The 455338-nt window shown below is 72.0% G+C and carries 412 protein-coding genes and 14 pseudogenes (2 of these 426 only partly in view); 195 read left to right on the top strand and 231 right to left on the bottom strand.

The window, feature by feature from the left end:
• On the top strand, positions 1 to 74 hold the final stretch of the coding sequence (locus ABR738_RS06940) for a peptide-N4-asparagine amidase (protein ID WP_350229092.1). Its footprint begins 1531 nt before the window's first position; only the last 74 of its 1605 coding nucleotides appear in the window; its start codon lies beyond the left edge, outside the window; it ends in the stop codon at positions 72 to 74.
• Between the two features lie 60 nt (positions 75 to 134).
• Here the strand turns inward: ABR738_RS06940 and ABR738_RS06935 are convergent, their stop codons facing one another.
• Positions 135 to 1619 (bottom strand): Gfo/Idh/MocA family protein, encoded by a 1485-nt coding sequence (locus ABR738_RS06935; RefSeq protein ID WP_502964046.1) that lies wholly within the window; start codon positions 1617 to 1619, stop codon positions 135 to 137.
• Positions 1620 to 1644: 25 nt separating this feature from the next.
• Positions 1645 to 2154, bottom strand: coding sequence for a MarR family winged helix-turn-helix transcriptional regulator (locus ABR738_RS06930; protein ID WP_350229090.1), 510 nt, complete (start codon positions 2152 to 2154; stop codon positions 1645 to 1647).
• Positions 2155 to 2270: 116 nt separating this feature from the next.
• Here ABR738_RS06930 and ABR738_RS06925 point away from each other — a divergent pair, with 116 nt between their 5' ends.
• Both ABR738_RS06925 and mltG read left to right on the top strand, forming a co-directional pair.
• Positions 2271 to 4082: an ABC transporter ATP-binding protein gene (locus ABR738_RS06925; protein ID WP_350229089.1), complete on the top strand. Its 1812-nt coding sequence runs from the start codon at positions 2271 to 2273 to the stop codon at positions 4080 to 4082.
• Positions 4083 to 4488: 406 nt separating this feature from the next.
• On the top strand, positions 4489 to 5316 hold the full coding sequence (gene mltG / locus ABR738_RS06920) for an endolytic transglycosylase MltG (RefSeq protein ID WP_350229088.1): 828 nt from the start codon (positions 4489 to 4491) through the stop codon (positions 5314 to 5316).
• Here mltG and ABR738_RS06915 read toward each other — a convergent pair whose 3' ends face one another.
• The 7 genes from ABR738_RS06915 to ABR738_RS06885 form a co-directional block, all read right to left on the bottom strand.
• Positions 5317 to 6441: an NAD(P)-binding domain-containing protein gene (locus tag ABR738_RS06915; protein ID WP_502964045.1), complete on the bottom strand. Its 1125-nt coding sequence runs from the start codon at positions 6439 to 6441 to the stop codon at positions 5317 to 5319.
• Between the two features lie 60 nt (positions 6442 to 6501).
• The gene (locus ABR738_RS06910) at positions 6502 to 7710 is read right to left on the bottom strand and encodes an LLM class flavin-dependent oxidoreductase (RefSeq protein ID WP_350229087.1); all 1209 of its coding nucleotides are present in this window, start codon (positions 7708 to 7710) and stop codon (positions 6502 to 6504) included.
• The gene (locus tag ABR738_RS06905; protein ID WP_350229086.1) at positions 7707 to 8765 is read right to left on the bottom strand and encodes an ABC transporter substrate-binding protein; all 1059 of its coding nucleotides are present in this window, start codon (positions 8763 to 8765) and stop codon (positions 7707 to 7709) included. Before ABR738_RS06905 ends, ABR738_RS06910 begins: the two co-directional genes overlap by 4 nt.
• 302 nt (positions 8766 to 9067) lie before the next feature.
• Positions 9068 to 9871 (bottom strand): ABC transporter ATP-binding protein, encoded by an 804-nt coding sequence (locus ABR738_RS06900; RefSeq protein WP_350229085.1) that lies wholly within the window; start codon positions 9869 to 9871, stop codon positions 9068 to 9070.
• The gene (locus ABR738_RS06895; protein WP_350229084.1) at positions 9844 to 10755 is read right to left on the bottom strand and encodes an ABC transporter permease; all 912 of its coding nucleotides are present in this window, start codon (positions 10753 to 10755) and stop codon (positions 9844 to 9846) included. Before ABR738_RS06895 ends, ABR738_RS06900 begins: the two co-directional genes overlap by 28 nt.
• Positions 10756 to 10843: 88 nt before the next feature.
• Positions 10844 to 10984, bottom strand: coding sequence for a hypothetical protein (locus tag ABR738_RS06890; RefSeq protein ID WP_350229083.1), 141 nt, complete (start codon positions 10982 to 10984; stop codon positions 10844 to 10846).
• A 213-nt stretch (positions 10985 to 11197) separates the two neighbouring features.
• A complete protein-coding gene (locus tag ABR738_RS06885; protein WP_350234457.1) occupies positions 11198 to 11281 on the bottom strand; it encodes a putative leader peptide in 84 nt (27 codons plus the stop codon).
• A 134-nt stretch (positions 11282 to 11415) separates the two neighbouring features.
• Between ABR738_RS06885 and ABR738_RS06880 the strand changes: the two genes are divergently transcribed.
• From ABR738_RS06880 to ABR738_RS06860, 5 genes are all read left to right on the top strand, one after another.
• Positions 11416 to 11838 (top strand): YjbQ family protein, encoded by a 423-nt coding sequence (locus tag ABR738_RS06880; protein WP_350229082.1) that lies wholly within the window; start codon positions 11416 to 11418, stop codon positions 11836 to 11838.
• Between the two features lie 165 nt (positions 11839 to 12003).
• Positions 12004 to 12579 carry a hypothetical protein gene (locus ABR738_RS06875; RefSeq protein ID WP_350229081.1) on the top strand — a complete coding sequence of 192 codons (576 nt, stop codon included), beginning with the start codon at positions 12004 to 12006 and terminating at the stop codon, positions 12577 to 12579.
• The gene (locus tag ABR738_RS06870; protein WP_350229080.1) at positions 12576 to 13793 is read left to right on the top strand and encodes an MAB_1171c family putative transporter; all 1218 of its coding nucleotides are present in this window, start codon (positions 12576 to 12578) and stop codon (positions 13791 to 13793) included. Before ABR738_RS06875 ends, ABR738_RS06870 begins: the two co-directional genes overlap by 4 nt.
• Entirely contained in the window at positions 13790 to 14752 is a 963-nt protein-coding gene (locus ABR738_RS06865; RefSeq protein WP_350229079.1) for an NsdA family TPR-like regulatory protein, read from the top strand. Before ABR738_RS06870 ends, ABR738_RS06865 begins: the two co-directional genes overlap by 4 nt.
• A 68-nt stretch (positions 14753 to 14820) precedes the next feature.
• Positions 14821 to 15294 carry a DUF3574 domain-containing protein gene (locus ABR738_RS06860; RefSeq protein WP_350229078.1) on the top strand — a complete coding sequence of 158 codons (474 nt, stop codon included), beginning with the start codon at positions 14821 to 14823 and terminating at the stop codon, positions 15292 to 15294.
• A gap of 82 nt (positions 15295 to 15376) precedes the next feature.
• On the opposite strand, the gene ABR738_RS06855 is transcribed toward ABR738_RS06860, so the two are convergent.
• From ABR738_RS06855 to ABR738_RS06815, 9 genes are all read right to left on the bottom strand, one after another.
• A complete protein-coding gene (locus ABR738_RS06855; RefSeq protein ID WP_350229077.1) occupies positions 15377 to 15925 on the bottom strand; it encodes a phospholipase domain-containing protein in 549 nt (182 codons plus the stop codon).
• Positions 15926 to 16034: 109 nt separating this feature from the next.
• Positions 16035 to 16622 carry a PspA-associated protein PspAB gene (gene pspAB, locus ABR738_RS06850; RefSeq protein WP_350229076.1) on the bottom strand — a complete coding sequence of 196 codons (588 nt, stop codon included), beginning with the start codon at positions 16620 to 16622 and terminating at the stop codon, positions 16035 to 16037.
• A gap of 41 nt (positions 16623 to 16663) precedes the next feature.
• Entirely contained in the window at positions 16664 to 17569 is a 906-nt protein-coding gene (gene htpX / locus ABR738_RS06845) for a zinc metalloprotease HtpX (RefSeq protein WP_350229075.1), read from the bottom strand.
• A 155-nt stretch (positions 17570 to 17724) separates the two neighbouring features.
• A complete protein-coding gene (locus ABR738_RS06840) occupies positions 17725 to 20646 on the bottom strand; it encodes an NHLP bacteriocin export ABC transporter permease/ATPase subunit (RefSeq protein WP_350229074.1) in 2922 nt (973 codons plus the stop codon).
• Entirely contained in the window at positions 20647 to 22914 is a 2268-nt protein-coding gene (locus tag ABR738_RS06835; RefSeq protein ID WP_502964044.1) for an NHLP family bacteriocin export ABC transporter peptidase/permease/ATPase subunit, read from the bottom strand.
• A complete protein-coding gene (locus tag ABR738_RS06830; protein ID WP_350229072.1) occupies positions 22911 to 23717 on the bottom strand; it encodes an HlyD family efflux transporter periplasmic adaptor subunit in 807 nt (268 codons plus the stop codon). Before ABR738_RS06830 ends, ABR738_RS06835 begins: the two co-directional genes overlap by 4 nt.
• A 75-nt stretch (positions 23718 to 23792) precedes the next feature.
• Positions 23793 to 24017, bottom strand: coding sequence for a type A2 lantipeptide (locus ABR738_RS06825; RefSeq protein WP_350229071.1), 225 nt, complete (start codon positions 24015 to 24017; stop codon positions 23793 to 23795).
• A gap of 399 nt (positions 24018 to 24416) precedes the next feature.
• Positions 24417 to 25469, bottom strand: coding sequence for a chitinase (locus ABR738_RS06820; RefSeq protein ID WP_350229070.1), 1053 nt, complete (start codon positions 25467 to 25469; stop codon positions 24417 to 24419).
• 191 nt (positions 25470 to 25660) lie between these two features.
• On the bottom strand, positions 25661 to 26137 hold the full coding sequence (locus ABR738_RS06815; protein WP_350229069.1) for an Lrp/AsnC family transcriptional regulator: 477 nt from the start codon (positions 26135 to 26137) through the stop codon (positions 25661 to 25663).
• Positions 26138 to 26285: 148 nt separating this feature from the next.
• Between ABR738_RS06815 and ABR738_RS06810 the strand changes: the two genes are divergently transcribed.
• Positions 26286 to 26795, top strand: a complete 510-nt coding sequence (locus tag ABR738_RS06810; protein ID WP_350229068.1) for a mycothiol transferase — start codon at positions 26286 to 26288, stop codon at positions 26793 to 26795.
• Positions 26796 to 26816: 21 nt separating this feature from the next.
• Here the strand turns inward: ABR738_RS06810 and ABR738_RS06805 are convergent, their stop codons facing one another.
• Positions 26817 to 28022 (bottom strand): alpha/beta hydrolase family protein, encoded by a 1206-nt coding sequence (locus tag ABR738_RS06805; protein WP_350229067.1) that lies wholly within the window; start codon positions 28020 to 28022, stop codon positions 26817 to 26819.
• Positions 28023 to 28170: 148 nt separating this feature from the next.
• Here ABR738_RS06805 and ABR738_RS06800 point away from each other — a divergent pair, with 148 nt between their 5' ends.
• Positions 28171 to 28782, top strand: a complete 612-nt coding sequence (locus ABR738_RS06800; RefSeq protein WP_350229066.1) for a TetR-like C-terminal domain-containing protein — start codon at positions 28171 to 28173, stop codon at positions 28780 to 28782.
• On the opposite strand, the gene ABR738_RS06795 is transcribed toward ABR738_RS06800, so the two are convergent.
• Positions 28748 to 29290 (bottom strand): PucR family transcriptional regulator ligand-binding domain-containing protein, encoded by a 543-nt coding sequence (locus tag ABR738_RS06795; protein ID WP_350229065.1) that lies wholly within the window; start codon positions 29288 to 29290, stop codon positions 28748 to 28750. The genes ABR738_RS06800 and ABR738_RS06795 overlap by 35 nt on opposite strands.
• A 230-nt stretch (positions 29291 to 29520) precedes the next feature.
• Here ABR738_RS06795 and ABR738_RS06790 point away from each other — a divergent pair, with 230 nt between their 5' ends.
• From ABR738_RS06790 to ABR738_RS06775, 4 genes are all read left to right on the top strand, one after another.
• A complete protein-coding gene (locus tag ABR738_RS06790; RefSeq protein ID WP_350229064.1) occupies positions 29521 to 30348 on the top strand; it encodes an FAD binding domain-containing protein in 828 nt (275 codons plus the stop codon).
• Entirely contained in the window at positions 30345 to 33122 is a 2778-nt protein-coding gene (locus ABR738_RS06785; protein WP_350229063.1) for a molybdopterin-dependent oxidoreductase, read from the top strand. The genes ABR738_RS06790 and ABR738_RS06785 overlap by 4 nt, the downstream gene beginning before the upstream one ends.
• A gap of 228 nt (positions 33123 to 33350) precedes the next feature.
• Positions 33351 to 34871 (top strand): FUSC family protein, encoded by a 1521-nt coding sequence (locus tag ABR738_RS06780; RefSeq protein ID WP_350229062.1) that lies wholly within the window; start codon positions 33351 to 33353, stop codon positions 34869 to 34871.
• Between the two features lie 131 nt (positions 34872 to 35002).
• Positions 35003 to 36046 carry a lactonase family protein gene (locus ABR738_RS06775; RefSeq protein WP_502964043.1) on the top strand — a complete coding sequence of 348 codons (1044 nt, stop codon included), beginning with the start codon at positions 35003 to 35005 and terminating at the stop codon, positions 36044 to 36046.
• A 102-nt stretch (positions 36047 to 36148) separates the two neighbouring features.
• On the opposite strand, the gene ABR738_RS06770 is transcribed toward ABR738_RS06775, so the two are convergent.
• From ABR738_RS06770 to ABR738_RS06750, 5 genes are all read right to left on the bottom strand, one after another.
• Entirely contained in the window at positions 36149 to 37087 is a 939-nt protein-coding gene (locus ABR738_RS06770) for a sirohydrochlorin chelatase (RefSeq protein WP_350229061.1), read from the bottom strand.
• 121 nt (positions 37088 to 37208) lie between these two features.
• A complete protein-coding gene (locus ABR738_RS06765; RefSeq protein ID WP_350229060.1) occupies positions 37209 to 38192 on the bottom strand; it encodes an N-acetylglucosamine kinase in 984 nt (327 codons plus the stop codon).
• Positions 38189 to 38866 carry a uracil-DNA glycosylase gene (locus tag ABR738_RS06760; RefSeq protein WP_350229059.1) on the bottom strand — a complete coding sequence of 226 codons (678 nt, stop codon included), beginning with the start codon at positions 38864 to 38866 and terminating at the stop codon, positions 38189 to 38191. The genes ABR738_RS06765 and ABR738_RS06760 overlap by 4 nt, the downstream gene beginning before the upstream one ends.
• A gap of 43 nt (positions 38867 to 38909) precedes the next feature.
• Positions 38910 to 39998 (bottom strand): WD40/YVTN/BNR-like repeat-containing protein, encoded by a 1089-nt coding sequence (locus ABR738_RS06755; protein WP_350229058.1) that lies wholly within the window; start codon positions 39996 to 39998, stop codon positions 38910 to 38912.
• Positions 39999 to 40087: 89 nt separating this feature from the next.
• Positions 40088 to 40708, bottom strand: coding sequence for a TetR/AcrR family transcriptional regulator (locus ABR738_RS06750; protein WP_350229057.1), 621 nt, complete (start codon positions 40706 to 40708; stop codon positions 40088 to 40090).
• Positions 40709 to 40924: 216 nt separating this feature from the next.
• Between ABR738_RS06750 and ABR738_RS06745 the strand changes: the two genes are divergently transcribed.
• The 3 genes and pseudogenes from ABR738_RS06745 to ABR738_RS06735 all read left to right on the top strand — a co-directional run bounded on the left by ABR738_RS06745 (position 40925) and on the right by ABR738_RS06735 (position 43645).
• A complete protein-coding gene (locus ABR738_RS06745) occupies positions 40925 to 41746 on the top strand; it encodes a class II aldolase/adducin family protein (RefSeq protein WP_350229056.1) in 822 nt (273 codons plus the stop codon).
• Between the two features lie 10 nt (positions 41747 to 41756).
• Positions 41757 to 43121, top strand: a pseudogene (locus tag ABR738_RS06740) (neutral/alkaline non-lysosomal ceramidase N-terminal domain-containing protein); the annotation flags it as partial.
• Complete coding sequence (locus ABR738_RS06735; RefSeq protein ID WP_350234455.1) at positions 43052 to 43645, top strand: neutral/alkaline non-lysosomal ceramidase C-terminal domain-containing protein; 594 nt, start codon at positions 43052 to 43054, stop codon at positions 43643 to 43645. The pseudogene ABR738_RS06740 and the gene ABR738_RS06735, both read left to right, overlap by 70 nt.
• A 16-nt stretch (positions 43646 to 43661) precedes the next feature.
• Here ABR738_RS06735 and ABR738_RS06730 read toward each other — a convergent pair whose 3' ends face one another.
• Positions 43662 to 44780, bottom strand: coding sequence for an NADH:flavin oxidoreductase/NADH oxidase (locus tag ABR738_RS06730; RefSeq protein ID WP_502964042.1), 1119 nt, complete (start codon positions 44778 to 44780; stop codon positions 43662 to 43664).
• A gap of 107 nt (positions 44781 to 44887) precedes the next feature.
• On the opposite strand from ABR738_RS06730, the gene ABR738_RS06725 reads away from it, so the two are divergent.
• On the top strand, positions 44888 to 45250 hold the full coding sequence (locus ABR738_RS06725) for an ArsR/SmtB family transcription factor (protein WP_502964041.1): 363 nt from the start codon (positions 44888 to 44890) through the stop codon (positions 45248 to 45250).
• A 46-nt stretch (positions 45251 to 45296) separates the two neighbouring features.
• On the opposite strand, the gene ABR738_RS06720 is transcribed toward ABR738_RS06725, so the two are convergent.
• The 7 genes from ABR738_RS06720 to ABR738_RS06690 all read right to left on the bottom strand — a co-directional run bounded on the left by ABR738_RS06720 (position 45297) and on the right by ABR738_RS06690 (position 51273).
• A complete protein-coding gene (locus ABR738_RS06720) occupies positions 45297 to 46643 on the bottom strand; it encodes an FAD-dependent oxidoreductase (RefSeq protein ID WP_350229054.1) in 1347 nt (448 codons plus the stop codon).
• 151 nt (positions 46644 to 46794) lie between these two features.
• A complete protein-coding gene (locus tag ABR738_RS06715; protein ID WP_350229053.1) occupies positions 46795 to 47397 on the bottom strand; it encodes a TetR/AcrR family transcriptional regulator in 603 nt (200 codons plus the stop codon).
• Positions 47398 to 47585: 188 nt separating this feature from the next.
• Positions 47586 to 48290: an HAD family hydrolase gene (locus ABR738_RS06710; protein ID WP_350229052.1), complete on the bottom strand. Its 705-nt coding sequence runs from the start codon at positions 48288 to 48290 to the stop codon at positions 47586 to 47588.
• An 86-nt stretch (positions 48291 to 48376) separates the two neighbouring features.
• Positions 48377 to 49048, bottom strand: coding sequence for a phosphatase PAP2 family protein (locus ABR738_RS06705; RefSeq protein ID WP_350229051.1), 672 nt, complete (start codon positions 49046 to 49048; stop codon positions 48377 to 48379).
• 83 nt (positions 49049 to 49131) lie between these two features.
• The gene (locus ABR738_RS06700) at positions 49132 to 50067 is read right to left on the bottom strand and encodes a M56 family metallopeptidase (RefSeq protein ID WP_350229050.1); all 936 of its coding nucleotides are present in this window, start codon (positions 50065 to 50067) and stop codon (positions 49132 to 49134) included.
• An 87-nt stretch (positions 50068 to 50154) separates the two neighbouring features.
• Entirely contained in the window at positions 50155 to 50718 is a 564-nt protein-coding gene (locus ABR738_RS06695; protein WP_350229049.1) for a DUF5134 domain-containing protein, read from the bottom strand.
• A 168-nt stretch (positions 50719 to 50886) separates the two neighbouring features.
• Complete coding sequence (locus ABR738_RS06690; RefSeq protein WP_350229048.1) at positions 50887 to 51273, bottom strand: VOC family protein; 387 nt, start codon at positions 51271 to 51273, stop codon at positions 50887 to 50889.
• A gap of 74 nt (positions 51274 to 51347) precedes the next feature.
• Here ABR738_RS06690 and ABR738_RS06685 point away from each other — a divergent pair, with 74 nt between their 5' ends.
• Entirely contained in the window at positions 51348 to 51896 is a 549-nt protein-coding gene (locus tag ABR738_RS06685; RefSeq protein ID WP_350229047.1) for a GNAT family N-acetyltransferase, read from the top strand.
• A 6-nt stretch (positions 51897 to 51902) separates the two neighbouring features.
• On the opposite strand, the gene ABR738_RS06680 is transcribed toward ABR738_RS06685, so the two are convergent.
• The 3 genes from ABR738_RS06680 to ABR738_RS06670 form a co-directional block, all read right to left on the bottom strand.
• Positions 51903 to 52586: a glycerophosphodiester phosphodiesterase gene (locus ABR738_RS06680; protein ID WP_350229046.1), complete on the bottom strand. Its 684-nt coding sequence runs from the start codon at positions 52584 to 52586 to the stop codon at positions 51903 to 51905.
• A gap of 71 nt (positions 52587 to 52657) precedes the next feature.
• On the bottom strand, positions 52658 to 52783 hold the full coding sequence (locus tag ABR738_RS06675; RefSeq protein ID WP_350229045.1) for a hypothetical protein: 126 nt from the start codon (positions 52781 to 52783) through the stop codon (positions 52658 to 52660).
• 130 nt (positions 52784 to 52913) lie between these two features.
• Entirely contained in the window at positions 52914 to 53597 is a 684-nt protein-coding gene (locus ABR738_RS06670; protein ID WP_350229044.1) for a PadR family transcriptional regulator, read from the bottom strand.
• A 358-nt stretch (positions 53598 to 53955) separates the two neighbouring features.
• Between ABR738_RS06670 and ABR738_RS06665 the strand changes: the two genes are divergently transcribed.
• The 5 genes from ABR738_RS06665 to ABR738_RS06645 all read left to right on the top strand — a co-directional run bounded on the left by ABR738_RS06665 (position 53956) and on the right by ABR738_RS06645 (position 58641).
• Positions 53956 to 55356: a DUF6421 family protein gene (locus tag ABR738_RS06665; protein ID WP_350229043.1), complete on the top strand. Its 1401-nt coding sequence runs from the start codon at positions 53956 to 53958 to the stop codon at positions 55354 to 55356.
• A 71-nt stretch (positions 55357 to 55427) separates the two neighbouring features.
• Positions 55428 to 56183: an SDR family NAD(P)-dependent oxidoreductase gene (locus ABR738_RS06660; protein WP_350229042.1), complete on the top strand. Its 756-nt coding sequence runs from the start codon at positions 55428 to 55430 to the stop codon at positions 56181 to 56183.
• Positions 56180 to 57241: a threonine aldolase family protein gene (locus tag ABR738_RS06655; RefSeq protein WP_350229041.1), complete on the top strand. Its 1062-nt coding sequence runs from the start codon at positions 56180 to 56182 to the stop codon at positions 57239 to 57241. Before ABR738_RS06660 ends, ABR738_RS06655 begins: the two co-directional genes overlap by 4 nt.
• 82 nt (positions 57242 to 57323) lie before the next feature.
• Positions 57324 to 57923: a transglutaminase-like domain-containing protein gene (locus ABR738_RS06650; RefSeq protein ID WP_350229040.1), complete on the top strand. Its 600-nt coding sequence runs from the start codon at positions 57324 to 57326 to the stop codon at positions 57921 to 57923.
• Positions 57924 to 57936: 13 nt separating this feature from the next.
• The gene (locus ABR738_RS06645; protein WP_350229039.1) at positions 57937 to 58641 is read left to right on the top strand and encodes a B3/B4 domain-containing protein; all 705 of its coding nucleotides are present in this window, start codon (positions 57937 to 57939) and stop codon (positions 58639 to 58641) included.
• A gap of 4 nt (positions 58642 to 58645) precedes the next feature.
• Here the strand turns inward: ABR738_RS06645 and ABR738_RS06640 are convergent, their stop codons facing one another.
• Entirely contained in the window at positions 58646 to 59377 is a 732-nt protein-coding gene (locus tag ABR738_RS06640; RefSeq protein ID WP_350229038.1) for a lysophospholipid acyltransferase family protein, read from the bottom strand.
• A gap of 264 nt (positions 59378 to 59641) precedes the next feature.
• On the opposite strand from ABR738_RS06640, the gene ABR738_RS06635 reads away from it, so the two are divergent.
• The 6 genes from ABR738_RS06635 (at position 59642) to ABR738_RS06610 (ending at position 66113) form a co-directional block, all read left to right on the top strand.
• Entirely contained in the window at positions 59642 to 59986 is a 345-nt protein-coding gene (locus tag ABR738_RS06635; RefSeq protein WP_350229037.1) for a TlpA family protein disulfide reductase, read from the top strand.
• 186 nt (positions 59987 to 60172) lie between these two features.
• On the top strand, positions 60173 to 60682 hold the full coding sequence (locus ABR738_RS06630) for a flavin reductase family protein (RefSeq protein WP_350229036.1): 510 nt from the start codon (positions 60173 to 60175) through the stop codon (positions 60680 to 60682).
• Positions 60683 to 60881: 199 nt separating this feature from the next.
• Positions 60882 to 61667 (top strand): electron transfer flavoprotein subunit beta/FixA family protein, encoded by a 786-nt coding sequence (locus ABR738_RS06625; RefSeq protein WP_350229035.1) that lies wholly within the window; start codon positions 60882 to 60884, stop codon positions 61665 to 61667.
• Positions 61668 to 61810: 143 nt separating this feature from the next.
• Positions 61811 to 62785 carry an electron transfer flavoprotein subunit alpha/FixB family protein gene (locus ABR738_RS06620; RefSeq protein ID WP_350229034.1) on the top strand — a complete coding sequence of 325 codons (975 nt, stop codon included), beginning with the start codon at positions 61811 to 61813 and terminating at the stop codon, positions 62783 to 62785.
• Positions 62786 to 62947: 162 nt separating this feature from the next.
• The gene (locus tag ABR738_RS06615; RefSeq protein ID WP_350229033.1) at positions 62948 to 64246 is read left to right on the top strand and encodes a DUF6986 family protein; all 1299 of its coding nucleotides are present in this window, start codon (positions 62948 to 62950) and stop codon (positions 64244 to 64246) included.
• A gap of 88 nt (positions 64247 to 64334) precedes the next feature.
• Complete coding sequence (locus ABR738_RS06610) at positions 64335 to 66113, top strand: serine/threonine-protein kinase (RefSeq protein WP_350229032.1); 1779 nt, start codon at positions 64335 to 64337, stop codon at positions 66111 to 66113.
• 89 nt (positions 66114 to 66202) lie between these two features.
• On the opposite strand, the gene ABR738_RS06605 is transcribed toward ABR738_RS06610, so the two are convergent.
• Positions 66203 to 67240 (bottom strand): LacI family DNA-binding transcriptional regulator, encoded by a 1038-nt coding sequence (locus tag ABR738_RS06605; RefSeq protein ID WP_350229031.1) that lies wholly within the window; start codon positions 67238 to 67240, stop codon positions 66203 to 66205.
• 159 nt (positions 67241 to 67399) lie between these two features.
• On the opposite strand from ABR738_RS06605, the gene ABR738_RS06600 reads away from it, so the two are divergent.
• Together ABR738_RS06600 and ABR738_RS06595 are read left to right on the top strand one after the other, a co-directional pair.
• Positions 67400 to 68353, top strand: a complete 954-nt coding sequence (locus tag ABR738_RS06600) for an ROK family protein (protein WP_350229030.1) — start codon at positions 67400 to 67402, stop codon at positions 68351 to 68353.
• 268 nt (positions 68354 to 68621) lie between these two features.
• Entirely contained in the window at positions 68622 to 69545 is a 924-nt protein-coding gene (locus ABR738_RS06595) for a phosphatase domain-containing protein (protein WP_350229029.1), read from the top strand.
• A 34-nt stretch (positions 69546 to 69579) separates the two neighbouring features.
• On the opposite strand, the gene ABR738_RS06590 is transcribed toward ABR738_RS06595, so the two are convergent.
• Entirely contained in the window at positions 69580 to 69756 is a 177-nt protein-coding gene (locus tag ABR738_RS06590; RefSeq protein WP_350229028.1) for a DUF8839 family protein, read from the bottom strand.
• 241 nt (positions 69757 to 69997) lie between these two features.
• Between ABR738_RS06590 and ABR738_RS06585 the strand changes: the two genes are divergently transcribed.
• A complete protein-coding gene (locus tag ABR738_RS06585; RefSeq protein ID WP_350229027.1) occupies positions 69998 to 71038 on the top strand; it encodes an NUDIX hydrolase in 1041 nt (346 codons plus the stop codon).
• Here the strand turns inward: ABR738_RS06585 and ABR738_RS06580 are convergent.
• Both ABR738_RS06580 and ABR738_RS06575 read right to left on the bottom strand, forming a co-directional pair.
• Positions 70997 to 71707 (bottom strand): MBL fold metallo-hydrolase, encoded by a 711-nt coding sequence (locus ABR738_RS06580; RefSeq protein ID WP_350229026.1) that lies wholly within the window; start codon positions 71705 to 71707, stop codon positions 70997 to 70999. The two genes, ABR738_RS06585 and ABR738_RS06580, sit on opposite strands and share 42 nt — an antisense overlap.
• Positions 71708 to 71799: 92 nt before the next feature.
• Positions 71800 to 73164, bottom strand: a complete 1365-nt coding sequence (locus ABR738_RS06575) for a dipeptidase (RefSeq protein ID WP_350229025.1) — start codon at positions 73162 to 73164, stop codon at positions 71800 to 71802.
• 176 nt (positions 73165 to 73340) lie between these two features.
• On the opposite strand from ABR738_RS06575, the gene ABR738_RS06570 reads away from it, so the two are divergent.
• Complete coding sequence (locus ABR738_RS06570; protein WP_502964040.1) at positions 73341 to 74606, top strand: geranylgeranyl reductase family protein; 1266 nt, start codon at positions 73341 to 73343, stop codon at positions 74604 to 74606.
• A gap of 239 nt (positions 74607 to 74845) precedes the next feature.
• Here the strand turns inward: ABR738_RS06570 and ABR738_RS06565 are convergent, their stop codons facing one another.
• Positions 74846 to 75310, bottom strand: coding sequence for a nitroreductase family deazaflavin-dependent oxidoreductase (locus tag ABR738_RS06565; RefSeq protein WP_350229024.1), 465 nt, complete (start codon positions 75308 to 75310; stop codon positions 74846 to 74848).
• A 166-nt stretch (positions 75311 to 75476) separates the two neighbouring features.
• On the opposite strand from ABR738_RS06565, the gene ABR738_RS06560 reads away from it, so the two are divergent.
• The 3 genes from ABR738_RS06560 to ABR738_RS06550 all read left to right on the top strand — a co-directional run bounded on the left by ABR738_RS06560 (position 75477) and on the right by ABR738_RS06550 (position 78279).
• Complete coding sequence (locus ABR738_RS06560; protein WP_350229023.1) at positions 75477 to 76175, top strand: TetR/AcrR family transcriptional regulator; 699 nt, start codon at positions 75477 to 75479, stop codon at positions 76173 to 76175.
• 62 nt (positions 76176 to 76237) lie between these two features.
• Positions 76238 to 77617, top strand: coding sequence for a sensor histidine kinase (locus ABR738_RS06555; protein WP_350229022.1), 1380 nt, complete (start codon positions 76238 to 76240; stop codon positions 77615 to 77617).
• On the top strand, positions 77614 to 78279 hold the full coding sequence (locus ABR738_RS06550; protein WP_350229021.1) for a response regulator transcription factor: 666 nt from the start codon (positions 77614 to 77616) through the stop codon (positions 78277 to 78279). The genes ABR738_RS06555 and ABR738_RS06550 overlap by 4 nt, the downstream gene beginning before the upstream one ends.
• Here the strand turns inward: ABR738_RS06550 and ABR738_RS06545 are convergent.
• Positions 78240 to 78527 (bottom strand): DUF6332 family protein, encoded by a 288-nt coding sequence (locus ABR738_RS06545; RefSeq protein ID WP_350229020.1) that lies wholly within the window; start codon positions 78525 to 78527, stop codon positions 78240 to 78242. The two genes, ABR738_RS06550 and ABR738_RS06545, sit on opposite strands and share 40 nt — an antisense overlap.
• Before the next feature lie 161 nt (positions 78528 to 78688).
• Between ABR738_RS06545 and ABR738_RS06540 the strand changes: the two genes are divergently transcribed.
• Positions 78689 to 79090, top strand: coding sequence for a MarR family winged helix-turn-helix transcriptional regulator (locus ABR738_RS06540; protein ID WP_350229019.1), 402 nt, complete (start codon positions 78689 to 78691; stop codon positions 79088 to 79090).
• 52 nt (positions 79091 to 79142) lie between these two features.
• Here the strand turns inward: ABR738_RS06540 and ABR738_RS06535 are convergent, their stop codons facing one another.
• Positions 79143 to 80357 carry an MFS transporter gene (locus ABR738_RS06535; RefSeq protein WP_350229018.1) on the bottom strand — a complete coding sequence of 405 codons (1215 nt, stop codon included), beginning with the start codon at positions 80355 to 80357 and terminating at the stop codon, positions 79143 to 79145.
• Between the two features lie 151 nt (positions 80358 to 80508).
• On the opposite strand from ABR738_RS06535, the gene ABR738_RS06530 reads away from it, so the two are divergent.
• Positions 80509 to 81729 carry an ROK family protein gene (locus ABR738_RS06530; protein ID WP_350229017.1) on the top strand — a complete coding sequence of 407 codons (1221 nt, stop codon included), beginning with the start codon at positions 80509 to 80511 and terminating at the stop codon, positions 81727 to 81729.
• Here ABR738_RS06530 and ABR738_RS06525 read toward each other — a convergent pair.
• From ABR738_RS06525 to ABR738_RS06510, 4 genes and pseudogenes are all read right to left on the bottom strand, one after another.
• Positions 81717 to 82601, bottom strand: coding sequence for a phosphotriesterase family protein (locus ABR738_RS06525; protein WP_350234452.1), 885 nt, complete (start codon positions 82599 to 82601; stop codon positions 81717 to 81719). The two genes, ABR738_RS06530 and ABR738_RS06525, sit on opposite strands and share 13 nt — an antisense overlap.
• Positions 82595 to 83164, bottom strand: a complete 570-nt coding sequence (locus ABR738_RS06520; RefSeq protein WP_350229016.1) for a DUF4865 family protein — start codon at positions 83162 to 83164, stop codon at positions 82595 to 82597. The genes ABR738_RS06525 and ABR738_RS06520 overlap by 7 nt, the downstream gene beginning before the upstream one ends.
• 64 nt (positions 83165 to 83228) lie before the next feature.
• A pseudogene (locus tag ABR738_RS06515) lies at positions 83229 to 83606 on the bottom strand ((R)-mandelonitrile lyase); the annotation flags it as partial.
• A 46-nt stretch (positions 83607 to 83652) separates the two neighbouring features.
• Positions 83653 to 84225 (bottom strand): TetR/AcrR family transcriptional regulator, encoded by a 573-nt coding sequence (locus ABR738_RS06510; protein ID WP_350229015.1) that lies wholly within the window; start codon positions 84223 to 84225, stop codon positions 83653 to 83655.
• 191 nt (positions 84226 to 84416) lie between these two features.
• Here ABR738_RS06510 and ABR738_RS06505 point away from each other — a divergent pair, with 191 nt between their 5' ends.
• Complete coding sequence (locus ABR738_RS06505) at positions 84417 to 84707, top strand: SHOCT domain-containing protein (RefSeq protein ID WP_350234451.1); 291 nt, start codon at positions 84417 to 84419, stop codon at positions 84705 to 84707.
• Between the two features lie 89 nt (positions 84708 to 84796).
• On the opposite strand, the gene ABR738_RS06500 is transcribed toward ABR738_RS06505, so the two are convergent.
• Both ABR738_RS06500 and ABR738_RS06495 read right to left on the bottom strand, forming a co-directional pair.
• Positions 84797 to 85318 carry an ATP-binding protein gene (locus ABR738_RS06500; protein WP_350229014.1) on the bottom strand — a complete coding sequence of 174 codons (522 nt, stop codon included), beginning with the start codon at positions 85316 to 85318 and terminating at the stop codon, positions 84797 to 84799.
• Positions 85319 to 85471: 153 nt separating this feature from the next.
• Positions 85472 to 85801 (bottom strand): hypothetical protein, encoded by a 330-nt coding sequence (locus ABR738_RS06495; RefSeq protein WP_350229013.1) that lies wholly within the window; start codon positions 85799 to 85801, stop codon positions 85472 to 85474.
• 218 nt (positions 85802 to 86019) lie between these two features.
• Between ABR738_RS06495 and cds1 the strand changes: the two genes are divergently transcribed.
• Together cds1 and ABR738_RS06485 are read left to right on the top strand one after the other, a co-directional pair.
• On the top strand, positions 86020 to 87120 hold the full coding sequence (gene cds1 / locus ABR738_RS06490; RefSeq protein ID WP_350229012.1) for an L-cysteine desulfhydrase Cds1: 1101 nt from the start codon (positions 86020 to 86022) through the stop codon (positions 87118 to 87120).
• Between the two features lie 72 nt (positions 87121 to 87192).
• The gene (locus ABR738_RS06485; RefSeq protein WP_350229011.1) at positions 87193 to 88098 is read left to right on the top strand and encodes a universal stress protein; all 906 of its coding nucleotides are present in this window, start codon (positions 87193 to 87195) and stop codon (positions 88096 to 88098) included.
• Between the two features lie 16 nt (positions 88099 to 88114).
• Here the strand turns inward: ABR738_RS06485 and ABR738_RS06480 are convergent, their stop codons facing one another.
• Together ABR738_RS06480 and ABR738_RS06475 are read right to left on the bottom strand one after the other, a co-directional pair.
• Positions 88115 to 88600 (bottom strand): SRPBCC family protein, encoded by a 486-nt coding sequence (locus tag ABR738_RS06480; RefSeq protein ID WP_350229010.1) that lies wholly within the window; start codon positions 88598 to 88600, stop codon positions 88115 to 88117.
• Positions 88601 to 88661: 61 nt separating this feature from the next.
• Positions 88662 to 89525, bottom strand: a complete 864-nt coding sequence (locus ABR738_RS06475; RefSeq protein WP_350229009.1) for a DeoR/GlpR family DNA-binding transcription regulator — start codon at positions 89523 to 89525, stop codon at positions 88662 to 88664.
• A 177-nt stretch (positions 89526 to 89702) separates the two neighbouring features.
• Between ABR738_RS06475 and ABR738_RS06470 the strand changes: the two genes are divergently transcribed.
• Positions 89703 to 92033: a hypothetical protein gene (locus tag ABR738_RS06470; RefSeq protein ID WP_350229008.1), complete on the top strand. Its 2331-nt coding sequence runs from the start codon at positions 89703 to 89705 to the stop codon at positions 92031 to 92033.
• Here ABR738_RS06470 and ABR738_RS06465 read toward each other — a convergent pair.
• The 6 genes from ABR738_RS06465 to ABR738_RS06440 all read right to left on the bottom strand — a co-directional run bounded on the left by ABR738_RS06465 (position 92003) and on the right by ABR738_RS06440 (position 98069).
• Positions 92003 to 94405, bottom strand: coding sequence for a right-handed parallel beta-helix repeat-containing protein (locus ABR738_RS06465; RefSeq protein ID WP_350229007.1), 2403 nt, complete (start codon positions 94403 to 94405; stop codon positions 92003 to 92005). The two genes, ABR738_RS06470 and ABR738_RS06465, sit on opposite strands and share 31 nt — an antisense overlap.
• A 113-nt stretch (positions 94406 to 94518) precedes the next feature.
• A complete protein-coding gene (locus ABR738_RS06460; RefSeq protein WP_350229006.1) occupies positions 94519 to 95124 on the bottom strand; it encodes an Rv1733c family protein in 606 nt (201 codons plus the stop codon).
• A 135-nt stretch (positions 95125 to 95259) separates the two neighbouring features.
• Complete coding sequence (locus ABR738_RS06455) at positions 95260 to 96093, bottom strand: MOSC domain-containing protein (protein ID WP_350229005.1); 834 nt, start codon at positions 96091 to 96093, stop codon at positions 95260 to 95262.
• A 57-nt stretch (positions 96094 to 96150) separates the two neighbouring features.
• On the bottom strand, positions 96151 to 96606 hold the full coding sequence (locus ABR738_RS06450; RefSeq protein WP_350229004.1) for a DUF6643 family protein: 456 nt from the start codon (positions 96604 to 96606) through the stop codon (positions 96151 to 96153).
• Positions 96607 to 96847: 241 nt separating this feature from the next.
• Positions 96848 to 97225: a hypothetical protein gene (locus tag ABR738_RS06445; RefSeq protein ID WP_350229003.1), complete on the bottom strand. Its 378-nt coding sequence runs from the start codon at positions 97223 to 97225 to the stop codon at positions 96848 to 96850.
• Positions 97226 to 97502: 277 nt separating this feature from the next.
• Positions 97503 to 98069, bottom strand: a complete 567-nt coding sequence (locus tag ABR738_RS06440) for a hypothetical protein (RefSeq protein ID WP_350229002.1) — start codon at positions 98067 to 98069, stop codon at positions 97503 to 97505.
• 385 nt (positions 98070 to 98454) lie between these two features.
• Between ABR738_RS06440 and ABR738_RS06435 the strand changes: the two genes are divergently transcribed.
• From ABR738_RS06435 to ABR738_RS06425, 3 genes are all read left to right on the top strand, one after another.
• Positions 98455 to 99393 (top strand): SDR family NAD(P)-dependent oxidoreductase, encoded by a 939-nt coding sequence (locus ABR738_RS06435; RefSeq protein WP_350229001.1) that lies wholly within the window; start codon positions 98455 to 98457, stop codon positions 99391 to 99393.
• Positions 99394 to 99625: 232 nt separating this feature from the next.
• Complete coding sequence (locus ABR738_RS06430; protein WP_350229000.1) at positions 99626 to 100666, top strand: hypothetical protein; 1041 nt, start codon at positions 99626 to 99628, stop codon at positions 100664 to 100666.
• A gap of 187 nt (positions 100667 to 100853) precedes the next feature.
• Positions 100854 to 102137 (top strand): TerD family protein, encoded by a 1284-nt coding sequence (locus ABR738_RS06425; protein ID WP_350228999.1) that lies wholly within the window; start codon positions 100854 to 100856, stop codon positions 102135 to 102137.
• A 52-nt stretch (positions 102138 to 102189) separates the two neighbouring features.
• Here ABR738_RS06425 and ABR738_RS06420 read toward each other — a convergent pair whose 3' ends face one another.
• Positions 102190 to 103365 carry a glycosyltransferase gene (locus tag ABR738_RS06420; RefSeq protein ID WP_350228998.1) on the bottom strand — a complete coding sequence of 392 codons (1176 nt, stop codon included), beginning with the start codon at positions 103363 to 103365 and terminating at the stop codon, positions 102190 to 102192.
• Between the two features lie 80 nt (positions 103366 to 103445).
• Here ABR738_RS06420 and ABR738_RS06415 point away from each other — a divergent pair, with 80 nt between their 5' ends.
• From ABR738_RS06415 to ABR738_RS06400, 4 genes are all read left to right on the top strand, one after another.
• A complete protein-coding gene (locus ABR738_RS06415; protein ID WP_350228997.1) occupies positions 103446 to 104228 on the top strand; it encodes a glutamate racemase in 783 nt (260 codons plus the stop codon).
• A gap of 45 nt (positions 104229 to 104273) precedes the next feature.
• Complete coding sequence (locus ABR738_RS06410) at positions 104274 to 104861, top strand: hypothetical protein (protein WP_350228996.1); 588 nt, start codon at positions 104274 to 104276, stop codon at positions 104859 to 104861.
• A gap of 83 nt (positions 104862 to 104944) precedes the next feature.
• On the top strand, positions 104945 to 106564 hold the full coding sequence (lnt, locus tag ABR738_RS06405; protein WP_502964039.1) for an apolipoprotein N-acyltransferase: 1620 nt from the start codon (positions 104945 to 104947) through the stop codon (positions 106562 to 106564).
• A 35-nt stretch (positions 106565 to 106599) separates the two neighbouring features.
• Positions 106600 to 107085 carry an NUDIX hydrolase gene (locus tag ABR738_RS06400; protein ID WP_350228995.1) on the top strand — a complete coding sequence of 162 codons (486 nt, stop codon included), beginning with the start codon at positions 106600 to 106602 and terminating at the stop codon, positions 107083 to 107085.
• A gap of 489 nt (positions 107086 to 107574) precedes the next feature.
• Here the strand turns inward: ABR738_RS06400 and ABR738_RS06395 are convergent, their stop codons facing one another.
• Positions 107575 to 107748, bottom strand: coding sequence for a hypothetical protein (locus ABR738_RS06395; RefSeq protein WP_350228994.1), 174 nt, complete (start codon positions 107746 to 107748; stop codon positions 107575 to 107577).
• Positions 107749 to 107900: 152 nt separating this feature from the next.
• Here ABR738_RS06395 and ABR738_RS06390 point away from each other — a divergent pair, with 152 nt between their 5' ends.
• On the top strand, positions 107901 to 108068 hold the full coding sequence (locus tag ABR738_RS06390; protein ID WP_350228993.1) for a hypothetical protein: 168 nt from the start codon (positions 107901 to 107903) through the stop codon (positions 108066 to 108068).
• Between the two features lie 144 nt (positions 108069 to 108212).
• Here the strand turns inward: ABR738_RS06390 and ABR738_RS06385 are convergent, their stop codons facing one another.
• Positions 108213 to 108935, bottom strand: a complete 723-nt coding sequence (locus ABR738_RS06385; protein ID WP_350228992.1) for a dienelactone hydrolase family protein — start codon at positions 108933 to 108935, stop codon at positions 108213 to 108215.
• A 444-nt stretch (positions 108936 to 109379) separates the two neighbouring features.
• On the opposite strand from ABR738_RS06385, the gene ABR738_RS06380 reads away from it, so the two are divergent.
• From ABR738_RS06380 to ABR738_RS06365, 4 genes are all read left to right on the top strand, one after another.
• Positions 109380 to 109541: a DUF5670 family protein gene (locus ABR738_RS06380; protein WP_161252934.1), complete on the top strand. Its 162-nt coding sequence runs from the start codon at positions 109380 to 109382 to the stop codon at positions 109539 to 109541.
• Between the two features lie 256 nt (positions 109542 to 109797).
• Positions 109798 to 110340 (top strand): EF-hand domain-containing protein, encoded by a 543-nt coding sequence (locus ABR738_RS06375; RefSeq protein ID WP_350228991.1) that lies wholly within the window; start codon positions 109798 to 109800, stop codon positions 110338 to 110340.
• Between the two features lie 203 nt (positions 110341 to 110543).
• Complete coding sequence (locus tag ABR738_RS06370; RefSeq protein ID WP_350228990.1) at positions 110544 to 110822, top strand: glutaredoxin domain-containing protein; 279 nt, start codon at positions 110544 to 110546, stop codon at positions 110820 to 110822.
• Positions 110823 to 110983: 161 nt separating this feature from the next.
• Complete coding sequence (locus ABR738_RS06365) at positions 110984 to 111709, top strand: 2OG-Fe(II) oxygenase (RefSeq protein WP_350228989.1); 726 nt, start codon at positions 110984 to 110986, stop codon at positions 111707 to 111709.
• Between the two features lie 135 nt (positions 111710 to 111844).
• On the opposite strand, the gene ABR738_RS06360 is transcribed toward ABR738_RS06365, so the two are convergent.
• Positions 111845 to 112237, bottom strand: a complete 393-nt coding sequence (locus tag ABR738_RS06360; RefSeq protein ID WP_350228988.1) for a winged helix-turn-helix transcriptional regulator — start codon at positions 112235 to 112237, stop codon at positions 111845 to 111847.
• Positions 112238 to 112305: 68 nt separating this feature from the next.
• On the opposite strand from ABR738_RS06360, the gene ABR738_RS06355 reads away from it, so the two are divergent.
• Positions 112306 to 112977, top strand: coding sequence for a nitroreductase family protein (locus ABR738_RS06355; protein ID WP_350228987.1), 672 nt, complete (start codon positions 112306 to 112308; stop codon positions 112975 to 112977).
• A gap of 195 nt (positions 112978 to 113172) precedes the next feature.
• Here ABR738_RS06355 and ABR738_RS06350 read toward each other — a convergent pair whose 3' ends face one another.
• The 3 genes from ABR738_RS06350 to ABR738_RS06340 form a co-directional block, all read right to left on the bottom strand.
• The gene (locus ABR738_RS06350) at positions 113173 to 113583 is read right to left on the bottom strand and encodes a VOC family protein (protein WP_350228986.1); all 411 of its coding nucleotides are present in this window, start codon (positions 113581 to 113583) and stop codon (positions 113173 to 113175) included.
• 10 nt (positions 113584 to 113593) lie between these two features.
• Positions 113594 to 114034: a helix-turn-helix transcriptional regulator gene (locus tag ABR738_RS06345; protein WP_350228985.1), complete on the bottom strand. Its 441-nt coding sequence runs from the start codon at positions 114032 to 114034 to the stop codon at positions 113594 to 113596.
• A gap of 179 nt (positions 114035 to 114213) precedes the next feature.
• Positions 114214 to 115314 carry a mechanosensitive ion channel family protein gene (locus tag ABR738_RS06340; RefSeq protein ID WP_350228984.1) on the bottom strand — a complete coding sequence of 367 codons (1101 nt, stop codon included), beginning with the start codon at positions 115312 to 115314 and terminating at the stop codon, positions 114214 to 114216.
• A gap of 475 nt (positions 115315 to 115789) precedes the next feature.
• Here ABR738_RS06340 and ABR738_RS06335 point away from each other — a divergent pair, with 475 nt between their 5' ends.
• From ABR738_RS06335 to ABR738_RS06325, 3 genes are all read left to right on the top strand, one after another.
• Entirely contained in the window at positions 115790 to 115996 is a 207-nt protein-coding gene (locus ABR738_RS06335) for a cold shock domain-containing protein (protein ID WP_350228983.1), read from the top strand.
• 166 nt (positions 115997 to 116162) lie between these two features.
• Positions 116163 to 118382 carry an NADP-dependent isocitrate dehydrogenase gene (locus tag ABR738_RS06330; protein ID WP_350228982.1) on the top strand — a complete coding sequence of 740 codons (2220 nt, stop codon included), beginning with the start codon at positions 116163 to 116165 and terminating at the stop codon, positions 118380 to 118382.
• A gap of 323 nt (positions 118383 to 118705) precedes the next feature.
• Positions 118706 to 119956, top strand: a complete 1251-nt coding sequence (locus ABR738_RS06325) for a cytochrome P450 (protein ID WP_350234449.1) — start codon at positions 118706 to 118708, stop codon at positions 119954 to 119956.
• Positions 119957 to 120011: 55 nt separating this feature from the next.
• Here ABR738_RS06325 and ABR738_RS06320 read toward each other — a convergent pair whose 3' ends face one another.
• Complete coding sequence (locus ABR738_RS06320; protein ID WP_350228981.1) at positions 120012 to 121493, bottom strand: hydrolase; 1482 nt, start codon at positions 121491 to 121493, stop codon at positions 120012 to 120014.
• Positions 121494 to 121758: 265 nt separating this feature from the next.
• Here ABR738_RS06320 and ABR738_RS06315 point away from each other — a divergent pair, with 265 nt between their 5' ends.
• A complete protein-coding gene (locus ABR738_RS06315; protein WP_350228980.1) occupies positions 121759 to 122466 on the top strand; it encodes a class I SAM-dependent methyltransferase in 708 nt (235 codons plus the stop codon).
• Between the two features lie 81 nt (positions 122467 to 122547).
• Here the strand turns inward: ABR738_RS06315 and ABR738_RS06310 are convergent, their stop codons facing one another.
• Positions 122548 to 124221: an NPCBM/NEW2 domain-containing protein gene (locus ABR738_RS06310; RefSeq protein ID WP_502964038.1), complete on the bottom strand. Its 1674-nt coding sequence runs from the start codon at positions 124219 to 124221 to the stop codon at positions 122548 to 122550.
• Between the two features lie 130 nt (positions 124222 to 124351).
• Between ABR738_RS06310 and ABR738_RS06305 the strand changes: the two genes are divergently transcribed.
• A complete protein-coding gene (locus ABR738_RS06305; protein ID WP_350228979.1) occupies positions 124352 to 125941 on the top strand; it encodes an FMN-binding glutamate synthase family protein in 1590 nt (529 codons plus the stop codon).
• Between the two features lie 86 nt (positions 125942 to 126027).
• Positions 126028 to 126927, top strand: coding sequence for an alpha/beta hydrolase (locus ABR738_RS06300; protein WP_350228978.1), 900 nt, complete (start codon positions 126028 to 126030; stop codon positions 126925 to 126927).
• Positions 126928 to 127029: 102 nt separating this feature from the next.
• Here ABR738_RS06300 and ABR738_RS06295 read toward each other — a convergent pair whose 3' ends face one another.
• Positions 127030 to 127503, bottom strand: coding sequence for an NUDIX hydrolase (locus ABR738_RS06295; RefSeq protein WP_350228977.1), 474 nt, complete (start codon positions 127501 to 127503; stop codon positions 127030 to 127032).
• 115 nt (positions 127504 to 127618) lie between these two features.
• On the opposite strand from ABR738_RS06295, the gene ABR738_RS06290 reads away from it, so the two are divergent.
• Positions 127619 to 128104, top strand: a complete 486-nt coding sequence (locus ABR738_RS06290) for a DUF6328 family protein (protein WP_350228976.1) — start codon at positions 127619 to 127621, stop codon at positions 128102 to 128104.
• Between the two features lie 39 nt (positions 128105 to 128143).
• Here the strand turns inward: ABR738_RS06290 and ABR738_RS06285 are convergent, their stop codons facing one another.
• From ABR738_RS06285 to ABR738_RS06240, 10 genes and pseudogenes are all read right to left on the bottom strand, one after another.
• Complete coding sequence (locus ABR738_RS06285; RefSeq protein ID WP_350228975.1) at positions 128144 to 128548, bottom strand: VOC family protein; 405 nt, start codon at positions 128546 to 128548, stop codon at positions 128144 to 128146.
• Positions 128549 to 128589: 41 nt separating this feature from the next.
• Positions 128590 to 129024 carry a MarR family winged helix-turn-helix transcriptional regulator gene (locus tag ABR738_RS06280; protein WP_350228974.1) on the bottom strand — a complete coding sequence of 145 codons (435 nt, stop codon included), beginning with the start codon at positions 129022 to 129024 and terminating at the stop codon, positions 128590 to 128592.
• Between the two features lie 328 nt (positions 129025 to 129352).
• Positions 129353 to 129874 (bottom strand): annotated as a pseudogene (locus tag ABR738_RS06275) (PadR family transcriptional regulator); the annotation flags it as partial.
• Positions 129875 to 129930: 56 nt separating this feature from the next.
• Entirely contained in the window at positions 129931 to 131952 is a 2022-nt protein-coding gene (locus ABR738_RS06270) for an NADPH-dependent 2,4-dienoyl-CoA reductase (RefSeq protein ID WP_350228973.1), read from the bottom strand.
• A 408-nt stretch (positions 131953 to 132360) separates the two neighbouring features.
• Positions 132361 to 132774: a PTS-dependent dihydroxyacetone kinase phosphotransferase subunit DhaM gene (locus tag ABR738_RS06265; protein ID WP_350228972.1), complete on the bottom strand. Its 414-nt coding sequence runs from the start codon at positions 132772 to 132774 to the stop codon at positions 132361 to 132363.
• Positions 132771 to 133367, bottom strand: coding sequence for a dihydroxyacetone kinase subunit DhaL (dhaL, locus tag ABR738_RS06260; RefSeq protein ID WP_350234447.1), 597 nt, complete (start codon positions 133365 to 133367; stop codon positions 132771 to 132773). Before dhaL ends, ABR738_RS06265 begins: the two co-directional genes overlap by 4 nt.
• Before the next feature lie 21 nt (positions 133368 to 133388).
• Complete coding sequence (gene dhaK / locus ABR738_RS06255; protein WP_350234446.1) at positions 133389 to 134381, bottom strand: dihydroxyacetone kinase subunit DhaK; 993 nt, start codon at positions 134379 to 134381, stop codon at positions 133389 to 133391.
• Positions 134382 to 134424: 43 nt separating this feature from the next.
• On the bottom strand, positions 134425 to 135420 hold the full coding sequence (locus ABR738_RS06250) for a glycerophosphodiester phosphodiesterase (protein WP_350228971.1): 996 nt from the start codon (positions 135418 to 135420) through the stop codon (positions 134425 to 134427).
• A 293-nt stretch (positions 135421 to 135713) separates the two neighbouring features.
• Positions 135714 to 135962, bottom strand: a complete 249-nt coding sequence (locus tag ABR738_RS06245; protein WP_350228970.1) for a type B 50S ribosomal protein L31 — start codon at positions 135960 to 135962, stop codon at positions 135714 to 135716.
• 137 nt (positions 135963 to 136099) lie between these two features.
• Entirely contained in the window at positions 136100 to 136570 is a 471-nt protein-coding gene (locus tag ABR738_RS06240; RefSeq protein WP_350228969.1) for a DUF5709 domain-containing protein, read from the bottom strand.
• 232 nt (positions 136571 to 136802) lie between these two features.
• On the opposite strand from ABR738_RS06240, the gene ABR738_RS06235 reads away from it, so the two are divergent.
• Positions 136803 to 137783 carry a TIGR01777 family oxidoreductase gene (locus tag ABR738_RS06235; protein ID WP_350228968.1) on the top strand — a complete coding sequence of 327 codons (981 nt, stop codon included), beginning with the start codon at positions 136803 to 136805 and terminating at the stop codon, positions 137781 to 137783.
• On the opposite strand, the gene ABR738_RS06230 is transcribed toward ABR738_RS06235, so the two are convergent.
• Complete coding sequence (locus ABR738_RS06230; protein WP_350228967.1) at positions 137755 to 138705, bottom strand: SLAC1 family transporter; 951 nt, start codon at positions 138703 to 138705, stop codon at positions 137755 to 137757. The two genes, ABR738_RS06235 and ABR738_RS06230, sit on opposite strands and share 29 nt — an antisense overlap.
• 183 nt (positions 138706 to 138888) lie before the next feature.
• Here ABR738_RS06230 and ABR738_RS06225 point away from each other — a divergent pair, with 183 nt between their 5' ends.
• The 3 genes from ABR738_RS06225 to ABR738_RS06215 all read left to right on the top strand — a co-directional run bounded on the left by ABR738_RS06225 (position 138889) and on the right by ABR738_RS06215 (position 142252).
• A complete protein-coding gene (locus tag ABR738_RS06225; RefSeq protein WP_350228966.1) occupies positions 138889 to 140091 on the top strand; it encodes a hypothetical protein in 1203 nt (400 codons plus the stop codon).
• Positions 140092 to 140246: 155 nt separating this feature from the next.
• Positions 140247 to 140621, top strand: coding sequence for a DUF488 domain-containing protein (locus tag ABR738_RS06220; protein WP_350228965.1), 375 nt, complete (start codon positions 140247 to 140249; stop codon positions 140619 to 140621).
• A gap of 62 nt (positions 140622 to 140683) precedes the next feature.
• A complete protein-coding gene (locus ABR738_RS06215) occupies positions 140684 to 142252 on the top strand; it encodes a bifunctional phosphatase PAP2/diacylglycerol kinase family protein (protein ID WP_350228964.1) in 1569 nt (522 codons plus the stop codon).
• Between the two features lie 5 nt (positions 142253 to 142257).
• On the opposite strand, the gene ABR738_RS06210 is transcribed toward ABR738_RS06215, so the two are convergent.
• A complete protein-coding gene (locus ABR738_RS06210; RefSeq protein WP_350234444.1) occupies positions 142258 to 143433 on the bottom strand; it encodes an MFS transporter in 1176 nt (391 codons plus the stop codon).
• A gap of 129 nt (positions 143434 to 143562) precedes the next feature.
• On the opposite strand from ABR738_RS06210, the gene ABR738_RS06205 reads away from it, so the two are divergent.
• Complete coding sequence (locus tag ABR738_RS06205) at positions 143563 to 144309, top strand: AraC family transcriptional regulator (protein ID WP_350228963.1); 747 nt, start codon at positions 143563 to 143565, stop codon at positions 144307 to 144309.
• A 29-nt stretch (positions 144310 to 144338) separates the two neighbouring features.
• On the top strand, positions 144339 to 145226 hold the full coding sequence (locus ABR738_RS06200) for a carboxymuconolactone decarboxylase family protein (RefSeq protein ID WP_350228962.1): 888 nt from the start codon (positions 144339 to 144341) through the stop codon (positions 145224 to 145226).
• A gap of 188 nt (positions 145227 to 145414) precedes the next feature.
• Here ABR738_RS06200 and ABR738_RS06195 read toward each other — a convergent pair whose 3' ends face one another.
• Positions 145415 to 145615 carry a hypothetical protein gene (locus ABR738_RS06195; RefSeq protein ID WP_350228961.1) on the bottom strand — a complete coding sequence of 67 codons (201 nt, stop codon included), beginning with the start codon at positions 145613 to 145615 and terminating at the stop codon, positions 145415 to 145417.
• 157 nt (positions 145616 to 145772) lie between these two features.
• Positions 145773 to 146192 (bottom strand): CBS domain-containing protein, encoded by a 420-nt coding sequence (locus tag ABR738_RS06190; protein WP_350228960.1) that lies wholly within the window; start codon positions 146190 to 146192, stop codon positions 145773 to 145775.
• Between the two features lie 360 nt (positions 146193 to 146552).
• Here ABR738_RS06190 and ABR738_RS06185 point away from each other — a divergent pair, with 360 nt between their 5' ends.
• The 3 genes from ABR738_RS06185 to ABR738_RS06175 are packed head-to-tail and all read left to right on the top strand — an operon-like array spanning position 146553 to position 150275.
• A complete protein-coding gene (locus ABR738_RS06185; RefSeq protein ID WP_350228959.1) occupies positions 146553 to 147743 on the top strand; it encodes an acyl-CoA dehydrogenase family protein in 1191 nt (396 codons plus the stop codon).
• 35 nt (positions 147744 to 147778) lie between these two features.
• Positions 147779 to 148654: an oxygenase MpaB family protein gene (locus ABR738_RS06180; RefSeq protein WP_350228958.1), complete on the top strand. Its 876-nt coding sequence runs from the start codon at positions 147779 to 147781 to the stop codon at positions 148652 to 148654.
• Positions 148655 to 148709: 55 nt separating this feature from the next.
• Entirely contained in the window at positions 148710 to 150275 is a 1566-nt protein-coding gene (locus tag ABR738_RS06175; protein ID WP_350228957.1) for a phytoene desaturase family protein, read from the top strand.
• A gap of 58 nt (positions 150276 to 150333) precedes the next feature.
• Here ABR738_RS06175 and ABR738_RS06170 read toward each other — a convergent pair whose 3' ends face one another.
• Positions 150334 to 152100, bottom strand: a complete 1767-nt coding sequence (locus ABR738_RS06170) for a serine hydrolase domain-containing protein (RefSeq protein ID WP_350228956.1) — start codon at positions 152098 to 152100, stop codon at positions 150334 to 150336.
• A gap of 248 nt (positions 152101 to 152348) precedes the next feature.
• Between ABR738_RS06170 and ABR738_RS06165 the strand changes: the two genes are divergently transcribed.
• The 3 genes from ABR738_RS06165 to ABR738_RS06155 all read left to right on the top strand — a co-directional run bounded on the left by ABR738_RS06165 (position 152349) and on the right by ABR738_RS06155 (position 156014).
• The gene (locus tag ABR738_RS06165) at positions 152349 to 153458 is read left to right on the top strand and encodes an NAD(P)H-dependent flavin oxidoreductase (protein WP_350228955.1); all 1110 of its coding nucleotides are present in this window, start codon (positions 152349 to 152351) and stop codon (positions 153456 to 153458) included.
• Positions 153455 to 155005 (top strand): acyl-CoA synthetase, encoded by a 1551-nt coding sequence (locus ABR738_RS06160; RefSeq protein WP_350228954.1) that lies wholly within the window; start codon positions 153455 to 153457, stop codon positions 155003 to 155005. Before ABR738_RS06165 ends, ABR738_RS06160 begins: the two co-directional genes overlap by 4 nt.
• Before the next feature lie 109 nt (positions 155006 to 155114).
• The gene (locus ABR738_RS06155; protein ID WP_350228953.1) at positions 155115 to 156014 is read left to right on the top strand and encodes an RNA polymerase sigma-70 factor; all 900 of its coding nucleotides are present in this window, start codon (positions 155115 to 155117) and stop codon (positions 156012 to 156014) included.
• 5 nt (positions 156015 to 156019) lie between these two features.
• Here ABR738_RS06155 and ABR738_RS06150 read toward each other — a convergent pair whose 3' ends face one another.
• Positions 156020 to 156466: a winged helix-turn-helix transcriptional regulator gene (locus ABR738_RS06150; protein WP_350228952.1), complete on the bottom strand. Its 447-nt coding sequence runs from the start codon at positions 156464 to 156466 to the stop codon at positions 156020 to 156022.
• Positions 156467 to 156549: 83 nt separating this feature from the next.
• On the opposite strand from ABR738_RS06150, the gene ABR738_RS06145 reads away from it, so the two are divergent.
• Both ABR738_RS06145 and ABR738_RS06140 read left to right on the top strand, forming a co-directional pair.
• Entirely contained in the window at positions 156550 to 157455 is a 906-nt protein-coding gene (locus ABR738_RS06145; RefSeq protein WP_350228951.1) for an NAD(P)-dependent oxidoreductase, read from the top strand.
• Positions 157456 to 157571: 116 nt separating this feature from the next.
• Entirely contained in the window at positions 157572 to 159062 is a 1491-nt protein-coding gene (locus tag ABR738_RS06140; protein WP_350228950.1) for an acyl-CoA synthetase, read from the top strand.
• Between the two features lie 41 nt (positions 159063 to 159103).
• Here the strand turns inward: ABR738_RS06140 and paaK are convergent, their stop codons facing one another.
• Complete coding sequence (gene paaK, locus ABR738_RS06135) at positions 159104 to 160396, bottom strand: phenylacetate--CoA ligase PaaK (protein WP_350228949.1); 1293 nt, start codon at positions 160394 to 160396, stop codon at positions 159104 to 159106.
• Positions 160397 to 160655: 259 nt separating this feature from the next.
• On the opposite strand from paaK, the gene ABR738_RS06130 reads away from it, so the two are divergent.
• On the top strand, positions 160656 to 162203 hold the full coding sequence (locus ABR738_RS06130; protein WP_350228948.1) for an alpha/beta fold hydrolase: 1548 nt from the start codon (positions 160656 to 160658) through the stop codon (positions 162201 to 162203).
• 148 nt (positions 162204 to 162351) lie between these two features.
• Here the strand turns inward: ABR738_RS06130 and ABR738_RS06125 are convergent, their stop codons facing one another.
• Entirely contained in the window at positions 162352 to 163974 is a 1623-nt protein-coding gene (locus ABR738_RS06125; protein WP_350234443.1) for an acyl-CoA synthetase, read from the bottom strand.
• 167 nt (positions 163975 to 164141) lie between these two features.
• On the opposite strand from ABR738_RS06125, the gene ABR738_RS06120 reads away from it, so the two are divergent.
• The 5 genes from ABR738_RS06120 (at position 164142) to ABR738_RS06100 (ending at position 168638) form a co-directional block, all read left to right on the top strand.
• Positions 164142 to 164957 (top strand): crotonase/enoyl-CoA hydratase family protein, encoded by an 816-nt coding sequence (locus ABR738_RS06120; protein ID WP_350228947.1) that lies wholly within the window; start codon positions 164142 to 164144, stop codon positions 164955 to 164957.
• A gap of 123 nt (positions 164958 to 165080) precedes the next feature.
• On the top strand, positions 165081 to 166043 hold the full coding sequence (locus tag ABR738_RS06115; RefSeq protein ID WP_350228946.1) for a Zn-ribbon domain-containing OB-fold protein: 963 nt from the start codon (positions 165081 to 165083) through the stop codon (positions 166041 to 166043).
• Positions 166043 to 167104, top strand: a complete 1062-nt coding sequence (locus tag ABR738_RS06110) for a thiolase family protein (RefSeq protein ID WP_350228945.1) — start codon at positions 166043 to 166045, stop codon at positions 167102 to 167104. Before ABR738_RS06115 ends, ABR738_RS06110 begins: the two co-directional genes overlap by 1 nt.
• Positions 167101 to 168267, top strand: a complete 1167-nt coding sequence (locus ABR738_RS06105) for a thiolase family protein (protein ID WP_350228944.1) — start codon at positions 167101 to 167103, stop codon at positions 168265 to 168267. Before ABR738_RS06110 ends, ABR738_RS06105 begins: the two co-directional genes overlap by 4 nt.
• A gap of 107 nt (positions 168268 to 168374) precedes the next feature.
• Positions 168375 to 168638 (top strand): DUF397 domain-containing protein, encoded by a 264-nt coding sequence (locus ABR738_RS06100; protein ID WP_388456764.1) that lies wholly within the window; start codon positions 168375 to 168377, stop codon positions 168636 to 168638.
• An 89-nt stretch (positions 168639 to 168727) separates the two neighbouring features.
• Here the strand turns inward: ABR738_RS06100 and ABR738_RS06095 are convergent, their stop codons facing one another.
• Positions 168728 to 169789, bottom strand: a complete 1062-nt coding sequence (locus ABR738_RS06095; RefSeq protein WP_350228943.1) for an isoafricanol synthase — start codon at positions 169787 to 169789, stop codon at positions 168728 to 168730.
• Positions 169790 to 170077: 288 nt separating this feature from the next.
• On the opposite strand from ABR738_RS06095, the gene ABR738_RS06090 reads away from it, so the two are divergent.
• From ABR738_RS06090 to ABR738_RS06080, 3 genes are all read left to right on the top strand, one after another.
• On the top strand, positions 170078 to 172996 hold the full coding sequence (locus tag ABR738_RS06090; protein WP_350234440.1) for an ATP-binding protein: 2919 nt from the start codon (positions 170078 to 170080) through the stop codon (positions 172994 to 172996).
• A 178-nt stretch (positions 172997 to 173174) separates the two neighbouring features.
• A complete protein-coding gene (locus ABR738_RS06085; protein WP_350228942.1) occupies positions 173175 to 173675 on the top strand; it encodes a hypothetical protein in 501 nt (166 codons plus the stop codon).
• Positions 173676 to 173949: 274 nt separating this feature from the next.
• Positions 173950 to 175278, top strand: a complete 1329-nt coding sequence (locus ABR738_RS06080; protein ID WP_350228941.1) for an N-acetylmuramoyl-L-alanine amidase — start codon at positions 173950 to 173952, stop codon at positions 175276 to 175278.
• A 70-nt stretch (positions 175279 to 175348) separates the two neighbouring features.
• Here the strand turns inward: ABR738_RS06080 and ABR738_RS06075 are convergent, their stop codons facing one another.
• Positions 175349 to 176482 (bottom strand): aminoglycoside phosphotransferase family protein, encoded by a 1134-nt coding sequence (locus ABR738_RS06075; RefSeq protein ID WP_350228940.1) that lies wholly within the window; start codon positions 176480 to 176482, stop codon positions 175349 to 175351.
• 230 nt (positions 176483 to 176712) lie between these two features.
• On the opposite strand from ABR738_RS06075, the gene ABR738_RS06070 reads away from it, so the two are divergent.
• A complete protein-coding gene (locus tag ABR738_RS06070; protein WP_350228939.1) occupies positions 176713 to 178206 on the top strand; it encodes a DNA-binding protein NsdB in 1494 nt (497 codons plus the stop codon).
• A 94-nt stretch (positions 178207 to 178300) separates the two neighbouring features.
• Here the strand turns inward: ABR738_RS06070 and ABR738_RS06065 are convergent, their stop codons facing one another.
• Both ABR738_RS06065 and ABR738_RS06060 read right to left on the bottom strand, forming a co-directional pair.
• Complete coding sequence (locus tag ABR738_RS06065; protein WP_350228938.1) at positions 178301 to 179734, bottom strand: PP2C family protein-serine/threonine phosphatase; 1434 nt, start codon at positions 179732 to 179734, stop codon at positions 178301 to 178303.
• A gap of 253 nt (positions 179735 to 179987) precedes the next feature.
• Positions 179988 to 180617 (bottom strand): DUF1275 family protein, encoded by a 630-nt coding sequence (locus tag ABR738_RS06060; RefSeq protein WP_350228937.1) that lies wholly within the window; start codon positions 180615 to 180617, stop codon positions 179988 to 179990.
• A 156-nt stretch (positions 180618 to 180773) separates the two neighbouring features.
• On the opposite strand from ABR738_RS06060, the gene ABR738_RS06055 reads away from it, so the two are divergent.
• Both ABR738_RS06055 and ABR738_RS06050 read left to right on the top strand, forming a co-directional pair.
• Positions 180774 to 181544: a DUF2127 domain-containing protein gene (locus tag ABR738_RS06055; RefSeq protein ID WP_350228936.1), complete on the top strand. Its 771-nt coding sequence runs from the start codon at positions 180774 to 180776 to the stop codon at positions 181542 to 181544.
• A gap of 101 nt (positions 181545 to 181645) precedes the next feature.
• Complete coding sequence (locus ABR738_RS06050) at positions 181646 to 182053, top strand: hypothetical protein (protein ID WP_350228935.1); 408 nt, start codon at positions 181646 to 181648, stop codon at positions 182051 to 182053.
• A 4-nt stretch (positions 182054 to 182057) separates the two neighbouring features.
• Here the strand turns inward: ABR738_RS06050 and ABR738_RS06045 are convergent, their stop codons facing one another.
• Positions 182058 to 183065: a cytochrome c oxidase assembly protein gene (locus tag ABR738_RS06045; RefSeq protein WP_502964037.1), complete on the bottom strand. Its 1008-nt coding sequence runs from the start codon at positions 183063 to 183065 to the stop codon at positions 182058 to 182060.
• 207 nt (positions 183066 to 183272) lie between these two features.
• On the opposite strand from ABR738_RS06045, the gene ABR738_RS06040 reads away from it, so the two are divergent.
• Together ABR738_RS06040 and ABR738_RS06035 are read left to right on the top strand one after the other, a co-directional pair.
• Complete coding sequence (locus ABR738_RS06040; protein ID WP_350228934.1) at positions 183273 to 184505, top strand: cytochrome P450; 1233 nt, start codon at positions 183273 to 183275, stop codon at positions 184503 to 184505.
• Positions 184506 to 184536: 31 nt separating this feature from the next.
• Positions 184537 to 184728: a ferredoxin gene (locus tag ABR738_RS06035; protein WP_350228933.1), complete on the top strand. Its 192-nt coding sequence runs from the start codon at positions 184537 to 184539 to the stop codon at positions 184726 to 184728.
• 18 nt (positions 184729 to 184746) lie between these two features.
• On the opposite strand, the gene ABR738_RS06030 is transcribed toward ABR738_RS06035, so the two are convergent.
• The 5 genes from ABR738_RS06030 to ABR738_RS06010 form a co-directional block, all read right to left on the bottom strand.
• Positions 184747 to 185430, bottom strand: a complete 684-nt coding sequence (locus tag ABR738_RS06030; RefSeq protein ID WP_350228932.1) for a TetR/AcrR family transcriptional regulator — start codon at positions 185428 to 185430, stop codon at positions 184747 to 184749.
• The gene (locus ABR738_RS06025) at positions 185427 to 186902 is read right to left on the bottom strand and encodes an MFS transporter (RefSeq protein ID WP_350228931.1); all 1476 of its coding nucleotides are present in this window, start codon (positions 186900 to 186902) and stop codon (positions 185427 to 185429) included. Before ABR738_RS06025 ends, ABR738_RS06030 begins: the two co-directional genes overlap by 4 nt.
• Before the next feature lie 187 nt (positions 186903 to 187089).
• Entirely contained in the window at positions 187090 to 188631 is a 1542-nt protein-coding gene (locus tag ABR738_RS06020; RefSeq protein ID WP_350228930.1) for an alpha/beta hydrolase, read from the bottom strand.
• A gap of 159 nt (positions 188632 to 188790) precedes the next feature.
• Positions 188791 to 189459 (bottom strand): transcriptional regulator, encoded by a 669-nt coding sequence (locus ABR738_RS06015; protein WP_350228929.1) that lies wholly within the window; start codon positions 189457 to 189459, stop codon positions 188791 to 188793.
• Positions 189460 to 189530: 71 nt separating this feature from the next.
• On the bottom strand, positions 189531 to 190643 hold the full coding sequence (locus ABR738_RS06010; RefSeq protein WP_350234438.1) for a hypothetical protein: 1113 nt from the start codon (positions 190641 to 190643) through the stop codon (positions 189531 to 189533).
• Positions 190644 to 190855: 212 nt separating this feature from the next.
• Here ABR738_RS06010 and ABR738_RS06005 point away from each other — a divergent pair, with 212 nt between their 5' ends.
• Genes ABR738_RS06005 through ABR738_RS05990 form a run of 4 tightly spaced genes read left to right on the top strand, consistent with a single transcriptional unit; the run spans position 190856 to position 193823 of the window.
• A complete protein-coding gene (locus tag ABR738_RS06005; protein ID WP_350228928.1) occupies positions 190856 to 191332 on the top strand; it encodes a MarR family winged helix-turn-helix transcriptional regulator in 477 nt (158 codons plus the stop codon).
• Positions 191329 to 192165 (top strand): ATP-binding cassette domain-containing protein, encoded by an 837-nt coding sequence (locus tag ABR738_RS06000; protein WP_350228927.1) that lies wholly within the window; start codon positions 191329 to 191331, stop codon positions 192163 to 192165. Before ABR738_RS06005 ends, ABR738_RS06000 begins: the two co-directional genes overlap by 4 nt.
• On the top strand, positions 192125 to 192994 hold the full coding sequence (locus ABR738_RS05995) for an ABC transporter permease (protein ID WP_350228926.1): 870 nt from the start codon (positions 192125 to 192127) through the stop codon (positions 192992 to 192994). The genes ABR738_RS06000 and ABR738_RS05995 overlap by 41 nt, the downstream gene beginning before the upstream one ends.
• Before the next feature lie 28 nt (positions 192995 to 193022).
• Complete coding sequence (locus ABR738_RS05990; RefSeq protein ID WP_350234437.1) at positions 193023 to 193823, top strand: methyltransferase domain-containing protein; 801 nt, start codon at positions 193023 to 193025, stop codon at positions 193821 to 193823.
• A 10-nt stretch (positions 193824 to 193833) separates the two neighbouring features.
• Here ABR738_RS05990 and melC2 read toward each other — a convergent pair whose 3' ends face one another.
• The 5 genes from melC2 to ABR738_RS05965 all read right to left on the bottom strand — a co-directional run bounded on the left by melC2 (position 193834) and on the right by ABR738_RS05965 (position 198794).
• The gene (gene melC2 / locus ABR738_RS05985) at positions 193834 to 194679 is read right to left on the bottom strand and encodes a tyrosinase MelC2 (protein WP_350228925.1); all 846 of its coding nucleotides are present in this window, start codon (positions 194677 to 194679) and stop codon (positions 193834 to 193836) included.
• 53 nt (positions 194680 to 194732) lie between these two features.
• The gene (gene melC1, locus ABR738_RS05980; RefSeq protein WP_350228924.1) at positions 194733 to 195122 is read right to left on the bottom strand and encodes an apotyrosinase chaperone MelC1; all 390 of its coding nucleotides are present in this window, start codon (positions 195120 to 195122) and stop codon (positions 194733 to 194735) included.
• A 463-nt stretch (positions 195123 to 195585) separates the two neighbouring features.
• The gene (locus tag ABR738_RS05975; RefSeq protein ID WP_350228923.1) at positions 195586 to 196677 is read right to left on the bottom strand and encodes a phosphatidylinositol-specific phospholipase C domain-containing protein; all 1092 of its coding nucleotides are present in this window, start codon (positions 196675 to 196677) and stop codon (positions 195586 to 195588) included.
• Between the two features lie 134 nt (positions 196678 to 196811).
• Entirely contained in the window at positions 196812 to 197258 is a 447-nt protein-coding gene (locus ABR738_RS05970) for a subtilase-type protease inhibitor (RefSeq protein WP_350228922.1), read from the bottom strand.
• A gap of 378 nt (positions 197259 to 197636) precedes the next feature.
• Complete coding sequence (locus ABR738_RS05965) at positions 197637 to 198794, bottom strand: D-alanyl-D-alanine carboxypeptidase family protein (protein WP_350228921.1); 1158 nt, start codon at positions 198792 to 198794, stop codon at positions 197637 to 197639.
• 235 nt (positions 198795 to 199029) lie between these two features.
• Here ABR738_RS05965 and ABR738_RS05960 point away from each other — a divergent pair, with 235 nt between their 5' ends.
• The 4 genes from ABR738_RS05960 to ABR738_RS05945 all read left to right on the top strand — a co-directional run bounded on the left by ABR738_RS05960 (position 199030) and on the right by ABR738_RS05945 (position 202280).
• A complete protein-coding gene (locus tag ABR738_RS05960) occupies positions 199030 to 200274 on the top strand; it encodes a carbohydrate-binding protein (RefSeq protein ID WP_350228920.1) in 1245 nt (414 codons plus the stop codon).
• Between the two features lie 154 nt (positions 200275 to 200428).
• Entirely contained in the window at positions 200429 to 201034 is a 606-nt protein-coding gene (locus tag ABR738_RS05955; protein WP_350228919.1) for an LPXTG cell wall anchor domain-containing protein, read from the top strand.
• A gap of 65 nt (positions 201035 to 201099) precedes the next feature.
• Positions 201100 to 201759, top strand: a complete 660-nt coding sequence (locus ABR738_RS05950; RefSeq protein ID WP_350228918.1) for an RNA polymerase sigma factor — start codon at positions 201100 to 201102, stop codon at positions 201757 to 201759.
• The gene (locus tag ABR738_RS05945) at positions 201756 to 202280 is read left to right on the top strand and encodes a hypothetical protein (protein WP_350228917.1); all 525 of its coding nucleotides are present in this window, start codon (positions 201756 to 201758) and stop codon (positions 202278 to 202280) included. The genes ABR738_RS05950 and ABR738_RS05945 overlap by 4 nt, the downstream gene beginning before the upstream one ends.
• 135 nt (positions 202281 to 202415) lie before the next feature.
• Here the strand turns inward: ABR738_RS05945 and lepB are convergent, their stop codons facing one another.
• Positions 202416 to 203342: a signal peptidase I gene (gene lepB, locus ABR738_RS05940; RefSeq protein ID WP_502964036.1), complete on the bottom strand. Its 927-nt coding sequence runs from the start codon at positions 203340 to 203342 to the stop codon at positions 202416 to 202418.
• Positions 203343 to 203553: 211 nt separating this feature from the next.
• On the bottom strand, positions 203554 to 204660 hold the full coding sequence (locus ABR738_RS05935) for an alpha/beta hydrolase (protein ID WP_350228915.1): 1107 nt from the start codon (positions 204658 to 204660) through the stop codon (positions 203554 to 203556).
• 841 nt (positions 204661 to 205501) lie between these two features.
• On the opposite strand from ABR738_RS05935, the gene ABR738_RS05930 reads away from it, so the two are divergent.
• Positions 205502 to 207202, top strand: a complete 1701-nt coding sequence (locus ABR738_RS05930; RefSeq protein ID WP_350228914.1) for a ricin-type beta-trefoil lectin domain protein — start codon at positions 205502 to 205504, stop codon at positions 207200 to 207202.
• An 8-nt stretch (positions 207203 to 207210) separates the two neighbouring features.
• Here ABR738_RS05930 and ABR738_RS05925 read toward each other — a convergent pair whose 3' ends face one another.
• Positions 207211 to 207807, bottom strand: coding sequence for a Type-2Aa cytolytic delta-endotoxin (locus tag ABR738_RS05925; protein ID WP_350228913.1), 597 nt, complete (start codon positions 207805 to 207807; stop codon positions 207211 to 207213).
• A gap of 282 nt (positions 207808 to 208089) precedes the next feature.
• Between ABR738_RS05925 and ABR738_RS05920 the strand changes: the two genes are divergently transcribed.
• From ABR738_RS05920 to ABR738_RS05910, 3 genes are all read left to right on the top strand, one after another.
• Positions 208090 to 209577 (top strand): aldehyde dehydrogenase family protein, encoded by a 1488-nt coding sequence (locus ABR738_RS05920; RefSeq protein WP_350228912.1) that lies wholly within the window; start codon positions 208090 to 208092, stop codon positions 209575 to 209577.
• 84 nt (positions 209578 to 209661) lie between these two features.
• Complete coding sequence (locus tag ABR738_RS05915) at positions 209662 to 211203, top strand: APC family permease (RefSeq protein WP_350228911.1); 1542 nt, start codon at positions 209662 to 209664, stop codon at positions 211201 to 211203.
• A complete protein-coding gene (locus ABR738_RS05910; RefSeq protein ID WP_350228910.1) occupies positions 211184 to 212767 on the top strand; it encodes a GMC family oxidoreductase in 1584 nt (527 codons plus the stop codon). Before ABR738_RS05915 ends, ABR738_RS05910 begins: the two co-directional genes overlap by 20 nt.
• A 49-nt stretch (positions 212768 to 212816) precedes the next feature.
• On the opposite strand, the gene ABR738_RS05905 is transcribed toward ABR738_RS05910, so the two are convergent.
• Entirely contained in the window at positions 212817 to 213290 is a 474-nt protein-coding gene (locus tag ABR738_RS05905) for an Lrp/AsnC family transcriptional regulator (protein WP_350228909.1), read from the bottom strand.
• 59 nt (positions 213291 to 213349) lie between these two features.
• On the opposite strand from ABR738_RS05905, the gene ABR738_RS05900 reads away from it, so the two are divergent.
• Positions 213350 to 214561, top strand: a complete 1212-nt coding sequence (locus ABR738_RS05900; RefSeq protein WP_350228908.1) for a trans-sulfuration enzyme family protein — start codon at positions 213350 to 213352, stop codon at positions 214559 to 214561.
• A 23-nt stretch (positions 214562 to 214584) separates the two neighbouring features.
• Here ABR738_RS05900 and ABR738_RS05895 read toward each other — a convergent pair whose 3' ends face one another.
• Positions 214585 to 215139: a hypothetical protein gene (locus ABR738_RS05895; protein ID WP_350228907.1), complete on the bottom strand. Its 555-nt coding sequence runs from the start codon at positions 215137 to 215139 to the stop codon at positions 214585 to 214587.
• Positions 215140 to 215463: 324 nt separating this feature from the next.
• Here ABR738_RS05895 and ABR738_RS05890 point away from each other — a divergent pair, with 324 nt between their 5' ends.
• The gene (locus ABR738_RS05890) at positions 215464 to 216498 is read left to right on the top strand and encodes a methyltransferase (RefSeq protein WP_350228906.1); all 1035 of its coding nucleotides are present in this window, start codon (positions 215464 to 215466) and stop codon (positions 216496 to 216498) included.
• A 26-nt stretch (positions 216499 to 216524) separates the two neighbouring features.
• On the opposite strand, the gene ABR738_RS05885 is transcribed toward ABR738_RS05890, so the two are convergent.
• The 4 genes from ABR738_RS05885 to ABR738_RS05870 form a co-directional block, all read right to left on the bottom strand.
• Entirely contained in the window at positions 216525 to 216974 is a 450-nt protein-coding gene (locus tag ABR738_RS05885) for a hypothetical protein (RefSeq protein WP_350228905.1), read from the bottom strand.
• 80 nt (positions 216975 to 217054) lie between these two features.
• Entirely contained in the window at positions 217055 to 217513 is a 459-nt protein-coding gene (locus tag ABR738_RS05880) for a hypothetical protein (protein WP_350228904.1), read from the bottom strand.
• Between the two features lie 31 nt (positions 217514 to 217544).
• Positions 217545 to 218285, bottom strand: a complete 741-nt coding sequence (locus tag ABR738_RS05875; protein WP_350228903.1) for an SDR family NAD(P)-dependent oxidoreductase — start codon at positions 218283 to 218285, stop codon at positions 217545 to 217547.
• 40 nt (positions 218286 to 218325) lie between these two features.
• Positions 218326 to 218811: a MarR family winged helix-turn-helix transcriptional regulator gene (locus ABR738_RS05870; protein ID WP_350228902.1), complete on the bottom strand. Its 486-nt coding sequence runs from the start codon at positions 218809 to 218811 to the stop codon at positions 218326 to 218328.
• Between the two features lie 179 nt (positions 218812 to 218990).
• Between ABR738_RS05870 and ABR738_RS05865 the strand changes: the two genes are divergently transcribed.
• Positions 218991 to 219407, top strand: coding sequence for an organic hydroperoxide resistance protein (locus ABR738_RS05865; RefSeq protein ID WP_350228901.1), 417 nt, complete (start codon positions 218991 to 218993; stop codon positions 219405 to 219407).
• 28 nt (positions 219408 to 219435) lie between these two features.
• On the opposite strand, the gene ABR738_RS05860 is transcribed toward ABR738_RS05865, so the two are convergent.
• From ABR738_RS05860 to ABR738_RS05845, 4 genes are all read right to left on the bottom strand, one after another.
• Positions 219436 to 220389 carry an NAD-dependent epimerase/dehydratase family protein gene (locus ABR738_RS05860; protein WP_350228900.1) on the bottom strand — a complete coding sequence of 318 codons (954 nt, stop codon included), beginning with the start codon at positions 220387 to 220389 and terminating at the stop codon, positions 219436 to 219438.
• Between the two features lie 217 nt (positions 220390 to 220606).
• A complete protein-coding gene (locus tag ABR738_RS05855) occupies positions 220607 to 222115 on the bottom strand; it encodes an MFS transporter (RefSeq protein WP_350228899.1) in 1509 nt (502 codons plus the stop codon).
• A gap of 161 nt (positions 222116 to 222276) precedes the next feature.
• A complete protein-coding gene (locus tag ABR738_RS05850) occupies positions 222277 to 222480 on the bottom strand; it encodes a hypothetical protein (RefSeq protein WP_350228898.1) in 204 nt (67 codons plus the stop codon).
• Positions 222481 to 222672: 192 nt separating this feature from the next.
• A complete protein-coding gene (locus tag ABR738_RS05845; protein WP_350228897.1) occupies positions 222673 to 224457 on the bottom strand; it encodes a M4 family metallopeptidase in 1785 nt (594 codons plus the stop codon).
• A 402-nt stretch (positions 224458 to 224859) separates the two neighbouring features.
• On the opposite strand from ABR738_RS05845, the gene ABR738_RS05840 reads away from it, so the two are divergent.
• The 3 genes from ABR738_RS05840 (at position 224860) to ABR738_RS05830 (ending at position 230331) form a co-directional block, all read left to right on the top strand.
• Positions 224860 to 228618 (top strand): nSTAND1 domain-containing NTPase, encoded by a 3759-nt coding sequence (locus ABR738_RS05840; RefSeq protein ID WP_350228896.1) that lies wholly within the window; start codon positions 224860 to 224862, stop codon positions 228616 to 228618.
• A 189-nt stretch (positions 228619 to 228807) separates the two neighbouring features.
• Positions 228808 to 229689 (top strand): C40 family peptidase, encoded by an 882-nt coding sequence (locus ABR738_RS05835; RefSeq protein ID WP_350228895.1) that lies wholly within the window; start codon positions 228808 to 228810, stop codon positions 229687 to 229689.
• Positions 229690 to 229944: 255 nt separating this feature from the next.
• Entirely contained in the window at positions 229945 to 230331 is a 387-nt protein-coding gene (locus tag ABR738_RS05830) for a hypothetical protein (protein WP_350228894.1), read from the top strand.
• Positions 230332 to 230466: 135 nt separating this feature from the next.
• On the opposite strand, the gene ABR738_RS05825 is transcribed toward ABR738_RS05830, so the two are convergent.
• On the bottom strand, positions 230467 to 231462 hold the full coding sequence (locus tag ABR738_RS05825) for a trypsin-like serine peptidase (protein ID WP_350228893.1): 996 nt from the start codon (positions 231460 to 231462) through the stop codon (positions 230467 to 230469).
• 208 nt (positions 231463 to 231670) lie between these two features.
• Between ABR738_RS05825 and ABR738_RS05820 the strand changes: the two genes are divergently transcribed.
• From ABR738_RS05820 to ABR738_RS05810, 3 genes are all read left to right on the top strand, one after another.
• Positions 231671 to 232708 (top strand): PHP domain-containing protein, encoded by a 1038-nt coding sequence (locus tag ABR738_RS05820; RefSeq protein WP_350228892.1) that lies wholly within the window; start codon positions 231671 to 231673, stop codon positions 232706 to 232708.
• Positions 232709 to 232999: 291 nt separating this feature from the next.
• Positions 233000 to 233446: a lamin tail domain-containing protein gene (locus ABR738_RS05815; protein ID WP_350228891.1), complete on the top strand. Its 447-nt coding sequence runs from the start codon at positions 233000 to 233002 to the stop codon at positions 233444 to 233446.
• Positions 233447 to 233621: 175 nt separating this feature from the next.
• The gene (locus tag ABR738_RS05810; RefSeq protein WP_350228890.1) at positions 233622 to 234323 is read left to right on the top strand and encodes a ribonuclease H family protein; all 702 of its coding nucleotides are present in this window, start codon (positions 233622 to 233624) and stop codon (positions 234321 to 234323) included.
• 73 nt (positions 234324 to 234396) lie between these two features.
• On the opposite strand, the gene ABR738_RS05805 is transcribed toward ABR738_RS05810, so the two are convergent.
• Both ABR738_RS05805 and ABR738_RS05800 read right to left on the bottom strand, forming a co-directional pair.
• Entirely contained in the window at positions 234397 to 235029 is a 633-nt protein-coding gene (locus ABR738_RS05805) for a hypothetical protein (RefSeq protein WP_350228889.1), read from the bottom strand.
• A 168-nt stretch (positions 235030 to 235197) separates the two neighbouring features.
• Positions 235198 to 236337, bottom strand: a complete 1140-nt coding sequence (locus ABR738_RS05800; protein ID WP_350228888.1) for a glutamate--cysteine ligase — start codon at positions 236335 to 236337, stop codon at positions 235198 to 235200.
• Between the two features lie 334 nt (positions 236338 to 236671).
• On the opposite strand from ABR738_RS05800, the gene ABR738_RS05795 reads away from it, so the two are divergent.
• From ABR738_RS05795 to ABR738_RS05765, 7 genes are all read left to right on the top strand, one after another.
• Complete coding sequence (locus ABR738_RS05795; protein WP_350228887.1) at positions 236672 to 237130, top strand: DUF6299 family protein; 459 nt, start codon at positions 236672 to 236674, stop codon at positions 237128 to 237130.
• A 346-nt stretch (positions 237131 to 237476) separates the two neighbouring features.
• On the top strand, positions 237477 to 238808 hold the full coding sequence (locus tag ABR738_RS05790) for an MFS transporter (RefSeq protein WP_350228886.1): 1332 nt from the start codon (positions 237477 to 237479) through the stop codon (positions 238806 to 238808).
• Between the two features lie 93 nt (positions 238809 to 238901).
• Complete coding sequence (locus ABR738_RS05785; RefSeq protein WP_350228885.1) at positions 238902 to 240194, top strand: condensation domain-containing protein; 1293 nt, start codon at positions 238902 to 238904, stop codon at positions 240192 to 240194.
• A gap of 164 nt (positions 240195 to 240358) precedes the next feature.
• The gene (locus tag ABR738_RS05780; protein ID WP_350228884.1) at positions 240359 to 243553 is read left to right on the top strand and encodes a non-ribosomal peptide synthetase; all 3195 of its coding nucleotides are present in this window, start codon (positions 240359 to 240361) and stop codon (positions 243551 to 243553) included.
• On the top strand, positions 243553 to 245442 hold the full coding sequence (locus ABR738_RS05775) for an amino acid adenylation domain-containing protein (protein WP_350228883.1): 1890 nt from the start codon (positions 243553 to 243555) through the stop codon (positions 245440 to 245442). The genes ABR738_RS05780 and ABR738_RS05775 overlap by 1 nt, the downstream gene beginning before the upstream one ends.
• Positions 245443 to 245487: 45 nt before the next feature.
• Positions 245488 to 247284: an amino acid adenylation domain-containing protein gene (locus ABR738_RS05770; RefSeq protein WP_350228882.1), complete on the top strand. Its 1797-nt coding sequence runs from the start codon at positions 245488 to 245490 to the stop codon at positions 247282 to 247284.
• Positions 247274 to 250180: a condensation domain-containing protein gene (locus ABR738_RS05765; protein ID WP_350228881.1), complete on the top strand. Its 2907-nt coding sequence runs from the start codon at positions 247274 to 247276 to the stop codon at positions 250178 to 250180. The genes ABR738_RS05770 and ABR738_RS05765 overlap by 11 nt, the downstream gene beginning before the upstream one ends.
• Here ABR738_RS05765 and ABR738_RS05760 read toward each other — a convergent pair.
• The gene (locus ABR738_RS05760) at positions 250157 to 251713 is read right to left on the bottom strand and encodes a lipase maturation factor family protein (protein ID WP_350228880.1); all 1557 of its coding nucleotides are present in this window, start codon (positions 251711 to 251713) and stop codon (positions 250157 to 250159) included. The two genes, ABR738_RS05765 and ABR738_RS05760, sit on opposite strands and share 24 nt — an antisense overlap.
• A 154-nt stretch (positions 251714 to 251867) precedes the next feature.
• The gene (locus ABR738_RS05755) at positions 251868 to 252842 is read right to left on the bottom strand and encodes a trypsin-like serine peptidase (protein ID WP_350228879.1); all 975 of its coding nucleotides are present in this window, start codon (positions 252840 to 252842) and stop codon (positions 251868 to 251870) included.
• A gap of 225 nt (positions 252843 to 253067) precedes the next feature.
• On the opposite strand from ABR738_RS05755, the gene bla reads away from it, so the two are divergent.
• The 5 genes and pseudogenes from bla (at position 253068) to ABR738_RS05730 (ending at position 256224) form a co-directional block, all read left to right on the top strand.
• Entirely contained in the window at positions 253068 to 254054 is a 987-nt protein-coding gene (bla, locus tag ABR738_RS05750; RefSeq protein WP_350228878.1) for a class A beta-lactamase, read from the top strand.
• 161 nt (positions 254055 to 254215) lie between these two features.
• Entirely contained in the window at positions 254216 to 254545 is a 330-nt protein-coding gene (locus ABR738_RS05745) for a cupin domain-containing protein (protein ID WP_350228877.1), read from the top strand.
• 357 nt (positions 254546 to 254902) lie between these two features.
• Entirely contained in the window at positions 254903 to 255355 is a 453-nt protein-coding gene (locus tag ABR738_RS05740) for a hypothetical protein (RefSeq protein ID WP_350228876.1), read from the top strand.
• A gap of 67 nt (positions 255356 to 255422) precedes the next feature.
• Positions 255423 to 255956 (top strand): annotated as a pseudogene (locus ABR738_RS05735) (metallophosphoesterase); the annotation flags it as partial.
• A gap of 70 nt (positions 255957 to 256026) precedes the next feature.
• A complete protein-coding gene (locus ABR738_RS05730) occupies positions 256027 to 256224 on the top strand; it encodes a hypothetical protein (protein ID WP_350228875.1) in 198 nt (65 codons plus the stop codon).
• Positions 256225 to 256226: 2 nt separating this feature from the next.
• Here ABR738_RS05730 and ABR738_RS05725 read toward each other — a convergent pair whose 3' ends face one another.
• Complete coding sequence (locus tag ABR738_RS05725) at positions 256227 to 257285, bottom strand: hypothetical protein (protein WP_350228874.1); 1059 nt, start codon at positions 257283 to 257285, stop codon at positions 256227 to 256229.
• Positions 257286 to 257460: 175 nt separating this feature from the next.
• On the opposite strand from ABR738_RS05725, the gene ABR738_RS05720 reads away from it, so the two are divergent.
• Positions 257461 to 257799, top strand: a complete 339-nt coding sequence (locus tag ABR738_RS05720; protein ID WP_350228873.1) for a thioredoxin family protein — start codon at positions 257461 to 257463, stop codon at positions 257797 to 257799.
• A 7-nt stretch (positions 257800 to 257806) separates the two neighbouring features.
• Here the strand turns inward: ABR738_RS05720 and ABR738_RS05715 are convergent, their stop codons facing one another.
• Positions 257807 to 258859, bottom strand: a complete 1053-nt coding sequence (locus tag ABR738_RS05715; RefSeq protein ID WP_350228872.1) for a PP2C family protein-serine/threonine phosphatase — start codon at positions 258857 to 258859, stop codon at positions 257807 to 257809.
• 327 nt (positions 258860 to 259186) lie between these two features.
• Here ABR738_RS05715 and ABR738_RS05710 point away from each other — a divergent pair, with 327 nt between their 5' ends.
• A complete protein-coding gene (locus ABR738_RS05710) occupies positions 259187 to 260017 on the top strand; it encodes a maleylpyruvate isomerase family mycothiol-dependent enzyme (protein ID WP_350228871.1) in 831 nt (276 codons plus the stop codon).
• A 39-nt stretch (positions 260018 to 260056) separates the two neighbouring features.
• Here ABR738_RS05710 and ABR738_RS05705 read toward each other — a convergent pair whose 3' ends face one another.
• The 4 genes from ABR738_RS05705 to ABR738_RS05690 form a co-directional block, all read right to left on the bottom strand.
• Positions 260057 to 261277 carry an MFS transporter gene (locus tag ABR738_RS05705; protein WP_350228870.1) on the bottom strand — a complete coding sequence of 407 codons (1221 nt, stop codon included), beginning with the start codon at positions 261275 to 261277 and terminating at the stop codon, positions 260057 to 260059.
• A 183-nt stretch (positions 261278 to 261460) separates the two neighbouring features.
• The gene (locus tag ABR738_RS05700; RefSeq protein ID WP_350228869.1) at positions 261461 to 261631 is read right to left on the bottom strand and encodes a hypothetical protein; all 171 of its coding nucleotides are present in this window, start codon (positions 261629 to 261631) and stop codon (positions 261461 to 261463) included.
• A gap of 134 nt (positions 261632 to 261765) precedes the next feature.
• Positions 261766 to 262170 carry a hypothetical protein gene (locus ABR738_RS05695; RefSeq protein ID WP_350228868.1) on the bottom strand — a complete coding sequence of 135 codons (405 nt, stop codon included), beginning with the start codon at positions 262168 to 262170 and terminating at the stop codon, positions 261766 to 261768.
• 348 nt (positions 262171 to 262518) lie between these two features.
• Positions 262519 to 263436 (bottom strand): MurR/RpiR family transcriptional regulator, encoded by a 918-nt coding sequence (locus ABR738_RS05690; protein ID WP_350228867.1) that lies wholly within the window; start codon positions 263434 to 263436, stop codon positions 262519 to 262521.
• Positions 263437 to 263760: 324 nt separating this feature from the next.
• On the opposite strand from ABR738_RS05690, the gene ABR738_RS05685 reads away from it, so the two are divergent.
• Together ABR738_RS05685 and ABR738_RS05680 are read left to right on the top strand one after the other, a co-directional pair.
• Complete coding sequence (locus tag ABR738_RS05685) at positions 263761 to 264189, top strand: hypothetical protein (protein WP_350228866.1); 429 nt, start codon at positions 263761 to 263763, stop codon at positions 264187 to 264189.
• A 97-nt stretch (positions 264190 to 264286) separates the two neighbouring features.
• Entirely contained in the window at positions 264287 to 265003 is a 717-nt protein-coding gene (locus ABR738_RS05680) for a DUF305 domain-containing protein (RefSeq protein ID WP_350228865.1), read from the top strand.
• A 257-nt stretch (positions 265004 to 265260) separates the two neighbouring features.
• On the opposite strand, the gene ABR738_RS05675 is transcribed toward ABR738_RS05680, so the two are convergent.
• The gene (locus ABR738_RS05675; RefSeq protein ID WP_350228864.1) at positions 265261 to 266604 is read right to left on the bottom strand and encodes an LGFP repeat-containing protein; all 1344 of its coding nucleotides are present in this window, start codon (positions 266602 to 266604) and stop codon (positions 265261 to 265263) included.
• A gap of 628 nt (positions 266605 to 267232) precedes the next feature.
• Entirely contained in the window at positions 267233 to 267556 is a 324-nt protein-coding gene (locus tag ABR738_RS05670; RefSeq protein ID WP_350228863.1) for a hypothetical protein, read from the bottom strand.
• 934 nt (positions 267557 to 268490) lie between these two features.
• On the opposite strand from ABR738_RS05670, the gene ABR738_RS05665 reads away from it, so the two are divergent.
• The 6 genes and pseudogenes from ABR738_RS05665 to ABR738_RS05640 all read left to right on the top strand — a co-directional run bounded on the left by ABR738_RS05665 (position 268491) and on the right by ABR738_RS05640 (position 272002).
• Complete coding sequence (locus tag ABR738_RS05665; RefSeq protein WP_350228862.1) at positions 268491 to 269717, top strand: hydroxymethylcytosylglucuronate/cytosylglucuronate synthase; 1227 nt, start codon at positions 268491 to 268493, stop codon at positions 269715 to 269717.
• A complete protein-coding gene (locus ABR738_RS05660) occupies positions 269680 to 270105 on the top strand; it encodes a histidine phosphatase family protein (protein ID WP_350234435.1) in 426 nt (141 codons plus the stop codon). Before ABR738_RS05665 ends, ABR738_RS05660 begins: the two co-directional genes overlap by 38 nt.
• Positions 270102 to 270215, top strand: a pseudogene (locus ABR738_RS05655) (histidine phosphatase family protein); the annotation flags it as partial. The gene ABR738_RS05660 and the pseudogene ABR738_RS05655, both read left to right, overlap by 4 nt.
• A 175-nt stretch (positions 270216 to 270390) precedes the next feature.
• Complete coding sequence (locus ABR738_RS05650; RefSeq protein WP_350228861.1) at positions 270391 to 270912, top strand: ATP-binding protein; 522 nt, start codon at positions 270391 to 270393, stop codon at positions 270910 to 270912.
• 309 nt (positions 270913 to 271221) lie between these two features.
• A pseudogene (locus ABR738_RS05645) lies at positions 271222 to 271428 on the top strand (AMP-binding protein); the annotation flags it as partial.
• Between the two features lie 67 nt (positions 271429 to 271495).
• Positions 271496 to 272002 carry an AMP-binding enzyme gene (locus ABR738_RS05640; RefSeq protein ID WP_350228860.1) on the top strand — a complete coding sequence of 169 codons (507 nt, stop codon included), beginning with the start codon at positions 271496 to 271498 and terminating at the stop codon, positions 272000 to 272002.
• Between the two features lie 16 nt (positions 272003 to 272018).
• Here ABR738_RS05640 and ABR738_RS05635 read toward each other — a convergent pair whose 3' ends face one another.
• A complete protein-coding gene (locus tag ABR738_RS05635) occupies positions 272019 to 272684 on the bottom strand; it encodes a TetR/AcrR family transcriptional regulator (RefSeq protein WP_350228859.1) in 666 nt (221 codons plus the stop codon).
• Between the two features lie 124 nt (positions 272685 to 272808).
• Here ABR738_RS05635 and ABR738_RS05630 point away from each other — a divergent pair, with 124 nt between their 5' ends.
• Together ABR738_RS05630 and ABR738_RS05625 are read left to right on the top strand one after the other, a co-directional pair.
• Positions 272809 to 274029: a cytochrome P450 gene (locus tag ABR738_RS05630; RefSeq protein WP_350234434.1), complete on the top strand. Its 1221-nt coding sequence runs from the start codon at positions 272809 to 272811 to the stop codon at positions 274027 to 274029.
• Between the two features lie 20 nt (positions 274030 to 274049).
• Positions 274050 to 274241, top strand: a complete 192-nt coding sequence (locus tag ABR738_RS05625; RefSeq protein ID WP_350228858.1) for a ferredoxin — start codon at positions 274050 to 274052, stop codon at positions 274239 to 274241.
• 462 nt (positions 274242 to 274703) lie between these two features.
• Here ABR738_RS05625 and ABR738_RS05620 read toward each other — a convergent pair whose 3' ends face one another.
• Complete coding sequence (locus ABR738_RS05620) at positions 274704 to 275300, bottom strand: TetR/AcrR family transcriptional regulator (RefSeq protein ID WP_350228857.1); 597 nt, start codon at positions 275298 to 275300, stop codon at positions 274704 to 274706.
• A 111-nt stretch (positions 275301 to 275411) separates the two neighbouring features.
• On the opposite strand from ABR738_RS05620, the gene ABR738_RS05615 reads away from it, so the two are divergent.
• Positions 275412 to 276602, top strand: a complete 1191-nt coding sequence (locus ABR738_RS05615; RefSeq protein WP_350228856.1) for a cytochrome P450 — start codon at positions 275412 to 275414, stop codon at positions 276600 to 276602.
• A gap of 5 nt (positions 276603 to 276607) precedes the next feature.
• A complete protein-coding gene (locus ABR738_RS05610) occupies positions 276608 to 276826 on the top strand; it encodes a ferredoxin (protein WP_350228855.1) in 219 nt (72 codons plus the stop codon).
• A 14-nt stretch (positions 276827 to 276840) separates the two neighbouring features.
• Here the strand turns inward: ABR738_RS05610 and ABR738_RS05605 are convergent, their stop codons facing one another.
• From ABR738_RS05605 to ABR738_RS05580, 6 genes are all read right to left on the bottom strand, one after another.
• Positions 276841 to 277461: an L-threonylcarbamoyladenylate synthase gene (locus tag ABR738_RS05605; RefSeq protein WP_350228854.1), complete on the bottom strand. Its 621-nt coding sequence runs from the start codon at positions 277459 to 277461 to the stop codon at positions 276841 to 276843.
• Positions 277462 to 277546: 85 nt separating this feature from the next.
• Positions 277547 to 278722: an alanine--tRNA ligase-related protein gene (locus ABR738_RS05600; RefSeq protein WP_350228853.1), complete on the bottom strand. Its 1176-nt coding sequence runs from the start codon at positions 278720 to 278722 to the stop codon at positions 277547 to 277549.
• Positions 278723 to 279016: 294 nt separating this feature from the next.
• On the bottom strand, positions 279017 to 280264 hold the full coding sequence (locus tag ABR738_RS05595) for an alpha/beta hydrolase family protein (protein ID WP_350228852.1): 1248 nt from the start codon (positions 280262 to 280264) through the stop codon (positions 279017 to 279019).
• A gap of 480 nt (positions 280265 to 280744) precedes the next feature.
• The gene (locus ABR738_RS05590) at positions 280745 to 282280 is read right to left on the bottom strand and encodes an FAD-dependent monooxygenase (RefSeq protein WP_350228851.1); all 1536 of its coding nucleotides are present in this window, start codon (positions 282278 to 282280) and stop codon (positions 280745 to 280747) included.
• 145 nt (positions 282281 to 282425) lie between these two features.
• Complete coding sequence (locus tag ABR738_RS05585; protein ID WP_502964035.1) at positions 282426 to 284153, bottom strand: TIGR03767 family metallophosphoesterase; 1728 nt, start codon at positions 284151 to 284153, stop codon at positions 282426 to 282428.
• Between the two features lie 269 nt (positions 284154 to 284422).
• Entirely contained in the window at positions 284423 to 284800 is a 378-nt protein-coding gene (locus ABR738_RS05580; protein ID WP_350228849.1) for an SH3 domain-containing protein, read from the bottom strand.
• Positions 284801 to 285005: 205 nt separating this feature from the next.
• On the opposite strand from ABR738_RS05580, the gene ABR738_RS05575 reads away from it, so the two are divergent.
• Positions 285006 to 285662, top strand: coding sequence for a peptidylprolyl isomerase (locus tag ABR738_RS05575; protein ID WP_350228848.1), 657 nt, complete (start codon positions 285006 to 285008; stop codon positions 285660 to 285662).
• Between the two features lie 137 nt (positions 285663 to 285799).
• On the opposite strand, the gene ABR738_RS05570 is transcribed toward ABR738_RS05575, so the two are convergent.
• On the bottom strand, positions 285800 to 286912 hold the full coding sequence (locus ABR738_RS05570) for an alpha/beta hydrolase (protein ID WP_350228847.1): 1113 nt from the start codon (positions 286910 to 286912) through the stop codon (positions 285800 to 285802).
• A gap of 205 nt (positions 286913 to 287117) precedes the next feature.
• Positions 287118 to 287555 (bottom strand): DUF4345 domain-containing protein, encoded by a 438-nt coding sequence (locus tag ABR738_RS05565; protein WP_350228846.1) that lies wholly within the window; start codon positions 287553 to 287555, stop codon positions 287118 to 287120.
• A gap of 88 nt (positions 287556 to 287643) precedes the next feature.
• Between ABR738_RS05565 and ABR738_RS05560 the strand changes: the two genes are divergently transcribed.
• On the top strand, positions 287644 to 288258 hold the full coding sequence (locus ABR738_RS05560; protein WP_350228845.1) for a TetR/AcrR family transcriptional regulator: 615 nt from the start codon (positions 287644 to 287646) through the stop codon (positions 288256 to 288258).
• Positions 288259 to 288306: 48 nt separating this feature from the next.
• Here ABR738_RS05560 and ABR738_RS05555 read toward each other — a convergent pair whose 3' ends face one another.
• Positions 288307 to 290190 carry an ABC transporter ATP-binding protein gene (locus tag ABR738_RS05555; protein ID WP_350228844.1) on the bottom strand — a complete coding sequence of 628 codons (1884 nt, stop codon included), beginning with the start codon at positions 290188 to 290190 and terminating at the stop codon, positions 288307 to 288309.
• A gap of 121 nt (positions 290191 to 290311) precedes the next feature.
• Positions 290312 to 290551, bottom strand: coding sequence for a chaplin (locus tag ABR738_RS05550; RefSeq protein WP_350228843.1), 240 nt, complete (start codon positions 290549 to 290551; stop codon positions 290312 to 290314).
• Between the two features lie 301 nt (positions 290552 to 290852).
• Between ABR738_RS05550 and ABR738_RS05545 the strand changes: the two genes are divergently transcribed.
• From ABR738_RS05545 to ABR738_RS05535, 3 genes are all read left to right on the top strand, one after another.
• Entirely contained in the window at positions 290853 to 291488 is a 636-nt protein-coding gene (locus tag ABR738_RS05545; RefSeq protein WP_350228842.1) for a hypothetical protein, read from the top strand.
• Positions 291485 to 292183 carry a hypothetical protein gene (locus tag ABR738_RS05540; RefSeq protein WP_350228841.1) on the top strand — a complete coding sequence of 233 codons (699 nt, stop codon included), beginning with the start codon at positions 291485 to 291487 and terminating at the stop codon, positions 292181 to 292183. The genes ABR738_RS05545 and ABR738_RS05540 overlap by 4 nt, the downstream gene beginning before the upstream one ends.
• Before the next feature lie 152 nt (positions 292184 to 292335).
• Positions 292336 to 292623: a hypothetical protein gene (locus ABR738_RS05535; protein ID WP_350228840.1), complete on the top strand. Its 288-nt coding sequence runs from the start codon at positions 292336 to 292338 to the stop codon at positions 292621 to 292623.
• A 13-nt stretch (positions 292624 to 292636) separates the two neighbouring features.
• On the opposite strand, the gene ABR738_RS05530 is transcribed toward ABR738_RS05535, so the two are convergent.
• On the bottom strand, positions 292637 to 293131 hold the full coding sequence (locus ABR738_RS05530; protein ID WP_350228839.1) for an NUDIX hydrolase: 495 nt from the start codon (positions 293129 to 293131) through the stop codon (positions 292637 to 292639).
• Between the two features lie 172 nt (positions 293132 to 293303).
• Between ABR738_RS05530 and ABR738_RS05525 the strand changes: the two genes are divergently transcribed.
• The 4 genes from ABR738_RS05525 to ABR738_RS05510 all read left to right on the top strand — a co-directional run bounded on the left by ABR738_RS05525 (position 293304) and on the right by ABR738_RS05510 (position 298388).
• Positions 293304 to 293717, top strand: coding sequence for a hypothetical protein (locus ABR738_RS05525; RefSeq protein ID WP_350228838.1), 414 nt, complete (start codon positions 293304 to 293306; stop codon positions 293715 to 293717).
• Positions 293718 to 294130: 413 nt separating this feature from the next.
• Positions 294131 to 295606 (top strand): condensation domain-containing protein, encoded by a 1476-nt coding sequence (locus ABR738_RS05520; RefSeq protein ID WP_350228837.1) that lies wholly within the window; start codon positions 294131 to 294133, stop codon positions 295604 to 295606.
• A 519-nt stretch (positions 295607 to 296125) separates the two neighbouring features.
• Positions 296126 to 297196 (top strand): cytochrome P450, encoded by a 1071-nt coding sequence (locus tag ABR738_RS05515; protein ID WP_350228836.1) that lies wholly within the window; start codon positions 296126 to 296128, stop codon positions 297194 to 297196.
• A complete protein-coding gene (locus ABR738_RS05510; RefSeq protein WP_350228835.1) occupies positions 297189 to 298388 on the top strand; it encodes a cytochrome P450 family protein in 1200 nt (399 codons plus the stop codon). The genes ABR738_RS05515 and ABR738_RS05510 overlap by 8 nt, the downstream gene beginning before the upstream one ends.
• Before the next feature lie 43 nt (positions 298389 to 298431).
• On the opposite strand, the gene ABR738_RS05505 is transcribed toward ABR738_RS05510, so the two are convergent.
• From ABR738_RS05505 to ABR738_RS05475, 7 genes are all read right to left on the bottom strand, one after another.
• Entirely contained in the window at positions 298432 to 299082 is a 651-nt protein-coding gene (locus ABR738_RS05505) for a hypothetical protein (protein WP_350228834.1), read from the bottom strand.
• A gap of 116 nt (positions 299083 to 299198) precedes the next feature.
• On the bottom strand, positions 299199 to 300587 hold the full coding sequence (locus ABR738_RS05500; RefSeq protein WP_350234433.1) for an FtsW/RodA/SpoVE family cell cycle protein: 1389 nt from the start codon (positions 300585 to 300587) through the stop codon (positions 299199 to 299201).
• A gap of 305 nt (positions 300588 to 300892) precedes the next feature.
• Positions 300893 to 302443 (bottom strand): MFS transporter, encoded by a 1551-nt coding sequence (locus ABR738_RS05495; RefSeq protein ID WP_350228833.1) that lies wholly within the window; start codon positions 302441 to 302443, stop codon positions 300893 to 300895.
• 208 nt (positions 302444 to 302651) lie between these two features.
• Positions 302652 to 302900 (bottom strand): DUF5133 domain-containing protein, encoded by a 249-nt coding sequence (locus tag ABR738_RS05490; RefSeq protein ID WP_350228832.1) that lies wholly within the window; start codon positions 302898 to 302900, stop codon positions 302652 to 302654.
• 162 nt (positions 302901 to 303062) lie between these two features.
• On the bottom strand, positions 303063 to 304067 hold the full coding sequence (locus ABR738_RS05485; RefSeq protein ID WP_350228831.1) for an FAD binding domain-containing protein: 1005 nt from the start codon (positions 304065 to 304067) through the stop codon (positions 303063 to 303065).
• The gene (locus ABR738_RS05480) at positions 304064 to 304603 is read right to left on the bottom strand and encodes a 2Fe-2S iron-sulfur cluster-binding protein (RefSeq protein ID WP_350228830.1); all 540 of its coding nucleotides are present in this window, start codon (positions 304601 to 304603) and stop codon (positions 304064 to 304066) included. Before ABR738_RS05480 ends, ABR738_RS05485 begins: the two co-directional genes overlap by 4 nt.
• 153 nt (positions 304604 to 304756) lie before the next feature.
• Positions 304757 to 305188 carry a nuclear transport factor 2 family protein gene (locus ABR738_RS05475; protein ID WP_350228829.1) on the bottom strand — a complete coding sequence of 144 codons (432 nt, stop codon included), beginning with the start codon at positions 305186 to 305188 and terminating at the stop codon, positions 304757 to 304759.
• A gap of 87 nt (positions 305189 to 305275) precedes the next feature.
• Here ABR738_RS05475 and ABR738_RS05470 point away from each other — a divergent pair, with 87 nt between their 5' ends.
• Together ABR738_RS05470 and nadE are read left to right on the top strand one after the other, a co-directional pair.
• Positions 305276 to 305857: a PadR family transcriptional regulator gene (locus ABR738_RS05470; RefSeq protein ID WP_350228828.1), complete on the top strand. Its 582-nt coding sequence runs from the start codon at positions 305276 to 305278 to the stop codon at positions 305855 to 305857.
• Between the two features lie 153 nt (positions 305858 to 306010).
• Positions 306011 to 306841 carry an NAD(+) synthase gene (nadE, locus tag ABR738_RS05465; protein WP_350228827.1) on the top strand — a complete coding sequence of 277 codons (831 nt, stop codon included), beginning with the start codon at positions 306011 to 306013 and terminating at the stop codon, positions 306839 to 306841.
• 64 nt (positions 306842 to 306905) lie between these two features.
• Here the strand turns inward: nadE and ABR738_RS05460 are convergent, their stop codons facing one another.
• From ABR738_RS05460 to ABR738_RS05430, 7 genes are all read right to left on the bottom strand, one after another.
• Complete coding sequence (locus tag ABR738_RS05460) at positions 306906 to 307286, bottom strand: hypothetical protein (RefSeq protein WP_350228826.1); 381 nt, start codon at positions 307284 to 307286, stop codon at positions 306906 to 306908.
• Positions 307287 to 307359: 73 nt separating this feature from the next.
• A complete protein-coding gene (locus tag ABR738_RS05455; protein ID WP_350228825.1) occupies positions 307360 to 308703 on the bottom strand; it encodes an efflux RND transporter periplasmic adaptor subunit in 1344 nt (447 codons plus the stop codon).
• Between the two features lie 395 nt (positions 308704 to 309098).
• Positions 309099 to 309881 (bottom strand): SDR family NAD(P)-dependent oxidoreductase, encoded by a 783-nt coding sequence (locus ABR738_RS05450; protein WP_350228824.1) that lies wholly within the window; start codon positions 309879 to 309881, stop codon positions 309099 to 309101.
• The gene (locus ABR738_RS05445; RefSeq protein ID WP_350228823.1) at positions 309878 to 310864 is read right to left on the bottom strand and encodes an ornithine carbamoyltransferase; all 987 of its coding nucleotides are present in this window, start codon (positions 310862 to 310864) and stop codon (positions 309878 to 309880) included. Before ABR738_RS05445 ends, ABR738_RS05450 begins: the two co-directional genes overlap by 4 nt.
• A gap of 13 nt (positions 310865 to 310877) precedes the next feature.
• On the bottom strand, positions 310878 to 312311 hold the full coding sequence (locus ABR738_RS05440; RefSeq protein WP_350228822.1) for an APC family permease: 1434 nt from the start codon (positions 312309 to 312311) through the stop codon (positions 310878 to 310880).
• Entirely contained in the window at positions 312251 to 313114 is an 864-nt protein-coding gene (locus ABR738_RS05435; protein ID WP_350228821.1) for a HalD/BesD family halogenase, read from the bottom strand. The genes ABR738_RS05440 and ABR738_RS05435 overlap by 61 nt, the downstream gene beginning before the upstream one ends.
• Before the next feature lie 537 nt (positions 313115 to 313651).
• Entirely contained in the window at positions 313652 to 314164 is a 513-nt protein-coding gene (locus ABR738_RS05430) for a carboxymuconolactone decarboxylase family protein (RefSeq protein WP_350228820.1), read from the bottom strand.
• Between the two features lie 137 nt (positions 314165 to 314301).
• Here ABR738_RS05430 and ABR738_RS05425 point away from each other — a divergent pair, with 137 nt between their 5' ends.
• From ABR738_RS05425 to ABR738_RS05410, 4 genes are all read left to right on the top strand, one after another.
• Positions 314302 to 314541, top strand: coding sequence for a type II TA system antitoxin, ParD family (locus ABR738_RS05425; RefSeq protein ID WP_350228819.1), 240 nt, complete (start codon positions 314302 to 314304; stop codon positions 314539 to 314541).
• Positions 314541 to 314915 (top strand): toxin Doc, encoded by a 375-nt coding sequence (locus ABR738_RS05420; protein WP_350228818.1) that lies wholly within the window; start codon positions 314541 to 314543, stop codon positions 314913 to 314915. Before ABR738_RS05425 ends, ABR738_RS05420 begins: the two co-directional genes overlap by 1 nt.
• Positions 314916 to 314937: 22 nt before the next feature.
• Positions 314938 to 315573: a TetR/AcrR family transcriptional regulator gene (locus ABR738_RS05415; RefSeq protein WP_350228817.1), complete on the top strand. Its 636-nt coding sequence runs from the start codon at positions 314938 to 314940 to the stop codon at positions 315571 to 315573.
• A gap of 123 nt (positions 315574 to 315696) precedes the next feature.
• A complete protein-coding gene (locus ABR738_RS05410) occupies positions 315697 to 317754 on the top strand; it encodes a HelD family protein (RefSeq protein ID WP_350228816.1) in 2058 nt (685 codons plus the stop codon).
• Between the two features lie 45 nt (positions 317755 to 317799).
• Here the strand turns inward: ABR738_RS05410 and ABR738_RS05405 are convergent, their stop codons facing one another.
• From ABR738_RS05405 to ABR738_RS05370, 8 genes are all read right to left on the bottom strand, one after another.
• Positions 317800 to 319038 (bottom strand): MFS transporter, encoded by a 1239-nt coding sequence (locus ABR738_RS05405; protein WP_350228815.1) that lies wholly within the window; start codon positions 319036 to 319038, stop codon positions 317800 to 317802.
• 86 nt (positions 319039 to 319124) lie between these two features.
• Positions 319125 to 319820, bottom strand: coding sequence for a DUF899 family protein (locus tag ABR738_RS05400; RefSeq protein WP_350228814.1), 696 nt, complete (start codon positions 319818 to 319820; stop codon positions 319125 to 319127).
• 191 nt (positions 319821 to 320011) lie between these two features.
• Positions 320012 to 320401 (bottom strand): cold-shock protein, encoded by a 390-nt coding sequence (locus tag ABR738_RS05395; RefSeq protein ID WP_350228813.1) that lies wholly within the window; start codon positions 320399 to 320401, stop codon positions 320012 to 320014.
• A 180-nt stretch (positions 320402 to 320581) separates the two neighbouring features.
• Positions 320582 to 321841: a cation:proton antiporter gene (locus tag ABR738_RS05390; RefSeq protein ID WP_350228812.1), complete on the bottom strand. Its 1260-nt coding sequence runs from the start codon at positions 321839 to 321841 to the stop codon at positions 320582 to 320584.
• Positions 321838 to 322641 carry an alpha/beta hydrolase gene (locus ABR738_RS05385; RefSeq protein WP_350228811.1) on the bottom strand — a complete coding sequence of 268 codons (804 nt, stop codon included), beginning with the start codon at positions 322639 to 322641 and terminating at the stop codon, positions 321838 to 321840. Before ABR738_RS05385 ends, ABR738_RS05390 begins: the two co-directional genes overlap by 4 nt.
• Before the next feature lie 98 nt (positions 322642 to 322739).
• Positions 322740 to 323534, bottom strand: coding sequence for an alpha/beta fold hydrolase (locus ABR738_RS05380; protein WP_350228810.1), 795 nt, complete (start codon positions 323532 to 323534; stop codon positions 322740 to 322742).
• 87 nt (positions 323535 to 323621) lie between these two features.
• On the bottom strand, positions 323622 to 324965 hold the full coding sequence (locus tag ABR738_RS05375; RefSeq protein ID WP_350228809.1) for a hypothetical protein: 1344 nt from the start codon (positions 324963 to 324965) through the stop codon (positions 323622 to 323624).
• Complete coding sequence (locus tag ABR738_RS05370; RefSeq protein WP_350228808.1) at positions 324962 to 337213, bottom strand: amino acid adenylation domain-containing protein; 12252 nt, start codon at positions 337211 to 337213, stop codon at positions 324962 to 324964. The genes ABR738_RS05375 and ABR738_RS05370 overlap by 4 nt, the downstream gene beginning before the upstream one ends.
• Positions 337214 to 337845: 632 nt before the next feature.
• Between ABR738_RS05370 and ABR738_RS05365 the strand changes: the two genes are divergently transcribed.
• Complete coding sequence (locus tag ABR738_RS05365; protein WP_350228807.1) at positions 337846 to 339318, top strand: MFS transporter; 1473 nt, start codon at positions 337846 to 337848, stop codon at positions 339316 to 339318.
• A gap of 135 nt (positions 339319 to 339453) precedes the next feature.
• Here ABR738_RS05365 and ABR738_RS05360 read toward each other — a convergent pair whose 3' ends face one another.
• The 3 genes from ABR738_RS05360 to ABR738_RS05350 form a co-directional block, all read right to left on the bottom strand.
• Positions 339454 to 340644 carry an acetyl-CoA C-acetyltransferase gene (locus ABR738_RS05360; protein ID WP_350228806.1) on the bottom strand — a complete coding sequence of 397 codons (1191 nt, stop codon included), beginning with the start codon at positions 340642 to 340644 and terminating at the stop codon, positions 339454 to 339456.
• Positions 340645 to 340781: 137 nt separating this feature from the next.
• A complete protein-coding gene (locus ABR738_RS05355; protein WP_350228805.1) occupies positions 340782 to 341141 on the bottom strand; it encodes a hypothetical protein in 360 nt (119 codons plus the stop codon).
• A gap of 11 nt (positions 341142 to 341152) precedes the next feature.
• Entirely contained in the window at positions 341153 to 341275 is a 123-nt protein-coding gene (locus ABR738_RS05350; protein ID WP_350228804.1) for a hypothetical protein, read from the bottom strand.
• Between the two features lie 72 nt (positions 341276 to 341347).
• On the opposite strand from ABR738_RS05350, the gene ABR738_RS05345 reads away from it, so the two are divergent.
• The 4 genes from ABR738_RS05345 to ABR738_RS05330 all read left to right on the top strand — a co-directional run bounded on the left by ABR738_RS05345 (position 341348) and on the right by ABR738_RS05330 (position 345350).
• Complete coding sequence (locus ABR738_RS05345) at positions 341348 to 341830, top strand: hemerythrin domain-containing protein (RefSeq protein ID WP_350228803.1); 483 nt, start codon at positions 341348 to 341350, stop codon at positions 341828 to 341830.
• Between the two features lie 62 nt (positions 341831 to 341892).
• Positions 341893 to 342345: a hypothetical protein gene (locus ABR738_RS05340; RefSeq protein WP_350228802.1), complete on the top strand. Its 453-nt coding sequence runs from the start codon at positions 341893 to 341895 to the stop codon at positions 342343 to 342345.
• 167 nt (positions 342346 to 342512) lie between these two features.
• Positions 342513 to 342872, top strand: coding sequence for a hypothetical protein (locus ABR738_RS05335; RefSeq protein WP_350228801.1), 360 nt, complete (start codon positions 342513 to 342515; stop codon positions 342870 to 342872).
• A gap of 297 nt (positions 342873 to 343169) precedes the next feature.
• Positions 343170 to 345350, top strand: coding sequence for a TerD family protein (locus tag ABR738_RS05330; protein WP_350228800.1), 2181 nt, complete (start codon positions 343170 to 343172; stop codon positions 345348 to 345350).
• A gap of 176 nt (positions 345351 to 345526) precedes the next feature.
• Here ABR738_RS05330 and ABR738_RS05325 read toward each other — a convergent pair whose 3' ends face one another.
• Entirely contained in the window at positions 345527 to 346456 is a 930-nt protein-coding gene (locus tag ABR738_RS05325; RefSeq protein ID WP_350228799.1) for an aldo/keto reductase, read from the bottom strand.
• Between the two features lie 139 nt (positions 346457 to 346595).
• Here ABR738_RS05325 and ABR738_RS05320 point away from each other — a divergent pair, with 139 nt between their 5' ends.
• A complete protein-coding gene (locus tag ABR738_RS05320; protein ID WP_350228798.1) occupies positions 346596 to 348140 on the top strand; it encodes an immunity 49 family protein in 1545 nt (514 codons plus the stop codon).
• A gap of 70 nt (positions 348141 to 348210) precedes the next feature.
• Here ABR738_RS05320 and ABR738_RS05315 read toward each other — a convergent pair whose 3' ends face one another.
• From ABR738_RS05315 to ABR738_RS05240, 16 genes are all read right to left on the bottom strand, one after another.
• Positions 348211 to 349782 (bottom strand): AMP-binding protein, encoded by a 1572-nt coding sequence (locus ABR738_RS05315; RefSeq protein WP_350228797.1) that lies wholly within the window; start codon positions 349780 to 349782, stop codon positions 348211 to 348213.
• Between the two features lie 176 nt (positions 349783 to 349958).
• Positions 349959 to 351449 (bottom strand): GMC family oxidoreductase, encoded by a 1491-nt coding sequence (locus tag ABR738_RS05310; RefSeq protein ID WP_350228796.1) that lies wholly within the window; start codon positions 351447 to 351449, stop codon positions 349959 to 349961.
• A 74-nt stretch (positions 351450 to 351523) separates the two neighbouring features.
• Positions 351524 to 352453 (bottom strand): sugar nucleotide-binding protein, encoded by a 930-nt coding sequence (locus ABR738_RS05305; RefSeq protein ID WP_350228795.1) that lies wholly within the window; start codon positions 352451 to 352453, stop codon positions 351524 to 351526.
• Positions 352450 to 353478 (bottom strand): ROK family protein, encoded by a 1029-nt coding sequence (locus tag ABR738_RS05300; protein WP_350228794.1) that lies wholly within the window; start codon positions 353476 to 353478, stop codon positions 352450 to 352452. Before ABR738_RS05300 ends, ABR738_RS05305 begins: the two co-directional genes overlap by 4 nt.
• Positions 353468 to 353839: a dimethylsulfonioproprionate lyase family protein gene (locus ABR738_RS05295; RefSeq protein ID WP_350228793.1), complete on the bottom strand. Its 372-nt coding sequence runs from the start codon at positions 353837 to 353839 to the stop codon at positions 353468 to 353470. The genes ABR738_RS05300 and ABR738_RS05295 overlap by 11 nt, the downstream gene beginning before the upstream one ends.
• The gene (locus ABR738_RS05290; RefSeq protein WP_350228792.1) at positions 353832 to 355037 is read right to left on the bottom strand and encodes a sedoheptulose 7-phosphate cyclase; all 1206 of its coding nucleotides are present in this window, start codon (positions 355035 to 355037) and stop codon (positions 353832 to 353834) included. Before ABR738_RS05290 ends, ABR738_RS05295 begins: the two co-directional genes overlap by 8 nt.
• Entirely contained in the window at positions 355018 to 357093 is a 2076-nt protein-coding gene (gene malQ, locus ABR738_RS05285; RefSeq protein WP_350228791.1) for a 4-alpha-glucanotransferase, read from the bottom strand. Before malQ ends, ABR738_RS05290 begins: the two co-directional genes overlap by 20 nt.
• Complete coding sequence (locus ABR738_RS05280) at positions 357090 to 360104, bottom strand: HAD-IIB family hydrolase (RefSeq protein WP_350228790.1); 3015 nt, start codon at positions 360102 to 360104, stop codon at positions 357090 to 357092. The genes malQ and ABR738_RS05280 overlap by 4 nt, the downstream gene beginning before the upstream one ends.
• Before the next feature lie 5 nt (positions 360105 to 360109).
• Positions 360110 to 361066, bottom strand: coding sequence for a carbohydrate kinase family protein (locus ABR738_RS05275; RefSeq protein WP_350228789.1), 957 nt, complete (start codon positions 361064 to 361066; stop codon positions 360110 to 360112).
• Positions 361063 to 362163, bottom strand: coding sequence for a sugar phosphate nucleotidyltransferase (locus tag ABR738_RS05270; RefSeq protein WP_350228788.1), 1101 nt, complete (start codon positions 362161 to 362163; stop codon positions 361063 to 361065). Before ABR738_RS05270 ends, ABR738_RS05275 begins: the two co-directional genes overlap by 4 nt.
• On the bottom strand, positions 362156 to 364249 hold the full coding sequence (locus ABR738_RS05265) for a glycogen/starch synthase (RefSeq protein ID WP_350228787.1): 2094 nt from the start codon (positions 364247 to 364249) through the stop codon (positions 362156 to 362158). The genes ABR738_RS05270 and ABR738_RS05265 overlap by 8 nt, the downstream gene beginning before the upstream one ends.
• Entirely contained in the window at positions 364246 to 365712 is a 1467-nt protein-coding gene (locus ABR738_RS05260; RefSeq protein ID WP_350228786.1) for a hypothetical protein, read from the bottom strand. The genes ABR738_RS05265 and ABR738_RS05260 overlap by 4 nt, the downstream gene beginning before the upstream one ends.
• Positions 365709 to 366509, bottom strand: coding sequence for an ABC transporter permease (locus tag ABR738_RS05255; RefSeq protein ID WP_350228785.1), 801 nt, complete (start codon positions 366507 to 366509; stop codon positions 365709 to 365711). Before ABR738_RS05255 ends, ABR738_RS05260 begins: the two co-directional genes overlap by 4 nt.
• Positions 366506 to 367366, bottom strand: a complete 861-nt coding sequence (locus tag ABR738_RS05250; protein WP_350228784.1) for an ABC transporter permease — start codon at positions 367364 to 367366, stop codon at positions 366506 to 366508. Before ABR738_RS05250 ends, ABR738_RS05255 begins: the two co-directional genes overlap by 4 nt.
• Positions 367363 to 368403, bottom strand: coding sequence for an ABC transporter ATP-binding protein (locus ABR738_RS05245; RefSeq protein ID WP_350228783.1), 1041 nt, complete (start codon positions 368401 to 368403; stop codon positions 367363 to 367365). The genes ABR738_RS05250 and ABR738_RS05245 overlap by 4 nt, the downstream gene beginning before the upstream one ends.
• Entirely contained in the window at positions 368400 to 369692 is a 1293-nt protein-coding gene (locus tag ABR738_RS05240) for an aspartate aminotransferase family protein (RefSeq protein ID WP_350228782.1), read from the bottom strand. The genes ABR738_RS05245 and ABR738_RS05240 overlap by 4 nt, the downstream gene beginning before the upstream one ends.
• Before the next feature lie 242 nt (positions 369693 to 369934).
• On the opposite strand from ABR738_RS05240, the gene ABR738_RS05235 reads away from it, so the two are divergent.
• Both ABR738_RS05235 and rfbB read left to right on the top strand, forming a co-directional pair.
• Positions 369935 to 371002, top strand: a complete 1068-nt coding sequence (locus ABR738_RS05235; RefSeq protein WP_350228781.1) for a glucose-1-phosphate thymidylyltransferase — start codon at positions 369935 to 369937, stop codon at positions 371000 to 371002.
• On the top strand, positions 370999 to 372048 hold the full coding sequence (gene rfbB, locus ABR738_RS05230; RefSeq protein WP_350228780.1) for a dTDP-glucose 4,6-dehydratase: 1050 nt from the start codon (positions 370999 to 371001) through the stop codon (positions 372046 to 372048). The genes ABR738_RS05235 and rfbB overlap by 4 nt, the downstream gene beginning before the upstream one ends.
• 235 nt (positions 372049 to 372283) lie before the next feature.
• Here rfbB and ABR738_RS05225 read toward each other — a convergent pair whose 3' ends face one another.
• The 5 genes from ABR738_RS05225 to ABR738_RS05205 form a co-directional block, all read right to left on the bottom strand.
• Complete coding sequence (locus ABR738_RS05225) at positions 372284 to 373240, bottom strand: alpha/beta fold hydrolase (RefSeq protein ID WP_350228779.1); 957 nt, start codon at positions 373238 to 373240, stop codon at positions 372284 to 372286.
• Between the two features lie 98 nt (positions 373241 to 373338).
• Positions 373339 to 374211 carry a uracil-DNA glycosylase gene (locus tag ABR738_RS05220; protein ID WP_350228778.1) on the bottom strand — a complete coding sequence of 291 codons (873 nt, stop codon included), beginning with the start codon at positions 374209 to 374211 and terminating at the stop codon, positions 373339 to 373341.
• 72 nt (positions 374212 to 374283) lie between these two features.
• Positions 374284 to 377268, bottom strand: a complete 2985-nt coding sequence (locus tag ABR738_RS05215) for a tetratricopeptide repeat protein (protein WP_350228777.1) — start codon at positions 377266 to 377268, stop codon at positions 374284 to 374286.
• The gene (locus tag ABR738_RS05210) at positions 377269 to 379131 is read right to left on the bottom strand and encodes an HSP90 family protein (RefSeq protein ID WP_350228776.1); all 1863 of its coding nucleotides are present in this window, start codon (positions 379129 to 379131) and stop codon (positions 377269 to 377271) included.
• 224 nt (positions 379132 to 379355) lie between these two features.
• Positions 379356 to 380336, bottom strand: coding sequence for a hypothetical protein (locus tag ABR738_RS05205; RefSeq protein ID WP_350228775.1), 981 nt, complete (start codon positions 380334 to 380336; stop codon positions 379356 to 379358).
• 215 nt (positions 380337 to 380551) lie between these two features.
• On the opposite strand from ABR738_RS05205, the gene ABR738_RS05200 reads away from it, so the two are divergent.
• The 4 genes from ABR738_RS05200 to ABR738_RS05185 all read left to right on the top strand — a co-directional run bounded on the left by ABR738_RS05200 (position 380552) and on the right by ABR738_RS05185 (position 386537).
• Positions 380552 to 381244: a FadR/GntR family transcriptional regulator gene (locus ABR738_RS05200; protein ID WP_350228774.1), complete on the top strand. Its 693-nt coding sequence runs from the start codon at positions 380552 to 380554 to the stop codon at positions 381242 to 381244.
• The gene (gene car / locus ABR738_RS05195; RefSeq protein WP_350228773.1) at positions 381241 to 384825 is read left to right on the top strand and encodes a carboxylic acid reductase; all 3585 of its coding nucleotides are present in this window, start codon (positions 381241 to 381243) and stop codon (positions 384823 to 384825) included. The genes ABR738_RS05200 and car overlap by 4 nt, the downstream gene beginning before the upstream one ends.
• A gap of 269 nt (positions 384826 to 385094) precedes the next feature.
• Positions 385095 to 385736, top strand: coding sequence for a polysaccharide deacetylase (locus ABR738_RS05190; protein WP_350228772.1), 642 nt, complete (start codon positions 385095 to 385097; stop codon positions 385734 to 385736).
• A 255-nt stretch (positions 385737 to 385991) separates the two neighbouring features.
• Positions 385992 to 386537, top strand: a complete 546-nt coding sequence (locus ABR738_RS05185; protein WP_350228771.1) for an MSMEG_6728 family protein — start codon at positions 385992 to 385994, stop codon at positions 386535 to 386537.
• Positions 386538 to 386679: 142 nt separating this feature from the next.
• Here ABR738_RS05185 and ABR738_RS05180 read toward each other — a convergent pair whose 3' ends face one another.
• Positions 386680 to 387525, bottom strand: coding sequence for an alpha/beta hydrolase (locus ABR738_RS05180; protein WP_350228770.1), 846 nt, complete (start codon positions 387523 to 387525; stop codon positions 386680 to 386682).
• Between the two features lie 103 nt (positions 387526 to 387628).
• Here ABR738_RS05180 and ABR738_RS05175 point away from each other — a divergent pair, with 103 nt between their 5' ends.
• Positions 387629 to 388597 (top strand): LysR family transcriptional regulator, encoded by a 969-nt coding sequence (locus tag ABR738_RS05175; protein WP_350228769.1) that lies wholly within the window; start codon positions 387629 to 387631, stop codon positions 388595 to 388597.
• Positions 388598 to 388932: 335 nt separating this feature from the next.
• Here the strand turns inward: ABR738_RS05175 and ABR738_RS05170 are convergent, their stop codons facing one another.
• The 5 genes and pseudogenes from ABR738_RS05170 to ABR738_RS05150 all read right to left on the bottom strand — a co-directional run bounded on the left by ABR738_RS05170 (position 388933) and on the right by ABR738_RS05150 (position 393395).
• A complete protein-coding gene (locus tag ABR738_RS05170) occupies positions 388933 to 389706 on the bottom strand; it encodes a methyltransferase domain-containing protein (protein WP_350228768.1) in 774 nt (257 codons plus the stop codon).
• A gap of 319 nt (positions 389707 to 390025) precedes the next feature.
• Positions 390026 to 390307, bottom strand: a pseudogene (locus tag ABR738_RS37730) (hypothetical protein); the annotation flags it as partial.
• A gap of 39 nt (positions 390308 to 390346) precedes the next feature.
• A pseudogene (locus ABR738_RS37725) lies at positions 390347 to 390817 on the bottom strand (2-phosphosulfolactate phosphatase); the annotation flags it as partial.
• A 384-nt stretch (positions 390818 to 391201) separates the two neighbouring features.
• Positions 391202 to 391934, bottom strand: a pseudogene (locus ABR738_RS37720) (alpha/beta hydrolase).
• A 339-nt stretch (positions 391935 to 392273) separates the two neighbouring features.
• The gene (locus tag ABR738_RS05150) at positions 392274 to 393395 is read right to left on the bottom strand and encodes an epoxide hydrolase family protein (RefSeq protein ID WP_350228766.1); all 1122 of its coding nucleotides are present in this window, start codon (positions 393393 to 393395) and stop codon (positions 392274 to 392276) included.
• 226 nt (positions 393396 to 393621) lie between these two features.
• Between ABR738_RS05150 and ABR738_RS05145 the strand changes: the two genes are divergently transcribed.
• Positions 393622 to 394206, top strand: a complete 585-nt coding sequence (locus tag ABR738_RS05145; protein WP_350228765.1) for a CGNR zinc finger domain-containing protein — start codon at positions 393622 to 393624, stop codon at positions 394204 to 394206.
• Positions 394207 to 394381: 175 nt separating this feature from the next.
• Here the strand turns inward: ABR738_RS05145 and ABR738_RS05140 are convergent, their stop codons facing one another.
• From ABR738_RS05140 to ABR738_RS05130, 3 genes are read right to left on the bottom strand one after another with little or no spacing between them, the layout of a single operon-like run.
• Positions 394382 to 394924 carry a hypothetical protein gene (locus tag ABR738_RS05140; RefSeq protein ID WP_350228764.1) on the bottom strand — a complete coding sequence of 181 codons (543 nt, stop codon included), beginning with the start codon at positions 394922 to 394924 and terminating at the stop codon, positions 394382 to 394384.
• A 19-nt stretch (positions 394925 to 394943) separates the two neighbouring features.
• On the bottom strand, positions 394944 to 397886 hold the full coding sequence (locus tag ABR738_RS05135) for a M48 family metalloprotease (protein ID WP_350228763.1): 2943 nt from the start codon (positions 397884 to 397886) through the stop codon (positions 394944 to 394946).
• A 4-nt stretch (positions 397887 to 397890) separates the two neighbouring features.
• Complete coding sequence (locus ABR738_RS05130; RefSeq protein WP_350228762.1) at positions 397891 to 398391, bottom strand: hypothetical protein; 501 nt, start codon at positions 398389 to 398391, stop codon at positions 397891 to 397893.
• A gap of 89 nt (positions 398392 to 398480) precedes the next feature.
• Between ABR738_RS05130 and ABR738_RS05125 the strand changes: the two genes are divergently transcribed.
• Positions 398481 to 398921 (top strand): hypothetical protein, encoded by a 441-nt coding sequence (locus tag ABR738_RS05125; RefSeq protein WP_350228761.1) that lies wholly within the window; start codon positions 398481 to 398483, stop codon positions 398919 to 398921.
• 217 nt (positions 398922 to 399138) lie between these two features.
• On the opposite strand, the gene ABR738_RS05120 is transcribed toward ABR738_RS05125, so the two are convergent.
• Together ABR738_RS05120 and ABR738_RS05115 are read right to left on the bottom strand one after the other, a co-directional pair.
• A complete protein-coding gene (locus ABR738_RS05120) occupies positions 399139 to 399990 on the bottom strand; it encodes a DUF3592 domain-containing protein (protein ID WP_350228760.1) in 852 nt (283 codons plus the stop codon).
• Between the two features lie 51 nt (positions 399991 to 400041).
• The gene (locus ABR738_RS05115; protein WP_350228759.1) at positions 400042 to 400248 is read right to left on the bottom strand and encodes a hypothetical protein; all 207 of its coding nucleotides are present in this window, start codon (positions 400246 to 400248) and stop codon (positions 400042 to 400044) included.
• A gap of 119 nt (positions 400249 to 400367) precedes the next feature.
• Here ABR738_RS05115 and ABR738_RS05110 point away from each other — a divergent pair, with 119 nt between their 5' ends.
• The 5 genes from ABR738_RS05110 (at position 400368) to ABR738_RS05090 (ending at position 402640) form a co-directional block, all read left to right on the top strand.
• Positions 400368 to 400649, top strand: coding sequence for a hypothetical protein (locus ABR738_RS05110; RefSeq protein WP_350228758.1), 282 nt, complete (start codon positions 400368 to 400370; stop codon positions 400647 to 400649).
• Positions 400650 to 401167: 518 nt separating this feature from the next.
• Positions 401168 to 401320 carry a hypothetical protein gene (locus ABR738_RS05105; RefSeq protein WP_350228757.1) on the top strand — a complete coding sequence of 51 codons (153 nt, stop codon included), beginning with the start codon at positions 401168 to 401170 and terminating at the stop codon, positions 401318 to 401320.
• A 104-nt stretch (positions 401321 to 401424) separates the two neighbouring features.
• Complete coding sequence (locus ABR738_RS05100; protein ID WP_350228756.1) at positions 401425 to 401808, top strand: histidine phosphatase family protein; 384 nt, start codon at positions 401425 to 401427, stop codon at positions 401806 to 401808.
• Entirely contained in the window at positions 401805 to 402326 is a 522-nt protein-coding gene (locus ABR738_RS05095; RefSeq protein ID WP_350228755.1) for an AAA family ATPase, read from the top strand. Before ABR738_RS05100 ends, ABR738_RS05095 begins: the two co-directional genes overlap by 4 nt.
• A gap of 104 nt (positions 402327 to 402430) precedes the next feature.
• Positions 402431 to 402640, top strand: a complete 210-nt coding sequence (locus tag ABR738_RS05090; protein WP_350228754.1) for a hypothetical protein — start codon at positions 402431 to 402433, stop codon at positions 402638 to 402640.
• A 603-nt stretch (positions 402641 to 403243) separates the two neighbouring features.
• Here ABR738_RS05090 and ABR738_RS05085 read toward each other — a convergent pair.
• Positions 403244 to 404887: a tetratricopeptide repeat protein gene (locus ABR738_RS05085; protein WP_350228753.1), complete on the bottom strand. Its 1644-nt coding sequence runs from the start codon at positions 404885 to 404887 to the stop codon at positions 403244 to 403246.
• Positions 404888 to 405108: 221 nt separating this feature from the next.
• On the opposite strand from ABR738_RS05085, the gene ABR738_RS05080 reads away from it, so the two are divergent.
• Positions 405109 to 405870 (top strand): class I SAM-dependent methyltransferase, encoded by a 762-nt coding sequence (locus ABR738_RS05080; RefSeq protein WP_350234432.1) that lies wholly within the window; start codon positions 405109 to 405111, stop codon positions 405868 to 405870.
• 357 nt (positions 405871 to 406227) lie between these two features.
• Here ABR738_RS05080 and ABR738_RS05075 read toward each other — a convergent pair whose 3' ends face one another.
• The gene (locus tag ABR738_RS05075; RefSeq protein ID WP_350228752.1) at positions 406228 to 406569 is read right to left on the bottom strand and encodes an ArsR/SmtB family transcription factor; all 342 of its coding nucleotides are present in this window, start codon (positions 406567 to 406569) and stop codon (positions 406228 to 406230) included.
• A gap of 98 nt (positions 406570 to 406667) precedes the next feature.
• Between ABR738_RS05075 and ABR738_RS05070 the strand changes: the two genes are divergently transcribed.
• The gene (locus ABR738_RS05070) at positions 406668 to 407078 is read left to right on the top strand and encodes a tautomerase family protein (protein ID WP_350228751.1); all 411 of its coding nucleotides are present in this window, start codon (positions 406668 to 406670) and stop codon (positions 407076 to 407078) included.
• A 115-nt stretch (positions 407079 to 407193) separates the two neighbouring features.
• On the opposite strand, the pseudogene ABR738_RS05065 reads toward ABR738_RS05070, so the two are convergent.
• Positions 407194 to 407277 (bottom strand): annotated as a pseudogene (locus tag ABR738_RS05065) (HD domain-containing protein); the annotation flags it as partial.
• A 23-nt stretch (positions 407278 to 407300) separates the two neighbouring features.
• Here ABR738_RS05065 and ABR738_RS05060 point away from each other — a divergent pair.
• Positions 407301 to 407720: pseudogene (locus tag ABR738_RS05060) on the top strand (DUF6879 family protein); the annotation flags it as partial.
• A gap of 272 nt (positions 407721 to 407992) precedes the next feature.
• Here ABR738_RS05060 and ABR738_RS05050 read toward each other — a convergent pair.
• Both ABR738_RS05050 and ABR738_RS05045 read right to left on the bottom strand, forming a co-directional pair.
• Positions 407993 to 408409, bottom strand: coding sequence for an SRPBCC family protein (locus ABR738_RS05050; protein ID WP_350228750.1), 417 nt, complete (start codon positions 408407 to 408409; stop codon positions 407993 to 407995).
• Positions 408410 to 408437: 28 nt separating this feature from the next.
• Entirely contained in the window at positions 408438 to 408809 is a 372-nt protein-coding gene (locus ABR738_RS05045; RefSeq protein WP_350228749.1) for a VOC family protein, read from the bottom strand.
• Positions 408810 to 409003: 194 nt separating this feature from the next.
• Here ABR738_RS05045 and ABR738_RS05040 point away from each other — a divergent pair, with 194 nt between their 5' ends.
• On the top strand, positions 409004 to 409255 hold the full coding sequence (locus tag ABR738_RS05040; protein ID WP_350228748.1) for a DUF7660 family protein: 252 nt from the start codon (positions 409004 to 409006) through the stop codon (positions 409253 to 409255).
• A 17-nt stretch (positions 409256 to 409272) separates the two neighbouring features.
• Here ABR738_RS05040 and ABR738_RS37715 read toward each other — a convergent pair whose 3' ends face one another.
• Complete coding sequence (locus tag ABR738_RS37715; protein WP_502964208.1) at positions 409273 to 409749, bottom strand: transposase; 477 nt, start codon at positions 409747 to 409749, stop codon at positions 409273 to 409275.
• A gap of 320 nt (positions 409750 to 410069) precedes the next feature.
• Positions 410070 to 410504 (bottom strand): annotated as a pseudogene (locus ABR738_RS05025) (IS110 family transposase); the annotation flags it as partial.
• 122 nt (positions 410505 to 410626) lie between these two features.
• On the opposite strand from ABR738_RS05025, the gene ABR738_RS05020 reads away from it, so the two are divergent.
• The gene (locus tag ABR738_RS05020) at positions 410627 to 411442 is read left to right on the top strand and encodes a helix-turn-helix domain-containing protein (RefSeq protein ID WP_350228747.1); all 816 of its coding nucleotides are present in this window, start codon (positions 410627 to 410629) and stop codon (positions 411440 to 411442) included.
• A 342-nt stretch (positions 411443 to 411784) separates the two neighbouring features.
• Here the strand turns inward: ABR738_RS05020 and ABR738_RS05015 are convergent, their stop codons facing one another.
• The gene (locus ABR738_RS05015; protein WP_350228746.1) at positions 411785 to 412231 is read right to left on the bottom strand and encodes an Lrp/AsnC family transcriptional regulator; all 447 of its coding nucleotides are present in this window, start codon (positions 412229 to 412231) and stop codon (positions 411785 to 411787) included.
• 525 nt (positions 412232 to 412756) lie between these two features.
• On the opposite strand from ABR738_RS05015, the gene ABR738_RS05010 reads away from it, so the two are divergent.
• The gene (locus tag ABR738_RS05010) at positions 412757 to 412915 is read left to right on the top strand and encodes a hypothetical protein (protein ID WP_350228745.1); all 159 of its coding nucleotides are present in this window, start codon (positions 412757 to 412759) and stop codon (positions 412913 to 412915) included.
• Between the two features lie 66 nt (positions 412916 to 412981).
• Here the strand turns inward: ABR738_RS05010 and ABR738_RS05005 are convergent, their stop codons facing one another.
• Positions 412982 to 413359, bottom strand: a complete 378-nt coding sequence (locus ABR738_RS05005; RefSeq protein ID WP_350228744.1) for a cupin domain-containing protein — start codon at positions 413357 to 413359, stop codon at positions 412982 to 412984.
• Positions 413360 to 413429: 70 nt separating this feature from the next.
• Here ABR738_RS05005 and ABR738_RS05000 point away from each other — a divergent pair, with 70 nt between their 5' ends.
• Entirely contained in the window at positions 413430 to 414380 is a 951-nt protein-coding gene (locus ABR738_RS05000) for a GlxA family transcriptional regulator (protein ID WP_350228743.1), read from the top strand.
• A gap of 1106 nt (positions 414381 to 415486) precedes the next feature.
• On the opposite strand, the gene ABR738_RS04995 is transcribed toward ABR738_RS05000, so the two are convergent.
• Entirely contained in the window at positions 415487 to 415630 is a 144-nt protein-coding gene (locus ABR738_RS04995) for an AsnC family protein (RefSeq protein WP_350228742.1), read from the bottom strand.
• A 93-nt stretch (positions 415631 to 415723) separates the two neighbouring features.
• On the opposite strand from ABR738_RS04995, the gene ABR738_RS04990 reads away from it, so the two are divergent.
• Together ABR738_RS04990 and ABR738_RS04985 are read left to right on the top strand one after the other, a co-directional pair.
• Positions 415724 to 416542 (top strand): LLM class flavin-dependent oxidoreductase, encoded by an 819-nt coding sequence (locus ABR738_RS04990; RefSeq protein ID WP_350228741.1) that lies wholly within the window; start codon positions 415724 to 415726, stop codon positions 416540 to 416542.
• Positions 416539 to 416976, top strand: a complete 438-nt coding sequence (locus ABR738_RS04985; protein ID WP_350228740.1) for a nucleoside deaminase — start codon at positions 416539 to 416541, stop codon at positions 416974 to 416976. Before ABR738_RS04990 ends, ABR738_RS04985 begins: the two co-directional genes overlap by 4 nt.
• Positions 416977 to 417049: 73 nt before the next feature.
• Here ABR738_RS04985 and ABR738_RS37710 read toward each other — a convergent pair.
• The 3 genes from ABR738_RS37710 to ABR738_RS04965 form a co-directional block, all read right to left on the bottom strand.
• Positions 417050 to 418134, bottom strand: a protein-coding gene (locus ABR738_RS37710) for an IS630 family transposase (protein WP_502964034.1) whose coding sequence is annotated in 2 segments (ribosomal slippage) — positions 417050 to 417688 and positions 417691 to 418134 — 1083 coding nt in all. Because the reading frame shifts where the segments join, the coding sequence is not laid out codon by codon here.
• Between the two features lie 38 nt (positions 418135 to 418172).
• A complete protein-coding gene (locus ABR738_RS04970) occupies positions 418173 to 418724 on the bottom strand; it encodes a transposase (RefSeq protein ID WP_350228738.1) in 552 nt (183 codons plus the stop codon).
• Between the two features lie 100 nt (positions 418725 to 418824).
• Positions 418825 to 419277 carry an Lrp/AsnC family transcriptional regulator gene (locus ABR738_RS04965; RefSeq protein WP_266737202.1) on the bottom strand — a complete coding sequence of 151 codons (453 nt, stop codon included), beginning with the start codon at positions 419275 to 419277 and terminating at the stop codon, positions 418825 to 418827.
• 155 nt (positions 419278 to 419432) lie between these two features.
• Between ABR738_RS04965 and ABR738_RS04960 the strand changes: the two genes are divergently transcribed.
• Entirely contained in the window at positions 419433 to 420371 is a 939-nt protein-coding gene (locus tag ABR738_RS04960; protein ID WP_350228737.1) for a DMT family transporter, read from the top strand.
• 347 nt (positions 420372 to 420718) lie between these two features.
• A complete protein-coding gene (locus ABR738_RS04955; RefSeq protein WP_350228736.1) occupies positions 420719 to 420940 on the top strand; it encodes a helix-turn-helix domain-containing protein in 222 nt (73 codons plus the stop codon).
• 4 nt (positions 420941 to 420944) lie between these two features.
• Here ABR738_RS04955 and exaC read toward each other — a convergent pair whose 3' ends face one another.
• The 7 genes and pseudogenes from exaC to ABR738_RS04920 all read right to left on the bottom strand — a co-directional run bounded on the left by exaC (position 420945) and on the right by ABR738_RS04920 (position 431254).
• A complete protein-coding gene (gene exaC, locus ABR738_RS04950; RefSeq protein WP_350228735.1) occupies positions 420945 to 422468 on the bottom strand; it encodes an acetaldehyde dehydrogenase ExaC in 1524 nt (507 codons plus the stop codon).
• A gap of 55 nt (positions 422469 to 422523) precedes the next feature.
• Entirely contained in the window at positions 422524 to 423789 is a 1266-nt protein-coding gene (locus ABR738_RS04945; RefSeq protein ID WP_350234431.1) for a GAF domain-containing protein, read from the bottom strand.
• Positions 423790 to 423850: 61 nt separating this feature from the next.
• Positions 423851 to 424426 carry an N-acetylmuramoyl-L-alanine amidase gene (locus tag ABR738_RS04940; protein ID WP_350228734.1) on the bottom strand — a complete coding sequence of 192 codons (576 nt, stop codon included), beginning with the start codon at positions 424424 to 424426 and terminating at the stop codon, positions 423851 to 423853.
• Positions 424427 to 424442: 16 nt separating this feature from the next.
• On the bottom strand, positions 424443 to 425471 hold the full coding sequence (locus tag ABR738_RS04935) for an acetamidase/formamidase family protein (protein WP_350228733.1): 1029 nt from the start codon (positions 425469 to 425471) through the stop codon (positions 424443 to 424445).
• Entirely contained in the window at positions 425468 to 426961 is a 1494-nt protein-coding gene (locus tag ABR738_RS04930) for an APC family permease (RefSeq protein WP_350228732.1), read from the bottom strand. The genes ABR738_RS04935 and ABR738_RS04930 overlap by 4 nt, the downstream gene beginning before the upstream one ends.
• Positions 426962 to 427130: 169 nt before the next feature.
• The gene (locus ABR738_RS04925; RefSeq protein WP_350228731.1) at positions 427131 to 428399 is read right to left on the bottom strand and encodes an SWF or SNF family helicase; all 1269 of its coding nucleotides are present in this window, start codon (positions 428397 to 428399) and stop codon (positions 427131 to 427133) included.
• A pseudogene (locus ABR738_RS04920) lies at positions 428396 to 431254 on the bottom strand (SCO1167/SCO6262 family helicase). Before ABR738_RS04920 ends, ABR738_RS04925 begins: the two are co-directional and overlap by 4 nt.
• Before the next feature lie 274 nt (positions 431255 to 431528).
• Between ABR738_RS04920 and ABR738_RS04915 the strand changes: the two are divergent.
• The 3 genes from ABR738_RS04915 to ABR738_RS04905 all read left to right on the top strand — a co-directional run bounded on the left by ABR738_RS04915 (position 431529) and on the right by ABR738_RS04905 (position 433518).
• The gene (locus ABR738_RS04915; protein WP_350234430.1) at positions 431529 to 432575 is read left to right on the top strand and encodes a fatty acid desaturase family protein; all 1047 of its coding nucleotides are present in this window, start codon (positions 431529 to 431531) and stop codon (positions 432573 to 432575) included.
• A gap of 120 nt (positions 432576 to 432695) precedes the next feature.
• The gene (locus ABR738_RS04910; protein WP_350228730.1) at positions 432696 to 432878 is read left to right on the top strand and encodes a tail-anchor membrane protein; all 183 of its coding nucleotides are present in this window, start codon (positions 432696 to 432698) and stop codon (positions 432876 to 432878) included.
• A 76-nt stretch (positions 432879 to 432954) separates the two neighbouring features.
• Positions 432955 to 433518 (top strand): MOSC domain-containing protein, encoded by a 564-nt coding sequence (locus ABR738_RS04905; RefSeq protein WP_350228729.1) that lies wholly within the window; start codon positions 432955 to 432957, stop codon positions 433516 to 433518.
• A gap of 40 nt (positions 433519 to 433558) precedes the next feature.
• Here ABR738_RS04905 and ABR738_RS04900 read toward each other — a convergent pair whose 3' ends face one another.
• From ABR738_RS04900 to ABR738_RS04885, 4 genes are all read right to left on the bottom strand, one after another.
• A complete protein-coding gene (locus ABR738_RS04900; protein ID WP_350234429.1) occupies positions 433559 to 434017 on the bottom strand; it encodes an SAM-dependent methyltransferase in 459 nt (152 codons plus the stop codon).
• Between the two features lie 206 nt (positions 434018 to 434223).
• Positions 434224 to 435255, bottom strand: a complete 1032-nt coding sequence (locus ABR738_RS04895; RefSeq protein ID WP_350228728.1) for a hypothetical protein — start codon at positions 435253 to 435255, stop codon at positions 434224 to 434226.
• Between the two features lie 150 nt (positions 435256 to 435405).
• Positions 435406 to 435672: a hypothetical protein gene (locus ABR738_RS04890; RefSeq protein ID WP_350228727.1), complete on the bottom strand. Its 267-nt coding sequence runs from the start codon at positions 435670 to 435672 to the stop codon at positions 435406 to 435408.
• 172 nt (positions 435673 to 435844) lie between these two features.
• The gene (locus tag ABR738_RS04885) at positions 435845 to 436366 is read right to left on the bottom strand and encodes a PadR family transcriptional regulator (RefSeq protein WP_350228726.1); all 522 of its coding nucleotides are present in this window, start codon (positions 436364 to 436366) and stop codon (positions 435845 to 435847) included.
• 154 nt (positions 436367 to 436520) lie between these two features.
• Between ABR738_RS04885 and ABR738_RS04880 the strand changes: the two genes are divergently transcribed.
• A complete protein-coding gene (locus ABR738_RS04880) occupies positions 436521 to 437279 on the top strand; it encodes an alpha/beta fold hydrolase (protein ID WP_350228725.1) in 759 nt (252 codons plus the stop codon).
• Between the two features lie 114 nt (positions 437280 to 437393).
• Here ABR738_RS04880 and ABR738_RS04875 read toward each other — a convergent pair whose 3' ends face one another.
• Positions 437394 to 437996 (bottom strand): class I SAM-dependent methyltransferase, encoded by a 603-nt coding sequence (locus ABR738_RS04875; RefSeq protein WP_350228724.1) that lies wholly within the window; start codon positions 437994 to 437996, stop codon positions 437394 to 437396.
• A 126-nt stretch (positions 437997 to 438122) separates the two neighbouring features.
• Here ABR738_RS04875 and ABR738_RS04870 point away from each other — a divergent pair, with 126 nt between their 5' ends.
• From ABR738_RS04870 to ABR738_RS04855, 4 genes are all read left to right on the top strand, one after another.
• Positions 438123 to 438545: a roadblock/LC7 domain-containing protein gene (locus ABR738_RS04870; protein WP_350228723.1), complete on the top strand. Its 423-nt coding sequence runs from the start codon at positions 438123 to 438125 to the stop codon at positions 438543 to 438545.
• A 122-nt stretch (positions 438546 to 438667) separates the two neighbouring features.
• Positions 438668 to 439645 carry a DUF6397 family protein gene (locus ABR738_RS04865; protein WP_350228722.1) on the top strand — a complete coding sequence of 326 codons (978 nt, stop codon included), beginning with the start codon at positions 438668 to 438670 and terminating at the stop codon, positions 439643 to 439645.
• A gap of 105 nt (positions 439646 to 439750) precedes the next feature.
• A complete protein-coding gene (locus ABR738_RS04860; protein WP_350228721.1) occupies positions 439751 to 440689 on the top strand; it encodes an ATP-grasp domain-containing protein in 939 nt (312 codons plus the stop codon).
• A 212-nt stretch (positions 440690 to 440901) separates the two neighbouring features.
• Positions 440902 to 441711, top strand: a complete 810-nt coding sequence (locus ABR738_RS04855; protein WP_350234427.1) for an ATP-grasp domain-containing protein — start codon at positions 440902 to 440904, stop codon at positions 441709 to 441711.
• 109 nt (positions 441712 to 441820) lie between these two features.
• Here ABR738_RS04855 and ABR738_RS04850 read toward each other — a convergent pair whose 3' ends face one another.
• The 7 genes and pseudogenes from ABR738_RS04850 to ABR738_RS04820 form a co-directional block, all read right to left on the bottom strand.
• Positions 441821 to 442429, bottom strand: coding sequence for a histidine phosphatase family protein (locus ABR738_RS04850; protein ID WP_350228720.1), 609 nt, complete (start codon positions 442427 to 442429; stop codon positions 441821 to 441823).
• A gap of 224 nt (positions 442430 to 442653) precedes the next feature.
• A complete protein-coding gene (locus ABR738_RS04845) occupies positions 442654 to 443253 on the bottom strand; it encodes a hypothetical protein (protein ID WP_350228719.1) in 600 nt (199 codons plus the stop codon).
• A pseudogene (locus ABR738_RS04840) lies at positions 443250 to 444498 on the bottom strand (MAB_1171c family putative transporter). The gene ABR738_RS04845 and the pseudogene ABR738_RS04840 overlap by 4 nt, the downstream one beginning before the upstream one ends.
• Before the next feature lie 92 nt (positions 444499 to 444590).
• Positions 444591 to 445217, bottom strand: a complete 627-nt coding sequence (locus ABR738_RS04835; protein WP_350234426.1) for a toxin — start codon at positions 445215 to 445217, stop codon at positions 444591 to 444593.
• 80 nt (positions 445218 to 445297) lie between these two features.
• Positions 445298 to 445774 (bottom strand): hypothetical protein, encoded by a 477-nt coding sequence (locus ABR738_RS04830; protein WP_350234425.1) that lies wholly within the window; start codon positions 445772 to 445774, stop codon positions 445298 to 445300.
• 507 nt (positions 445775 to 446281) lie between these two features.
• Positions 446282 to 446848 carry a DUF2165 domain-containing protein gene (locus ABR738_RS04825; RefSeq protein WP_350228718.1) on the bottom strand — a complete coding sequence of 189 codons (567 nt, stop codon included), beginning with the start codon at positions 446846 to 446848 and terminating at the stop codon, positions 446282 to 446284.
• A gap of 90 nt (positions 446849 to 446938) precedes the next feature.
• The gene (locus tag ABR738_RS04820) at positions 446939 to 448315 is read right to left on the bottom strand and encodes a D-alanyl-D-alanine carboxypeptidase family protein (RefSeq protein WP_350228717.1); all 1377 of its coding nucleotides are present in this window, start codon (positions 448313 to 448315) and stop codon (positions 446939 to 446941) included.
• A 79-nt stretch (positions 448316 to 448394) separates the two neighbouring features.
• Here ABR738_RS04820 and ABR738_RS04815 point away from each other — a divergent pair, with 79 nt between their 5' ends.
• Together ABR738_RS04815 and ABR738_RS04810 are read left to right on the top strand one after the other, a co-directional pair.
• Positions 448395 to 448844 (top strand): hypothetical protein, encoded by a 450-nt coding sequence (locus ABR738_RS04815; protein WP_350228716.1) that lies wholly within the window; start codon positions 448395 to 448397, stop codon positions 448842 to 448844.
• Between the two features lie 747 nt (positions 448845 to 449591).
• Positions 449592 to 451520, top strand: a complete 1929-nt coding sequence (locus ABR738_RS04810) for an Imm49 family immunity protein (RefSeq protein WP_350228715.1) — start codon at positions 449592 to 449594, stop codon at positions 451518 to 451520.
• Here ABR738_RS04810 and ABR738_RS04805 read toward each other — a convergent pair.
• Positions 451482 to 452528: a LacI family DNA-binding transcriptional regulator gene (locus ABR738_RS04805; RefSeq protein ID WP_350228714.1), complete on the bottom strand. Its 1047-nt coding sequence runs from the start codon at positions 452526 to 452528 to the stop codon at positions 451482 to 451484. The two genes, ABR738_RS04810 and ABR738_RS04805, sit on opposite strands and share 39 nt — an antisense overlap.
• Positions 452529 to 452942: 414 nt before the next feature.
• Between ABR738_RS04805 and ABR738_RS04800 the strand changes: the two genes are divergently transcribed.
• Positions 452943 to 455338, top strand: the 5' portion of a protein-coding gene (locus tag ABR738_RS04800) for a GH92 family glycosyl hydrolase (RefSeq protein WP_350228713.1). Its footprint extends 772 nt past the window's final position; only the first 2396 of its 3168 coding nucleotides appear in the window; its start codon is at positions 452943 to 452945; the stop codon falls past the right edge of the window.

The raw sequence follows: 455338 nt of genomic DNA, 5'->3' as shown, positions 1-455338 counted from the left end.
GCTCGGACGGGTGCTACGACCGCGGCCTCAAGACGGCACAGGGCGCCCTGACGCAGGACGTCCGGCACTGCTGAGCCGCCAAGGCGGGCGACCGGGACCCCGCCCGGACCAGGGGGCCGGCGCCCGCCCCGCCCTCAGGCCCCGGCGGGCTTGGCGGAGTCCATTCCAGGGCGGGGCTTCTTCCACTCGCCCCGGGTGAAGTCGGGGATCTCCTGCGGCAGGCCCCGCTGTTTGATGGACAGATGGCTCAGCGGCACCGGCGCGGTCCAGGTCGCCGCGTCGTACACGTCGAAGTCCGGCACGAGCCCGAGGCGCATGCACTGCGTCAGGCGGAACACCAGCATGTAGTCCATCCCGCCGTGGGTGCCCGGCGGATGGGCGTGCTCCTTCCACAGCCAGTGGTCCCACTCGGCGTACGTCGAGAAGTCGCCCCACGCGTCGTCGTGGTGATCGCTCTCCAGGTAGATCCGCTCGGGATAGTCCTCGAAGAGCCCCTTGGTGCCGGCGAGGCTGTTGATCCGGCTGTAGGGGTGCGGCGTCGACACGTCGTGCTCGAGCCGGATCACGCGCCCCTTGGCGGTCTCCACGAGGCTGATGGTGCGATCGCTGCCGATGTACGTCTCCTTCCAGCTCGGGTCGCCGGCGGGCATGTGGGCTGCCCGGTACTGCGCGAGGCCGAGCGAGGGCGTCCCGACGCTGACGATGCTCACGGCGCGGTCGCCCCGGTTGAGGTCCATGTAGTTGGCGACAGGGCCGAAGCCGTGGTTGGGGTAGAGGTCGCCGCGCAGCCGGGTGTGCCACAGCCGGCGCCAGGGGCCTTCGTAGTAGGCCGGGTCGAACATCATGGCGCGCAGATCGTGGTTGTACGCGCCCGCGCCGTGCAGCAGATCCCCGAACTTGCCCGCGTGCGCCATGCGAAGGACCCGCATCTCGTTGCGCCCGTAGCAGCAGTTCTCCAGCTGCACGCAGTGCCTTCGGGTCCGCTCGGAGAGGTCCACGAGTTCCCACAGCTGGTCGAGTTGGAGCGCGAGCGGGCACTCCACTCCGACATGGACGCCGTTCAGGAGGGCGGACTTCGCGATCTCGAAGTGGGAGTCCCAGGGGGTGGCGACATGCGCGAAGTCCACGTCGCCGCGCTGGAGCAACTGGGCGTAGTCGTCCTCGCCGTGGACGTACACGGTGGGCGCGGGCTGTCCAGCGGCCGCCACCTTGGCGGCGGCACGCTCGGCCTTCGCCTTCACCGGATCGCACAGCGCGACCACGGCGACCCCCGGTACGGCCAGATACAGATCGAGCATCGCGGCGCCCCGGTTGCCGAGACCGATCATCGCGATCCGCACCGTGGAGCGCCGCTCGAAGGGCACCCCGATCATGGTCTCGCCCTGGCGGGGCGGTGTCGCCGCCGGCGGCCGGCCCGCGTGCTGGGCCGCCGTGGCCGGTGTCGTGGTCACGCCGAGCCCCATGCCGGCGCTCGCGGCGCCCGCGGCGCCCGCGCCCCGCAGGACGGAGCGGCGGCTGACGTCGTGGTGCTCCGATGCTGCCTCGTTCAACGAGTCTCCAGGTGATCGACCGGATGTGGACTCTTGATACCGGTCGCTGGGCGCCTGGTGACGCTTCATCGGGGGGCCGCGAGGTGCGTGTCGCTCAGCAGCGGCCCTGCGGTGCGCCGTCCATCAGGGTGGTCAGGAGTTCACCGAGGACCGCACGCTGGCCGGCGGTCAAAGGGGCCAGGATCTCCTCCGCCGCGCCCCGGCGCGCGCCCCGCAGCGCGCGCAGCGTGGCGCGGCCCGCGTCGGTGAGCTCGATGCGGATCACCCGGCGGTTGGCGGGATCGGGCACCCGGCGCACGTGGCCGCTCTCCTCCAGGGCGTCGACCAGGGTGGTCACGGCGCGCGGGACGACCTCCAGACGCGCGGCGAGATCGGCCATGCGCGGCGGCTCGTTCCAGTGCGCGACCGTGCGCAGCAGCCGGGACTGCGCGGGCGTGATGCCGACCGGCTCCAAGTGGTGTTTCTGGATGCGGTGCAGTCGGCGGGTCAGCCGCAGCAACTGCTCGGCCAGCAGGCCGTCGGCGTCGGCGGCCGCGTCGGTACCGACGGCGGGGCGGACGGCTGGGCGGACGGTTGGGGCGGCCCGGGAGATGTGTGGCTGCATACGGGAACAATAACAGGACCTCGTTCATTGTGAGTATAGGTAACAATGAGCTATGATCCCGAAGTCGCCGCCGCTCCGCCTCCGTGCGGGCGCCCTCACCCCTGTCGAAGGAGCCCATGCGCCCCGAACAATCCACCTGGACACCCCCGCCCCGTGGCACCGAGCCGAAGGAGCCGGCCCAGATCCGCCGCATCCTCGGCCTGTTCCGCCCCTACCGGGGCCGTCTCGCCGTCGTGGGGCTGCTCGTCGCCGCGTCCTCGCTCGTCTCGGTGGCCACGCCGTTCCTGCTCCGCGAAATCCTCGACGTCGCCATCCCGCGCGGCCGCACGGGCCTGCTGAGCCTGCTCGCCCTCGGCATGATCGGCACGGCGGTCCTCACCAGCGTCTTCGGCGTCCTCCAGACGTTGATCAGCACCACCGTCGGCCAGCGCGTCATGCACGATCTGCGGACGGCGGTCTACGCGCAGCTCCAGCGCATGCCGCTCGCCTTCTTCACGCGGACCCGCACCGGCGAGGTGCAGTCCCGCATCGCCAACGACATCGGCGGCATGCAGGCGACCGTCACCTCCACCGCCACTTCCCTGGTCTCCAATCTGACGGCCGTCGTCGCCTCCGTCGTGGCCATGCTCGCGCTCGACTGGCGCCTGACCTGCGTCTCGCTGCTGCTGCTTCCGGTCTTCGTCTGGATCAGCCGCCGCGTGGGCCGCGAACGCAAGAAGATCACCACCCAGCGTCAGAAGCAGATGGCCGCCATGGCCGCCGAGGTCACCGAATCACTCTCGGTCAGCGGCATCCTGCTGGGCCGCACCATGGGCCGCACCGACTCGCTGACCAAGAACTTCGCCGCCGAGTCCGAGCTCCTTGTCGACCTCGAAGTCCGCTCCAACATGGCCGGGCGCTGGCGCATGTCCACCATCGGCATCGTTATGGCCGCCATGCCCGCCGTCATCTACTGGGCGGCCGGCCTGACCCTGGAGACCGGCGGCCCCTCCGTCTCCATCGGCACCCTCGTCGCCTTCGTCTCGCTCCAGCAGGGCCTGTTCCGGCCCGCCGTGAGCCTGCTGTCCACGGGCGTGCAGATGCAGACCTCGCTCGCCCTCTTCCAGCGGATCTTCGAATACCTCGACCTTCCGGTGGACATCACCGAGCCCGACGAGCCGGTCCATCTGGACGCGGCGCGCGGCACGGTCCGCTTCGATAACGTCGACTTCCGCTACGACGAGCAGCAGGAGCGCCCCACGCTTTCGGGTATCGACCTGACCGTTCCGGCAGGCAGCAGCCTCGCCGTCGTCGGCCCCACCGGCTCCGGCAAGTCCACGCTCAGCTATCTGGTGCCGCGCCTGTACGACGTCACCGGCGGCCGCGTCACGCTGGACGGGGTGGACGTGCGCGAACTCGACTTCGACAGCCTGGCCCGCGCGATCGGCGTGGTCTCCCAGGAGACGTACCTCTTCCACGCCTCGGTCGCCGAGAACCTGCGCTTCGCCAAGCCCGAGGCCGGCGACGAGGAACTGGAGGCGGCCGCCCGCGCGGCCCAGATCCACGACCACATCGTCTCGCTGCCGGACGGCTACGACACCCTGGTGGGTGAGCGTGGCTACCGGTTCTCCGGCGGGGAGAAGCAGCGCCTGGCGATCGCCCGGACGATCCTGCGCGATCCGCCGGTCCTGATCCTCGACGAGGCGACCAGCGCGCTCGACACCCGGACCGAACACGCGGTGCAGCGGGCCATCGACGCGCTCTCCGAGGGCCGCACCACCATCACCATCGCCCACCGGCTCTCCACCGTGCGCGACGCGGACCAGATCGTCGTACTCGACGCGGGCGTGATCGTCGAGCGCGGCACCCACGAGGAACTGCTCGACCAGGACGGCAGATATGCCGCGCTGGTGCGCAGGGACGCCGAGCCGGCCCCCGCCCGCAGCTGAGGCCGCGCGCCGGGGGCTCGCACACGGCGACGCCGCCGCTCCCGTGGGACGGGGAACGGCGGCGCCGGGCATGAGCAGCGTCAGACGAGCCAGCCGAGGAAGTGGAAGACGCCGGCGAGCAGGTCGGTGATCAGGTTCATGATGGTGCTTTCTGCTGGTGTGGAGGCATCAGGGCGATGCCGTCGTGGGACTGCGCGAGCCCGGTCTCCAGACCGTCGCTTGCGCCCCTCAAGCATCCGTCGCCACAAGGGAGTTGGGCAACGAAAGCCGGGACGATCACGCGTACCGGCGAACATCCGATCCCCTGTTCGTGTGTTCGCCAGGACCGAGGCCGAGGCTGAGCGCGACGCGCGTCGCATACTGTCGGGTGCCCGATATGTCCCAAATTTAGGGGTAGCGTGCCGCCATGAGTGCGACCTCGTACGGCCGAAGGCCCCGGCTGACCCGGCGCGGCCGGCTGTTTCTGCTGCTGCTCGCGCTGCTCGCGGTGGCCGGCGCGGCGCTGTTGCTGGTGCTGCGGGAGTCCGGCGCCCCGGCCAGGAGCCTGGTCGTCCCCGAGGGATGGCGGGCGAGCCAGGTGTACGCGGCACTCGACCAGCGCCTCCATCTGCCGCCCGGCACCACCAAGAAGGCCGCAGCCACGACGGACCTGAAGCTTCCGGCCGAGGCCAAGGGCAACCCCGAGGGCTATCTCTACCCGGCCACCTATCCCGTCAAGGAGGACGCGACCCCTGGCGGCCTGCTCGCCTATATGGTCGCGACCGCCAAGGGGCGTTTCGGGCAGGACCGGATCACCGAGGGCGCCCGGAGCAGCGGCCTGACGGTCTACCAGCTGGTGACCATCGCGGGGATCGTGCAGGCGGAGGCGGACTCGGCGGCCGACATGGGCAAGGTCGCCCGGGTCATCCGCAACCGTCTGGGCCAAGGCATGCCGCTTCAGATGGACTCGACGCTGAACTACGCGCTCAACCGCTCGACGCCGGCCACCACCACGCGCGACACCAAGACCGACAGCCCCTACAACACCTATGAGCACAAGGGTCTGCCGCCGACCCCCATCGGCAACCCGGGGCAACAGGCGCTGGACGCCGCGATCCGTCCCACCCCCGGCAACTGGCTGTACTTCGTGACCGTGGCGCCCGGCGACACCCGCTTCACCGACAGCTACGCCCAACATCTCCTGAACGTAAGGGAGTTCAACGAGAACCAGAAGCAGCGGAGCGGTTCCGTCTGATCACGCCGTGGCCGGCGCCCGCACCGGCGCGGGCGCCCGCTCGCCGGCCGGCCCGTGCTCGCTCGCCAGGAGCCGTCCGATCTCCCGCGCCGCCGCCCGGCCCGCCCGGTTGGCGCCGATCGTCGAGGCCGAGGGGCCGTAGCCGACCAGATGGATCCGCTCGTCCCTGACCGCCTTGGTCCCTTCGAGCCGGATGCCGCCGCCCGGCTCGCGCAGCCCCAGCGGACCGAGATGGCCGATGGCCGCACGGAAACCGGTCGCCCAGAGGATGACGTCGGCCGCCACGCTCCGCCCGTCGTCCCAGACCACGGCGTGCTCGGTGATCCGGTCGAACATCGGCAGCCGGTCGAGGATCCCCTTGGCCCGCGCCGCCCGCACCGCGTCGTTCAACGGCAGCCCGGTCACCGAGACCACGCTCATCGGCGCGAGCCCGAGCCGCACACGCTCCTCGACCATCGCCACGGCCCGCCGCCCGGCCTCCTCGTCGAAGGGGCCCTCGCGGAAGACCGGCGGCCTGCGCGTCACCCACGTCGTGTCCGCGGCCACCTCGGCGATCTCCATCAGGTGCTGGGTGCCCGAGGCCCCGCCGCCGACCACGATCACCCGAAGCCCCGCGAAGGCGTCGGGACCCGGATAGTCCGCCGTGTGCAACTGCCGCCCCCGGAACGTCTCTTGACCCGGATAGCGCGGCCAGAACGGCCGGTCCCAGGTCCCGGTCGCGTTGATCAGCGCACGCGTCGCGAAGGCGCCATCGGACGTCTCGACGAGCAGCCGACCGCCCTCGCCCTCACGTACGGCGCTCACCTCGACCGGCCGGCGCACCCGCAGGCCGAAACGGTCCTCGTACGCGGCGAAATACTCCCCGATCACCTCGGACGACGGGCGCTCGGCGGCCGCCCCGGTCAGCTCCATGCCGGGCAGGGCGTGCATCCCGTGGACCTTGCCGTAGGTGAGCGAGGGCCAGCGGAACTGCCAGGCTCCGCCCGGCCGGGGCGCGTGGTCGAGCACCACGAAGTCGCGGTCGGGCACGAGACCGGCCCGCCGCAGGTGGTAGGCGCCGGACAGACCCGCCTGCCCGGCGCCTATGACCACCACGTCCACCTCGCGCACCCCGGTGTAGTTCACGGTTCTACCAACCACGCGGAGTGCGGAGATCTTCCCCGGACGTTTCGCCGTAGGGACGGCTCAGCGGCCGCCTCCCCCCAGGAGCGGCGCCCCGCCCGGCGCGGAGGCCGGCCGGCCGCTCGCGTCGGGCACCCCGAGCAGCGGGGAGGCCGGGATTTTCGTGAGGAGCCCACGCGCCGCGAGCTCCGGCGTCACGCCCTCGCCGAACCAGTACGCCTCCTCCAGATGCGGGTAGCCGGAGAGCACGAAGTGCTCGATGCCGAGCTCGTGGTACTCCTCGATCCGGTCGGCCACCTCGCCATGGCTGCCGACCAGCGCCGTGCCCGCCCCGCCCCGTACGAGACCCACGCCGGCCCACAGATTGGGCGAGATCTCCAGGTTGTCGCGCGAGCCGCCGTGCAGCGCGAGCATCCGCCGCTGGCCCACCGACTCGCTCCTGCCCAGCGCCTCCTGCGCCGCCGCGATCGTCTCCGCGTCGAGGTCGCCGAGCAGCCGGTCGGCCGTCGCCCACGCCTCACGCGAGGAGTCACGCGAGATGGTGTGCAGCCGGATGCCGAACCGCACCGTGCGCCCGCGCTCGCGCGCGAGTTCCCGGATCCAGTCGATCTTCTGCTTCACCTGCGCGGGCGGCTCGCCCCAGGTCAGATACACATCCGCGTGTCCGGCGGCCACCGGGCCCGCGGCCGGCGACGAGCCCCCGAAGAAGATCTCCGGCAGCGGGTCAGGCGGCAGCGCGGTCAGCGCGCCCTCCACCTGGTAGTGCTCGCCGGTGAAGTCATAGGGCTGCCCGCGCCAGGCGCCGCGTAGCACCGTGAGGAATTCTCCGGTCCGCGCGTAGCGACGGTCGTGATCGAGGTGGTCGCCGAAGCGGCGCTGTTCGGTGGAGTCGCCGCCCGTCACCACGTTCAGAAGCAGCCGGCCGCGTGTGACGCGCTGGTAGGTGGCCGCCATCTGCGCGGCGAGCACGGGGGAGATGACGCCCGGCCTGAACGCGACGAGGAACTTCAGGCGCTCGGTGTGCTGGGCGAGCGCGGCCGTGGTCAGCCACGCGTCCTCGCACCACGTGCCCGTGGGCGTCAGAACCGCCTCGAAGCCCAAGTGCTCGGCCGCCTTGGCTATTTGGACCAGATAGTCGATATCGGGCGCGCGTACTCCGCTGACGGGCCCCCGACGGGAACGCCCGACGCCACCGTCGGTGTAGGCGTGACGGTCGACCAGGGTCCGGCCGTCGCCGCCGGTGGGCAGGAACCAGTGCAGATGAACGGTCATCGGGAAGAGGCCTTTCCGTACGAACGGGGGGCGGTGGTGGAGGGCGGCAGTGTGCCGTTGAACCGGGTGTCGACGTAGTCCTGGAAGGAGAAGCGGCGCGGGATCAGCGACAGATCGGCGAAGGTGTCGGCGATACGCTGCTCCGAGGCGACCGCCGCCGCGTCCACGGCGACCGCGACGCGCGTGCCGTTGCTGCGCCGCACCGAGTCAAGGGCCACTTCGTAGGGCAGCCCGGTCTCCTTCGACCAGACCTTGGCCCATGCCTCGGGGTGCTGGAACACCCAGTCCTGGGCGCGGTTGAGACGCTTGAGGTAGTCGCCCACGGCTTTTGCCTTCGCCGGGTCGGCCAGCGCGGACGGCGCCGCGACCTGGAACCCGAGACCGTTGGTGACCCCTGCCCCGGTCGCGAGGACACGGCCCTTCTTCGCGTGCAGGACCTGGGAGGTGTAGGGGTCCCACACCGCCCAGGCATCGACCTTGCCACGGCTGAAGGCCGCCAGTGCGTCGGCCGGCTGGAGGTAGCTGAGCTTGACGTCGCCGATGCCGAGGCCGGCCTTCTTCAGCGTGGCCAGCAGCTGGTAGTGGGCGGAGCTGCCCTGGGCCACCGCGATCGACTTGCCCTTGAGGTCCCCGGGCTGTCGCAGCGGCGAATCCTCGGGAACGAGGATCGTCTCGCCGTCGGATGAGCCGTGGCTCGCCGCCACGACTTTGATCCTGGAGCCGGCGCCGGCGGCGAACACCGGAGGCGTGTTGCCGACCCCGCCGATGTCGACGGCCTTGGCGTTGACGGCTTCGAGCAGTGGGGGTCCCGAGGTGAACGTGGACCACTTGATCTTGTAGTCCAGGTGGTCGAGCTCCCCGGCAGCCTTCAGGACGGCCTGCGAACCGCCTTTCTGGTCACCGACGTTGAGCGTGACCGCGCCGGAGCCGGAGCCCGAGCGGGAGCCGGCCCGGGCGTCGGCGGCCGAGTTCCCGCCGCAGGCGGCGAGGACCAGGGTGAGCGGGAGGAGCAGGGCAGGCAGGGTGGGCAGGGCGCGCAGGGTGGGGCGTCGCATGGGTACGTCGTTCCTTCGGGGAGGCCGGGATGGTGGGAGAGGTCGGGAGGAGGTCAGGAGGAGGTCGGGAGCTGGGGAGGAGGTCGGGGGTGGTGAGGCCGGAGGGTGAGGTCGGGGGTCCGGTAGGACGGGGTTGGCGAGGTCGGGGGTTGGTGAGGCCGGGATGTTCGGGGAAGCCCGGGGTTGGTGAGGCCGGGATGTTCGGGGAAGCCCGGGTTGGTGAGGCCGGGATGGTTGAGGAGGCTGGGGGCTGGTGAGGTCGGGGAGGCTCGTGGCTCTCGGACCGGGGCCCGGTGCCCGGATCAGGCGGCCGGGGCGGGTGTGGTGTCAGGGGCGGGTGTGGCGGCAGGGGCGTTGGCGGGCGGTGTCACGCCCAGTTCGCGCAGGAGGCGGGAGCGCAGCGTCGCGAAGCCTGGGCCGCCGACAGTGCGCGGCCGGTCGAGGGCGACGGCGGTGTCGTGGGCGATGGCGCCGTCGCGCATGACGAGGACCCGGTCGGCGAGCAGCAGGGCCTCGTCCACGTCGTGCGTCACCAGCAGCACCGCGCAGCCGCGCCGCTGCCACAGCTCGGCGACCAGCTGCTGCGCCTTGATCCGGGTCAGCGCGTCGAGCGCGCCGAACGGTTCATCGAGCAGCAGGAGATCGGGCTCGCGCACCAGTGCCCGGGCGAGAGAGGCGCGCTGGGCCTCGCCGCCGGAGAGGGTCTTGGGCCACGCGTCGGACCGGTGACCGAGCCCCACCTCCTCCAACGCCCGCTCCGCCAGGGCGCGTCCGGGCTTGCCCGGCAGGCCGAGGAGTACGTTGCGCCACACCCGTTTCCAGGGCATGAGCCGGGGTGCCTGGAAGGCGACGGCCCGTCGCTCGGGGACGAGGACCGTGCCCTCGATCTCCCGGTCGAGCCCGGCCAGCACCCGCAGCAACGTCGACTTGCCGCAACCGCTGCGCCCGAGCAGCGCGGTGAACTCGCCGGCCTTCAACGTGAGTTGAAGCCCGTCGATGACGGCCCGCCCGTCGAAGGACCGGGCCAGGCCCTCGACCCGTACGGCATCGGGGGCGGTGGCGGGAGCGCCGGGGGAGGTCACTGGCCCGTGAAGGTCGGTCGCCATTGCAGGAGCAGCCTTTCGAGAGTGCGGACGGCGGCGTCGGCGATGAGGCCGAGGAAGGCGTACACGACCAGGCAGACCACGATCACGTCGGTACGGAAGAACTCGCGGGCCTGATTCATCAGGAAGCCGATGCCGTCGTCCGCGTTGATCGATTCGCCGAACACCAGGGCGAGCCAGGCGGTGGCGAGTGAGTAGCGCAGTCCGGTCATGGCGCCGGGCAGGGCGCCCGGCAGGACGACATGGCGTATCAGTCCCCATCGGTTGAGGCCCAACGCCTGACCCGCCTCCACGAGTTGGGCGTCCACGCCACGGATTCCGGCGTACACGTTGAGATACAGGTGGAAGGCCACGCCGAGCGCGATCAGGGCGACCTTGGGTGCCTCGCCGATCCCGAGCCAGATGATGAACAGCGGGATCAGGCCGACCCACGGCACGGTGCGCAGCATCTGCACGGTGGCGTCGATCAGGTCCTCGCCGAGCCGGGAGAGCCCGGAGAGCAGGGCGAGGGTGATTCCGGCGACGCCTCCGACGAGCAGGCCCACCACCACCCGGCGCAGCGAGATGCCCATCGCCGAGGGAAGCGTTCCATCGGCGATCAGATCCGCCCCGGCCCGGGCGACTGTGCCGGGAGAGGCAAGGGTGTCGGGGCTCAACACCCCGGTGGCGCTGAGGACTTGCCACAGGACGAGCAGGGTGAGTGGCCCCGCGGTGCGGCGCAGCCAACGCGGCACGGACCGGATCCGGCCGCCCCGTCGCGCGGCGGGGACCACCGGTTCCAGGACGGGCGGGACCGTGGCGGATGCGCCGGACGCGCCGGTCCCGGCGGTCTCGGCGGTCTCGGCGGGCGGGCCGGCCAGGATCGGTGGGGCGTGGTCGACGGTCATGAGGACTCCAGGGTGGGAGCGAGGAGGGGGAACCGCGTAGGGGACGGCCCCGCGCGGCCCGCGCCGCCGCCCTTCCGTGCCCCGACCGTCACGGCCACCGCGTCACGGACCACCCGCAACGGCCCCGCCCCCCGGGTACGACGTTGGGCAGCCGCAGCCGCAGCCGCAGCCGCAGCCGCAGCCGCAGCCGCAGCCGCAGCCGCAGCCGCAGCCGCACTCGGTGCGACACGTGGCAGCGGCAGGGCAGGCAAGGGGATCCGCTCGCGCGGGGAGTGGTGGTGACGTGGGTGGCGTGGGTCAGGACCGTCCGGGCGTACGCGTCAGCGCACGGCGGCGGGGCTCAGGCGGTTCCGGAACGCGGAGCACATGAGGAGGGTGAAGGTGACGTCAGCGCGGCCGGTGCGACAAGAAAAGGACCGGCGGCCGAACAGCCGAAAGGACGTCAGCAGCCGCGGCGACAGGCGGCGGACGCCACCCGCAGCAGGTCGATGTGACCGCGCGTGGTGAGCAGGGCTGAACGTGACATGGCGTGAACGTAGCGACCCGTTCCGTACGAGGTCAACCAGTGTCTCGCCACTCGGACACATCATCTCGCGCGCCGGACGGGTCACCGCTGCCGCCGCCGCGCGTACCGCGTCCAAGGGCGGGAAGATGAGAAACATGTCCGACGTCTTCACCACCCATGTCCTGCATATCGAGACCGGCACGAGCGAGACCGTCACCGACCTGACCGGGGACTGCGAGGAGTTCCTGAACCGACAGGCGTCCGGCCGTGACGGCCTGCTCAACATCTTCGTGCCGCACGCCACCGCCGGTGTGGCCGTCCTGGAGACGGGGGCGGGCAGCGACGACGATCTGCTCGCCGCCCTGCACACCCTGCTCCCCGCCGACGACCGCTGGCAGCACCGGCACGGCAGCCCGGGCCACGGCCGCGACCACGTCCTGCCCGCGCTCGTGCCGCCGCACGCCACGCTGCCGGTGATCGGGGGACGGCTCGCGCTCGGAACCTGGCAGTCCGTGTGCCTGGTGGACACGAACAAGGACAACCCCAACCGCCAGGTACGCCTCAGTTTTCTCGGCTGACTCGAGGCAAAGGTTCTCACCGTCCGGTGAGTTGAGGGTGTGGCATCATGGCCGCGTCGTTCGCCCGGGGACCAGCAGCCGCAATCCACGGGCACTTTCGAATACAGGCATTGCGATGGCCTGCTTCTTTGGCGAGGAAGGCATGGAAGGCGTGGAAGGCTGAAGATGAAGGTGTCTGGTTCCGCGTTACCGTCGCCGGAGGACCGTCGGCTCAGGCGCCGTCTCAAAAAGGTTCGTCACAACTGTGAGGCGCTGCTCGGGGACTGGGGCATGGAGCACGGCTGCGGCATTGATGAACTGCACGGTTATCTCAGCACGCGGAATCGGCGCCCGATCCATCTGATTCCGACGACCTTCCCGGACCGCCATCTCTTCGGTCTCTGGCTGAAACTGGACGGCTTCGACATCATCGCCTACGAGAAAGCCGCGTCCGCGTCACACAAAGAACACATCATCGCCCACGAACTGTCCCACATCGCCTTCGCCCACCGAGGCTCCGTGGAATTCGACCGAGGCGATACGAGCCGGTTGTTCAGCGATGTCGAACCGGCCGTGGTGCGGAGCATGTTGATGCGTTCGCGCTACAGCGACGACGAGGAGCAGGAGGCGGAGACGCTGGCCTCGCTGATCCTGGCACGTGCCAGCAAGCGCTGGCTGGAGCCCGCCTGGGGCGTCCCCGAGGAGGCCGCGGAGATCGTCGCCCGCATCGAGAACGGCGTCGGCCATCCGGACCAGCCATGATGGACGACCTGAACGGGGCCCTCTCCTGGATCTGCGCGCTCGGCGGCCTCGCGGCGTTCGGCTACCGCCTCCCGGACCTTCTGCGCAGAAAGCGCGACGTCGCCCTGTGGGCGCTGTGCGTCTACTTCCTGTGCTCCGGGATCAGCTTCCTGGTCGACCTTGACGCCCTGCGGGTGCACATCTCGGCCCTGTTCGGCCTGCCCAACATCACCTCGCTGATCGTCCAGGTCGCCGTCGTCGTCCTCACCGCCGCCCAGCAGGTGGTCCTCGTGTACTGGTCGGCCCCGCCCGATCAGGCCGGGCGCCGGGCCGGGCGTCGCGTGCTGTTCTTCGGCGCCGCCCTGTGCGTCCTCGTGATCGCCTCCCTCGCGGTCAGCCCGGTCGCCAGTGCCAAGACCGCCACCTCGACGATCCTGCTCAGCATCCAGGACGGCCGGTACGCGCTGTACATGTCGTTCTACCTCGTCATCTGCGGGGTGGGGCAGTTCGAGGCGGTCCGGCTCTCGCTGCGCTTCACCAAGATGGCCAACCGGCAGTGGCTCAAGGTCGGGATGCGGACCGTGACCGTCGGCGCGGCCCTCGTCCTCGTGTACTGCGTCGTCCGCAGCGTCCAGATCGCCGGGACCCAGCTGCATTACGACGCCTCGCGCCTCGACCCCATCCAGTGGTCGTGCGGCACCGTCGGCGCCCTGCTCCAAATCACCGGCTGGACCATTCCGTCCTGGGGCATCCACCTCACCCGCGGCGCCGGGTGGCTGCGCAGCTACCGCTCCTACCTCAGGCTGCGCCCCCTGTGGTGGGCGCTGTGCCAGGCGTCGCCGGACATCGCACTCGACCCGCCCCGGTCCTGGGCGCGTGACCTTCTGCCGCCGCGCGATCCGCACTACAGCCTCTACCGGCGGGTCATCGAGATACGCGACGGACAGCTGATGCTGCGCACCTCGCTCTCGCTCGCCGACTTCTCCCGCGTGGCCCGCTCCCTCGGCCTGCCCGAGGACCCCACATCGCCGCTCGGTGAAGCGCTCCAGGTACGGGCCGTCCTCAACCGCCCGGCCGAGGAGCGCGACGAGCTGGCCGACGCCGCCGGCCTCCCCGCGCGGCCGCCGTACGACGACTTCCGCGAGGAGGTGGAGTGGCTGACCCAGGTGGCGTCCGCGTTCACCGCTCTCACCCAGGGCCGGGCCGTGCGCGCGGCCGCCGGCGTCCCGTGGTGACAGGGGCGGCGCGGCCGGACTTCTCGGCACGGGACGGCGCGGCGTCCGGTTCGCTGACCACCCTGGCCCGGGCGGCGGTCGGGGACCTGGTGGCGCTGGACGCCACGGACGGCGCGAGCGCCGCCGTCACCGCCGTACGCGCCCTGCTGCGACGTGCCCCGGAACTGGCCGCCGGGCCCGCCACTCTCGGCGACGCGGACAGCGATCTGCTCGCCGCCCTCGCCGAACTGAGCGAAGTGGCCGGCTGGATCCTCTTCGACGCCGGCCTGAACCGCGCGGCCGCCCGGATGAACCTGCGGGCCCTGGCCCTCGCCGAGCGCTCGGGCGACCGCGCGACCGCCCGTCTGACGCTGCTCAACCACAGCATGCTGCTCACCCACCAGCGGCGCCCCGTGGCCGCCCTCGACGCCGTGGCCCGGGTGGCGGGGCCGCGCCCGCTGCCGAACCTGGTCGCCACCCTCGTGCTGGTCCGCCGGGCCCACGCGAGCGCTCTTCTGGGTTGCCGCCGGGATGCCGAGGCGCTCATGGCACGCGCCCGCAGCCGGTTCCTCGACGGCGCCTCACGCCTGGATCCGGCCTGGTCCTGGTGGATCGACGAGCCCGAGCTCACCGGCCACCACGGCTGGGTGCTTGCCAGGCTGCACGACCGGGACCGCGCCATCGCGCTCCTGCACGAGGCCGCCACTGCGCCCGGCCCCTCCTACCGCGACCTCTTCACGGCCGAACTCCTCGCCGCCCTCACCCGGGCCCGCGCCTGGCGCGAGGCCGAAGACCTCATCGCCGCCCTGGCGCCGCGCGCCGGGGGCATCGGCTCCGTACGGACGACCCGGGGGCTCGCCCGCACCGCTGCCCGGCTGCGGGGCCATGAGGGCGCGCCCGGCAACGCGCGGGACGCGGCGGACTTCCTGCTGCGGTCCCTGCCACCGCGCCCCAGGAGCGGGACAGCACCTGCCCGCTAGACCGCCGGCAGCCCCCGCCCCCATATGCCACCCCTCACCATCACCATCACCAGACAGACAGGGACGACATGCTCAACATCCGGGTGTCCACGCCCGCGGCCGCCGCTCTCGTGGCCATCGCTCTCCTCTTCGCCACCGGCGGTCCGGTCTCCGAAGTCGCCTACGGAACGACAGCCGCCCCGTCGGCCGCGTCGGCGACCACCACGCACGGAAGTCCGTACGTGGCGACCCATCTCTACTTCGGCACCGGGCGCCACAACGGTCAACCACCCATAACGGACGACGAGTTCATGAAGTTCGTCGCCGATGTGATCACGCCCCGGTTCCCGTCCGGGCTCACCCTTCAGCAGGGCCGAGGGCAGTGGCGTGACAAGACGGGCAGCATCAACCGGGAGAATTCCTACGAGCTGACCGTGCTCTATCCCACCGCCGAAGCCCGCACGCACGATCCCGACATCGAGTACATCCGGGCCCTGTACTGCTCGACGTACGGGCTGGAGTCCGTGGGCCGCGCCGACGTGAAGGCACAGGCCGACTTCTGAGCGGCCCGGCCGCCGGAGCGCGCCCTAGGGGGTGTCTGGTGGACCATGGCCGGGGGTGCGGCCCTGATCCACCGGACACCCCCTAGGCAAGGGTGAGCCGGCGGATGCCGAACAGTGTTCCGCCGAGGAGCACCAGGGCCGTCCCCGCGACCAGGGAGCCCGGGTCGAGGACGCCGGGGATCAGCTGACGGCGGCCGGTCCGTGCCCCGGCCGCCGCGTCGCGGGGCGCGGCGGCCACGGGCCCCGCGCTCGCCGCCCGGTCCGTGGCGGGCGCCGCTGAGGGGGAGGGCGCGGGCGTCGCGCAGTTTCGTACGCCGTCGACGTCCTGACGGAAGCCGTTGGGGCCGAGGACGGTGAAGTGGTACCGCTCATGCTCGGCGACCGGCACCGCGATCGTCCTTCTCCCGCCCGGCTCCACCGTGACCGCGACCCCCGCCAGAGTGAACCGGAACGGCGCGTCGCCGCCGTTTCCGGCGGTGACGTCCACCCCGCCCCGTACGCAGTCGTCGGCCGCCATGACGGACGGCGCGGGGCCCCGGGCGGGCAGCGCCGCACCGGTGGCCGCGAGCGCGCTCACGGCCACCGGCACGAGGGCGCGGCGGGCCACGCGGTGCTGAACTTGCTGCCTCACGGAGGGCCCTTCGGGCTGGGGGAGGGGCGGCGGCGGGGACGTACTCCAGTACGCGCGGGGGCGGGCAGGTGTTCAACGGCCTTCGACGGCAGGGCCGTTGGCGGCCCGCTCACAGACCCGGCGCGCCCCAGACCGGGAACCAGCGGGTCAGGTCGCTCTCGACGCGCAGGTCGCCCGAGAGGACCGCCCTGATCCGCAGCTCCAGCGCGTTGTCCCGACGGTCCCCAGGCAGTGGGGCGAAGGGGTAGAACGTGCCCCGTTTGTAGAGGTACACCAGGGCGAAGGCCTGCTCCGGCCCGTGCTCGGCGTGCTCGAACCCGACCAGGGAGCACAGGAGTTGGGGGCCGAAGCCCGACCCTTCGAGCGTGGTGTTCACGGCGTGCAGGTCACCGACGAGCGAGGTCAGGTCGTCGGGCCTGCGACGGGAGAGCAGCCAGGAGTACCCATAGGTGTCACGGCTGAACTCCACGGGGGCGCCCGCGCGTTGACCGTCCGCCTCAAGGAGTTCCGTCACGTCCTGGCGGATCCGGTCGAACGCCGCTCCCTCCACGGTCGTGAAGCACACCGACCCCCGGCCGGTCGGCGTGAACCCGGTGGCCGCCCGCAGGGTGATCGCGGCGGACGGCAGCGCGAACAGCCGGTCGAGGTCGGGCGGTGCGGCCCGGGTGCGGCCGAGCAGGATGTCGAGGAAGCCCATGTGCCGTGTCCTTCGTCAGGAGGCGCGGACCGGCGCCGCGCTCACGCGGGGCGCCCGAGGTCCGCCGAGATCCTGGCCAGCTTGTCGAGCCGTTCCTGAAGGCTCGGGTGCGTGGCGAAGAGCCGGGCGACGCGGCTGCCCGCGCCGATGGCCGGGATGAAGTAGAAGGCGTTGAACGCGCTCGCGGTGCGCAGGTCCTTGCTGGGGATGCGGGCGATGTCGCCGTCGAGTTTGGTCAGCGCCGACGCCAGCGCGGAGGGGTGTCCGGTGAGCAGCGCGCCGGCCCGGTCGGCGGCCAGTTCCCGGTAGCGCGACAGCGCCCGGATGAGGAGGAAGCTCAGCGAGTACACCAGCGCCGAGACCGCCATGACGGCCGCGAGGACGGCCATCGTGTTCTGGTCGCGCCGGCCCCGGCCCCCGTACAGCTGGGAGTAGAACGCGAAGCGGACGACGAGCCCCGCGATGACGCCGAGGAATGAGGCGACGGTGATCACCGCCACGTCGCGGTGCGCCACGTGCGACAGTTCGTGGGCCAGGACGCCCTCCAGCTCGTCGGGCTCCAGGCGGCGCGTGAGGCCCGTGGTCACGCAGAGCACCGCGTGGTCGGCGTTGCGCCCGGTGGCGAACGCGTTGGGCAGGTCCGTGTCGGCGACGGCGAGCTGTGGCCTCGGCATGTCGGCGGCGGCGCACAGCCGGTCGAGGACGCCGTGCAGCTGGGGCTGTTCCTCGCGGGACACGACGCGCCCGTGCATCGCGTACAGGGCGATGCGGTCGGAGAACCAGTACTGCGACCACAGGACGGCCGCCGCCACCACCACGACCACGACGATCGACCTGAGCAGGACCACGAGCGCCCCGACGAACGCCACGTACAGCAGTCCGAGCAGGAAGACCGTGACCAGCATGCGGGTGGTCAGCTGCCGGTCGGGCTCGAAGCGGCTGTGCACGGCCCTCACACCCTCCCGTGAACGGCGGGGACGGGGGCGGTGGGGGCGGCGGCGACGGGGGCCGGGAGGGCGAAGGGCGCGTTCGGCTTGATCATGGCGTGCTCCAGGACCGGGTGGGGGTGTGCACACATCCACCATGCCACCGCCCGGGCGCTTCAGAGCAGCTGTCGGCGCACCAGCTCGCGCAGGCGCCCGCCGGGATCGGCGAGGAGCGCCGCCGGCGGGCCTTCCTGTACGACGCGGCCCTCGGCCATGACGATCACACGGTCGGCGTCCAGGACCGTCGAGAGCCGGTGGGCGATCACGACCCGGGTGGCCGCGAGGCTCCGGGTGCTCTCGGTCACGACGCGCTGGGTCTCGTTGTCCAGGGCGCTGGTGGCCTCGTCGAAGAAGAGGACGCGGGGGCGCCTGACCAGTGCCTGGGCGATCATGAGACGTTGGCGCTGGCCGCCCGAGATGACGCCGCCGCCCGAGATCATGGTGTGCAGCCCCATCGGCATCCGCTTGATGTCCTCGGCGAGCCCGGCCATGGCCGCCGCCTGCCACGCCTCCTCCTGGCTGAACACCTCCGCCCCGCAGATGCAGTCCAGGATCGACCCGCTGAGCGGCTGGGCGTTCTGGAGCACGACGCCGCACTGACGGCGCACGGCCGCGCGGTCCAGCGCCGCCAGATCCTGGCCGTCGTACAGGACGCTGCCCGCCACCGGGTCGTCGAAGCCGATCAGCAGGCGCAGCAGTGTCGACTTGCCGCAGCCGCTCGGCCCCACGATCGCCACGAACTCGCCCGGGGCCGCCTTCACCGAGACGTCGTCGAGGACCAACGGTCCGTCGTCGGTGTAGCGGAAGGACACCCCTCTCGCCTCGATCTCCCCCGACAGCACACCGGGCTGCGTGCTGGCCCCGCGCACCTCGGGGGCCGCGTCGAGCACCGGCTTGATCTGCTCGAACATCGGCAGCACCGCGGCGGCCGACAGGAACGCGCCGGTGAGCTGGGTGACCGAGGTGAGCAGCATCGTCACGGCGGTGTTGAACGTCAAGAAGGCGCCCGCCGACAACGAGCCGCGTGCGGGACCCGCGAGCAGGGCGAACAGGAGCAGTGAACACACCGGCAGATACACGGAGTTGAGGACCGTCGTCAGGTTCTTGATCCGGCCCGCCCGTTTGTGGAGCTCCCTGCTGCGCGCGAACTCGCCCGCCCACGCGCCGTAGGCGAAGCTCTCCGCCGCCGCGACCCGCAGCTTCGGCAGCCCGCGCAAGGTCTGGAACGCCTGGTTGTTCAGCTTGTTGCTCAGCACCACGAGACGGCGCTGCCAGCGCAGTTCCCACATCCCCATGGCCAGGAACACGCCCGCGATGACGAGCAGCACGGCGATCGCCGCGAGGGCGAGCGGCACGCTGAAGCACAGCAGCAGGACCAGGTTGACCAGACCGACCGTGCCCGCCTGTGCCACCAGGGGCCCGGTGCCCGAAAGGACCCTGCGGATCGCTCCGACGCCCATCGCGGCACTGGCGAGCTCCCCGGTGGAGCGCCCGGCGAAGAACCGGGTGGGAAGCCGCAACAAGCGGTCCCAGACGGCTGGTTGGAGGGCCGCTTCGATACGCCCTTCCATGCGCAGGATGGTGAGGTTCTGCATCAGCGAGAACGCGGCCGACACGATGGCGCTGACGATGACGGCCAGCGACACCCGCGCGATGAGACCGGTCTCGGCGCGGGGCACGTACGCGCCGAGCACCTGCCCGGTCGCGATCGGCACCAGCGCGCCGAGCGCCACCGTCACCAGGCCCGCCAAGAGCAGCCGCCGCACATCGGCGCGGGTGCCGCGCAGGCTGAACCGCGCGAGACCCCACATGCCGAGGGGACGCTCGGGCAGCGGCCGGTAGAGCATCACGGCGCGCCGCTCGAACTGCGCGGCGTTGCCCGCGTCCACCCGGGTGCGCCGGCCCGACGAGGGGTGCACCGCGTCATAGCCGCCGCGCCGCCACAGCAGCGCGACGGGCGTCCCGCTCGTGCGGTGGCCCACCAGCGGCCCCGCGTCCTCGCGCCACCAGCGTCCCTCAAGGCGCACGGGGCGGGTGCGGATCCGTGAGCCGAGGGCGACGGCTTCGACGGGGTCGACCCGGTCGCTGACCGCGCCGGCGAGCGAGGGCCCGGCCAGCGTGATGCCGGTGGCCTCGGCGACGAGGCGGCAGGCGGCGTAGGTGGCGTCGTCCCCGGGGGCCGCCGCCCGCGCGGAGGCCTTGCGGGTGCGGCCGATGGAGGTCACGAGCGCCCGGTCGGCCTCCTCGCGGACGGCCTCGCCGGCCTTGATCCCGGCGGCCGCGCGGTCCTCGTGGGCGCGTTCCGCGGCCTCGATCCACCGGTCGAGCGCGGACAGCAGCCGGTACTGCTGATTGACCATGCCCTGCCACAGCGCGCCGTCGACGAGCAGATCGCCCGCCGCCTCCGCGCTGAACTCCGCCCCGTACCGCACGCTGCCCGGTGCCACCGTGAGCCAGAGGTTGTCGTCGTCGGCCACGGACTCCTCAGAGGCGGTACGGCCGTCCAACGGGGCCTCGAACAGGACGCGTTGACCGCGTCCCACGCCGAGCGAGAAGGCGTGCTCCAGGAGGCTGAGGGCTGCGTCGCCCGCGTCGTACCCGCTCGGACGGGCGCCCTCGTAACCGGTGGCGTGCGGGTGGCGGTACAGCTCGCGCAGCGGGATGCGGCGCAGCGCGCACTCCCGCAGGGGCCGGCCGACCAGGGTGTGCCGGGGTCCTTCGACCGGGCCCAGCAGCAGCGTGCCCGGTTCGAGGCGGCCGAGGAAGTGCCAGTGGCCGCCCTCCGCCGCGTCGACCGCGAACAGATCGAGCGCGCCGCCCACCACGAGCCACAGCACCTGCGGGCCCTGGAGCGAGAAGCCGGGCAGACCCGCGCAGTCGATGTGCTGCCCGAGGCCGCCGAGCGCACCGACCACGGCGTCCCGGGCGGGGACGTGGGCGTCGGGTGCGGGGTGCGTGAAGGGGTGAGCGGAGGGCTGTGTCGAGGGCGCCGCTGAAGTCTGTGCGGAGAGGTGAGCGGAGGGGTGTGCGGAAGTCATTCAGTGCTCCCTGACCAGCTCGGCGTACGCCCCGCCGGCGGCGACAAGCTCCTCGTGGCGGCCCCGCTCGACGACGGTGCCGTGGTCGAGTACCAGGATCTCGTCGCTGTCGCGGACGGTGCTGAGCCGGTGCGCGATGACCACGCAGGCGCAGCCGCGGCGGCGCACATTGTCGATGATGACGTGTTCGGTCTCGGCGTCCAGGGCGCTGGTCACCTCGTCGAGCACCAGGATGCTCGGCCGGCGCACGAGGGCGCGGGCGATCTCCAGGCGCTGGCGCTGGCCGCCGGAGAAGTTGCGCCCGTCCTGCTCGACCCGGCTGTGGATGCCGCCGGGACGGCGCGCGACGACCTCGTACAGGGCGGCGTCCTTGAGCGCGGTGACCACGGCGTCGTCCGGGATCGAGGGGTCCCACAGCGCGACGTTGTCCCGCACGGTGCCCTCGAAGAGGAAGATGTCCTGGTCGACGAAGGAGACCGACGCGGCGAGCGTCCCGCGCGGGATGTCCTCAAGGCGCTGTCCGTCGACGCGGATCGTGCCCTCCCAAGGGGCGTACAGGCCCGAAATGAGCCGGGACACCGTCGACTTGCCGCTTCCCGAGCCGCCCACCAGGGCCACCTGCCGGCCGGGCCCGACCGTGAGCGAGAACCCGCTGAGCAGGGGCTTGTCGAGGGGGCTGTAGCCGAAGGTGATGTCGTCGAGCGTGACATGGCCCTTGAGGCGGCGGGTGTCGGTGCCCGGCTGGGGGCGGGCGCCCGGCGCGTCCACGGGGAAGTTCTCCACGTCTTTCAGCCGGGCCACGTCCGCCGCGAAATCCTGGATCCGCCCGGCCACCCCGTTCAGTCGGGTGACCGGCGCGGTGAAGCGGGCCACCAGCGCCTGGAACGCGACGAGCAGCCCGATCGAGAGGTGCCCCTCCACCGCGCGGAGCCCGCCGATCCACAGGATGAGCGCGCTGTTGAGGGTGGCGAGCGCGGGCGCGACGATGCCGAGCCAGGCGCTCGGCACCCCCAGGCGCTGCTGCTCCTCCAGGGTGGTGGCGTGCTGTCCCGCCCAGCGGCGGAAGAACCCGTTCTCGCCGCCGGTGGCCTTCATCGTCTCGATCAACTGGAGTCCGGTGTAGGCGGTGTTGGTGAGCCGGGCGCTGTCCGCGCGCAGCTTCTGGCTCCGAGTGGCCCGCAGCCGCACCACCACGCGCATCGCGATGACGTTGAGCAGCGCGATGGCGACCCCGATGACGGTGAGCTGGGGATCGTAGGTCCACAGCAGGACCGCGTAGAGCAGCACCACGACGCCGTCCACCGCCGCCGCCGTCAGGTCGCGCGCCAGTGTCTCGGCGACCGCGTCGTTGGACTGGAGGCGCTGGACGAGGTCGGCGGGGCCGCGCTGGGCGAAGAAGGTGACCGGCAGCCGCAGCAGATGCCGGAAGAACCGGGCGCTGCTGAGCGTGGAGGAGATGACGCGCCCGTGCAGCAGATTGGCCTGCTGGAGCCAGGTCAGTACGGCGGTGAGCACCACCAGGGTGCCCATGGCGGCGAACAGCGCGCCCAGCAGCGAGGTCTGATGCCCCATCAGGAAGAGGTCGATGTAGGTACGGCTGAGCGCGGGCAGGGCCGCGCCGACCGCCACGAGCAGCAGGCTCGCCAGGAGCGAGACCAGCAGGGTGGGCGCGGTGCCGCGCAGGCGGGCGGGCAGCGCGCTCAGGACGCCGGGCGCCCGGCCGCCGCGCCGGAAGTCCGGGCCGGGCTCAAGGACCAGGACCACCCCGGTGAAGCTGGTGTCGAAGTCCTCCGAGGGAACGAACCGGCGGCCCTTGTCGGGGTCGTTGACGTACACGCCGCTACGGCCGAGCCTGCGCCCCGCGCCGTCGTACACGACGTAGTGGTTGAACTCCCAGAACAGGATCGCGGGCGCGCTCACCTCGGCCAGCGCGGCCGGTTCCATCTGCATGCCCTTGGCGGTGAGCCCGTAACTCCGCGCGGCCTTCAGGATGTTGCTGGCGCGCGAGCCGTCGCGGGAGACACCGCAGGCGATGCGCAGCTCCTCCAGGGGCACATGGCGCCCGTGGTGGGCCAGCACCATGGCGAGCGAGGCGGCGCCGCACTCAAGTGCCTCCATCTGGAGCACGGTGGGGGTGCGCACCCGCCCCGGGCGCGGCGCCCTCGGTGCCCGGCGGCCGCGCGAACGGCGGCCGCCCGGGGGTGGGCCTGGCCTGCGGCGGCCGTGTCCGGTGGAGGGGAGTGCCGGGGCGGGGGGCGGTGCGGTCACGGGAGCAGCCAATCGAGGGGACGCCGGTCGGCCAGGTGGACGGTGCCGGTGGCCGGGATCATGGAGCCGAGGGCGAACGGCGGCCCGTCGGCGGACGACCAGCGGTATCCGGACTTCGTGGCGGTCCTGCGTTCGAGGCGCACCAGGACCCCCACCGGCCTGCCGTGCTGGGAGAACTGCTCGGCGAGCTGGTCGTCGCCGAGGAAGGCGGCGATCTGTTCGCGGGTCTGCGGCGCCCTGCCGACGGCGGCCACCGTGCCGCGCAGCACCCCGTACCGCTCGGCGGGGACGGACTGCACGGTGAGGTCGACCCGCGCGCCCACGGGCACGTCCGCGCCGCTGTCGCCGGGCACGTACAGCATCACCACCAAGGGGTCCTCGCGCCCGCCGGCGCGCTCGATGCTCGCCACGTTCGCGCCGGTGGCGAGGACCGAGCCGATGGTGGCGGAGAGGTTGGTGAGGCGGCCGGCGTCGATCGCGCGGACGGTCCTGTCGCCCTGGGCGGTACGGACCTTGAGCAGCGGGGCGTCGGCCGCGAGCAGCTGGCCCTGCTGGGCGAGGACGCCGGTGACCTGGCCCGCGACCGGGCTCTGAAGGATGTAGCTTCCCTCGGCGTGGGTCAGGATGCCTGGCGCATCGATCGTGGAGGCGACGGACCCGTTGACGGCCCACAGACACGCGGCGGCCATCACCAGCACGGTGACCAGAAGGACGAGCGCGCCCTGCGGTCGCGCGAAACGCACCGGCAGGTCTAGTTCTTCCGGCGATCGCAGCTTGGAAAGGGCCTGTTGGCGAAATTGCACGGAATTCTTTCCTCAACCACGGACCATCGGCAAGGAGCCCCGGAACCGGTACGGTTCCGGGGCTCGTGCGCGATCTCAGAGACCGGCGACGAGACCGGTGGCGAGGCCCGTGACGGGGGCGGTGTTCACACCGGTGACCGAGCCGACGAGACCCGTGACCGAGCCGACGATGCCGGAGACCGGGAGCACGGAGTCGGCGGTGCCGGTCACGTTGCCGAGCGCGGTGCCGACCAGGCCGCCGGACACGTTGTCCAGGTCGGCGTCGGAGATCTCAAGGGTCTCAACCTGAGCGTTGTTCATGTGTTCTGCCTTTCATGGGGACATTTCCTATCGGGAACTCCTTGCCGGTGCTCCCGCAGTGGGCAGGATCAAAACACGCCGACCGCGTACGCAGCCAATCGCCGCGGCACTGATCAGGCGGTGTGTCCCTTTTCGAATTGGCAGGACGTGCAGGGACGTTCATGATTTGGGGGCAGGTTCTTCACGAGCTTCACGAGACGAATTCCTGACGCTCGTACTCTGCTTTGCGGCCGCCTTTCCGAAGTGGGGCACACCCGCATCAAAGCCCCCGGCCCGCGCCCGGATCGGAGCCGGGCGCGGGCCGGGGTGACGGGACTGCGCACGCGCTGTGCAGGTTCTCGGAAGGTGCCCTTCCGCTTGCCTGGGAGGCACGCCTCGGGGAGTGGACCGCGAGGCGGCTCAGCGCCCCTGGAGCGCCTTGACGTTGTCGCCGAACGTCCAGCTCCTTGAACCGTCCCAGTTGAGCGACCAGGTCATCAGGCCCTTGAGTCCGCCGCCGTAGGTGTTCCACGCCTGGGCGACCTGACTGGTCGTCATGTACCCGCCGCCCGCGCCCGGCTGGGCGGGCAGTCCGGGCACCTGTCGGTCGTAGGGCACCTTGACCGTGGTGCCCTGGATGACCAGGCCCTTGTTCAGGCAAGTGGTCTGCGCGGTGAACCCGGCGACGGTGCCGGCCTCGTAGGAGTCGCCGGAGCAGCCGTACATGCTGCCGTTGTAGTACTGCATGTTGAGCCACCACAGCCGGCCGTTGTCCGCGTACTTCTTCACGATCGGCAGGTACGCGCCCCAGATCGAGCCGTACGTCACGCTGCCGCCGGTGACATACGCGGTCTCCGGCGCCATCGTCAGGCCGAAGCCGGCCGGCATCCGCGCCAGGACGCCGTCGATGATCCGGATGAGGTTGGCCTGTGCGGGCGAGAGGGTGTTGATGTTCCCGCTGCCCACGAGGCCGGTCTCGATGTCGATGTCGATGCCGTCGAAGTTGTACCGCTGCAATATCGGCACGATCGTGGCCACGAAGCGGTCGGCGACGGCGCTGGAGCTGAGATCGATGCCGGCCGCGGCTCCGCCGATGGACATGAGGACCGTCTGGCCCGAGGCCTTGGCCTGGCACATCTCGGCCGGGGTGGGCACCTTCACCGTCGCGTCCATGCCGTCCTCCCACAGGACGGTGCCGTCGGAGCGGATCACCGGGAAGGCGGCGTTGATGACGTTGTATCCGTGGTCGCGGATGCGGGAATCGGTGAGCGGGATCCAGCCGAGTGGCGGGTGGACGCCGTTGGATGCGCCGTCCCAGTTCTCCCAGTAGCCCTGGAGCACCTTGCCCGGAGGCCGTGGGCTGGTGGCGCAGGTGTCCGTGCGCGGCGCGCCCGGCGCCGCGGCCACCGGGGCCTGCGCGGTGAGCGCCAGCACGAGGCCGGCTCCCAGCAGACGTAACGTGCGACCGATCATGCTGTGCTCCTTGCCTCCGGGAGCGCCGCAGGTGCGGGGGCGCGGCGGGGCCCGGGCCGTGGGGGGACCTCAAGGAGGTGCGAGGGGTGGCGCCCCACACCGTAGATTGGTCCAGACCTACCGTCAACGCATCGCGCGGGCAGGGAAGTTGACGGGCTACCAGGCACCCGTACGCTTCCGCGCCCGTCGTCTCACTTCGCCGCCGCGCGCCCCACCGACTCGACCAGTGGCAGCAGGCGGTGGGGCACCCGCTCGCGCAGGGCGACCTCGGTGCGGGTGCGCACGACGCCCGGGAGCTGGATGAGCCGCTGGATGACGTCTTCGAGATGGGCGTTGTCGCGGGCGGCGACCCGGGTCAGCAGGTCGCCGCCGCCCGTGATCGAGAACGCCTCGATGATCTCGGGCACCGCCGCGAGGGCGTCGCCGACCTCGTCGAGGTGGCCCTGGGTCACTTCGATGTGCACGAAGGCGAGCACCGGATGGCCCAGCGCGGCGGGGGAGAGGACCGGACCGGTGCCGGTGATCACGCCGTCGCGCTCCATCCGGTCGAGCCGGGCCTGGAGCGTGCCCCGGGCCACCCCCAGGATGCGGGCGTACTCGCGGACGCTGGTGCGCGGCTGCTCGATCAGCAGGCGCAGGATCCGGGTGTCCAGCATGTCCACGGTCACGTCGCGTCCTTTGTCCTTCCGGGCCTGGTGGCAGGGTGCGACTTTACCCGGGGCGCCAGGGCGTGCGGATGGCGCCGAACAGGGCACGCGGGGGGTGTGGGGCGGGCGCTTGGGCCCGCGAGCGGACCGATGGGGCGAGGATGGGCGGATGAACACATCAGAGGTTGTGGCGGACGCGTTCGGACGTGTCCAGGAGGAAGTGCACGCCGCCGTCGAGGGCCTTACGGCCGACGAACTGGCGTTCCGGCCGGACGGCGAGGCGAACTCGATCGCCTGGCTCGTGTGGCATCTGACGCGGGTTCAGGACGACCACGTCGCCGACGCGGCCGGCCTCGACCAGGTGTGGACCGGCCAGGGCTGGGCCGGCCGGTTCGCTCTCGCGTTCGGCGACGAGGAGACCGGCTACGGGCACACCTCCCAGCAGGTGGCGGCCGTCCGCGACGTGTCGGCCGAGCAGCTGCGCGGCTACTACGACGCCGTCCACGAGCAGACCATGGCGTTCGTCCGGGGCCTTGACGACCCGGCACTCGACCGGGTCGTCGATGAGCGCTGGACCCCGCACGTCACCCTCGGCGTCCGGCTGATCAGCGTCATCGCGGACGACCTGCAACACGCGGGGCAGGCCGCGTACGTACGGGGACTGCTGAAGCGGCGCTGACGGGGCGTCAAGTCCGCCGGGTCAGGAAGCCGCGAGGGTCGTGTCGAGCCAGTCGAACATGACCTGGTGCGCGCGGTGGAAGGCGCCGACGTGGCAGTGCTCGCCCGCGCCCTCGGCCTCGCTCAGCGTGACCAGCGTGGCGGGGGCGTTGACCAGCCCCTCGGCGACCCGGCGGGGCTGGCCCTCGAAGAACTGGTCGTTCTCGGCCTCCAGGACCAGGGCCGGCGCGACGATCTTGCCGAGGTGGCCTTCGAGGGCGTAGGTGCGCGACCGGCGGACCAGATCCGCGTACGACTGCGCGCCGAGCGTCCACACGCCGTTGCGCAGGGCCCAGCGCACCTGGGTGTTCTCTGCGGCCGCGGCGGCCAGGGCCGCGTTCGCCTGCGCGTCGCGGCCCTCGGCGATCCAGGTGATGACCTCCGCCGGCATGCCGCGCTCGAACGCGGCGCCGAAGTCGAGTACGCCGTCGTCGAGGATCAGCGCGGCCACCCGGTGCTCATACGCCGCGGCGCGGGCGACGAGGCAGCCGCCCAGGCTGTAGCCGAACAGAGCGACGCGCGCGGGGTCGGTCTCGGGCCTGCTCAGCGCGTAGTCGACGACCGGAGTGGTCACCGCTTCCCAGTCGGGCCGGAAGGTGAGCTGCTGCTCGCGCAGCACGGCTCCCTGGCCCGGTCCGTCGAAGGCCAGCACGTTGTAGCCGCGGCGCAGGGCGGCGGCCGCGATGACGAAGTAGGCCTCCTCCGCCGTCGAGTCGAAGCCGTTGGTGTAGATGACCGTGGGGCGCGGGGCGCCGCTGTCGTCCACGAGGAAGAGGTAGCCCGGCAGTGTGGTGTCCTCGTAGGGGATGGCGACGCTCTCGACAGGCGTGTCGAGGAGCGCGGCGGCCTTGACGAATGTCTCCCGGGAGCGGCGTGAAAGGAGCGCCACCTCCGGGTCGGTGGCCGGAGCGTCGCGCAGGTAGAACTCGGCGGTGCGGTAGTAGTTCGACGCCCGCAGCAGCGCTTCACGGGCGCTGACCCGGTGTCCCGAGGCCAGTGCCCCTTCACCGATGGCCGCGACGCGCTCGGCCGTCGCCTTCCAGGCGCGGTGCCAGCTCGGCTCGTCGCCGTCGGTGATGTCGCGCGCGGTGACCAGGATCTCGCCGAGGTCGGCGCCCTGGTAGGCGGTGAAACCTGCGGCGCGCAGGGTCTCGAAGGAGAAGGACTCGTCGTCGAAGAGGAACTTCACGGTGGGCCGTCCATTCGGTGGGGGCGTGGAAGCGCGTGAGCGCGGGTGGCCGGAGCCGCTAACCGAGACGGATCCGTTCCGTCTCGGTTGGAGCCTAGGGAAGACTGAGACGAGACGCAACCGTTCCGTCTCGGTTAAGCTCGGGCCCATGAGCGAATCGGCCGGAACAAAGTCCGCGCCCGAGCGGCGAGCCGCCGGCGGACCCGTGTTGCAGGACGCCGTCACCAATGCCCTGACCACCGCCTTCTTCGAGGAACTTGCCGAGACCGGATACGGCAGGCTGTCGATGGAGGCGGTCGCGCGGCGGGCCGGCGCGGGAAAAGCGGCGCTCTACCGCCGATGGGCCTCGAAGCAGGCCATGACCGCCGCGCTGGTGTCGCAGGCGGCCACGGAGGGACACCTGCCCGACACCGGCTCGCTGCGCGGCGACGTGCGGGAGTTCCTGGAGGGCTGGATCATCGCGCTCGGCCATCCGCAGGCCATCCGGATCATCCTGGACCTGATGGCCGAGAGCGCCCGCAACGACGAGCTGCGCGACGCCCTGCGCTCGACCGTGCGCGACCCGCGCCGCGAACAGGCCGCGCGTCTGCTGCGTCGGGCGGTCGAGCGCGGGGAACTTCCCGGGGACAGCGACATCGACCTGAACCTGGACTTCCTGGGGAGCCCGGTCTACTGGCGGATGGCCGTCGTCCAAGGCGCCGTCGACCAGGGCTACTTGGACCGGCTCACCGCGAAAGTCGTGGCGGCGCTGGGGGCTTGACGGCCCGGGCGGCGGCTGGAGTGCGGTGCTGGTCGGCGTGCAGCGTGCCCCGGGGCCCGGCGGCGCCGCCCATCGGGGCCGCACCGCATCGTCTGCTGGCCACATGGAGCCGGTGGAGGAACGGGGCATCGAGGCCGGCGTCACCGTCACCGCGCGGGTGAAGCCGGCCGGCGTCCATGCCGGACACGGCGAGGAGGGCTATGCCGTGGTCACGGCGCGAGTCGACGAGGTCGGCGGGAACGGCGCCGTGGCTCTCCTCGCCGGCGAGCAGCGCATTGGCGCCGGACCGTGCGAGGGCGGAGACGAACCGCCGGGTCCTGGCCGGCCCGTCCGCCGCGTTCCACCACACCAGGCCGCTGAGCGCGATCTCGCCCGACCGCAGAAAACGGGTGGGGTCCTCCAGATCGGTGGCGGTCACCCCGCCGATCTCCCGGCGGAGCAGATTCTCGCCACCCCAGACCAGGCTCAGACCGAGCCCTTCCATCTGGAGAAGGTCCCCCACGCGCATGCGCTGACTCCTTGTACGGCCACCGGAGCGACGCCCTGATTTCTCGCATCCGCGAGGCAGATACGAGATTTACCATGGTAGATGCAGGCCATGAGGGGCGGAATGTCCCTTGGTTGCTCCACCAGGACGGCCGGGCCACGCGAGCGGATTTCTATGCCCCGCACCAGTCGTTTCCGGCCCCCGGCACCGCTTCACTGGCGGAGTGAGCACAGGCCGAAGACGGTGGAGACATGGATCTGAACACGGTTCTCGACGTGCGGGACGCCCGCGCCCAAGAGCCCTGGCGTCCGGGCGACGCCTGGCTCGGTGGCGGTACGTACCTGTTCTCCGAGCCACAGCCGCAACTGCGCCGGCTGGTGGATCTGAGTCGGATGGGCTGGGAGCCGGTCCGGTCGGCGGCCGACGGGGCGCTGGAGATCGCGGCCACCTGCACGATCGCCCAACTGTCGCGATTCGGCCGCACCTTGAGGGCGCCGACGGCCCCGCTCGTGGAGCAGTGCTGCCGCGCCTTCCTCGCGTCGTTCAAGATCTGGAACATGGCGACGGTGGGCGGCAACCTCTGCAACGCCCTGCCGGCTGGCCCGATGATCTCCCTCACGGCGGCCCTCGACGGCACCTGCATGCTCCGCGCCCGGGACGGCTCGACCCGGCTCGTCCAGGTCGCCGACTTCGTCACCGGCGCGGGACGCAAGGTGCTCGCCGAGGGCGAACTGCTGCGCTCGGTGACCCTGCCCGCCCGCTCGCTGCGGTGCCGGACCGCCTTTCGCCAGGCGTCGCTGTACGGACTCGGGCGCTCCGGCGCGCTGGTCATCGGGGCACTCGACCCGCAGGACGGTTCGCTGACGGTGACCATCACTGCGGCGACCCGGCGCCCGTTCCGGCTCTGGTTCGCCCTGCCGCCCGACCCGGCGCGGCTGCGCGAGGCGATCGCGTCGGCCATCGCCGACGGCGACTGGTACGACGACATCCACGGCCTGCCCCAGTGGCGCCGGCACATGGCCTTCCACCTCGCCGAACAGGTCCGCCAGGAACTCACCGAAGGAGACGGCGCACGATGAGCTTTCACCTGCGGATCAACGGCCGGCCCTGCGACATCGAGCCGCGCGCCGGCCAGTGCCTGCGCACCTATCTGCGCGAACGCGGCTGGTTCGGGGTGAAGAAGGGCTGCGACGCCGGGGACTGCGGCGCCTGCACGGTGCACGTGGACGGGGAGGCGGTGCACAGCTGTCTGTATCCGGCCTTCCGGGCCGAGGGCAGGTCGGTCACCACGGTGGAGGGACTGGCAGGACCGGACGGTGAACTCCACCCCGTGCAGCGCAAGTTCCTCGACGCGCAGGGCTTCCAGTGCGGGTTCTGCACCGCCGGATTCCTGATGACCACCGTCGCCCTCGAACAGGAGAAGGGCACCGCACGCGACGACGGCAAGGTGGAGGATCTGCCGCGCGCCTTCAAGGGCAACCTCTGCCGCTGCACCGGATACCGCGCCATCGAGGACGCCGTACGCGGCGTCACACACACCGAACGCCCCCGCGCCGGAGAAGCGGTGGGCAAGAGCCCCGGCGCCCCGGCCGGCTCCCGGATCGTCACCGGCACCGCCTGGTACACCTTCGACGTGGAGATCCCAGGCCTGCTGCACATGAAGCTGCTGCGCTCCCCGCACCCGCACGCCCGCATCCTCGCCATCGACACCTCCGCCGCCCAGCGGGTACCGGGTGTCCACGCCGTCCTCACCCACGAGGACGCCCCCGGCACGCTGTACTCCAGCGCCCGCCACGAACACCCCGCCCAGGACCCCGACGACACCCGCGTCCTCGACGACACCGTCCGCCACGTCGGTCAGCGCGTGGCTGCCGTCGTCGCCGACAGCGAGCGGGCCGCCGAGGAGGGCTGTCGCAGGATCGAGGTGACGTACGAATTGCTCGATCACGTCACCGACCCCGAGGAGGCCATGCGGCCCGGGGCGCCGGTCATCCACGCCGGCAAGGGAGCGGCGGAGCGGATCGCCCGCGTCGAGAACAACGTGGCCGGCGAGGCGCACGGCGAGACCGGCTGCGTACGGGAGGGGTTCGCCGAGGCGGCGGTCGTCCACGAGGCGACCTACCGCACCCAGCGCGTCCAGCACGCCAGCCTGGAGACCCACGGCTGCGTCGCCTACTTCGAGCCCAAGGAGGGCGGCACCGGGGAACGTCTGACCGTACGCTCCAGCACCCAGACCCCGTTCCTGACCCGCCGCGCGCTGTGCGCGCTCTACGGCCTGCCCGAGGACGAGGTGCGGGTCGTCGCGGGCCGGGTCGGCGGCGGCTTCGGCGGCAAACAGGAGATGCTCACCGAGGACATCGTCGTCCTGGCCGCGCTGCGCCTGCGCCGCCCGGTCAAGCTCGAATACACCCGCGCCGAGCAGTTCCACGGCGCCACCACCCGCCACCCGTTCACCGTCACCATCAAGGCCGGCGCCCGCGCCGACGGCACGCTGACGGCGATTCAGATGCGGGTGGTCGCCAACACCGGCGCCTATGGCAACCACGGCCCCGCCGTCATGTTCCACAGCGTCGGCGAGTCCTTCTCCGTCTACCGCGCCCCGCACAAGAAGGTCGACGCCTTCTCCGTCTACACCAACGTCGTCCCGGCCGGCGCCTTCCGCGGCTATGGCCTGGGGCAGGTGACCTTCGCCCTCGAATCCGCCATGGACGAGCTGGCCCGGCGGCTCGGCATGGACCCGCTCGACTTCCGTGAGAAGAACATCATCGGCCCCGGCGATCACCTGACCGGCCCGGTCGGGGAGGAGGAGGACCTGCACATCGCCTCCTACGGACTCGCCCAGTGCCTCGCCACCGTCCGGCGCGCCATCGCGCGGGAGCGCCCCGACGACGGCGTGCCACCGGGATGGCTGGCCGGCCAGGGCGCGGCCGTGGCGATGACCGCCACCGGCCCGACCGGCGGCCATTACGCGGACGCCGCCGTCACCCTGCTGGCGGACGGCACGTACGACGTCGCGGTCGGCACGGCCGAGTTCGGCAACGGCACCACCACCGTCCACCAGCAGATCACCGCCGGCGCCCTGGCCACGACCCTGGACCGCGTCACCGTCCGCCAGTCCGACACCGACGTCGTGCGCCACGACACGGGCGCCTTCGGCTCGACGGGCACGGTCGTGGCGGGCAAGGCGGTCCTGCTCGCGGCGCAGGCGCTCGCCAGACGCCTGACGACCTTCGCGGCCCGGTACACCGACGTGCCTCGCCACCTGTGCGTGCTCGGCGCCGACGCGGTCGACTGCGCCGGGCGGACGCTCACCCTGAAGGAGCTCCACGAGGCGGCGCTGCGCGGGGGCGGGCTCGGTGAGGTGTCGGCGCAGGGGCACTGGGGCGGCAGTCCGCGCTCGGTCGCCTTCAACGCCCAGTGGTTCAAGGTCGCCGTCGACCCGGACACCGGCGAGACGAAGATCCTGCGCAGTGTGCACGCCGCCGACGCGGGCAAAGTGATGAACCCGCTCCAGTGCCGCGGCCAGGTCGAGGGCGGGGTGGCGCAGGCGCTCGGCGCCGCGCTGTTCGAGACCGTACGCACCGACGAGCGCGGCGAGGTGACCACGGCGGGCTTCCGCCGCTACCGGTTGCCGCAGTACGCCGATGTGCCGCGCACCGAGGTCCACTTCATGGAGACGACCGACGCGATCGGGCCGCTCGGGGCCAAGTCGATGAGTGAGAGCCCCTTCAACCCGGTGGCCCCCGCGCTCGCCAACGCGCTGCGTGACGCCACGGGGCTGCGCTTCACCGAGCTGCCGGTGACCCGGGACCGGCTGTGGCTCGCGATGGCCCGGGCGGCGGGCCGCGCCTGACGCGGCCACCCCGCCGCCACCTCGCAGGCCCGCCTTCCGCTCGCTGCCGCAGGGGTGGGCCGATGGGTCTGCCTGGGTCAGGAAGAGCCCGAAACGATGGTCCATTGGCACAAACGCGCGGCATCGAGTTGAGCCATTGGGCCCCGAAGTGGTGTCATGGGGAGGTCGATGGCGCTGTGGTCTCCGCAGCGCCTTTCTCATGTCCAATGGGTAAGGAGCAGTGGGTCAGTGGTGAAGAGGGTGTTCGTGGCCCCCGACCCGGGGAAGCTGCGGCTGCGCGCGGCGACGCGAGCCGTGCTGGGCATCGGTCTCGCCGTCGTGGCGTGCGGCCTGGCAGGTCACTCCCTGGTGGCGGCCATCACCGGCGGGCTCTCGGCCCTGCTCGCGCTCTTCACGGTGACCGATCCCACGGTGCGCGGCCAGGCTGTGACCACCGCCCTGCTGCCCGTGGCCGGTCTGCCGGTGTTCGCCCTCGCGGCCTGCCTGCACGGCTACCCACTCGCCCGTGACCTGGCGTTCCTCGCGATCGTCGGCGCCGGCGTCTACGCCCGCCGCTGGGGCCCGCGCGGCCACGCGCTCGGCGTCTTCGCGTTCATGGCCTTCTTCGTCGCGCAGTTCCTGCACATGGTGGCGAGCCAGCTGCCCCAGCTGTACGAAGCGGTCCTGCTGTCCCTCGCCGTCGCCGCGACCGTGCGGTTCGGCCTCTGGTGCTACGAGCGCCACCGGCCGGGACTGCCCGCCGTGACGGCGCCCGACCCGGGCCGCGGCCTGTACCGGGCCACCACGCGCCAGGCCGTGCAGGCCGTCGTGGGCGCCGGCTTCGCCCTCGCGGCCGGCCAGGCGCTGTCACCGGACCGCTGGTACTGGGCCGTCGGCGCGACCTGGTGGATCTTCGTGAACACGACATCGCGCGGCGAGACCCTGGTGCGCGGCTTCCGCCGGGTCCTCGGCACCGTCATCGGCGTGGGCATCGGCCTCGCGGTGGCCGTGCCGCTGCGTGGCGCGCCCGTACCGACCGCGCTGCTGATCGCGCTCTGCGTCTTCGGGATCTTCTACGCGGCCGCCGTCTCCTACACGTGGATGATGCTCGCCGTCACCGTCATGGCCAGCCTGCTCTACGGGCTCCTCGGCGTCCTGAACACCGACCTGCTCGCGCTGCGCTTCTTCGAGACGGGCGTGGGCATGGCGGGCTCCGTGCTCGCCGTCCTGTTCGTCCTGCCGATCACCACGCACGCCACGACGGACGCCTGGGTGCGGCACGCGCTGCACAGCGTCCGGGCCTCCGCCGCCGAGGCCGCCGCCCGCCTCGCGGGCCAGGACGCCGACCCGCTGCCGCACATCGCCGAACTCGAACACACCCTGGCCAGGGTCCGGCTCTCGCTTGCGCCGCTGGTCCATCCGCTCAACCCGGTCCGCGCCCGCAAGGCTCGCGCCCGCCAGGTGCTCGGCCACCTCGACGACTGCGCCCGCGAGGCCCGCAGCCTCGCCGCGACGGCCGCCGACGCCGAGGCGTCCCACGACCAGCGTCTGACCGCCGCGTGCGAGCGGGTGGAAGCGGCCGTGGCCGTCCTCGTCTCGGCGCCCTCCGCGCCCGGCGCGCATCCGCGCCCCGCGACACCGGACCACGCGGACGCGCCGGCGGCAGCCGAACACCCCGCGCTCGTCCACCTGCACGCCCTGGAGCGCGCCCTTGTGGCCCTCGGCAGCCCGCTCCAGGCCGCGCCCAGGTCACCGCTTGCCGACGCCTGAGGCAGTCCCCGGTCCGGCCCGGTCCACCGGGCCCATGTGATCCACAGCCCTGCTACCGTCGCCGCAGCACAGCGGTGCGCGGGCGCGGGCCGGTCCCGTGCGGCGGAGCCGCTTCGGTGAGAGGGGCAGTGGTGGGCAGGGACAGGGCCGTACGGGCGTTCATCGGTTCGTTCACCTCCGCGGGCGGGCACGGCGTGACCGTGGCCGGCGTGGACGAGGAGACCGGCGCGCTCACCCCGCTCGGTTCCTCGGACGCCCTGGCCAATCCGTCGTTCCTCGTCCCCTCGCGGGACGGAACGATCCTGTACGCCGTGGGGGAGAACTCCCAGGGAACCGCCGCCGCCTTCGACATCACGGGGTCCGCGCCCCGTCTCGTGGCCGACCCGGTCCCGGTGGACGGCGCGGGCCCCACCCATCTCGACCTCGCCGCCGGGCACCTGTTCACCGCCAACTACGAATCCGGCAGCGTCAGCGCCCTGCCGGTCCGCCCGGACGGCACCCTGGGCCCCGTTGCGTCCGTCCTCACGCACCACGGCTCGGGCCCGGACCCCGAGCGCCAGAGCGCACCGCACGCCCACCAGGTGCTCGGCGACCCGAGCGGCCGCTGGATCCTCAGCGTCGACCTCGGCACCGACTCCGTACGCGTCTGCGAACCAGCCCCGGGCTCCGGCGTCCCGCGCCCGCACTCCGAGGCGCCGCTGCGGCCCGGCAGCGGCCCCCGCCACCTCGCCTTCCACCCCGACGGCCGGCACGCGTACGTCGTCAACGAGCTGGCGCCCACGCTGACCGTCTGCCGCTGGGACGCGCGGGGCGGAGTACTCCAACCGCTCGGCGAGACCCGCGTCGTCGAGGACGGCGCGCGCGGGGAGATCTTCCCCTCCGGGATCGTCGTGGCCCACGACGGACGGTTCCTGTGGGCCGCGACCCGGGGCCACGACTCCCTCGCGGTCCTCGCCCTCGACGAGACCGGCGAGAAGCCCCGGCTGGTGACCACGGTGAGCTGCGGCGGCCACTGGCCCCGCGATCTCACCCTGGACCCCCCGGGACGGCGCCTGTACGCCTCCAACGAGCGCTCCGGCGACGTGACCTGGTTCGACATCGACGCGGCCACCGGCATCCCCGCCAGGGCGGGCTCCATCGAGGCACCGGCCGCCTCGTGCGTGGTCTTCGGCTGAGCGGTGACCCGAGGGCCCGGCCCCGGTCCTTCGGCGCGGCGCACGAAGGCGGGGCCGCACCGTTCGTCCGGTGCGGCCCCGCCTCATGAGTCGTGCGTACGGTCAGTGGACCGGGGAGCCCTGCGTCTGCGGGGTGATGCCCAGGGCGGCCGCGTACTGCGACAGGACCAGCTTGCCGATGGCCGGGTAGGCGCCGAGCGCTTCGGCGGCCGAGCACTCGGCCTCCTTGGCGGCGGCGTCCAGCAGACCGTCGGCGACCTCGGGGCCGATCAGGTACGGGGCGACCGCGAGCTGGGTCGAACCCGAACCGCGCAGCTCGGCGGCCATGGCCGCGATCGCGCCCTCCTGGTCGAGCGCGGCGGCCATGACCGGCACGGCCAGGCGCGCGGCCAGCAGCATGCCGGTGATCCCGGCGGCCTGCACGGCCTCCTCGCCGCCCACCGTCGCCAGGATGATCCCGTCGGCGGCGGTCGCGACCGTGAAGAGGCGGGCGCGGTCGGCGCGGGCCAGTCCGGCCTCGGAGAGACGCACGTGCAGGGCCTCGGCGAGCAGCGGGTGCGGGCCGAGCACATCGGTCAGCTCGGCGGCGGCACGGCTGTCCATGACGGCCTGCCGGACGCGGCGGATCAGGGCGCTGTCGGGACCCGCGAGCAGCGGCACGACCACGGCGTCGGGCCCCCCGGCCCCGGCGGCCTCGGCCGTCTCGCGGCCCGCGGCGCGCGCCTGCTCGACGCGCGCGGCGCGCTCGGCGGCGATACGGACGAGGACCGCCTCGAGCGTGGGGTACTCGGCGGAGTCGGCATCGGCGCTGTCCAGGTAGCCGATGCGGGCGTGCAGACCGGGCAGCTCGGAGCGGGCGATGCTGATGACCTCGTCGGCAAGGCCTCGCACGGCCGGGCCCGGAGCGCCGGGAACGGCGAGAACGAGCGCGGGCGCGCCCTCCGGAGCAACCACCGGTTCCGGGCGGCGGTGCCGGCCGGACTGACGGGGTCGCGGCATTCGTACGGGCAGGCCGGATGCCGGCCCAGTGGGGGTGCTCATGGCGTCGCATGCTACTGGTTTTGCGTGGGCGGCTGTTCGGGGAGGGGACAGCTGAGCGGTATCTGTCCCGATTTACCCGGAGAGTGGCATAAAGATCAACTGTCCTGATCCGTCTCGGCACTCACCCGGTCGCGATCCACAACATGCGGGGGTCGTGCGGAAGTCGCACGTCGCCCTCGGCGAGGCCCGTCGCCACGAGCAGAGAGCCTTCGAGCGGATCGCCGGCCGGGTCCACCACACGCACGCCGGGAAGCAGCCGCGTCAACTCCGCACGCAGGGGCAGCACAAGAGGATCGCCCAGCTTGAACAGGCCACCGGTGAGCGCCACTTGGGCCCCGGGGCCGGGGTCTCGCGGGCAGACCGCGGCGGCCGCCCCCGCGATGTGCCGGGCCGCCTCGCCCAGGATCGCGGTGGCCACCGGATCGCTCCCGGCGCAACCGGCGACCTCGGGCGCGAACGAGGCGAGCACGGCGGGCCGGTCGCCGCGCGGATACAGCAGCCCCGGCAGCTCGCCGGGCGCGCCGAACGCCGCCTCCAGGCGGGCGAGCAGCGCCGCCGAACCGCCCGGGCGGCCGTCGTGGTGACGCAGCGCCGCCTCAAGACCGGCCCGCCCGATCCACGCGCCGCCTCCGCAGTCGCCGAGCAGATGCCCCCAGCCGTCGGCCCGCCGCCAGGCCTTGAGATCCGTGCCGAGCGCGATCATCCCGGTCCCGGCGGCGACCACAGCCCCGGCCCGATCGCCGAGCGCGCCCGCGTACGCCGTGACGGCGTCCGCCGCGAGGGCGATCCGCTCCACGCCGAGCGAACGGGACAGAGCCCCCGGCAGCTCGGCCCGCAACTCGTCCCCGAGGGTGGCCATGCCGGCCGCGCCGACCGCCACCGCCGCGATCCGGTCCGCGCCGGTGCGAGCCCGCAACTCCGCGACCGCCAGGAGCAGTTGCTCCATGAGGTGACCGGCGTCGATCCCGGCGGGACCGGTACGGACCGGCTCCTTGGAGGTCACCACCTCGGCCGGGCACCCCGGTGCGGCCCGGCGCAGCGCGAACCGCACCCCCGACCCGCCGGAGTCGACCCCGAGCACCCAGGACGGCGCGCCGTCGCTCACGGCAGACGCCAGTCGATGGGCCGGGCGCCCTGCCGCTCCAGAAGATCGTTGGTACGGCTGAAGGGACGCGAGCCGAAGAAGCCCCGGTCCGCCGACATGGGGGAGGGGTGCGCGGACTCGATCGCGGGCAGGTCACCGAGCAGGGGCCGCAGATTGCGGGCGTCCCTGCCCCACAGCACCGAGACCAGCGGGGCGCCGCGCGCCACCAGGGCCTTGATGGCCTGTTCGGTGACGTCCTCCCAGCCCTTGCCCCGGTGCGCGGCCGGCTTGCGGGGCGCCGTCGTCAGCGCCCGGTTGAGCAGCAGCACCCCCTGCTTGGTCCAGGGCGTCAGATCACCGTTGGAGGGCCGCGGCGCGCCCAGGTCGGAGTGCAGCTCGCGGAAGATGTTCTCCAGGCTGCCGGGCAGGGGCCGCACATCGGGCGCCACCGAGAACGACAGGCCGACGGCGTGACCCGGCGTCGGATAGGGGTCCTGACCCACGATCAGGACCCGCACCTCGTCGAACGGCTGCTGGAACGCCCGCAGGACGTTCGGCCCCGACGGCAGGTAGGTGCGCCCCGCCGCGATCTCCTCGCGGAGGAATCCGCCCATCGCGGCGACCCTCTCCGCGACGGGTTCCAGTGCGTCCGCCCAGCCGGGCTCGACGATCTCTTTCAACGGTCGTGCTGCCACGGTCGTCACTCTACTGGCGCAGCCGCCTTCGTCCGCGCGCCGGTCAACCCAGCACCGCCGCCCGCACGCACAGGACGTCCGGCAGATGCGAGGCGAGCAACTGCCAGCTGTCGCCGTCGTCGGCGCTCGCGTACACCTCGCCGTTGCGGTTGCCGAAGTACACCCCGGCGGGGTCGGCGTCGTCCGTGCAGAGCGCGTCGCGCAGGACCGTGCCGTAGTGGGCCTCCTGCGGCAGGCCCGCCGTCAGCGGCTCCCAGTTCTTGCCGGCGTCCTGCGTACGGAAGACCCGGCACTTGTTGTCCGCCGGGACCCGGTCGGAGTCGGCCGTGATCGGGAAGACGTAGGCCGTGTCCGCGCGGCGCGGGTGGGCGGCGGCCGCGAAGCCGAACGTGGAGGGCAGGCCTGCGCCGATGTCCGTCCACTGGTCCCCGCCGTTGTCGCTGCGGTAGACGCCCCAGTGGTTTTGCAGATAGAGGCGGTCGGGGTCCGCCGCGTCCTGGGCGACCTTGTGGACGCACTGCCCGAACTCCGGATCGGGGTCGGGCAGGAAGACCGCCGAGACGCCCTTGTTGGCGGGGGCCCAGCTCGCCCCGCCGTCCCGGGTGCGAAAGACGCCCGCTGTGGACACGGCGACGGTCAGCGCCCCGCTGTCCCTCGGGTCCGTGACGATGGTGTGCAGTCCTTCGCCGCCACCGCCCGGCACCCACCGGGAGCGGGTCGGATGCTCCCACAGCGGCCGGACGAGCTCGAAGCTCTCGCCGCCGTCCTCGGAGCGGAACAGCGCGGCGGGCTCGGTGCCCGCGTAGACGACGCCCGGCGCCTCGGGGCCCGCCGGGCGCAGCTGCCAGACCCGCTCGAGGGAGGCCCCGGTGAACTCGGGGAACTTCACGGCGGGGTGCTTCGGCTCCGTCCAGCCGCGCCCCAGGTCGTCGGAGTGGAACACCGACGGCCCCCAGTGCGCGCTGTCCCCGCCGGCCAGGATCCGGGGCGTGGGGGTGCGCCGGGTGTCGATCGCGAGCGAGTACACCGCCTGCGCGGTGAAGTGCGGGCCGTCGAACGTCCAGGCGCCGGCGCGTCTGCGGCCCAGAAAGAGCCCTTTGCGTGTACCCACGGTGAGCAGTACTTCGGTCATGCCGGTCCCTCCAAAACGCCGTTGTTCCGGATAGTGGCCAGTGTGCACCCGGCTACTGACAACGGCCTCGAAAGGAGGAAAGTCCCAGCTCAGCCGGGCTGGTTCAGAGGTTCGGTCACCGCCGCGACGAGAAACGGCAGGAATCGTTCCGCCAGAGCTCCGGGCGCAAGAACCTCCGGCTCCACATAACTCTGCCCGAGCGCTCCCTCACGCAGCGCGACCACCACCCGTACGAGTTCGGTCAGGTCCCCGCGCGGCCGCAGCCCGGCCCGGGCCAGCAGGGCACCCAGCAGGGCCGCCGCCTCCTCGCGCAGCCGCGCGTCGTGGCCGGCGAGCCGGGCCGCCGCCTTCGGATTGCGGATGGCGTACAGGGTGAACTCGCTGGTCACGAGGTACCAGGTGCGCTCGTCGGGTCCCACGTGCGCGAGCAGGGCGGCGATCCTTGGCACCGACAGGTCGCGGTCGTCGGTCTCGGCGGCGAGCGTGCCGATCCGCTCCAGTTCGCGCGCCGCGTGCGCGTCGAAGAGGGCGAAGAACAGCTCCTCCTTGGAGGAGAAGTTGGAGTAGAAGGCGCCCCGGGTGTAGCCCGCGCGCCGGCAGACGTCCTCGATCCTGGCGGCGCCGAAGCCCGACTCGGCGAACACCTCCAGTGCGGCGTCCAGCAGCCGGGCCAGCGTCTGCGGCCGCCGCTTGGTCATTCCCTTGGGCACGTGCGACTCCGGAACCCTTGACAGCGCGGGCGCGCTCGGAAAGCATCCAAGCGCGTATCGGATACACGAATGTATCCGATGACCACGCCCCGCACCCCATGCCTCGCGCCCCACGCCCCGCCCGCCGGGCCACGACCGCCGGGCCATGACCGCCGGACAACGGCCGGGCCGCGTCACGGCGGGCGCGGGCGCCAACTCCCCCCAGGAGGAACGCTCATGACCGAATCCGCCACGGCTCCGGCCGCCGAGGAGATCGCCGACGCCGCGGGACCGCTGCCCGAAGGGGTGAGCGTTCCGCTGCCGCCGGTCTTCGACGACGTCGCGGACGAGCGCCGCTACCGCAAGGAGCAACTGGCCGCCGGATTCCGGCTGTTCGGCCGCTTCGGGTTCTCGGAGGGGGTCGCGGGGCACATCACCGTCCGCGACCCCGAGCACTCCGACCGGTTCTGGGTGAACCCCTTCGGCATGAGCTTCAGCCGGATCACGGCGTCCGATCTGATCCTCGTCGACCACGAGGGCAACCTCCTGCACGGCGCACGCCCGGTCAACCGCGCCGCCTTCGTCATCCATGGCGCCGTCCACCGGGCCCGCCCCGACGCCGTCGCCGCCGCCCACTCGCACTCCCTGCACGGCAAGGCGTTCTCCTCCCTGGGGATCCCGCTCGACCCCCTCACCCAGGACGCCTGCGCCTTCTTCGAGGACCACGGCCTCTACAGCGACTACCGGGGTGTCGTCAGCGACACGGAGGAGGGTGAGCGGATCGCGGCGGCGCTCGGGGCGTACAAGGCGGTGATCCTCCAGAACCACGGCCTGCTCACCGTCGGCCACTCGGTCGCCGAGGCGGTGTGGTGGTTCATCACCATGGAGCGCTCCTGCCAGGCCCAGCTCCTCGCCATGGCCGCCGGCACCCCCCGCCTCATCGACCGCGAGACCGCCCTGCACACCCGGGGTCAGCTCGGCGGCCACTTCGCGGGCTGGTTCCAGGCCCAGCCGCTCTACGAGCAGATCGCGTACTCCGACCCCGATCACGTCAACTAGCCTTCAAGGTATGGGACTTCGGGCCGGGCGGGGCATCGCCGACATCACCGGGGAGGTCGCCGAGTGCGGCATGCTCGGGTACGGCAAGGCGGATCAGCGCGGCGCCGGCCTGCACACCCGTCAGCGAGCCCGCGCCTTCGCCTTCGAGGAGGGCGCCGTCCGGCTGCTCCTGGTGGTGTGCGAGCTGCCGCTGATCTCCGACGCGGTCCTGCGCGCGGTGCTCGGGCGGCTTCCCGAGGGCTACGGCGCGGCCAACGTCATGCTGAGCGCCACCCACACCCACTGCGGTCCGGGCGGCTACTTCCACCACGTCCTCTACAACGGCACCACCGGCGGCTTCCGCGAGCAGACGTTCCGCGCGATCACCGACGGCATCACCGAGGCGGCCCGCGCGGCCGTCGCCGATCTCGCGCCCGCCCGACTGCGCCTGGCGCACGGCGCGTTGACGAACGCCAGCGTCAACCGCTCGCGCCGCGCCTTCGCGCGCAACCCGGCCGAGGACCGCGCGTACTTCCCGGATGCCATCGACCCCGCCACCACCGTCCTGGCCATCGAACGCGACGGCCGGCTCGTCGCGGCGCTCAACTGGTTCGCCACCCACAACACCAGCATGACCAACCGCAACCGGCTGGTCAGCGCCGACAACAAGGGGTACGCGGCCCTGCACTGGGAGCGTACGGTCGCGGGAGTCGACCATCTCGCGCCCGGCACACCGGCGTTGGTGACCGCCTTCGCGCAGACCAACGCGGGTGACATGTCGCCGAACCTGGGGCTCGCGCCGGGACGCGGGCCCACCGGTGACCAGTTCGAGAACACCCGGATCATCGGGACCCGTCAGTACGAGGCGGCCGCCGCGCTCACCGCGGGTACCCGGATCGGGGGCGGACTCGACTTCCGCACCACCGACATCCACCTGTCCGCCGTCCTCATACGCCCGGAGTTCACCGGCGACGGCCGCGCGCACCGCACCTCACCGCCGGTGGCGGGCGCCGCCGCCTTCGCCGGAGCCCCCGTCGACGGGCCCGGTTTCCGGGGCTTCGGGCCGGGGGCGGCCCCGCTGTGGGGCGCGCTCTCGCGACGGCTCGTCTACCCCTTCGCGCCCGGCTCCCGCGCTGCCCAGCACCCCAAGGCGCTCGTCCTGCCGGCGGGGGCGGTCAACCGGATCCTTCCACTGGTCCAGGAGCACGCCCGGATCCAGCTCCTGCGCATCGGGCCGCTGTTCCTGATCGGCGTACCCGCCGAAGTCACCGTCGTCGCGGGACTGCGGCTGCGGCGCACGGTCGCGGCGATCGTCGGCGCCGAGTTGTGCGACGTCCTGGTGGCCGGGTACAGCAACGGCTATCTCCACTATGTGACCACGCCGGAGGAGTACGACGCCCAGGAGTACGAGGGCGCCAGCACGCTGTTCGGGCGGTGGGAGCTGCCCGCGCTCTGCCAGAGCGCCGCTTACCTGGCGACCGCGATGCGCGACGGTTCTCCGGTGGACCCCGGCACACCGGAGCCGGCCGTGCCCGTCGGGCGGAGGCATCACCGCCGAGGCGCCCCCGACGCCCCGCACCCGGGCCGGCGGTTCGGCGACGTCCTGGACTTCTCCCTGATCGGCCGCCGCGCCACCGCGTCCTTCGTCGCCGCCCACCCTCCAACGACCTGCGCAGGAACGGAAGTTACCTCAGCGTCGAGCGATGGGCGGACGACGGATCCTGGGTCCGCGTCGCCGACGACGGCGACTGGTCCACGGTGCTGCGCTGGGCCCGCTCCGGCGGCGCGACCTCGATCGCCACGCTCACCTGGAACATCCCCTGGGGCACGGCGCCGGGCACCTACCGTCTCGCGTACCACGGCGACCACGCGGTGAAGGGCCCATTCACCGGGGTGAGCGAGCCCTTCGAGGTCGGCTGAGACCGGCGGCCGGCCGTCAGATGGCGTAGCCGTACTGCTCGGGCACCCGCACCGCGCCGCCGAGTTCACGGGCGGCGCGCCGCGCCCACGACGGGTCGCGCAGCAGTTCGCGGCCGAGCAGCACCGCGTCCGCCTCGCCGTTCGCGAGGATCTTCTCGGCCTGCGCCGGCTCGGTGATCAGGCCGACGGCCGCGACCGCCAGCGGGCTCTCCTCGCGTATCCGGGCGGCGAAGGGCACCTGGTAGCCGGGCCCGGTCGGGATGCGGACGCCCGAGGCGTTGCCGCCGCTCGACACGTCCAGGAGATCCACCCCGTGCTCCTTGAGCAGCGCTGCGAGGCGCACCGTCTCCTCGGTCGTCCAGCCGCCCTCCTCCAGCCAGTCGGTGGCCGAGACACGGAAGAACAGCGGCAGTTCCTCGGGCCACACCGCGCGGACGGCGTCGGTCACTTCGAGGGCGAGGCGCGTGCGGTTCTCGAACGAGCCGCCGTACTCGTCGGTGCGCCGGTTGGAGTGCGGCGAGAGGAACTGGCCGATGAGATAGCCGTGGGCGCCGTGGATCTCGACGACCTTGAAGCCGGCGTCCAGCGCCCGGGCGGCGGCGTCGGCGAACTGGGCTGCGACACCCTTGATCTGATCCACCGTCAGCTCGGTGGGGACGGTGTGCTGCTCGCTCCAGGCCAAGGGGCTCGGGCCGACGGGCTGCCAGCCCCCCTTGCTGTCGGTGCTGTCGGTGCCATCGGCGTTGTCGGGCTTCAGCGGCGCCCCGCCCAGCCAGGGGCGGTCGGTGGATGCCTTGCGTCCGGCGTGCGCGAGCTGGATGCCGGGGACGGTGCCCTGGCTCTCGAGGAAAGCGGCGATCCGGCGCAGCGCCGCGACCTGGGAATCGTTCCAGATACCGAGGTCGGCGGGGGAGATGCGGCCCTCGGGGCTGACGGCGGTGGCCTCCACCAGGATCAGGCCCGTGCCGCCGGCCGCGCGCGCCGCGTAGTGGGCGAAGTGCCAGTCGCCCGCCACGCCCGCCTCCGGCCCGGAGGCCTCGGCCGAGTACTGGCACATCGGCGCCATCCAGACCCGGTTCGGGATGGTCAGGGAGCGCAGGGTGTAGGGCTCGAACAGGGCACTCGCAGCAGACACGGCAGACTCCAGTCGACACGGGCCGGGGCGCCGGAGCGGCGCCGGGAACTGCTCGTACGATACTCGTCGTAGTACGGGAGATGTCAAACTACGATGGTCCTCGTACAATGGCATCCGTGACCACCACGACGAACACCCGTGAACTCGCCCATCCGGCGCGCGAGGAGATCCGCCTGGAGAGCGTGCTGCACGCGCTCTCCGATCCGATGCGGATGCGGGTGGTACGGGCGCTGGCCGCCCAGGACGACGAGCTCTCGTGCTCGTGCTTCCCGCTCCCGGTCACGAAGTCGACGAGCACCCACCACTTCCGGGTGCTGCGCGAGAGCGGCGTGATCCGGCAGGTCTACCGGGGCACGGCCAAGATGAACGGGCTGCGCCGCGAGGATCTGGACGCGCTCTTCCCCGGCCTGCTCGACAGCGTCCTCGGCGCGGCGGACCGCCAGGCCGTCCGGCTCGGGGACGACGTCTGACGAGACGTCTGACGAAGAAGCCTGGCGACGGCCTCGGGCGCACGCTTCAGGCCGGGCCCAGCGCCGCCGACAGGAGCCCGTCCCAGTCGGGGATCTTCACCGAGCGGCGGCCCAGCGAGTGCCCGAGTTCGGCCTCGGCGCGCTCGATCGCGAGCCAGCCCTGCCAGGTCACCGGCCGCAGGCCCAACTCCCGCAGGGCGTCCAGGGGTTCGGGTGCCACTGGGCGCGTGCAGAGCAGCGGGGCATCCTGGAGCAGTGAGGCGACCGTCTCCTTCGCGCAGGGACGGTTGGTGCCGATCACACCCGTGGGGCCGCGCTTGATCCAGCCCGCGACGTACTCGCCCGGGGCGGCCGCGCCCGCGCGCAGCACCCGCCCCGCCGCGTGCGGCACCGTGGCGGTCACCGGATCGAAGGGCAGACCGGGCGGTGGCACCCCGCGATAGCCGACCGCCCGCAGCACGAGCTGGGCCTCGATCTCCTCGTACGTCCCGGTGCCGAGCACCCCGCCCGCGCCGTCCGGCGCCGTCCGCTCGAAGCGCACCGCGCCCACCCGGCCCCCGCGTTCCACGAGCTCCACCGGGCGCAGATAGAACCGCAGCGCGAGCCGGCGCGCACCGGGCCGCAGGGGGCGCCCGGCCCAGCCCCGCAGCACCTCCACGTTGCGCCGTACCGGCGCGGGCAGCGCCGAGAGCTCGGCGAACACCGGGTCCCGGGCGAGTTCGCTCTCGTCGACCGTCACATCGGCGCCCGGCAGCGCGCCCAGCTCCCGCAGCTCCTTGGTGGTGAACCTGGCCTGCGAGGGCCCTCGCCGCGCCGCCATGTGCACGTCGCGCACCCGGCTGGCCGCGAGGGCGCCGAGCGCGGACTGCGGCACGTCGGTCGGGCGCAGCTCATCGGCGCCGCGCGTCAGCATGCGGGCGACGTCCACCGCCACGTTTCCCGCCCCGATCACCACCGCCGAACGGGCGCCGAGGACGAACGCGCCGGGATCGCAGTCGGGGTGGGCGCTGTACCAGGACACGAACTCGGTGGCGGAGAAGCTGCCCGGCAGGTCCTCGCCGGGGATCCCCAGACGCCGGTCCGATGTGGCGCCGACGCAGTACACCACCGCGTGGTAGAGCCGGATCAGCGCCTCTGATGAGACGCCGCCCGGGCCCACCTCGACATGCCCCAGAAAACGGATCCGGCCGTCCTCCAGCACCGTACGGAGGTTGTTCTGAAGGGATTTGATCTTCTCGTGGTCCGGGGCGACCCCGTACCGCACAAGGCCGTACGGGCAGGGCAGCCGGTCCAGGACGTCCACCCGGACATCGTCCACGGCGCTCTGCTCCACCAGGCTCTGGGCGGTGTAGACCCCGCTCGGCCCGGACCCCACGACGGCGATGCGCAACATGGGCGGACGCTCCTCGCAGAAGCCGGTGACAGGCTGTCGGCGCTGAAACCGCCGCGACGGCCGCGAGCGCCGCAACCGATCGGCGCGCCGCATGCGCTGACGCCTCCAGGATGGCACCGCCGGCGCGCGGCGGACAGAGGTCCGCCGCCGATCAGGGGGCGGGGCCCGGCGGCACGCCCCGCTCCCAGTCCAGGCCGTAGCGCTGGAACAGCTCGGCGCGCAGGGTCGCCGCGTCCATCGGGGCGCCGGGCAGCAGCGCGGCGAAGACGGCGCCCATGAGGTTGGCGCGCAGCATCGGGTAGTCGGTGTCCACGTCCCGCGAACCGTACCGCTCGACGGTGTCGCGCAGCAGGGCCGCGAGGCGCTGCTGTTCGGGGCAGCGCACGAAGCCCTCAGCCTGGAGGATCCCCGCCATGTGGGCCCGCATCAGAACCGGCCAGGTGTCGGTGAGCCCGAGGATCGCGTCGATGGCGCGGGCCAGGCGCTCGCGGCCGTCGGTGGTGCTCGGCTCGCGCTCCAGGCCGGCTTCGAGGGTCAGATGCATGAGGCGGTGCACGGCGGACTGGAGCAGTTGGCGCTTGCCGGGGAAGTAGTACGAGATCAGACCGCGGGCCGAGCCCGCACGGTCCGCGATGTCGCCGAGGGTCGTCGCTTCGAAGCCCCGTTCCGCCACCAGTTCGACCGTGGCTTGCAGCAGCCGCTCGCGAGAACGCCTGCGCAATTCTTCATTGACCGATGCGCTGCGCGGGGACATGCTGTAACTCCTGCGTTGACTGGCTGAGAGCCAATATACTCAGGCTGTCGCGGGGATGTCCCCCCTCTCAGGGGCCTGACCTGCGCGAGGGCTGCTCGTTCGGGGTGACGCGGGGGATCACCTCGAACGGGCGGCCCCTTTCTCTGTTTTCTCTGTCCGATTTCCAGCCCCGACGCAATTCCCGCCCGTCAGCGGTCCCGCCCGATCAGCTCGAGCACCGCGCGCAGGCCGTCGGGGCGCTGGTCGACGGGCAGGTGGTCCACGAAGTGCACCGCGCAGCCGAGCGTCGCCGCGCCGCCGTCCGCCCGCCGGTTGTCGCCCACCATCAGGACGTCGCCCGGCTCCTTGCCGAGCGCGCCGCAGGCCACCCGGAACAGCCGCGCCTCAGGCTTCTGCGCCCCGTGCTCGAAGGACAGCGTGTAGGCGTCCACGAAGTCGTCCAGGCCATGCGCGCGGAAGACCGGCCGCGGGTCCCAGCCGATGTTGCTCACCACGCCGACCGCCAGGCCGCGCTCGCGCAGTGCGGCGAGCACCGGCCTCGCGTCGGCGTACGGCCGCCAGGCGGACGGGTCCATGTGGCGGTCGTAGAGCACGTCGTACAGACGCGGATCGGGCAGCTCCACCTCTCGTGCGAGACCGGTGTATGCCCGGCGGTGCGATGCGCCGCTGCGGTCGCGTACGTCCCACACCTGCGCGAGGTGCGGGGGTATCCGCGCCGGATCGGCGCCCCCGGGCAGGGCTCCCGCTCTCTCCAACTCCCGTGCGTACCGCGCTAGTTCACTGTCCGGCAACGAGATGCCGCAGCTGTCGAGTGCGGCGCCGAGCCATGAGGTGACCGGCTCGACGCGGAAGAGGGTGCCGGAGAAGTCGAAGAGAACGCCCTTGATCGTCATGCGGCGGATCCTCGCGTGGCCGCGGGGCCGCTTCAAGGGGCGGTGTCGCGCTCGGTGGGGGAGGGGGGCGCGGGCGGGGGCTTCGCTCACCGGGGCCGGTGCGCTGTGAGGAGGCGGTGGGCCGTCGTGCTCAGCAGGACGACCGCCGCGCCCGTCAGCCAGCCGGCCACCACGTCCGAGAACCAGTGCACGCCCAGGTAGAGCCGCGTGAACCCGACGCCCAGCGCGCTCAGGGCCCCGACCGCGAGGACGGCCCGGCGCACGGGCGGGCGGGCCCCGCCCAGCGTCAGCAGCCACACGAGCAGACCGAAGACCACCGTCACGCTCAGGGCGTGGCCGGAGGGGAAAGCGGCGTACGAAGCCGAGGCCACCGGATCCGGCCAGTGCGGCCGCTCGCGGCCGACGGCCGCCTTCAGGCCCTGTTGCACGGCTGTTCCCGCGGCGCTCGTCACCGCGACCCACACCGCCAACAGCCGCTCGCCGCGCCACAGCAGGACCGCCGCCGCCACCGCGAGCAGCGCGCGCATCGTCCAGGGGTCCCACACCCAGTCGCTCAGCACCCGGTTCACGTGGGTGAGGCCGGGATCGGCGACGGCCCGGCGGTGCAGCGCCTCGGCGATCGCCCGGTCCAGGGACATCAGCGGACCCCACTGGGCCGCCACCAGGACCAGCAGCAGCGCGGCGAGCGCGGCGCAGAGGAGACCGGCGCGCAGCGGCACGTCGGGGCGGGCGGGGGCCGGGGCGGGAGCGAGCAGCATGCCAGGGATCCAACCCGATCCGCTCGGTCCGGGCTAGCCCAGGGCGTATTGGTCCGGGTTAGCCCAGGGCGTATCGGTCCGGGTTAGCCCAGGGCGTGCAGGCCCGGCACGAGCGCCACGATCAGCGGCACGGCCGGGACGAGCGCCGCGTACGCCGTCAGCCGCAGCCGCCGGCTCGCCGGCAGCCGGGGCGCGGCGGAGAGCAGCCGGTGCACCCGCTGGGGGAGCTCTCCGTCCGGGGCCGGGCACGGGCCGAACACCCCGCGGTGCTCGTTGAGTTCGACCAGGGCCAGCGCGATGGTCAGGCGGCCGAAGCGGCGCGAGGCCACGTCGTCGGCGGCCAGCTCCACCAGGCGGTGCATCTCGTCGCGGAACGCGGCGAACACCGGCACCTGCGGAAAACCCCGCGCAAGCGCGCTCGAACAGTGCAGCAGCCAGTCGTGGCGGGCCCGCGCGTGACCGATCTCATGGGCGAGGACCGCGTCGAGCTGATGGCCTTTCAGGCGCTGAAGCGCCCCGGTGGTGATGACCAGTTGGGGCACCTGGCCCGGCAGCCACCAGGCGTCGGGGCGGCCCGCCTCAAGGACCACAAGGCGCTCACTCGAAGGCTCCTCACCCGGCAACAGCGGTGAGCGCAGGCGCAGTTCGTCGCGGCGCCTGCGGCGGCGGGCCCAGCTGTCCCGCACCTCCCGCGTGAGCATCGCGCCGGTCCAGGCGCCGCCGAGGAAGAGCACCACCGCGAGCGCCGCCGACCACGGGCCGTAGGGGCCCAGCGCGTACGCCTCGACGACCGCCCGGGGCGCGGGCGCGAACACCTGGCCCCGCACCGTCCCCCACGCGGACGCCGCACTGAAGACCATGGCGAGGCCGAAGCAGAGCAGAACCGCCGCCACCACGCACTGCCACACCCACAGCGCCACCACCGGCTCGCGCTCGACCCAGTCGGCACGGGCGAGGAGCCGCGGCGCGGCGACGGCGGACACCAGGCCGAGCACCAGCAACGCGAGGGAGACGGTCATGGCCTCAGCCTATGAGCGAGGCCCCCGTCATAGGTATGTCCGCGCGCCGCAAGTGACGTACGCCACGGCGGTCCGTGTGGCGCCGGATCAGATGGTGACCAGCATCGCGAGCATGGCGATCCCCATGGACAGGCGGCACGCCAGGGCCAGCTCGGGCCGGGCGCCCCAGGACACGGGCGGCGCGGCGGCCTCCCCGGCCCCGCCGCCCGCCGAGGACAGCAGCCGCGCCCCCGCCGACAGGACGTAACCCGCGAAGTAGAGCAGGAGGACGCCGGTCAGGAGCGGCACCCCGCCCGCCACGTGCCCCGTGTGCCCCTGGTGACCGCCTCCCGGGACCATCGCCAGGGCCATGTAGACCATCGCGAGCGATCCCACCACGTGGTGCATATGGTGGGCGCCGCCCCGGACCAGCCACAGGCCGCGCAGCGCCGCGCAGCCGAAGACCACCGCGCACGCCACCGGCATCCACGGACCCGGCGGCGCGAACGCGGCAGGGACGGCCATCGCGGCCATCCCGAATCCCATCACCGCCTCGCCGCCTGCGGCCCCCCGGGCCCGCGCGGAGCCACTGCGCAGCCGCAGCAGACAGTACGAACCCGCCGCCGCGCACAGCGCGACGAGCAGCAAGCCGGGCACCACCGGACCGTGCACGGCGTACCTCCCCCGCTCGGTGTGACGCCTGCCGCCAAGTCGATGCCCGTCCAGGGGGCCGCATACGCGGGCGCAGGGACACACAAGGGGAGCGCGCGAGGGATCACCGGGGGCCGGGCCGCCGCTTGGCCGGCCGTGGTTCCACGGGCGACGGGGGCCGCCGTGACGTCAGGGGCGGAAGCGCAAGGGGTGGTCGGCCGGGATCTCCACCACCACGATGCGGACGCCGTCCGGGTCCTCGATCCACATCTCGATCAGCCCCCACGGCTCGCGCACCGGCGGCCGTACGACCGTGACCCCGCGCTCCACCAGCTCCTCGTGGGCCCGCGCCACGTCCGCGACCTGGAGCCACAGCTGGAGTCCGGGCGCCGGCGGCCCGTCACCGTGTCCCGACACCTCCAGGAACCCGCCGCCGAGGAAGTACACCGTGCCGCGCTCGGGGCCCGTACCGAACTCCCGGTAGACGGGAAGTCCGAGCCGTTCGCCGTAGAAGACGCGCGAACGCTCGGGGTCGGTGGGGCGCAGAAGGGTCCGGCTGCTCAGTACATGCACCATGGCAAGCGACCCTAGCGCCCGCGTTAGGCTCGACCCGCCCCTCCAGCGCAACCGACCAGCAGGGAGACCGCACGATGGACACCGCCCGCGCCGCCGCCGCGCAGCTGAGCTACCGGGACGCCACGGAGGCCGATGTCGAGGCGCTGGTGCCGCTCGTCGAGTCCGCCTACCGGGGCGACGCGAGCCGGGCGGGCTGGACCACGGAGGCCGACATCCTCCAGGGCCAGCGCACCGACCCCGAGGGCGTGCGCGCGGTCATCACGGCGCCCGCGAGCAAGCTCCTGACGGTGTGGCGCGAGGGCGAGCTGATCGCCTGCTGCCAGCTGGAACACCGGGGAGAAGCGGCCTACTTCGGCATGTTCGCGGTCGCTCCCGCGCTCCAGGGCGCGGGCCTCGGCAAGCAGATCATCGCCGAGGCCGAGCGCGTGGCGCGGGCCGAGTGGGGAGTGAGCGAGATGCACATGACGGTGATCTCGGTACGGGAAGAGCTCATCGCCTTCTACGAGCGGCGCGGCTACCGCCGTACGGGACAGCTGACGCCCTTCCCGTACGGCGACGAGCGCTTCGGTCTGCCGCAGCGCGACGACCTGGCCTTCGAGCTCCTGGTCAAAGAGCTGGCCTGAGCGTTCCTACGCGGTGAAGCGGCCGGTGCGGCGGATCTGCGGGTAGTCGGTCGTCGCGCCGTCCAGTTGCAGGGCCCGCACCAGGCGCAGATGGTCCTGGGTGTTCACGGTCCAGCCGATCACCTTGAGCCCGGCGGCGTGGGCCTGCTCGACCGTCTCCAGGGTGATCCGGCCGATGCTCAGGACCAGGCTCCGCGCGCCGACGGCCCGGGCCCGGTCGACGAGGTCGGGGCCCCAGTCGTCGTCCACGAGCCCCGTGCGTACGCCGGGCACGAGGGAGGCGATCTCGGCGAGCGCCGCGTCGTGGAAGGACAGCACCTCCACCCGGCCCACCAGATCGCGCCGCTCGATCACCTCGGCCAGCGCGCGCGCCGCGCGGACATCCTTGATCTCCGCCTGGAGCGGGGCCTTCACCGCGTCGAGCACTTCCTCGAACACGGGGACGCGCTCGCCCTGACCCGCGTCCAGCGCCCGCAGCTCGGCCAGGGTCATCTCCCCGACGGGGCCCCTGCCGTCCGTGGTGCGGTCGACCTCGGCGTCGTGCATGACGACGAGGGCGCCGTCCTTGCTGAGGTGCAGATCGAGTTCGATGGCGTCCATGCCCGCGCGTTCGGCGTGCACGAAGGAACGCAGGGTGTTCTCCGGTTCGACACCCATGACCCCGCGATGACCGATGGTGAGGAACGTCAAGACAGGCCTCGCTTCCGTCGACGGCGCTATGCAGGCGCGGCGCACTCCCGTGCGCACGCGGCAGGCGCAGCCTAACGGCCCGCCACCGCTGCCGACCCCGGCTCGCGCGGGCCGTCGGGGTGGTCCGCCCGGGTTGACGCGATCCCGAGGATGAAGGCCGTGATCAGGGCTGCGACAACGACGGCGCGGGTGCTCATGGGCGCGGCTCCGGGATGCGTGCGAGGGGCGGGGGGACTCCGTCCTACCTGTGGACACCCGCCGGGGGCCAACCCGCCTCACCCTCCCGTGGGCGATTCCCAGGGCCCTTGACGCGCCGAATTCCGGGCCTCATCCCGGGCCCGGCCACCCGTCGTGATTGTCCGGTTCTCCCCCCTGGGGCGTCGGCGGGGGCGCCGACCGGGGAGCCGGCTGGGGAGCCGGCTGGGGCGGCGCGAGGCGGTCGAGGTCGGCGAGCATGGCCCGCGCGAGTTCCAGCTCGGCCAGCTCCCGCAGCTCGCTCCAGCGCAGCGCGATGCGCGGATGCGCCCACCCCTCGTTGTCCTCGGCGCGGGCCAGCGCGGCCCGTATGTCGTTCAACTCCGCCTCGGTGCGCGCCAGATGCTCCATGATCCGGGCGCGCAGCCGCCGGGGCGCCGCGAGGTGGCCGAGCCAGATCCGCAGCACAAGGGGGTGCTTGAGGACGGTCGGGCCGCTCGCCTCGGGGGAGTTTGCCCACGCGGTGAGCGCGTCCCGGCCCGCGTGGGTGATCGCGTACCGCCGCTTGGCGCGCGGCTCCTCGGGCCCCGAACGCCGTGACGTGGCGTAACCGAGGGCTTCGAGGCGGCGCAGCTCGGCGTAGATCTGGCTGATGGCCGGCGACCAGTAGAAGAACCGCAGCGACGCGTCGGCCCACTTCTTCAGCTCGTAGCCGGTCCGCTCGCCGGGGAAGGAGAGCAGCCCGAGCACCGCCCATGCCGTCGGCGGCAGCGGCCGCGCGGTGTCTGGTCCGTGGGGGGAAGGAGGCCTGGTCATAGGCCGAATTGAAGTGAGCGCGCGGCAGGGGCACAACCCCGTCAGGGCCCGTGAGAACGTCCGTGATCCCGGGGTCGCGGTTGGTGGATCCCACGGCCGGGGGCGGAAGGGGGTGGCCCGGAACCCCGGCCGACGCCGGTGTCCGCGCGCCCCCGCGCCGCGCGAAGGGCGTCGTACGCCCCGGCCCGCCCCGGCCGAGCCGCCCCACCGCAGCCATATCCGCGCCATTGCGCCAACGCAGGAAGAAGAGCGGTTCCGTCGCGGGCGCGCAGGATAATTTACTGATCCTCCTCTTGAGGGGAAGAACCGAACACCGTTACGGTGTCCTGACGCGAGGTTCTCCTGTGGAGGAAGTGACATGACGGAAATTCTTGTGCAGGACCCGGCCGTGGGGGGCGCGGCAGCCGGCCCTCGGGTGATCGACCACCCCGCTTGGCCCGCGCTCAAGAACGCCGTCGAGCAGATCCGGCCCTGGCAGTCCAAGGACGGATCCATCGACTTCGACGCCGAGGGCGCCCCGCTCCGCGCGGTCGTGGAGGCCACCGTCGACCAGGTGATATCGGCCGTCGTGGAGCTCTCGCCGCTGCTGCCGCACGACGAGGCCTACCACCGCGCGCTCGTCGCCGACCTGCGCAAGTGGGCCGACAGCGCCTTCGACGTGCCGGACTTCCTGGACTCGCTGATGTCCTTCCACCCAGCCGCCGACCGCGCCGACGGACTCCAGCGCCTCGTGGTCTTCCCCATGTACACGCAGAACGGCAACCCCGACCGCAACCTCGAAGCGGTCGTGCTGCGCATGGTGTGGCCGCAGTGGCTCGCCGAGCTCGAGGCCACCCGCTACGACAATCCGTTGTTCTGCGGCATCACCTTCGAGGACTTCACCGCGGGCTACGACACCCACTCGGCGGTCCTCTTCCCCGAGACCATCGCCGTGCGCGAGGCCCCCGAGCGCTTCACCTGGGGCGGCATCTTCTGCGACCGCGAAGCGGCCCGCTTCCGCGCCGTCACCGGCGCGGCCGTGGACATCCTCGGGCTCCAACTCCCGGAGGACATCCAGGAGATGGTGACCGACCAGGAGCGCTGCGAGAAGGCCTTCGTGCTCTGGGACCTGATCCACGACCGCACCCACAGCCACGGCGACCTGCCGTTCGACCCGTTCATGATCAAGCAGCGCCAGCCGTTCTGGATGTACGGCCTCGAAGAGCTGCGCTGCGACCTCACCGCCTTCAAGGAGGCCGTGAAACTGGACGCCGAGGGCAACCGGCACGGCCGCGACGTGCAGTACGCGGTGCTCTTCGACCGGATGTTCCGCTTCCCGGTCTCCGGCGACCGCGTCCGCAACTACGACGGTCTCGGCGGCCAGCTGCTCTTCGCCTACCTGCACAAGCACGACGTGGTGCGCTGGACGGACAACAAGCTGCACATCGACTGGGACCGCGCCCCGGGGGTCACCAACCAGCTGTGCGCCGAGATCGAGAAGCTGTACCGCGACGGCATCGACCGGCCCAAGCTGGTCCACTGGTTCGCGGCGTACGACCTGGTCTCCACCTACCTCGCCCCGCACCCCGGATCGCGCTGGGCCAAGGGCCCCGACGCCCTGGACCTGACGCAGCCGCCCCGTAAGCTCGTCGACGACGTGCTTGCCGACGAGTTTCCGCTCAGCATGTTCTATGAGGCGCTTGCCAAGAAGCTGAAGAACGTGATCGCCTCCACCAAGGGGATCACCGCCGCTTCCGCCCAGGCCGAGGCCGCCGCGTGAGCTCTCGTGCGGACGGTGTGGACGGTTCGGAAAGTGCAGAGGCTTCAGAAGGTTCGGAAGGGGCGAGGAAGATGAACAACGGACCTCTGAGCGGCGCGGTCGTCGCCGTGGCCGGCGCGGCGGGGCCCGCGGGCCGTGCGGCGCTGCTCCGGCTCGCGGAAGCGGGCGCGGTCGTCGTGGGCGCCGACGCGGATGCCGAGCGCCTGGCCTCGGCCGTGGACGCCGCGCGGTACGCGCACGGCGGGGCCACCGTCACCGGTGACACCGTCGACCTCCTCGACCTCCAGGCCACCCGGGACTGGGCCGACCGCATCCAGAAGGACTTCGGACGCGTGGACGGCGTGGTCCACCTCGTCGGCGGCTGGCGCGGCAGCACCTCCTTCCCCGAGACCGACCTGGCCGACTGGGAACTCCTGGAGAAGCTGCTGGTCAAGACGGTGCAGCACACCTCGCTCGCGTTCCACGACGGGCTGCTGCGCAGTGACAGGGGCCGCTTCATCCTGGTCAGCCAGTCCGGGGCGCACAAGCCCACCGCGAACAACGCCGCCTACAACGCGGGCAAGGCCGCCGCCGAGGCGTGGACGCTCGCGCTCGGCGACGCGTTCCGCAAGGCGGGGGCCGCCGAGGGCGCCGACGGGCCGCGCGCGGCTGCCGCGATCCTGGTGATCAAGGCGTTGGTGCACGACGCGATGCGCGCCGAGCGACCGAACGCGAAGTTCGCGGGCTTCACCGACGTCACGGAGCTGGCCGAGGCCATCGCCGGCGTCTGGGACAAGCCCGCCCAAGAAGTGAACGGACAGCGCCTGTGGCTGACCCCCAAGCCGTGAGGACGGACGCCCGAGCGCACCACGACCCGGCGGTGCGCGGGTTCGCCAGCGACAACTACGCCGGCGCCCACCCCGAAGTCCTCGCCGCCATCGCCCTCGCCAACGGCGGTCACCAGATCGCCTACGGCGAGGACGAGTACACCGAGCACCTTCAGCGCGTCATCCACAGCCACTTCGGCGCGGACGCCGAGGCCTTCCCGGTCTTCAACGGGACCGGCGCCAACGTCACCGCGCTCCAGGCGCTGACCGACCGCTGGGGCGCCGTGGTGTGCGCGGAGAGCGCGCACATCAACGTGGACGAGGGCGGCGCCCCCGAGCGGATGGCCGGGCTCAAGCTGCTCACCGTGGCCACCCCCGACGGCAAGCTGACGCCCGAGCTCATCGACCGCCAGGCCTGGGGCTGGGAGGACGAGCACCGGGCGATGCCGCAGGTCGTCTCGATCACCCAGAACACCGAGCTGGGCACGGTCTACACGCCCGACGAGGTCAAGGCGATCTGCGACCACGCCCACGAGCGCGGCATGAAGGTCCATCTCGACGGCGCGCGGATATCCAACGCGGCCGCTTCCCTGAACGTGCCGATGCGGGCGTTCACCAACGCGGTCGGCGTGGACGTGCTGTCGTACGGCGGCACCAAGAACGGGATGCTCTTCGGCGAGGCGATCGTCGTCGTCAACCCCGACGCGGTCCGCCAGATGAAGCACATCCGCAAGATGTCCATGCAGCTGGCCTCCAAGATGCGTTTCGTGTCGGTGCAGCTGGAGGCGCTGCTCGCCAAGGACCTGTGGCTGCGCAACGCCCGCCACGCCAACGCGATGGCCGCCCGCCTCGCCGAGGGCGTGCGTCAGATCGACGGCGTGGAGATCCTGTACGAGGTGCAGGCCAACGCGGTGTTCGCGCGCCTGCCGCACGATGTCAGCGAGCGGCTTCAGAAGCGCTACCGCTTCTACTTCTGGGACGAGGCGGCCGGCGACGTCCGCTGGATGTGCTCCTTCGACACCACCGAGGACGACGTGGACGGCTTCCTCCAGGCGCTGAAGGAAGAAATGGCGCGTTAGCCTCGACGCGACGTCTGAATATCTATGCGGTCGACCGTAAAGTCATTGACTACGGTCGGCCGCATTCGTACGCTCCGGCGCCATGGAGCTCATCCAGCGCGACCCTCAACTCTCCGCCTACCTCGGTGCGGACGACGTCGTCGACCATGAACACCCTCTGGTGCGCGAGACGGCCGCCCGCCTGGCGGCCGCGACCACCGGCGCATACGCATACGCCGAAGCCGCTTACACCTTCGTCCGGGACGAGATACCGCACTCCCAGGACTCTGGCGACATCGAGGTGACGTGGCGGGCCTCCGACGTGCTCGCGTGGCGTACCGGCATCTGCTGTGCCAAGTCGCACGCCCTGGCCGCGCTGCTGCGTGCCGAAGGGATCCCCGCCGCCCTCTGCTACCAGCGGCTCGCCGATGACGGCGGATCGAACCCGCTCGTGCACGGTCTGGTCGCGCTACGGCTGCCGGGGACCGGCGCCTGGGCGCGCGTGGATGCCCGGGGCAACAAGCCGGGCGTCCACGCCCAGTTCTCCCTCGACGAGGAACGGCTGGCGTGGAAGGTGCGACCGGAGTTCGGTGAAGTGGACTATCCAGTACTTTATGATGTACCCCACCCGGCGGTCACGGACGCGCTGAAAGCCGCGCCCGACCGGCCGTCACTGTGGCCGATTTATCCGACCGAACTGTGAGGCACTCCCCATCATGACGCTCACGCTCACCGTGTCCGACGACGTACGGGCCCTCGCACCCGGCTTCACGCATGTCGCCGTCGAGGCCCGCGGTCTGCTCAACGCGCCCAGCGACGAGGCGAGTTCGGCGCTGCTCGACGACGCCGGGCGCCGGCTCGCCGAGCGGCTGGCCGGCCGGGCCCCGCACGAGGACCCCCACGTGGCCGCCTGGCGCGCCGCGTACGCCGCCTTCGGCTCCAAGCCGAACCGCACCCGCAACTCCGCCGAAGCGCTCGCCAAGCGGGCCCTGGCCGACGGCGGGCTGCCGCGCGTCAACCGCCTCGTCGATGTCTACAACGCCATCAGCGTCGCCCACCTCGTGCCGGTCGGCGGCGAGGACACGGACCGCATCGTGGGGGCGATGCGCCTGGCGCGGGCCACCGGCGAGGAGTCCTTCGCCACCGTCGCCGGCGGCGAAGAGGTCATCGAGCACCCCGACGCGGGCGAAGTGGTGTGGTGCGACGACGAGGGCGTCACCTGCCGCCGCTGGAACTGGCGTCAGGGGGTGCGTACCCGGCTCACCGAGGAGAGCGTCAACGCGCTCTTCCTCCTGGAGGGCATGGCGCCGCACTGCGACCTCGTCACCGCCGGCGCCGAACTGGCCGGACTTTTGGAGAAGTTCAGCCCCGGGGCCCGGGTCACCGTGCACTCGCCGGTCGGCGCGGCCGGCCAGGAGTGACGATTCAGCCCGTCGCCTCACGGCTCTTGACCTGCTCGGCCGTCGGGGCCGTGCCGCCGAGGTGCGCCGGCACCCACCAGGTGTCGCCGGCGTCCCTGGGGCGGACGGGGTAGGCGCGCTGGGCCGCTTCCAGGAGCTCCTGGCAGCGCTCGCGCAGCCGCCGCGTGATGGCCCCCGCGTACTGGTCGGCGGGTGCCTCCACGGGCTCGCCGACGCGGATGGTGACGGGAATGTGGCTGCGCCTGAAGTTGCGCGGGCGGCCCTTGGTCCAGATCCGCTGGGTGCCCCACAGCGCCATCGGGACCAGCGGCACCCCGGCCTCCTGGGCCAGCCTCGCGGCGCCCGACTTGAAGCTCTTCAGCGTGAACGACTGCGAGATCGTCGCCTCCGGGAACACGCCGATCACTTCGCCGGACCGCAGCGAGGCGAGCGCGTGCTGGTAGGCGTCCTCACCCTGCGTGCGGTCGACCGGGATGTGCTTCATGCCGCGCATCAGCGGGCCGGAGATCTTGTGCCGGAACACCGACTCCTTGGCCATGAACCGCACGAGCCGCTTCTGCGGCAGGGCGGCAAGACCCGTGAAGATGAAGTCGAGATAGCTGATGTGGTTGCTGACGAGCACTGCCCCGCCGGTGCGCGGGATGTTCTCCGAACCCTGGGTGTCGATCTTCAGGTCGAGCGCCTTGAACATCGCGCGGGCGGCGCCGATGACCGGTCGATAGACGAGTTCTGCCATCTGAGGGGAGACCCTTCGTGTGCCCGGGGAGGGTGCTCCCGGAGTAAGTTACGCAGCCGTAGGTTTTAGGCTCAGGCAGATGGTGCCCGATGCCGGCCGGGCTGGCCAGTCCTGGCACCGGGCGCGGGCGAGATTCACATCACGTCTTCGCAGGCCGGAGCCCTGGGAATCATTGCGGAGCGATCCGCGCTGCAACCGTACGACAGGGCAGGTAGTGGCCGTGTGAAGAGACCGGGAGGCCTGGGGCTTGTGGGAGCCGTGGCGGTGGGAGACGGCGGACGGGGCGAGGGCGGGCGCGGGCTCGGCGAGGCCGAGTTGGGGGCGGCGCTGGGGCGGCGGGCCACCCTGGTGCAGTTCTCCACCGCCTTCTGCCAGCCCTGCCGGGCGACCCGGCGCACCCTGGCGGAGGTGGCCGCGATGGTGGAGGGCGTCGCCCATGTGGAGATCGACGCGGAGGAACGCCTTGAGCTCGTACGAGAACTCGGGATCACCGCGACCCCGACGGTGCTCGTGCTCGACGCGGGCGGGGCGATCGTGCGCAGGGCGAGCGGCCGGCCGCGCCGCGTGGATGTCATCGCCGCGCTCGGGCAGGCGGTGCCGGGCCCGTGAGGGATCTCCCACATCGAGGACAGCACTTGACTGGGGGCGCGGCACGTCGTCAGTCTGACGACGTGCCGACAGATCTCCTTCTTTATGGACGCGCCCATGTGGACCTCGCTCGTGACGCGAGCGCGCGCTGTCCAGGCTGCTGACCGCCCGCAGCCCACGTCGCACCCACCGCAGAAGGACAATTCCATGACGGCCTCGCCCGAGCTCGGTACCCCTCAGACAGTCACGCCCGAACTGTTCAAGTCGGTCTTCCGTCAGCACGCCGCCGGTGTCGCGGTGATCACCGCCCAGCGCGGCGGCCGCCCCGTCGGCTTCACCGCCACCTCGCTCAACTCCGTCGCCGCCGAACCGCCGTTGATCTCGTTCGGGATCGGCACCGGCTCCTCCAGCTGGCCCGTCGTCGCCGAGGCGGAGTACGTGGGCGTGCACATACTGGGCGAGCACCAGAGGGAGCTGGCCGCCACCTTCGCCCGCAGCGGCGCCGACCGCTTCGGCCCGGCCACCGACTGGCGCCCGGGGCCCGAGGGTGTGCCCGTACTCGATGGTGTTCTGGCCTATCTGGTGTGCCGGGTGGTGGCGCGCGTTCCGGCCGGCGACCACCGGATCGTGCTGGCCCGGGCGGTCGCCGGCGACCCCGCGGGCGCGGGGCGTCCGCTGCTCTACCACCAGGGCCGCTTCAACGCGCTGCGCGACTGAGAGTTCCGCTCGGGACCGATTACTCAGCGTTGGCAACGTCACAGTTCAAAGCGCTTGCTTACGGGGAACAAGCTGGGTGTACTGACGAGTAATATTTCGTTCGGAGCGCCGGTCGCCCCGACCGGATACCGCCCCATCAGGCGCCTATGCTGCGTGCATCAAGGCAGCCCAGAAATGACGATGCAGTAGGAGAGCCGGCGTGAGCTTGAGGATCGTTGTCTGTGTGAAGTACGTGCCCGACGCCACCGGCGACCGGCACTTCGCCGATGACCTGACCGTCGACCGCGACGACGTCGACGGCCTCCTTTCGGAGCTCGACGAGTACGCGGTCGAGCAGGCACTGCAGATCGCCGACGAGGCGGACGACGCGGAGATCACCGTGCTGACCGTCGGCCCCGAGGACGCCAAGGACGCGCTGCGCAAGGCGCTCTCCATGGGCGCCGACAAGGCCGTCCACGTCGAGGACGACGACCTGCACGGCACCGACGTGATCGGCACCTCGCTGGTCCTGGCCAAGGCCGTCGAGAAGACCGGCTACGACCTGGTCATCTGCGGCATGGCGTCCACCGACGGCACCATGGGCGTGCTTCCCGCGCTGCTCGCGGAGCGCCTGGGCGTCCCCCAGGTCACGCTGCTCTCCGAGGTCTCGGTCGAGGGCGGCACCGTCAAGGGCCGCCGCGACGGCGACGCCGCGTCCGAGCAGCTTGAGGCCGCGCTGCCGGCCGTCGTGTCCGTGACGGACCAGTCGGGCGAGGCCCGCTACCCGTCCTTCAAGGGCATCATGGCCGCCAAGAAGAAGCCGGTGGAGTCCCTGGACCTGGGCGACCTGGACCTGGAGGCCGACGAGGTCGGTCTCGAAGGCTCCTGGACCGCCGTCGACTCCGCGGCCGCGCGCCCGGCCCGCACCGCCGGCACGATCGTCAAGGACGAGGGCGAGGGCGGCAAGCAGCTGGCCGAGTTCCTCGCGAGCCAGAAGTTCATCTGAGTCGCGCTCGCCGCGCGCCGGGAGTTCCCTCGCGGTACCCGGCGGGTCCGGGAACCATTCGGGCCGCGTCCGCACTCAGGGCTCGCCGAGCCTGCCCCTCAACTGCCCGCCTTTTCTTCGCACTTGCAGGAGATTGAAGTCCCATGGCTGAAGTTCTGGTCTACGTCGACCACGTGGACGGCGCCGTCCGCAAGCCCACCCTCGAACTGCTGACGCTTGCCCGCCGCATCGGCGAGCCCGTCGCCGTCGCGCTCGGCGCCGGCGCCGAGAACACCGCCGCCGCGCTCGCCGAGCACGGCGCGGTCAAGGTCCTCACCGCCGACGCCCCCGAGTTCGCCGACTACCTCGTCGTACCGAAGGTGGACGCGCTCAAGGCCGCGTACGACGCGGTGTCCGCCGGGGGCTCCCTGGCCGCCGTGCTCGTCCCGTCCTCCGCCGAGGGCAAGGAGATCGCCGCCCGCCTCGCGCTGCGCATCGGCTCCGGCATCATCACCGACGCCGTCGACCTTGAGGCCGGCGACGAGGGCCCGGTGGCCACGCAGTCCGCGTTCGCCGCCTCCTTCACCACCAAGTCCCGTGTCTCCAAGGGCACCCCGGTCATCACGGTCAAGCCGAACTCGGCCGCCGTCGAGGCCGCCCCGGCCGCCGGCGCGGTCGAGGCCCTGTCGGTCACCTTCTCCGATCTGGCCACCGGCACCAAGGTCACCTCGCGCACCCCGCGCGAGTCGACCGGCCGCCCCGAGCTGACCGAGGCCGCGATCGTGGTCTCCGGCGGCCGAGGCGTCAACGGCGCCGAGAACTTCGCCGTGATCGAGGCCCTTGCCGATTCGCTCGGCGCGGCCGTCGGCGCCTCGCGCGCCGCCGTGGACGCGGGCTGGTACCCGCACTCCAACCAGGTCGGCCAGACCGGCAAGTCCGTCTCGCCCCAGCTCTACATCGCCAACGGCATCTCCGGCGCCATCCAGCACCGGGCCGGCATGCAGACCTCGAAGACCATCGTGGCCGTCAACAAGGACGCCGAGGCCCCGATCTTCGACCTGGTCGACTACGGCGTCGTCGGCGACCTGTTCCAGGTCGTCCCGCAGCTGACCGAAGAGGTCAACTCCCGCAAGGGCTGACCTGCGAGTTCGTCCGGTCCCGGGGCCGCGTGGTGATTCTCACCGCGCGGCCCCGAGCCGTTTCGTACAAGCATTGACGCAGAAGAGGCGGCGCATTAACTTCACTATACGGATTGTTGATTCCGTGAAGCGGAAAAGTTCCGACCGTGTGGAGGGTGCAGGATGGGTCAGCAGGAGCAGGTGGCGACGAGCCTCGCCGGCGTCGTGAGCGAGGAGATCAGCGCCTCGCTCGTCACCGTGGACCAGGAGCTCGCCCGCCGGTACCCGGGCGACCCCGGCACCCGCCAGCCCGTCCACACCGTCTACGTGCCCGGTGACGCCTTCGAGGCGGGCACCATCCGCTCCTGGGGCGACCAGGCGCTCGCCGCGCTCGACGAGCACGCCCCCGACGCCGCCGCCCTCGCCAAGGTCCTCGGCATCAGCGACGCGCTCGCCGCGCCCGTCTACGACCGGGTGCGCGCCAAGCTCACCCGCGAGCCCATCGAGGACCTGCGCGTCGACTTCGAGGACGGCTACGGCCCGCGCCCCGACGCCGAGGAGGACGGAGACGCCGCCCGCGCCGCCCGCCTCATCGCCGAAGCCTTCGCGAACGGCACCGCCGCGCCCTACATGGGCATCCGCATGAAGTGCATGGAAGCCGCCGTCCGCGACCGGGGCATCCGCACCACCGACGTCTTCCTCACCACGCTCATGCGCCACGGCGGCCTGCCCGACGGGCTCGTGCTCACCCTGCCGAAGGTGACCTACCCCGAGCAGGTCACCGCCTTCGTACGGCTGCTGGCCGCCTTCGAGAAGGCCCACCACCTGCCCGAAGGACGGCTCGGCTTCGAGATCCAGATCGAGACCAGCCAGTCCATCCTCGCCGCCGACGGCACCGCCGCCGTCGCCAGGATGATCGACGCCGCCCAGGGCCGCGCCACCGGGCTGCACTACGGCACCTTCGACTACAGCGCGTGCGTCGGCGTGTCCGCCGCCTACCAGGCCAGCGACCACCCGGCCGCCGACCACGCCAAAGCCGTCATGCAGGTGGCCGCCGCGGGGACCGGCGTACGCGTCTCGGACGGCTCCACCAACGTGCTGCCCGTCGGCGCCACCGAGCACGTCCACGAGGCCTGGCGCCTGCACTACGGCCTCACCCGCCGCGCCCTGGCCCGCGCCTACTACCAGGGCTGGGACATGCACCCGGGCCATCTGCCGACGCGTTACGCGGCCGTGTACGCCTTCTACCGCGAGGGCCTTGAGCAGGCGGCGGGACGCCTCGCCGCGTACGTCGCCAAGACGGAGGGCGACGTCATGGATGAGCCCGCCACCGCCAAGGCGCTCAGCGGCTACCTGCTGCGCGGCCTGGACTGCGGCGCCCTCGACACCGCGGAGGTGGGGCGCCTGACCGGTCTCACCCGCGCCGACCTGGACGCCTTCGCCTCGCCCCGGCGCGGGGTCCTCACCGTCACCGCCCCGTAGCGAAACCGGGACCGGGCGCCCCCGGGCCTGTCGGTCCTGCCCCGTACTCTGTACCCGACCACAATCGCCACAGGGGAACGGGGCAGCGGTGTCCACGGGGGAGAGCCAACTACTGGCCGGCCGGTACCGGGTCGTCGAACGGCTCGGCCGCGGCGGCATGGGCGTCGTGTGGCGTGCCCACGACGACGTGCTCGGCCGCGAGGTCGCCGTCAAGGAACTGCGCGCCTACAACGACGCCTCAGCGCCCGAACTGGGCGATCTTCGGCTGCGGATGCAGCGTGAGGCGCGCGCCGCGGCCCGGGTGCGTCATCCCTCGGTGATCGCCGTCCATGACGTCACCGAGCACGAGGGCCGTCCCGTCATCGTCATGGAACTCATCGACGGCCCCTCGCTCGACGGCGTCCTGAGCGAGCGTGGCGTCCTGGAGCCGGCCGAGGCCGCCGCCATCGGCGTCAGCGTCCTCGAAGCGCTGGCCGCCGCCCACCGGGTGGGAGTCCTGCACCGCGACGTGAAGCCCGGCAACGTGCTGCTCGACGCCTCGGGCCGGGTCGTCCTCACCGACTTCGGCATCGCCGCCATGGAGGACCCGAGCGACGGTTCCGGGATCCCCGCCCAGCCTTCGGCCGGGGGCACCTCGCAGCGCAAGCTCACCCGCACCGGCGAACTGGTCGGCTCCCTGGATTACTTGGCGCCGGAACGGGCCCAGGGCCAGGACCCCGGACCCGCATCCGACGTCTGGGCGCTCGGCGCCACCCTGTACGCGGCCGTCGAGGGCACCGTCCCCTTCCGCCGCACCTCCACCTGGTCCACCCTCAACGCCATCGTCGTCGAGCCGCTGCCCCAGCCGCGCCGCGCGGGCCCGCTGGGGCCCGTGCTCGCGCTTCTCATGGACAAGGACCCCGACCGGCGGCCCGACGCCGCCGCGGCGGCGCGGCTGCTCGCGGAGATCGCCACGGCCCCGGGGGCGACGGGACCGACCGCCGTGCGCACCGCGCCGCTACGGCCTGGCGCGCGAGGGGCCGAGGCGCCCCGCAGTGCCACGGTGCGCGATGTGGCGCCGCACCGGCCCCAGGGCTTCGGGCCCGCGCCGGCCCCGGAACCGGCGCCGAGCGCGGTGACACCCCCGGGCTTCGGGCCGCCGGTGAGCGCGGCCCCGCCCGCGCCAACGGTCCCATCGGCCTCGGCGCCACCGGTCGAAGGACGCCGACGCCGCACGCCGCTGGTAGCGGCCGCCGCGGCAGCCGTCGTCCTCATCGGCGGCGCCGGATACGCACTCCTCGGCCAGGGGAACACCGGCGGCGGGCAGCGGGCGTCCGGGTCGGCCGCCGGCGCGTCACCGGGCGCGGCGGACGACCAGGTCGGCGCCGCGGGCCTGTCGAGCCCCGGGCCCTCCGCGCGCAAGACGCCCAACTCGCCCACGCCGTCGGTGAGTTCGGGCGACGTGAAGCCGTCACGCAAGGGCGACGCGGGCAAGGCGGACGCCAAGAACGACGCCACCAGGACGCCCGAACCGAAGAAGAGCACCCCCGGCGCCCCTGCCACGGCGTCCCCGGGCGGCGGCGCGGGTGACACGGCGCCGCCGGCCGGCAGCTGCCACGCGATCGCCGGCGGCAAGTTCGACTGCCAGGTGTGGCGCGCCGCGAAGTCCATCCGCCAGGACGGCGGCGCGGCGGGCGTGCTCAACGCGGGCACCAACTACTTCTACTGCCAGGCCGACCTCGGCCGCCGCGAGACGTACGGGAAGTGGACCAACACCTGGTGGGCCAGGACCGATGACGACAGCGGCCACAAGAGCGTGTACGTGAGCGTGGTCTATGTGAAGGGCGGCGACAACAACCAGCCGGTGCCGGGCCTGAAGGTCTGCTGAGCGCGCCGGAGCCGAGCCGGAGAGGGGGCCGAGCCGGAACTGAGCCGGAGCCGAGCCGGAGCCGGCCGCCGGGACCCCGGCGTCGCCCGCTACGCGCCGGCCGGCGGCGGCAGTTCGCCCGAGCCCCGCTGGATCAGGGCCGTGGGCAGGACCACCCGGGCAGGCTTCTCCTCGGCGCCGTCGAGGCGCCGGAAGAGCAGTTCGGCGGCGGTGCGGCCGAGGGTGGCGGCGTCCTGCGAGATGACGGTGATGCCGAGCAGGTCGGCCAGTTCGATGTCGTCGAACCCGACCAGGGCCACCGGGTGCGCGCGGCCCGCGAGGACCCGTACGGCCGTGACCGTCACCCGGTTGTTGCCGGCGAACAGGGCGGTGACCCCCGAAGGCCCCTCCAGCATCGACTCGGCCGCGTCCCGCACCCGCTCGGGAGAGGTCGAGCCGAGCGAGACCCAGGCATCCTCGACCGGCAGCCCCGCCTCGGCCATGGCCGCGTGATAGCCGCGCAGACGCTCGGTGGCCGTGTGGATGCGGGGCTGGTCGCCGATGAATCCGATCCTGCGGTGGCCGTGCGCGATGAGATGGGCCACGCCCGCGCGGGCGCCCCCGAAACTGTCGGACAGGACCACGTCGGCCTCGATCCCGCCGGCCGGCCGGTCCACGAACACCGTGGCCACGCCCGCCTTTATCTCCGGTTCGAGATAGCGATGGTCGCAGCCCGCCGGGATCACGATGAGGCCGTCGACCCGGCGGGCGCAGAACGCGAGCACCAGTTCCTGCTCCCGCTCCGCGTCCTCGGCGCTCGAACCGTTGATGAGCAGCGCCCCGTGTTCCCGCGCGACCTCCTCCACGGCGCGGCTGAGCGGCCCGTAGAAGGGGTCGGCGAGGTCTTCGAGCACCAGGCCGATCGAGGCCGTACGCCCCTTGCGCAGCACCCGCGCGCTGTCGTTGCGCCGAAAGCCCAGCGCCTCGATGGCCTCCTGCACCCGGCGCTCGGTGTCGGGCGTCACGCCGGCCTCGCCATTGACCACCCGGGACACCGTCTTGAGGCCGACACCGGCGCGCGCGGCGACGTCCTTCATCGTCGGACGGTTGCCGTAGCGGAGCTCGGAGTGGCGGGCATTGTCGGCCACGGTGCGCTGTCCTGTCCTCGTCGGGAGCCGTCCGGCGTGCTCTGACGGCCGGGACGGCGGGTGTGGCGTCGAGCATAGGCCCTGGACAACGTTGTCACATGCAGGGAGACTTTCATCTTGACCTGCCGTTACCCGTCCTCACGAGGAGATCCGACCTCGATGCACACCGACCTCGTCGCCGCGCTCGACATCGGCGGCACCAAGATCGCCGGAGCCCTGGTGGACGCGGGGGGCCGCATCCTGCTGCGGGCACAGCGGCCGACCCCCGCCCATGAGGACGGCGACACGGTGATGCGCGCGGCCGAAGAGGTCATCGCCGAATTGACCGGGTCCCCGTGGTGGGAGCGTACGGGCGCCGTCGGCATCGGCAGCGCGGGACCCGTGGACGCCTCCACCGGGACGGTCAGTCCCGTCAACATCCCTGGCTGGCGCGGTTTTCCGCTGGTCGAGCGGGTGCGCGCGGTGACCGGCGGGCTCGATGTGGAACTGGTCGGCGACGGCGTCGCGATGACGGCCGCCGAGCACTGGCTCGGCGCCGCCCGGGGCCATGACAACGCCCTGTGCATGGTCGTGTCGACCGGCGTCGGCGGCGGCCTCGTACTCGACGGCAAGCTGCGCCCGGGCCCCACAGGCAACGCGGGCCATATCGGCCACATCAGCGTCGACCTCGACGGCGAGACCTGCCCCTGCGGCGGACGCGGCTGTGTGGAACGGATCGCGAGTGGTCCCAACATCGCCCGCCGCGCTCTGGACAACGGCTGGCGCCCGGGTCCCGACGGCGACACCTCGGCCGCCGCCGTCGCCCGCGCCGCCCGGTCCAAAGGCCCGGTCGCCCTCGCCTCCTTCGAGCGCGCCGCCCGGGCGCTGGCCGCCGCGATCGCCGCGACCGCGACGCTCGTCGAGATCGACATCGCCGTCATCGGCGGGGGAGTGGCCGGCGCGGGCGACGTCCTCTTCAGCCCGCTGCGCCGGGCGCTGCGCGACTACGCCACGCTCTCCTTCGTCCAGCGCCTCACCGTGGCGCCGGCCCTGACGGGCACGGACGCGGGCCTGGTGGGCGCGGCCGCGGCGGCCTCGGCGCGGCGCTCGCCCGAGGCGGCACTCCTCAAGTGACGCGCGCCGCCCGGTACTTGGTGGCGGCTGGGTGGCCGCGCGGTGATGGTCGCGCCGCCGGACGTTGGCGTCCCGCCGCCGCGACCGCGTTCCATCGCGGGGCGCACACCGCGGGGCCGGGCGACGGGCAGGGCACGGTCCGGCGTGTTCCGGCATCCCCGGCCGGTTCGCCGGGCATGACCCGGGCATGACCCGGGCAGGCCGCGCGGGCACCCGGCCGTGAGCCGTCGGCCCGTGCAGGCGCCCTCGGGAGAGAGCCGGCCCCGCCATGACCACCGTGCACGTGATGACCGGACTGCCCGCGTCGGGCAAGACCACCGCCGCACGCGAACTCGTCGCGGCCGCCGGCGGCCGGTGCCGCCGTGTCAGCCTCGATGACCTGCGCGCCATGTTCGACCCCGGCAGCGAGGGGCGCGGCTGGTCGCGGGCCGCGGAACGGAGCGTGCTCGCCGTGCAGGACGCGTCGGTCCGCGAGACCATCGCCGCCGGTTTCGACGTCGTCGTGGACAACACCCATCTCACTCCGCGCGTCCCGGGGCGTCTCAAGGCAGCCGTGGCGGGGCGCGCGCGGTTCGTGGTGCACGATTTCACCGGCGTGCCCCTCCAGGAGTGCCTGCGCCGCGACGCGGCCCGCGCCAGGCCGGTCGGTGACGCCGTCATCCGCCGTCTGGCCGCCCGGCACGCCCAGGCGGTACGCGCCGGCTGGCGGCTCACGGCCGCCTGGCTCGAGGACACAGCGGCCCTGGCCGGAGCCGAGCCGTACACCCCGGGCGCGTCGCTGCCCAGCGCGGTGCTGTGCGACATCGACGGCACGCTCGCCCTCGGCGCGCACCGCCATCCGTACGACTTCACGCGCTGCGGACAAGACGGCCTCAACGGGCCCGTGCGCGACGCCCTGATCGCCTTCCGGCAGACGCACGGGGACAGGATCGTGCTGCTCTCGGGCCGGAGCGAGGACTTCCGGGCGGTGACCCGCGCCTGGCTCGCCACGCACGAGGTGCCCTACGACGAGTTGTGGATGCGGCCCTCCGGCGATCTGCGGCGTGACGACGTCGTGAAGGCCGAGCTGTTCGACGCGTACGTCCGCCACCGCTACCGCGTGCGGGTCGGCCTCGACGACCGCGACCGTGTGGTCGCGGTGTGGCGCCGTCTGGGGCTGCCCGCCTGGCAGGTGGCTCCGGGCGCCTTCTGACCGGGCGCGCGGCGCGGCCCGGCGCCGGGCGGTCTCAGCCGACCCGCTCGGGCACGGACTGCGTGACGACGACCAGGAACGCGTCGCTCTCCAGGTCCATCACGACCTCCGCGGCCAGGCCTTCGTTCCTGCGGTCGTGGGCGAACGCCTCGGCGGTCCAGTGACCGCGCGGGTCGCCCGCGGGAAATCGTTCCAGTACCGTACGACGCATTTCGTCGCACCCCCTTGTTCGTCTCATTGGGCACCCGCACAACGACGCCCGCGCCGTCGGCGTTACGGCCCCCCGTGGCCGGTGCTCGTACACCAGGACGCGAAGCGCGGCCGAATGGTGGCAGGCGGCAGGCAACGGCCCGGCCACAGTTGTGATGTGACCGAGGAGGGCCCGGCCGCCCACGCGATTTAGTGGCAGGGTGTTGCGGGCAGTCCACTGGGGGCTACGAAGAGGGGGAACCGTGATTGTGTGGATCAACGGTGCGTTCGGCGCGGGCAAGACGAGCACCGCGCGCGAACTGATCGACCTGATCCCGGACAGCACGTTCTACGACCCCGAGGTGATGGGCGGGGCGCTACGGCATCTGCTGCCGCAGAAACTTCTCGCGCAGGTCAGCGACTACCAGGACCTGCCGATCTGGCGGCGCCTGGTGGTGGAGGGCGCCGCCGCGCTGCACGCCGAGGTCGGCGGCGTACTCGTGGTGCCGATGACGCTCCTGAGACAGGAGTACCGGGATGAGATCTTCGGTGGGCTCGCCTCCCGCCGCATACCCGTACGGCATGTGGTGCTCACTCAGGAGGAAACGATCCTGCGGGCGCGGATAGCGGCCCGCGTGGAGTATCCCGAAGACGCGGAGGCCGACGAACAACGGGTCCGCAAATGGGCGTATGAGCACATCGAGCCCTTCCGGCGCGCGCTCGGCTGGATCGCCGCCGACGCCCACGCCGTCGACAACAGTGTGCTCACGCCCCGCGAGAGCGCCGAGCGCATAGCCGAGGCGGTCCGCTCCGGGGCGGCCCGCGCCTGCGCGATCGTGCAGACCCCCGAGCCCACCGCCGAGACGCTGGCCGCCGGGGTGCTGCTCTTCGACGAACAGGACCGCGTGCTCCTGGTCGACCCCACCTACAAGCCGGGCTGGGAGTTTCCCGGCGGTGTCGTCGAGCGCGGTGAGGCCCCGGCGCGGGCCGGTGTCCGCGAGGTCGAGGAGGAGCTGGGTGTCCGGCTGGAGCGCGTACCGCGCCTTCTGGTCATCGACTGGGAGCCGCCGCGGCCTCCCGGCTTCGGCGGCCTGCGGCTGCTCTTCGACGGCGGCACGCTCGACAGCGCGCGGGCCGGTGAGGTGCTGCTGCCCGGCGCCGAACTGCGCGGCTGGCGTTTCGTCAGCGAGCGGGAGGCGGCGGGACTGCTGCCGCCCGCCCGGTTCGAGCGGCTTCGCTGGGCGCTGCGCGCGCGGGAGCGGTCAACCGTGCTCAATCTGGAGGCCGGAGTCCCGGTCGGCTGAGGCCCTCATGACGGACGCCGCGTCCTTCGTCAGCGGGTCGCCGTGCCCGAAACAGACGGTGTCCGCGCCGAGCGCCGCCAGCCGGCGGAAGGAGGTGAGCGCCCGCTCCCGGTCGGTGTTGAAGACGCCCAGCATCACCTGACCCACCCCGGCCACACCGTCCCCGGTGAACAGCACGCCGTGGCGCGGCAGATGGATGGCCATCGATCCGTCGGTGTGGCCGGGGGAGTGGACGACGAACGCGCCGTCACCGAAGCCCAGCGCGTCCCCGTCGCCCACCTCGCGGTCCACCCGGGTGGGCGGCGCCTGAGGGACCGTCAGCGCGTGTTCGTACAACGGCACTTCCCAGTCCAGGAGCACCGGCTCGGGCGTCGGGGCCTCGCCCCGGATCACCGGCGCGTCGAGCCGGTGCGCGACCACCTCGGCGCCGTACCGCGCGGCGAGTTCCCCCGCCGCGCCGTAATGGTCGCGATGGCCGTGCGTGATCACGATCCGCCGGATCGCGCCCGGATCGAGCCCGAGGCCGCGCACCGCGTCCTCGATGGCCGGTGCGGCGTTCACGTCACCCGCGTCGATGAGCGTCAGGCCGTCGTCGTCGCGCCACAGGTACGCCTGGCCGATGGCGAAGCGGAACATGTGCAGCCGGGGGAGGACGGGAAGGAGATCCATGGGGCGAACGTACGTCCCCGACGCCGTCCGCCACCTGGATCTACGCTCACGGCGATGTCCGCCGAGCGCGTAACCTCACCGCCGACTGTGACTCAACCGCGCTTGGACCGGGCGTAGTTGATGAGGAAGTGGGCCTCCGCGACCGACAGGCGCTCCAGCTCCTGGGGGGACACGCTCTCGTTCACCGCGTGGATCTGCGCCTCGGGCTCGCTGAGGCCGATCAGCAGGATCTCCGCCCGCGGGTAGAGCGCCGCCAGGGTGTTGCACAGCGGGATGGAGCCGCCCATGCCGGAGGACTGCATCTCCTCACCCGGGTAGGCCACCGCCATCGCCTCGGCCATCGAGGTGTACGCGGGGCTTGTGATGTCCGCGCGGAACGGCTGGCCCTGGCCGACCTGCTCGAAGGTGACCCGGGCGTTCCACGGCACGTGCTTCTCGATGTGGGCGTAGAGCAGCTTCGTCGCCTCGGCCGCGTCCTGGCCGGGCGGCACCCGCAGGCTGATCTGCGCGCGGGCGCTCGCCGGGATGGACGGCGTGGCCCCTGCCACCGGGTGGCAGTCGATGCCGATGACCGTGACGGCCGGGCGGGCCCAGATGCGGTCGGCGACGGTGCCGGTGCCGGGCAGCGACACGCCGTCAAGGACCTTCGCGTCCTGCCGGAACTCCTCCTCCGGGTATTGCAGACCGTCCCACGCGGCGTCCGCCGCAAGGCCCTCGATCACCGTCTGGCCGTGCTCGTCGCGCAGCGAGTCCAGGACGCGGATCAGCGCGGCGAGCGCGTCCGGTGCGGCGCCGCCGAACTGGCCCGAGTGCAGATTGCCCTCCAGGGTCTCGACGCTCACGCGGATCATGGTCATCCCGCGCAGCGTCGCCGTCACCGTGGGCAGACCGACCCGGAAGTTGCCGGTGTCACCGATGACGATCGCGTCCGCCGTCAGCAGATCGGGGTGCGCCTCGGCGTACTGTTCGAGGCCGCCCGTGCCCTGCTCCTCGGAGCCCTCCACGATCACCTTGACCGAGACGGGGACACCGCCGTTGCTCTTGAGGGCGCGCAGCGCGAGCAGGTGCATGATGAACCCGCCCTTGCAGTCGGCGGCGCCCCGCCCGTACCAGCGGCCGTCGCGCTCGGTCAGCTCGAACGGCGGGGTCACCCACGCGGACTCGTCCAGCTTGGGCTGCACGTCGTAGTGCGCGTAGAGCAGGACCGTGGGAGCGTCGGCGGGGCCGGGCAGCAGCCCGTACACCGACTGGGAACCGTCGGGGGTGTCGAGGAGCGCGACGTCCTGGAATCCCTCGGCGCGCAGCGCGTCGGCCACCCAGTTGGCGGCGGCCTCGCACTCGCTCCTGGGTGCCACCGCCTCGTCCGCCACCGACTGGAAGGCGACCAGCTCCGTCAGCTCCGCCTTGGCGCGGGGCATCAGGGAGGCGATGGTCTCGGCGATCGGATGTGCGGTCATGGGCACGCTCCTCGTGGGTGCGACGTTGTAGGTACACATACGTTGGTGCACATGTGTGTACCGCGAAGATATGGCCGATCCTGCCACAACGGGCCAGGACAGGAAGGCGGGGCTACTGCCCCGTAGGATGCGGTCGTCAACACGGGCACTGGTCTGATGGGGAGCACAGGCACATCGTGAGCAGCGAGAACGCAGACGCCGGCACGGACGGACCCCTGGGGGAGCACCAGGGCGAGCCCGCCGCCGAGCCGGTGACGGATCCGGCCACTGAGCCCGTCTGGGACGTCGTGGTGGTCGGCGCCGGACCGGCGGGAGCATCGGCGGCCCACGCGGCGGCCTCGGCGGGGCGCAAGGTACTGCTCCTGGAGAAGGCCGAGCTGCCGCGCTACAAGACCTGTGGCGGCGGCATCATCGGCCCCTCGCGCGACGCGCTGCCCCCCGGCTTCGAGCTCCCCCTCCAGGACCGGGTGTACGCGGTCACCTTCTCCCTGAAGGGGAAGCTGACCCGCACCCGCAGGTCCAAGAAGATGCTGTTCGGCCTGATCAACCGGCCCGAGTTCGACGCGGGCCTGGTCGCGCTCGCCGAGAAGGAGGGCGCCGTGGTCCGCACCGGCGTCACCGTCTCGAAGGTGGAGCAGCACGGCTCGGCCGTCCCCGACCGCCGCACCGTCGCCGTGATCCTCGCCGACGGCGAGACCGTCCTGGCGCGCGCCGTGGTCGGCGCCGACGGCAGCGCGGGCCGCATAGGAGCACACGTCGGCGTCAAGACCGACCAGGTCGACCTGGGCCTTGAGGCCGAGATCCCGGTGCCGCCGAGTGTGGCCGACGACTGGGCGGGGCGGGTGCTCATCGACTGGGGCCCCCTTCCCGGCAGTTACGGATGGGTCTTCCCCAAGGGCGACACCCTGACCGTCGGCGTGATCTCGGCCCGGGGTGAAGGCGCCGCAACCAAGCGCTACTTGGACGACTTCATCGCCCGGCTCGGTCTCGCGGGCTTCGAACCGGCCATCTCCTCGGGCCACTTGACGCGCTGCCGCAGCGAGGACTCGCCGCTCTCCCGTGGCCGGGTCCTGGTCTGCGGCGACGCGGCGGGCCTGCTGGAGCCGTGGACGCGCGAGGGCATCTCCTTCGCCCTGCGCTCGGGCCGGCTCGCGGGGGAGTGGGCGGTGCGCATCGCCGAGTCGCAGGACGCAGTGGACGCCCGCAGGCAGGCCCTGAACTACGCGTTCGCCATCAAGGCCGGCCTCGGCGTCGAGATGGCGGTGGGACGCAGGATGCTGTCGCTCTTCGAGAAGCGCCCGCTGCTGCTGCACGCCGCGATCACCGGTCTGCGCCCGGCCTGGAAGGCCTTCGCCGACATCACGCGCGGCGCCACCACCCTGGCGGGCCTGGTCCGTACGCACCCGATGGCGCGGCGCGCCCTGGACACCGTCGACCGCTGAGTGCGCCCGGGGGGCCGGGAGCCGGGGCCAGGAGCCGGGGCCCGCGCCTGCCCCGCGCCCCTGGGGCCGGGCCCGCGCCGAGCGCCGGGCCCGCGCCGTGCCCCTGGGGCCGGGCCCGCGCCGAGCGCCGCGCCCGCGCCGTGCCCCTGGGGCCGGGCCCGCGCCGAGCGCCGCGTTCCCGCCACGCCGCGTTCCCGCCGCGCCGCGCGGTCACGTGGCCGACGCGGGCCCGAGAGGTGTCACGGGGTCGTGATGGTGACGCGGAAGACCGGGTGGTCGGGGGCGACGCGGCGCAGCTCCGCGTCGCTCGACGCCGGCCCCACGCCGTCGAAGAAGGCGCCCACCTCGGCCTTCCAACGCGTGAGGTAGGCGCGCAGCAGGGCGGGCTTGTCGTCGTCGGCGATCTCGACGGCGGTGAACACCTCGGTCTTCTCGCCCAGGTGCAGCTCGCCGCCCCCGGCCGCGCGCATGTTGTGCGTCCACTGGACGTGCCCGCGCGGCGCCACCAGATAGTGCGCGCCGTCGACGGTCAGCAGGTTGACCGGGGTGCGCCGCCATTCGCCGCTCTTGCGGCCACGGACGGCGAGGACGCGCGAGCCCCAGACGCTGACGCCGCGACGGGTCATCCAGGTGACGGCCCGGTTGAGGACGTTGACGGTGAACCAGCCGGGCTTTTGCACGTGCGGGCTTGCGGATGCGGACATCGGGCGTCTCCCTGAGGCTGAGAGAGCGGTGCTCTCATTCGTGAGCAGTGTGCACCCGCGCGGTGCTCAGAATCAAGAGCACCGCTCTCGAAAAGGTTCACCGATCTCTTTCGTGTGCATTGATCGCGTTCTTGGCCGGTGCTCTCCAAGCTGGCAGACTGGTGCCATGAGCACCGTGCAGGGAGCCCGCGAACGGGCACGGATCGAAGTCACCGCGGCCATCAAGGACGAGGCGAGAAAGCAGCTGGCGGCCGACGGCGCGACCAAGCTCTCCCTCCGCGCCGTCGCCCGCGAACTCGGCATGGTCTCCTCGGCGCTCTACCGCTACTTCCCGAGCAGGGACGACCTGCTGACCGCCCTCATCGTCGACGCCTACGACGCCGTGGGCGAAGCCGCCGAGCTCGCCCACGCCCAGCAGCGCAAGGCCGCCGCGCCCAAGGCCCGCTGGATCACCGTCTGCCGCGCGGTACGCGCCTGGGCGCTGGCCCACCCCCACGAGTACGCCCTCATCTACGGCACCCCCGTGCCCGGCTACACCGCGCCCGAGGCGACCGTGGGCCCCGCCTCGCGCGTCGGCCTGGTGCTGCTGTCCATCGTGCGGGACGCCCAGCGCGGCAAGGGCATCGCGCTGCCCCCGCTGGCCGCGCCGCTGCGTGCCGAGGCCGGGCGGATGGCCGCGGACCTCGCCCCCGACCTGCCGCCCGCGGTGGCCGTCGCGCTCGTGGCGGCCTGGGCGCAGCTGTTCGGCCTCATCTCCTTCGAGGCGTTCGGCCAGTTCCACCGAGTGGTCGAGGACCGCGAGGCGTTCTTCACGCACGCCGCCGAACAGCTCGCCTTCTCGGTCGGCCTGGTACTCCCGGCGTAGTACCCGCGATCACCTCGTCCGGCGGACGCCCCGGCCGGAGGCGCCGGTCTAGCGTGGCCGGTATGGAAGAGGAGCAGCCACCGCGCGCCGCCCGCCGGAACGGTTCGCCCTGGCGCCACGACGACGGCCCGCCCCGGCGCCACGGCGGCCCCCCGCCCCGGCGCCACGGCGGCCCCCCGCCCCGGCGGCGCGGGGGCCCGCCGTGGGGGCCGCGCGGCCGGCCGTGGGGACCGTTCGCCGAGGAAAGCCGTTCCGCCCGGCCGCCCTGGGTGTCGACGGCCGCGCTCACGGTGTTCGTCCTGGCCGGCAGCCGCTTCGCCGCCCTCGCCCAGCACGGCCGCGCCCCGCTCGACGCCTTCGCCGTGCTGCTGCTCGTCGCCAGTTGCGGGGTGCTGATCGTGCGCGGGCGCCACCCCGTCCTCGCCGTGTTCGCCACCTCGGCCGCCGTCCTTGTCTACCTCGGCGCCGGATATCCCTACGGGCCGGTCTTCCTGCCCGTGGCGGTCGGCTGCTTCGCCGCGGTCGTGGCCGGGCACCGCCGCCAGGCGTGGGGCGCGGTCGGCATGCTCTGGCTCGGCGACCTCCTGATCGCGCACTGGCTCTACCGTTGGCTACCGCCGCGAGGGGACTCCCCGGCGCCATGGGGCCAGGAACTGGGCATCGCCGCCTGGGCGGTGGCCATCCTCGCGCTGGCCGAACTGGTCCGGGTCCGAAGGGAGCAGTGGCTGAGGGAGCGGGCCGCGCGGCACGCCGCCGTCCGTCGCCGCGCGGACGAGGAACGGCTGCGGATCGCCCGCGAACTGCACGACGTGCTGGCCCACAGCATCTCGGTCATCAACGTCCAGGCCGGCGTCGGCCTGGCCCTCCTCGACTCCGACCCGGAGCAGGCCCGCACCGCCCTGACCACCATCAAGTCCGCGAGCAAGGAGGCGCTGGGCGAGGTGCGCCAGGTCCTGGAGACGCTGCGCACGCCGGGGGACGCGCCGCGCTCCCCGGCGCCAGGACTCGACCGGCTCCCCGAACTCCTCGAACAGGCCGCCGCCGCGGGGCTGACCGTGCGGACCACGACGAGCGGCCGGCGCCGCGCGCTCACGCCGGGCACCGATCTGGCCGCCTTCCGGATCGTCCAGGAAGCCCTCACCAACGTCGTACGCCACTCCGCCGCGCGCACAGCGCAGCTGACGCTCGGCTACGAACCCGGCGCCCTCGTGCTGAGCGTCGAGGACGCGGGGCCGCCCTCCGCCGCACGGCCCGACGACGGTGGGGAGCAGGGCGGTGGCAACGGTCTGATCGGGATGCGCGAGCGGGCCGCCGCGCTCGGTGGCACCATCGACGCGGGGCCGCTGCCGAACGGCGGCTTCCGGGTCGGCGCCCGGCTTCCGCTGACCGGCGGCCCCGCCGCCCGGCACCCGTCCGCCGACGAACCCGAGGAGCCCTCGTGATCCGCGTCCTGCTCGCCGACGACCAGCTCCTGGTGCGTGCCGGGTTCCGGGCGCTGCTCGACGCGCAGGGCGACATCGAGGTGGTGGGCGAGGCCGACGACGGCGAGCGGGCGCTGGACCTGGTGCGTGAACTGCGCCCGGACATCGTGCTGATGGACATCCGGATGCCCCGGCTCGACGGCCTCGCCGCGACCCGGCGCGTCACATCCGATCCGGAGCTCGCGGAGGTGAAAGTGATCATGCTGACCACCTTCGAGCTGGACGAGTACGTCTTCGAGGCCATCCGCGCGGGCGCCTCGGGCTTCCTGGTGAAGGACGCCGAACCGCAGGAGCTGCTGCGGGCGGTGCGCGCGGTGGTCGGGGGCGACGCGCTGCTGTCTCCCGGGGTGACCCGGCGCCTGATCGCCGAGTTCGCCGCGCGCTCGAAGGAGCCGGCCGCCGCGGACGCCCTGGCGGCGCTGACCGACCGGGAACGCGAGGTGATGGCGCTGGCCGGCATCGGACTTTCCAACGAGGAGATCGCCCGCAGGCTCGTGGTCAGTCCGCTGACCGCGAAGACGCATGTCAGCCGCGCGATGGTCAAGCTCGGCGCCCGCGACCGGGCCCAACTCGTCGTGCTGGCCTACGAGTCGGGGCTCGTGCGCCCCGGCTGGCTGGGCTGACGCGGACCGAGGCCCCCGGCGTGGGGAAAGCGCCACAGGACGTGCACGGTGCGCCATACGAACACGACGAGGGCGCAGCCGCCGCCGAGCAGGAGCAGCACCCGCCGCAGGGGGTGGGGCAGTTCGAGGGCGTAACCGGCTCCGGCGATGGCGCCGAACACTACGGCCGCCGCGAACAGGGCGCTGGCCAGCGCGTATCCGAGCTCGATGGTGATGGCGTCCCGCTCGGCCCGGCTCCGTGTCCCCATGCGCGAAGTTTCACAGCAGGGGCGGCCGAGGGGCAACCGGCGCCCCTCGGCCGCCCCTCCCCCCGAGTGCCGGTCCCCAGCACGTTACATGTGCGCGCATTGAATGCGTACGCATTTAATGCTCCCGCAACAAAAGCGTCCGGCTCTGCTACCGTGCCGCCATGGCAGCTGACAAGCCCGAGCGCCTGCTCGTGGAGGAGTGGCGGGACCTTCTCGCGGTGCACGCGCGCACGACCTGCGAACTCGACCGCGAGCTGCACGCCCACGGGCTCGGCGCCAGCGACTTCGAGGTCCTGGATGTACTGGCCGAGGGGTGCGGGGGCGACCCGGGCCGCGCGGTGCGGGTGCAGGAGCTGGCCTCACGGATCCATCTGAGCCAGAGCGCGCTGTCCCGTCTGATCGGACGCCTGGAGAAGGACGGCCTGGTCACGCGGGGCATGTGCAGCGAGGACCGCCGCGGCGTGAGCGTGTCGATCACCGAGTCCGGCCGGGCCCGTCACGCGCGGGTGCTGCCGCTCCAACGCGCGGTGCTCGCCCGGATGCTCACCCAGCGCCCGGGTTAGCAGAACCCCCCAACTCCCGCGCAAACGAAGCGCGTTGGGGCCGCCGCCCGGTTCAGTTCTGGGACGCCGTCGCGTGGCGGGCCGTGTAGCCGATCAGCGCGGCACCGGCCGCGAGCGCGGCGACCGTGGTCAGGGCGACCGGCAGCGAGGCCCACTCGGCGATCAGGCCGATCGCAGGCGGCCCGAGCAGCATGCCGCCGTAGCCGAGCGTGGACGCCGCCGCGACCCCGCCGGGCCCCGCGAGCGCGCCGGCCCGCTGGACGGCGACGGGGAAGATGTTGGCGAGTCCCAGACCCATCACGGCGAAGCCGGCCAGGGCGAGCCAGACGTTCGGCGCGAGCGCTCCCAGCAGCATCCCGGCACAGGCCATGAGGCCGCCGGCGACCAGCGTCCTGGTCTGGCCGAGGCGTTCCAGGAGCGCGGTGCCCGAGAGCCGGCCGGCCGTCATCGCGAGGGCGAACAGCGAGTAGCCGACGGCCGCGACGCCCGGCGCCGCCGCCAGGTCCTGCTCCAGGTGCAGGGCGCCCCAGTCCGCCATCGCGCCCTCGCCGTAGGCGGTGCAGAGCGCGATCAGGCCGAAGAGGAGCACCAGGCGCCGGGCCCGTCCGGCCAGGCGCTGTCCCGGTGCGTGCGCGGTCCGCGCCGGCGCGGGCGCCGGATACCGCAGCAGCACCCGGCCGGCCAGCGCGGTCACCACCAGCCCGACGCCGGTGAGGGCCAGCAGGTGCGCGGCGGGGGAGAGCGCGCCGGCCACCAGCGCACCGACGCCCGCCCCCACCATCCCGCCGAGGCTGAACGCCGCGTGGAAGCTGGGCATCACCGGGCGGCGGAGCGCCGCGACCAGGTCGACGGCGGCGCTGTTCATCGCCACGTTGACCCCGCCGTACGCGGCGCCGAACACCAGCAGCACCAGGCCGAGCGCGAGCGCGGAGTGGGTCGCAGGCGGAAGCGCGATGGCCAGGGCCATCAGGCCGCCGCAGGCGACGGTCACCGGATGGCTGCCGAAGCGGTGACAGAGCCGGCCGGTGAACACCATCGTGACCACCGCGCCCGCCGAGACCCCGAGCAGGGCGAGCCCGAGCTCGCCCGCCGAGGCCCCGGTCTGCTGCTTGATCGCGGGGATGCGGACGACCCAGCCGGCGAAGAGGAAGCCGTCGAGTGCGAAGAAAACGGTCAGGGCGGAGCGGAGGCGGAACAGGGTGGGTGCGGCGGTGTCTGAGCCTTGGCCCCCCGGAGCGGCCGTCCGTACTTTGTTTAGTAGCGGCACAAACTCAGGATAGGGGCAGTACGGGGGGCGCTTCAACCGGCGGGACCGGGTGCCTTCGGGGGCGGCGCCGCCTCACCGCGCCGCCGCGTCCCCGATGTGCGGCCAGGGCGCAGGGGCGGCTTCCGCCGAGGATCATGGGAGACTCGCCCCCATGAACGGCAAGGCGACCACCACCCGGAGCAGGCTGGACAGGGGCCGTGGCGCGCTCGGACCCGCCCTGGAGCTGGTGCACACCGGCCGCGCGCCCACCCGCGCCGTCCTCACCGCCGAACTGGGGGTCACCCGCGCCACCGCCGGTGCCGTCGCCGCCGAACTCGAGGCGCTCGGCCTCATCCAGGTCGACTCGCGCCCCGCCGCGGCCGGCTCCCAGGGCCGTCCCTCCCATCGGCTCGCCGTCCATGAGGCGGGACCCGTCGCGCTCGCCGCCCAGGTGCACGCCGACGGCTTCCGTGCCGCGCTCGTCGGCCTCGGCGGTGAGATCGTCGCCACCGACCCCGGCTGCGTCATCGTCTCCGCCGACCCGGCCCAGGTGCTCGGCGCCGTCGTCGAGGCGGGGGCCGCGCTGCTCGAGGGCAGCGGCCGTCGCTGCGTGGGCGCGGGCCTGGCCGTGCCCTCGGCCGTCGCCGACCCGGAGGGCACCGCGCTCAACCCGCTCCACCTCGCCTGGCCGGCCGGCTCCCCCGTACGGGAGATCTTCGCCGAACGGGTGCGCGCGGCAGGCATCACCGGCCCCGCCTTCACCGGCAACGACGTGAACCTCGCGGCGCTCGCCGAGCACCGTCACGGCGCGGGCCGGGGCGCCCAGCACCTGCTGTGCGTCGCCACCGGCCACCGGGGCGTGGGCGGCGCCCTGGTCCTCGACGGCCGTCTGCACACCGGGAGTTCGGGCCTCGCCCTCGAAGTGGGCCACCTCACCGTCAACCCCGACGGGCGCCCCTGCTACTGCGGCAGCCGGGGCTGTCTCGACGTCGAGGCCGACCCGCTCGCCTTCCTCACGGCGGCCGGACGCACGCCCGGGCCCGAGGTCTCGCTCCTCGAACAGTCACGGGCCCTGCTGCGCCACGAGTACGCGGACGTGTCGGTGCGCCGGGGCGCCGAGGAGCTGATCGACCGGCTCGGCCTGGGTCTCGCCGGACTCGTCAACATCCTCAACCCCGACCGCATCATCCTCGGCGGCCTGCACAAGGCGCTCCTCCAGGCCGACCCGGACCGGCTGCGCGCCGTCGTGGCGGACCGCAGCCTGTGGGGCCAGAGCGGCGGCGTGCCGATCCTCGCCTGCTCCCTCGACCACAACAGCCTGGTCGGAGCAGCGGAGTTGGCGTGGCAGCCGGTGCTCGACGACCCGCTGGCCGCGCTCGCTCACCAGGCGTAGGCCCGCGCCGGATTGGCGACGAGGATACGGTCCACCAGCTCATCGCCCAGCGTCAGGGCAAGCCTGGGCCGCACCCGGCGCAGCAGATACGGCATGCCCGGGGTGTCCGGCGTGACGGTGTCGCCGCCGAGCAGCAGCCGGTCGGCGAACCCCGCGTCGGCGAGTGCGGCCAGCGCCTCGGGCATCCGCCAGTCGGTGGCGTGGTTGCCCCGCGACGGCCCGTCGAAGGCCAGGTGGGCGCCCGCCTCGGCGGCCAGGCGGTGCACGGCGAAGTCGGGGGAGCGGTTGAGGTGACCCAGGATCACCGAGCCGGGCGCCACCCCCAACTGACCGCACAGCAGGTCGAGTACGTCGAGCGCGCCGGTGCCGAGCTCCAGATGGACGGCGATCGGCGCCCCCGTGAAATGGTGGGCATCGGCGGCCGCGCGCATCGTGAACGTGGCATGGTCATCCAGGCCGTGGAACCCGCCCGCCACCTTGATCAGCCCGGCCCGCACCCCGGTGGCGCCGATGCCCTCCGTCAGCTCGGTGACGAAGAGCTCGGTGAGCCGGTCCCGTACGCGCCGGATCAGCTCGTCCGGGTAGTGGGCGGCCTGGTGCAGCCCGGTGGCGGCGATGACGTGGACCCCGAAGCCCCGTGAGAGCGCGGGCAGTTCGGCGACGCGCCGGCCCATGCCGTACGGGGTCCACTGGACCACCGTGCCACCGCCGAGCTCACCGAACGCGCCGAGCGCGGCCGCCGCGCGGCCCACGTCGGCGAGCTCCTGGCCGGGCAGGAGCGGGCTGCGGATGAAGAGGTGGTCGTGCGCGTCGACGACACCGAGCCGGTCGGCCGCCACCTCACCGAGCACCGTGCGGACCGCGCTCACCAGTGCCGCCCCTGCCGCAGGCCCGGGCGTCCGGGCTCCGACACGCGCAGCACCTGGAAACGGTCGCCGGGAGCCGGCGGGTCGCTCTGTTCCCACAGCGTGAACCGCACCAGTTCCCAGCGGCTCACATCGATGGCGACGGCGCTCAACACCGCCCCCGGTCCGGGGTCCGCCGCCGCCTCGCGCGCCACGAGAGCGCCCGGCTCGGCCCCCTCGGGGACCGGCACGCACAGACGGGTCGCGCAGACCGGCGCCGCCGTGGACGCGGGCCCCTCGGTGTAGGCGAGGCCCGCCCAGTGCCGTACCCGAGGGCGCCCGAAGTCGTCGACGATCCCCTGGAATCCGGGTCCCCACAAGAACGCGTTCATGCCCTCGGAGGTGGCCCAAAGGTAGAACGGGGCATAGGAGTTGACGGGGGATCCGGCGGCGCGTTCACGTATCAGATAGGCCTTGAGGCCGAGTCCGGGGAAGTCGTCGAGGAGATGGCCCCGGGTGGCGACGCGCTTGCGGATGATCTCCATGTCGTAGTCGGCGGGCAGGGTGATCTCGTACTGCATGGCCTGCATGGCGTCCTCCTCGGGAAGCGGGACCGGTCGCGGACGGGCAGGCGTCGGCCTCCACGTGGGCGTCGGCCTCCACATGGCGCCCCCACTCGGTGGTCGTGCCGTCGGCGGCCGCCTCCACGACCGCGAGATGCGTCATGAAGGTGCGCGGCCCCGCTCCGTGCCAGTGCCACTCGCCGGGCTCGATCCAGACCGTGTCGCCCGCCCTGATCGGTTCCGCCTCGCCGCCCCGGCGCCGCACCAAACCCTCGCCCTCGGTCACATGGAGCACTTGGCCGTGCGGATGGCGGTGCCAGGCGGTGTGCGCGCCCGGCGCGAAGTGGACGCTGAATATCCGCAGCGGGGAGGGCAGTTGGGGGCCCGCGATCTCGTCGAGCCACACCGCGCCGGTGAAGTGCTCGGACGGTCCGGTCGCGGTGTCGGGGCGTTGCCGGGTGATGTGCACGTAACAGCCGTCCTGTCAGGGAGAGTTGACGGAGAGTAAAAAAGGGTTACCGCGGCGCCAGCAGGGAGAGCAGGCCGCGTACTCCCGCGTCGAACGCGTCGGGCGAGCCGGATGCGCGGGCCAGCACATAGCCGCCCTGGACGGTCGCCACCACGGTCGCGGCGATCTCGTTCGGGACAATGGAGGGCGCGAACTCGCCCCGGTCCAGGCCCTCTTGGACGATCCCGGCCAGCCGGCCGCGCAGCCAGTCGAGCGTTTCGTCGACCGGCGCGCGCAGCACTGGGTCGGCGATGATCTCGGGGTCCATCGTGAGGCGCCCGACGGGGCACCCGCGCAGCACGTCGCGCTCGCGCAGCAGATACGCCTCGATGCGCTCGTAGGCGGTCCCATCGCCGCCGAACGTGGCCTCGGCGGTGGCCCGCATCTCCTCGGCGGTGCGCCGGATCGCGGCGAGCGCCAGATCGGGCTTGCCCGCGAAATGGTGGTACATGCTGCCCTGGCCCGCGCCCGCCTGCTGCTGGATGGCCTTGGGGCTGGTCCCGACGTACCCCCGCTCCCACAACAGCTCGCGGGTGGCGGCGATCAGACGTTCCGAAGTGCTCATGGGCCCACTGTACATACCAGTAGGTACAGAATCCAGAGGGCCGGAGGCGGAGGACGGGAGAGGGGGAGGAAGAGGGAGTACGCACCCGGGCCCGGTCTGCTCCGGCGGGGGTAGACCGACGGCCGCCAGCCGTACGACGACCCGGGCCCCCGGCGGCGGGAGGCTCGAAGGAGGAACAGACCATGCCCACCGAGGAGCTGACCGAGATGAACACACTGGCCTATGGCGGACCAGGGCCCGGGCCCTGGACCCTTCTCTTCCCGCTGGTCTGGGCGGCGGCGATCCTCACCATCGTCACCGTGGCGCGCCGCGCCGGATGGCGGGGCCGCCCGGGGCTGTGGCGCCCGCCCGTCGACGAGCGTTCACCCCTCGCCGTGCTCGGCCGACGGTTCGCCGCGGGCGAGATCGACGAGGAGGAGTACTGGCGCCGGATCTCCGTCCTCGAGGAACACTTCGGACGGAGCAACCTCACGGGGTCGCGCAAAGGCGCGGCATGAGCGTCACCGGGGGCGGGCCGCAGCGCTGAGGGGAGACGCGAACACGCGCCGCGCGACGGCGCCCGCACCGGCCCGTCGCGCCCGTCCGCTCAGCCCGCGACCGGTGAGCGCGCGGCGGTCTTGACCCGCTCGCGCACCGGGCGCGGGCGGCTCTCCGTGAAGGCGGGCGTCGCCGTGGGCTCGTACAGCGGGTACGGAGGCAGGGCCACGGACGGGGAGGGGGCGGCGAGCGTGAACCACACGGTCTTGCCGGACTCGCCCAGCGGGCGCACCCCCCACGCCTCGCTCACGGCGGCGATCAGGGAGAGCCCGCGGCCGTTGGTGGCGAGGGTGTCGGCCTTGCGCACCGAGGGGAGTGTGGGGTCGTGGTCGTGGACGGAGATGGTGAGCCGGTCGAGCAGCAGCTCGATCTCCACCGTGCACATCTTGTCCGGCTCGGCATGCCGGTGGACGTTGGTCAGCAACTCGGTGACGCAGAGCGCCGCCTCGTCTATCAACGGATCCAGATGCCAGTAGCGCAACTGCGCCGATACGATTCTGCGGACCTGTCCGATCCGCGACGGCAGGGCTTGGAGCTCCACCGTGCACTGCCTGCTTGGCTGGCTGATCACGGTTGCGACTCCCCGATTAGGTCCGGAAGTAGCTGTCTGGTCCGGCGGCGGCCTTACTCAGAGCGTCACCGCCGGTAAACCCTCAGTGATGTCACACCAGCGTGAACCAGGGGTGGGCCGTCCGCAACTCGCGCCCCCCGGGCCGCACGCGTCTCAGGGGTGCGCGCCATGGGTCGTCTGCCGGATGGCCTGGAGGAAGCGCCGGGACAGATCGGGCCCGCGCGACCGGCCGGCCTCGCCGCCCATCGTCAGCCGGTAGCGCGTGCCGTTCAGGCGCGCCACCGTCCGGTCCTCCTTCGCGAGCCACGGCAGCCAGGGCCGCGCCGCGCTGACCGTGTCGACGGGCGCGCTGTCGATCTCGCGGCCGTTGCTGGTGAGCAGGGCGAGCCGACCGTCCTTGATCAGCACCTCACCGGCTCTCGTCAGCGAACGCGTCCACCGCTCGATCCGTACGCCCTTCGCACTGAATTCGGGTTCCGCCATGACCGTCCGGCCCCCTTCGCACCGTTCCTCCTGGGCAGTCTGCACAACGACGAGCCTACGCACCAGGGTGCGAAGGGGATCGGGTCCGCGCCAGCGTCGTCCAGTGCTCACCACGCGTCCCACAAGCCACTCCTATGGATGCTCAAAGGGAACGTTTGTGCAGGTGAGAGCGGTATTGTCGGGAGTGGGGGCGGCACGCACACAGGACGAGGAGTGGCATGGAAACCATCGATGTGGACCGGAGCGATCCGCAGTACCGGGCCTGGCTCAAGGAGGCCGTCCGCAAGGTCCAGGCCGATGCCAACCGCTCCGCCGACACCCATCTCCTGCGTTTTCCGCTGCCCGAGCCGTGGGGCATCGACCTCTATCTGAAGGACGAGTCCACCCATCCCACCGGCAGCCTCAAGCACCGCCTGGCCCGCTCGCTGTTCCTGTACGGCCTGTGCAATGGCTGGATCCGGCCGGGCAAGCCGGTCATCGAGGCGTCCAGCGGCTCGACCGCCGTCTCCGAGGCCTACTTCGCCAAGCTGATCGGCGTGCCGTTCATCGCGGTCATGCCCCGCACCACGAGCCCGGAGAAGTGCCGGCTGATCCAATTCCACGGCGGCCAGTGCCACTTCGTCGACGACTCGATGAAGATGTACGAGGAGTCTGCGGCGCTCGCCGCCGAGACCGGCGGCCACTACATGGACCAGTTCACCTACGCGGAACGGGCCACCGACTGGCGCGGCAACAACAACATCGCCGAATCCATCTACCAGCAGCTGAAGTTGGAGCGCTTCCCCGAACCGGCCTGGATCGTCGCCACGGCCGGGACCGGCGGCACATCGGCCACCATCGCGCGCTATGTGCACTACATGCAGCACGACACGATGATCTGCGTGCCCGACCCGGAGAACTCCTGCTTCTTCGACGGCTGGACCCAGGGCGACCCGCTCGCCGCCAGTGACTGCGGCTCGCGGATCGAGGGCATCGGCCGGCCCCGCATGGAGCCCAGCTTCGTGCCGGGGGCCATCGACCGGATGATGAAGGTCCCGGACGCGGCGAGCGTCGCGGCGGTCCGCGCCCTGGAGAAGGCGATCGGCCGCAAGGCCGGTGGCTCCACCGGCACCGGACTGTGGAGCGCGCTCAGGATCGTCGCGGAGATGGTCGCCGAGGGCCGCACCGGCAGCGTCGTCACCCTGCTGTGCGACCCGGGCGACCGGTATCTCGACAAGTACTACTCCGACGCGTGGCTCGCCGAACAGGGCATGGACATCGCGCCGTACACCGCGACACTGGACACGTTCCTCGCGAGCGGGGTGTGGTCCGCCCACTGACGGACCGCTGTCGTCCGGCCACGGCGCGATCGCTGCCCGTGCGCCGCCCCCCGGCGCGTGCCAGGGTGACGTTTGGACACGCGACCGGTAGCCGTCGCCGTAGACGGATCCGACCACAGCCTGCGGGCCCTTGAATGGGCCGTTCCCACCGCCCGCAGACTGGCCGCCGAGCTCGTGATCGCGCACGTCCTGCCCGACTCCACCCAGCTCTGGGCGGCCCGCAGGTCCGCGCTCGGGCCCGGTCCCGAACTCAACGACCCGGTCACCGACCGGGTCCGCGCCGCGCTGTCCGGCCGCGACGGACTGCCCTCGGTGCGCTACGACTCGCTGGAGGGCGACGTGCCCGACGCGCTGCACGCGCTGGGCGCCGGGGCGCGGATGCTGGTGATGGGCTCGCGCGGGCGCGGCGGCTTCGCCAGCCTCCTGCTCGGCTCCAACAGCCTGGCCGTGGCCACCCGGGCGCCCTGCCCGGTCGTCGTGGTGCCGCGCCTGGCCCGCACCGGGAAGGACGAGCCGACGGCCGGGCGCGTCGTGCTCGGGCTCCACCTCGCCGACACGGCCGACGAGGTGATCGAGTTCGCCTTCGTGGAGGCGGCGGCCCGGGGTGTACCGCTCCAGGTGATCACCGCCTGCCCCGGGCCGCCCCCGGCCGCGCTGATGGTCGCGGGCGAGTTCCCGCCTGCGGCACTCGACCGCGACCAGTACGAGGGCGCCGAGCGTGATGTGACACGCGAACAGAGCGACCGGCTAGGCCGCTTCCGAGAGCGGTTTCCCGGCGTCGAGGTGGACCCCGTGATCGCGCCCGCCGACGCGGCGGGCCATCTCGTGGACGCCTCGGCCTCGGCGGCCCTGATCGTCGTGGGCCGCCACCGCCGACGGCTGGCGCCCGGCGCCCTGTTGATGGGCTCGGTGGCCCACGCGGTGCTGCACCACACGGAGTGCCCGGTGGCGGTGGTGCCGGTCCACGGCGACGCCTGAGCCGGGCCGTGGCCCGTCAGGGCTTGGACGGGGTGCTCGCCAGATGACGTCCCAGATTGCGCATCGCGCCCCGGAACGACTGGCCGATGCCCGGCGCCGCGGCCCGCATCGCCAGACGGAACAGCGCCGGACCATCGCTCGCCATCGTCCAGCGCACCGTCGTGCCGGAGCCGGCGGGCGTGAGCCGCCAGTCCTCCACCAGGGCGCTGACACCGGGGACGTTGGTCTCGTCGATGCGGTAGGCATACCGCTCACCCGGGTCGCTCGCCAGGATCGTCTCGCGGAAGAACACCCCGCCGCGCAGCCTGACCTCGCGGCCCGCGCCGCCGTCGAGCGGGCGGGCGGCGACGACCGAGGTGAACCAGAGCGGTGTTTGGGCCACCTCGTCGGCGAGCGCGCGGTGGACGGCGCCCGGGCCGGCCGGCACGTGGGCCGTGAACACCAGGCGCACCGGCGCCGACGTCGCGAAGGTGAGTTCCATGGGCCTGAGCCGGCGAGCCATGACGCCTACCTCCCAAGGGCCGGGTGCGCGCGAGTGCCCGTCCACTCTAGCTGACGCGACGTCAGTTGTCTGTGCCGCTCCCGCTGTCGTCCGCCCCGCCGTCGGGGCTCTCGCCCGCCACCACGAGGTCCCGCAGATGTTCCGTCATCTGCGCGCGGGCCCGGTCCGAAAGGCCCGCGTCCGTCACCAGCGAGTCGACCTGGTCGAGCATGGCGAACGAACTCAGGCCCACCGTGCCCCACTTGGTGTGGTCCGCGATCACCACGACCCGCCGCGCCGAGTGCACGAACTGCCGATTGGTCTCCGCCTCCGCCAAGTTGGGCGTGGACAGGCCGGCCTCCGCCGAGATGCCGTGCACCCCGATGAACAGCACATCGAAGTGGAGGGAGCGGATCGCCGCGTCGGCGACCGGGCCCACCAGCGTGTCCGAGAGCGTGCGCACCCCGCCCGTCAGGACCACCGTCGCCGCTCCCGGCCGGGGACCGGAGCCGGCCGAGGAGCGCTGCGCGGCGTGGAACACGTCGGCCACCTGCACCGAGTTGGTCACCACCGTCAGATCGGGAACGTCCACCAACTGCTGGGCCAGGGCGTAGGCGGTCGTGCCCCCGGCCAGCGCGATGGCGCTGCCGGGCACGGCCATCCTGGCCGCCTCCCGCGCGATGTCCTGCTTGGCGCTCAGTTCGAGGGCCGACTTCGCCTCGAAGCCCGGCTCGTGCGCCGTGGCCTCGGCCACCGGCACCGCGCCGCCGTGCACCTTCTCGACCGCGCCCTGGCGTGCCAGCGCGTCCAGATCGCGGCGGACCGTCATGTCGGAGACGTTGAGTTTCCGGGTGAGTTCGTTGACCCGTACCCCGCCGCGCCGTCTGACCTCGTCGAGGATCAGCGCGCGACGCTGCTCCGCGAGCAGATTCTGGTGGTCGCTCACTGCCGGGCCGGTCCCTTCCACGTCGTCGAACACACTCGCCGGGCACACCTGCGCCCCCGGGCTGCGGCCCCATCCTGTCACGGGGAGATTCCGTGAGAGCACCGCACCTGAGCACCCGGATCCGGGATCCTGATGTTCCGCGTCGCCGTCCGTCCCCCACGAGAGCGAGTCGCCGAAGTGTCCCGTGCCACCCCCCTCGCCCCAGCGGGCGCCCCCGAGTCCGAACGCGCGGGACCCGCCCTCGAACTCCTGGTCCACGGTGTCGGCGGCACCACCCCGCAGAAGATGCTCGGCGACCCGCGCACCGTGCGCGTCACCGGCGACGACACCGCGGCCATCTACCGGTGCGCCACGGACCTGGACGCCGAGGCGCACCCCGAGCGCCACCAGGGCCGGCCGGTGCCCGAGGCGTACGTCTGGTGCAACCTGACCTCGGGCAACAGCGCCCGCGCCCTGTGGCTGCTCCTGCTGCCCTTCATGGTGATCAACCTCGCCCACTGGATGCGGCCGCCCGCGCCGCGCTCACCGCGCACGATCCGCCTGTACGGGCTGCTCGTGCGGCTCGTCGCGCTCAGCCTGACCGTGCTGCTCGTGGCCGCCGCCTGCGAGGTCGCGCTCGATCTCGGGGCGTGGCAGTGCGCCGGAACGGCCGGGTGCTCCCGCTCCTGGTACTGGCTCGGCTTCACCTCGGTGGCCCACCACGGCTGGTGGTCGCAGCCGGGCCGGCGCCTCGCGCTCGCGGCCCTGGTCCCCACGGCCCTGGTCGCCCTGCTGTGGTACCTGTCCAACCGCACCTGGAGCGCGTACGAATCGCAAGCGCCCCTGAGCGCGACACCCGCCGAGGACCCACGGGCCCCCCAACCCGCCTTCGCCAGGCCCGGGTTCTGGTACGGCAGGCGCCTGGTGGCCCGGCTGCGCGCGGCCCACACCGCGGCCGGATTCCTGACCGTCGCGGCGAGCGTGACGCTCGCGGCCGTCCGCCACGACCGCGCCGGCGGCGCGCTCCTCGCCGTGCCGGGACTCCTGCTCGTATGTGCCCTCGTCCTTACGGGCCTGGTCGTCGTGGGCGTGGTGTGCCGCCGGGGGCGCAGCGAATCGCGCCGCGACGAACGGCTCGATGGGGCCGTCACCTCCTGGCTGCCGCTGTCCACGCTCGCGCTGCTGCTGCTCGCCCTGCTGTACGCGTCCTGGGGCCGGCCCGGCTGGGTCTCGGCCGGCACCCTGCCCGGCGGCCGCGCCTTCGGCCTTCTCGCCCTGGCCCAGGGGGCGTTGGTGGTGGCGCTCGCCGTCGTGGCCGGGCGGCTGCGCCGCCGCGCGCCGGGTGAGCGCACCGCCCTGCGCGGACTCGGCGGCCCCGCCGTCGCGATGCTCGCCTGCGCGCTCGGCGGCGTGATGACCGGCGGCGTCGCCCAACGGGTCGCCGACTGGCTCGACCACGGCGCCACCCCGGGCATGGACCGCTCGGCCTACCACGGCCCGCCGCCCCTGCTGACCTGGCAGGCCTCGGTGATCCCGGCCCTGCTCGTCCTGCTCCTGCCCGTGGCGCTGTACTTCGCCCTACGCACCTGGCGCACCGCACGCGCCGACGAACCCCGCGTCATGGCCGACTACCCCACCGAGCGGCCCGACACCGCCCGCACCCGCCGTATCGCGGCCGCCCGCGCGATGGCCGGGCTCACCGACCACACCCCGCTCTGCGTCGGCATCGTCGCCGGAGCGTCGCTGCTGCTCGGCGCCGGGGCCCTGGCGGGCGCCTGGTGGACCGGGCAGGTGCCGGCCAGGGCGGCCGACGCCGCACCCGACCCGCTCGCCCTGGGCGCCGACGCCGCCCAGTCGCTCGGATCCTGGTGCACCGGCTTCGGGTTCCTGCTCTTCGTCACCTGGGGACGGCGCGCCTACAAGGACGCCGCGGCCCGCCGCACCGTCGGCATCCTGTGGGACGTCGGCACGTTCTGGCCGCGCGCCGCCCACCCCTTCGCGCCACCCTGCTACGCCGAGCGGGCCGTCCCGGACCTGGCCTGGCGGATGAACACCTGGACCGAGGCCACCGGCGGCCGCCTCGTGATCTCCGGCCACTCCCAGGGCAGCGTCCTTGCCGCGGCCGCCGTGTGGCAACTGCCCGCCGCCACCCGGCGCCGGGTGGCCCTGCTCACCTACGGCTGCCCCGCGGAGCGGCTCTACGGGCGCTGGTTCCCCGCCTACTTCGGGCCCGCGCCGCTCGAAGCCCTGCACCGGGAGGTGCGCTGCTGGCGCAACCTGTGGCGGGCCACCGACCCGATCGGAGGACCCGTGCGCACCGGCGGCGACGTCGACCGGGGCCCCCTGCTCGACCCGGTCGCCTACGGGCGTACCGCTCAGCACCCGCTGCCCGCGCCGGTCCTGGGACACTCCGACTACCAGGCCGACCCGGCGTTCGCCCATGAACGGGCCCTGCTGCTCGCCGAGTTGGCGTCCGCGCTGCCGAATCAGCGCACGGATCAAAGCAGTTCGGGCAGATCGTCCGGGTAGAGCAGCGTCAGGTCGTCGGTGCTGGCGTCGGCGAGCTGGGCCACCCGGCCCGCGTGGCGCTCCACCATCGACTCGAAGGTCTGGCGCGCGGTCCGCCCATTGCCAAACGCGACGCCCCTGGGCAGCGCCGTGAAGTACTTCAGCAGGCACTCGGCGGTCCCGGCGCCGAGCCGGTACTCGTGCTCGTCGGCCTGCTGCTCCACGATGCGCAGCAATTCCTCGGCGGTGTAGTCGGGAAACCTGATGGTCCGTGAGAAACGGGACGCCACACCGGGGTTGACGCTGAGGAAGCGCTCCATCTCCGCGGTGTAGCCGGCCACGATGACGACCACCGCCTCCCGGTGGTCCTCCATCAGCTTCACCAGCGTGTCGATGGCCTCCCGGCCGAAGTCGCGTCCGGAGTCCTCGGGGGACAGGGCGTACGCCTCGTCGATGAACAAGACGCCGCCGCGCGCCCGCTCGAAGGCCTCCTGGGTGCGGATCGCGGTCGAGCCGATGTGCTCGCCCACCAGATCCACCCGGGACACCTCGACCAGATGGCCGCGCTCCAGGACGCCGAGCGAGGCCAGGATCTCGCCGTACAGGCGCGCCACCGTGGTCTTGCCGGTGCCGGGGGAGCCGGTGAAGACCAGATGGCGCCGGACGGAGGCCGCCTTGAGCCCGGCCTGCCGGCGCCTGCGGCCCACCTCGATCATGTCGGTGAGCGCCCGGACCTCGCGTTTGACGCTCTCCAGGCCCACCAGCGTGTCCAGTTCACCGAGCACGGCGCCCGAACCGCGCGGGGGCTCGGCCGCGGGCTCCGCCGCCATCGGCTCGACGGCGCGGGGGCGGGGGACGCCGGTGAGCAGCCCCACCGTCTGGGTGGCGCTCCGCACGGCCGTGGGCTCCGGGGCGGGGGACCGGGCGCCGCTCTCGTCGCTTGTGCAGTCCTCGACGACGGCGCCGTCCTCGGAGAACTCATAACCCCGGCGCGCGCACCGCTCGGTGCGGCAGCGCGTCAGCGTCGTACGGCAGCCGTCGATGACATGGAAGCCGAAGCCGCCGCTGCCGGTGACACGGCAGGCGTGGAAGGTGCCCCGGCCCTGCGCGGAGACGTAGAAGCCGGCCTCGGCGGGCGAGGTGACCGTGACGCGCTCGATGCGGGGGTCGGCGCCCTTGGTGACGATGACGCCGGTCTGGGCGCCGTCGATGGTGCAGCCCGCCAGCGTGCCGCCGCTGCCGTGGTCGCGGAACCAGGCACCCGTGGAGGCCTGGCTGATGCGGCAGTCGTCGAGCTGCGCGGTCGCCCCGTCGCTCACCGACACAGCGGTGTTGCGCACCTGGGTGAGGTCGCTGTCGACGACATCGGCACGCGAACCCCGGTCGAGCACGAAGATCGCGTCCGGTACGTCATGGACGCGGCAGCCCTCGAGGACCGCGGCCGCGCCGTCGCTGACCCACACCGCCGGATAGTCGCCCGTACTGTCGTGGATCTCGCACTGGTTGGCGTCGACGCGGGTGCCGGGGTCCCACACCGACAGGCCGTTGCGCCCGAAGCGGCGCACCTTGGTCCGGGTCAGGGTGAGCACCGAACGCGACCGCAGGTCGATCGCGTTCTCCGGGATGTCGTGGATGTCGCAGTCGGCGAGCGTGAGCACCGCGTCGGTGTCCAGGGTGACGCCGTCGGCCGAGGTGCGGTGCACCGTGCAGTCGGTGAGGTGGGCGAAGGCGCGCGAGACGATGTGCACACCGGCGCCCTTGATCTCGTACACCTCGCAGCCCAGCGCCTCCATTCCCGAGCCCTCGCCGCTCACCGAGAGCCCCGCGCCGCTGGCATGGTGCACCCGGCACCGCTCAAGGCGGGGGTGGCCGCCCCCGTGCACCGAGACCCCCGACTGCCCGGCCGCAACGACCTCGCACTCCTCGAACACGCCGCCCGCGCCGTCGAAGACGCCGATGCCGACGCCGCCGGGGTTGTCCACCGTGCAGCGCCGCACGGTCGGCCGGGCACCGCCGCGCACCTCGATGCCGACGGCCGAACGCGTCACCACCCGCAGGTCGACGAGCTCGGGCGCGCCGTCCTCCACCAGGAGCGCGGGCGCCGCGGCGTCCTGGCCCTCCAGGTACAGGTCCCGCACGGTCGCCGACGCGCACACCGTCAGCGCCACGCCGTCGGCCGGCGCGATCCGGACCGAGCCGACCGCGCCCTCGGGCCCGCGCAGCGTCACACAGCGCCGCAGCACCAGGTTCTCGCGGTAGGTGCCCGGGGCGATGGTCAGGACGTCGCCGTCGCCCGCGGCTTCCAGGGCCGCGGCCAAAGAGGCGTACTCACCCGTGCGGCGGCGCCACCGCGACGTGCCCGTGTGCGTCACCTGGACCGTGCCCTGAGCCATGGTGCTGTCGTGCCCCCACCTCGTGCGTGCGATCTCGCACACACCTCGACCGTGACCTCGCATGTGCGCCTGATGGTCCACCGTAGCGCGCGCCGGGCCGGTGAGTTGACCGGTCAGCTGCCCGCGCCCGTGCGGCCCCAGTCCGGACCGTACCGGGCCCACGCGCGGTCCAGGCGCGCGTACCGCCGGCGTATCAGGCGCCATACGGTCAGCCGCCGCAACGCCTCGATGAGCGCGGCGGCCGCCGCGGCCGCGCAGATCCCCGCGAACACCGCGTGTGTGCGGGCCGCGGCCAGGGGCATCGGGCGCGGCACCGGGCGCCCATGGTCATCGGTCCATATCGCGAAGGCCGCGCCCCCCGCGGGGGAGCTCAGGGGCGCGGCGAGCGTGCCGCTGTGTGAACTCCCGTCGTACGCCCGCCAGTTGGCCACCACCTTGGCGCGGGCGACCCGGTCCGTCGTGCCGTCGGGCCCGGCGAGCGGCGCCTGGCTCCCGGCCCGGCGCACCACCACGGCCGACGTCGGGTGCCGGTGCAGACGCTGCTCGGCGACGGTCCTGCGCAGCGTCGCGTCCGTACGCGCGCCGCACAGGGCGCCCACCGCCGGCGCGGCGCACACCATCAGGACGAGCGCCACGAGCGCCAGCCACGCCTCCACGACATCGCTCACGCGGCGCAGCGGGTTGTGCCGCCAGCGCCACACGCCCACCACCGCTCGCACGGCACCCGCCCCCTTCCGCCTCCATGCCGCCCCGTGGGGACGGACGCGCCGGGCGGAACGATCAGGGACCTGGTGCGCCCGGCTCGTCCTGTCCAACGCGGCTGACACCCACAGGAGTTCCCGGGAGGCGCGGACCTATGCGAGGACCTTCACCGGGTCGCCCACGTGCACGGTGCCGGTGTTCTCCGGGATCACCAGGACGCCGAACGCCAGCGCCCGGCCGATCCTGCGGTGCCGGGCCAGGCTGCGCAGCGGTTCCTTGCCGCGCTCCGCCGTGGCCTGGTCGGTGGTGGTGATGACGCACCGGCCGCAGGGCTTGGCGACCCGGAAGGAGACCTCGCCGACACAGATCCGCGACCAGGTGTCCTCGGCCCATGGCTCGGTGCCGGCCAGGACGAGATTGGGCCGGAAACGATTCATGGGCAGCGGTCCCTCGGCCGCCCGGTCGCCCCGGGCGATCAGGTCGTTGAGGGCGTCGAGTGAGGCGAGGGTGGCGATCTGGAGCGGGAAACCGTCGGCAAAGCTGACCGTCTCGCCGTTCGGCGCGTACGCGGGCTTGATGGGCCTGCGGCGGGCCGGGTCGTCGAGATGCATCAGCCGCACCTCGGCGTCGAGATGGGCGCTGAACCACCGGTGTGCCTCGTCGGCGGCGGCCACCGCCTCGAACTCGACGCCGAACAGCGAGACCTTCTCGGCGGCCGCGCCCCGGGGCGGCTCCACGACGAGATCGTCGCGCCCCGGCGATGAGAGCCGCACGCCCCCGCCCGGCAGTGTGGCGGCACTGCTCAGGGCCAGGGCGGGCCGCTCCCGTTGGGTGACGGCCACGCCCTGGGCGTCCACCAGCATCCAGCGACGGTCCCCGGCGAGCCCCCATGGCTCGACCTCCGCCCGCGTACTGTCGTATCCCCCGACCGACTTGACGGGATGGATGTGGATCCCGTGTACGACCGCCTCAAGTCCCTTGCTCATGGCCCCATCGTGCCAGCCGTCCCGGACAGGTGTCCGGGCGGCCCGGTCCGGCCTCGATCAGTAGCCGGTGCCCTGGTAGGGCCGGTTGTACGGATCCTCGTACGGGGCCGGCGCGGGCCGGGGCGCGGCGGGGCGCATGGCCTCGTACCCGGTCCCGGGAGCCTGGCGCTGCGGGACCTGCTGCTGCCCCTGGTAGCCACGCGGCGCCGAGGGCTGCTGCGGGATGTAGGGCGTGCCGGCGTGCTGCAGCGGAACGGGCTGCGGCATCTGCTGTTGGTAGCCGTACGACGAGGCGTAGGACGGGCTCTGCTGCGAGGGGGCGGCCGGCAGGGCGGGCAGGGCCGACGGGAGCGCCGGCAGGTGGTTGCTGCCGGTGTCATAGAGGGAAGGCACTCGGATCGGGGCGATCTGAGGCGTACCCCGTTCTGCGACGAGGGAGTCGTAGATGGGGGTGTCCGGGAAGAACGGCGCGGAGTAGTAACCGCCGCCATAGGTGGAGCGGGGGGAGGTCATGGCACATAAGTTAAGCCCACGATGTGGTCATTGGGGAGTCCCAATCTCGGGGACATCCGTTTTAAGCCGGTTTTCACCCTCTGACCTGCCGAAACATCATCAATGAAGCGTTTGTCGGCGGGGGTTCCCCACAGCCTCGGGGCGTCTCACCCGAAGTGGCGCGACGGCTACCAACCGCTACCTCGGCCCCGTCCTCGCGACGCTTCGGCGAGCAGTGGTGGCCACCGGGTGCGCCGGTCTCTCAGAGCTCCAACAGGGGTGCCAGCGCCTGGAGTTGACGCCGAATGTCGTCCAGGGGCTCGGTGCGGGCGCGGTCGAGGACGAGGTAGATGAAGATGCCGCCCTCGCGCAGCCGCGGCAGTGGCCGGATCATGTGCAGCTCGGTGCCGAGCGTGATGAGGATGTCCTCGACGCTGTCCGGGGCGTAGCCAAGGAGCTCAAGGGTGTAGAGCTTGGCGCGCATGACGTCGCTGTCCCCGTACGCGACCTTGTCCATGTCGAGCCCGCTGCCCCGGTCCATCGACCCCAGGACTCTGCGCTGCTTGAAATCGACGATCGCGACGCCGGTGGCCCCGCCGATCGTCAGTGCCTTCTCCAGCGCGGTTTGGAGCCTGTCCATCGGGAACGCCTTCCTTCGAGCGGAGCGGGAGAGGGCACGACGGCGCCCAAGGTTCTTCCCAGCTGCCCGGAGTCGGCACGCTAGCGGACGCCGGGGCCGCCGGGCGAGGCGCTGCCCCCTTCGACGACCTTGAAACGCGACCGTTCGGGGCCCTTGGCGCCCCACAACTCCCTTTTTGCGCAAGGATGTTGACTGGCCCCGTGGAGTCGCGACCCCGTGCCCTCGCGACCTCGCGCGGCGCCGGGTCCGGGGCGCGGTCAGTCCTCGAAGTAGGCGGTCAGTCCTCGAAGTAGGCGTCGAGCACCGCGTCGAGCTGGTCTCCCCAGGCGGCGAGGTCCGCCCGGTCGGCGGCCCGGACGTCATGGGAGAAGCGCCGGGGCGCCGAGGTGTACACGGCGATCTCGAACCGCCGGGTCAAGCGCGGTGTGCGGTACTCGACCGCGCTGAGCTCGTCCCAGCGGAACTCGGCCTCCTCGTCGCCCAGTTGGAGCCGGATGCCGCGATGGTCCGCGACGATCGAGCCCTGATGGTCCGACATCGCGCAGGAGGGGCCGTCGGCGGCGTCCGCCTCCGGTGCGGCGTCGTCATCCGTCGCGGAGCCGTCGTCGGACGCGACGGGGGAGCCCTCTGCCCGCGCGTCCGCGCCGCTCTCGGCACGGGCCTCTTCGACGGCGTCCTGCGCGGCGTCCTCGTCGCGCGTCTTCGGTTCCTCGAGGGAGGCCGCGTCCAGCGCGTGCTCCTTCTCGGCCGCCGGGACGGGTGCCGGCAGGAGACCGGGTACGTACGCGGGGTCCGTCGCGGCACCGGCCAGGGGCATGTACTGGTGTTCTGATCGCTGCTCCACGGGCGCAAGTATGGCCGAAGATCCTGTGAACGTGCTGGTGGTGGCGAGCGTCTTTCGGGCGGTGCGACGGTGAACTTCCCCCGGCGCGGGCGGCGTCCGCGCGCCCGGCTCGGGTGGCGCGCGCGAGGCCGCCAACGCCCTGTCGGTGAGGTGTGGGCCCGCGCGGGTGGTCTGTCGGACGTCTGTCGGCGGAGGCTGCGACGTTGAAGACGCGTCCGGCACTCGTCGTCGGCGCCGCCCCTCGACACCCCGCCCCAAGGAGCCCGTCGCCGTGTCTCGCGCATCCCGGAGTACCACCCCCGCATCGCGGAGTACCACCCCCGTATCCCGGAGCACCACCACCACATTCCGGAGCACCCCCGTATCCCGGAGCGTCCCGTGGGACGTGCATCGCCTCCCTTCCGCACCAGGAAGCAACTTCCTTGTCACCGGCGGCAATGCCGGGATCGGGTACTTCGTCGCGGAACAGCTCGCCGCCACCGGAGCTCTGGTCGTCCTCGGCTGCCGGGACGCCGCGAAAGCCGACGCCGCCCAGGCCTCGATCCGCTCGCGCGTTCCCGGCGCGCGCCTGCGGCACCTGCCCCTGGACCTGGCCGACCTGTCGTCCCTGACGGCCGCCGTGCGCGGGCTCGACGTCGGCCATCTCGACGCGGTGGTCCACAACGCGGGCGTCGCCTTCGACGACCCGTCGCGCCGCGAGACCGGCGACGGTCACGAGGTGATGTTCGCCGTCAACCACCTCGGCCACTTCGCGCTCACCCAGCGGCTCGCCCCGCTGCTGTCCGCGGCGCCCGCGGGCCGCGTCGTGACGGTGGGAAGCTTCGCCGCCCGCTCCGAACGTCTCGACCTGGACGACCTCCAGTCGGCCCGCGACTACCGGGCCAAGCGCACCTATGGCCGGTCCAAGCTGGCGCAGATGTCCTTCGGCTTCGAACTCGACCGGCGGCTGCGGGCCCAGGGCGCCACGGTGCGCAGCGTGGTCGCCCATCCCGGCGGCGCGCTGGACTCGCTCACCCCCTCCCGCCCGGCCATCCGCGCGAGCACGCCCGGCGAGCGGCTGCGCGCCCTGCCGGCCGGGCTGGTGGTGCAGGGCAAGGAGGCGGGGGCGTGGCCGATCGTGCGCGCCGTGCTCGACGCGGAGGTGGAGGGCGGGCAGCTGTGGGGGCCGAGGGTCTTCGGACTGCGGGGCGCGCCGAGGCGCGAGCCCGTGCCCTCGCACATGGCCGATCCCGCCGTCGCCGCCCGGCTGTGGGACGCGAGTGTGTACCTGGCAGGCGTCGACCAGGAGCTCGGCTTTTCCTCGGCGGGGCGCCACTTTTCCTAGGCGGCGCGCCACTTCTCCTGAAAGCGGGGCGCCGCTTTTCCTGGGTGGGGCGCCGCCTTCCACCGCACCGGTGGTGCGTCTCGACATTCAACCCGACTGGCCCCGGTTTCACTCTCCAAATAGCGCGACTAGTCCTTTTGGTCTCCTATTGGACTGTATGTGCGTATCCCAAGACGCACCGTGACAGCCGGAAGTCGCTGGCGTCGCGTCGAGGCACAACAAAGGAACCGTGATGTCATCCGATCAGAGCCCCTCTCAGGACGAGCAGATCCCGATAGGTCCGGGCGGCGAACCCAGATGGCTGCTGCTCCGCACCGTGGCCACTTCGCGCCCCATGCGTGAGGTCGTCGCTCTCGTACACCTCCTCAACCAGGCCGGTGAGTACCCGAGGCCGGGTGATCAGGCGCTGCGCCTGGCCGCCGTCACCCGCTCCATCAACGAGGTCCACCAGCTGATCGCCCTGCTGCGCGAGCCCCCCGGCACCGCCGAGGACGCCGGCACGGTGCTTCAGGCGGCCGCGGCGGAGCGGCCCATCGAGGACGTGGCGGAACTGATCACCAGCTTCGCTCCGGGCGAAGGCGAAGCCTGGGCGCCGGACGCGTCCCCGGCGAGCGGGCCGGAGCGGACGGCCCGGGAGGCGTCCGTCGCGCCCGAGGCCTTCGCGGGACCGGACGCCATCGAGCGGCCCGTCCCGGACGTGGCGGTGGCCGCACCGCAGGAGGCCGCGCCGCCCGTGCTGGCCGACATGGCCAAGGCGCCGACGGAGCGGAAGGCCGCCGTGCCGCCCGTGCCGGACGCCGCTCCGGCCCCGGTCCGGGTGCCGCGTGCCCCCGGGACCGCGCCGGCCGAGCAGGCCACCGCGAAGCGGTCCCCCTCGGTGCCCGTGCGCTCCGTCCTGCGGTGGCCCGCGGCCGTCGCCCTGCTGGTGATCGGCGCGATCCACCTGCCGACCGGCCTCAGGGACCTGCGCGCAGGCGACCTGGCGGCCGGCGCGTCTCTCGGCATCGCCGTCGTCTGTCTCACCCTGGCGTGCCTGCTGCCGCTGTACGACCCGCTGTGGGCCTGGATGGCGGGTGCGGCGGCCGCGCTCGGCATCGTCGCAGTCCACTCGCTGGCCAGAGGGCTCAACTCGGTGCACCTGCTCAGGGACAGCCTGGGCAGCACCTTCAGTGGTGCCACCCGTCTCATGGTGCTCTGCGCGGTCATCGCCGCGGCGCTCGCCGCGACCGTCCTGACCCGTAAGTCCAAGGCGGGCACGGCCAACGAGACCTGACCGAGGTCCTGTGCGCAAGCCACCCGAACTCCCCTCCGGTGACGGGTAGTTCGGGGGCGGCCCAGCCCACGCGCCGGCACCGCCCGCCCCGCTCCGGCGAGGCAGGCGGGCCGACCGCGGCGCGTGCACCGGCGCGGGAGCGACCCCGAGGGGTAGGGTCCTTGGCCATCCGGGAGCACCGTGAGCGATGGGGGAGAGCATGTCCATGCTTAAAGGAGCCAATGTCGCGGTGGCGGCGCCCTCCGTCCGGGTGGAACTGGCCTGGCACTCGGGCCCCGGCGTCCCCGACGTCGACGCGTCGGCCCTCCTGCTGACCGGCGGCCGGGTCCGCTCCGACGCCGACTTCGTCTTCTACAACCAGCCCGCCCACTCCTCCGGCGCCGTACGCCACGAAGGCAAGTGCTCGGAGCCCGACGCGGTGACGGACACCCTGCTCGTCGACCTCGCGCGGGTGGAGCCGGGCGTCGAGCGCGTGGTGCTCGCCGCGTCCGCCGAGGGCGGCACCTTCGGCCGGGTCCCCGGGCTCGGCATCCGCGTCCTGGACGCGGTCACCGGCGCCGAGCTCGCCCGCTTCGACAGCCAGGACGCCACGGTGGAGACCGCGTTCATCCTCGGTGAGCTCTACCGTCGCCAGGGCGCCTGGAAGTTCCGCGCCGTGGGCCAGGGGTATGACAGCGGCCTCGAAGGCCTGGCGACCGACTTCGGCATCTCCGTCGACAAGCCGCGGCAGCCGTCGGCCGCGTCCACGACCCCCGCCGAACCCCCGGGCGCACCCGCCACCCCCGTCGCGCAGCCGCCGGCCGCGCCCACGGCCCCGCCGCCCGCGACCCCCGTACGCCTGTCCAAGGTCACCCTCACCAAGGAAGCCCCCCGGGTCTCACTCGCCAAGCAGGGCGGCTCGTCCGGGGCGATGCGGGTCAACCTCAACTGGCAGACGCGCAAGCGATTCAGCGGCTGGGCAAGCAAGTCGGGGCGCGCCGCCGCCCACCACGCGGACCTCGATCTCGACCTGTGCGCCCTGTACGAGCTGGCGGACGGACGCAAGGGGGTCGTCCAGGCCCTGGGCAACGCGTTCGGCGCGCTCCACCAGCCGCCGTACATCCACCTCGACGGCGACGACCGCACCGGCGCCGTGGAATCCGGCGAGAACCTGACCGTCAACCTCGACCAGAAGGACAAGTTCCGCCGGCTCCTGATCTTCGTCACCATCTACGAGGGCGCCCGCAGCTTCGCCGACCTGCACGCCACGGTGACCCTCCAGCCGCAGTTCGGCGCGCCCGTCGAGTTCTTTCTCGACGAGTGCGCCGTGCCCTCCACCGTCTGCGCGCTCGCCCTGATCACCAACGACGGCGGCGACCTGATCGTGCAGCGCGAGGCCCGCTATCTGGTGCCCGCGCGCGGCGTCAGCCCCCAGCGCACCGTCGACCAGACCTACGGCTGGGGCATGACCTGGACGCCGGGACGCAAGTGAGATCCGGCCCCCGGCAACGCGGAGCCGGATCTCAGGACTGCTCGGGACCGCCTCAGGACTGCTCGGGGGCCGTCTCGGGGCGGGCGTAGGTACGTCCCTTCCAGGCCGCGCCCCGGCCCCGGTAGTGCAGCACCGCCGAGTCGACGGTCATCAGCAGATACAGGAACGCGGTGAACGGCAGCGTCGGGGCGAGCCAGAGCGGCTGGCGGTAGTAGCGCAGCATCGGCAGATACGTGCCGGACATCACCAGCCACGCGAGCCCGCCCGCCCATGCGGCCCGCCAGCCGCCGCCCGCCAGACCCGCCACGCAGGTCAGCGGCGGCGCCAGATACACCAGGGCGAGCCCCACGACCGTCCCGAGCAGCACGATCGGGTTGTGCCGCAGCTGGGCGTACGCGCTGCGCGAGACCATCCGCCACAGGTCCCCCAGACGCGGATAGGGCCGCACGCTGTCCACCCGGTCCGCCAGACCGAGCCAGACCCGTCCGCCCGACCGGCGCACCGCGCGCGCCACCGACACGTCGTCGATCACCGCCTGGCGCACCGCGTCGGGAACGCGCGCCCGCTCGGCGGCCTCGGTGCGCACCAGCACACAGCCGCCCGCCGCGGCCGTCGCCCGGGGCCGCGCCGCGTTGATCCAGCGGAACGGATACAACTGCGCGAAGAAGTAGACGAACGCCGGGACGATCAGCCGCTCCCAGCCGCTCGCCACCCTCAGCCGGGCCATCTGCGACACCAGGTCGAAGCCGCCCCCGCGAGCCGCCGCGACCAGCTCGCGCAGGCTGTCCGGCGCGTGCGCGATGTCGGCGTCGGTGAGCAGCAGATACTCGGGCCCGCGCTGCCGGGCGAGCGCCATGCCGTGGCGCAGCGCCCACAGCTTGCCCGTCCAGCCCGCCTCGGGCTCACCTGGGGAGACGACGTTCAGGGGCAGGCCGCCATGGCGCTCGGCGAGGGCGCGGGCCAGCGTGCCCGTGCCGTCCGAACTGCCGTCATCCACCAGGAAGATCTCCGCGCGACCGGGATAGTCCTGCGTGAGCAGGGACGGCAGGCTCAGCGGCAGCACCTGTGCCTCGTCCCGCGCGGGCACCACCACCGCGACGTCGGGCCACACGTCGAGCTCCGCGCGCGGCGGCAGACGCTGATCGGTACGCCAGAAGAAGCCCTGCCCGAGCAGCAGCCAGAGCCAGACGACCAGGGACACCAGGGCGATCCATACGAGGGCGCTCACCCGCCGCAGTCTGCCCCACGGCCCGCGCTCGGCACGGGACCTCAGCCGAAATGGCGGGAGCCGTCGACTATGGTGACCGGGTGAAGATCGCGCTCATGGACTCCGGAATCGGCCTGCTCGCCGCGGCCGCCGCGGTGCGTCGGCTCCGCCCCGACGCCGACATCGTGATCTCGTGCGACCCCGACGGCATGCCGTGGGGCCCGCGCACCCCCGACGACATCAGGGAGCGCGCTCTCGACGTGGCCGGGGCCGCCGCGGCCCTGGCACCGGACGCCCTGATCATCGCCTGCAACACCGCTTCCGTCCACGCGCTGCCCGCGATCCGCGCGGCCCTGGAACCGCGGGTCCCCGTGATCGGCACCGTGCCCGCGATCAAGCCGGCCGCCGCAGGCGGGGAGCCCTTCGCGATCTGGGCGACCCCGGCCACCACCGGCAGCCCCTACCAGCGCGGTCTGATCCGCGAATTCGCCGACGGGGTGCCGGTCACGGAGGTGCCCTGCCCCGGTCTCGCCGAGGCGGTCGAGCACGCCGACGACGCCGCCATCGACGCCGCCATCACCGCGGCCGCCGCGCTCACCCCGCCTGGCGTAAGGACCGTCGTCCTGGGCTGCACCCATTACGAACTGGTCGCCGAACGCATCCGTACGGCCCTGCGTCCCGACGGCGGCCCGCTCACTTTCTTCGGCAGCGCCCAGGCGGTGGCCGCCCAGGCGCTGCGCCGCGCGGGCATCGCGGCCGCACCCGACGCGGCGCAGGTCGGGGGCCTGACCGCAGTGCTCAGCGGCCGCACCGGCGCCCTTCCCGACGTGGCGCTCGCCTACCCCGAAGGGCGCCTGCTCCAGGCTGTGAGCCCCGCTCACTGAGCGCGAGCGGTGCCGTCCCGACGGAACGTGAGTACGCTGCTTTCCATGAGGGAACCGTCCCCGGAGTACCCCACGCCCCCCGCGTCACCGCCCGCGTCCGGCGCCGCCGAGCAGCCGGTCGAGATCTGGAGCGGCCGGGCCACCAACCGCGTCCAGTGGCTCCTCGCGGCCGGCGGCGTGGCATGCATCGCGCTCGGCGTGGAGCTGGCCGTCGACTCGACCTGGACCTCGGGCATCGCCCCGCTCGTGATGTCCGTCGTCGGCTGTCTGGCCGCCGGGATTCTCGTGCTCTTCGGCACCCTCGCCTTCGTGCATGTGGCGGTCCGGGTCGAGGGCGACTGCCTGGAGGTGCGCTGCGGCCACATCGGGCTGCCCCGCCGAACCATCCGCCTCGACCACGTGGTCGGCGCCGACTTCGTCCCCCGGGTGACCCCGCGCCAGTGGGGCGGCTGGGGCTACCGCTGGCGGCCCGAGATCGGCACCGCCGTCGTCGTACGGCGCGGTGAGGGCGTGGCGCTCAAGCTCGGCGACGGCCGCGTGTTCACCGTCACCGTCGACGACGCCGAAGCGGCCGTGCGGGTCATCCGCGACCGGCTGCGCCTGCGCGGCACGGGCAAGGCCGCCGGGGTCTGAGGTCCACCGGTCGCGCCGCCCGAAAGGGCGGGCGGTCCAACGGCGCTCCCGAACACACAGCCACCCGCCGTAGACTCCGCCGGGTGAGCACCACCGAAACCTCCACCACCACGCAGGACCCGGCCCGGCCCGGGCCCGCCGCCGGAGCCCCGCGCTCGCGGCGGATCCTGAACCGGCTCCTGCGGCCCGCCGTGGCCGCGCTCGGCGGGGTGCTCCTGTACCTGAGCTTCCCGCCGAGGCCCCTGTGGTGGCTCGCGCTGCCCGCGTTCGCCGTCTTCGGCTGGGTCCTGCGCGACCGGAGCTGGAAGGCGGGCCTCGGCCTCGGCTACCTCTTCGGCCTCGGTTTCCTGCTGCCGCTCCTGGTGTGGACGGGTGTGGAGGTGGGCCCCGGGCCCTGGCTCGGGCTCGCCGCGATCGAGGCCCTGTTCATCGGCGCGGCCGGCGCGGGCACCGCCCTGGTCTCCAGGCTTCCCCTGTGGCCCGTGTGGGCCGCCGCCCTGTGGACGGCGGCCGAGGCGGCCCGCGCCCGCGCCCCCTTCGGCGGTTTTCCCTGGGGCAAGGTGGCCTTCGGGCAGGCCGACGGCACCTTCCTGCCGCTCGCGGCCCTCGGCGGCACCCCCGTCCTGGGATTCGCCGTGGCGCTGTGTGGATACGGGCTGTACGCATGCGCCCGCCAGGTGGCGCGCGCGCGGCGTACGGGAGGCGTCCGCAAGGGCGCCGCGGCGGCCGCGCTGCTCACCGTGGTCGTGCCTGTTGCCGCTTCCTTCGGCGCCCGTGGCCTGGTCAGCGACGCCGCCGAGGACGGCACCGCGACCGTCGCCGTGATCCAGGGCAATGTGCCCCGCCTCGGTCTCGACTTCAACTCCCAGCGCCGCGCCGTACTCGACTACCACGTGACCGAGACGCTGCGGCTGGCCGCCCAGGTCAAGGCGGGAAAGCAGCCCCAGCCGGACTTCGTCCTGTGGCCGGAGAACTCCTCCGACGTCGACCCCTTCGTCGACGACGACGCGCGCGCCGTCATCGACGGGGCGGCCAAGACCATCGGTGCGCCGATCTCGGTCGGCGCGGTGGTCGGCGGCTACGGCACGAAGCTCTACAACGAGCAGGTCCAGTGGGACCCGAAGCAGGGGCCCGTCGCCACGTACGACAAGCGGCAGATCCAGCCGTTCGGCGAGTACATCCCGCTGCGCGGCCTCATCTCCACCTTCGCCCCCGGCTACACCTCGATGGTCCGCCAGGACTTCGACCGGGGGACCAAGCCGGGCCTGTTCACCATGGCCGGCACCAAGGTCGGCATCGCCACCTGTTACGAGACCGCCTTCGACTGGGCGGTGCGCGACACCGTCACGGCGGGCGCCCAGCTGATCTCCGTACCCAGCAACAACGCCACCTTCGACCGCAGCGAGATGACCTACCAGCAGCTCGCCATGTCCCGGGTGCGGGCGGTCGAGCACAGCAGGACCGTCACCGTCCCGGTCACCAGCGGCGTCAGTGCCGTGATCATGCCCGACGGCAAGGTCGTCCAGAAGACCGCGCTGTTCACCCCGGCCTCGCTGGTCGCCAAGGTGCCGCTGCGCTCGTCGCGGACGCCCGCGACCCGGCTGGGCACGCTGCCGGAGTGGGCGCTGGTCGCGGTGGGCGCCGCCGGCCTGGCGTGGGCGATCACGCGGAACGTACGCCGAAGCCGCGCGGGCCGGGGCTGATTTGGCGTCCCCGGCTGGCCGTTAGGGTCGAGTCCATGGCAACCCCTGACTTCATCCGGGACATCCGGACCACCGCCGGACACCAGCTGCTTCTGCTGCCGGGCGTGAGCGCGATCGTCTTCGACGACGAGGGCCGGGTCCTGCTCGGCCGGCGCGCCGACACCGGCCAGTGGTCGGTGATCGGCGGCATCTGCGAGCCGGGCGAGGAGCCCGCCGACACGGCCGTGCGCGAGGTGTATGAGGAGACCGGCGTACGGTGCGTCGCCGAGCGGGTGGTCCTCGTGGAGGCGGCGCCCACCCCCGTCGTCTACCCCAACGGCGACGTGTGCCAGTTCATGGACATCACCTTCCGCTGCCGCGCGACCGGCGGCGAGGCCCGCGTCAACGACGACGAGTCCATCGACGTCGCCTGGTTCGCCATGGACGCGCTGCCCGGCGGGCTCGGCGAGTTCGCGCTGTTCCGCATCAAGCAGGCCCAGGCGGACGGACCCGCCTGGTTCAAGCCCAGCGCCACCCTGTGAGACGGCTGATTTGCCCCCTCAGCCGCAGGAGAACACCCAACTCCCGCGGCTGAAAAGGGAGTTGCGCGATCCGGGTGGACGACCGGCCGATGCGCTGTACGGTGACGACGGCGGTGCGGGAGATGGTGTCAAATCACCTGCTCCGCCCCGGTTTTGCGTATCGGCCGAAGGGAACCACGTGAGCACTCACCCCGAATCCGTCGAGACCACCGAAGAGTTCAGCATCAAGCATTTCTCGGACACCGAGGGACCCCTCCTGTACAAGGATGTCGCGGTCTTCGGGACGGTCCACAAGACCCGGCGGCAGTTCCACATCGGTACGGGCGGCAGGCTCTACGTCATCTCGCCGGACCACGCGCTCAAGTGCTGGGTGCAGAAGCCCGGCGGCGGCGACGCGGGTGTCCAGCACATCTTCGGCGTGGTGGCCGACGAGGAGGCCGGTGGCTACAGCGCTCTGCGCGCGGAGGGCGCCGGCGACTGGGAGTACTCCTACGGAGGCGACCTCGCCACGCCGCAGGGCGCGATCGGGGCGATCTCCAAGAGCGGCGCCTTCGGATCGATCGTCTGGGGCGCCCCGTACTGCACGGCCGGCTGGGTGGCCTCCCTGATGCCGACCCTCAGCTCACTGGGCACGATCGCGACACCCGGCGGATCCCTGGTCATCGGCCAGAACGTGCATGCGCCGACCGTGATGGGCAGCGCGTGGCTCAAGGGCGTCGACGCGGGAGACTGCCGTCAGGAGGACTTCCCGCAGGAGTGGAAGGCGGGGGTCACCGGCGACGCTGTGCCCGCGCGCCACGGGCCATCAGGACCTGATGAACATCGCGACCCTGTGCGGCATCCTGAAGAAGGCCGGGTTCAAGCCCATGCGCAAGGCCGACCTCGCGGCCCGGATCCGGTACATCCTCACCAACTTCCCCGAGCACCGCAAGACGTTGCTCTCGCTGCCCAACATCCAGGCGTACTACGGCAAGCTCTTCTGACCGCCGAGGCTGCTGACCGCCGGCGCCGCGGGCTGCCCCGGCGGCGCCGGGGGCCGTGGCCGTTCGCCGCTCATCGAGGACGGGCTCCTCGATGAGCGGCGCCCGGCGTCGGCCGGCGCACGCCGTCGCTCCGGCGGGCCGGGCCTACCTCAGGTGCCGGCCGTAGAACCGGTCACCGTCCTCCGCCTCGAACGAAGGGGTGCCGAGGTGGCCGCCCAGGTTGGCGTGGAGCGTCTTCTCCTTGCTGCCGAAGGCGTCGAACAGATCCAGGGCCCGCTGGCGCGGATTGCCCTCGTCGTCCCACTGCAAAAGCAGCAGCAGCGGAATGGTGACCTGCCGGGCCTCCTCGCGCTGGGCGCGGGGCACATACCCCCCGGCGAAGAAACCGGCGGCCGCGATGCGCGGATCGCTCGCCGCGAGGCAGATGCCGAGGGCCGCCCACCCCGAGTATCCGACCGGGCCGCCGATCTCGGGCAGGGCGAGGAGGGCGTCCAGGGTCGTCCGCCATTCCGGGGCCGCCTCTTCGACCAGCGGGCCGATGAAGGACTCGAAGATCTCCTCGACCGGCTCGCCGGCCCGCATTGCCCGGCGCAGCTCGGCGCGCGCCTGGTCGGCCTCGGCGGAACGCGGCCGGTCGCCGCAGCCGGAGGCGTCGATGGAGGCCACCGCGTAGCCTTGCGCGGCGGTGCGCCTGGCCCGGGCCACCAGGCGGGGTTCGCTCTTGGGCAGCCCGTTGTTGTGGGCCATCAGAATCAGCGGGAGCGGCGCGGCGGACACGGGCGTCCACAGGGTGCCGGGGATCTGACCGAGGGTGAATTCGCGTTCGGCGACGCCGTCTTCGAGGCGTCGTTCAGAAACGACGTGCATGGTCGTGCCTTTCGGGAGGGCAGAGCGGCGCTCCCGGACGACCTATCGCCCAGCCGTGACCCCGGAGGAGAGCACCCATGTCGATACTGCGTTCACGGGTACCACCTCCTCGTTCTCTCGCACGGCCTCCGGAAAGGTAGCAGGGGGTGCCGGGGGGCGCCAACGAATATCGAACGTGGCTACGGTGACGGCGACGACGGTGAACGCGGCGACGCGGACCCGGCGCCACGCCGCCCGTCCTGGGCCCGACCGGACCGGAGGCGCCCGGGCCGCCCCGCGGCGCGGGCACGGAGGTCGTCGTAGTGCCCGCGCGGGGGCCTGCGAGGACTTGCGGGTGCTCGCGAGGCGCATGAGGATTCCCGCATAAAGCTTCTATAAACAGAGGCGTCGAGAGTGTGTGGGCGCACAATCGCGGGGCATCCGGTGCCTTGGAGGTTGATAACTATGGTTCCCCTGCTTCTCGTTCTTCTGCTGGCCCTGATCCTTTTCGGCGCGGGATTCGCGCTGAAGGCGCTGTGGTGGATCGCGGTGATCGTGCTGGTCGTATGGCTGGTGGGATTCATCGCCCGTCCCAAGGGAGGTAGTGGCCGCTGGTATCGCTGGTAGCCGCACGACGCAGGCGTCTTCCGACGCAGGTGCCCCATGCCGCAAGAACGCGGTGTGGGGCCCCTGCGCGTGGCGGCGCGAAATCCGCAGACCCCCGCACAGAGGGCGAAAGAAATTCGGGCCCGGGGTCCAATGCGGCCGAATTCACGGGGAGGGGGACAGCTGTTTGTACGCGCACATGTGCCCGTGGGACCGGAAGGCGTACCCGCCTATAGTGGCCGCTGTTTCGCCGGTTCGGTGCAGAGGGAGGCCGCACATGGCCAGTGCGTTTCAGGTGCGCAAGCTCCAGGGGATGTTCACCGCGTTCGACGCGGACGGCGACGGTTGTCTGCGCGCGGAGGATTTCACCGCGCTGGTCGCCCGCTGGCGTCGGCTGCCGGCAGTCCGCCCCGGCACGGACCTGGACGCACGCGTGGAATCCCTGATGACGGGCTGGTGGGCGACGCTCCTGGAAGCGGGCGGCCGCCGGGGTGACGGCTCGGTCGACATGGGTGGATTCCTGGACGTCGTGGACCGGTTGCCCACCATGGCGGCGGAGGTCACCGCGACGGCGCGGACCCTGTTCGACGCCGTGGACGCCGACGGCGACGGCCGCATCTCGCCCGAGGAACACCGCACGCTGGTGGAGACCTGGAACGGCCGTCCCGTGGACACGACGGGCCTGTTCGAACTCCCGGATCCGAACGCCGACGGTCATCTCACCCGCGAAGAATTCGCGTCGCTGTGGCAGCAGTTCTGGACGAGCGACGACCCGACGGACCCGGGCAACTGGCTCTGCGGCCGCATCCCCGCCGCCTGAGCGGTGCGACGGGGGTGGGACCGGGGTTGTCCGAAGTTCCGTACGCGGATGCGCCCACGTAACAGGCGTACGAGGACCGTCAGTTGAGGCACGCGCGCGCCTCGTGACCACCCGACGCCGAGCCGCCCCACCCAGCCGGTCCGGCGGGGCTCGTTTATGCTTCGCTCGCCGGGGGTGGAACGGCGTCGACGAGGGGGAGTTCCGTGAGTGGTGACCAAACTGGTGTGGTGCTCTACTGGCGGCCCCTGTGCACCTTCTGCATGAAGCTCCGCTTCCAGTTGCTCTTCAGCCGGCTGCGCTACACCAAGGTGAACATCTGGCGTGACCCGGAGGGCGCCGCGTTCGTCCGGTCGGTGGCGGGCGGGAACGAGACCGTGCCCACGGTGACCGTGGGCGGGCGCCCCCTGGTGAACCCGTCGAAGAAGGAACTGCTGCGCGCGGTCGCGGCCCACGCCCCGGGCTCGATGACCTCGCGCGCCTGATCACCCCGGTGTGACGTCCGGACGGGTACGGACAGCGTGGTGTCCGATTCGCGCCAGCGACGGCCCGGCGCGACCCGCAAGGTGGACGTAGTCGCCGCCTGAGCCGGCGGGGGCGCGCTGCCGAGGCGGCGTCCGGCGGCATGCCGCGAGGAGGTCACACCATGAACGACACCACCCGTTCCGCACTCCGCGACCGCGTGGTCGCCCAGGACTGGAACGCCCTGGCCGGGGAGCTCGACGAACACGGCCACGCGCTGACGGGGCGGCTCCTCACGCCGGACGAGTGCCAGGAGACCGCCGCGCTCTACGACCGGACCGAGCGATTTCGCACCACCGTCGACATGGCCCGCCATCGTTTCGGCTCCGGCCAGTACCGTTACTTCACCCATGAACTCCCGCCGCTCGTCGCCGAGTTGCGCGCCGCCTTCTATCCCTGCCTGCTCCCCGTCGCCCGTGACTGGGCCGCGCGGCTCGGCAGGCCGGCGCCCTGGCCCGATCGGCTCGACGACTGGCTGACGATGTGTCACGACGCGGGCCAGGACCGGTCCGCCCAGATTCTGCTGCGGTACGGGCCGGGTGACTGGAACGCGCTGCACCGGGACGTGTTCGGCGACATGCTGTTCCCGCTCCAGGTCGTCATCGGCCTGGACGCGCCGGGCGCCGACTACAGGGGCGGCGAGTTCCTGATGACCGAGCAGCGCCCACGCGCCCAGAGCCGTGGCTCGGCCACCGTCCTGCCCCAGGGGCACGGCCTGGTCTTCACCACCCGGGACCGGCCCGTCGCGAGCAGGCGAGGCTGGTCGGCGGGCCCGATGCGCCACGGCGTGAGCACCGTACGCTCCGGCCGGCGCCGCACCCTCGGCCTGGTCTTCCACGACGCGGCGTGACGCGCCCTCCCGGGCCGCCCGCTGACGAGGCGCCCCAGCAGCGCCGGGCCCCCGCCACCCCCGGCCCAGTCGACCCGCCCAGACGAACAAGTCCTATGTCGGGGTGGGGAGTCGCCGCGATGAATGCGGAACGAGTCAGTGGGGCTGCGCTTCGGCGATGACGCGGGTTCGGGCCTGTTCGATCTCGTTGATGTGGGTTTCCGTCCATTGCCGGAGCGCGGTGATGGGTTCAGCCAGGCTCCGTCCGAGCGTGGTGAGGTCGTACTCGACACGTGGCGGGATGGTCGGGTGCACCGTACGGGTGACGAAGCCGTCTGCTTCAAGGCGGCGCAGGGTCTGGGTGAGCATCTTCTGTGAGACGCCTTCGATACGTCTGCTCAAGTCGGTGTAGCGCATGGTGCCTTGCAGAAGGGCGTCGACGACCAGGATCGTCCACTTGCCGGCGATGTGGTCGAGGACCTGGCGCGTCGGGCATTTCGCGGAGTAGGCGTCGGCGGGCAGCCCGGAGGAATCCACCACAGTCTTCATGATGGGAGAGTAACGCACAAAAAGGTGCCCTCTTCCGACCGGAGGGTGACTCTCCAATAGTAAGTGACATGACGAACCAGACACTCTCCGTCGCGGACGCGATCCGCACCCGCCGCACCGTGCGCCACTACCGGCCTGATCCGATTCCCGAGGTCGCCCTCTCCGCGCTGCTTGAGCTCGCCGTCGAAGCACCCACCAGTTGGAACCTCCAGGACCGGTCGATCGTCGTCGTGACCGGCGACGAGGGACGTGCAGGGCTCGCCTGGGCCACCGGCGGACAGCCGCAACCGCGGGAAGCTCCCGTGGTCCTGGTCTTCGTCGCTGAGCCGCAGTCCTGGCGCGATGACCACAGCGACATCTACGACCAGGCCCGGCGGGCCGGGGCATGGAGCGACGACTTCGTCACCATGTTCTCCGCGGCATCGACAGCCTTCCAGGAGGACCTCGACCAGCGCGGCCTGCTCCGCGAATACGCGGTCAAGGACGCGATGATCGCCGCCTCGTTCGTGATGCTCGCCGCCACCGAGATGGGCCTGGCCACCTCGCCGATGAACGGCTGGGACGAGGACAAGGTGAAGAAGGTGATCGGGATCGACGGCCGCGACGACCTGGCCATCGCCTTGCTCGTGTCCGTCGGCTACCCGGCGGAGGAACGGCTCCATCCCGGCCGGCGCACCCTGGAGCGCACCGTCTTCTACGAACGGCACACCGCACAACACAGCACCGCTCACCAGGAGTAGGCACTTGCCCAGTCCGCCCCGGGAGCGAGGCACGCAGGGCGTCCAGGATCGTCCAGTGCGGACCGGCTGGACGCCCTCCTCAGGGCAGGCCACCGCGCTTGTCCGATTCCGAGCTCTGGCGCAACCACAAGACCAGCGCCCCGACCATGCGGTCGCTGATCGCATTCGACCGCTGAACACATCGGACTCATCCGTCTAGGCTTTGACCTGCTGCTGGATGCGGATCATGTTGCCGGAGGGGTCGCGGAAGGCGCAGTCGCGGGGGCCCCAGGGCTGGTCGATGGGCTCTTGCAGCACCTCGGCGCCCGAGGCGCGTACCTTCTCGAAGGTCTTGTCGAGGTCGTCCGTCCGGAAGACGAGCGTCGGCAGGACGCCCTTGGTGAGCAGTTCCTGAAGGGCGTCGCCGTCCGCCTGGGACCGGCCCGCGTGTGGCTGCGACAGGACGATCTCGAGGCCGGGCTGGCTCTCGCTGCCGAGCGTGACCCAGCGGTGGCCGCCCGAGGCCACGTCGTTGCGGACGTCGAGGCCGAGCGCGTCACGGTAGAAACCGAGCGATTCGTCCGGGTCATTGACGGTGACATGGCAGTACTGGAGTGCGATGGTCATGCCGTCAACGTTAGGCGCCGGGTTTCTTGCCCGCTTCTCCAGTTCTGCTCGCAGGGCCGCGCGCGGGGCGGGTGCGCACCATGGCCACGCACGCGGGCATCGCGGCCACGGCCTCGTGCTCCCGGCCGCGGTACGCGCTCGGCGTCTCACCCACGATCTCGGTGAACCGGGAGCTGAACGACCCCAGCGACGTACAGCCGACCGCCATGCACGCGTCCGTCACGCTCATTCCCCCACGCAGCAGCGCCATGGCCCGCTCGATCCGGCGGGTCATGAGGTAGCTGTAGGGGGTCTCGCCGTACGTCGCGCGGAACCGCCGCGAGAAGTGGGCCGGCGACATGAGCGCGTGCCGCGCCATGGTCGGTACGTCGAGCGGCTTGGCGTACTCCCGGTCGATGAGGTCCCGCGCTCGGCGCAGGTGCGCGAGATTGGCGAGCTCTTCCGGGGTCATGTCACGACGCTACCACCGGGCCACCGGGCCGTCGGGTCGGGCGGGGAGCGGTCCCGGGGCAGGTGAGCGGCGGTCCCGGGGTCCCGGCACCCCGGCCCGGGCACCCCGGCCCGGGGCGGGTGAGCGGCGGCCCCGGCACCCCGGCCCCGGCATCCTCCGCCCCCGGCCCGGGGCGGGGCTCAGTGCTGGAGGGTGTCGGGGAGCGGTGAGTCGGACGCCTCGCGTTGGTGGGGGAGGCGCGCGGGGACCGGCGGGTCCTGGCGCAGGGAGACCTCCCGGGTCGGCGCGGGGATCGAGATCCCCTCGGCCCGGTACCGCCGGTGGAGACGTTTGATGAACTCGTGCTTGATCCGGTACTGGTCGCTGAACTCCCCGACCCCGAGGATCACCGAGAAGTTGACCCGGGAGTCCGCGAACGTGTGGAAGCGGACGGCGGCCTCGTGCCCGGGCAGCGCGCCCGTGATGTCCGTCATCACGCTGTCGACGACGTCCAGGGTCACCCGCTCCACGTGCTCCAGATCGCACTCGTAGCCGACCCCCACCTGCACCACGATCGTCAACTCCTGTTCGGGGCGCGTGTAGTTGGTCATGTTGGTGCGAGCGAGCCGGGCATTGGGGATGATCACGAGGTTGTTCGACAGATTGCGCACCACGGTGTTGCGCCAGTTGATGTCGACGACATACCCCTCCTCGCCGCCGCTGAGCCGGATGTAGTCACCGGGCTGGACGGTCTTCGAGGCGAGGATGTGCACACCCGCGAAGAGGTTGGCGAGGGTGTCCTGGAGCGCGAGGGCCACCGCGAGGCCGCCGACCCCGAGCGCGGTGAGCAGGGGAGCTATCGAGACGCCGACGGTTTCGAGCGCGACCAGGGCGCCCATCGCGACGACCACGACGCGGGTGATGTTGACGAAGATCGTCGCCGAGCCGGCCACGCCGGTCCGGGACTGCGCGAGGGACTGTACGAGCCCGGCGACGACCCGGGCCACGGTGAAGGTGGTGATCAGGATGATCAGGGCGGTCAGGGTGTGGTTGACGATCCCCGCCACCCGTGCGGTCAGCGGCAGCGCCGAGGCGGCGGCCGCGGCGCCGGCGATCGCGGCCGCCCAGGGCGCGACGGTGCGCAGGGCGTCGACGATGATGTCGTCCCCCCGCCACCGCGTCCTGAGCGCGTGCTTTCCCAGCCATTTCAGCAGGACGCGCAGCAGCAGCCCGGCCGCGACGCCCGCGGCCAGCGCTATGCAGGCCGCCACCCAGTCGTGCAGGACAACGCCTCGGTTCAACGCACACCCTCCGGGCGGCGCGGCAGCGAAGGGCGGGAGCGGGGCGCCGTCGAGGGCCCCGTGTGATGTGTCGTCACCTTGTCACCTGTCAGATCGTCTGTCAGATCGTCGTGCGTGGCGCCCCGTTCGAAGGGCCGCCCCGCGAACGGGCTGCCATCCTGCCCCATGGGGCGCGGCCTCCCCGCAGCCGGTCCCGGCTCCTCGCACGGGCCCGCCGACCCTTCGCGCGGGCCCGCCGACTCCTGGCGCGGGCCCGCCGACTCCTCGCCGGGCGTGACCGGCCCGCGCCGCCCCGTACCGCTGGAGGTATCAAACGCGGGGTGCGACGGTATACGTACGAGCAGGGAGCCCGTTCGGCTCCCGAGCGGCGGTCCGCGCCCGTCCAGGCACCGGTGGACCCGGCCGGTTCCCCGTCCGTGACCCGGCCCCGACCCCCCCGACCGGTCGCATGAACGATCACGCGAGGAGTGAGGCAATGAGCGAGAGGTGCGACGGAATCGTTCAGTACTTCGACCGTGAGAAGGGTTACGGCTTCGTCGTGCCGTTCGGGCAGCACGACGCCATCCACGTGCGCCGTGAGGACATCGAGGGCGAGACGCAGACGCTGTCCGAGGGACAGCAGGTCTCCTTCGTGATCGAACTCGGAGTGGGCCGCTTCGAGGCCCGTGCCGTACGTCCCTGAGGGTCGGGGCCCGGCGGCAGCGGGCGCCGGGCGTGCTCCTGGCCCCGGCGGGCGGGCGCGCGGAGGGCGCGGAGGGCGCCCCGGGGCCGGGGTCCCGTCATGAGCCCGGACGATCAGGAGATATCTTGATGTCGAGCAATGTTGCAGACGTGGAGCGGAGCACCCGGTGACTGACTCGACCATCATCTACACCCACACTGACGAGGCGCCCGCCCTGGCGACGCATTCGTTCCTGCCCGTGATCCAGGCGTACGCCTCGACCGCGGGCGTCACTGTGGAGACCCGTGACATCTCCCTCGCGGGGCGCATCATCGCGAGCTTCCCCGAATTCCTCGAGGAGAGCCAGCGGATCGACGACGCGCTCGCCGAGCTCGGTGAGCTGGCCAAGACGCCCGGCGCGAACATCATCAAGCTGCCGAACGTGTCGGCCTCCATCCCTCAGCTCAAGGCGGCCGTCGCCGAGCTTCAGAGCCAGGGCTACGCCCTCCCGGACTACCCGGACGACCCGAAGAGCGACCAGGACAGGGACGTCCGCGCGCGCTACGACAAGATCAAGGGCAGCGCCGTCAACCCGGTCCTGCGCGAGGGCAACTCCGACCGCCGCGCCCCCGCGTCGGTCAAGAACTACGCCAAGGCCCACCCGCACCGCATGGGCAAGTGGACCGCCGACTCCAAGACGAACGTCGCCACCATGGGCGTGGACGACTTCCGGTCCACCGAGAAGTCCGCGGTCATCGCCGCCGACGACACGCTGCGCATCGAGCTGGTGGCCGACAACGGCACCACCACCGTGCTGCGCGAGTCCGTACCGGTCCTCGCCGGTGAGGTCGTCGACGCCTCCGTGCTGCGCGTCGCCGTGCTGCGCGAATTCCTCACGGAGCAGATCGCCCGCGCCAAGGCCGAGGGCGTGCTCTTCTCCGTGCACCTGAAGGCCACGATGATGAAGGTCTCCGACCCGATCATCTTCGGCCACGTGGTGCGCGCCTTCTTCCCCAAGACGTTCGCGAAGTACGGCCAGGTGTTCGCCGCCGCGGGTCTGACCCCGAACGACGGCCTCGGCGGCATCTACAAGGGCCTGGAGTCGCTGCCCGAGGGCGCCGAGATCAAGGCGTCCTTCGACGCCGAGCTCGCCGAGGGCCCGGAGCTCGCCATGGTCGACTCCGACCGCGGCATCACCAACCTGCACGTCCCTTCCGACGTCATCGTCGACGCCTCCATGCCGGCCATGATCCGTACCTCGGGCCACATGTGGAACCGCGAGGGCGCCGAGGCCGACACCCTGGCCGTGCTGCCCGACAGCAGCTACGCCGGTGTCTACCAGGCCGTGATCGAGGACTGCCGGGCCAACGGCGCCTACGACCCCTCGACCATGGGCTCCGTGCCGAACGTCGGCCTCATGGCGCAGAAGGCCGAGGAGTACGGCTCGCACGACAAGACCTTCGAGATCCCGGCCACCGGCACGGTGCGCCTGGTGGACGCCGCGGGCAACGTGGTCCTGGAGCAGACGGTCGCCGAGGGCGACATCTTCCGCGCCTGCCAGACCAAGGACGCCCCGATCAAGGACTGGGTCAAGCTCGCCGTCACGCGCGCCCGCGCCACCGGTGACCCGGCCGTCTTCTGGCTGGACGAGGGCCGCGCCCACGACGCCCAGCTCATCGCGAAGGTCAAGCAGTACCTGGGCGAGCACGACACCGAGGGCCTTGACATCCAGATCCTCAACCCGGTCGACGCCACCAAGCTGTCCGTGGAGCGCATCCGCCGCGGCGAGAACACCATCTCCGTCACCGGCAACGTGCTGCGCGACTACCTGACCGACCTCTTCCCGATCCTGGAGCTGGGCACCAGCGCCAAGATGCTCTCGGTGGTCCCGCTGATGAACGGCGGCGGCCTCTTCGAGACGGGCGCCGGCGGCTCCGCGCCCAAGCACGTCCAGCAGCTGGTCAAGGAGAACTACCTGCGCTGGGACAGCCTGGGCGAATTCCTCGCGCTCGCGGTCAGCTTCGAGCACCTGGCGACCACCACGGGCAACGCGCGCGCCCAGATCCTCGCCGACACCCTGGACCGCGCCACGGGCACCTTCCTCAACGAGGACAAGTCGCCCAGCCGCAAGCTGGGTGGCATCGACAACCGCGGCAGCCACTTCTACCTGGCCCTGTACTGGGCGCAGGAGCTGGCCAAGCAGACCGAGGACGCGCAGCTCGCCGAGGCGTTCTCGGCGCTGGCCAAGACGCTGACCGAGCAGGAGTCGGTCATCGTCGACGAGCTCATCGCGGTGCAGGGCTCGCCGGTCGAGATCGGCGGCTACTACCAGCCGGACGCCGCCAAGGCGACCGAGGTCATGCGCCCTTCGGCCACCTTCAACCAGGCCATCGCCTCCCTCGCCTGACGGCAACTCCCCTGGGAAATCGCCCAGTTGAGCGGACCGCCGCCCCGACCGGACCTCCTCCGGCCGGGGCGGCGGCGTACATCGGGGCCTGAAAACGCCCCCGCCGCCGGCCGAAACCGGCCCCCGTCAGACGTCGCCCGTCAGCACGTAAGAGGAAGCGGAAACACCGCTCCCGGCGCACAGCGCGTGTGAGCTGAGTCCCTGCCGGATCCACAGCGCCCACGGGCCACTTATCCTGAGCCACCCGGTCGTACCCGGTGTCCTGGCCGCACAACCTGTCCTTGGAGTCCGCCTTGAGGGTAAATCTCCGTTCCCGAGTCACCATGTGGCTCGGGCGCACCTACCTTGCCAGGATCCAGAAGCGTGGTATCGGTCCCGGCACGATCTCGCTGCTGCCCGACGCGCTGCTCATGCCGCTGCGCCGGGACGGTCTCGACCCGGTCCCCGAACTGACCACGAGGCAGGCCGACGAGCCCGTCACCAAGGTCGCGCTGCCGTTCGGGATGGACGCCTGGGTGGTGACCGGCCATGACGCCGTCAAGGCAGTCCTCGGCTCCCCCGACGGGTTCAGCAACGACTTCACCCACCTCGCGGGCAACGCGGGCGTCGTCGAGGAGCAGCACCCCGGCGGGCTCGGATTCAGCGATCCGCCGGTGCACACCCGGCTGCGCCGCATCCTGACGCCCGAGTTCACCATGCGCAGACTTCGCCGCCTGACCCCGCGCATCGACGCCCTCGTCGAGGAACGGCTCGACATGATGGAGGCGGCGGACGGCGTCGTCGACCTGGTCGAGGCGTTCGCACTGCCCATACCCTCGCTGACCATATGCGAGCTCCTGGGCGTGCCCTACGAGGACCGGCACGACTTCCAGCAGCTCGCCATGGAACGCTTCGACCTGTTCGCCGGGGCGACCGCGCCGCTCGGCGCCATGTCCGCGTCGCTGTCGTATTTCCGGGACGTGGTCAAGAAGCAGCGCGAGAACCCGGGCGACGGCCTGATCGGCATGATCGTCAAGGAGCACGGCGACAGCGTCGGCGACGACGAACTCGCGGGGCTCGCCGACGGCGTCCTGACCGGCGGGTTCGAGACCACCGCCAGCATGCTGGCGCTCGGCTCGCTGGTCCTGCTCCAGGACCCCGACGCCTTCGCGCGCATAGCCCACGACGAGGCGGCGGCCGCGACCTTCGTCGAGGAGGCGCTGCGCTACCTCACCGTCGTCCAGTTGGCCTTCCCGCGCTTCGCCCGCGAGGACGTCGAGGTCGCGGGCGTACGCATACCCAAGGGCGACATGGTGCTCTGCTCGCTCAGCGGCGCCAACCGCGACGCCGCCTTCACCGAGGACGGCGGCCGCTTCGACCCGCACCGCAGGGCGAGCGGCCATCTCGCCTTCGGCTACGGCATCCACCGCTGCATCGGCGCCGAACTGGCCCGCATGGAACTGCGCGCCGCCTTCCCCGCCCTGGTCCGCCGCTTCCCGAACATGCGCCTGGCGGTACCCGCGCAGGACCTCGCCTTCCGCAAGCTGTCGATCGTGTACGGGATCGAATCGCTGCCGGTACGCCCGCGCGGCTGACCAGGACCGCCCGGGCCGTGACCCGGGCGGCGCGAACCCCGCACATCCTGACCGGTCAGCTCACGGTGAGCGCGGTGTCGTCGAGGACGAACGACGTCTGGAGCTTGGAGCCCTCGGTGGCGGTGAACTTGAGCGTCACCGTCTGCCCCGCGTAGGCGCCGAGGTCGAAGGCGCGCGGCGCGTAGCCGCTCGCCGCGTTCAGGTTGGAGTACGTGGCGAGGGTGGCAAGGACCGATCCGCTCGCGTTCACGACCTGGACCTTGAGCGTGTCGTAGGCCATGGTGCCGGTCGTCTCGGCGGTGTCGGTGTGCAGCTGGAAGCCGAACTGGGCGGCGCAGCCGGAGGGGATCGTCACCGGCTGGGCGAGGGTGTCGGTGTGGGCGGTCCCCTTGCCGCCGAGCCAGGCCTTGTAGGCGCCGGTGCGCGCGGGCTCGCCCGCGCTGGTGTTGATGATCCCGCTGCTCGCCGTCCAGCCCGAACTCCCCGATTCGAAGCCCGGGTTGGCGAGCAGCTGGGCCGGGGCGCACGGCGTGGTGCCGCCGCCTCCGCTGCCGCCGGCCGCGCCGGACAGCCACGCGGTGGCGTTCAGGGCGAGGGCCGCGTCGGTGCCTGCCGGGTCGTCCCAGCCGTCGTAGAGCGTGTTGCCAGACTGGCCGGTGCCGTCGTCGATGGGCGAGCTGTCGCCCCAGAAGGCGACGCGGCCGCTGCCGAAGGTGCTGGTGGCGAAGAACGCCCCGGTGGTGCCGGAGGAACCGGTGCGGTACACCTCGCCCTTGGCTGCGGGGTTGTCGGCGGGCTTGAGCGTCACCGTGGTCCCGTTGCGGATGATGCTGCCCGTCACCTTGCCGAACGAGCCGTTGAGGACCGGGTCGGCGGTGTCGTCGATGGCGCGCGGGTTGTCGGTGGCGATGTTGAGCGAGTCCACCGAGAACCCGAACGGGTCGGTGCTGTCGACGCTGTTGTTGGACATCAGGTCGTTGATGACCTTCACCGCGTCCGCGCCGTCGTTGTTGCGGTCCGAGCCGGTGTGGTCGGAGATCAGGAAGAGTCCGCCGCCGTTCTGCACGAACCGCATCACCGCGGTCTTCTCGGCCGCGCTCAGCAGGACGTTGGGCTCGGGCATGACGAAGGTGTCGAAGTTCTTCAGGTCGAGCGGCGACGACGTGCCGTAGGTGATCGTGTTGCCCGACGGCAGCGTCTTGAGGGCGTAGTCGCCGGTCTTCTGGAGCGCCACGCCCCACGAGGACAGGGCGCCGGTCCAGTCCTTCTCGGTGGCGGGGGACGGGTTCTGGCCCAGCGGATCCGGCTGGCTCGTGCTGATGATCCAGTCGGCGTTGCCCGCGGTCTCCGCCTTGGAGTTGTCGAACAGCACCCGGTGCTGGGCGGTGACGGCGGCGTGGGCCGCCGTGGCGTGCGGGGTGGTGTGCGGGGTGGCGGCCTGGGCGGCCGTGCCACCGGCGACGACGAGCGCGCCCAGTGCGGTCAGGGCGCCTGCGGTCCTTCGGCGCGAGCGGCCGGAACGTATGGCTCCGAGCATCCTGCGTACCTCCATCAAGGGTGGGGGAGAGGTGGTGGGGACACCAAGTCTGCGCGCGTAGAACGTCGTTGTACGGACACTCATACGGCGCGCGATTGAACCGTACATGGCGAAAACGCGTCGCGGCAGGGGCTTGACCGAGGCTGAACCGAGGCTTGAGTGGCGCGAAAGGGGCGCGCGCTCGCCCGCCGCCCACCCCCCGATGCCCGTTGCCGGCGCCGAAGGCGCCGCCGCGGGCGCCGAGCGGCGGCTACGCTGAGCGGCCATGTTCGCTCCTCAAGGCCCCACCTTCAGGGAACTCGCCGTCCAGGCGCTGTCGTCCGTCGAGCACGGCTACGACCTCCTGGCGCCCAAGTTCGACCGCACGCCCTTCCGTACGCCAAAAGCGTTCCTGGACTCCGTCGCGTCCGTGCTCGCCGGGCTCGGGCCCTTCAGCCGGGGCCTTGACCTGTGCTGCGGCACCGGCGCGGGACTCGACGTGCTGGGCGCCGTGTGCCGGGAGGGCGTCACCGGCGTGGACATCAGCGCCGGGATGCTCGCCGTCGCCGCCCGCGCGCATCCAGGAGCGGAGCTGATCCGGGCCGACGCGCGGGCGCTGCCCCTGCGCGCCGCGTTCGATCTCGCCGTCAGTTTCGGGGCGTTCGGCCACTTCCTGCCCGAGGAGCGCCCCGGCCTGTTCGCCCAGGTGTACGCGGCGCTGCGGCCGGGCGGCACGTTCGCCTTCCCCGTGGTGGCGCCGGCCAGGCCCGGCAGCCTCGGGCACCTCACGCTGCTCGGGTTCGACACGGCGATGCGGGTGCGCAACGCGCTGTGGCACCCGCCGTTCGTCATGTACTACCGGGGGTTCGCGCTGGCGGACGTCACCCGGGAACTCGGCGCCGCGGGCTTCCGGGTGGACCTGTACGCACTGGAAGACCTCGGCCGGCGCCCGGACGGCAGCCCGCGCGCCCGGCTCGTGGTGGCCGTTAAGTAGGGCGGCGACCACGGCGGACGAGCACGGCGGGCGGGGCGCGCGGGTTTCGGCGGGCCCCGCAACGCACGGCTCAACCGGCCATCACGAGCAGGTCAGTTGAGGGCCGGCCCAGTCCGCGTGGTCGTAGTCGATGCCGTCGCTACCATCCGTCACGACCAGTTTCAGCTCCTCGGCGCCGGTCAGGTCGGCGGTGAGCGTCCTGGCGGCGTCCGCGCCGGTGACCCGGCCGCTGTCGGCGGCCAGTGCCCCGTCGCGGTAGACCCGGAAGTCGACCGACCCCCGCGCGCCCACTTCGTCGTCCACGCCGACGCTCGTCGTGAACGTGGTGCAGCCGCCGCCGAGGTGGTACGTCACCGTGGACGCCGCGTGGACACCCAGGCCCTTGGCGAAGGCGGCCCCGTCGAGGGTGAGGGTCGTGCCGTCACCCGTGCCCTGTTCGCCGTTGCTGCGGTCGTGCTCGACGGGCCCCCAGCCGTTGACGGCCGACGTCCACGGCAGGTCGCTGAGCTGGTGGAGCCCGCCCGTCGGCGGCACCGGGGCGCCGGGGGTGACCCGGTACATGACCGTGCCGTGCGCCGGCACCGACGCGCTGATGGCCCCCGTGGTGGCGGCGGTGCGGTGGGACCACAGGTCCTTGAGGCGGTAGGAGGACGCGCCGCCGAGCCCGATGGCCTGCACGGTGGTGGAGACCGTCCGCGCGGAGCCGTTCTCATTGGTGAGGGTCACCGAACGGCCGCCGTCCGCAAGGGGTTTGGTCATCACGACCAGGCCGCCCGAGCTGGAGACCACCGTGCCCTGACCGCCGAGGGGATCCTGGTCGACGGCGATGACGTCGGTGTTCTTCAGGATCGCGAGGGTGGCCGCGCTCGGGGCGCGCAGGTCGCTGCCGATGAGGAGCGGGGCCGCCATCTGCGACCACAGGCTGAAGTGGGTGCGGTACTCGGTGTCGGTCATGCCGCCGTTGCCGACCTCCAGCATGTCCGGGTCGTTCCAGCCGCCGGGGCCCGCGTAACGGGCGAGCGACTGGTTCTGGTGCGCGATGTTGATCATGCTCGACCAGGAGTCGCTGATGTCGCCCGTGGTGCGCCACGAGTTGCCGGTGCCAGAGGCCCAGGTCCACGGCTGGTTCTGGCCCCACTCGCAGATGCTGTAGAGGATGGGCCGGCCGGTGGCCTTGAGCGCTTCGCCCATCGCCCGGTAGCGCTGCCCGGCGTCGACGCCGTCGTTGTTGCAGTTGTCGTACTTCAGGTAGTCGACGCCCCAGGACGCCCACAGCTCGGCGTCCTGGCGCTCATGGCCGAGACCGCCGGGGAAGCCCTGGGCGTCACAGGTCTTGGTGCCCGCGCTGGAGTACAGACCGAATTTGAGCCCCTTGGCGTGCACATAGTTCGCGACCGCCTTGATGCCGTGGGGGAAGCGCACCGGGTCGGGCACGAGGTTTCCGGCGGCGTCGCGCTCCGGCAGCGCCCAGCAGTCGTCGATGTTGACGTAGGTGTAGCCGACGTCCTTGAGGCCCTTGGCGACGAACGCGTCCGCGATGCCCTCGACCATCGACTCGTTGAATTCGGCGCGGCAATGGGTCGAGTTCCAGTTGTTGAATCCCATCTGCGGGGTACGCGCCAGACCGTTGTCGACGGCCACCGCCCGAGGGGCGGCCACGACGTCCATGGCGGCCGTCACACCGCCCGTGATGAGAGCGAGGGTAGTCAGGCAGACCAGCAGACGGCGTCTGAAACTGTGCGGTTCGGCAGTCATGTGCGGCTCCGGTGGGGGTCATTGGCGCACAAACGAACGGTGTCGAACGAAAGCAACCACATCCCAGCGGCCGGGCCCGTGCATGTCAAGAGCAGGAACGCCGTGTCGGGCAAGTGAGGAGAGACGACAAGTGAAGCGCATCGGCCTGGTGGCCGCCCTCGTGGTGTTCGCGGCGGCCGCCGTGGCCCTCGCCGTGACGGCGGGCTCCTGGTGGTGGCTCGCCGCCGCCCCTCTGCTCGCCCTGGCCGCGACCGGAACGTACGACCTCGTACAGCGCCGCCACTCCGTGCTGCGCAACTACCCCGTCCTCGGGCACGCGCGGTTCCTCCTGGAGGCGATCCGCCCCGAGACGCAGCAGTACTTCATCGAGCGCGACTACGACGGCCGCCCCTTCGACCGCGACACCCGCTCCACCGTCTACGAGCGGGCCAAGGGCACCGCCGACCAGGCCCCCTTCGGCACCGAACTCGACGTCTACCAGCCGGGCTATGAGTTCTTCGCGCACTCGGTCGCGCCGCGCCCCGTGCCGGACCGGCCCGCCACGGTCCGGGTCGGCGGCCCCGGCTGCGCCAAGCCGTACGACATGGCCCTTCTGAACGTGTCGGCGATGAGCTTCGGCTCGCTGTCCGCGCCCGCCATCCTCGCCCTCAACCGGGGCGCCAAGGAGGGCGGGTTCGCGCACGACACCGGTGAAGGCGGCATCTCGGACCACCATCTGCGGTACGGCGGCGACCTGATCTGGGAGATCGGCACCGCGTACTTCGGCTGCCGCACCCCCGAAGGCGGTTTCGATCCCGACGAGTTCGCCCGCAAGGCCGCCACCGACAGCGTCCGCTGCGTCTCGCTGAAGCTGTCCCAGGGCGCCAAGCCCGGCAAAGGCGGCGTACTGCCGGGGGCCAAGGTGACCGCGGAGATCGCCCGGGTACGCGAGGTGCCCGAGGGCAAGACCGTCATCTCGCCCAACCACCACGAGGTGTTCTCCACCCCGCGCGAACTCATCCGCTTCATCGCCCGCATGCGCGACCTGGCCGGCGGCAAGCCCACCGGGTTCAAACTGTGCGTCGGCAGCCGCCGTGACGTCCTCGCCCTGTGCAAGGCGATGCTGGAGGAGGACATCACCCCCGACTTCATCGTGGTCGACGGCGCCGAGGGCGGTACCGGCGCCGCCCCGATGGAATTCGCCGACCATGTGGGCACGCCCCTGACCGACGGCCTCTCCATCGTCCACAACGCCCTCGTCGGCGCCGGCCTGCGCGACCGGGTGCGCATCGGCGCGAGCGGCAAGGTCGCCACCGGCGCCGACATCGTCAAACGTCTCATCCAGGGCGCCGACTACACCAACGCCGCCCGCGCCATGATGTTCGCCGTCGGCTGCCTCCAGACCCAGCGCTGCCACACCAACCACTGTCCCGTCGGTGTCGCCACCCAGGACCCGGAGCGCAGCCGGGCCCTGGACGTCGAGGACAAGTACCGCCGCGTCCAGCGCTTCCAGGAGGCCACCGTGCACAGCGCCATGGAGATCATGGCCTCGCTCGGCGTGAGCGACCCGGCCGAGCTGCGCCCCCATATGCTGCGCCGCCGCACCTCCCACCACGCGGTCGCCTCCTACGCCGAGCTCTACACCTGGCTCGAGCCGGGCCAGTTGCTCTCCTCGGCCGCGCTCCCCGAGGAATGGGCCGAGCCGTGGAAGAACAGCGACCCGGACTCCTTCAGCGCCTGAGGCGGTCCGGTCCGCCACTCCAGGGGCCCCGGCCGGCGTCCGTCCGTGATCGGCTTGACTGTACGCGGACGGAAGGGGATTCCCGCATGACCGAGACCACGACACCATCCGCGCCGGCCCGCTCCACCGGGGTGTGCCGCATCACGCTGGACGCGGACGGCACCACCTTGTCCGGGCTCCTGAGCGAACCAGCCCAACTCCCGCCCCGCGCCGTCGTGGTGGCCCTGCACGGCGGAGGCATCACCTCGGGCTACTTCGACGGCCAGGCACACCCCGACGTCTCCCTGCTGACCCTCGGCGCCGCCCTCGGGTTCACGGTGCTCGCCCTCGACCGCCCCGGCTACGGCGCGTCCGCCGGCCGCCACCCGGGGGGACTGCCGCTGGACGGGCAGGCCGCGGCCGTGCGCGCCGGCCTCACGGAGTTCGCCGCGCGGCACGCCACGGGCGCGGGCTACTTCCTCCTCGGCCACTCCTGGGGCGGCCTGCTCACCCTGACGCTGGCCGCCGACGCCGAACTCGCCGCATCCTGCGTGGGGTTGGAGGTGTCGGGGTGCGGCCGCCGCCTGGCCCCCGAGCCCGAAGGGGACGACCAGGACCGCGACCTGCTCCTCATGCTGCGCAACTGGGGCCCTCGGGAGCTCTATCCGCCGGGCACGATGTTCACCGCACAGGCGGATCTCGCGCCGATGCCGGTGCGCGAACTGGCCGCGGTGATCGCCTGGACCCGCCGGTGCGACGACGTGCTGGCGCGCATACGGATCCCGGCCCGTGTGACGTTCGCCGAGCACGAGGCATGGTGGGCCCAGAGCGACGACGACCTCGCCGCTCTCGCGTCCCGGCTGGGCGCGGCGCCCCGGGTGGTCGTCGACCGCCAGCCCGACGCCGGGCACAACGTCAGCCTCGGCCGGACCGCCCGCGCCTACCACCTCAAGGTGCTCGGCTTCTTGGAGGAGTGCCTGAACGAGAGAGGGGCGGGAAAGCCCTGATGCGGGTCGGATTGACCGCTCAAGACTCAGGAGCGGGCTGAACGACGCGCGGGCAAAGGAGAGCGGGCGACTCCTGCACGATCAGGGCGCGTTGGGGCGACTTCACGCCTCATCGGCCAGACGCAGGACGAGACGGTCGAGGAAGGCCTGCTGGCCCTGGACGAGCAGGGGCGCCGCCACCTCGGGTGCCAGCCAGGCGAAGCGGTCCATCTCGGGGAAGACGCGCATCGTGCCCGAGCGCCGGGGCCACTCCATGGTGAACGTGCCGGGCACCGCGTCGGCCGGATCCAGATCGCCTTCGACGGCCCACACGGTCACGGTCTTGCCGCCGCGCTGCACGATGTCGCCCAGCGCGATGAGCGTCCCCTCGGGGGCCGGAAGACCCAGCTCCTCCGCGAACTCCCGCCGCGCCGCCGCCTCGGGACGCTCCTCGGCCTCGTACTCTCCCTTGGGCACCGACCAGGCCCCCGCCTCACGGCCCGCGAAGAACGGGCCGCCCATGTGCCCGACCAGCACCTCGATCCCGTGTCCCGCCCTGCGGTACAGCAGGAGTCCGGCGCTGCGTTTTCCGCCCATGCGGCCAGTGTGAGGGTCCGCCGGGCGTGGCGCCACGGGGCGGTCGGGGCGGTGGGGTTCCCGTTGATATGGATGGGTATCCGCACGGTGGAACGCGAGGTGAGGAGGTGGTGGGATGAGGGATCCGGGGCGTGACGAGACGGCCGAGGAGCGTGCCGACCGCAAGTGGGGCGATCTCCTCCAGGAGCTGAGGGTCGCCCAGACCGGCGTGCAGATTCTGTTCGGTTTTCTGCTGGCGGTCGTGTTCCAGCAGCGGTTCACCTCGCTGAGCACGACCGACCGGACCATCTACGTGGTGACCGTGGTTCTGGGCGCGGCGACGACCGGCGCGCTGATCGGGCCGGTCTCCTTCCACCGCGTGCTGGCCGGCAAGCGGCTCAAGCCGCAGACGGTCCGGTGGGCCTCCCGGCTCACCGTGGTCGGTCTGGTGCTGCTCCTGTGCACGGTGGCGAGCTCACTGCTGCTGATCCTTCGGGTCGCCCTGCACAGCGTCCTGGCGCCCTGGCTGGTGGGCGTGGTCGTGTGCTGGTTCGTCGGCTGCTGGTTCGTGCTCCCGGCTCTGGCGCGCAGGCACTACCGCGACCGCGACCGGGAGGAGTGAGGGGCGGTCTGAGGGGCGGTCGAGCAGTGACCGGGGCTCTTAGTTGTCTGACTGCTCCGAGTGCTTGGCGGAGACGGCGAGCGTGAAGGAGTGCCCGGCGGGGTCGGCGTAGACGCGCTCGTCGCGCGGCCCGTTGTTGTCCTTGGTGTCGACGGGGGTCGCTCCCAGCGTGATCGCCTCGCGCTCGGCCGCGTCCATGTCGCCGTACGCCACGACGATCCGCAGGTGGGCCTGCTGGGAGTCCTCCGGGCGGGGCCAGCTGGGCGGAGCGTAGCCGTGGTCGCGGCGGATCGCCAGGTGGACGCCCTGGCCGCCGACGACCTCGACGAAGTCCGAGTCGCAGCCGGTTTCGATCTCACCGCCGAGCAACTGGGCGTAGAACTCGGCGAGTTCGACCGGTTCGGCACAGTCGAGGACAAGGATGCTGGTCTTGGAAACACTCATACGGGGCGAGTGCCCGCCCGGAGGCTTCACCTAACGGGCCCTCAAGGTGCGTTCTCCGCAAGGCTGTTGTAGCGCAGCAGATACTCCGCGAAGCGGTCCAGGTCCTCGGGGGTCCAGTCGGCGAGCCGGTCGTGGAAGGCCTGGCGGCGCAGCTCCGCCGCCTCCGCGAGCTTGGCGGTGCCCGCCGGGGTCAGCCGGAGCAGCTGGATGCGCTGGTCGTCGGGGTCGCTGACCCGCTCGATGAAACCGAGCCGTTCCAGGCCCGCGATCTGCCGGCTGATGGTCGACTTGTCGAGCATGTAGTAGGCGGCGAGATCGGTGGCCCGGCAGCCCTTCTGGTCCTCCAGATGGGACAGCAGGGTGAACGAGACGAGCGAGAGCTCCGGGTGCATCCGGGCCGCGGCGGCCCGCGCGCGCCGGGCGAACGCCGTCAGCTCGCGCTGGATGGTGACGACCGACTGGTCTCGGCTGAGCACGACTGATCCCCTCTCCGGTCATGAGTTGGTTGTATAATACAACACCAAACAGCTGTCCCGGACCCCGCCGCGCCCCGACGGGCCTCGCTCACCCGGGCGGCGGGTCATCGAGGAGGTCGGCGGGGGTGCCGGGTGCGCCGGGTGCGCCGGGGGCGTCAGGGGTGTCGGGGGAGACAGGGGCGCTGGGGGCGCCGGGTAGGCCGGGTGCGCTGGAGGCGCCAGGAGTGCCGGGGGCGCCGAGGGCGTCAGGGGTGCCGGGTGCACCGGGGGCGACGCGTGCGCCGGGGGTGCCGGGTGCATCGCGTGCGCCGGGGGTGCCAGGCGCGTTGAGGGTGTTGAGCGCTTCGGTCAGCCAGGTGGCCCAGAACGTCTCCAGTGCGATGCCGCCGCGCAGCACCAGATGCCGCAGGCGGTCCTGCTCGCTGTCCCGCTCCGGCGGGAAGTCCTTCGTCTCGATCGCCTGATATGTCGTCAACTGGCCTTGGTGCAGGCCGAGATGGCGCTCCAGCTCGGCCCGCAGACCATCCGTCCCGATCACCGCCGCCGCGCGCACGCGCAGCAGCAACGGGTCCCGCAGGGGCTTCGGGTCCTGCCCGGACGCCGCCCACTGGGCGAGTTCGGCCCGGCCCGCCGGCAGCACCTCGTACTCCTTCTTCTGGCCGCGCGCCGGCGCGGCGGGCGCCAGCGCGCGGATGAACCCGGACTGCTCCAGTTTGCCCAGCTCGCGATAGATCTGCTGGTGCGTGGCCGACCAGAAGTAGCCGATCGACTTGTCGAAACGGCGCGTCAGCTCAAGCCCGGACGAGGGCTTTTCGAGCAGTGCGGTCAAGATCGCGTGCGGGAGGGACATGACCGCATCCTAGGTTCGCGGCCGCGCCGGCTGACCGCGCCGGCCGGCCACACCGCTCAGAGCGCGGCGGCCAGCCGGGTGCCCTGGTCGATGGCGCGCTTGGCGTCCAGCTCGGCGGCCACGTCGGCGCCGCCGATCAGGTGGACCGTCGCGCCCGCCGCGCTCAGCTCCTCGTACAGGCCGCGCCGCGGCTCCTGGCCCGCGCACAGCACGACCGTGTCGACGGGCAGCACCGAGGACTGCCCGTCCACGGTGATGTGCAGGCCCTCGTCGTCGATCCGGTCGTAGCGCACGCCCGGGACCATGGTCACGCCCCGGTGCTTCAGCTCAGTGCGGTGGATCCAGCCCGTGGTCTTGCCGAGCCCCGCGCCGACCTTCGTGGTCTTGCGCTGGAGCAGGTGGACCTGGCGCGGCGGCTTGGGCCGCTCGGCCCCGCGCAGCCCGCCGCGCCCGGCGTACGTGGTGTCGACGCCCCACTGGCGGAAGTACGTCTGCGCGTCAAGGCTCGCCGCGTCGCCGCCGTCGGTGAGGTATTCCGCGACGTCGAAACCGATGCCGCCCGCGCCGACGACCGCGACCCGCTCGCCCACCGGCGCCCCGTCCCGCAGGACGTCGAGGTAGCTGACGACGCTCGGGTGGTCCGAGCCGGGGATCTCCGGGGTTCGCGGGGTGACGCCGGTGGCGACGACGATCTCGTCGTACGAGCCGTCCCTCAGGTCCGCCGCGCGCACCTCGGTGTTCAACCGCACGTCCACACCGCGCAGTTCGAGCTGCGTACGGAAGTAGCGCAGCGTCTCCTCGAACTCCTCCTTGCCGGGCACCCGCCGGGCGATGTCGAGCTGACCGCCGATGCGGTCGGCGGCGTCGAAGAGGGTGACCGCGTGGCCGCGGCCGGCCGCCGCGACGGCGAAGGCGAGGCCGGCCGGGCCCGCGCCGACCACGGCGAGGCGCTTGCGCAGCTTGGTGGGGGAGAGCACGAGCTCGGTCTCGTGGCAGGCGCGCGGGTTGACCAGGCAGGAGGTGATCTTCCCGCTGAAGGTGTGGTCGAGGCATGCCTGGTTGCACCCGATGCAGGTGTTGATGGTCTCGGAGCGCCCCGCGCTCGCCTTGGCGACGAACTCCGGGTCGGCGAGGAAGGGGCGCGCCATCGACACCATGTCCGCGCGGCCCTCGGCGAGCAACTGCTCGGCCACCTCAGGGGTGTTGATGCGGTTGCTGGTGATCAGCGGGATCGACACCGACCCCATCAGCTTCTTGGTGACCCAGGTGTACGCGCCGCGGGGCACCGAGGTCGCGATGGTGGGAATGCGGGCCTCGTGCCAGCCGATGCCGGTGTTGATGAGCGTGGCTCCGGCCGCCTCGACGGCGCGGGCCAGGGTGACGACTTCCTCCAGGGTCGAGCCGCCGGGCACCAGGTCCAGCATCGAGAGCCGGTAGATGATGATGAAGCCGTCGCCAAGGCGCTCGCGGGTGCGGCGCACGATCTCGACCGGGAAGCGCGTCCGGTTGTCGTACGAGCCGCCCCAGCGGTCGGTGCGGTGGTTGGTGGCGCCCGCGATGAACTCGTTGATCAGATAGCCCTCGGAGCCCATGATCTCGACGCCGTCGTAACCGGCGGACTTGGCGAGCTCGGCGGCGCGCACGAAGTCCTCGACGGTGTTCTCGACCTCGTCGTCGCTCAGTGCGTTCGGCACGAAGGGGCTGATCGGCGCCTGGAGCGCGCTCGGAGCGACCAGATCCTCGTGGTAGGCGTACCGGCCGAAGTGCAGGATCTGCATCGCGATCCGGCCGCCCTCGCGGTGTACCGCCTCGGTGACGGTGCGGTGCTGCGCGGCCTCCGCCTCGGTGGTGAGCCGGGCGCCGCCGGGGTAGGGGCGGCCCGCGTCGTTCGGGGCGATGCCGCCGGTGACGATGAGGCCGACGCCGCCGCGTGCCCGCTCCGCGTAGAACGCGGCCATCCGCTCGAACCCGTTCTCGGCCTCTTCGAGCCCGACGTGCATCGAACCCATCAGCACCCGGTTGGGCAGCGTGGTGAACCCGAGGTCCAGGGGGCTCAGCAGGTGGGGGTACGCGGTCATGGGGGCGCCTCCGGGTGGGGTGTCGTCACCCCCGTTGTAGACCAGCCGGGACCCCTTATGCAACAAGTTGCATAACACTGAGGCGCCCCTCACACGGCCCGCGCTCCCGCCCTGGGGACGGCCGTCGAGGACGAGCCGGTGCACGCGGAAGAGCCCCGGGGCTTTTGAGGGGCGCGGGGAACTGCGCGAGTACCACGGCGGGGGTGGGGCTTCTCGGGGGCGCGGGGAACTGCGCGCTCAGCCGGGCGCGGCCCGCAGTCGAAGGCGGGGCTTTTGAGGGGCGCGGGGAACTGCGCGAGTACCCCGCGCGGCCCGCAGGCGAAAGCGGGGTTTCAGGGGCCCGCACCCCGGAGAGGCCCGAAGGTGACCCGTCGCGGCCGGGGCGGGGCCGAGGGGGAAGCAACCCCCTCAGACCTTCCGGTAGGCGTACGCCTCCGACGCCGCCGCCTCGACCCCCTCCAACCCCACCCCCGCCCCCGCGCTGACGACCGCCGCCACCGCCCCCTCCACGAAGGGCGCGTCCAACAACCGCGTCCCGGGCGGGAGTTCGTCCCCCTCGGCCAGCAGCGCCTTGACCGTGAGGACCGCGCTGCCCAGATCCACCAGCACGGCCACCCCCGCGCCCCGGTCGACGGATTCGGCCGCCGCCACGATGAGCTCCGCACTGGTGCCGAGCCCGCCGTCGGGCAGCCCACCAGCGGCGGCGACGGGGACGGTGGCGTCGCCGCCCGCAAGGCCCCGGGCCAGCTCCGCGACCGCCGCCGCGACCGCCGCGCTGTGCGAGACCAGCACCACGCCGACCAGCGGCTCGGCCCCGCTCACGCGGCGGCCTCCACGAGCGCGCCGATGAGCAGCGCCGCCGACGCCGCCCCGGGATCCTGATGCCCCACCGACCGTTCGCCGAGATAGCTGGCCCGCCCCTTGCGGGCCCGCAGCGGCACGGTCGCGGCCGCCCCCGCCCCGGCCGCGTCGGCCGCCGCACCGAAGGACTCGCCCAGCGCGTCGACGGCGGGCAGCAGCGCGTCCAGCATCGTCTTGTCCCCGGCCGCCGCCCCGCCGAGCAGGCCGACCGCCGCCACCCCGGCGCCGAGCGCCCGGGCCAGCTGCTCTCGGGTGACCTCGTCCGCGTCCCCGAGCTCCTTGCCCATGCGCCGCAGCAGCGTCCCGTACAGCGGACCCGACGCGCCGCCCACGGTGGAGATCAACTGCCGCCCGGCGAGGGCGAGTACGGCCCCCGGGGTGCCCGGAGGCTCCTTGTCGAGCGCCGCCGCCACGGCGGTGAAACCACGCCGGAGGTTGGCCCCGTGGTCGGCGTCCCCGATCGCGGAGTCGAGGTCGGTCAGCCGGGCCTCGTCGCGGTCGACCGCGACGGCGGTGGCGGACATCCAGCGGCACATGAACGCGGCGTCGAGCACAGGCTCTCCCTCAGTCATCACTCAGCAACCCCAGCGCAGCGCGGGAGTGTTGACCGGCGCGTCCCACAACCGCAGCAGTTCCTCGTCCACTTGACAGAGCGTCACCGAACACCCGGCCATGTCCAGCGAGGTGACATAGTTCCCGACGAGCGTACGGACCACCGGTACACCCCGCTCGGCGAGCACCCGGTGCACCTCGGCGTTGAACCCGTACAGTTCGAGCAGGGGAGTGGCGCCCATCCCGTTGACCAGGAGGAGTACGGGACTGGTCGGCCGCAGATCGTCGAGGACGACGTGCACGGCGTAGTCCGCGATCTCCCGGGCGGTCATCATCGCCCGCCGCTCACGCCCCGGCTCGCCATGGATGCCGACGCCCAACTCCAGCTCCCCGGGCGGCAGTTCGAAGGTCGGGCCGCCCTTGGCCGGGGTCGAGCAGGCGCTCAGCGCCACCCCGAAGCTGCGCGCGCCGGCGTTGACCCGACGGGCGATGGCCTCGACCCGCTCCAGCGGCGCGCCCTCCGCCGCGGCCGCTCCGGCGATCTTCTCGACGAACAGGGTGGCGCCGGTGCCGCGCCGCCCCGCTGTGTAGAGACTGTCGGTGACGGCGACGTCGTCGTCGACCAGGACCTTGGCGACGCTCACCCCCTCGTCCTCGGCCAGCTCGGCCGCCATGTCGAAGTTCAGGACGTCGCCGGTGTAGTTCTTGACGACGAACAACACCCCCGCGCCGCCGTCCACGGCCGCCGCGGCCCGCACCAGCTGATCCGGCACCGGCGAAGTGAACACCTCACCGGGGCACGCGGCGGAGAGCATCCCCGGCCCCACGAACCCGGCGTGCAGCGGCTCGTGCCCGGAGCCGCCGCCCGATACGAGGGCCGCCCGACCGGCGACGGGCGCGTCACGCCGCAGCACCACCCGGTTCTCCACGTCGACCGTCAGCGCGGGATGCGCGGCCGCGATGCCGCGCAGCGCGTCGGCCACGACGCTCTCGGGCACGTTGATGAGCTTGTTCACCATGACCTCCAGGCGAGGCGTGCGGAGTGTGTCGGCCCCAGTATCACGCGAAGCCCGGAGCGCGGGCAGGGCGGAGCGGCCGCAGCGGGTGTCCGCCGGTCGCCCGCCTGATGACGTCGGGCCGGTTGGAGATGACGCCGTCCACGCCGCGCCGCACCAGGGCACGGGCGGCATCCGCGCTGTCGACGGTCCAGGCGTTCACGCGCATCCTCGGCCAGTGCGGACTCCTGAGCGCGTGCACCGCCTTCACATACGCCGAAGTCACCGCGCCCTGCTCGGTGTTGAACTCGTCCACGAAGGCGGCGTACTGCCCGAGCCGGGACAGCGGTACGTTGCCAAGGAAGCCGGTGCGCACCTCGGGGCGCAGCCTGTGGGTGGTGCGCAGCGCGGGGGCGCTGAAGCTCTGGACGATCAGGCGCCGAGTCAGATGCGGCCCGTCGAGCCAGCCGGCCCGGCCGAGCGTGTCGAGGGTCTGGCGCTCGATCCCCGGGTAGAGCTCCGGCTGCTTCAGTTCGAGCAGGAGACTCTGGCCGGTACGGTCCAGCAGGCTCAGGTACTCCTGGAGGGTCGGCACGCGCTCGCCCCGGAAGCCCGGGCCGAACCAGCCGCCCGCGTCCAACTGCTCGATCTCGGCGAGCGTGAACGAGCCGACCGCCCACGGGGAGCGCCCGGGGTAGCGCCGTTCGGCGTCGGTGGTGCGCTTCAGGGTGGTGTCGTGGATGACGACGAGCGCTCCGTCGCGGGTGCGCTGGACATCGTTCTCCACCCACTCCACGCCCAGATCCGCGGCCTCGCGCACCGAGCCGAGCGTGTTCTCGGGGGCGTGCGCCGGAGCCCCGCGATGGCCGAAAACCGTGGTCGGTGCGGTCGGTGCGGTCGGTGCGGTCGGTGCGGTCGGTGCGGTCGGTGCGACAGTTGCGACCGGTGCGACGGTCGCGATCGTCGTGGCCCGCGTGGAATCGGCGGACAGGGCGAGGATGAGGGCCAGGACCCCGCACAGCGCGCCGACGACGGTGAACACGGCGGTGCGATGGCGCATGCGCATTCCATTCCTCACGACGGGTTCGGATCAACAGCCGCGAGGGTGCCAGCGCGTGACGCGCGGCGGCACCCGCTCCGGGGGACGATGGCCAGAACGCGGTCGCGTTCCCCGGCCCGGGTGGCGCGGACTCGGTCAAAAGACCCAGGAGCGTGCAGGTGAACGGCCCGGCGGGGCAGACCCGCGCGGGGGGAGGGGGCCTCGTGGGGCGTACGGCTCGAAAGGGCCGCAGCACGCACGTGCAGGAGGAGGGCCCAGGCCGGGGCGGGCTCGGCCGTCCGCCCCGGCCAAGGTCACGCCTTGCCCTCGTAGCGCCGCTCGAAGCGGGCGATGCGGCCCTCGGTGTCGACCGTCCGCGCCTGGCCCGTGTAGAAGGGGTGGCTCTCGGCGGAGATCTCCACGTCGATGACGGGGTAGGTGTTGCCGTCGTCCCAGTCGATGCTCTCCTCGCTCGTCGCGGTCGACCGGGTCAGAAAGGCGAATCCGGCCGCGCGGTCACGGAAGACGACCGGCTGGTAGGGGGGCTGCTTGTCGCGCTGCATGGAGTCTCCGGGGTGTCGGTCGGCACAACTGCGGTGTGGTGCAAGGGGTTTGGTGTGGTGCAAGGGGTTTGGGCGCTGAGGGAGGGCGGGCGGTCCCGCGGACCTGGGAGGCGCGGCTTCCCATGGCCGCCGGGTGGTCAGGGGCCGTCGACGGCGTCCTCGTCGACGACGTGCATCGCGGCCTCCTCGGCCGAGGACGCCGCGCCGTCCAGGCCCACGTCCGTGGCGAACAGACGGGTCTCCTCGTCGGGGTGCGCGCCCTCGTCCGGGGCCACGAGCCGGCCCGCGCGGGCCGCGCCGACCTCGTTGTCGCGCGGCTCGCCGTCGGTGTCCCAGGTGTCGCCCACGCCGTCGCCCTCCGCCTCGGCCACCTCGGGGAGCTCATGGGCGAGGCGCCGCTCCAGGCTCTCGCCGCGCAGCCGTTCGGCGGCGGTCACCCCGGGTCGCTCCACGGCCCAGGGCCGTTCCGGCGGTGAATACCCCGTGTCGAGCGGGTCCTCGGGCCCCTCGTCCAGGGTGTCCTCGGTGCCCAGGATGCCCTCGTCGTCCTGCACCTCGGAGCCGTCGGGCTGGTAGACCTCGTCTCCCCACGCCTCACTGTCGACCACGGCTGCCTCCTGGGTTGCGCCGGCGGTTCGCACGCCGCGGATCCGATCCGGCCGGCACCTCCAGTGTCGGCCCGCTCGTCCCCGCCGACCACCGCACGCGATCCGGCCGGGTGATCGGCGGCGGGGCAGGGGGCTTCGGCGCGCCGAAGCGGGCAGGCCACCTGGGACGGAGCCTCTTTGAACGCGTTCAAGTCTGTGCGCTAGGGTCACGTCAACAACGAGGGGGTGCGCGATGAAGGTAGTGATTCCCGGCGGTACCGGGCAGGTCGGCTCGATCCTGGACCGGGCGCTGACGGCCGCGGGCCATGATGTCGTGATCCTCACGCGACGGCCGCGCGGCCCGCGCCAAGTGGGCTGGGACGGCGAGACGCCCGGCGCGTGGACCGATGTCGTCGACGGCAGTGACGTCGTCGTCAACCTGGCCGGCCGGAGCGTGAGCTGCCGCTACACCGAGGCGAATCTGCGGGCCATGATGGACTCGCGCGTACGCTCCGCCCAGGTCGTGGGCCGGGCCATCGCCGACGCGGCGCGGCCCCCCGCGCTCTGGCTCCAGATGAGCACCGCGACGGTGTACGCGCACCGCTTCGACGCGCCCAACGACGAGGCGAGCGGCATCCTGGGCGGCGCCGAGCCGGACGTTCCGGGCTACTGGGTCTTCAGCGTGGAGATCGCCAAGGCATGGGAGGCGGCGCAGGAGGAGGCGCGTACGCCGCACACGCGCAAGGTCGCCCTGCGCTCGGCGATGGTGATGAGTCCCGACCGGGGAGGCGTCTTCGACGTGCTTTCGAAGCTGGCCCGCCTCGGGCTCGGCGGTCCGGTCGCGGGCGGGGCGCAGTACGTCTCCTGGATCCACGACCACGACTTCGTCCGGGCGCTCCGCTTCCTCGTCGAGCGCGACGACATCACGGGACCGGTCAATCTGGCGGCCCCCGCTCCGCTGCCGCAACGGGCTTTCATGCGCGCGCTGCGCGACGCCCGGGGCATCCCGGTGGGTCTGCCCGCGACCCGGTGGATGGCCGGGCTCGGCGCGTTCGCCCTGCGCTCGGACACCGAGCTGCTGCTCAAGAGCCGTCGCGTCGTGCCCGGGCGCCTCCTGGACGCGGGCTTCACCTTCGCGTATCCCGCTTGGCCGAGCGCGGCGGCCGACCTGGTCGCACGTGCCCGCTCCGGGCGCCAGGGCCGGGTCAACCTCCCGGTCCGGAGCGGGAGTTGAGCCGTTTGCGGGTGAACCCGGCGAGCACGAGCAGCCAGGCCGCGCAGGCGGCCCACAGCACGCCCTCGCCGAGCGGGCGCAGCCACCCGGTCCCGGTGGCGGTCGCGGCGGTCAGCGCGGCGACCGAGGTCATGCCGAGCGGGAAGACCGTGGACCACCGCCGGATGTCGTAACGCGGCCGAGGCCTTCGCACCTCGAAGCCGAGCAGCACCGCGCACGCCGCGAGATTGACGCCGACCAGGACGAGGGTGGTGGTGCGCAGGGCGGTGTGCGCGGCGCCGGTCCACAGCGGTGAGATGGTGAGTTTCGCCGCGGCCAGTGCCGAGATGGCCGGCGCGCCGCCCGCGATCCACTGGTCGCCGGCCCCCCGGGCCAGTTCCCGGACGTCGAATCTGGCCAGCGCCTCCCCGTAGAGGAGCACGCCGAGCACGAGCGCGCCGAGCGCGGCCCACCCCAGCCAGTCGCCCGCGCCCGCCAGGAAGAGCGTCGCCGCGAGCACCGCCAGGCCCTGCGTGGCGACGCACACCAGGAAGGCCGCGCCGGGCATCCGGGGGTGCCAGTGGCGTACGACCGCGATCAGCAGCCCCGGCCAGATCACCGCCGCGAGCGCGAGCAGCCCCGCCGCCACGTCCTCGCGGCCGAGCGCGCAGAGGCGGGTGCCGAGCACCGTGGTGGCGGCGACGGCGGTGAGCGCGGGCGGGGTGTCCGCCTCGCCGGACCAGCGGGCCCGGTTTCCCAGCAGCCGCCACAGGAAGTCCCAGGCGAGCAGCAGCCACAGGAGCACGGCGATGGCCAGGCCCACCCGGGAGAGCGTTTCGTGGCCGGTCAGGTGCAGTCCGATGGAGACGATCGCGGTGGCCATGACGGCGGCGCCGGCGGCCGGCGGCAGCTCGGCCCACCACGGGGCGCCCTGGCGGTTCATGGGCCCATCTCAACGCGGGCGGTCCGCCGTCGCCACCGAGGCGACTCTCGCTCCCGGGCCGCCGAGGTGGCGTCCACGGAGAGATGCTTGTAGAGTACAACTCATAGCAGTTGTAAATACCAACCATTGCGCTCGCGGTTCGTGACCGGTCCCGGTCGCGGGTACGAGCAGAAGGGTCCGCTCATGTCCGCAGGTCACAAGGCCGGCCGGCCCGGCGCGCCGGCGCTCGTGCGTACGACGCCGTCCAACCCCGCGCTGCGGCACGTCCTCACGCATCTGATCACCCCGCTCCTGATGTGCCTCGGCATGGGTCTCGCCTACCTCGGCGCGTTCGTCTCCCCCGAACCGCACCACCTGCCGGTCGCCGTCGTGGGGGCGGGCCCCGAGGCGAAGGTGTTCGCGCAGACCATCCAGGACAAGGCAAACGGAGCGGCCACAGCGAACACGGCAGGCGCGGCAGGCAAGGCGGGCGACAAGCTCGACGTGCGCACCGTCCCCGACCGCGCCACCGCCGTGGACCAGCTCAAGTCCCGTGACATCACCGGCGCCTACGTCCTGGACGCCAAGACGCCGGAGCTCATCGTCGCCTCGGCCGGATCCGACATGAGCGCCACCGCCGTCGAGAAGATCTTCACGCCGGTTGCCACCGCGCAGGGCGCCCCGCTGAAGATCACCGACGTGGTGCCGCCGGTCTCCGGCGATCCCACGGGCTCGGGCATCTTCTTCCTGCTCATCGCGGTCAGCATCGGCTCGTACGCATCCGTCGCGGTGCTCGGCGCGGCCGGGGCGGGTCTCACGCTCCGGACCCGGGCGGGCCTGGTGGCCGGGGTCTCCTTCGTGGTCTCCCTGATCGGCGCCGCCTTCGCGGGACCGCTGTTCCACCTGGTCGACCACGGGCTGTGGGGCGTGTGGGCGATGGCCTGGCTGTACTCGGCGGGCATCCTCTTCCTCGGCGTCGGGCTGCACACCTTCCTCAAGCGCTGGACCACGCTCGGCGTGATGGTGCTCTTCGTGATGCTCAACTTCACGAGTTCCGGCGGGCTCTTCAGGCCCGAGCTCCAGAACGGGTTCTTCGGCGGTCTGCACGCCTTCTGGAACGGCGCGGGCCTCCTGGAGGGCATCCGTGACCTGGTCTACTTCGGCGGCCACGGTCTCGCACGCGATGTGTGGGTCCTTATCGCGTGGCTGGTCCTCGGTCTCGCCGTGATGATGATCTCCGGCGCCGTAGAACGCCGCCGGACGCCCGCGGCCGAGGTGACGCGGTCCGAGACGCCCATGACATCTCCGGCGCCCGCCGCGTCCACCGTGCCCCCGGCCACCGCCGCCACCGCCGGGGCCGCAGAGGCCGCAGAGGAAGAGGAGATCGAGGAGGCCGTCGGCGTCTGAGGCGCCGACACCGCCACCCACAGTGGCGCCCGACCGCCGGGCGGGTCGGCACCGGTCCGCCGGTGCCGACCCGCCCGGCGGTCGCGCGACTCCCGGACCGTTGGCAGGGTGGGGCCGGGGGCGACGCGCGGGGGAGCGACACCTGGGAGGCACCGATGCCGGCACAGCGCGCACCGAGGGTCCGCCGCGTCTACGACCCTCCCGAGGACACCGACGGCGTACGCGTCCTGGTCGACCGGCTCTGGCCCCGGGGCCTGTCCAAGGAACACGCCGCGGTCGATGAGTGGCCCAAGGACCTCACCCCCTCCACGGAGCTGCGCCGCTGGTACCACGAGGACCGCTCACGCTTCGCGGAGTTCCAGGAGCGCTACAAGGCCGAACTGGCAGGGCCCGAACAGCGCAGGGCGCTGGACGGGCTGCTCGATCTGGCCAAGGCGCACACCGTCACCCTGCTGACCGCGGCCAAGGACGTCGACCACAGTCACGTGCCGACGCTTCTCGCCGCCCTCAAGCAAGGCCGGCCCCGCTGAGCGGGCGTCCGTACGGGCGAACCCGGCGGGCGGACGGGCGCCGCTCCCGCTAGGCAGGGAGCATGGCACCGATGTCACGGATGGGGACGATCGACCGCCGCTGGTTCGAGCGGGTGGCCACCGCGCGCCTGGCCGGCGCGGACCGGGTGCTGCCCCGACTGAGCCGCGCGGCCAACCACGGCGGGCTGTGGTTGGCGACGGCGGCGGTGCTCGCCGCCGCCGGGGGCCCCACGGCCCGCAGGGCCGCGCGGCGCGGCGCGGGCGCCCTCGCGCTGGCCTCGCTCACCACCAACACCGTCGCCAAGTACGCCACCCGGCGCGGGCGCCCGGTGGTGGACGCCGTCCCGCTGGTGCGCCGCCTCGCGAAGGCGCCGCGCACCTCCTCCTTCCCCTCGGGCCACTCCGCGTCGGCCGCCGCCTTCGCGGCCGGCGTGGCCCTGGAGTCCACCCGGTACGGCGCGCTCGTCGCCCCCCTCGCCGCGGCCGTGGCCTTCTCGCGTGTCTACGTCGGCGTCCACTACCCGGGCGACGTGCTGGCCGGCTGTGTCCTGGGTGTGGGCGCCGCCGCCGTCACCTGCTACTGGTGGCCGCCGAGGCCTCGACCCGTGCACCCGCTGCACACCCGCGCCGACGCGCCCACGCTGCGGCGCGGCCGGGGCCTCGTCGTGGTCGTCAACGGCGGCTCCGGCAAAGGGGTGGTGGGCCGGCTGCCCGCGCGGGACCATCTGAGACTGCTGCTGCCCGAAGCCGAGATCGTCGTTCTCGGTCCGCAGGACGATCTGGGCGAACTCCTCGACGAGGCCGTCGACCGGGCCGGTCGACTGGCCAAAGTGCTCGGGGTGTGCGGCGGCGACGGCACCGTGAACGCGGCCTCGGCACGCGCCGCGCGGGCCGGGCTCGCGCTCGCGGTCTTCCCCGGCGGCACGCTCAACCACTTCGCCCTCGACGCGGGCGTCGCCGCCTTCGAGGACACGGCGCACGCCCTCGAACACGGCGAGGCGATCCGGGTCGACCTCGCCCGCGTACGCGACGAGGGGGAACGTGACGTGGCGGCGTTCCTCAACACCTTCAGCGTCGGCTTCTACCCCGATCTGGTCCGGATCCGCGAAGGCCTCGAAGGCCGGATCGGCAAGTGGCCCGCCGCCGCCATCGCGCTCGTGCGCGTGCTGCGCACCGCCACACCCGTGCACGTGCGCCTGGACGGCAGGCCCCGGAAGCTGTGGCTGCTGTTCGCGGGCAACGGCCACTACCAGCCCGACGGGCTCGCCCCCACCTACCGGCCGCGCCTGGACGAAGGCCTGCTCGACCTGCGCACCGTCGACGCCGAAGTGCCGCTGGCCCGTCTGCGCCTGGCCGTCTCCGCGCTGGCCGGCGCCCTGCGGCGCTCCCACGTCTACCAGGCCGAACGCGTACGGTCACTGCGTCTGACCGGGCTCGAAGGCGTCGACTCCCTCGCGTACGACGGGGAGACGGCGCCCGCGCCCGACGCCCTGGTCCTGGACAAGCGGGACCGCGCCCTCACCGTCTACAGCCCCGCCGAGGCCCAGGACGAGTTCGCCCAGCGCGCCCGCACCGCGACGGCCGCCATCGCCGCAGGCGCCACCGCCATCGGGGCCCGACAGGCCCGCTGAGCCCTTCATCCCTCTTGCCCGGCCAAAGCGGCCGGGGCGCCGGCGGCCACGTCCTCACGCTCGGGCGGCGCGGGCTCGGGCAAGGTGCGCGCGGTCAGCCAGGCCACCAGGGGGAAGACGACCAGCGGGGCGAGGGCGGTCCGCAGCGACGTGGCGTCGGCGGCGGCCCCGATCAGCGGGCCGGCCACGCCGCCCACGCTCACCGTCAGACCGAGCGTGACCCCGCTCGCCGTCCCGATCCTGGTGGGCAGATAGTCCTGACCCAGCGTCACCTGGAGCGAGAACGGCACATACAGCGCGGCCGAGGTCAGCGCGACGAACAGATAGAAAGCCGGACCGGGCACGAACACCACCCCGGCGACGGACGGCGCCGCGACCGCGTACGACCGGGCCACCACCCGCACCCGGTCCCAGCGCGCCGCGAGCCGGCCACCCACGACCGTGCCGACCGCGCCACCCGCGTACAGCACGAACAGGGCGGCGGAGCCCGCCACTTCACCGCCGCCGACCCGCTCACGGGCGTACAGCGCGACGAACGCGCTCAGGCCCACGAACACCAGCGAACGGCACACGACGACCAACGACAGCCTCAGGAACGAGGCCCAGTCGTCCCGCGCCGCGCCGCCCGGGTCACGCGCCGTGCCCCGCCCGGGCAGCCGGGTCGCCCGCAGCGCGAGCACACACAGCACGCTGCCGAGCGCGGCCGGCACCGCGAGCAGCGGCGCGGCCCCGAGCCCGCCCGCCCCCACCACCACGCCGACCAGCAGCGGCGCGGCCGCGAAACCCAGGTTGCCGCCGAGCGAGAACCAGCCCATCGCCGTGTGGCTCCCCGCGCTCGCCGCCCGGGCCACCCGGGCGGACTCGGGATGGTAGGCGGCCACCCCCACCCCGGACACGGCGACCATCGCCAGGGTCATCGCGTAGGTGCCCCCGCTTGCGCTCAGCGCGATGCCGGTCCCGGCGAGCGCCGTACTGACCGCAAGCAGCCACGGCATCGCCCACCGGTCGGCGAGCGCCCCGAACAGCGGCTGGACGACGGAGGACAGCAAAGAAGCCGCCAGCACGACACCGGAGGCGGCCGCGTAGGAATAGGCCCGTTCCGCCACGAAGAACGGCACGAGCGCCGCCACGGAGCCCTGGTACACATCGACGCACGCGTGCCCCACCGCAAGCAGGAACACCGGTCTTCGCCACAATCCGCCGTCCTGCCCCCGCGTCGGCCGCTCCCCGCACTGATCACCCTGTTTCTTCGGCACGGCCCGATCATCGCCAGCGCCGTACCTGTCGCGCTTCCGATAAAATGCCAGGCAATGCCGAATATCCGCCACACCCCCGTGGCGCCCACCCGCGCACAGCCGATGGCCGCCGGCGACAGCATCGACGCGCACCGGCACGACGACCACCAGATCGTCTACGCGAGCCGTGGCGTGCTCGCGGTCACCACGGACGCCGGGACCTGGGTCGCCCCCGCGACGCGCGCCATCTGGGTGCCGGCCGGCACCGTGCACGCCCACCGGGCCCACGGCAGGCTGGAACTGCACCTGATGGGGATCGCGGCCCACGAAGACCCGCTGGGCCTTGACACCCCCACCGTCGTGACGGTCGGACCGCTCCTGCGCGAGCTGCTGCTCGCCCACACCCGCGCACCGCGAGAGCGGGGGCCCGAGGGGGAGCGGCTGCGCGCGGTCCTGCTCGATCAGGTGCGTGCCGCGCCCCAGTGGCCAGTCCATCTGCCGGCGCCCAGCGACCCCCGCCTGGCCGCGGTCTGCGCGGCGCTGTGGGCCGACCCGGCCGACCGGCGCGGGCTCGCGGAACTCGGCGCGGACGCGGGCGCGAGCGAACGCACCCTCAGCCGCCTCTTCCGCGCCGATCTCGGCATGACGTTCCCCCAGTGGCGCACCCAGCTGCGGCTCTACCACGCGCTGCAACTGCTCGCCGACGACACTCCGGTGACCATCGTGGCCCACCGGTGCGGCTGGTCCTCCACCAGCGCGTTCATCGACGTCTTCCGCCGGGCGTTCGGCCACACACCCGGCGCGCACGGGCGTTTGCGTTAGAGCGTGCTCCAACTCGTAGCGTCTGGAGCATGAACAGCGCACAGAACACGCAGAACACGCAGAACACGCAGAACACGCAGCACACGCAGCACACGCCGGAGACCGCCACCACCGCCGTACGGGGCGACGAGACGACCGACGAACGGTTCGAGCGCGGGCTCGCCCTGCTGCGTACCGTCGGCGGGCGGGAGCGCCCGGCGATCCTGGACAGCCTGGCCGACATCGCGCCCGACCTCGGCCACATGACCGTCGCCTTCGTCTACGGCGACGTCCTGCCCCGGCCCGGCCTCACGCTGCGCCAGCGGCAGATCATCACAGTCGGCGCGCTCGCCGCGATGGGCAACGCCGCGCCCCAGCTGCGCTTCCACATCGACGGCGCGCTCAACGTCGGGGTCAGCCCGGCCGAAGTGGTGGAACTGCTCATCCACACCGCCGTGTACGCGGGCTTCCCCGCCGCTCTGAACGGCGTCGCCGCCGCCCGCGAGGTCTTCGAGAGCAGGCCCGACGTCACGGCGACCCCCGTCGACACCGCGCCGGAGCCCGGCGACCGCTACGAGCGCGGTCTGGCCAAGCTGGCCGAGGTGGACGGGCACGCCGGGGACCAGGTCGTCGCGTCGATGCGGGACATCGCGCCCGATCTGACGCGTTACATCATCGAGTTCGCCTTCGGGGACGTCTACGCGCGCTCCGGGCTCGGCCTGAAGGAGCGCGAACTGGCCAGCGTCGCCATGTGCACGGCGCTCGGTACGGCCGCCCCGCAGCTGCGCGTCCACGTGCACGGGCTGCTCAACGTGGGCGGCACCCGCGAGGAGGTAGTCGAGGTCATCACGCAGATGGCGAGCTACGCCGGGTTTCCCGCGGCGCTCAACGCCATCGCCGTCGCCCGCGAGGTCTTCGAGGAGCGCGCGGCGAACTGACCGCGCGGGCGGCGACGCGTCACCCGGGACGGGCGCCGGGGCCGTGGCCCCGGCTTCGCGCCGGTCGGGCCGGGTCCGCCCGGGCCGGCTCCGTTGGGGGCGGGCCCGTTGGGGGCGCGACGGTCGAGTCGGCGCCCGCGCCGGTCAGGTCTTCCCCCGGGTGTGTCCTTTCGGGGAAGCGGCTTGTCTCAGGGAAGCAGTTTGTCCAGGGCGGCGGGGCCCTCGGCGGCCAGCTTGCGCTCCGCCCAGGCCAGGTTCTCCGGGTTGATGTCCCGTCCGGATGCGAGCACCAGGTCCTCTGCGGTGACCTCGCCCCCGGCTCCCGTGTGCAGCAGCGCGTCGGGGGTCACGGAATCGGGCTGCGAGCTGGAATCGGACCGGTCGTTCATGCCGCCTCCTACGTTCGTCCAGTAATGCACCATTCTGGCCCCCGCCTACCCGGACCGCATCCGGCCCACACGCCCCAGGGCCACCGCCGCGCGGCGTCCGTGCTCAGGGCCGTGGCCGGTCGCGTACGGGTGGTTCGAACCGTGTGCGGAGCGCGCCTCAGTGGGCCGCGTACACCCGCCCGGCGAACGTGGCGAAGGCCTCCGCCGTGAGCTTGCGGGCCAGGTCCGCCTCGGTGATCATGCCCACCGGCAGACCGTCCTCGACGACCACGATCCGCCGGATCCGCGCCTCGCTCATCGCCCTCACCGCGAGCGCGGCCTCGGCGCCCGCGTCCACCGTGTGCACGCCGCCCCCGGCCAGCTCGCCCGCGGTGATCTTCGAGGCGTCCTTCCCGGAGGCGAGCGCCTTCACGACGATGTCCCGGTCGGTCACGATGCCGGTCAGGGTGCCGTCACTGCCTTTCACCGGCAGCGCGCCGACCTCGTGGTCGCGCATCAACTGGGCGGCGCGATCCAGGGTCTCGGAAGCCGGGACGCAGCGGACGCCGGCGGTCATCAGGTCGCGGGCAGTGGTCACGGGGGCCTCCGGTTCACGGGTGCGACGGCGGTGCGGCGGGGATGCGACGGGGTGCGACGGCGGTGCGACGGGGGTGCGACGGTGGTGCGGACACGGACGGGGCGGCCGCGCGGAAGCGGTACGGGCGCGCACCCCGCACCATCGGGGCGCACCCCGCACCACCGGCCATGCTCACCGCCCCCACGGCCCCCGGCGACCGCTCGGCGCCGTCCGGGTGACGCCCCGCGCCGACGAGTCCCGGATGCCCGCAAGTGGCCGCCCCCCGCAGCCCGTTGCCACCCGGGACGCCCCTCCCCTTCCAGATTGTTGGAACACGTTCTACTGTGTGCGCCGCCGTACCGCGACCGTCCTGGAGGAGCCGTGCACCTCGCATACACGCCTGAGCAGCAGAAGCTGCGTACCGAGCTGCGGACCTACTTCGCCGGCCTCGTGCCGGACAACGTCTACGCCCGGTACGCGGACCCGGCGGCGCAGAAGCGGTTCTACCGCGCGACCGTGCGCCGGCTCGGCGAGGACGGCTGGCTCGGCGTGGGGTGGCCCACGGAGTACGGCGGCCGGGGGCTCAGCCCGATGGAACAGTTCATCTTCTTCGACGAGGCGGCCCAGGCCGGGGTCCCGCTGCCGCTGATGGCCCTCAATACGGTGGGCCCCACGCTCATGCGGTTCGGCACGGACGAGCAGAAGGCGTACTTCCTGCCGAGGATCCTCTCCGGTGAGATCGACTTCGCCATCGGCTACAGCGAACCCGACGCGGGCACCGACCTCGCGGCGCTCAAGACGCGCGCGGTGCGCGAAGGCGGCGAGGCCGACGGCACCTACACCGTGAACGGGCAGAAGATCTGGACCACCAACGGCGACACCGCCGACTGGGTCTGGCTCGCCGTGCGCACCGATCCGGACGCCCCCGCGCACAAGGGCATCACCATGCTCCTCGTGCCGACCTCAGACCCCGGCTACAGCTGCACCCTGATCAACACGCTGGCCTCGCACGACACCACGGCCAGCTACTACGAGGACATCAAGGTCCCGGCCGCGCACCGGGTCGGCGAGGAGAACAAGGGCTGGCGGCTGATCACCAACCAGCTCAACCACGAGCGCGTCACCCTGGCCGCCCACGGCACCACGGCGATCCGCGCGCTCCACGACGTCCAGCGCTGGGCCGCCGGCGTCCCGCTCGCCGACGGCCGCCGCGTCCTCGACCTCGGCTGGGTCCGCAGGAACCTCGCCCGTACCCACACCCGCCTGGAGGCGATGAAGCTGCTCAACTGGCAGATGGTCAACGCCGTCCAGGAAGGCACCCTCACCCCCCAGGACGCCTCCGCCGTCAAGGTGTACGGATCCGAGGCGCGCCGGGACGCCTACGCGAGCCTGATGGAGGTCCTTGCGGCGGCGGGACCGCTGAAAGAGGGCTCGGCGGGCGCGGTCCTGCACGGCGAACTGGAACGCGGCTACCGCTCCGCCGTCATCTTCACCTTCGGCGGCGGCAACAACGAGATCCAGCGCGAAATCATCGCCTGGATCGGCCTGGGGATGCCCCGGGTGCGCCGCTAGCCTGGCTCAAGGACCCCACCCACCGGAGGTGCCCGATGGCGGACGACGGCGACCCGGGCCATTTCGGCCCCCGGTCGGTCACATGGCAGGTGCACAGCGACCCCATGATGTGGATCGCGGGCATCAGGGCGCTGTACCTCCAGGCGCTGCACCCGCGCGCGGTGCGCGGTGTCATGCAGAACTCCGACTTCCGCGAGGACGCCTGGGGCCGGCTCCTGCGGACCGCCGACTTCGTCGGGACGCTCACCTACGGCACCAAGGACGAGGCCGACCGGGCCGGCGCCCGGGTCCGCCGCATCCACGCCCTGCTCAAGGCCGACGATCCGGTGACCGGCGAGCGGTATGGGATGGACGATCCCGCGCTGCTGCTGTGGGTGCACTGCGCCGAGGTGGACAGCTATCTCGCCGTGACCCGGCGTTCGGGCCTGTGGCTGAGCGACGCCCAGGCCGACCGCTACGTCCAGGAGCACCGCGTGGCCGCCCGCCTGGTGGGCCTGGACGAGGCCGGCGTGCCGGGAAGCGTCGCCGAGCTCGCCGCCTACTTCGACTCCGTGCGGCCCGAGCTCGCGGTCACCGACGACGCCCGGACCGTGGACGACTTCCTGCGGCGCCCGCCCACGCCCGCACCCCTGGTCCCGGCGCGCGCGCTGGTGTGGCGGCGCGTGGCCACCCTCGCCTACGCCTCGCTTCCCGCCTATGCCCATGAGCTCTACGGCCGCCCCGCTCCCGCCGCCCAGACCGTGGACCGCCGTCTCGTCCGCATGGGCACGACGCTGCGCCGTGTCCCCGCCACGGTGCGCTGGCAGCTGCCGCCGCGCCACATCCTCAAGGCGGTCGCCCGGCTCGGCCCCGGGGCCCGCCCGGCACCGAGCGAGCTGCGCGCACGCGCGGCCGCGGCCGAGGGGCCCTGAACGTGCCGTGCGCGGGACGGGTTCCGCGCCTGATCGTCCCGTGTTACCAAGGGGCATGACCGCACACACCGCGTTCACCCGTGATCTGTACGACGCCGTCATCGTGGGAGGAGGGCACAACGGTCTGGTCGCCGCCGCGTATCTGGCCCGCGCCGGACGGTCCGTCCTGGTCCTCGAACGCCTCGGCCGCACCGGCGGCGCGGCCGTCTCCACCCGCCCCTTCGACGGCGTGGACGCGCGCCTCTCGCGCTACTCCTATCTGGTCTCACTGCTGCCGCACAAGATCGTTGAGGATCTGGGACTCGACTTCGCGGTCCGCAAGCGGACGGTGTCCTCCTACACCCCGGCCCTTCGCGAGGGGCGCCCCGGCGGCCTCCTGGTCGGCAAAGGCCACGCGCGCACCGCCGCCTCTTTCCGTCAACTCACCGGATCCGACGCCGAGTTCGCGGCCTGGCAGTCCTTCTACGGCTTGACGCGCCGGGTCGCCGAGCGGGTCTTCCCCACCCTGACCGAGCCGCTGCCGACCGCGAGCGCGCTGCGGGAGCGGATCGGGGACGACAAGGCGTGGCGGATGCTGTTCGAGGAGCCCATCGGCGTCGCCGTGGAGGACCGCTTCGCCGACGACCTCGTACGCGGCGTCGTGCTCACCGACGCCCTGATCGGCACCTTCGCCGACGCCCACGACCCCTCGCTCGCCCAGAACCGCTGTTTCCTCTACCACGTGATCGGTGGCGGCACCGGCGACTGGGACGTGCCGGTGGGCGGCATGGGCGCGCTCACCGACGCGCTCGCCGCGGCCGCGCGGGCGGCTGGAGCCGAGATCGCCACCGGGCACGAGGTGACCGCGATCCACACCGACGGCGTCGAGGCCGAGGTCGACTACGCCACGAGTGAGGCCTCCGGCACGGTCGCCGCCCGCCACGTCCTGGTCAACGCCTCCCCGCACGCCCTGGCACAACTCCTCGGCGATCGGGCACCCGAGCCCGCCGAGGGCGCGCAGCTGAAGGTCAACATGCTGCTCACGCGCCTGCCACGGCTGCGGGACACCGCCGTCGACCCGCGCGAGGCCTTCGCCGGCACCTTCCATATCGCCGAGGGGTACGGCCAGTTGGCGACCGCGTACGCCGAAGCCGCGCGCGGTGAACTGCCCACCGTCCCGCCCTCGGAGATCTACTGCCACTCCCTGAGCGACCCCTCGATCCTCGGGCCGGACCTCGCGGCCCGCGGCTATCAGACCCTCACCCTCTTCGGGCTCCACACCCCCGCCCGGCTCTTCGCCGACGACAACGACAAGACACGCGAACTGCTCCTCGCCGCGACGCTCGCCCAACTGGAGGCCCACCTGGACGAACCGCTCGCCGACTGTCTGGCCCTGGACGCGCGGGGCCGCCCCTGTATCGAGGCGAAGACCCCGCTCGACCTGGAGCGCGATCTGCGGCTGCCCGGCGGCAACATCTTCCATCGCGCCCTCGCCTTCCCCTACGGCGACGGAACGACCGGCCGCTGGGGCGTGGAGACGGGCCACGCCAACGTCATGCTGTGCGGGGCGGGCGCCGTGCGCGGCGGTGGCGTGAGCGGCATCCCGGGCCACAACGCGGCGATGGCGGTGCTGGGTCATTGAGGCGCCGCGCCCCCCGTGTGCGCCACCCAACGATCCGTCAACTCTGCTCCGAGGGCGCCTAGTCGGCGGACCTCGTCCAGCCCGATGCCGCGATCCGCGCGGCGTCGCCCGGCCGGGACTCGTCGAACACCGTCCGGCCGTCGTGGCTGACCCGCAGGCCGTCCGCGTACACCCCGCGCCCCACGTACCGGGGTCCCGTGGTGTACCGCAGGCGCAGCCGGGCCGGCCGGCCGTGCCACGCTGCCAGGTCCGCCGCCACCCGGTGCCAGACCCGCCCCGACCACCCCGTCACCGACCCGGACGGGTGCTCCACAAGCCCGCCACCGGGGCGCGCGGCCGTGAACGGGACCGGCTGCCACGTGGCTCCCGCGTCCCGCGACGCCTCCAGGGCGAGAACGCCCACCCCCGGCTCGGTGTCCCACCACAGCGAGCACTCGAACCGGGCCCGGCCGGTCGGGGCGGGCAGCTCGGGCAGGGTCAGCGTGGCGCTCGTGGCCCGCGCCATTCCCCCGAACCACGACATCCCACCGTGCGCGGGACGCACCGCGACGGCCCGCGCCAGCGCGTCGCCCGCCGCCACCCGTGGCGCGGACCCCGAGCGCCAAGTACGAACCGGATGAACGGAGTTGGACAACACGACCAGGAACGTGTCGGTGCTTGGGTCGAGGACGATACTCGTGCCGGTGAACCCGGTGTGCCCCGCGCTGCGCGGCGTGGCGAGCGCGCCCATGTACCAGTGCTGGTACAGCTCGAAGCCCAGGCCGTGCTCATGCCCGGGAAAGGCCGTGTTGAAGTCGGTGAAGAGCAGGTCCACAAAGGCGGGATCAAGGATCCGGGTCTGGCCGTAGGCGCCGCCGTTCAGGAGCGTACGGGCGAGAACAGCCAGGTCCCAGGCGCAGGAGAAGACACCGGCGTGGCCGGCGACGCCGCCGAGGCAGTACGCGTTCTCGTCGTGCGCCTCGCCCCACACCAGGCCCCGGTCGAGCCCCGACCACGGCCTGCGGGCGTCCTCGGTCGCGGCGATCCCGGCCTTCCAGGACGCGGGCGGGTTGTAGCGCGTGCGGCGCATCCCGAGCGGAGCGGTGATCCCGTCGTGGAGCAGCACGTCGAGCGTGCGTCCCGTGATCGCCTCCAGGACCAGTTGGAGGGAGATCAGGTTGAGGTCGGAGTAGAGATAGGCGCTGCCGGACGGACGCGCGGGCGCCTCGTTCCAGATGAGCTTCAGCTTCTCCTCGCGGGTGGGCGCCTCGTACAGCGGGATCCAGGGCCGCAGCCCCGAGGTGTGCGTGAGCAACTGCCGCACCGTGACGCCCTGTTTGCCCGCCGCGCCGAACTCGGGCAGGTACGAGGCGACCGTCCGCTCAAGACGCAGCGTGCCGCGCTCGATCTGCTGGACGGCGAGCAGCGAGGTGAACAGTTTGGAGAGCGAGGCGAGGTCGTACACCGTGTCCTCGGCCGCCGCGATCACCCGCCCGGGCGGGAGCTCCACCGCGCCGTCGCACTTCTCGTCGTACGCCGCATAGCGCACGGCGCAGCCGATCGCCTCGTGCAGCGCGACCGTGCCGCCGCGCCCCGCGAGCAGGACGGCGCCCGCGTACCACGGATGGTCGGGGGAGGGGCGGAGGAAGGCCTGGGCCTCCTTCACCAGGCGGTCCAGGTGCTCGGGCAGCAGCCGGGCCTGCTCGGCGCTCCCGCGCCGCAGGGTCCGCGCGCCCTGCCCGGCCCCCGCTGCCTCCGGTGACGAGCCGACCATCAGCGCTCCTCCAAGCCCCATGGCCGCGCGGGCGACCCGCCGTCCGCTGGAGCCCCGTACGTCATCGGCCATCGGCACACGGCCCTTTCCGGCGCGCTGAGGACTTCTTTCGTGATCACTCCGACCGTGATCACTCGGACAACGCAAACCTTCTGCTCCGCCTCCAGGCGTGTCAATGACGCGGCGCTGCCTGGCGGGGCGCGGCCCGGCGCGGCATGTCGTGGAGGGGTGGCATGGCCGCACAGGGGCGGCGCCAAGAAACTGACGCAGCATCAGGAAATGTCTTCCCTCGTCGCCTCCGCTGCGGCATCCTGCGCCCCATGCAGACGGAGCTGAGCAGGACACTGGGCATCGAGCACGCCGTCTTCGGCTTCACGCCGTTCCCCGCGGTGGCCGCGGCCATCACCCGGGCCGGCGGTTTCGGTGTGCTCGGCGCGGTCCGCTACACCGCGCCCGACGACCTCGCGCGCGACCTCGACTGGATGCAGGAGCACACCGAGGGACTGCCCTACGGCCTCGACGTGGTGATGCCGGCCAAGAAGGTCGAAGGGGTCGGTGAGGCCGAGGTCGAGGCCATGATCCCCGAGCGGCACCGGCAGTTCGTCCGGGAGACCCTGGCCAAGCACGGTGTGCCCGAGCTCGCCGAGGGCGACGTCTGCGGCTGGCGCATCACCGGCTGGATGGAACAGGTCGCCCGCTCCCAGCTCGACGTGGCCTTCGGGTATCCGATCAAGCTCCTCGCCAACGCGCTCGGTTCACCGCCCGTCGACGTCGTCCGGCGCGCCCACGAGGCGGGCGTGCCGGTCGCCGCGCTCGCCGGCAGCGCCCGGCACGCCCGCCACCACGCCGACGCGGGCATCGACATCGTCGTCGCCCAGGGGTACGAGGCGGGCGGCCACACCGGGGAGATCGCCACCATGGTCCTGGTCCCCGAAGTCGTCGACGCGGTGGGCCCGTTGCCGGTCCTGGCGGCGGGCGGCATCGGCAGCGGCGAGCAGATCGCCGCCGGACTCGCGCTCGGCGCCCAGGGCGTCTGGCTCGGCTCGCTCTGGCTGACCACCACCGAGGCCGATCTGCACTCGCGGGCGCTCACCCGCAAGCTCCTCGACGCCGGCTCGGGCGACACCGTGCGCTCGCGCGCGCTGACCGGCAAGCCCGCCCGCCAGCTGCGCACCGCCTGGACCGACGCCTGGGACGATCCGGCGGGACCCGGCACGCTGCCCATGCCGCTCCAGGGCCTCCTGGTCGCCGAGGCCGTCTCCCGCATCCAGAAGTACGAGGCCGAGCCGCTGCTCGGCACCCCGGTCGGCCAGATCGTCGGACGGATGACCAGCGAACGCAGCGTCCAGGACACCTTCGACGACCTGACGCGGGGCTTCGAACGCGCCGTCGAGCGCATCAACCGCATCGCAGGGAGGGACGCCCGATGAACCAGCCCCCCAACGGTTTCTGGGCCCAGGCCGAGGCCGAACCCGACCGCCGGGTCCTGATCGCTCCGGACGGCGAGGAGTGGAGCGCGGGCCGGCTGCGCGCAGCCGTCAATCAGCTCGTCCACGGCCTCAGGGCCGCCGGGCTCCGGCGCGGCGACGCCTTCGCCGTCGTACTGCCCAACGGCGTCGAGTTCTTCACGGCCTACCTCGCCGCGTCCCAGGCCGGGTTCTACCTGGTGCCGGTCAACCACCACCTCGTCGGGCCCGAGGTCGCCTGGATCGTCTCCGACTCCGGAGCCAAGGTGCTCATCGCCCACGAGCGGTTCGCCGACGCGGCCGCCTCCGCCGCCGACGAGGCGAAGCTGCCCGCTTCGCACCGCTACGCCGTCGGCGCCATCGCGGGCTTCGCCCCGTACACCCAACTCCTGGCCGGGCAGCCCGAGTCTGCGCCCGACGACCGCACCCTCGGCTGGGTCATGAACTACACCTCCGGCACCACAGGACGCCCGCGCGGCATCCGGCGCCCGCTGCCCGGAAAGCTCCCCGAGGAGACCTACCTCGGCGGCTTCCTCGCCATCTTCGGCATCAAGCCGTTCGACGGCAACGTCCACCTGGTGTGCTCGCCGCTCTACCACACGGCGGTCCTCCAGTTCGCGGGCGCCTCGCTGCACATCGGGCACCGCGTCGTCCTCATGGACAAGTGGACGCCCACCGACATGCTGCGCCTCATCGACGAACAGGCCTGCACGCACACCCACATGGTGCCCACCCAGTTCCACCGGCTGCTGTCGCTGCCAGAGGAGGTGCGGGCGCGCTACGACGTCTCCTCCCTGCGGCACGCCATCCACGGCGCCGCGCCCTGCCCCGACCACGTCAAACGCGCCATGATCGACTGGTGGGGGAGCTGCGTCGAGGAGTACTACGCGGCCAGCGAGGGCGGCGGCGCCTTCGCCACCGCCGAGGACTGGCTGAAGAAGCCCGGCACCGTCGGAAAGGCCTGGCCCATCAGTGAGTTGGCGGTCTTCGACGACGACGGGGAGCGGCTGCCTGCGGGGGAGCTCGGCACGGTCTACATGAAGATGTCCACCGGTGGTTTCAGCTACCACAAGGACGAGAGCAAGACCAAAAAGAACCGCATCGGCGACTTCTTCACCGTCGGCGACCTCGGCTACCTCGACGAGGACGGCTACCTCTTCCTGCGCGACCGCAAGATCGACATGATCATCTCGGGCGGCGTCAACATCTACCCCGCCGAGATCGAGGCCGCGCTCCTGACCCACCCCGCCGTCGCGGACGCCGCCGTCTTCGGCATCCCGCACGCCGACTGGGGCGAGGAGGTCAAGGCCGTGGTCGAAGCGGCCGACGGTTTCCAGGCGGGGCAGGAGCTGGCCGCGCGGATACTGGACCACTGCGAGGGCCGCCTCGCCGCGTACAAGCGCCCCAAGTCGGTCGACTTCATCGGCGCGATGCCGCGCGACCCCAACGGCAAGCTCTACAAACGGCGGCTGCGCGAGCCGTACTGGGAGGGCCACCGGCGCGCCATGTGACGCGCCGGACACCGCCCCGCCAACGCTGGCGCACCGGGCCGCCGTCGAGTTGAATGACGCAGCGCCGGGCGGGAGCCGCCGGCCCCGCGCGGGAAGGGGGGCAGGCGCCATGACGGAGCACGCCGAGGAGTTCGAGACCCATCGTCCGGTGCTGCTCGGGCTCGCCTACCGGCTGCTCGGCTCGCTGTGGGACGCCGAGGACGTCGTCCAGGACGCCTATCTGCGCTGGAGCCGGGTGGAGCGCGAGGAAATCAGGGACCCGCGCGCCTTCCTGATCACCGTCACGTCCAGGCTCGCCATCGACCAGCTGCGCTCGGCGCGCATGACCCGCGAGGCGTACGTCGGGCCGTGGCTCCCCGAACCCGTCGCCACCGACGCGCTCGGCCCGCTCGACACCGCGGAACTGCGCGACACCGTCGCCTACGCCACGGTCCACCTCATGGAGCGGCTTTCCCCGCCGGAGCGCGCCGTGTTCGTCCTGCGCGAGGCATTCCAGCTGCCTTACGACGAGATCGCGTCCATCGTCGAGACGAGCGCCGCCAACTGCCGTCAGATGTACAGCAGGGCGGGACGCCACCTCGCGGCCGGCCGCGAGCGCTTCCCGCTCTCCGGCGAGGAGCACGCCAGACTCCTCACCCGCTTCCTCGAGGCCGCCCGGGGCGGCGACCTCGGCGCGCTGACCGAACTGCTCGCCGAGGACGTCGTCGCCTGGAGCGACGGCGGCGGCAAGGTGTCCGCCGCGCGCCGCCCGGTCGTCGGCCGCACCAAGGTGCTCGCCTTCCTCACCGGACTGCTCAACCGTTATGCGATGGAGGCCGTTGACATGTTCGACGTCAACGGCGCCCCGGCCCTCGCCATCACGGCCGACGGCCGGCATCAGATCGGGCTGTTCGCGCTCCGCGAGGGCCGGATCGAGGCCATCTACACCATGCGCAACCCGGACAAGCTCACCCGGTTCTTCCCCGAGACGCAGGGGGCCGAGTCCGACGACGGCCCCTGGACACGCTAGGAGCGTTACTCCGTCAACTCAGGTGCTATGGCGGCGGGTTGGACGCCGCGCTGCACACCGTGGCCCCCGTTCCCGGCGTGCTCGCCGTGCCCGGCCTCGGTCACGCCGACCGTCGCGGAGTGCTCCCGGCGGATCCGTTCGGTGCCCCAGGCCCCGAGCGGTCCGAGCGCCTGGTTGAGCGTGTGCCCGTGCTCGGTCAGGGAGTACTCGACCCGGGGCGGGACCTCGGCGTACACCTCACGGTGCACCAGGCCGTCCTCCTCCAGCTCACGCAGGTGCTGCGTCAGCATCTTCTCGCTCACCCCGGGCAGTGCGCGCCGCAGCTGGGCGAAGCGGCGTACGCCCTGGGTGTCGAGTTCCCACAGGATCAGTCCCTTCCACTTGCCGCTCACCACATCCAGCGCGGCGTCGATGCCGCAGATGTAAGGCCCGATCCTCGGCGCCCTGCCCATGCCAACTCCCCTTACTGAAAGGTAAGTACCGCAGAAAATAGTGGGTACTGCCGAGATTAACGGCCCTGTCCCAGGATGGAGGCGTGAACGAACAGAACTCCACCACCAGCCAGAACACCCCCGTCACCGTGATCGGGCTCGGCCCGATGGGGCAGGCGATGGCCCGCACGCTGCTTGCCGCCGGCCACTGCGTCACCGTCTGGAACCGCACCGCGAGCCGGGCCGAGGACATCGTCGCGGCGGGCGCGGAACGCGCGGCGACACCCGGCGACGCGCTCGCCGCGAGCCCCCTGGTGATCCTCAGCCTCACCGACTACCGGGCGATGTACGACATCCTCGGCGGCGCCACCGGCTCGCTCGCCGGCCGGACCCTGGTCAACCTGAGCTCCGACACCCCCGACCGCACCCGCGAGGCGGCGGCCTGGGCAGAGGGCCGCGGCGCGGACTTCCTGGCCGGAGGTGTCATGGTCCCCGCGCCGATGGTCGGCACGGAGGCGTCCCACGTCTACTACAGCGGCCGCCCCGACGTCATGGACACCCACCGGGCGACCCTCGCGCTCCTGGGAGCCCCGAGGCACCTGGGGTCGGACCCGGGCCTGGCCCAGATGATGTACCAGGCCCAACTCGCCGTGTTTCTCTCCTCGTTGTCCGCGCTGATGCACGCGACCGCAATGCTGGGCAGCGCCGGAATGAAGGCCCAGGACGCGCTGCCGGAGCTGCTGGCCTCCGCCGACATGATCGGCGCCATCGTGCGGGCCGGCGAGGAGACACCCGGGGCCGCACTGGACGCCGGGGACCACCCGGGCGCCTTGAGCACGGTCACCATGATGGGCGCGACGGCCGACCACATCGTGGAGACCAGTACCTCGCTCGGGCTCGACCTCGCCCTGCCCCTGGCCGTCCAGGCCCACTACCGGAACGCCATCGAGAACGGCCACGGCGGCGACAACTGGACCCGGATCATCGACAGCATCCGCACGCCGCGCTGAGCGAGGAGTGCCGGCGCCCGCCGCCGTCGCCCACGACGGGGGCCGCGCACCGGCGCCGGGCGGCTCGCGGACGCGCGCACCTTGACCCCGGCAGGCGCGGCCCCCAGGATCCAGCCATGGACGAGGTACGCAGCAGCACCGTGGACGGCGTCGTGCGCCGCAGCGCCCGCCGCACCCCCGACCGCACCGCGCTGCGGTACGCGGACCGCACCTGGAGCTATGCCGAACTGGACGCCGCCGTCTCCACCGCGGCCGCCTTCCTCACCGCACGAGCGCTCGGCAAGGGCGACCGGGTGGCCGCCTACGGCCACAACTCCGACGCCTACCTCATCGCCTTCCTCGGCTGCGCCCGGGCCGGGCTCATCCATGTACCGGTCAACCAGCACCTCACCGGCGACGACCTGACCTACATCCTGGAGCAGTCCGGCGCCTCACTCGTCCTCGCCGATCCCGCCCTTGCCCAGCGGGTGCCCGCCGGGCTGCCTGTGGCCGCACTGCGCGACGAGGCTGACTCGCTCCTCGCGGCGCTCGCCGAACCGGTCGCGTACCCGGGCGAGGGTGACGCCGGCGACATCGTCCAGCTGCTCTACACCTCAGGCACCACCGCGCTGCCCAAGGGCGCGATGATGACGCACCGCGCCCTCGTCCACGCGTATGTCTCCGCCATCACGGCGCTCGACCTGCGGGCCGCCGACCGGCCCGTGCACGCGCTGCCGCTGTACCACTCGGCGCAGACCCATGTCTTCCTGCTGCCCTATCTCGCGGTGGGCGCGGACAACACCGTCCTGGACGCGCCGGATCCGGGCCGGATCTTCGACCTGGTGGAGGCGGGCCGCGCCGACTCGCTCTTCGCGCCGCCCACCGTGTGGATCGCCCTCGCGGGTCACCCCGGGTTCGCCACGCGCGACCTCGGTGGTCTGCGCAAGGCGTACTACGGCGCCTCGATCATGCCCGTGCCGGTCCTGGAGCGGCTGCGCGCGCGGCTGCCCGGGCTCGCCTTCTACAACTGCTTCGGGCAGAGCGAGATCGGGCCGCTCGCCACCGTGCTCGGGCCCGACGAGCACGGTGGACGGATGGATTCGTGCGGGCGTCCCGTGCTGTTCGTCGAGGCCAGGGTCGTCGATGAGAACGGCGAGCCGGTGCCCGACGGCACGGCGGGCGAAGTCGTCTACCGCTCCCCGCAGTTGTGCGAGGGCTACTGGGGCAAGCCGGCCGAGACCGAGGAGGCCTTCCGCGACGGCTGGTTCCACTCCGGTGACCTCGCGGTGCGTGATCGCGAGGGTTACTTCACCGTCGTCGACCGGGTGAAGGACGTCATCAACTCCGGCGGTGTCCTGATCGCCTCGCGCCAGGTGGAGGAAGCCCTGTACACCCACCCGGCGGTCGCCGAGGCCGCCGTCGTGGGTCTGCCCGACGAGCGCTGGATCGAGGCGGTGACCGCGTTCGTGGTCCGCGCCGAAGAGGTGACGGAGACGCAACTCATCGACCATGTACGCGCGTTGCTCGCCCCCTTCAAAACACCCAAGCGGGTGCTGTTCGTGGACGATCTGCCGCGCAACGCGAGCGGGAAGATCCTCAAGCGGGAGCTGCGCGACCGGTTCGCCTGACGGTCCTGGTGCGACGCCTGCCAAGGCCGGGTCCTCCCGGCTCAGCTCCTCCCCTCGCGCAGGTCCACGATGCGCTTGAACTTGCCCACCGAGCGCTCGATGGTCTCGGGGTCCACCACTTCCACCTCCACCGAGACGCCGATCCCGTCCTTGAGCGCCGCCACGATCGAGCGGGCCGCCGCCTCGCGGTGCTCCGGCGGGGTGTCCGCCCTGGCCTCCACCCGCACCGTCAGCGCGTCCAGGCGGCCCTGGCGGGTCAGACGCAGCTGGAAGTGCGGGGCCACACCGGGCGTGCGCAGCACGATCTCCTCGACCTGGGTGGGGAAGAGATTGACGCCGCGCAGAATGATGAGGTCGTCACTGCGCCCGGTGACCTTCTCCATTCGCCGGAACACCCTGGCCGTGCCCGGCAGCAGCCGCGTCAGGTCCCTGGTCCGGTAGCGGATCACCGGCATCGCCTCCTTGGTGAGGGAGGTGAAGACGAGCTCGCCGCGCTCACCGTCCGGCAGGACCTCGCCGGTGAGCGGGTCCACGATCTCCGGGTAGAAGTGGTCCTCCCAGATGTGCAGACCGTCCTTGGTCTCCACGCACTCCTGCGCGACGCCCGGCCCCATCACCTCCGAGAGCCCGTAGATGTCGACCGCGTCGATCGCGAACCGGTCCTCGATCTCCCGGCGCATCTCCTGTGTCCACGGCTCGGCGCCGAAGATGCCGACCTTCAAGGAGGTCGTGCGGGGATCGACGCCTTGCCGCTCGAACTCGTCGAGGAGCGTCAGCATGTAGGACGGGGTCACCATGATGATCTCGGGGCGGAAGTCCTGGATGAGCCGCACCTGGCGCGCCGTCATGCCGCCCGAGGCGGGAATCACCGTACAGCCGAGCCGTTCTGCGCCGTAGTGCGCGCCGAGCCCGCCGGTGAACAGGCCGTATCCGTACGCCACATGGACCTTGTGGCCCGGCCGCCCGCCCGCCGCGCGGATCGAGCGGGCCACCACGTCCGCCCAGGTGTCGAGGTCCCGCTGGGTGTAACCGACGACGGTGGGCCGGCCCGTGGTCCCGCTGGAGGCGTGGATCCTGCGGATGTCGGACTCGGGGACCGCGAACATCCCGAAGGGGTAGTGATCGCGCAGATCGGACTTGGCGGTGAAGGGGAAGCGGGCCAGATCGGCGAGCGAGGCGCAGTCCTCGGGCCGGACCCCCGCATCGTCGAAGCTCTTGCGGTAGAACCCGACGTTGTCGTACGCATGGCGCAGGACGGCGCGCAACCGGTCGAGCTGCAAGGCTTCGAGCTCCGGCCGGCTCAGCCGCTCCGCCTCGTCCAGCAGGGGTGCCATGAGTGCGCTCCCGTCCTCGCTCCGCCCCGCCGCCGGGGACGACGACGCGATGACACGTTGAACCGATGCAACGATGCAACGATGAAACAACGAAAAACGTTGAAAGCAGGCGACCGATCATTCGGTCGATCTGTCTGGGATCAGTAATTCAGCCCTCCGAGGGGCCCGTCAAGGCCTGTGGACAACCGGCTCCGACGCCTTCTTCGCGCCGAGGGCGAACGCCATTGCCCGGCGCCCGGCCACCTGTGAAGATCATTCCATGCCCACCTTCACCAGCCACGACGGGACCGTCCTCTCCTACCGGGTGACCGGCGCGGGCGAGCCGCTGATCTGCCTGCCGGGCGGGCCTGGGCGCGACTCCACCTACCTCGGCGACCTGGGCGGCCTGCCGGCGCACCGGCAGGTGGTACTCCTCGATCCGCGCGGCACGGGGGCCTCGGCGGCGCCGGCCGACCCGGCCACCTACCGCTGCGACCGCCAGGTCGCCGACGTGGAGGCGCTGCGCGTCCACCTCGGTCTCGACCGTGTCGACCTGCTCGGCCACTCCGCGGGCGGGAACCTGGCGCTGCTCTACGCCGCACGTCACCCGGACCGCACCGGCTCGCTCATCTTGATCACCCCCGGCACCCGCGCCGTGGGCATCGGCCCGGACGAGGCCGAGTGGCGCTCCGCCCTCGCGCTGCGCGAGGACGAGCCCTGGTACGAGACGGGCCGCGCGGCCTTCGAAGAGGTGTGGGCCGGGCGGCGCGAAAGGAGCGAGGTGTGGGACGCCATCAAGCCCTTCGCCCACGGCTGCTGGGACGCGGCGGCCCAGCGGCACGAAGCCGCCGCCGCTGCCGAGACCAACCCGGACGTGGCGCCCGCCTACTACGCGGATGGCGCCTTCGACCCGCCGGCGACGCGGGCCGCGCTCGCCCGGCTCGACGCCCCCGTCCTGGTCCTCGCCGGCGGGTACGACTTCGGGCCGACCCCGGGCGCCGCCGCCGAGCTCGCCGCGCTCCTGCCCCACGCCGAACTCGCCGTGCAGCCGGGCGCGGGACACTTCCCCTGGCACGACGACCCCGGAGCCTTCGTCCGTACCGTCGCCGCCTTCCTCGACCCCGGTGTCGCCAGTGTCCGGCACACCATCGGCCTCGAAGAGGGCCATGGCGTCCGGCTCGCCTATCGCGTCCACGGCGAGCGGTCCGCGCCTCCCGTGGTCCTCGTGCACGGCCGGGGCGGCGACAGCCGGGACTGGGACGAGATCGCCGCCCACCTCGCTGCCAGCCGCCGGGTGTACGCCCTCGACCTGCGCGGCCACGGTCTGAGCGACTGGCCGGGCGGCTACGGCTTCGAGGCGTTCCGCGACGACATCCACGGCTTCATCACCGAACTCGGCCTCACCGGCACCGATGTGGTCGCCCACTCCATGGGTGGCGCCGCCGCCGCGCTGCTCGCCCAGGAGGCGGCCGGCCTCATCGGACGGCTCGTCCTGGAGGACATCCCGCCGCTGCTGCCGCTCGACCCGCCGCGCGGAGCCGTCGAACGCCCCGAGGGGCCGCTCACCTTCGACTGGCCCCTCGTGCCGGCGATCAACGCCCAGCTCAACGCTCCCGACCCGGACTGGCACCGGCGATTCGCCACGCTCGCCACTCCGACGCTGCTCCTGGCGGGCGGTCCCACCAGCCACGTCGACCAGACGGCGCTCGTCGCGCTGGCCGATGTCATCCCCGGCGCCCGCCTCGTCACCTTCGACACCGGCCACCTGATCCACTCCGCCGACCCGGCCGGATTCCTGGCCGCGATCGGGGAGTTCGGGATCGGGTGACCCGGCCCGGGCCGGCGCCGCGACCCTGACCGGTCGATGACCGGGACCCGGCGGCCGGGGGGGCCGGGCGGCGGGAGGCCGCCGAAGTCCCGTACGCGTGGCGCCCGTGGTTTCGTATCGTGGCGTCCGAAGTCCCGTACGGGCGAGGTCAGTCGGCGTCCGCCCGCGCCGCCACGGCCCGCGCCCAGCGGTAGTCCGCCTTGCCGCTGGGTGAACGCTGGATGCAGGGCGCTATCACCAGCCGGCGCGGCACCTTGTAGCCCGCGATCCTGGTGCGGCAGTGTGCCTGGATGTCGGCGAGCGTGGGCTCGTCCGCGCCGTCGCGCAGCTGCACCACCGCCGCCACATGGCTGCCCCACGTCGCGTCGGGCACCCCGGCCACCAGCGCGTCGTAGACATCCGGGTGCGACTTGAGCGCCTGCTCCACCTCCTCCGGGTAGACCTTCTCGCCCCCTGTGTTGATGCACTGCGAGCCGCGCCCCAGCACCGTGACGATGCCGCTCTCGTCCACGGTCGCCATGTCGCCGAGGAGCACCCATCGCTCCTGGCCCTTCTGGAAGAACGTCTCGGCGGTCTTCGCCGGATCGTTGTAGTAGCCGAGCGGAACGTGCCCGCGCTGCGCGAGCCGCCCGGGCTCCCCGACGGGCACGGGCTCGTGGGTGACCGGGTCCACCACCCGCGTACGCTCGTTGACCTCGAGACGGAACCCCTTCTCGGGGCCCGAGTCGTCCGTGGCCTTCCCGTTCGAACCGGATTCGGACGACCCGAAGTTGTTCAGGAGCAGCACGTTCGGCACCAGCTCCTGGAACTGCGCGCGCACTGTCTCCGACATGATGGCCCCGGATGAGGAGACGCTGAACAGCGAGGACAGGTCGGTGCCCCTGAGCGGTCCGCGCAGCGCGTCCACGAGCGGCCGCAGCATCGCGTCGCCCACCAGGGAGACGCTGGACACCTTCTCCTTCTCGATGGTGCGCAGCACCTCGTGCGGCACGTACTTGCGGTGGATGACCACCCGCTGGCCGTAGTTGAAGGCGATGAACGAGGTGAGCGTCGAGGTGCCGTGCATCAGCGGGGGAGCGGGGAAGAAGGTCAGTCCGGCGCCGCCACCGGCGACCCGCTCGGCCAGTTCCTCGGGCCGCTTCACCGGCTCGCCCGCAGGGTCGCCGCCGAACAAACCCGCGAAGAACAGGTCCTCCTGACGCCACATCACCCCCTTGGGCATGCCCGTGGTTCCGCCGGTGTAGATGATGAACAGGTCGTCGCCGGAGCGCGGTGCGAAGCCCCGCTCGGGCGAGCCCTCGGCCTCGGCCTGGTTGAACGCGGTGACCGCGAGGGGCGGCGCCCCCTCGGGAGCCTGCCCCACCCGGATGAGATGGCGCAGCTTGCCGGCCCCGGTCAGCGCGCCCGCCACCCGCTCGGTGAACTCGGCGTCGAAGACCAGCGCGGCCAGGTCGGCGTCCCGGTAGAGGTACGCCAACTCATCTTGCACGTAGCGGTAGTTGACGTTGACCGGAACCAGGCGCGCCTTGAGGGCGGCGAGGACCGTCTGGAGGTATTCGATGCCGTTGTAGAGGTGCAGGCCCAGGTGTTCGCCGGGGGTGAGTCCGGCGTCGATCAGGTGGTGGGCGAGGCGGTTCGCCGCCCGGTCCAGCTGACGGTAGGTCAGGCGGCGCTCGGCGCCGGTGCCGGGATGATCGACGTACACGAGTGCTTCGCGGTCCGGTACCACGTCGACGACGGACTCGAACAGGTCGGCAAGGTTGTACTCCACCATTCCTCCTGACTCCGGCCCCGACTGATTCCGGGGGTCATCAGAGCAAAGCCGCGCACAACTGGGAAGGGGCGGCGGAGAGGAAATCTGACTGACTGTCAGAAAACTATTGAACTGCCACCGCCCCTCCTGCAACCTGTTCTGGGTCTGGAGACGGGAGGACGGCAATGGGTGGTACCGAACACCTCACCGTGCGGCGTGAAGGCGCCACACTGGTGCTCACCTTGAACAGGCCGGAGGCGAAGAACGCGCTGTCGCTGCCCCTGCTGGTGGGGCTCTACGACGGCTGGCTCGAAGCCGACGCCGACGACACGGTCCGCTCGGTCGTCCTCACCGGCGCGGGCGGCGACTTCTGCGCGGGCATGGACCTCAAGTCGCTCGCGGCCCGGGGCACGGCGGGGCAGGACGCGGCGGGGGACCCCTACCGGGACCGCCTTGCGGCCGACCCCGAGCTGCACTGGAAGGCGATGCTGCGCAACTACCGGCCCCGCAAGCCGGTGATCGCGGCGGTCGAGGGGTACTGCGTGGCGGGCGGGACCGAGATCCTTCAGGGGACGGACATTCGCGTGGCGGGAGAGAGCGCGACGTTCGGGCTCCTTGAGGTCAGACGCGGGCTCTTTCCCATCGGGGGTTCCACGGTCCGCCTCCAGCACCAGATTCCACGTACGCACGCCCTGGAGATGCTGCTCACGGGGCGGCCCTACAGCGCGCGGGAGGCGGAGCGGATCGGGCTGGTCGGGCGCGTCGTGCCGGACGGGACCGCGCTGGAGGCGGCGCTCTCGATCGCGGCGGAGATCAACGCGTGCGGACCGCTTGCGGTCGAGGCGGTGAAGGCGTGTGTGTACGACACGGCGGCCATGGCGGAGAGCGACGGGCTCGCGGTGGAGCTGGAGCGGGGGTGGCCGATCTTCGCCACGGCCGACGCGAAGGAGGGGGCGGCGGCGTTCGCGCAGAAGCGGGCGGCGGTGTTCCGGCGGGCCTGAATTCCCCCCGTCCCCTACGCGCCTCGCGGGCGCTCGCCCCCCCTCGCCGGACAGGCCGCGCAGGTCGCGCAGGCGGCCGGCGGCGACCCCTGTCATGTCAGACACCCCACCCAAGGAGCCCTCATGGCCGCCGCCCCCTCGTCCGACGTGCTGCGTGCGCCGCTCGTCGTGGAGTTTCCCTTCACCCGGTCCCTCGGACCGGTGCAGAGCGCGTTTCTCACCGGGTTGCGCGAACGGGTCGTGCTCGGGGTGCGGACCGGGGGCGGGAAGGTGCTCGTGCCGCCCGTCGAGTACGACCCCGTCACCGCCGAGGAGATCACCGACCTCGTCGAGGTCGCCCCGACCGGCACCGTCACCACCTGGGCCTGGAACCCCGCGCCGCGCCGCGACCAGCCGCTCCGCCGGCCCTTCGCCTGGGTGCTCGTGCGCCTGGACGGCGCCGGCACCTCCCTGCTGCACGTCCTGGACGCGCCGGGGCCCGACGCCGTGCGCAGCGGGATGCGCGTCCGGATCCGGTGGGCCGAGGAGCGCGCGGGCGCCATCACCGACATCGCCTGCTTCGAACCGTACGAAGGAGCGGACACCGGGCGTCAACCCGCCCCGCACAGCGGCGAGTTCGGCGACCCGGTCACCGGCATCGTCGCGCCCGCCCGCCTCGACTACACCTACAGCCCCGGCCGCGCCCAGTCCGCGTACATCAGCGGCCTGTCCGCGCGCAGGACCATCGGCGAACGCTGTCCCTCCTGCCAGAAGGTGTACGTGCCGCCGCGCGGCGCCTGCCCGACCTGCGGCATCGCCACACGCGAGCGGGTGGAGGTCGGTCCCGCCGGCACCGTCACGACCTTCTGCATCGTCAACATCAAGGCCAAGAACCTGGACATCGAGGTGCCCTACGTCTACGCGCACATCGCGCTCGACGGCGCGGGCCTTGCCCTGCACGGCAGGATCGGGGGCATCCCCTACGACCAGGTCCGCATGGGGCTCAGGGTCGAACCCGTGTGGAGCGAAGGCGGCCGCTACCCCGACCACTACCGCCCCACGGGCGAGCCCGACGCCGACTACGACACGTACAAGGAGCTGATCTGATGGCGCCCACCTCTCCCGCCCGGGACGTGGCGATCGTGGCGTTCGCGCAGAGCGACCACCGGCGCCGCACCGACGAACTGTCCGAGGTCGAGCTCCTGATGCCGGTGCTGCACCAGGTCCTCGACGCGACCGGCCTGAAGACCAGTGACATCGGGTTCACCTGCTCGGGTTCGAGCGACTATCTCGCCGGGCGGGCCTTCTCCTTCACCATGGCGCTCGACGGGGTCGGCGCCTGGCCGCCGATCTCGGAGTCCCACGTGGAGATGGACGGCGCCTGGGCGCTGTACGAGGCATGGGTGAAGATCCTCACCGGCGAGGCCGAAACCGCGCTCGTCTACGGGTACGGCAAGTCCTCGCCCGGCGAGGTCCGCGACGTGCTGACCCGCCAGCTCGACCCCTACTACGTGGCGCCGCTCTGGCCCGACTCGGTCGCGCTCGCCGCCCTCCAGGCGCAGTCGCTCATCGACGCGGGAGACACCGACGAGCCCGCGCTCGCCGCCATCGCCGCCCGCAGCAGGGACGCCGCATCGGTCAACCCCCATGCTCAGGTGAGGGGTTCACGCCCGCAGGGTGACTATCTGGTGCGTCCGCTGCGCACCGGTGACTGCCCGCCGGTCGGTGACGGCGCGGCCGCCGTGATCCTCGCCGCCGGCGACCGGGCCCGTGAGCTGTGCGCGCGCCCCGCCTGGATCCGAGGCATGGACCATCGCATCGAGGCGCACGCGCTCGGCGTGCGCGACCTGACCGACTCGCCCTCCACGCGCCTGGCCGCCGAACGGGCCGGGGCCTTCGAACGGCCCGTCGACACCGCCGAGTTGCACGCCCCCTTCAGCTCGCAGGAGGTCGTCCTGCGCAAGGCGCTGCGGCTCGGTGACGACGTCAGCGTGAACCCGTCGGGCGGCGCGCTCGGCGCCAACCCTGTCATGGCCGCCGGGCTCATCAGGCTCGGCGAGGCCGCCGCCCGCGTCCACCGGGGGGACTCCGACCGGGCCCTCGCGCACGCCACGTCGGGACCCTGCCTCCAGCAGAACCTGGTCGCCGTCCTTGAGGGGGAGTCATGAGCAAGGAACCCGTGGCCGTCGTCGGGGTCGGCCAGACCAAGCACGTGGCCGCCCGGCACGACGTCTCCATCGCCGGACTCGTCCGGGAGGCGGCCCAAAGGGCGCTCGAAGACGCCCAGTTGTCGTGGTCCGACATCGACGCCGTGGTGATCGGCAAGGCGCCGGACTTCTTCGAGGGCGTGATGATGCCGGAGCTCTACCTCGCCGACGCGCTCGGCGCGGTCGGCAAACCCATGCTGCGGGTGCACACCGCGGGTTCGGTCGGCGGCTCGACCGCCCTCGTCGCCTCCAACCTGGTCGCCGCCCGCGTCCACGCCACCGTCTTGACCCTCGCCTTCGAGAAGCAGTCCGAGTCCAACGCCATGTGGGGCCTGTCCCTGCCGGTGCCCTTCACCCAGCCGCTGCTCGCGGGGGCGGGCGGCTTCTTCGCCCCGCACATACGGGCCTACATGCGGCGCACCGGCGCCCCCGGCACCGTGGGCTCCCTCGTCGCGTACAAGGACCGCCGCAACGCCCTGAAGAACCCCTACGCGCACCTCCACGAGCACGACATCACCCTGGAGAAGGTCCAGGCCTCCCCGATGCTGTGGGACCCGGTCCGCTACTCCGAGACGTGCCCCTCCTCCGACGGCGCCTGCGCGATGGTCCTCACCGACCGGGCGGGCGCGGCCAGGGCGCCGCGACCCGTGGCCTGGGTGCACGGCGGCGCGATGCGAAGTGAGCCGACGCTGTTCGCGGGCAAGGACTTCGTGTCGCCCCAGGCCGGCAAGGACTGCGCGGCCGAGGTGTACCGCCAGGCCGGCGTCACCGATCCGCGCCGCGAGATCGACGCCGTCGAAATGTACGTCCCGTTCTCCTGGTACGAGCCCATGTGGCTGGAGAATCTGGGCTTCGCCGCCGAGGGCGAGGGGTGGAAGCTCACCGAGGCGGGCGTCACGGAACTCGACGGGGACCTGCCCGTGAACCCCTCGGGCGGCGTCCTGTCCACCAACCCCATCGGCGCCTCCGGCATGATCCGTTTCGCTGAGGCCGCGCTCCAGGTGCGCGGCCTCGCGGGCGAACACCAGGTGGAGGGCGCCCGCAAGGCGCTCGGCCACGCCTACGGCGGCGGCTCCCAGTTCTTCTCGATGTGGCTCGTCGGCGCCGAACCCCCCACCCGCTGACGGCGGTTCGCTCCGGAGGGACCCGGTAATCCCGGCGCGGCCTGTCCGCGGCGGCGGGTGCTCGCTAGTGTGGCCCCGGACGCGAAGAACCGGGGAGGAGCACACACGTGGCCGACACCACCACCCAGGACGCCCTGGGGAGCCTCGCGGGGCACACCCGTTCCGGCTGGGACAAGCCGGAGCTCGATCTCACCAAGGCCGAGTGGCAGTCGAGCAGTCAGGGGGCGGGGGACGTCCAGATCGCCTTCGTCGAGGGATACATCGCCCTGCGCAACAGCAGGAGCCCCGGCAGCTCGCCGCTGATTTTCGGCCCGGCGGAGTGGCGGGCCTTCGTGATCAACGCCAAGGACGGTGAGTTCGACCTCACATGAGGGCCGGCGCGCGCGGGCGGAGGGGTGTCGAGAGGTCCGATCCCCTCAACGCCCGCGCAGCGCAGGCCACTTGAGGCCGTCTCTCCGCCTCAGCCCTCGGCGGCCTGGTCCGGGAACAACTGGGCCCAGGGCCGCTGCCGGCCCTCGCTGACGGCGGCGATGCCCGCCTCTCCGTACCGCGCCGTCTCGAGCGACCAGGCCAGGTTGCCGCTCATCAGGGCCCGCATCCCGTCCACATAGTCGTCCACCTGCGCCCGCACCAGCGGGGGCAGCCCGGTTCTGGCCAGCTGGGCGCCGAGCTCGGCGGTGAGCTCCTGGAAGCGGGCCACCCGCTCGTTGGTCAGGGCCGCCACCCGCCGCAGTGCGTGCTCCACGGTGCACATCTCCTGCCGGAGCAGAATGATCACACTGTTGTTGACGTCGCCCGCCGCCAGCTCCTTGTCCACGGACACCATGTCGTTCACGAAGATCACCACATCGGCGGTGATCTCCCGCATCTTCGCCAGCGGCTCGCCCTCGTGCAGCTCCCTCGGCAGTGTGTAGCCGCCACAGCGCTCCACCAGGTCCAGACAGGGCTGCACGCCTATGGAGTCACGCCGGCCGCGCAGGAATCCCGGAAGCGACAGGGTGCCGTTGCGCGTCCGGTTCAGCGCCTCCCAGTGATACGCCGTCAGATACTCCCGCCAGTGCGCGCGGAAGCGGTCCTGCCACAGCAACGGCGCGCCCGCGGTCACCCGTTGCCACAGATCACGGAAGCTCGTCGCCAGCCGGTTCGTCGCCTCGCCCGGCACCGGCGGCTCGTCGCTCATGGTGCGCAGCACCGTGTCGATCTGGCGCAGGACGACATCGGGACGCTTGCCGAGCGGGCCGTCGAACTGGTCGTCGAAGACGAAGAACCAGGCGTTGAGATCGGTCGCGAGCGCCAGATGGGCGTCCGAGGCGTCCGGATAGAAGTACGCCATCAGCCGTTCCAGGCCCATCGCGTCATATTCGGCCGTCGCCTGCTCACCGGCCAGCATGCCGTACTCATGGAGCCAGTCGAGGGTGTGCCGCCGGGCGAGCCCGTGCCGGGGGTGCCGGCGGGCGGGAAAGGGTATGTCGACGAGCCCGGTCCGCGTCCGCGCCGACCGGACCTTGCCAGTGCTGGTCATGCGGCACCGCCTCCTTAGTACTCATACGTGATTCCCTGTGCCTTCCCCGCGCGTTTCCATCATCAACGGGCCGACTGCCGGGGTGAAGGCGTCTCGCGCCGGAGCCCGACAGCGCGCGGGGGGCGTACACGGCACGGCGTGGCCCCCTCCGGCCGTCCGATCCGAACATTCTCGGATCCAGCCAACTTAATGCGTCAAGCAGGAGACGGGAGTTGGATATTCATGTCACGGTACGTGTCCGGGGCGTAGGCTCGGTGTTACTGCCAGAAGGGGACCGCTGTGGCGGAGATGAGGGGCCGGGGCGGCGTACCGCACCGGACGCTCTTTGAGCGCGACGAAGAACTGATGCTGTTCGACACCATGTTGACCGACCTGTGCGGCCGCGCGGGCGAAGGGAGCGCGCCCAACGGCGGGCTGCTCGCCATCGCCGGTGCCGGCGGCCTGGGCAAGACGACACTGGTGGCCGAGATCCGCCGCAAGGCCGCGGCGCGCGGCTGCACCCTGCTGGCCGCGCGCGGCAGCGAGCTTGAGGAGAGCGTGGCCTTCCACGTCGTACGCCAGCTCGTGCAGCCGGTGCTCGCCGCGACGAGCGAGGACGAACACCGCGAGATACTGGGGAGTTGGTACGACATCGTCGCGCCGGCGGTGGGGCTGGTCGCGAGAGGCAGCGGCGTCGCACCCGACCCGCAGGGCGTCCGGGACGGCCTCGACTGGCTCATGACCCGGTTCGCCGTCAAGTATGCGCCCGTGGTGCTCGTCGTGGACGACGCGCACTGGGCGGACGAGGAGACGCTGGCCTGGCTGACCGCGTTCGCGCTGCGCGCCGGCGACCTGCCGCTCCTGATCGTCGTCGCCTACCGGCCCGAGGAACTGCCGCGCCACGCCGCCGAGTTCCGCCGCCTCGCCGCCCGGCACGGCTCGCGCCCGCTCGACCTGTCGCCGTTCACCCCGGCCGCCGTCGCCGACCTCGTGCGCGACGTCCTGGGCGGGGAGGCCGACGACCTGTTCGCCCGCGAATGCTGGACGCTGACCGCGGGCAACCCCTACGAGGCGGTCGAGCTCGTCGCCAGGATCCGCGACCGGGGCATCAAACCGCAGTACGCCAACGCGGGTGAACTGCGCGAACTGGCCTCCGCCGTGACCGGCACCGGCCTCATCGAACGCCTCGACCGGCTCGGCCCCTCCGCGGTCCGGCTCACCTGGGCCGTCGCCGTGCTCGGCACCGACGCCCGCAAGGACATGGCAGCCGGCGTCGCCGGACTCGGCGCCGAGGAGATGGCCGACGCCGTGGACCGGCTGCGCGAGGCCCGTATCCTCGCCGCCGCGCAGGACCACCCGGGCCGGCTCGACTTCTTCCACCCGCTCGTCGCCACCGCCGTCTACCGCTCCATCCCCTCGGCCATGCGCGTCGCGATGCACGGCCAGGCCGCCTTCGCGGTGAGCGAGGCCGGACTCGGCGCGACATCGGCTGCCCGGCACATCCTGGAGATGCACCCGGACAACGACCGGTGGGCCGTGCGCCAGCTGCGGGCCGCCGCCTCCGACTATCTGCGCGCCGGAGCCCCGGACGCGGCGAGGCGCTGCCTGGCCCGCGCCCTGCGCGAACCTCCCGCCCCGGAGGAGCGCGCCGAAGTCCTCTACGAACTGGGCTGCTCGGCGCTCCTGAACGAGCCCGCCACCACGGTCAACCACCTCAAGGCCGCCCTCGAGGAACCCGAACTCGCCCCGCGGCTGCGCGAGTCCGTCACCTACCGACTGGCCCAGGCACTCGCGCACACCGACCGCATGGCCGAGGCCGCGGCGGTCGTCGCAGCCGAGGCCAAGCACTCCACCAGCGCCCGCACCCGGCTGCGCATGCAGGCCGAGACGTTCCAGTGGAACGCCTTCCGCGCCGACGAGGAGGACTCACCGGCCCGCTCGCGCAGCCTGGCCCGGCTCGCCGACCACCTGACGAGCCGTGGCAAGGCCGAGCGCTACATCCTGGGCCTGCGCGCCTGGGACGCCATGGTGCGCGGCGAGCCCGCGGAGACCGCCCTGCGCTACGCCGAGGAGGCGCTGGAGGGCGGGCTGCCCTGGACCGACGACGACTGGGGCTTCGAGGTCCCCGTCCTGGTCGCGCTGACCTTCATGTACTGCGACCAGCCCGGGCGCGCGGACGAACTGTTCACCGAGGGCATCGCCGACTGCGAACGCAAGGGCTGGCGCGGCGCCCATCTGTCCCTGGGCCTGACGCTGCTCGGCTACATCAAGTTCCACCGGGGCCGGCTGGCCGAGGCCGAGAACCTGGTGCACAGCGGACTGCGGATCGCCGACCGCGTGGGGCATCAGATCCCCGCCCAGTGGTTCGCGATCGGCATCCTCATCGAGGTCCTGCTCGCCCGGGGCCGGGTCCAGGAGGCCCAGGACCTCTCCGACTCCTACAACTACGGCCAGGTCGTGCCCAACGCCGTGATCTATCCCGACTCCGAGACCGTCTACAGCGAGCTGCTGATCGCCCGGGGCCTGCGCACCGACGCCGAGGAACGGCTGCGGGCGGTGGGCCGCAGGCTCGACCCGCGCGGCATGCGCAACCCCATGTGGTGCCCGTGGCGGCCCCTGCTCGCCCAGACGATCGCCCACACCGACCCAGTCGAGGCGGCGGCCGTCGCGCAGGAAGGGGTGGAGATCGCCCGGCGCTTCGGCACACCGGGCGCCGTCGGCCGCGCCCTGCACGCGGCCGCCAAGGTCACCTCGGGAGCCGACAGCCTGGCCCTGATGGCCGAGGCCGTCCGTCAGCTCGAACGGTCCCCGGCCGCCTACGAGCTGGCGCAGGCCCTGGTCGACCACGGCGCGATGCTCAGCCGCGCAGGACTGCCCCAGGACGCGGCCGACCGTCTGATGCGCGGTCTGGAGAGCGCCGCGCTGTGCGGGGCCGACGCGCTGGCCGCACGGGCCCGCGAGGAACTGGCCGCGTCCGGGCTCCGTCCGCTCCAACTGCGCGCCATCGACTCCGACCTGCTGACGGCGCAGGAGAAGGCGGTGGCCGAGCGGGCGGCGCAGGGCTGGGAGAACCAGCGGATCGCGGAGGAGCTCGGCACCAAGGAGCGCACGGTGGAGCTGCTCCTGTCGGGCGCCTTCCGCAAGCTCGGCACCAACCGCGACGGCCTCGCGGGACTGCTCCCGCACCAGCCCCGTGGCTCCGGCAGCCGAGGAGTGCCCGGCCGCTGATCCGGCTCCCGGTGACCCCGGCTCCCCAGCCGTCCGGGCAGGGGAGCCGGGGTCTCGCGTGTGGCGGACGCAGCGGGCGCGCAGCCGCTCTGCCCGCTCGGCCAGGGGTGGGCGCCGACCCGCCCAGCGTGCCGGGCCCGGCTCCGCCGGATCGCCGGGGGCACGTACCATGGGCGGCATGTCCTTCCTCCGCCGCCGCAGCGCCGCCACCCCCGCCGGCCCGGACTTCGATGTCCTGGCCATGGACCCGGGGGACTGGCCCGGCAACCTGGGCGCCGGCCTGCTGCCCGCACCCGACGGCAGCTGTCAGGGCGTATTCCTGCGCTACGACCTGTTCGGCGGGCGCGGCCCCGCGATGATCATCGGCAACCTGCCGGAGGGCTCCCCGGCGCGCGAGATGGCCGAGGGACAGGTCCCCTTCGAGGTCGCCCAGCTCCTCGTGGCGCTGGAGAACGACGAGCCGATCGAGGTCGTGAGCACCGAGGACATGCCGGTGATGCAGGGCGACAACCTCCTCATCGTGCGCCGCCTCAAGCTCTCCGAGACGCGCATCTCGTGCGTGCAGTTCGACCGCAGCGACAACGTCCTCGTCACGATCGCCAGCTGGGACCGGCCGATCACCGACGACCTGTACGCCCTCCTGAAGCCGCTGCCCGCCGAGCTGTTCCAGCAGAGCTGAGCGGCACACCGGGCACTCTCGCCCCTCGGCCCGGCACCGTCCGTCCACGGTGCCGGGCCGTTCCGCGTCCGGGGCCCTGAACCGGGCGCGTACGGCCCCCATTGCGCGCCGCGCGCCACCAGCGGCTCACGGCCGCCGCCACCGGTCTGGTCCACTGACACAAGTCGCGTCCGGCGAAAGGTACTTGACGAGGCGTCATAGGGGGTCACACTGTGTCCCGCGCGGACCCACGCGCCGCGCAAGGCCCCGCACCTTTCGGCTGGAAGGGTTGTCCATGACGTCCAAGCAGAGGCTCACACGCGCGCTCGCGGCGGCGACGGCCGGCTTCCTCGGCCTCGCCCTCGCACCCGCCACCCCGGCCGCCGCGGCCACGCCACGCGCCGAGTGCCCCCGCGTCCTGAGATGCGACTGGGTCCCGGCCGCCTACCAGCAGACCGGAGACCCGGCGGACAAGGAGACGTACGGCAACTACGACGTCTCCGACCGGCCGGCCACCAACAAGATCAAGTACATCGTCCTGCACGACACCGAGGAGACCTACGCCACCACCCTCAAAATCTTCCAGGACCCCAAGCGGGCCGCGTCGGCGCACTACGTCGTGCGTTCGAGCGACGGCCATGTCACCCAGATGGTGAAGACCAAGGACGTCGCCTGGCAGGCCGGCAACTGGTACATCAACTCCGACTCCATCGGCATCGAGCAGGAGGGTTACGCCACGGAGGGCGCCACCTGGTTCACCCCCGCCATGTACCGCTCCACCGCCGCCCTCGTGCGCTACCTCGCCGCCAAGTACGACATCCCGCTCGACCGCCAGCACATCCTCGGCCACGACAATGTGCCGCCCACATCGGCCGGGGGCACCGCGGCCATGCACTGGGACCCGGGACCGTACTGGGACTGGAACCACTTCATGTCCCTGCTCGGCAGGCCCACCGAGCCCACGGCCCGCCCCGGCTCCTCCCTGGTCACCATCAACCCGGTGTTCAAGGACAACCTCCAGGCCCTGAGGGACTGCGAGAAGAACATCGACCTGCCAGCGGGGCCCAGCAGCGCGGTCCCGCTGTACACCCAACCCTCCACCGGCGCACCGCTGTTCGCCGACCCCGGCCTCCACCCGCCGGGCCAGAGCGGCACCACCTGCGCGAGCGACTGGGGCAGCAAGATCAGCGCCACCCAGCAGGCCGTGGTCGCCGAGCGGAAACCGGGGTGGACCGCGATCTGGTGGTACGGCCAGGAGGCGTGGTTCCAGACCCCCGCCGGCACCCGCGTCACCACCCCCACCGCCGGATACGTCGTCCGCCCCAAGGCGGGCCTGACCGATGTGCCGGTCTACGGAACCGCCTACCCGGCGGCCACCGACTACCCGGCCGACTTCACCGCGCCCCGGGTGAGCGCCCCGCTCGGCTACACCATCAAGGCCGGCCAGTCCTACCCCGGCGGCGGCCAGGCACCGGCGGGCTACTTCTACGCCCCCACCATCGACTCCTCCTACCCCTACGACCACACGTACTTCCCCGGCAGCACCCGTTATGTGACGGTGCAGATCGGCCACCGGATCGCGTTCGTCAAGGCATCCGACGTGGACGTCGTGCGGCTGCGGTAGGCGGGCGCACGACGGGCCGCGTGCCCGGTGCCGGGACACCGGGCACGCGGCCCGCCTTCTTTGCCCTTGCTCAGCGCGTGCCGACCGCCGCCCGCACGGCCCGCCGTGCCATCGCGCAGTCGTCGTGCAGCCGGCGCAACAGCAGCCGCTGCTGCTCGCCCGCGCTGAGCACACCCGGCGCGTGGTTCTGCGCCGCGCTCACCGGCGCCGCGTCCCGCATGGTGCGCTGCACGGCCGTCTCGTACGTCCGGATCTCCCGGGTCAGTACGAGCATCAAATTCACCAGGAAGGCGTCCCGCGCCGCGGGGCCCTGATCCTGCGCCGCCAGGCTGATCCTGCGCCGTTCGACCGGGGCGTCGCCCAGGATCGTCCACAGCGTCGCCAGGTCGTACCCGGGCAGGTACCACCCCGCGTGCTCCCAGTCGACCAGGACGGGACCGGCCGGTGACAGCAGGATGTTGGACAGCAGCGCGTCCCCGTGCGCGAACTGCCAGTCGACCCGGCCGGTGAGGGCAAGACCGTGCACCAGCTTCTGAAGGTCACTCAGGTCCCGGTCGGTGAACAGACCCAGCTCGTGGTAGCGGGAGATGCGGGACGCGTAGTCCAGTGGCCTGCCGAACATCTCGGCGGGCGGCCGCCAGGCGTTGAGGTGCCGGATCGCGCCGAGGACGGCCCTCACGTCGGCGCGCGGGGGGGCTTCGACGGGGTGGCGCGTCAACGCGGCGGCGCGGCCCGGCATCCGCTCGATGACCAAGGTGCAGTTGTCGGGATCGGCGGCGATCAGCCGGGGCACCCGCACCGGGGGGCGGTGCCGGACGAACGCGCGATATACCGCTATTTCGTGCCGGAACCGCTCGGCCCACGCGGGCGAATGGTCCAGTAAACACTTGGCGACCGCGGTGGCGCGCCCTGTCGTGCCGACGATCAGCACCGAGCGTCCGCTGTGCCGCAACACCTGCACCGCGTTGAACTCGGGACAGATGCGCTGCACCGAGGCGATCGCGATGCGCAGCTGGGACCCCTGGGGGCCCGACAGGTCGATTCTCCCGCTGAGCGGCTGGGGGCTCCCCGGCCGGCGGGGCGTGCGGCCGACGGCGTACGGCGACGGCGCGGCGTGGGACGGGTCGAGATACGGTCCGCCACCCGCTCCCAGAGGACGGTGCGGCCGGGGCGGCGTGGACACGGAGGACGATGCTGTGTACATGGGTGACAGATCCCTTCGTGTGCCGACAAGTCACGTGCGCCACCCGCCCCGGCGGCCGGGCCGCACCCTGGGGAATGAGGTCCGGCCCCGGGTCGGGATGGCGCTCTCATACCTGACACCCGGCCGCGGGTGGCACACCATCTGGCGTGCCCTGGCGAACCCTGGCGAATAGTCGCGCCGCACCTGACGGGGGCTTACTGTCAACTCAGCCGAGAACCTGGGGGCTTGACGTGAGCGGACAACCCAACACCCGTCTGAACGACCTGTTCGGCCTCGCCGGCTGGTCCAAGGGCGAACTCGCGCGGATGGTGAACCGGCAGGCGGCGGCCATGGGCCACCCCCAACTGTCCACCGACACCTCGCGGGTGCGGCGCTGGATCGACATGGGGGAGACCCCGCGCGATCCCGTGCCCAGGGTGCTGGCGGCGCTGTTCACCGAGCGGCTCGGCCGTGTCGTGACCATCGAGGACCTAGGGTTCGACCGGCACGGGCGCGCTGGAAAACGGAACGACGTCAGGAACAGCAAGAATCCGGACGGCGTTCCGTGGGCGCCCGAACGGACGGCGGCGGTCCTCACCGAATTCACGGGAATGGACCTCATGCTCAACCGACGCGGTCTTGTGGGGGCGGGCGCCGCGCTCGCCTCCGGCTCCGTACTCAGCAGCGCCATGCACGACTGGCTGCACACCGACCCCGTACTCTCGGCCGACGCTCCCCGTCTCCAGGACCCCCTGCACGCCGACCCCGCGGGGTTCGACCGTTATGAGGCGGCCCCCATCGGGTCGCAGGAGATCGACGCCCTGGAGCACTCGGTCGAAGTGTTCCGCGCCTGGGACGCCTCGCGTGGGGGCGGGCTCCAGCGCAAGGCGGTGGTCGGCCAGCTCAATGAGGTGGGCGGCATGCTCGCCTACCGCCACCCCGACCATCTCCAGCGGCGCCTGTGGGGCGTCGCAGCCAACCTGGCCGTCCTCGCGGGCTGGATGTCGCACGACATCGGCCTTGAGCCGACCGCGCAGAAGTACTTCGTCATCGCCGCCCACGCGGCCCGCGAGGGCGGCGACCGGCCCCGCGCGGGCGAAGCCCTCTCGCGTGCGGCCCGCCAGATGGTCCACCTGGGCCGCCCCGGCGAAGCCCTCGATCTGATGAAGCTCGCCAAGTCCGGTTCGGGCGAGGAGACCCTGCCGCGCACGCGCGCGATGCTGCACACCATCGAGGCGTGGGCGCAGGCGTCCATGGGGCGCGGCCAGGCCATGCGCCGTACCCTCGGCGAGGCGGAGGAGCTGTTCGTCTCCGACAAGGGCGATGTGCCGCCGCCCAGTTGGATGCAGATGTTCGACGAGGCGGATCTGCACGGCATGGAGGCGCTGGCCTTCCGTACCCTCGCCGAGCACGATCCGGCGGCGGCCACCATCGCGCAGCACCACGCCAAGCAGGCGCTCGAACTGCGGGTCGGGGGGCGTCAGCGCTCGAAGATCTTCGATTACATCTCGCTCGCCTCGGCCTGTTTCATCGCGGACGACCCCGAGCAGGCGGACCGCTATGCCCGCCTGGCTCTGGTGTCGATGGGCGAGACCTCCTCGCACCGCACCTGGGACCGGCTGCGTGAGATGTACCGGCTCACCGGTCAGTACGCGAGCCACGGCAAGATCCAGGACCTGCGGGAGGAGATCGCCCAGGCGATGCCCGCGGCTCCGTCGAAGCGCGGCCGCATCGCCGACATCTAGAAGGGGTTGTACGCGGATACGTACAACCCCGAAGAGCCGGCGCGAGTCGTCCCAATCCCCTTGTTTCGGCGGGTGGTTGGCCCTTGTCTGTGCGTCAGGATCCGATGCGGGCCACCAGCACACAGGCGTCGTCCGCGCGCTCGGGCTCGCCGAACTCCTCGACGATCATCCGCACGCAGTCCTGCGCCGTGCGGCCCCCGTCGAAGAGCGGCGCCAGTGCCAGCAGCCGGCCCTGGTGCGCCTCGTCGGATGCGCCCCGCCGGGTCAGGCCGTCGGTGCCGAGGACCAGCACGTCGCCCGCGCGCAGGGTGACCTCGGCCTGGCCGTAGGCCGCCCGGTGGGTGGCCCCGAGCAGGACGCCGTCCCGTGCGCCGAGCGGCCGTCCCGACCCGTCGCGGAACAGCAGCGGGGCGGGGTGGCCGGCCCCGGACCAGGAGAGCGTGCGCTTTTCGGGCTCATAACGGCAGCAGACCGCGCTGCCCAGAGCGGGCTGCACGGTCGTCTCCAGAAGGTGGTTGAGGTGGCCCATCAGGGCTGCGGGGCCGATGCCGGCGACGGCCATGCCGCGCAGCGCGCCGAGCAGCATCGCCATGGCGCCGGTCGCCGTCGCACCGCGTCCGGTGAGATCGCCGACGGTCAGTAAGGAGGCGCCGTCGGGCAGTTCGAGCGCGTCGTACCAACTGCCGCCGATGAGGGCGCTGGAGGCGGACGGCAGATAGTGCCCGGCGATGTCGAGTGCGCCGGGGGCGCCGTGCGGCAGTCGCAGGGAGCCGCGCCACGGCGGCAGGACCGCCTCGCGCAGCTCGACCGCGAGGCGGTGCTCGGTCCGGGCGATGTGGCGCTGGCGGCGCAGGCCCTCGCGGCTCTCGCGCACCGCGTGCTGGCCGCGCCGCAGCTCGCTCACATCACGCAGGACGGCCCACATCGAGGCGGTGCAGCCGTCGGCGTCGAGCACCGGCTCGCCCATCATGTGGAGCGTACGGATGTGCCCGTCGTTCCGGACGATGCGGAACTCCCCGTCGATCGGCCTGCCGTCCACCAGGGCGCCCGTCACCATCGAGGTGAGCAGGGCCTGGTCGTCGGCGAAGACCATGGCGGGCAGCTCGTCGAGCGACATCCCGCCGCTCTCGGGGGACCGCCCGAAGATCTCGAACAGCTCCTCGGACCAGTTCACGGCGTCGGTCAGCAGGTTCCACTCCGCGCTGCCGACCCGGCTGAGCGGGGCGGCGGGGGCGGGCTCGGGGCCGGACGCGTTCTCGACGGCGAGCGCCGCCGCGTCCTCCTCCTCGGCGGACAGGCCCTCACGCAGCTGGCCCAAGTGGGAGCCCAGATCGTCGAGTTGATGGACCGCCAGGTCGCACAGGGCGCGCTGCCAGCGGCCCTGCGGGTCGTCGTCGTCCACGAGCGCGTCCCGACGCACCGCGTCCACACCCCCGCGCAGTCTGCGGGTCTGCGTGATCAGTGCGTCGACCGTGCCCCGCTCGGGCGGTTGGGGAGCGGGACGGTCCGCGAACAGATGGGACGGCATGACGTTCTCCGATGCGGCCGCGGCAGAGCCTGGTCTGGGCGAAGTGGACCGGTAACGACTGTTGCACAGGCAGCGATGCCCCGTAAGGGATTTGGCAACACTCGATACGGTGGTGCTCGTGGCATATGTCAAAGGCGAGCCGGATCGCCAGCCGTGAGCCGGGTGTGGCGCTGAGCATATGCCCGGCGGGTGTCCGCGCCACAACTGGGCAGGTACCCAGGGCCAGTTGACCGTCCGGGCGCGCGGGCCGCGCTCACCGGCGGCCGAGGAGAACGTACGCCGCCGCGCAGAGGACGGCGCCCGTCGCGCCGGCCGCCGGGGCGCAACACCACACGATCAGGGACGTGGCCGCCGCCCCGAGCACGACCGCGACGAGCCGCCCCGCCGCCCACCGGTCGGCCCGCTCCGCCTCCCCCTGGCCGACGCGCCCCGCGAGCCCGGTGAACGTACCCGTGAAGTACGTGGTCGGAGTGGACCAGACGCGCGCCTGCACGCCCATCGCGAGGGCCGCCACGAACAGCAGCGCCATCTGGGAGCCGAGCGAACGCCCGAGCCCCAGCGCCCATCCGGCGGCGAGCAGTGCGAGCAGCGCGCTCTGGCCCGCGAGCAGCAGCCGGGCCGGCACCTGGGCGGAGACGACCGCAGCCCCGGCCGCGCCGAGCGCGTACCCGGTCAGTGCGGACAGGGCGCGGGGCACCACGTCGCGGTCCCCGGCGCCCACCGACGCGCCGACCAGGACGAGATTGCCGGTCATCACCCCGGCGAACACATTTCCCAGACAGAGGAAGGCGAACGCGTCCGTGGCCCCGGACGCCGCCGAGAGCACCAAAAGGAACCGCTCGTCGGCGCGGGCGGCGGAGGGGGTCGTGATCGCGGAGCTCATCGGGGCATTCTCGTCCCCGGCCGCCCGGGACGGCGCGCGAGGGCGGCGTGTCACGCCACCGGGACGACCCCGTGGCAAGTCCACGACAAGGGTCCACTACGGTCCCTGTGAGCACATCGGCCCGCGCCGCGTCGCGGGCCTCACGGGAGGAAGAGCATGAAGATCGACTGGGACCGGCGCACCTGCGCGCGCCGCGGCCATGTGACGTACGCGCCCCAGGAGGCCGTACTGCGCGACCGGTTGCGCGCCGAGACCGGTTTCGGCGAGGCCTGGCGCTGTCTGCGCTGCGGGGACTTCGTCCTCGGCGCGCCGCACGGCTCGGGGCCGGCCGAGGACGCCCCGCTGGTGCCGCGCGGCAAGGTGCTGCGCGATCTGTTCATCCTGCGCTTCTTGGCCATCGAGCGGGCCGTGCGCGGCGTGTTCATCGTCCTGGTGGCCATCGCGGTGTGGAAGTTCAGCAACAGCCAGGACGCGGTGCGCCGGTTCTTCGACGAATACCTCGACGTGTTCCGGCCGGTCTTCCGCCACTTCCACTACGACCTCGACCACTCGCCGGTGGTCGGCACCATCCAGAAGACCTTCGACTACAAGCACTCGACCCTGGTGATCGTCGCGGTGGCGCTGCTGGTGTACGCGCTGATCGAGATCGTCGAGGGCGTCGGTCTGTGGCGGGCCAAGCGGTGGGCGGAGTACCTCACCGTCGTCGCCACGGCGATGTTCCTGCCGCTGGAGATCTACGAACTCACCGAGAAGATCAGCTGGGTGAAGATCGCCACGCTGACCGTCAACATCCTGGCGGTCCTCTACATCCTGCTCGCCAAGCGCCTGTTCGGCCTGCGGGGCGGCCACGCGGCCTTCGAGGCGGAGCGCCACAGCGCCTCGCTGATCGAGGTGGAGACGTCGGCGGGCGTCCCGGCGCACCACTGACGCCACCGAGACCGGACGCGTACGAACGGCTTGACGGGTAACAGTTACAGACAGCGTGCGGCGCCCTGGCCGCACCTGACGTTCCTTGGGGGATGACAACGATGAACCAACCGCACTCCACGCCCCTGGCCAAGCGGTCCCGGCGCGGCCCCGGTCCGCTGCGCCGGGCGGCGGTGCTGCTGGCCCTGGTACTCGGCGCCTCGCTCGCGGCGGGCCCGGTGGCCGCGCAGGCGGCGCCGCGCGCCGCGACCGCGTCCGTGACGGCCGCGCAGGCCGCGCCCGCCTCGGACGCGGCCGGTACGGCTCAGGCGGCGCGCGCCGGGCAGCACACCGCGCCGGCCGCGTCCCACGCCCTGGCGTCCAAGAAGGCCAAGAAAAAGAAGAAGGGCGGCTTCTTCAAGAAGCTCGGGATCTTCCTGCTGATCCTGGTGCTCCTGTTCATCGCGCTCGTGGTCTTCGTGATCTGGTTCATCGTGAGCCGGCTGCGCAGGCGCCGCGACCGGCACTGACCGGTCAGCTCTCCGGGCCGCGCTGACGCATCCGCTGCCCGACCGCTCCGCCGTCCGTCTCCCACCAGGGCCGTACGAGCTCCGCGTCCTTCGGCCGTCCCGTCACCGGGGCGGCCGGAGCCAGTTCGGCGTCGAGGCGGCGGTCGAGCACCACGCGCTGGGCGCGGTCGGCGCGCGACCACTGCACCAGGATCGCGAGCAGGAACGGCAGTGACACCAGTTCGGCGATGGTGACCATCGCGCCGCCGCCGAGCTGCTGGTCCCGCTGGACGTCGGGCGCCCAGGCGGGGGAGTGGCCCAGGTACCAGGCGCCGGCGATCAGGGTGCTGTGGGTCATCACGACGATGCCGGGCACCGCGTCGATCAGCCCGTCGAGGAAGACGAGCGCGGCCCGCACCGGGTGGGTGCACCAGGCCGGCAGCGCCGCCTCGTGGGTGAGCATCGGCAGCACGAACAGGCTTCCCGCGAGCAGCAGATGGAGATACATCAGCTCGTGCAGCGCGGGGTGGCGCAGCGCCGTCTCGAAGTACGGCGTGAAATAGACACAGAGCTCCGTGGCGAGCACCAGGGCCGTACTGACCAGCGGGAAGGTGAGGAACCGCACCAGGCGTCCGCTCATGGCGCCCCGGAGCCGGCCCGCGCCGCGCTCCGGCAGCGCGAGCGTGCCAAGGCGCAGCGGGTCGCCCAGGGCGAGCCCGAGCGGCGCGATCAGGTCGAGCAGGACGTTCTGTACGGCGGCCGGCCAGAACAGCTCGGTGTCGTACACCGCGAGCGCCGACATGGTGGCCACGGCCAGGGCGCCGAGGCCGATGAACGCGAAGGCCGCGGTGCGCGCCAGGGGCCAGGGCTCGCCGCGCCGGCGCAGCCGCAGCACGCCCCAGCCGTACAGCGCGGCCAGGGCGACGATCAGCAGCAGCGCCGCCGCGTCGGGCCGCCACACCGTCAGCAGCCGCCCCGTGGTCAGCTCGGGCAGGCCGCCCGTCGCGCCTTCGCCCAGGGTCATACCGGACATCAGGGTCGATCTCCTCACCGGCCCGTGACGCACGACGGGCCGCACACACGCTAGCCCTGTCCGCCCCTGAGCCCCGCACCGGCCCCGGGCGCGCTGGGCCGAAAGGGCGCAAAGGAGGGAATCGGCCGAAGAACGCGTAGACGCCATAGGTGCCTGAGGCATGTAGTGGAGATCGGCAAGACGGATCCCTTCGCTTGCGAGGTCTTCATGACAGGCAGCAACACCAGCGTCAGCACGGACCACACCGCCGCCTCCCCGGACAGCGTCACCTTCCCGCAGAACCGCGGCTGCCCCTACCACCCGCCCACCGCGTACCAGCCGCTGCGCGACGCGCGGCCGCTGGCCCGCGTCCGCCTCTACGACGGCCGGCCCGTGTGGATGGTCACCGGGCTCGCCGAGGCGCGCGCCCTGCTGGCCGACCCCCGGCTCTCCAGTGACCGCACCCACGACGGCTTCCCCTCCCCGACGGCCAGGTTCGCCGGCATCACCAAGCGCAGGACCGCGTTGCTCGGCGTGGACGACCCGGTGCACGCCACCCAGCGCCGGATGCTGATCCCCAGCTTCACCCTCAAGCGCACCGCCGCACTGCGGCCGCGCATCCAGGAGACCGTGGACTCGCTCCTGGACCGGATGGTCGCGCAGGGGCCGCCGGCCGACCTGGTCGGCGCCTTCGCGCTGCCGGTGCCCTCGATGGTGATCTGCGCGCTGCTCGGCGTGCCGTATGAGGATCACGCGTTCTTCGAGGGCCAGTCCCGCAAGCTGCTGCGGGGGCCGAAGACCGCCGACGTCGAGGCGGCCCGCGACGCCCTGGACGACTACTTCCTGCGGCTCATCGACCGCAAGCGGAAGGAACCCGGCGACGGGCTGCTCGACGAACTGATCGGACGGCGCCTGGACGAAGGCCTCCTGGATGAGCGTGAGCTGGTGGACCTCGCCGTCATCCTGCTGGTGGCGGGCCATGAGACCACCGCCAACATGATCTCGCTCGGCACCTTCACCCTGCTCCAGCACCCGCAGGCGCTGGCCGAACTGCGCTCCGACGCGGCCCTCATGCCGGCCGCCGTCGAGGAGCTGCTGCGTTTCCTGTCGATCGCGGACGGGATGCTGCGGGTGGCTCTTGAGGACATCGAGATCGGCGGCGAGGTGGTACGGGCCGGTGACGGTGTGGTCTTCTCGACGTCCGTCATCAACCGGGACAGCGCCAGCTACGAGGAGCCCGACCGGATCGACTGGCACCGCGCCACCCGCCACCACGTCGCGTTCGGCTTCGGCATCCACCAGTGCCTCGGCCAGAACCTGGCGCGGGCGGAGATGGAGATCGCGCTGCGCTCGCTGTTCGACCGGCTGCCGAACCTGCGGCTCGCGGTGCCGGCGCAGGAGATTCCGTTCAAGCCGGGCGACACCATCCAGGGCATGGTCGAACTCCCCGTCGCCTGGTAGCGGACGGGAACCGAAGGAGAAGGAGCAGCGGATGCGGATCGGCATCGACAAGGACGTCTGTATCGGCGCGGGCCAGTGCGCGCTCACCGCCCCCGGCGTCTTCACGCAGGACGACGACGGCTTCAGCGAGTTGCTGCCCGGCCGCGAGGACGGCGGCGGTGACCCGCTGGTCCGCGAGGCCGCCCGGGCCTGCCCGGTGGGGGCCGTCACCGTCCACGATTAGCCAAACAGCTAATTCCGGTCAGTTCTCCGGGCCGCGGTTCGCCGGACGGCAGTTCTCCGGGCCGCAGTTCTCGGGGTCGCCGTTCGCCGGACGGCAGTTCTCCGGGCCGGTGATCAGACGCTGCACGGCCGGCGCGTACAGATCCGCCAGCTGCTCGGGCGTGGCGCGCTCCCCGGCGCCCGGCCGGTGCAGACTGAGGGTCGCGCCGAGCCCCAGCAGCAGACCGGCGATCAACTCGGCCCTCAACTCGCTGTCCCCACCGCGCAGTTGACCGGCGAGACGGGACGTGACCTGCTCGCGGAACCGCTCCCGCAGCAGGGTGCGTTCGTCCACGTTGCCCAGCGAGAACACCGCGCGAAGGAGCGGATCCCCCTGGTCCTCGCGCCGCATCCGCACCATCGTCAGGACGAGGTGGCGGCCCAGCGCGTCCAGCGGCGCCGCGAACAGCGTCTCGGCGGCGGGACCGAAGTCCGCGACCGTGTGGAAGAGCCGTTCCTTGCTGCCGAAGAGCTTGACGATGAGTGACGGGCTCACCCCGGCGTCCGCCGCGATGGAACGCATGGTGACCTCGGCGTACGGGCGCAGCGTGAACGCCCGCCGCGCCGCCCGCCGGATCGCGTCCCTGCCTGACTCCGCATCCCTGCCCGTCTCCGCGTGCTTGCCCGTCTCCGCGTCGCCGCCGGTGGCCGGCTGCCCGGTCATGCGCTCTCCTCGGCCGTGGTGCGTCCCGCCGCGCCCTCGGTGCGGCAGGACCCGAGGCTACCGGCGCCGGGCATCGCGCCGCCGGGCAGGCACAGGGTGGCGGCGAGCGCGGCGAGCGCGGCGCCGCCGGCGATAAGGAACACCAGCAGGTAGGCGTGCAGCGTCGGCGCGGTCCGGCCGCCCGCCTGGAAGGTGACGTTGGCCAGGACGGCGGCGACCACCGCGCTGCAACAGGCCTGGCCGACCGAGCGCATCAGGGTGTTGAGCCCGTTGGCGGCGCCGGTCTCGCTCACCGGGACCGCGCGCATCACCAGGGCGGGCAGCGCCGAGTAGGCGATCGCGGTGCCGCACGCCACCACCGTCGCGCCCGCGATGATCATGGGCAGGCTGTGGCTGGTGAAGAAGCGCACACCGTAGCCCACCGCCATGATCGCGGCCGCGAGCGCCAGCGCCGCCTTCGGACCGTACGTGGCCGAGATCTTCGCGGACACCGGCGACAGGGCCACCATCGCGAGTCCGCCCGGCAGCAGACAGAGGCCGCTGACCACGATGGACGCACCGAGCCCGTACCCGGTGGCCTTGGGCTCCTGCACCATCTGCGCGGTGACGAGCGAGTTGGCGTAAAAGGCGAACCCGATCAAAAGGGCCGCCACATTGGTGAGCAGCACAGCGGGCCGCGCCGAGACCCGCAGGTCCACGAGCGGGGTGCGGGTGCGCAGTTCGTACGCGCCCCACAGCGGCCAGATCACCACGGCGGCGCCCAGCAGGGCGAGGGTACGCGGCGAGGTCCAGCCCCACTCGGCGCCCTGGGTGATGGCGAGCAGCACCGCGACCAGGCCCGCCGAAAGACCGAGCGCGCCCACCGCGTCGAAGCGCCCGCGCGAGCGCAGCGGCGACTCCGGCACGCACCACAGCACCAGCGCGATGTCGAGGACGCCGAGCACGGCCGACGCCCAGAACATGGTGTGCCAGTCGAAGTGCTCGACGACCAGGGCCGCCACCGGCAGCCCCACGGCGGCGCCGATGCCGAGCGTGGAACTCATCAGGGCCACCGACGACAGGACCTTCGCGGGCGGCAGCTCGTCCCGCATGATGCTGATGCCCAGCGGGATCACCGCGAGCGCCGCTCCCTGGAGGGCGCGGCCCGCGATCAGCACGCCGATGTGGGAACTGATCGCGCACATCACCGAGCCCGCCGTGAGCACGCCGAGCGAGAGGATGAGCAGCCGCCGCTTGCCGTACATGTCTCCGGCCCGGCCGAGCACCGGGGTGAAGACCGCCCCGGTCAGGAGCGTGATCGTGACCAGCCAGCTCGCGGCGGCCGGGGTGCTGCCGGTCAGCGCGGGGACGTGCGGCAGCAAGGGCACCACCAGCGTCTGCATGACGGCCACGACCACACCGCAGAAGGCCAGGACCCCGACGAAGAAGCGGGGGCGTGAGGGGTCGGCGGACACGGGTATCGCTGGGGGCATGACGCTCCGTACGGCTGAAATGCGGCTCCGCGCATACGCGGATGCGCGCATACGCGAAGAGGCGGGGACGGCGAACAGGGGGACGGCGAACGAGGGACAGGGGTACACAGGCGTTCACCCCCAGGGTAAACGCTTGTGCACCCCATGATTCCCGTCCCGACGGAACTTCCTCGCCCCGGTGTGCGGATCAGCCGCGGGCGGTGGGCTCCGGCAGGGGCGCCCCGGCGCAGGTGGTGTCCTTGGCCGGCAGGGCCCCCGTGAGGAGGTAGTCCTCCACGGCGCCGTCCACGCAGGCGCTGCCGTTCTGGAACTGGCCGTGGTCGCCGCCGTCGACGGTGATCAGGCGCGAGCCCGCGAGGGCGTGGTGGACCCGGAGCGCGCCCTCGTAGTAGGCCGCCGGGTCCAGCTTCGAGGCGAGGACGAGGACGGGCGGCAGCCCCTTGCCGGTGACCTCGACCTTCGGGGCGCCGGTCCGCGGCCAGTTCGCGCAGATCGCGCCGAACGTCAACTCCCGTGCTCCGGCAAGGGGGTTGACGCGGGTGGCCGCCGCGCTCTCCCGCACCCAGTAGCGGCTGTCGCGCCGCCAGGGGGAGTCCCCGCAGGAGACCGCGAAGAAGTCGGCGAAGAAGTTGGCGCCCATGACGTGCGCCAACTGCTCTGCGGCGTTCTTCCTGGCGTCCGCCGGAGCGCTCTCGGGATGTTCGAGCAGGCCCATCAGCAGGGCGAAGTCCTCGAACCTGTCGCCCGCGTCGTACAGGGCGTTCGTGGCGGCGGCGTCCAGCTGGTTGGGCGTGACGAGGGTGCCGTCGAGGTCGAGCGGGTGGTCGCGCAGCGTGGCCCGCAGCCGCTCGTAGGAGGCCTTGGCATCGGCGGGCGTGGCGCCCTGGTGGTAGGTCGCGTCGTTCTTCGCCAGCCAGGGCAGGAAGTCCCGCTCGAAGCGGCGCTGGAAACTGAGCGGCTGGCCCACCAGGAACGACTGCCAGCCGCGCGTGAAGTCCGCCGGGCTGTCCAGGACGACCCGTTCGACGTGGCGGGGGAACTCGGTGGCGTAATACGCCCCGAGCGCGCCGGCGTAGGACGGGCCGTAGTACGACACCTTGTCCACGCCGAGCAGGGAGCGGTAGAGGTCCATGTCGTGCGCGGCCTGGTCGGTGGTGAGGTAGGGCAGCAGACCGCCGGAGTGGCGCTCGCAGTCCGCCACGAAGGCGCGGGCCCTGTCGAAGGTGGCCCCGATCGCGGCCGCCGAGCGGTCGCGCAGATCACCGCTGGTGAAGAAGGCGTCCACCGTGTCCTGGTCCGAGCAGACGACGTTGGTGCTCGCCCCCACCCCGCGCTGGTCGAAGCCGACGACGTCGTAGGCGGCCGCGAGTTTCGGGCTCAGCCCGGTCAGGGTGGCGGGCCGGTTGAGGCCCGACGCGCCGGGGCCGCCCGCCGCCATCATCAGGACGCCGCGCCTGTCCGGGCCGGTCGCCCGGTGGCGCGACACCTGGACGCTCAGGCCCGGTCCCGCGTCGGGGTGGTACCAGTCCCGGGGCACGGCCATCGTGGCGCACTCCAGCGCGCCCGAGTCGCACGCCTGCCAGTCGAGGTGCTGGAGACGGTAGCGGCCGGGCACGGGCGGGGCGGCGCCGGTGTCGGCGCTCGCCGCGGCGGCCGGCAGCGCGGCGGCGGCGAGCAGGGCGCACGCGGCGGCCGCCGCCCACCGGGCCGGCTTCTGGAACAACTGCATGATTTTCTCTCCCCGTTGGGATCGCTCCCCTTGCGGTACGTCGGTCGCCTCGATCGTCCACCGCCGGGTCCCCGCGCCTCGATCCGGCCACCACCCGGAAAAGGGGTGGCACGGGTGCCACCTCGGTGGTGGTCCAGGCGCCCGTTGAGCGGGCCCGTCTCACCGCGCGAGCGTGTTCCAGAACATCGACTCGTACGTCTGGAGCAGCCGGCCGTAGTGCGCGCCCGCGCCCACGCCCTCACCGTGCTCGTCCCACGCGCCCGAGGCGACGGCCGCCGACGCCAGCTCCGCCAGCTGTGGCGCCGGGCCGGCGAAGAAGTCGAAGAAGCCGCACGCCTCGTCCAAGAAGCCGTACCGGGTGCGCAGCGCGGCCGCCATCCGGCCGCAACAGGCGCCCCAGGCAGCGAAGTTGGCGGTCAGAGCAAGCGCCACGCTCGGAGGTTCGCCGTTCAGGGCGAGCCACGCCACATACGCGGGGTAGGCCTGGCAGCCCGCCCGTGGCAGGTACTGTCCGATGTCCTCAGGGGTGAGCCCGCAGGCGCTCTCGTACGCCCCGAGCCGGTCGAGCGCCAGCGTCTCGCCCTCGGCGAGTGCGCCGAAGAACGCCGCGCACGCGGAGCCCGGGCCCGAGCGCTCGGCGAGCATCAGGAAGGCGCGCCGGTCCGACGCGATGATGTGGCGCTGCTCCAGGGCGAGAGCGGCGAGCGCGGACAGCGGCGCGTCGCCGGACTCCACCAGCGGCAGAAGCCCGTTGTCGTCCGCCGAAGGGGCCACCGCCCGGGTCGTCGCCGCGATGATCTCCTTGGCCGTACGCGTCTGACGAGTCATGCGGGACCCTTCGCGAAGCCGGCGGTGCGGTCACGTCCAGCGTCTCACGAGCCCGCGTCACCGGCCGCCCGTCAGGCGGCGACCGGGCGCCGCCTTCGCCGCCGGTCGCGGCCCCGGTCGCGCTGGGGCCACAGGAGCACATAGGCCGTCGACGCGATCACGAACGCCAGCCGGATCAGGCCCCGCGCCGCGTCGTCCGGCACCACGAACACGCTCCCGTACAGGGTCAGCAGCGCGAGCCAGCTCCACCACGGCACCAGCCTGCGCTGCCCGATCACATCCCACAGCAGCGTCCCGAGCAGCACCGACGCCGTGTAGTAGGTGTACACGCTGGGGTCGAGGACGATGCGCGCGTTGGCCCCGAGCAGCACCACCGCCGCCCACCGCCCCCGCCACACAGCGACCGCGCCGAGCAGCAGACCGAGCGCCGCCTGGGCGGGGCGGTCCCAGCCGGGCGTCTCGGGGTCGGCGACGCCCAGCCAGCGCAGCGCGGACGCCGGCTGGTTGGGTATCGCGAACCCGGCGGCCGACATCGAGTGCGGATTGCTGAGGAAGAACGGCGCCCACGCCACCGCGACCACCGCCGCGCACCACAGCCCCGCCCTCAGCCACTGGTGGCGCGGCAGAGCGAAGAGCAGCGCGGCGAAGGTGACCGCCGTCGGCTTGGAGTCCATGGCGAGCGCCAGCCACACCCCGGTGCCCACCGGGCTGTCGCGGGTCACCGAGCGGACCGCGAGTGCGGTGAAGAACAGGGCCAGCACATCGTCGAGGTGACCGAAACGCACCGACACCTCGATCCACATCGGGATGAAGGCGAGGCCCGCGATCAGGACACGCTGGCGCAGCCGTTGGTGGTTGGTGCCGGTGCCCAGGAAGTACCAGGCGGCACTGCGTCCGGCCAGGACCACGATCACCAGGCCGAGCACCGACATCAGGAGCGCGGCGAGGAACTGGCCGGTCCGCTCGGGGAAGGGGTTGAAGAGACCGGCCGTCAGGAAGCTGACCGGACCCATCTGGAGCTCGGGATGGTGGGCGTAGAGGTTGAGGCCGCCGGTGCCGTCACCGGAGGGGCCCTGGTAGATGAGTTCGCCGCCCGCCCGCAGATAGTGCCAGGAGAAGCCACCGTTGGGCTCCACCACGGCGAACCACAGCGCTGTCCACGCCGAGAGCAGGATCAGATGCATCCTCTGACTGATGGCCGGCACGTGAGTTCAGCTCCTGTTTCCCTGCCCGATACGAATGGCGTCGCGTGGAGCGCACAGGGCCCCGGGGAAAGATGTCATGCGGCCCCGGGCCGTTCTCACAGGGGGTCCACATGTGCGCGGTGCCACACCGGGCGCGGTCGGCGGGCGCCCGAGTCTGGCACATACCTCTGACTGAGAGATAAAATCGTTCCATGGCTGCCTCTGCGGCTGTGGAAGACGCCGAACCGTTCGACGACTCCCTGGCCGATGTGCTCGCCGGTGTCCAGCGGCTCATCCGGCGCCGGCTGCGCGCCGGCCTGGACGTCCCGCCCCTGCGCGGCGCCCACATCGACGTGCTCCGGCTCCTCCTCGACCGTCCCGGCATCGGTGTGTCGGCCGCTGCCAAGGAGCTCTATCTGGCGGGCAATTCGGTCTCCACGCTCGTCAACCAGCTGGTGCGGGGCGGATACGTCCGGCGCGAGACGGACCCGGGTGATCGCCGCTCGGCCCGGCTGTACGCCACGCCCGCGGCCGCCGGCCGCCTCCGCGACTGGCGCGAGCGCAGAGCGGCGCTCGTACGGGACCAGGTGACGCGCCTGGACCCGGCCGACCGGGCCGCGCTCGACGCGGCGCTGCCTGCGCTGCGCCGGCTCGCGCGGAACCTGCACGAGGAAGTGGAGGGCTCATGAGCGACGACGACGCCGTCCGGTGCGACGGCCTCGCCTACTCCTTCGGCGCGACCTTGGCGGTCGACGGGCTCGACCTCGCGGTCGCCACCGGCGAGGTATTCGGACTGCTCGGCCCCAACGGCGCGGGCAAGACCACCGCGATCCGCTGCGTCACCACCCTGCTGCCGGTACCGGCCGGCCGGGTGCGGGTGTTCGGCCACGACGCGGCGAAGGAACCGATGGCGGTGCGCCGGCTGCTCGGCTACGTACCCCAGCAGTTGTCGGCCGACTCCGGCCTGACCGGACGCGAGAACGTGGCCCTGTTCGCCCGCGTCTTCGACGTCCCGCGCAAGGAACGCGCCCGCCGCGTCGAGCAGGCCCTGTACGCCGTCGGGCTCACCGACGCGGCCGACCGCATGGCCAGAACGTACTCGGGCGGCATGATCCGCCGCCTCGAACTGGCCCAGGCCCTGGTCAGCGCGCCCCGCCTGCTCATACTCGACGAACCGACGATCGGCCTCGACCCGATCGCCCGCACCAGCGTGTGGGAGCACATCGACGCGGTGCGCCGGGCCACCGGCATGACCGTGCTCGTGACCACCCACCACATGGACGAGGCCGACCAGTACTGCGACCGTCTCGCGCTCATGCACCGAGGCCGCGTACGGGCCCTCGGCACACCCGAAGGCCTCAAGGCCGAGCTGCGCGAGCGCACCGCCGCGACCACACCCGACGCCCCGCCGCCCACCCTGGAGGACGTCTTCCGCGACATCGCGGGCAGCGGGCTCGACAGCCAGGGAGGTGACTTCCGCGATGTCCGCAGCACCCGCCGCACCGCGGCCCGCCTCGGGTGACGTCGCGGGACCGGACGCCGACCCCCGCCTGGAGCTGCTGCTCGTCCCGCCGCGCCCCCGCACCGGCTGGCGCCTGCTGCCCGCCCGGGCCGGCGCGCTGTGCGCGGTCGAACTGCAAAAGCTCCGGCACGACCGCGCCGAGCTCTACACCCGGGCCGTCCAGCCCGCGCTGTGGCTGCTCATCTTCGGCGAGACCTTCACCCGCATCAAGGCCATCCCCACCGGCGGCATCCCCTACATCGACTATCTCGCGCCCGGCATCATCGCCCAGTCCGCCATGTTCATCGCCATCTTCTACGGCATCATGATCATCTGGGAGCGGGACTCGGGCATCCTGACCAAACTCCTGGTCACCCCCACCCCGCGCTCGGCCCTCATCACCGGCAAGGCGTTCGCCGCGGGGGTCAAGGCGCTGATCCAGGCCGTCGTGGTGATCGTGATCGCCGCGCTGCTCGGCGTGGCCCTCACCTGGAACCCGCTGCGGCTGCTCGGCGTCGCCGTCGCCGTCGTCCTCGGCTCCGCGTTCTTCTCCTGCCTGTCCATGACCATCGCCGGGATCGTGCTGACCCGCGACCGTCTGATGGGCATCGGCCAGGCCATCACCATGCCGCTGTTCTTCGGCTCCAGCGCCCTCTACCCGGTCTCGATCATGCCGGGCTGGCTCCAGGCCGTCAGCAGGGCCAATCCGCTCAGCTACCAGGTGGACGCCCTGCGCGGACTGCTCCTTGGCACCCACACCCATCTCGCCCTCGACTACGGGGTCCTGGTGGTCGCGGCGCTGCTCGGGATCCTCGCGGCGTCCTCGCTCCTTGGCAGGCTGGCGCGCTGAGCGCTGCCATCATGAACCCGTGGCCCCCATGACAGAAGACGACGGATACCTCCTGGACAATCGGCGCGCCGAGGCCGGCGAGCGCTTCGACGCGCTCGCCGAACTCTTCGACGACTCGACGTTCCGCCACTTCGACGCGCTCGGTCTCGGCCCCGGCCACCACGTCTGGGAGGTGGGCGCGGGCGGGCTCTCCGTGCCGCGAGGCCTGGCCGAACGGGTCGGCCCCGAGGGCAGGGTGCTCGCCAGTGATCTCGACACCGCGTGGCTGAGCGGCGCCGAGCTGCCGCCGAACGTCGAGGTCCGCCGCCACGACGTCGGACAGGACCAGGCGCCCGGCGGGCCCTTCGACTTCGTCCACGCGCGCCTCGTCCTGGTCCACGTCACCGACCGCGCCCGCGCCCTCGCCACCATGGCCGGGGCGCTGCGCCCCGGCGGCGTCCTGCTGATCGAGGACGCCGACCCCGCGCTCCAGCCTCTGCTCTGCCTCGACGAGTACGGCCCCGAACAAGAACGCGCCAACCGGCTGCGGCGAGGCTTTCGCGCCCTGCTCGCCGAGCGCGGCGCCGACCTCTCCTACGGGCGTAAACTTCCGCGCCTGCTAAGGGAGTCGGGCCTTGAGCGAGTCGAGGCCGACGCCTATTTCCCGGTCACCTCACCGGCCGGCGCCGTCCTCGAAGCCGCGACCGTACGCCAGGTCAGGGACCAGCTCGTCGCCCGGAACCTCGCCGACGACGAGGACATCGAGCGCCATCTGGCGAGCGTCGCCGCCGGCCGCCTGGACCTGGCGACGTCGCCGATGATCTCGGCCTGGGGCCGCCGCCCGGCCTGACGGGCGGAGCCTAGGCGGCGGTGTCCGTGCCGGCAGCGCCGTCATAGGTGTAGTACCGCGTGTGGTCGAGCAGGTCCGCCGGGCTCACGTCGTTCCAGGGCCGCATCGTGTCGTGCAGGTCCACCACATTGGCGGTGCCCGCCGCCGGCAGATAGGGCGAGCCGGGGTGCAAGGCCTGCCACCGCGCCCAGAGCCGGTCCACGAAGGCGTGGTGCAGCCAGAACACCGGGTCGTTGGGCGAGGCGCCGGTCGCCATCTGGCCGCCCACCCAGACATGGACGCGGTTGTGCAGATTGACCCCGCGCCAGCCCTCCAGGTGGTTGCGGAAACCGTCCGACGCGCTGTTCCACGGCGCCATGTCGTACGTCGTCATGGCGAGCACACCCTCGACCTCGGCCCGGGTCGGCAGCTGGGCGACGGACGCGCCGAGCGCCCGGCGCAGATAAGTACGCCCGTCCACCCGGACGTTGATGGTCCAGTTGCCCGTGCCGTGCGCGAACGGCCCGTCCATCACCTGCCCGTCCCTGCTGCGCCCGGTGCCGCCGAGGAAGTCGGCCGCCCACAGCGAGGAGGCCGGGGTGCGGTCGACCGTCCAGTCCCAGTAGGGCAGGGTGACGGAGGCGTCCACGCTCTGGAGCGCCTGCTCGAATTCGATGAGGAATCTGCGGTGCCAGGGCAGGAACGACGGCGAGCGGTGGCCGACCCGGTCGCCGGTGTCGGTGTCGCTCATGATGAAGGAGTTGTGGGTGCGGACGAAGGCGTCGTACCTTCCGTCGCGCTTGAGCTGAAGCAGCGCGTCGACGAGGCGGCGCTTCTCTGCGGCGGTGAGGTCTGCCTGGTTCTTGCGAACGGCCATGGCTGTGCTCCTGGTGGGGCTGTGGTGCGGACGGGACGTGACGGGGGAGCGGATCAGCCGAGCGGAACGAGGTCGGCGCCCTGAAGCTCCACCACGGCGGCGCGGGCGAGCGCGCGCGGAGTCGGGGAGGTCTGGTAGTGGTTCACGACGCTGATCCAGGTGCCGTCGGCGTTGCGCATCACGTGCAGGTCCCGGCCGTCTATGCGTACCGCGTAGCCGCCGCCGTGGTGCGCGTGCCCGGCGCCGGGCACGCCCTGGATGCGCCGCCCCTGGAAGACCTCGTCGAAGGCCTCGGGCAGGTCCTCGGCGGGGCCGGCGGGGTGGCGGTCGTCCGTGACGACGGCGTGCGCGGTGCCCCCGAGGGCCAGGCCGGCGAGGGCGCCCGTGGTGACGCCGATGGCGTGACGGCGGGTGGGCCGACACGCGGCGGAGGGCTGTGGCATGGCAATCCCCTTTGATTCACGGTGAGTTGGCGGGCGGTTGGTGCCGGGCCCGTTTCTGCCGGTGGCCTGCGCGATCGCCCAGGGAACCGCGACCGGCCTGGTCACGGCCGTGCCGGCCGGCGGACCCGTACGGCTCCATGCCTATCGGCTGCGGCCACGGCCGGGGAAGCGGCGATCAAGGGGTTGGGCGCAATGCGGACATGTCCCGATTCGAAGTGCGATGTTCAACAACGGCGATCTTGTCGACTCCGCGTCATCAAGGGCCCCGATGTGGAGATTTCCTCTGCAATATGCCAACGCCATGCAAATCTTGTGGTTTTGGCGGGCCGGGTGTGGCTGCCCTCACGCGCGGAAGGCGACCGGAAACGCGCGCCGGGCTTTGGCCAGTGGCCTGAACCCCGGGTAGAAAAAGAGGCGTTCACCGGCAGGGATGCCGGTGAACGCCTCAGGGTGCTGCTACAGGTCAGCCCACCCCGCGCGGCAGGGCCAGCGACTGGACCTGGGGGAGGGCGGTCCAGTCGTTGGAGGCGACGCTGGCGTGGGCGGCGGCGAGCTTGGCCACCCGGGCGCGCGCGTCCTCGGGGGAGGGGTTCTTGTCGTCCAGGGCCGGCGCCACGTTCTGCGCGTCGGTCATGATGACGAAGTAGTGGTGGGCGTCGTACCAGGCGGTGTCGATGCCGCCGCTCAGATAGGCCGACGCGTCACCGTCGAAGACGACGAACCACGGCCGGATCGAGGTCTCCGCGTAGCGTGAACGGGGGTCGCCCGCCTGAGTGTTGTGGACCGAGGGGAAGACCTGCGCCTGCGCCACGTGGCCCGCCGCCGCCAGGTCACGCAGGTGGCGCGCGTACTCGACGTCCGTCCAGAGCCGGTCGGTGGGGTTGCCCTCCTCGACCGTGCCCGGGATCACTTCGAGCATCACCTTGCCCGCGAGCTGGTCGCGGGTGGGCCAGTTGCCGGCGGCCGCGGCCTCGTCGAGGGTGGCGTACTGCCCGCCGCCGGGCTTGGCGAGCAGATCCGCCGGCCGGAAGACGGCGGAGCCCAGATGGGCGCTGATGGTCTGGTCGAGCTGGGCGGGGCCGAGGCCGAAGGTGGACTGGAAGCCCGCCTTCATCTCCAGCTTGATGACGAGCGGCGGATGCCCGGGGTGTGCCCCCAGCCAGACCCGTACGTCGTCGAGGCAGCTCTCCAGGTCCTTGTTGGCGCCGCCGGAGTAGAGCTGGGCGGGGGTGGTGGCGTTCACGCAATTGTTGCTGTTGCCCAGTGGGTTGGAGTGGCTGACCTTCCACTCCTTGGTGATGAAGTCGTCCCACACATCGAGCTCGATCATCGAGGTGCCGGTGTCGAGGGCCTGTGCCAGATAGGGGAACGCGGCCGGATCGTAGGTGTTGTGCAGGCCGGAGACGGTGGCCCCGGACAGCGGCAGCGATTGCGTTCCCGCCGCACTGGCGCCGGAGCCCGCACCCGCCGCGGCGAGGGCGAGGCAGGCACCGAGCGCGCTGAACAGGGCTGTCCGCAGCCGGGGTGCGAAACGTCTGGGCCGGGGGTCCGACACGGGTCCTCCTGGGTGAGGGTGGCATTCCATCAGGACAGTGGCATCGCCGGGTGAATAGGCGAAGACATGTCAAGTAACACGAGAGGGAACGCGGTTGTCACCCCCTGGGGCCCGGCCCGGTCGAGTGGAGCAGGCTAGAAGTTGAAGACCGCCTCCGAACCGGCGTCCTTCATGCACGAGTTGCCGTACGTGTGCACATGGCTGACGCGCCGGCCGTTCCACACGCCGTCGGCCCGCACGGTGACCGGGTTCCACAGCTGCGTACACAGGTGAGGGGCGCCGGGTGCGGCGAGAGCGGCGAAGTCGCCCTTGGCGCGCTTGAGTTCGGCGCATGCCTCGGCGGGCGTGGGGTGGGTGCCGGAGGGGGTCGGGGCGCAGTTGAGGGTCACCGCGCGCTGGACCGAGGTCGCCTGGTCGCCGGTGCCGGGCTCGATCGTGAGCACGAGGGCGGACGGCGCGTACAGGCTCATCGGCTGCTGGGCCGCGGCCGGAGCCGCGGCCGCTGAGCCGAGGCCGGTTCCGACCAGTCCATTGGCCAGCAGAGCGACGGCGACGGCACTGACTGCTGCGATCTTCCGCATTTCGAACACTCCTGGGGTTGGTTTCCGAAGAACGAACAGGAGTCTGTACCGAGGTGCGGGGTCCCGCGTACCGCGCCAAACACATTCGGTCACCTGAAGTCACGCAACGGAGCCGCATCCGTGCAGGGCGATGGATGGTCGCCCAGGTCGGCGGGTCGGGCAAGGTCGGCCAAAAGAAAGATGTGTTAGCGGGGGTTGCGTCGATTTCAAGGCAGTGGATGACTTTATTCTGGGAATCTTAGGCTGAATTGAGGGTGGCCAGAGCACGGCCCCCCGGTTGGATCACCTGCCGACTGCCGACTGCCGACTGCCGACTGCCGCGTGCCGCAATGCCGCGCGATGGTCCGCCCGCACGTGGCGGGGTCCGGTGCCACGACCTCACCGCTTGGGGCGTCCCGCGCGGGCGCGGTCCGAGCGCCGTCGGGCCAGGACCACGAGCGTGGCGGTCACGGCCAGGCCGCCGGCCACGGACCCCGCCACCGGCCAGGACGACTCCTCCTCGCTCGCGACCCCGGCCGGTTCGACGGCCGCCACCTGGGCGGTGCGCGTCTCCTGTGGCCGGTGGGCCGCCCTGGTGGGCCGTACGGGTTCGAGCGATCCCACCGCGTCGACGTGGTCCCACGCCCCGAACCCCCAGTCCAGCAGGGTCCTGGCCTCCTCGTACACCTCGAACCCGCCGCCGGACTGCGGGTTCATGACGGTCACCAGGAGGGTGCGCTCGCCCTGCTTCGCCGCCGCGATCAGGGTGTTGCCCGCGTTGCTGGTGTAGCCGTTCTTGATGCCGATGATCCCCGGGTAGCGGGCCACCCCGTCGCTGCCCGAGAGCAGGCGGTTGGTGTTCATGATTCCGTACGAACCGCCCCCGCCGGGGAACTGCGCCGAGGGGGTCGAGCAGTACTCGGCGAAGTCCGTGCGGGCCAGACCCGCACGGCCGAACACGGCGAGGTCGAAGGCCGAGGAGACCTGCCCCGGGGTGTCGTACCCGTCGGGCGAGACGACCTCGGTGTCCAGGGCGCCGAGCCTGCGGGCCTCGGCCTGCATCTGCGCCGCCGTCTGCTCCCAGCCGCCGTTGAGCGACGCGAGCACGTGCACGGCGTCGTTGCCCGAACTCAAAAACACGCCGCGCCACAGATCGGAGACCTGGTAGGTGTGCCCGGCCTCGACGCCCACGAGGCTGCTGCCCGGACCGATGCCGGCCAGGTCCTGCTCGGAGACCGTGTGCCGGTCGTCCGCGCGCAGGTGGGGGAGCGCGGTGACCGCGAACAGGGTCTTGAGCGTGCTGGCGGGCGGCAGCCTGCGGTGCGCGTCGCGGGCGGCGAGGATCTTGCCGGTGCGGGCGTCGGCGACCACGAACGAGAGCGCGGACACCCCGGCCGGAAGGGCGGGGGCGCCGGTGCGCGGACGCACGTGCTCGCCCGCCGGTACCGGCAGGGGCGCGGAGGCGGAGCTGTCCTGCGTCGGAGCCAGGCAGCACAGACCGATGGCGGCAGTGGCGGTGAGCGCTGCCATGGAACGGAATCCGGACCTGATGACCATTCAGCCACCGTAGGAACAGAACGGACATCACGCAGGTCGGCTTGTGCCGTCCGGCCTACACGCCGCCATCCGTGGGCGTGGCTGATTCCGTGCCTCGCTGCTGGCGTCCCGGTCCCGCGCGTTCACGCGGCCGGCTCCGTTCGTTCAAGGAATAGCAATGGTCTAGTCCAAGTCGTTGACGTGTTCCGGCCACCGGCCAATTCTGGGGTCCCTCCCACACTCCAGGAGACCTCGTATGAAGCCTCTTCGTGCGCTCCTCTGCGGCGCCGCGAGCGCCGCGCTGGCGGCGGCCGGTCTCGCCTCCTTCGTCGCGGGCCAGGCGTCGGGCGCGACCGTGGACGCGGCCGGGCTCGGCGCCCGCTGGTACGCCGCCGCCCCCTATCTGATGCCCCTCGACAACGACCCGCCCGACGCGCCCGCCATCATGGACGCCACCGGCCTCAAGGCCTTCCAGCTGGCCTTCGTCCTGGCTCCCGACGGAGGCGGATGCAGCCCCACCTGGGGCGGCACGGCCCCCGTCTCCTCCGACACCGCCGTCGCCGGCGTCATCTCCGCCATCCGCGCCAAGGGCGGCGACGTGTCGGTATCGGCCGGCGGCTACGGCGGCACCAAGCTCGGCCAGAACTGCTCGGACGCGGCCGCCACCGCCGCCGCCTACCAGCAGGTCATCACCAAGTACGGCCTGAAGGCGATCGACTTCGACCTCGAAGAGCCCGAGTACGAGAACACCGCCGCCATCTCCCACGAGATCGGCGCCGCCAAGATCCTCCAGCGGAACAACCCCGGTCTCTACGTGTCGGTGACCACCGCCGGCACGGCCGACGGCACCGGCTGGTTCGGCAAGCAGATGCTGAACGAGGCCAAGTCGCAGGGCTTCGTGCCCGACAACTTCTCGATCATGCCGTTCGACGGCGGGTTCAGCGGCGCCTCCGCCCAGACCAGCGCGCTGACCGGCTTCAACTCCATACTCCAGTCGACGTTCGGCTGGGACGCGGCGACCGCGTACGCCCATGAGGGCTTCTCCGGGATGAACGGGCGCAGCGACTCCGGCGAGTTCTTCTCGCAGGCCGACTTCCAGAGCGTGCTCGACTACGCGACCGGCCACAACATGGCCCGCTTCACCTTCTGGTCCCTCAACCGGGACCGGCAGTGCACCCCGCCCGACAACAACGGCAGGACGTCCGGGACGTGCAGCAGCGTTCCGCAGGCGGCCTGGGACTTCGCCAAGTACGCGGTGAGGTTCGCGGGCGCCACCCCGCCCACCTCGCCGTCTTCGCCCTCGCCGTCCTCCCCGCCGCCCTCGTCGCCCGGTGGTGGCGGCACCTGCGCGGCGGCGGCCTGGACCCCGGGCGCCGTCTACACCCAGGGCAACGAGGTCTCCCACAACGGCCACACGTACAAGGCCAAGTGGTGGACGCGCGACGAGGAGCCCGGGACCACGGGGGAGTGGGGGGTCTGGCAGGACGAGGGCGCCTGCTGAATTTCTCGCCACGGCTCCGGCCCGCGCGCCGCGTCGCGCGTGCCGGAGCCGTAGGCGTACCCGGGTCCTTCGGGCGGCCGGCAAGCGGGGCGAAAGTTTTTCGAGGACGGCGGCAACCCCCGTGCCCGCCGCGCGTCGTCAGGGGTGAAGGCGCATGTGGCGCCGCCCCCTCGACACCGTGGAGAACCACAACGTGACCGTCCCCCAGCACAGTCCCGCCAAGACCGACCCCCGCCGCCCGCACCGCCCGCGCCGCCTGGCCGGCGCCGCGGCCGCGACCGGCCTGCTCCTCGCTCTCGCCGCCCCCGCGCTCGCCGGGCCCGCCCACGCCGAAGGGCCCGGTGTCGAGGCGAGGAGCGTCGCGCAGGCCCCGGTGGCCCAGTACCGTGACGCCGACGCGTCGTCGCCGGTCAAGCGAGCGGGTGAGAGCAAGGTGGCCGCCGCGCGGCCGAGCCCTGCGGCCACCGAGCCGCCCACCGCGCCGCAGCCCAGGCGGCCTCAGGGCGTCGAGCCGTCCGCCGCGCCGCAGCCCAAGCAGCCCCAGGGCGTCGAGCCCACGGCCGCGGCGCTGGCCGGCGGCGGCGCCGAGCCGAGCGCGGCGCCGAGCGCACCGGCGGCCGCCCCCGCGCCCGCCGATCAGAAGGAGCTGGCCCATACTGGTTCGTCCACGGCCACGACGGTGATGGGCGTCGGCGCCGGTGCGCTGATCCTCGTGGGTCTCGGCACCGTCTACGCCGTCCGGCGGCGGCACGCGAACTGAGGCACGCCACGGCCCCGTCCCCGCGCGAGCGGGGCGGGGCACTGCCCGCGCACCCGAGGAACGTGATGGAGTACACCGCCGCGCCGCGCCCGGCCCCCCTCTTCCCGCGCCTGTCCCCACCCCGGTGGCGCCGGCTGCTGCGCCGCAGCCGTACCGACCCGCGCGCGCGGCCGTTCACGCCACGCGGGGTGGGCCACGGCCCGGGTGGATTCGTCACGGATGGCGCCCCCGACGCCGGCCGGCCGACCATCAGCGAGCTCTACCACGCCCACCGCCTCGCGATGGTGCGTCTCGCCATCATGCTGGTGGACGACCTGGCGAGCGCCGAGGACGTCGTGCAGGACGCGTTCACCGCGCTCTACCGGCGTCACGGCGAGCGGATCGAGGAGATCGACAACGCCCTCGCGTATTTGCGGACCGCCGTCGTCAACGCCTCGCGCTCCTTGCTGCGCCGCCGTCGCACCGCGCGCGGCTACACCCCTCCCCATGAACCGCACGCGCCCTCCGCAGAGGAACGCGTGGTTCTCGACGAGGAGCACCGCGAAGTGATCGCCGCGCTCGGCCAGTTGACGGCTCGGCGGCGCGAAGTGCTCGTCCTGCGGTACTGGAGCGATCTCACGGAGGCGGAGATCGCGGCCACCCTCGGCATCAGCAGGGGCTCGGTGAAGTCCCTCGCGAGCCGGGGCATAGACGCGCTGGAGAAGATCCTGGAGGCACGGACATGAGCGGCCGCTGGAGCGAACCCGAGCACGCGGGGCGCCCGGTCGAGCGGCGGCTGCGCGCCGCGCTCGCCGCCCGCGCGGAGAACATCACCGGCGCCGATCTGCGTCCCGCGCGGCCACCGGGCCGGCAGTCGCGCCGTACGCGGCCGGCCTGGCTGTGGCCGCGCCGTCTCGCGCTGCCGCTCGCGGGGCTCGCCACGGCCGCCGCCGTGGCTGTGGGCCATGCCGCGTTCACCCCCGGCCCCGAGGAGCGGCGCCCGCTGCCCGCGCATTCGCCGGGCCCGGTCGAGCCTCCGCCCACGCGCGGGCCTTCGGTGGCGCCCACCCCGAAGCCGTCACCGCCGCCCAGCAGCGCCCCGTCCCCTGGCCCGCCGTCAGTGGACCGCTCGCCGTCCTCGCCGTCCCCGCCCCGGGAGCCCGGCGCCCTGCCCCCGTCACCGCCGGCGACAGCGGAGAAACAGGGCCACTCGCGCGGCCCCGTACCCCAGCGGGTCACGCCGCCCCCACGGACACCGGCGCCCTGACGGGCCGCCGACGACGCCCCCCACCGCCTTTGTGACCGGGTGCGGCTCGCAGGGGCGCGACCGGCGTGACGCGGGTCGGCGTCAGACGTCACCCGGGCATCGGACGTCACCCGGGCATCGGACGTCACCCGGGCGTCAGACGTCACCGTTCGGAGCGGCGGGCGTCGCGGTCAGGGCGCGCCGGCGGCGCCACAGCACCAGCGGGGCCGCCCCGGCGACGGTGAGCGCGCCCGGTGCGAGGGCCGCAGCCGTGTTGATGCCGGCCTGGTCGAAGGTGTCGGGAACCGGCAGCGTCGCCCAGCGGGTGACGGGCCAGCCGATCACGAAGGCGCGGCCCACGGCCTTGTCGACCGGGACGAGCCCGTGGTTCTTGTCCTGCTGGTGATAGCGGGAGTCCGCCGAGTTCTGCCGGTGGTCGCCCATCACCCACATCTTGCCCTTGGGCACGGTCACCTTGAACTGGCCGCCCGCCTGGTCGGCGCTGCACGGCGTGTTCCCGGGATAGACGTACGGTTCGACGAGCGGCTTCCCGTTGACCTTGAGGGGTCCGGTGCCCTTGCACTCCACCGTGTCCCCGGCCACCCCGATGACCCGCTTGATCAGATCGTGTTCGTCGGCCGACGGCAGGATGCCGATGAACGACAGGGCCTTTTGGACCACGTTCTGGGGCGAAGTCGGCTCGTCCTGAAGCCAGTTGTCGGGATCGTGGAAGACGACGACCTCGCCGCGCGCGGGTTCCGATCCGAACCAGGGGGTCAGTTTGTCGACGAGCACCCGGTCACCGGGCTGGAGCGTGTTCTGCATCGACTCCGAGGGGATGGAGAACGCCTGCACAAGGAACGTCTTGATGAGGAGCGCGAGCACGAGCGCGACGCCGATGAGGATCGGCAGTTCCTTCCAGAAGGAGCGGTGCTTGGCACGCCGCCGGGGGGTGCCCGGCTCGTCCGGCTCCTCGCCGTCGGTCCCCGTACTCCCGCCGGCGCCGACCGCTGAATTCCCCACGCTGCTCCTCCGGTCCTTGGTGGTCGAAGCCCCGGACGGCTCCGATCCACGACTGCCCAACGAACGGTAGTTCCCGGGGGCCCCCGATCGACGAGGGCCCCGGGGAGTGTCCGGCGATGTTTCCCGTAGCGGGGCGATCCGGCGGGCGCGGACCCCGGTCCTGCGCATCATCCGGGCCCGACGCGCACCCCGGCCTGAGGCGCGCACCTCGGGCCCGCGCGCACCTCGGGCCGGCGCGGCCCCCGGGTCGGTGGCGCGGCGGGCCGGTGGCTTATGAGGCGGGAACGGGGCCCTGCATGTGCTCACTGATCCACTGGATGAGACCGCCGTCGGCCATGTTCGGCACATACGTCTTGGCGTTGTGCCCGCCGCCCTGTATGACGCTGAGCTTGGTCTTCACCGGGCCCTTGGTGTACTTGGAGATGAACTCCTCGATCTTCGGCTTGGCCTGCGCGTCGGAGCCCACGGTGCCGACCTGGAAGGCGAGGTAGACGTCGGGACTCTTGGCGGCGATCAGCTTCTGGGCGAGGAGGTTGGGATTGTTGTCCGCCTTCTCCTTCTCGTGACCGGCCCACAGGCGGGAGTCGGGCACGATGTCGGGGCCCGAGGCGATGACCGCCTTGAACTGGCCGGGCTTTTGCAGCACGCTCTTGAGGCCCGCGAAGCCGCCGGTGGAGGAGCCCATGAAGGCCCAGCCGTCGCGGGAGTTGACGGTGCGGAAATTGGCCTTGATGAGGTCGGGGACGTCCTCCGTGAGCCAGGTGCCCATCTTCGGCTGGCCCGGGATGTCACTGGCGTCCCAGTACAGGCCGCCGGTGTCCGGGTGCGGATTGAGCACCGGCATCGCGAGGATGAAGGGCAGGCTCTTGCCCTCCTTGGACCACTGGGAGACGCTGGCCTCCAGCTTGAGGTCCGTACCCATCCAGTAGTTGGTCGGGTAGCCGGCGCCGCCCGGCAGCGCGACCATCACCGGGAAGCCGCTGTTGGCGTACTTCGGGTCCTTGTACTCCGGCGGGACCCAGACCCACACCTTGCCCGTGAAGCCGGACTTCTTGCCCTCCAGGGTCGTCACGGCGATCTTGGTGCCGTTCTCGGGCACCGTGCCGGCCACCGTGAACTTGGCCTCGGGTCCGGTCGGCATGAGGACCTTGGAGTCGGCCTTGCCTCCACCGCCACCCGGCTTGTCGCCACCGACCCCGCCGTCCTGACCAAAACTGATCGCGTCTCCCTTGTCGGAGAACACGTCGAAATAGTTCAGGACGGGCCACGCGATCAGGCCGAGCACGGTGACGGCGACCACGCCGAGTATCCAGCGCTTGGCGCGACGGGCCCGGCGGTGGCCCCGAGACTGATAGGCCCCTTGGCGGGGGTGGGTCATTGCGATCGCTCCGGGTGGTTCTGTGGCCCAAGGGCATTGCCTGTTCGTTCCATCAGGGCTGATGGGCACGGAGGGCCAAAGGGTTCCGGATTCGTCATACAAATCTTGTGCAAGTGTTCGATCCGACGAGGGCGGCCCGGTGGCCCGGCGGCCCGGTGCCTGAGGGGTCTCCTACCCGGACAGCGGGCACCCTGTGGCTCGCGCGGCCGTGGCGGCTGTCACACCGCACCGCCACCGGGCGGGGGAACCTTGATCCGCCGCAGCGTTGAAGGACAGCCCGTCCTCCCGCGTGGGAGGTGTCGCAGCGCACCGTCACCGGGCGGCGGGACCCTCGTTCCGGCGCGCGGCCGAAGCGCGGACCGTCCCCCCGGCTGCTTCGCGCGCCCACGCCGCGAGGTCCCGCCCGACCGGGTCCCCGGCGTCGTCCACACGCGCCGCCCCACCCGACGAACTGGAATGCGCCAATCGCGCGCGGCCCGGGCCGGTCGTCCGCGAAGCGGGAAATCGTGGCACCTCGCAGCGCCCGGGTCGCACCCCAACTCGGCCTCTGTGCGGGCGAGTTGGCGCCATCCCGCATCCGGCCTGCACGGGGCCGCGCCCGGCGGGCCACCCCGGCCGGCCGGCCCGTGCGCGGACACGCCTCGGCAATGCCGGGCTCGGCCCCGGGCGCGGCGGATGCTTGTTTCCGCTCGCTCGATGGGAGCCATTGACAACAACGAGCGTCAGTACTGCACTGGCGGGTGCCCTCCGGCAGGCTCGTGCCGGCGGGATCGGCACCTTCCCCTGCCCTCCTCACGCATGGCGCCCGGGCCCCGCCGGCCGGGCCAGGAAGGAATCTGTCGTGCCGTCACTTCCCACCCGCCGCAGGAGAATCGCGGCCCTGCTCGCCGCGGCCCTCGCCGTCCCGCTGAGCGCAGCCGGGGCGTACGCCTCGACGGCGCCGGCGCCCTCCGCGCCCCGTGGCGCGCCCCTGGCCGCCGCCCCGCCCATGGGCTGGAACAACTGGGCCCATTACATGTGCGACATCAGCGAAGCGACCGTCGTGCGCAACGCCGACGCCCTGGTCTCCTCGGGCCTCGCCGCCAAGGGCTACACCACGGTGACGGTGGACGACTGCTGGATGGCCAAGAGCCGCGACGCCGCGGGCGACCTCGTCGCCGACCCGGAGCGCTTCCCGCACGGCATGGCCTGGCTCGGCTCCTACCTGCACTCCCGTGGTCTGAAGTTCGGCATCTACGAGGACGCCGGCTCCGCCACCTGCGAGGGCTACCCCGGCAGCGGACGCCCCCAGGGAGGAGGCGGCGACCACTTCGCCGAGGACACCGACACCTTCGCCTCCTGGGGTGTGGACTACCTCAAGCTCGACGGCTGCAACATGTACGTGGCCCCGGGCCAGACCAAGGAGGAGGCCTACCGCCAGGCGTACGACCGCGAGGCCGACGCCATCGCGGACTCCGGGCGTGACATCGTCTTCTCCGAATCGGCGCCCGCCTACTTCCAGCCGAACGGCGAATGGGGCAGCTCGGACTGGTTCTCCGTGCTCTCCTGGGTCGGCAAGGACGGCCAGCTCTGGCGCGAGGGCACCGACATCGCCGTCTACAACCCCGCCCATCCCGGCACCAGCCGCTGGGCGAGCGTGCTGCACAACTACGGCTACAACCGCTGGATCGGCCGCTACGCTGGACCGGGCAACTGGAACGACCCCGACTTCCTGCTCGCCGGCGATCCCGGTCTGAGCGCCGAAGAATCGCGCAGCCAGGTGGCGCTCTGGGCGATGATGGCCGCCCCGCTGATCCTCTCCTCCGACGTGGCCTCCCTCACCCCGGCCGGGCTCTCGGCCCTCGGCAACAGGGCCCTCATCGCCATCGACCAGGACAGCCTCGGGCGGCAGGCGGGGATGGTGTCCACCGACGGCACGACCGACGTGCTGGCGCGCCCGCTCGCGGGCGGCGACCGGGCCGTGGCCGTGCTCAACCGCTCCTCGTCGGCGCGGACCGTGTCCACCACCCTCGCCTCGGTCGGCCTGCCCGGCTGCCGGGTGAGCGCCAAGAACCTGTGGAGCGGCGCCCGTTCGACCACCTCGTCCGCGCTGAGCGCGACCATTCCCGCGCACGGCACCGCGATCTGGCGGCTCACCCCGGGCAGTGGCTGCGCCGCCGCCGTACCCACCGGGCAGCTCACCGGCAACGGCGCCAACTGCGCGGCCGTGGCGACAGACGGCACCGCGAACGCCACCCCGGTGATCCTCTCCACCTGCGCCGGCGGCGCCGACCAGCGCTGGACCCTGGCCCACGACTCGACCGTGCGGGCCCTGGGCAAGTGCTTGACGGCGAGCGGCGGCGCGGGCGACGCGGCCGTTCTGTCGGACTGCGCGGGCGACGCGGCCCAGCGCTGGACGGCCGACCCGGACGGCGCGCTGGTCAACGCCGGATCGGGGCTCTGCCTCGATGTGTACGCAGGAGGCACGGCTCCGGGCACCAAACTGGACACCTGGGCGTGCGGGGCGCGGCAGGCCAACCAGACCTGGGCCCTGCCCGTGTGACAGCCGTGTCAGGCGCGGGGGGCGAGCTTCTGCCGGACGCTGACCGCGTCGACACGCAGGGTGACCGCGGCCGTGTCCTCGGCGCTCAGCGACAGGAGCGTCGCCCGGTCGGCGGCCACGGTCACCTCCACGTGGAACGCCACGAGGCAGAGGTCGCCCGCGGTCTCCTCGTCCTGAAGCGCGAAGAGCAGATCGCAGAAGTAGCGGGCGCCCTCCGCGCTCTCCCGGAAGCCGAGGTGGGGTGCTCCTTCCTGTTCGCCCAGGCCGAGGAAGACTTGGGCGAGCGCGGCGTCCGTACGCTCCCAGAAGGCGGGGTTGGCGAACGGCTCGACCAGGGCCTGACGCACAGCCTGCTTCAGCGTGAGCACCATGACCTGGACCGGCGCGGTCTCCTGGAGGCCGAAGCCCGGGATGATTTTGACGAGGGTGCTGTCGGGCAGGGCGCGGGCGGCCGCGCGCACGGCGGCGAAGTCGAAGTCGCCGCCCGCGGGGGCGATCGCCTCCTGGAGTGCGGCCTCGGCGGCGCGCAGCCGGTCGAGCGCGTCGGGGCCGGCTTCGGCGACCGTCCGGAAGACGGCCCTCGCGCTGGTGCTCCGGTCAACCATGGCTGCTCCCCTGGAGGCTGGACGTGATCAATGGCCGACGCGCAGTATGCCCAAGCGGCCGGGAAGGGGCGCAGCGGTCTCACATTCCGTGCGCCACCCGCCTCGCGGGAGGCTGGCGCACCGGGCGGCGTGACCGTAAGTAACCAGGTGTGCGCCTCTGACCTGCGAAGACCACAGAAAGTGACGCCGGTCACGTCGGGTGATTTTTTCGGCATGTTCCCCGCACGGCCGGGCAGGGGCGCAGGTGGCCCTGTCCCAGCACCGCATCGGAGGATCCGAACCATGCCCGAGCTCTACATCGACGGCCAGTGGAGAGCCGCCGTCGACGGGCGGACCCGCGAGATCCGGTGTCCGGCCGACAACACCCTGGTCGCCACCGTCGACGAGGCCGGCCCCAAGGACACCGAGCACGCCATCGCCGCGGCCCGAGCCGCCTTCGACCACGGACCGTGGCCGAGGACGGCCCCGGCCGAGCGCGGTGCGCTGCTCCTGCGCGTGGCCGACCTGCTGGTGCGCGACAAGGAGATCCTGGCGCGCGCCGAATCCCTCGACACCGGCAAGCGCATCGTCGAGTCCCGTTACGACATGGACGACATCGCGGGGTGCTTCCGCTACTTCGCCACGCTCGTCACCTCCGAGGGCGCGGGCCGTGTCGTCGACACCGGCAACCCGGTCGTCGACAGCCGCGTCGTGCGGGAGCCGGTCGGGGTCTGCGGGCTCATCACGCCGTGGAACTACCCGCTGCTCCAGACCGCCTGGAAGGTGGCCCCGGCGATCGGCGCCGGCAACACCTTCGTCCTCAAGCCCAGCGAGCTGACCCCGCACACGGCCATCCACCTCATGAAGCTCCTGGCCGACGCGGGCCTTCCGGCGGGCGTGGCCAACCTGGTGCTCGGCGCGGGCGCCGAAGCCGGCGCGCCGCTGGCCGACCACCCCGACGTGGACCTCGTCTCCTTCACCGGCGGCCTGGTGACCGGCCGCCGCATCATGGCGGCCGCGGCGCCCACCGTGAAGAAGACCGCGCTCGAACTCGGCGGCAAGAACCCCAATGTCGTCTTCGCCGATGTCGCGGCGAGCGAGGCGAGCTTCGACGCCGCCGTGGACAACGCGCTCACCGCGGTGTTCCTGCACTCCGGTCAGGTCTGCTCGGCCGGCACCCGGCTCCTGGTCGAGGACGCGCTGCACGACCGCTTCGTGGACGAACTCGTGCGCCGCGCGGGCCGCATCCGCCTCGGGGGCCCCTTCGACGAGCGGGCCGAGACGGGACCGCTGATCTCCGCCGCCCACCGCGACAAGGTCGAGGCGTACGTCGCCGCCGGAATCTCCGAGGGCGCCGTGCTGCGCTGCGGCGGCGAGCGCCCCGACTCCCCCGAACTGGAGGCCGGTTACTACTACCCGCCGACCATTTTGGACGAGTGCCGCAGCGACATGAGCGTCGTACGCGACGAGTCCTTCGGGCCGGTCCTGACGGTGGAGCGCTTCACCGCCGAGGACGAGGCCGTGCGCCTGGCCAACGACACGGTCTACGGCCTGGCCGGCGCGGTGTGGACCACCGACGAGGCGAAGGCGCACCGCGTCGCGGCGGGGCTGCGGCTCGGCACCGTATGGATCAACGACTTCCATCCCTACGTTCCCCAGGCCGAATGGGGCGGTTACAAGCAGTCCGGGACGGGACGCGAACTCGGTCCCGCGGGCCTGGCCGAGTATCAGGAGACCAAGCACATCTGGCGCAACACGGACCCGGCGCCCCAGGGGTGGTTCGAGAGCTGAGCCGCTGAAGGCCGGCCGTCCACGCGGACGGCCGGCCACCGCATCCGTGCCCCTCCTGCATCCCTGCCTACTTGGAGCCTGGTCATGAGCATGACGAAGGATGACGACGATCTCCGGGAGTTCGGTTACAGACCCGAACTCAAACGCACGCTCGGCAACTTCCACACCTTCGCCGCCGGCATCAGCTACATCTCGATCCTCACCGGCACCTTCCAGCTGTTCTACTTCGGCTTCGGCTTCGGCGGTCCCGCCTACTGGTGGTCCTGGCCGCTGGTGTTCGTCGGCCAGCTGATGGTCGCCCTGTGCTTCGCGGAACTCGCCGCCAAGTACCCGGTGGCCGGCTCGGTCTACAACTGGGCCAAGAAGCTCGGCGGCCCGCACGTCGGCTGGCTGGCCGGCTGGATGATGCTGATCGCCTCCATCGTCTCGATCGCGGCGGTCGCGCTCGCCTACCAGGCGACCCTGCCGCAGATCTCCAAGGTCTTCCAGATCGTCGGCGACGGCACCGGCACCTATGACGTGGCCACCAACGCCGTCATCCTCGCCGCCGTCCTGATCCTCTTCACCACCCTGGTGAACGCCTTCGGCGTCAAGCTGATGGCCCGCATCAACACCGCCGGTGTCTTCCTCGAACTCGTCGCCACCGTCGTCCTGATCGTCCTGTTCGCCGTCCACGTCGTACGCGGCCCCTCCGTCGTCCTCGACACCCACGGCCACGGCGGCAGCGGCAGCTTCGGCTACATGGGCGCCTTCCTGACCGCCGCGCTTGCCTCCGCCTACGTGATGTACGGCTTCGACACGGCCGCCTCGCTCGGCGAGGAGTCCGTCGACCCCTCCCGCAACGCGCCGCGTGCCATCCTGCGCGCCCTGCTCGCCTCGTTCGTGCTCGGCGGCCTGATCCTGATCCTCGCCCTGATGAGCGTCTCCAGCCTCGACGGCAAGGGCATCACCAGCGACGGCCTCCAGTACGTGGTGCTCGACGTGCTCGGCGACACCGGCGGAAAGCTCATGCTCTGGTGCGTCCTGATCGCGGTCACCGTGTGCGCGCTCGCCGTGCACACCGCCGCCATCCGCCTCGCCTTCGCGATGTCGCGGGACAACAACCTGCCCGCCGCGTCCCTGATGGCCAAGGTCAGCCCGCGCTTCCAGACGCCCGTGCTGCCCGCCGTCGTGATCGGCGTACTGGCCCTGGTGATCCTGCTCGTGAACATCCGTCAGCCGCAGATCTTCTCGGTCGTCACCAGCATCGGCATCATCATGATCTACGTGGCCTACCTCCTGGTCACCCTGCCGATGCTCATCGCGCGCCTGCGCGGCAAGTGGACCCCGGCCGGCGACGGCAAGTTCTCGCTCGGCCGCTGGGGCCTGCCGGTGAACATCCTCGGCGTGCTGTGGGGCGGCGCGATGACCCTCAACCTGGCCTGGCCCCGCGCCGAGGTCTACAACGCCACCGCGCCCTACCACTGGTACCTGCGCTGGGGCGCCTTCCTCTTCGTCGGAGCCGTCCTGCTCGGCGGCTTCGCCTACTACTGGTTCGTCCAGCGCCACAAGACCGGCGTCCTCGCGAGCCATGCCGCATCGGAAAACGAAAGCGAGTCGCACCATCATGCCGACACAGTCCACTGAATCCCCCACCCCCACCGAAGAGTTCGACTACGTCGTGGTCGGCGGCGGCACGGCGGGCAACGTGGTCGCGGCCCGGCTCAGCGAGGATCCCTCGGTGACGGTGTGCGTCCTTGAGGCAGGCCCCTCGGACGTCGGTGACGACAACGTCCTCAAGCTGGACCGCTGGATGGGCCTGCTCGAATCCGGCTACGACTGGGACTACCCCGTCGAACCGCAGACCCACGGCAACAGCTTCATGCGCCACGCCCGCGCCAAGGTCCTCGGCGGCTGCTCGTCGCACAACTCCTGCATCGCCTTCTGGGCCCCGGCCGAAGACCTCGACGCCTGGGAGGCGGCGGGCTGTTCGGGCTGGGGAGCGGCCGACATCTTCCCGCTCTACCGGCGCCTTGAGACCAACGACGCCCCCGGCGACCACCACGGGCGCAGCGGGCCGGTGAAGATACGCGACGTCAAGTCCTCGGACCCGTGCGGCGCGGCACTCCTTGAGGCCTGTGCCCAACAGGGCATCCCCACCACGCGGTTCAACGACGGCAAGACCGTGGTGCGGGGCGCCAACTGGTTCCAGATCAACTCCGACGAGAACAACATCCGTCAGTCCTCCTCGGTGGCCTACCTCCACCCCGTGATGGACAAGCGGCCCAACCTCGTCGTACGCACCGGGGTCCGCGCCAAGAAGCTCCTCATCGACGCGGACCGCCGCTGCACGGGCGCCGAGTACCTGGACCCCGACCTCATCCACACCCGCACGGTCACCGCCCGCCGCGAGGTCATCGTGTCCTGCGGCTCCATCGACACCCCCAAGCTGCTCATGCTGTCCGGCATCGGACCGGCGGCCCATCTGCGCGAGGTGGGAGTGGACGTCCTGGTGGACGCGCCCGGCGTGGGAGAGAACCTTCAGGACCACCCCGAGGGCGTCATCATGTGGGAGGCCAAGCAGCCCATGACGACGGCCTCCACCCAGTGGTGGGAGATCGGCATCTTCGCCGACACCGAACCCGGCCTGGAACGCCCGGACTTGATGTTCCACTACGGCCAGGTGCCGTTCGACATGAACACGGCCCGCTACGGCTACCCGACCACCGAGAACGCGTTCTGCCTCACCCCCAATGTGACGCAGGCCAAGTCGCGCGGCACGGTGCGCCTGCGCACCCGCGACTACCGCGACAAGCCCATGGTCGACCCGCGCTACTTCACGCACGAGCACGACGAGCGCGTCATGACGTACGGTCTGAAGCTGGCCCGCCAGATCGCGGCCCAGCCCGCCCTGAGCGGCTGGGCGGGCGCCGAGCTCGCCCCGGGCCCCGACGTCCGCACCGACGACGAACTCCTCGACTACATCCGCAAGACCCACAACACCGTCTACCACCCCGCTTCCACGGTGAAGATGGGCGCCGACGACGACGCGATGGCGCCGGTCGACGCGCGCCTTCGGGTCAAGGGCATCGAGGGCTTGCGGGTGTGCGACGGCTCGGTGATGCCGGACCTCGTCACCGTCAACCCGTGCATCACCACGATGGCGATCGGCGAGAAGTGCGCCGACCTGCTGAAGGCCGACGCGCGCTGACCCACCCCGGCCCGTCCCGGGCCCCTCGCGGGGGCCCGGGACAAGTGGGCTACTCCGGCGGCAGCAGTGGGCCGCAGTCCCACTGCTGGAAGATGAGCCGGGTCTCCACCCGGGCGACCTCGGGGCGCGAGGTGAACTCGTCCAGGACCAGACGCTGGAGATCCGCGGTGTCCGCGACGGTCACATGGACCAGGTAGTCGTCGGGACCGGTCAGGTGGAACAGCGAACGGGACTCCGGCAGCGCCCTGACCCGCTCCACGAACGGGCCGATCAGATCGCGCCGGTGCGGGCGCACCTGCACCGAAAGCAGCGCCTGGAGGCCCCGCCCCAGCTTCGCCGGATCGACCCGCAGCTGATAGCCGAGGATCACGCCGGCGCGCCGCAGCCGCGCCACCCGGTCCAGGCAGGTCGAGGGCGCCACGCCCACCTCGGCGGCCAGATCGCGGTAGGTCGTGCGTGCGTCGTTCTGCAAGAGGCGCAGAATGTGCAGGTCCACCGGATCAAGTACGACGGATTCGGCCATGGCCCGAACGTAACACGGAGTGCCGCATCCGGAGCCCGGCGACTGTTCACAGTGGGCCCATGGACGCCGACACAGCCCCGCGTGAAGCGGACGCCAGAGCAGTGGACACCCTCGCCGTGCACGCGGGCCGCGAAGACCTCGCGGGCCTCGGACTGCACGCCCCGCCGATCGACCTGTCGACCACCTACCCCTCCTACGACAGCAGGGGAGAGGCCGCCAGGATCGACGCCTTCGCCGCCACCGGCGAGGCCCCCGAAGGGCCGCCGGTCTACGGCAGGCTCGGCAACCCGACCGTGGCCCGCTTCGAGTCGGCGCTCGCCGCCCTGGAGGGCACCGAAGCCGCCGTCGCCTTCGCCAGCGGCATGGCCGCCCTGTCCGCCGTCCTGCTCGCCCAGCACGCCGCCGGCCACCGCCACGTCGTCGCCGTGCGCCCGCTGTACGGATGCAGCGACCACCTCCTGACCGCCGGGCTGCTCGGCACCGAGGTCACCTGGACCGACCCCGAGGGCGTCGCGGACGCGGTCCGTCCCGACACCGCGCTCGTCATGGTGGAGAGCCCCGCCAATCCCACGCTCGCCGAAGTGGACCTGAGCGCGCTCGCCGCGGCCTGCGGCACGGCGCCGCTCCTCGTCGACAACACCTTCGCCACGCCCGTACTCCAGCGCCCCGCGCTCAGCGGCGCCCGGATGGTCCTGCACAGCGCGACCAAGTACCTCGGCGGTCACGGGGACGTGCTTGGGGGAGTGGTGGCCTGCGACGAGGCGTTCGCCCGCCGGCTGCGCCAGATCCGGTTCGCCACCGGCGGCGTCCTGCACCCGCTCGCCGGCTATCTGCTGCTGCGCGGGCTCGCCACGCTGCCGGTCCGGGTGCGCGCCGCGTCCGCGACCGCCGCCGCGCTCGCCGCCCGCCTGGCCGCCGACCCGCGCGTGCTGCGGGTCCACTACCCGAAGGTGGGGGGCGCGATGGTGGCCTTCGAGACGCTGACCGACCCGCACGAGGTGATCGCCCGGGTGCGCCTGATCACGCCCGCCGTCAGCCTCGGCAGCGTCGACACCCTCATCCAGCACCCCGCCTCCATCAGCCACCGCATCGTGCCCGAGGACGACCGCAGGTCATCGGGTGTCAGCGAACGGCTGCTGCGCATGTCGGTGGGGCTGGAGGACATCGAGGACCTGTGGAGCGACCTGGACCGGGCGCTCGGCGATGTGCCGCCGACGCCGGTGGCGAGCCGGCCCGCCGTGGCCGAGGAGGCCCGGTTCGCGCGGGTGTGAGCGGGCGGGCCGGGCGGCGGGACTCAGTGGGACGTCTTGTTCCGGGTGAACTCGTCCTTGCCGAACCCGGCCCAACTCACCTCGAGCCCGGCCCCGTTCACCTTGGCCGTGCCCCGGGTGCGGGTGGTGTCGCCGTCGGGGCAGGTCAGACGCAGCGTCAGCGCCGCGGGCTTGCCGTCGGCCGTGCCCGTGCACTGGTGCTCACCGAGCACGGACGCGGTCCTGCCCTTGATGACGAGCGCGACGGGCTTGCCGCGCGTCACGGCCACCCAGTTGCCGTCGAGGCCGTTGGCCGTCGCGGGCGACGCTTGCGAGGCCGGCCCATGTCCCTTGACACCGGCGGGGGTTGAGGCACCGGGCCCGCCGGGCGCCGCCGCCCCCGATGTCGCCCCGGCCGGCGCAGTCGCCCCGGCCGTCGGCGTGGCGCTCGCGGCCGCCGCCCCCGACGCGCTGCCTGAAGGGCCGCCCGACGGCTTGTCGGACGCCGCGTCCGACCCACCGCTGCCGCACCCCGACAGGAGAAGGACGGCGGTGAGCCCCACGGTGGCGAGGCCGGTGGTACGCGAGAACCTGTGCACTGCTGATCGTCCCCCTGCGACGCGCTTTTGCGGACGCGTCAAGCTATCAGCGGCCCCGCCGGCACACCGGGACTTCCCCCGTTCCCCGACGTGCGGGCGCCGGGAGTGATACGCGTGGGCACGGCGCCGGGAGTGAAGCGCGTGGGCACGGCGCCGCCGCGCTCCGGCTCGTGGCGCTCCCGCGCTCCGGCTCGTGTCGTCCCCGTGCCCCGGCTCGTGGCGCCGGCGTGCTCCTGGCGCGCTCCTGGGGCGGGCCGGGAGCGCGCCCGAGATCGCGCACTGCGACGATGGGCGGGCGAACCTCGTGATGACAGGAGCGAACCCTTGGCGACAAGCCCGGAGCAACCGACCGGCCCCACCGGACAGTTCACCCCCTCACCACTGAACCAGCTGCTGTACGGACACATCCACTCGGCCGCCGTCAGGGCGGTGGCCGAGCACCGCGTCGCCGACCTGCTGGCCGAAGGGCCCCGCACCGCCGGGGAACTCGCCACGGCCCGCGGGCTGCACGCCGGCACGCTCAGGCGCGTCCTGCGCCTGCTCGCGATGCACGGGCTCTTCACCCAGGACGAGAAGGACACCTTCGGACTCACCGACGCCGGCCAGGCGCTGCGCACCGACGTGCCGGGCTCGCAGCGCACGGCGGCCCTGCTGCTCACCGACGAGATGTTCCGGCGGGCCGCGGACGGCATCCCCGACGCCGTACGGACCGGCAGAACCTCCTTCGAGGCGGCCTACGGGGTCCCGTTCTTCGACCACCTCGCCGTCTCGCCCGACCAGCGCGAACTCTTCGACGCCGGGATGGCCTCGATGGCGGACCGCACCGACGATCTCATCGCGGAAAGCTACCCCTTCCCCGCCGCCGGCACCGTGGTGGATGTCGGCGGCGGCCGGGGCGGCCTGCTGCACGCGGTGCTGAGGCGTGAACCCGCCCTGACCGGCGTCCTGTTCGACCGGCCGGACACCGTGGCCGACCACGTCCTGGACACCGAGGAGGTGCGCGGGCGCTGGAGCGTACGGGGCGGCGACTTCTTCACGGCCGTGCCGAGCGGCGGGGACATCTATCTGCTCAAGCGCATCCTGCACGACTGGAGCGATGAGGAATGCGCGCGCATCCTGGGCGCGGTCCGCGCGGCGGTGGCGCCGGGCGCGCGCCTTCTCGTGGTCGATTCGGTGCTGCCGGACAACGGCGACCCGCATCCCGCCGTCGAGCTGGACATCATCATGATGATGCTGGTCACCGGCAAGGAGCGTACGGCCAAGGAGTTCGAGGACCTGCTCGCGGGGGCCGGGTTCAGGCTGGAGCGTGTCCTGCCCACCCCGACCCTGCCCTCGATCCTGGAGGCGCGGGCGGTCTGAGGGGCGGCGGGGCCGGCCTCACGGCCTCACGGCGTCGCGGACAGGTCGCGCAGGAACACGGCCACGGCGGCGGCGATCGCGAGGATGACCAGCCAGGAGAGGAAGCCGGTGTGCCGGCCCCGGCGCGCCGCCTTCGCCTTCTTCGGTCGGCCCCGCCGTCGCTCCCGTGCGGGCCGGGGCGCCGGGCCCCGGGTGGTTTCGGCGAGCAACTGACGGCATATCAGCGCGAGTTGACCGGTGCCCGCGGTCAGGCTCGCCACCGTCTCCGAGCGGGCCGGAGCGGTGGTGCCGCCGTCCAGGATCCGGCCCGCGCGGATCAGGACCTGGTCCTTGCCGCCGGTGGGGGAGAGGCTGATCCAGCGTTCTACATGGGCCGCCCGGATGACGACACCACCCGAATGCTCCCGGTACACCGTGTGCTCACTCCACAGCAGACCCGCCAACTCGCCTGCGGTGTCCCGCAGTTGTGCGCTCACGCTTCCCCCACACCCCGAACGTTCGAACGAATATCGCACTGTAGCGGCAGCGGGCGCCGGGTCGCGAACCGGCCGGGGCCTCACCCGGCGGGTTCGACCTCCAGGTAGTGGTGGCGGCCCGGCCCCCGGTATTCCAGGGCCAGCCAGCCCAGCGGGCCCAGCACTTCGGCGCAGCGGCGCAGTGCTTCGCTCGCCGTGTACTGCGCGCCGCTGCCGGGCGGGCCGAGCCACTCCACCCGGACGCTCGTCGGCGGCCCGGCAGCGCTGACGCGGTATCCGCGGGCGCACCGCCGGCCCTCCTCGTCGAGCGCGGACGGCTCGATTCCCGAGGCCTCCAGGGCGATGGCGACCGCCCGCACCGGCCGCGACCGCTCCCACTCGGCCGGGCGCGAGGCGGCGTCCGGCCCGGCCATCACCCGGCGGATGCGCAGCAACCCGTCGAAGGCGGCCAGGACCGCTGCCTCGCGGTCCGGGCCGCCCAGCGCGGGCCCGTCCCCGGTGGCGGCCTCGAAGGGCCCCGCCGTCCCGTCAACGGCCATGGCCGCCCCCCTTGTCCCGGCGCAGCCCGGTTCAGCGTCCGCCGGAGACCCGCAGGATCGCGCCGGTGGTGTACGAGGACTCGGGCGAGAGCAGCCAGGCCACGGCGGCGGCGATCTCGGACGCCTCGCCGGGGCGGCCGAGCGGGATGTTGGCGGCCGCCCGGGCCGGACGGCCCGGGTCGCCCATCGTGGCGTGCATGTCGGTGTCGATGATGCCGGGGGCGACCGCGTTCACTCGGATGTTGTCCGGTCCGAGCTCCTTGGACAGGCCGACCGTCATGGCGTCGGTGGCCGCCTTCGAGGCCGCGTAGTGGACGTAGTCACCGGGGCTGCCGAGGGTGGCCGCGGCGGAGGAGATGTTGACGATGGCGCCCCCGCCGTGCGCGGCCATGTCCCGCGCGGCCCGTCGGCAGCACAGGAGGTAGCCCACGACGTTCACGTCCATCACCCGGCGCAGATCCTCGGTGCGGGTCTCGGTGAGACGGCCGAGCGGTCCGGTGACGCCGGCGTTGTTGACCAGTGCGCTCACGGGCCCGAGTTCGGCCGCCGCGGTGTCGAACAGCCGCTCCACGTCCGCCTCTTGAGCGGTGTCGCCCCGCACGGTGACACAGCGGGCCCCGGCCGCGCGCACCGCGTCGGCGACCTCGCGGGCGGCCGCGTCGTCGCTGACGTAGCCGAGGGCGATGTCGTGCCCCTCGTTCGCGAGCCGGACGCAGGTCGCCGCGCCGATGCCCCGGCTGCCGCCCGTGACGATGGTGACCGGACGTGTCATGTGATGTCTCCCGTGCTCGCCTCCGGGCCGCGCCGCCACCTCACGTCGTACCACACGGCGCCGCCCCCGCCGCGTCCAGCCCTTCGGTCAGGGTGGCCAGGAGGGTGCGCAGGGTGTGGAAGTCCTTTGGGGGCAGGTTCACGGCCCGCGCGATGTGGTGCGGCACGGCGCGTGCGCGCTCCCGCAGATCGCTGCCCCGCGGGGTGAGGCGGACGGTGACGGAGCGTTCGTCCGCCGGGCTGCGGCGGCGCTCCAGGAGACCGGCCGCTTCGAGGCGCTTGAGCAGCGGCGACAGAGTGCCCGAGTCCAGCCGCAGCTTCTCGCCGATCCCCTTCACCGGCAGCTCGCCGTGTTCCCAGAGGGTCAGCATCACCAGGTACTGCGGATAGGTCAGGCCCAGGTCCTTCAGGAGCGTGCGGTACACGCCGGTGAAGGCGCGGGAGGCCGCCTGCAACGAGAAGCAGAGCTGGAGGTCCAGCCGCAGATAGTCCTCTTCGTGCGGATGGGCGGGCGGTGTGGTGACCATGCGTCCAGGCTAGCACCGGCGCCATTTAGTTGTGCGCAACTGAATTGTGTGCTTCAGTTGATGACGTGGCCGAGGGACAGCGGATGCGACTCCCCGCAGGCCGCGCAGCACAGAGCTTTGACGGACCCGGGCGAGCACGGACACGGCTTCGCGCCCGCCGAGACGAGAGGAACCGATCCATGGACGCGCTCTACACCGCGGTGGCGACCGCCAATGGCCGCGAGGGCCGCACCGTCAGCTCCGACGGCCGGCTCGACCTGCCGCTCGCCTTCCCGCCTGCCCTCGGGGGCAACGGCGAGGGCACCAACCCCGAGCAGCTGTTCGCCGCCGGGTACGCCGCCTGCTTCGCCAGCGCGATGGGCTCCGTCGCGCGTCAGCTGCGGCTGGACGTCAAGGACGTCTCGGTGACCGCCGAGGTGGGCATCGGCAAGGACCCCGCCGACGGCGGCTTCGGCATCGGAGTCGTCATGCGGGTGGAGCTGCCCGGGCACCTCGAGGGCGAGAGCGGCGCCAAGCTCGTGGAGCTCACCCACGCCGCCTGCCCCTACTCCAAGGCGACCCGGGGCAACATCCCCTTCGAGATCGTCATCGAGTAGCGGATCGGCTCCACTCCCGGCGCGGCCCTCACCCACGCTCGGCAAGCAGCTCGCGGTACCACGTCAAAGTGGCGTCCAGGGTGTCGCCCATCGGGACGGGGGTGACGCCGAAGGCGGCCTCGAAGGCCCCCGAGTGCATGATCTGCGGCTCGGTGTGCTGGTAGAACATCTCGGCGTAGGCGTCCATGAAGACCTGGTCGAACGGGCCGAAGGGGCGCGGCTCGTCGAGGGTGACCACCTTCAGCGCGGCGCCGACGCGGTCCTCGATCATGCCCAGCACCTCACGGGTGGTCAGGGCCGACGCGGTGGGAAGGTGCCACACCCGCCCGTCGCCGCGCGGACTCTCGCCCAGCGTGGCGAGCCCGGCGGCCACCGCGCGGATGTCGGTGTAGCTGTGCGGCAGGTCGATGTCGCCCAGGGCCAATACCTCGCCGCTGGTCAGCGCCGGGAGGAAGACGGACGCGCCCAGCGTGGAGTTGAGGACGCCGGGCCCGACGAAGTCGGCGGACCGGCCGAGCGCCACACGGACGCGGCCGCCCCGGTGCGCGGCCAGGTACCTCTCGTCGAGTTCCGCGCGCATCCTGCCCTTGAGCGTGGTGGCGCGCCAGGGGGTGTCCTCGGTCATGACATCGCCGTGCGTCTGGCCGTACGGGTAGAGCGTGTCGAGCACGACCAGGCGCGCCCCGGCCGCTTCGGCGGCGCCGAGCACGGCCTGCTGGATACGGGGCATGACGTCGACCTGGAGGTGATAGGCGACGTTGACGCAGTGGTAGACGACTTCGGCTCCCGCGATGGCCGCGGCGGCCCCTTCGAGCGTGGACACATCGCCCTTCACGCGGTCGACACCCGTCATCGCGGTGAGCGTGCCGGAGCGGTCGACCAGGCGGACCGGGTGGCCCCGGCGGACCAGCTCGGCGGCGAGCGTGGCGCCGGCCGGACCGGAGCCGAGGACCACGTGCAGGTTGCTTTCGGTGTGGTTCATGTCGATGCCCTTCTACGGCCGAGGCGTGCGCGCACCCGGCTTTGTTATTTGGCGTGCCGATAGTTAGAGACTCTAACGCTCGCGAAGAGGGCTTGCAATAGGCTGGGGTGCGCGGCGCCCGCTCGCGTGCGCGCATACGACAGAGGGCGGCGAGCCCCGCTCGCCGCCCAACTGGCCCTGCCCGCCGCCCACTTCGCGCCGAAGCGGCGGCCCCCTCTCACCCGGCGGGCGCCGCCGGCGGGGTCGCCTTCTCGCCCTGGGCGCCGAGTCGCGCGGAGAGCGGGGCGGCGATGTCCTCCAGGGACTTGCCCTCGGCGTCGATGGCCAAGAACGCGGCCACCACGCCGGCCGCCGTCATCAGCGCGGCGCCGATGCTGAATGCGAGGACGGCGTCAGCGACCACCCCGCTGGACGTCAGGGCGGAGAACACCAGCGGCCCCGAGATGCCGCCCGCGGCCGTGCCGATCGCGTAGAAGAAGGCGATCGCCATCGCGCGGGTCTCCATCGGGAAGATCTCACTCACCGTCAGGTACGCCGAACTCGCGCCCGCCGACGCGAAGAACAGCACCACACACCAGCACGCCGTCATCGTGGTCGCGTTGAGCCACCCCTGCGCGAAGAACCACGCGGTGACGAAGAGCAGCGCGCCCGAGAGCACATAGGTGCCGGCGATCATCCGGCGGCGGCCGACCGTGTCGAACAGCTTGCCGAGGAAGAGCGGGCCGAGGAAGTTGCCGAAGGCGATCACGGCGAAGAAGTAGCCGGTGCTGCCGCTCGACACGGCGAAGAACTTCACCAAAATCGAGCTGAAGCCGAAGGTGATCGCGTTGTAGAGGAAGGCCTGCCCGATGAAGAGGGCGAAGCCGAGCACCGCGCGCTTGGGGTAGGAGCTGAACAGGGTCCGGGCGATCTCCCAGAAGCCCACGCTGGTGCGCTGCTCGATGGTGATCGAGCTCCCGGGCTCCGGCAGCCGCTCGCCCTTCTCCTGCTCCACCGTGCGCTCCACGTCGTCGAGCAGCTGCTCCGCGCCCTCCTCACGGCCGTGGATGAACATCCACCGCGGGCTCTCCGGCACATGGCGGCGCACCAGCAGGATGACGAGACCGAGCACCACACCGAGGGCGAAGGTGAGGCGCCAGCCGATGTTCTTCGGCAGCAGGTCGGTGTTGAGGGCGAGCACCGACAGCAGCGCGCCGCCCATGGCACCGAGCCAGTAGCTTCCGTTGATGATGAGGTCCACCCGGCCGCGGTACTTGCTCGGGATCAGTTCGTCGATGGCGGAGTTGATCGCCGCGTACTCACCACCGATGCCGAAACCGGTCAGGAAGCGGAACAGGAAGAACCACCACGCCGTGAAGGACAGAGCGGTCATCGCGGTCGCGGCGAGATAGACCGCGAGGGTGACCAGGAACAGCTTCTTGCGTCCGAACCGGTCGGTGAGCCAGCCGAAGAACAGCGCCCCGCAGCAGGCGCCGGCCACATACAGCGCGGCGCCCAGGCCGGTGACCTGGGCGTCGGTGATCGCGAGACCGCTGCCGTCCTCGGAGAGGCGGCTCGCGATGTTCCCGACGACGGTGACCTCGAGCCCGTCCAGGATCCACACGGTGCCGAGCCCGATGACGATCATCCAGTGCCAGCGCGACCAGGGGAGCCGGTCGAGCCTGGCCGGCACCGAGGTGGTGATGGTCCCCGGCCCCCGCCCGGGACTCTGCGCCGTACCGCTCATGAAGTGCCTCCTGCCGCCGCGACCGAACCACATCTGCCGGACGCGAGTACCCGGCGCGCGCCGGACATACTCCCCGCGACCTCGCGTCCCTGGATGGACCCGCGCGGACGCGGCGCGCAGCCGGACCCGCGCGGGAGCAAGCCCCGCGTCACCGCGCCGCGTCAGGGGACTTCGCGCAGATAGAGCGCACCGCAGGTGTGACAGAAGGGGTGGGCGCGGTCGGTGCCCCAGGCGTCGTCGGGCATCTCCTGGGCGCCCTCGGCGAGGTCCCGTCCGCACATGGCCTGTACTTCCTCGCCCCGGACCATGTGCCACTCCTTGAGCGTGCCGTCGGGAAGCGGTTCGGCGACGATGCGATGGCGCACTGGTGACTCCTCATGCGTGTCGGGCCGCGTCCGGTGGCGCGGGCGCCGGGCGCACCCCGGCCATCCGACCCTGACACCGCTGCCGCGCCCACGCATGCCGAACGTCCGCCGATGGTGACACCGGGACGTCGCCCGGCGGTGGACATGCCACTGCCGCCCCACGGACCCGTGGAGCGGCAGTGACGGGCGTGATCAGCCGGCGGACGGGGCGTTCGCCGGAGTCACGTTGACGGCGGCCCAGGCCTGGTCGACCGTCTTGTACTCGGTGCTGGACGCGCCGTACAGGTCGGCGGCGGCGCTCAGCGTGGCGGTGCGGGCGTCGTGGAAGTCGGTCGTGGAGACCATGTACCGGGTGAGCGCACGGTAGAAGATGGCCGTGGCCTTGTCGCGGCCGATGCCGGTCACCGTCGAGCCGTCGTAGGTCGGCGAGTCGTAGGCGACACCGTTGATGGTCTTCTTGCCGCTGCCCTCGGCCAGCAGGTAGTAGGCGTGCGAGGAGACGCCGGAACCCGCGTGGACCTCGGTGTCGTAGGACGCGGGCGACCAGTAGTCGACCGTGCCTTCGAGCTTGTCGAGGGACGGCTTGTCAAGCCGGCGCAGGAACTTCTGCTGGAGCCCCAGCTTCTCGCCCATCAGGTAGTTCGGCGGGTTCTTGGGGTTGTTGGTGGCGAACTCGACGTTGCTGCCGAAGATGTCGGCCAGCGACTCGTTCAGCGCGCCGGGCTCGCCGAACTGGTTGTCGTCGGCGTCGACGCGGGTCGGCTGGAGGTTCGCCGTCGCGTCCACGACGCCATGGGTGAGCTCGTGGCCGGTGACGTCGAGGACGACCAGGGGCTGCGCGAAGGTCTGCCCGTCACCGTCGCCGTAGAGCATGCAGCCGCAGTCGGAGTCCCAGAAGGCGTTGCCGACCTTGCTGCCGAAGTGCACCATCGCGTGGGCGCCCACGCCGTCGTTCTTGATCCCGTCGCGGCCCAGGGTCTTCTTGTAGAAGTCCAGGGTGCTGGTGATCCCGTACTGCGCGTCGACGGCGACGGTGGAGCGGTCGCTCACCTTGCCGGTGCCCCAGCGGTTGGTGGTGCTGGTGAACGCCTTGCCCGCGCTGAACTGCTCCAGCTGCTTGTTGCCGGCGTCGCGGGTCTCGGTCTGGCCCCGGCTCGGGTCCTTCAGGGCGAACGCGCTCTTGGCCGTCTGCGTGGTGGTCAGCGGCACGCTGCCCACGAACAGGGAGGCGCCGGTGCCACTGGCCGAGGCCGGGAACCCGGTCGCCCTCGATGAGGCGAGGGGAGCGGGCAAGGAGGCGTCGAGAGCCGGGCTGAGCTTCTGGCCGCTCTTGCGGAGCTTGGCCTGGACGCCGGGGGAAAAGAAGGAGTCGTCGGCCGGGGTGTTGCTGAGGACCGTGCCGGTGGCGGCGTCGACGACCACGGTGCGGGTGCCGGACTCGGTGGTCGAGCTGTTCGTCACCTGGATCTGGTAGGCGAGCGCCGCGTGCCCGGCGCGGGCGTCCACCACGAGCTTGGCGGTGCCCGCGGTGCCCTTGGCGACGGCGGCGGCCTTCGCCTTGGCCTGTGCGGCCGTCAGCTTGGCGCTGGTGGTGGGAACGGTGACCTGGCGGCGCAGGGCCCGGGTCACACCGGTGTAGCCGGATCTCGCGTCGAGGTGGATGACGAGGTCGCCGCCGAGGACGGGCAGTCCCTGGTGCGAGCGTATGAACCGGACGTGCTTCTTGCCGTCCGGGTCGACCAGGACGTCGCTGGCCTGAAGTGTGTCGTCCTTGCCGACGCCGGTGGCCGAGGCGTGTGCCTGGGCGGCGGCGCGGGCCGCGTCGATGACCGGCTGGAAAGCGGTGGTGGCCGCGGGGGCGGTGGCCCCCTGGGCGGCGGGAGCGGCGAAGGCCGTGGCCCCGCCCCCCGCCGTGATGGTGAGGGCCGTGGTGACGGCCAGGGATATCGCCAGGCTGCGTATGTGGGGTGTACGCACGGTGGGGGGTCCTTAGAGGTGCGGGGGCGGTCGGCTCACAACCGCCCGTACGCACGGTGCTGTTGTGCACCGTGGGGACTGTGAGGTCTTGGCCGGAACCCTGCTATGCCTGGCATGGACATGTAAAGAGGGAAGATCGAGTTCCGTGTTCCCGGAACCCAGATTTAACAATCGGCCCCGTTCCAGGTGGCCGGAAGGTGTCCGAACTCCCCCACTCGACGGCGGAGATGGCAGATCGCGCCGAAAGGTTGCTTCCCGGGTGCCTCTCCTCGCCGGGCCCGACCGGAGGCCCGTGCCGTCCAACACCGCCCGAACGCGGGCACATTGATGACCGTAAGTGGACCAAGTTCGCCTTTTTCAGGCGTACGCCCCGTCCGTCACGGAAAGGTAGATGCCGTGCCAATGGACGACGAAACGGCCGGCCCCTTCGCGGCGGAGCTGCGGCGGCTGCGAGGCCTGCGCAAGGTGTCCCTCACCGGGCTCGCCCGCTCGATCCACTACAGCAAGGGGTACCTCAGCAAGATCGAGAACGGCAGCAAGCCACCCACACTCGACGTGGCCCGCCGCTGCGACGACGTACTGGAGGCGCGCGGCGCGCTCGTACGCCTGCTGCCCGCCGCGGCGACCGTCCCCGAGGCCCGCACCGCGCACGCCCCCGCCGACGCGACCGCCCCCTGCCCCTACCGCGGTCTCGCCGCCTACGGGCCCCAGGACGCCGAATGGTTCTACGGACGCGAGAGCGCGACCGCCGAACTGACCGGCAGGCTCGCCGAACGCATGGGCCAGGGTGTGCTCGCGGTGGTCGCCCCATCGGGCGCGGGCAAGTCCTCGCTCCTCCAGGCCGGACTGCTGCCCGCACTGCGCCGGGGCGCACTGCCCACGCCCGGCTCCGGCCAGTGGCCCGTCGTCGTGTGCACACCGACCGCCCACCCGCTCAAGGAACTTCTGCGCTGCGCGGCGGACGTCCTCGCGGCGGCCGGCGCGCAGATCACCCCCGAGACGCTGGCCCGTCGGCCCCGGGCGCTGCTCGACGCATCGGCGGCCCACGGCCGGCCGCCCGGCCTCGTCCTGGTCGTCGACCAGTTCGAGGAGACCTTCACCCTGTGCGAGAGCGAGCGGGAACGCCGCGACTTCGTGGCCGTGCTCCACGCCCTGGCCACCGCCGGGCCCCACGACGGCGCACCCGGCCACGCCGCCGTCGTGATCGGCCTGCGCGCCGACTTCTGCGGACACTGCCTCGACCACCCGCGCCTCGTGGAGGTCTTCACCCACGGCCTGTTCGCGCTCGGCCCGATGTCCGGCGCCCAGCTGCGCCAGGCCATCACGGGACCCGCCGAACGAGCCGGACTCAGCCTCGAACCCGGCCTGACGCACCTGCTGTTGAGGGACCTCGGCGCCGACGCCGCCGCCTCGATCGGCTCGCTCCCCCTGCTCGCGCACGCCCTGTTCGTCACCTGGCAGCAGCGCACGAGCCGGACCCTGACGGTGGCCGGCTACGAGACGACCGGCGGCATCCACGGAGCGGTCGCCCGCACCGCCGAGTCGGTGTACGGACGCCTCGACCACGCCGAACAGGTGATGGCCCGCCAGCTCCTGGTGCGCCTGGTCCATGTGGCCGACGACACCGCACAGACCCGCCTGCCCGTCGAACGCGCCGCGCTCATGCGGCAGTTGAGCGATCCGGCATCCGGCGCGCGTGCCGTCGACGCCTTCGTACGCGCCCGGCTCCTCACCGCCGGCAGCGAAACGGTGGAGATCACCCACGAAGCACTCGTGCGTGCCTGGCCACGGCTGCGCGGCTGGATCGACGCCGACCGCGCGGGCCTGGTGCTGCGCCAGCAGGTCTGCGACGCGGCGAACCAGTGGGCCAAGGCCGGCCGCGACCCGTCCCTGCTCTACCGCGGCACCCGGCTCGCCGCCGTGCGCGAACGCGCGCGCGAGGCCCAGGGAAGCGGCCAACTGGGGCCGGTGGAAAGGGAGTTCCTGGCGGCGTGCGCGGCGGAGGAGAAGCGCGAAGAGCGCCAGGCGCGGCGCCAGACCCAGGTGCGCCGCGCCCTGCTCGCGACCCTCGCCGGACTCCTCGCCATCGCGGTGGCGGCCGGATCCCTCGCCTTCCAGCAGCGCAGACGCGCCCTCGACCAGAGCCGCACCGCCCAGTCGCAGGCCCTGGCCGTACGGTCGGGAACCCTGGCCGCCGGGCAGCCCGAAGCCTCCATGCTGCTTGCCGCCGACGCCTACCGCACCGGCCACACCCCGCAGGCACGCGGCGCCCTGCTCAGCACCCAGGCGCAGTACTTCGACGGACGGCTGCGCGGACACGCGGGCCCGGTCAACTCGGTGGCGTTCAGCCCCGACGGCAGGACGCTCGCGTCGGCGAGCTCGGACGCCGCCGTGCGCCTGTGGGACACCACGAGCCACCGGATGACCGCGACCCTCGGCGGCCACACCGGAGCCGTGACCGCCGTCGCCTACAGCGCCGACGGCACGCGCCTTGCGACGGCCGGCGCCGACGGCACCGTACGGTTCTGGGACGCGGCCACCCACCGGATGACCGCCACCCTGCGCGGACACCAGGGCGCCGTCCGCTCCGTGGCGTTCAGCCCGGACGGCCACACCCTGGCGTCCGGCGGCACGGACCGCACCGTACGCCTGTGGAACGTGCCCGACGGCACCGCGCGAACCGTCCTGACCGGCCACGACGACGCGGTGATGGCGGTCGCCTACAGCCCCGACGGGCACAGCGTGGCCTCGGCCTCCATGGACCGCACCGTACGGCTGTGGGACGTGACGGGCAGTCAGCACACCCAGGTCCTCACCGGGCACAGCGACCAAGTGCTCGGCGTGGCCTTCAGCCCGGACGGCCACACCCTGGCGACCGGAGGCGCGGACCGCACCGTACGACTGTGGGACCTGCCCCAGGGCACCACCCGGGCCGTCCTGACCGGACACAGCGACGACGTGAACGCCGTCGCCTTCACCCGTAGCGGCGACACCGTCATCAGCGCGAGCGGCGACGGCACCGTGAAGCTGTGGGACGCCGTGAACCACCGCGTGGTCGCCACCCTGTCCGGCCACACCGACTACGTCCTCGCCGTGGCCGCGGGCCCCGACGAACACCTCGCGACAGGTGGATTCGACCAGTCCGTCGTGCTGTGGGACCCGGGCCGCTCGGCGCTCACCGCCCGGCCCTTCACCGAGGCGTGGCAGTCGGCGTTCTCACCCGACGCCACCTTGCTCGCCTCCGCCCAGGCCGACCGCACCGTACGGCTGTGGGACGTGGCACGCCACCGGCTGCGCGCCACCCTCACCGGACACGACGGCTCGGTGTTCGCGGTGGCGTTCTCGCCCGACGGCAAGCTGCTCGCGTCGGCGGGCGCCGACCGCACGGTCAGACTCTGGGAAGCGGCGACGGGCCGCCTGGACGCGGCCCTCACCGGACACGACGGCTCGGTGTTCGCGGTGGCGTTCTCGCCCGACGGCAAGCTGCTCGCCTCCGCGAGCGCCGACCGCACCGCCACCCTGTGGAACGTCGCCACCCGCCGCCCCTACGCCACGCTCGGCGGACACGAGGACTTCGTCAACGCGGTCGCGTTCAGCCCCGACGGGCGCACGGTGGCCACCGCGAGCGACGACTTGACGGTCCGGCTGTGGGACGTGCGCGACCCCGGCCACGGCCCCCGGTCGGTGCTGCGCGGGCACACCGGTTCGGTGCGCTCCGTCGCGTTCGCCCCCGACGGGCGCACCCTCGCCAGCGGCGCCAACGACGGGACCGTACGCCTGTGGGACCTCGCGGGCCACGCCAAGGCCCGCACCCTCGCCGGTCACAGCGGCTCGGTGCGCGCGGTCGCCTTCAGCCCCGACGGCCGGACGCTCGCGTCCAGCGGCAGCGACCAGAGCGTCCGCCTGTGGGACCCCGTCCGCGCCCGGCACCTCGCCACCCTCAGCGGACACACCGGCGCCGTGTGGGGCGTCACCTTCGACCCCGCCCTGCCCGGGACACTGGCCAGCAGCAGCAACGACGGCACCGTCAGACTGTGGAACACCGACGTGCCCCGCCAACAGGCCCAGGTGTGCCGCCTGTTGGCCGACACGGGCCCGGAAAGCTGGGCCCATCTGCTGCCCGACGTGCCCTTCCGTCCGCTGTGCCCGGCCCCCAAGTGACCCGCGGGCCCAGCCGTTTCCCAGGTGTTTCCCGTTTCCCGGCACTACGGGAGACGGCCTCCTCCTCGACAACGCCCCCGGCCACGGCCCAGTCTCGAACCACCGCCGCAGGTGATCCCGTCCGGCACGGGGGCATCCCGCCGCCCCGGGCACCGATCCGGCACGCATCCGACGAAACGGGGAAACGACATGCGCCACCACACCCTTGCCAGAACCCGCCGCGCCATCGCCACCGCCGGCCTCCTGACGGCCTGCGCCATCGTGCCGACCGCCCCTGCCGCCACCGCCGCGCCCCACCCGGAGGCAGCGACCCGGGCGGCGGCCGGCGGCTGCGACGTGCTCGCACCGGGCGCCTCCGCCGCCGCCGAGGCCGCGGTGCGGGCGGCCTGCTCACAGCTCGGTCTCTGGTACACGTGGGGCGGCGGCCACGGGCCGCAGCCCGGCGCCACCTACGGCCAGGTGGACCCCACCGACCCCGCCAGCGACCACGACCCGGAGCGCCTGGGATTCGACTGCTCGGGTCTGGTGCGCTACGCCTACGCCCAGGCCACCGGCCAGGACATCCTGGCCGGCACCGCCAACAGCCAGTACCACTCCCCGCACGTGACGGCCCGTTTCGGGGCGGGCCAGGGCACCGGGCCGCTGCTGCCGGGCGACCTGATGGCCTGGGGCGGCGCCAACTCCATCCATCACATCGCGGTCTACCTGGGCGCGGGCAAGATGGTCGAGGCCCGCCAGTCGGGGACCCATGTGATGGTCAGCGACGTACGGCTCGGCGGCGACTACAACGGCGCGGTACGCATCGGCGGCGACCCGGGCCAGAGCGGGAACTTCTCCACCTGGGGCACCGATGTGTGGACGCACACCCAGCCCGCCACGACCAGCGCCCGCGTCAACAAGTTCGCGGGCCCCACCCGCGTGAAGGTCGGCTGCCAGAAGCACGCCCAGCTCGTCGAGGCCGACGGCTACCGCAACGACGCGTGGTCCTACCTGCCCGACTACAACGCCTGGATCACCAACATCTACATCCAGGGCCCTGCCTGGCTCGACGGCGTCCCCACCTGCGCCTGACCACCCGGCGCACCACCCCGCGCCGGTTGGCACCAGCCGGCGCCGGTTGGCACCAGTCGGCTCCGACACCTGCGCCAGACACTCGAGGCCCCACACCCAACACCCAACACCCGGCGCCCAACGCCCCACACCCAACGCCCGGCGCCCGGCGCCCGACAAAAACTGACATCCGACACCTGACATCTGACAGCCAACATCTGACAGCCAACATCTGGCATCCGATGTCTGGCATCCGACATCCGCGAGGAGTTCGCAATGAACGCACGCAAGAAGGTCGCCCTGTTCCTCTCCGCCACCGCCCTGACGGCCGGTCTCGCCACCGCCGGGCTTCCGGCGGCCGCCGCCGCGCCGGCCAGGGCCGCCAAGCCCGCGGCCGAGTGCGGGGTCCGCTCCGACGGCCGGCTCTACTGCGGCAACGCGGTCGGCGCGAAGGGCTACGCCGACCGCTCCTACCGCTCGGCGACCCGAGGCACCCTGACCACCGGGTTCAACTGGTTCGCGTGCTGGGGTCACGGCGACCCGCACCAGGGCGGCAACGACATCTGGTACTGGACGCAGTTGGACAACGGCGCCTGGGGCAACGTCCCCGCCGTCAGCGTGAAGACCGGCCAGGACCCCGCCCCCGGCCTGCGCGAGTGCTGATCGCCCCGGCGCCGTGACCCGCGCCCCGCAACCCCGGGCCGTCCGTCGAATCCCCCGACGGGCGGCCCGGTCATGCAGTCCTCCCCCCAACCCAACAAGCCTTGCGCAAGGGCGAGTTGATGTGGCGTCAGGTACTCAAGGGGCAGGGCGGGCGGATTGGGTCCCGACCCCCTGCGCCTGCTCGAAGAGCGCGGTGACTCCCGCGTCGAAGCGCGCGGTGTAGGAGACGTCGGAAAGGAAACCGCCGCCGTGCTCGGCGCCGCCGAGCACCCCGACCACGATGCCGTCGCCCTCCTGCGCCGAGATCACCCACGGGCTGCCCGACACCCCGCTGGAGAATCCCGCGCAGCGCGCCTGCCGGAAGGCGCCGTAGGCGGGCGCGGAGTCCACCGTGCAGACGTGCTGGCCCGGCCGGTTGTGCGGGTGGCCGATCAGCGTGACCCGGCCGAGGTCGGCCGACAGTTCCTCCGGGTGCGGCGGCACATGGAAGGCCGGACCCACCGCCTCCTGGACGCTCCTTCCCCCCACCCGCGCCACCCGCACGAAGGCCCAGTCGTAGGGCCAGTGCTCGGCCCCCTGGCGCGCCCTGGTGAACCGGGGGTCGGCCAGCGCCGCGACCACCGGCCACCTGCCCAGCGGAGCGACGCCGTCGTGGTGGCCCGGCACGAAGACGGCGCCGTCCAATGGCAGGCAGTGCGCCGCCGTCACCAGCAGGTCGCCGTTCGCGCTGTCCACCACGGCGGCCGTGCACGTCCTTCGTCCGCCGGGCCACTCGAAGACCCCCACCACGGGATACGAGCACGACGGCACCAGATCGTGGGGCTCGGGCCGGCGGCGCGTCGCGGCACAGTCCCTCGGCACCGCGGGGTGGACGCGGCGGTAGTCCGCGGTGCCGGCCGCGGTACGGGCGGGCGGGCCGGTGTGGGCGGCAGAGCCGGCGTGAGGCTGCGTGGCAGCGCGCGCCGAGGCGTCCGGCGCGGGAGTGGACACGGCCGGCTCGGTGGGTGGCGCGGCGGGGGAGAGGCGCGGAATCGTCCAGGGCCCGGCCAGCAGCGTGATGACGGCCGCCGAGAGGACCGCGCCACCCGCCCACACCCTCCGGGGCCCGGCCCGCCGCCCATCTTTTCGCATGACCACTCTGGCGAGGCTAGGGCCCGCCTTCGGTGGCGGCCGCGCCGACACGGCGGCCGGGCGCACGCGCAACCGGAACGGACCGCGCCTGCCCCGCGCGGCTGCGGTCGGGCCGGGCCTGAGGGAAGCTGGGAGGGCGGGGCCCGGCAGGGGCGCGCGCCGATCCCGTCCGCACAGGCGCCCACGCGGCGCCGCCCCGGAGGTGTCCATGGATCCCGTGTCGGCCCTGAAGCGGATCGCCTTCCTGCTCGAACGCAAGCGGGAGGCCACCTACCGCGTCCGTGCCTTCCGTACCGCGGCCGACGCAGTCCAGGAGCTGGGGCCGGACGAACTCGCCGCGCGCGCCGCGGTGGGCGGACAGCTGGAGGCGGTCAAGGGGATCGGCCCGAAGACCGCGCGTGTGGTGCGCCAGGCGCTGGCGGGCGAGGTGCCGGGCTACCTCCAGCGCCTTGAGGCGGAGCTCGAGGCGGCGGCGCCGCTCGCCGTGGGCGGCGAGCGGCTGCGTGCCGCGCTGCGCGGTGACTGCCATCTGCACTCCGACTGGTCCGACGGCGGCAGCCCCATCGAGGACATGGGCCGCGCCGCCGCCGAACTGGGTCACGAGTGGGCCGTACTCACCGACCACTCGCCCCGGCTCACCGTCGCGAACGGCCTGAGCGCCGAGCGGCTGCGCCGCCAGCTGGACGTGGTGGCCGCGCTCAACGCGCGCTGGGCACCGTTCAGGCTGCTCACCGGCATCGAGTGCGACATCCTCGACGACGGTTCGCTCGACCAGGAGGACGAACTCCTCGACCAGCTGGACGTCGTGGTGGTCTCGGTCCACTCCAAGCTCCGCATGGACGCGGACGCGATGACGCGGCGCCTGGTGGCCGCCGTGAGCAACCCGCTCGCGGACGTCCTGGGACACTGCACCGGGCGTCTGGTGACCGGCCGTGGGCGGCCGGAGTCCCAGTTCGACGCCGACGCGGTGTTCGCCGCGTGCGCCGACGCGGGGACCGCCGTCGAGATCAACAGCCGGCCCGAACGCCTCGACCCACCGCGCCGGCTGCTGACCCGCGCGGTCGAGGCGGGCGTGCTGTTCTCCATCGACACCGATGCGCACGCCCCCGGACAGCTCGACTGGCAGATCTACGGCTGCGCCCGGGCCGAGGAGTGCGGCGTCCCGCAGGAACGGGTCGTCACCGCCTGGCCCCTGGAGGACCTGCTGTCCTGGACGCGCGACCGCGACCTCCCGGCCCCCGGCTGAGCGTCCCCGGCGCCCACCGCCCTAACCCTCGCCTCTGGCAGCCTCCCTGGCATCTCAGTCTGTGCGGGCCCTGTGCGGTGGGCTCGCCGGGGCGGGCGTACGCGGGGGCGTGTGTGCCGGGGAAGCTGACGGTGTGTCGATGTCCGCGTTCTGTTACGCGTTGAACTATCCGTCTCTTCCGGTTCCGACGGGGTCCACAGTGTGGATGTCCGGCCGTCACACGACCCGGACCGACACACCGTCCGGGCGGGCAAGCGGCACGCTGCTGACCGCCCTGAACTGGGGGTTTCCATGTTCGCACGCTCAATATCCCGCACCCTCGCCGTCCTGGCCACGGGCGCGGCCCTGGCCGCCGTGACCGCGCTGCCCACCGCGGCCGCCGCCGCGCCGCGCTCGCCGGTCACCTTCGGCGCGATCCAGTACGACAGCCCCGGCAAGGACGACGGCTCGCAGCGCAGCCTCAACGCCGAGTGGGTCACCGTCACCAACACCGGCCGCGCCTCCGTCAGCCTGCGGGGGTGGACGCTCACCGACCGCCAGCACCACGCCTACACCTTCGGTGGCTTCACACTCGCCGGCCGCGCCTCCGTACGTGTCCACACCGGCATCGGCCACAACGTACGGACCGACGTGTACCAGAACCGCCGCTCCTACGTGTGGGACAACGGTGGCGACACCGCCACCCTGCGCGACAACCGAGGCCACGTCGTCGCCACCAAGTCCTGGGGCCGCCGCTGACCGGCACACGCGCCAAGTGACGGGCGCGTAGCGGCAGATGGCGACGGCAGGCACCAGGGGGAGGGGAGTGCCGGCCGTCGCCCTCGCGTGCCGGGCCGGCGCCCGTGCCCCGTCATGTGAGCGCGGGCGCGGGCGGGACTTCGGGTGCGGGGCAGGTGGGTGGGATGATGGCGCGATGTCTGAACGTGTTGTTGTCGCCGCATGTGATGGGGCGTCCAAGGGCAACCCCGGCCCCGCCGGCTGGGGCTGGGTGATCGCCGATGAGCAGGGGCGGCCGGAGCGCTGGGGAGCGGGGCCGCTCGGCACCGCCACCAACAACGTGGGCGAGCTCACCGCGCTCGAACAGTTGCTGGAGGCCGTCGACGCGGGCACCCGGATGCAGGTGCGGATGGACTCCCAGTACGCCATGAAGGCGGTCACCCAGTGGCTGCCGGGATGGAAGCGCAACGGCTGGAAGACCTCGGCGGGCAAGCCGGTCGCCAACCGTGAACTCGTCGAGCGCATCGACGAGTTGCTGACCGAGCGGGATGTGGAGTTCGTCCATGTGCCCGCGCACCAGGTCGGCGGTGACCCGCTGAACGCCGTCGCGGACCAGGCCGCGAGCGACGCGGCCGCCTCGCAGCGGGCCGCCGGGACAGCCCTCGGTGACCAGGAGCCGCCCGTACCGGCGCCGGCCAGGGCCACCGCGACGCGCGCCAGGCCCGCCACCGCGCGCAAGCAGGCCGGCAAGGCGCGCCCGGCCTCGTCGGGGACGCCGCGCACCATCAAGGCGAAGTTCCCCGGCCGCTGCCCCTGCGGCAAGCCGTATGCGGCCGGCACTCCCATCATGAAGCGCGAAGAGGGCTGGGGTCACCCGGACTGCAGCCCTGTGGCGTGAGGCACGGGGCTGCCATGTCACCTCTCCGGTCGGTGAGCGCGAATGTGCCGGACGCACCGGCACCTCGCACCGGTCAGCTGGTGGCCGCGGGGGTGACCGCGTCCGCCTCCTTCTTGACGTCGGCGTCGGCGGCGGGGGCGGACGCGCCGGCGGCGGTGGCGTCGGGCGCCGTGTAGAACACGGAGCGGTTCTGCCGGGTGCGCTGCGCCTCGCCCTTGGCCACGAGGTTTTCGAGGGTGTTGCGCACCACGGTGCCGGCGATGGTGCGGCCCGGGTGTGCCTCGGTGAGGGCGGCCGTGATCTCGGCGGCCGAGCGCGGCTCGCCGGTCCGGGTGAGGTGGGCCGCGACGAGGTCGCGCAGCGTGGTGGTCGCGCCGGCCGCCTTCGTCCTGGCGGCGGTCCTGCCCTGCTTCTTGACGGACTTGGTGGCGCGGGCGGCGGACTTCGGCGCGGTGCGGGCCTGCGGCACCTTCGGCGTGGGCGCCGACGCGGCCTTCTTGGACTTCTTGCGGGACGTGGGCGCCGCCGTGCCGCCGATCGCCTGGCGCATGGACGCGAGCAGGGCGTGGTTGTTCTCCAGGGTGCTCAACTGTTCCTGGAGCGCGCTGATCTGGGCGGCGATCTGTTCGCGTTCGGCGACGTTGCTGTCGAGGTCGCTCTGGATCTGGGCGGCGTACTGGGACTGGAGCGTGGTGCTGTCCGGCACGGGGGGTACCTCCGAGATGTGTGCGTACGTGATTGCTGCCGGATGTTACGCGTCTCCACTGTGTGCGGCACCCACTTCACACCAGATGAGACCGCTCAGGTGCGTACGCCCGCATGGACCCATGGCCATGACACCCCATCGAGTGATGTATCACCCCGCCCGTGAGGGTCACGTCCGCTCGGGTGCCGGGTACCTCGGTTCGCGCTCACCCAGGGTGCGGCGCACGCAACCCGCGACCACACCGCTGAGGCTTCCGGTGCGGGCGAACAGGGCGCGCTGGAGGCGGGCGCCATTGCCGCGGGCGAGCAGATCCGCCGTCGCCCGGCGGGCCCAGGCGAGGTCGCCGGTGTCCTCAAGTGCCTCCCGGACATGGTCGAGCAGCGCGTACACAACGACGGGCGCGGGGCGCGCCAGCATGGTCAGCGGGTGCAGCAGCTCGCCGTCGAGCCCCGAGCGCGCCCCCTGCCAGGCGGCGAGCCGCAGCAGGTTCACCCCGTGTCCCAGCGGTCCGCGTCCTTCCTTCCAGTCACGTGCGGCGGTGTCCACCAACGCACGTGACAGACACGCGACGAGCCGGGTGGTGGTGGCCTCGAGACAGACATCCGCGACGCGTATCTCCACGGTGGGATAGCGGTGGGAGAGCCGGGCGTCGAAGTAGATCATGCCTCTGTCACGTACCACCCCACTGGTCACCATGGCATCGACCTGGGCGTGGTAGCGCTCGGCGGAACCGAAGACGGGGGTGGGTCCCGACATGGGCCACCGGCCCCACACCCGGCTGCGGTAACTGCTGTACAAGGTGTCCCTGCCGTGCCAGTACGGTGAGTTCCCGCTCAGTGCGGTCAGGACGGGCAACCACGGCTGGATCCGGTCCACGACCGCGACGCCCTCGTCGTCCGATGCCACCGACACATGCACATGGCATCCGCAGGTGAGCTGTTCCTGGGTGGTGAGACCGAACTGCTGCTCCATCCATTGGTAGCGGACGCCGGCGTTGACGGCGGGCCGGACGGGCAGCACAGAGGTGGCAAGCGCGACGACCGAGGCTCCCGCCTCGCGTGCGTGGCGGGCCACCGCGCGGCGCCGGCGCACCACCTCGGCGCCGAGCGCGTCCATGTCGGTGTGCGGCCGCGTGCCGAACTCCAGCTGCTGTCCTTGCAGTTCACGGGCGAACGGGTGCGGCGGCGCCTCGCTCTCCTCGTCGCCCCACTTGGCAAGTCGGGCCAGCACCTCCGACGCCAGGGCACACGGCACTCCGGTGTCCGGGTCGACCAGGAGCAGTTCCTCTTCCACGCCCACGGTGCGCAAATTGACGCTCCCATCGTGTCCTGTGGCCCCCGGCGAACGGCCCGCGAAATCGGCCGGAGAACCAGCATGCCCGCCCGGTGGCGCGTGCGGTCGCCGGTGCGGGGGCCCTCTTTCGGTCATGCGTGGGCGGCCCCTCGCGCCTGGGTCCCAGCGGTGCCCCGGCGCATCCCCCGTCCCGCGAGGCACTGCGGTGACTCCGGCGGACACGCCGCCGACCGGGGGGAATCCCCGGGTGGCGGACCGCTGGGCGGTATTGCTTGGCGCGAGTGCGGGTGTGGACTGCGCCACCCCGGCACCTTCCACCGGAACGCAGGGACACAGGAGTGATCTGCCAATGCGCGTACGTCTTGTCACCGCCGGGGCCGTCGCCGCCGCCGGCGCCCTTCTCGCCGTGGCCCCGAGCCCGGCCGTCGCCGCCTCGGACCCCGCGGCCTCTTCGGACACCGTGACCGCCAACGCGACCGGGACGGTCGCCAAGGACGGCACAGTCACCCTCTCGGGCACCTACCGTTGCTCGTCACCCGCGAACGGGCGTCCGGTCGTCGTGTCGAGCTCGGTGGTGAAGGGCTCCGTGCAGTACGGCATCGGCGGGACGGTGGCCACGTGCGACGGCGCCACGCACACGTGGACCAACCACGGAAGGATGGCCCTGGGCCAGACGGCGAAACCGCAGGCGACCGAGGTCGTGGCGACGCTCGCGCGGCTGGACCGGGGCATCGGGTTCCTGCCGCTTGTGCCCTACATCCTCGCCACCGACCGGCACAGCCTCGACCTCGGGGCGGCCCAGGCCTGAAGGGGCGCCCGGGCCTGAAGGGGCGCCCGGGCCTGAAGGGGCGCCCGGGCGGGCGCCGCCACCCCCGACGTGTGAGCGGGGATCTGGTTCCTTCCGCAAGTGTGGGGGCGGTGAGTTTCGGACATACCTGCATTCAAGGGGTGTGAGGGCCTGCCGCCCCCGGGAATCGCTCGCCCCGCCGGGCGAGAAGTCCTCTGCCTTCGTGCCTCAACGCCTGCGATTCATGCGGCCGTTGCCCGGATCTGGCCTACGATTTTCTTGATCGAGAGTCAGAATGGCCCAAGAAACGACCGAAACTGTCCCGTTTCTTTTGACTACTGATCGGTACGCGGTGAAGGTCTCGTGCATGTCCCCTTCGTCCCGGGCCGCTCCCCACGGTCTGCTCCGCATGCGCGATTTCCGCTTCCTGCTCGCCGGAGCCGCGGCCGGGCAGGCCGGTGCCCAAGTCACGCTGGTCGCCCTGCCCTTGGTGGCCGTGCTCGAACTCAAGGCACCCGCCTTCCAGGTGGGACTGCTCACCGCCGCCGAGACCGCCGCGTTCCTGCTCATCGGGCTGCCGGCGGGCGCTTGGGTCGACCGGATGCGCAAGCTGTCGTTGATGATCCGCGCCGACGTGGTCCGCTGCCTGGCCATGGCGAGCGTCCCGCTCGCCGCCGCGGCGGGCGTGCTGAGCATGGCGCAGTTGTACGTCGTCGCCCTGGTCACCGGGGTGGCGACCGTCTTCTTCGACGTGGCCCACCAGAGCTATCTGCCCCAACTCCTGCCCAGGGAGCAGCTGGTGGCAGGAAACGGCGCGCTCGAGACGGTGCGGTCCTCGGCGCAGGTGGCAGGGCCCGGTCTCGGCGGCGGACTCGTCCAGCTCGTGGGGGCGCACCTGGCGATCGTCGCCGACGCCATCGGCTACGCCCTCTCCGCCGTGTTCCTGCTGGCCATCCGCAGGCCCGAGGCCAAGCCCGAGGCGGTGCCCGGGGCGTCCTTGCGCAAGGAGGTCGCCGAGGGCCTGCGCTTCGTGCTCGGCCACCCGCTGCTGCGCGTCATCGCGGGCACGACGGGGCTCGGCAATTTCTTCACGGCCGTCCTCATGGCCACCCAGACCATCTTCCTGGTCCGTGTCCTCGGTCTCCAGCCGGCCGCCGTCGGTGTGATGCTCTCGGCGTCGGCCGTCGGCGGACTCGCCGGGGCGCTGAGCGCGGGCCGGCTCGCCGCCCGCTTCGGCCAGGCCCGTCTGATCTGGCTGTCGGCCCTGGTCAGCGGACCCTTCGCCTTGCTGTGGCCGCTGTCGGGCAAGGGCGCGGGGGCGGCCCTGTTCGCGCTCGGCTCGGCGGTGGTCTTCTTCGGCGCCGTCGTCTACAACGTCGCGCAGGTGAGCTTCCGTCAGACCCTGTGCCCGCCGCGCCTGCTGGGGCGGATGAACGCGACCCTGCGCTTCGTCATGTGGGGCACGCTGCCGCTGGGCGCGCTCGTCGGCGGCGCCGTGGCCGACGCGTTCGGCGCCCGCGCGGCCCTGTGGATCTGCGCGGCCGGCTTCCTCGTCGTACCGCTGCCCCTGCTGCTCTCGCCGCTGCGCCGGATGCGCGACCTTCCCGCGCCCGCCCACGCCGTGGACGACGACGCGCGGGACACCGCCCCCGGCCAGGACGTCACCCCCGGTCAGGACGAGAGCGTCCCCGTCGCCTGACCGCGAGTCTCCATGTCAACTCGCCTCGCTCAGACGCCAGTTGACCTCCGCACCGCCCGTCCATCAGAGTCCCCGACCCCGAGAGAGGACCACGTGCTCCCCAGCATCACGGGCCAGTACCTCGCCCGCTACCAGCGCCTCGACGCGAGTGAGGCGGCCGCGGGACTGCTGCCCGCCACCGGGGCCCAGCGGCGCTTCCTGCTCGTGCGCTCCCTGGACCCGGCCGGCCGCGCCGACATCGTGCCGATGTTCTTCGCCTTCCCGCGCGGCACCGTCGACGGGCCCAGGCTGCGCGCCGCCGCCGGCCACCTCGCCGCCCGCCACCCCGCCCTGCGCTCGGGGGCCGGCGTCGTACGGGGCACACCCGTGCTGCGGCCCGGGCCCGCGGACATACCCATGGAGCACGTCACCCCCGCGCCCGGCGAGGACGCGCGGGACGCGCTGCGCCGCACGCTGGCCGCCTGGACCACCCAGGGCCCGCCGCTGCGCCTGTACTTGGCCGCCGACGGCCCGCACGCGGACGAGGAACTGCTGGCCGTGGTCCTGGACCACACCGCGTGCGACGGCCAGTCCCTGGCCCGCGTCGTGGCGGAACTCGGCGCCGCCTACCGCGACCGCCTGGGCCCCCAGGACCTCGCGCCTTCGGACGCGGCCGCCGAACTCGCCGCCTACAAGGACGCCGTCCTGCGCCAGCTCGACGCCGAGGACCGCGCCGCCTCCCCGCGCGCCCTGGCCTACTGGGGCGAGCGGCTGCGCCCGGCCCGTGAGCGGGCCCCGCTGCCGGGAACGCGCCGCCTGAGCGGCGGGCTGCCCACGGGCGCCGCCGCCTCGAAGCTGCCCTCACCCGAAGGGGGCGTGCCCTTCCCCGCGCTGCTCGACGCGTGCCGGGCGGCGGCCGCGACCCTGTACGGAGCCGGCTCGGTCGCGCCCATCGGATACCCCTGGGGCGGCCGCCCGGCCGGCGCCGAACCCGTCCTCGGCTGCTTCCTGAACACCGTGGTCTTCCCCGCCGACACCCATGCCACCCCGGCGCCCGAGGTGACCGAGACGCAGTGGTGGGACGACCTGGACCGGGCCGACACGCCCTTCGACGAAGTGGTGCGGGCGGCGCGGGCCGGCGGCTCCGCCTGGTCGGGCCGGCTCGACGGGCTGCTCACCGTGGACGACGCCGCCCACCGCGCGCCCCTGCGGCTCGGCGGGACGGCGGGACGCGAGATCCACATCGACGGCCGCCAGGTCCGCGCCCCCTTCGCCGTCTCCGCCACCCAAGGACCCGAACTCGACCTCCGCATGGTCTGGGACCGCACGGTCCTGGACGACGCCGCCGCCGAGGACGCGTTCGCGGCGCTGTGCGCGGCCCTGCCCGCCGACGCCCCCGTCCACTGACCCCGAACCCCGGACGCGACACATCCCGCTCCACACGAGCGCGTACGTCCTGACCAGCCCTGGCATCCGGGCGGCCGCGCGATCCGCGGACCGGCCGGCGCACCGCCGCGCGGGCGCACCACCGCGTCCCGCGCCACCCGACCCGACAACCCAAGGGATCGCCCATGCTCCCCCTCTCCTCCTCGCAGGAGATCGTCTGGCTGCACGAGCAAGTGCAGCCGGGCAGCCGCGCCTACAACTTCACCGCCTCGCTCGACCTGTGGGGCACCCTCGACGTCGACGCGCTGCGCAGCGGTCTCGCGGCCACCCTCGCCCGCCACCCCGGCCTGCGCCTGGAACTCGTGCCCGTGCCGGGCGCGATGCCCGGCCAGCGCGTCGCCGACGTCTGCCTGCCCCGGCTGCGCACCGTGGACATCACCTGGGAGGCCGACCCCGAGGCCGCCTTCGAGAAGCTGCTGCGCACCGAGGCGGAGACCCCCCTCGACACCTTCGACGCGCCCCTGCTGCGCTGGACCCTGGTCAAGCTCGCCGACGACCAGCACCGGCTCATCCACGTCGAGCACCATCTCATCCACGACGGCCACTCGTTCGCCATCCTCCTGAACGACGTCTTCAGCGTCTACAGCGCCCAAGTGCGGGGCGAGGCGATCGAGTTGCCCGAGGCCAGCTCGTACGCCGACCATGTGCGCGCCCGGGCCGGCGACATCCGCGCCGAGGAGCTGAGCGCCAGCCTCGCGTACTGGTCGACCACCCTGCGCGACGCCTCGTACGACATGCCGCTGCCCGGCCTCGCCCGGCCCGGCGCGCGGCGGCGCCACCACGGCGGCCAGCTGCGCCAGTCGATCGGCGCCGACCTCGGGGAGCGGCTGCGCGCCCACACCCGCGAACGCGGCCTCACCCCCTTCGCCACCCTGCTCGGGCTCTTCGCCGAACTCCTTCGCCGCCACAGCGGACGCAGCCAGATGGTGGTGGGGACCGCCGTCGGCAACCGCCCGCGCGGCTACGAGGACGCGGTGGGCATGTTCGTCAACACCATCCCGCTGCGGCTCGACCTCGACCCCGGCGCGAGCGCCGAGGACACCATGGACGAGGTGACCGACACCCTCATCCGGGCGCTCCCGCACCAGGAGGTGCCGGTCCAGGAACTGACCCGGGCCCTCGGCCTGCACACATCGGGCGCGGACAACCCGCTGTTCAGCGTGATGTTCAGCGCCCACGACGCGCCGCTGCCCGAACTCGACGTGCCCGGCCTGGAGATCACCCTGTTCGAGGGGTTCAACACCGGCACCACCCGCTTCGACCTCGACGTGGTGCTGCTGCCCGACGACCGGCGCGGGGTGAGCCTGCGCCACGGCGCGCCCGGCATGACGCTGGTGTGGGACTACGACGCCGACCTCTTCGGCGAGGACGTGGCCAAGCTGCTCGCCGAGCGCTTCCTTGACCTGCTGCGCGCCTACCTCGACGCGCCCTCCACCGCGCTCGCCGACCTCGCGCTCCCCGCCACGCCCCAAGAGGCGGCGCCCAGGGTGCCCGTGACGGGGGAGGGCGACCCGCTCGACCCGGCCGCCGCCCAGGACCCCGCGCTGCCCGCCCTCCTGATCGGGGCCCGCAGAATCACCTACGGCGAACTCGACGCCCAGGTCACCTCGCTCGCCGCACGGATGCGCACGGCGGGCGTCACCGCAGGACAGCCCGTCGCCGCGGTGCTGCCGCGCGGCGCCGACTCCGTGGTGGCGCTGCTGGCCTGCCTGCGCACCGGCGCGGTGTACTGCCCGCTGTCGCCGTCCGACCCGCCGGCCCGTCTTGAGCTGCTGCTCGACCGGCTCGCGCCCGCGCTCGTCCTCACCGCCCCGGGCGCCTCGGTGTCCGTGCCCGACGGCCTGCCGAGCGCGAGCCTCGACGCTCCGGTCCTGCCGTCCGCCCGCGCGGCGGACGTCGTGGCCGGCGCGGCGTACATCATCCACACGTCCGGTTCGACCGGCATACCCAAGGCCGTCGCGGTCGGCCGGGACGCGCTGGTCAACCATCTGACCGGGGCCGCGCGGCGGTTCGAACTCGCGGCCGGCGACCGGGTGCTCCTGTTCGCCCAGCCGTCCTTCGACGTCGCCCTCGAAGAGGTGCTGCCCTCGCTGTACGCGGGCGCGTGTCTGGTCGTGCCCGAGCAGGAGGTGCCGACCGGCGGCGAACTCGCGCGGCTGCTCGCCGCCGCCCGCGTCACCGTGGCCAACCTGCCCACCAGTTACTTCCTCGCCACCCGCCAGGACCTGCTCGCGGTGCTCACCGAGGGCCGCTGGGCGCCGCGCCTGATCGTCCTCGGTGGTGAGCGCATCCCGGCCGACGTGATGCGCGCCTTCTTCGCCGACACCGATGCCCACGCCGAGGCGGGCCCCGCCTTCAGCGTGCTCAACGTCTACGGCGTGACCGAGGCGGCCATCAGCTCCACCGTGTACGAGATCACCCGCGACAGCCTGGCCGAGGGGGCGGAGATCCCGCTCGGGGCCGAGCTGCCCGGCGAGCAAATCCACGTCCTGGACGAGGCGCTGCGGCCGCTGCCCACCGGCGCTGTCGGTGAACTGGCCATAGCGGGAGTTGGACTTGCCGAGGGTTACGTCGGCAACGCCGAGGCCACCGGGGCCCGCTTCGTCACCGTCGACGCCCTCGGCGGCGAACGCGTCTACCTCACCGGCGACCTCGGCTACCGGGGCGAGGACGGGCTGCTGCGCTTCCTCGGCCGCCGCGACAACCAGATCAAGCTGCGCGGCTACCGCATCGAACTCGAAGAGGTCGAGGCCGCCGCGTCGGCCGCGCTCGGCGGCCGCTCCTGCGCCGTCGTCCTGGACCGCGACAACGCCGGCGGCCCCCGCCTCGTCGCCTTCCGCGAGCGCGCCGACGAGGTCGAGGAGTGGGACGAGCAGGCGCTGCACACCGAGCTGAGCCGCCGCCTGCCGGGCGCCCTGGTGCCCGCCCGCTGGGTGCTGCTCGACGCCATGCCGACCCTGGCCGGCGGCAAGCCGAACCGGGTGGCGCTGGCCCGGCTCGCGGCCGAGTCCGCGCCCGAGGCGCCCGCCGAGGAAGCGGCCCCGATGACGGATCCCGCCGCGTCCAACGACCCGGCCGTCGTGCTGCTCGCCGAGGGCTGGCGCGAAGTGCTCGGACACGACCGCTTCGAGGAGAGCTCACACTTCTTCCGCGTGGGCGGCCACTCGCTGCTCGCCGCGCAGCTCGCGGCCTGGCTGGAACCCCGGCTCGGCGAGCGCCCCTCGCTGCGGCTGCTCTTCCAGCACCCGGTCCTCGCCGACCAGGCCCGCGCTCTCGCCGCCACCCCCGCCCCCGCCCTCGCCACGCCGAAGGAGTCGTGATGACCCAGCAGTTGACGGACCATCAGGTGCAGGCCACCTCCGGCGCCGCCCCGAGCATCCTGCGCGGCGCCCCCCTCGCCGGCTCCACCGGAGTCCTGGCGCGCTACGAGGAGTGGGTACGCCGCTCGCCCGGCGCCCCCGCGGTGATCGACGGCGAGCACCGCTGGACCTACGCCCAGCTCGACGAGGCGGCCGACGCGGTCGCGAAGGCCCTGACCGGGCGCGTGCGCCCCGGAGACGTCGTCGGCGTCTGCCTGGACCGCTCGGCCGCACTCGTGGTCACCGCGATCGCGCTGGCCCGCATCGGCGCGGTGTATCTGCCGCTCGGCCCCCGCCCCGGCGAGCGCCGGATCGCCGCGGTCACCGAGGACATCGGCGTTGTCTGCCTCATCGGCGACCCCGAGGTCCTGACGACCCATCACCAGGCGTCCGAGCACGTTGAGTTGCCGGTGTCCGGTGCGGGCGCCAACGCCGCCGCGAGTGTGGTGGCCGCCTTCACCTCGGCCGCGCCCGGCGCGCGCACCGCGCCGCCCGAGGCCCTGTACGCCGTACTGACCTCCGGCTCCACCGGCCGCCCCAAGGCGGTGACGGTCGCCGAGCCCGCCCTGGCCGCGCTCCTTGACTGGTACCGCGAGGAGACCGGGCTCGCTCCGGGCGGGCGCCAGTCGCTGCTGATCGGTGTCGCCTTCGATCCCCATCTGCTGGAGCTGTGGTCCGGTCTGACCTGCGGCGCGGCCCTCATACCCGCGCCCGACGAGGTCCGCTGGGACCCGGCCGCGCTCACCGACTGGTGGCGCGCGGCGCAGGTGACGGCGTGTGTCGCGGCCACCCCCATGATCGAACCGCTCCTCGACCGCCCCTGGCCGCAGGACCTGAAGCTCCGTCACCTCATGGTCGGCGGCGACCGCATGCGCCGGCGCCCCGGGCCCGATGTGACCGCCACCGTCCACAACGCCTACGGCCCCGCCGAAGCGACCGTGGTCACCACCACCCACGCCATGCGGGCCACCGACCCCGACGCGGACACCGACGCCGCGCCGCCCATCGGCACCCCGATAGCGGGGGCGACCGTCGTCGTCACCGACTCCGAGGGCACCGTCCTGGCGCGCGGTGAGGAGGGCGAACTGCGCATCGGGGGAAGCTGTCTGGCCCTTGGCTATCTGGACCCCGAGCTCACCGCCCGCCGCTTCACCGCCCCGCCGGCCGAACTCGCCGACCTGGACCGCGTGTACCGCACCGGCGACCGTGTGCGCATGCTGGAGGACGGCCGTCTTGTCTTCCTCGGCCGCCTCGACGACCAGGTCAAGATCAGCGGCGTGCGGATCGAACCGGCCGAGGTCGAGGCCGCGTTCGAGCAGGACGCCGCCGTCCGCACCGCCGTGGTCACCGCGCCGCGCGACGCCGAGGGCCGCGCCCGGCTCGTCGCCCACATCCTTCCCGTGCCCGGCGCGGCGCTTGCCGCTGACGACCTCCTCGCCGGCGTCCGGGCCTGGCTGCCCGAGCAGGCCGTGCCCTCCACGGTGCGCATGGTGGACGCCTTCCCCCTCGACGCCAACGGCAAGGTGGACCGCGCGGCCCTCCTGAAGCAGGCCGAACAGGCACCCGCGGCGGCCGCAGCCGAGGCCGCCGTGCCCCAGGACGCGACCGACGACGAACGGCTCGTGCTCGCCACCGTCCGCGACCTGCTCGGCCGCCCCGAGACCACCCTTGAGGACAACTTCACCGGCGCGGGCGGCACCTCCCTGCTCGCGGCCCGCCTCCTCGAAGCCCTGGAGAAGGCGACCCAAGTACGCCTGCGCGCGACGGAGTTGCTGCGCCAGCCCGATCTGCGGGCCATCGCCGCCGTACTCGACAAGCGCCGCACGGCGGCGCGCACCCCGGGGTCCTGACGTGAGGACCCCGGGCCCCTCCCCGACGACCGGAAGGAAACGGCCGTGACCGTGGCCCGGACCGGCCTGCCCGCCCTGGTGGCGCGGCACGCCGAACACACCCCCGACGCCCTCGCCGTGGCGGACGGCGACACCACCTTGACCTACGCGCAGCTGGTCTCGCGCGCCCGCGCCCTCGCCTCCCACCTCCACGACCAGGGCGTACGCCCCGGCGACTCCGTGGCGCTCCTGATGCCCCGCTCGGCCCGGACCGTCGTCGCCCAGCTCGCCCTGTGGTGGGCGGGCGCCGCCTGCGTGCCCCTGGACCCGGGCCACCCAAGGCCCCGTACCGAGGCCATGCTGGAGGACTCCGGCGCCACCTTGACCGTCGGCGACAGCAAGCTGCTCGAAGCGGCCGCGACACCGGGCGCGGTCCTCGCCCTGCCCGACGACGAGCAGCCGGCCGAAAGGGCCGGGGTGAGCGGCGAGGGCCCCGATCCGGACGACACCGCGTTCGTCATGTTCACCTCGGGCTCCACGGGCCGCCCCAAGGGCGTCGCCGTGCGCCACGGCGCCATCGCCGAACTCGTCACCGATCCGGACTACGTCACCGTCACCGCGCGCGACCGGGTGCTGCTGCACTCGCCCGCCACCTTCGACGGCTCGACGTTCGAGGTGTGGGCGGCGCTCGCCAACGGCGCCGCCGTCGTCGTGTGCACCACCGAACGCCCCTCGTTCGAGGACCTGGCCAAGGTGGTGGAGCGCCAGGGCGTCACCGTGGCGTTCTTCACCACCGCGCTCTTCCACCAGCTCGCCGCGCGCCGCTCCCGCGTCTTCGCGCTGCTGCGCACCGTGGTCGTGGGCGGCGAGGCGATGGCCGCGCAGCACGCCCGGGCCGTCCTGCGCGCCTTCCCCTGGGTCGAACTCGTCAACGGCTACGGCCCGACCGAGACGACCACCTTCGCCACCGCCCACCGCGTCAGCGACCGCGACTGCGACGGGCCCGTGCCCATCGGCCGCCCCGTCGCCGGCGCCACCGCCCACATCCTCGACGAAGCGGGCCTGCCCGTCGCCGACGGCGCGCGCGGCGAACTGTGGGTCGGCGGCAGCCGTCTGGCCCACGGATACACCCGGCAGCCCGGCCTGACCGCCGAGCGCTTCGTCGACCACCCGGTGCTCGGCCGCCTCTACCGCACCGGCGACCTCGTCTCGGCCCGCCCCGACGGCGCCCTTGACTTCCACGGCCGTACGGACGACCAGGTCAAGGTGCGCGGTTTCCGGATCGAGCCCGGCGAGATCGAGCACGCCCTGCGCGAGCAGCCGGAGGTCGACGACGCGGCCGTCACCGTGCGCCGCCCCACCCCCGACGACGCCCGTCTCGCCGCGTTCGTGGTCGCGGCACCCGGCCCCGTGCCCCGCGCCGAGGCCCTGCTCACCCGGCTCGGCGCCGCCCTGCCCGCCCACCTGGTCCCCGACGAGCTGACCTTCGTCGAGCACCTGCCGCTCACCAGCTCCGGCAAGGTGGACCGCCGCGCGCTCGGTGAGCTCGGCACGGCGGTCGAGGTGAGCGGCGCCGCCGAACCGCTGACCCCGCTCCAGGGGGCCGTCGCGGAGGTGTGGGGCCGTTCGCTCGGCTGCGAAGTGACCCGCCCCGACGCCGACTTCCTCGACCTCGGCGGCCACTCCCTGCTCGCCCTCGTCGTCGCCGAGGACCTGCGCGAAGAGCTCGGCGTCGAACTGTCCCTCGCCGACTTCTTCACCGCCCCCACCGTGGCGGGCCACGCCGACCTGGTCGAGCGCGCCCTGCTCGCCGCCCACACCGATCTGCGCCCCGACGCGCCCGAGGACACCGATGGCCACTGACACCTCCGCCGCCCTCCAGCAAGAGCTGCTGCGCAGGGCCCGCGCCCGCGCCGCCGGCCGTCCCGAGACCCCGGTGCCCGCGGTCACCCCCGACCCGGGCCCGGCCCCGCTCACCCACGCCCAGCGCCGCATGTGGCTGATGGAACGGCTCGGGCAGAACAGCGCCCAGTACAGCGTGCCGTTCGCCACCCGGCTGCGCGGCCCGCTCGACCTGGACGCGTTGAGCACCGCCCTGACCGAACTCGTACGCCGGCACGGCATCCTGCGCACCCGCTACGGACGCGACGCAGATGAGCCCTACCAGGAAACGCTCCCCGCGCCCGCCCGTATCGCGGTGAAAGTCCTCGACGCGCCCGGCGACGGCGACGACCTCCTGGCCGAGGAGGCCCGCCGCCCGTTCGACCTGGCCGAGAACACCCTGCCGCGCGCCCTGGTCCTGCGGCACGGACCCGAGGACCACACGGTTCTCCTGACGTTCCATCACATAGCCATCGACGGCGGCTCGTTGGACACGGTCGCGGGGGAGATCGCCGCTCTCTACGCCGCCGCGCTCGACGGCCGCCCCGGCGAGCTGCCCGAGCCGCCGCAGTACGCGGACTTCGCGCGCCGCGAGCACGCAGGGGCCGCCCGGCTGGAGGACGGCCTCGCCCACTGGACCCGCGCGCTCGCCGGCGCCACCGCGCCCCGGCTGCCCCGGCCGAGCGCCCCACCCCCGGACGTGGCCGAGCACCCGGCGGCGACCCGTACCACCGCCCTGGGCGCGCAGGTCCTTCCGGCCCTGCGCGCCCTGGGACGCGAGCGCCGCGCCACCGTCTTCACGGTGTCTCTGGCCGCCGCGTTCGCCGCGCTGCACCGCCTCACCGGCGAGACGGACCTCGTCGTCGGCTGCGCCGCCACCCACCGCGAGGGCCAGGCCATGCGCGGCCTGGTGGGGCTGTGCGTCAACACGCTCCCGGTCCGCGTCGACCTGTCCGGCGACCCCGCCTTCGCCGGACTTGTCGAGCGCGTACGTGACGCGCTCCTGGCAGCCCAGCAGCACCGTGACGTGCCCTTCGACCTGATCCTCGAACGGCTCGGCGCCCAGGCCCGGGGCGACGACGGCACCGCCCTGGTGCGCGTCACCACCGACATCGGCGGCGAGCCGACAGCCCTTCGCCTTCCGGGACTTGACGCCAGTCCTGTCGAAGTCGGCCTGGGCGAGGCCAAGTTCGATCTCACGCTCGGCATCCTGGACACGGAACAACCCCAGAGCCTGGTCCAGTACGCGCGGGCCGCCCTCGACGAGGGGGCCGGGGACGCCCTCGCCGCCTCCTTCGCCGAACTGCTCACGGCCGTCGCCGGTGACCCCGCGCTCAGGCTCTCCCAGCTGCCCGGCCGCCGCGCCGAGCCGGCCCCCGAGCCCGGCCACCCGGCAAAGGCCCGCCTCCTGGCCCACCCCGAGGTCGCCGAGGCGTACGTACCGGACCCGCACGGCGGCCCCCTCGTCGCCTACGCCGTCCTCAGCCGCACCGGCGGCCCCTCGCCCGTACAGCTCCGCGCGCATCTGCGCCGGGTCCTGGCGCGCGAACTCGTCCCGGCCGCCGTCACGTTGCTGGACGAGATGCCCCGTACGCCCGACGGCGCCGTGGACAGCGCGCGGCTGCCGGCCCTGCCGCGCCCCGAGGCACCGGAAGGCCGCCACATCCAAGCGGTCACGGACGCCTTCGCGCAGCTCCTGGACCGCAGGCCGGAGCCGGACGACGACTTCTTCGCGCTCGGCGGTCACTCCCTGGCCGCCGTCCAGCTCGCCGAGCGTCTGCGCTCCGCGCTCACGCTGCCGCTGATCGGCCTGGACATCATGCAGACCCGTACACCCCGCGCCATCGCGGCGCTGCTGGACGCGCGCGCGGCGGAGCGGACGGCCGCCGTCGCGGCGTCGGCGTCGAAGGCGGCGTCGGCGTCGGCCGGGCGACCACGTCGGACGCGGGTCGGCACGGTCCTGGTGACCGGCGGCACGGGCGGCGTCGGCGCTTTCGTCCTGCGCGAACTTGCGGCCCAGGGGCGGCCCGTCCTCGCCCTGGCCCGGCCCGAGTCCGCGCACCTCGTCGGCGGCGACGGCGTCGAGGTGATCGAGGGCGACCTCAGTGACCTGGACAGCCTGCGCCGTGCCGTCGAGGGCGCCGACGCCGTGATCCACGCGGCGTGCACGTTCACCCGTCCCGAGGTGGACGTGGCGGCGATGCGGGCCATGGTGGACGCCTGGCGCGGCGGCCCGTTCGTGTTCGTCAGCAGCGTGGACGCCTACGGCCGCCCCGAGGCGGCGCGGGTCGCCGAGGAGTCACCCTCGCGGGCACCGCTCAGCGCGTACGGGCAGGCCAAGGTCGACTGCGAAGCACTCCTGCTCCACGCGGCCGGCACCGAGGGCCGTGGCGGCGCGAGCGCCGTGCGCTCACCCATCGTGTGGGGGGCCCACGACCGGCTGCGCGACCAACTGCGCTGGGGGGCCACGGGGTTGCTGTACCAGGCCGCCCTTGCCGGGAGCCCCATCAGCCTGCCCGGCCCCGGCGCCGGCGGTCACGACTGGTACGGGGCGCCGTGGGTGCACGCAGCCGCGCTCGCCCGCGCCGTGACCTCCTGCCTCGACGCTCCCGTCCACGGCGTGGCCAACGCCGTGAGCGGCCACGTGGCCTGGTCCGACCTGACCGCCGAGCTGATGGCACTGCTCGGCAGCGACAGCACGGTGACCTTCGACGACACGGTGCACCAGGACCTCGACCACCGCTGGCACTACCGCGCGGACCGGCTCGCCACGGCGCTGCGGCCCGAGCCGGGCGAGGACCTGCACACGGTACTCGCCTCGATGATCGAGGCGTCCGGACAGGGGAAGAACGGGTCACTCACCGGGTCCGGTGAGTGACACACCCTCGGGCAGGTCTCGCAGCCGCACCACCGGAGTCAGTTCGCGCAGGTGGGTTCGGTGCCAGCAGGCACGGGTCTCGCGCCGCTCGGGCCAGGTCGTGAACCGGTACTGGTAGAGCCGGGCCCGGACGTAGACGGGGGGCCGGTCGGGGAAGGGATTGCGGCGCAGGAGGCGCAGGGTGTCCCGGTCGTTGAGGAGCAGCCGCAGGAGGAAACCGTCGAACCAGGCGGCCCCGTAGGAGGGGGAGAGGGCGACGAACCAGAGCAGCCAGTCCAGCCGCAGGTGGAAGGGGGCGAACTGACGCGGCCAGTGCCGCGGGTCGCCCGGCTTGCCCCGGAACTCGTACTCCCGCCACTGGGTGTCGGGGGAGACCTCCTGGCCGGCCGGCCGCAGCACCGGGCGGCCCCGCCCCTCGCGCCGCTTGTACCACTGCGCCTCGTGGGGGCCGGGCGGTGGATGAGGGGGCTCCGGCGCGCCGGGAGGCCCCCGGTGCGCCGCGCCCTCGATGACCACCTCGTGCCGGATCCGCGTGACGCTGCCGAACGCGCCGTAGGAATTCACCAGGTGCAGCGGCTCGTACGTGGTGTTCATGCGCTGCCCGCGTGAGACGAGGTTGCGGGCCGGGCGGTAGCTCAGCGCGAGGACGAGGGCGGCGGCCAGGAGTACCACGCTCTCGTACCAGAGCGGAGGGGCCGCCAACGCGGGGGAGCTCGCGACGCGGGGGCCGTCCACGGCGGAGGCGGCCAGGACGATGGTCAGCCAGTTCAGCCAGGCGAAGTTGCCGGAGAGCACCAGCCACAGCTGGGTGCACACGATGAGGAGCGCCGCGATGCCCGCCACCGGCTGCGGGGTGAACAGGGCCAGGGGGACCACGAGTTGGACGAAGTGGTTGGCCGCCACCTCCACGCGGTGGACGGGCTTGGGCAGATGGTGGAAGAACCAGCTCAGCGGGCCGGGCATCGGCTGCGTCTCGTGGTGGTAGTACAGGCAGGTCAGATCGCGCCAGCAGGGGTCGCCGCGCATCTTGATCAGGCCGGCCCCGAACTCGACGCGGAACAGCACCCAGCGCAGGAGCCACATCACGATCACCGGCGGCGCGACGTCGTCGTTGCCGAGGAAGACGGCGAGGAACCCCGCCTCCAGGAGAAGCGACTCCCAGCCGAAGCCGTACCAGGTCTGGCCCACGTTCACGATGGACAGGTACAGCAGCCACAGCACCGCCCAGCACACCATGGCCGCCCAGAGCGGCAACGCGTCGGCCGCGCCCGCCGCCACGGCCGCCGCCAGCAGCGCCCCCGCCCAGGCGCAGGAGGCGAACCAGCGGTCGGAGTAACGCAGCTGGAAGATGCTGGGGGCCCGGCGGAAGGGCACGCGCTCGATGAAGGCGGGCACGGGCAGCATCCCGCGCTCCCCGATGAGGGCCCGGAACTGCCGGGCCGCCACCAGGAACGCCACCACGTAGACGACGGCGAGGGAACGCTGGAACACGAGCCTGCCGAGCCAGTAGGCCGACGAGGAGAACCACTGCACGGCCGGGTCGCCTCCTGGTGACGGGGGCAGGGGAATGCCCGCGCCCCCTTCGTAACCGGCAGCGGCGCGCCAAGTCCAGGCCGACGAGCCCCCCTTCACCCGCTCGCGCGGCAACCCCGATCATCGCAAGAGGGGCGTGTGAACTCCGGGGGCGTCAGGAGGAGCCGGGACCGGCCGGGGGAGCCCCGGCGGCCGCCGCCTCGTACAGGGCCCGCGTCGCGTCGCCGAAGTACGCGCTGTAGGAGACCTGGGGTGTGTTGCCTCCGGTGTGGTAGCCGCCGATCACCCCGACCACCCCCCACTCGCCGTGCCACGGCACCAGCATGGGGCCGCCGCTGGTGCCGCCCACGAAACCGTCGCAGGTGATGCGAGAGAACGTGCCCGGGTCGGCCGGGTCGTCGCTGACCCACTTGGTGGTCCGGCTCAGGCACTCCAGCGGTTTCTGGGCGCCGCCGGGGTAGCCGATCATCCGCACCGGGGTGTGCGCGTACCCCGTTCCGGTGAGCAACTGGACCGCGCCGGTGGCGTCCTCCAGCGGCTCGCCCTCCTCGTTGGGCTCGGTGACCGCGAACCCGAAGTCGTAGGCGGCGCCCGCGTGTTCACCCCGGTCGTAGTACTCCTGCGGGACGTACACGCCGTTGTCCCGCACGGGGAAGACGCCGAACGGCTTGAGCCCGTCGTGGTACTGCGGCACGAAGGCGAGGTGACGGCGCGGCGAGGCGCCGGCGTACCCCTTGAGGCAGTGCCCCGCGCTGAGGACCAGGTCGTGGCCGGGGCTGCGGACCACGGAACCGCTGCACGTACGCCCCGTACCGGAATCGTCGGTCCAGAAGAACGTGCCGGCCTGCGGGATGCCGTCGAAGCTGCTGCTCGGCGGAATGAACTCCCCGGGCCGTGGACCGTCCACGGTGGTCGCGTCGCCCCGCGCCGCCAGCCCGCTGCCCCCGCGCTCGTCGTCGGGCACCGCCGCCGTCAGGCGCGCGGCGGTCCAATAGGCGCTCAGCCGCTCCGCGTCCGGGTTCGGGTCCGCCGGGGACGCCGCGAACGCCGCAGACCCGAGCCCCGCCGACACCAGCAGGGTGGCCGCCGCCAGGGCGGCGTGCCGGATGATCCTGGTCCTGCGCACCATGAATTCCCCTCTGCCCGGACATGGGTGACGACTCACCATACGGCGGCCCGGGCCGGAGACAGTAGTGCGCGGGGCCGCCCGGGCGCGCCGTGGCGGCGAGGCGAGGACGAGCCTTTGCGACGCGCCCCCACACCCGCGAAACCAGCGGCGATAGGCGGATCGCTATGGCCGCGTTGCCCGGACGGCTCTTGGACGGCGACGGGGCCCGGCTGCTGTGCTTGAGCCATGCGAGACCACACGAAACGCCCCACCCTCCCGCGCCGCTCCCGCACGAAGGGGCCCGCGGCACTGCTCGCCCTCCTGGCGCTCACCACCACCGGCGTCTCCACCGCGCAGGCGGCCGACGCCCCCGCCACGGCTCCCGCCCACACCTTCGCGGCCGCGGTCACGCCTGCCGCGCAAGGCGGCCAAGTGGCGGCCGCCATCGGGCAGTTGGAGGCGGACCATCACGTACGCATCGGCGCCTTCGCCCTCGACACCGCCACCGGCCGGACCCTCTCCTACCGGGGCGATGAGCGGTTCCCCTCCCTGTCCACGTTCAAGGCCATGGTGTGCGCCGCCGTCCTGGACCGGGCGCGGCGCGTGGAGCCGGGGCTCATGGACAAGGTCGTCCACTGGACCAAGGCCGACGAGGTCGACAACTCCCCGCTCACCGAGGGCAGGGGCGAGCGGGGGATGACCGTCGCCGACCTCTGCCACGCGGCCATCACCCGGAGCGACAACACGGCCGGAAACCTGTTGCTCCGTCAGGTCGACGGACCCGACGGCCTCACCCGCTACTACCGGTCGCTGCGCGATCCGTTCTCCCGCCTCGACCGCTGGGAGCCGGAGTTGAACCGCTGGGAGCCCGGGGAGCGGCGCGACACCACGACCCCCTCGGCCATGGGCCGCGACCTCGCCAGGGTCTCCCTCAGCCGGGCCCTGGTCCCCGAGGACCGCGCCCGGCTCACGTCGTGGCTGCGTGCCACCACCACGGGCGACGCCCGCATCAGGGCCGGGCTGCCCAAGGACTGGACGGTCGGCGACAAGACCGGCACCAGTGACTCCTACGGGTCCGCCAACGACATCGCCATCGCCTGGCCCCCGTCCGGGCGCCCCGTGATCATCGCGATCTACACCAACCACACCGCCCCCGTCGCCGCCACGGACGAAGCGGTGATCAAGAGCGCGACGGCGGCGCTGGTACGAGGGCTCGGCGTGCCGTCCGTCTGACGACCCGTCCGGACCGGGGGGCCCGCGCCCGTTTCGGCGCGTCCTGGCGTGCCGCCGCCGCGCGGTTCTGCCAGGGTCGGCCTGTACGTGACGGCGTACGCCCCGGGGCCGGCGCCCCCGGGACCGGCGGCGCCCCTCACCCAAGGAAGTGGGACCAAGGCATGGAGAAGTTCTCCCTGGAAGCGATCGCCCGCGCTCAGCTGACGGCCGCCCGGGACTCGGGCGCGGGGCGCAGCGCGTCCACCGTCATCGGCGGCCACGAACGCGTACTGCGTCAGACGGTCATGGCCCTGACCGAGGGGAACTCGCTCAGTGAGCACGTGATCGGGGGCGAGGCGACACTCCTGGTGTGCTGGGGCCGTATCCGGCTGGTCACGGACGGGGACAGCTGGGAGGGCCGCGACGGTGATCTGCTGGCCGTGCCGGGCGCGCCCCACACGGTGGAGGCGCTGGAGGACTCGGCGTTCCTGCTGACCGTCGCGATGGTCTGAACGCGCGCAACCTCGCGGGTCGCGGGGCCGAGGTGACACATGCGGGGCGGCGGCAGGGGGCCGTCGGGCCGGTCCCTGCCCTGAGGACCCCGCGCGCGGCCCCTACGGGACGGCCCGCAGGAGCCCCTGAAGGAAGGCCCGCCAGGGCTCGTCCGCCCGGGCGATGAACGCGGGGCGCGCGGATCGCATCCTGGGAAAAGGCCGCGCACGGCGGCCGCCGACAACGCCCCCGGCCGGTGGGCGGCCCCGTGGCCGGTGCCACGTGCGGCCCCCGGCCGGCCGGAGCCCCGCGTCCGCCCGCACGCGCCGCTTCGCGTGGCCGGCCCGGTGCCGGGCAGCACAGGAAGGGACCCCGCCATGACCGCCGCCCCAAGCTCGCACCCCGAAGCCGCCCGCGTCCGCTCGGAGCACCTGGACCATCCCCGCACCCGGGCGGCCTTCCGGGGCGCGCGGCTGCTCGTCGGGGGCTACCTCGCGCTCAGCGTCCTCACCCTGGGGGCCGTCGTCCTGCTGCGCGACGACTCGGCGGCGGTGAACTCCGCCGTGTGGGTGCGCGCCTCCATCGTCGTCCTCAGCGCCGTGGTGACTCATCTGTGCGTCACCCGGGCGGCGGCCGGCTCGCGCTCGGCGTACCGCAGGCTGAGGATCCTCTCCGGCGTCATGGTTGTGGCCATCGCGGCGATCATCGCCCTGCCCGGTGCGTTCCCCCTGTGGCTGAAGACCGAACAGGCGGTCTGCGGAGTGCTCCTGCTCGCCGTGGTCGCCCTGGTCAACGGCAAGCACCTGCGGTCGTTGTTCGCCGGCGAGTGAACGGGAGGCGCCTACGCCCTCAGCGTGACCGGGTGTGGCGCGGGGCGCGGCGGCGCAGCGTACGGGCATGACTTCGGCCATCGCTCATCTCAGTGACCCGCACATCACAACAGGCCCGCTGGCCGGACCGCCCGCCGAGGCGCTGAGCCGCGCGCTCGGCCGTGTCCTCGCACTCGATCCGCCCCCGGACGCCGTGGTCGTCACCGGCGACCTCGCCGACCGGGGCAGGGCCGAAGAGTACGCGGCGCTGCGCGCCCTACTCACCGGGTTCCCCCTGCCCCTGCATCTGGTCGCGGGCAACCACGACGATCCGCGGGCGCTGCGCGAGGTCTTCGAGGGCACTGCCTTCCTCGGCTTCCCCGGCTCCCCCGGCGCCCCACACGAGACGCGCTACGTGGTGGAGCACCCGGGCCTCACCGTCGTCGTCGCCGACTCGACGGTGCCCGGCTCACCCGGTGGCCGGCTGGGCGAGGCCCAACTCTCCTGGCTGGACACGGTACTTGAGCGCCGCCCGGACGTCCCCGCGCTCGTCTGTCTGCACCATCCGCCCCTGCCCGTCGGGATCCCCTTCCTCGACGGGATGCGGCTGGCCGACGGCGAGGAGCTGGCCGCCGTGGTGGCACGTCATCCACGGGTCGTACGGGTGCTGGCGGGCCATGTGCGCTGCGCCGGTGACCACCGCCTTCGCCGGCACCGTCCTGGCCGTCGCGCCCAGCACCCACCTGCACAGCGGTCTCGCGCCGCGCGGCGGGGTGCCCCATTATCTGGCGGAACCGACGTCCTTCCTGCTGCACCTGCGTACGGACGCCGGGTGGGTGACCCACACCGTGCCCGTCAGCCACGCGGCGGCGCCCGTGGCCGTGTGGTGAGGTCAGGAGGCGAAACCCACGTGCACGTGGTCGTGGTGGGTGTCGTCGCTGAAGAACTGGTTCGCCGTGGCGCCGCCGGTGAGCTGGACGGGGCCGCCCACGTTGTACGACCCGGCCGCCGCCGCGGCCCGCATGAAGCCGGTGATCAGGGCGCGCGAGGTGGCGGGATCGACGACGGGGCGGCCGTTGACGCGCCAGACGTCGAAGGCGCGGCCACGCGGATGGTCGCTCGGGCGGTCGGTGCCGAACACGTCGAGGGGGTGCCCCGAGCGTACGACGCTGACCGACAGCCGGTAGGAGCCCGCGAGGTGGAGCATCGCCCGCAGCACACTGTCGTGCACGGCGCCGCTTCGGATGTCGGCGGCGGATGCGGGCGGCAGCTCGATCCGGGACTGGGCCAGGACGTCGCGCGCCGCCGCGCTCAAGGCGACGGCCGGTCCCGGCGCCGCCGGGTGCAGGGCGGTGACGCGCCAGCCGTCGGTGGTGCGGCTGAGGCGCACGTCGACGGTGGTGCCACCCGGCCGGACCGCGCCGCCGGTCAGGGCCGGCTGGTCGCAGACCACCAGTACACTCGCCGTGTCGGGCAGGATCCCGCCGTACTGGGCGTCGATCACCCGGACGACCGCCGCGTCGGCCGGCGGCCGCAACGACCCTGCCTGGGCGGCGAGTTCGGTCGCCGTGGCGTCGGGGATTCCCAGCCGGGCGGCCCGGGCCGCCGCCGCACGTTCCCCGCCCTGCCCCGCGGGCCACGTACCGAGCGCTTCGACGAGCCGGACGGCGGCGACTTTGGCGGCGGGCTCGATCTCCCCTGCGCCGGGCCGCCACGCCACGGCCGGCGGCAGCTCCGTACGAGGGCTCGCGGACGGCGCCCGGGAGCCGGAGGCGGACGAGGGCGAGGTGAACGGGGACGCGGCGGACGGAGCCGACGGGGCGGACGAGGCACGCTTGGCTCCGCCGGAACAGGCGGCGGTACCCGCGCACCAGGCCGCCGTGCCGAGCAGCACCGCCCGGCGCGCGACGGCGCGTGCGGGGGGTCCGCTGAGCGGATGAGGCAGGACCATGACCGGCTCCTTGGACGCGCGACGGACGCAGCGCCGTCAGTATCCGCCCCGCGCCCCCGGCGGCCGCGCACCGACGCGAACGGGTGGGTGCCGCCCGGGCCGGGGCGCCCACCGGTTCCGGTCCGGCGCGGGTCATGATGGGTGCCGCAGCGCGACCGGAAAGATGAGGAGCACCATGGCCCGCAGGGTTCACCAAGCACGGGAGAACGAGGAGTTCTCCTTCATCCTGAATCTGGCCGGCGGCCCGGTGCTCGCGTACTTCTTCGGGACCTGGCCGAAGGCCGTCGATGCGTGCAGGGCGATGGACGCGGTCGTGAGCGGTGTCGCCGACGAGTACGCGGGGCGTCTGACCGTGGTCAAGGCCGACATGGCGCGGTGCCCCGAACCCGTACGGCGTTACGGTGTCACGGGCGCCCCCACCGTGGTCCTGATCGAGGACGGGGAGGCGACGGGCTTCGAGGCAGGAGTGGTGGACCGGTCGGTTCTCAAGGAGTTCCTGGACGCCCGTCTCTGACGCGCCATCAGATGACTGGGGGGAGGCGTTCGACCGCCACCATCGCGGCATCGTCACCCAGGGCGCCGGTGGGCGCGTGTGCCAGAAGGTCGTCGCGCAGGTAACTCAGCAGGGCGCGGGGGCCGGTGCCCCGCCACGCGGCCGCCCGTTCGGTCAGAGGGTAGAAGACACCGCGCTCGTCGCGGGCTTCGAGGACGCCGTCCGTATACAGGAGCAGGATGTCGCCCGGCTCGAACGGGAAGCTCTGCGCGCCGAGCCGGGTCGCCGCGAACTCCACGAGACCCAGCGGAGGCGCCGGCTGGTCCACATCGAGGGGGATCACACGGCCGCCGCGCAACAGCAGCGGCGGCGGGTGGCCGCAGTTGACGAGCGAGAGGGCCCGGCCGGAGTCGGGGATGTCGAGCAGGGCCGCGGTGATGAAGGACTCGCCCGGATCATCGGCGTAGGAGCCGGCGGGCGCGTCACCGTCGGACCCGGGTCCCGGCTCGGCGCCGGGGTGCGGCGTCCGGATGCCTTCAAGGCCGGGCGCGACCGCCCGTTCGAGGTAGGCGGCCAGCGAGGGCAGGTCGGCCTCCTGGTGGGCGGAGGCCCGGAAGGCGCCCAGCACGAGCGCCGCGTCCCCGACCGCTTCGAGCCCCTTGCCGCGTACGTCTCCGATGATGAGCCGGGTGCCACCGGCGGTGCGGGCGGCGGCGTACAGGTCCCCGCCGATCCTGGCCTCGGCGGCCGCCGCCAGATACACGCTCGCGACCCGCAGCGGCCCCAGCCGTTCACGCAGGGGCCGCAGCACCACCTGCTGGGCGGCCTCGGCCACCGAACGCAACTGCACCAGCTCCTTCTCGTGCACCTCACGCAGATGGGCGAAGACGGTCACGCACACCGAGATCAGGACCAGCGTGATGATCTGGAAGGTGTGGTTGAGGTCGGTGACGCTGCCGCGCACCATCGAGACGATCACCTGCGCGAGGACGGCGACGGCCCCGATCAGGGCCGTGGCCCGGGGGCCCGCGAAGGACGCCGTGACGGCGGGGGCCGCGGCGAGGAACGGGCCGAGGTGCACATCGGGCGGGGCCAGCAGGTCGCCCCGCCCACCGTGACCAGCGCGATCATCGCGAACGGCACCGCCATCACCGCGTGCCGGGGCGCCAGGGAACGGAGCTGTGCCACACGCGGTGCCTTGGGATCCATCCCACCTGCATACACCGCGCGGCCCGTCCCGTCGGCCCGGCGTGGCCGAGCGGGCGCGCCCCACCGCCCCCGCGAGCCACCCGCGTGCACCGCGTGGCATCCCCCGGCGCAGACTGATCCCGGGCGCCCGGCACAGGGCGGGCGCCCGCGCGCGAAGGAAACCTGTGCGGCCGACGCACACGGACAAGAGGACAGGGGCATGGACATGGGCAGCGAGATGAGCGAGGACAGGCGCACGGCGGGGCACCCGCGAGGGGCGGCCGACGCGGCGGTCCACCGCGCCGCGGTGATGACGGAGACCGACCGCTTGGTGCGCGCCGTGGCGGGCGCGGACCTGGCGACGCCGGTGCCGAGCTGTCCCGGCTGGACCCTCGTCGATCTGATCCGGCACACCGGAAGCGTCCAGCGCATGTTCTCAGGGCTGCTCGCCGGACTCGTCCAGGAACGGCCCCGCAGCCGTGACACGGAACTCGACCTGCCGACCAGCGACGACGGCTACCCCGCCTGGCTGACCGCGAGCTCGCGGGTGGCGGCCGGTGTCTTCGCCGACACCGATCCGGACGCCTCGATGTGGGTGTGGGGCGCCGATCCTCATGCCCGGTTCTGGATCCGGCGGATGCTGTTCGAGACGCTGGTGCACCGCGTCGACGCGGAACTCGCCCTCGGCGTGCGGTCGGAGATCGACGCGGCCCTCGCGGCGGACGGGGTGGACGAATTCCTCGTCAATCTGCCCTTCGCGGCGTCCTTCGCGCCCAGGACCGCCGAACTGCGCGGCCAGGACACCGCCATCCGGTTCCGCTGCCTCGACCGGGCGGGGGACTGGCTGATCCGGCTGCGCCCCGACGGATTCGGGCTCGAACCCCACCCCGCCGACGGCGAGGGCACGCGCCCGGTGGACGCCACGGTCCAGGCGTCCGCCGCCGATCTGCTGCTGTTCCTGTACGGCCGGCTCGACCTCACGGCGGACGCCGTCGAGACTTCGGGGGACGCCGCACTGCTCAACCACTGGGTCGCCAACTCCGTGTTCTGACAAGGGCGTCGGGGGCGATGGCGGAGCCCGGGTCCTGTCTCAGGACTCGGGCCACGACACCTTGCACGCGCGATGGGACCAGATCGCCGGCACCGCGAGCAGGGCGACCGCGCCGCCCGCCGCCATGACCGTCGAGGGCGAGGAGTGGTCCACCACGACACCGCCGAGCAGCGCCCCGAGGGAGAAGGTGGCCTGGAACGACGCGGTGAACAGGACGGAGGACGCCTCCGGGGCGTCGGGGGCGGCCTTTGCGAACCAGGTCCCCGAGCACACGGGCACGGCCCCGTATCCGGCGCCCCAGACCAGCAGAAGGACCACCGCCCCCACGTCCCACCGCCCCAGCACCGGGAGCAGCAGGGTGGCGCAGGCGATCATCGCGGCTGCCGCCGCGAAGGTGGCACGTGGGTGACGGGGCGCGTACGCCCCGCCGACGAAGTTCCCGGCGATGCCCGCCACTCCGTAGACGAGCAGATGGACGGTGATGAGTCCGGCGCCCACCTGGGTCACCCGCTCGAGGAAGGGGGTCACATAGGTGTAGGTGGCGAAGTGCGCGAGGACGATGAGGAAGGTGGTCAGCAGGGCGAAGCGGGTGTTGACACTCTTCAGCATGGCGCCGAGGACGCGCAGGCGGGTGGCGCGCGGCGCGGGCAGCGGGGGGACCACCAGGAGCAGCAGGACCAGGACGGCCAGCGTGAAGAACCCCATGACGAGGAACGCCGTACGCCAGCCCGCGAGGTCACCGATGAAGGTGCCCGCGGGCACCCCGAGCACCGAGCCGAGCGGGACCGCCGCGAAGATCACCGAGGTGGCTTTCGCCACCGACCGCGGGGGCACGAGACGGCCGGCCAGGCCCGCGCCGATCGACCAGAAGCCACCGATGGTGACGCCGACCATGACCCGGGCGACCAGCATGACCCAGTAACTGGTCGCGGCCGCCGCCAGGAAGTCGGCCAGCGCGAGCAGCAGCACGAACGCGCCGAGCATCAGCCTCCGGTCGACGCGCCCGGTGGCGGCGGTGACCAGTGGCGCGGACGCTGCGGCGAGCAGGCCGGGCAGGGTCATCATCAGGCCGGCCATGCCGTCGGAGATGGTGAAGCTGGACCCGATCTCGGTGAGCAGGCCGACGGGAAGGATCTCGCTGGTGACGATCGAGAAGAGTCCCAGCATCAGCGACAGCACGGCCAGCCAGGAGACGAGCGGTGAGCGGGGCGCGGGGGCGGCGAGATCCGGGGGAGCGGAAGTGGCGGTCGCTGTGGGCATGAGTCCCGTCCTGGGTGGGGGCAACACAAAATGTCGCTCCACTCCAGCAGGGCCGGACAGCCCCTTTCCGGCGGTTTCGCGACACCACCCGCGTGCCTGCGGGGTGATGTCGCGAAACCGCGAACCGGCGCGGGGGTGAGCGCCGACGAGCGGTCGCTTCGGTCAACTCACTTGTCGGTGCGCCTAGTTGTGCCCGAACTTCCGTGGCTGCTTGTGGGAGGCCTCGGACAGCGGGTGCGTGCGCTCGGGCTGGGCGGGGTTCTTCGCCTGCTCGGTGGCGTCGGTGGTGGTGGCACCGCGGTCGTGGCCGCCGGTGCGCGCTCCCCGGTTCTGGCGGGTCTGCTTCTTGCTCATGCTGGTCGCCCCCTGGTGGGCAGGTGGGTAGAGCCACCTCCACGCTCGCACGCGCGCAGAGGAATCGCATGTCGTGACCGGGGCCACCGGCCGCGCCCGCACCGGCCGGGACGTCACCCGCACCAGCCGGGGCGTCACCTGCGCTGTGCGGGCGATCTGCGCGCGGGGGCGCCGTCGTCCATCAGCGCCTCCATGATGAGCCGCACACCCCGGGCGAGACGGCCGAGCTGTTCGAGCTCCATCGCGTACATCCTGATGGTGTTCTCGATGACGGCCGGGGCCACGCCGAGCGTGGGCAGTTCGGCGCGGCTCGTTTGCAGGGCCACGCGCACGGCGCGGATCTCGTGCTGCACCTGGATCTGGGCGTGCCGGGCCAGCAGGACGTGGTGACGTACGAGGGGGGAGTAGCCGGCGTAGCGGGCCGGCAGCAGGTCGCGCAGCCAGCGCGTGGCGGTGCGTTCCCAGTCACGGCTCCCCGGTGGCTTGACCTGACAGGGCCAGTCCGGGCTGAGCGTGGTGGTGGGGGCCGTAGGAGGCATGCTCGTCGCTTCCGATGGGTGGCGAACTCTGATCGAGAGGTGATGGGCGGCCCCGGCCCAGGGGTTGACCGGGGCCGCCACGGGCGGGCCGACGGATCCGACTGGCCGGAACGGACATCCGGCGCGACGTGAGGAGGGGGGCGTCACGCGGGGTGTTCGTTCACAGAGGGACTGGGGGTCGCTCTTCCTGGCGTGGGGGGATCGATGGCCGCCACGCCTCAGTAAACATATATACCGTTGAGTAAACAAGGGTATGAAAAAATTCATGCGCTGCCGGGGTGTGAAGATCCTGGGGACCGGCGGGGCGAATCGGCCCGTGAGGGAGGAATCGGAAGGCTGAGAGGCCCGCTAGAGGAAGAATCCGTGTTTGTCGGCGGCCTGCTCGTACTCCTCGAGCCGCGCCTGCGTGCGCTCCGGATCGGCGTCCGCCATCGCCTGGAGGATCGCGGCGGCCAGGACGCCCGGCGCCGCGTAGGAGTCGAACACCAACCGGGAGCCGGTGCCCGCGGTCAGGGCCACATCGGCCTCGTCGACCAGCGGACCGAGGGTGGTGTCCGTGACCAGCGCGACGCGCAGACCCGCGCTCCGCGCGGCCCGCAGCGCCGCCAGCGTCTCCTTGGCGTGCCGGGGCATCGCGAACGCCAGGACCCAGGTGCCGCCCGCCGAGCGGGATTGCAGCAGCGCGTCATAGGCGACGCTGCCGCCGCGCGTCACCAGCCGCACATCGGGGTGGATGCGCCGCGCCGCGTACGCGAAGTACTCCGCGAGGGACACCGAGATGCGCAGGCCGAGGACGGTCAGCGGGACCGAGAGCGCCAGCTCGTGGCCGATCTCCAGGACCTGGGAGGTGTTGGCGACCAGGCGGCGCACCTGCTCCAGGTTCTCGATCTCGGCGTCCACCGCCGCCTGGAGCTCGTTGTGCCGGCTCTCGTCGCGGCCCTCGGGTGTGCCCGCGACCGCGCTCAGGGCGATCGGTTGCAGGGCCTCACGCAGCGCGGGGTAACCGCTGTAGCCGAGCGAGGCCGCGAAGCGCGTCACGGAGGGCTGGCTCACGCCGACCCGTTCCGCGAGCTCGGTGATGGAAAGGAAGGCGGCGTCGGTGAGGTGGTCGATGAGGTACTGGGCGATGCGCCGTTGGCCGGGGGAGAGGCGACGGCCGTCGAACAGGGCCCGGACGCGGTCGGCCGGGACGCGCTCGTGGTCCGAGGGCTGCCCGCTCGGCGTGATCGCAGCCGACTGGGCGCGTACCTGCTGCCCCGATGACACCGACGGCCTCCTTCTCGAGCCATGTGTGCTCAAAACATAACCCACCTCTGGTGCGGACCAGGCCACATCTCACCCACTGACCTGGCCACTTCGGGCACGTACGCGGGCTCTTCGGCGACCGGAGCGGCGTCGGCCAGGTCGCTCGGCTCCGGGGGCCACGCCGGGGGCCACGCCGGGAGGCACGCCGGAGTGGGGGCGCCGGACGCACACCCGGTGGGGGTATGGTCGGGCCCCAGAGCGCAGGATCCGTACACAAGAGGATCCGTACTCACGGCGTTCCGTACACAAGAGGATCCGTCCATACGTAAGGGGACCGGGGCAGTCATGGGCCGAGGGCGAGCGAGCGGGACGGGGACAGCCCGGCTGTTCGTCCTGTGTGCCGTCCTGCTCGGGCTCTTCTCCATGCACGGCGCTCCCGCGAGCGCGGCGGGGGGCTGCCACGGCGAGATGGCGATGGCGCCTCCCCCGTCCGCCGCATTCATGAGCATGACGCACGCGACGGTCGCGGCCGAGCGGCTGGTCGCGCGGGCCGCGCCGGTGGTCACCGGGGCGCACGGGGAGACGTGTGTGTCGACCGGCGCCCGGGAGCGGCTGCCGCTGGCCGCCACCGGCCTGCTCGCCCTCCTCGCCCTGGTGGTCCTGGTGGTCGGCAAGCCCGCCGGGCCGTGGTCGTCGGGGCTCGCGACGGCGCGGCGCGGTCCACCGCGCGGCGGCAGAGGTCTGCTTCTCCAGGTGTGCGTCGCACGGACATGACAGGAGCCGACCGCCCGGCCTCCCCGCCGGTCCGGCCGTCCGTCCTGCCCGTCTCCGCGCCCCGGCAAGGGCGCGCCCACCTGGAAAGAACGCTTCGATGACCGTTTCCCACGCCTCGACCGCCCGCCCGTCCGCGTCACGTCCGGCCCGTCCGGCGCCCGGCCGCGCGCTCGCGGCCCTCGGCGCGGCCGCCGTCCTGGCTCTGACGCTGACCGCCTGCGGTTCCTCCGGCGGCTCCGAATCCGGCCACCCGGCCACGCCCGGCACGCACCACGGCCCCGCCACCACGCCGTCCTCCGGCACCGCGGCGGCCGGCGGCCCGTTCAACAGCGCCGATGTGACGTTCGCTCAACAGATGATCCCGCACCACCAGCAGGCCCTGGAGATGGCCCGGCTCGCCGACGGGCGCGCGGCCGACGGCGAGGTCAAGAACCTCGCGGCCGCGATCCGAAAGACCCAGGACTCCGAGGTCGCCACGATGAAGGGCTGGCTGACGTCCTGGGGCAAGCCGCTGCCCTCGCCCTCGCCGATGGGGGACATGGCCGGGATGGACCACGGCTCGGGCGGCGCGTCCGCGATGCCCGGGATGATGTCCGACCGGGACATGGCCGACCTCACCGCCGCCAAGGGCAAGGACTTCGACAAGAGGTTCACCCGGCTGATGATCGGCCACCACCAGGGCGCGGTCACCATGGCCAAGGACGAGCAGAAGAACGGCGACAACCCCGACGCGAAGCGGCTCGCCGGCAACGTCATCGCGGCGCAGAACGCCGAGATCGAGCAGATGAACAAGATCCTGGCCCGCCTGAAGTAAGGCGAACGCGCGCGTGGGCGGCGGCCTCGCCCGGGAGGGGCGCCGCCCACGCGCGACGGCCACGCGCGCCGCCCACGCGCGACGGCCACGTGCGCCGCCCACGCGCGACGGCCACGCGCGACGGCCTCGTATGCGCCGACCAGGCAGAAGGCGCCGCTGGAGGTGCTGCTCCTCGGCGTCGAGGCCAAGCTGTCCATCACGAAGGCCCCTCGCCGAGCCGGAAGGCTGACGAGGGGCTGCGTCGTGTCGTTACCGGCTCAGCCGGTGCACGCCATGGTGGCGTTCTGGGAATCCGGGTCGTTCCGGGTGCAGGTGTGCTGAGGGGCTGACAGGTCGCTGACGTGGGTCTGCCAGACGGCGCCCTGCCATTTGACCTGCGGGGCGGTGGAGTTGTCGAGGAGACGGGGGTAGCGCAGGACTTCCCATGAGGGGAACTTGTCCTTGGTCGTCGTGACGTCGAAGCCGGTGAAGGACTTGTTCTTGTCGTCGTACCCGTGCGGCGTCAGGTTCCAGGTCGCGTTGATCCGGCCGAGGTCTCCGAATCGGTAGCCCGGGACGTCCACGAAGGAGTTGACCGCCGAAATCGACACCTTGATGCCTCCGCCGGCGGTGGGCTCGACCCAGTATTCATTCTGGGGGATCGGGTCATCCTGGACGACTGTGGCGTGCGAGGTGCGGACGAGGGGCTTGGCGTCACGGCATCCGTTCAGCGTCGAGCTCGGGTCATGGACGCAGGAGTGTTCGACGTAGACGCCCACGCGGCCCGTTTCGGTGTCCCACGCGACGGTCACCTTGGATTCGGCGGCCGGGTCGGTGCTCCACTGGCGGTGGTTGCCGATGATGTCGTTCACGGGGTTGTTGTCGGTGGCGATGTAGCCGCGTACGACGACGATCCCCCGGTCTCCTCCCTGGGGCAGTAGGTACGCGGCCTCTTGCAGACCGCCATCACGCGACCTGCTGTCGGGGGTCAGGTACAGGTCGCGTACCTGTGCGTACTGCGGGTTGGGAGTCTCCTCGGGGGACCATGCGATGGGGCCGTGCTCGAACATCTGGCTGACGCCCTTGGCACCCGGAACCTGGACTTCGTCGCTGATGGGGTAGCCGTAGCGGCCGGACTCCCACTGTGCCTGTCCCCAGCGCTCGCCGATGCGACCCCAGACGGGGTGGGCACCGGTGTTGGGGGACCAGTAGACGGAGCCGCCCTGAAAGACTTGGCGCACGCCGTTGCCGTCAGGGAGCCGGATTTCGTCGCTGGTCGGGTAGCCGAGACTGCCGCCTTCCCAGCCGAGCTGCCCCCATTTGTCTCCGATGAGGCCCCAGATCGCGTGGGCCCCGCTGTTGGGGCTCCAGTAGATCGAGCCATGCTCGAAGACTTGGCGGGCGCCCCCGTCCTTGGAGACCGGGATTTCATCGGACTTCGGACAGCCCAGTGAGGCCTGTACGCCAGGTGTCTGCGTGTATTCGGTCCAGACGGCCCCGTCGACCGAGTGGCCCTCGTCGCAGAAGACCTGGGCCGATGCGGGAGCAGCCTGAACGCCCAGCAGAAGCAGGGCGCTTGAGGCTGCGAGGGCGAGAAGCTGCGACGCTCTGGTTCTGTTCATGTCGAACGAGTCTCTCTGCACGCGGGTGGCCCGGACCATGAGGTAAAGAGACGAAGACGGGTTGAAAACCAGTCAACAAGGATGGGGACGGCGACCGCGGCGGCTGCGGCAACCCGTACGCCCCGTTTCCGTATGGAAGCCAACCGTGATCCGGCCCGCCTCCCATCCCACTGGCGTTCAGCGCCCTGAATGGATCGACGGTCTTCCGGCTCCCGGTGCGGATGTCTCCATCACACGGGGCCGGAAGGCCCCGGTTCACTGCTGCCACGAGGCGGCTGCTCTTCACACCGGTATCGACAGTGACCGGTCTGGGCTGTGCGACGACGCTGCGCACGGTGTCTCGGAACCGGTCGGCCACCTCTGCCGCACTGCGGCACGGCCACCTGACGCGGCGCGGGTGACGTCGCCTCTCGCAGCATGGAAATCCTCGACACCGACGACGCCACCGGGGCGCCGCTCCGGCTGACCGGAGAGTACGAGCGCGACGAGGCCGGGCAAGCGGCATACCTGCGGCGGTCCGGACGACCAGGACAGGCGTGGGCGCGGATCTTTCCGGGCAGTGCTGTCGGCCCCGCCGGGGCCAACAGCCAAGGCGTGAACGTCCGTTCTCGACGAAGCCGAGGAAACGTCAGGCGCCGCTGAGGATCAGCAGACCCAGCGTGAGCTGAGAGCCCCATTGCACCAGGACGGCCCCGGTCCTGGCACCCGCCCACCGTGCGCGGGGCCACACCAACGCCAGAAGACCCGCCACCAGGGCTACCCAGAAGCAGCCGTAAAGGGCCTCGCCCGGGACTGTCGAGCACTGCTCGCCGTACATCAAGCAGCCAGTGCCGCGCTCGGTGGAGAGTACGGCGATCCACGCCACGACGACGGTCGGCACGAGCAAGACGAGTCCGGCGATGGACCATCCGGTCACGAAGCGGGCTACGGCGGGTTGCGGAGCAGTGTTCATGCCCCCATCTCAGCGCGCCGACTGCGCCCTCGTGATCCGAGCGCATACTCAACCATCCTGAGCAGACATGCTCAGACGACCTGTTGCGCCCCCTCCTGGGACGGCCCGGTCACCGTTCCAACGGCAGCGTCACGATCGTCGCCCTCACCGCCTTGTTGGTCCGCTGACGTTTGCCGACGGCCCTCAGGGGACGTGGGCGGCGAACTGCGCAAGACCGCCGATGAGTTCGTGTCGCTCGGCCGCGCGGTTCGGTCCACCAGCCCGCCGGCGAGCGGTGGGGTGCGGTGCGGTGACAGTCCTCCAGTCCCCGCCCGCCGCCTCGCCATGACGTGCTTCGAATCGCCTGCCACGTTCGGCGCCGCCTGAGTACGCACACTCAGGCGCGCGCACCCTTCGGGTGGTCATCATGGGCCCAGCCCCCGAGCCGACCGCATGTCGCCGCCGTCGCCGTCAACTTCCTTTTCACAGAGGCACGTACGAGACGAGCCGGTCGCCATCGCAGTCCCAGCCCGGCGTCCCGCAGGGTCTCGGGCCGCCCCCAGCCGCATTCAGGCCTCCCATTTCACCGATGCCCAGCACTTAGCCGACGGGTCCCTCCCAGTCGGCCGTGCGGCGCGCGCGGCAGTGGCGGCAGCGAGCCCGTAGCCGGGGCAGACGCCGGGCAAGGGGACGGGTGGTGGCTCCGCGAAGCAGGCCGCCCCGCCGTCCGCGAAGCTGCTCTTCCACCAGAACGCCCCAAGGCTTCCGACAAAAGGGACTGGGTCGCTGGTGAGTGGGTCACCGACAAGGGGTACGCCAAGACCGGCTTCAAGGACATCACAGGCTACGACCGCGCGAGCGGCGCCCCGCTGTGGAAGCTGCCCCTTGCCGCGACGGTCTGCGACACTACCCCGCAGAGCACGACGGACGGCATCAGCAACGGAGGTTGGTGACCATGCCCCGTGACGACGGGCCGGAGCGGGCACCGGCCGCCCGGGCTCCCGCCACGATCGTCTTCCGCGGCCACGACTTCGGCTGGGGAAGCGCCGGGAAGCTGCACGCCATCCTGACCGACCTCACCGACCAGGTCTCACCCCCGCCACGCCTGATCGGGGTGGGCACGGTGCTCGGCCGGCCCCTGCTCGCGAAGCTGCCGGTGGACACGTGGTACTACCGGCCCCCGACCACCACCGAGGGACTGCGCGCCCTGCTGCACAGGCACCGGGTGAGCGCGGCCCTCGTAGTGCTGGACGCGGAGTTCGCGTCGGCGCTGCTGGCCGCCGGGTGCCCCACGGTCTTCGTGGACAGCCTGCCCTACCTGTGGACCGGCAACGACACGATCCCGCACAACGCGACCCGCTACTGCGCCCAGCTCTGTGAATCCCTCCCCAGGACCTGCTGGGGCTCGCTGCGCGCCATAGAACGCCTGACCTGGACCGAGGCGATCCTCAGCGCCCCCGCACCGGCCCACCACGCCGGGACGCCCGGCCTGGCCGTGCTCAACCTCGGCGGGCTCCACTCGCCGCTTGGCGGCGACAGTGCCAACGCCTACCCCGGGCTGGTGGTGGAACCGACGCTTCGCGCGCTGGCCCAGGCGGGCCTTCGCACCGTGGAGATCTGCGGGAACGTCGACCCCGACACCTCCTGGGTACAGGGCGCCCGGCGCGCCGGGATCCCTGTCCGCGTCGGTCCGCGCTCCCACGCGGAGTTCCTGGCCCTGCTGGACCGGGCTCAGCTACTGGTGACCTCGCCGGGCCTGACCACGTTGCTGGAGGCTGCCCAGCGACGCCTGCCCACCGTCTGTCTCCCGCCGCAGAACGTCAGCCAGATCCTCAACGGGGACCGCTTCGCCACGGCGGTGGACGCGGCCTGCCGGGTGCCCTGGCCGCCGGAGGTCCTTGACCTGCGGCAGGTGGAAGCGGTGCGCGCACAAGGCGAACATGCCGCCCTTTCGGTCGTCTACGGGGCGATCGAACGGGCCGCGCGGCAGGCGGACACCCGGGTACGGGAACGGCTGCGACGGGACGTGTACGCCGCGGTCCGACGTGCCCGCCGGGTATCGGACTGGGGCGGCCTGCTCGGCCGGATGGGCACCCGCGGCGCGCACCAGGTGGTGCAGCGCCTCGGCGAAGTGCTCGCCGAGCATCCCGGGCCGACATCGGCGGGCAGGGAAACCGGATGATTCCGGCCGTCCTCCGGCACACGCGGCGGTCACCTCCTCGGAGGTCCACCTGCCCGACGACCGCCGAAGCCTGACCCGGCGGGGACATGCCGCCGCCCTGCGCCCCGTCGTGCGGCGTTACGGGCACGACGCCGTGTGGTGCTCCCGGCTGCGGCGGGCGGTGGAGACCTGGGGCCTCGCGGGCGCCGGACTCGGCGCCGCCGTCCATCTGCACAAGGACCTGAGAGAGCGTTCGTTCCCCTCCCTCGAAGGCCTCACGCTGCCGCAGATCGCCGCGCGGATCGTACCGGCGCAGAGACCGCGCTGGGACGCGTCTCGACCGACCTGGTCGACCCGCCCGGGAAGGAGTCCGTTCGCGCCGCGCGCCGGCGCCTCGTCGCGGCGGTGACCACGATCGTGGCGGAGGCCGCAGCGCTCGGGACGGAGCGGGTGCTCGTCGTCTCACACGGCGGCCCGTCGAGCTGGCTGCTGTGCCACCTGCTCGGCGTACCTCTGCGACGCAGCAGGATCTTCCGACACGGCCCAGGTCACTTCCACGTGTTGGAGGTGGACGACCAGCTGTCACTGACGAAGGCAATCGTTCTGAACACCGCCGAGCCGCCGGAATGGGAAGACCCGCCCCGGGGGGTCACGACGACGCGCTCGGGACGTCGAGGATGGGAAACGCAACGCCATGACACATGTGCCCGTCATCGTGGTCACCGGGCCGTCCGGCACGGGGAAGACCGTCACCTGTTGGGAGATCCGCGAAATCCTGCGGGAACGCGAGGTCGCCCACGCCCTGATCGACATGGACGACATCCGCTGGTGCCACGTCCCCGGCTCCCAGGACCGATTCAACCGTTCGCTCGGCGCCAAGAACCTCGCCGCGGTATGGGCCAACTTCCGCGACGCCGGCGCCGACCGGCTCGTCCTCAGCGGAATCGTGGAGCGCGCCGAGGACCTCGAACTCATCGAGGAGGCGGTGCCCGGCGCGGACATCACGGTCTACCGACTGCACGTGGCCGACTCCACCCTGGAGGGCCGGATGCGCGAGCGGGAACGCGGACGGGGCCTGACCCGCAACCTCAGCAGGGCCAGGGAGCTCACCGAGATCATGGCCCGCAACCGGATCGGGGACTTCCTGATCGACGCGGACCGAGGACTCGACGAGATCGCTCAGGAAATCGTCGACCTGAGCGGCTGGCTGCCCTGACCGAGCACGGGAGCGTGCGATGAAACTGAGTCTGCTGGTGACCCGGGAGGAAATCCTCGGGCTGCTGAACTCCGCCGAGGGAGATCGCGAGGACCCTGCGGCACGGGGTCCTCGACTCCTCGGTGGAATCACCGCACGAACCGCGGCAACTCGACCGCATCGCGGCCGCCGGGGGCCGCGGGCCCGGGTGCTGCTGCGCGTGAACGCCAAGCGCGCGGCTCCGGCCGGTGGGATGCACATGACCGGCGCGCCTTCGCAGTTCGGGATCGACGAAGAACTCCTCGGTCCTGCGGTCGCGGAGGGCGCGCGGTGCCCGCGAATCGACCTCACCGGCCTTTGTACGGCACCACCGAGTGCAAACGGATCTCCGTACTGGAGGTGGACGGGGATCTGCGCCGGCCCGGTTCCGTGGGCCGCCCGCTCGACGGGACGCAGGTCCGCGTCCTGGCCACCGACGGCACTTCGGTCCCGGCGGGAGAGGTGGAAGAGTTCGTGGTCCGCGGACCGCACGTGATGGCCGGGTACTGGCGCGCTCCCCGGCTGAGCGCCACCCGCTTCCGCACCGATCACGCACCGGCGAGGTGTGGCTGCACACGGGGACTTCGGGCATCTCGACGGCGAGGGCCACCTCCACTTCCATGGGCGTGGCGACGACCTGTTCAAGCGGCACGGCGTGCGCACCAGCGCCGCCGAGATCGAGTCCGTCGCCCGGGACGTACCGGGGGTGGAGCAGGCGGTGCTGGTGCCGCCCACCGACCGCCGCGACATGGTGCTGTGCGTCGTCACGACGATGTCGCCGGCCGAGGTGCTGCGCCACCTCGGTGAGCGGCTGGACCCGGCACGCGTGCCCGGCCACTGCCGGGTCTTCGACCGGTTCCCGCTCAGCTCGAACGGCAAGACGGATCGCGCCCGGCTGTCTCGGCAGGTGGCCGGCCGACAAGTACATCAGGGTTCGCGGCACGAGCCACCGGCTGATGGGCAGGTCGCGATCGAGGGGCCGTCCAGGTCCTGGTCCAGGCGGAGTTCCGGCCGGGGCGTTTGCGTCACGTCTCGACCGGTCCTGGCCCGCGGAGGCGTGCTGAGCTCCTGAATGCCCCTCTCAAGTCCTAGGCGTCGCCGGTCGGGGGCTGCCCGGGCCGGTGCCGGGGCGGGGCCGGGCTCAGGATGAGCGGCAGATACACCTCGTCGACGATGTCGGTGATGACGTCGTCCGTCACGGGGGAGCCGAACAGCAGGAACTGGTCACGCAGCAGGTCGGACGCGACCGTGGCCCGGCGGGAGTTCAGTACCGAAGGATCCACCTCACCCCGCTGGACGGCCCGTTCGAGGACGACCCGCACGGCGGCGGGCCGGACGGTGTGGATCCGCTGGCGGATCAGCTCGGCCAGTTCCTGATCGCGGGTCATCTCCGCGACGAGCCCGCGCATGATGTCGCCGAGCGGACTGGCCATCCTCGCCGCCATGCGCCGCAGCAGCTCCAGTACGTCGCCCCTGAGGTCGCCGGTGTCGGGGAGGTCGTCGTCGGAGAGCTTGCCCAACTTGCAGGCTTCCACGACCAGTTGGGCCCGGCTCGGCCAGCGCCGGTAGACGGCCGCCTTGCCGGTCCTGGCCCGGGCCGCCACCCGCTCCATGGTCAGCGAGGCGTAACCCACTTCGGCGAGCTCGTCCAAGGTCGCCAGCAAAATGGCGCGTTCCAGTTCCTCGCCCCGGCGCCGGGGGCCTTTGCGGTGGTCAAGGGGTGTCTCGGTGGCCGATTCGGCACTGTGGGGCACCTTGCCTCCCGCGTCTGTCCCATAGGGGCCGTTGCGTTCTCCAGGGGGGACAGCCTAGCCTCCCGATTAGAGAACTGTCCGTTCTTTAAAAGCGTCTGAGGTTTCGAGGGATTCGATGACCGAGATGACAGAGAAGACCACGACCATTCCCGCGCCCGAAGCTCCGGCCTTCCCGGCGGACCGCACCTGTCCCTATCAACTACCTGCCACCTACCGTCAGTTGAGGGACGCCCCGGACTCGCTGCGCCCCGTGACGCTCTACGACGGCCGACGTGCCTGGGTGGTGACCAAGCACGAGACGGCGCGCGCCCTGCTCGCCGACCCCCGGCTGTCCTCCGACCGCACACACGACGACTTTCCCGCCACCTCCCCGCGCTTCAAGGCCATCCGGCAGAACCGCCAGGCCTTCATCGGCATGGACCCGCCCGAGCACGGGCCGCGCCGGCGGATGATGATCAGCGAGTTCACCGTCAAGCGCATCAAGGGCATGCGCCCCGACATCGAGCGCATCGTGCACGGCTTCATCGACGACATGCTCGCCTCCGGTCCGCCCGCCGATCTGGTCAGTCAGTTCGCGCTGCCCGTCCCCTCGATGGTGATCTGCCAACTGCTCGGTGTGCCCTACGCCGATCACGACTTCTTCCAGGACGCGAGCCGGCGTCTGTTGCAGGCCGAGGACGTCGCGGGCGCGTCCGCCGCGCGCGACGACCTCCAGCACTACCTGGACGGACTGATCGCCAAGATGCAGTCCGAACCCGGCCCCGGCCTTCTGAACAAGCTGGTCACGCACCAGTTGGCGGAGGGCGGGATCGACCGCGAGGAGCTGATCTCCTCCGCGTTGCTGCTGCTCGTCGCCGGCCATGAGACCACCGCCTCGATGACCTCGCTCAGCGTGATCACCCTGCTCGAACACCCCGACCAGCACGCCGCCCTGCGGGCCGATCCGTCCCTGGTGCCGGGAGCGGTCGAGGAGTTGCTGCGCGTTCTGGCCATCGCCGACATCGCGGGCGGGCGGCTGGCCACCGCCGACATCGAGATCGACGGGCAGGTGATCCGCGCGGGCGAAGGCGTGATCGTCACCAACTCCATTGCCAACCGCGACGCTTCGGTCTTCGAGGACCCGGACACGCTCGACGTGCGTCGCTCGGCCCGCCACCATCTGTCCTTCGGGTACGGGGTGCACCAGTGCCTGGGCCAGAACCTGGCCCGCCTGGAACTGGAGGTCATCCTCACCACGCTGTTCGACCGGATACCGACCCTGCGCCTCGCGGTGCCCGTGGAGCGGCTGACGCTGCGCCCGGGCTCGACGATCCAGGGCGTCAACGAACTCCCGGTCACCTGGTGACCGGGGAGAAAGGTGGCGCCATGCGCGTCATCGCCGACCGGAACGTCTGCGTCGGCGCCGGACTCTGCGCGCTGACCGCGCCCGGCGTCTTCGACCAGGACGACGACGGTCTCGTCGAGGTGATCACGCCCGAACCCGAAGGCGCGGAGCAGGCCGCGGCCCGCCAGGCCGGAAGCCTCTGCCCATCGGGCGCGGTCCGGGTCACGCAGTAGCGGCACGGTCCGGTCCGGCGCGGTCCCGCGCGGCGTCGTCCCACTCCGCCTCGCGGCCGCCGCCCCCGGGCCGGACCGGGGTTGCCGGCCGGGCCACAGCCCGGGCCGCCTCGCCCTCGCCCAGCCCAGCCCAGCCCAGCTTGGCCCGGCCCAGCTTGGCCCGATGCCGCCGGGCCGGGCGGCGACCGTGTCGAAGAGCGCGGCGTCACGCAGGGCCGCGATCACGTCGTCGTCGGGGATGCCGGTGTTCCAGAGCGTCAGGTTGTCCCTGACCGTGCCCTCGAACAGGGAGATGTCCAGCCCAGCTTGGCCCGGCCCGCCCCGGCCCAGCTCGGCCCAGCCCAGCCTGGCCCGGCCCCGGCTCGGGCCAGCTCGGCCCCGGCCCAGCCCGGACCGCGTGCCGCCGTGGCGCACCGAAGTAACCACCCCCAACAGCAAGGGGGTTGACCACCTACGGCCCCGCTAGGCCGACCCCTCCTCGGGGTTTGCCCAGAGATGGTCAAGCGTGTCCACCACGAGGCGGCAGACGGTGTCCGGGTCGGCGCTCGCCAGCGGCTCCCGGGCCACGACCGTCCGCATGAGCCCGATGCCGAGCAGCCAGGCCATGGCCAGATCGGCGCGCAGGGCCCCGTCCTTGGCGCCCGAGAGCGCGGCCAGGGCGCTCTGATACTGCTCGCCCAGCTCCCGCAGCGTCCCGGTCGCCTCGTCGCCCCGGCCGATGGAGCGCAGATACACCTCGAGCGAGCGGTCGGCCGAGCCGGCCGCGCTGCTGGACAGCATCGAGCGCAGGGCCGTCTCGAAGAGCTCTTCCGGTGGCGTGGCACGCAGTTGTTCCAGGCCGCCCCGGGCGACGACCTCCGTGAGCAGCCCCTGCTTGGACCCGAAGTAACGGAACAGCAGGGCCTGGTTGGCCCCGGCCCGCTCGGCGATCTCGCGGACGGTCACCCCTTCGTAGCCGCGCTCCGCGAACAGATCGCGGGCGGCGTCGAGCAGTCGGCGCCGGGTGGCTCCGGCGTCGCGGCGGCGCTCGCCGGTGGCCGGGCCGGGGGCTTGATCCATGGGGACATTCCTCTCAGACGGCCCGTCAGGATAACGGCCACAATGCGCCGTTGACCGCCCGGAGGGCCGGCCCTACCGTTGTAAGCAGCTGCTTACATCTGGGAGGCCACAGTGACGACAGCCGACATCACACCCCTCGCCTATCCCTTCAACACCGCCGACGGACTCCAGCTCGCCGACGCGTACGAGCGCGCCCGCGAACTGCCCGGCCTGTTGAGGGTCCAGCTGCCGTACGGCGAGCCGGCCTGGCTCGTCACCCGCTACGCCGACGCCCGGCTCGTCCTCGGCGACCAGCGCTTCAGCCGCGCCGAGGCCGCCCTGCACGACGAGCCCCGCCAGTCCGAGGGGCGTACCGTCAGCGGGATCCTCGGCATGGACCCGCCCGACCACACCCGGCTGCGCTCCCTGGTGGCGCGGGCGTTCACCGTCCGCCAAGTCGAAAAGCTCCGCCCCCAGGTCCGCGAACTCATCACCAGCCTGCTCGACGACCTGGAGGAGGCGGGTCCACCCGCCGACCTGGTGGACACCTACGCGCTGCCCCTGCCGGTGGCGGTGATCTGTCAACTGCTCGGCGTGCCCACCGAGGACCGCCCCCGCTTCCGGGTCTGGAGCGACGCGGCCCTGTCGACGAGCTCCCTGACGGCGGAGGAGTTCGAGGCCAACCGGGAGGAACTGCGCGCCTATATGCGCGAGTTGATCGCCGTGCACCGCGAGGATCCTCAGGACGACCTGATGACGGCGCTCATCGAGGCGCGCGACGGCCGCGACCGCCTCTCGGAGCTCGAACTCGTCGATCTGTGCGTGACGATCCTGGTGGCGGGCCACGAGACCACCGCCTCCCAGATCCCCAACTTCGCCCTCACCCTGCTGGAGAACCCCGAACAGCTGGCGCGGCTGCGGGCCCGGCCCGAACTCGTCGTGAACGCCGTGGAGGAGCTGTTGCGCTTCGTCCCCCTGGGAAGCGGCGCGGGCCAGGCCCGCTATGCCACCGAGGACATCGAAGTGGGCGGCACCCTGGTGCGGGCCGGCACCCCGGTCCTGGTCGCCGCCGGCGCCGCCAACCGCGACGCGCTGCGGTTCAGCGCCCCCGGCGTGCTCGACATCACCCGGGACGGCAACCAGCACCTCGGTTTCGGCCACGGAGTGCACCACTGCCTCGGCGCACCGCTGGCCCGGCTGGAACTCCAGGAGGCGCTGAGCGCCCTCATCACCCGCTTCCCCGGCCTGAAACTGGCCGGCGACGTGACCTGGAAGTCAGAGATGCTGGTCCGTGGGCCGCGTGTCATGCCGGTCGCGTGGTGAGCGCCATGACCTGGACCGTACGCGTGGATCCGCAGCTGTGTCTGGCCTCGGGCATGTGCGCGGGAGCGGCCCCCGAGGTGTTCGCGCTGGACGGCGGGCACGCGCGGGTGCTGCCGGACGGCGTGGAACCGGACGAGCTGCTTCTGGACATCGCCGACGCCTGTCCCGCCCAGGCGATCACGGTGTCCGACGCGAGCGGCGTCATCGGACCCCGCCGCGACTGACACCGGGCACGCGGCTACTCGAAGCGGGAGGTGTCGCCCGCTCCCCGGCGTACGATCTCCAGCTCGCCGCTGGAGAAGTCGAGCACCGTGGTCGGCTCGGTACCGCAGTCACCGGAGTCGAGGACGGCGTCCACCACGTGCTCAAGACGCTCCTTGATCTCCCAGCCCTGCGTCATCGGCTCGTCCTCGTCGGGCAGCAGCAGGGTGCTGGAGAGCAGGGGCTCGCCCAGCTCCTCCAGGAGGGCCTGAGCCACGGCGTGGTCGGGGATCCGCACGCCGACGGTCTTCTTCTTCGGGTGCAGCAGCTGACGCGGCACCTCCCGGGTCGCGGGCAGGATGAACGTGTAACTGCCGGGCGTGGCCGCCTTGATCGCGCGGAACACGTCATTGTCGATCTGCACGAACTGACCCAGCTGGGCAAAGTTCTGGCACACCAGAGTGAAGTGATGGCGGTCGTCCAGGGCGCGGATCGACCGGATCCGGTTGATGCCGTCGCGGCTGCCCAGCTGGCAGCCCAACGCATAGCAGGAGTCGGTCGGGTAGGCGACGAGCGCGCCGGAACGGATGCTGTCCGCCACACTGCTGATGGTGCGCCGCTGAGGGTTGTCGGGGTGCACGTCGAAGTACTTTGCCATCCGCCGAGTCTAAGGTCCCGGCAGCTGGGCGCCCCGCCCACCGGGGGCGGGGCGCCCCGCGCGCCCCGCCAACCGGTGCCCGGCCTCACCCCGACGAACCCCCGCGAAGGCCGCGCACCAGGTCGCGGGGCAGGCCGTGGGTGTCGTGCAGATAGTGGTAGTCCTCCTCGTCGAGGCCGTGGGAGAAACGGGGCTGGGACAGGACGCGCCTGCCCCGCTCCAGGAGCCGGGTGAAGCGCCGCTCCTCGTCGAGCAGCACCTCACGGACCTCGCCCGGAAGGCGGCTCTGACCGAAGTGGCCGAGCGTGTGCTGGAACAGCTCCCCGGGCAGATCCCCGAGTGTCCGGGAGGAATCGGCCTCCCACAGCGTGGTGAGCACTCGCCGGATCAGCCGGCGCAGGACGTACCCGCGCCCGGTGTTGGACGGCGGCACGCCGTCGCCGATCACCACGATGGCCGACCGCACATGGTCGACCACCAGACGCAGCGGCGGTTCCTCCAGCGGCCACAGCGAAGGCACCGTACGCATCCACGGCTCGAACAGATCGATCTCGAAGACCGACCTCTTGCCCTGGAGGACGGCGGCGAGCCGTTCCAGGCCGAGACCGGTGTCGACGTTCGGCCGCGGCAGGGGGCCGAGGGCGCCGTCCTCACCGCGCCGGTAGCGCATCATCACGTGGTTCCACACCTCCACCCATCGCTCGTCGCCCGTCGGTGTCGACCGGGGCGGGGTGTCTCCCGTCCAGATGAAGATCTCCGAGTCGGGCCCGCAGGGACCGGACGGCCCGTTGGACCACCAGTTCTCCCGCGTGGTCAGCTCGACCGGCACCCCGCGCTCCTCCCAGGTCCGCAGGGAAGCGGTGTCGGGGCCGGCGTCCTGGTCTCCGCCGAAGACCGTGGCGTGCAGCAGCTTCGGGTCCACGCCGAAGCCGTCGACGAGCAGGTCGTGGCCCCAGGCGATGCTTTGCGAGCCGTCGTAGTCGCCGAGCGACCAGGTGCCCAGCATCTCGAAGACCGTCAGATGCGTGGTGTCGCCCACCTCGTCCAGATCGGTGGTGCGCAGACAGCGCTGCACATTGACCAGTCGCCCGCCGGACGGGTGGGAGCGGCCCTCCAGGTACGGGGTGAGCGGATGCATGCCGGAGGTGGTGAACAGCACGGGGTCTTGCGGAGGCGGCAGCAGGTTCGATCCCGTGACGCGCCGGTGGCCCCGGTCCTGGAAGTACTCGACGAAGGTGGCGATGACGCGCTCGGTGTCCATGTCCGCGGATCCTTTGGTGCGGGGCGGCCGGGAGCGGCACCGCGGCAGGGGATGCGTGACAGGGATCCACAGGATGCGTGACAGGGATCCACAAGGAGAATCCGACCATCCACCGACGGGCCGTTTCCGGTCGCCGGGGGAGGGGGGTGAGGTCAGGCGGCGGCAACCGGCGAGCTGGTCGCTCGCGCGGTCGAGGCGCCGATACAGATGATGACCTTCATGCCCACCACGGTACTGCGGCGGGCGGCCGGTCCGCATCCGAATTGCGCTCGCCCCCAGGCCCCGCGCCTCTGGTCACTTCACGAACCGCACCTGCGGGAAGCGCTCGGAGGGACCGTCGAGCAGAGGGCGGTCCCGGCCCCTCAGCCAGCGGTCGAAGAAGGCCGACACATATGCCTCCTGCGCGGCCACCGAATGCCCCGGCTCAACGGTGCCCATGTTGGCGGCGACGGTCTTCCCGGAAAGCCCCAACGGGACGGCCAGCTGCGGTATTTCGGACTGGAGGTCGGTATAGCTCGCATGCTCGGCGCCGGTGAGAGTCAGGTCCCTCAGCCACCCGCTGCTGTGCCGCCACGCCGCGTCCCAGGACGCGACCGTGTGGTGATTGTCCCCCTCCTTGCCCATCAGCAGCAGGGGCCGGTCGACGCCGTCCACTCCGACCGAGGACGGGTTCGCCGGGTCGTCGTCGCGCTGGGTGTAACCAAGGACACCGTCCAGGTCGGCCGCCGCCTTGATGCGCCGGTCGTCGTGCAGGCTCTGCGCGGCCGTGAACCCGCCTGCGGACTGCCCGAACATCCCCACGGTGGCGAGGTCGAGCGCCCCGCGCAGCTGACCGGGCAGCTGCCCCAGCTGGTCCAGTACGAACCGCGTGTCCGCCACGCGCACCGCCATGGTCTTCTTCAACAGCGCGGTGACCTGCTCGTCGCCGCCGTTGGCCGCCTTGTCGAACTCCCGCGGCAGCACGGACTTCTCCACGCGCCCGCCCGGGAACTCGACCGCCGTCGCGTCGTAGGTGTGGTCGATCATCACCACCACATAACCCCGTGACGCGAGATCGTCGCACAGGGTCGTGCCCAGGCTCCGTGGATCCGCGGCGCCTGGCGAGTACAGCACCACGGGGAAACCGTGTGCGCCGTGCGCCGCGATCGGCGCCCCCTCAAACGCATGGCTTCGCGTGACCGCCCAGTCGACCCGGCCCTTCGGTATGTCCGTGAGATTGTTCAGCGCGTCGAACCCGGCCGCCTCGCCCGGCGACATCTGCGGCGCCCTTGAATGGCCGGCGACATTACGTGCGGGGTAGCGGACACTCACCATCAGCTCCCGGTGGGGACGCGAGCCCACCCACGGGTCGGGGCGGCTGTCATCGGTGAGGTGCAGTGCTGTCGTGCCGACCGGATACGGTCCCGTTGGCGCGGGCAGTGTCACCCGCGCCCGCGCCGACGACGGGGCCCCACTGACAGCCGGAGCGACGCAGCCCAGGCACGCGGCGGCGGTCAGTGCGACGGCGGACAGGAATGCCTTGCGGGAGAGTGAACTGGTCATGAGTCAAGGCTGGCTCAGCGGCCGCCTCCACACCATCGTGGAGCCCCCCGCGCGGGGGGTTCGGATTTCCCGAACCCCCGCGCGCGCCCCGGCGCGTAGACCGCCCCGGCGCAGACCGCTCACGTGAGGGGCGTACGGCAGCGGACCCGGCGAGGGGCGGCTCCCTGATGGGGGGAGTACCAGGGGGCGGCCGTACCCCCTCGCCGGGCGCCTCCCCGGTGGCGGCGAGGCCGGCCTGGAACTCCCGCGGTCGCCCTGCCGGATGCGCCTGCCCACCGGGAGTATGTGGTGGTGCGTGCCGTGCGGATGGATCGGGCGGTCCCGCCCAGGCGTTCAGGAGGGCCCCCGTCCGGTACGTCCTTACCCTCGCAGCGCCCGGGGGCCCTGTACAGATGGATTCTGGACGCCGACGTACGGAATCCGCACCACGCCGGGCGGAGCGTCAACTCCCATACACATTACGTGTGTTGGGGAACGGCATCAGAGTTCCGGGCCGCCGAGCCAGCGGTCGGCCGCGCGCTCGAACGCGACGGGGTCCGGGACGCGCTCGCCCGCCCAGGCGACCACGCCGTCGGGCCGGACAAGGACGGCGCCGAGGCCGAGGTCGTCGTCAACCGGGCCCGCCACGTACCGGATCCGGCCCTCGCGGTCCTTGGCCGAACCGCTCAGACGGTGCTCGGTGCTGAAGTCGAGCGCGACCGCGCGTCCGTCCCGCAACAGGTCGCCGATGTGCCTGCCGTCCTTGAGGCGGAAGTCCGGGACGCTGCGCCCCGCCAGCGGGTGTTCGTCGCCGAGGTCGTAGCGGACCCACGTCCCCGAAAGCCGCGTGAACACATAGGCGGTGCCGTCGCCGGTCCCGATGAGGTCGCGCACCACGCCCTTGAGTGCCTGGCCGATCGGGCCGGGCTGCATGACCGCCACCTGGGCGCGCGACCAGTCGAGCACGGCCGCCCCGACCGGATGGCGCTCAGCGCTGTACGTGTCCAGCAGCCCATCCGGCGCGTCCTTGCGCACGGTCGCCGCGAGCTTCCACCCGAGGTTCATGGCGTCGCCGATGCCGAGGTTGAGTCCCTGCCCGCCGAGCGGGGAGTGGATGTGGGCGGCGTCCCCCGCCAGCAGGACGCGCCCGCGCCGGTAGCTCGGCACCTGCATCGAGCGATCGGTGAAACTGGAGGCGAGGCGGACGTCGCTCAAGGTCGCGTCGGTGCCCGATATGCGGCGAAGGACCTCCTGGAGATGGTCCCTGGTCGGCGGCCGCGAGCGGTCGAACGCGCCGCCGTCGAAGTCCATCATGGCGATGTATCCCTGCCCCAGCCGCAGGTACATGCCCCGGGGGGTGGGGACGAACCCGAAGCTCAGCTCCTCGGGACCGGCGATCGTGCCCTCGAGGACGTATCCCGTCAACTGCGGCCCGGTGCCGGTGAATTCGAAGCCGGCGAGACCGCGCACCGTGCTGCGCCCGCCGTCGCAGCCGACCAGCCAGCGCGCCGCGTACTCGTCCTCGCCGGCCCGGGCCACCACACCCTCGTCGTCCTGGGTGAGGCCGGACACCGCGACGCCGTACCGGACCTCCACACCGAGCCGGGCGGCCCGCTCGGCCAGCAGGGTCTCGACCGCTTCGAGGTCGGTCGGCATGCGCAGCGGCGCCGGGCTCGGCAGCCAGAACGGCAGGGCGGTGACATCGACCTTCGCCGGGTCGAGCAGCATGCCCGCGAAATGGCCCCCGGCGCGCGGGGCCCCGGGGGTGTCGGCGCCGGGGGAGGCGCCCGGTCCTGCGACGGGGCCGAAGACCTCGTGCGTACCGGAGGCCGCCACCAGGTCGTCCAGCATTCCGCGGCGGTAGAACCCCTCGACCGACGCGGCGGACAGACCCCGCAGCCCGAGCGGCTTCGCCTTGAGCGGGGAACGGCCCTGGGGCTCCCGCTCCAGGACCAGGACGGAACAGCCCGCGAGGCCGAGTTCGCAGGCGAGGAACAGTCCGACCGGGCCTGCGCCCACGATCACTACGTCATGCATGAGGGGTCCCCTTCACCGACGGCCGGGTGGACACCCGGCCTGACCCCTTGGAAGGTGCCAGCCCCCGCCGACACCGGACCGACAGCCGCCGACACCCCACCGACACGGGCGGGCGGGTGGGCCGTGGGCCCGGTGGGGCCGTGGCTCACTTGCCGGGGCGCGCCAGCAGGAGCTCGGTGTTGTGGTCGATGGAGGCGCCGAGCCGGGCGGCCGGGGTCGCATAGGGATCGTTGTACGCCAACTCGCGGTACAGCGCGGCGAGTCCGCGGTCGGAGGTGTCGGCGAAATCCGTCGTGTAGGGCGCGGCGGACTCGATGAGGGTCGTGAACAAGGAGAGCGTGCCGTCGCCGTTGTCCGCGATCTCGATGATCCGGGCATGCTGGGGAAAGTCGACATGCGACGCGGTGTTGATCTCCCAGAAGGCGCGCTCGGGGACCGCGTGGCCGTGCGGGGTGATCCGGTTCTCGTGGGTGTGTCCGTTCACCCAGGCCACCACGTTCGGGTAGCGCTGGAGCAGCGAGACCAGGGCGTTGCCGTCGTGACGCCCCTCGAACGGGTGGTACGGGTCCGGCAGCAGGTTGCCCATCGTGGTGCTGGTGTGGTGGCTGAACAGCACGATGAGCGAGTCGCCCGACCCGCCGCGCACCACGTGCCCGTCGCTGTCGTACCAGTGGCCGCTGTGGGACTTGAGGACCGATTCGAGCCAGTTGAGCTGAGCGGTGCCGAGCGAACCGTCCGCGAAACCGGCCCTGTTGGTGGTGTCCAGGCTGATGCCGAGCACCCCCTCGGCGAGCGGGAAGGTGTAGTACAGGTGGCCGCTGCTCGCGGCGTCGGAGGTGAAACCGTGGCCGACCGGCCCGGCTCCGGCGTACGCCGGGTTCAGGTGCGCCTTGGCGAACTCGGCCGGGCTGAAGGGCCGGCGGCGCTCGTCGGGGGTCACCTTGCGTATCGCGCCGCCGTTGCCGAGCAGCTTGCCGAGCAGGAGCGCCGCCTGGGCCGGGTCGTGGCGCAGGGCGTAGGCGAGCTTCGCCGCGGTGGCGTCGTCGCAGCCCTCGATCTTCCGGTCGCCGGTGTACAGATCGTTCAGGAGGCCGAGGTCGGGCAGGCTGCCCTCGATGCTGTCGTCGTGGTTGCCGACGGTCGTGTACCAGGGCATGTCGAGCCCCGGCGCGTCGAAGGGACGGGTGGCGCCCGTCAGGAAACCGGGGATCTGGGGGAGCCCCTTGGCCTTGTAGGTGTCCTGGAAGGACAGCTCGGGGTTCCAGTAGGAGGCGCTGCCGGAATTCTGCACACCCTCGTACCGGGTGGCGTCACCGCTGCTCGGGGTGACGCGGCCGCCGCTCATGACCGTCAAGTACCAGTCGAGTTCGATGAGTTCGTGGTTGTCGGTGTTGTCGCCGGTGGCCATCACCGTGCTGAAGGGCAGTCCGGTGTACGGCCCTTGGCGTACCGCGTTGACGCGCTCGACCAGGGAGGACGCGCCGCGCACCGTGAGCGCTTCCTGCGGGCGGTAGGCGCTGTCGTTGTACTGCGCCAAGTACTCGAAGCGCACCGGCGACTCGGTGTCGGCCAGGTGCAGATCGGTGAACTGAACGAAGGAGGCGAGCCCGGTGCGGCGGTCGTCGCGCCCGGTCACGGCGCCCGCCAGCTCGCCCCGGACCACCAGCGGCCAGCCGGGCCCCGCCACCAGGCGCTTGTACGCCCCGGTGCCCACGGGCGCCGCGGCCTGCTCCAGGGTCGTGCCGCCGGTGCGCACCGCACGCGCGGCGGTGACGGCCATGGCCCGGTCCTGCGCGGTCGCCGACCACAACGCGGCTCCCGCGGCCGCCGCGGACATCCGCGTGACGAACTGACGGCGGCTCATCCCGCGCATCTGCAATCCCCCTGCTGGTGCTGACAGTCGATGGCGCGCGGCCTTCGGGCGCGGCGCGCGGCCACACACTACTGGCGAGTATTCGCCGGTGCGGGCACCGGGGGGAAACTTGAGGGAAACAAGAGAGGACGGCGCGACGGCGCGGCCGGTGGCGACGACGCCCCGCACGGGGTGCCGTCGCCACCGGCCGACGGTGTGGAACGGCCAGACCGGGCCTCAACGCCCGCTGGTCAGGCGGCTGTTGCGCCCGGTTGAGGCCTCGGACGGGCTCACTTGCAGTACGGAACGGGCGCCAGGTTCTGCACATAGCGTGCGGCGACCCAGCCGGCCCTGGCCGCTCCGAGCCGGTACCAGAGCTTGTTGCCGTCCACGTTCTGGCCGGTCCTCTTGCACTGGAGCGCGGTGACTGTGCCGTTGGGCAGCAGGGTGATCCGCTTGGAGGTGGTGTTCGCTTCCTGGTGGACCCATAGGCCGCCGTTGGCGACGACCCGGCCCTTGGGTTCGGCGGCCGGTGCCGGTGCCGGTGCGGGCGCCTGCCGGACGGAGGGTGCGGAGTCCTTCGGTGCCGCCGACGCGCCGCCGGCGCCGAGCAGGATTCCCGAGCCGGCGAGGGCTGCCACGGCGCCCGCGACGGCAACGCGGCGCATGCCAGATACGTACACGCTGTTCCCCTTTCATTCCCTTTGGGATGTACGCCCTGTAAGACAGCCGATCGCACCGATCCGTTCCACCCGGATCGAGGAACTTCCTTTCGGCGCGGGGCAGTTGATGTGCCTTTCGTGAGGCGCGCGCCGTCCCGGCAGGGAATGATGCGGCCCTGTCACCACCCTTGCTTCGGAAGGATGCCGTCACATGCTCGGTAGAAGAGGCGCGTTGCTCGCCGCTGTCGTCCTGATCCCGCTCGCCACGGCCACGCAGGCCGGCGCGGCCGCCGCTCCCGCGCCGGCGGCCGCCTGCGCCTACACTCCGGCCGTCCCCGCCGACAACTACAAGGGGATACCGGACTTCGATCCGGTCAAGGCGGCCAGGCCGTTCAGCGCCACCTTGCGCACCAGCCAGGGCGCCATCACCTTCAAGGCGCTCACCGACAAGGCGCCGTGCACCACCAACTCCTTCCGCTTCCTCGCCCAGCGGCACTACTTCGACGGCACGCACTGCCACCGGCTCACCACCGCGCGCCTGTACGTCCTTCAGTGCGGCGACCCGACCGGCACGGGCAGCGGCGGGCCCGGCTACTCCTTCCCGGACGAGAACCTGACCGGGGCCACCTATCCGGCCGGGACGGTGGCGATGGCCAACGCAGGACCCAACACCAATGGCAGCCAGTTCTTCTTCGTCTGGAAGGACACCAAGCTCTCGCCCGCCTACACCCCGTTCGGCAAGGTCACGGCGGGGCTCGACGTGCTGCAAAAGATCGCGGCAGGCGGCGAGGACGACCAGAACGGGCCCGGCGACGGCTACCCCACGCTGCCGGTGAACATCAAGCGCGTCCAGATCAAGAAGATGTGATCGGGGCCCCGTGCGTGGTGCGGCCCGGTGCGTGGCGGACGCCCGCGCGCACCACGCACGGGGCCGGGCGGTGAGCGGCGTGAAAGCCGCTCGCCGCCCGGCCCCTGGGGTGCTCGGAACGGTGTTCTCCCCGGTCGCTAGTCGGCGGCGAGGCGGTCGCTCAGCCATTGCAGCGACGGCGGGATCTCCCGCAGCCACGTGTTGAAGTTGTGGCCGCCGGACGCGAGCGTGATCGAGGAGACGTGCGCGGGGTGCTTGACCTTAGCGATGAACTTCTGCGTCTCGCGGAAATTGCCCTCGCCCTGGTGCGATGTGGTGAGCAGGAAGGAGGAGTTGCCCTGCGGCAGGTGGTCGAGCGCCCACAGGAGGTCGGAACGATTCTCCTCGCGCTTGTTGCCGTGGAAGAGGTCACCGGACTGCATGTCCACGTCCGGCTTGTAGTCGGCGGAGAGGCCGACACCGGCCGCGTACGCCTCCGGGTGCTCCAGTGCGATCTTCAGGGCGCAGTAGCCGCCCGTCGAGTCCCCGATGAAGCCCCAGTTGCGGGCCTTGGTGCCGACGCGGTACGTACCGGAGATCGCCTTGCGCAGGTCGTCGGCGAAGAACGTCTCCGTCTGGGGGCCGCCAGGGATGTCGACGCACTGGGTGTTGCGCGGCGGTGCGACGGTCGGCCGCATCATCACCAGGATCATGGGCTGCGACTTCTTCTGCTTGGACAGGGTCCACGCCGTCTTCGGGTAGTGCAGCCCCTTGATCAGGTTCTCGGCGGTGCCGGGAAAACCGGTCAGCACCACGGTCGCCGGGAACGAGGTGTGCTCGTAGCCCTTCTGGAAGTACTCCGGCGGCAGATAGACGTAGGCAGGGGTGACGATGCGGGAGCGCTCTCCCTGCACCGAGACCTTCTGCACCTCGCCGCCTATGCTCGGCTTCCCGGCGCCCGGCACATCGACCTTCTGCTTTCCGGCGACCGTTATCCCCGGGCTCGCGGTCGCCTTCGCGTCGAGGACCCCCACGCCGTCCTGCCGGCCGAACAGGTCCGCCCACGAGCCGTAGAAGAGGAACGTCTTGTTGGCCGCGAGACCCACGGAGGAGAAGAGCAGCAACTGGACCGCGCACATCATGCCCACCCGGCCGAGCACCGGCCGCCATCCGCGCCCCGCCAGCCGTGGCCACTGCCATACGACCAGGAGGGACAGCAGGACCGTGGCGAGCACGGCCGTTGCCAGAGCGGTGGTACTTGTCAGCCCCATGGGATCCAGAACACTCTCTGCAAAAGGTCGTCCTGGACGCGGCGCCCCGGGGGCGTCGTCCAGGTGCACCGCCTCGCGGTGCGCACCGAAGTAGACCGCGATCGGGCGTGATCCGTTCCCTTGCGATCGTCCACCTTTCACTCGCGTACGGAATCGGGTGGATTTGCGGCACGTCTTCGGTGGCGCAGGCGGCGCGGGCCGCCTGTTACGGCGTGGAGCCGGTGACGGTGCGAGCCGCCGCCTCCGCCTTGCGCAGGCGGGCGGCGGCGGCCCGCTCGTCGGCGGGCGCCAGCCAGAAATAGAGCGGCGGCAGGCCCAGTTCGATGCCCATCAGGACGAGCTGGAACCAGTCGGGGCGCCCCAGGGCCGCCCAGGACACCAGCCTGCTCGCGCCGCCGAGAAAGAAGACACCGGCGAGCAGGCGTACGGCCTTCGAGGAGACCGGCGACTGCCGTGCCACCCAGATCCACGCCAGTCCGTACCCGAGGAAGATCGCGGCGAAGAAGCGCACGAGGCTGTCCACGGTGGGGCCGGGAGAGCCGGCTCCGGGCACCGTGCGCATGCCGAACATCAGATGGGTGGCGCCGATCGCCACATCGGCGATGCCCATCGCCCAGGAGAGCCACTTCAGGAGCCTGGCCATGTGCGGTCTCCTTCCGCCTTAGTAGGCAAGTGTCTACTAAGGCGACGATAAGTTCGCCAGTAGACACACGTCAAGTAATCTGGGGCCGGTGACCGCGCGCCGCAGGATGAACCCCGATGAGCGTCGCAGACAGCTGCTCGACGTCGGAGCCCGCCTGTTCGCGGCCGGCCCCTACCCGGACGTCCGGATGGAGGACGTCGCCGAACAGGCCGGTATCTCCCGGGCGTTGCTCTACCGGTACTTCCCCAACAAGACCGCCCTGTTCGCCGCGATCTTCCAGGAGGCATCGGACCGGCTCCTGGCCAAAACCCGGATCGACCCGGCGGGCTCCCTCGTGGAGCAGCTGTCCGCCGGGCTCGATCTGCACTTCGACTACTTCGCCGCGAACAGGAACACGGTGCTGGCCGCGAACAGGGTGCTCGCGGGCGACCCGGTGATCCAGGCGATCATCAACGACGAACTCGCCGAGCTGAGCCGGCGCGTACTCGACGCCACCGGTCTTGAGGGCGCCGCGAGGAAGGCGGTGTTCGCCACGCTGACGAGCTGGCTGGTCTTCGTGCGCGCGCTGTGCGTGGAGTGGCTGGACGGCGAGCCGTTCACCCGGGCCGAGCTGCACGCCATGTCGGTGGGCGCCCTGCGCGGGGCGCTGGGCGCCGTCACCGACGTCGACCGGCTGCTCGGGGACGGGGACGGGCACGGCTGACCCGCGAGGCCCGGGGGATGTGCCGGGCCCGGGCCGGGCGCCGCACGCTCAGCCGAGCGCGGGCGCGCCGCCGGGACGTTCGAACTGGGTGCGGTACAACTCCTGGTAGCGGCCGCCCAGTTCGAGCAGTGAGCCGTGCGTGCCGCGCTCCACGATCCGGCCGTCCTCGACGACCAGGATGAGATCGGCGGAGCGCACCGTGGAGAGCCGGTGCGCGATGACCACCGCCGTGCGCCCTTCAAGGGCCTCGCCGAGCGCTTCCTGGACGGCCGCTTCGGATGTGTTGTCGAGGTGGGCCGTGGCCTCGTCGAGGATGACGACGCGCTGGCGGGCCAGGAGCAGACGCGCGATGGTGAGCCGCTGGCGTTCACCGCCCGAGAGCCGGTAGCCGCGCTCACCGACCACGGTGTCGAGTCCGTCGGGCAGGGAGGCGACCAGGCCGTCGAGACGGGCGCGGCGCAGCGCGTCCCACAGGTCGTCCTCGGCCGCGTCGGGCCGGGCGAGCAGCAGGTTGGCGCGGACCGATTCGTGGAAGAGGTGGCCGTCCTGGGTCACCATGCCGATCGTGTCCCGGATGGAGTCGGCGGTCAGGTCCCGTACGTCGATGCCGCCCAGCCGCACCGTGCCCGCGTCGGCGTCGTACAGCCTCGGCAGGAGCTGGGCCACCGTCGACTTGCCCGCGCCCGACGAGCCGACCAAGGCCACCATCTGTCCCGGCTCGGCCCGGAAGGAGACGCCGTGCAGCACCTCGGTGCCGCCCCGGGTGTCCAGGCTCGAGACCTCTTCGAGCGAGGCGAGCGAGACCTTGTCGGCCGACGGGTAACCGAAGCGCACCTCGTGGAACTCCACGGACGCCGGCCCCGGGGGAACCGCCCGCGCGCCCGGCTTCTCGGCGATGAGCGGTTTCAGGTCCAGCACCTCGAAGACCCGCTCGAAGCTGACCAGCGCGCTCATCACCTCCACGCGCGCGCCGGCCAGCGAGGTGAGCGGCGCGTAGAGCCGGGTCAGGAGGAGGGCGAGGGAGACGACGGAGCCCGCTTCGAGGGTGCCGCGCAGCGCGTAGTAGCCGCCGAGCCCGTACACCAGGGCGAGAGCGAGGGCCGAGACGAGGGTGAGGGCGGTGATGAACGCGGACTGAGCCATCGCCGTGCGGACCCCGATGTCGCGCACCCGGCGCGCCCGCGCGGCGAATTCGGCGGACTCGTCGGCCGGGCGCCCGAACAGCTTGATCAAGGTCGCGCCCGGCGCCGAGAACCGCTCGGTCATCCGGGTGCCCATCGCGGCGTTGTGCTCCGCTGCCTCCCGTTGCAGCCGCGCCATCCGCGTGCCCATGCGCCGCGCGGGCAGCACGAACACCGGCAGCAGCACCAGCGCGAGGAGGGTGATCTGCCAGGAGATGCCGAGCATCACGGCCAGCGTGAGCAGCAGCGTGACCAGATTGCTGACCACACCCGACAAGGTGTTGCTGAACGCCCGCTGGGCGCCGATCACGTCGTTGTTCAGACGGCTGACCAGCGCGCCGGTGCGGGTCCGCGTGAAGAACGCCACCGGCATCCGCTGTACATGGTCGAAGACGGCGGTGCGCAGGCCGAGGATCAGACCCTCACCCAGGGTGGAGGAGAGCCACCGGCTCACGATGCCGAGCGCCGCCTCGGCCACGGCGATCACGGCGATGAGCAGGGCGAGGCGGGTGACGGTCCCGCTCTGTTTCCCGCCGACGATCGCGTCGACCACCCGTCCCGCGAGCAGCGGAGTGGCCACCGCGAGCAGGGCCGTGGCGACGCTCACGACCAGGAAGTAGACGATGCGCCGCCGGTGCGGGCGGGCGAACGCGGCGATGCGGCGCAGGGTGGCCCGGTTGAAGGGGCGCTTGTCCTGCTGCGCGTTCATGACGTTGTGGAGCTGTGTCCACGCGGTGGCTTCCATACTCATACGAGGAACGTACGACCTCGACCACGCTTGAGGTCAACGTGTGCGCGCCGTGCGGCCGGGGCGCGACTGTGCCCCGGAACCGGGCATGCGGTTCCGGGGCGGAGCGACGCGGTCGGACCGGTCAGTTGGTCTTGCAGGTGTTGCCGCTGTCCGGGTTGAGCAGCCCGATGATGTCGATGGTGTTGCCGCAGATGGGGAGGTCGACGTCGACGGGGATCTGGATGTTGTCACCGGACAGCACGCCGGGGGAGTTGCCGGTGACGCCGATCGGATCCGGGTCGGCGGCGGACGCGGCGCCCGCGGCGCCCATCACAGCGGTGGCAGCCAGGAACGTTGCGGCGAGTGCGGAACGGATACGCACGATTTCCTCCAGTTTGTGGGGAATGCTTATGGAAAGCCTCACTGGGGTTGCCGTCCGGCGAAAGTCGCGTGACCCGTTGGGGTGAGGGGGCGGGCGGATCACGTGTTACCGGTACGTAGGTTGATCACCCGGTCCGGACCCGGCAGGGGGGCCGTGCGGGGTGTCCGGGACGGCCCCGCAGGGAAGTTGGCCGCACCTGCCCGAAGTCCCCTGCCTTATCCGGGGTTTATTCGGCCGCGCAGCGCCCACACGTAGGGAGACCCCCTGGAGCGGGGGCCGTTCACCGACGGGAAGGCAGGCCATGTCCAGTGGTGTCGTCATCATCCTGATAGCGGTCGTGGTGATCGTTGTCGCGGCGGTGGTCATCGGTGTGCTCCGCGCACGCCGGGGCGGTGGCGGACTGCGCCGCCGGTTCGGGCCCGAGTACGAGCGGACCGTCGCCCAGCACCACGGCGACGTCAAGGCCGCGGAGAAGGACCTCGACGAGCGGGTCCGCCGGTACGGCGGGCTCAAGGTCGAGCCGCCGTCGGCCGCGGACCGCGCCCGGTACGCCGCCGAATGGGCCAGGATCCAGGAGGAGTTCGTTGACTCGCCCGCGCGGGCGGTCGCCGACGCGGAGGCGCTGCTCGGCCGGCTCGCCCAGGAGCGGGGCTTTCCGGACGGCTCGTCGGAGGAGCGCTTCGCGGCGCTCTCGGTGCACCACCCCGACCACCTCGACAGCTACCGCAGGATCCAGGGCGCGGCCCACAACGCCGATGGGCGCCGCCGCAGTACGGAAGAGCTGCGCGAAGCCCTCGTAGGGGCCCATGAGTTCTTCGCCGTACTCGCCGGGGAGCGCCGTGGGAACAAGGCCGGGGGGCTGACGTCGCGAAGCGGCCGGCACGCGTCCCCGGAGGGAATGCGACACCGTGACATCGCCCGAGGGAGCGAATCATGACTCACGCCGATCAGCCCGTACCCGAGCGTCCCGCGTCGGACCGGTCCGCGCCCGCCGGGCCCATACCCGAGCGGCCCCTGACCGGGCAGGCCGGATTCGACCAGCGCGTGTCCGAGCCGCCGGCGGCCGGCGGTGACCCGAGGGCCGCGGGCCCGGCCGTGGCGGGTCCGTCCGGCACGCTGGGGGCAGGAGTACCGGAGGAGCCCGCGCCCGGGTGGCCGGCCGACGACCGTGGCGCCGCCCAGGGACCGGTGACCGCGTCGCCCCCCGTCGGCCGGGACGTCCGAGAGGGTGCCGCCGGGCAGGGTCTGCGTAAGGAGCCCGCCGCGGGTCAGGACCTCCGTGAGGAGGCGGCCCCGGGCCGGACGGCGCCCGAGCGGGAGGCGGCCGGGTACGAGTCCGCGCCCGGCGCCGTCACCCGGGAGGACGAGGTGTTGCGGCCGGGTGAACGGGACAAGCTCCAGCACCGGCTCCAGCAGGCGGTCGGCGCGTTCGTGGACGAGCCGCGTGCGGCCGTGGAGGAGGCCGCCTCGGCGGTCGACTCGCTCGCGGAGCAGATCATCGAGCATCTTGGCGAACGGCGTGGAACCCTGCGCGCCCAGTGGCAGGACGCCTCCGGCGGGGCGGCCACCGAGGACCTGCGCATGGCCCTGCGCGAATACCGACGGCTCGCCGAGCGCCTGCTCGGCTTCTGACGCCCGGCGCGCACCGGGCAGCGCACGGCGTCCGCCGGGTACCCCGCCGTGCTGTGCCGTGCCGGCTCGCGGCACAGCACGGCGACGCGTGGCCTCGAACGGAACGGGGCCCCTATCACCACAACCACCGCACGCCACCGAGGAGTTGAAACATGCCGAGACGCTATGGCGCAAACCCCGCGGCGACCGCCATCCTGGTCATCGCGGACATCACGGCCCTGATACTGATCCTCTGGATCGCCTTCTTCCTCGTCGACGCCAACACGGCCAACGACGTCGTGTCGTGGGTCCGCAACGCCGCCGACTGGCTCTCGGGCTGGTCGCGGGACATGTTCCACATCCAGTCCGACACGTGGCGCACGGTGGTCAACTACGGTCTGCCCGCGGTCGTCTACCTGCTGATCGGCCACGCGCTGGCAGGCCGGGTGGGCCGCTCCTGACGCTCCGCGTCGCTCAGCCGGTGAGGGAGAGGTAGCGGCCGTAGGCGTCCCTGCTGTCCGAGACGTACGGCAAGGCCGCCATGGACGCGCGCAGTTCGTCGCCGGTCAGCCACCCGTGCCAGGCGACCTCGGTCGGATCGGGGGCGACGTCGCCCTCCTCCACCAGCGCTTCGTACACCGCGAACCAGTAGGGACTGAGCTCGCCCTGGCACAGGAACCTGAACAGCGGGCGCACCTCCGCCTCGATGCCCAGCTCCTCGTGCAGTTCCCGGCGCGCCGCGGCCTCGTAGGACTCGGCCACGTGCACGGCGCCCGCCACCAGCCAGCTGTACTGGCCCGGGAACCGCGAGCCGGTGTCGGGGCGCCGGTGCACCAGGTAGCGGCCCTCCGCGTCGCGGCACGCCACCATGGCCATGCGGTACAGCCACCCCTCGCGCACGGCCCGGCTCCGCTCGACCACGCCGATGACGCGGTCCTGTTCGTCGACCCGCTCCACAAGTTCACCCATGGTCCGATCCTCCACGATTACGCCGGTGGAGTGGCGAGCGGCCCCGTTCGCGGCGGCGGGCGCGGACCTCACTCGTTCGGCGAGGCCGGGTGGCCCTCCGGACGGCGGTGACGAACAGTGGATCAAGAGTGGGGGTGACCGAGGATCCCGTCAACCTGAAGAGGAGCGCTTCATGCGCCGATGTGCCACCGCTGCCGCGATCGTTCTGTGTGGCGCTCTCGCCACGGGAACGGCCGCGCCCGCTCATGCCGCCCCGCGCCCGCCCGCCGTGCAGGCCCCCTCGGAAGTCCCCGGCGCGCTGGACCCCAAGGCCGGTGACGACTCCGTCAGGACTTGGCTCGCGCGGGTGCTGGGGGACATCGACGAGCTGGTCGCCCGCGAGAAGAAGGACGCGGCCGCCGATGTCGCGGAGGCGAAGGCCGAGGCCACCGAGGCGAAGGCCGACGCGGCACGGATGGCGAAGGAGTTCTCCGCCCTGGGCAAGGACGCGCCGGGGCAGTCCAGGCCGGTGACCGCGCCCGCGTCGGCGCCCGCGCCCGCACCCGTGTTCCTCGCGGTGCTGAAGCCGATGCCGCGGATCGGCTGAGGCTGACGCGACCGCCCCCACCCGGTGCTTTCCGCGCCCCGGCCCGCCCCCGCGCCGGGGCGCCGGGTGTTGTCCGCGCGCGGCGCTGAGCGGGCGCGCGCGCCGGGTCGCGCGCCGGGCGCGATGACGTATGCCCCGACGGACACGACTCGTTGGGGTGGTCCCGCGTGCCTGAGAGCGCTCTTGGCGCGTTGGTCACCGCATGACCGTATTTCCTGAGCTGAGGTGTGCGGATGCCGCCCTCGGCCCCCTGGCACCCCGAACGGAAGCCCCTTCCCCGGGCGTTGGGGACCGCGCACTCGGACGGCGGCCGCTGGACGTGGGCGTTCAGCCGCGTGTCCCCGGTCGGAGCCGGCCCCGTGAGGCCCGCAGCTCGTTCGTGTTCCCCGACAGCGTGTGAATGGAAGACTCCCGTGCGAATTACCGACATTCACGGCTGCGAGGTCCGTCCCGGGCGGCTGGTGGAATGGACCCTGGACCCGGTCATGGTCGAGGCCGCGACCAGCCAGCCCGACGACTCCCGCCCCCCCGCCTACGTGCAGGAGTCACACATCCGCACGGCCCGTTCGGTGCGGGAGGACGGACTTTTCGTGCCCACGTGGCTGGGCGCCGCGTTCGACGTCCCCGGGCCCGTCGACCTCGACCGGCTCGAAGCGGCGCTGCGCACCTGGACCCTGCGCCACGAGACGCTGCGCAGCGGTTTCCGCTGGGTCGGTGACGACATGCGCCGCTTCACCGCGGCCTCCGACGCGGTGGCGCTGCGCCGGGAGACGGTGGGCGACTTCCCCGACGCCCAGGAACTGAGCCTCCACCTCCAGCACCGCTTCGACGTCGTGGCGGACGCGCTGCGCTGGCCCAACTTCCTGTATACGGCGGTGATCAGGGACGACTGCGCCAGCGTGTACATGGCGTTCGACCACAGCAACGTCGACGCGTACTCGCTCCAGCGCATCCCCGCCGAGATCTCCGAGCTCTACGCGGCGGGCGCCCAGGAGCGTGCCCAGGAGGTGGCCCCCGTCGGCAGCTATGTCGACTTCTGCGAGATCGAGCGGGCCAGCGCGGACCAGGTCGACGACACCCACGCCATCGTGGCGCGCTGGCGGGAGTTCATCGCCCGCTGCGACGGCCGGCTGCCCGCCTTCCCGGTGGACCTCGGCCTCGAACCGGGCGGGCGGCTGCCCGAACAGAAGCTGCTGTACGAGATGCTGGTGGACGACGCCGACGCCGCCGCGTTCTCCGCGTACTGCCGGCCCTACGGCGGCGGGCAGATCGGGGTCCTGGCGGCCACCAGCCTCATCGTCCACGACATCGGCGGCGACCCGGTCTACCGCACCGTGGTCCCGCTGCACACCCGGGCCAAGTCGCGCTGGGCGGACTCGGTGGGGTGGTACGTCGGCGGGGCGCCGATCGAGATCCCGGTCGCCGGGGCGCTGGGCTTCGACGACGCGCTGACGATGGTGCGGGCCGCGCTGCGCGCCAACAAGTCCCTGGCGCACCTGCCGATCGCCCGCGTGCTGCGTCTGCTCGGCTCGGACTTCCGCCCCACCTCCCCCGATCTCTACTCGATCGTCTCGTTCGTCGACGCGCGGGACATCCCGGGATCTCGGCAGTGGGCCGAGCAGCGGGCGTACGCCATGCTGCGGGTGTCCTACGGGGACCAGGTGTGCGCGTGGTTCACGCGGCTGCACGGCGGGCTGCAACTGGCCATCCGCTATCCGGACACCGCGATCGCCCACAAGAACATCCACCGCTACGTGGAGCAGTTGCGGGAGCTCATCACCTCGGTCGCCCGGGGCGGTGCGCTCGCGCCGGCGCCCGCGTGGTCGCGCGGGCAGCACGCGCTTCCCGCGCCGAGGCTGAGCAGCGAGGCGTCCCAGCTGTCGCTGTGAGCCCGTGCGAAAACGGGTGGAATCTTTATTAGCAGGGCCGACGCGGAAAGGGAAAGGTATGCACGGGCAAGCGCCGATGTCCGTTCGGGCACGCTTTTCCGCCGGGCCGGAATGAATGTTTGCGGGGGCGTCCCGGTGAACGAATGGTCGCTCCCGCAAAGAAAACCGGAAGCATTGACAACGCTTGTGGCTGCCGCTTCACTTCCCCTCATCGGTCGGCGACGATCATTCGGCATCCAGCGGATGTGCGAATCGGCGTGAGTCGGCCGTGCAGTTCACAGCCGATTAATTCACGAGAGGAAGTGACTGACATGGCGAAGATGATTGCTGCCCTGCGTGCCCGTGGTCCGATCAGCCTGCCGCAGCTCAAGAAGAGCGAGCCGAGCCTGAAGCAGGCCGCCTGGTACTTCTGGTACTAAGCCGAAGGCCAATCCTGGGCCCGCACACAACGCAGGCCGACTGAATTTCGGTCAGCCGCGTGTGCGGGCCCTCCGCATTTCATTTTTCGGAGCTCTCCGTATGCCATCCGTCATAACGCGCAACCGTAACCGCACCACGGTTTTCGCTCCTCGTCTGCAAGCCTTGTTGGACGACCACCTCGGTAAGGACCTCGTCCGCCTTGAACCCGACACCATCGGCATAGCGGGCGCGGAACTCTCCGACCGCATTCTGAGTGCGCGGCGGGCGACGGAGACCGAACGGCCCACCTTCAAGCCGTTGCACGGCCGGTCGATCACCAAGACCGAGGCCTCGTCGGTGATGCGGACGATCGGCAAGGACGTCCGCGCCGCCCTGGAACAACCCGACCCCCTGCCGGAGCGGACCGATCTGTCGGGGCCCTGGCCGATCACCGGGCACCGGTTCCTGCGCGACCTGGTGCTGCGCGACGACCCGCTCCGGCTGCGCGTGCTGATGTCGCGCACCCTGGAGATCGACCCCCGGCTCACCTGGACCACCATCGTGGCCGGAGCGGCCCTGCCCCTGCGCCCCGCGCCGGGACCCCGGCTGACCCACCTGGCCAACTTGTTCGCCGAGGCGGGCAGTTACCACGACCGGCGCTACGCGATGGGCATCTACCGCCGCGCGGCCGCCCCCGTCTGTTTCACCGTCTCCACCCTCGTCGCCAACGCCCTGTGGCTCGGCTCGCCGTTCGACGACGACGTCTCCAACAGCGCCATCCTGCACGAGGCGATGCGTCTGCTGCCGCCGTCGTGGAACCTGCTGCGCAACAGGTCGCCCGAATACCCCGCGATCGACGCCCGCATAGGGCACGGCGACGACCTCCTCATGCTGCCGCTCCTCAGCCACCGCGACCCCGCCCTGTGGGACGCGCCGCACGAGTTCCGGCCCGAGCGCTGGGGCGGACTCGACCCGGACGACACCCCTGGCTATCTGCCGTTCGGGCACATGTCCGAACGGTGCTGGGGGCGCCACATGGTCATGCCGCTCGCCGAACTCCTCCTGGACCACATCCGGCGGACCGGTCTCGTCGTCGCCCCGGGCCAACGCACCGCCGACGTACCGCTGGTGGGGCTCCTGGGGGTCAAGACCGTCCACGTCGGCCACCGGAACAAGGTGCGTCATGTCTGACCTGGAGATCCTGGACGACTCGTTCTTCGATGGCCCCCATGCCACCTACCGGCGCTGGCGCGAGGAGGGCGGGGCGCGCAGGGCCCGCTATCCGGGGCTGGCCGCCGTCGAGGGATGGGTCGTGACCTCCTACGCGCAGGCCAGAGCGCTGCTCGCCGACCCGAGACTTTCCAAGGACGGCGCGGCGGAGCGGTTCGGACGCCACATCGGGCTCACCCGGGGCCCCGGCGGCGCGCTGTTCACGCACATGCTCAACTCCGATCCGCCGCACCACACCCGGCTGCGCAGGATCGTCCAGCAGGTGTTCACGGCGCGTCGCACGGCGGCCCTGCGCCCGATGATCGAGGGCCATGTGTCGGATCTCCTGGACGCGTGGGAGGGGCGGGAGGAGGCCGAGCTGATCAGCGAGTTCGCCCTGCCCCTGCCGGTGGCCGTCATGTTCGCCCTCTTCGGCGCCAGTGACGCCGACCACGAGCTGCTTCAGGTGCGGGGCAACAGCCTCGACGGAGGCCAAGGGGATGGCGAGGTGTCGGTGTTCACCGCCGAGTCCATGCTCGGTTACCTGCGCGCGCTCATCGCCCTCAAACGAGAGCGGCCCGACAACGGCCTGCTGTCGGCGCTGCTCGGGGCCGGCGACGGCGGCGAGGACTCGCTGAGCGAGGACGAACTCACCTCGATGGCCTTCCTCCTGTTCATCGCCGGACACCAGACGACGGTCAACCTGATCGCCAACGGCGTCCACACCCTGCTCAGCCACCCCGGCCAACTCGCCGCGCTCCAGCGGGACATGACGCTCATGCCCGGCGCGGTGGAGGAGATCCTGCGGTACGAGTCCCCCTCGGGCCTCGCCTCGCTCCGTTACGCCACCGAACCCGTGGAGGTGGCCGAAGAGACTGTGGCGCAGGGCGAGTTCGTCCAGATAGCACTGCTCGGCGCGAACCGGGACCCAGGTGTCTTTCCCGATCCCGACCGGTTCGACATCCGCCGCGAGGAGGCGGCCAGGCACCTGGCGTTCGGCCACGGGATCCACCACTGCCTCGGTGCCCCGCTCGCCCGGCTCCAGGCGGAGATCGCCTTCACTCAGATCCTGACCCGCTATCCGGCCCTGCGCCCGAGCGAGGAGCGCGAGGCGCGGTGGCAGGCCAACCCCCGCCACCGCGGCCTGCTCTCGTTGCACGTGCGGCTGAAGTAGCCTCACCAGCAGAGGAGTTGGGCCCGCCGTCAGACCGGGGGATTTACTGCTTCGCGGCGCAGATCACGTCGTAGGGGCGTCCGATGGCCATGGTCAGGCGCATGGGCTCGGTGGTGCCCGACGGGCACTGCGACGTCTCCTTGACGAGGGCGAGCACCTTGTACGCGCCGGAGCCCGAGGACGCGCAGGGCACCTCCTTGGCCGTGGAGGTCACACAGTCGTCCTTGACCAACTGGCCGCCGCCGGCCCCGGGATCGCCGGGGTGGCTGGAGGAGAGGTTGCGTCCGCAGACCGTCTTGCTGGGAATGCCGCCGCCCGAGCTCTTCTTGGAGCCGTAGCTGATGCTCACCTGAATGATGAGGTCCGTGCCGGCCGGGCACTGGATGGCGTCGGGCATGAAACTGGCGGCCTGGACGTCGAGCGCCGTGAACGTGGCCCCCGAGGCACCGCAGTCGAACGCCGTGTAGCCGTTCGGTCTGTCATCGGGGTCGGGACCGCCGCAGTCGCCCACCTTCCACTCCCCGCTCTTGTGCGAGGAGCTCGAGGAGGATGAGGAGGAGGACGAGCCGTGCCGGAAGAGCTGGGACGCGGCGAAGCCGACGCCCAGGATCACCGCGAGAATGATCAGGCGGGGGAGGATCTTCCGTCCTCCTCGGCGCGGGGCAGGGGGGACGTTGCTGCCCGGGTGGACCATGGTGTGGCTCCTCCTGAAGGTGATGTATGTCGTGGCCACAGGGGTGGACGCGGCATGGACACCTCACGGTTCCGCCCGCAGCGGGCGGAACCGGGCCCACCTGCGGCGCCCGTGGCTCAGGGGAACACGCTTGACGCGAGGCCGTGTTGGGGCGCCACCGGCTCGTGTCGTCGCTGCGCGGTGTCGCTGATACGGATGAGAAGGGCGACCATCAGCCAGTTGGCCACCATGGAGGAACCGCCCTTGGCCAGGAACGGCAGCGCCTTGCCGGTCAGCGGGATCAGACCGGTGACGCCGCCGGTGACGACGAACACCTGGAGGACCAGGGCGCCCGCAAGGCCCGCGGCGAGCAGTTTGCCGAAGGGGTCTCGGGCCAGCAGTGCGATGTGGAAACCGCGCTGCGCCAGCAGGGCGTACAGGAGCAGGACCGCCATCACCCCGGCAAGCCCCAGCTCCTCGCCGACGGTGGTCAGGATGAAGTCGCTGTTGCCGGCGAAGCCCACGAGCTCCGGGTGGCCCTGGCCGAGGCCGGTTCCGGCGATGCCTCCGCTGCCGAAGCTGAACAGGGCCTGGCCCAGCTGCTGGGACTGGCCGGCGGCGCGACCGGCCTGGGTGAAGGCGTCCATGGGGTGCTGCCACGCCACCACCCGGCCGTGGACATGGGGTTCGAGGGAGCCGACCACCATGGCGCCGACCACCGCCATCAGCAGGCCGCACACCACCCAACTGATGCGTTCCGTGGCCATGTACAGCATGATCACAAAGAGCCCGAAGAAGATCAGTGAGGTGCCGAGGTCGCGTTCGAAGATCAGCACCAGGAGACTGAGCATCCAGATCGTGGCGATCGGCCCGAGCTGGCGGCCCGGCGGCAGCCGCACGCCGAGGACGCGGCGGCCGGACAGGGCGAGCGCGTCGCGGCTCATGGTGAGGTAGCCGGCGAAGAACACGGCGATCATGATCTTCACGAATTCGCCCGGCTGTATGGACAGCGGCCCCAGCATGATCCACCGCTTGGCGCCGAACTGGTCCGCGCTGGAGAACGCGGGAGCCATCAGGAGCACCAGCGCCACGGCCATCATCAGGTAGAGGTACCGCTGGAGCCATCGGTGGTCGCGCAGCACGAGGAGCAGCCCCACACACGCGGCCACACCGATGGCCGTCCACACCAGCTGGCCGTTGCCCGCCGGGGCGATGCGCAGCCGCGGTTCGGCGATGTAGGTGATGTCCAGGCGGTGCATGAGGACCAGGCCGAGCCCGGTGAGCAGCAGGGCCAGCGGCAGCAGCAGCGGATCGGCCCGCGCCGCCCAGCGCCGCACGGCGAGGTGGGCGACCGCGGTGAGCAGCACGATGCCGAGCGCGAATCCGGTGAACCCGGCGGGCAGCCGGTCCTGCATCGACAGTCCCGTGCACGCGTAGCCGCCGAGCGTGATCACGACGACACCGCACAGCAGCCAGGCTTCCGTACGTCGCCGGTTCGGCGCCCGCGAGAACGCCGCGAACGTCATCGTGTGCCCGAAGGCGTCCTGCGGCTGACCGGCCATCGGCCGGTCAGCGCTCTTGGGTCCCCGCACGGAAAGCCTCCACCCCCCGGAGCCGGCGGCCCGGGTTCCTCATGTCGCCACTGCTCGCGGTGATCACGCGCCGGAAGACGGCGCGAGGGCGGAGGTGGTTCCCCTCAGCCCCCACCGGACCTGCCGCGAGGGTGGCGGGTCATCGTCAGCGGGCCGGGGCCGAGCGTGCCACGGACCTGGCCGGTCAGGGTGGCGCCCGGCCAGGCGTGGCCCTGGAGCGGCGGGCCACCTGGGGCCTTTCAGGGGGCGGTCGGCCGTGCGCCCTGGAGGCGTTCGAGGTCGGAGGGGCGCACCTGGATGGCGAACACCGCGATCAGGCCCGCCACCAGGGCGAAGACCGTCGCCACGACGAACGCGGTGGAGACGCCCGAGGTGAGCACCTGGTCGCTCCAGGGCCGGGGCAGGGCGCCGGTGCGCCGGAACATGAGCCGCTGAGCCGGGTCCGCCTGGCCGAGGAAGCGGGGAATCTGATCGGACGCCTCGTTCCGGCTCGCGGTGCCGAAGACCGTCACCAGAATGGACAGGCCGAGTGAACCGCCCACCTGCTGGGTCGCGTTGAGCATCCCGGAGGCCGCGCCCGCCTCGTGCGGGGGCACACCGGAGACGGCCATCAGGGTCAGCGAGACGAAGTTCAGACCCATGCCGAGTCCGAAGACGAGGAGCGGGCCGAGGATGCTGCCCGCGTACGAGGAGTGGACGTCGGTCCGGGTGAGCCAGGCAAGCCCCGCCGCGGCGAGCAGCGCGCCCGTCACCATGAAGGGCTTCGGGCCGTACCTCGGCAGCAGTTGGGAGGCCAGGCCCGCGCCCACCGCGATGATCGCGCTGACCGGCAGGAAGGCGAGGCCGGCCCGCAGCGGGGAGAATCCGAGCACGTTCTGCACGAACAGGGTGAGGAAGAAGAACATGCCGAAGATCGAGGCGGCGAGACTCAGCATGATGCCGTAGGTGCCCGCCCGGTTGCGGTCGGCGAACATGTGCAGCGGTGTGATGGGCTGCTGCGAGCGGCGCTCCACCAGGACGAACGACCCGAGCAGGACGACCGCCGCCGCGAACGACCCCAGCGTGAACGGGTCACGCCAGCCTTCCTGGGCGGCCCGGATGAAGCCGTAGACCAGCGCCACCATGCCGAGCGTGGAGGTGAGGGCGCCGGCGAGATCGAAGTGGCCCGCATGCCGCTCGGACTCCTTGATGTGCCGGGGGGTGGCGACCAGGATGAGGGCGGCGATGGGCACGTTCACGAACAGCACCCACCGCCAGTCGAGCCATTCGACCAGGACACCGCCGGCGAGCAGTCCGATGGCGCCGCCGCCGGCGGAGACCGCCGCGAAGACACCGAAGGCACGGTTGCGCTCAAGGCCCTCGGTGAACGTCGTGGTGATCAGCGCGAGCGCGGTCGGCGAGGCGATGGCGCCGCCCACACCCTGCACGGCGCGCGCCGCGAGCAACTGCCCGGAACTGCCCGACAGTCCGCCGAGCAGTGAGGCGAGTGCGAAGAGGAGCACGCCACACATGAAGACCCGGCGCCGGCCGAGGATGTCACCGGTGCGGCCGCCGAGCAGGAGCAGGCCGCCGAAGGTGAGGGTGTAGGCGCTCACCACCCAGGCGAGACCGGTGGTGGAGAAGTGCAGCGCGCTCTGGATGTGCGGGAGCGCGATGTTCACGATGGTGACGTCCAGCACCACCATCAACTGGCACGAGGCGATGACGAGGAGCGCGATCCCCTTGCCGCCGCCTTCCCGTCTGCCGGGGGCCGCGGACTCGGTCGTGGGTGCCGGCTGCGGACTCGTCATGGTGGACCCTGCCCTCGTACGAGGGGCCGTGGACTGGGACGTCCACTGTTCAGACGTCCACTGTTCAACCGTAGGCCCGGGTCCGGGGAGCCACCAGTGGAGCGCCGGCCGGCGCGCCGAGCGGCGTGGCCGAGGCCGAATGGGGCGAGCGCGCGGGGGCCGAAGCGGTCGGGGGAGCTTCGGCCCCCGCGCGAGAGGAAGGGGCGTGTCAGGCGGTGAGCACCGCGCCCTCGGTGCTCAGCACCGAGTCGTCGAAGGTGCGGGCGCCGGGCAGCCGGTGCCGGGCGGCGACCACGGCGGCGTCGATGTCCCGCGTGCCGGTCGACACACACAGCGTGTAGGACACATCGTCCAGTCGCTGTCGGGTGGCCTCGCTGCCGTCGGCCGCGTTCAGCACCAGGAGGGCTTCGTACTCGTCGAGCAGATCGCGGAGCACTGCCGGATGCGCCATCAGCATGAGGGGAAACCTCCAGTCGACATGGTCACGATGTGTTTCCTCTGGTGCCCCGCTTCTTTCACCCCACACGTATCCACCGGAAATCAGTCGGGGAAACAGGTGTGCGGGCCGGTGCCGCCGGAGCCGAGCAGCCGCGCGGTGCCCCTGACGTCGGCGCTCCCCTCAGCGGGAGCCCCGGCGCCCCGTGCGGGCAGTCAGTGAGCCCAGCACCTCACGGGCCATGCCCCGGGCGAGCTCGATCTTGTAGGCGTTGTGCCGCAGGGGGACGGCGTCGGCCAGCTCGGCCTCCACCGCCCGCGCGACCGTCTCGGGAGTCGGCGCGGCGCCGATGAGCGCGGCCTCCATGCGCCGGGCGCGCCACGGCCGGTGGGCGAGCCCGCCGAACGCGACGGCGACATGGTCCACCACGTCCCGCTCCAGATGGACCACGACCGCCACCGAGGTCAGCGCGAACGTGTGGCCCGCCCGGTCCCGGGCCTTGCGGTAGCGGGAGCGGGCGCCGGGCGGCAGGGGCGGGAGCAGGACGCCCGTGATGAGCTCGCCGGGCCTGAGTACGGTGTCCTGCTCGGGTCTGTCCTGCGGCAGCCGCAGGAACTCCGACACCGGGACGCCGCGTACGCCCGTCGCGCACGCCAGCTCGACCACCGCGTCCAGGGCGGCGAACGCCACGGCCAGGTCGGAGGCGTGGGTGGCCACGCAGTGGGGCGAATGGCCGAAGACCGCGTGATCGCGGTTGACGCCCTCGATCGCTCCGCAGCCGCTGCCCGGCACCCGCTTGTTGCAGGGCCTCGACAGGTCCTGGAAGTAGCCGCACCGGGTGCGCTGGAGGAGATTTCCCGCCGTGGTGGCCATGTTGCGCAGCTGTCCCGAAGCGCCGCTGAGCAGCGCCTGGGTCAGGACGGGGTAGCGCTCGCGGACGGCGGGATGGGCGGCGAGGTCACTGTTGCGTGCCGTCGCCCCCACGCGTATCGAGCCGTCCGGCAACTCCTCGATCCGGTCGAGGTCCAGCCGGGTGATGTCGATGAGGACGTCCGGGCGCTCGACGCCGCGACGCATCAGGTCGACGAGGTTGGTGCCGCCGCCCAGATACCGCGCCTCGGGACGCCCGCCGTGGGCGGCGGCGGCCTCCGCCACGGTGCTGGGACACACATAGGCGACCGGCTTCATCGCGTCACCTCGCGCGGGGCCGTGTCCTCAAGGACCTCGGCCGCGCCCGGGTAGGCACCGCAGCGGCAGAGGTTTCCGCTGAGCTGTTCCATGATCTCGACGGCGGTCAGCCGGGCCGGGTCGGCCGGCAGGTCCAGTTCGCTGACGACGGCGGACTGGCCCGCCGCCGTGTCGGCGGGCGTGCCGGCGGCCGCGGACGACTGGCCCGGCGCGCAGTAGCCGCACCGGACGGCCTCCCGTTCGAGGGAGGGCCGTCTGAGGGGGTGGTGGTCCTCCTCCGCGCCGGGCGCCACCGCGAGGCCTTCGATCGTGATGATCTCGCGCCCCTCCTGCGCGACGGCCAACAGCAGACAACTGCTCACGCGGCGGCCGTCGAGCAGCACGGTGCACGAGCCGCACCGGCCGTCGTCGCAGCCGTGGTTCGAGCGGGTCAGGGCCAGATTCTCGCGCAGGCACTCCAGGAGGGTGAGGCGATGGTCCAGTTCGACCCGGTGGGTGGTCTCGTTCACCCGCAGGGTCACCTGTGACTCGGTCACACCAGGGTCGGTCACCGGGCCCGGTCCCGGGCCCCCGTCGCTCGGGCCGTGTCTAGGTTCCATCGTGTGGGCTCCTCGATCCGGACAGTCAGCAGCCTGACCGCGTACCCACCCTCGTACAGCTCCCCGGCCCCGGCATCTTGAGCGCCGCTCCTAGGGCGCGGGGGGCGCGGGCACGAGTCCGTCGGCGACAAGACCCGCCATGACCGCGCGGCCGAGGGTCAGCACGGCGGACTGCGGACGCACCATCACCGTGAACTCCTTGATGAGCCCGTCCGCGTCGAAGTGCAGCAGGTCGATCCCGTGGATCTGGCGGCCCTCCACCACGGCCCGGAACGGAAGGATCACCGCCGGGGCCTCCTCGCCACTGGCGCCGGTCTCGGCCGCGCCCTCGAAGTGTCCGATGTAGCGCAGGTCCTCGAAGGTGCGTGCCAGTACTCCGAAGAGCCCCAGCACCATGTCCTTGCCCTCGAAGGGCGTGAACTTCACCGGGCTGTAGAGGCGGATGTCCTCGGTGAACAGGACCTCCAGGGCGGCCAGATCACGCTTCTCCACGGCGGCGCGGAATCGCTCGGCAGTCTCCATGGCTCCTCCTGATACTCAACAATGTGACTAGTCAGATTGTTGAGTAGGATGCCCGCGGGAGCAGGCAAAAGGGAAGGGGTTACGAGGATGGCTCTGCGACACGCGGTCCTTGCCGCGCTGCTCGACGGCGAGTACAGCGGCTACCAGCTGGCCAAGGCGTTCGACATCGGCGTGGCGAACTTCTGGCACGCCCTGCCCCAGCAGCTCTACGCGGAGCTCGCGAGACTGGAGAAGGACGGCCTGGTGGCCGGGCGGCAGGTGGTCCAGGAGACCCGCCCCAACAAACGCGTCTTCCGGGTCACCGACGCCGGCCGCGCCGAACTGGAGACGTTCGCCGCGGCCCCGGCCAAACCCTCGTTCATCCGCGACGACCTGCTCGTCAAGGTCCACAGCGCGGACCGCGTCGGCACCACGGCGGTGATCGGCCAGCTGGAGGAGCGGGCCCTGGCGGCCGACGCCAGGATCGAGCTGCTGGACGCGCTGCTGCGGCAGTTGAGGGGCGAGAGCGACGAGGAGGAATTCCTGCTGCGCGGCGAACGGATCGGACCGTACCTCACGTGTCTGCGCGGTCTGGCCTTCGAGCGGGAACACCGTGACTGGTGCCGGCGGATCGCGGCCGTCCTGCGGCGCAGGGCCGGTGCGGGAGCCGGTGCCGGCGCCGAGCGGTGAACGCGTGCGCGGGCGGGGGAGTGCGTCCACGCATCCGCGCCCGAGCTGCCGGTGCGGGCCTTGGTTAGGGTGGGCGGGACATCACGTCAGGAACATCACCTCAAGAACACCACCTCAAGAACACCACCTCAAGAACCGGAACAAGGAGCAGACGTGAGCGAGACGGCGTCCATCGCCCTGCAACAGGAGATCGCGCGGGATCTCCAGGTCGCCTCGGCCTTCGATGCCGAGCGGGAGATCGAGCGCAGGGTGGCCTTCCTCGCCGAACGGCTGACCTCCACCGGTCTGCGGGCGCTGGTCCTCGGCATCAGCGGCGGAGTCGACTCCACCACCGCGGGCCGGCTGTGCCAGCTGGCCGTCGAGCGCGCCAGGGCCGCCGGACACGAGGCGCGCTTCTACGCGATGCGGCTGCCCTACGGGGTCCAGGCGGACGAGCACGACGCGCAGGTCGCGCTCTCCTTCATCCGGGCCGACCACGTACTGACGGTGGATGTGAAGCCGGCGAGCGACGCCGCGCTCCAGGCCGCGCTGAGCGCCGACGTGGCGTTCCGGGACGAGGGCCACCAGGACTTCGTGCTCGGCAACATAAAGGCCCGTCAGCGCATGGTCGCCCAGTACGCGGTGGCCGGCGCGCACAACGGCCTGGTGGTCGGCACCGACCACGCGGCCGAGGCGGTCTCGGGCTTCTTCACCAAGTTCGGTGACGGCGCCGCCGACCTCGTCCCCCTGACCGGCCTGACCAAGCGCCGGGTCCGCGCCGTCGCCGACGCCCTGGGCGCCCCCACCGAGCTGGTGTGGAAGGTGCCGACCGCCGACCTGGAAACGCTCGCGCCGGGCAAGTCGGACGAGGACGCGCTGGGCGTCACCTACGACGACATCGACGACTTCCTTGAGGGCAAGCCGGTGGACCGGCGGGTCTTCGAGATCATCGTCGGCCGCTACCGCCTGACCGAGCACAAGCGCCAACTGCCCATCGCTCCCTGACCGTTGGGCCCCCGGGCGACCGGGGGCCTGTCCTGGGCGGGTGCGTGCGGCGACGTCGGTACGCCTACGAGAGCTGGTGGCGCTCCACCAGGACGCCCGCGATGAAGGCGAGCGTCGCCACGATGGCCACGGCCAGGAGCAGCGTCAGCCACGGGACTTCGAGCCGGCGCGAGGCGCCGGAGCCCTTGGGACTCTCCGCCGTGCCGGGCGCCGCGGACACCTCGGCCGCCTGGGGTACGCCTGCCGCCCGGGGCACCTCTGCCGTACGGGCCGACGCCGGTCCCGCCGCGGGCAGCACGGTCGTGGTGTCGGGGCCCTCGGGCGCCGCTTCCCGAACCGGCGGCACGGGGGTCGTGCCGGTGACCGGCTCCTCGGTCGTCGTCGGCACGGGCGGCCGGGGGTCCTGGCCTTCGGCCTTCGTGAACGGGTCACGGTCTCGGACCATGTCTTCGGTACTCCCTCGTCCCCGTGCGGGGTCCGTGTGTGGGTGGGTCATGACGCGGCGGGCCGCCCTCGCCTCACGGCGCGACGGTGGTGATCCGCACGCGCTGACCCTGCGTCAGGCCGCCGGTGATCTGGGTGTTGGTGTCCGATTCGACGCCCACCGTGACCTGCGTGGGGTGCGCCGAGCCGTCCGGTCCGACCACCGTCACGGTGCGCTTGGGGCCGCTGCCGCTGAGCGCCGCCGTCGGCACGAACAGCGCGTCGGACGCCTCGCCCGCGACGATCTGGACGGTGACGCCCTGCCCGGTGTGCAGATCCTTGGTCGGGCCCATGATGTCGAGCGTGACGGGGTACTGCGCGGCGCCCGCCGGGGCCCCGCCGTTGACCGCGAGCGTGCCGACCGAGAGCACCTTCGCGTTGAGCGTGGTCGTGGACTGCGCGGTCAGGGTGACGGTGGCGGCCTGGCCCGGCTTGAGACGCAGTGCGTCGGTCTCCGAGACGTTCGCCCTGACCTGCATGCCGGTCGGGTTGGTCAGGACGATGAAGCCGCTCGGCGCGGCCGGGGCGCCGCCAGGGGCAGGGTTGCCCGTCGGCCCGGGCGCGGGCGCCGTGCCCGGGACCGCGCCCGTTCCGGCCGTGTACGTCGTCCCGGTCACCGTCTGGCCGACCGACGCGCCCACCGAGGCGACCGTGCCGTCGACCGGCGCGGTCAGGATCGTCCCGTCCAGGGTGCGCTGCGCGGTCTCCACGGCGCTCTGCGCCTGAGCCACCTGCGTCTGGGCCTGGAGGAGCTGGGTGGGATCGACGGACGGAGCCGCGACGGGAACGGCGCGCGAGACCTTCTGGACGAAGGCCACGCCGGACAGGGTGCCCGGGGTGGACTCGCCGGGCGACGGCGTCGCGCTCTTGGTGGACGCGGAGGGGGACGGGGTGGGGAGGCCGGCCGACGGGCTCGGCTTGGGCGAGGGGTCCGCGGGGTGGGTCGTGCCGGCCGTCGGGTTGCCGCTCGGCGGCGGACTCGCGGGCTGGCCCTGGGCGACCTTGTCGAGGTACGCCTTGGCCGCGGCCAGCGACGTCTTGGACTGCGCGAGCACGAGGCGGGCCGCCTTGTCGTCCACCCGCGCGAGCTCCTGGCCCTTGGTGACCTTGTCACCCGGCTTGACCTCGACCTTGGTCAGCTGGCCGCCGGTGGTGAAGTTGACCCCGGCGTCACTGGGCGATGTCAGCAGCCCGGCCCCGGCGACGGTTGCCTGCACCTTTCCCGTGGAGACGGCGGCGGTCCGGGTGTCCGTGCGGGAGGGGGCGGAACCGCTGCCGCTGTCCACCACCGCGTAGGCGCCACCCACGGCCGCGATGAGCACTGCACCGAGCGCCGAGTTCAACAGGACGGCTTTGCTCAGCCGTGGAAGGACCTTCATACGGGGAGCCTCGCAGCCGCTCCACTGGGCCGCCATGACCCGTCGGCCAAGCTTACGGACTAGTAACTTACGCGAATGATCATGAGGGCATGTCCGTTGGGGCATGCGCTCCGGAGGGAGGCGATGGCTCCGCGTAGTCACAACGGCCGCACCCTCCACTCTGCCTCACGGGCGTCCCGAAGCGAAGGATTTTTCTTACCCGGTGTCGTCAACACGCCTTGGCGGCAAGGGCATGCGGGTGCACGCTTGCCCTGCGGGTCCGGCCACGTCAGGCTTCCCCTCCCCGGTGTGGCCGGCTCGCGTCGGCGCGGGCGGCCCGGGCACGGCACACTCCACTCGAGCGCGGGCCCGCGCCGCTCACGCGGCCCGCGCCCGGGTGTGGCCCCTCCGGTCGGCTACAGCGTTCCGCCGCCGTCCACGGTCAAGACCGCGCCCGTGACGAAGGAGGCCTCATCCCCGAGGAGGTAGCTCACCGCGTCGGCTATCTCGCTCGGCTCCCCGATGCGTCCCAGCGGCCGGTCGGCCGCCTCCGCGTAGAACTCGCCGACAGGACGGCCCAGTTGACGCGCCTCGCGTTCCAGCATGGGGGTGCGCACATCTCCCGGCGCCACACAGTTGGCGCGGATGCCGGCCGGCGCGTGGTCGAGCGCCATGGCCTGTGTCAGCATCACCACCCCCGCCTTCGCCGCGCAGTAGGCGGCCGCCCTGCGGCCCGCGCGCAGACCCCAGCCGGAGGCGATGGTGACGATGGCGCCCCCGCCCGCCCGCGTCAGATGAGGAATCGCGGCCCGGCAGGTCAGGAAGACCGAGTCCAGGTTGTCCTGGAAGGTGGCGCGCCAGTCGGCGGGCGTCAGTTCCGTGACGTCGCCGCGTCGGATGCTGCCCGCCACCGTGCACAGGCCGTGCAGCGCGCCGAAGCGCCCGACGACGGAGTCGAGCAGCACCTCGACGTCCTTGGGCCGTGACAGATCGCAGCCGAACGGCTCGGCCCTGCCGCCGGCCATCCGCACCTCCAGGGCGACCTCGCGAGCGGCCTCCACCTCACGGTCGGCCACCGCCAGCGCGGTGCGGTGGTCGGCGAGGCGCCGGCAGACGGCGGCGCCGATGCCGCCGGCGCCGCCGGTGACGAGCACGACACGGTCGGCCTCCGAACCCGCCCCTTCCCGCGCCCCGTTCACCGCGCGCTCCCTTCGGCCGTGGCGCCGAGCACCAGGGCGAGCAGCGCCTTCTGCGCGTGCAGGCGGTTCTCGGCCTGCTCCAGGATCAGCGAGCGCGGCCCGTCCTTGACCTCGGCGTCCATCTCCTCGCCGCGATTGCTCGGCATGCAGTCGAGGAACGGGGCCCCGGGCGCGGCCAGGGCCATCAGCGGCTCGGTGACCCGCCAGCGGTCGGCGAGCCTGGTCCTGGCCTGCCACTCGGCCTGGCCGGTCAGCTGGAGCGACTTCCAGCTCTGTACGTACACGGCGTCCGCGCCCCGCACGGCCTCCTCCATGTCGTCGCAGAAGTCCAGCCGTGCCCCGGAGGCGGCGGCCAGCTCGTGGGCCTCCTTGACGTACCGCTCGTCGAGGTCGAAGCCGGGCGGATGGGCGAACGTGACGTGGTGGCCGAGCAGCGCGGCGGCGAGCAGCGAGGAGTGCAGGACGCCGGGGGTCTTCTGGCGCGAGGAGTAGGCCCAGGTGTAGACGACCCGGCGCTCGGGCAGCTGCGCGCCGAACCGCTCGCGCAGCGTCAGCAGATCGGCGAGCACCTGGCAGGGGTGCTCCTCGTCGTCCAGGGCGTTGATGACCGGGATGGAAGCGTGCTCGGTCATGGTGCGCAGCCTGCGGTGCCCCGCGCCGTAGTCGGCCATGTCGTACCAGCGCACCACCAGGGCGCTCAGATAGCGGCTGAGGACTCCGGCGGTGTCCTCGACGGTCTCGTTGTTGGCCAGGCGCAGTTCGTCGGGGCCGTAGGTGTAGCTGCGTCCGCCCAGTTGGGCGGCGGCCACCTGGAAGGAGACCCGGGTCCTGGTGGACGGGACGTGGAAGAGGAGCCCGACGTCGGTTCCGGTGAGGTAGGGATGGGTGTCCTCGCCGCGCTTCATGCGTTCGGCGAGGGCGAGCAGGTCGTGCAGCTCGGCGGCGGAGAAGTCGGTCATTCCCAATATGTGGCGGCCGAACACGGCGTCACCTCTCTCATGGGTCGTGCCGCGGATGGTGGTGGTGTGGCGTGGTGCGGTCGGGGTCGTGTGCGGGGGTGCTCGCGCTGCCAGGGCCGGGCGCGGTGGCCGGGCGAGGCCGCTCGCGCTCCGGGCCGGCCCGGTCCGGCCCGCCCGGCTCCCCACCGGCCCGTTCCCGCTGCGCCCGCCCCTTCCTGGAGCGCCACGACTCGATGAGCGCCGCGGCGGCGAACATGGCGGCCGCGTATCCCACGCTGACGCCGATGAAGGGCAGCATCAGCACCGTCACGGTCGTGACCAGGTAGTTCGTCCAGCGCATCGGCCCGGTCCGCACGAGCCGCACGGCGGAGAGGAAGGCGAGGAGGAAGACCAGGAGGTAGGCGGCGGAGGACGCCTTGATGAGCACCGACTCGTTGGAGTCGGTGGCCACCAGGAGGCCGAGGGTGAGGCTGTAGCCCGGCACCAGGGCGAGCACGGCACGGGTCGGGGCGCCGGTGCGGGGCGAGATCCGGCTCAGAGCGCGCGGGACGATGCCTTCGCGGGCCAGCGCGAAGACGACCCGCGACGTACCGAAACACCAGGCGTTCGTGGTGAGCACCAGCAGGACGGCCGCCACCAGATACCCGGCGGTGGCGTGGCCGGCGCCCGTGGCGGCCTTCAACAGCTCGGTGAATCCAGCGAGTTGACCCGATCCGCCGCGGTCGTCGGGCAGGGTGAGAGCCACGGTGAGGGCCATGGCGAAGTAGAGGACCCCCACCGCGCAGACGGCGTACAGGATGCCGCGGGGAAAGGTGCGGGCGGGGTCGCGCACCTCCTCCGCGATGGGCGCCGCGTTCTCCCACCCGATGAAGCCGAAGAAGCAGATCAGCAGGCAGTCGCCGAGGGCGGACCAGCCGTGCGGCGCGAGGGGGGTGAGATGCGCCGTGCTGCCCCGGGGCAGCGCCAGGACGATGACGGCGCACAGCAGCCCCGTGACGAGGACCAGCACGGCGAGCTGGACCCGCCCGCTGACCTTGACGCCGAGCAGGTTCAGCGCGACGCAGGCGAGGATGACCGCCGCGCCGGCCGCCAGCGAGGCCCGGTTGGAGGCGCCCGGCGCGAGCGCGGCCAGGAGGTAGCGTCCCGCGATCAGGCCGAGGACCGGGTTGGCCGCGAGCAGCGTCATCAACAGATAGAGCGCGGCGACGCGGCCCGCCCGTCGGCCGAAGGCGACCTCGACGAACCGCGCGATCCCCTTGCTCGTGGGGTGCAACGTCGACAGCTTGGCGAAGACGAGCGCGAACGGATAGCTGTAAACGATCAGGATGGCCCAGGCCAGCAGCGACAGGGGTCCCGCCGTGGTCCACGCGAGGACCGGGATGACCAGGAGCCCCACGCCAAGGACGGAGGTCAGATAGTGGACGACGAGCCCGGGGACTCCGATGTGCCGCCGCAGGACGTTCGCCGCCACTGGGAACTCTCCTGTCCGGTTCCGGGGGAGGGCGTGTCCCGGGTCTGCTCCGGATCCGCCCACAGGGCGTCCATGGTCTCGTGGGACAGGGGCTTGACCAGATCACGGCGCGCGGCGTACCCCATGTTCACAATGAGCCGCCTGCCGCCGGTGACCGGGTACACGCGGTGCAGGGTCGTGTCGGAGCGCAGGAAATACAGGTCGCCGGGGCGGAGTTCGGCCGAATGAATGGGCCGTGACACGAAGCTGCGGTGCAGTTGCGGATTTTCCTTGTCCCACTCCGTGCGCGGTACGCACTGAATGAAACCGCCCTGTTCCAGCGGTGGGCAGTCGATCACCCAGACGAGGGCGAAGCTGTAGTCGTCCCAATGCCAGCCGTGGGTGTCGCCGGACCGGGTGAGTTCGGTAATGACGAATTGCTCGGGAGCGTAAGGGCATTCGAGGACTTCCTCGCCCGCGATGACGGACAGCGCTTCCCTGAGGCCGGCGGAGCGGTACACGCCGGGCAGGATCCGGCCGTGCTCGGCGATCTCGGCGCGGCGCACGTTGTGCATCCGCCGGGGTGTGCCACCGGTCTCGGCGAACCTCCCGTCCCGCCGCACCGCGTGCCCGCCGATCAGGGCCTCCGTCTCCTCGGCGACGAGTTTCTTGACGTCGTGCGGCGCCAGAAAACCCGCCTTCACGAAGCCCTGGGTGAGGAAGGCGGGCCGGGCCCGTTGCAGGCGCAGAGGGGGGACCTCGTGGACAAGGTGGTGCTCCAGGGCGCCGACGACGCTGTCGGTGCGTGCGCTTTCTTCGATCATGACAAATCCGTTCCCCGATCTTCCCGGCACGGCCGCCGTCAAGGCCCGGGCCACGGGCTCGCACGGTCCGGGAGGCTTTGGTCATTCACCAGTGAACAGTGCGCCGCCCGCGACTCGCGGCGGAGAGGAACAATTCACGCCACCGCGCGATGGCTTGGATTCTCCCTTTTCCCGCGACGTTTCGACGGCGAGGAAAAGATCGACGGCCGATCGCGTCGACATTCTTCTCTGTTCTGTCGCGAAAATCCGCACGGGCCAGGGGAATTGAGTCTCCCCGCGCCCGCCGGGTCCCTACCATGAGCGCCGTCCCGGCCCCTCCGGCGCCCGCCCGTGTCGGACCCCGGGAGCGCGCGGGGTCCAAGACGCCCCCGTCGCCGCGTACTTGGCGCACTGTGGCCACTCCCGGGACGGGAGAAGAGATCCACGTCCGCAACGGTAGTGCGGGGCGGGCAGGGCGAACAGTCGTCACCGGGGCGCGCGGGGGCGCGCCGGTCCGTCCGGGCCGGTCGCGGCCCGGACGGGAGCGCATGTCGGGGGTCAGTTCCAGGGGGCGTTGAAGGGCCGCCCCGGTACCGGCTTGGCGATGAGCGCCACCGGAATGAAGAAGTTGACCTGACCGATCGCGAACATCAACGTGGCGAGCGCCTTGGGCTCGTAGTGGCGGGCGGCCTCGGCGTACAGCGCGTCCGTGACGCGCTCGCCCTCCCCGGCCGGCTGGAGCACGGCCTCCACCAGCGCGAGGGCGGCCCGCTCCGCGCCGGTGAAGTACGGCGAGTCCTGCCAGGTCGCCACCGAGGTGATCCGCTCGTCCGACTCCCCGGCCTTGCGCAGGAAGCCCGTGTGCAGAACGGCCAGATAGGTGCTGGCGACGATCTGCCCGGCCCGCAGCTGGACCAGGCTGATCGTGGTGCGGGGCACCGAGCCGTTGCCGGTGACCTTGAACAGCGCCGCCGACACCTCCGCCAGCTCGGGCACCAGCAGCGCGGGGTCGTCGGACATGCGCGGGGCCATCGGGGTCCCGGTGGTGATCGAGTGCGTTCGCGTGGTCATGGCCTTCTCCTCAGTGCTGTTCGTGTTGCCTTCCCTGCCCTGACACCGCGCCGGCGACAGATGTGACAGCGCGGCGGAAAGTTCTTCACGCAACGCCGCGATGGCCGAGCAGGTACCAACTAGGTACCATCGCTTTCATGCCGTCTTTGAACATCACCTTCACCGAAGAGGAACTGGAAGCGGTGCGTGCCGCCGCGGCCGCCGAGGGCAAGTCCCTCAAGCAGTACGTCCACGATCTGCCGCTGCGTGAACAGCAGCGCATCCAGTTCGTCCGCTACGCGCTGTCCTGGGGTGAGCGCCAGCGCGCCGAGTTCGACGAGGCGTTTCCCGACGAGGCACCACCCGCCGCCCGCGACCAGGGGGCGGATGCCGCCTGATGGCTCTCTACATCGACGTCCCCTGGCTGCTCGACGTGCAGGAGCAGGCCGTCCCCGAAGACGTGAGCGTCGCCGACTACTCCGCGCTCGTCGCCGCCGTCGCCCGCCACAGGACCCGCATCCCGCGCCCCGCCACCGCCGACCCCGAGCCCTCCTGGCGCGCGGCGGCGCTGCTGCACACCCTGGTGCGCCTCCAGCCGCTGCCGCACCGCAACAGCCTGTACGCCTGCCAGGTCACGGCCGCGTACATGTACGCGTCGGGCGAGGGCATCGACCCGCCGTACGGAGCCATGGTCGACCTCGTACGCGACATCCAGGAAGGCAAGGTCAGCGTGTACCAGGCCGCCGAGCGCATCCGCGCCTGGCGCATCTGACCACCCGACGTACGCTCCTGCCATGAGCGGTGAGATGGGTTTGCGGGAGCGCAAGAGGCAGCAGACGTACCAGTCCGTGTCGGACACGGCGGTCGCGCTGTTCCTCGAGCGGGGCTTCGACGGGGTGTCGGTCGCGGAGATCGCGGCGGCCGCCGGGATCTCCAAGCCGACCCTGTTCCGGTACTTCCCGGCCAAGGAGGACCTGGTCCTGTACCGGTTCGCGGACCACGAGGACGAGGCGGCGCGCGTGGTGGCGGCCGGCCGCGCCGAAGGGCTCGCGCCGCTCGGCGCCCTGCACGCCCACTTCCGCCGGGGTCTCGAGCGCCGCGACCCGGTGACCGGCCTGAGCGACAACCCGCATGTGCTCGCCTACCACGGCCTGCTGTACGGCACCCCGAGCCTGGTGGCCCGCCTGTACGGCTACCAGGACCGGTCGGAGCGGGCGCTGGCCGCCGAACTGGGCGACGGGCTCGGCGCGCGTCTCGCGGCCGGCCAGATCGCCGCGGTCCAGCGGATCCTCGCGATGGAGAACTGGAGCCGGATCGCGGCGGGCGAGAGCGCCGACGCGCTGTACCCCCAGGCGGCCGACGCGGCGGACCGGGCGTTCGCGCAGCTGAGGGAGGGTCTTGTCGCCCAGTACGGCGAGCCGCGCCGCTGAGCCGGTCCGCGCGGGGCGGGGCCGGCGGCAGTTCCCGGGGCCGGCTGCCGGGCACCGGCTGCGGCGCGGCCCGCTGATCGTTACCGGGTTAAATATGTGACTGAGTTGCTGTAGTCTGCGGGTATGACGTCACTCGACCGGGAACTCGATCGGGAACTCGACCAGGAGCGGGCCCACCACACCACCTGCCGAGCGGCCCTCGCCGCCATGACCGAGGGCGCCGGGCACCGGGTCGTGATCGGCGAGAACGCCTTCGCGTCCGGCGCCGACGCCGAAGTCCTCGGGTATCAACTCCGCAGCTGGGCCAAGGAGTTGGCGGAGATGCCGCAGGGACCGCTGTTCTTCGGGCGGCTCGACTTCGACGCGTCGGCCGACGCCGGTCACGCCGGCCAGAGCTACCACATCGGCCGGCGCCGCATCAGCGAACACCCCTCGGCCCCGCCCCTCGTCGTCGACTGGCGCGCCCCCGTGTCGCGCCGCTTCTACCAGGCCGGCGCCCGCGACCCCCAGGGCGTCGCGGTCCGCCGCCGCTTCGGCTGGGCGCAGGGGAGCCGAGGCGCCGCCGAGGACCTGACAAGCCTGGAGGACGAGCACCTGAAGGCGGGGGAGGCGGGCGGGCCCGGCGCGATCCTCACCGGCGAGATCGAGCGCCCCCGCGTCGGCCCCATGCGCGACATCGCGGCGACCATCCAGCCCGACCAGGACGACCTCGTACGGTGCGAACTTGCCAGGTCCGTATGTGTGCAGGGCGCCCCGGGCACCGGCAAGACCGCCGTCGGCCTGCACCGCGCGGCCTACCTCCTCTACACCTACCCCGAGCGCGTCCAGCGCCGGGGCCTGCTGGTGCTCGGCCCCAACCGCACCTTCCTCGGCTACGTCTGCGAAGTCCTGCCCGCGCTCGGCGAGAACGACATCCGCCAGTCCACCGTGGAGGACGAGATCGTCCGCGAGACGCGCGGCCGTGAGGTGCGCGCGGTCGACGAGGGGCGCGCGGCGCTCGTCAAACACGACGTACGCATGGCGCACGTGCTCCGGCGCGCCTTGTACGGGCGGATCGCGCCACCGGTCAACTCCCTTGCCCTGCGCGAGGGTTCGAGCACCTGGCGGGTGCCGCGACACGAGCTCGCCGCGATCGTCGATGCGGTACGGGCCGAGGCGCCGCCCTACGCCGTCGGGCGCGAGCGGGTGCGCAGCCGCGCCGTCCGGGCCATCCAGCTCCAGGCGGAGCGGCGGTCCGGGCCCATGAACAACACCTGGCTCCAGAAGATCACCCGGGCTCGTCCGGTGACGGAGTACGTGGACACGGTGTGGCCCCGGGTGAAGCCCGAGGAGGTGCTGGCCCACCTGTTCACCGACCCCGACGCCCTGGCCGCGGCCGCCGGCGGGCTGCTCGATCCCGTCGAGCAGAAGGCGCTGCTGTGGGCGAAGCCGCCGAGGTCGTGGAAGTCCGCGAAGTGGTCGGCGGCCGATCTGGTCCTGCTGGATGAGGTGTCGGGTCTCATCGAGCACCCGGAGCAGTACGGGCACATCGTCGTGGACGAGGCGCAGGACCTGTCGCCGATGCAGTGCCGGGCGATCGCGCGCCGCGCGGCGTTCGGCTCGCTCACCGTGCTCGGCGATCTGGCCCAGGGCACCACCGCCTGGGCGGCGCGCGACTGGCCCGGGCAGCTGGCCCACCTGGGCAAGCCGGACGCCGCCGTGGTCCCGCTGACGACGGGATTTCGCGTGCCGGCCGCGATCGTGGAGCTGGCCAACCGGCTGCTCCCCGCCCTCGACGTGGACGTACCGGCGGGCCGGTCCCTGCGCCGGGACGGCCGGTTGGGGCATCGGCGGGTGGGGCCGCAGGAGCTGGCGGCGGCCGTCGTGGACGCGGTGCGGGCGGCGCTGGACCGGGAGGGCTCGGTGGGTGTCATCGCGGCCGACCACGAGGTGCCCGCCCTGAGGGAGGCCGTCGCGGCGGCGGGCCTCGACGCTTCGGCCGGGGCGCGGGTCACGCTGCTGCCCGCGACGCTGGCCAAGGGGCTGGAGTACGACCACGTCGTGGCCGTGGAGCCGGCCGCGATCGCGGTGTCCGAGGAACGCGGTCTGCACCGGCTGTACGTGGTCCTGACGCGCGCGGTCTCGGGTCTCGAGATCGTCCACAGCAGGCCGCTGCCCGCGCAGTTGGGAGAGCTCGACTGAGCATGCGGGCCCGCGTGGCCGCGCCGGGTGAGGCGGGCCCGGACGTCAGTCGGCGGGGGTGTGGCCGTGCGCCTCGACCAGCGGGCCTTCGCGGGGGCCCGGCTCGTCGGGACGGCTCGTGCGCATGCGGGCGTAGGCGTAGACGCAGCCCGCGAGCGCCAGGTCGGACAGGAGCATGAAGCCGATCGAGTACGAGCCCTTGGCGCTGTAGATCGCCCCCATCACCAGCGGCGGCACGAAGCCGCCGAGGCCGCCCGTGGCCCCGACGATGCCGGTGACGCTGCCCACCTGTGGCTGCGGTGTCACCTGCGAGACGAGGGCGAAGACGCTGCCGCTCGCCGTTCCCAGACTGGCGCCCATGAGCAGCAGAGCCGTGGTGCCGCCGGGGTGGAGCGGGGGGTCGAAGGCCTGCACGATCGCGAGCAGGGCCACGGTGCCGAGCGCGGCCGAGGTGACCACGGCCGGGTGGATCCGGTCCGACAGCCAGCCGCCGACCGGGCGGAACACGACCGTGGCCAGGGCGAACCCGGCCGCCTTCGTGCCCGCGTCGGTCGGCGGGAGGGCGTACCAGCTCTTGAGGTAGGTCGGCAGATACACGCCGAACGCGACGATCCCGCCGAACCCGATCGCGTACAGCGCGGACAGCTCCCACGTCACCCGCAGCCGCCCCGCCCGCCCGAGCCGGTCCCCCAGCGTCGCCGTGGGGACGGGCCGGCCGGGGTGGTCGGTGATCAGCAGCGCCGCGAGGACGGCGTACCCGGCGAGGGCGATCGCCACCACGAGGAACGGCACGTGATAGCCGTGCTTCGCGATGCGGGGCGTGAGGTATCCGGAGAGCGCGACGCCGCCCATGCCCATGCCGAACACGCCGAGCGCGAAGCCTCTTTTGTGCGGCGGGAACCAGGAGTTGACCAGGGGGATGCCGATGGCGAAGGTCGTGCCGCCGAGCCCCAGCAGGAACCCGACCACCAGCATCAGGCCGTAGCTGTCACGCGCCGGGATCAACAGGAGCACGGGCACGATGGTCAGCGCGGACATCAGCGGGAACATCAGCCTGGCGCCGTAGCGGTCGGTGAGCGCGCCCACCGGAATCCGCCCCAGCGACCCGACGAGCACCGGGACCGCGACGAGCAACGACTCCTGGAACGAACTGAGACCCAGCCGGTCCTTGTAGTCACCGGCCAGCGGAGCGACCAGGTCCCACGCCCAGAAGGTGAGCGTGAACCCGACCGTGGCCGTCACCAGATTCCGGTACGCGGCGGCGGAGGGCTTCGAGGTGTCCACGTCCTCAAGTCAAGGCCTCCCGACCCGCCGGGGCCCGCCGGGCTGACCCGTACGGGGTGGCCCGGCGGGCCCCGGCCCGGCAGTGATCAGGCGGTCCCGCCGTCCGGTCCGTAGCGGGCGGCGATGTCCTCGGAGCCCGCCCACCGGCTGTAGGTGGGTGACTGGGGCCAGCCCTCGGGGGAGTCCTGCCACTGCTCCTGGCGGCCGTAGGGCAGCACGTCGATGAGGCCGAAGGTGTGGCCAAGCTGTTCGGTGCCCCGGCCGTCGGTGTGCCAGGTGCGGTAGACCTTGCGGCCGTCCCGCAGGAACACGTTGACCGCGAATCCGCCGCCCGCGGGCGCGCCGACAGCCGCGCCGAAGGGGCTGTTGGCCGTGGAGTACCAGGTCATCCGGTTGCCGACCCGCCGCTTGTACGTGAGGGCTTCGTCGATGGGGCCCTGCGTGACCACGACGAAGCGGGCGTCGTAGCCGTCGAGGAAGCCGAGACGGGTGAACTGCGAGGTGAATCCCGTACAGCCAGGACACTGCCACTTCTCGCCGGGGAACCACATGTGGTGGTAGACGATCAGCTGGGACTTGTCCCCGAAGACGTCGGCCAGCTCGACCGGCCCCTCCTCGCCTTCCAGGGTGTAGCCGGGCATCTCGACCATCGGCATCCGGCGGCGCCGGGCGGCGACGGCGTCGAGCTGCCGGGTGGCCTGCTTCTCCCGCGCGCGGAGTTCGTCGAGCCGGCGCTGCCAGGTCTCGGCGTCGACGACGGGGGGCAGTGCCTGGGCGGTCATGGGTTCCTCCAAGGTGCACGGCGAGGCGGTGACTCCAAGGGGGGACCGTGCCCGCGCGCGAAACTCATCGCTGCCCACGCGAACGGCCCGGACCCGCCCGGCCGTCGCCGTCGTACGTGACGGCGGGCGGCGAAGGCGGACCCGGGCCGAGGCCGGGCCGGGCGCGGACCCCGGGCGGGCCGCGCGGTGGATCAGCCCTCCGTCCAGCTGTGCTTCTTCGCGAACTGGACCAGCGCGGCCCGGGCCTGAAGGATCTGCTCGCCCGTCAGCGAGGGCGCCGACGACAGCAGCACCTCGGTGACCTCGCGCAGGAATTCGTCCGCGCTGAGCACATCGCAGAGGGAGTCGTCGTACGGCGCCGACGGCTTGTCCTGCGACCCGGGAGCGAGACGGACGGAGGAGGCCTTCGGCCCCCGCTCCCCGGTTTCGACGTCGAACTCCACCTCGACGCCCGGCCGCACCAGCTCCTCGGCCACCTGCATGTCGTTCACGTGCAGGAACACATCGTCCCCGCCGCCCTCAGGGGCGATGAATCCAAAACCCCGCACACTGTCGAAGTGCACCACACGACCAACAGCCATGACATCTCCCAGCGGAACCGGGCCCATCGCCCACGCGGACCCCTTGCCCGCCCATTCCGCTGGAGAGCGTATCGGTGACCATGCCGTCCGGGCGAGGCCCCCTCATGAACAGGCCCACCCCGGACGCGATCACCCGCCCGGGCAACCGCCGGGCCCGGACCGCCACCGGGGCCGGGCCCCTCATCCCGCCGCGATCCGCTCGTCCTTCGCGGGCGCCGGCGCCGTCCTTCGGCGGCGGTCGATCAGCGACAGGAGCGGGCCGGTCATCGAGGTCGTCACGACCGCCGTCACAAGGAGCGCCAGATACAGGCCCGAGGTGAGCACCCCCGCGCTGTAGCCGACCTGAAGCAGGACGATCTCGGTCAGGCCCCGGGTGTTGAGCATGACGCCGACACGAAGTGCCTCGGCGCGCTCCTCACCGCCCAGGCGGCCCGACACATAACCGCCGCCGATCTTGGAGAGCACCGCGAGCGCCGTCGCCACCAGCGCGAGCAGCCACGGTATGCCGCCCGAAGCCCTCCATATCGTCAGCCCGGTGGCGATGAAGAAGACCGGCACCAGCCACAGGCCGAGCGTGGAGACCCGGCGCACCGGCGCGTCCCAGTGCGGCGAGGTGGGCGGGATCATCAGCCCGACCACGAACGCCCCGAAGATCGCGGTGAGCCCTTCGGACTCCGCCACGTCCGCCGCCTGGAGCACCCCCGCGCCGAGGACGACCGCCACCACCCAGGGCCACCGCGCACACAGCCGCTCGGCCCGGGCCGACTTCAGCAGTCGCCGGCCCCAGGTGGCCGCGAGCGTCCCGGCCACCAGGACCACCACCGCGCTCACCACACCGCCCGAGCCGGGCGTGGCGACGGCGACCACCACGGCGAGCAGCAGCCAGGCGACGGCGTCCACGAGCGCGGCCGACGTGAGCGAGAGCCGCCCGGCGCGCGTGGTGGTCAGGTTCCGGTCGGCGAGGATCCGGGCGAGCACCGGCACCGCGGAGACCGCGAGGGAGATCGCGATGAGCAGCACGAAGGCCCCGGCGGGCGCGGCGCCGCGCAACGAGGGCGGCCCGTAGCGGACGAGCCAGCCGCCGAGTGCCGCGCCCGCCACGAGTGAGGGCACCAGGGTGCCGAGCACCGTCCAGCCGATGGCCCGGTCCCGCAACCGGGCCGCGTCCAGGCGCAGTTCGTGGGCCACGCCCACGAGGAACAGCACAAGACCGGCGTGGCCGAGGTCGCGCAGCGGCGCCAGCACGTCGTCCGGCAACAGAAGGGACCGCGCGCCCGGCCCGGCCAGGCCGAGGATCGCGGGACCGAGCAGCATGCCGAAGGCGATCTCGCCGACGACACCGGGCTGCTCGATCCGGCGGGCGAGGCCGCGCCCCAGGAACCCCACGGCCAGGAAGACCCCGAGCGCGGCGGTCGCGTGCGCGGCCACGGCGGGCGTCACCGGGGCGGCGCTTGCTCGTCCGCTTCGCGCGCCGTGAGGAAGCCGACGACCCGGCCCACCACGGCCTCGTCGCGCAGCACCTTGGTGTGGCCGAGGTCTCGCACCCTCATCAGCTCCGCCCGGCCCCATGCCGCCACCAGCGCCTCGCTGTCGGTGATCGGCGACTCCGGATCGTTCTCGTCGTGGACCACGAGCAGGCCGCTGGTGAACTCCCGTGCCGCCAGCGCCGGTTCGATGGCCTCGAAGGAGACACCCAGCCAGTCCTCGGCGCGCGAACGGACCAGCCCGATGGCCTCGGGCGTCACCCGCATCACCTCTCCCGAGCGGCGCCACAGACTGGTGTAGCTGCTGACGGGGTTCACGAACACCGCCTGCTCCAGCGCGACGCCGCGTGACATGGCGTACGTCGTGGCGGCGGCGCCCATCGAGTGGGCGACGACGGCGTGGAAGGGGCCGAACCGCTCATGGGCCGCCTCGACGGCCCGCGCGAAATGGATGACCGAGGACTCCGTCCCCTCCGACTCGCCGTGGCCGGGCAGATCGGCCACGACCACCGCGCAGCCCGCCCGGGCCAGCGCGTCCGCGAGCACCGTCAGATGTCCTGCGTTGCCGGCCCAGCCGTGGACCAGCAGGATCCGCCGCTCGCCCTCGCCCCAGAGGTAGTGGACCACCTTGTCGCCGTCGACGACCTCGATCTCCTTGGCGGCCTGTTCCAGGATCGGCCGGGTGGCGTTCGGAGGCTGCGTCCGCATCGGCGTGAAGGCCAGCCGGCGCAGCTTCTCCGTGGTGTCGGTGTCCATTGGATCGCCCCTTACTTTCTTTCTCCGGATGCTTGCGCCAAGACTCGTGCCGCGAGCCGGATGCGCGTCAAGACGGTGTCGCTCACAAGAGCGGCCCCTCAGGGCCCAGTCGCGTCCAGGCTCCGCAGATACGCGCGGACGGTCTCGCGGAGCTCGGGGGCCTCCATGATGTCGAAGTGGCCGGCCCCTTCGAGGAGTTCGAGGGTGGAAGTCGGCCAGTGCGCGTGCAGCCGGTGCGCGTGGTCCGGCGGCACGTAGTCGTCGGCCGTGCCGTGCACGACGAGCCCGGGCACGTCGAGCGTCCGGGCCGCTTCGAGGGCCGAGTACTCCTGCCACACCGCCGGGCCGAGCCGCCGCTCGATCTCTCCGGTCAGTTCCCGGCTCCGGTCGTCGTCGAGGCCGTTCATCTCGGCGAACTTCTCGACCAGGAACCGGGTGGTGACCGGGGCGGAGACCGACACCAGGGCCCGGGCGCCCGTGCCGGCCTGCCACGCCGTCAGGGCCCACAGGCCTCCCAGGGAGTGACAGACCACCGCGTGCAGACCGGACAGCTGGGCGTACAGGGCGCGCAGCAAGGACCGTATCTCGGCTGGATCGCCCGTGGTGCCGAGTGTTTCGCCGTGCGGCGGCACGTCGAGGAGCACCACGCGGTAGCCCTGCGCGAGGAGGTCGTCGGCGAGGGTCACCATGCTGCCCAGATTGGTGTTCAGGCCGTGGACGAGCAGCACGGCAGGGCCGCTGCCGCTCTGGAAGTACTTGTAGAACCGGCCGCCCACCTTGATGGTGCGCGAACGGCACCGGCCGAGGAACGCCTTCGCGAACGGGTCGTGGGGCAGCTTCACGACCGCGTAAAAGCGCTCCATGAGGTCGTCCACGGATTCGGTCGTGCTCACGGCGCGTTCCTCGATCGGTGTCGGTGGGGAATGTGGTGGGGGACGTCGGTGGGGGATGTGGGAAACGCCTCTCGCGGGCGTTCTCGCTCAGGCGCCGGGCTGTTCGCTCAGCGCGGCCAGGCACCGCCTCGCACGCTCCGGCAGGACGTACTCGCCCTCCTTGGCGATGCGCTCGTACAGGGCCTCGACCCGCTCGTAGTGGGCGTCGAGGTTCTGGTCGAGGAGGTGGTAGTCGGACTTGTTGTAGATGCCGAACTGGAGGTCGGTCATCAGGCCGAACGGATCGAGATCCGAGGCGTGCCGCGACCCGCCGAAGACCAGACGCAGGAATTCGTCGACGCTCTCGTAGCCGAGCGTGGCGAGAAGGAAGTCGATGGAGGCCCACTTGCGCCGGATCTGATGGGCGCGCTCATCGGGATCGACGATGAAGTCGAGACCGCTGGTCATGCCCTTGGGGTAGTGCACCTTGTTGAAACAGCGCAGGTCGATGGTGAGCCGGTCCTTGGTGGTCCGTGGCAGTGTGCTGTCCGCGTGCGCCCGGTAGTTGTCGAAGACCAGGGCGTCGCCCACCCGGCTGTCGCAGTAGTAGCCGGGCGAGGGCGTGTCGGCGTACGTCTTGGCCCAGTACATCGCCATGAGGAAGTCCCGCACCGAGGGCAGGTCGAGCTCGGAGAGCTTGCCTTCGAGGAACAGATAGAGGGCCTTGTCGACGGCTTCCTTCTCCTCGCCCTCCAGACCGGCTTCCAGCATCCGCTCGTAGACGTAGGGCAGGTTGGGTGCCTCCAGCTCCGCCTCCTCGAAGATCACGAAGGGCTGCCGGCTGAGCGGGGTGGGGGTCAGCGCGGTGTGGAAGCTGCGGTACTCGGTGGGGAAGCCGAGCTGCTTCTTCACCAAGGACGGGATCTGAAGGGCGATCGAGCTGGCCGCGTGGGTACCGTACGGCCGCTTCTCGGCCGGCACGATGAAGGCGTTCACCACCGCCGTCTCGACCTCGGGGAAGTGCTCGTGGACGATGTCCTGGTTCAGGTCGTAGAACCGCTTCGCCGACGGCACGAACAGGACGCAGTTCTCGAACATGGTGGAGACGGGGAAGTAGCTGCCGATCGAGGCGGCGGCGAAGCTCTCCTGGATCACCGCCTGACAGCGCAGTTGGCGTGCCAGGTTCTCCGCGAGGTCGTCGTCCAGGTTCATCGCGACGACATGCGTGGGGTGCGGCTCGGGTTCGAAGCAGCTCGTGTTCAGCGTCCGGTGCGGCGGCAGCCTGAGCTCCAACTCCCCCTTGTCCACCTGGTACTTGTCCAGGACGGGGGACAGCTGCTCGGCGTGCGTCGCGGCCGAGGAGTGCAGGAAGGTGCCGGTCTTCTGGTAGGTGCCGGTGACGGTGGCGTCGTCGTCCGCCGTCGTACCCGGCGCTTGGGTCGCCTCGCTCATGACGTCTGGTTCTCCGCTCGGTCCGAAGTGGTGATGCGCTGGACATAGGTGCGGACGAAGTCCTCGTCGACCTGCGGGGACGGGTAGTCGTGCGCCCCGAACACGTCACCGCCCACGGGCAGCGCCGCGAACATGTCCGCGAGACCCCGCTCGGTGAGGCCGTCCACCAGGGCCGCGATGCGGGCGAGCGGGCTCGCCGGGTGCTCCGCGGCGAACGCCAGCGCCGCACGGCGCCAGGCGTCGAAGGGCACGATCTTCGCCCCGCCGCCGGCGGCCGCGACCATCTCGAAGAAGCGGTCGAAGGCCGGAGCGCCCGAGTTGACGAAGTCGTAGTCCCGGCCGATGCGCGCCAGGTCGTCGGTCATCGCCCGCGCGATGGTCCGGCACAGGTAGTCGACCGGCAGCACCGCCGTGAGGTCGGCGTCAAGGGACGGGAAGCTGCCCAGCTCCAGACCGCCGGTGATCAGGTTGTGCAGGAAGTCGCCCCGGTCGAGCCGGAAGTGCCCGGTGCCGGTCGAGGCGGCCACGAACGGCAGCCTGTAGGTGGACGCCTTCGCGCCCCGCCAGCGGGCCGCCGCCACCATCTGCTCCGCCTGCCACTTGGACGTCAGATAACCGAACTCCCGGTCGTCCTCGGTGACTTCGTATCCGAGGTACTTGGGCAGCGTGGCGAAGGTCGAGACGAAGTGGAACGCCTTGCCGCGACCGCGCGAGGCGAGCCGCAGCGCCTCGTGCGTGCCGACGACGTTGGGGCCGACGTAGTCGTCGAGCGGCCGCATCCAGTCCACCAGGGCGCCACAGTGGCAGACCGCGTCCACCTGGTCGGCCAGGTCGTCGAAGTCCTCCTCGTCCAGGCCGAACAGCGGCCGGGCGAGGTCGCCCACCACCGGGTTGAGCAGCGGCGCGAACTCCTGCCTCCACAGGCCGTACGCGTCCAGTGCGCCGACCAGGCGGTCCATGCCCCGGCGGGCGTCGTCCGCCCGCACCAGGCAGTAGGCGACCACGTCGGACGCCAGCAGTTCGTGCAGCAGCCAGGCCCCGACGAACCCGGTGGCGCCGGTGACGAACACCGCCTCGGGACGGACCGGCGCCGAGCCGGCGTTGTCGAAGCGCAGATCGGGGTGGAGGCAGCCCTTGCGGGCCGTGGAGAGGTCGACGGCCTCGGGCGAGGGGTCGGCGGCCGCGTCGGCCGGTGTCTCCACGCCGGACGCGGGCGCCGTGTCGAGGCCCGCCTCCAGCAGCTTGCGCAGCAGGAAATCGCCCAGCGAGATGAGGTTGGGGTGGTCGAAGGCGATCTTCGCGGGCAGGGCGAGTCCGGTCAGGTCCGCGAGCTGGTTGCGCATCAGGACCGCGGTCAGCGAGTCGATGCCGATGTCCTGGAGCGACACGCTGACATCGACGGCGTCGGGCGAGGCGAAGCCCAGCGTCTTGGCCACCTCCGCGCGCACCACGCCGAGCACCACGTCCGCGTACTCATCGGGCGTGGCCTCGCTCAACAGCTTGCGCAGATCAGCCGTGCCGCCGGCCCCCGAGCGCGGGCCGGAGCCCGCGCTGAGCAGGGCGCGGAAGAGCGGGGGTATGCCGCCCCGGCTCTCGTAGTAGTGCTGGACACGGTTCAGGTCGAGCGCGGCGGACATGGTCAGTGCGCGACCGCTCCTGACGGCGAGCTCGAAGAGCTCAAGTCCCTCGTCCGGGGCGAGCCGATCGAGGCCGAGCTGGGCGAAGCGGGCCCGGTCGAACTCACTGAGCCCCGCCGCCATGCCCTCGCCCTCCCAGGGACCGAAGGCCACCGAGGTGGCGGGCAGACCCTTGGCCCGGCGCAGGTGGGCCAGCGCGTCGAGGAAGGCGTTGGCGGCGGCGTAGTTGCCCTGGCCCGGTGCTCCCATGACGCTCGCGATGGAGGAGAACATCATGAAGAGGTCCAGCTCCCTGTCCTGCGTCAGCTCGTGCAGGTGCCAGAGGCCGTCCACCTTGGGCCTGAAGACCGCGTCGAAGCGCTCCGGCGTCAGATCGCTCAGCGCGCCGTCGTCCAGCACACCGGCCGCGTGGACCACACCGCGCAGCGGACGCCCCTCGCCGAACAGGTCCATCACCGCGGCGACGTCGTCGCGGTCGGCCGCGTCACAGGCCAGCACGGTGGCACGGGCGCCCAGCTCGGCGAGCTCCGCCACCAGGGCCGGCGCCCCGGGGCCCTCCATCCCGCGACGGGAGGTCAGCACCAGATCGCGTACGCCGTGTGTGCTCGCGAGCCACTTGGCCACGCGCCGGCCGAGGTCGCCCGCGCCGCCCGACACGAGCACCGCGCCGTCCGTCCTGACGAACTGCCGTCGCCGCGCCGGGACAAGCACCACCTTGCCCACGTGCCGCGCCTGGGCGATGAAGCGCAGGCCGTCGGAGGTGTGCGTCATGGGGAAGGCGCGCAGCGGCAGCGGCGCCAGCTTGCCCCGCGTGAAGAGCTCGGCGATCGACACCAGCATCCGCTGGATGAGGTCGGGGCCTGCCTCGGGCAGGTTGTAGACGGTGTACGTCACGCCGGGGTGGCTCCGGTCGATCGCGTCCTGCTCCCGCACATCGATCTTGCCCATCTCCAGGAACCGGCCGCCGCTGTCCAGCAGGCCAAGGCTCGCGTCGATGAACTCCGTGGCCAGCGAGTTCAGCACCACGTCGAAGGTGCCACGACGTCCGTGGTCGCCCGAGCCCCCGAAGTGCTCGACGAAGCCCAGGTCGCGCGAGGACGCCAAGTGGGCGTCGTCCAGGCCGAGTTCGCGCAGCGCGCCCCACTTGGGCTCGCTCGCGGTGCCGTAGACCTCCGCGCCGTGCAGCCGCGCCAGCTGCACCGCCGCCATGCCGACACCACCGGCGGCGGCATGGATCAGGACCCGCTCGCCCGCCCGCAGCCCGCCCAGCTCGTGCAGACCGTACCAGGCTGTGAGGAAGGTCATCGGAATGGTGGCGGCCTCCTCGAACGTGAGGTGCTCGGGCATCCGCACCACTTGCCGCGCGTCCGTTGTCACCTCGGAGGCGAAGGAGCCCCGGGCCAGGCCGAGGACGGCGTCCCCCACCTTCACCTGGTCGACGCTGGCGCCGACTTCGGTGACCACGCCGGCGAACTCCAGGCCGAACGCGGGGATCTCCACCATTCCGAGGGCGTTGAGCACATCGAGGAAGTTCACTCCGCTCGCCCGCACCTCGGCACGGATCTCACCCGGCGCGAGGGCCCGCTCCGGCAGCGGCTTGACCTTCAGCGGTTCGTCGAGGCGGCCCTTCGCGGCGATCTCCAGCTGCCAGCGCCCCTCCGCCGGCAGTTCCAAGTCCTGGGCGGAGCCCACCCGCAGCAGCTGCGGCACCAGCACCTCGCCGCGGCGCAGCGCGCACTCCGGCTCGCTCTCCAGCATCAGCGCGGCCGGCAGCGCCGCGCGGTCGGCGTCGTCCGCTCCCAGGTCGATCAGGCGCAGGCCCAGCTCGGGGTGTTCATTGCGGGCGGTGCGCATCAGGCCCCACAGCGGGCCCGCGCCGAGCCCCGAGACCATGTCGTCGGCGCCGGTGCCGACCGCGCGGCGGGTCACCCACACCAGCGGGGCCCGGAACCCGGTGTCCACCGCTTCCTGAAGCTGGGTGAGTCCCCTGGCCGCGAACGCGTGGGCCTGGGCGGGCACATCGGCGTCGGAGTCCCACAGACAGATCAGGCCGTCCAGGTCCTCGGCGTCCGCGAGCTCCCGCACCTTGATCACCTGGATGCCGGCCCGGGCCAGGAAGGACCTGGCCTCGCGAGCCCACGGCACCTCACCCGCCGGGGTCAGCAAGCCCCAGGACCCGCCCAGTTCGACCCTCGATGTGTCCACGGGGCGCCAGCCGACGTCGAACTGGAACCGGTCCACGCCGGCCGCCGCCAGCCGGCGCAGCACCGCACGGTCCACCCTGCGGGCGTGCAGCCGGTGCAGCCGGCCGACGTGGGAGCCCTCACGGTCGTAGATGTCGAGCGAAGCCCAGAACTCGCCCTCGCCGAGCTCGAATTCGGCGACGTGGACCCAGATCTCCGACAGGCCCTTCACGCGCAGCGACAGACGCTCGGCCTCGAACGGCACGAAGAGATCGTCACCGGTACGGTTCTGCAACCGCTGGGTCAGCAGCAGCGAGTGCATCGCCGAGTCGAGCAGGGCCGGGTGCAGGACGTAGCCGCCGGCGGACTGCTCGGCGTCCTGGGGCAGCGCGGCCCTCGCCCACACCTCCCCGCCCACGTGCCAGGCCTCCTTGACGCCCTGGAAGGTCGGCCCGTAGCCGTAGCCGAGCGCGTCCAGGTCGCGGTAGAGGTCGGAGGCGTCCAACGGCTCGGCGCCGAGTGGGGGAACCGTCACCGAAGCTCCGGCGCCGCCCTCGCGCGCGGGCGACACGCGGCCCTCGGCGTGCAGCCGCCAGGCACCGTCCTCGCCCTCCGGAGCGCTGTGGACCTGGACGGTGCGACTCTCGCCGGCCTTCGGGCCCACCGTGACCTGGAGCCGCGCCGAAACCCCGGGGGCCAGCACGAGCGGTGAGGCGATGACCACGTCCGCCAGGTCCCACTCGCCCTCGTGCGCGGCGTCCCCCGCCGCCCGCATGGCCTCGAAGAACGCCGTGCCCGGCATCAGGACGGCGTCCATCACCCGGTGCTCGCGCACCCACACCGGCCGGTCCGTCGCCACCACGTTGGTGAACAGCGAAAGCTCGGTGCCGGCGATCTCCACCCCGCCGCCGAGCAGCGCGTGCCCGGTGGGGTTGAGCCCGGCACCGGTCTGGTGCGTCACCGGCGGCTCGAACCAGAACCGCTCCCGCTGGAAGGCGTAGGTGGGCAGCGCGACCCGGCCGCCGCCGAACGGCGCGAAGTAGCCGTCCCAGTCCACCGTCACGCCCCGTACGTGCAGCGCGGCCACGGCTCGCTGGATCACCGTCGCGCCGTTCTTGCCCGGCGTGCACGAGGGCACCCACGTCACCGGTCCCTCATCGGCCAGGCAGGTCGCGCCGAGACCGGACAGGACGGCCTGGGGGCCGAGTTCGAGGAAGGTGTTGGCGCCCTCGCGGCGCAGCAGGCGCATGCCGTCGCTGAAGCGGACGGCTCCGCGTACCTGGCGCACCCAGTAGTCGGCCCGCTCCATCTCGCCCGGCGCGGCGAGCTCACCGGTGAGACTGCTGACGAGCGGGATCTCGGCGGGCCCGAACCGTACACCGCGCGCCACGTCACGGAAGGCGTCGAGCATGGCGTCCATGTGGTGCGAATGGAAGGCGTGGGACACCGTGAGGCGCTTGGCCCTGCGGCCCCGCCCGGTGAAGTGCGCGGTGATCGCCTCGACGGCGTCGGTGTCACCGGAAAGCACGGTCTGCGTGGGCGTGTTGAGCCCCGCAACGTCCAGTTTGCCGCGCAGGCCGACTACGTCGATGGCGGCCTGCGCCTCCTCGGCTGCGCACTCGATGGACACCATGGCGCCGCGCGCGGGCAGCGCCCTCATGAGACGGCCACGGGCCTCGACCAGACGGCAGGCGTCGTCCAGATCGAACACCCCCGCCCCATGGGCGGCTGCGAACTCGCCGATGCTGTGCCCGAGCAGCAGCTCCGGGCGCACCCCCCAGCTCTCCCACAGCCGCCACAGCGCCACCTGAAGGGCGAACAGGGCGGGCTGGGTGAAGTCGGTGCGGTGCAGCAGCGCCTCCTCCTCGCTGCCCGGGGCGGCCCACATCACGTCCAGAAGGGGGCGGTCCAGGCCGGTGAAGCGGGCGGCGATCTCGTCAAGAGCCGCACGGAAGACGGGGTGGACGTCGTAGATGTCCTTGCCCATCCCCGCGACCTGGCTGCCCTGCCCGGTGAAGAGCAGGGCGAGCCGGGGCTCCTCCGCATGGTTCTCGGTGCGCACGGAGTCCGCCGGAAGCTCTCCGGTGCGGGCGAACGAGGCCAGCTTGTCCAGCAGTTCGGCCTTGTCCTTGGCCGGGAGCACCAGACGGCGGCGGAAGTGGCTGCGGGTGGTCGCCAGGGACCTGGCCACGTCACCGAGGCGGTCCTGGATGTTCATGCCCAGGTGCAGATGCAGGTTCTCCACCTGCTGGCGCAGGGCGGCGTCGCTGTGCCCGGAGATCACGAACGGCACGGTGGGCGGCAGCGGCGCGGGCGCGGCGTGCTCGATGGGCCGCCCCACCGCACGCGGCGGCTCCTCGACGATCACATGGGCGTTGGTACCGCCGATGCCGAACGAGCTGACGCCCGCGCGGCGCGGCGTGTCCTTGACCGGCCAGGGCCGCTGCTCCTGGACCAGCGCCATGCCGGCGCCCCGCCAGTCCACGGCCGGGGTCGGCTCGGCGACGTGCAGCGTCCGGGGGAGCGTGTTGTGGCGCATGGCCAGGACGACCTTCATCACACCGGCCAGTCCGGCGGCCGCCTGGGTGTGGCCGAGGTTGGACTTGGCCGAACCCACCCACAGCGGTTTGTCCGGTGAATGGCTCGCGCCGAACACCTCGGCGAGCGCGGTCCCCTCGATGGGGTCGCCCAGCTTGGTGCCGGTGCCGTGCGCCTCCAGGTAGTCGATGTCGTCCGGCTGGAGCCCGGACGCGGCAAGTGCCGCGCGGATGACGCGCTGCTGGGCGGGGCCGCTGGGCGTGGTCAGGCTCGCGGCGTGGCCGTCGTGGTTGACGGCGGTGCCGCGCAGCACGGCCAGGATCGGGTCGCCGTCGCGCTGGGCGTCGGAGAGCCGTTTGAGGACGACCGCGGCCGAGCCCTCGCTCCAGCCGGTGCCGTCGGTGTCGGAGGAGAACGAACGGCAGCGGCCGTCCGCCGACATGCCGCGCAACCGGCTGAACTCGACGTGCAGTTCGGGCGTGAGCATCAGGCTCACCCCGGCCGACACCGCGAGGTCGCACTCGTTGTTGCGCAGCGCGTTGCAGGCCAGATGGGTGGTGACGAGCGAGGAGGAGCAGGCCGTGTCCAGGGTGAGCGTGGGGCCTTCGAGGCCGAACACGTACGACACCCGGCCGGACATGGTGCCGCCGGCCGAGCCGGGTCCCACATAGCCGTCGAGGTCGGTGAGGGTGCCGGCCATGGTGAGCCCGTACTCGTGGTACGCCGAGCTCTTGCCGACGCCGATGAACGCGCCCGTCTGGCTGCCGCGCAGCTGGTCCAGGGTGTACCCGGCCCGCTCGAACGCCTCCCAGGTGGTTTCCAGGACCATGCGCTGCATGGGTTCGAGGGAGCGTGCCTCGCGCGGCGATATGCCGAAGAAGGGGGCGTCGAACAGGTCGATGGGCCGCCCCACGAATCCGCCCCGGCTGCAGTACGAGGTGCCGGGCACCTCGGGGTCGGGGTTGTACAGGGCCTCGGCGTCCCAGCGGTCCTTGGGGACATCGACGATCCCGTCGCCGCCGCGCTCCAGCAACTCCCAGTATTCCTCGGGGGTGTTGGCGTCTCCGGGCAGCCGGCAGGCCATGCCGATGACGGCGATGGGCTCGTCCTGGGCGGCGCGCCCGCGGTCGGGCACGATCTCGCGGCTCGTCTTCGTGCCGCCGGCCAGATAGGCGGCCAGGGACTTCACGGTGAAGTGCTCGAAGAGCTTGGCGCCGAAGACCGGGCGCCCAAGGAGCTCTTCGAGGCGCGTCTGGACGCGGACGACCCGCAGCGAGTTGCCGCCGATCTCGAAGAAGTTCTGGTTGACGCCGATCCGGTCGTGGCCGAGCACGTCCGCCCAGATGGCCATGATGTCCCGCTCAAGCTCGGTGGCGGGCCTGGCGGCGGCCTCGACCTCCACCACCGGGTCCGGCAGGGCCCGCTCGTCCACCTTGCCGTTCGGGGTCAGCGGAAGCTCGTCCAGCTCCACGATGAACGCGGGCACCATGTACTCCGGCAGCCGCTCGGCGAGCCAGGGGCGCAGCACGCGGTGCAGCGGCGTCCTGACGGGTTCGCCGACGGCGGGCGTATTGGCGTACGCGGCGGGGTCGGGGGAGGCGGAGCCGGTTGTGGCGGGGCGCGGGCTGAGGTCGGGGGTCTGGCCCGGCCGCCAGAACAGGGCGTCGCAGCGCCAGATGTCACCGGCGCGGCCGGGCAGCAGCGCCATTTCGAGGCCCGCCTCATGAGCCAGGTCGGCCAGAGCGGCGGGGTCGGCCCAGGACGTGGGCGCCGGGCTGCTCGTCCCCCTGATCTCCAGGACGGGCGCGACCCGGCCGCACACCTCGCTCAGCCGGCCGTTGGGAACGCCCTGGAGCCGCAGCGGCCGGTCGGTGACCGCGCCCAGCTCGGCGCGGAGCGCGGCCGCCTCGAAGCCGTCGGCCCCCCAGTCCTGCTCCGTCGCGGGCGTGACGGCCGGGACGTCGTCGCCGATGTGCAGGGTGACGTCGTAGCGGTACCGCGTCATCTCGTTGACGTAGCGGCCCTCGCGCAGGGTGATGTCGACGCGGGTGATCGCCGGGAACAGCTGGGGCAGGTGCGCGAAGTAGTCGCGGCTGAGCACCAGTTCGCGCTCCGCGCGCATCCCGCGTTCGGTACGGCGGGCCAGTTCCCCGGCCGGGATCTCCTCGGCGTCCCCGTCCGCGTGGAAGTGCGCCACGTCGGCGTGGAAGACGTCCAGGAGCGACAGGTCGCGTACGTCACCGAGGAAGACCCGGCCCCGGGCGACCGCCTTGGTCGCCCAGGCGAGGACCGAGGTCAGGTAGTCGACGTCGGGGAAGTACTGCGCCACCGAGTTGATGATCACGGTGTCGAAGGCGCCGTCGGCGACGTCGGGCAGCGCGTGGGCGGCGGCCCGTTCGCACGTCACGTGCGGAAGGGAGGCCAGGTGCCGCCGGGTCATCTCGACGGCCGCCGCGGAGGTGTCCACGGCGTGGTAGGTGCGGCAGTGCGGCGCCAGGCCGAACAGCATCAGGCCGCTGCCGGAACCGATCTCGAAGACGTTCTCGGGCGCGTGCGCGAGGACGCGCCGCACCGAGGCGCGCTGCCAGTCGCGCATCTCACCGTTCGAGAAGGGCAGGCCGTCGTAACTGTTGCGCCAGCCCGCCAGGTTGAAGGTGGCGTCGGCGGGGACGGCATCCGGGCCGGGGGAGCCGGCGGGCATGGAGTCGGCGGGCGCGGCGTCGGCGCCCAACTCGTAGGCGCGGTCCCAGGCCGAGGCCCACTCGGCGAGCGCGGTGCTCTGGTCCGCCGGCGCGGGCGCCCCCTCGCCGGCCGGCGCCGCCTCGCGGACGCAGTAGGCGACCAGGTGCTCGTCGCGGCCCACCACCACGGCGCGCCGGACCTCCTCGTGGCGGGTGACGGCGGCCTCGACGTCGGCGAGCTCGATGCGGTGGCCGCGCAGCTTGACCTGGCGGTCGTTGCGTCCCAGCAGGACCAGCCGGCCGGGCTCCTCGAAGCGGGCCAGGTCGCCGGTGCGGTACAGGGTGCCGGGGTGGAAGGGGTTGTCCGCGAAGCGCAGCGCGGTCTGCTCCGGGTCACCCCGGTAGCCACGGGCCACGCCGGCGCCGCCGACGCACAGTTCGCCGGGGAATCCGAGCGGTACCGGCGCCAGGTTCTCGTCGAGGACGTAGACCTGGGTGCGGTCGATCGGGCCGCCGATGAGGACGGCCTCCTCCTCGGCGCGGTCCCGCACCCGCCAGAGGGTGGACCACACGGTGGTCTCGGTGGGTCCGTACATGTTCCACACCGCGACATCCGCTCCGGTGGCCAGGAGCCGGTCCGCGAGGTCGCGGGAGAGCGCGTCACCGCCGCAGAGGATCTTGTTCAGAGTGGAGGTGCCTCGCCACCCTCCCTCGAGGAGCAACTGCCAGGTGGCGGGGGTGCCTTGCATCATCGTGACCGCGTGACGCTCGAGCAGCCCGCTCAGTGCCTTGGCGTCCAGGGTCTCCCGGGCCTGCGCGATGACCGCCGTCGCGCCGCAGAGCAGGGGCAGGAACAGTTCGAGTACGGAGATGTCGAACGACACGGTGGTGACCGCGAGCAGCCGGTCGCCCGCGCCGCACCCGGGGCGTTCGCGCATGGCGGTGAGGAAGTTGCCCAGCGCCCCATGGGTGATCTCGACGCCCTTGGGGCGGCCCGTGGAGCCGGAGGTGTAGATGACGTACGCCAGGTCGTCGGCGCCCGCCTCCACGGCGAGGTCGCCCTCCGTGTCCGGTTCGCCGGCGCCGAGACCGACGCTCACGCAGCGGGTCTCCCAGGCGGCGAGGGCGGCGGGTGCGGCGGCGGGGGTGACGATGAGCTTCGGGTCGGCGTCCTCGATCATCTGGCGGACGCGCTCCGCCGGGAAACGGGGGTCGACGGGAACGTAGGCGGCGCCCGTCTTGACGACCGCGAGGAGGGCCACCACGAGGTCGATCGAGCGGTCGAGTGCCACCCCCACCAGGTCGCCGCCGCCCATGCCGCGGCCGGCCAGCGCGTGGGCAAGACGATTGGCGCGGGTGTTGAGCTCCGCGTAGGTCAGGCTTTCGTCTCCGCAGATCAGCGCGGTGTCCAGGGCATGGCCGCGCGCGGTCCGCTCGAAGAGCCGGTGCAGGCCGGGCGTGAAAGGCCCGGTGGCGGAGTCGGTGTCGTTGAACTCCTCGATGAGGAGCGCGCGTTCGTCCTCGGTGAGCAGACCGGCGGCGGCCGCGGGCTGCTCCGCCACGGCCGGGAGGCGGCCGCACCACGCGGCGAACTGCTCCCCGAGGCGGGCGACGTCACGGGCGGTGAGGCGGGCCGCGTCGTGGTGGAAGGTGACGAGCGCGCCCTGGGGTGATCCGTCGTGCCGGACGTGGAGTTCCAGCTTCGGCCGGGCGCTCGCGTCGCCGGCGTTCTGGGCGGCCTCCTCCCGGGGGCCCCAGGAGATGAGGACGTCCGGCGTGAGCGCGCCGCTGTGCCAGTGCTCACGCAGCGCGTCGTCCCGGCCGATGGCGTCGCGGCGGATCCACCCGCGCTCCTGGCCCCGGGTGAACTCCCCGGCCACCGCCCTCAGGTTCTCCGCCACCGTCCCATCGGCGTCGATGCGGCACAGCAGGGGAAGCCAGGCGGCGAACAGATCGCGGTGCGCGGCCTCGACGCTCTCACGGGGCGCCGTCATCGCGAGGGCGACCTCGGGCCGGCCGCTCGCCCGGCCGAGGAAGACGCCCAGCGCACCGGCCACCTGGGCGGCCGCTTCCAACTCGCCGGCTGCGCCGGCGTGTTGAGGCAGGGGGCAGCGTACGGCGACAGGCTCCGGACGCTCTCCGCTCCCGGCGGCTGCGGGGCGGGGCCGGGGGAAGGGCAGCCGGCAGGGGTGGTCGGCGGCCGCGAGCAGGCGCTCGCGCCAGCGCGCGGCGGCCTTGGAGGCGTCCACGCCCGCCTCGGTCAGTCGCGCGCCGGCCTCCTCACCGGGGGAGTCAAGGACGGTGCCGGGCCGGATCCCGTGGGCGGCCGCGACGGACCCGGCGGTGGCCTCCTCGCCCTCCAGGGTGACAAGCCGGGCCAGGGTGACGCTGCCCGCACCGGTCGCCACCCGCAGGCCCGACGCGTCGTCACAGGACAGGACCGTGCCGGGCGCTTCGGCGCCGGATGCGACACCGCCCTGGGTTCGCGCCTCCCGGACGGCATAGAAGTGCCCGCGGAGCCGGATCTTGGGCCACACCAGCGGACTCGCGAACGGTCCGTAGTCGGTGGCCCGGACCAGGCCGGCTACGCGCTCGGCCGGAAGACGCCAGTCGATCAGGCCCTCGGCGGCGAACTGGGTGTGCCGCGAGAAGTAGCGCCGTGCCGCGACGTTCTGCGCGGTCGCGCTCTCGCGGCCCTCCGCGATCTCGTCGATCAGCGGTGCCAGAGTGGCGACGGCCGCCTCGTCGCACTTCAGGCCGAGGGACAGCGCGGTGTCCTCGGCTTCGATCGTCACGGATCCGCGCGCCAGCACCTCGCCGCCGTCGACCACGGCGCCCATCCGGTGCCAGGTGATGCCGTACTCGCGCGCGCCCTCGGCGATGGCCCAGGAGGGGGTGTGCAGACCGGAGTACTCGGGGAGCGGGCCGTAGTGGTAGTTGACGGCGGCGCGGGTGGCGCAGCCCAGGAGCACGTCGGGCACCACCGCGTAGTTGCCGACGCTCAGCAGGAGATCGCAGGACAGCTCCGGTGCGCGGGAGACGGCCTCGGCCAGTTCGTAAGGGGCGATGCCCGCCTTGACCGCCCAGGACCGCGCGGTCGCGTCGCTGGTCACCACGGCCGTGATCCGGTGCCCCTTGGCCAGGAGTACGTCGCCGCAGCGGGTGAGCACACTCCCGCTGCCGATCAGGACGGAACTGAAAGAACTCAAAGCCATGTCTCCCCCGTGATGTCCCGCGGCGCGTGCGCGCCGCCCGTCCCGGGGCAGGGGGCAACGGCGCCCGGAACAGCCCCTGTTCAGGGCCTCCAGGTGCCGGATTCAAGCGAGCGCACGAGGTCGGTCCCCCCGTGCACCCGTGCCGATCCCCCCGAGATCGAGCGGCGTCCGCCTCACGAGCAGTCGTATGCGTGTGAGTCGTCCGCGCTGTCAGGTATGTCAGTACGCCAATTGCTGAGTAGCCGAAATCGCGCTGGTGCTGTCGTACTCGAACGGTGTGGTGCCACGGAAACGTGCGGTGCGTGAGTGCGGGCGTGCGTCGGTGGAGGTGACGGCCCGCGTGTGCTGCTGTGTGCGGGGGCGGCGACGCCCCCGCCGTCGGTCCGGTCGTCCACCGGGCCCACCCATCATTGGCCTGCTGAGAGAGCCACCGCAAGGCATGGCGGGAAAGATCTTCGAGTGAATGCCGAGTGATGGTCGTCACATGCGGCAGTCACATGATTCGGCCCGTCCCCGACAAGGACGCGGGCACACTTGCTTCGGCTGCTGCGCCGCAACCAACCTCCCCACGCGCGGAGTTGGACCGCAGGCGAGTTCGACGTCGCACACGAACCGAGGGGACCGCAATGCCCGACGAGCCGGCTGAGCCCATACGCGCATCGCAGGAGGTCAGCCCCGCCCGCGTCCTGGCACTGTGCAGCGGCGCGAGCTTCATGGCCTTCCTCGACCTCTCGATCATCAGCATCGCCTTCCCCGACATCCTGGCCGACTTCCCGAGCACGTCGCTCAACACCATGACGTGGGTCCTCAGCGGCTATACGATCCTGCTCGCGGCCGTGCTCACGCCCGCCGGAAGGATCGCCGACAGCGTGGGCCGGCGCACCGTCTTCATCTGGTCCCTCGCCGCCTTCACCGCCGCCTCCCTCGTCTGCGCCGTGGCCCCGTCCATCTGGTGGCTCATCGCGGCGCGCGTCGTCCAGGGCGCGGCGGCCGGCGGCATGATCCCGGCCGCCCTCGGCCTGATCCTCGCCACGACGCCGCGCGAACGCATCGCCCGCGCCGTCGGCACCTGGTCGGCGGTGGCCGGCTTCTCCGCCGTCATCGGACCGGCCGCCGGCGGCCTGCTGCTGCGAGCATTCGGCTGGCGCTCGGTGTTCTACATCAACCTGCCGCTGTGCGGCGCGATGCTGATCGCCGCCGTGGTGATGCTGCCGAAGCAGCGCTGGCGCGGGACCGGCGACCGGCTGCCGGACGCGGTGGGCAGCGTCGCGCTCGCGCTCGGCATCGGCGGCGTGGTCAGCGCGCTCACCGAGGGGGACACCTGGGGCTGGACGGACGCCCGCACCATCGGGCTCGGCCTCGTCGGCCTCGCGCTGGTCGGCGTGACCGTGCTGCGCTCGCGCGCCCATCCGGCGCCGGCCCTGGAGATGTCGGTCTGGCGCAGCCCCGTCTTCCGCACCGCAAACCTCGGCCTCGGCCTGCTCAACATGACCATGTTCGCCTGGATGCTGGCCGCTCCGCTGTTCGCGGCCGACATCTGGCACTGGTCGGTCCTCACGACGGCCGGCGCCCTGAGCGTCGGGGCCGTCTCCTCGATGGCCGGCTCCCTGGCCGCCGGCCGGCTCAGCCGGCCCACGACCCAGGTGAAGGTGGCCGTGCTCGGCGCCCTGTCCTTCACCGGCAGCAACGCCATCTGGGCGTCGAGTCTCTTCGGCGCCACCCCCAACTTCCTGGGCGGCTGGCTCCCCGCGTCGATCCTGGGCGGTGGCGGTCTCGGCCTCGCCATCACCTGTCTGTCCTCGCTCGCGGCCGGGACGGTGCCGCCGGCCAAGTTCGCCGGCGGGCTCGGCATGACACTGACGGTGCGCCAGGTCGGCGGTTCGGTCGGCGTCGCCGGGTTCGCCTCGATCATGGCGTCGGGCTCGGCCCCCGGCGGAATCCCGTCCTTCCACCACGTCTACGACGCCGCGATGGCCGTGAACATCCTGTGCGCGGCGGTGGTGTGCACGATGCTCATCGTGCTCAGGCCGAAGCCCGCGCCTGCGGCCCCGGCCCCGGCCCCGGCCTCGCAGGACAGCGGGGCCACGCCCGCCCCGTAACCGTCGAGTGGGGCGGAGTGCGACGCCGAGAGCCCCCGACTCCCTGACGGATCAGGGGAGTTGGGGGCTCCGGTGTGTCGGGATCGCGAGGCCCCGTCCGTCAGGCGGACGGCACGCGGATCAAGCGGTCGCGGGTCAGGCGGACGGCACGCGGATCAGGAGGGCGTCGCCCTGCCCGCCGCCACCGCAGAGCGCCGCCGCGCCGAGGCCGCCGCCACGCCGGCGCAGCTCGTACGCCAGGTGCACGACGAGCCGGGCGCCGGAAGCGCCGATCGGGTGGCCGAGTGCGATGGCGCCGCCGTCGACGTTGACGATGTCCGGGCTGAGGCCCAGCTGCTCGGTGGAGACGATGCCCACGGCGGAGAACGCCTCGTTGATCTCCACCAGGTCCAGGTCGGACACCTCCAGCTTGGCCTTGGCCAGCGCGGCCCTGATCGCGTTCGACGGCTGCTCGTGCAGGCTCGCGTCCGGCCCCGCCACCACGCCGTGGGCGCCGATCTCGGCGATCCAGGGCAGACCAAGCTCCTCGGCCTTGGCCCTGCTCGCCACGACCACGGCGGCCGCGCCGTCGGAGATCTGGGAGGCGGTGCCCGCCGTGATGGTGCCGTCGGCGGCGTAGACGGGGCGCAGCTTCGCCAGGACCTCCGTCGTGGTGTCCGGGCGCACCCCCTCGTCGGCGTCGCACACCACGGGGTCGCCCTTGCGCTGGGGGACCGTGACGGGCGCCATTTCCTCGGCGAAGCGCCCCGCGGCGGCCGCCGCGGCGGCCCGCTGGTGCGAGGCCGCGGCGAAGGCGTCCTGCTTCTCGCGGGTCACCCCGGGGTAGCGGCTGTTGTACTTCTCGGTCGAGACGCCCATGCCCACCTGGTCGAACGGGCAGAACAGGCCGTCGTGGATCATGTGGTCGATCATCTGCACGTCGCCGGCCTTGAAGCCCGCGCGCGAGTGGGGAAGCACGTGCGGCGCCTGCGACATGGACTCCTGGCCACCCGCCACCACCAGGTCGAACTCGCCGGCCCTGATCAGCTGGTCGGCCAGGGCGATGGAGTCGACCCCGGAGAGGCACACCTTGTTGACGGTCAGCGCCGGGACGCTCATCGGGATGCCGGCGCCCACGGCGGCCTGGCGGGCCGGGATCTGGCCGGCGCCCGCCGTCAGCACCTGCCCCATGATCGTGTACTCCACCTGCTCGGGTGCCACCCCGGCGCGCTCCAGGGCCGCCTTGATCGCGACGGCTCCGAGCTGAGCACCGGAGAAGTCCTTCAGAGCCCCGAGCAGGCGACCGGTGGGGGTGCGGGCCCCAGCGAGGATGACGGAACCGGACACGATGTCCTCCGAGGGTAGGAGTTGTGGACCACAACACGGCTACATTACCCACGAGTTGGGCCCGTGAAGTGCCCCGCTTGAGGGTGTGAGCGAGGGCACAGCCGGGCGGGCGGGCGGCCCGCCCGGCCGGTCACCGCTCAGTGGTCGAAGTAGCTGACGTCCCCCATGCTCCAGGCACTGACGTCCTCGATCGCCACGCGGTACATCCCGCCCGTCTCCGGGATCCCCACCGGTCCCTGGAGGATCCGCGCCACGTGGAAGTGGAGATACCGGGGCGGTCCTTCCTGGTTCGGGGGGCCGGTGAAGACGGCGGAGAAGTCACCGAGGGTGTCGGAGTCCGCAAGCACCTCCGACACGCGCTGGCGCCAGACGGCTTCGGGGGCCAGCCGCCCCGTGAGGACGGCGCCACCGGCGACCACGGTCAAGGACATCTGATTGCTGTGCCCGGACTCCACCAGAGCGGCGACGTCAACAAGCAGTTCGTCAGGCTTCGACATGGCAAGGGATTCTAGTCGTCGCCTTCCCGGCGGGACCCGGCGGCGGCACCGGAGCGGAACGCGGCCGCCCGCGCCAGGCCGAACGAGTACACACCGTGCCCACCCGATGACACCATGTAGTGCAAGGCGTCCATACGTGTGACTGCCCGGTTTGTCGGGTATCGCGCTGGTACGGAAGTGAGTCCTGAGCCCCTGGGGAGCTGTGCATGCCCACCACTGACGCGATCGTGATGCTGCGGGAAGGCCACAAGGAGATCAGGCGGCTGATCCGCTCCTACCGCGCCTGCCAGGACCCCGACGTGGTCCGCCGGCTCGTGCGGGTGCAGGCGGTGTACGCGTACATCGAGTGCGAGGGCATGTACCCCCGGGTGTCCGTCCTCGCTCCCGAGACCGAGCGGACCATCCTCACCCTGCGCGAGGAGCACCACATCATCGAAGTGCTCGCGGCGGAGCTGCATGAGATGCGCCCCGAGGACATCGCCTTCGACGCCAAGGCCCGTCTCATGATGGACCTGGTGGAACGGCACATGGACGCCGAGGACGACGCGTGGTTCCCGCACGTCAGGAGCGTCGTGGGACGCAAGGAGCTGCGGGAGATCGGCGCGTGGATGGCGATGCTCGCCGAACGGGCGCCGCAGCGGCCGCAGCGCCCGAGCCGGCGCGGTGAGTGGGACACGGTGGCCGCGTGAATTCCCGTCCGCCCCCGAAGGACCGGCGGGCGCGGGGGGCCGAGCGGAGCGAAAGGAGCGGGATGGCACCCGCGCGTCATGACCTGGACCGGGCCTGGGAGGCGGCGACGAGCCCCGGCGACGTGCCCGAGTGGGCCCCCTCGGCCGAGCCGGAGTTCCTGGACGTGTACGCGCCCGCCGGCTCCGCCGCGTGGGTCCCCGGCACCCGGCGACCCGTCCTGTGGCGTCTGCGCTTTCCGGGACACGAGCATCCCTCCGTCAGCCTCAAGCTGGTCACCGCGTGCCAATGGCGCGGCACCGTCTCGCAGTTGGCCGCCGAGGTCGACGCGCACCGAGGCGGTACGACCGTGACCGTGCCGCACGTGCCCCGGGGGACGTACTGGATCCAGGCGTCCTGCGGCGCCCGGCTCCTTGCCACCTCCCGCCCCTTCGCCATCGCTTTTGCACCGGACGCCCACGCGTCAACGCGTGTGCGGGCGGACGGAGTTGGGCGGCGCGGGCGGCCCACCCGGTAGGTTGGCGGCCGAACCGACCCGGCGCAGACCCCGGTACCGGACCCGCCGGCCGGGCGTCGCCGGGGCCACCGCGGGAGCCCGTCATCTTCGCCGCCGTCATCCTCTCGTCCCTCGCCGCCTGCGTCCTTCTCGTCGTCAAGGCCCTCCACCTCCTCGCGACCCGCAGGTTGGCGTACGCGCGAACCCGCTCCGGCCGCTTCGGTGAGGCGGCGGTGCTGTGCCTGTGCGTGGGGGCGATCACCGTCGCCGTGGGGGACATGAGCGGGTTCGACACCCGGTCCACCCGGCCCTGCTCCGCAGCCCGCGCCGAGCGGGACGGCGCGCTCTCCTACCGGGACGGCGCGAACGCGGGCATCACCATCGAATCCCGGGCCTTCCTCCCCTCGACGGTGTGCCGCTGGCCCGACGGCGGCACGGTCGAACTGGTCCCGTCCTGGGTCACCCCGCTGACCCTGCTCTCCCTGGCCGGAGCGGCCCTCTGCGCGGTGTGCGGCGTCCGTACCCCGGCGCCCGCGTCGCGCTCCTGATCGGGCCGGGCGGCTCAACCGGGCCTGCGAAAAGGGGCGCGGGAACCGCGTACGGGACCGTGACGACAACCCGGTCACGGTCGTCGTGGCGGTGGGCTCGGTCCTGACGGTGGTCGCGGTGACCGTGCCGGCGGGGCCGCCCCTGTGGATGTGCTGGGCCCTGTTCGCCGTCGTCCTTGCTGGTGACCGCCGCCCGCGACCCGGCTGCGGGCGCGACGGGCGCAGGGCGCGGGGGAGAGCGCCGGCTGAGCCGAAACCCCGGTGCGCCTGGCCCTGCCGCTCTGCGAGCATGTCCGGATGGTCCACCCCCTTGAATCCCTGGTCGTCCGGCATGCTCGCCGTCTTCCCGTTCCCGCCGGTCCCCTCGGGGACGGGGCCGCCGCGGCGCGGCAGTTCGACGTGGCGTTGATGTCCGTCGGCTTCAAGCTCTCGGCGGACCTGCTGCGACACCTGGCGGCGCTGTCCGAGGAGACGGTCCTCGACATCGCGGGGCGGACGCTGGACACGGTCCGGGCGATGACCGGTGACCACGTCCGGCACAACACGTACTTCATCGACTTCCCGGCCAAGGTGCCGGACACCCATGAGTTCTGGCAGCGGTGCGTCGCGCAGGCACTCGCCGGCGACACCACACGCGAGGCCACACTCGGTCAACTCCGCGCCGAAGTCGTCGACTTGCTGACGCTGCCCTCGTACGGCACGTACCAGCACACGTACGCCGACCTGCTCGCCGCGCACGACGAGCTCATCGCCTCGGCGGGGGACCGTGTGACGGTGCTGCATCTGGGCGGCGCGCCGCAGAAGGAGGTCGGCGCCCTGTATCTGGCCCTGGCCACGAGCACCACGCCGCTGGGCGACGAGCACCTGCTCGACCTGGGCGTGCTCGCCCGGCACTGCGTGGACGGCCCCCAGCCCGAGACGATCGCCGTGCGGGAGAACCGTGCCGTGATCAACCGGGCCCGTATCGAAGCCGGCGCCGAACTCCTTCTCGACACGGTGACCGATGTGCTGCGCCTGGCGTGCGCGCTGTCGGACGGTGACGTGACGCTCACCACGCCGACGCGTCTGCGCTCACCCTCGCGGGCCGTGCGGCGCGCCCTGCTCGCGGGCCTCGACGCCGTCGTCGCGTCGTCCCGGGCCAAGCTGGCCGATGTGGCCGCGCACCGGGAGGCCTTCAAGCGGCTCGGTGAACGTCTGCACGCGCACGAGTACCGGGCGCGCTGGCCGCACGCAGCCGACGTGTTCGCCGTCGCCCGGGGCGAGTCGCGCGTCTCCGGTCTCGAGGGCCGGGTCGAGGAACTGCTCGCGGCGGGCGATGTCACCGGGGCCGCACGGCTGCTCACGGCCGCGCCCGGCAAACTGTTCCGCTCCCTTGACCGGCTGCTGCGGGTCTGCGCCACCCAGGAGGAGCGCGACGCGGTGGCCGAGGCCGCCGAGCGGGTCGCCCCTCAGGTGGCGGGGCGGGTTCTGCTGTCCGTGCGCGAGCACCTGCACAACCGTGGCGGGCAGCACGCGGACGGCGCGAGCCGGGTGTTCGTCAACCGGCGCGGACGGGCGTGGGTGACCGAGGACACCCGGGCCGCCGTGCCCGCCGCCGAACGCGACCGCCTGGCCCGTGCCCTGGACGCCGAACTGAGCCGGCGCCTGCCGCAGCCGGGCCATCTGCTGATCGACCCGGCCGCCCTGGACGTCGCGCTCCCGCTGAGCGGCAGGGCGACGACGGCCGGCCTCGGCGTGCTGCCCCGGGGGTCCCTCTCCCCGGTCAGCGGCGAGTTGCTGCGGTTCTTCGTGTACTGGAAGCAGGCCCACCACACCACGGACTACGACCTCTCGGCCCTGCTCCTGGACGCCGAGTACCAGACCGTGGCGTGGCTCTCCTACACCGCGCTCACCGAGCTGGAAGGCAGGCACTCCGGTGACATCACCGCCGCGCCCGACGGCGCGTCGGAGTTCATCGATCTGCGCCTGGGCGCCGTGCGCGGCACCTACATCGTCCCGCAGGTCAACATCTTCGCGGGCGAAGGTTTCGAGGAGACCGAGGAGTCGTTCTTCGGCTTCATGACACGCGACGTCGACCAGGGTGGGCGCCCCTTCGAGCCCCGCACGGTGCGCGCGAAGTCGGACCTGCGCGGCCCGGGCCGGGTGGCGTTGCCGCTGGCGTTCATACGGGACGCCGACGGCGGCTGGCACGCCAAGTGGCTGCACCTGTACCTCAGGGGTAATCCGAGCGCCAACCGGGTCGAGGCGAACCGGGTGTCGGTGGCGACCCTGCTGCGGGGCATCGTCGAGCGCCAGTCGCTGACGGTTCGCCACCTCACGGACCTGCTGGCCGGCCGCGCCACCGCCACGACCCTGTGGGACGGCGCCATGCCGCCTTCGGACCCGGTCACCTACATCGGCCTGGAACGCCCGGACGGCCTCCACCCGGACTCCCGCGTCTTCACGCCGGAAAACCTGCGCGACATGATCCCGGCCTGACTGTTAACGTGAGCCACGGCGAGGCCATGGAGGGGCTTCCTTCTCCTCTTCCACTGAAATAGTCCCTCCGCTTTCCTCGCCCGCACGACAACGCGACGCCGGATGCCACCAGGCACCCGGCGTCGTCGCGTATGGGGGGCCGGAGCGGGAGTCCGGGCCACGCTGCGGTGTGCCGGCTACGGGAGTGTGTGGCCCGCGGCGCGGAAGAGGCGGTACCACTCCTCGCGGGTGAGGGGGAGGTCCGAGCCCGCCGCGGACTGCGCGACCCGGGCCGGGTTGGTGGTGCCGAGCACCACCTGCATGTTCGCCGGGTGACGCGTGATCCATGCGACGGCGATGCCTGTCGGTGTCACCCCGTACTTCGCGGCCAGTTCGTCCAGGACCAGGTTGAGCTCCGGGTAGTTGTCCCGGTCGCCGATGAAGACCCCGTCGAAGAAGCCCTTCTGGAACGGTGACCATGCCTGGAGCGTGATGCCGTGCAGCCGCGCGTAGTCAAGGAGACCGTGGTCGCGGTCGATGGACTGGTCGAGACCGCCCATGTTCGCCGCGATCCCCGAGGCGATCAACGGGCAGTGCGTGATGCTCAGTTGGACCTGGTTGGCCACCAGCGGACGCCTGACGGCCGTCTTGAGCAGTTCGATCTGGCCGGGTGTGTGGTTGGAGACGCCGAAGTTGACGACTTTGCCGGCCGCGTGCAGTTCGTCGAAGGCCGCTGCCACCTCCTCGGGCTCCACGAGGGTGTCGGGGCGGTGCAGGAGCAGCACGTCGAGATAGTCGGTGCCGAGGGCGGCAAGCGACTCCTCGGCGGTCCGCACGATGTGTTCCTTGGAGAAGTCGAAGAACCCGGGCCGGATGCCGACCTTGCTCTGGATGACGATCGACTCGCGTTCGGCGGGGGAGAGCGTGAGGGCCCCGCCGAAGCGCTCCTCGCACGCGTGGCGCGTGGGCCCGTAGATGTCGGCGTGGTCGAAGGTGTTGATCCCGGCGTCCCGCGCACTGCCGTACAGGGTGCGGATGTCCTCGTCCTCGAGTCCGGCGATGCGCATCAGGCCCAGGACGACATTGGAGGCCCGCAGTTCGGTCTGGGGGAAGGCGATGGTCTTCATGGGCCCATCCTCTCCGACTCCCCGCGCCGCCACCCCCCGAAGGCATGCCGGCAAGTCCCGCGCGCGGTGCTGCGCCGACGCTCCGTGCCGCCCGGCCCTGCCCCGCCCCGCCGCGCGGACGTCTCGTAAAGTTGCCGGGATGACATCACAGCACGTCCACGGTCTCGGTCCGCGCGAGTACGGCGAGGGCGAGGAACGCCTCGGCGGGGACAGCGTCGAGGAGCTGCTGGGCGGCGCTCACCCCCGGCTGCTGTCCGTGGATTCGGTCACCCCCGAGCTGGCCGGCGTGCTCAGCTACGCGCGGATGGTGACGGACGGGCTCGTCTTCGTCTACGCCCTGGACCTGCCGGACACCGTACGCGTCCTGACCGACCCGGACGTCCGAAGGGTGGAGCCCGAGACGCTGGGCGCGGCGGCGTACCGGAACTTGATGGCTGTCCCCGCCGAACACGAGGAAGTGGCCGTCGGGTCGGGGACGGTGCTGCACTCCGTCCATGGCGACTCGCACTTCGTCGCGAGCAAGGTCCTCTACCTGCCGGAGACGGTCCGCGACCTCACCGGCGATCCCCTCCCCGACGAGGGCGCACTGGTGGCGATGCCGAGCCGGCATCATTTCGTCTACCACCCCATGGCCGACGGGTCGGTGGTCGACGCCCTCAACAGCCTGGCCGCGTACGCCCTCGGCGCGTACGAGGACAGTGGCGAGGCCGCGCTTTCGCCACGGGTCCACTGGTGGCACCGGGGCCGCATGGTCTCGCTCTCCAGGATCGATCACGACGCGCGGACGTTCTCCCTCGATCCGCCGGAGCACCTGCTCGCCGTCATGACGGGTCTGCTCCGCCTGGACCGCTCAGGACGCCTCGCCACCCGCGCCTCGGCCCGGGCGATGCCGCCCTCGAGCGCCGAACTGGCCCGTACGACAGCCCAGTTGATCGCGGATCTGGGGCAGGACGAGGCGCGGCCCGGTGAGGCGTTCGGCGCGGCCATGGCCCTGGCGCTCACCCAGTGTGCGGCCGACCCGCACGCGGCGCTCCCGGAGACCTGGAACGCCTGGGCCACCTCGGTGCGGCTGGGATCCGCGTGGTTCACCGGCGCGCAAGCGCAGGAGTGCCACCTCGGCGAAGACCTCGTCGCGCCGCTGGCCGCCCTGCCCGCCGAACCGCCCGCTGACGCCCGGGCCTGGCTCGACGCCCTGTATCTGGCGCTGGTGTGCCGCCAGTGGGAGCGGATCGGCCGCCTGTGCCACGTGCCCCTCGATCGGCTGCGTGAGGACGACTCGGTGGACGAGTACGTCCTGCACTGGGCCGACACCCTGCAATCGTTCTTCTCCGGCCGGCCCATGGACGACACGGTGGGCAAACTGCTCGCCACCATGCGGGCCACCACGCCGGACGCGGTGACGCACGCGCCGATGGACTACGTGAACCGGATCGACTACGCGCCCGTCGCCCTCTTCCACGCCGTCGTCGCGGCCGACCACGACGCGTTCACCCGGACGCTCGCCGAAGCCGTCGAACAGCACGCCGCCCACTGGGGCGACTCCAGGGCGCCGCGCGCGGTGGTGGCACTCGGCCCGCTCGCGATGGCGAGCCTCGCCCACGACTACGACTTCCCGCTCGCCCCCGGCCTGCCGTACCTGCCCACGTACCTGCTCAACCGGGAACGGGTCGAAGACATCCTGTGAGCGGGCCGCGCCCGGCGGCCGGCGCGGCCCGACCGCGCCGGCTCGTCCGGCGCCCACGAACCCCGGGAGGTCAGACCGCGCTGAACTCCCGCTCGGCCACGGCGCGCAGCTGCTTCTTGTCGGGCTTGCCGGCGTCGGTCAACGGCAGCGCGTCGACGAAGGTGATGTCGGCGGGCTCGTACATCGCGCCGCGTTGCGCACGGACCAGATCGCGCAGCTGCCGCGCGTCGAGGGCGCTGCCGGGCACCGGGACCACCGCCGCGTGCACCCGCTCCATGCGGTCGGCGTCCCGGACCCCGAAGACGGCGCTCTGCTGGACCTCGGGATGCGAGTTGAGCAGGTCCTCGAGCTCGGTGGTGTACACATGGCCGCCGACGACCACGATCATGTCCTTGATGCGGTCGACGACCGTCAAGTACCCCTCGGCGTCGAGGAATCCGATGTCCCCGGTGTGCAGCCAGCCGTCCCGCAGCACCCGCGCGGTCAGCTCGGGCTGCTTCCAGTACTCCTTCATCAGCATGGCGGAGCGTACGCAGATCTCGCCGTGCTCACCCACCGGGAGGTCGCGGCCGCTCTCGTCGCGGATGGCCACCTCGACCTCGGGCAGCACCTTGCCCGCCGAGCGCAGCCGGTCCGGGCGATCGAGGTCGTGGTCCTCGGGCGTGAGCAGACTGATGCCGCCGGCCTCGTTCTGGCCGTAGAACTGCACGAGCACCGGGCCGAAGCGGCGAATGGCGTCGGCGATGCGGGCGGGGGAGGACTGGCAGCCCCCGTAGGAGATGCTGCGCAGGGACGACGTGTCGCGCACGGCCGAGTCGGGGTGGTCCATCAGCTGGTAGAGCAGGGGCGGCAGCAGGAAGAGATGGGTGATGCGCTCGCGCTCGATGGCCTCGAGAACGGCGGCGGCGTCGAAGTCCTCGAGCAGCACGACGCATCCGCCGTCGCGCAGGACGGAGTCGGTGATCATTCCCGCGGCGTGCGCGAGGGTGGTGCACACCAGCAGCCTCGGGGGCTGCTCCTCGGAGTCCGCCGTCGTCTTCCGGAAGGCGCGGACCTGCTCATAGGTGGTGCAGATGCCCTTGGGGTGGCCGGTGGTGCCGCCCGTGTGGCGGATCGTGCACACGTCGTCGGGCCGCGCAGTGCTGACCACCGCCTCGGCCGGCTGTCCGGCCGCGAGCTCCAGGAGGTCCACGCCCACCGCGTCCGCCGCGCCCAAGGCCACCGGCTTCACCGGGCCGAGCACGAGGACGGCCGGCACGGGCGCCAACGCGGTGATCTCGGCGGCCCGTTCCACGTGGCGGGGGTCGACGACCAAGGCGCGGGTCTCTACGTCGCGCACGATGGCGGCCTGCGATTCGGCCGAAAGCTTGTTGTAGAGGTGGTTGACCCGGCACCCGATGAGATGGGCCGCGTACCGCACGGCGATGGTCTCCGGCAGGTTGCCGCACAGCAGCGTGACGGTCTGCCCCCGGTCGACGCCGTGCGCGCGCAGCGCCCGTGCCATGCGGTGCACGAGGTCGCGGAACTCGCCAGCCGTGACCCGGCGCCCCTGATGGAAAAGGACTTCCCGCCGGGGATCCGTCTCCAGCGCTTGGAGATTCTCCGTTACGTACGGACGGAAGGCCTGGGTCTCTGATGACATGGTGCATTCCTTCTGGCGCTGGGCACGCCGGTCACGCGGAGCGGCAGGGGCCGCCTTAACTCTTGGTTGCTACAGGCAACCAAAGCTAGCGTAGTGGCGACGGATCGACATCTCCAACTGGGGCCCGGTGGCTTGATTTGAGTGGTCGTCGGGCCTGCTCGGGGTGGGCTGTCGGGTCAGGCGCGCAGGGTGTCGGCCAGCATCTCCGCGACGGCCAGGACCGGGAGTTGGGTGTTGGCGGCGGGAACGGTCGGCAGCACGGAGGCGTCGGCGACCCGCAGGCCCCGCACGCCGTACACCGCTCCCTGTCCGTCGGTCACCGACCCCGGCTCGTCCGCCGGGCCCATGGCGCAGGTCCCCACCGGGTGCCAGTAGGTCCCGACCCGTGCGCGCAGGTCCGCGTCGGACAGCGTGTGCGCCGGTACCGGATCGCTGGGGCCGGCCAACTCGGCCAGGGCGTCGGCCAGTTGCTGCGCCTTGCGCAGTCCCGAGCGCAGCACCGCCGCGTCCCGGCCGTCCGGGTCCGTCAGGAAGGCGGGCTCGATCACGGGCGGCTCGCAGGGATCGGCCGAGCGCAGCCGCACGTGTCCACGGGAGACCGGTTTCATCAGGAAGGCGGAGATCCCGGCCTCGTACCGGCCCGGCGCCAGCTTGCCGAACAGCGGCGGCCCCGCCGTGGGGAGCAGGTGCAGATTCCACGCGCCGTCGGGGCAGTACTCGCCGGCGGCGCGGACCAGCATGCGGCTGACGTAGAGGTTTCCCGCCGCCTCGCCGGCCGCAAGGGCCGCGTCCAGTTCGGGGGTGGGGGAGCGCGGCACGAAGACACCAGGCTGGTCGGATAGGTTGGCGCCGACGCCCGGCAGATCCACCTCGCACCGGATGCCGTTCAACCTCAGGTGCGCCTCAGGTCCGATGCCGCTGCGCAGAAGCACGGCGGGGGAGCCGTAGGTGCCGCAGGCCAGCACATGGGTGTCCGCCACCAGCGTCGAGGGCCGGCCGTCCAGGATGACGCGTACGCCACGGACCCTGCCCCCGTGGACGACCAGCCGGTCCACCAGGGCGCCGCTGAGGACCGTCAGGTTGGGCCGCGCCCGCACCTGTGCGTCCAGGTAGGCGAGGGCGGCGTTGAAGCGCACCCCGTCCACCGCGTTGAGCAGCGGCCGGCCACGGCCCGGCGCGCCGGGGGCGCCCATGTCCACTTCCGGATAACCCAGTTCACCGGCCGCCTCCAGCGCGGCCGATGCCCACGCCGAGAGCTCTTCGTCCGGGGCGGCGCGCAGACGCATACGGTCCACCGCGCGGCGCCGGTAGGGCTCCAGCGCCGGCGCCGACCACCGTTCGCCGCCCGCGCGCGTCCACTCGGCGTGGTCGGCGTTTGAACCCCAGGTGTTCCAGGCGCCGTTGACGCAGGACGAACCGCCGAGGACCCGGGCCCGGATGCGGTAGAAGGCGGTGTGGCGCTCCCACACGTCGTCGCGCGGCAGGGCGCGGGCATTGAGCAGGGAGGCGGGCCACCCCTGCTGCCCGGGTCCGTAGTCGGGGCCCGCCTCCACGAGGCACACCGACCGGCGGGGGTCCTCGCTCAGACGCGCCGCCAGGACGCATCCGGCCACTCCGCCGCCCAGGACGACGACGTCGTGGCCGGACGGGAGAGGGGAACTGGTCATGGTCGCTCCGATGGGATGTCGTCGCCCGGGAGCCGGCCCGCTGGGCGGCCGGTGGGCGCTGTGGGCGGGTGTGCTCAACGGGCCGTGGCCTTGAGGAACGCGGGAGCGAGCAGCCGCGCCCCCGCACGCGTGCCGCGCAGGCCGATGGCGGCGGTGGCGGGCAGCGCGCCGAGCAGTTCGCTGGTGAGGCAGGCGTTGGCCGGACGGGAGGCGTAGCGCGTACGGGCCTTCGGCACGGGTGTCACCAGATCCGTCGGCAGGCGCAGTGCCCGCGCGATGTCCGTCGCCCACTCGGCGCGGGTGAGACGGTCGGGGCCGCCCAGGTGCAGCACCGGCGGCAGGGGGTGGTCCGTGTCCAGGAGCGCCGCCGTCACGCGGACGACGTCGTCAAGGAGCACCGGCGTCGTCCAGTGGTCGTCGGGGGCCTCGATCCGCTCGCCGCGCAGCAGGCGGTGGGCGCAGGCGGCGAAGAAGTTGAGCCACTTGCCCGCGTCGGCCGGCTCGTGGCCGTAGACCAGACTGACCCGCAGGGCCACGGCTCGCGCGGCCGTGGCGAGCAGCGCCTCCTCGGCCGCCAGCTTCGCCCGGCCGTAGGCGTTCGCCGGAGACACGGCCGTGCGCTCGGTGTTGTGGAACGAGGCGCCACCGAAGACGTTGTCGGTGGAGATCAGGACGATGCGCGCGTCCGGCGCCAGCGTGGCGAAGGCCGTGGCCGCGGCGACGTGTGCGGCGCGCGCCCGGGCCGGATGGTCCTCGCACCACGTGACGTCGGAGGGCCCGTGCACCAGGACGATCCGGCCGGGACGCACACGGGCGAGCACGTGCCGGCAGGCCTCCAGGTCCGTGGCGTCCAGAGCGCGCCACCGGGCCCCGTACGTCTGGGGCGGCCGGGCGGGCGGGCGGCGCGACACGAGCGTCACGCGCCCGCCCGCCGCCGCGAGCCCGCGCGCGGTCGCGGTGCCGATCAGGCCGCTGCCCACGACGAGGGTGGCGTCTTGGTTCACGAGAACGCCCGCGCGGGGAGGGGCGCGTGGCCGGCGAGGCAGCGGCCCACACCGATCAGCCCGTGGTCGTCGTCGGCCACGCCGAGCGAGACCATCGCGTCGATCTGTTCCGCGTCGAGGCCGAAACAGCCCAGCCGCCGCAGCTCGGCCACCAGCAGACGGCGATACGGCTCGCCCACCCCCAGCGCGAAACCACCCATCAGGAGGTAGCGGGCGACACCGATCGACGCGAAGACTGCGCCGATCGCCTGCGCGAGGGCGGTCACCGTGCCGCGCACCACCTCGGTGGTGAAGGGGTCGCCCGCGCGCACCGCCTTCGCGACCGCCCGGTTGTCCACGCCTTCCACGCGGCCCGCGCACAGCGCGCCGAGCGCGGAGGCGCGGAAGGCGGCCCCATCGGTCGCCGCCGCGCGGCGGGTCGCGGCCAGCACACCGCGCCCGGAGGCGATGGCCCCCAGGTGCCCGCGGCCGCCGCAGTCGCACAGCGGCGCGTCGGGGGACAGGTCGCAGACCCAGTGGCCGAGCTCCCCGCCGTGGCCGTCGGTGCCCAGCAGGACCTCGCCGCCGCGAAACACCTTGTTGCCGATGCCGGAGCTGACGGTGATCAGGCAGAAATCCCCGGGCTCGTGGGCCGCGTACCGCCAGGCCGCGGCCGTCAGGTCGTTCACCACGAGGGCCGGCGCTCCGATGCGCCGGGTGAGCAGGTCCGCCAGCGGGAGGGGATCAGCGCGCCGCCCCCAGATGGTGGGTGCGGCCAGTACGAGGCCCCCGGCCGTGACCGGCCCGGCGAACGCCACGCCCAGAGCCCTCGGCGCCGCGCCGCCCGTGTGCGCCTCCATCTCGCGCACGATCTGCTCCACCACCCGCCGCTGAAGCACGCCGACCGGTGCGTCGGGAGCGCCCCGCATGCCCTCGACCGGTACCCGGCGCACCCGGGACAGCACACCGGTGACGGGATCGAAGCTCCCCACCCGCAGCGTGGTGCCGCCCACGTCCAGCACGGTGAACGTCTGGTCAGCCGGCATCGCGCTCACCGCATTCCGTCGCGAAGACGAGCAGCCGCAGCTGTCGCTCACCGTCGTTGCGCAACCCGTGCTCCCCGTAAGGGTCGTTGACGACCACGTCGCCCGGGCCCACCCGGAACTCCTCGCCGTCGCGGTACATGACACCGGAGCCGTCCAGCACGATGTAGGTCTCGCGGTCCTCGCCGTGCCGGTGCCGGCCGATCGACGTGCCCGGCGCCAGCACGGCCAGGTCGATGAAGTCCGCGCCGTGGCCGCCCGGGCGGCGGGCGAAGACGCGGTGGGCCAGGATCGTGCCGAGCCCCCCGTGGTCCCGCTCCTTGGCCGCCAGCAGATCGCGCAGATTGACCACGGGCTCAGGCATCGCGCCGTCCTCCCCGCGCCGCGAGGCTCGCGAGCGCCGCCTCCAGGACGTCCGTGGGCACGTCCTCCAGCTCCGCCACGAACGCCGCCTTGCCGATCGCCGTCGGCACGACGAGGTGCAGTTTGCGGCCCCGGCGCTGCCAGGACGCACGCAGCGCCTGCGTCATCAACTCCGGTGTGCAGGTGCGCGGGTCGAACACCGGCAGCCCGATCCGCCGCAGCAGACCCACGATCCGCTCACAGGTCTCGTCGTCCGCCAGGCCGAGCAGACGCGCCACATGCGCCGAGAGCGCCATGTCCACGGCGACCGCCTCGCCGTGCTGAAGGCGGTGGCCGCCGGCCGTCTCGACGAGCGGGCTGAAGGTGTGGCCGAAGTCGACGAGCCGGGCCAGGTCGTGTTCCTGGAGGTTGGGGCAGAGCTCTTCCATCATCAGCCGCATCGACGTCCGCAGGATGTACGTCTCCAGATCGACCCGGGCACGGTCGCGTACGCCGTTGGCCCCGGGCCGGCGGAAGGCGTCCGGGTGCTCTTCCAGGGTCCGGAAGAGGTCGCCGTCCAGGATCACGGCCATCTTCACGATCTCGGCGAGCCCGCAACGGATCTGCCGGTCGGCGAGCGTGGCGAGGAAGGCGGGATCGTTCAGGGAGGCGTGCGCCGGATGGTAGGCGCCGAACATGTTCTTCGTCTGGAGGGCGTTGACGCCCGTCTTGACCCCCACCCCGACATCGACCTGCCCCACCAGAGTGGTGTTGACCTTGATGTAGCGCACACCCCGCGCGTACATGGACGCGGCGAAACCGACGACATCGGCGACGATGCCGCCCCCGACAGCGAGCATCACGCCGTGCCGGTCGAGTCCGTCGGACTTGGCGAGGGCGCAGATGTGCTCCGCCGCGCCGAGCGTCTTGTGGTGTTCGCCCGTGGGGATGACGTGCAGCGTCCACCGGCCGGTGGCGTGCGCGCCCAGATAGGCGCGCAGCCGCCCGCCGTACAGCCGCTCGACGGTGGGGCTGACGAACGCCACCACCCGCCGGCCCTCCAGACGGTCGGCGAGCAGCGCGTTGCGCGGCCCGAACACGTCGGCGGTGAGATCGACCCGGTAGCGGGTGCCTTCCGGCGCTCTCAGATCGAAGCCCCCGGGATCCTCCCGGACCCCCGTCGGCGGGTGGCCGACCCGGTCAAGAACCTGGCCTGACATCTGTCTCCTCAGTTTTCTCACGGTCTCGTCGAAGATCCGTGAACACGTGGGCCAGGGCCGCCGTGAGGGGCTGCCCCGGAAGGTCCTCCAGGGGGACGGGGTGTCCCCGCTCGTCGCTCACCGGCAGCCGCCAGTTGGGGTGCTCGGCGGCCGTGCCGGGAATGTTCTGGGGCCTGCGGTCGCCGGTGACGTCCGCCAGCCACACACCCAGCAGCCGGGCCGGGGTGCGGCACAGGAAACGGTGCAGCGCGACGACGTCGCCGTCCGGGTCGGGCAGCAGCCCGAGCCGCGCCAGCTCCGCCATCCAGCCCGCGCGCCCGGCCCTCGCCTCGGCCTCCTCGACGGCCCGGGGTCGCGTCAACAGTCCGAGCCGGTCCCGCAGTTGGACGTGCTCGCCGCTGAGCCACGCGGCGGTCGTCGGCAGGTCGTGCGTGGTGAGCGTGGCCAGGCAGTCGCGCCGCCATCGGCCGGGCGGGAGCGGCCCGTCGCGGCCGTGCGGGCCCCCGAGGTATTCGAAGCGCTGCACGGACGTGCCGAGGATCCCGCGCTCGTCGAGCGAGGCGCGTACGGAGGTCTCGACCGTGCCCAGGTCCTCGCCGATGACGACGGCGCCCGCCCGGTGCGCCTCCAGTGTCAGCACGCCCAGCATCGCATCCGCGTCATAGCGGACATAGGTGCCCTCGGTGGGCGTCCGCCCCTCGGGCACCCACCACAGGCGGAACAGGCCCATCACATGGTCGACGCGCAGCGCGCCCGCGTGCCGCAGGCTTGCCCCCAGCAGCCCGGCGAGCGGCCGGTAGCCGCAGGCGGCGAGCCGGTCGGGGCGCCACGGCGGCTGGCCCCAGTCCTGGCCGCGCGGGTTGAAGTCGTCCGGCGGCGCGCCGACGCTCATCCTCGGCGCCAGGACGTCCTGTTGGGCCCACGCGTCGGCGCCCTCCGGCGCGACCCCGACCGCCAGGTCGTGGATCAGCCCGATCGCCATGCCCGCTTCCCGGGCGGCCGCCTGGGCGCCCGCGAGCTGTTCGTCGGCGACCCAGGCGAGCCAGCGGTGGAAGTCCACTTCGGCGGCCCGTTCCCGCCGGGCCCGCTCCACGGCCGGCGAACGCGGATCGCGCAGGGCCTCGGGCCAGGACCGCCACGCCCCGCCGTGGACCTCGGCCAGCGCGCACCAGGTGGCGAAGTCGCGCAAGTCCTCGCCCTCGCGTGCGACGAACCGGGCGAAGGCCAGGGCCCGCCCGGGCGGGAGCGGTACCCGGTGCACCGCGCGCAGTGCCTCGCGTTTGAGCGAGCGCACCGCCTCGCGGTCGATGAGGGCGGCGCCGCGCAGGACGTCCGCGTTCAGGGCCCGGGCCCGTGCGGCGCACTCGTCGGCGGTGCGCCGCGCCTCGCCCGTGAGGTGGGCGTACTCCGGGACCGCCTCGACCCGCACATGCAGCCAGTCGGGATACCGGCGCGAACTGGGGCGGTAGGGCGAGGGGTCCCGCAACGCGCCGGGCTCGGCCGCGTGCACCGGCCCGAGCTGCACGAAATCCGCCCCCAGCGCCCGCCCCGACCAGGACGCCAGCTCCGTCAGATCTCCGAGGTCGCCCATGCCCCAGGAGCGCCGGGACAGCACCGAGTACAGCTGGACCAAGAACCCCCAGTGCCGTTCGGCGGGCACGGGCAGCCGTCGCGGTACGACCAGCAGCGGCACGCCCTGCTCGTTCCCGTGCGCCGAGGCGCGCAGGGTGTGGCGTCCGATGGGCAGCGAGCCCGACAGCGGCGCGCGGCCGCCCCCTTCCAGCTCCACCTCGGTCAACCATGCGGCTGACAGGGCGAGTTGGGGCACATCGCCCTCGCGCACGACGACGCAGCCGGGCAGCGGAGGGGTGGCGGCCCGGTCGCGGTGGGCGGTGAGCGCGGCGCGGGCCGAGGACTCGTCGCCCGCCTTCACCCCGAGGGCCGCGAGCACGTCCACCAGGGTGTCCCCGGCCACCTCGACGCGGTGGCCCCGGTCGGTGGTGTAGGAGGTGGACACGCCGTGCGCGCGGGCCAGTTCGCGCAGGATCTCGCTCACCGGGCCCCCGCCGGGTCGCCGAAGAGACGTTCGAGGACGACGGCGACGCCGTCCTCGTCGTTTCCCGGAGCGATCTCGTCGGCCATCGCCCGCAGCGCCGGATGGGCGTTGGCGACGGCCACGCCGTGCGCGGCCCAGGCGAGCAGCGAGATGTCGTTGGGCATGTCGCCGAAGGCGATGGTCTCGGCAGCCGTGCACCCGAGGAGCCGGGCCGCCCGCGCCACCCCGGCCGCCTTGGTGGTGCCGGGCGGCAACACCTCCACCATGCCCCGCACCGAATGTGTGACGGTCACTGTGTCACCGCCCAACTCCCGTGCGGTGCGGGCTACTTCGTCCTCAGGCACGCTCGTGTGGTGCAGGACGAGTTTGTCGATGGGCTCCGTCCACAGCAGCCCCCGGTCGGTCGTGACGTCCCAGCCGTGCCGGACGCGTTCGCCGAACCGGGGTGTGACCTTGAAGCGGCTCTCGGGCGGCGCCGTCACCACGCCCAGCTCCAGCGGGCCAAGACGCGCCTCGACACGTTCGACCAGCGCGCGCGCCAGGTCGAGGTCGAGCGGGGCGGAGCTGAGCAGCCGGTCGGCGTCGGCGTCGTAGAGCTGGGCGCCCTGGCCGCAGACGGCGAGCCCCCGGTAGCCGATGGCGGCCAGATACTGCTTGCAGGCGGCGGCGGGTCTGCCGGTCACCACCAGGTGCAGCGCGCCGGCGGCGGCGACCGCTGCCAGTGCGCGCGAGGTGCGCTCCGAGACGGTCTGGTCGCCCCGCAGCAACGTGCCGTCGAGGTCGGTGGCGACCAGGCGGTACGGGGGAGCGCCGGGCGCGGGTTCGACCGGGACCGTGTCCCAGGTGACCCGCCCCGAATCCAGGGTCAGCATGACGAGCAGGCTCCGCCCCACCGGCGGCCCCTCCAGGACCCCCCGGAAGACACCCGCCCCCACGGGTGCGAGCGGCGCCAGGACGATCCCTTGGCTCCTCGGCACGGGCTCGTCCGATGCAGCCGCCTCGGCGGCGGACTCCACTCCCGTCGAGGGGGCGCCGACGCCCGGCACCGCCACCTCCACGTGCCGCGCCCGGGGGTGTGTGTACGTGACGTGCAGGCGTCCGGCGCCGTCCTGGCGTGTGCGGCACCGCTCGCGCAGGCGCGCGGCCCAGTCCGCGCGTCCGGCGGCCCGCGCGGTCTCGGCGCACCGGGCGAAGTCGGCCCGGGCGTGGGCCGCCTCGAAAAGCCGCTCGCGCGCCGCGTCGTCCAGCGGCGCGCACCGGCTGTAGGCGGCCGTGTCGCCCAGGGCCTCGGCCGACTCCCCGATGGCGCGGCGGTGCCGCTCCCAGTCGGCGGCGGACAAGGTGTCGAACCACCCGTACCGGATCGCGTCCGTGGCCGGGAAGGTCCTGGGCCGCCCGCGCAGGACGTCCTCGAAGGCCGCGAGGCGCCGGTCCGCGCTCCGTGACCAGGTGAACTCACCCGCCAGCGTACGGGAGTCGCGCGAAAGCCGCGCGTAGTCGCCGGGGGCTGTGCGCCGCAGGTCAGCGGCCTCGCGCAGGCGCTCGGCGAGCGCGCGGGTGAGGCCGTTGTCGTCGTCACGGAACGAGCCCGGCACGCAGAACCCGGTGGCCGGGGGATCGTCCTGGGCCGACGCGTGCCGGAAGTGCGCCGTGACGCTCTGCGCGGTCGCGATCGGCACCGCGCCGCACGCCATCGCCTCCGCCTGGGCGATGAGGAACCCGTCGAGTTCGAACTTCGAGGGGAAGACACAGAAATCGGCGCACGCCGCCTGCTCGAACAGCGTGTCCTCGTCGGCCAGGCGCCAGTCCAGATGGATACGGCCCGGGTGGCGGTCGGCGACGCTCTGGAAGTACGCGTTGGCGACCGGTGCGTCCTGGCCGCCTCCGCCGGTGGCGAAGCGCAGGAGGAAGGAGGCGCGCGTGCCCCCGTCGAGGACCTGCTCGACGGCCCGGACCAGCTCCATCTGGCCCTTGTGGTGCACCGCGTAGCGGGCGGCGTGGTAGAAGACCGGCAGAGCGGGATCGAGACCGAGGGAGCGCAGCACCGCCGCGCGGTCCACGGCCCCGGGATCGCGCGCCAGCCAGCTGTCGGATATGCCGCAGCCGCCCATGAGCAGCTTCGACGCCTGCTCACGCAGCATCCGGGACAACGGCAGCGTACGGAAGAGACTTTCGAACGGGGTGTCCCGGAACGTGGCGCAGTGGTCGAGCTGGCCGGGCGAGACGAAGTCGACCAGATCGGCGTGGGCCAGGACGAGCGGCAGGAAGGCGACATGGCCGGGGCCGTACTCGACGTGCGTGCGAGTCCCGGCCAGGGCGCGCCGCAAGGTCGCCTCCGGTGTGTCCTCGGCGGGCAGCGTCTCCTCGAGGGCGTCGAGGTCCACGCGCACCCCGAACAGCTGGAGCAGCCGCTCCACCTGCGGGCGGTACACCTTGCGCGTGACGGGCGCGTTGGCCGCGACCGTGCTCACGGTCCGAAGTGAGGGGTCGCCGGCGAACAGCGCCGGCAGCAGGTAGTGGTAGTACGGCTCGAAGCCGTGCACCACCGCTTCCCCGCCCCGCAGATACCACTGGATGAAGTGGGCTCCGGCGACCTGGAAGACCAGCGGCTTGAAGTGGGCGAGGTCCTGCCCCTCGGTGCCGGGCGGCGGATACAGCCGGTCGGGCAGCAGGTCGAGGTGGGCGTCGGACAGGAAGTACACATCGACGCCGTCCAGGCGCAGCCGGTGGGCACGGGTGGTCAGCTCCAGGCTGATCTCGCCCGGCCGGTCCGGCCACACCTTGGGGTCCAGGACCAGCGGGACCGCGTGCTCGTGGACGTAGTCGAGCTCTTCGACGGGGTGATCGCGCCGCAGCGCGTCGAGGAGCCCGTGCGCGGGGGTGACGAGCGAGACCCGGTGGCCGCGGGCGGCGTACTCGCGCGAGAGGTTCCACACCAGCGGGGACAGGCCGCCGCGCATCAGGCGGTGGTCGAACCCGCCGCACTCGAAGGCGAAATGGATGATGTGCACGCCGCTCACCGGTCCACGACGGCGCGCGCGGTGGCCGCGCGAAGGTGCGGCAGATCGATGAACTCGGTGTGGGTGCCCACGCTGCCGCACGCGAAGGCGCCGGCCACCGAACCGGCCAGAACGCACTTCTCCAGCGAGTGGCCCTCGAAGAGGGAGTGCAGGAAGGCGGTGACGAACGCGTCACCGGCGCCGTTGGTGTCGACGACCGGACGCTCGGGACGTACGGCGGGAAAGTGGCGGATCCCGCGGTCGCCGCGCGCCAGCAGATGACAGCCCTCGGCGCCGTCGGTGGCCACCACGAACCGGGCGCGGCCCTCGTCGATGACGGCCCGCAGCACCGAGGGCAGCTCGTCGCGGACCGCCGCCGCGCTGAGGAAGACGTAGTCGGAGTTGAGGGCGTAACGGCGGTGGTGCGGATTGCGCCCGTCCCAGTCGTGCAGGTCGGTGGAGCTGGTTACGCCCAGGCGGTGGATGTCCTCGTACATGTCCTGGTTGTGTCCCACGATCGACAGATGGACATGGGCCGACCTGCGCAGGAAGGGCAGATGGAAATCGCGCGGGAGGCGCAGGTCCTCGGGGTGGCGGCCGTCGTAGAAGGAGAAGCGGCGGCCTCGCGGATCCACCAGGTTCGCCGAACGTGGCGTGCCGTGCGGGGAGGGAAGATGAGTGAAATCGAGGCCGGCGCGCGCGTAGTGATCGAGGACCATCCGGCCCTGCGGGTCGTCGCCGAGGAAGTCGAGGAACTTCGTGCGCAGCCCGAGCGCGTGCCAGCCGAGCGCCACGCCGTTGCCGGTGTGGCCGACGTAGTCGCGCAGCGGCTCCACGAAGACGGAGTCGCCCGGCGGTACGCGCAGTTCGTCCACGCGCACGATGGTGTCCACACCGACTCCGCCGACCACCAGGACGTCGTAGTCGGCCGGCCGGCGCTCCTCGTCGGGGCGGTGGGGTCCGGTCAGGGTCATGCGCTCACTCCTTCTGCGACGTGCTGGATGTGTCCGTCCTCAAGGACGACGGCTGCCTCGATGTCGGCGCCCGGCGGTATCACCGCGCCGGGAAGCACCACGCTGCGCCGCACGCGCGCGCCCGCCCCGATCCGCACGCCGGGGAAGAGCACGCTGTCCGCCACCACCCCGTCGTTGACGAGGTCCGAGGCGATCACCGAGGCGCGCACACCGGGGGCCTCCGCGACCCAGCTGCGCCCCACCGAGGGCCGCAGCGTCCGGGGCATCCGCGCCAGCTCGGGCGCCGGCCCGGCGGCGAGCGCCAGATGCGCCCGGTGATAGCGCTCGACCGTGCCGATGTCCTCCCAGTGGCCGCGCACCTCGTGGCCCCGGATGTGCTCCCCGGCCGCGAGCATGGCGGGGATCACGTCCCGGCTGATGTCGTGCTGCCAGCCGGTGCCCTCAAGGGCGGTCAGGTACCGGCGCAGCACGGCGGCGTCGAAGACGCAGAAGGCCGCGAACACCAGGTCGGAGGTGGGGTTGTCGGGTTTCTCGGTGAACTCGGTGAGCCGGCCGCCGCCGTCGAAACGGACCATGCCGAACAGGTGCACCCAGCGCGGTTCGATGCGCTGGTAGGCGATCGTCAGGGCCGCGCCCGAAGCGCGGTGGCCCTCGATCAGCGGCCGGTAGTCGTAGCGGTAGACGTGGTCGGCGTGCAGGACCAGGACCTGTTCGGTGCCCTCGGTGAAGACGTACGGCGCCTTGCGGATCAGGGCGTCGGCGGTGCCGCGCTCCAGCGGCCAAGTGCGCCGCGGCAGCCGCGCGGGCAGGTCCGGGCCCCGGTAGGCGTCGTCGTAGGGACCGAAGCGCACCCGGAAGCCGGGCGCGGTGTTCCACATCAGATGCAGGTCGTCCATGAGCAGCCGCTCCTCGTACTGGGACAGGAGCAGCACTTCCGAAAGGCCCGAGGCGCGGGCGTTGGCGAGGCTGAAGTCGATCAGACGGCAGGTGCCGCCGTAGGGAACGAGCGGCTTGAGCCGGCCCGTGCCGAGGGGCCCCATGCGACGTCCCTCGCCGCCCGCGAGCAGCACCGCGCGGACGGCGCGCAGATCAGTCATGACGGACCTCGTCCCAGGTCACCCGGCCGCTGGACAGAGTGAGCAGCAGCCACTCGTCGGCCTCGGGGGCCGGTCCCGTGAAGACGCCAGGACCGGTGCGTTCCAGGGGGCGCACGGCGGGCAGGGCCCGGACCTTGCCGCGTGGCGCCCGTACGACGTCGACCCGCTCGGCGTGCGTGAGGCGGTACTCCACGCGGTGGCCGGGCAGCGCGCGGACGCGATCGTGCAGACGGGCGGCCTCCGGCCCCGGAACCGCGCCGGGGTGGCGGGCGAGGACCCGCTCGCAGGTGGCGAAGTCGGCCCGCCGCCACGCGGCGCGGAACATCTGAGCGGCGGCTTCGGCGTCGAACGGGGCGTGGCGCTCGTAGGCCTTGATGTCGCCGTGCTCGATGGCCGCGCCGGGGGTGATCGCGTCGTCGTCCAGCAGGTCGAACCATCCGTGTCGCAGCGCGAGTTGGGGGTCAAGCACGGCCGGGCGGCCCTCCCAGAGCGGGGTGAACGCCGCCAGGTGCAGATCGGCGCAGCGCTCCCAGGTGAAGGCCCGGGCGACGGCCGCCGCCCGCCGCGACAGCTCCCGGTGACGGCCGGGATCCTCGGTCCACAGGGCCGCCGCCTGCCGGATCCGGTCGGCGAGCGCGGAGGTGAGCAGGGCGTCGTCCTCCGCGAAGGACCGGTTCACCGCGAAGCCCGTGGTGGTCTCGGGGCCTTCGGCGTGCCGGAAGTGCTCCATGCCGCGCTGGTCCGTCGCGATCGGCACCGCACCCGCCGCCATGGCCTCGCCCTGGGCGATGAGGAAGGTGTCCATCTCGAACTTGGAGGGGAAGAGCGCGAAGTCCGAGGCCGCCGCGAGACAGAAGACGCGGGCCTCGGCCACGCGTTCCCACTCGAAGTGCAGCCGGCCGGGGTGCCGCGCCGCGATCTCGTGGAAGAACGGGTCGTCGATGCCGTCGCCGCGGATGCAGCGGATCACGAAGTTGGCCCGCAGCCCCTCGCTCAGGACCCGGTCCACCGCCCGCATCAACTCGATCTGGCCCTTGTGCTGGACGGCGTGGCGGGCGTTGTGGAAGAACGTCGGCAGGCAGGGATCGAGACCGAGGCCGCCGAGCACCTCGGCCCGGTCCACCCCGGCCGGGTCCCAGGCGAGCCACTGGTCGGAGATGGCGCAGCCGCCGACGAACATCTTGTGGGCGTTGCGGCGCACCACACCGGCGATCGGCAGCCGGCGAAACAGCGTCTCGAAGGGGGTGTCGCGAAAGCCCGCGTAGAAGTCCAGCTGACCCGGGGAGAGGAAGTCGATCAAGTCGGCGTGCTCGGCGGTCAGTTCGTAGATCGCCACATAGTCGTCGGGATAGGTGTAGTGCAGGTGGGTCAGCTGCTGGTAGCCCACGATCGCCGTCGGTACATCGGGTTCGGGCTCCGGGCCGGGCAGCGCGAGGGGTGCGCCGAGCAGGTCGAGCAGGGCTCGCACCTCGGGCGCGTACACCTTCTTGGCGATCGGCATGTTGCTCTGCACATTGCTGACGACCACTTTCGTCGGGTCGTCGCGCAGGGCGGCCGGCAGCAGGTGGTGGTAGTACGGCTCGTGCGCGTGGACGACGGCCTTCTCGTCGCCGAACCAGCCACGCAGAAACCGCACGCTGTCCACCTGGAACACAAGGGGCTTGAAGAACACCAGGTCGTGGCCCTTGGCCGAGTACGGCGGGTAGAAGGTGTCGGGCAGCAGATCCAGATATTCGTCGGACAGGAAGTACAGGTCCACGCCCTCCAGACGGATGCGGTGGGCGGTGGTGCGCAGCGTCAGGTCCACCCGCTCGGGGAAGCCGCCCCACACCCGGGGGTCGAGGACCAGCGGCACCGTGTGGACGTCCTCATAGGGCAGGTCCTCCACGTCGTGACGCCGGCGCAGGTCGTCGAGTCTGCCGTGCGCGGGGGTGACGACGGAGACGGTGTGGCCCCGGGCGGCGAAGGCCTTGGAGAGGTTCCACAGGTATACGGACGTGCCACCCTGAAGGAAGGTGTGGTCGAAGCCGCAGCACTCGAAGTACGTCTCGATGATGTGCATCGTGGGCACGTTCACGGCGGTCATGTCCTCGCGGGAGTGGTCGGGTCGCGGCGGGCGAGCGCGAGCGCGTGGCGCAGGTCGATCGCGGCGTGGTAGGGGCGGGCGTGGTCGTGGTTGTAGGCCAGTTCGTGCAGCAGTCGGCGCAGGTAGAGCAGTCGGCGCAGCGGAGTGTCGTGGGGCGGTCCCAGCAGCAGGCGCAGCACGTGCTCACGCCACACGTCGGCGGTCTCGAAGACGCGTTCCAGTACCCGCCGCCGCGCGGGCGGCAGGCCGGGCGCGCCGTCGAGTGAGCCGTTCATCGTGAGGGTCGCCTCGACGCCGAGACGGCGCGCGCTCTCGAAGGCGGCCTCGTCGGCCGCGAAGTACTCCAGGGCGCGCCGCACGGCCACCAGGTCCTGCGCGGGCGACTGCGCGGCGTAGGCGGCGCCGTCGGCGGGCAGGGCGGGTGTGGACAGGTCGATGACCCGCATGCGCCAGCCGCCGCCGGGTTCATCGGCGCACAGCAGATGGGACAGATGCAGGTCGCCGTGGCAGGGCCCGGCCCCGGCAGCCGTCCGTCGACCCTCGAACTCGCGCTCAAGCAGGCAGAGTTCGTTCCGCAGGGCTTCCAGGGCCGCGCGCTGGGCGGCGTGGGGGACTTGCGTGTCGAAGTCGGCCGGCGTCCGAAGGCGCTGCGACACGTCGGCCAGGGCGTCGTGCACGGGGTAGCCGGTGGCGGGGTCCCCGAGGCGGGCCGCCAGGTCCCGGTGGAACGCCCCGAGGAAGACGCCCGTCTCGCGCAACTTCCCTGCCAGCGGCCGCAGATGGGCGCGTACGAGCCGGTCCGGCTCCGCGTGGCCGGTGAGCCGGGGCCACAGCGAGCGCAGGTTCTCCCGCAGGGGTCTGTCGATGCCGTGGCCCGCGGCGTGGCGGTAAAGCACGGCCCACGGGTACCGGCGGGCGCCGGAGGGCTCCGTGTACGAGCAGTCACCCGCCCAGTGGGGCGTGTGCCCGCTGCCGCTCATCAGGCGCAGCACCTCGGGCTCATGGGGCGCCGCGCCCAGCTGCCGGTACGTCTTGTACATGTACGGGGCGCCGCCGATCCCCACCCGGGCAAGGGAGTTGGAGGACCAGCCCTGGTCGAAGGGCAGCGCCTCGATGTCACCCGTCGGCGCGGCGGCGGCCCGGCGGAAGTGCAGGTGCCCGCCGCGCTCGGTGCGCAGCCGTCGGCCGGTGAGCAGGTGGCGTACGGCTTCGGGCCCGGGTGCGTCCACGCCGTGGGCGCCGCTCACCAGGTCTCCCGACGCCGTGGTGCGCACGGGGACGAAGACCCGCTCGCCCGTGGCCCGCCCGCCGTGCGCGGCCACCACGAGCAGCGTCTCGCCGGGCCCGAGCGCGGCCTGGTCGACCACGGTGTAGTGCTGGGCGGCGCGCAGGGCGCCCGGCAGCCACGGCGCGGTGCGCAGCAGCGGTTCGAGATGTTCGTCGCGGATCACGTATGTCGTCAACTCCCGGTCATCTCATAGGTGTCGATGCCGCGGCGCCATACTCCGAGGGCGAGGGCGAGGGCGCCGCCCGTCACCAGTGGCAGCCACACCACGAGCCCGGCGGCGCCGGTCAGCAGGTAGACACACGGCACGTAGGAGGTGAAGGCGAAGGGCAGCACCCACGTCAGCAGGACGCGCAGCGAAGGGTGGTAGATGTCCAGCGGGTAGGCGGCGAACTCCGACACCTGACTCGCCGCGTACATCGAGGGCAGGCTGGTGACGGTCCAGAAGGACAGGGAGGCGAACAGCAGCTTCACCGAGGTGTGGATCAGCGCGCCGCACACCACCAGGAGGGGAGCGAGGGCCCATTGCAGGGGGGTGAGCCGCAGGCCCAGTTCATCGCCCGACCAGCCCACCAGAACCGCCCCGACGGCCAGTTCACCCAGTCCGTCCGGGTGGAAGAAGCGCTCCGAAAGGAGCGAGAACAGCGGGTTCACGGGACGGATCAGATAGCGGTGGAACTCGCCGCGCTGGACCAGCTTGCGGCCGAGCTCCCACAGCTGGTCGGTGAACAGGTGGTCGAGGCCGCGCGGCAGCAGCGAGAACCCCAGCAGGAACAGCACCTCGTGATAGGTCCAGCCGCCCACGGCGGGCACCTGCCGGAAGACGAGCCCCACCACCGCCGTCTGGAGTCCCACGCGCACCAGGAACGCCCCCGCCCCCAGGGCGAAGTCCACGCGGTAGGCGCTCAGGCGGTGCAGGCCGACCCCGCCGAGGAAGAAGGCGAGCCGCAGATGGCGCCGGAACGTGCGCGTCATCCCCCCAGCACCTCCAGACGGTTCAGGGCGGCCCGCCACAGCACGGCGCTCAGCACGCCGAGCCCGGCCACCCAGCCGATCTGCCGGGCCAGCACGTCGGCGGCGCCCGCCACCCCCTCGTAACGGCCGAGCAGCAGGGTGAGGGGCCCGTCCACCATGCCCTGGAACGGCAGCGCGGACGCCACGCGCGCCAGCGGCCGTGGCATCAGGGCGAGAGGCACCAGCTGCCCCGCGAAGAAGGCGACCACGCTCTGCTTCACCATCCGCACCCCCCAGGTGTTGGTGGTGACGAACCCCGTCATGCCGGTCAGCAGATTCACCAGGAAGGCGAGCAGGAGGGAGAAGAGCGTGGACACCAGGAACAGGAGGGCGTCCACGGGTTGTGGTGGCGTCAGCGGTACGAGCACGGCGAAGAGCGCGAGGACGGGGACGCCGACCAGGGCGGCGTTGGCCGCGACGACCGGCAGACACGAGAAGAGCCGCACCACCGGATAGCTGACGGGACGCACCAGCATGACGGCGACGTCACCCCGGTAGACCTCCGCCGCGACCTCGTCGTCCACCCGGTTGGCGTGCAGGATGTGCAGCACCTGCGCCATCAGCAGGTAGGTGGTGATGCCCTCGCGGGTGAAGCCGCCGGGGCCGCCGCCGGGCGGTGAGCCCGCGTACACGGCCCGCCACAGAAAGACGGTCACCGCCGCGCCTGCCGCCGCCGTGACGCCGGTGGTCACGAAGGTCGACCGGTACTGGAGCAGGGATTGCAGGCCCCCGGTGGCGAAGGGCAGGTAGGCCCGCCAGCGCGCCGCCGGTGCGCGGCGCGCCGAGGCCGCCCGCCCGGGCACGGTGAGGTCGTTCATGCCGCGCCCCTTCGGCCCGGCTCGGCCCCGGCCGTGAGCGGTTCGCCGTGGCCGGCGTAGATCCGCCGCAGCACGTCCTCCAGATCCGGTTCGGGTGCGAAGCAGTCGGTGAGGTCGAAGCGTTCGAGCAGGAAGGCCAGGACCTGTCGCGAGGTGAACCGGTCGGCCGGATAGTCGACCCTGATCCGGCCGTCCTCGGTGCGCGAGGCGTCCGCTCCGGGAAGTCCCCGCTCGATCCGGGCGCAGGTCTCGGCCCGGTCCGCGGCGCCCCGGTGGTCGAAGACGACGGAGCGCCGCCCGGCGCTGCGCAGCAGGTCCCTGATGCTTCCCTGGTGCACCACCCGGCCCCGGTCCACGACCAGGGCGCTGTCGCAGATCGCGGCGATGTCCGCGATGTCGTGGCTGGTGAGGACGACGGTCGTGCCGAGCTCGCGGTGGACATGGTTGACCAGGCGCCGCACCGCGTCCTTGAGCAGCATGTCGAGGCCGATGGTCGGCTCGTCCCAGAAGACGACCGCCGGATCGTGCAGCAGGCTCGCCGCGATCTCGGCCCGCATCCGCTGGCCCAGACTCAACTGCCGCACCGGCGTGGTGCCGAGGGCGTCGATGTCCAGGAGCTCCCGGTACAGGGCGAGGTTGCGCCGGTAGACGGGATCGGGCACGTCGTAGATCCGCCGCAGGATGCGGAAGGAGTCCGGTACCGACAGGTCCCACCACAGCTGGCTGCGCTGACCGAACACGACCCCGATGCCGCGCGCGTTGGCCTGCCGGTGCCGGTAGGGCTCGATGCCGTTGACCAGGCAGCGCCCCCGGGTGGGCGTCATGATGCCGGTGAGCATCTTGATGGTGGTGGACTTGCCCGCCCCGTTGGCGCCGATGTACGCCGTCTTCGATGCCGCCGGGATCGTGAAGGAAACGTCGTCGACCGCCCGGACGATCCGGTGCTCGCGGGTGAACAGGGTGGACAGACTCCCGGCCAGGCCCGGTTTGCGTTCGGTGAGCCGGAACTCCTTGACCAGGTTCTCCGCGACGATCACAGCAGCACCCGCTCAAGGGCCCGCTCCAGGAGGCCCAGGCCTTCGTCGAGCAGTGCCTCGTCGAGGGTGAACGGCGGGGCGATGCGCAGGATGTGGCCGCCCAGGGCCACTCTGAGTCCGAGGTCCAGGGCAGTGGTGTACACGGCTCGTGCGATGTCCGGCGCTGGCGAACGGCTTTGACGGTCCGTCACGAACTCCAGTCCGTACAGCAGTCCGACGCCGCGTACGTCACCGAGGTGGTCGAACCGGGCGGCGAGCGCGGACAGCCGGTCGCCGAGCCGCTCGCCGAGCGCGCGGACGCGTTCGAGGAGCCGGTCGCGCTCGATGACCCCCAATGTCGCGCGGGCCGCCGCGATCCCCAGCGGGTTGCCCGCGAACGTCGACGCGTGGGCGCCGGGCTCCGAGGCCGCGGGGTGACGCATCACATCCGCCCGCCCCGCCAGGACGGCGAAGGGAAAACCGCTGGCCAGGCCCTTGGCCAGGGCAACCAGATCGGGCTCGACACCGAACTGCTCGCACGCCAGGAACGTCCCCGTGCGGCCGCCGCCGGTCAGCACCTCGTCGGCGACCAGGAGCACTCCGTTCGCCCGGCAGGCGTCGGCGATCTGCTCCCAGTAGCCCGGGGGCGGCACGATGACGCCGCCGGCCCCGAGCACGGGCTCGAAGACGAGCGCCGAGACATTCGGTTTGCCGGCGATGTGCCTGCGCACGAGTGAGGCGCAGCGCAGCTGGCAGGTGGGCCGGGTGAGCTCCAGTGGACATCGGTAGCAGTAGGGCGAGTACCCCAGGACGGAGTTGCCCGCGAAGGCCTGGTGGCCGACGTCCCAGTGGACCAGCATCCGCGCCCCCATGGTCTTGCCGTGGAAGCCGCCGCGCATCGCCCCGATCCGGTTGCGGCCCGGTTCGGCGCCCGCCAGCACCACCCGCAGCGCGGCCTCGATCACCTCCGCGCCGGTGGAGAACAGGGCGTAGGTGTCCAGGTGTCCGGGCAGCAGCCGGGCCAGCAGTTCGAGCAGGGCCGCGCGGTCGGGCGTGGCGCTGTCGTGCACGTTCCACAGGCGCCGGGCCTGTGCGATCAGCGCCTCGACGACCTCGGGGTGCCCGTGCCCCAGCGACTGGGTCAAGGTGCCCGCGGCGAAGTCCAGGTACTGGTTTCCGTCGAGATCGGTCAGGACCGGGCCGTCCCCCTCGGCGAAGACCCGTTGCCCCGCCGCCGCTTCCTGCGAGGCGCCCGGCGCCAAGTGCCGGGCCTCACGCTCCAGCCGTTCGAGCTGGTGGCGTCCTGTCACTGCTGCTCCCCACGCTCGGTGCGAACTGCCGTGGCACGGGCCGCCGTTGTGCGGCGCCGGACCGAGTCAAACATCAACCGGCCACGCTCTGCAAGGACTTGCTGAAAGTTTCAGACTGCGCTTGCGTTCGTGGCGCCGCCTCTGCTTGAGTCGAGAGCAGTCCAACCGGTGACACCGCGACTTCCGTTCGAGGAGAGATCCGTGAGACCTCAGTCCTTTCCCGCACGACAGCGGCGGCCGGCGTGAAAGCCCTGGTCCTGGCGGGCGGCACCGGCAGCAGACTCCGGCCGTTCACCCACACCCGCGCCAAACAGCTGCTCCCCCTGGCCAACAGACCGGTGATCCACTACGCGCTGCGGGCGATCGCCGACGCCGGCATCGACGAAGTGGGGATGGTGGTCGGCTCGCACGCCGACGACCTGCGGCGGTCGGTCGGGGACGGCAGCGCCTTCGGTCTCGGCGTCACCCACCTGCGCCAGGCCAAGCCCCTCGGCCTGGCCCACGCCGTGCTCATCGCACGCGACTTTCTGGCCGACGACGACTTCCTGCTGTACCTCGGTGACACCTACCTGCCCGACGGCGTGACGTCCTTCGTCCGGCGCGCCGATCAGGGCGCGGACGCCGCCCGGCTGTTGCTCACCCCGGTGGCGGACCCCACCGCCTTCGGTGTCGCGGAGCTCGACGCCGGGGGCCGGGTGCGCGGGCTGGAGGAGAAACCCGACCGGCCCCGCAGCGACCTCGCCCTGATCGGCGTCTACGCCTTCACGCCGGTGGTGCACGAAGCGGTACGCGCCATCCGCCCGTCCGGGCGCGGCGAGCTGGAGATCACCCACGCGGTGCAGTGGATGATCGACCAAGGGCTCACCGTGCGGGGGGAGACGACCACCCGGCCGTGGCGCGACACCGGCAGCGTGGAAGACCTGCTGGAGGCGAACCGGCACGTCCTGGACCGGATGGAGGGGAGCGTGGAGGGCAAGGTGGATCCCCGCAGCGTCCTGGTCGGCCGGGTGCGGATCGAGGAGGGCGCCGTGGTGCGGGGCTCGCGGATCGTCGGCCCCGTGGTCGTCGGCGCGGGCGCCGTCATCAGCAACGCCAGCGTCGGCCCCTACACCGCCGTCGGCGAGGACTGCCGGATCGAGGACAGCGCGATCGCGTTCTCGGTCCTCCTGCGGGGCGCGTGCGTGGAGGGCGCCGCGCGCATCGAGGGCTCGCTCATCGGCCGCGAGGCCGTCGTCACCGCCGCGCCCCGCCTGCCGGGGGCCCATCGACTCGTCATCGGCGACCACAGCAAGGTACAGCTCACCTCATGACTTCTCGCATCCTCGTCACCGGCGGGGCCGGCTTCATCGGCTCCGCCTACGTCCGCGCGCTCCTCGGCCCCTCGGGCCCGCCCGGCGTCACGGTCACCGTCCTGGACAAACTCACCTACGCGGGCAGCCTCGCCCGCCTCGACCAGTTCGCGGGCCACCCCCGGTTCGCCTTCGTGCGCGGTGACATCTGTGACGCCCCCGCCGTGCGCCGCCTCGCGGCCGGGCACGACGACATCGTCCACTTCGCGGCGGAATCACACGTGGACCGCTCCATCGAGGACGCCTCGGACTTCACCCGCACCAATGTGCTGGGCACACAGCTCCTGCTGGACGCCGCGCTGCGCCACGGGGTGCGCCGGTTCGTCCACATCTCCACCGACGAGGTCTACGGCTCACTGCCCCAGGGCGCCGCACGCGAGCAGGACCCGCTCAGGCCGAGTTCCCCGTACGCAGCCTCGAAGGCCGCGGCCGATCTCATGGCGCTGGCCCAGCACCACACCCACGGTCTGGACGTGCGGGTCACCCGGTGCTCCAACAACTTCGGCCCCTTCCAGCATCCGGAGAAGGCCGTCCCGCGCTTCGTGACCGCGCTCCTGACCGGCGCGCGCCTGCCGCTGTACGGTGACGGGAGCCAGGTGCGCGACTGGCTGCACGTGGACGACCACGTCCGGGCGGTCGAGCTGGTGCGGACGGCGGGGCGGCCCGGCGAGATCTACAACATCGGGGGCGGGACCTCGCTGACCAACCGGGACCTCGTCGGCCGTCTGGTCCGCCTGTGCGGCGCGGACGCCGATCGCATCACGCACGTCCAGGACCGCCCGGGCCACGACCGCCGTTACGCGGTGGACCACGGCAAGATCAGCGCCGAACTGGGCTACCGCCCCCACCGGGACTTCGAGGAGGCGCTGGCCGCCACGGTGGCCTGGTACCGGGATCACGCGTCGTGGTGGCGGCCGCTGGCCGCCGACGGGCCGGGCACTCCGGCCCGTGCGGCCGGGCGCGTTCGAAGACGCGGACGGCCAACCCCACGGTTGAGGGGCTGCTGACGACCAGTCAGAAGCAAGCTGCCCCGAACCTGATGCACCGTCAGTTCATTGCCATCGCCATCGTCACCATCGTCGCCATCCATCCGCGCGACCGTGGCCGCGTGCCCACCGCGTGCCCGCCGCGCGGCGCACTCCGTGGCTCATCACGGCCCAACGCGCGGACAGCGGCGCCCTGTTGGGCGCCACGGGTGCCCGCCTGCTCCGACGGCCGTCCTCAGCTGAGGCGCCGCCCCGGTCAGGAGTACGCCCTGAGGAATTCGACGAGCGCGGCGTTGACCTCGTCCGGGCGCTCCTGCTGGGTCCAGTGCCCGCAGCCCGGCAGCTCCACGGGCTCGCGGTGCAGGCTGGGCATGCGCTCGGGCAGGCTCGCGATGAATTCCGGGGTGCCGGGGAACGCGGGAACGAGGTCGCGCTCGCCGTACACGTACAGGGCGGGCGGGGTGATGACGGCGTCCTGCCAGGGCGCGGTCAGCTCCCAGTTGCGGTCCATGTTGCGGTACCAGTTGAGGCCGCCGGTGAAGCCCCGAGAAAAGCTCTCCGTGAGCACATCGAGATCGCCCTCGGTAAACCAGCCCGGCAGCTCCTCGGGGTCTTCGAGGGCGGCGAGCCAGCCCCGTGCCGGGTCGACCAGAGGCTGGACGATCTCCCCGGGCCTGTCGCCGGACGCCGCGTAGAAGAACTTCCGCAGCGTCGTGCGCGGGTCCCGTGCGAACTCGGCGTCGGCGACACCGGGCCGGTCGAAGTAGTTCCAGTAGAAGCGCCCGCCGAACGCCTTCTCCATGGCCGCCAGCGGCGGGTGGGGGCCCCGGACCGGTGGCGGCACGCTCAGACCGGCCACCCCGAGCACCAGATCCGGCCGCAGCAGCGCGGTGTGCCAGGCGACCGGCGCGCCCCAGTCGTGCCCGACGACGTACGCCTTCTCCTCGCCCAGCGCCCGGACCAGAGCGACGACGTCGCCGACCAGATGCAGGATGCTGTACGCCGCCACGTCGGTGGGATGGTCACTGCGGCCGTACCCCCGCTGGTCGGGGGCGACCACCCGGAAGCCGGCGGCGGCCAGCGGGCCGAACTGGTGGCGCCAGGAGTGCCAGGACTCGGGGAACCCGTGCAGAAGCACCACCAGGGGGCCCTCGCCCTCCTCGGCGATGTGCAGCCGGATCCCGTTCACGTCGATCATCCGATGCTCAACCATGGCTCCGAGCCTACGCGGTGTGCCCGGAGCGGTGGGTGGCCGGGTGGCACCCGGCCGCGTGGTGCCGTGCCGTCAGCCCGCCCGCGCCCAACACCGTTTCACCGTCGGGTCTTCGGCGGGTCCGGCACGGCGCCGGGCGGGCCGGCGGGCAGACCCGCGAGGTCCGCGGCCTGATGGAGCAGGGTGATGAGCATGGGCGAGGTCAAACGGCCCGTGAAGGTGTTGCGCTGGCTGGGGTGGTAGCAGCCGATCACCTTCAGTTCCTCGTTCCCGGCGCGGTCGTCGCGACCACTCGCGTCCGCTCCCGCCGGCCGCGCCGCGTCCGGCTCCGCGCGGCGCAGCGTCACCACGGTGCCGTGCGCGAACCGGGGCCGGGGGCGCGGCAGTCGCCACCCCGCCTCGGCGAGGACCGGCAGCAGCGTCTGCCAGCCGAAGGCTCCGAGTACGACGATCGCACGCGGGCGCAGCAGCGAGATCTCGGCCGCGAGCCACGGCCGGCACGTGTCCCGCTCCTGCGGCGTCGGCTTGTTCGCGGGAGGGGCGCAGTGGACGGGGGAGGTGATCCGCACCCCGTACAGTTCGAGGCCGTCGTCGGCGGTGGTGGCGGTGGGCTGTGAGGCGAGACCCACGGCGTGCAGGGCGGCGAAGAGGAAGTCGCCCGAGGCGTCGCCGGTGAACATCCGGCCCGTCCGGTTGGCGCCGTGCGCGGCCGGAGCGAGCCCGACCACCGCCAGCGGTGCGTCCTGCGGACCGAACCCCGGCACCGGCCTGCCCCAGTACTCCCAGTCCTTGAAGCCGGCTCGTTTCGTCGCGGCCACCGTCTCGCGCCAGGCCACCAGCCGAGGACACGCCCGGCATCCGACCAGCCGGCGATCCAGCTCCCCGATCCCGCCGCAGCGCTCCGCGTGGAACAGGGGGAAGCCGCGATCTCGGGCAGAGGGCCCCGGACTTGTGCTGCCGACCTCGTCCATGGGCCCACGCTACCTGGTGGCCCGGACCAGCGGACCTGGGCTCCGCCGGACCACCTCGGCGGAGCCCGGTGCTCAGCTCTCGCGTCGTCGGTACTCCTGCCGCAGCGCCTCCAGGATCTGGACGGCCTCGGGCAGGTCCGCCTCGCGGGCGCGCGCCGCCGCCTCGCCGAGCCGGGCGATGGCCGCGGGGAAGCGGCCCAGGCCGTTGCCCTCGATCAGGGCGGCCATCCGCTGGGCCTCGGCGCGCGGCGCCTCACCGTGCTCTCCGCCCCGCTCGTAGAGCGCCGCGGCGGTCTCCGCCTCGGCCAGCGCCTGGGCGAAGGACTCGGCCTCCGCCAGGACGCGGGCGCGGCGGTAGTGCACAGCGCCCCGCTCGTACCAGGGGACGAAGCCGTCGGCGCCGTCCGCGACCTCGCTCGCGACCGCGTCGGCCCGCGCAAGGTGCCCCAGCGCCGCCTCCAGACCGTCGGGCCCCTTGAACAGCATGGTCAGACGCGCGAACTCGCACATCATGTGCATCAGCAGGGAAGGGTTCGGCGCCACGGCGTGCGCGGCGACGGCGCGTTCGTACGCCGTGCCCGCCGCGTCCCACCGGTCGGCCATCGCCAGCGTGGTGGCCGCCTCGGCCGCCACCAGCGTCTGGAGCCGGGGCTCGTCCTCCCAGGCGGCGACGGAGGACGCGAGCCGCAGGAACTCCTCGGACGCGGGCAGGAACTCATCCAGTTCCCGCAGCCCGCGCGCCAGCGTCAACCTGGCCTGGGCGACCAGACGTTCGTCGAGCGAGGAGACCGCTTCGTCGGACAGGACGGACTCCAGTACGGCCACGGCGTCCGCCTGCTGCCCGGCGCGCGCCAGGACATCGGCGAGCTGGAGACGCAGACCGGCCGCCTCGTCCGCCTCGCCGCCCTGATCGAAGCGTGCGGCCGCCTCCGAGAGGTGACGTACGGCGCCGCCCGTGTCCCCGAGGTGGGACGCGGCATGGCCGAGCATCGCGTATGTGGGAGCCAGCGCGAAGTGGGTGTCGTCGTAGCGCACCGCGTCCGCGAGCACCCGGTGCAGTAGCTCCACCGCCTCGGCCGGCTGGTCCAGGGTCAGCAGGATCTGGGCGAGCAGGGCGCGCGGACGGGTCCCGCGCCAGGGCTGCCCGGCGGCTTCCACGTCCTTGAGCGCCGCACGCAGTTCCGTCTCGGCGCGGTCCGGGTCGCCCCGGCGGGCCGCCACGTCCGCCACGAACTGCCGGGCGCCGGCGACCTGGTGGGGGACCGACAGGTGCTCCGCCTCGGTGCGCAGCGTGCGGGTGAACTCCTCGAACCGCTCCACGGCGGAGTCCGAAGGCTCGGGCAGCTCGCCCACCAGCTCCTTGTAGGCGGCGAAGACGCAGGAGTACAGCACGGCGAGGTATTCCAGCGCCCGCTGCGCCCCGACGTCCTCGGACGAGGCGATCTCACCCGCCACCGGCGAGTCGCCCGTGAAGGGCGCCTCGGTCCTGAGCCGCGCCGCCTCACGCAGCGCCTCGTCGATGCCGGCCCGGATCGCGGCGGCTCCGCACGTGTCGTCGGGCGCGTCCTCGTCGGGGGAAGGTGTCCAGGCGAGGGCCCGGGTGCGGGCGGACAGCGCGTGCCAGGCCATGCCGAGGTCCGCGAACAGAGCGGCGGCCCGCCGCAGTTCGGCGACACTCTCCGCGTCGTCGTCCTTCCGCGTGAGCCGTTGGGCGCGCTGCTCGGCGAGCTCCGCGCGCAGCAGGTCCTCGGGACCCAGACGTTCGTCGTGCGCCCCCGTGCCGTCGGCGAGGCGTTCGGCGACGAGGGCCCACAGCCTCGCGCTCCCGGGATGACCGACGGCGGACATGCGCCGGGCCTCGCTCACCAGCGGGACGAAGTCCTCGGGTATGTCCAGTGCGGCTGCCGGGGCGAGGTCCGGGCCCGTATCCACCGACGCGATGGGACGGGTGACGGCGGCCCGCAGCCCGAGCGGCAGCGGCTCATCGGTCAACGGCGTTTGTTTCAGACGCAGTTGACGCTCGTCGCTGACGGCCGTGGAGCCGTTGCGCATGTCGAAGGCGTGGCTGAGCCGGTCCGCCTCGGCGCGCAGGTGGGTGAGGAGCGTGCCCGTGGTCCACTTCCGTCCGGGCGGGCCCGCGACGGCGGTGTCGAGGTGGCCGTCCGCCACCAGCCGGGTGAGCAGCACCTCGGCGCCGGTCAGGAAGGAGAGATGGGCCAATGGAGCACCGCTCGCCTCGAACAGGGGGCGGTTCTCGGCAAGGATCTCAAGACCCCGGCCCTCGTTGCGTGACAGCGCGCAGAACTCCAGGTGCAGACCCACCTCCTCCTGCGTCCCCGGATTCCCCCGCACCCGGCGGTAGCCGGTGAGATGGTGCGAGCGGGCCTCGTCGAAGCGGCCGGTGCGCAGCAGCGGCAGCAGGGCGCGTGCCTGGCTCATCTGGGGCTCTTCGGTGCAGCCCTTGTCCTCGGTGAGCACCGGCCGCCAGGTGTCGAGTGCCCCGGCGTCGTCACCCGCCACCACTTGGTGCACGGCGAAGTGCCGGGTCTCACAGGCCTCGCAGTCACTGAGCTCGGTACGGGGGCGGGTGGCCCACAGGTCGTACGCGTCGGCCACACCGGTGCCCGTGTGGCGCGCCACGTGGTAGCGCATCGCGGCCACCGGCTGCATGCCGTGCCCGGCGTCCTGATAACGGGTGCGCATCTGGTCGATCCAGCCGTGCACAGCCGCCAGGGGCACCTCGGGCACCTGCAACAGCGACGTGGTCACCCACTTGAACCGCCAGAAGACCTGGTTGGCCTCCCACTGGCTGAAGGACCCCGCAGCGGTGTCCCACAACTTGAGCAGCCGGGCGAAGGCGACGGGCGACTTGCGGTGCTCGCCGGTGAACTCGTAGGCCGACATCAATTCGAGCAGGGCCGTGACGAGGACGTCGGGCTCCTCGAAGGACTCGGCGGCCTCGACGAGCTCTTCCGCGGTGATGGTGCGCGGCAGCCCGTGGGGGCGGCCGTTGTTCTCACGCAGCGCCTCGACGACGGCCTCGGGGGTGTCCAGCATCTACAGTTCCTTCCGGGGCTCGGAGCCGGGTGCCGCCGTGCCGGAGTGGTGCATGGCGTGAGTGAGCAGGTTGATGAAGGCCCGGTTGAGCAGAGCGCTCTCGCTCGCCCGCAGCGGGCGGCGGCTGAGCAGCAGGGCCTGGCCGTACAGCGCCTCGGCTGCGGTGACCGCGAGCTCTTGCTCGGTGATGGTGATGGCCTGGCGCACCAGCGGGTTGAGGTGGTTCAGGACGAGCTGGGCGCGCGGGGACTCACGGCGCAGCGAGCCGAGGATGTCCGCCCACAGGCCGTCGCTGTCGGCGGCGAGCGTCGAACGCGTCCGTTCGTGGCGCGCTTCCCGGTTGTCCAGGAGCAGCGCCGGAGCGGTGACGGGCTGGAAGTCGCGCAGGACGACGTCGCAGTCGTGCGCGCCCACGGTGTCCCGGGCGACGGCGAGGAAGGCCGCGGCGCGCAGTTCGGCCGCCGGGTCCACGGCGTCGAGGTGCGCGGTGACGGTGGCCGGGTCGAGGTCGGTGACCGCCGTGCCGGGGCGGATCTCGGGCAGCCGGTGCACGAGGTCGCGGTCGTAGGTGTAACCGCCGTTGACGACGCCGAGGCCGGCGGCCGACGCGATGGGAGCGACCTGGCGGAACTCCTCGACACTGCGGGCGACGAGCACGGTGGGGTGCTTGCGCGCGAACTCCTCAAGCGTGACGTTGCCGTCCGTGGTCTCGAACGGCAGCCACGGCAGCACGATGCGCAGGAGCTCGTCGTCGTAGCGGGCCAGCGCCTTGACCGCGAGATGGTGGGTGTCGATGAAGCGGTGCAGCAGCGACGGGTCGCTGGCCGCCAGACCGGTCAGCCAGTCACGGATGCGCTCGCCGAGCGCGTCGCGCACCGCGGACAGGGTGCCGTCCTCGTACAGCGCCTCACGGGACGCGGTCGGCCGCAGGCTGGTGGTGTCGACCACGCAGCGCACGAAGAAGGCCCAGTCGGGGAGCAGTTGGGGCGCCTGGTCGGTGAGCAGCATGCCCTTGAGATGCACCCGGTGCCCGGCGCGCTGGGCCGGGCTCATGGCTGTGGGCAGGACGTAGGCGACGCCCCGCAGACCGGCCGCCGGTAGGTCGAGCTCGATCGTGTCCAGCGGGGTGAAGTCGAACAGGTCGCGGCAGTACGCCGTCAACGCCTCGCGGCGGGCCAGCGGTGAGCGGTGACCGCGCTCCCACGGCGGGGCCTCGTTGACCTGGTGGGTCTCGCCGCTCGGCTCGACGACCGTCACCTGGTGCCGCAGCAGGCCGCCGTAGTGCCGGGCCAGGGAGACGACCCGCTCCGGCTGCGTCCACTCCGCGGTGTCGGCCCGGGGGACCAGCCGGACGGTGGTGCCCGGCTCCGGCACGGCCGACGCGGGCAGGGTGCGGATGGTGTAGCGGCCGTCGGAGTGCCCGCGCCATTCGACGGCGGGCGCCGAGGGATCGGCGGCGCTGCGGCTGAGCACCGTGATCTCGTCCGCCACGACGAAGCACGCGAGCAGACCGATGCCGAACTGGCCGATGAAGTCCCCCCGCGCCGCGTCGAGTCCGGCCCCGTCGAGCGCCCCATCGGTGGTGCGCTTGGAGCTGCGCCCGATGGTCGCGAGGAAGCGGTGGACGTCGGCCTCGCTCAGACCGATCCCCGTGTCGGTCACGGTGAGGGTGTCGCCGGCGCGCACGGTGATGGCGCCGGTCGCGCCAGGCTCGAGCGACTGGCGTGCGGTGATGGCGTCCACGGCGTTCTGCATCAGTTCACGCAGGTAGACGCGGGGGCTGGAGTAGAGGTGGTGGGAGAGCAGGTCGACCAGGCCGCGCAGGTCGACCTGGAAGGTGTGGGAGGACTCGGATTGAGGCACCGGGCGAAGTCTTTCGGTGGACGCGTCCCCGCGCGGCGCGGTGACGCGGCGCCGGCAGGGGACGGAACGGAAGGGGAAACGGAGTGTGTGAGGACGGCGGACCGTAGTCGGATCCGACGGATGCCAGGGTCGCCACGCAGAGCCATGGAAGGCCGCTGAAGGACATCAACGAGAGCTGACGCAGCGATTTATGACGGCCCGTCACCGGCAGAACAAAACGATGCTCAACGCCCGGCCGACGAGCGATGCTCCTTGTAGGCCGCGGCGGGATCGGAGGCGTCGATGTAGTGCCAGGGGGACTCGGTGACGCGCCCCTCCGAGCCGACGAAGCACTCACGGGCCCCGGCCTTGTCCTCGGCGAGCGAGAAGGCCATGGCGAAGGTGTTGAGGACCTGGAGCCATCCGCCCGAGCGGACGAAGTCCGGGTGGCGGAAGGAGTGGTCGGCGGCTTCCCGCAGCGACGCCACCACCTCGGGCCGGCGCATGTACGCGCCGCGCGAGAGCCCCCCGTCGAGGGCGAGCCAGTGCTCGATGTGCGCCATGGGGACGAGCTGGCCGAGAGCCGTGCCGCCGGGCGCGCCGAGCGCCGATTCCCGTGCGAAGGCGTGCATCTCCTGGTGCGAGCCGCCCCACTTGTCGCACACCTGCTGCAACCGCTGCTGGTGGGCGCCCAGATGGTACGGATCGCGGCGTACGGTGGCCTCGAAACGGCGCCGCGCGATGTGCTGTCCGACCTCTAGGCCCCGGCCCGTGATCTGTAGTCCGAACCAGGGCAGGGCCCACTCCGGCTCGCGCTCCGCCGCCTCGTACAGCCACTCCTCGGCCGTACGCAGCCGGGAGTGGAACAGGGCGAACTGTTCGCGGGAGACGTGCTTCGCACGCGCTCCCGTCCGTGCCTCCCAGGCCCAGTCGATGTAACGGAACCCCGCCACCAGCTTCGCGAGCGCCGCTTCGGGCTCGGCCTCTACGACCCCGGTGATCCACCGCTCGGCCCCCGCCGTCTCGCCGACGGTCCGCACCAGTTCGGTGCGGTCCTCGCGCTCCGGTCGCGCTTCGAGTATGAGCCGGACCGTCGCCCAGTCTCCGGCCGAGGCCGCCGCCCGCACCCGTCCCACATCGGGATCCCCCGAGTCACGCTGCACGCGCGCCACGGGCCGAACGACCCGCTTCCCCAGCGTGAGCCCCCATCCACGGAGCACCGCCATGTCCCCACCCCTTGTTGTGTCCCAACGGGGAGGTCAGAAGTCACTCCCTCGTGAAGGTAGTGACTATCACGCACGACTGACAATCGCACACTCTTTCCCCCGCTCCGGCCGATTGGGGCGCCCGGCCCGGAACGCGCGGGCGGAGATGGCCGAATGCGATGCACCCAGCCATCCGAGTGATGTTCAAACGTCTGATGTCTGTATAGAGTGCGGGCATGAAACGCATCAACGCACCGCGCAGGTCGGCAAGTCTGGCCGCGCAACTCGTGGACAGCCTCCGTGCACACATCGCGGCGGGCGGATGGCCGGTGGGGACGAGGATTCCGTCGGAACAGGCCCTGATGGAAGAGCTCGGTGTCGGGCGCAGCACGCTGAGGGAAGCGATCGGCGCGCTCGTGCATCTCGGACTGCTCGAGGCGAGGATCGGGGACGGCACGTATGTCCGCGCGTCCAGTGAGCTCCAGTCGGTCATGGTGCGGCGCGCGAGCGCCGCAGGACGCGATGATGTCCTCGAACTGCGCACCGTCCTTGAGGAGTTCGCCTCCAAGGCCGCCGCCCTGCGCCGCAGTGACGACCAACTGGCGCAGCTGCGCGAGCTCTTGGCCGACGCGGACGCGGCATGCGAGAGCGAGGACCCCACGGCGGCCAGGGATGTCGACGCGCTGTTCCACCGGGCCGTCGTGCGCGCCAGTGGAAACGACCTCCTCATGGAGGTGTACGACTACCTCGGCACCGCCCTGACTGCCACCCAGGGGGGACTGCCCTGGGACGCGACCGCCGCACACGAACACGCCGGTCTGCACCGCAGGCTCGTCGAGGCGATCGAAGTACGGGACGGGGACGGCGCCCGCGCCGCCGCAGCCGCCATCGTGCGCCTCACCCACGACACCGACGAGGCCGGCTCATGAAGAGCACGGAGACCGACAACCGTCCTTCTCACGCCATTGCCACGCAAGGAGACCTGTTAGGCAGGTCCACCCACGCCGCGCTTCCGCGAGAACTCGACGCGCGCACCGCGCGCCGCGCCGCGCAACTGCACGCGAGCGACCCGCAGTTCCGTGCCGCCACTCCACTCGCCGCCGTCACCGACGCGCTCCGGGAGCCGGGACTGCCCCTCGTCGAGATCGTGTTCACCGTCATGGCCGCCTACGCGGACCGCCCCGCTCTGGGCGAGCGCGCCGTGGAGACGGTCACCGACCCGGACACGGGACGCACCGGGACGCGTCTGCTGGGACGCTTCGAGACGATCACCTACGGGGAGCTGTGGGAACGGGTGGGTGCCGTCGCCTCGGAGTGGGTCCATCACTCCACGCCCCTGAGCCCGGGTGACTTCGTCGCGCTGCTGGGTCCCCCGAGCGCCGAGTACGCCGTCGTGGATCTGGCGTGTGTCCGGTCGGGCGCCGTGTGCGTACCACTGCCGTCCGGTTCCGCGGCCGACCGGCTGGCCCCCATCGTCGAGCAGGCCGCCCCGTGTGTGCTGGCCGTCGACGTGACGCAGCTGGATGTCGCCCTCCGCCTCGCGGCGCGCGCGCCGTTCCTGCGCAGGCTCCTGGTGCTGGGGCATCGTCAGGAGGACGTGCGACACCGGGAGTTGGTGGCCCGGGCGCGTGATGAGCTGGACACTCAGGGCCACGGCACCACCCTTGACACGCTGGCATCCGTCATGGCACGCGGCAGCGCGCTGCCGGCGCCGCCGCACCTTCCCCCGTCCCCGGAACCCGACCCGCTCGCCACGCTGCTCTACACCTCGGGCAGTACGGGCACCCCCAAGGGCGCGATGTACACAGAGCGTCTGGCCAAGCAGTTGTGGGTCGACTTCGTCCCCGGCCGGCCGGCGTGGCCGGCCATCGTCTTGAACTTCATGCCGTTGAGCCACATGGTGGGGCGCGGGGTGCTGTTCAGTACGCTGGCCAGGGGCGGCACCGCCTACTTCACGGCGTCGAGCGACCTCTCGACGCTCATCGAAGACCTGAGCCTGGTCCGGCCCACCGAACTGATCATGGTGCCGCGCATCTGCGACATGCTCGTACGGCGCTACCGGACCGGACTGGCCGGCTTGGACCCGGGGAGCGCCGACGCGGTCGCGGGGCTCGAAGAAGAGCTGAGGGAGCAGACCGTAGGGGGCCGCCTCCTGTGGGCCGTCAACGCCTCGGCGCCCCTCGGCGCCGATGGGAAGGCGTTCATCGAGGACTGTCTGCACGTCAGGATGGTCGACGGCTACGGCTCGACGGAAGCCGGGATCGTCACCCTGGACGGCCGTGTCCTGTGCCCGCCGGTGACCGCGTACAAGCTGGCGGACGTGCCCGAACTGGGCTATCTGAGCACCGATCTGCCCCACCCGAGGGGCGAACTGCTGATCAAGTCGGACCGGCTCGTGCCCGGCTACTACCAACGGCGGGACGCCACCGCGGCCGTCTTCGACGAGGACGGCTTCTACCGCACGGGCGACATCATGGCCCGTACCGCCGCCGACACCTTCACCTACGTCGACCGGCGGGCTGGCGTCCTGAAGCTGTCCCAGGGCGAATTCGTGCCGGTGACCCGCCTGGAAGCCCTCTTCGCCACCGGCCCCCTCGTCCGGCAGGTCTTCCTGTACGCCAACAGCACGCGCCCCTACCTGCTCGCGGTCGTCGTGCCCACCCCCCGGGCGCTCACCGACGCCGACGGGGACACGGAGCGCCTGCGCAACGCCCTGCGCGAGGCGCTGCGAGGGACAGCCGAGGACAACGGCCTCAACTCCCATGAGATACCAAGGGACTTCCTGATCGAGACCGAACCGTTCAGCCAGGACAACGGTCTGCTCTCCGGGCTGCGCAAGCCCCTGCGGCCCGCTCTGGCCGGCCGCTACGGCGAGCGTCTGGAGGCGCTGTACACCGAGATCTCCGACCGCGAGGCCGACCGGCTCGGCGCCCTGCGCAGGGCCGGAAAGGACGGCCCCGTACACGAGACGGTTGTGCGGGCGGCGCTGGCGCTGCTCGGTCACCGGCGGGACGACGCGCGGCCCGACACACACTTCCAGCAACTCGGCGGGGACAGCCTTTCCGCCGTCTCCTACGCCCAGTTGCTCAAGGACATCTACGGCATCGACGTCCCCGTCGACGTCGTCATCAACCCGGTCAACACGCTCCGGCAGGTGGGGGAGTACGTCGAGCGGGCGCTGGCCACAGAACACTCCCGGCCCACGGCCGAGGCCGTCCATGGCCCGGGCGCGACCCGACTGCGCGCCGAAGACCTGCGCTTGGAGGCCTTCTTCGACGCCGCTGCCCTACCTGCCCCCGCCCGGCCGGCCGATCCGCTGCCCGAGGCGAAGACCGTCCTGCTGACCGGCGCCAACGGCTACCTGGGACGGTTTCTGTGCCTGGAATGGCTCCAGCGCGTCGCGGAGCGCCAAGGCAGGGTGGTGTGCCTCGTGCGGGGGAAGACCGACGAGGCGGCCCGCGCGCGGCTGGACGCGGCCTTCGACAGCGGCGACCCCGAACTGCTCGCCCGTTACCGCGCGTTGGCCGCGAACCACCTGGAGGTGATCGCGGGCGAAGCGAGCGAGCCCGCACTCGGGCTCGACCCGGCGACCTGGCAGCGGCTCGCCGACACGGTGGACGTGGTCGTCCACTCGGCGGCGCTGGTCAACCATGTCCTGCCCTACAGCCAGTTGTTCGGCCCCAACGTGCTGGGCACGGCAGAGCTGATCAAGCTGGCGGTCACCTCCCGGATCAAACAATTCACCTTCATCTCCACGGTCGCCGTCGCCCTCGACGCCCCTGCGGCCGCCGAGGAGTCGTCGGACATCCGCGCGGCCTGCCCCGCGTACGCCATCGACGCCACCTACGCGAACGGCTACGCGGCCGGCAAATGGGCGGGCGAGGTGCTGCTGCGCGAGGCCCACGACACCTTCGGCCTGCCGGTCGCCGTGTTCCGCTCGAACCTGATCCTCGCCCACCCGCGCTACCGGGGCCAGCTCAACATCCCGGACGTCTTCACCCGGCTCCTCCTCAGTGTGCTGGCGACCGGGACTGCGCCCGGCAGCTTCTACGCCGAGGACAGCACGGGCGGCGGCGCGCACTACGACGCGCTCCCGGTCGACTTCACCGCGCAGGCCATCACCGCGCTGGGGGACGGCGCACGGGCGGGCCACCAGACCTACAACGTCGTCAACCCGCATGAGGACGGCATCTCCCTGGACACCTTCGTCGATTGGCTGGCGGCCGACGGCCACCCCCTGACCCGCGTCCACGACTACGACATCTGGCTCCGGCGTTTCGAGACCGCCATGCTCCGCCTGCCCGACCGCCAGAAGCAGCACTCGGTGCTCCCGCTGCTGCACGCCTTCGCCCATCCGCAGCCGCACCTTCCCGGTTCCGCCCTTCCCGCCCGGGCATTCCGCGCGGCGGTGCGGGCGGCCGACCTCGACCCCGAGCGCGACATCCCCCACCTCACGCGGGACCTGATCAGCAAGTACGTCGCGGATCTGCGGACGCGAGAGCTGTTGTAGGTCACGGGCAAACAGGGCGTGTACGTGATCGCGGAGACCTTGAGGCACCGGGCGTCACGCGGCAGGCGTGAAAGCAGGGCCCCAACTGCCCGCGTGCACAAGGTAGTTGAAAACAGGGCAGTCGAGGCACACCTCGTCCTGGTGGCACAAGGTATCCCCGTGGGCCATGTCGGGACGGGTCTCGGCCGTAGGCGTCGCGATCCGTTGTTCCCCGCCCGTCCGCACCGGTACAGATGGGCGGGACCAGTCGGTACAAGGAGGGGAAAATCATGAAGAAGACGAAGAAGAGGACCACGAGGAGGACCGCCGGTATCGTCCTCGGCCTGGCGTTGGCGGGCGCGCTGGGGGTTGCGGGCTCGGCCGAGGCGCAGGGCCGGCCGTCGGTCGCGGCTCCGGCCCCGGCGCCGGCCGTCGGCGCGCCGGCCACCGCCGCTCCGGCCGCCGAGGCCCCCGCCTCGGTCGTCGCGGAACTGAAAACGGCGACGAACAAGGCACGCACCCGGCTCGCGCCCAACGCCCGGGTCATCTGTTACGCGGCGCACGTCCAGGACATCGGCTGGCAGCCCGCCGTCTGTGACGGCGCGGTGGCGGGCACGACCGGACAGAGCCGCCGGATGGAGGCCGTGGCGATCTCGACCAGCGGTGTCGGGGGCGTGTGCGCCAACGCCCACCTCGCCGACATCGGCTGGCAGGGCTGGGTGTGCGGCTCGGACGGACAGGTCGTGACGGTCGGCACCACCGGACAGTCGCGCCGCATGGAGGCGCTGGGCGTGCAGGTCGGCTCGGGCAACGTCGGGGCGCAGGCGCACGTGGAGGGCTACGGCTGGCTCACCGCGGTCACCGGCAACCCGGTCTACGCGGGAACCACAGGCCAGTCCCGCCGTATGGAGGCCGTACGCGTCTGGGTCTGACCCGGATGCCTGACGGCCGCTGACGGCTGACATCCCATAGCAGGGGTGGTGAGCAGGGGTGGTGCTCCGAACCGGGGTGCCACCCCTGCGCCCGTGCGTGCGCCGGGGCCGCGTCGGCCAGGAGCTCGCGCATACGGCGAGCGATGTGCGTCATGGCCCCTTCATGCCCGCGACCCCCACGAGGCGGTCCCGAAAACGAGGAGGGCGACGGCGGCCAATCCGGGCGCGGATGAGCCGGGAGTGATATCAGGCCGTATGCAAACATTTCTGCCCTGCGCCGGATTCGCGGACTCCGCCGAGGTCCTGGACCGGCGCCGACTGGGCAAACAGCGGGTCGAAGCCCTCCAGGTGTTCCGGGGCCTGACCGTGCCGGGCTACGGATGGCGGCGCCACCCCGCCGTACGGATGTGGTCCGGATACGAGGAGGCCCTGGTCTGCTACGGCCTGGTGATCTGCGCGGCGTGGACGGCGGCGGGCGGCGCGGACACCTGCGCCGGGACGCTGACGGAGGACTACCGGCGATGGCATGACACCCACGCCACGCGAACCATGCGCCACACCCGCGCCACACGACCCTTGCGCAACACCCGCCCCGCACGGCCCGTGCGTACCCAGGAGGAACTTGCCCGCGCCGGGGAACTTCCGCCCTGGCTCGGTTCACCGGAATTCCACCGCAGCCACCGGTCGGCGCTGGTGCGCAAGGAACCGGACTTCTACCGGCCGCTGTTTCCCGAGGTCCCGGACGACTTGCCCTACGTGTGGCCGACGTCGGACCGGGAGCGGCGCATGGAGGAACCGTAGGGGCGGGCGCCAGGAAGGTCCAGGGGGCGGCACCGGCCTCAACCGCTGTGCCGCACAGCTCAGTTGACGGACACGACCACTGGCCGGACGTGAGGGCGTGACGGTCCGGCGCGCACCACCGTCGGCACCGGGCGTCGGCCGCTCACGGCAGCAGCGCTGCGGCGAGCTCATGGGGCCGGGCTGCGAACGGGCTGTGGCTGCCTGGAAGGGTGCGCACGGTGAACGAGTCGCCGGGCATGGCCCGGTCGGCTTCCGCGATCATCAGATCCTGCACGGCCGCAGGCAGTGCCCGGTCGTCCGCGCAGCGCAGAAAGGTCCGAGGGATACGCCCCCACCGGTCCGGGGTCACGATGACCGGAGTGGAGGGGATCGCCAGCGGGAGATCGGGGCTCAGCGCCGAGCGCCAGCGGTCGAAGCGGTCCAGAGGGGTGTCGTGGTAGTGGGTCTGCCGCAGCTCCTCGATGTAGGCGGGGTCCTGCGAGAGCGGGTTGATCCGCACGGCGCCCAGTTCCTCGGGGTCGCCGAGGTTCAGACTCCCGCCTCGTGCCGCGGCCTGCTCGGGGGCGTCGAGGTAGTCGAAGAACCGGGGCCGTCCTGCGGGTACGAAGGCTGAGAGGTAGACGATCTCGTCGACGAGCCCGGGTGCGCTCTCGGCGGCGAGCGACGCGGGGCCGCCGCCCGCGCTGTGCGCGACGAGCACGACACGACGGTGGTGGCGGGCCTGGTGCAGCGTGTCAAGGACGGCCTCGGCGCTGTCGTCCATCGTCACGGTGGCGAGCTCGGACTTCTCGGTCAGCAGGCCCGGCTGGCCCGGCTGGAGGTATCCGCTGGGCAGTGGCGCGTCGAAGCCGTGCCCCGGCAGGTCGACGGCCATGCTCGAGGCACCGAGTGCGGCGAGCGCGCGCTGCGTCGGCGCCCACTGCGCCGAACTGTGCCAGGCCCCGTGCACGAAGACGAAGACGGTGTCTGTGGGAGAAGTAGCAGTCATGACCGCATTCCACGCGACCCGACGCCGGTCATCCATCAAAAGATCTGACAAGCTGGCGCACGATACCTGTGAGATATCGCGAGACATGAAGGGACGGGTTGGCATGGAGGCGCGGCACCTGCGGTACGCACTGGCCCTCGCCGAGCACGCGCACTTCGGCCGGGCGGCCGGTGCGCTGGGCATCGCGCAGCCCCCGCTGTCCAAGCAGATCGCCGACCTCGAACGAGAAGTGGGCGCCCGCTTGTTCGACCGCACCCGCCGGGGGGTGTTCCCGACAGCTGCGGGCGCGGCCTTCCTCCTGCGGGCGCGCAGAGCGCTCGACGAGATCACGGCGGCCTCGGTCGACGCGGCCAGGGCGGCGCGTGGCGAGACGGGACGGCTGCGCCTGGGGTTCATCGCATCGGCGCTGCTCGAACCCCTGCCGGACGTCATCGGCCGGTTCGGGCGCGAACGGCCCGACGTGCGGCTGGAACTGCACGAGATGGCGACCAATCGCAGCACAGCCGCGCTCGTCGCCGGGGAACTCGACGTGGCGATCGGCCTGGGTCGTCCACGAGGCGTCGGGGCCGAACAGTTGGTTTCGGTCCCGATCGGACACGATCACCTCGTCGCGGTCGTCAGCAGTACACATCCGTACGCGGGGCAGCCGTCGGTGGACGTGGGCCAACTGCGGCGACAGCCGCTGATCGTGGCACCGGGCGAGGACGAACCCGCCGTCCTCACCGGCCTGCGGACCCTGCTGGGCAAGGACTCCCCGGCGCTCTCCGGCGCGACCGTCGCGCGGGACATCCACACCATCATCGGCCTCGCCGCCTGCGGGGTGGGCGTCGGTCTTGGGCCCTCCCGCATGCTGACGGCCCCACGACGGGGCACATGGTTCTGCGAGGTGACCCCGCGCACACCCCTGCCCGACCTGATCCTGTCCTTCCAAGCCCGCGACCCCTCCCCGGCGTTGAACGCCTTCCTCGACGTCATCCGCCAGAACTGCCCCGAGGTCGGAGCCGCCCTCAACCACCGGATCGGCCCCACGGACCAAGATGAAGACGACGACGGGGCCCCGATTCCTGCCTGACGTCACTTCACCGGGCGAGCGAGCTCCGGTCGTCCGGCTCCTTGGAGCCTGCCGCCCCGTCTCATACATGCGCCCGGGGGTCGAGAGCCCCAGCCGCCAGGGACAAGGGTGCTGCCGCGAGTGAAGAGTGGCCGCCGCCGCGCGATCAGGGCCTTCCGTCATGTCGGCCGGGCCGACGCGCCTGAAGTACACCAGGCCGGCCTGGCCCACGAATCGCTTCTTGAGCATCCACGTGCTGACGCCGCTCTGGATCCGCTCAGACAGGCCCGCCACGGTAACCGGCACCAGTGACACCGCTCTGCCCGTTCTGACCGCTGTCATCAGCGGCGCTCAACTCATCGGGAACAGATCACGGTAACGAGGGTGAACGACGCGTAGAAGGTGCCTTCAGCGAGGCTGGCGAACCAGCGCTCCCCGCGCTCCCGCTCCACGTACCCGCCGTTGATGGCCTGCTCCATGTTGCGGCCGAGCCCCAGCGTGTGGTCCGCATCGGCGAAGTCCCTGAAGACCGGTGTCGTCGCGACCACCGTCTCCACGCGGAAGCCCGCCTTCTCGGCAAGCCGACCCAGGCTGCGTCCGATGGTGGCGTTACGGACTACTTCTTCTGTGGTGTAACGAGTGAAGTCCCGACTGGTCCGAAGATCCTCCGCGTTGACGGCCAGCGTGTCCCAGTCGGGTTCGACGAGTCCGACCAGGGCGCCCGGCCGGCTGACAAGGTGCAACTGGGCGAGAGCGGCAACAGGCTCCTTCACATGCATCAGAACCCGGTCGATCTTGGCTCGATCCACCGATCCCTGATCGATCGGAAGCGCGTGAACGTCGCCCTCCCGGATATCCACTCCGCGCAGGCCGCCCGTACGTTCACGCGCTTGGGCAAGCATGGCCGGATCACGATCGACGCCGATCACTGTGCCGTGCTCGCCCACCCGCTCAGCCAGTGCGGGAAGGTCAGTACCCGGCCCGCAGCCGACATCCAACGCGGTGTGACCAGGAGAAATGTCCAACAGGTCGATGAGCTGCTGCTTGTAGGCACGGCCAGCGTTGCTGGCTGCCGCCCGCAACATGTACGAGGCTTGTTCCGGCCGGGTCACACCAAGAGTTGTCGACATACACGCAAGTCAAGCAGACGGAGGCTGCGAACCATCAACTCGGCTCCGCCGTGCGGCCGTTACGGACTCCACAGCTCCGAATCATTCGACAAGCTCCTCACATCTGAAATGTGAAACAGGCACTGCCCTTGTTCTTTAACATCAGGATCTTCGAGGAGTAGCGGATGAGCCTTGGGTGGATCCGGCCCCATGCCGGTTTCGGCCTTGCCGTAGTTGGTGGTGTCGGTGTCGGTGTCGGTGTCGGTGTCAGTGTCGGTGACGGCGGATCGCGGGCTCGGGCCAGGTCTCCGGTTTGGTGACGCGGGACTCCGGGCCGTGCGAGCTGGGCGGCGGTGGCCGGGGTCGCATCGTCTACCGGGCCGAGCCGGACCGCGTCCAGGTCGCGGTTCAGGATCGCGGTCCAGGAAGTGGCGCCCGGCTCCAGCACGGCCACGAAGGAGTAGGGGCAGCCCGGGATGAACTGCGACGCCGACTTCTCCCGACCGTAAACGTGGCAGAACGGTCGCTCTGCCGAGCACGGTGCGTCCACCAGCTCGAACAACTGGTCTCGCCGGGCGGCCAGACATTCGTAGAACGCACCCCGAAAAGCGCGGGCGATCACGGCTCCGGCGCCGAGGAGGTCTTCGAGGGCGGGCCTGAGGCTGCCGTCGGTCCAGCACTCACCCGCGGCCACGACCAGTACAGGTCGCTCGACCGTTCCATAGCCATGAGCTGCCAACCATCGAGCGACAGCAGTTGCGTTCCTCAGTGCCCCAGCAACCACCGTCGCCTCCCCGGCCGCGGCAGCGATGGTGGACCCATTGGGCGAAGGGAGTACCAGCCGCGAAGTCAAGGGAGCCCGCCGCAGTGCAGCTGGTGACAACGGCCATGGTGACGTCTCGGTGGCCAGGATCCGCCCGACGGCCAGTCGAGCCTGCGCCTTGTCAGCGAAAGCCTCGGCGGTCTCGTCACGCCAGCGATGAGGGAACACCCGAGTCCCCGACTCGACCGCAACCGTCACCGACGTCGTGAACGACAACACGTCGACGACGACAAGGCAGGCGGTGTCCTGCGCAAGAAGCTCCGCGCCGACTGGCCCCCACCCGAACCGCACGCCATGTTTGACCTGCATGAACCAATCACCCATGATCGGAGATCATGCCAGGGCCCCCTGTGGAGACTTCCTGATCGAGGACTGTCTCCACGCACGCTGGGAGGCCTCGGACGAGAGAGAACCAACCCCGGCTCACAGTACGGGAGTTGGTCACAAGAATCGGCTTCCTACAACATCGGGCTCGGGGTCCGGCCCAGGGCCCGGGGACGGTCGGTGGTCGCCGCGCTCGGAGTCCGGCCCGTATCGCTCGAAAGGCCGCAGGTGCGGGCCCCGCCTTCGTAGTGCGTCATGGCGCACTCCTCGTGGCCCTTCCCGCCCCGCCGACCAGCGTCGTGGAAAGGTGAGCTCACGCAGGTCGGCGACCACGCGCGATATCGGGTGGCTCGGGACCCGGGCGGGACGTCAGCCCGCGGCCAGCACCCGCTCCAGCCAGGAGCGACGGGCCTGCCACGCCGCCCGGCTGATCACCGCGTCCGGGACCACCAGGTCGAAGGTGTGATAGCCGCCGGACCACACGTGCAACTCGGCGGAGCCGCCGGCCCGCCAGATCCGGTCGGCGTAGGCGACGGCCTCGTCGCGCAGAGTCTCCGCGGAGCCGACGTCGATGAACGCCGGCGGCAGTCCGGACAGATCCGTGGCGCGGGCAGGCGCGGCGTACGGTGACACGTCCGCTCAGCGCGGCCGCCAGGCCACCGCCGGCACTCGTCCCCGCGACGACGATCCGGTCCGCGTCCAGGCCGAGTTCGGCCGCGTGCTCGACGGACCACAGCAGTCCGGCGTAGACATCGTCGAGGGGCGCGGGATACGGATGCTCCGGCGCGAGCCGGTACCCCGCCGAAATCAGCGATGCTCCGAACCGCTCGGCCTCGTCCAGTAGCCGTTCGAGGAAGAACAGGTGCCGCGGGTCGCCGCTGAAGTAGCCACCGCCGTGCACGAAGTAGATGACGGGGCGCGACGCCGCCGGACCCGAAACGGCGGCAGGCGTACAGATCAGCAGCTCGGCCTCCGAGGTGCCGGACGCCCCGGGAACCGAGTGCGAAGTCACCTCGAACCGTCCGCCCTGCCGCAGCTCGTCGAGTGTTGGCACCTCTGCGGCGTCCTCGGCCCGGACCTTCGGCAGCCGCTCCATGCTCATCGGGCCCGAACCGGCCTTCTGCACGGCGCGGTATCCGTCCAGCAGCGCCGCATCGAAAGGTATTGCCGCCATCAGTCCACCTTCGTGAGATTGCGCGCGCCACCCCTGGGGACGGCGATCGTGTGCTCCGCGTGCGCGCTGCGTGATCCATCGCTGGAAGCGGGAGTCCAGCCGCCCAAGGCAGTGTAGATCTTGCCCAACGCGGCCGCCCCCCAAGGTTTCAGGGCCCGCGCCGGACCGGGACGCGGCACCGGGCCGGAGCGTGCAACCGGTCGTACTCGAGGGTCCCTGGGCGCGGGATTCCCAGGGGACGGTACGGAAAATCTGCGGCAGGGGCAGTCAGCGGAACAGGCGGAAGAACCCGCGCACCTGCTGGACCAGTGACTCCGGCCGCTCCAGCGCGGCGAAGTGGCCACCATGGGGCAGTTCCTCGAACCAGCTCAGGTCGGTGAAGCGCAGTTCGGCTTCCCGCCGCGACGGGCGGGTTATGTCGCGCGGGTAGATTGACAGCCCCGATGGCGCGCTCACCTTGTCGCGAAAGTGGGCGAAGCTCTCCCAGTACAGGCGCGCCGACGACGTGGCCGACGCGGTGAACCAGTAGACCGAGATCTCGTCGAGGATCGTCTGCCGCGACAACGCGTCCTCGGGATGGCCGTCGTTGTCCGTCCACGCCCAGAACTTCTCGGCGATCCAGGCGGCCTGTCCCGCCGGGGAGTCGGTGAGGCCGTAACCGAGCGTCTGCGGCCGGGTCGCCTGGATCGCCGAGTACCCCCGGCCGGTGCGCCGCATCTCCTTCTCGGCCTCGAGATTGGCCAGTTCCGCGGGCGTCGGGTCGTCGAACGCGCCCGCCGCCACGGATCCCAGGTTCAGGTGCACGCCGACGACCCGCCCGGGCGCCACCTCGCCCAGCGCCCCGGAGACCGCCGAACCCCAGTCACCGCCCTGCGCGCCGTACCGTTCGTAACCCAGCGAGACCATCAGCGTGTCCCAGGCGCGCGCGGTGCGCGTGACGCCCCACCCGGTCGTCGACGGCTTGTCGCTCCAGCCATAACCCGGCAACGACGGGGCGACCACGTGGAACGCGTCCGCCGGGTCACCGCCGTGCGCCCTCGGGTCGGTCAGCGGACCAAGGACCTCCAAGAACTCGAGCACCGAACCCGGCCATCCATGCGTGAGCACAAGCGGGAACGCGTCTGGCTCCGGCGAGCGGACATGCAGGAAATGGATCCCCAGCCCGTCGATCGTGTCGCGGAACTGCGGGAACACGTTCAGCCGCGCGGCGAACCCGAAGTCGTAATCCTCGGCCCAGCTGCGGCAGAGCTCTTGCGCGTACGCCAACGGCAGACCCTGCGACCAGTCGTCCACCGGCTCACGCTCGGGCCACCGTGTCCGTCGCAATCTGTCCCGCAGATCCACGATCTCGGCTTCGGTGACACTGACCTCGAACGGCTCGGCCGACACGGCACATCTCCTTACGAGTCAGGGCGTCATCGGATCAGATGCGGCTGGACCGACAACGCGGGTTCGCACGGCCGGCGTCGGGTCGCGGGCGGTGATCAGCGGCAGGGCGCCGGGCGAGGCTGAGGATGAGTCCGAGTGGTTGCGGCGTCGTCCCCTGCCGAATATGGCGTGACATGCTAAAGCTCTTTTGAGTGTAACGCTACGGAGCAGTGAGGAGATATATCAAATGCGGGACGCGTGTTACAGCCCAGTGGTCGTCCAGACGGCCGTCGACCTGGCCAACACCTTGAGGCCGGTCAAGGGAGAGGACACGCTCGAGACCGTGGACCAGCTCCGGGACTTCCTTGACGACCATCCCGCGGCTGAGTCTCCGAGTTCGGCCGCGAACCAAGGGGCCGGCCCGCGGCAGCTCACCCGCGCCGACCTGGCGGAAGTGCGCGCGGTGCGCGAGACGGTGCGGCAGGTGCTCGAACGGGCGGCCGCGGACGCGGTCGAAGCCGCGGCCCTGATCAACGAGGGTCTTCGTCGCAGCCGCGCCACTCCCGTACTGCGTCATGAGGACGACCGCTGGTGGACCGAGGTGACCTCCGACACCGACCGCTGCTCGGCGCGCCTCGCCGCGACTACGCTCAGCGCGCTGGCTTCCGTGATCGCCACGCTCGGTCCCGCTCGTCTCGGCGTATGTGCCGGGACGGCCTGCCGGGCCACTTTCGTGGACCTCTCGCGCAACGGCTCGAAGCAGTACTGCACCCGAACCTGCGCACACCGCGCCGGCGTCGCGGCCTACCGGAGCCGACGCAGCCAACGTTGAGCGCCGCCACCTGCCCCTGCCGGGCCGGCGCCGGGAGAGCTCTGGGTTCCCCGAGCGCGGCGAGCCTGGAGCGGTAAGGCTCCCTCCAGGCACCCGACTTGAGTCCCTGGAAGAACCCGAACTGGAACTTGCGGTCGACGTGGCGTCGTTGCGCTTCCAAACAACACGGAAAGGCTCAGACGACGCCGTGGGCGGCGAGCTGCTGGGCCACGGCCTGGATGCGCAGGGCCTGGCCGGCTCTGCCGCACGAGGCGGGCAGCAGGAAGGTGCCCTGGTGGTAGTGGAAGCCGTGGACGGAGAGCGTCGTGCGGGCCTCGATGGGGACCGTCGCCAAGGGCGTGCCGAAGGTGCCGTCGGTGTATCGGGTGAGTGTGAGGACCTGGTCGACCTCCAAGGACGCGGGGCGGCGCGGGGGCTCGGGTTGTATCTGCCCGACATGGCGCACGGCGGCCAGGGCGCGCTGGTAGCGGGGCAGGAGAGAGCGGCTGACCGCGACGGTCGCCCGCAGGGGGTCGGTGCTGACCTTGATGCCGTTGGGTTCCTCGACGCCGGCGAAGTGGTGCGGCTTCAGGCCCTCGTCCCGGGTGAGCGGGACCACGAGGAAGTGGTCGCGATGCAGTGGACGGTCGACGACGCACAGCCGCTGTCCGTCAGGGCCGGACAGTTCCCAGTTTTCGGCGTACGAGTCCTCCCCGTCGACGAGACCGGGCGCCGGCACGTCCGGCCAAGCGCGCGCCTCACTTTGCGAGGTCGAGAGGAACCTGATAACCGCCCGCGCTCAACACCGTGGCCATACGATTCTTCGCCGCTTTGAGGTCCTTCCCGGCTTGGACCAGCTCGCGCAGTCCCTGGCCGAAGAGGCGGGCGTTCTTCTGGTTCAGACCCTGACGGCAATCCCGGCTGCCCTGCGCCGCGTTGGTCCCGAACCGCGTCCACGACAGTCCGGCTTGCGCGTCGGGAACGCGGAAGTAGTTGCCGTTCGCCCAGGGAGCCAGCAGGCCCAGCTGGTCACAGGTGGTGCCGATCGGGCCCATGTCGAGCCACGCCGTCTTCTTGCTCACGGCCGCGGTGTTGATCTGGCTGATCAGCTGGTCGGAGCCGGTGGTGCCGTGGTCCACAATCCACAGCCCGCCCAAGCGGCCCCAGGCGTGGACCTGTGAGGCCAGGAGCGAGGCGTCGACCGGTGTGGTGGGCACGTGGACAAACCCTCGTGTCGCCGTCTGGACGCCGGAGGGTGTGGTGGTCATGACGTACGTGCGCTCAAGGAACACCATCTGCCCCACAACGATCGCCACGGCCGTCGCGGCGACGCCGTAGAGTCCGAAGCGCAGCCGTCCCGGCCTCCTGGGCGGGGCGAGCGGCGGGCTGGAGCCCGCAGGTGCACGGTGGTCGTCCCCGCGCCGGCGCAGCCTCAGCACCACGGAGCCGGCTCCGGCCACGACGAAGGACAGGATCGCGGTGGTCACGACCACACTGCTCAACAGGAACGGAAAGATCTGGTGGTGCCATCGGTCCCAGGGCGGCTGCCAAGTGCAGTCCCTCCCCACGGTGTTCAGCACCGGAAGGCACCCGTCCGTGGTGACGACGAGGGACATCCCGAGGATTCCCGTCAGGGCCGCGGTCTCGGCGGCGATCAAAGTGGCAAGCAGCCGGAACTGGCCGGCCGAGGCGAAGCCCGCCACCGCGGCGCCCAGAGCGCTCGCCACCAGGGCGAGCAGGATCCACACGACCTGCGCCAACGCGAAGTGGCCGGAATGCGGCGGCCGCGACTGCCAGTGGTGGAGATACGCCTCGACCCCGATGACCATGACGGTCCCGATGGCGCCACCGGAGAACCCGGGGACCAGGACGCGCCGGAGCGGCGGCAGCGTGAGAGTCCGTGGCCACCCGCCGTCGGGGCCGGTCCGCACCCGGGCCATCCACCGAGGGACGCCGTCGGTCGGGCCGGCCGCCCAAGCCGCCGCGGGCACCGTCCAGACGAGGGCCACGGCCACGGGGACCAGTGGTATCAAGAACAGGAAGTTCAGCCAGGAGAACGCCTCTGCTACCGCGGTGAGGGTTGCCGAGTGCTCAAGTCCTGATGCGGAGAACAGGGCCCGCAGGCCGGCCTCGACCCCGGCGATCGATGGCGAGTAACCATTGGCGAGACCTACCCCGATCAGCGCCCACCAGCTGAACCAGACGAGCAGGATCAGACAGCTCGCGCTCAGGCCGATCGCCATCGGGACCAGCAGGCCGCGGCCGCGCCACGTCCTGGCCGCCAGCCGCGCGCACTGCGCGGTCCACCACATGACCGCCACGCCCGCGCCGATCGTCAACAGAAGCGCCGCTGGTCGCGTCGGCCACCATTGGGCGCCGTTTCCAGAGGAGTTCCCGGTGAGCAGATCACCCGCCGCCATCCCCAGGCCGAGCCAGAAGCCCACCCGGATCCCCGACGGAGCAGGCCGCTCCGTCGACGCGGCGAAGGCCACCGACCGCCACAGCGCGACGCCGACGACGCCGGTCACCACCAGCGCCGGAACCAGCGCCACCGCCTGCTCCAGCCACATGCTCATGTGGTAGATGAACGGACTCAGATACGTCAGCAGGTCCACGGAGAGGAGGATGGCCACGACGCCGACGAGGAACGTCGGCAGCGCCTGGACACCGAACACCGGCGCGGGATCGTCGAGGTTGTGCCGCCGCAGTTCCAGTCTCGGGTGGGACCGCCACAGCTCGGTGAACGACGCCCAAGCCGCTTGGGCCCTGCTGCCTTCCGGCGGCGGTTGCCCCACTTCCCATTTGCGTTTGGTGGCGCCGTGCCGCACGGCGGCCAAGTCGGCGTAGAGCTCCCGGGTCCGCAGCACGTCCGAGCGCGCGAGGTAGACCAGTGCCAGGGTGACCAGAGGGATCAGGACGGCCCGGGCCAGACCGGGCGTCACCGTCGGCGGCCAGTGCCACAGTTCGGTGTTCCGGTAGATCTGATCGCCTTCCCACACCGCGTAGGGCAGCAGGATGACGGCGACGAAGACCCGCCAGAGCGCGACGGTCGCGTAGGTGAGGGTGATGTCACGGTTCTTGATGTGGGCGAACTCGTGCAACAGCACGGCCCGTGCCCCGTCCTGGTCCTCGGCGTCGAGCAGGCCGTTGGGGACGGACACGACCGGCCGGCGGTCGGTGCCGAACACCTCCGCGCCGCGCGACTTCGCTGCCATGTCGAGCACCACCGTCGGCGGACCGTTCAAGCCGGCGGCCAGCGCGAGCTCTTCGAGCAGGGCTTGCGGTCGGCCCTCCTCGTCGGGTGGCGGCAGAGGCACGATGTACCGCCGCCTGCGCATGAGCACCGGCAGCACCGCGAACACGCCTCCGGCGACCACCACGAGCCCGGCCGGCCAGGCGGCCAGGGCCCACAGTGGCAGTCCGGGTGCGTACTTGGACTGGCACGCTGCGAACGGCACCTCCTGGGCCATCTCCTGAGCGTAACTGGACGCCTCTCCGGCATGCTGGGGATCCACACCCGCGGCGAGCTCGCAGCCGACGTAGTCCGGCTTCGTGGTACGGAACTGCGAGACGACCGGCAGCATCATCGAGGCGCTCAGTGTGAGCAGCAGGACCACCAGCATCATGAAGCGCAGGCTGGTGCCCGCGACCAACGTCCGCTCGTCGACTCTCAGATGAGACCTGTCCGTGGCCTCAGGCACCGGGTCAGTGCCGCTCCGGCCGGTCATCGCCGCGCTCCAGCCGACTGGTCACGAGGTCGGCGATCTCGGTCGCGCGCCGCTGCGAGATCCCGCGCCGCCGGGCGCTCTGCTCGACGATCCCCCGCACGCGGGACAGCTGGTCCTCGTTGAGGGGCGGGAGAGGGGCCGGAGCGCCGGCAGCCGTGCCCCGCCGTCGTAGCACGCGGCGGAACGTCACCTTCATTCCTCTGGTCCCCGCGTCGACTCCCTTGCCGACGACCTCGCGCAGGGCCTCATCAACTGCCATCCAAACCACCGGCGTCAGCACCAGGACGACGTCGTTGAGTCCGAATCCGATCGTTCCGCCACCGCGCCGCCGACCGCCCAGCCACTGCCGGACCTTTTCGTCGTCGTGGCGCAGGAGCCCGTCCAGGGCCTTCACTTCGCCCGGTTCCAATTCGGCGACCACCGCCCGAACGACGCCCCGAAGCGTCACCTGATCTGAACCAATTGCCTCAGAACCCATGGCTTTCCCCCGTTGGTCGCCACCGTAATCGCGCCGAACCTACGGCCATTGAACCAAAGTTCACCTCTCGGCGGCAGAGAGAGAACGACGTGCACGATGACAAGCAGGGCCCCACGTTGGACGTGATGACGTTCCGTCTGCGATACCCGGGCTACGACCGGGCACAGCATCAGCTCGCCTACCTGCCGGGTCGACCCGAGCACGTCCCGGTCCTTACTGGAGCAGCCAACACCGGCGGCACCGACTTCATGGCGCGACAGTTCTTTGCCGCTCTCTGCCGCTCTCTGCCGCTCTCTGCCGCGGGCTACAGCGTGACGTTCCCGACGATCGAGGGGTACCGCGAGACCGGCGCGACGGTCGTGAGCCGTCTCGTGACCCGCCCGCTCGACACAGGCGGTCACGTTCCTGCCGCACCGAGCGGTCGGCGTGAGCGTGGACACGGTCGAAGGCTCGGTCGACATCACCGGACTCGCGGCGCCGTCGCGGAACGCGACAAGGAACAAGAGGGAAACCAAGCGCCGCTTCCTTGAGGCGTGCCGCCTCGGGCAGCCGGTGGGGTGGATCGTGCCGGACCAGCCGGTCCAGCCGCGGATGATCCTGGGCGCACGTGAACCGGCGGGGTCCTGCTGCGGCCCACCGAAGTCGACGGCACGGAGCCCATATAGGCGGGCGTGGCCACCCTCGGACGGGCCGGTGGTGCCGGGTGGCGCCCGGTAGTCCAGGGTCGCAATTGCCTCACCACCGCCCTCAGAACGGCAGGGACACCAGCGCAATGAGCCAGATGACCGCCGGGACGCAGCACAGGACGCCCCACACGCCGGTCAGGAGGAAGGCGACCACGGCGGGCCCCAGCCAGGCCAGCCGGGTGTGTGCGTGTACGCGGGAAGGGTCGCGGGGGTCGTACGTGATCTCGTCACGGGTCCCTCGCGACCAGGTGGGTTCCACCCTCTCCTGCCCGTCGAGCGTGCGGAAATGGACGACGTAGCTGACGCCCGAGTCCGCGGTCGTCGTCAGGTCGAACTCGTACCGCGCGTGGACGGTCACGCCCCGCCGCCACGCCATCCACCTGCCGTCCAATTGGGACATCGTCACCCACAAAAGCAGCAGGCCGAGCCCGGCGGGCAGGAGCAGCCAGGCGACGACGCCCTGGACGGGGTCGACCGGCAGGAGTACGGCCAGGGGGAGGCCCAGGACCGTGTACCAGAGCGCGCGCCGCCACCACGGGCTGCCGTGCAGAACCCGGTCGCGCAGGCCGGTCAGCACACGTACGGGCCACACCCGCACCGTGTACCGCTGTGGCTGGCGCCGCTTCCTCGACCGGCCGGCGTCAGCGATGATCGCGTCTATCTCCGCGCCGAGCGCGCTGATCACGTCCTGATCGCGGTGACGGACCGTCATCGACAAGCCATCACCGGCGTCCTCGACGAGGAACACCGTCAGCGACTTCCCGGCCGCCTCGACGCGGCGGATCCCCGTCCCCGGCACGACGACGGTCGTACGCCCCCGGTTCCAGTGCAGCGCACCGCCCTCCACCCACGCCCGGGTGCGGCCGCCGGACAGGACGACCCCGGTGGCTGCCTCACGTTTTGATTCCCCCACATCGGCGGACCTTAGGCCATGGCAGGACGGTCCGTCAGGCGCCTGGCGCCCTCACGCGCTCGACGCGCGGATCCTCGACTCCGGGAGGATCGAGAGGTGATGGCGGGCCCGGGTCGGGCCGGTGAGGCGCAGGGCCGGCAGGTCCACCGCCGATGGCTCGCCGGGCGTCACGGGGACCGGCACGGCTCCGCCGGGCTCGTATTGCCGGGTCTGCTGTTGTCCGCGCTCGGCACCGGGCTCATGGCGCTGACCGGCCATCCGGTTGCTGTGATCATTGCTGTCGGTCTGTTCGGCATCGGCTTCGGCGTTGCCCAGAACGCCAAGCTCACGCTGATGTACGCGCGGGTCTCCGCCGCGGCCAGGGCACGGTCAGCGCAATGGGGAACTTCGCCTACGACGCCGGCATGGGCGTCGGCGCCGTCGCCTTCGGCCGGCTGGCTGCCGGAACTGGCTACTCGTGGGCGTTCGCGCTGATCGCCTGGCCGTGCTCGGTGCAATTCGGCCCCGCTCCGCGCGCGCCGAGCGGAAGGCGCCTGACCGGCAAAAGACCAGGTCAGGCGCCTATTTTTGAGGCTCTAGAAGAACCCGAGCTTCTTCGGCGAGTACGACACCAGCAGATTCTTGGTCTGCTGGTGGTACACACGCTGTCTTCCCTCTGACCTGCGGTGACGGGTCGAATCGCCGGTTGCGAAGTTGACTTGGTCCGCCCCTGGTCCGCCCCTGGTCCGCCCCTGGTCCGAATCTTGGCCGGTCGCTCCGGTGTGTGGGGGAGGCTTCCCTTTGGTCCCACATGGCACAGCTGGGCGAGAGCGTCCCTGCGGCCTGCTCGGTCACCAGACCCGCATGCGCCGACCGCAACCAGCGGGAGGCTCTTGATGGCAGTGGCCACCGCGCGTGGGAGATGGCGCAATGCGCGCGACCGGCCAAGCCGTCGCCATATGTCATGTTGACGCGCGGCGGGCGACATCGCCTGGGTACGTGAACAGCGTCCCGCCCTCTACCGCGCGTTGCCGGCGCACCGCCGTCCCGACTACGGCAGCGAGACTGCGCCCATCGCACGGGATGTACTCGCCCAGCAGATCCGCATCGAGATGGGGCCGGGTTTGGACGGAGAAGACATCGACTACACCGTCAAGGCCATCCGGAAGGTGGACACCATCTTCGACCAGGAGATTCGGTGACGCTCGACGACGCCACGCCCGATCCGCCTGAAGACCACGAACCCGCCGCGAGCTCCCTGCACCTCGAACTGCGGTACGGAGAGCCCCCGCTGACGCGCGAGCAGGCGGCGACGCCGGCCGCGCCGCGCACCCAGCGCACTCGGACGTGAGCGCCTGCGAGGCGTGCGGGTACGGCCACGCCAGGCCAGCCGCATGGCGCTGCGGCTTCCGGATCGCTGAGTGCCCGCCCTGCGGCTTCCTCTGGGTCGACCCCATGCCGACCGCGCAGGACATGTGGCCGCCCGAACTGGTCGACCCGCCCGGGGAGGAGTCCGTTCGCGCCGCGAGCCGGCGCCTCGTTGTGGCGGTGACCACGATCGTGGCAAAGGCCGCAGCCCTCGGGACCGAGCGGGTGCTCGCCGTCTCACACGGCGGCCCGTTGAGGTGGTTGCTGTGCCACCTGCTCGGCGTACCCCTGCGACGCAGCAGGATCTTCCGACACGACCAAGGACGCTTCCATGTGTTGGTGGTGGACGACCAGCTGTCACTGACGAAGACAATCGCCCTGAACACCGCCGAGCAGCCGGAATGGGGAGACCCGCCCCGGAGTCACGATGACACGCTCGGGACGTCGTCGATGGGAAACGCAACGCCATGACACCTGTGCCCGTCATCGTGGTCACCGGGCCGTCCGGGACCGGGAAGACCGTCACCTGTTGGGAGATCCGCGAGATTCTGCGCGAACGCAAGGTGGCCCACGCCCTGATCGACATGGACAACATCCGGTGGTGCTACGTCCCCGGCTCCCCGGACCGATTCAACCGTTCCCTCGGCGCCAGGAACCTTGCCGCGCTGTGGGCCAACTTCCAACAGGCCGGCGCCGACCGTCTCGTCCTGAGTGGCATCGTGGAGCATGCCGAGGACGTCGGGCTCATCGAGGAGGCGGTGCCCGGCGCCCACATCACGGTCTACCGACTCCACGTGGCCGGCCCCACCCTGGAAGACCGCATGCGCGAACGGGAACGCGGACGGGGCCTGGCCCGCAACCTCAGCAGGGCGATGGAGCTCGCCGAGCCCATGGCCCGCAACCGGATCGAGGACCACCTGATCGACGCGGACCGCGGACTCGACGAGATCGCTCAGGAAATCGTCGACCTGAGCGGCTGGCTGTCCTGACCGAGCACGGGAGCGTGCGATGAAACTGAGTCTGCTGGTGACCCAGGAGAAGATCCTCGGGCTGCCGAACTCTGCCGAGGTCAAGCGCCTGTGGTGACGCCGTCGTGGCCGCCCACCCCGACTCCACGGGCGACTCGCGCCTGGTCGGATACGTCGTCCCCGCCCCCGGCGCCGACGTCAACACCCGAGCGCTGCGCACCCGGATGTCCGGCAGGCTCCCCGCCTACACGGTGCCGACGACGAGGGGGAAGCTTCAGGTCGCTGCCGCGAGGGTGTCGTTGCCGGCTCGGTGCGCCAAAGAGCCGGCCGGTTGAAGCTCCTGGTTTCCCCTTGGGGAGCCGCCGTTTCTCGTAGCGTGTCTCGTGTCAGAAATCAGTATGTGGACGCAGGGAGCACGCGGTGGATCCTGTATCGGCGGGGTTGTTGATGGCGTTGGCGGGTGGCGCCGGGGGCGAGGCTGGGCGACAGGCGTGGGCAGGGCTGAGCACCCTGGTGCGGCGCCCCTTCCGCGGCGTCGGAGAGACTTCGGAAAGTTCGTCGGCAACGTCCGGTGAAGGAGAGCTGAGTCGGTTGGAAGAGGCCCCCGCTGATCAGTCGCGTGCCCAGGCGTTGAGCGAGGCCCTGGCCGCACGAGCGACGGCCGACAGAGGCTTCCGCTCAGACCTGAGCCAGTGGCACGAGCTGGCCATGACGTTGCGCGTCGTCGAGGGCAAGACGACCAACCACATCAGCGGTGGCACGTTCCACGGGCCCGCCGTTCTGGCTGAGAACATCTCCGGTGGACTCACATTTACGACGCCCCCCTCCAGCAGCAGCTCACCACCGGACGGAGAGGGAGACCGTGCCCCGCACTCCCAGTGAGGATGCGGGGCGCGCCTGACGGGGCTGGTTCCCCGCTGCCCGTGCTCGAAAATCGCTCAGGGGCTGGCCGGTAGATCCCCCGTCACGGCCTGGGCGCGGTCGTCCTCCCCCAGCTCGCGAAGAAGAGCGACGAGATCACGCTTGGCGTGCTCGGTGTCGGGATGGTCCTCGCCCAGCACGCGCCTGTACCGCAGAAGGGTGTCTTCCATGACGGCAAGGGCAGCCTGATGATCGTCGAGACGCCGCAGGAAGAGCGCGAGATTGGATGCCGCGCGCAATGTGCGGGGATCGTCGGGGCCGAGCGCGATGCGGCTTCGACGCAGAACGTCCTCGCACCGTTGCCGGGCCTCTTCGTGAGCACCGAGCGCGGAGAGGCCCCCGCAAAGGTTGCTGGCGACGGTCAGGGTCAGGGGATCCTCCCAGCCCAGCGCCCGCTCGCAGCGCGGGAGAAGATCCACCAACAGATCTATTGCCTCCGCATATTTCCTGAGGCCAAGCAGACACCCAGCGAGCCTGTTGGTCGCCGCCAACGTGTCCGGATGGTCTTCCCCGAGCGTTTCGCTCCAGGATGCTCTGATTACGCGGCCGAGAGTCACACCGGGTTCGTGCTGGCCGGACACGTATAGGTAGCGCAGCACCTGGACGAGCAGGGCCCGGAATTCCTGTGGTTCATGGCTGCGGTAGTCCGGGCGATTGAACAGGACCCGTACGAGTGAGGCGAGCTTGCGGTACTCGGGCCAGGAGGCAGGAAGCTCGGGGTCGCTGACGGCAAGACCGGCGTGCAGAGCCAGGATGCGACGTTGGAGATCCTCCGGGTCATCGTCCTCGGAGCGGTTCGGTGGCGCGGTTGCAGCGTCGGCGGTTCGCGGTCCGCCCAGCGCAGGGTAGGACGGGAGCGAGGACGACGTAGCCGACGTCCACAGAGATGTGGGAGCCCCTGATTCTTTGAGAAGAAGGGACGGGCACCCCCGCGCATGGCCGAGGCTACAGCCGGAACTCAGAACCGAGGGCTCCCGGCCGTCGTACAACGCGGCCACGGGATACACCTCGAACGGTTCCCCGTTGTTGTTGATGATGGTGGTGCCGCGACGACCCGCGCAGGTCCAGTCGAGTTCCAGCTGCCACGAGATCTCGTGTGTGCAGGCGATCGGCTCGAACCAGAACTGTTCCACGTCGGTTGCGCTGATGGAGAACGGAAAGTCGGCGCCCTGGGCCTGCATCTGCGGCACCCGGACGTCCAAGTCCGTTAGGAAACGGCGGGGTTCGACCTTCGCCCCGATACGAAGTGACAGACAGGCGGGGCGCGGTGGCCTGCGAGCCAGAACGACAGGGCGCGCAGCGTCAAGGACCACAGCCCGGCTCGTTCTGGCCTCCAGAGTGATGATGTGAACCGTGCCGCTGGGCACCATCACTCGTGGCGGATCTGCGTCCACGACCAAGTCAGCGAGGGTCCCGCCCGGCCTCAGCTGCACGGAGGCGATGACGGGGTCCTCCAGGTCACTCGGAGTGTCGCCGCCACCGTGGTGGAAGGTCACACCGCCATGCACTGTGTCTGCCATGACGACGTTGCCTAAATGGCCGCCCGTGATGTGGTTGCCGTCCTTGCGCGGGGCGGGGGCTGCGTTGTCAAGCGTCCTCCGGCCGGCCTCGTCGCCCTCATCGCTGCCGCTTTTCGCCTCTGGCCTGTCGTGCTCACTCACTGCTTCTCTCCCCTCGTCGCGAGGCCGCCAGCCTACGGCGGAGCTGTAGGCGCCCGGACTGAAATGGCATCGCTAACGACTCGGGGAGCGCGGCGTCCGGCAGGTCATGGCGTACCTTCACCAGCGTCACCAGCAGCCGATCCAGGAACACCAACTGGTGTTTCGGGCCGGCTCCTTCGGCGCGCCACCGATCGCCACCACGGCGCTGGGCTAGCCGATTCCTGCTGCTGGACTTCTACGATCAGCTTGCCGAGGACTACCACCTGATCTACGCGGACTGGTCGCTGTCGGTATCGCGGCAGGGGAATGCCCTGGACTCGTTGGTCCGGCGGTATCTGGACGGTGCCGAGCCGCTGGAGGTCCTGGACTGCTCATGCGGGATCGGGACGCAGGCGATCGGCCTGGCCGAGCACGGGCATCGCATCGTGGGCAGCGATCTGAGTCCGGTTGCCGCGGTCCGAGCGGCTGCGGAAGCGCAGCGTCGCGGGGTGGCGGTAGCGACGTTGGCGGCGGACATGCGCTCGCTGCCGTTCGCCGACGCCTCGTTCGACGTCGTGCTGAGTGCGGACAACTTGCTGGCGCACCTGCTGACCGAGGACGATGTCCGCCGCGCGGTGGGCGATATGCGGCGAGTCGTGCGAGACGGGGGGCTGCTGGTGCTCTCGGCAAGGGACTACGGCGACGCCCGACAGGCTCGGCGGCAGTCCACGGTTCCGCAAGTGACGAACAGCGACGCCGGGCAGGTGGTCACGTTCCAGCTGTGGCACTGGCACGACGACGGCGTCTACGACTTCGATCACGTGCAACTGCTGCCGGTTGGCGACGCTTGGCAGGTTCGGGTCCGGCGCGCGACGTCGCGGGCCTGGGCGCTGGAGGAGCTGGCGGCACTTGTGGAAGAGGGCGGGTTCGGCAACGTCACCTGGCACGGTGTTGAGGAGACGCACTTCTTCCAGCCGGTGTTGATCGCGCGGCCTGTGGCCTGACCGCACACCCAACGAACACCCCGTCACCTCAGGGCCGCAAGCCCGCCGATCTATCGCTCCCCGCGTCGTAAGCCGTCGAGGAGATGCTCACAGCCAAGGCGGAGCGTCGGCGGCCGAAGCCAGTGGAGGGCGCGGCACCCGAGGAGGCCAGGAAGGTCGTTGACCTGATGGCAGCGTTGACCGCGTCCACGGAGTCGGCGAAGAAGGCCCGAGGCGAGGTCGGCGACGCCACCGTTCAACGACCTGCCGAACACGCCGCTGCGAAGAAGGCCCCGGTGAAGAAGACAGCCGCCAAGAAGGCTGCGGCCAAGAAGATGACGGGCCGCAAGTCGCGCTCGCCGACACCCCTACGCGAACCTACGCGGAACCGCACTCTTCCGTTGCGGGCTCGGCCAGGATCAGATCGAGGAGACCGGGGAACCGCCGGTCGAATTCGGGGCGACGGAGGCGGTTGAGCCGGCGTGGTCCCTCGTCGCGCTGCTCGATGAGGCCGGCGGCCCGCAGCACGGCGAAGTGGTGGCTGCGCGTCGCCTTGGTCACGGGAAGGTCGAACGTACCGCAGGCGCGGGTCCAATCAGGGGTGTCGGCCAACTCCCTGAGGATGGCGCGTCGCACAGGGTCGCCGACCGCGTCGAGCGCGTCCTGGAACGACACCTCGGTCGGATGGGCATGGGTGAGGCTGCGGGTGCGGGCGGACACGGTTGATCCTTTGCAGAGTGTTCGACGATCGCCATACACTGATATGGTCGATGCTCATCGAACACTGTACCTGAGCCCTCCGGAAAGCGAGCGTTCTCATGCCTCTGGTCCGCATCGACCTGTCCGCCACCCGGCCGCCCGCCATCCGACGCGCCATCGCCGACGGCGTGCATCAGGCCCTCGTCGACGCCATCGGCATCCCGGCCGGTGACCGCTTCCAGATCGTCACCCCGCACGATCCCGAAGAGCTGATCTTCGACCCGAACTACCTCGACGTGGCCCGCCGAGACGTCGTCTACGTCCAGATCACCCTGGTGGCGGGTCGGCCTCGGGAGCTCAAGCGTGACCTGTACCGCCAGATCACAGCCAATCTGACCGACGTCGGCGTACGGCCCGAGGACGTGTTCGTCACGCTCATCGAGAACGCCCTCGACAACTGGTCGGTGGGCAACGGCAGGGCACAACTGGTCGACCTGGGTGCCGTGGCGGGAGCCCGCGTCGAGCCGTGACTCGTCGCATCACGCCTGTCGTGCGCGCCGTGGCCGTAGGCCGGACTCTCAACACCCTTACGCGAGCTGCTGCGGAGCAGCACTAGAGGTTTCAGAAATGGGCTCTGAGCGAGGCGAGGCTGTAGCCCTGCTCCCGGTACTCCACCGCCTGTACCAGGCACTCCAGCTTGTCGGCGTCGCGGGCGACGACCGCCTCCGGGCGACAGGGCGACCAGCACCTACAAGCAGTTCGTGCGGGGCGAGACGCCGACGTGGGACATGGCCGCACCGTGGGCGCGCACCATCAGCGCCAAGACCGCGGACGGCGCGAGCGTCGCGCGCGTGCGCATCGTCGACAACCCGCCGACCGAGGGGCAGCGCTATCTCCTCGCGCACGCCGAACACAACGCCCAGCTGGGCGAAGAGGTACGGGACATGTGGCGCGAGGACGCGGAGCGCCACAACCTGCCCGACGAAGATTTCTGGATCTTCGACTCACACATCGTCGCCCTGTGCCACTGGGACGGGGCGGAGAACCTGACGGGTGTGGAGCTGATCTCGGAGCCCGCACAGGTCAACCAGTACAAGCGATGGCGTGACGCCGCGATGCACTATGCCGTCCCGTACCCGGAGTTCGTGGCACGAATGGCAGCGGGGGAGTAGAGCGGGTGAGTACCGGTGAGCACGGACTATCAGCAGGCGCGTGAAGACCTCGGAACTCGGCTCCGGGAACTGTCACTCACCGCCCCTGAGGGCCGACTCACCGGTACGCAGCTCGCAACCCGCCTCGGCCCGGGGTGGTCCAAGGTCAAGGTCAAGCCCCGTACTACCGGACCGGAGGCACGGCCTGGGCTATTCCGTCCGCTACTTGCGCCAGCGTGCAGCCCGGAAGCTCTGCGGTCCGGGCTGCCCGCTGGTTCCGCCGGGCGTCGCCCTCAACCCATTGCAGTGGCCTCGCGGTCCAGAGTTGTCTTGATGACGCGGAGTCCCTGATCGACCATCTCGGCGATGGGCGCACGGAGGTTTTCCGGCGTCACGTCGATGATCCAGACGAAGCGGCTCCGGCCCCCCTCTCCGGCGAACACCTGCATGGAGGCGTGGTGGTGCGTGGGCTCCAGGGAACCACCGACCACCGCGTAGGCGATGCGCCGACTCTCATCGTCGATGTCGACGATGAGTTCGCGCACCACGGCGCCGTTGGCGAAGGTGACTGTCCTGACGTCGTTGTCGACACGGGTGTCGGTGACGTACCCCGGAGCAAGGCGGTGGTGGACCTCGCCGAAGTCGCGGATCGCCGCCCACACCTGGTCAGGGGCGTCCTCGATCAGCACTTCACGGTGGATGGATGCCATGTGTCTGTCCCTTCTCGGGATGGAGCGGTCAGTCACCGGCCGGGGCGGCGGTGAGGCAGAACGGGTGACCCTCTGGGTCGGTGAGGACGATCCACTGGCCCTCGCCCGGCTGGAAGACGGGCCTGGACGCACCCAGGTTGAGCAGTTCCTCGGCCGCGGCTTCCACGTCAGAGACGGTGAAGTCGAGGTGGACGTACGTCGTGCCGTCGGGCCAGCCCGGCGTCTCGTAGCCGTCAACGCGGACGAAGGCGAGCTGGATGGAGGCGCCGCTGCCCAGGGAGACGGAGTCCTGGTCGCTGTGGGTGATCTCCCAGCCGGTGGCCTTGTGGTAAAACGCGGCGAGCGCGCCCGGGTCGGCGCAGTTCACGACGACCGTGCTGAGCTGCTTCAGAACAGACATGCCGATGACTCCTGAGAATCGATAGGGGAAATGAACACAACGGATGCGAGGGGAGGAGCGGGGAACCCATCGCATGCCGCAAGCGTCCTCCCGGCGGCGCACCCCGGTCTTGAAGATCCTTGCAGCCGGGCGTCGCTGATGCTCCTGTTGATCGTCAAGCGTGCGCGCTCGCCGGAGCGAGGTACCTTCACTCCATGTCACTCACTCCCGACAGCGAGGTCAGTAGCCGCGAGGAGTTCGTCGCCTTCGTCCGAGAACTGCACCAGGACTACCTCCGTCGGGGGAACGAATGGGAGAACCAGAGCCTCGATCAGTTCCTTGAATCCCTCGCGGCGGGGATGGATGCCTCGCCGGCCTGGTACCGAAGCTTCGGGAAGAAGCTTCCGGAAGAGGGGGATTGGACCTTCCTGGCCAGGGCCCTTCAGGCCGCCACCGTCTATGAGTGAATCCGCTCCTGGAGCGGTTAGGCCGCGGTGAGCCAGTCTCGGTAGGCGCTGGCGAGGTCGTCGTCGCGGCGTGTGCCGCGTTCGATGCGGGAGATCACCGCAGGCCAGACGCCGAAGTGCTCGGCGACGGTGGTGAGGGTGATGGTCTTGGCCTGGCATGCGGGCCGGAGGTCGGAGACGTCCCGGACGGTGACCGGTGTGGTGAGGCAGCGGAACATCTCCCGGGCGATCGCCCGCTTGAGCAGGCGGATGATCTCCTTCTTCGTGCGTCCGGCGGCGGTCTGCGGGGCGACATACTCGCGGGTGCATGCGTCGCTGGACATGCGGACGAGAGCGATGCGGTAGAGGGCTGAATGCGCTCCGCGGTCGCCACCGCGGGAGAGAGGGTTGCGGTTGGTCCTGCCGCTGGACGCGGGGGCGTGTGTGACGCCGCAGAGGGCCGCGAAGGATGCCTCTGTGCGCAGGCGGTCAGGGTTGCCGCCGGCGGTGACCAGGAGCTGGGCCGCGGTGTCGGGGCCGACCCCGAACGCGGCGCGCAGGCCGGATTGTCCTCGGTGGCGGCAGCGTCGAGGGCGGCGGTGAGGGTGTCATGTTCTGCTGTCAGCGCCTGGACCCGGCGGGCGACGGATTTCAGCGCGGTCAGAAGGGCGACGCGCGGTCCGTCGCCGGTAGGACGAAGGCGGGAGATGGCGTCGACCTGCGTCTTGCCGCGCAGGGCCGTGTACTTGACGCGGATGTCGTCCGGGGCGGTGATGAGGATGTGTGCGATCTGGTTCAGGGCGGCGGTGCGGGCCTTGACGGCAGACCGGGCGGCGTTGTGAAGGGCGCGTATGCCGCTGACGGTGTCGTCCTCGGGTATGACCGATGCCCGGCCGGACAGCGCGTCGCGGGCGGCTGCGTAGGCGTCGATGGGATCGGACTCACCGATCCGACGCCGTTCGGCCTTGTCGGGCCGGTTGACCTCGATCACGGTCAGGCTCGCCTGGCGGGCGGCACGGGAGAACCCGAGGCCGTAGCAGGAGGTGCCCTCGACCCCTACGGCGGTCACCGTGCCATGGGCGTTCAGGAACGCGATCGCCGCGGCGTATCCGGCTGCCGTAGTCGGAAATTCGGCGTCGGCGACATGGCCGCCCCGGTCGGTGATGACAGCCACATGGATCGTGTCCGCGTGGGAGTCCACTCCGCCGAACACCGCATCCAGCTCGGTAGCGGGCGTGATCGTCACGGTAACCCTGTCAGCTGCCTTCATGGCCGGCGGTGGCGCCGGCCGGGTGGGTCAGACAGGAGATTGACGTCAGTCAGACCCTGAGCCACGACCACCGGAACCCGCTACGAGCATCAATGTCAGACCCCGCGCGTAACGTGCGAAGGGTGCTCACAGCCATTCCCGTCGCCAGCCACCCCGACTTCAACGTCAGCGCGGTGACCTGCCGTTCCGACCACGCCCGCTGGTCGGCACCGGAAGTACGCACCGACTACCGCGTGGTGCTCGTGCGCCGCGGACGCTTCCACCGGAAAGCCGCAGGCGCGCCGGCCCACATCGACACGACCCTGGCCTACCTGGGCGCACCGGGCGAGGAGGAGAGCTTCGCCCATCCCGCCGGCGGTGACGTGTGCACGTCGATCAGCGTGACACCAAAACTGTGGCGTTCCCTCGCCGGGGACACTCCGGCACCGGCCGTCCAAGCCCTCTACGTCGATCCGGGCCTCGACCTTGCCCACCGCCGCTTGCTCGCCGCCGCCAGCTCCGGGGACGTCGACTACGCGCTCTCCGAGGAACTGCTGGCCCTCCTCACGACCGCCATACGACGCACCGCATCCGGACCGACCCCGCTGCACTCCACACCCTCCGGGCGCGACCGGCCCCTCGTCGCAGCCGCCCGCGAGGCGATCGTCGAAGCCCACCCCGCGTCGGACACGCTGTTGTCGCTCGCCGAGCTGCTCGGCGCCTCCCCCTACCGCCTGAGCCGAGCCTTCCCACGCGAACTCGGCGTAACAGTGACCCACTACCGCCAGCGCGTCCGCATCGGCAGAGCCCTCGACCGCCTGGAAGCCGGAGAGAACAGCCTCAGCACCCTCGCGGCCGACCTCGGCTACGCCGACCAGGCCCACCTCACCCGCACCATGCGCCAATACCTCGGCCACACACCGACGGCGCTTCGCCGTCTGCTCAACCCAGCACACTAACCCGCGCATCTCAAGTGTCGTCCTCGCTGAAGGCCGGGGGCAGGGAGCAGTCCTTGACTCGCCGAGGAGGGTTTCAGGGCATATCCCCCCAACATGAAGTGCAGCCAACCGAGTTGGATGGCGAGAGGTATCACCCCACAGCTACGCGCCGACCAAGGAACGGCCACGTAAGGGGCTTTTCACCGAGAAGGTCGAGAAGCAGGCCTGGTACCAGGCGGAGAGGTCGACCAGCGTCGAGCGCCAGTTGATGCCGTTCCCGGCGACCCGGAAGACCGCACCGAACAGCTAAGGGTGACACTAGGCCTCGGGCCGCCCCTGACCCTCGGGCCGGTCGGCTGTTGGTCAGGGCCGGTTGGGCCCGCGAAAAGGCAACGTCTGGCTGTAGACGACGCTGGTGGTCGTGCTGCCGAGGCCGGCCAGCTCGTCCATGAGCGTTTCCAGATGCCCCATGGAGGTCGTGGCCACCTTCAGGGTGTAGCAGTCCTCGCCGGTGGTACGCAGACACTCCAGGATTTCCTGTCGCTCAGCAAGCAGGCGACGCAGCGGTTGATGGCGGTTGCCCGAGTACTTCAACCGTACGAGGGCGAGCACGGGATAGCCGACCTTGGTCAGGTCAACCACTGCGTGGTAGCCGGAGATGATGCCCTGTGCTTCAAGTTGCCGCACCCGTTCCGTCGTGGCCGACGAGCTGAGGCCCACGCGCCGCCCCAACTCGCTGAGGGAGATACGTGCTTCCTGTTGCAGCTGGTCGATGATCGCCCAGTCCACGTTGTCAAGTTTCACGGTCATTTCGCGATTCTACCGGCAGATTCATGGAAGATGGCCGTAGTGGAGGTGAGAAGTCTGTTTCAGGTCTCTTGATCGCCGGGATAAGGGTTGTCCCGTAACTGCTGGTCACGGATGAGATGCTTTTGATGTGGTTGGTGTGATCACGGCGTCTGAGCCGTGCCAATTCGTATGTAGCGTTTGCAGACGCCGCGTTGGTGGTATCTGGACTGTTCGAGTGCAGGCTTGCGATGCCTTCGAGACTCCCGGCAGCGATGTTCTACGCAAGAGTGGCAGGCGGGCCGGCGCGACTGGTGTTGACGGCCCGGGGTGGCAAAGGAATGCCTGGAGCCGTCCGGACCTGTGATGTTTTTATCCAGACCGGCACGCGATGGCACCGCTGCCACCGTCAACACCTCTGCCGCGACAACTCGTTGGTGTTGGTGGTGCGAGCCCATTCCACTGTCGACCTCTCGCAAGTCCCGAGCCTTGAGTTCTGGCCAAGGCCAAGGCCCGCGGGGTGCGCTGGTGCCACGAGCAAAAGGGGCCGTGAACACACGTGCCTGGATCGCGTTCCTCGACGAATCAGGCGTCTCCCTGCTGCCTCAGATCCGCCGTACCTATTCACCCCGAGAGCGGAGTTCGCTCCTGCGGCATCGCCCGTACTGGAAGCGGGCGTCGCTGGCCGGGGCCCTGGGCTGCCACTGACTGCGGCCAACGCGGATTCCCCACGTACGGTCAGTTGTGGCGGAACGCTGCGTAACCATCGGAGTTCTAACCCTCGGGGTAGAAGACGAAGAGTGTGCAGCCCGTCGTCGTTTGCGGGATGTGCGACGATCCGGCGGGGGCATGGATGAATGAGCCCGCGGGGTAGTCCCGTTCCCCGTCGTTGAAGACGCCGGAGATTACGAAGACCTCTTCCGGCCCCGGTTCGTGGACGTCGATGCCTTCCCAGCATGTGTGTGGGTCCATCTCCAGTACCTGTGCCGCCGCACCGCTCTCACCGCGCCACAGCGGCCGCAGCCGAATGCCGGGGAAGAGTTCGCGCGTGGGAGCCTCATGTACGGCGGACCACACATAGCCCGGCAGTTGCCCGCTCGTCCCTGCTGCCGTGTTCGCTGTCTGTGCCGCCTTTGGCGTCTCTGCCGTCATGGGGCAAGCCTCGTGGCCTGCCGACGCCCGCCCCAGTGTCTTGATTGACGTTCTACGGTACTTTCCTGCCATGCATCGTGTAGCGGCCCTTGTTCACTCGCCCCAGTCGACCTTCGAACTCGCCTGTGCTGCCGAGGTGTTCGGTATCGAGCGGCGCGGGCTGCCCACTCGGTACGCCTTCTTTGTATGCACTGAGCACCCGGGTGCCATCGCCACGCGCGCCGGATACGACATGCTCGTCACCGAGGGGCTTGACGCCCTTGATCGGGCGGACACCGTGGTCGTCCCGGGCTGGTTGCCCACCGATGAGACCCCTTCGCCCGCCGTCGCACGGGCCCTGCGCCGCGCACACGAGCGGGGTGCCCGCGTGATCAGCATCTGTTCCGGCGCCTTCGCCCTGGCACACGCCGGCCTGCTCAACGGCCGCTCGGCAACCACTCATTGGGCCCTGGCGAGCGAGTTCGCCGCGCGCTTCCCTACGGTCCGCCTCGCTCCGGACGTGCTGTACGTCGACCACGGCGACGTGGCGACGAGCGCAGGAGCCGGGGCCGGGGTCGATCTGTGTCTGCACCTGGTACGTGCCGACCAGGGCGCCGGATACGCCGCGCACGTCGCCCGGAACATGGTCATGCCGCCGCACCGTGAGGGCGGGCAACTGCAGTACTCCGCACCGCCTCACCCTGCCCAGATCGACGGCTCGCTCGCACCGCTCCTGGAGTGGGCGACCGGCAGACTCGACGAACCGCTGGCCGTCGAGGACCTGGCCGCTCACGCCGGCTGCTCCGCTCGCACCCTGGCCCGCCGCTTCACCGAGCAGGTCGGCACCAGCCCGGGACGGTGGCTGCTCGACCAGCGGCTCACGGCAGCCCGAGAGCTGTTGGAGGCCTCCGACCTCCCGGTGGACGCCGTCGCCCACCGCGTCGGGCTATCCTCGGCCACCAACCTCCGCAGACGCTTCCTCGGCACCCTGGGCACAACGCCAGGTGCCTATCGCCGGGCGTTTCAGGCCGGGCCGCGCTGACCAGCCGGCCTGCCTACTCAACATCAACAATGCCTGACCGCTCGTGGCCAGTCAGCTCCCCAGCAACTGGACGCCCACGGGGGGACTTCCAACTGGCCACTGATACCTGCTGCTGCGAACGGACTTGCCTCTCTCCCGGTCAGCCTGCCAGCCGCCACCGACGCCATTTCCGCCGGCAATCGCACGCGAACCGAAAGCGCGGTCGGCCGTGCGGTCCCTGCGGCCGCCCCGGCACCACCGGGACCGGCCGTCGAGCCGACGGCCGTAGGCTCCAGCCACCCGCCGGTGTCGTCGTCTCCGCGAGAAGCCGGGCCGGGCGCAGCCGCACGCTGCCAGGGCGGCACCCATGGAATCCGTCGGCACCGCCCTGCACCGTATCTGGCCCGCCCAACTGCGAGCCGACCGTCTCATCCTCCGGTCGGTCATCCGGGGAAGACGGCTCCCTGGTGAGCCAGTTGTTGACCGACGACCGCGTCCGCGCGCACCTCGGCGGTCCAGTCAGGGAGGGTCGCGGCGCCGTCTGGCAGGCCGCCTACACGAAGATTGCCCGGCAACCTGGACCGTCGTCCGCGTCGCCGACCAGTGGCCGATCGGCCTGGTGAGCATCGGCGCCGACCTCAGGTGGGAGAGCCGCGCCTTTCGGCCCTGGCTTCGAGGCCGACCCCTACGCCGGGTACGCGCAACTAGGGGAGACGAAGCCCGCCCACCAGGTCGCCCTTCCCGACGGATTGCACGTCTGGCTCGTCACGCACGAGGCCGATGTAGGCGCGGCTGGCCGACGCTCGCTTCTCAGCCGACAAGCAGCCACCGAGGTCCCGGCGGCGATCAGCTTCCGCAAGCCCGGCTTGACCATCGGCGTGGCGTCTCCTTGCAGCGCCTGTCGGCCGGGTGACTGGATATGGCTTACGAGGCCAGTGTCAGCAGTCGCTCTTACACGAAAGTCCAACCGCGGCCGCAGCCGTCTGAGCCAAGCTCAGGCTCTGTCGCCCCACCTCCGAGCGCGGTGCCGACTCACTCGTCATCGAAATGGTTTGCACCGCTTTCGCTCTGCGCACCAGGAGCGTCAACGGGCGAGCCGGCCACCAGCATGGAGCCGACGGGGTAGTTCAGCGTGCCACATGTCGCACCCGCTCCGTCGTGGCCGACGAACCGAGGCCCACACGCCGTCCCAACTCGCTGAGGCAGATGAATGCGCCTTGGCGCAGCTGATGGATGAGCGCCCAGTCCACGTTGCCAGGGTTCCCGGTCATCGCGCGATCGTACCGGCAGATTCACGGAAGTTGACCGTCACCGCCGGGAGAACTCCATTCCGCCGTCCTTGATCATCGGGATAGCCTCCGATCATGCAACTGGGCGTCAACGTAACAAACTTCGGGCCAGGGACCGATCCCGGCGTCATGCGCGAGTGGGGGCGGACCGTGGAGGGGCTCGGCTTCGACCTCCTCATGGTGTCCGATCACGTGGCCATCACCCCGGATCTCGCCGAGCGCTATCCCGAGCCGTTCTACGAGCCGTTCACCACCCTGTCCTGGCTGGCCGCCATCACCACCAGGGTGCGACTGGGCACCACCGTGCTCGTGCTTCCCTACCGGCATCCGCTGCTGGTGGCGCGCATGGGAGCCAACCTCGACCAGCTCAGCGGTGGCCGGCTCGTGCTCGGCGTGGGCGTCGGCTGGGCGCGTCAGGAGTTCAGCGCGCTGGGGGTGCCGTTCGCCGCCCGCGGCAGGCTGACCGACCAGTACCTGGGCACCCTGCGGGACGCCTGGCGCGAAGAGGTGGGCGGTCACGCCGTGTCGGTACCCATCTGGGTGGGCGGCAACAGCAAAGCCGCCATCCGGCGCGCCATCAGGTTTGGCGATGCCTGGCACCCGCTGCGAGGCACCATCCCCTGGCTGCGCTCGACCTTGGGGGACTACTCTCACCTCACCTTCGCTCCGCGCATCACCTTGCGGTTGACCACCACGCCCGTCGACACCCCCGACCGGCCCGCGGGGGCCGGCACCATCGAGCAGATCCTCGGCGATCTCGAAGAACTTCGCCGCCTCGGTGCCCACACCGTCGTCCTCGATCCCTTTCAGGGTGATCCTGAGGAAACCCGTCGGCCTCAGGAGGCGTGGCAGGCACTCGCCACCGTGGCCACGCACTGGAGGACCTCAGCGTGATCACCACCGCCGACGAAGAACTGCTGCTGCGCGCGATCGACATCGCGGCCCGCGCCATCACCTTGGGCGACGCACCGTACGGCTCGCTGCTGGTGGCCCCTGATGGGTCGATCCTCGCCGAAGCCCATAACACCGTGCGGCGTGACAACGACATCACCGCCCACCCGGAACTGAAACTCGCCCGCTGGGCCGCGAGCGAACTCGCCCCGGACACGGCCGCCCACACCACCCTGTACACCAGCTGCCAGCCCTGTGGCATGTGCGCCGGCGCCATCCTGCGCTCCAGCCTCGGCCGGGTCGTCTACGCGCTGTCCACCGAGCAGCTCATCGCGCTGAATCCGCAGTCGGGCGACTGGACGGCGGCCGCCCAGGACGGCCCCGCCCTGTTCGAGGCGGCACGCATCCCCATCGACACGTATTACCAATCAAGGTGAAGGGCATTCAGCCCTGGTGTGAGCTGCGGTGTGGGCGTGGGGCTGGGCTGGGGTGCTGAAGGCTCGATGAGAACTACTGAGGTTGTAGGCGTGGTGTCGTCAGTGTGAGGCCGGTCCCGGTGAGACATCCGTCGACGATGTCGCTGCGGTATTGGATCTGGCGGAGGCCGTGCCGTAGCCGGCGGATGAGGTGGTCGGGGTCGGTATAGGCGGTGTTGGCCTGGGTGGTCCGACGGAGTACTGACCAGATGCCTTCGACGGGGTTGAGGTCGGGTGCGTAAGGCGGCAGGTGGTAGGCGGTGATCCAGTCCTGTGCGTCGATGAAGGCCCGCATGCGGCGGTCTTTGTGGACGTTCAGGTTGTCCCATATGAGGACGATGGGTCCGTCGAGCTGCTGGTGGGCGGCGATGAGGAGGTCGCGGTACTCGGTCCAGGCGAAGCTCTTGCGGCCGCCGCTCTTGTGGTCGGTATGCCGTTTGGGCCGGTAGATCAGGCGGGACCGCTCGCCGGGCTGGTAGCAGCACAGGGCTGCGACGGAGAAGCGACGCTGGGAACGTCCCCGGACGTGGATGACCGGGGTGGATCCGCGTCTGCCCCACGTGCGTGAGGTCGGCGGGGTCATCGAGAATCCGGCCTCGTCCTCGAAGACGATCCAGGCCCCGAGCGCCGCCGCGGTGGTTCCAGGTGCGGTCACACCTCCTTCACCCAGCCGGCGACGGCTGCCTCGTCGCGCTCGACGGCACGACGAGCCGGAACCTGATGGCTCCAGCCGCGGCGCCGCAGCATCTGGGAGATCCCCGACAGGGTCATGGACTTGTGGAACCGTCGGCCGATCAGCGTCCTGATCCGGGCGAGCGTCCACCGCTGGTCCGGCCAGCCGTGAGCGACCGGTCCCTTGGCCAACTCCTCTTCGAGCACCGCGAACAGTCGGCCATTCAGCTTCGGACGGGACACCGGGCCGCGGGAACGGACCGCGTCCTGGCCGGCCTCCCGCCAGGACCGCCGCCACCGCTGAACCGACCGGACGCTGACCCTTAACTCCTTCGCGATCTCCGTACTGCCACGTCCGTCTACGAACATGGCGACCGCTTCCATCCGGACCCGCTCGCGAAATGCTTGCCTCTCTGCGGTCAGCCCCCCACCCTGCGGATACCTCATACCTCCGGGATACCGCGACGATCACCAACCGTCAGCCCCTACGACAAGACGACTTCAAGGTCAGTAACGGGCTGTGATCGTACGGTGACAACCACCGCTAGGCCGTAGGGGTTATCTCCTGCGCTCACCACGCAGGGCATGACACGAGGTTGAGCGGGGAATCGTCTCGCCGGCTCGGGCGCAACCAAGGGCGATGCCGGGACGGAACTTCGCAAACGGCCCAACGCGGCACCGCTGGCGAACTCTCGTGGTGGTTCTACGATCCGAGTGGTTGGCCGGGGCGGGGCGGCTTCGCGGGTGAGTTCGCGTCGGGGTCCGTCGAGTCCGGTGAGGGACACGGTCCAGGCCTCGGACAGCCGGCGCCGGCGGCGACGAGTAGACCAGGCCGGGAGATCATGGGGAAGGTAGCGCCACTGACAGCCCGTCCGGTTCTGGTAGAAGATCGCGTTCACAACCTGCCGGAGATCACAGGTCCCGGGGTACTTGGTCGCCGACCGCTCCACCCGCCTCTGTTCCCACGCCGTGATCATCGGCTCGATCAACACCCACTGCCCATCCGATAAGTCGCTGGGATACGGCTCTCGCTCCATGGCCCGCATCTCAACATGAACATGCCGAGCAATCGGCCCGTGCGGCGATCAGTACCACGATCGAACGATCACGAACCGAGAGCAGGGACCTACCGCCCTCTCACATCGGCTCGATGATGTTCTTGCGCAGGTGTCCGTAGATCACCGAGGTGCGTACGTCTGCGAGCTCCTGCCGCTCGGTCAGCTTGTCCAGAACCACGGAATGCAGCTGGTCGGTGTCACGAACCGCGACATGGAGGAGGAAGTCGTCCGTGCCCGTCAGCACGAAGACCGCGATCACCTCGGGCATGCGCGCCACGAAGGCTTTGAACTGCTCAATGACCGCACGCGTCGGCGGCCGCACCCGCACGGCGATCATCGCTTGCAGCCCTCGGTCGAGCGAGGGGAGGTCTACCTCGGCATGGAATCCGAGCAGCACACCGCGCTCGCGGAGGGCGCGCACTCGCTCCAGGCAGGTGGAGGGCGCGATGCCCAACTCCTGTGCCAAGTCTCGGTTGGTGCGCCGACCGTCTTGCTGCAGAAGCCGCAGCAACGCCGAATCTAGTTCGTCCACGTTCCGCTCCACTCCTCAAGGTCCGAATTATATTCGCCCGGCTTGTCATTCTTCCGGATTGCTTTCTAGCGTATCCCGCAAAATCCCGTTCATGATTCGCGTCGTTGCTGTGCGGTCAGGGCGGAGTCAGGGTTCCGGGCGAGAGGGCATCAGCGGTGGAAGAACGGAAGACGAGGGCTCTGGCGATCTGTTCAGTCGTGGCGGCCGCGCTGTTGTGGAGCAGCTCGTACGCGGTGACCAAGGAGGTGCTGGCGGACGTCGGGCCGCTGACCATCGGGGCCATCCGCTTCACTGTCGCCGCCGTGCTGCTCGCGATCATGGCGCGCATGCGCCGCAACCCAGCCGCCCCGCCGGATGCCCGCCAGCGGCGGATGATCTACCTGAGCGGCCTGCTCGGCATCACGGCCTACTTCGTGCTGGAGAACATCGGCGTTGAGCTGTCGACCGCCTCAGACGCCTCCCTGATCGTGGCCACCTATCCGCTGATGACCATGCTTCTGGAGCTGGCTCTCCTCCGGACCAGGATGCCGCTGCTCCGGGTCAGCGGCGTGCTGCTCGCCGCTCTGGGAGCCTTCCTGGTCGTACGCAACGGGGCAGAAGTCGGAGGTGGCGCACGCTGGTTCGGTGACGTGCTGCTCCTGCTCGGCGGGCTGATGTGGGCCGGATACAACGTGCTGGGCAAGTACGCGGGCCGGGGGCAGGATGCGGTGAACCTCACCTACCACCAGACGGTGGCCGGCGCCGCCGGCTTTCTGCTCGCCTCACTCCTGGAGATCGGGGACTGGCGGGTGCCGGACGCCTCGGCCTCGGTGATGCTCATCTATCTGGCCGTGGCGTGTTCCGTAGGCGGTTTCCTCCTCTACAACTACGGCCTGCGCCGGATGCCTTCGAGCGTCGCAGTCAACATTCTCAACCTGGTACCCGTGTTTGGTGTGCTCGGTGCTGTGGTGATCAACAAGGAGACAGTCCGGCTCACCCAGGCCCTTGGCGGAATGGTCATCATCGCGGGTGTGGCCCTCGGATTGGTCGAACGCCGAACAGTCGTCGAGAAAGCCGCGGTTCCCGAGCCGAGCCCGGTCACCGAGCGCACCTGAAGGCCCAGGAGACCCGGCTTCCCGGAACCTGAAACCGTATGGGGGCCAGCGCACGTCCGGGGCCATGGCTCGCCGAACTCGCGCCGAGCGGGGGCGGAGACGCGGCCGATCCGCCCGAGTCGACGACTGCCTACCAGGCCATCGTGCACGCCGTCAACCAGCACCCCGGCCAGGCATTCAGGGTCCGTGAACTGCACGAACGAGGCTGCTGCCAGAAACGGACTCAACACCCTCTCAATGCTCGCGAACGAACCGGACCAGCCCGCCACCGACGGTGCTCGGAAAAGCAGGCGTCCGGCACAGACGCAGAGCAGCACCTCGACGGTGCCCGTGCTGAGGCGCAACCCGTGTCCGCTCGTCCCGCCGGCCAGTTCATAGGTTTTGGCGCGATGCTCAAGCGCTGGAGGAAAGCCGCCGGCGTCACGCAGCCACGTGCCGCGCGCACCCTGGGGATCAGCGAGCGCAAGCTGCGTGGCATCGAATCCGGCGCCTATTCCGGGCCTCACTCCGCGCGCGCCGAGCGGAAGGCGCCTGACCGGCAAAAGACCAGGTCAGGCGCCTATTTTTGAGGCTCTAGAAGAACCCGAGCTTCTTCGGCGAGTACGACACCAGCAGATTCTTGGTCTGCTGATAGTGCTCCAGCATCATCCGGTGGTTCTCCCTGCCGATCCCCGACTGCTTGTAGCCTCCGAACGCGGCGTGCGCCGGGTAGGCGTGGTAGCAGTTGGTCCAGACGCGGCCCGCCTGGATGGCGCGGCCGGCGCGGTAGGCGGTGTTCATGTCGCGGGTCCATACGCCTGCGCCCAGGCCGTAGAGCGTGTCGTTCGCGGTGGCGATCGCGTCGTCGAGGTCGGTGAACGACGTCACCGCCACGACGGGGCCGAAGATCTCCTCCTGGAAGACCCGCATGCGGTTGTCGCCCACGAAGATGGTGGGTTGGACGTAGTAGCCGCCTTCCAACTCGCCCGAGTGGTTGATTTGTTGACCGCCCGTCAGGACTTTCGCGCCTTCCTGCTGGCCTATGTCGAGGTAGGAGAGGATCTTCTGGAGCTGGTCGTTGGAGGCCTGGGCGCCGATCATCGTGTCGGTGTCCAGGGGGTGGCCGGGCAGGATGCGTTCCGTGCGGTCGATCGCCGCCTCGAGGAACTCGCCGTAGTGGCCGCGCTGGATCAGGGCGCGGGAGGGGCAGGTGCAGACCTCGCCCTGGTTGAGGGCGAACATCGTGAAGCCCTCGAGCGCCTTGTCGCGGAAGTCGTCGTCCTTGGCCCACACGTCGTCGAAGAAGATGTTGGGGGACTTGCCGCCGAGTTCGAGCGTGACCGGCTTGATGTTCTCCGAGGCGTACTGCATGATCAGCCGCCCCGTCGTGGTCTCGCCGGTGAACGCGATCTTGGCGACGCGCGGGCTGGACGCGAGCGGCTTTCCCGCCTCGACGCCGAACCCGTTGACGACGTTCACCACGCCCGGGGGCAGCAGGTCCCCGACGATGTCCAGCCACACATGGATGGACGCGGGGGTCTGCTCGGCCGGTTTCAGGACCACCGCGTTGCCGGCCGCGAGCGCCGGGGCCAGCTTCCACATCGCCATCAGGATCGGGAAGTTCCACGGAATGATCTGGCCGACCACACCAAGCGGCTCGTGGAAGTGGTAGGCGACGGTGTCGTCGTCGATCTCGCTGAGCGCGCCCTCCTGGGCCCGCAACGCACCCGCGAAGTAGCGGAAGTGGTCGATGGCGAGCGGAATGTCGGCGGCCAGCGTCTCGCGCACGGGCTTGCCGTTCTCCCAGCTCTCCGCGACCGCGAGCGCTTCCAGTCGCGCCTCCATCCGGTCCGCGATCTTGAGCAGGATGTTCGCGCGGGCCTCGGGTGATGTGCGGCCCCAGGCGGGCGCGGCCGCGTGGGCCGCGTCGAGCGCCGCCTCGATGTCCTCCGCGGTGCCCCGGGCGATCTCGGTGAAGGCGCGGCCGTTCACGGGGCTCGGGTTCTCGAAGTACTGGCCGCGCCGGGGCGGCACGTACGCGCCGCCTATCCAGTGGTCGTAGCGGGACTGGAACGAGACGAGCGCTCCCTCGGTGCCGGGCGCTGCGTAACGGGTCATCTCCGTGGCCTCCCTCAGCGGCGCCGCCCGCCCTTGGGCGGCGCACGGGCGCAGGTTAGGCGCGGGGACGTTGCGACCCCGTTGCCGGGCCCTGCTCGGCCGCCAGCTCCGCCGACCGGGCCCGCGCCGAAGCCTGTTGAGGGCCCGGAAGCGCGGTGGCCAGGGCCTGCCACACCGGCAGGTCGTCCTCGCCCCACGGGCTGTACGCCCAGTCGGACAGCAGCCCGGGATCGGCCCGCGCGATGAGCGCCGCGCGCAGCTGCCCGGCGAGCGAACGGCGCAGACGGGCCACGGCCGGTGCCTGTGAGCCGGGCAGGAGCGGCCCGCTGTACGCGTTCATCGCGGCGGCCACCGCGCCCGAGCCGAGCCGCCGGGCCACCGTGTCGAAGTCCCCCTCCACGGGCGCGGTCAGCCGGTAGGGCCGGGAGGCGAGCAGTTCGGGGCCCAACAGGGAGCGCAGGCGCGACAGTTCGGATCGCAAGGTCACGGGGCTTATGGTTTCGTCCTCGTACAAGGACAGGTGCAGTGCCTCGCCGCTCAGCCCCTCGGGGTGGCGGGCGAGTACCACCGCGATCTCGCTGTGGCGCGGGCTCAGGCGCAGTTCGCGGCCGCCCGCGACGAGCAGGGCCTCGTCCCGGCCCAGGGCGCTGAGATGGACCCTGTCGCGGGTGGGCGGCGGGGCGAGCAGGGCCAGTTGTGACTCGACCGTCCGCGCGAGGGCCGTCACGAAACCCAGGCTGTGCGGGTGGGCCAGCCCGTCGCCGCCGGTGAGGTCGACGGCGCCGAGCAGCCGTCCCGTGCGGGGATCGTGCACGGGGGCGGCGGCGCAGGTCCACGCCTGTACCGGGCGCCGGAAGTGCTCCGCCGAGAAGACCTGGACCGGGCGGTCCTCGGCCAGCGCGGTGCCCGGCGCGTTGGTGCCCGCCGTCGACTCGGCCCAGCGGGCGCCGGGTACGAAGTTCATCCGCGCGGCCGCGCGACGTGCGCCGGGATGCCCCTCGACCCACAGGAGCCGGCCCCGTGCGTCGCACAGGGCGACCAGATGCTCACCGCCGCCGGTGTAGGGGCCGGTCAACTCCCGTACGACCGGCAGGACGCGGGCAAGTGGATGGCTCGCGCGGCAGGCCGACAGTTCCTCCTCGTCGAGCTCCACCGGGGCGGCGCCGTCGGGGCTGACCCGGGCCCGCGCCGAGCGCTGCCAGGACGCCGCCACCAGCGGACGTACGGGGCGTACCACCCGGCCGGCCGACGTGAACTCCTCGTGGGCGCGCCGGAGTTGAACACCGCGCTCGGAGGCATCGGCTCCCGCGTCAAGGGCCACCCAGGACTCGTCCCGCCTGTCGGTCACCGAGTCCTCCTCATGGGCCGAACCGTCCGTGCGATCAGGCGAAGTTGACGAGACGGATGTACCGCACCCAGTCCCACTGCGGGCCCGGGTCGGTGTGGTCGGTGCCGGGGACCTGATAGTGGCCCAGGATGTGCTCGCGGTCCTTCGGAATGCCGTACCGGTCGCAGATCGACGCCGTGAGCGCCGCCGACTGCTCGTACAGCGCGTTGGTGAAGTAGGCCGGCTGGTCGATCCAGCCTTCGTGTTCGATGCCGATGCTGCGGGTGTTGTAGTCCCAGTTCCCCGCGTGCCAGGCGATGTCGCGCTCGCGGACCATCTGCGCGATGTATCCGTCGGCCGAGCGCGTCACATAGTGCGCGGACACCTTCTTCGCGGGGTTCTGGAAGATGCCGATGGTGTTGGACCAGGTCTCCTGGGTGACGTGGATGATGACGTAGTCCACCGGGTACGCCGAAGGCCTGGACGAGGCGGTGTAGTTGGACGCCGACGCGGGCACCCAGTGCGCCCGGGGGTAGTCGGTGGCGCCGTCGGCGGCCGCGTCGGTTGCCGGGAACAGGAGGCCGGCGGCGACCGAGGCCGCCGTGCCCTGGAGGAGTCTTCTTCGGTTCATCGCGGGCGCTCCTGAACTAAGGCCGGTGACAGGTGAGTTGGGCCGAGCGCTCCCGCAGGTGGCGGTGCAGGCCCCGGTGCGGCTCGCCCTGGCGGGGCAGCCACTCCTTGCGGATCTTGGCGACACAGGTGTAGTTGGTGTCGCACACGTTGGCAAGCGGGGCTTCACCCGCCTGGCTCACCAGCTGGTAGGCGTCGAGCGCGGAGAGACCGTAGTCGCGCTCCAGCCAGCGCACCAGATCCAACTGTGAGACACGGAAAGCGTCTTCGAGGGGTCGGGCCGATCCCGTCGACATGATGTGGGTGTCCGACTCGATGCGCGGCCAGGGGGTGGCGAGACCCTTGAGGAGTTCGACCACCACCACCGTGTTCATGGCGCACTCCACGGCGACCCCGCACGTCTCGCCCTCGCCCTGGCGGGCATGTCCGTCACCGAGGCTGAACAGGGCGCCCTCCACATTGACGCCCAGGTAGCAGGTCACACCGGCGCGCATCTCGGGGGTGTCCATGTTCCCGCCGTGCGCGTCCGGTACCAGCGCGGAGCGCACCTCCAAATGGGCCGGGGCCACCCCGACCGTGCCGTGCATCGGGTCCATCGGCAGCTCGACCTCGATGTCGCTCTCACGGGCCCGGAACCGGCACGTCCCGCGTGTCCGGTCGAGCTCCCACATCCACACCGTCTCCGGCAGCGGAGGCTGGAGCGTGGCCGTGGTGTGGGTGGAGGTGAGGGCCCCGAACAGCGGGACGGTGGTGGACGCGGCCCAGTCACGCGCGGGCTGGACCGAGACGAAGTGGACGGCGAGCGTGTCGCCCGGCTCGGCGCCCTCGACGTGGAAGGGGCCGGTCTGCGGATTGAGGAAGGGGAACTCGCAGACACGGGAGACCAGATCGCGCTCGGAGCGCACCCGGCCGGCGAAGCAGTCCTCGGTGTACAGGTCGAGCACGGTTCCCGGCGTCACACGGGCCAGCGGCGGAGCGCCGCCGAACGTCCAGGCGTACTCGTTCTCCTTGGGCCGCACGGTCAGGATCCGCGGGTCGTCGCTCATCCTCGTACCGCTCCTGTCTCCTCGGGGGCCTCGTCGGGTTCGACGAGGTGGACACGGCCGGTCTCGGCAAGCCGTTCCGGCAGGCGGCGCGCGAGCACCGCGAGCACGACGATCCCCGCCGCCATCCATGCCCCGACGACGGGACCCGCGTACGACACCGGCGGGGTGAGTTCGGCGACGAACGAGAACGCCGGGATCCCCGCCGCGGTGAGCAGCGCCGGCACGAACGCGGCGATGCCGAGCGCCGGGAACACCACGTGCCGCAGCGGGCTGAACAGGTCGCGGCGCCGCCGCAGAAAGTATCCGGCGCAGGCCAGGTCGACCACGATGTACACGCCGATGATCACCGTGACGATGACGGTGGCGAGCAACGTGAACGCGGTCACCGGGCCGTAGTGCCGGCCGAGCCCGAGGATCACGGCCACCGCGAGCACGAACTGCGCGGCGATGCCCGTCACGGGGGAGCGGTGGCGGGGATGGAGACGGGCGAAGGCACGCGGGAAGACTCCGATCCGGCCGAAGGCGAAGGCCGTGCGGGTGGACACGGTGGAGCAGGCGTTGGCGTTCGCTACCGTGGAGTTGACCACGGCGAGGAACAGGATCACCCAGAAGAGGCCGAACGAGGCGCGCGCCACGCCCTCCCACGAGGCGCCGCCGGACGCGCCGAACCCGGCGAACCGGTCCGGGCCGAAGTAGACGGCCATGGCGTACGTGGTCAGGACGTACACCACCCCTATGGCGAGGGCCGCGCCGAACACCGCCCGGCGCACCGTGCGGCGCGGGTCACGGGCCTCCTCGGCGAGCGGGGCCGCGGCCTCGAACCCGGCGAACGCCAGCACCGTGTAGACCGAACCGGCGAAGACCCCGCCGAACCCGCCGTAACCCGGGGCTGTGTGGGAAGTGCCGAACACCGTAAGGGTGTTGTCCGATCCGGCCGCCACGATCAGCATGACCGCGAACGTGACGAACACCAGCACCTCGAAGACGCCGAGCGCCGTTCCCAAGCGCGCCGAGGCCCGCGCCCCGAAGTACCCCGAGACGGCTATGACCACGGCTCCGGCCAGTGACCACGGCCACCACAGACCCGCGGGATACGACGCCCACTGCTCATGCAGGGTGCCCGCCGTGGTGAAGCCCAGCTGCAACAACAGCAGCGGCGGCACCAGCGCCTCGACGAAGACATAGCCCCAGCCCACCAGGAAACCCACGGCGGGGTGCAGGCCCTGAGCGCTGTACGTGGCGACCGAGCCGGCGGCGGGCAGCTGGTGGGCGAGCTCCGCGACGCACGACGCCGTGAACAGGCACGCCACGAGCGCCACCAGGACCGAAAGCGGCAGGCTGCCGCCGGCGAACGCGGCGCCCGCCGGAATGGAGGCGGCGACGGCCGCTGCGGGCGCCATCGCCGTGACGCTCTGGAACAGCACATCGCGCAGACCGACCGCCCCGCGCGCGAGGCCGGCGTCCGTACTCGTTGGCGGTTTCCCCGGCACCGTCGGCTCCCCTGGTCGCCCAACAAGCAAGCGTATCGCGGGAGTTACCGTACGGTCCGGGGCGCGCGGGGCGGAAGAGGACGGGCCGCCGCGCGCGGCGGCGAGCGGTGCGGGGAAGTGGGCGCGAGGTCCGCGAACGGGCGCTTCGGCCCTCCCCGCACGGCTCATGTCAGTCCTCGGCGCCGCCGTCGGCGAGCAGGGGCGCGAAGGCCGCCGCCGGGTCGTGGTCGGCGGCTCCCGCAGGCACCCAGCGTCCGCATTCCTTGCGGTAGGGCCACCAGCGCCCGTCGTGGCCGAGCCGCAGCTGGGCGTGGCCGCCGGTCGCCGTCCACCGGTTGGTCCCGGCCGACCGCAGCGCCGGGCGCTCGCCCCCGGCCCAGGCGCGGTCCAGGGCCGCCACGGCCCGGGCCAGTTCCGCCGCGCCCAAAGTCCACTCCTCCTGAAGTACGCGCAGCGCCGGGGCGCCGCCGAAGCGCCAGGCCCGCGCGGCCCGCGCGAGGTCGGCCGGCCGGCGGCCCGAGGCGGCGGCCAGCCGGGCGGTCACCCGGCCGTCGCGGCACCCGGACGCCAGCCGGACCGTATCCTGCTCCATCGTCAACTCGGCGTCGGGAGCGCGGCGTTCGTGGCCGGGCGCGAGCGCGTCCGCGAGCATGCGGTGCGCGCGTCCGGCGGCGTCGGCGGCAAGAAACTCCAGGGCCGCGGGGTCCACCCCTGGCTCCGGCGGTGTCTCGGTGTCGAGGCGCGCGGGCTCGCCGGGTTCCGGCGGGAGAGCCGGTGGCGGGGGCAGCGGCGCGACGATGTCCCTGGCCGCGAACGCCTCGTGGGCCGACACGCCACGTGCCCTCGTGGGCTCGTCCGCGGCCGGGGCCGCGCCGCGTTCCTGAAGGGCGTCGAGGAGGACGCGTTCCGGCCGCCCCCGCAGCAGGAGCAGCACGAACGGATCCTGATCGAGCAGGCGCGCCATCTGGTAGCAGAGCGCTGCGGTGTGCGAGCAGTGGTCCCAGGCCTCACAACTGCACGTGGGCTCCAAGTCGCCGATGGCGGGCAGGAGTTCCACCCCCGCGCTCGCCGCGTCCTCCACCAGGTGCGGTGGCATGTCGCGGTCGAGCAGGGCCGCGATGTGTCCGGCGCGTTCGGCCGTCATCGTCAGGAAGCGGTCCCAGCCCTCCTCGTCCAGCACCTGGAGGAGGACGTCGCCGCGGTGGCGCGATCCGTCCCGCTCGCGCACGACGGCGGTGATCCGGCCCGGCCGTACGGTCACCGCGCCGACCGCGCCCTCGCGTGCCAGGCGCCGGCCCTGTTTGAGCTGGCGTCCGTCGAGCGCGGTGTCCTCCAGCGCCTTGAGCCAGGCCCGGCCCCACCAACTGGTCGCGAACGCGCGGCCGTTGGGGGGCGGAAGGGGTTCGAAGGTGCGCTCATTCTCGTATGTGCCGCTCATCGACCGCTCCCTCGCAGCGCCACCAGATCCGTCAGCTCGGCGTCGGACAGTTCGGTCAGCGCGGACTCGCCCGAGCCGAGCACCGCGTCGGCCAACTCCCTTTTGCGCTCCAGCATCTCGGCGATCCGGTCCTCGACGGTGCCCTCCGCGACGAGCCGGTGCACCTGCACGGGCTGGGTCTGGCCGATGCGGTAGGCGCGGTCGGTGGCCTGGGCCTCCACGGCCGGGTTCCACCACCGGTCGTAGTGGATGACGTGTCCGGCCCGGGTGAGGTTGAGGCCGGTGCCCGCCGCCTTCAACGACAGCAGGAACACCGGGACTTGACCGTCCTGGAAGTCCCGCACCATCTGCTCGCGCCGCTCCACCGGCGTGCCGCCGTGCAGGAAGAGCGCGGGCACGCCCCGCGCCGCGAGATGCCGCTCGATGAGGCGCGCCATGCGGACGTACTGCGTGAAGACCAGGGCCGCACCGTCCTCGGCGACGATGGTGTCGAGGAGTTCGTCGAGCAGTTCGAGTTTGCCGGAGCGGCCGGCGATGGCCGGGTCCTCCTCCTTGAGGTACTGCGCGGGGTGGTTGCAGATCTGCTTGAGCGCGGTCAGCAGCTTGACGACCAGGCCGCGCCGCTCGAATCCGTCCGCATCGGAGATCTCGGCCAGCGTCTCGCGCACCACCGCCTCGTACAGACCGGTCTGCTCCTTGGTGAGGGAGACGGCGCGGTCGGTCTCGGTCTTGGGCGGGAGCTCCGGGGCGATGCCCGGGTCGGACTTGCGGCGGCGCAGCAGGAAGGGCCGCACGAGCCGGGAGAGCCGTTCGGCGGCCGCCGGGTCCTGGCCGCTCTCGGCCGCCGACGCGTACTTCGCGCGGAACGTACCGAGGCGACCGAGCAGCCCGGGGGTGGTCCAGTCCAGGATCGCCCACAGCTCGGAGAGGTTGTTCTCGACGGGGGTGCCGCTGAGCGCGACCCGCGCCCCGGCCTTGATGGTGCGCAGCTGCCGTGCCGTCGCGGAGTACGGGTTCTTGATGTGCTGGGCCTCGTCGGTGACGACCATGCCCCAGGAGACGGCGGCCAGTTTGGCGGCGTCGAGGCGCATCGTGCCGTATGTGGTGAGCACGAACTCGCCGTCCGCGAGGGATGCGAGGGAGCGCGCGCCCGCGTGGAAGCGGCGCACGGGGGTGCCGCTCGCGAACTTCTCGATCTCCCGCTGCCAGTTGCCCATCAGGGAGGTGGGGCAGACGACGAGGGTCGGGCCGGCCGTCGCCGGATCGCTCTGGCGGTGCAGATGCAGGGCGATCAGGGTGATGGTCTTGCCCAGTCCCATGTCGTCGGCGAGACAGCCGCCGAGCCCCAACGAGGTCATGTCCGCGAGCCAGTTGAGGCCGCGCAGCTGGTAGTCGCGCAGGTGCGCGGTGAGCGCGGGCGGCTGGGCCACGGGCTGTTCGCGGCCCGCCTCGGGGTCGGCGAGCCGGTCGCGCAGGCGGGCCAGCCAGCCCGTCGCCTCGACCTCGACGCGTCGCCCGTCGAGCTCGGTCGACCCGGTGAGGACGGCCGCCAGGGCGTCGATGGGGGTCACCTTGTGGTCCTGGGCGGCGCGGACGCGCCGCGCCTCCTCGGGATCCACCAGCACCCACTGGTCACGCAGCCGCACGACCGGGCGGCTCGCCTCGGCGAGGGCGTCGAGTTCCCGCCGGGTCAGTCGGGTCTCGCCGATCGCGAACGACCAGTCGAAGCCGAGCAGGGCGTCGGCGCCGAGCATCGAGGGCGCGTCGGACTACGTCCGCGCTTGGTCTTCGGGCGGGCCGATGACGGCGCGGGCGGTCAGCCGGCGGGAGAGGTTTCTGGGCCAGTGCACCTGGACCCCGGTCGCGGCCAGCGTGCGCGAGGCCGCCCCGAGCAGTTCGCCCGCTTCCTCGTCGGCGAGTTCCACCGCGTGTGGCACGGTGGCGGACAGGAGCGGGGCCAGGGGCGGCCAGGCGCGGGCGGCCCGGCGCAGCGCGAGGAGTGCGTCCATGCGGGCGCGGGGACCGAACCGCGCGGCCGCGGCGGGCTCCGTCCACACCTCGGCGGCGTCCGCGACCAGCGCGGGATCGCTGACGCTGTGCATCTGGAGCACCACACGGAACGCGGGGCCCGCGGCGTCCGGGTCGGTAGACGCGAGCCCCGGCAGTTCCACGCGCAGCGAGATCCGTACGCCCGCGTCGTGTCCGGCCGCCAGATCCGCCGCCCAGGCCCGATGTTCGGGCAGCCGCTGGGGGGCTTCGGCGGCGAACGCCGGCGAGCCGGTGGCGCGGGCCGCGCCTGGCGTGCGCGGCAGCCCGTCCGCGACGGCGTCGAGGAAGGCGCGCAGCAGCCGCTCTGGCTCCGGCAGGAGGAGGGGGCCCGCCGTGCCGGACGCCGGTTCCAACGGGGTGGCGTGCGCCTCGGGCGGCATGGCCGCCGCCAGCTCGCGCACCTTGTCGAGATCGTCGGCGCCGAGCGGACCGACCCGCCACGCGTCGTGGTCGCTCGCGGTGAGGCCGGGCAACAGGCGGCCGCGCGCGACGAGTTGGAGCGCGAGGAGCGCGGCCGCGCCCCAGAACGCGCTCGGCCGGGATGCGTGCGCCGACGCGCGCACACGGGTGAGCAGGGGCAGCGCGTCCCGGACGGGCAGCAGGAGGGCGGACACGGTGTGGGGCGAGACGTTGGAGCCGACGACGGTGAGGTCGTCCACGGCGCCCCCGAGGGCCGGGAGGGCTTCGTCCTCGGTGGGCCAGAAGGCGATCCGTCCGGTGCGCGGGGGGTCGGCGGGCAGGAACGTGACGTGGCAGCGGGCGAGTTCGGCGAGCTGGGACGGCAGGGGAGCGGGGAACGTCTGCACAGCGATAACGCATTCCTCAAATTTGACTACGTCGGGCCGAAGGGGCCGAGGGTACAGCAAAGGGCCGCTCGGCGGGGCGCGCAAAGAGGTGACCCGCGTCATAGGGGTGGGTGGGGTGCGGTCAGCACCACCCAGGGGTCGGGCTAACCCCCCGCGCGGGAGCGGGGGGTGGCTCCATGGTCCTCAGCGGCGCCGCTCCGTACGTTCGGTGAGGTCAGCGCAGATAACTGCGGGGGACCTCTTGACCACCGGAGCCGTCATGTCACAGGCGACCATGCCGCAACCCGCCACGGGCCTGGGCGCCCCCGCCGAGCCACGTTCGGGCAGCGAGTTCGCGCCCCTGCTCAAGGCGGTGAAGGGGCGGGGCCTGCTCGAGCGGCGCGTCGGCTGGTACGTCACCGGGATGGTGGTCAACCTGCTGGCCCTGGGTGCGACGATCACCGCGATGGAGCTCGCCGGCGACACCTGGTGGACCCTGCTGTTCGCCCTCCCGCTCTCCGTGTTCTGGGCGCGCGGCGCGTTCTTCGGTCACGACGCGGGCCATGCCCAGATAACCCGGGGCAAGGGCGCGGGCCGGGCCATCGGCCTGCTCCACAGCGATCTGTTGCTCGGCATGAGCTACGCCTGGTGGAACGACAAGCACAACCGCCACCACGCCAACCCCAACCACGTGGACAAAGACCCCGATGTCGGAGTCGGCGCGCTCGTGTGGACCCAGCGCCAGGCCGAGCAGCGCGCGGGCTTCGCCCGCTGGCTCACCCGCAACCAGGCCCGGCTCTTCTTCCCCATGCTGCTCCTTGAGGGCATCGCCCTCAAGGTGTACGGATTCCAGGACCTCAAGCGCCAGCCGCCCCGCGAACGGGCCGTCGAGGCGCCCCTGCTCCTGGCCCACCTCGCCGGCTACGCGACCCTGCTCCTGACGGTCATGTCCCCGGGCAAGGCCCTCGTGTTCGCCCTGGTGCACCACGCGCTGTTCGGCCTGCACCTCGGGATGACCTTCGCCCCCAACCACAAGGGCATGGAGATGCCCGACCCGGACGACGCCGAGGCCTCGGCCTGGGGTCATCTGCGCCGGCAGGTCCTGACCTCGCGCAACGTACGGGGCGGCCTCCTGACCGACTGGTTCCTCGGCGGCCTGAACTACCAGATCGAGCACCACCTCTTTCCGAACATGCCGCGCCCGCACCTCAAGCTCGCCCAGCCGATGGTGCGCGCCCACTGCGCGGCCCTTGGCATCCCCTACGCGCAGACCTCATTGATCGACTCCTACCGGCAGGCGCTCGGGCACATGCACGAGGTCGGAGCGCCGCTGCGGAAGTGAGCCGAGGGGATCGGCGGGGGTGCCCGCAACAATGTGGGGCCGGCTGGAACCGGTGGCGGCCGCCGGGCGTTGTCCAGACAGGAAGTGCGGTCACAGGCCGCGAAAAGGAAGGCGACGGACATGTCGAAGCGCGCGATGATCGCCGCCGGTGGAGTCGTGGCGGGGCTCATCCTGATCCCTCTGATCGGATTCTGGTTCGCCCTGCTCGTGCTGATCGGCGTTCCGGTGGCGGCGTACCTCATGCTGGATCCCGGCCAGCGGCGCCGGCTGCGGCACATATCCCGCAAGGAGCTGGGCCGCTAGCGCCCACGGGGCACCGTCGATCGCCGGGTTAGGCTCGGATCCGTCATGCGGTACGGAATGAGGGGAGCTCCGCACGATGAGCGGGATCACGGGCACGGGAACGGGCACGGTCACAGCGGTCAGCAGCAACGGTGAGTACTCCTTCACCAAGCCGAACCGGGACAGCATCACGCTGCTGCCAGGGCTCGGCGTGGCGGGGGACGTGCACGCGGGAGTGACGGTCAAGCACCGCTCACGCGTCGCCCAGGATCCGACGCAGCCGAACCTCCGCCAGGTCCATCTGATCCACCGCGAGCTGTTCGACGAGGTCGCCGAGCAAGGCTTCGAGGTGGCTCCCGGCCAACTCGGCGAGAACGTGACGACCCAGGGCATCGATCTGCTCTCCCTGCCCACCGGCACCCTGCTGCGCATAGGCGCCGACGCGGTCGTCGAGGTCACCGGGCTCCGCAACCCCTGCCTTCAGATCGAGGGCTTCCAGGCCGGCCTCCTGAAGCAGGTCGTGGGCCGCGACGAGGCCGGCAACGTCGTGCGCAAGGCCGGGATCATGAGCGTGGTCCGCGCGGGCGGTGAGATCCGGCCGGGCGACACCATCACGGCCGAGCTGCCCGAGGGCCCGCACCGCCCGCTGGAACGGGTCTGAACGGTCCCTCACCAAGTGACCGAGGCCTCGGTCACCCGTCTCACTCGTAGTAGTCCCGCATGAGTTCCACGGACCACTCGGGCTGCGCCGTTTCACCGCGCGGGCCGAACTCCGCCAGATACGGCTTGATGTCGAGCACCGGCGTCCCGTCCACCGCGTCCAGTCCCGCGACCCGCACCTCAAGTCCCTCGACCGCGAGGACGCGGCAGCGCGAGACGCCGAGGCGGTTGGGGCGGTTCTTGCCCCGCTGGGCGAAGATGCCCACCAGCGGCCACTCCGGATTGTTGCGCGGGCGCCGGGCGCCGGACTCGATCTTCTCGGGCGTCACCCGGTCGAAGTGGAAGACCACTTCGAGGTGGGAGAAGTCCTTGAGGCCGTACAGGGCCTCGGGTCCGAACTGCTCGGCGTCGAGCCGGATCACGGCCGTCTCGCGGTCCCAGTGGTCATCGGCGACCTCGGTGCGGCCGCCGACCACCCACCCCACCGGCCGGCACACCACGTCGGCCCCGCTCACGGCCGACGCCGTCTCACCCGCGATGCCCTCAACAACCTTGTTCGTCACGCCATTTCCTTCCCCGTTGGCTCGTACCCCATTGTCACGTGGGGCACTTGATCGACACGCGGGGGACGATACTGGACGGGAGGACAAGACGCCTTGACAGAGCGGACGTGGGGGAAGCCCGGTTCCGACGGGCCGGGCCGTCCTCACGACGGGCGTACCGCCATCGCCTCCAGGGATTCCAGGAGCGGGGGCAGGTCCTCGTCGCGGCCCACCGGGTGGACGTGTCCGGGGCACTCGTCCAGGAGGACGAAGGCGACGTCGTCGGTCCTGGCGACCAGCGACCAGCCCGGGCCGTCGGCCCGCAGCGTACGGGCGCCGCCCGGCGCGAACGCGGACCGCACGCGGCCGACCGGCGGCGCGGCTTCGAGGTAGCCGCGCAGCTCGCGAAGGGCCCGGCCGACGCCCGAACGCCGGCCGTCGCCGTGCCGGTGCTCGTCGGCGTGGGGGCCATCGGCCCCGGCTTCCGGGTCGCCCCGCCGCTCGGCGGAGGTGATGGCGTCGGGGCCGGCGCGGTGGCCGGGCTCCTCGGCGCCGCCCTCGTCGTGGGGAACGCCGCCCTCGTCGTCGTGGAAGACCGCTGCCCGAGGCGAGCCGGGTGTGCGCGGGCCTTCGCGGCCGCCCTCGCCCGCCTCGGCGTCTCCCCGATCGGACTCAGGCTCCGAACCCGCCGACGGCCCCCGCGATCCGGCCGAACCCGAAGCGGCCGACCCCGGCGGCGCGCCGAACGTGTCGGTGTCCAACTGCTCGCGCCACGTGGGCCATTGCAAGGCGACGGCGTCCGCGCCCAGACGGCGCTGGGCCGGGCCCCACTCGCTCGTGTCGGGCGGCGTGAGCGTGGGGGGACCCGACGGGTCGGGTTCCGGGTCGTGCGGGGCGGGGACGCCGGGCGCCGAGACGGCCAGTTCCAGCGGCCAGCCCGGCAACGCCGCCACCACGGTGCGGTCGTCGGGCGAGAGCTCGTACTCCATTCCGCAGTCCCAGGACGCGATCGCGACCGCCACGAGCGACACGTCGTCGATGACCACCGTCCAGCGCGCACCCGAGCCGTCCTGGCCGAGGACGAGACCGTAGCCCTGGGCGTACGGTCCGAGACCGAGCGCCGCGCACGCCTCGGGGTAGTCGTCACCGAGCACAGTCGGGAACTGCGCGGGTGTCAGGAGCGCGGCCGTGAGCACATACAGCGCCTCGTCTGTCGCGGCCGCGGCCGCTTCGGCCTCATCCGTCCCGGTTACGGAATCCTCCCCTTCGCTTCGCTCGTCGGCGCACCTTAACCAGTGGGTAACGCGGACGTCGAGGGCCGGGAAGCCACCTATGGGGGGCGTTCCTCAGGAGGGCGGCAGGCCCATCAGCTCCCGGGCGGTGGCACCGGGGGACTCGCCGCGCTCGTTGGCCAGGGCGACGACCGCCCGGCAGGCCAGCTCGCGTACGCCGAACGACAGGGCTTCCGGCGACACCCAGCCCGCCGCCTCTTCCAGCGCGTCCTGGTCGTCGAGCGCGCAGGCCGCCACATATGCGGCCGCCGCCTCGAAGATGTTGTGGTGGCGATCGGCGGCCGGTTGCGAACGAGCCGTCTTGCGCGGTCTCCCGAACATCAGGACCACCTTTCCTCGGGCAGCGTGCGGCCCCGTCGAGGTCCGGCGGGCCGATCTCTGCCGTGGTCCTCCCAACGTAGGGTCGTGCCCGCTCGGCAGAAAGAGGACGGCGTCGGCGACTTGCCCCCGGCCGACCTGTGGAGCGGAACCTGAGACTCGCCCCAAAGCCGCCTCACTCCAGTGAACGCAGCGTGGCGCGGAGCCACTTGAGTTCGGCGGCGCTGGTGGCCCGGGCGATCGTGAGGATGCCGCGCCGGAAGGGATCGTCCAACTCCTCGGCGCTGATGGGACGTTCACCGTCGTAGAAGAAGCTCGCCGGCTCCTCGAGGAAGGCCAGCCTGCGGCGCAGCACGGCGGCCTGGTCCGACGGGGCGGACAGATGGCGCAGAAACGCGAGCACCGTGAACCAGCGGTTCTCGTCGGTGATGTCGAGGCGGTCGGGCGCGGCGAGCCGGCGTGTCAGCTCGACGCGGCCCGCCGCCGTGAGGCTCAGCGTGTGCCGGGGCGCTGCCGCCGCCCCCGGCTGAGTCTCCCGGGCCAGCAGGCCCGCCTTCTCCAGCCGCTTGATCGCCGGATAGAGGGTGCTTTCGCCGACGGGGCGCACATGGCCGGTCAGCGCGGTGATGCGCTTGCGCAGCTCATAGCCGTGCAGCGGAGCTTCGTGGAGGAATCCCAGGATGGCGAGTTCGAGCATGCACGCATTCTGCCTCAACTGTGAAGTACATCGTTGACGTAGTACTACGTTCTCGATGTATGGTCGGCCCGGACGGGGCGCGGCGAGCGGTCCCGGGTGTCACGACGGCGCCCGGACCGGCGCCCGCCAGGTGATCGGAGAACGGGGAGCGCTCATGCGGCAGGCGGAGTTCGACGGGCGGGGGAGCCAAATCCGGTGGACGGAGTGCGCGGGGGAGGGGCGCGCGCTCGTATATGCGCACGGCCTGGGCTCCATGTCGGCCGTCTACCACGCGCATATCGCCGGCCATCTCGCGCTCGCGGGGCGGCGACAGCTCTTCGTCGACCTGCCCGGTCACGGCCTCAGTGACCGCCCCGCGAGCTTCGGCTACACCCTGGAGGAGCACGCGGACGCCCTCGCGGCGGCGCTGGACGCGGCGCGGGTCACGGGCGCCGAACTGGTGGCGCACAGCATGGGCGGGGCGGTGGCCATCGTGCTCGCCGCCCGGCGTCCCGACCTCGTCGCCCGGCTCGTGCTGACGGAGGCCAACCTCGATCCGAACCCGGCCGTCTCGGCGGGCGGCAGCGGCATCGCGTCGTACACCGAGGAGGAGTTCACGCGGGGTACCGGCTTCGAAGACGTGCTCGCCCGCGTCGGTCCGCTGTGGGCGGCGACCATGCGGCTGGCCGATCCGCTGGCTCTGCACCGCACCGCTGTCGCCCTCGTGCGCGGTACGCGGCCGACGATGCGCGAGTTGCTGCGCGCACTACCGGTCGAGCGCACCTATTTGGTGGGCGGACTCGACGGAGAGCTGACCGGGCGCGCGGAACTCGTCGCCTCGGGCGTCCGGGTTGTGGCTGTCCCGGACGCCGGACACAACATCATGTTCGATCAGCCCGAGGCCTTCGTGCGAGAGGTGGCAGGGCGGGGCTGACGGGATCGGGCCGCCGGGACGGGCCTCCAGCGGCACACGGAGGCGGCCGGGGTCAGCGTGCGCGCCCCGGCACGGGCCGGCGCCCGGCCCGCGACCGCCACGCCTCGCTGCCCCTCATCCCTCACGCACGGCCACCGCGAGGTAGCGCTCGTCCTCGTCGGCGTACGACAGCAGGCGCCAGCCGGCTGATGCGAGCAGCGGTCGCAGGCGTGGCTCGGCGCGCAGGTCGTCGTCGGTGATCCGGCGCCCCTGCCGGGCGGCGAGCGCCGCCCGGCCGATGGGGTGGAACAGGGCAAGGCGGCCGCCCGGACGCACGACGCGCGCCAACTCCCGCAGATCAGCCTCGGGTTGGGCCAGGTGGGAGACCAGGCCGGCGCCGAAGACGACATCGAGGGAGGCCGATCGCAACGGCAGACGGGCCACGTCCGCGCGCAGCAGCGCGGCGTACTGATCGCGGCCGGCCGAGGTGGCTTCGGCGATCATCTCGGGCGTGAGGTCCACGCCGATGACGGTGCCGCGCGGGCCCACCGCGGTGCGCAGCGGCGCCAGGGCGCGGCCGGTGCCGCACCCCGCGTCGAGCGCCGCGTCGCCGTCCGCGAGCCCCAGTTCCGCGACGGCCGCCGCGTACGCCGGGCCGTCGTCGGGGAACCTGCGGTCCCAGTCGGCCGCCCGCGCGGCGAAGAATTCCTGGACGTGTGTGTGGTGGTCTTCGGCCATACCGCCATGATCCCCCACCCCGTGGCCGACTCTCCGGCGCCCGGTACCGCTTGCCCGTGGCGCGCGGGTGGTGAAGGGTGGCAGAGGAACGGGGAACGGGGAATTGCTTGAACGGGGAGGCTTGACATGGCACTGAGCAAGGAACTCGACTGGCTGCTCGACGACCTGACCCGGCGGGTCGAGTACGTACGGCACGCGATCGTGCTGTCGAACGACGGTCTGGTGACCGCCGCGAGTTCGGGTCTTGAGCGTGAGGACGCGGAGCACCTGGCCGCCGTCTCCTCCGGTCTGCACAGCCTCGCCAAAGGCTCTGGCCTGCACTTCCGGGCGGGCAAGGTGCGCCAGACCATGATCGAATTCGATGAGGGCGTCCTGTTCGTCACCGCTGCGGGCGAAGGGAGCTGTCTGTGCGTGCTCGGTTCGGCGCAGGCCGACATCGGCCAGATCGCGTACGAGATGACGCTGTTGGTCAACCGGGTGGGCGAGCACCTTTCGGTGGCGGCCAGGCAGCCGGGAGCCTCCGGCGACTTGGGAGGCGCACCCTTCTGAACTGGCGTTTCGCGCGGCGGGATTGAGTTGTCCACAGGCCGAGCGGGATGCCCGTGCGGCGGGTTACGGTCGTCACCGAGAGTATTCGCCAGGAATGCTCGTTCCTCACGGGGGAGGATCCGATGACCGTAAGCACCACCAAGAACGCCATCGTGCCCGCAGTGGCCGCCGGTGCGGCGGCCCCGGCCGGGACGCGCCTCGCACCCGGCGCCGCCGCTCGCGAACTGGAGCTCAGGCGCGGCGAGTTCGACCTCGCCGTGCAGCTGGGGCACATCCGCACCGTGCCGGATCCGGGCGGCGGCCGTCGGCGGGTCACCGCGCGCGAGGTGGCCCGCCTCAGAGCCGCCCGGGATTTTCCGCAGGGCCTGCGCGAACGGGTGCGGACCGTCGGCACGCGCGAAGGCGCCGACCTGCTCGGGGTCGCACCAGGGCGCTTCACCAAGCTGGCCCGCACCGGCCATCTCACGCCGGTGCGGTGCTACCTCAACCGCTACCGCGCGGTTGTCTGGTTGTACTTGGCGGACGAACTTGTCGAACTGGCCGTGCGTGCACCGCAGTTGTTGAGCGGCCGCCACCCGGAGCCCGCGGGCGCGCAGGACTGGCGGGCGCGCAACTGGCGCAGCCGAAGGCTCGCGATGCTCGCCCGCCAGAGCGACGACCAGTGGGAACTGGCGGCAGCGGTCGCCTCCGCCCTCGATGGCGCGCACCTCGCGGAAATCGTCCGGGATCCCTATGAGCGGGCCTGCTTGCGGCGGCTGTGCCCCGATACGTTCCACGTGCATCCCGAGTCCGCGATCGCCCAGGGCGTCGTTGACCGGCTGCTCCTCGCGGACGAGCCGGACGAGATCGAGTGGTACCGCTCGCGTCTGGTGGAAGCGCTCGCGGACGCCCGCGACCAGGGCCCGGCCCCCCGTCCCCTCGCCGACCCGGCGGTGGAGCCGGGCACCGAGTTGACCGGGCAGGCGCCGGCTCCGTGGCCCTTTGGGCAGGCGGGGCCGGACCCCGCCGCCGCGCCGCGTCACGCCGGGCGCCGGTCCGCCCCGGAGAGGGGAGCGCCGGTACAGCGGAGTCTGCTGCGGCGACTACGGCGGCGAAAGTAGCCGGGCCGGGGCGGGGAGGCGATCGGGGTGGGGTTCATGACATCCTGTGACGTCACAGCTCGCCGGACGGGATCGGCGGACGTCCGGGCGTTACGGGGAAGGTCGATGAGGCTCTGCTTCCTGGTGGAAGAGCACTACCGCCATGACGGCATGCCCGTGGAGGTGATCCGCCAACTCGATGCCTGGGGCCACCAGGTCGATGTGGTCCGGCCGGGCGGCTCGCTGCTGCGGATGTCCGAGGCGGTCCAGGCGGGCAGCCACGACGCCTGGGTGCTCAAGACCGTCTCCGGCGGCCCGGGGCTCCCGCTCCTGGAGGCCGCCGCGGCGGTGGGGCTGACCACGGTCAACGACGTGCGGTCCATCCGGGGGGTGCGGGACAAGGCGCTCGCGTCGGCCATCGGGCGCAGCCGGGGCCTGCCGGTGCCGATGACGTACGCGGCGGCCAGACCCGAACTGCTCCTGGAGATCCCGGACTCGCAGTACCCGCTGGTGGTGAAGCCCGCCGACGGGAGCTCGGGGCGGGCCGTGCACCTCGTGCCGTCGCCGGACCGGCTGGCTTCGATGCTGCCCGACCTGGCAGGCGAAGGAATGCTCATAGCCCAGCCCTACATCCCCAACTCGGGCGTCGACCTGAAGGTGTACTGCGTCGGGGGTGAGCTGTACGCGACGGAGCGCCGCTCACCGCTCCACCCCGACCGGGGTGTGCGCGAACGGCACGTACCGTTGCCCGCCGAAGTGGCCGCCATGGTCGACCAGGTCGGTGCGGTTTACGGCCTCGACCTGTACGGGGTGGACGTGCTGCTCGGCCCGGACGGGCCCGTGGTCGTCGATGTGAACGACTTCCCGAGCTTCCGCCAGGTCCCGGACGCGGCGGCCAAGGTGGCCAGGGCCGTGCTCGAACTGGCCCGCACGGGCAGCGCGGTCGCCGCCGCGGCCTTCGTCTCCGGCGCCGGACACATACCCAAGCAGCCGTTCGCGAACGAGGCGGCGACCGCCGGCGCACGGCCGGTCCGGACGTCGGCGGGAGCGGGTGAGGTCCGGTGAGCCACATGACGGCGGCGGCCGGGCCGGGGGCGCCGGAGAACGTGGAGGCGGCCGAGCGTCAGCGGGAGGCGCGGGCCGCTGTGACGGTCGGGCCGCAGGGGGCCGGTCAGAATGTGACGGGTCCATTGCGGGGCAACCGCGGTGTGACGCCGGGGCGGCGGGAGCAGGACGGTAGCGCGACGAGGGCCGGGCGGCGGTCGGCGCGGGCCGCTGTGACGGTCGGGCTCATTACGCCGGAGCCGGATCATCCGTTGCTCGCCGCGACCACGACGCTGCTCAAGGGGGAGCACCGGGTGGTGGCGCTCCATCCGGAGACGGCCGAGCTCGACGTTCTGGGGCCGCTCGCGGACGTGTACCTGCTGAAGTCGCGTACACCTCGGGCGCTCACGCTGGCCCGGGCGCTGGAGTCACGTGGGGCCGAGGTGATCAATTCGGCCCGGGCGACCGGGCTCTGTCAGGACCGTACGTTCATGGCCGAGCGGGCGGGGCAGGCCGGCCTGCCGTTCTCGCCGACCCATACCTTCGACTCGCTCACCGACCTCGCGGCCGCCGGAAGACCGATGCCCCCGTTGGTGGTGAAGAGCCGGCACAGTCGCCGGCACGACCTCGTGGCGCGCGTCGACAGTCAGGCGCGGCTGACCGAGCTGGCCGGTTCCTGGGGGGACGAGCCCGTCGTGGCGCAGCGGTTCGCGGAGAGCAACGGCTATGACCACAAACTGTGGGTGATCGACGGCACGGTCTTCTCGGCGCTGCGCCGCTCCGAGCTCGCCCCCGAGGGCCGGGGGCCCACGCTCCCGCTCGCGCCCGGTGAACTGCCGCGCGGCTGGGCCGAGTTGGCCGCGAGGGTGGGTGAGGTCTTCGAGCTCGACGTCTACGGGGTCGATGTCATAGACACCGGAGACGGCACGCCGCTGATCGTGGACATCAACGCGTTTCCGGGCATCCGGGGACAGGCAGGCGCCCCCGAGGCCCTGGCGGCGCTGGCGCTGCGCAGGGCCCGGGAAGCGGTCGCTGCGGCCTGACGGACCGCCGCGCGCCACGCTGCCGCTGACCGCGCGGCTGCGCGACCGTTTCGCCCCGCCGTCGCGCGCGGCCCCGTCGGTGCTGGCGGGCCGGCGCCCAGGGCGCGCGTCAGTGCGCGGTGGGCTGCGCCACGGTGTTCCAGGCGGTGATCACGGGGCGTTCGTGCTCGCGTCCGAGCCGGGACATCGCCCCGGTGTCGAGCACGAACAGGGCTCCGCCGGACGCCGGAAGGCCCAGATAGCGGGCGGTCAGAACGCGCAGGAAGTGAGAGTGGGCGAACAGGACGACGTCCTCGTCGCCGTCGTGCAGGGCGGGCGCGACCTCGGCGAGGACCCGGTCGGCCCGCGCTCCCACCTCGGCCGGGCTCTCCCCGGGATGCTCGGCGGGACCGGGAGCGACGCCGTCGCTCCAGAGGTTCCAGTCGGGACGGGTGCGGTGGATCTCCACAGTGGTGACGCCTTCATCACCGCCATAGTCCCATTCCTGGAGGTCCGGCGTGACGCGCGGGTCCTTGAATCCGGCCAACTCGGCGGTGTGCAGGGCCCGTTGGAGCGGGCTGGCCAGGGCGAGGCCGATGTGCCGCCCGGCGAGCAGCGGCGCGACCGTGCGGGCCTGTTCCTCTCCGTGTGCCGTGAGCGGCAGGTCGGTGTAGCTCGTGTGCTGTCCCGACCGTGACCATTCGGTCTCCCCGTGACGTACGAGGATCAACTCACCCATGGCTGTGCGTTCCGTTCTCCGTGTGCGTCCCCCCAGCCGGTACCGCCCCGGCCGTACGCGGGGACAACCTTAAGAGGGCCGACGGCATTCCGGGCGGATGGGCGTGTCGGGCGTTGCCTACCTCACGTGTGTCTCACGCGTCACACCCGACCGGCCGCCCGCCGCCCGCGCCCGTGCTGCGGCCCGACGCGCCCTCGCGCCCTCGCGCCAGGTCGGACGCGGCGTCAGAGGAACAGGAAGGCCGCCGCCGTGGCCGCGCCGAGCGCGCCGCCCGCGACCGTCTGCATGACCGTGTGGTAGCCCAGGGCCACCCGGGACCAGCACACCGCGAAGGTGATCGCGTAGGCCGCCAGCCACCAGGGCGAGTGCACCACGGCGAGCAGCGCGACGACCGCCGAGGCGACGGCGGAGTCCACGGAGATCTTCCAGACCGTGTTCACGGCCAGCAGGAAGATGGTCATCACCCACAGCGCGAGCATGGCGGCCAGAATGCCGGTGGGCGCGTGGCCCAGGACCATCACGACCGAGCCGGCCCCGATCGAGCCGAGGATCACGAAGAAGATCGGGGCGCGCTTGGTGCGGTCGACGACATGCCGGTCGCCCCACGTTCCCCGCTTGCGCTCCCACTCGATGTAGCCGGCCGGGACGAGCCCGGCGCACAGCGCACCGAGCAGCCCCCACAGAAGTCCGCTCCACTCGCCGGCCGCCGCGAGGCCGATGCCGAGCATGCCGACGAGCAGCACATTGCGGGGTTGCAGGACGTCGGTGATGGCGCGGGCCGTGGCCGCCGTACGGTTGTCGGCCCCGGTCAGGGTCTCACTCACGCGGTCTTCTCCAGGGAGTCCAGGACGCCACGGGCCCGTTCGCCGCTGACGGTCCGGAAGGCGGCGGCCACCCGTACCAGCCGGGCTACTTCGCCGTCCTGGTCGGTGGCGTGCTTGGTCTCCACGACGGCGGCCTCGCCGGCCGGGGCGCCGCCGGCCTTGGCGGCAAGCGCCGCCTTGATCCAGTACGCCTCGGCCAGCGGACCCGTGTCCTCGGGCGCCGGGCTGTCGTGCGAGGCGGCCCGCTTGGCGGCCGGGAGCAGACTGTCCGGCACGTAGTGGCGCAGTTTCTCGACGGCGTCCGCGATGTCGGCGGCCCATCGGTCGATCCTCAGGTCCGCCGGGGTGCCGAAGCGGGTCAGTTCCCGGGCCAGGGAAGCAGGCGGCTCGAAGGGCTGGTCGGGGAAGGCGGTCATCAGCTCCCGCCACAGCGGATGCAGGCTGGCCTGCGCCCGCCACAGCCGCACCCTCCGCCAGCCCTTGCTGAAGGCGGGGATGGAGGCGCCCAGCGCGAAGAACGCGAAGAGGACGACCTGGGCGGCCTCGGTGACCTCGTCGAACTTCAGGGCGAAGGCCGGGCTCGGCTGGTCGATGACGCTGACCCACAGGAACAGCGTGCGGCTCACGGTGTAGCCGACGCCGATGAACATGGCGAACGTCATCATGCCGAGCCCGACGCGCAGATGACGGGTCCCGGCGCCGACGGTGGCGAGCGCCCACTGGTAGGCACAGACGGCGGACGCCGCCCCCAAGTACAGGTAGAACACGCTCATGTAGAGCGTGGCGCCCCATTGCCCGGCATGGTCGGACACGAAGCGGTCCGAGGCGTAGGAGCGGTCGACCACTGTGAAGAAGAGCACGGTCGAACAGGATCAGCGTGGCGACGGACGCCTTGGTGGCCACCTGCTGGATCAGCCGCGCGAACCGGACGTGCCGGGGGATGACGCCGTCCTTCGGGAAGTGGCCGTAGATGGCGACGATGTAGCTGAGGATCGCCAGGATCGCGATGGTCGCCGTGTAGTGCTTGATCAGTACGGCGAGGTCCACCACAGGGCTGTTGTTGAGCCCGATGCGTACGACCTTCGTCTTGGTCCACAGGGCCACGGCGAAGCCGGCGTAACAGCCCCACAAGGCACGTCTGCGTTTGTCCTCCTCGTCGCCCCAGAGTGCTGCGGGCATCCGCCACAGGGCGACGGCGGTCATCAGGCCGGCTATGAGGTAGCCGGCAAGGTCCAGCGCGGTCACGGGTATTCCTCGGGGTCACGAGCGGGGGACGGAGGGGCGGAGGGGGCGTACGGGGCGGAGGCGGCGGTGCGGCGGTGCGGCGGGCCGGTCGGCTAGGAGCGGCGGAAGAAGCCGCGGCGGCGGTGGGCCACGGGGCGCGACAGGGAGTTGGCGAGCCGCCCGACCATGTCGTCGCTCGTCACGTCGCGGGCCAGCCGGGGGATGAGGGACGCGCCGAACTCGGCGATCCGCTCGTCATGGGTGTCGTACTGGGCCCGCGCCTGGATGGGGCCGCCCGAGCGGAACGCCTCGGTGACCTCGTAGGGCAGCTCGTCCGGATCGCTCTCGGGCGGCCCCGCCCGTCCGGCCGGCTCGTCGGTGGCCAGCACACGGTTGATCAGCGAAGTGTTGAAGACGGGGAGCAGCCGGCGCAGCTGGGTCGCGCTCAGCGTCGTGCCGTGGTCGAACCATTCGTGGCACAGCTCGTGCAGGATGACGTGCTGGGTCTGGTAGGCGGTCGGGCGCCGTCGGTAGAGTACGAAACTGGTGCCGCCGGACTTCAGGCGCAGACCGCAGGCGGCGTTCACACGGGCCAGCCGGTCGGGCAGTTCGTGCAGGGTGATGGTGCGGCCGCGGGCCTCTTCCATGTTCGCCACGAGAGCGGGGATGCTGAACGGGGCCGGGATGGACAGATCCGCCAGTCCGGCTTCGCACTCTTTCCGCAGCTCGCGCATGGACATGGAGACCTCTTGATCGTAGTCACGCGTGTGTGACAAGCGGTCTGCGATCCTAGCCAATCATCGTGAATACGCGGAGTCGGCTACCCGGGCTGTCCACCGGGGGCGGCCTCGTGCCCGTTGTCCCGCCCGTACCCGCTGTCCTTGCTGTCCTTGTTGTCCTCGAGGAGGGAGAGGACGAACTGAAGCAGCTCCGGGTCGAGCCCGTCGTCGTCGATGCCACGGCCCGCGAAACCGCTGATCTCCCCGGTACGCCGCTTCGCGAGGAACTGCAACCCGGCGACGACGTCGTCGACCACTTCGGACTCGTCCTTGAAGAAGCGCCAGTCGACGCCGAAGCCGAGTCCGAGCGCCTTCAGGATGTCTTCGGAAGGGTGGGTGACCTTCCCGGCGAGGATGTTGGAGAAGTAGCTGTGCGAGAGGGAGCCTCCGCGCTCCTTGACCAGATCGGCGAAGACCCGGCCGGAGATCTTCTCTCCGGGGAAGGTCTTTTCGACCATGTACTCGACCTTCTGGCGCAACGTCCTCAAGTCGGGAGTGCGCTCTTCGCCGTTGTCCATCAGGGTCCCCACGTCCACGCCCGCCGCTGGTGCGCTGTCCGACGATGCGCGATGTTCGATTCGGTCAACGGATTGGTACTTTAACCGACCTTGATGCAGGCGCCCGGCTTGCGGGCGGGCCGTCGGCCACCACCCCCGGGCGACAAACCGGAGCAACTCCCGCCGTGGTCCGAACTGGACTTGCGGAAACACTCTACGTCACTGTTAACTCGAAAAAACACGAACAAGGAGCCACGAGGGGAGTTCCTTGCTCGAGTGGCTGCTGTGCCCTGCGCGCTTGTTGTGCTCAGGGTGCACCAGTCAGGGCACATAGATGTAGCCCTTCGCGACGGGGGAGGCGCGAAGGGCTACACATGCATTATGCACCTTGTCTGCGCGGTGTGGCGACCGGGCCCGGCGAAGAGTCGGCCGGATCCGCTCGAACGCGAGCCGTACCCGGCTCGGTCCCCGGCCGCGCGCGACCGGGTGTCCGCCCTGTCGGCGGACGCTCCGCCGACGGCAACTGCCTCAGTCCGCCGACTCGTTGGCGCCCGGCAGATGGACGAGTACGAGGACCAGGCCCGCCACCACGAAGTTGCGGGCCGCCGCGTCCAGGCCGTTCCATGCCTTCGACTGCCACATAGCGAACCACTCGCCGCCGACCGCCATGAACCCGGCCCCGAACAGCAGCAGCACCATCAGCAGCCCCGCGGTGCTCAGCCGCCTGGCCCGGCCGAGCCCGGCCCTGCCGCGGAGCCCGGCGGCCCACGCGACGACGGCGACGATGAGGATCAGCGCCGCCACGGTCTCCCAGGCGATGATCAGGACGTACGCGATGTCCTGAAGCGTGTGCGACGTGATGGCCCGCCACATCAGGTCCGGGTCCTTGAACGTCGTGTCCATCGCCAGGACGTGCCGCACGAACTGGCGGTTGGTGTCGAAGTCGGTGATGTTGCCGAACGCGACCAGTGTTATGTACAGCGCCACCGTGGCGGTGAGCAGCGCCGCGGCGAGCGGCAGCGCCGGGAGCCCGGCCGCGCGCCCGGGCCGCGCACCGCCCCCGCCGCGAGCCCCGAACCTGAACCTGGAGGCCATCGCGGACTCCCTTCCCCTCGGACGCGCCGAGCCGAATTGCCGTGCCGGGCGCGCGGCTTGTTCCGGGCGCCCGGCCCTCAGCATGCCCGATCAGCCGAGCCGGGTGATCTTCGACCCGAACGACGGCTCCGACAGGTCGTCCCTGAGCGTGACGGGCACCTTCACCTCACCGGTGCCGCCGCCCACGGTCAGTGTGCCCACCACCGTGCCCGCCTTGGCGCTGTGTGGCAGCTTCTTGCCGTCGTCCGTCAGCTTGATCCCGACGGCGGCGCCGGACCAGACGGGGACCGCCAAGTCCTTGGCCGCCACGACCGGGACCGTACCGCCGAGGCCGTCGTCCATCCGGCCGACCACCTCGCCCTTCTTCACCACGGTCTCGTTCCTGAGCGACTTGCCCGCCGCGAGGATCAGGTTCTTGCTCGCGGCGGTCGCCGTCTCGATGATGTTCGGCTTGTGCTGGCCGAACACAGCGCCGATGATCAGCTGCTTGCTGTCGCCGACCGTCTTCTCCGCGGCGAACAGCAGGTTGCCGCCCGCCTTGGTCGTGGATCCCGTCTTGATGCCCACGACGCCGTACAGGGGCACGAGCGAGTTGAAGTTGCGCTGGGTCCTCGCGGTTTCGACGGTGCTGCCGCCCGACGTCGTGGTCGACGTGTACGAGGGCAGCCGCGTGATCTCGCGGAACGTCGGGACGGCCATCGCCCGCTTGCCGAGCTTCACCTGGTCCTCCGCGGTGCTGACGGTGGATTCCTTCAGACCGCTCGCGTCCGTGTACGTGGTGTTGGTCATCCCGAATTCCTTGGCTGTGTCGTTCATCTTCTTGATGAACGTCTCCTCCGTCGACGCGTCCCAACGGGCCAGCAGGCGGGCGACGTTGTTGGCCGAGGGCAGCATGACGGCTTGCAGGGCCTCCCGTTCGGAGATTTGCTGGCCCGCCTTGACCTCGACCACCGACTCCCTCTGCGGGACACCGGTGGTGTAGTCGTCCTGCGCCTTCTGGTCGACCGGGATCATCGGGCCCTTGTCGCCGGGCTTCAGTGGGTGGTCCCGCAGGATCAGGTAGGTGGTCATGACCTTGGCGACGCTGCCGATGGGGAGCGGTTTCATCTCCCCGTACGTGCCCATCCGGCCAAGGCCGTCGATGTCCACCACGGCCTGGCCCTCCGTCGGCCACGGCAACGACAGTGCGCCGCCGCCCGCGGTGTGGCTCGCCGGGACGGTGAGTTCGAGGGCCGGCGCCGGGAGCGGACGCAACGCCTGGACCGTCACGACGACGATGGCGAGCAGCACGGCGAGCGTGCCCCAGATCTTGATCCTGCGCGCCACCGTGCGGACAGGTGTCTCGGGTTTGGGCGGGGTGTTGGTGAGCTGGGCCAGCAGGTCGAGTGGCGGTGGGGCGCCCGCCGGGCCGCCGGTCGCGGGCGCGTTCGGGGGCGGGGTGGCTCCGGTCGGCGCTGTCAGCGTCATGGTGCGGTCGTCGCCCTGGACCGGGGGCGCGCCGAACTCCCGGGTGCGCTCCGACCCGTCCGGACCTTCGCCATGAGTTTTGGCCGCCCGTGACGGCGTGGGGGCCGGGGCGACGGGCCGGGGCGCGACCGGGCGCGGGAGATCCGGCTTCAGCGCGACGAACTCGCTGGTCCGCTCGGAGTCCGACTCCCTGGGAGCGACCGGCGCGGCGGGTGCCTTGGGCGCGGTGGGCGCGGTGGACGCGGTGGAGGTGGCAAGGGTGGTGGACGCGGTGGGGGTGGTGGGCCTGTGGGACGGCTTGGGCGCTGCGGACGGCGTGGAAGCCTTGGGCGCTTCAGTACCGGGGGAGGCCTCGGATGCCCCCGTCCCCGAGGCGGCCTCGGATGCCCCAGATCCCGAGGAGTTCCCGGAGGCCCCGGACCCCTCGCGCGCTCCCGGTGTCCCGGACGTCGTGGGCGTCCTGGGTGTCGTGGGCGTCCTGGGTGTCGTGGGCGTCCTGGGTGTCCTAGGGTCCTCCGGCTTGTCGTGAGTCCGGGTCGCCGCAGGGGCCTCGGAGGGGGACGCGTCCGGTTCGGGCGGCGCGGAGGGGCGGGAGGGCGCGGAGGCTTCGGACGGCGCGGGCTCGTCGGGCCGTACGGGCTCTTCGCTCTGCGGAGGGGTGCCGGGCAAATCCGTTTCGGGGGCCGCCCTGTCACCGTCACTCCGCCGCGCGCCGTCGTCCTCGCGGGTGTCGTGGTCCCTGTCCTGCCCGCGGGCCCCGTCGTGCGCGGGGGCAGTGGATGGGGGCACGGCCGCGTGGGTCGCGTCGGCCGACCCGTCCGTCACGTCCGACCCGTCCGTCACGTCCGACCCGTCCGTCACGTCCGACCCGTCCTTCATGTCCGACGCGGCTGTCACGCTCGACTCGTCCGTCACACCCTTCGCGTCGGAAATCCCGTCCACCTTCGCGCCGTTCTTCTGGTTCATACGCAGTGCAGCCCGCCTTGCTGATCTCGCCCTTGCCCGTGTCGTCGGCCGTCCGGGCCGCCACGGCAGACGAAGGGGGCCGCCGGCCGGCGTCCCTCCGTTACGAGGCGACCGGGGCCCTTCGTGGCGCTGAGCGGCCGAACGAGCATCACCACGATCGCACGTCCGTGTGACCGAATGGTGACAGAGCCCTCCGTGGTTCTCCTGTGCCCCGGCGTTTCGGCAGAGCTTCGCCGACGGAGGCCCGTTGTCAGACCCTCTTCCTATGCTGGCAGGGCAAGGTCGAACGGGGATTCGTCGGGAGGCAGAGGTGCGGATCGAACGGCATGACGTCGACGCGACGGCGCTGGCCGCCGCGGAGGCCAGCTTCGCGGAGCGGATCGCGGGGGACGTGCACCGGATGCGACACGACGAACATCCGGCCCGGGGCTGGTGGTCGGTGGCCGGTGCCTTCCTGGACTATCTGGGCGCGCAGTCCCTGCGATCACCCGCACTTGAGGGCAAGGACGCGCAGGCGGCGCTGGGCTCCGCTGCCGCTGCGGCCCTGGCGGCCCTTGAACTGACGCTCTTTCCCGGGCGCCCGGTGGACGTGTTCATCGACTACGCCGGGGTGGGCGTGTCGTACGGCGGCGAGTTCGAGAGATGCGACGCACGGGCCCGGAAACAGGAAGACGGACATATCCACACCGGAGCCTGGCTGGACGGGCTGTATCTGGCAGTCCTCGCCCAGGTGTCGGACCACAACGCCGACACCTTCACCGTGGGGACTGTGCCGTGGCGTGGCCATGAGGGGCGCGCCGATGTCGCTCTCGTCCACGCGTTGATGGCGTATGTCTTCGCGCACGAGGAAGCGTCGGGCGGCGCGCCGACACCCGGGCCGGTGCGTGACGTCGAGAAGTGCGCGCTGATCGACATGGTAATCGCGACGCTCGGCGAAGGGGACGACCTGCCGGGCCACCGAGCCGCCCTCGCCACCCTGCGCGCCTTGGCCGTGGGTGATGAGAACAACTTCGTACGGTGCCTTGCGGCGCAGTTGGAGCAGCACCGCGGCCGCGCGCTCTCCGGAACCCGGGGCGTCCCGGATGTCACCGGAGATCTCGGTGGCACCGAAGGCCCTGGTGTCACCGAAGGCACTGGTGTCACCAGGGACATGGGCGCCGCCGGTGGAAGGGCCGCGCCGCGCGGTCTGCTCCCCCTGGATGCCATGGCGCTCATGGCGCTGGCCCACCGCAGGCAGGGCTGGGGCGCCGGTATCGAATCCGGCTATCTGCCCCGAGCCGTGGTGACCGGCTTCGCCCCGGCCCGGCCCCGGGTACGGGCCTACGGCAGGGGCAAGCGTGCCGACGCCGTGGCCGCGCTCACCGAGGGCCCGTTGGAAGTGGAGCGGCCCCCGCACCCTCTGGCGGCGCGGGCCACGGACCTTTCGCGGTACGACGTGTGCGCCGCGAGGGAGATGGCGCGCTTTCACGACCCCGATGAGGATCCGAAGGCACTCACCAGGGATCTGACCTCGCTCATGTCGGATCAGCGGCGGCGCTTCCTCGCGTGGGCGACGTTCGATGCGGACACGCCGAACAGGCGGGACGCGCCGAACAGGCCCGACAAGGGGGGCTCCCGCCGGAAGGAGGATGCGATCAAGGAGGCGCTGCTGCTCGGCGCCGAGGCGGGCGCGGGCGCCCTGCGGGTGGCGCGGGCCGAGCCGGGCACGGAAGTGGAGGTCTCGGTGGGCGGCACCACACGCACGCTGCCGGCGTGGCGTGGTTCCTACCGTCCCAATCCGCACCAGTGGCAACAGGCCACGGCCTTGGCCCTGGTCGTCGGGGCACGCGGGCCGCTGGCCGACTGCGTGCTGATCGAGCCCGAGTTCTTCGACGAGGGGGAGCGGCCGTCACCGGGCGGGGCGTACTGCGCGGCGCTCCACGACTATCTGCGCGGCGTCGATCCGGAGCCCGCGACGGACCGCGCCGTGGAATCACTGGCCCGCGCGGCCGGCTCCGCCTTCCTGCCCCCGCCGATACTCCTGCTGTCCCAGCTCGTCCAGGGCGACCGGCAGGGTTTCGCCCTCGCCCTCGCGGACGCCCTGGAGGAACACCGCGAGCACTACACCGTGGGAAAGCGGGGTGAGGATCCGGAGGCCGCCGTCAACCTCGATGTGCTGGGGCTCGCCTGCCATGCCCACCGCATCGGCTGGTCCATCCCGCTACGGTCCGCCTATCTGCCCGAGGGGTTGTTCCGGTAGCCCCGGGCGCCGCTCGCCCGGTCTTGGGTGGCCCCGCACGATGAGGCGGGTCAGCAGGACGACCGAGCGGGGTGCGGAGCGGTCGCCGTCGATGCGGGAGAAGAGGAGGCCGGCGGCTGTGGCGCCGAGCGCCACCGGATCCTGGCTGACGACGCTGAGCGGCGGGCTGAGCCGGTCGGCCAGTGGAAAGTCGTCGAACCCGACCAGGGCCACGGGGTCGGGCCCGCCGAGTCCGTCCATCACGCCCATGGTGATCAGGTCGTTGGTGGTGAAGAGCGCCGTGGGAGGCGAGGGCAGCGCCCGCAGTTCGGCGAGGGCGGCCCCGGCGTCGGACTGGGACCGCAGTCCGTGGCGTACCAGCGCGGCGTCCTCGGGTATGCCATGGGAGGAGAGCGCGTCGAGATAGCCGGCGTGCCGTTCCCGCTGGGTCCAGATGTCGAACCGGTCGCCGAGATAGGCGACGCGGGTGTGTCCCTGGCCGAGCAGATGGCTCACCGCCCGCTTTGCGCCCGCGCGGTTGTCGACGGTCACGGTGTCGACGGCCAGCCCCTTGGCGGGCCGGTCGACGCAGACGACACAGGTGCCGCCCGCCATCGGCTGTCTGAGGAAGGCGTGACCCCCGTTGGTCGGGACCAGGATCAGGCCGTCCACCTGACGGGCGGTGAAGGCGGCTATGACCTCGCGTTCCCTGCCGGGTTCGTCGTTGGTGCTGCCGACCAGAACGAGGAAGCCGCGCCGGTGGGCCTCGTCCTCGACGGAGCGGGCCATGAGCGCGTAGAACGGGTTGGCCAGGTCGTCCACGACGAGCCCGATGGTGGACGTGCGGGGACTCTTCCGCCGCAGATTGCGGGCGTTGTCATTGCGCTGATAGCCCAACTGCCGTACGGCCTGCTCGACTCGGGCCGCGGTGTCCGGCGATACCCCCGGCTCGCCCGAGACCGCGCGCGAGACGGTCATGGGGCTCACGCCCGCCGCGCGGGCCACGTCCTTCATCGTCGGGCGCTTCACGAGCCTCCTCATCGACCGGTCCGTGCCCGCTGCCGGCACGGCGACGGGACGATGATGGCAGACGGCGCACCACGTCAGGCGCGGGCCGAGGTGCGCCCGGGACGGGCGGGTTTCAGGAGCCGGAAACCACCTTGTGGCTTGGTAACGTTCCCATCGCGCGGGCTTGGACGAACCCTTTGTCTGACGGGCCGTCAAAGTCCTTCCAGTGAACGGTGATTGCGGCACGGCGGCAAGGATTCCGGTGATCGGTGGTGAGCGTGGGCGTGAATTCATCCCTTTCCCTTGACGGGTAGTCAGGGACACCTCAACAATCCTGAGTTGATTGGTAACGTTCACATGCCCACCGAGCATCCCCCGTCCCGAGGCCGCCCGCCGGACGACGAGCGGTCCTTTGCGAGAAGGTGGTCCCCCCTCGTGCTCCGCTGCGTGCCCTTCCCCGGATCCTCCGCCCGCTCCAGATGCCTCAGCGCCCTCAGCGCGCTCGCCCTCTTTGCCCTCGGCGTTGTCGGCCTCGCCACCGCCCCCGCCCACGCGGGAACGCTCGCGCTGACCCAGTACGTCGACCCGTTCATCGGCACCGACGACAGCAACGCCCCCAACCCCGTGCCCGGCGGCGCCGGCGGCAGCACCTACCCCGGGGCCGTGGTGCCCTTCGGCGGGGTGCAGTTCGGCCCCGACACCCCCACGGCCTCGCCCTCCGGCTACCGCTACAAGGACACCTCCGTCGAGGACTTCAGCCTCACCCACTTCGACGGCGCCGGCTGCCCCAACAACGAGGACCTGCCGCTGCTGCCGGTCACCGGCGCGCTCGGCACCTCGCCCGGCACCCACTGGACGAGTTACGCCTCCGGGTACACCAAGGCCAACGAGGTCGCCAAGCCCGGCTACTACAAGACCCGTCTCGACCGGTACGCCACCGACGTGGAGCTCTCCGCCACCACGCGCACCGCCATGGGCAAGCTGACCTATCCGGCCTCGACCACGTCCCGGCTGCTGATCGACACGGGCCGCAGCGCCACCGGAAACCGGGCCGGGACCGTGCGCGTCAACGGCAGCGAGCTGACCGGAAGCGTGACGGCGGGCGGATTCTGCGGCTCGTCCAAGACGTACCAGATCTACTTCGACATCCGCTTCGACCGTGCGCCGACCGGCTTTGGAACCTGGTCGGGCGACACGGTGAGCGACGGCTCGGCCACCGCGTCCGGGAACAACACCGGCGCCTACGTCACCTTCGACACGAGCACCAACGCCACGGTCCAGTTCAAGGTCGGCCTGTCCTACGTCGGCGTCGCCGGCGCACAGGCCAACCTGACCGCCGAGAACAACGGCTGGGACTTCGGCGCGGTGCGCGGGGCGGCCGACGACTCCTGGAACCGGATGCTCAACCGGCTCCAAGTCAGTGGCGGCAGCGCCACCGACCGGCAGAAGTTCTACACCGCCCTCTACCACGTCCTCCAGAGCCCCAACATCTCCAGTGACGTCAACGGCGACTACCGGGGGTTCGACAACGCCGTGCACACCTCGGCCAGACCGGTCTACCAGAACTACTCCGGCTGGGACATCTACCGCTCCTGGGCGGCGCTGATCGCCCTCATGGCGCCCGCCGAGGCCGGCGACATCGCCAAGTCGATGGTCCTTGACGGGCAGCAGGGCGGCCTCCTGCCCAAATGGTCGCAGCAGACCAACGAGGACTTCGTCATGACGGGCGACCCCGGACCGATCATCGTCAGCAGCATGTACGCCTTCGGAGCGCGCGACTTCGACACCGCCGCGGCGCTCGCCCTGATGGAGAAGTCCTCCAACGGCGGCACCGCGCAGGGCGAGGCCATACGGGGACGCCAGTCCACCTACACGAGCCTGCACTACCTCGACGATCCCTCCGACTCCCTGGAGTACTCCGCGTCCGACTTCGCGGTCGCCCAGTTCGCGAAGGCGCTCGGGGACACCGCGAGCTACACCACCCACATGACGCGCGCCCAGTGGTGGCGCAACACCTTCAACCCCGAGTCCTCCTATGTGCAGCAGCGGGGGAGCGACGGCTCGTGGAGCTGGCCACTCGACCCGGCGAGCCCGTCCACCTTCACGGAGGGCAACGCCTCCCAGTACACCTGGATGGTCCCCTACGACTTCGCCGGCCTGATCAACTCCATGGGCGGCGCGCCGACCGCCGTACAGCGCCTCGATCACCACTTCACCGAGGTCAACGCCGGCCAGAGCAGGCCCTACTACTACATAGGGAACGAGCCTGAGCACGGCGTCCCGTGGGCCTACGACTTCGCAGGCCGTCCCGCCGGCGCCACGGACGCGGTGCGCAAGGTGATGAGCGAGTCCTTCACCACCGGAGCGGGCGGACTGCCCGGCAACGACGACCTCGGTGCCACGTCCGCCTGGTATGTGTGGGCCGCGCTCGGCATGTACCCGGCGACCCCCGGCGCGGACACGCTCGCGCTGCACGGCCCCCAGTTTCCCTCCGTCCTGATCCAGCGGGCGGCCGGTGACATCACCATCACCACCTCCGGGTCCGGGCCCTATGTCCAGGCGCTCACCGTCAACGGCGCGTCCACCAGCCACAGTTACCTGCGCTACGCCGATGTCGCGGGCGGCGCGACGCTGGCCTACACCATGGGCGCGGCGCCCAGTGCCACCTGGGGCACCGGCGCGTCCGACGCGCCCCCGTCCTTCCAGGACGGCGCGGCCCCCATTCCCGCCGCACCGGACCTCGGCCCCGACCTCGCCCTCGGCAAGGCGGCGACCGGATCGGCGCCCTGCACGCAGTCGGAGTCGGCGGACAAGGCCGTGGACGGTTCGCT

It is taken from the genome of Streptomyces sp. Edi4, assembly GCF_040253615.1.
GTDB lineage: Bacteria > Actinomycetota > Actinomycetes > Streptomycetales > Streptomycetaceae > Streptomyces.
Note: the sequence above shows the minus strand (reverse complement) of the source record. Positions and strands in the feature narration are given on the sequence as shown.

Excerpts from the sequence above, each read along its gene's own strand:
- ABR738_RS06250 (WP_350228971.1), bottom strand. The coding sequence starts at position 135,420 with ATGCGCCATCGCACCGCCGTGTTCACCGTCGTCGGCGCGCTGTGCGGG.
- ABR738_RS06010 (WP_350234438.1), bottom strand. The coding sequence starts at position 190,643 with ATGCATCTGATCCTGCTCTCGGCGTGGACAGCGCTGTGGTTCGCCGTG.
- ABR738_RS05935 (WP_350228915.1), bottom strand. The coding sequence starts at position 204,660 with ATGACCCACCCCCGCCAAGGGGCCTATCAGTCTCGGGGCCACCGCCGG.
- ABR738_RS06870 (WP_350229080.1), top strand. The coding sequence starts at position 12,576 with ATGATGGACGACCTGAACGGGGCCCTCTCCTGGATCTGCGCGCTCGGC.
- ABR738_RS06905 (WP_350229086.1), bottom strand. The coding sequence starts at position 8,765 with ATGCGACGCCCCACCCTGCGCGCCCTGCCCACCCTGCCTGCCCTGCTC.
- ABR738_RS05670 (WP_350228863.1), bottom strand. The coding sequence starts at position 267,556 with ATGAACACTGCTCCGCAACCCGCCGTAGCCCGCTTCGTGACCGGATGG.
- ABR738_RS06380 (WP_161252934.1), top strand. The coding sequence starts at position 109,380 with ATGGTTCCCCTGCTTCTCGTTCTTCTGCTGGCCCTGATCCTTTTCGGC.
- ABR738_RS06700 (WP_350229050.1), bottom strand. The coding sequence starts at position 50,067 with ATGACCGTCTCCCTCGCGTTGCTGGTGCTCGGCCTGGTGTCCGCCGTC.
- ABR738_RS06155 (WP_350228953.1), top strand. The coding sequence starts at position 155,115 with ATGACGGAGCACGCCGAGGAGTTCGAGACCCATCGTCCGGTGCTGCTC.
- ABR738_RS05530 (WP_350228839.1), bottom strand. The coding sequence starts at position 293,131 with ATGGGTGAACTTGTGGAGCGGGTCGACGAACAGGACCGCGTCATCGGC.
- ABR738_RS05790 (WP_350228886.1), top strand. The coding sequence starts at position 237,477 with ATGTCCCCTTCGTCCCGGGCCGCTCCCCACGGTCTGCTCCGCATGCGC.
- ABR738_RS05955 (WP_350228919.1), top strand. The coding sequence starts at position 200,429 with ATGTGGCGCCGCCCCCTCGACACCGTGGAGAACCACAACGTGACCGTC.
- ABR738_RS06565 (WP_350229024.1), bottom strand. The coding sequence starts at position 75,310 with ATGTCCGCATCCGCAAGCCCGCACGTGCAAAAGCCCGGCTGGTTCACC.
- ABR738_RS05970 (WP_350228922.1), bottom strand. The coding sequence starts at position 197,258 with ATGCGGAAGATCGCAGCAGTCAGTGCCGTCGCCGTCGCTCTGCTGGCC.
- ABR738_RS06620 (WP_350229034.1), top strand. The coding sequence starts at position 61,811 with ATGGCTGAAGTTCTGGTCTACGTCGACCACGTGGACGGCGCCGTCCGC.
- ABR738_RS05995 (WP_350228926.1), top strand. The coding sequence starts at position 192,125 with ATGTCCGCAGCACCCGCCGCACCGCGGCCCGCCTCGGGTGACGTCGCG.
- ABR738_RS05945 (WP_350228917.1), top strand. The coding sequence starts at position 201,756 with ATGAGCGGCCGCTGGAGCGAACCCGAGCACGCGGGGCGCCCGGTCGAG.
- ABR738_RS06030 (WP_350228932.1), bottom strand. The coding sequence starts at position 185,430 with ATGACCGGGCAGCCGGCCACCGGCGGCGACGCGGAGACGGGCAAGCAC.
- ABR738_RS04850 (WP_350228720.1), bottom strand. The coding sequence starts at position 442,429 with ATGGGTGAGTTGATCCTCGTACGTCACGGGGAGACCGAATGGTCACGG.
- ABR738_RS06335 (WP_350228983.1), top strand. The coding sequence starts at position 115,790 with ATGAGCGAGAGGTGCGACGGAATCGTTCAGTACTTCGACCGTGAGAAG.
- ABR738_RS05420 (WP_350228818.1), top strand. The coding sequence starts at position 314,541 with ATGGCTCTCTACATCGACGTCCCCTGGCTGCTCGACGTGCAGGAGCAG.
- ABR738_RS06825 (WP_350229071.1), bottom strand. The coding sequence starts at position 24,017 with ATGAACAACGCTCAGGTTGAGACCCTTGAGATCTCCGACGCCGACCTG.
- ABR738_RS05435 (WP_350228821.1), bottom strand. The coding sequence starts at position 313,114 with ATGATCGAAGAAAGCGCACGCACCGACAGCGTCGTCGGCGCCCTGGAG.
- ABR738_RS06755 (WP_350229058.1), bottom strand. The coding sequence starts at position 39,998 with ATGACCGAAGTACTGCTCACCGTGGGTACACGCAAAGGGCTCTTTCTG.
- bla (WP_350228878.1), top strand. The coding sequence starts at position 253,068 with ATGCGAGACCACACGAAACGCCCCACCCTCCCGCGCCGCTCCCGCACG.
- ABR738_RS05015 (WP_350228746.1), bottom strand. The coding sequence starts at position 412,231 with ATGACCGTGAAACTTGACAACGTGGACTGGGCGATCATCGACCAGCTG.
- melC1 (WP_350228924.1), bottom strand. The coding sequence starts at position 195,122 with ATGCCACAGCCCTCCGCCGCGTGTCGGCCCACCCGCCGTCACGCCATC.
- ABR738_RS06685 (WP_350229047.1), top strand. The coding sequence starts at position 51,348 with ATGGACACCGCCCGCGCCGCCGCCGCGCAGCTGAGCTACCGGGACGCC.
- ABR738_RS05325 (WP_350228799.1), bottom strand. The coding sequence starts at position 346,456 with ATGAAGACCATCGCCTTCCCCCAGACCGAACTGCGGGCCTCCAATGTC.
- ABR738_RS05205 (WP_350228775.1), bottom strand. The coding sequence starts at position 380,336 with ATGGCGGTGCTCCGTGGATGGGGGCTCACGCTGGGGAAGCGGGTCGTT.
- ABR738_RS06120 (WP_350228947.1), top strand. The coding sequence starts at position 164,142 with ATGGGTGGTACCGAACACCTCACCGTGCGGCGTGAAGGCGCCACACTG.
- ABR738_RS06660 (WP_350229042.1), top strand. The coding sequence starts at position 55,428 with ATGAACAACGGACCTCTGAGCGGCGCGGTCGTCGCCGTGGCCGGCGCG.
- ABR738_RS06530 (WP_350229017.1), top strand. The coding sequence starts at position 80,509 with ATGAACGGCAAGGCGACCACCACCCGGAGCAGGCTGGACAGGGGCCGT.
- ABR738_RS05255 (WP_350228785.1), bottom strand. The coding sequence starts at position 366,509 with ATGACGCGCACGTTCCGGCGCCATCTGCGGCTCGCCTTCTTCCTCGGC.
- ABR738_RS05330 (WP_350228800.1), top strand. The coding sequence starts at position 343,170 with ATGGTCCACCCCCTTGAATCCCTGGTCGTCCGGCATGCTCGCCGTCTT.
- ABR738_RS06225 (WP_350228966.1), top strand. The coding sequence starts at position 138,889 with ATGTCCGCAGGTCACAAGGCCGGCCGGCCCGGCGCGCCGGCGCTCGTG.
- ABR738_RS05395 (WP_350228813.1), bottom strand. The coding sequence starts at position 320,401 with ATGGCTGTTGGTCGTGTGGTGCACTTCGACAGTGTGCGGGGTTTTGGA.
- ABR738_RS06445 (WP_350229003.1), bottom strand. The coding sequence starts at position 97,225 with ATGGACAGGCTCCAAACCGCGCTGGAGAAGGCACTGACGATCGGCGGG.
- ABR738_RS05910 (WP_350228910.1), top strand. The coding sequence starts at position 211,184 with ATGCCGACACAGTCCACTGAATCCCCCACCCCCACCGAAGAGTTCGAC.
- ABR738_RS05070 (WP_350228751.1), top strand. The coding sequence starts at position 406,668 with ATGCCTCTGGTCCGCATCGACCTGTCCGCCACCCGGCCGCCCGCCATC.
- ABR738_RS05275 (WP_350228789.1), bottom strand. The coding sequence starts at position 361,066 with ATGACCCTGACCGGACCCCACCGCCCCGACGAGGAGCGCCGGCCGGCC.
- ABR738_RS05050 (WP_350228750.1), bottom strand. The coding sequence starts at position 408,409 with ATGGCATCCATCCACCGTGAAGTGCTGATCGAGGACGCCCCTGACCAG.
- ABR738_RS06465 (WP_350229007.1), bottom strand. The coding sequence starts at position 94,405 with ATGGCTCAGGGCACGGTCCAGGTGACGCACACGGGCACGTCGCGGTGG.
- ABR738_RS05375 (WP_350228809.1), bottom strand. The coding sequence starts at position 324,965 with ATGAGCGAGGCGACCCAAGCGCCGGGTACGACGGCGGACGACGACGCC.
- ABR738_RS06710 (WP_350229052.1), bottom strand. The coding sequence starts at position 48,290 with ATGACGATCAAGGGCGTTCTCTTCGACTTCTCCGGCACCCTCTTCCGC.
- ABR738_RS06345 (WP_350228985.1), bottom strand. The coding sequence starts at position 114,034 with ATGACCCCGGAAGAGCTCGCCAATCTCGCGCACCTGCGCCGAGCGCGG.
- ABR738_RS05180 (WP_350228770.1), bottom strand. The coding sequence starts at position 387,525 with ATGACTGCTACTTCTCCCACAGACACCGTCTTCGTCTTCGTGCACGGG.
- ABR738_RS05470 (WP_350228828.1), top strand. The coding sequence starts at position 305,276 with ATGGCTCTGCGACACGCGGTCCTTGCCGCGCTGCTCGACGGCGAGTAC.
- ABR738_RS04915 (WP_350234430.1), top strand. The coding sequence starts at position 431,529 with ATGCCGCAACCCGCCACGGGCCTGGGCGCCCCCGCCGAGCCACGTTCG.
- ABR738_RS05705 (WP_350228870.1), bottom strand. The coding sequence starts at position 261,277 with ATGCCCACAGCGACCGCCACTTCCGCTCCCCCGGATCTCGCCGCCCCC.
- ABR738_RS05100 (WP_350228756.1), top strand. The coding sequence starts at position 401,425 with ATGCCGACCGCGCAGGACATGTGGCCGCCCGAACTGGTCGACCCGCCC.
- ABR738_RS05175 (WP_350228769.1), top strand. The coding sequence starts at position 387,629 with ATGGAGGCGCGGCACCTGCGGTACGCACTGGCCCTCGCCGAGCACGCG.
- ABR738_RS05740 (WP_350228876.1), top strand. The coding sequence starts at position 254,903 with ATGACCGCCGCCCCAAGCTCGCACCCCGAAGCCGCCCGCGTCCGCTCG.
- ABR738_RS06395 (WP_350228994.1), bottom strand. The coding sequence starts at position 107,748 with ATGACCAGGGATCCGCCGGGTGTCGCGATCGTGCCCAGTGAGCTGAGG.
- ABR738_RS06085 (WP_350228942.1), top strand. The coding sequence starts at position 173,175 with ATGTCCTTCCTCCGCCGCCGCAGCGCCGCCACCCCCGCCGGCCCGGAC.
- ABR738_RS05710 (WP_350228871.1), top strand. The coding sequence starts at position 259,187 with ATGGACATGGGCAGCGAGATGAGCGAGGACAGGCGCACGGCGGGGCAC.
- ABR738_RS04935 (WP_350228733.1), bottom strand. The coding sequence starts at position 425,471 with ATGAGCGACGACCCGCGGATCCTGACCGTGCGGCCCAAGGAGAACGAG.
- ABR738_RS06360 (WP_350228988.1), bottom strand. The coding sequence starts at position 112,237 with ATGAAGACTGTGGTGGATTCCTCCGGGCTGCCCGCCGACGCCTACTCC.
- ABR738_RS06000 (WP_350228927.1), top strand. The coding sequence starts at position 191,329 with ATGAGCGACGACGACGCCGTCCGGTGCGACGGCCTCGCCTACTCCTTC.
- ABR738_RS05695 (WP_350228868.1), bottom strand. The coding sequence starts at position 262,170 with ATGCCTCCTACGGCCCCCACCACCACGCTCAGCCCGGACTGGCCCTGT.
- ABR738_RS06005 (WP_350228928.1), top strand. The coding sequence starts at position 190,856 with ATGGCTGCCTCTGCGGCTGTGGAAGACGCCGAACCGTTCGACGACTCC.
- ABR738_RS06235 (WP_350228968.1), top strand. The coding sequence starts at position 136,803 with ATGAAGGTAGTGATTCCCGGCGGTACCGGGCAGGTCGGCTCGATCCTG.
- ABR738_RS06645 (WP_350229039.1), top strand. The coding sequence starts at position 57,937 with ATGACGCTCACGCTCACCGTGTCCGACGACGTACGGGCCCTCGCACCC.
- ABR738_RS06820 (WP_350229070.1), bottom strand. The coding sequence starts at position 25,469 with ATGATCGGTCGCACGTTACGTCTGCTGGGAGCCGGCCTCGTGCTGGCG.
- ABR738_RS06170 (WP_350228956.1), bottom strand. The coding sequence starts at position 152,100 with ATGGCCGATGACGTACGGGGCTCCAGCGGACGGCGGGTCGCCCGCGCG.
- ABR738_RS05765 (WP_350228881.1), top strand. The coding sequence starts at position 247,274 with ATGGCCACTGACACCTCCGCCGCCCTCCAGCAAGAGCTGCTGCGCAGG.
- ABR738_RS05960 (WP_350228920.1), top strand. The coding sequence starts at position 199,030 with ATGAAGCCTCTTCGTGCGCTCCTCTGCGGCGCCGCGAGCGCCGCGCTG.
- ABR738_RS06540 (WP_350229019.1), top strand. The coding sequence starts at position 78,689 with ATGGCAGCTGACAAGCCCGAGCGCCTGCTCGTGGAGGAGTGGCGGGAC.
- ABR738_RS06875 (WP_350229081.1), top strand. The coding sequence starts at position 12,004 with ATGAAGGTGTCTGGTTCCGCGTTACCGTCGCCGGAGGACCGTCGGCTC.
- ABR738_RS05200 (WP_350228774.1), top strand. The coding sequence starts at position 380,552 with ATGAAACGCATCAACGCACCGCGCAGGTCGGCAAGTCTGGCCGCGCAA.
- ABR738_RS06910 (WP_350229087.1), bottom strand. The coding sequence starts at position 7,710 with ATGACCGTTCATCTGCACTGGTTCCTGCCCACCGGCGGCGACGGCCGG.
- ABR738_RS06505 (WP_350234451.1), top strand. The coding sequence starts at position 84,417 with ATGAACACACTGGCCTATGGCGGACCAGGGCCCGGGCCCTGGACCCTT.
- car (WP_350228773.1), top strand. The coding sequence starts at position 381,241 with ATGAAGAGCACGGAGACCGACAACCGTCCTTCTCACGCCATTGCCACG.
- ABR738_RS05815 (WP_350228891.1), top strand. The coding sequence starts at position 233,000 with ATGTTCGCACGCTCAATATCCCGCACCCTCGCCGTCCTGGCCACGGGC.
- ABR738_RS05630 (WP_350234434.1), top strand. The coding sequence starts at position 272,809 with ATGACAGAGAAGACCACGACCATTCCCGCGCCCGAAGCTCCGGCCTTC.
- ABR738_RS06195 (WP_350228961.1), bottom strand. The coding sequence starts at position 145,615 with ATGAACGACCGGTCCGATTCCAGCTCGCAGCCCGATTCCGTGACCCCC.
- ABR738_RS05675 (WP_350228864.1), bottom strand. The coding sequence starts at position 266,604 with ATGAACAGAACCAGAGCGTCGCAGCTTCTCGCCCTCGCAGCCTCAAGC.
- ABR738_RS06840 (WP_350229074.1), bottom strand. The coding sequence starts at position 20,646 with ATGACTTCCGCACACCCCTCCGCTCACCTCTCCGCACAGACTTCAGCG.
- ABR738_RS05920 (WP_350228912.1), top strand. The coding sequence starts at position 208,090 with ATGCCCGAGCTCTACATCGACGGCCAGTGGAGAGCCGCCGTCGACGGG.
- ABR738_RS06745 (WP_350229056.1), top strand. The coding sequence starts at position 40,925 with ATGACCGAATCCGCCACGGCTCCGGCCGCCGAGGAGATCGCCGACGCC.
- ABR738_RS05605 (WP_350228854.1), bottom strand. The coding sequence starts at position 277,461 with ATGGCAAAGTACTTCGACGTGCACCCCGACAACCCTCAGCGGCGCACC.
- ABR738_RS05045 (WP_350228749.1), bottom strand. The coding sequence starts at position 408,809 with ATGTCTGTTCTGAAGCAGCTCAGCACGGTCGTCGTGAACTGCGCCGAC.
- ABR738_RS06115 (WP_350228946.1), top strand. The coding sequence starts at position 165,081 with ATGGCCGCCGCCCCCTCGTCCGACGTGCTGCGTGCGCCGCTCGTCGTG.
- ABR738_RS05555 (WP_350228844.1), bottom strand. The coding sequence starts at position 290,190 with ATGAGTATGGAAGCCACCGCGTGGACACAGCTCCACAACGTCATGAAC.
- ABR738_RS04820 (WP_350228717.1), bottom strand. The coding sequence starts at position 448,315 with ATGACGCTGACAGCGCCGACCGGAGCCACCCCGCCCCCGAACGCGCCC.
- ABR738_RS05860 (WP_350228900.1), bottom strand. The coding sequence starts at position 220,389 with ATGAACCACACCGAAAGCAACCTGCACGTGGTCCTCGGCTCCGGTCCG.
- ABR738_RS06670 (WP_350229044.1), bottom strand. The coding sequence starts at position 53,597 with ATGACCAGGCCTCCTTCCCCCCACGGACCAGACACCGCGCGGCCGCTG.
- ABR738_RS05990 (WP_350234437.1), top strand. The coding sequence starts at position 193,023 with ATGACAGAAGACGACGGATACCTCCTGGACAATCGGCGCGCCGAGGCC.
- ABR738_RS06450 (WP_350229004.1), bottom strand. The coding sequence starts at position 96,606 with ATGACCTCCCCCCGCTCCACCTATGGCGGCGGTTACTACTCCGCGCCG.
- ABR738_RS06060 (WP_350228937.1), bottom strand. The coding sequence starts at position 180,617 with ATGAGCTCCGCGATCACGACCCCCTCCGCCGCCCGCGCCGACGAGCGG.
- ABR738_RS05880 (WP_350228904.1), bottom strand. The coding sequence starts at position 217,513 with ATGGCCGTTGACGGGACGGCGGGGCCCTTCGAGGCCGCCACCGGGGAC.
- ABR738_RS04970 (WP_350228738.1), bottom strand. The coding sequence starts at position 418,724 with ATGGAGCGAGAGCCGTATCCCAGCGACTTATCGGATGGGCAGTGGGTG.
- ABR738_RS06430 (WP_350229000.1), top strand. The coding sequence starts at position 99,626 with ATGTCATCCGATCAGAGCCCCTCTCAGGACGAGCAGATCCCGATAGGT.
- ABR738_RS05725 (WP_350228874.1), bottom strand. The coding sequence starts at position 257,285 with ATGGTCCTGCCTCATCCGCTCAGCGGACCCCCCGCACGCGCCGTCGCG.
- ABR738_RS06140 (WP_350228950.1), top strand. The coding sequence starts at position 157,572 with ATGGACGAGGTACGCAGCAGCACCGTGGACGGCGTCGTGCGCCGCAGC.
- ABR738_RS05810 (WP_350228890.1), top strand. The coding sequence starts at position 233,622 with ATGTCTGAACGTGTTGTTGTCGCCGCATGTGATGGGGCGTCCAAGGGC.
- ABR738_RS06175 (WP_350228957.1), top strand. The coding sequence starts at position 148,710 with ATGACCGCACACACCGCGTTCACCCGTGATCTGTACGACGCCGTCATC.
- ABR738_RS05575 (WP_350228848.1), top strand. The coding sequence starts at position 285,006 with ATGCTCGGTAGAAGAGGCGCGTTGCTCGCCGCTGTCGTCCTGATCCCG.
- ABR738_RS04885 (WP_350228726.1), bottom strand. The coding sequence starts at position 436,366 with ATGCTCGAACTCGCCATCCTGGGATTCCTCCACGAAGCTCCGCTGCAC.
- ABR738_RS06050 (WP_350228935.1), top strand. The coding sequence starts at position 181,646 with ATGAACCAACCGCACTCCACGCCCCTGGCCAAGCGGTCCCGGCGCGGC.
- ABR738_RS06285 (WP_350228975.1), bottom strand. The coding sequence starts at position 128,548 with ATGAGTGTTTCCAAGACCAGCATCCTTGTCCTCGACTGTGCCGAACCG.
- ABR738_RS05495 (WP_350228833.1), bottom strand. The coding sequence starts at position 302,443 with ATGACGAGTCCGCAGCCGGCACCCACGACCGAGTCCGCGGCCCCCGGC.
- ABR738_RS06665 (WP_350229043.1), top strand. The coding sequence starts at position 53,956 with ATGACGGAAATTCTTGTGCAGGACCCGGCCGTGGGGGGCGCGGCAGCC.
- ABR738_RS06300 (WP_350228978.1), top strand. The coding sequence starts at position 126,028 with ATGACCGAGACCACGACACCATCCGCGCCGGCCCGCTCCACCGGGGTG.
- ABR738_RS06580 (WP_350229026.1), bottom strand. The coding sequence starts at position 71,707 with ATGGATCTCCTTCCCGTCCTCCCCCGGCTGCACATGTTCCGCTTCGCC.
- ABR738_RS04865 (WP_350228722.1), top strand. The coding sequence starts at position 438,668 with ATGACCGTAAGCACCACCAAGAACGCCATCGTGCCCGCAGTGGCCGCC.
- ABR738_RS05220 (WP_350228778.1), bottom strand. The coding sequence starts at position 374,211 with ATGGACGAGGTCGGCAGCACAAGTCCGGGGCCCTCTGCCCGAGATCGC.
- ABR738_RS06315 (WP_350228980.1), top strand. The coding sequence starts at position 121,759 with ATGTTCGCTCCTCAAGGCCCCACCTTCAGGGAACTCGCCGTCCAGGCG.
- ABR738_RS05000 (WP_350228743.1), top strand. The coding sequence starts at position 413,430 with ATGCATCGTGTAGCGGCCCTTGTTCACTCGCCCCAGTCGACCTTCGAA.
- ABR738_RS04830 (WP_350234425.1), bottom strand. The coding sequence starts at position 445,774 with ATGGACAACGGCGAAGAGCGCACTCCCGACTTGAGGACGTTGCGCCAG.
- ABR738_RS05455 (WP_350228825.1), bottom strand. The coding sequence starts at position 308,703 with ATGAAGGTCCTTCCACGGCTGAGCAAAGCCGTCCTGTTGAACTCGGCG.
- ABR738_RS06555 (WP_350229022.1), top strand. The coding sequence starts at position 76,238 with ATGGAAGAGGAGCAGCCACCGCGCGCCGCCCGCCGGAACGGTTCGCCC.
- ABR738_RS06790 (WP_350229064.1), top strand. The coding sequence starts at position 29,521 with ATGGATCTGAACACGGTTCTCGACGTGCGGGACGCCCGCGCCCAAGAG.
- ABR738_RS06390 (WP_350228993.1), top strand. The coding sequence starts at position 107,901 with ATGAACATCGCGACCCTGTGCGGCATCCTGAAGAAGGCCGGGTTCAAG.
- ABR738_RS05345 (WP_350228803.1), top strand. The coding sequence starts at position 341,348 with ATGCCCACCACTGACGCGATCGTGATGCTGCGGGAAGGCCACAAGGAG.
- ABR738_RS06400 (WP_350228995.1), top strand. The coding sequence starts at position 106,600 with ATGGCAACCCCTGACTTCATCCGGGACATCCGGACCACCGCCGGACAC.
- ABR738_RS06270 (WP_350228973.1), bottom strand. The coding sequence starts at position 131,952 with ATGACCGCGTACCCCCACCTGCTGAGCCCCCTGGACCTCGGGTTCACC.
- ABR738_RS05095 (WP_350228755.1), top strand. The coding sequence starts at position 401,805 with ATGACACCTGTGCCCGTCATCGTGGTCACCGGGCCGTCCGGGACCGGG.
- ABR738_RS05875 (WP_350228903.1), bottom strand. The coding sequence starts at position 218,285 with ATGACACGTCCGGTCACCATCGTCACGGGCGGCAGCCGGGGCATCGGC.
- ABR738_RS06205 (WP_350228963.1), top strand. The coding sequence starts at position 143,563 with ATGCCGAATATCCGCCACACCCCCGTGGCGCCCACCCGCGCACAGCCG.
- ABR738_RS06075 (WP_350228940.1), bottom strand. The coding sequence starts at position 176,482 with ATGTACACAGCATCGTCCTCCGTGTCCACGCCGCCCCGGCCGCACCGT.
- ABR738_RS05595 (WP_350228852.1), bottom strand. The coding sequence starts at position 280,264 with ATGACCAGTTCACTCTCCCGCAAGGCATTCCTGTCCGCCGTCGCACTG.
- ABR738_RS05215 (WP_350228777.1), bottom strand. The coding sequence starts at position 377,268 with ATGCTGGACACCCCCGAGGCCGTCGTCGAGGCGCTGCGTGAGAACAAC.
- ABR738_RS05490 (WP_350228832.1), bottom strand. The coding sequence starts at position 302,900 with ATGCTGATGGCGCATCCGGCAGTGCTCCGCGATCTGCTCGACGAGTAC.
- ABR738_RS06590 (WP_350229028.1), bottom strand. The coding sequence starts at position 69,756 with ATGCGTCGTACGGTACTGGAACGATTTCCCGCGGGCGACCCGCGCGGT.
- ABR738_RS05820 (WP_350228892.1), top strand. The coding sequence starts at position 231,671 with ATGGATCCCGTGTCGGCCCTGAAGCGGATCGCCTTCCTGCTCGAACGC.
- ABR738_RS05965 (WP_350228921.1), bottom strand. The coding sequence starts at position 198,794 with ATGGTCATCAGGTCCGGATTCCGTTCCATGGCAGCGCTCACCGCCACT.
- ABR738_RS06715 (WP_350229053.1), bottom strand. The coding sequence starts at position 47,397 with ATGTCCCCGCGCAGCGCATCGGTCAATGAAGAATTGCGCAGGCGTTCT.
- ABR738_RS05145 (WP_350228765.1), top strand. The coding sequence starts at position 393,622 with ATGCGGGACGCGTGTTACAGCCCAGTGGTCGTCCAGACGGCCGTCGAC.
- ABR738_RS06045 (WP_502964037.1), bottom strand. The coding sequence starts at position 183,065 with ATGTCCGGTATGACCCTGGGCGAAGGCGCGACGGGCGGCCTGCCCGAG.
- ABR738_RS05755 (WP_350228879.1), bottom strand. The coding sequence starts at position 252,842 with ATGGTGCGCAGGACCAGGATCATCCGGCACGCCGCCCTGGCGGCGGCC.
- ABR738_RS05915 (WP_350228911.1), top strand. The coding sequence starts at position 209,662 with ATGAGCATGACGAAGGATGACGACGATCTCCGGGAGTTCGGTTACAGA.
- ABR738_RS05225 (WP_350228779.1), bottom strand. The coding sequence starts at position 373,240 with ATGGTTGAGCATCGGATGATCGACGTGAACGGGATCCGGCTGCACATC.
- ABR738_RS06930 (WP_350229090.1), bottom strand. The coding sequence starts at position 2,154 with ATGCAGCCACACATCTCCCGGGCCGCCCCAACCGTCCGCCCAGCCGTC.
- ABR738_RS06015 (WP_350228929.1), bottom strand. The coding sequence starts at position 189,459 with ATGACTCGTCAGACGCGTACGGCCAAGGAGATCATCGCGGCGACGACC.
- ABR738_RS04880 (WP_350228725.1), top strand. The coding sequence starts at position 436,521 with ATGCGGCAGGCGGAGTTCGACGGGCGGGGGAGCCAAATCCGGTGGACG.
- ABR738_RS05425 (WP_350228819.1), top strand. The coding sequence starts at position 314,302 with ATGCCGTCTTTGAACATCACCTTCACCGAAGAGGAACTGGAAGCGGTG.
- ABR738_RS05720 (WP_350228873.1), top strand. The coding sequence starts at position 257,461 with ATGGCCCGCAGGGTTCACCAAGCACGGGAGAACGAGGAGTTCTCCTTC.
- ABR738_RS05905 (WP_350228909.1), bottom strand. The coding sequence starts at position 213,290 with ATGGCCGAATCCGTCGTACTTGATCCGGTGGACCTGCACATTCTGCGC.
- ABR738_RS06325 (WP_350234449.1), top strand. The coding sequence starts at position 118,706 with ATGTGGCTCGGGCGCACCTACCTTGCCAGGATCCAGAAGCGTGGTATC.
- ABR738_RS05830 (WP_350228894.1), top strand. The coding sequence starts at position 229,945 with ATGAACGCACGCAAGAAGGTCGCCCTGTTCCTCTCCGCCACCGCCCTG.
- ABR738_RS05515 (WP_350228836.1), top strand. The coding sequence starts at position 296,126 with ATGCCATCCGTCATAACGCGCAACCGTAACCGCACCACGGTTTTCGCT.
- ABR738_RS05410 (WP_350228816.1), top strand. The coding sequence starts at position 315,697 with ATGACGTCACTCGACCGGGAACTCGATCGGGAACTCGACCAGGAGCGG.
- ABR738_RS06520 (WP_350229016.1), bottom strand. The coding sequence starts at position 83,164 with ATGCAGGCCATGCAGTACGAGATCACCCTGCCCGCCGACTACGACATG.
- ABR738_RS06245 (WP_350228970.1), bottom strand. The coding sequence starts at position 135,962 with ATGCAGCGCGACAAGCAGCCCCCCTACCAGCCGGTCGTCTTCCGTGAC.
- ABR738_RS05865 (WP_350228901.1), top strand. The coding sequence starts at position 218,991 with ATGGACGCGCTCTACACCGCGGTGGCGACCGCCAATGGCCGCGAGGGC.
- ABR738_RS06025 (WP_350228931.1), bottom strand. The coding sequence starts at position 186,902 with ATGCCCCCAGCGATACCCGTGTCCGCCGACCCCTCACGCCCCCGCTTC.
- ABR738_RS06480 (WP_350229010.1), bottom strand. The coding sequence starts at position 88,600 with ATGGCTCGCCGGCTCAGGCCCATGGAACTCACCTTCGCGACGTCGGCG.
- ABR738_RS06320 (WP_350228981.1), bottom strand. The coding sequence starts at position 121,493 with ATGCTCGGAGCCATACGTTCCGGCCGCTCGCGCCGAAGGACCGCAGGC.
- ABR738_RS06640 (WP_350229038.1), bottom strand. The coding sequence starts at position 59,377 with ATGGCAGAACTCGTCTATCGACCGGTCATCGGCGCCGCCCGCGCGATG.
- ABR738_RS04940 (WP_350228734.1), bottom strand. The coding sequence starts at position 424,426 with ATGAACCGAAGAAGACTCCTCCAGGGCACGGCGGCCTCGGTCGCCGCC.
- ABR738_RS05040 (WP_350228748.1), top strand. The coding sequence starts at position 409,004 with ATGTCACTCACTCCCGACAGCGAGGTCAGTAGCCGCGAGGAGTTCGTC.
- ABR738_RS05540 (WP_350228841.1), top strand. The coding sequence starts at position 291,485 with ATGACTCACGCCGATCAGCCCGTACCCGAGCGTCCCGCGTCGGACCGG.
- ABR738_RS06935 (WP_502964046.1), bottom strand. The coding sequence starts at position 1,619 with ATGAAGCGTCACCAGGCGCCCAGCGACCGGTATCAAGAGTCCACATCC.
- ABR738_RS06575 (WP_350229025.1), bottom strand. The coding sequence starts at position 73,164 with ATGACCGCACATCCGATCGCCGAGACCATCGCCTCCCTGATGCCCCGC.
- ABR738_RS05110 (WP_350228758.1), top strand. The coding sequence starts at position 400,368 with ATGGGGAACTTCGCCTACGACGCCGGCATGGGCGTCGGCGCCGTCGCC.
- ABR738_RS06310 (WP_502964038.1), bottom strand. The coding sequence starts at position 124,221 with ATGACTGCCGAACCGCACAGTTTCAGACGCCGTCTGCTGGTCTGCCTG.
- ABR738_RS05265 (WP_350228787.1), bottom strand. The coding sequence starts at position 364,249 with ATGACCGCCGTGAACGTGCCCACGATGCACATCATCGAGACGTACTTC.
- ABR738_RS04910 (WP_350228730.1), top strand. The coding sequence starts at position 432,696 with ATGTCGAAGCGCGCGATGATCGCCGCCGGTGGAGTCGTGGCGGGGCTC.
- ABR738_RS05685 (WP_350228866.1), top strand. The coding sequence starts at position 263,761 with ATGGGCCGAGGGCGAGCGAGCGGGACGGGGACAGCCCGGCTGTTCGTC.
- ABR738_RS06690 (WP_350229048.1), bottom strand. The coding sequence starts at position 51,273 with ATGGTGCATGTACTGAGCAGCCGGACCCTTCTGCGCCCCACCGACCCC.
- ABR738_RS05795 (WP_350228887.1), top strand. The coding sequence starts at position 236,672 with ATGCGCGTACGTCTTGTCACCGCCGGGGCCGTCGCCGCCGCCGGCGCC.
- ABR738_RS05350 (WP_350228804.1), bottom strand. The coding sequence starts at position 341,275 with ATGGACGCCTTGCACTACATGGTGTCATCGGGTGGGCACGGTGTGTAC.
- ABR738_RS06110 (WP_350228945.1), top strand. The coding sequence starts at position 166,043 with ATGGCGCCCACCTCTCCCGCCCGGGACGTGGCGATCGTGGCGTTCGCG.
- ABR738_RS06795 (WP_350229065.1), bottom strand. The coding sequence starts at position 29,290 with ATGCGCGTGGGGGACCTTCTCCAGATGGAAGGGCTCGGTCTGAGCCTG.
- ABR738_RS05535 (WP_350228840.1), top strand. The coding sequence starts at position 292,336 with ATGCCGAGACGCTATGGCGCAAACCCCGCGGCGACCGCCATCCTGGTC.
- ABR738_RS04995 (WP_350228742.1), bottom strand. The coding sequence starts at position 415,630 with ATGACCGGGAACCCTGGCAACGTGGACTGGGCGCTCATCCATCAGCTG.
- ABR738_RS05525 (WP_350228838.1), top strand. The coding sequence starts at position 293,304 with ATGCGCCGATGTGCCACCGCTGCCGCGATCGTTCTGTGTGGCGCTCTC.
- ABR738_RS05430 (WP_350228820.1), bottom strand. The coding sequence starts at position 314,164 with ATGACCACGCGAACGCACTCGATCACCACCGGGACCCCGATGGCCCCG.
- ABR738_RS06040 (WP_350228934.1), top strand. The coding sequence starts at position 183,273 with ATGACAGGCAGCAACACCAGCGTCAGCACGGACCACACCGCCGCCTCC.
- exaC (WP_350228735.1), bottom strand. The coding sequence starts at position 422,468 with ATGACCCGTTACGCAGCGCCCGGCACCGAGGGAGCGCTCGTCTCGTTC.
- ABR738_RS05780 (WP_350228884.1), top strand. The coding sequence starts at position 240,359 with ATGCTCCCCCTCTCCTCCTCGCAGGAGATCGTCTGGCTGCACGAGCAA.
- ABR738_RS04905 (WP_350228729.1), top strand. The coding sequence starts at position 432,955 with ATGAGCGGGATCACGGGCACGGGAACGGGCACGGTCACAGCGGTCAGC.
- ABR738_RS06560 (WP_350229023.1), top strand. The coding sequence starts at position 75,477 with ATGAGCACCGTGCAGGGAGCCCGCGAACGGGCACGGATCGAAGTCACC.
- paaK (WP_350228949.1), bottom strand. The coding sequence starts at position 160,396 with ATGGCACCCCTGCTGGACGAGGCGGAGCGGCTGAGCCGGCCGGAGCTC.
- ABR738_RS06095 (WP_350228943.1), bottom strand. The coding sequence starts at position 169,789 with ATGACCAGCACTGGCAAGGTCCGGTCGGCGCGGACGCGGACCGGGCTC.
- ABR738_RS06290 (WP_350228976.1), top strand. The coding sequence starts at position 127,619 with ATGAGGGATCCGGGGCGTGACGAGACGGCCGAGGAGCGTGCCGACCGC.
- ABR738_RS05925 (WP_350228913.1), bottom strand. The coding sequence starts at position 207,807 with ATGGTTGACCGGAGCACCAGCGCGAGGGCCGTCTTCCGGACGGTCGCC.
- ABR738_RS04890 (WP_350228727.1), bottom strand. The coding sequence starts at position 435,672 with ATGTTCGGGAGACCGCGCAAGACGGCTCGTTCGCAACCGGCCGCCGAT.
- ABR738_RS05610 (WP_350228855.1), top strand. The coding sequence starts at position 276,608 with ATGACCTGGACCGTACGCGTGGATCCGCAGCTGTGTCTGGCCTCGGGC.
- ABR738_RS06215 (WP_350228964.1), top strand. The coding sequence starts at position 140,684 with ATGGCACCGATGTCACGGATGGGGACGATCGACCGCCGCTGGTTCGAG.
- ABR738_RS06105 (WP_350228944.1), top strand. The coding sequence starts at position 167,101 with ATGAGCAAGGAACCCGTGGCCGTCGTCGGGGTCGGCCAGACCAAGCAC.
- ABR738_RS05400 (WP_350228814.1), bottom strand. The coding sequence starts at position 319,820 with ATGACCGCCCAGGCACTGCCCCCCGTCGTCGACGCCGAGACCTGGCAG.
- ABR738_RS05385 (WP_350228811.1), bottom strand. The coding sequence starts at position 322,641 with ATGGACACCGACACCACGGAGAAGCTGCGCCGGCTGGCCTTCACGCCG.
- ABR738_RS05475 (WP_350228829.1), bottom strand. The coding sequence starts at position 305,188 with ATGGAGACTGCCGAGCGATTCCGCGCCGCCGTGGAGAAGCGTGATCTG.
- ABR738_RS06720 (WP_350229054.1), bottom strand. The coding sequence starts at position 46,643 with ATGTTGCGCATCGCCGTCGTGGGGTCCGGGCCGAGCGGGGTCTACACC.
- ABR738_RS06810 (WP_350229068.1), top strand. The coding sequence starts at position 26,286 with ATGAACACATCAGAGGTTGTGGCGGACGCGTTCGGACGTGTCCAGGAG.
- ABR738_RS06650 (WP_350229040.1), top strand. The coding sequence starts at position 57,324 with ATGGAGCTCATCCAGCGCGACCCTCAACTCTCCGCCTACCTCGGTGCG.
- ABR738_RS06355 (WP_350228987.1), top strand. The coding sequence starts at position 112,306 with ATGACGAACCAGACACTCTCCGTCGCGGACGCGATCCGCACCCGCCGC.
- ABR738_RS05825 (WP_350228893.1), bottom strand. The coding sequence starts at position 231,462 with ATGCGAAAAGATGGGCGGCGGGCCGGGCCCCGGAGGGTGTGGGCGGGT.
- ABR738_RS05340 (WP_350228802.1), top strand. The coding sequence starts at position 341,893 with ATGGCACCCGCGCGTCATGACCTGGACCGGGCCTGGGAGGCGGCGACG.
- ABR738_RS06675 (WP_350229045.1), bottom strand. The coding sequence starts at position 52,783 with ATGAGCACCCGCGCCGTCGTTGTCGCAGCCCTGATCACGGCCTTCATC.
- ABR738_RS06545 (WP_350229020.1), bottom strand. The coding sequence starts at position 78,527 with ATGGGGACACGGAGCCGGGCCGAGCGGGACGCCATCACCATCGAGCTC.
- ABR738_RS06770 (WP_350229061.1), bottom strand. The coding sequence starts at position 37,087 with ATGAGCACCCCCACTGGGCCGGCATCCGGCCTGCCCGTACGAATGCCG.
- ABR738_RS06165 (WP_350228955.1), top strand. The coding sequence starts at position 152,349 with ATGCAGACGGAGCTGAGCAGGACACTGGGCATCGAGCACGCCGTCTTC.
- ABR738_RS05185 (WP_350228771.1), top strand. The coding sequence starts at position 385,992 with ATGCAAACATTTCTGCCCTGCGCCGGATTCGCGGACTCCGCCGAGGTC.
- ABR738_RS05600 (WP_350228853.1), bottom strand. The coding sequence starts at position 278,722 with ATGGACACCGAGCGCGTCATCGCCACCTTCGTCGAGTACTTCCAGGAC.
- ABR738_RS05460 (WP_350228826.1), bottom strand. The coding sequence starts at position 307,286 with ATGGTCCGAGACCGTGACCCGTTCACGAAGGCCGAAGGCCAGGACCCC.
- ABR738_RS05355 (WP_350228805.1), bottom strand. The coding sequence starts at position 341,141 with ATGTCGAAGCCTGACGAACTGCTTGTTGACGTCGCCGCTCTGGTGGAG.
- ABR738_RS06425 (WP_350228999.1), top strand. The coding sequence starts at position 100,854 with ATGGGGGAGAGCATGTCCATGCTTAAAGGAGCCAATGTCGCGGTGGCG.
- ABR738_RS05545 (WP_350228842.1), top strand. The coding sequence starts at position 290,853 with ATGTCCAGTGGTGTCGTCATCATCCTGATAGCGGTCGTGGTGATCGTT.
- pspAB (WP_350229076.1), bottom strand. The coding sequence starts at position 16,622 with ATGGGCTTCCTCGACATCCTGCTCGGCCGCACCCGGGCCGCACCGCCC.
- mltG (WP_350229088.1), top strand. The coding sequence starts at position 4,489 with ATGAGTGCGACCTCGTACGGCCGAAGGCCCCGGCTGACCCGGCGCGGC.
- ABR738_RS05415 (WP_350228817.1), top strand. The coding sequence starts at position 314,938 with ATGAGCGGTGAGATGGGTTTGCGGGAGCGCAAGAGGCAGCAGACGTAC.
- ABR738_RS05170 (WP_350228768.1), bottom strand. The coding sequence starts at position 389,706 with ATGTCGACAACTCTTGGTGTGACCCGGCCGGAACAAGCCTCGTACATG.
- melC2 (WP_350228925.1), bottom strand. The coding sequence starts at position 194,679 with ATGGCCGTTCGCAAGAACCAGGCAGACCTCACCGCCGCAGAGAAGCGC.
- ABR738_RS06090 (WP_350234440.1), top strand. The coding sequence starts at position 170,078 with ATGAGGGGCCGGGGCGGCGTACCGCACCGGACGCTCTTTGAGCGCGAC.
- ABR738_RS05580 (WP_350228849.1), bottom strand. The coding sequence starts at position 284,800 with ATGCGCCGCGTTGCCGTCGCGGGCGCCGTGGCAGCCCTCGCCGGCTCG.
- ABR738_RS06900 (WP_350229085.1), bottom strand. The coding sequence starts at position 9,871 with ATGGCGACCGACCTTCACGGGCCAGTGACCTCCCCCGGCGCTCCCGCC.
- ABR738_RS05005 (WP_350228744.1), bottom strand. The coding sequence starts at position 413,359 with ATGACGGCAGAGACGCCAAAGGCGGCACAGACAGCGAACACGGCAGCA.
- ABR738_RS06595 (WP_350229029.1), top strand. The coding sequence starts at position 68,622 with ATGACCACCGTGCACGTGATGACCGGACTGCCCGCGTCGGGCAAGACC.
- ABR738_RS04825 (WP_350228718.1), bottom strand. The coding sequence starts at position 446,848 with ATGGCCTCCAGGTTCAGGTTCGGGGCTCGCGGCGGGGGCGGTGCGCGG.
- ABR738_RS06130 (WP_350228948.1), top strand. The coding sequence starts at position 160,656 with ATGCCCACCTTCACCAGCCACGACGGGACCGTCCTCTCCTACCGGGTG.
- ABR738_RS06860 (WP_350229078.1), top strand. The coding sequence starts at position 14,821 with ATGCTCAACATCCGGGTGTCCACGCCCGCGGCCGCCGCTCTCGTGGCC.
- ABR738_RS06230 (WP_350228967.1), bottom strand. The coding sequence starts at position 138,705 with ATGAACCGCCAGGGCGCCCCGTGGTGGGCCGAGCTGCCGCCGGCCGCC.
- ABR738_RS04860 (WP_350228721.1), top strand. The coding sequence starts at position 439,751 with ATGAGGCTCTGCTTCCTGGTGGAAGAGCACTACCGCCATGACGGCATG.
- rfbB (WP_350228780.1), top strand. The coding sequence starts at position 370,999 with ATGACTTCTCGCATCCTCGTCACCGGCGGGGCCGGCTTCATCGGCTCC.
- ABR738_RS06495 (WP_350229013.1), bottom strand. The coding sequence starts at position 85,801 with ATGGCGGAACCCGAATTCAGTGCGAAGGGCGTACGGATCGAGCGGTGG.
- ABR738_RS04835 (WP_350234426.1), bottom strand. The coding sequence starts at position 445,217 with ATGTCCATGCGCGAGCTGCGGAAAGAGTGCGAAGCCGGACTGGCGGAT.
- ABR738_RS06220 (WP_350228965.1), top strand. The coding sequence starts at position 140,247 with ATGCCGGCACAGCGCGCACCGAGGGTCCGCCGCGTCTACGACCCTCCC.
- ABR738_RS06410 (WP_350228996.1), top strand. The coding sequence starts at position 104,274 with ATGAGGGAACCGTCCCCGGAGTACCCCACGCCCCCCGCGTCACCGCCC.
- ABR738_RS04870 (WP_350228723.1), top strand. The coding sequence starts at position 438,123 with ATGGCACTGAGCAAGGAACTCGACTGGCTGCTCGACGACCTGACCCGG.
- ABR738_RS05115 (WP_350228759.1), bottom strand. The coding sequence starts at position 400,248 with ATGGCCGGTCAGCGCCATGAGCCCGGTGCCGAGCGCGGACAACAGCAG.
- ABR738_RS05310 (WP_350228796.1), bottom strand. The coding sequence starts at position 351,449 with ATGACCAGTTCCCCTCTCCCGTCCGGCCACGACGTCGTCGTCCTGGGC.
- ABR738_RS05270 (WP_350228788.1), bottom strand. The coding sequence starts at position 362,163 with ATGACTGATCTGCGCGCCGTCCGCGCGGTGCTGCTCGCGGGCGGCGAG.
- ABR738_RS04990 (WP_350228741.1), top strand. The coding sequence starts at position 415,724 with ATGCAACTGGGCGTCAACGTAACAAACTTCGGGCCAGGGACCGATCCC.
- ABR738_RS05665 (WP_350228862.1), top strand. The coding sequence starts at position 268,491 with ATGCCCCGTGACGACGGGCCGGAGCGGGCACCGGCCGCCCGGGCTCCC.
- ABR738_RS06800 (WP_350229066.1), top strand. The coding sequence starts at position 28,171 with ATGAGCGAATCGGCCGGAACAAAGTCCGCGCCCGAGCGGCGAGCCGCC.
- ABR738_RS05950 (WP_350228918.1), top strand. The coding sequence starts at position 201,100 with ATGGAGTACACCGCCGCGCCGCGCCCGGCCCCCCTCTTCCCGCGCCTG.
- ABR738_RS05300 (WP_350228794.1), bottom strand. The coding sequence starts at position 353,478 with ATGCCGGCTGACCAGACGTTCACCGTGCTGGACGTGGGCGGCACCACG.
- ABR738_RS06200 (WP_350228962.1), top strand. The coding sequence starts at position 144,339 with ATGAACAGCGCACAGAACACGCAGAACACGCAGAACACGCAGAACACG.
- ABR738_RS06725 (WP_502964041.1), top strand. The coding sequence starts at position 44,888 with ATGGCATCCGTGACCACCACGACGAACACCCGTGAACTCGCCCATCCG.
- ABR738_RS05625 (WP_350228858.1), top strand. The coding sequence starts at position 274,050 with ATGCGCGTCATCGCCGACCGGAACGTCTGCGTCGGCGCCGGACTCTGC.
- ABR738_RS05570 (WP_350228847.1), bottom strand. The coding sequence starts at position 286,912 with ATGGGGCTGACAAGTACCACCGCTCTGGCAACGGCCGTGCTCGCCACG.
- ABR738_RS06455 (WP_350229005.1), bottom strand. The coding sequence starts at position 96,093 with ATGAGCAAGGGACTTGAGGCGGTCGTACACGGGATCCACATCCATCCC.
- ABR738_RS06630 (WP_350229036.1), top strand. The coding sequence starts at position 60,173 with ATGACGGCCTCGCCCGAGCTCGGTACCCCTCAGACAGTCACGCCCGAA.
- ABR738_RS05835 (WP_350228895.1), top strand. The coding sequence starts at position 228,808 with ATGCGCCACCACACCCTTGCCAGAACCCGCCGCGCCATCGCCACCGCC.
- ABR738_RS06295 (WP_350228977.1), bottom strand. The coding sequence starts at position 127,503 with ATGGGCGGAAAACGCAGCGCCGGACTCCTGCTGTACCGCAGGGCGGGA.
- ABR738_RS05650 (WP_350228861.1), top strand. The coding sequence starts at position 270,391 with ATGACACATGTGCCCGTCATCGTGGTCACCGGGCCGTCCGGCACGGGG.
- ABR738_RS05590 (WP_350228851.1), bottom strand. The coding sequence starts at position 282,280 with ATGCATGACGTAGTGATCGTGGGCGCAGGCCCGGTCGGACTGTTCCTC.
- ABR738_RS05775 (WP_350228883.1), top strand. The coding sequence starts at position 243,553 with ATGACCCAGCAGTTGACGGACCATCAGGTGCAGGCCACCTCCGGCGCC.
- ABR738_RS06615 (WP_350229033.1), top strand. The coding sequence starts at position 62,948 with ATGGGTCAGCAGGAGCAGGTGGCGACGAGCCTCGCCGGCGTCGTGAGC.
- ABR738_RS06180 (WP_350228958.1), top strand. The coding sequence starts at position 147,779 with ATGGCGGACGACGGCGACCCGGGCCATTTCGGCCCCCGGTCGGTCACA.
- ABR738_RS06350 (WP_350228986.1), bottom strand. The coding sequence starts at position 113,583 with ATGACCATCGCACTCCAGTACTGCCATGTCACCGTCAATGACCCGGAC.
- ABR738_RS06880 (WP_350229082.1), top strand. The coding sequence starts at position 11,416 with ATGTCCGACGTCTTCACCACCCATGTCCTGCATATCGAGACCGGCACG.
- ABR738_RS05315 (WP_350228797.1), bottom strand. The coding sequence starts at position 349,782 with ATGTCATCAGAGACCCAGGCCTTCCGTCCGTACGTAACGGAGAATCTC.
- ABR738_RS06385 (WP_350228992.1), bottom strand. The coding sequence starts at position 108,935 with ATGCACGTCGTTTCTGAACGACGCCTCGAAGACGGCGTCGCCGAACGC.
- ABR738_RS04925 (WP_350228731.1), bottom strand. The coding sequence starts at position 428,399 with ATGAGCGGCACATACGAGAATGAGCGCACCTTCGAACCCCTTCCGCCC.
- ABR738_RS06055 (WP_350228936.1), top strand. The coding sequence starts at position 180,774 with ATGAAGATCGACTGGGACCGGCGCACCTGCGCGCGCCGCGGCCATGTG.
- ABR738_RS05900 (WP_350228908.1), top strand. The coding sequence starts at position 213,350 with ATGGACGCCGACACAGCCCCGCGTGAAGCGGACGCCAGAGCAGTGGAC.
- ABR738_RS05855 (WP_350228899.1), bottom strand. The coding sequence starts at position 222,115 with ATGAGCGGTACGGCGCAGAGTCCCGGGCGGGGGCCGGGGACCATCACC.
- ABR738_RS06365 (WP_350228989.1), top strand. The coding sequence starts at position 110,984 with ATGAACGACACCACCCGTTCCGCACTCCGCGACCGCGTGGTCGCCCAG.
- ABR738_RS05295 (WP_350228793.1), bottom strand. The coding sequence starts at position 353,839 with ATGCCTGAGCCCGTGGTCAATCTGCGCGATCTGCTGGCGGCCAAGGAG.
- ABR738_RS06895 (WP_350229084.1), bottom strand. The coding sequence starts at position 10,755 with ATGACCGTCGACCACGCCCCACCGATCCTGGCCGGCCCGCCCGCCGAG.
- ABR738_RS06375 (WP_350228991.1), top strand. The coding sequence starts at position 109,798 with ATGGCCAGTGCGTTTCAGGTGCGCAAGCTCCAGGGGATGTTCACCGCG.
- ABR738_RS05745 (WP_350228877.1), top strand. The coding sequence starts at position 254,216 with ATGGAGAAGTTCTCCCTGGAAGCGATCGCCCGCGCTCAGCTGACGGCC.
- cds1 (WP_350229012.1), top strand. The coding sequence starts at position 86,020 with ATGGAAACCATCGATGTGGACCGGAGCGATCCGCAGTACCGGGCCTGG.
- ABR738_RS05365 (WP_350228807.1), top strand. The coding sequence starts at position 337,846 with ATGCCCGACGAGCCGGCTGAGCCCATACGCGCATCGCAGGAGGTCAGC.
- ABR738_RS05510 (WP_350228835.1), top strand. The coding sequence starts at position 297,189 with ATGTCTGACCTGGAGATCCTGGACGACTCGTTCTTCGATGGCCCCCAT.
- ABR738_RS06080 (WP_350228941.1), top strand. The coding sequence starts at position 173,950 with ATGACGTCCAAGCAGAGGCTCACACGCGCGCTCGCGGCGGCGACGGCC.
- ABR738_RS05700 (WP_350228869.1), bottom strand. The coding sequence starts at position 261,631 with ATGAGCAAGAAGCAGACCCGCCAGAACCGGGGAGCGCGCACCGGCGGC.
- ABR738_RS06785 (WP_350229063.1), top strand. The coding sequence starts at position 30,345 with ATGAGCTTTCACCTGCGGATCAACGGCCGGCCCTGCGACATCGAGCCG.
- ABR738_RS06925 (WP_350229089.1), top strand. The coding sequence starts at position 2,271 with ATGCGCCCCGAACAATCCACCTGGACACCCCCGCCCCGTGGCACCGAG.
- ABR738_RS06150 (WP_350228952.1), bottom strand. The coding sequence starts at position 156,466 with ATGGGCAGGGCGCCGAGGATCGGGCCTTACATCTGCGGCATCGACGCC.
- ABR738_RS06510 (WP_350229015.1), bottom strand. The coding sequence starts at position 84,225 with ATGTACAGTGGGCCCATGAGCACTTCGGAACGTCTGATCGCCGCCACC.
- ABR738_RS05870 (WP_350228902.1), bottom strand. The coding sequence starts at position 218,811 with ATGGTCACCACACCGCCCGCCCATCCGCACGAAGAGGACTATCTGCGG.
- ABR738_RS05620 (WP_350228857.1), bottom strand. The coding sequence starts at position 275,300 with ATGGATCAAGCCCCCGGCCCGGCCACCGGCGAGCGCCGCCGCGACGCC.
- ABR738_RS05500 (WP_350234433.1), bottom strand. The coding sequence starts at position 300,587 with ATGACGTTCGCGGCGTTCTCGCGGGCGCCGAACCGGCGACGTACGGAA.
- ABR738_RS05250 (WP_350228784.1), bottom strand. The coding sequence starts at position 367,366 with ATGAACGACCTCACCGTGCCCGGGCGGGCGGCCTCGGCGCGCCGCGCA.
- ABR738_RS04875 (WP_350228724.1), bottom strand. The coding sequence starts at position 437,996 with ATGGCCGAAGACCACCACACACACGTCCAGGAATTCTTCGCCGCGCGG.
- ABR738_RS06065 (WP_350228938.1), bottom strand. The coding sequence starts at position 179,734 with ATGCCGTCCCATCTGTTCGCGGACCGTCCCGCTCCCCAACCGCCCGAG.
- ABR738_RS06020 (WP_350228930.1), bottom strand. The coding sequence starts at position 188,631 with ATGCAGTTGTTCCAGAAGCCGGCCCGGTGGGCGGCGGCCGCCGCGTGC.
- ABR738_RS05565 (WP_350228846.1), bottom strand. The coding sequence starts at position 287,555 with ATGGCCAGGCTCCTGAAGTGGCTCTCCTGGGCGATGGGCATCGCCGAT.
- ABR738_RS05680 (WP_350228865.1), top strand. The coding sequence starts at position 264,287 with ATGACCGTTTCCCACGCCTCGACCGCCCGCCCGTCCGCGTCACGTCCG.
- ABR738_RS05290 (WP_350228792.1), bottom strand. The coding sequence starts at position 355,037 with ATGTCAGGCCAGGTTCTTGACCGGGTCGGCCACCCGCCGACGGGGGTC.
- ABR738_RS05190 (WP_350228772.1), top strand. The coding sequence starts at position 385,095 with ATGAAGAAGACGAAGAAGAGGACCACGAGGAGGACCGCCGGTATCGTC.
- ABR738_RS05505 (WP_350228834.1), bottom strand. The coding sequence starts at position 299,082 with ATGGTCCACCCGGGCAGCAACGTCCCCCCTGCCCCGCGCCGAGGAGGA.
- ABR738_RS05485 (WP_350228831.1), bottom strand. The coding sequence starts at position 304,067 with ATGAAGCCGGTCGCCTATGTGTGTCCCAGCACCGTGGCGGAGGCCGCC.
- ABR738_RS06035 (WP_350228933.1), top strand. The coding sequence starts at position 184,537 with ATGCGGATCGGCATCGACAAGGACGTCTGTATCGGCGCGGGCCAGTGC.
- ABR738_RS05840 (WP_350228896.1), top strand. The coding sequence starts at position 224,860 with ATGGACGACGAAACGGCCGGCCCCTTCGCGGCGGAGCTGCGGCGGCTG.
- ABR738_RS05585 (WP_502964035.1), bottom strand. The coding sequence starts at position 284,153 with ATGCGCGGGATGAGCCGCCGTCAGTTCGTCACGCGGATGTCCGCGGCG.
- ABR738_RS06600 (WP_350229030.1), top strand. The coding sequence starts at position 67,400 with ATGCACACCGACCTCGTCGCCGCGCTCGACATCGGCGGCACCAAGATC.
- ABR738_RS06885 (WP_350234457.1), bottom strand. The coding sequence starts at position 11,281 with ATGTCACGTTCAGCCCTGCTCACCACGCGCGGTCACATCGACCTGCTG.
- ABR738_RS06160 (WP_350228954.1), top strand. The coding sequence starts at position 153,455 with ATGAACCAGCCCCCCAACGGTTTCTGGGCCCAGGCCGAGGCCGAACCC.
- ABR738_RS05130 (WP_350228762.1), bottom strand. The coding sequence starts at position 398,391 with ATGGGTTCTGAGGCAATTGGTTCAGATCAGGTGACGCTTCGGGGCGTC.
- ABR738_RS06705 (WP_350229051.1), bottom strand. The coding sequence starts at position 49,048 with ATGCTGCTCGCTCCCGCCCCGGCCCCCGCCCGCCCCGACGTGCCGCTG.
- ABR738_RS05320 (WP_350228798.1), top strand. The coding sequence starts at position 346,596 with ATGACATCACAGCACGTCCACGGTCTCGGTCCGCGCGAGTACGGCGAG.